Raw genomic sequence first — 450,097 nt, 5'->3', positions numbered from 1 at the left:
AGAGCGCCCGCGCTCAGCATCTCACGCAGGCGCGCAATCGCCGCGTCGCAATCTGAGATCACGGCGCCGGGCTCGGCGCGCGGTTGCAGCCTCGCGTCGTCCAAATAGGCGCGGTCGGCGAATATCTCATGGGCGATCTGCAAGCCCGCCCGCTCGCCCGCCCGCGTCTGTTCGGAAAGCGCAATGGCCAGAAGAGTCAGCGAAGGATCGACCGCGCGCGTCGCCCGCGCCAGAGCGTCGGCGACGCCGGCATCCTTCTCCGCAATATTCGCCAGCGCGCCATGCGCCTTCACATAAGCGATGCGATGGCCCGCATAAGTCGCGAGCGCCTGCGCGGCGCCAATCTGATAGGCGACCGCATGTTCGATCTCCTCCGGCGTCATCGCCATTGGCCGTCGGCCGAAGCCTGCGAGATCGGGAAAGCCCACATGGGCGCCGATCGCGACGCCCTTCTCCCGGGCGAGCGCAAAGGTTCTGGCCATGATGTCGGGGTCGCCCGCGTGAAAGCCGCAAGCGACATTGGCGCTGGTCACAATATCGAGCATGGCGGCGTCGTCGCCCATGCGCCAAGGGCCGAAACCTTCGCCGAGATCGGCGTTGAGATCGATTTGCTGGGGCATCGTCGGCATCGCGACGATCTTAGCGCGCCGGCCCGCAACAGGACAGCGCCGCGCATGATGGAGTCGCCGCTGCGCCGAGGAGCGCTAGTTTGACCTCCATGCGCGCGCCAGGGAGGCGATCATGCTGGGCGTCGGGCTCGTTCTGCTTTATTTCGCGCTGGCCCTGCTGGCCGCCGCGATCATCCTGCAATCCGACCGCTATATGGTGCGGCGCTCGATCGCGATCGACGCGGGGACGCATAAGCTGTTCAACCTTGTGAGCGATCCCGCGCGCTGGTCTGCGCTCGGCGCGGCCGCGGTGATCGAAAGCCGCCCCGACGCGCTTGTTGTCCTGCGGCTCGACTTAGGGAGGACGGAAAGCGTCGCGACGGTAGGACTGCATCCAGAGGGCGGGCAAACCTTTGTCGATTGCATGATCGCCGGCCGGAACACATTCGCCGATAAAATTCGAAACCTATTGGCCAGTCGCGAGAAAACCCTCGGCCCCCAAATAGAACAAGCGCTCGCCGATATCGCGGCGAGCGCCTGATTATCACGCGAGGCTCTTACGCCAGGATCGTCTTCAGCTCGGCCACGATGGCGTCGCCCATCTGGGCGGTCGAGATGGAGGTCGGCGCGTCGCCCTTGATGTCGATGGTGCGCAGGCCCTTGGCCAGCACGCCGGCGATGGCGTTGTCGATCGCGTCCGCCGCCTTGGCGTTGTCGAAGGAATAGCGCAGCGCCATGCCGAGCGAGCCGATCATCGCGATCGGATTGGCGATGCCCTTGCCGGCGATGTCCGGCGCCGAGCCGTGGCAGGGCTCATACATGGCGTGACGCTTGCCGCTGGCGTCGGCGGCGCCGAGCGAAGCCGAGGGCAGCATGCCGAGCGAGCCGGTGAGCATGGAGGCGACGTCCGACAGCATGTCGCCGAAGAGGTTGTCGGTGCAGATCACGTCGAACTGCTTGGGCCAGCGCACGAGCTGCATGCCGAGCGCGTCGGCGAGCATGTGCTCGAGCTTCACATCCGGATATTCGCGCTTGTGCAGCGCGGTGATGACCTCGCGCCACAAATGGCCCGACTTCATCACATTCGCCTTTTCGGACGAGGTGACCTTGTTGTTGCGCTTGCGCGCGAGCTCGAAGGCGACGCGGCCGATGCGCTCGATCTCGTGGGTCGTGTAGACCTGCGTGTCGACGGCGCGCTTCTCGCCGTTCTCGAGGGTGACGACCTCCTTCGGCTCGCCGAAATAGACGCCGCCGGTGAGCTCGCGCACGATCATGATGTCGAGGCCGTCGACCAGCTCGCGTTTGAGCGACGAGGCGTCGGCCAGCGCCGGATAGCAGATCGCCGGGCGCAGATTGGCGAAGAGGGCGAGGTCCTTGCGCAGGCGCAAGAGGCCCGCCTCGGGGCGCACGTCATAAGGCACGCCGTCCCATTTCGGCCCGCCGACGGCGGCCAGCAGCACGGCGTCGGCGGCCTGGGCCAGGGCCATGTCGCCTTCGCTGATCGCGACGCCATGAGCGTCATAGGCGGAGCCGCCCACGAGGCCGCGCTCTACCTCGAATTTCGCCACGCCCGCCTGCCCCAGGAAGTCGATCACCTTCTCGGCCTCGGCGGAGATTTCGGGGCCGATCCCGTCGCCGGGCAGGAGCAGGAGCTTATAGGCGGACATGAAACCCTCTTCTTTGCGTTCGAGAAGCCTGCGCCGCTCAATAGAGCGGCGGGGCGAGCGGCGCAACATGGCGACGCGCGGGGCCTTCCGTGCGACAATTCGCGCGGCCGCGCCGCTCTTGCCGGAAAGGGCGAAGCCGTGCAGCTTGAAAAATGTCAAAAGCGTTGCGGTTCGAAGTCGACGCCATTTCCAATGCGCGATTTTTGCTGGGCGATTCCGCCCGAGCCGAAAGCGCGCTAAACGAGCGTCGATCGTTCGCAACGCCGAGGGCGGAACGAGGGAGACGCTACTCATGAAGCTTATGAAGATTGTCGCGCTGGCGGCGTTCGCCGCCTTTGCCGGGGCGCTGCCCGCCAAGGCTTTCTGCCTGTTCAACTGCGAGCCCAAGCCCGAGGACGCGCGCAAGGTTTTCGAAAATCTGATCAAGAAGAGGTTCGACCCGGACGCGACCATCGAGAAGTTCGACGTCACCCGTTATTGGCCGCTCGACGTCGAGGGCGCGGGTCACAAGGGCTATGAATTCTACTTCACCGCGAGTGTGCGCTTCCCCAAGGGCGCCAATCTGGAATGCAAGCCCGACAGCGCTGGCCAGGTGAAGGAAGGCTGCTCGGCGAGCACCTATTATTCGACCACCGTCCAGAACCAGATGATCAAGGAGAAACAGTATATCGACCCCGGCAAGGTCGTCGAGTTCAAGGACGAGACGCGCTTCGACCAGAGCGGCGGCAAGTGGAAAGGCCAGGACGGCAATCTCTATTGAGCCGAAGCCTCGGAGAAATCGAGAAGCGGGCCCGGGCGGCCCGCTTTTTTTGTTGGGCGATGCGATTGCAGAACCGGCGGCCCTCGGCTAACTTTAGCTAAGTTAGCTAAGGAGAGGTTCCTTGCTGGTCAATATCCATAAGGCGAAAACGCAGCTTTCGAAGTTGATCGAAGCCGCGCTCGCTGGCGAGGACGTGATCATCGCCAGGGGCGACAAGCCGGTCGTTCGGCTCGTCGCGATGGAGCAAGGCGCATTCAAGATCGGCGTGCTGAGGGACAAAAAGCTCGGGCCCGGGCCGGATTTTCTCGAGCCGCTCGATGAGGAAGAGCTCGGTCTTTGGGAGGGCGGCGGGCCGTCGCAAGCGTTCTGAGCGCTCTCCTGCTCGACACGCATGCGTGGGCATGGAGCCTGACGGACGATCCGCGACTCTCCGAAGCGGCGCGTCGGGCGATCGGATCGGCGGGCGTGGTCTATGTGAGCCCGATCACTTTCTATGAAATCGCCCAAAAGGTGCGGCTCGGCAAATGGCCCCAAATGGAGCCACATATCGAGTCCCTGCCTGATCTGCTCCTCGAACAGGGCGGTCGCGCGGCCCGGTTTGACCCCGTTGTCTGCACTTTAGCGGGCACGATGGACTGGGCGCATCGCGATCCCTTCGACCGGTTGATCGCGGCGACAGCAATCCTGGACAGGCTGACGCTCGTTTCCGCCGATCCGGCGTTCGACGGCGTCTTACCGCGCCTCTGGTAAAAAAGCCGGCGAAACAGGCCCCTTCCTTGCGCCTTCCGCATAGTGTAGAAGCCGCCTAGGGATTAGGCGTCGAGCCCGGCCAAGCCGCGGCTCCGCTCGGGAAGAAGGTCGAAAATGCAGCAGGTCATTATCGCGATCCACCTGATGGTGGTGACGGCGCTCGTTATCCTCGTTCTTTATCAAAAGTCCGAGGGCGGCGCGCTCGGCATGGGCGGCAGCGGCGTCTTCACCGGACGCGGCCAGGCCAATGCGCTCACCCGCGCGACCGGCATTCTCGCGACGATCTTCTTCCTCACCAGCATTGCGCTGACCGTGCTGCCGGCCTGGGAACGCCGCGCCGCGGGCGGCGATGACTGGACCAAGGCGATCGACCAGGGCGACATCAAGCTCAAGGAAGTGAAGCCCGGCGAGAAGGCGCCGGAGGCCGGGAAAGACTCGGTCTTCGAGCAGCTCCAGCGCGCCCAGCAGAAGCGCCAGCAGAGCACGCCGGTCGCTCCGGCCGAGGAAAAGCCGGCCCTCCGCCCGTCGCAGGAGCCGCCGAAGGCCGAGCCGGTGACGGAAGCCCCCAAGACTGAGGCTCCGAAGGCTGAGGCTCCGAAGAGCGAAGCGCCGGCCGCGGAAGCGCCCAAGGCCCCTGAGGCGACCAAGTCGGAAGCGCCGGCGGCCCCCGCCGAAGCCCCGAAAGCTGAGGCTCCCAAGCCCGAGACCGCCGCGCCGGAAGCGCCGAAGGCCGAGACGCCCGCCGACAAGCCGGCGGCTCCGACGCAGTGGAAGTCGCCCACCCAATAAGCGCGCGGCTCCTTCACACAGACGACACGCAACTCCGCTGGGGAAGACTGCTTCCCCGGCGCAATCAGCGCTATCAAAATCCAGCGAAAGGCGTTAGGCGTTAGGCCCCATGGCGCGCTACATCTTCATCACCGGCGGCGTGGTTTCCTCCCTCGGCAAGGGTCTCGCGTCGGCGGTTCTCGGCGCGCTCCTGCAGGCGCGCGGCTACACCGTCCGGCTCCGCAAGCTCGACCCCTATCTCAACATTGATCCGGGGACGATGTCCCCCTATCAGCACGGCGAGGTCTTCGTCACCGACGACGGCGCCGAGACGGATCTCGACCTTGGGCATTATGAACGCTTCACCGGCCGTCCGGCCACGAAGCAGGATAATGTCACGACTGGCCGCATCTATCAGGACATCATCAACAAGGAGCGGCGCGGCGATTATCTCGGCGCGACGATCCAGGTCATTCCGCATGTCACCAACGCCATCAAGGAGTTCGTCCTCGACGGCAATGACAATGTCGATTTCGCGCTGATCGAGATCGGCGGCACGGTGGGCGACATCGAGGGACTGCCCTTCTTCGAAGCGATCCGTCAGCTCAAGAACGACCTGCCGCCGCATCACTGCATCTATGTGCATCTGACGCTGCTGCCCTTCATCCCGAGCGCCGGGGAGCTGAAGACCAAGCCGACGCAGCATTCGGTGAAGGAACTGCGCTCGATCGGCATTCAGCCGGACATTCTGCTCTGCCGCACCGACCGCGAGATTCCGCGTGAGGAGCGCCGCAAGCTCGGCCTGTTCTGCAATGTGCGCGAGCAGGCGGTGATCGAGGCGCGCGACGCGGCCAATATCTACGACGTGCCGCGCGCCTATCATGCCGCGGGCCTCGACGCGCAGGTGCTGGCGGCCTTCGGCATCGAGCCGGCGCCCAAGCCCGACATGAGCCGCTGGAGCGCAGTGACGCAGCGGATCATGAATCCCGAGGGCGAGGTCACCATCGCCGTCGTCGGCAAATATACCGAGATGAAGGACGCTTATAAGAGCCTCATCGAGGCCCTTGCTCATGGCGGCCTGGCAAATCGCGTGAAGGTCAATCTCGACTGGATCGAATCGGAAGTCTTCGAGGAAGGCGATCCGGCCGCCTATCTCGAACATGTGCACGGCATTCTCGTGCCGGGCGGCTTCGGCCAGCGCGGCGCCGAGGGCAAGATTCTCGCGGCGCGCTTCGCCCGCGAGCGCAAGGTGCCCTATTTCGGCATCTGCTTCGGCATGCAGATGGCGGTGATCGAGGCGGCGCGGGCGCTTGCCGGCATAGAGAAGGCCAACTCCACCGAATTCGGCCCCTGCGAGGAGCCGGTCGTCGGCCTGATGACCGAATGGCTCAAGGGCAATGAGCTGGAAAAACGCGCGGCGGGCGGCGATCTTGGCGGCACCATGCGGCTCGGCGCTTTTCCGGCGCTGCTCAAGCCCGGCTCGCGCATCGCGGAGATCTACGGCAAGACCCAAATCTCCGAGCGCCATCGCCACCGCTATGAGGTGAACTTCGGATATCGCGAGCGGCTGGAGTCCTGCGGGCTCCTGTTCGCGGGCTCTTCGCCCGACGGGCTTCTGCCCGAGACGGTCGAAATCCCCGACCATCCCTGGTTCATCGGCGTGCAATACCACCCCGAGCTGAAGTCGCGGCCCTTCGAGCCGCATCCGCTGTTCGCGAGCTTTATTGCGGCGGCGAAGGCGCAGAGCCGGTTGGTGTGATTCCGAGGATAGCTGGCTCCCCAACGAGCCTCCCAGCGTTTCCTTCGTCATGGCCGGGCTTGTCCTGGCCCATCCACGCCAAGACCCAGCGGCTTTCGATCAACGTGGTCATCGCGGCGCCGCGTGGATGCCCGGCACAAGGCCGGGCATGACGGAACTGGATTTGCGAACTCCAAGCTTCATAAGTTATACTGACATATAACTTGAGGCTATCCCATGCCCACAACCACTCTTCGGAAAGTCGGCGGGTCAGTCATGTTGGCTCTGCCGCCTGCCATTCTCGACCTCCTTAACCTGAAGGCCGGGGCGACGGTTGGCGTCTCCGTTGAAGACGGCAAGCTCGTTATCGCGCCAGCGTCAAAGCCGCGCTACACGCTCGGCGACCTTCTCGCCCAATGCGACGCCCGGGGCGAATCTTCCGAGGAAGATCGCGCCTGGCTCGGCGACGAGCCACAAGGCTCGGAGCTGCTCTGACATGGAGCGCGGCGACATCTACCTCGTCTCGCTCGATCCGACCTCAGGGCACGAGCAGCGGGGCGCGCGGCCAGTGCTCATCGTCTCGGCGACGGCCTTCAACAAACTAACGAAAACGCCCATCGTCCTGCCGATCACGAGCGGCGGCGCTTTCGCGCGCACGGCCGGCTTTGCGGTGTCTCTCTCGGGCGCGGGCACGGAAACGACCGGCGTCATCCGTTGCGACCAGCCGCGCGCCCTCGACCTCGGCGCACGCCGCGGCCGCAAGCTCGAAAGCGCGCCGCCGGAGATCGTCGACGAAGCGCTCGCCAGGCTCGCCGCCATTTTGGAATAGTACCCGCCAGAGCGCATCTCAATCGCCGGACGACCGGCTCTCCATCGCCCGCTCCAGCACGAACACACGCAGCGCGGACGACAGATTCGCCTCGCCGCGCTCGGCGTCCACGCGGGCAACCAGCCCGGCAAGCGAGACGCCGTCCTTTGCCGCGATGCCTTTCAACGCGCGCCAGAAGGCGTCTTCCAGCGACACGCTGGTGCGGTGGCCGGCGATGACGATGGAATGTTTGACTACCCGGACGCCCGACTTGCGGCCTTCAGGCTGCGGATCTTCACCGAAGCCATCCGCTTGCGCGCCTGAAGGCGCGCTGCGCGTGCTCATGGGATTTCTTCGCGCTTATGCGCGTCGAGCTTTGCGGCCTCCAGCCGCTTTTGCGCGTCGGTCAGATCACGCTCTGTTTTCGTGCGGCCGAAAGAAATGCGATTCTCCTGGGCCTGCGCCTCTTTCTCACGCTTCGCGCGGTCCTTGCGGGCGCGGCGGAGATTGACGACCTCGGCCATCAGGTCTTTTTGCGGAATGCGTCGATGGAGACGACCTTGGCGTCGCCTTCGCCTTCCGCGGCTTCGGCGGCCGCAGGCTTGGGACTATCCGCCTTCTCCAGCTTTTGGGGCTCTGGCTTTGCCTCGGCCTTCTCCTCGGCCGGGCGCGCGGCGACGAGACTCGGGCGCGCGGGCGGAACCTCTTCCTCTTCTTCCTCCTCCTCCAGATCGGCGGCCTCGAAGCGCAGGCCGAACTCCACCGACGGATCATAGAAGCCGGTGATCGAGGCGTAGGGGACGTAGAGACGCTCGGGGATCGAGCGGAAGGACAGGGTGACGCCGAAGCCCTCGTCGTCGACCTCGAGATTCGTATATTGATGCTGCAGGATGATCGTCAGCTCCTGCGGCCATTGCTCGGCCAGACGGCGGGAGATTTTCACGCCGGGCGCGTCTGTCTTGAAGCTTATGGTGAAGTGATGATCGCCGGGTAGATAGCCGCTCGCCGCCACATCTCCCAAAACCTTGCGCACCACGCTGCGCATCGCATCCTGAACGAGTAGATCGTAACGAATAAGATCAGTGGCCATGCGCTCTTCCCCGGCGCATGGTCCCGTCCCAAAAGGGGCGCCACGATCACGCGCCTGCGCCTAGCCTCCCGGCCAGCGCGAAAAATGAAGTGGAGGCTTCTGTTGCCAGGCGCCTCCGAGCCCCGCCTAGAAGTGCTAACCCCTAGGGCTTTGATCCCAGTTTGGGCGCCGCATTACGCGGCGACGGCCACCGGAGCATAGTTGTCGTTGGCAACTATAAGGTTTGACCCGATAACGGCGGTATCATGCCGAGCGAAAAAGCACCCTTTACGCCCCCGTCGATCCTATTTCGCCCCCGCCGCAGCCCGCCGTGACGCGCTGTGGTGGAGGCGCCGGGTACCGCCCCCGGGTCCGGATGGTTTATTTCGATGTTCGTTTATCGCCATAGCCGGCGCGAACCGGCAGAACGAATATAGGGGTTTGGACGCGTTTGTGAAAGGGGAGCGACGAACTCCGTCGGATTATCCTCTTCTAATGGAAGCCGAGCCGGGGCGAGAGCGCTTGCGGCATGCGCTCGGCCTGTCCCTGCGCCAAAATTAATCCCGACAGCCCGCCAAGTGGGCGCTTTCCGCCTTGTATGCGGGCGATCTTCCCAATAGTTTGGCGACCGCGAAAAATCGCGGCGCGAGAGCCCGGCTCCCCTTGGGGAGGCGGCGGCTCGCGCTTTCCGCGCCGCCCGTTCTCTTTAGGAATCGCTGCATGTCCGTGCTGATCGACAAGAACACCAAAGTCATCACTCAAGGCTTCACCGGGAAGACCGCCACTTTCCATTCGGAACAGGCGATCGCCTATGGAACCAAGATGGTCGGCGGCGTGTCTCCGGGCAAAGGCGGCTCCACCCATCTGGGGCTGCCCGTCTTCGACACGGTCGTGGAAGCGCGCGAGAAGACCGGCGCCGAAGCCTCGGTCATCTATGTCCCGCCGCCGGGCGCGGCCGACGCCATCTGCGAGGCGATCGACGCCGAAATCCCGCTGATCGTCTGCATCACCGAGGGCGTGCCGGTGCAGGACATGATCCGCGTCAAGCGCTCGCTGTCGGGCTCCAAGTCCCGCCTCATCGGGCCGAACTGCCCGGGCGTCGTCACCGCGGGCGAGAGCAAGATCGGCATCATGCCCGGCAATATCTTCTCTAAGGGCTCGGTCGGCGTCGTGTCGCGCTCCGGCACGCTGACTTATGAAGCCGTCTTCCAGACCAGCCGCGAGGGCCTTGGCCAGACGAGCGCGGTCGGCATCGGCGGCGACCCCGTCAAGGGCTCCGACTTCATCGAGATCCTGGAGCTGTTCCTCGCCGACGAGGCGACGAAGTCGATCATCATGATCGGCGAGATCGGCGGCTCGGCCGAGGAGGAAGCGGCCCAATTCTTGAAGGACGAAGCCAAGCGCGGTCGCAAGAAGCCCATGGTGGGCTTCATTGCCGGCCGCACGGCGCCTCCCGGCCGTCGTATGGGCCATGCCGGCGCGATTATTTCGGGCGGCAAGGGCGACGCCGAGAGCAAGATCGCGGCGATGGAATCGGCCGGCATTCGCGTGTCGCCGTCTCCGGCCCGTCTGGGCAAGACTTTGGTCGAGGTGCTCAAAGGTTAGGCGCAGCCGCGCCTCTTCTATACCGCCTCGAGGAACTTAAATTAGAGGCGACGCCGCAAGTCGGCGGCGCCTCGAAATCAGCCTTCGGCGGCGGGTTGCATGCTCGCAGACGCGCCATCGTCGGCTCCAAGAGAAGCGAGACAATGGCGCGTCTTGAAACTGATGGCGTGGCCGGACCGGCGGCTCCCGGCGGCCCGCGTTCTACGCAAAACAATAATTTTGCAGCCACTTCATTTTTACAGGGCGCCAATGCAGCCTATATCGAGGGCCTGCTCGACGCCTATGAGGCCGACCCTTCCTCGGTCAGTCCCGAATGGGCGAAATTCTTCGTAGAAATGGGCATAGCGCCGAACGCCGCCCAGCCCCCCGCTTCCGGCCCCTCCTGGGCGCGCCGCGATTGGCCGCCGACGGCCAATGGCGAATGGGTCAGCGCGCTCACCGGCGAATACCCCGCCCCGGCCCAAAAGCCCGCCGCCAAAGGCGCGCCGGCGCCGGCCCCCGCCGCCGCCACGGCCGAAGATATTCAGCGCGCCACGCGCGACTCCGTGCGCGCTTTGATGATGATCCGCGCCTATCGCATGCGCGGCCATCTCCACGCCAATCTCGATCCTTTGGGCCTCGAGCAGCGTCCCGACCATGGCGAGCTGCATCCCGAAACCTACGGCTTCAAGGACGAGGACTACGACCGCAAGATCTTCATCGACGGCGTCTTGGGCATGCAATACGCCAGCGTCTTCGAGATGGTGACGATCCTGCGCCGCACCTATTGCGGCTCGATCGGCTTCGAATTCATGCATATCTCCAATCCGGAGGAGAAGGCCTGGCTGCAGGCGCGCATTGAAGGCCCCAAGAAGGAAATCGTCTTCACCGACGAGGGCAAGCGCGCGATTTACAAGAAGCTTGTCGAGGCCGAGGGCTTCGAGAAATTCCTCGACGTGAAATATACGGGCACCAAGCGCTTCGGCCTCGACGGCGCGGAGGCGATGGTCCCGGCGCTGGAGCAGATCATCAAGCGCGGCGGCGCGCTCGGCGTGCAGGAGATCGTCCTGGGCATGGCGCATCGCGGCCGCCTGAACGTTCTCTGCCAGGTGATGGGCAAGCCGCATCGCGCGCTCTTCCATGAATTCAAGGGCGGCTCTTTCCTGCCCGACGAGGTGGAAGGCTCCGGCGACGTGAAATATCACTTGGGCGCCTCGTCCGATCGCGAGTTCGATAACAACAAGGTCCATCTCTCGCTCACGGCGAACCCCTCGCATCTCGAAATCGTCGATCCGGTCGTGCTCGGGAAAGTCCGCGCCAAGCAGGATCAGCATGATGGCGACCGCCGCACGGTGCTGCCGCTGCTCATCCATGGCGACGCGGCCTTCGCGGGCCAGGGCGTGGTGGCGGAATGTTTCGGCCTCTCTGGGCTCAAGGGCCATCGTACCGGCGGCTCGGTGCATTTCATCATCAACAACCAGATCGGCTTCACCACCTATCCGCGCTTCTCGCGCTCTTCGCCCTATCCGTCGGATGTCGCGAAAATGGTCGAAGCGCCGATCTTCCACGTCAATGGCGACGATCCGGAGGCGGTCGTCTTCGCTGCGCGCGTCGCGACCGAGTTCCGCCAGCAATTCCAGAAACCCGTCGTCATCGACATGTGGTGCTACCGCCGCTTCGGCCACAATGAAGGCGACGAGCCCGGCTTCACCCAGCCGCTGATGTACAAAAAGATCCGCGCGCATCGCACGACGCTCGACCTCTATGGCGAGAAGCTCGCCAACGAAGGCCAGCTCGCCAAGGCCGACGCAGACCGGATGAAGGAGGAGTGGCGCGCGCGGCTCGAGGTCGAGTTCGAAGCGAGCGGGACCTATAAGCCCAACAAGGCGGATTGGCTCGACGGGCGCTGGGCGGGCTTGAAGCCCGGCTATCAGGCGTCCGAGGACGAGCGAAGGGGCAAAACCGGCGCGCCGCTCGAAACCTTGCGCGACATCGGCGCGAAACTGACGACAGTCCCGGCTGACTTCAAGGCGCATCGCACCATCCAGCGCTTCCTCGACAATCGCCGCAATGCGATCGAGGAAGGGACGTCGATCGACTGGGCGACGGCGGAGGCGCTGGCCTTCGGCGCGCTGCTGATCGAGGGCTGGGACGTGCGCCTCTCCGGCCAGGACAGCGAGCGCGGCACCTTCTCGCAGCGCCATAGCGTGCTGATCGATCAGGAAACGGAAGCGCGCTACATTCCGCTCGATCACATCTCGCCAGAGCAGGGCCGGTTCGAGGTCATCAATTCGATGCTCTCTGAAGAAGCCGTGCTCGGCTTCGAATATGGCTATTCCCTCGCCGAGCCCAATGCGCTCGTGCTGTGGGAGGCGCAGTTCGGCGACTTCGCCAATGGCGCGCAGGTGATCTTCGACCAGTTCCTATCGGCGGGCGAGCGCAAATGGCTGCGCATGTCCGGCCTCGTCTGCCTGCTGCCGCATGGCTATGAGGGACAGGGGCCGGAACATTCCTCGGCGCGCCTCGAACGCTATCTGCAGCTTTGCGCCGAAGACAATATGCAGGTGGCGAACTGCTCGACGCCGGCGAACTACTTCCACATCCTGCGCCGCCAGCTCCATCGCAACTTGCGCAAGCCGCTCATTCTCATGGCGCCGAAGTCGTTGCTGCGTCACAAGCGCTGCGTCTCGCGCCTCGGCGAGATGGGCATGGCGTCGAGCTTCCAGCGCATCTTGCTCGACGACGGCGAGACGCACGAGACCGCGCTGCTGAAACCCGACGAGCAGATCCGCCGCGTCGTGCTGTGCAGCGGCAAGGTCTATTACGATTTGCTGGAAGACCGTGAGAAGCGCGGGATCGACGACGTCTATCTGCTGCGCGTCGAGCAGCTTTATCCCTTCCCGCTGAAGAGCCTCGTCACCGCTTTGTCGCGGTTCAAGAACGCCGACATCGCCTGGTGCCAGGAGGAGCCCAAGAACATGGGCGCCTGGTTCTTCGTGGAGCCTTATCTGGAATGGGTGCTGGCCCAGGTGGGCGCGACGGCGAAGCGCGCGCGTTATATCGGACGCGCCGCCTCGGCCTCGACCGCCGCCGGCGCCATGTCGAAACATCTGGCGCAGCTCAGGGCTTTCCTGGATGACGCTTTTGCGGCCTAGCGCCCCCTCCCCAGCGCTCCCCCGCTCCGCGGGAGAGGGAGCAGGTTGGCGCCTTCATCCAGAATGCTGATCGCGAGCGTCCCCTCTCCCGCCATAGCCCGTCGAAAGACGGGCGTCCTTCAGACGCCCTATGGCGGGGGAGGGACCGGGAGGGGGTCTTGGGGACATGCACAGAAATTACCAACTCCGCTGAGCCATATGAGGAATGATCGATGACTGAAATTCGTGTCCCGACCCTCGGCGAATCCGTCACGGAGGCGACGATCGGCCGCTGGTTCAAGAAGGCGGGCGACACGGTGCGCGCCGACGAAACGCTCGCCGAGCTCGAGACCGACAAGGTGACGTTAGAGGTCAACGCCCCTGCGGCGGGCGTCCTCGCCGAAATTTTGGTCAAGGAAGGCGAAACGGTGCAGCCGGGCGCGCTGCTCGGCCAGATCGTCGCCGGGGGCGCCGCTGCGGCGCCGGCGCCGGCCGCAAAACCCGCTCCGGCGCCTGCCGCCGCGCCCGCTCCGGCCGCTCCCGCCGCGCCGCCGAGCCAGCCGGCCACGACCATGCCGCCCTCGCCCGCCGCGGCCAAGATCGCCGCCGAGAAGGGCATCGACGTCTCGCAGGTCGCGGGTTCCGGCAAGCGCGGCCAGGCACTGAAATCCGACGTGATCGATTTTGCCGCCCGGGCTCCAGCGGCTCCGGCGCCCTCGGTCGAAGCGCCGCCGCCCGCCCCGCGTGCCCCTGCGCCGCAGGAGGACGCCGCGCGCGAGGAGCGCGTGAAGATGTCGCGCCTGCGCCAGACCATCGCCCGGCGCCTGAAAGAAGCGCAGAGCGTCGCGGCGATGCTGACGACCTTCAACGAGGTCGACATGTCGGCGCTCATCGCCCAGCGCAACAAATACAAGGACCTCTTCGAGAAGAAGCACGGCGTGAAGCTCGGCTTCATGTCCTATTTCGTGAAAGCCTGCTGTCAGGCGCTGGAGGAAATCCCGGCGGTCAACGCCGAGATCGACGGGACGGACATCATCTACAAGCGCTTCTGCCACATCGGCGTGGCGGTGGGCACGGATAAGGGCCTCGTCGTGCCCGTGGTGCGCGACGCCGATCGCATGTCTCTGGCCGAGATCGAGAAAAGCATCGCCGCGCTGGGCAAGAAGGCGCGCGACGGCGCGCTCGACATCGCCGATCTGCAGGGCGGCACTTTCACCATTTCGAACGGCGGAGTCTATGGCTCGCTGATGTCGACGCCCATATTGAACGCGCCGCAATCCGGCATTCTGGGCATGCACAAGATTCAGGAGCGCCCGATTGCGGTCGACGGCAAGATCGAGATCCGCCCGATGATGTATCTGGCGCTCTCCTACGACCATCGCCTCGTCGACGGGAAGGAGGCGGTGACCTTCCTCGTGCGCGTCAAGGAGACGCTGGAGGATCCAGGCCGTCTGGCGCTGGCGCTGTGATGGGGAGGGGAACGCTCCTCCCCCCAAACTCGCACGGTTCCTGCTAGAGAGGGTGAGGCGCTGAGCCAGAAACAGCCGCTTCGCTCCCGCATAAAGGGGTAACCTTGGCCGCAGAATCGGCCGTGGCGCCCTCTTTAAAACTGCTCCAAAGCGCCACACATCTAGGTGCAAGACGCGCTGCGCGGCAGGCGTCGACGGGCGGGTCGTCACGGACGCCGAGGAGGAGCAACATGCAAGAAAAAATTACGATCGAGCGAAGGGAGCCGCTCCTGACGCCGGAACAATTCGCCAATCTGGGCGACGGCATGATCGCTTATGTGCGCGCCATGCGGTCCGAAGACGTCAACCGCCTCTATCCGCAAGCGCCGCAGATCCAACCCGGTCTCACCATTTTCGCGCTGATCGGCGCCGACGGCGCCCCGATCGTTCTCGCCGACTCGGAAGAGGGCGCCATTGGCAACGCCCGGGAAAACGACCTTACCATGGTCAGCCTGCACTGATGTTGCGCAACAGACCCGGCCCGCCGCGGGGCCGGGGCCGCCTTTGCTTTTTCGCTTTTAGATAATCGCCATTCGCCCTACCGGCGGGACGAAGGCAGGGTTTTTGCTTCCATATCGGAAAGGGGCCGCCTGCCCCGCCATGGAGGCGTTCATGCCGGCAACCGAGTTATTTGCTGTCTGTCACGTTAACGACGTCGCCAAGCGCGGCGCGGTCGGCTTCGTGCTGGCGCGCAGGGAGGGCGACAAGACCGTGCCCTTCCCGATCTTCGTCGTCCGCCAGGGCAGGGTCTACCACGCTTACGCCAACCGCTGCCCGCATCAGGGCGCGCGGATCGACTTCCAGCCCGGCCACTTCCTCGACCAGGGCCACCGCGCCATCGTCTGCGGCAAGCACGGCGCGCTCTTTGATCCGGTGACGGGCAATTGTTACGACGGCCCTTGCGCCGGCGCCGCGCTGGAAAAGATCGAGGTCGTCGTCGACGGCGAGGACGTCTGCATCACCGGGGTGGAGCTTGCCGAGGAAGATGGACTCGATCGTCCGGAAAACGACGAGATGCCGCCGGTCATGGTGACGTCGGACTGAGCGGGCGAGGCTCGCGCGTTCAATTGCCCCCGAAGAGCTGCTCGAAGAAGTTCTTCTCCTGCGGCGCCGGGCTGCGCCCGCGCCTCGGGTTTGGGGCGGGACAGCGCCGGCGTTGGGGACGTCGGCGGGCGGCAGCAGGTCTTCGATCTCCCGCGGACGCGCCGCACGACCGCGTGGGGGCGGCGGTACCGTCGCCGTTTCGTCCGGGGTCAAGGGCGCCTCCTCGTCGGCCCGATTTTCCGGCGGAGGCGGCGACGCTTGTCTTTGTGGCCTTGGCGGCGGCGCTGGCGCAGCGTGGTGGTCGGCCCCTGTGAAGATGCCGATCAGCTCGTCGAGCGGCTTGGCGATGACCTCTTCCGCATCCGAGCGCCAGGAGCCGGTCGGCAGGCCCGCGACCGGCGCGCCACGCAGGGCGATCCCCATATAGCGGCTCCAGATTTCCACCGGCAGATTGCCGCCCGAGGCCTTCTTCGTCGGCGAGCTGTCATCATTGCCGAGCCACACGCCGGTGACGAGCCGGCTCGTATAGCCGACAAACCAGGCGTCGCGGAAATCCTGGCTGGTCCCTGTCTTGCCGGCCGCCTGCCAGCCGGGCAGCGCAGCCTTGCGCGCCGTGCCGGTCAGCAGCGTCTCCTGCATCATCGTGTTCATCATCGCCACATATTGCGGCTCGATCACGCGGCCGAAGACGGAGCCTTTGCGCTGGTAGAGCGTCTTGCCGCTCGCCGTCTTCACCCGTGTGATGATGTGCGGCTGCACGCCGACCCCGCCATTCGCGAAGGGCGCATAAGCGGCGACAAGCTCCAGCGGCGTCACTTCCGACGTGCCGAGCGCGATGGAGGCGTTGGGCTGAAGGTCGGATTGGACGCCGAGCCGGTGCGCCGTCTTCACCACGGCCTTCGGCCCAACTTCCAGACCGACGCGCACCGCGACCGTATTGAGCGAGAGCGCCAGCGCCTTGGTGAGCGTGACGGGGCCGAAATATTCGTGGCTGTAGTTCTCCGGCGTCCAGCCCTTGATGTTGAGCGGACCGTCCTCGCGCACGGACTCCGGCGTCATGCCATGTTCGAGACCGGCAAGATAGACGAAGGGTTTGAAGGCCGAGCCCGGCTGGCGCTTGGCGGAGACGGCGCGATTGAACTGGCTCTCCGAATAGTCGCGACCGCCGACCAGCGCGCGGATCGCGCCATTGGGGTCGATCGAGACGATGGCGCCTTGCGACACGCCGTATTTTGCGCCCTTGTTGTCGAGCTCCTCCTTCAGCGCGCCTTCCGCCACGGCCTGCAGGCGCGGGTCGATGGTTGTCGTGACGACAATGTCCTGGTCGATGGCGCCGATCGTGTCGTCGAGCATGTCCATGACGTAATCGGCCGCATAATTGGCCGAGCCCGCGCCCAAGCCTTTGGCCGCCTGCGCCGGATGGGCGAGCGCGGCCTTGGCCATCGTCTCGCTGATATGGCCTTCCTGCGCCATAGCCGTGATAACCTGCGCGGCGCGCTCGGTCGCGCCTTCCGGATTGCGGTCGGGCGCGAGCTTGCTCGGGGCCTTCATTAACCCCGCGAGCACGGCGGATTCGGAGAGCGTCGCGGTCCTGGCGCTATGGCCGAAATAACGCTGCGTCGCCGCCTCGACGCCATAGGCGCCGGACCCGAAATAGACGCGATTGAGGTAAAGCTCGAGAATCTGGTCCTTCGAATATTTGTGCTCGAGCCAAAGCGCCAGGATCGCCTCCTGGATCTTGCGTGAAATCGTCCGCTCCTGCGTCAGGAACAGGTTTTTGGCGAGCTGCTGGGTCAGCGTCGAGCCGCCCTGCATGCCGCCGCGGCCGGCGACATTGCGCAGCAACGCGCGGCCGATGCCCTGCGGATCGACGCCCCAATGCGAATAGAAACGCCGGTCCTCGATGGCGATGAAGGCCTTGGGCAGATAGGGCGGCAGCTCCGAAATGCGGATCGCCGCGCCGCCCGTATCGCCGCGATTGGCGAGAAGCTCGCCGTCCGAGCCCATGATCGCGATATTGGGCGGGCGCTTGGGCACCGCGAGCTGGTCGATCGGCGGCAATTGCGAGCCGTAATAGACCGCGAGCGCGCCGGCGCCGACCACGCCCCAAATGGAAAGGGTGAAGCCCCAATAAAAGAGGGCGCCGATCATCGATCCGGGCCGCCGTGGCTTCGGTTTGGCAGTTGCTTCAGCGTCGAAATCGTCCGGCTCCTCCGCCTCACGCGCCTGACGAGACCGGGGCGAGGGCCGTCTTTCGGCCCGCAAGTCCCAGTCGTCGTCCTCGCCGTCGTCGAACCTCGGTTCCTGACGTTTGCCGCCGCGCGCCATCTTCTTTGTCCAGAGGCTCTCCGCCCGCCCCTGAATTCAACTTAAGGAAGGCGCTTTAAGGGCTAGTTAAGAAATCGCGCGGGTCCGGGCTATAGTGCTTGTGATCTTTCGTGAGCATGCCGCATGCCCACGCTGACAATCTTCGTCCCACGCCCGCTGCGGAAGCGGCGTTTTTCGATATATGGGCACAGCGGCGCTCGAAAATGTCTACTTTTCCCTTGAGGGTAAGGGCTTGCCGTGGGGACGCCCCGCTTCTATGAAGCGCCTCGCTTCAGAGTTCATTTCAGCAGGCTTACGTTTTGTCTTTGGTCGCACAAAATCGCGAGCGGTATCTTCAAAGCGCACACGATGCCTACCGAGCCAGCGAATCTGAGCTTATCCCCATCCTGGGCGTTAGCTTTACAATCCACGAGTACAGCAGACGCGCTTTGGAGGCGATAAAGGACCAATGGGAACCTAACGGGAGGAGCCCAGAGACAGCTTGGGACTGGCATGAATTGGTCAGGCACTATCGCAAGGACCCTGATCTACTCACCATGGCCGTGTGGAGTGGAGATAGGCTTGCCGCGTTAGGATTGGCGACAACGTCTTCAGAATGCGTCAACTTCAGATACCTCGAGGGGGACCCCAGAAAGGATTGCCCTTTGATAGGGAGGCGGGCGCTGATTGCACTTGAAACCTGCTCCGGATATGCTCAGGCAAGAGGTAAGACGGAACTAAGAGTCTCGCCTCTTAACGAGAGCTTGGAACGCCTCTATATTGATAGGTATGGCTTCTCGGTTAGCAGGCCGAAAAAAGCCGAACCGTTCCTGTTTAAGAAAGTGCCGTGATGCCACCGTTAGCCAAACTGCCTGGCTTCTTCGCTGGGCGAGCGTCACTCGAAAGACGCTTGCCTGAGCCTGAGCCTGTCAACGGGAAGCCACGGAAAATCAGTGGCTTTTTTGCCCACCTTACGCCGGAGCAAAAGGCTAAGGCGTTGAATTACCGTGGTCCGGAAAATCATGGCGATCCAGCCTTCCTCCTGAAACGCTAGGCCCACGTTGTAAAATCTCCACCGTGGGATGACAAAGCCCCGCCAATGCGGGGCTCTTTGTTTATGGATGATTTCAATCGTCTATCCAAACCCAACGCTGGGATAGCCGGGACTTCTCACGCGCCATTAGTGCGCAGGCTGAATTTCTCCACCACTCCCGACGCGCCGCCCCTTGCGCTTCCTTCTCGGGCTTGCCAAAGTCACCGCCCCCGGCGCGCCGCGTCAATAAACGAGACGGTTTCCAAGGCGATGAAGGTTACGATCGAGAGAGCGGCGCTGTTGCGGGCGCTCGGCCATGTGCATCGGGTGGTTGAACGGCGCACCACGATCCCCATTCTCGCCAACGTGCTGATCGACGCCAGGGACGGAACGCTGACGCTGAAGGCGACCGACCTCGATCTCGAGATCACCGAAAAGGCGCCGGCCGAGGTCGGGCAGGCCGGCGGCGCCACCCTTCCCGCCCATACGCTCTACGACATCGTCCGCAAGCTGCCCGAAGGCGCGCAGGTGTCGCTCGACGGCTCGGGAGAAGCCGGCCAGCTCACGCTGCGCTCGGGGCGTTCGCGCTTCAACCTGTCGACGCTGCCGGAAAGCGACTTCCCCGATGTGACCTCGGGCGAGTTCAGCCATAGTTTCTCGCTGGCGCCCGCCGATCTCAAGCGGCTCATCGAGAAGACGCAATTCGCCATCTCCAACGAAGAGACCCGCTATTATCTCAATGGCATCTACATCCATGCGATGGAGGTCGAGGGCCAGTTGATGCTGCGCGCAGTGGCGACCGACGGCCACCGCCTCGCCCGTCTTGAGCTGCCGGCGCCGGACGGCTGCGCGGGCATGCCGGGCGTCATTCTCCCCCGCAAGGCGGTGCAGGAGGTGCAGCGCCTCATCGAAGACGCCCAGGGCGAGGTGCTCGTCGAGCTCTCGACCAATAAGATGCGCTTCTCTTTTGGCGACGCGCTGCTGACGACGAAGCTCATCGACGGCACTTTCCCCGACTACGGCCGCGTCATACCGGCGGGCAACGACAAGCGCCTGACCGTGGAGCGCGACGTCTTCGCCAAGGCCGTCGACCGCGTCTCCACCATTTCGTCGGAGCGCGGCCGGGCGGTTAAGCTCGCTCTGACGGAAGGCAAGCTCGTGCTCTCGGTCACCAACCCCGATCAGGGCTCGGCGGTCGAAGAGATCGAAGCCGATTACGACGGGGCGCCGCTCGACGTCGGCTTCAACGCCAGATATCTCCTCGACATCACCCAGCAGCTCGACAGCGACACGGCGCTCTTCAAGCTCGCCGATCCGGGCTCGCCGACGCTGATCCAGGACCGCGACGGGGCGAGCGCGCTTTACGTGCTGATGCCGATGCGCGTCTAACGGCGTTCGGCGCCCACGAAGCGCACGGCATGCGGAGCGGGCGCGACGGCGTGTAGCGCTTCTGAGCGCTTGCGAGCGGCGAGGCGGCGCGTCATTGTCAAAAAGCCACGTTCCTACAGAACAAAGGCTTCCATGCTGGATTTCTATGTCCCTCTCTGGCCCTGGCTCGCCGCCTGCTTTGGCGTGGGGGCGGCGATGGGCGCGCTCGCCCCGGGGAAGACGCGGGGCAAGAGGCCTGCCCGCTGGCTGATATGGTTCGGCCTCGCGGCGATCGCCGGCGCCGCCGCAATCGCGCTTGGGGCCGTTGAAGAGACCGTCTCCCTCCATATGCAAGCCGCGCTCGCTTGCTTTGCCGCCTTCCTGATCGGGGCCGGCGCCGCCGCCCTCATCTTCCAGCGCACGCTCGCCGGCCATGAAGCCTGGGCGCTCGGGCTCATTCCCGCCGCGCTCCTGTGGTGGGGCGCATCAGAGTTCACGGAGCCCGCCTATGAAGCGGAGCTGCAAAAACGCGTCGCAGCGCTGGCCCAGACGGCAGGCGTCGATCCCTCGGGCGTGGCGCCGCGCGAGGTGACGGCGCCCCCGGCAGTCGCCGCGAACAAGGAACTGAATGTGGCGGCCCCCGTGCCGGAAGCGTCGCCGACGCTTGCGAACGCCCCTGCTCCTGCGTCTCAGCCGCTGGCCGAATTAGACCACGCCGCCTGCCAGCGCGCGCTGGACGCTGTCCAAGTCTCCGACCCGGTCGCTTTCCACGAAGCGCGCGCCACCGTCAACCGACGCACCGCGCTCGCGCTCGACAAGGCCGCCGAAGTCATTCGCCAGTGCCCCGATGTGACGATCGAAGTGCGCGGCCACGGCGACGGCGCCGCCGAGGATGATCTCTTGTCGCGCCGCCGGGCGCTGGCCGCGGCGCATTATTTGCGCCTGGAAGGCGTGTCTGGCCATAAACTCGTCGCCATAGGCTGCTGCGAGAAGGCGGGCGAGGGGCGCCGCCCCGTCGCGATCGAATACATCGTGCGCTGAGCGCCGCACGCGTTGCGCTGGCTGCGCGCGAATTGCTTCCCAAATGCCCGCGCTGCGCGGCACAGGTTTTGTTTTCGAGAATGGAGCGGCTCGGCGCCCTTCGCTGGAGAGAAAGACCGCCTTGAACGCCATCACGCCGCCAAATCACGCCGCAACCGTCGCCGCGCTGAAGGAAGAGGTGCTGCATCGCCTCACCTTCACGATCTGCAAGGACGCGGCGACCGCCAGCCCGCGCGACTGGTTCGTCGCCACCGCGCTGGCGGCGCGCGACCGGGTGGTCGAGTCCTGGCTCGCCTCGACCAAGCGCAATTACAGCGAAGATCGCCGCCGCGTTTATTATCTCTCGCTCGAATTCCTCATTGGCCGGCTTCTGATCGATACGCTGACCAATCTCGGCCTAACCGCCGCCATGCGCGACGCGCTCGCCGAGCTCGGGGTCGATCTGGAGAAGCTGCGCGACGTCGAGCCCGACGCTGCGCTCGGCAATGGCGGGCTGGGGCGCCTCGCCGCCTGCTTCATGGACAGCATGGCGACGCTGGAAATCGCCGCCTGCGGCTATGGCATCCGCTACGACCATGGACTGTTCCGCCAGACGATCAAAGACGGCTGGCAGCATGAATATCCCGAGGATTGGCTGTCCTTCGGAAACCCCTGGGAGTTCCCGCGCCCGGAAATCACCTATGACATCGGCTTTGGCGGCCATGTGGAGACGACGCGGCTGCCGGATGGCGCGGCGGCGCATGTGTGGCGGCCGGGCGAGACGATTGTCGCCGTCGGCTATGACACGCCGGTGGTCGGCTGGCGCGGCAAGCATGTGAACACGCTGCGCCTATGGTCGGCGCGCGCCCTCGATCCGCTGCGTCTCGACGCCTTCAACCAGGGCGACCATGTGGGCGCGCTCACCGAGCAGGTGCGCGCCGAGGCGATCTCCAAGATTCTCTATCCCAGCGACGCGACGCCTGCCGGCCAGGAGCTGCGCTTGCGGCAGGAATATTTCTTCGTCTCGGCGTCACTGCAGGATCTCATCCGCCGCCACATGAAACAGACCGGCGACATCACGAAACTCGCCGAACAAACCGCGATCCAGCTCAACGACACGCATCCCGCGATCGGCGTCGCCGAGCTGATGCGCCTTCTCGTCGACGTCCATGGCGTCGAATGGAAAGAGGCCTGGAAGATCACCCAGGAGACCTTCGCCTATACCAATCACACGCTGCTTCCCGAGGCGCTGGAGACCTGGCCGGTGTGGCTGATGGAGAAGCTGCTGCCGCGCCACATGCAGATCATCTATCTCATCAACGCCATGCATCTCGACGGGTTGCGCGAGAAGGGCGTCGCGGATTCAGGCGTTCTCTCTTCCGTCTCGCTCATCGACGAGCACAATGGACGCCATGTCCGCATGGGTCATCTCGCCTTTCTCGGCTCGCACAAGGTCAATGGCGTCTCCGCCTTGCATAGCGAATTGGTGAAGGAAACGGTTTTCAAAGATTTCCACCGCCTCTATCCGGATCGCATCGTCAACAAGACGAATGGCGTGACCTTCCGGCGTTGGCTGCTCGAGGCCAATCCGCCGCTCTCGCGCCTGCTGGCGGAGACGATCGGAACAAGCGTCTTCGACGACGCCACAATGCTCAACAAGCTCGAAGCCTTCGCGGACGATCCCGATTTCCAGAGCCGCTTTGCCGCCGCCAAACGTGAGAACAAGGAGCGGCTTGCCACTAAAATCTTCGAGAGCGTCAGCGTCAGAGTCGACCCCGACGCGCTCTTCGATGCGCAGATCAAGCGCATCCATGAATATAAGCGCCAGCTCCTCAATGTGCTGGAGGCTGTCGCGCTCTATCTCGACATCAAATCGCAGCCGAGCCGCGATTTCGTGCCTCGCGTGAAAATCTTCGCCGGCAAGGCGGCGGCGAGCTATCATCAAGCGAAGCTCATCATCAAGCTCGCCAATGGCGTCGCAAGCGTTGTGAACGCCGACGCCGCGACGCGCGATCTGCTCAAGATTGTTTTCCTGCCGAACTACAATGTGAGCCTGGCGGAAGTCATCATCCCCGCCGCTGATCTCTCCGAGCAGATTTCGACCGCCGGCATGGAAGCCTCAGGTACCGGCAATATGAAATTCGCGCTCAATGGCGCGCTGACCATCGGCACGCTCGACGGCGCCAATGTCGAAATCAAGGAACATGTCGGCGACGACAATATCTTCATCTTCGGCCTGAATGCGCAGCAGGTGGCGGAAAGCCGTGCGCGCGGGATCGACGCGCGCGAGACGATTGCGGCGAGCCCACGTCTCGCCGAAGCGCTGCAGGCAGTGGCGAGCGGCATGTTCTCGCCCGACGATCCGCATCGCTATGCGCAGCTCGTCGATACGCTGACCTATTACGATCACTTCCTGATTACGAAGGATTTCGACAGCTATTGCGACACGCAGCGCAAGGTCGACGCGCGCTGGCGCGACCAGAAGGCGTGGCGACGCTCAGCGATTCTCAATACCGCGCGCGTGGCGTGGTTCTCATCCGACCGCACTATTCGAGAATATGCGGAAGAGATTTGGAAGGTTGAGGTTTAATACTATTTCCGTTTGAACAGCGCGCTCCGGGCCGTGTCATTCCCGGCGGGCTGAAATCCCGACCGGAATCCAGAGCCACAAACAAGAGCGCTGGTTTTGCCCAGAGCCCGTCATTGCGAGCGAAGCGAAGCAATCCAGGGCCGCGATGCGGCCCTGGATTGCTTCGTCGGCTCCGCCTCCTCGCAATGACGGCGGTGAGTCCCTGTATGTCCAAACGACGCGAGCGTCGGGAATGACACCGACCCAAGTCACGGACTATCACCCAACCGAGCGGCGCGACGAGCGCAGCGGCGAGCGGAGGTGAAGCTTGGTCACCTTGCGGGGCTCTGGCGGCGGCTCGAGCGCCAGAGGCGCTTCTTCGCGCTCGATGAGCGCCACTCTCGTCTCGGCGAACTCCTCGACCACGCGCCGACCGCTCTCGGTCTCGGACACATGCGCCGCGCCGTTCAGCACGCCGCCACGCGTCACCTCGATGGCGCCGCAATCCCATTTGCCTTCGACACGGCCCATGGCGCGAACTGCAAGCAAGTCTCTCGCAGCAATGTCGGCGTTGACGTAACCGGAGATGTCGGCGGTCGACGCCTCGATCTTGCCTTTGACGACTCCCGTCGGCCCAACGAGAAGGTGCCGACAATCGATCTCGCCATCGAACGAACCGTCGACCACGACGCTGCCGCGCGCCTTGATCGCGCCCGTTAGCTCGGCGCCTTGTCCGATATAGATGGAATCTTCCTCTTCCGGCCTGAACGTCGCCATGTCGATCCCCTCTTCGCGCAATTCCCAGCTCGCTTGAACGATTCGCTACGGGCGCAAGCTTAATCCGTTTTCGCGCTTTTGCGGGTCGATTTCGTTTTCCTTCTCAACACTTATGTGGATAAACGACGTTCAGACCAATAAGCAGGCGCAGGCTTGGGCGGCCGCCGCCTCGATCAGTGTTGATGAACATATCTACCCGGCGCGGGCTCGAGTGGCACGAAGCCTTTTTCCGGCGCGCCCATCTGGGGCGCAGCTACGCGCTCCTTGGCGCTCTCGCGCTCCAGCCATGACGCCCATGCCGGCCACCATGAGCCCTCAAAAAGCTTGGCGCGTTCGCGCCAATGCTCGGCGCTGACATAACGGTCATTTCGCGGGCGCACGGCGAGATGGTAGCGCCGCCCTTCGTGACCGGGCTCGGAGACAATGCCGGCATTGTGCCCGCCATTGGTGAGCACGAAGGTCAGATCGTTATCCGTAAAGAGGTGAACCTTATAGACGGAGCGCCAAGGCGAGATGTGGTCGGTCTCCGTGCCGACAACAAACATGGGAACGGAAATATCCTTCAAGGCGATGACGTCGTCATTGACGGCGTAGCGCCCGGCGGTCAGCCGGTTTTCCAGAAACAAACCGCGCAAATATTGCGAATGCATGAGATAGGGCATGCGCGTCTGATCCGCGCTCCAGGCCATGAGATCCGTGGCGTGATCCCTTTCGCCCAAGAAATATTCCTGTATCGCCCGCGCCCAGAAGAGCTCGTTGGAGCGCAGCGCCATGAAGACGCCGGACATTTGATGCGTGTCGAGATAGCCCTGATCCCACATCATATCTTCGAGGAACGCAACCTGCGCCGCATCGACGAAGAGCATGAGGTCGCCGGGCTCGCTGAAGTCGGTTTGCGAGGCGAGAAGCGTCATCGACGCCAGCCGATCGTCGCCGTCGCGCGCCATTGTCGCGGCTGCGATCGAAAGCAGCGTTCCGCCGAGACAATAGCCGGCCGCATGGATCTTGTGGCCGGGCAAGACAGCGTTGACGACCTCGATCGCTTCCATGACGCCGAAGGTGCGATAGTCATCGAACTCGACGTCGCGGTCCTTGGCCGTCGGATTGCGCCAGGAAATCATGAACACGGTGAAGCCGCGCTCGACCAGATAGCGCACAAGCGAATGATGCGCGGCAAGGTCGAGAACATAATATTTCATGATCCAGGCGGGAACGATCAGGATCGGCTCAGCTGCCACATTCTCGGTCGTCGGCTGATATTGAATCAGCTCCATGAGGTGGTTGCGGAAGATCACCTCGCCCGGCGTCGCCGCAACGTCCTTGCCGATTTCATAGCCATTGTCGCCATTGCCGGATTGCGTCGCGACGTCGAGAAAATCCTGAATGAAAAATTCGAGCCCGCGCAGCAAATTGGCGCCGCCTTCCCGCTGCGTTCGATCTATGACGACGGGATTGAGCCAAGGAAAGTTCGAGGGCGAAAAGACGTCGAGATATTTCGTCGCGAGAAAAGAAACGCGCGCGGCGTTGTTCGGCCGCATGCCGCGCAACTCTCTCGTCGCCTTGCGCCACCATTGCTGCTGCGACAGAAACGCCTGCTCGAAGAAGAGATAGGGAAAAGCCGACCAGGCGGGATCATTGAAGCGTCTGTCGGACGGCTCGGGCGCAAAGGGGCGCTCCGCCTTGTCGCTGACGAGATTATGCATGCCGAAATGGGCAAGCCGCGCGGCCGACGAAAAGGCCTCCGTCGTCAGTTCGAGCTGACGTCCCGGCGACTGAGCGAGATGCGCCGCCCAGTCTATCCAGGCCGAGATTTGCGCATGGGGCGAAATGCCCTGAGTAAAGCGCGCGATGGTCGCCTGCGCGACGCGGTCGACGGTCTCGAAAGATTGTGGCCGCGTCAACGACATGAGCGGCGGCGGCGCACGGCGCTCAAGCGCGCGGGGAGCATCCGAGCTACGCTTTGTAACAGGCTGGTCCATGGCTGGCCCTTTACGTCCACCCTACTCTGCCGCCGCATTATAGCAAATGCGTGAAGGTCAGGCTAAGGGCCTTCGGCCAGCAGCTCGGTGATCGAGCCGTTTTCATGACGCCGCCTGATCGCTTGCGCGAAGAGATCGGCAACTGAAACGATGGTTAAGCGCTCTCCCAGCGCTTGCGCCGTTGCGTCGCCGCCATGCAAAGGCACGGCGTCTGTAATGACGACGCCATCGATCGGCGCGTCCCGCAGAGTCTGCGCCGCGGCCTTGGCGAAGACGCCATGCGTCGCAGCGACGAAAACCCGCGCGGCGCCATTTGTGCGACATGCCGCCGCAGCCCGCGCCGCCGTGCCGCCTCCCGCGATCAGATCGTCGAGAATGATGGCGACGCGGGCATCGACATCCCCCGCGAAAATCTCTCCCGTCACCTTTCCCTCGCTGCGCGTCTTATCCATGAAAGCCTTGGCGACGGGGCGACGCAACATGCGCTCGAGCCGTTGGCGAAACAATTCCGCGCGTTTTTCGCCGCCGAGATCGGGAGAGACGACCGCGGCGGGCGCTTCGCCGATCAGAGGCTCGAAGTGGCGCGCGAAAAGCGCATGAGCGTCGAGCGGAATCGTCTCGCAACGAAAGGCGTTCTCGAAAGCGGCGATGTTGTGGACGTCGACGGTCATCACCGCGTCTGTCCGCATGGCCTCGACGAGCTGCGCCACATAGCGCGTTGTGATGGGATCGCGCGGCTTGGTGCGACGGTCCTTGCGCGAAAAGCAAAGATAAGGCGCAACCGCCGTCACCCGCGCCGCGCCGCAATCCTTCAGCGCGCCGATGAAAAACAGAAGCTTCAGCAGCTTATCGGCGCTGCTCGCGCCTGCTTCGCCATGCAGGCTGAAGAGCACATAAGCGTCATTGCCGCGCACGCTCGTAAGCGGGCGCAGCTTATATTCGCCGTCTTCGAATGCGCGGTCTTCGAGCGGCGCGAGATCAACGCCAAGCCTACGCGCGACGGCCTCGCCAAAAGCGCGGCTGGAGCCCAGCGCAAAGAGAGAGAGCTTCCCCATGACGGAGCCTATTCCTCCACGAGCCAGGATGCGATGCGCGGCCATTCATTTGCAATCGTGCTGCGCCCCATGAAAAGCGCAAGATGGCCGCATGGCGCGATCGCCGTCTCCACCGCGCCTGCGACAAGATCCGCGCCGGCCAGAGCCTGCCCCGGCGGCGCGATCGTGTCATGCTCGCCGACGAGCAGAAACAGGGGCTTGTCCAGGGCGCAAATATTCGCCGCCTTGCCCAAGGCCGGAAAGGCGCCCCGCGCCAGTAGATTCTCACGGAAAAGACGGCAGAACACTTCGCGGTAGTAGGGGCCCGGCAGATCGACGACGCGTTTGTCCCAACGCTGGAAGGCGACGACGGCGGCCTGTTCAGGAGGCGACGAAAAAGGCGGCCGGAGCTGCAGCGAGTCGACGAGCCGCCTCTCCTCGCAATCCTCTCTGGGCCAGAGCGGCGCCATCTGCTCGCCTTTCACAATGCCGCCGCCGCTCTCGATCAGCCGATCGATCACATGGTTCGTCGTTTTTTCGACTGGCTCGGACAGGGCCGAACATGCGGCCTGCAAATCGATTGGCGCGCCGGCGACCACGATACGGCGGATTTTGTGGGGAAAGCGCGCAGCATAGACGAGGGAAAACCAACCACCCTGGCACGGGCCGATGAGATCGACTGGCCCGCCGATGTCGTCGACCGCGACATTCAGCGCCGCAAGCTGTGCGTCGATGCCGACAAGCCGCGTTTCCGACGTGGCCGACTTCCACTCGGCGAGATAAAGCCTTTCACAGCCATTTTGCAGTAGAGCTTGAACAATGCTGTGATCCGGCGCGAGATCCGCAAGCTGAGCGTCATGAAGCGCATAAGGCGCGACGATAAGCACGGGCGCGCCTGCGTCCGAAACCGAAAAATCCCACAGCCGAAGCCCATTGAGCTCGAGCAAGAGCCGATTGGGCGTACACCACTCGGGGCCGACGCCCGGCGCCGGCGCCGGAAAAGCGGCCTCTTCCAGCGCGCGGCGCCATATCTCCATGGTCAAGAGCGGCCAAGCGAAAGGATTTCGCGTCCATATGTCCCAGGCCATGGCCTTTTCCATCATGATCGAAGGCGGCCTATCATATGTGATGAACGGGCGGGAATGCGAATGGTTGCAAAGCTCGAACCAGGCGCTTCGGAGAGCGCGCTTTCAATTCGCGATAAGCTGCGCTTTCTCTGCGCGCCCGCCGCCTATCCGCATAAGCCGGCCATGGTCCAGCTGGTCGAGACGCATATGTCCTACGTCTTCCTTGCCGGCGCGCGCGCCTACAAGCTGAAGAAACCGGTGCGTTATCCTTTTCTCGACTTCTCGACCATCGCGGCGCGCGAGCGCGATTGCCGCGAGGAGCTGCGCCTGAACCGCCGCCTGTCGGAAGACGTCTATCTCGACGTGACGCCGCTCAAGGCGCTGGGCGATCGCCTATCATTTGGCGATACGGGCGAGATCGTCGACTGGCTCGTCGAAATGCGGCGCCTGCCGGGCGAGCTCATGCTCGACGCGCTGCTCCGGACAAAGGGCGTGCGCGACTCGCAGATTACCGCTGTCTGCGAAACGCTCGCGCAATTCTACCGGCGCACGGAGCGCTCAAAAATCAGACCCCAGCAATATATGGCGCGCTTCGCCGCAGAGCAGGACATCAACCGGGCAATGCTGACGCATCCTGGAATCGACGGCGCTCCGCAAATTCTCGACCGGCTCGACGCGCGCCTGGCCGCCCAACGTCCGCAGCTCGAAGCGCGCGTCACAGCAGGGCGAATCGTCGATGGCCATGGCGATCTGCGCCCGGAACATATTTGTCTCACCGAGCCAGTGGTCATTTTCGATTGCCTCGAATTCAACGCCGAGCTGCGTCAGGTCGATCCGTTCGACGAGGTGGCGTTTCTGGGCGTCGAATGCGCGCAACTCGGCGCGCTCCACTTGTTGCGCCGCTTCATCGAGGCACTTGCGTCGCATTTGGAAGAGGTCGTCCCGCCATGGGACTTGATCTGGCTTTACGCCGCCTGGCGCGCGGCGCTGCGCGCGCGCCTTTCCATCGCGCACCTGCTGGATGCGTCGCCGCGCCACCCGGAGAAATGGGCCCCTCTCGCAAATCGTTATCTTGGTCTCGCTGCGCGGGCGCTCGACGGCGGGTTTTAATCGAAGGGAGGAGGATTTGCCGTTCCAGGATCGTCAAGAAGCCGGCCAGCGCCTCGCCGCAGCGCTCGAGCGCTTCAGGGGCCCGGACACTGTCGTCTTCGCTTTGCCGCGCGGCGGCGTTCCTGTCGCCGCGCAAATCGCCAAGGCGCTCGGCGCACCGCTCGATCTCGTGCTGGTGCGTAAGATAGGCGTTCCCTTTCAGCCCGAGCTGGCGATGGGCGCCATCGCGGATGGCGGCGAGCTCGTCGTCGCGCGCAACGAGGACGTCATCGCGCTTGCGGGCGTGACCGAAACGCAGTTCCACCGCGCTGTCTCTCACGAAACTGCGGAAATCGAACGCCGCCGACGCCTCTATCTTGGCGGCCGCGAACGCACCGACGCCAAAGGACGCGTTGCGATCGTCGTCGACGACGGTGTGGCGACCGGCGCCACGACGCGCGCGGCGCTCCGGGCGGTCCGCGCCCGCGCGCCGAAGAAGCTGATCCTCGCCGTGCCGGTGGCGCCAACAGAAAGTCTCGGCGAGCTACGCGCCGAGGCCGACGAGATTATCTGCCTGGAGTCGCATGACTATTTCCTAGGAGTGGGCTGCTACTACGCCGATTTCAGCCAGACGGAAGACGACGAGGTCATCGACCTTCTCGACCGCTACGGCGCTGGAGCGACGCGCGGCTAAATGCCTCCAAGGCGAATAGGCAAGCCCCTGTTAGGCTGAATGTCGCAAAATCGACTCGCTATCCAACTGACATGAGGCGCTGGAAGCGCCCAATGAGAGGGAAGGAAGACATGCAGCCGACCAAAAACACACGCGCGTCGGAGAAGACCGAGGCAGGCCGTTATGTCCGTTTCTTTTCGCAGATCGGGATCGCCGACGTGCCGCTCGTCGGCGGCAAGAATGCGTCGCTCGGCGAGATGTATCGCGAGCTGACGGCGAAAGGCCTTCTCATTCCCAATGGTTTTGCCGTCACTGCCGAAGCCTATCGGCATGCGCTCGACGCCGCCGGCGCTTGGCCCGCGCTGAAGGAATCGTTGCAAGGGCTCAATCCGGACGACGTTGATGATCTCGCCCGCCGCGCCGCCCGTGCGCGGGAAATCGTTTATGGCGCCGGCCTGCCGGCGGATGTCGAAGCGGATATTCGCGCGGCGCTTGCGCGGCTGACCGAAGAATATGGCGCAGAGCTGACGGTCGCGGTGCGCTCGTCCGCGACGGCGGAAGATTTGCCGAGCGCGAGTTTCGCCGGCCAGCACGACACCTATCTCAATATTCGCGGGGAGGCGGCGACGCTCGACTCGGTGCGCCATTGCTTCGCGAGTCTCTTCACCGACCGCGCCATTCGTTATCGGATCGATAACGGCTTCGATCACTTCAAAGTGTTCAACTCGGTCGCCGTCATGAAGATGGTGCGCTCGGACCTCGCCGCCTCCGGCGTGATTTTCACCATCGATACGGAAACCGGATTCGAGGACGTCGTCTTCATCACCGGCGCCTATGGGCTCGGCGAAAACGTGGTGCAGGGCGCGGTCGACCCCGACGAATTTTATGTCTTCAAGCCGACCTATGCGCAAGGCAAGCGCGGCGTGCTGAAACGGGCTTTGGGCCCCAAGAAGATCAAGATGATCTTTTCCAGCGGCGGCCGCGTGACCACGCGCAATATTCCCACCGACCGCAAAGAGCGGGAGAAATTCTGCATCACGGACGACGAAGTTCTGACGCTCGCGGGCCAGGCGATCGAGATCGAGAAACATTACAGCGCCAAGGCGGGCGAACATCGCCCGATGGACATCGAATGGGCGAAGGACGGCGTCGACGGCAAGCTCTATATCGTGCAGGCGCGGCCCGAGACCGTCGCGTCGCGGCGCAACCGCAATGTCGTCGAGGAATATAAGGTCAAGAAACACGGCGCGGTGAAAGTCGAAGGCCGCGCCGTCGGGGCCAAGATCGCTTTCGGCAAGGCCCGCGTCATCGCGCATTCCACCGAGTTGTCGAGCTTCTTGCCGGGCGAGATTCTCGTCGCCGACACCACCTCGCCCGATTGGGGCACGGTGATGAAATCGGCCGCCGCCATCGTCACCAATCGCGGCGGGCGCACCTGCCACGCGGCGATCGTCGCGCGCGAACTCGGCATTCCGGCTATCGTAGGCACGGACCGGGCGACGCATGTCATCCGCACCGGCGAGCTCATCGCGGTGAGCTGCGCCGAGGGAGACGTCGGCAAGGTCTATGAGGGCGAGATCGACTTCGACGTGGTGAAAACGGATCTCGTCAATCTCGCGCGGCCCGCGACGCATGTGATGATGAATGTCGGCAACCCCGATATCGCCTTCGGCATTTCGGCGCTGCCCAATGACGGCGTCGGGCTTGCGCGCATGGAGTTCATCATCGCCGAGTCGATCAAGGCGCACCCAATGGCGCTCATCCACCCCGAACGTCTCGACGCAAAGGAGCGCGCCGAAATCGAGCGGCTGACGGCGCAATATGAGAGCCCCAGCACATTCTTCGTCGAGCGCCTGTCGGAAGGCGTCGCGACAATTGCCGCCGCATTCTATCCCAAGCCCGTCGTCGTGCGCATGTCGGACTTCAAGAGCAACGAATATGCCTCGCTCCTGGGCGGGCACGTTTTCGAGTGTCACGAAGAAAATCCGATGATCGGTTTCCGTGGCGCGTCGCGCTACGCCCACCCAAATTATCGCGAGGGCTTTGCGCTGGAATGCACGGCGATGAAGCGGGTGCGCGACGATCTCGGTCTCACGAACGTCAAATTGATGATCCCCTTCTGCCGCCGCATCGACGAAGCCCAGAAGGTCATCGCGCTGATGAGTGAACTCGGCCTCGAGCGCGGCAAGGACGGGCTCGAGATTTTCGTGATGTGCGAGATACCCAATAATGTGCTGCTGATCGACGCCTTCTCGCAACATTTCGACGGTTTCTCGATTGGATCGAACGACCTCACTCAGCTCACGCTCGGCGTCGATCGTGACTCGGAGATTGTGGCCTTTGATTTCGACGAACGCGACGAGGGTGTGAAGACGATCATCCGCATGGCGGTCGAGGGCGCGCAACGCAACGGGCGTCATTGCGGCATCTGCGGCCAGGCGCCATCGGATTATCCTGAGATTGCGGAGTTTCTGGTGCGCCTCGGCATCGATTCGATCAGCCTGAACCCCGACACCATCTTGCGCACGACGACGCGCATCGTCGACGTCGAAAAAACGCTCGGGCGCGCGCGGAAAGCGCGCTAGAGCGCATTCTGCAAAAGCTGATGCGCTCCAGCTTTTTGAACCTGCGCGCTTTCTCATCGCTCACATGATTCCGTGCGAGCGGAAAGCGCGCTAGGGCTTGAAAGACAGGCCGCCAGCGACAGGTTCCGTTCGTCGCCTTCGTCGAACGCGACGCTCGTACCCGGCGCTTAAATGCTGCGGGTCATTGTGAGCGAAGCGACGCCATCCAGAGCGGCCTTGCGGCCCTGGATGGCGCCGTCGCTAAGCCCTCGCAATGGCGCGTTCAGCGGTGTAGCCGCAGTGGAAGGATGTCTGGCATGAACCCTGTCAAATTTGCTGTCGCGGCGGCATTCGCTTGTGGAGCCGTCTCCATTGCGCCGAGCGCGGCGTCGGCGATGCCGATCGCCAATGTCGGCCTCGTTCCGGCGCCGCAGATCGAGGATGTGGCCGCCGTGCGCGTGTGCAACGCCTATGGCCATTGCTGGTGGAGAGCGACAGGCCCTTATTACGGCTATAGGCGCCCCTATTACGGCGCCTATCGTTATGGCTGGCGCCGCCCCTACGGCTACCACTACGGATGGCGCCATCCTCACTACCGCCATTACGGTTATGGCTGGCGTGGCGGGCATGGCGGCGGCTGGCATCACGGCTTCGGCGGGCGCGGCCACTGGCGTTGACAATGCGAAAAACGGCCCGGCGGTACCTTCGCGCTCGGGCCGTTTTTCTCCAGCGGACCAAGCCGCCGGCGCATTGGAGAGTTAACGCCTGATCGGGCGATTACAAGGCAGGCCGTTGGCGGATTGGCGGCAATGGCCTTTTCCGATCATTGGCCCGGCGCGACCTTGTGTGATCACGCGAAATATGCGGACGTGCGCTTGCCGGCTATTTGCAGAAGAAGACTCTGGTCAACCCCGATAACGCCATCCGTGCCCGCCACCGAGGCGCCGAGCAGGATCGCATTCGCCGCGCCCGCCCCCGTATAGGACGCGCTCGTCGGGTCGACGCTGTTGGAGTCGTACATGGCGGCGAAGCGCGAGATGAAGGCTTCGAGCTTTTTGGGGTCCTGGAAATCCTTGATGTTCAGCTTTTGGTTCAAGAGCCGATATTGCGTGTCGACGGGCTGCGCCTTTGTGAGCGGCGAAATGCCAAGGGCGGTTTGCACCACGGTCAAGATGTTTTTATCGGCGAGTATGCCATAGGCGCTGGTGATGCTCGGCGCATGTTGCTTGAAATAGAGCGCCAGTTGGACGCCCGGATTTTGCTGGCCCTGATCCGTCTCCAGCGCATTTTCCGTGTAGCGGTTGACGACGCTGGAAACGAGCGTGGACGACTTGGTCGTATCGGCGCCATTGCCCGCGAAATCGAAAGCCTTGGCGAAAGCCAGAATATTGGGATCGTTCAGCTTGTTTGCGAGCGCCTTGCTGCCCGTCACCCCCTGCTGCAAGACCTGTTTCATGAGGCCCTTGGCGTAGGTCCGGTCGCCCAGCCCAAAGGCTGTCATCGCGTAGTTGAAAAGACGCGGATTTTTAATCAAATCGTCCGCGTTTTTCACCTTGCCGATGTTGTCCTGGAAGTATTTATTGGCCGTCGAGACCTCAGGCTTCTTGGCCTCGATCGCCTGCCACTTGCTCAAATTCTTCGAAATCTGCAGATAGCTGGAAATCGTCGACACTGTGGGGCTCCGGGGAAGACGAGGCGGGGATCGAAATTCATCTTCGAGCGGCGCGCCGATCCTATCGAATCAATTTAGCTCTGAAGGCTTGCCAAAACCTTATCGGCAACGCAGAGATTGCGCGTATCCCGAGAGCCGATCAGGCTCCATCGCCTCGCGACGTCGCTCGCGGCTTGTCTGCGAGGCCGGGCGCGGGCGGCTTGACGAGCTCATCCAGATCGGGCTCGCCGCAATTCGCCAATATTGCGCGTCTCGCCGCGTCGCGCAGCTTCAGCAAGGAAGCGAAATCCTTTTCGGCGGGGCTTATGGGTTTTTCGATCGTGACGCCGAGCGGCGCCCACCTTGGAAACCATTGCTCGCCGCGCAGCATGGAGCGCGTTCCGCGCAATGCGCCTGGCACGACGGCGAGGCCCGCCTCCGCGGCGGTTTTGAAAGCGCCGAGAAAGAAACCGGAAAGTCCCGCTCGGCGCGTGAATGTGCCCTCCGGGAAGTAAACCAGATTGCGGCCGCCCCGCGCCGTCGCGATGAGCGCGTCAATATCGCCGAGGCTGCTCGCGACATCGTAACGATCGACAAATTGCACCCCGAGGCGACGCAGGAATGGTCCGGCGAACGTCTGCCGCGCCAGCTCCTTTTTGGCGACGAAAGCCGGCGCGCCCGGCAATATGGCGGTAAGGAGGATGGCGTCGGCGTAGCTCGAATGGTTGAAGACGAGCATGGCGTTTCCGTTCGGAATATTTTCCAGCCCGCTCGCGGAGATGGGAACGCGCAACGCGGCGAGCGCGCCATTGGCGAGGCGTCGCACGAAAGCCCAACGTCGTCCCAGCCCCGGAAGCGCCATCACGCCCAACCAAGCGGCCGCATAGCTCGAACCGATAACCAGCCACCACCAGACCGCATAAAGGCCGCCGCCGACGAAACTCAGGGAACGGCGCAATTGCGGACCGAGGCCCGCGAGCGCCAGGTGTAGAAATTGCCGCCATACTGGCTGCTGCGCGCCCCCGACGGCGCCGCGCTCGTAAAGCGCCTTGGCGGCGCTTCTGCGAATTTTGCCGCTTGATGTCTTCGGCACGCTGCGCGGCGGCGCCAGCACGATCTCGTCGGCGATCGTCCCGCTGATGTCCGTCGTGACCTCCTGCACCTTCGCTTCGAGCCCTGCGCGCGCCGATGGGTCGGTCTCGGCGGTTTCGGCGAGCACGACGACGCGCTCGGTTCCCGAACGCGGATCGGCGGCGCCGAAGACGGCGACGCAGCCTTTGCGAATCCCGGGGATGCGCGCAACGGCCTCCTCGATCTCCTGCGGATAGAGATGCTGACCGGCGCGGATGATGATGTCCTTGATGCGCCCGGTGATGAAGACGTCGCCATTGGCGATATAGGCGCGGTCGCCGCTGTCGAGCCAACCGTCGTGAATGAGTTCGCGGGTCTTCGCCTCATTCATGAAATAACCCGCCGTCGCCGAAGGGCCGCGGAATTCGAGGCGCCCTTCCTGGCGCTCGCCCAGCTCGCGCCCGCCCTCGTCGACGATGCGTATGTCGTTGCCCGGCAAGGGCTGGCCGCTGGCCGCGAGTTCGATCGCCTTGGCGTCCGCTTCGCGCGCCGGCTTTGCAAGGCCACGGTGAGTCAAAGCATCCCGCTCGATGCGGTCGATCACCGGGCGACGGCCGGTCGGCGGAAAGGCGAGGCCCACGGCGTTTTCGGCGAGGCCATAAACGGGCGCCATCGCCTCTTCTCTGAAGCCGAAGCGGCGGAACTTCTCGCAAAAACGCCGGAGCGTATAGACGCTCACCGGCTCGGCGCCATTGGCGACCATGCGCAAGGAACTGAGATCGAGTCCAGCAAGGCTCGCTTCATCCACTTTGGCGACGCATAGCTCAAAGCCGAAATTTGGCGACGCGCTCAAAGTCGCGCGAAAGCGGTGCAGGGCCCAGAGCCAGTTCGCTGGCCGCGCGAGGAAGCTCAGGGGCGACATGACAAAGAGCGGCGCAGCGAAATAAAGCGAGCCGAGCCACGCGCCGATGAGCCCCATGTCGTGATAGAGCGGCAGCCAGCTCACGAACACATCCTTGGAGCTGGCGCCGATCGCCGCGCCCATCGCTCTCACATTGGCGAGCAGATTGGCGTGGCTGAGCACGACGCCTTTGGGATCGCCCGTGCTGCCGGACGTGTATTGGATCAGCGCGATGGATTTCTCGTCGCGCGACGTAGGCAAGGCGACGTCCTCGGCGGCTGAAAGGCTTGCGGCGCTTTCGATGGAGTCGAGGCTCTCGACCTGTGCGCGCAAGAGCTGCGCAAGGCGCAGCCCCTGGGGCATGGTGACGAGAATACGCGCGCCGGCGTTGCGCAGAATGCCGGCCTGCCGTTGCAGATGATCCTCGATCTGTGACAGCCGCATCGGCGGATAGATCGGAACCGGCGTCGCGCCGGCATATAAAATTCCAAAGAACACTTCGAAGAAATCGAGCCCTGTCGGAAGCATGATCGCGACCCGGTCGCCGGGCACGATATCCCGCTCCACGAGGCCAGCGGCGACGCGGCGCGCCTGCAACGCGAGCTGCCCATAGGTCAACTCGCCGATGATTTTGCGGTCATCCTCCAGCACGCTGAGATGGCGCCGCTCCGGATGATGCGCGACATGCCATTCGAGCGCCTCGATCAGGGTGCGCGCCGTGGTTGGCGTCGCCGCGCTCGGCAATGGCGGCGCCGCCGCGACCACGCTCGGCTCGGCGCCCGCCCCAGTCGCTGGCGCAAGTTCGAGCGCCGCAAGCAGATCGCCGACCGTCTCGGCCTGGCTGACGGCGTCGAAGGCTAAGCGAACGCCGAAGCGCCGCTCCATGCGCGCGCTCAGCTCCGTTCGCGCCAGGCTGTCTATGCCGAGGTCCTGTTCGAGCCTGCTCGCCGCTCGAACGCCGAGAGGCTGGCTCTGCTTCGGGCGCAGCTCATGCGAAAGCTCTTCCAGCAAAGCGATGAGGGCGACCTCGCGCGACGGCCCGCCCGAGGGGGCGTCAGATCGCGCATTTGCGTTCATGTCCATAAGCGGCGCAGCGCCTGAAACGGGACCTCGTTCTTTCGTTAGCTAGAGCGACTTCCTGAAAAATTCAGGGCGCTTTTCAATAAGAACGCGCGCTATTCCGGCGCCTTTTCGGCGATCGGCATGACGCGGCTGGCCTGCGGCCCCTGCGCGCCCTCCTCTTCGACGAAATTCACGCGCACGCCGAGCTCCAGATGGTCGAAACCCGGCTCCCGCACGCTATTGCGGTGGAAATAGATTTCGCGACCATCGACGCTCTCGAGAAAACCATAGCCGTCCTCGCGCATCAGCCGTTTCACGACGCCTGTCGGCGCCTCCTCGTGATGCTTCACTTTCCCGCGCATTTGCCCGACTTGGTCCTGCAACTGGCGTCCGGCGCGGCTGAAGGCGTCGTTGAGGGCAAATTCGAAGCGCTGGAAACGCTCGTCGAGATGCGGGGTGCGGTCGACGGCGACCTCCCGCTCGTCCGGCAAGGCCAGGTAAATATGAACCTCGTAAAGGCCGCCGGTGCGATGGCGCCCGCTCGGAGCCTCGACCACCACACGGCATGCTGTCATCCGCCCGAATTTATCCTCGAGCCGCTGGATGTGTTCCAATATTTGCTGACGGTAAACAGGCGATGGCTCCATGCCCTGAAAATCGATTTGAGGCGTTGTCTCCATGCTCCCGGCTCCCTGCTAGGGTAGGGCGGCCGCGGCCCGCCCCGTTGTGAGCATCTAGGTCCGAGCCGGACATGAGCCAGCCTTGCGGCTGCGACATTTTGTTAGACTGACAACCGGAAGCAGCGCTTCACCATCGCCAGCTTCGCCGCCGTTTAAATTCGCTCCGTTCGCGATCACTGGCGACAGTGTGCGCATTTAGTCGTGACGCGGGGCGCCCGCGTCTTTGCGCCAACGTCTCTGTTCGCCGCAGCGGCTGCCAGCGTGACGTGACAGTCTTCTGCGCCGAACGAAGCGCATGCAGCATGGGCTCGCATAAAAGGCGCCCGGCGCAGGGATCGTGACGATGCATCGGATCCCATAAGCCCATCGGCGTCCAAATGTTTCGATCATGCCATTCGGGCATGCCGAGAATAGGGTAGAGACATACGCCGCGCAGCGGCGCGCCTTCGCAAAGCAGCGTCTCGCACGCAGCCGCGACCTCGAGCAGCCATGGTCCGCGATTGTCGCCGACGTGGCTCGTTTCCGTGATCATCACATCGCGGCCGTAGCGCTTGCAAACCGCGCGGATGAGATCGGCGAGCGGCGCGCGGCGCGGATCGTCGTCGGCAAGCGGCGGGATGACCCCTTGCGCATTTGGGAGGCCATCGAGCGCCCATTGATTGGTCCAATAATAATTGATCCCGACGACATCGAGATGGGCTGGACTGCCGCCCAATTCCGGCAGCAGCCGCCCGCAAAGCATGTCCCAGGATTGGAAGACCAGCGCTTCGTTGAAATGATGGGCTTGCGCCGCAAGATCGGGCCGGTCGGGGGGCGCGACCACCCGGCAGAGCGGATCGACATTGACGAAGCGCGCATTCGGACAGGCAGCGCGAATGGCGTCTATGCCCGCGATCGCCGCGCGCGCGAGGGCGACCTTGAGCTCGAAGCCGCGGCCCGTCGCATGCGGCGCGAACAAGCCCTTCTCGCCCGCCGCATAGGACATGAAGGAAGGTTCGTTTACCGGGGTGAAAACATGAGGGCCGTCCATATGCGCGGCGACATAGCGCGCGAAGGCGTAGCAGTAAGCCGCGAAGCGGCGGGGAAAAGCATTCGACCAGAGATCGAGGTCGTCGGGAAAGCCGTAGTGGAAGAGATCCCAGATCACTTCCACATGGTGACGCTTCGCCGCCTCGATGAAGGGCTTCACAGTGGAAAAGTCGTGGCGTCCGGCAATATCGACAAGCGGCCAGCGAACCGTTTCCCGAACCGCGTGAAGGCCGACCCCGGCGATGTCGCGGTAATCCTCGTCGACCAAGGCGTCATGGCCAGTCGCGGCCACGTGATCGAACCATTCGCCATGCCGGTTGTAGCCGGTCGAGCCCTCGAAGCCGGCAAGAAAGAAGCTGCGAAACATAATTTTCCTCCGCATTCGTTATTGGCCAAAGAGGAGGCGAAATGCGCGCTATCCGGCGCGCAGGCGATCGACGGAAGCCTCGGCCGTCGCGAGGCGTCCCACTGCCGCGGCGCCGCCGGAGACGAGGCCGCGATAAGCATCGACGAGCGGGGTTTCGATCCGCGCCAGACGCCCTTTGGGATCTGGATCGAGATCCCAGAGGCCCATTTGCAAGAGATGGTCGTGCAACGGCCGCACGCCCTGGCGATAGGCCCAGGTCACCAGCGCGAACATCGGCCACCAAGTGTAGCCGACCATGGGAATTCCCTGCGCGCGCAGCGCGCCCACCGCGGCGACGGAGCGGCGCAGCCATTCGAGCCGCCGCTCGACGGAGCCCTTGTCCGCCGTCTCGGAGATCATCAACGGAACGCCGTAGCGCTCGAAATACATATGTCCGATCTTCTCGACCAGATCGCCGGAGGCATAGGGCATTCTGATCCGCAGCCGCCCTTCGTGGTCGCGCAGAATCCGTTTCTTGGTGAAGATGGGATAGAGATTGACGCCGATGATCGGCAACTCCAGCGGCTCGCGCGCAAAGCTTTCGAGCCGCTTCTCATCCGCCCCATTGCTGCGCAGCCAATTCCAAAGCGCGTGCCCCGGATTGACCCGCCCGCTGATAAGGTCGAGCGCGAGAAAGACGATGTCCTGACGCCGGGCTGCCTCCGCCGCGAGCGCGGGATCGTCGGTCTCGAAGACATCCGTGGCGTCCACATGGAAGGGCGTGATTTCGGGATCGACCCGGCGCAGCGCCCGCACCGTCTCCACAATGCCTTGGCAGATGGCGAGCATGAGCGCGACGAACCCGCGCCAGCTTCGCTGATAGGGCGGCCACCAGCCGAGCCGGCCGCAATACCAAGCGGTGATGCGCGGCTCGTTCAGCGGCGTGTACCACCGCACGCGCCCACGGAACCGCTCCGCCAGCCGCGTGGCGTATTCGGCGACGTAATGCGGGTAATCCGGGTTGAGAAAGGCTTGATCCATCCAGGCCGGCAGGCCGTAATGGACGAGATCGACGATCGGATCGATCTTTAGCGAGAGCATCCGCTCCAGCGCGGCGTCGACGAAATCCCATTGCCAGACATTGGGCGCAGGTTGGATCCGATGCCAGGGAACGCCGTAGCGCGCGCAGGGCGCGCCCAGTTGCGCCATCAGGTCGACGTCTTCGCGCCACCGGCCGTAATGGTCGGTCAGCTCATATTCGTCCAGCGTCCGCCCGGTTCCCCGATGCGGCGCCGTTATGAAAGTGTCTTCGATTCCCACTGCCCATAAAAATGCGTCGGGCGAGGTAAGTCGCCCGATCTCGGACGCGCCGGGAAGCATGATCAACCGCGACCCGAACGGGGGTCGCCGCCGGCCCCGCGCGTAAGCGGCGTCGCCGCCGCAGGCGTGAACGATAGGGGTCGCCGGGCGCTCGATCTCTGCGCGAAAGGCATTGTGTTCCCTTCATGCGTTGCGCCCGAGTCGGTTACGGTCGCAGATCGTCTCGGTAAAGCCCAACAACGCATCCAGATGGTTTTTGTTCCTGTGCGGGCGGGCCTCGCCAGCTCTGTTTGCGACGAGAGTTTTTCCGCTCCTTTCTGGAGGTTCCGGCGTCTACCCAGTGCAGACGAGGAATTGCCACATAAACGTGGCCTATAGCAGCGGCCGTACAGACGGACCGGTTGCTTCGTCTCCGACGCACCACGATCCTGCCTGCGAATCGACGCCCGCGGGCTAATTTTGCGCTTGATTTCAGCTCACCTTACCAAGGCAGTTCTCGTGCTTCATTGACGAAAATGCCATTGGGTCCCTCCTCGTCGAGCAACGCGAAGTTGACGGCAATGACGGCCGCCTGTTCGGGCGTGCGTGTCCCTGAAAAATTGGTCGCCTCGGTCGCCGTGTAGCCCGGGCAAATGGCGTTTACCTTGAACCCTTTGTCTCTCAGTTGGTCGGCATAGCTGACGGTCAGCGAGTTCAGCGCCGCCTTAGATGCCGCATAGGTGGGAAGCTTGATGGCGCTATAAGCCCAGTTCGGATCCGCGCGCATTCCGAACGAACTCAGTTCCGACGATACGTTGACGATGCGCGGACGGTTAGATTTCGCCAGGAACGGCGCCATCGCTTCTGTGAGTCGTAAGACGCCGACGACGTTGACCTCCAAGGTCTGCCTCATCTGTTCGGCGACGGACAACGTCGGGTGATAATCCAACCCAATACCGGCGTTGTTGACCAGAGCGTCCAGTCGGCCGTATTCTCTTTCGATCAAGTCAATAAGCGCTAATACGCTGTCTTCGTCCGTAGTGTCCAGTTGCACCGGCCTGACGCGTAGCCCCTCCGCCTGCAGCGGGAGACTCGCCTCTTTGCCTCGGTCGAGATCGCGGCACCCAAGCAGCACATTCACGCCTTTATGACGGGCCAGCCCGGTTGCAATGGCGAGCCCGATGCCGCGGTTCGCGCCGCTGACCAAGACGATAATCTCTTTTGTCCCCATTATGTCCGTCCCATATGTGCAAGCGTCACGCCGGTCCTTCACGCGAACACGGCCGTCGACGCAGGAGACACTTCGGCCGAGCTTGGCTGAAGGGCTTGCATAGGCAAGCGGACACCTTGTATAAAACCTCAAGCATGGTTGAGGTCAAGGGTTTTTCGCATTGGACAGACGTGGGACACCGCCCCAGCAAATGACAGTGGGCGAAGTGGCGCAACGGAGCGGCGTCGCCGTTTCGACTTTGCATTTTTACGAGGCCAAGGGGCTCATCGCGGCAACCCGCAGCCGCGGCAATCAGCGGCGCTTTTCGAGGGATATTCTGCGTCGGATCGCCATTATCCGAGTGGCGCAGCACCTGGGGCTGCCGTTGGCGGAAATCACTGCCCTTCTGAAGCCGATACCAGCCGGAAAACAACCTACAGCCGCTGCTGTCCGTGAGATGGTCGGCAACTGGCGGCAGTCCTTGCAGGCTCGCATCGACGGACTGACCCGATTGCGCGACCATCTGGATGGCTGCATCGGGTGTGGATGCCTGTCGCTAGAGGATTGTCCGCTGCGTAATCCCTCCGACGAGTTAGGCGCCACCGGCTCAGGGCCTGTGCTGTTGCAGCGCGATCAGGCATGACTTGCAAGACAAGATCGATGCCGTCTTGGCGGCTCGTCTTGGCTTTTTCGTAGCGGCGATTTCAATTCTCATTCGCTTCATCATCGCCAGCCAGTCGGGGATGCAGCCAAGTCAGGGGCAAGAAATCATGCAAGGGCTACTGCAGCAGCTATCGCCAGAAATCCTGAGCGCCCTGCAAAATATGACGACGTCGCTCCTTGCCGGCGGCGCCATTTTCACCGCATTGGCCCTCGTCCCCGGCGTCGCGTGCAATCCCGGAAAGCCCTGGTGGCGAAATCGCGGCCTCGCCACAGACGGCTGCTATCTCGCGCTGAATGCGATCCTGGCCATGTATCTTTCAACTGCCGTCGCAATCGCCGTTGCCTTGACTTTGACTTTGTTCCTCCCGGCGGTCGAAATTATCCGGCTGCTGCAGGGGAACGGCCCGTTTGCGCGTTTCCCGCTTGCCGCGCAATGCGCGCTCTATTTGGCCATATCCGATTTTTTACTTTATTGGATTCACCGTGGGTTCCATCGCAAAATTCTCTGGCCGTTCCACGCGATTCATCACGCGAGCGAAGACGTCGATTGGACGAGCGGATACCGCATGCATCCCATCAATTTGGCGCTGAGCGCCCATTTGGTTCCGTTGCTGATGCTTTATCTTGGCATCCCACTCGAGGTCATCATCCTCCTGGCGCCCTTGGACACGGCAGTCGGCTATTTTGTGCATTCCAATCTCAACTGGACTCTCGGTCCGCTGCGATATGTGATTGCGACGCCTGTCTTTCACCGCTGGCATCACACCCGATCCAATCAGGGCGGCGCGGCCAATTTCGCGCCGACCTTCGCCATTTGGGATGTCCTGTTCGGCACGTTTTTCATGCCGGCGGGCGCGCTTCCGGCGCGTTACGGTATCGACGACCAAGCCTTTCCGCCGAGATTCACGCGCCAGCTCGTCTATCCCTTTGAGGAGCTGCTTCGCCTTATCGGCCTTCGTAAGCGTTTGCCGCCGGTTGAAGGATCAACGCTCTAATCTGCTTTACCGCCTTCTCGATCTTTATGGTGAGCAACGCCTGCCCACGCTCCGCCGAAGCTCTCTTTGGATTGCCGATGACGCCGCTCACGGCAAAGGGCGACGCCTCATTGACGCGCGAGAGATCGACGCCTTTCGGATTTATCGCCATCAGCTCGGAGGTATCGACAATGCCGGCATGCTCTCCAATCGAGGCCGGCGTTTCGCCTTGGGCTTTCAAAAGATCATTCTGAGCCGCAATCGATCCGTAATAATCCGAGACATCGAAAACGCGCACGCCGTCGCCGGCCCATTCGCGCGTCAGACGTGTCGCAACTTCTGCCTGCGGCCCCACGCTGCCGCCATGGTCGGCAATGAGACAGATATTCTTGAACCCGCTCCCTCTCAGGCTGCGCGCCGCGCCCTCGAGCACTCCGGCGAAAACCTCTTCGGGCACGCCGATGGTGCCGGGAAATTGCATCAGGCCCTCGCCCTCCGGAACAAAGGAGATCACCGGCGCCACCAGAGCGTTACCCAGCGCGCGCGCAATCTCGTGCGACGTCCTGCGAACGATCTGGTCGTGTTTTCCCAAGACCATATGCGGGCCGTTTTCCTCGATCCCCCCGCTCGGGACGATGACTGTCGTATAGCCTTGCTCGATCGCCTGGCGCAGCTCCACCCAGGTCATATCGGCAATGTCGAGGCGCTCCGGCGCCGAAGGCTTGCTCGCCTGCGCAGCGGCGCCCGATGCGATGAGAACGACAGCGAACAGGCTCACAGCGCCGCGAAACGACCTCACGAACATCAGCTATCCTCGAACATCTCGGCGCAGCGCTATTTTTTCTGCTCGAGGCTCAGCATATAGGCCACGACCTCGTCGATCTGGAAATCGGCAAGTTCCGGATTGGGCATCTTCCCATGCGGAGTTCTCAGAAATCCCCGAAGAAACGCTTCAGTCACGCTCGGGCGGCGCATGATGCGCAAAAAGCTCGGCGCCGGCGGTTTCAAAATCGGCCGCGTCGTCTGGTCTTTGGCGACGACATGGCAGGCCGCGCAGACCTGGAGCGCGAATTTATGGCCCGCGATGCGCGCATCGGCGGCGGGCGGATTCGATTCCTGACTGACGCTCGCGACGACGCCGCCGAGGAGGCTCGCGATTGCCGCAAACGCAAAGATCAACGGTCTCATATTGTTTCCGGTTGAACAGCGCGCATGAGGGCTTGTCATTCCCGGCGGGCTGAAAGCCCTCCCCACGATCCAGAGCCGCAAAATCGATGATTTTGCTCTGGATTCCCGATCGCTTCGCTGGCGCGAAGCGTCGCGAATAGCGCCGAACCAATCGAGCGGATCTCTTCTCATACCCGCGCGCCTCACTTGTATCGAAGCGCCTGGATGGGGTCGAGGCGCGCCGTTTTCCTTGCCGGATAATAGCCGAAAAATATGCCCAGGTCGCTTGCAGCCGCGCCGTCGTTCGCTTGATCCGATCGCGCCCGCCCGTCGCGACGGCATTTCGCAGAGCGTAAGCTCGGCCAAAGTAAACTCCAAATACAAATTTGCGACGTCGCCTCCTGGCGGCTATTTTATCTATCAAGCACGATCTTAGCTATATGTTGCACAAGTACCGCTGCGCGCGGCAATGTCGTTATATTTGATTTTCCGCAAAGACTTTTCCGGTTTTTGCCTGTTCGTTTGTGTTAGGGCGATTTGCGGTCGCCTCTAATTGGGATCAAAGACACATGCACAAAATCGCTCTTTCGGCTCTTGCCCTGACGATGACCGTCGGCTCGGCCCTCGCCGCCGACCTCCCCTCCCGCAAAGGCCCGCCGGTCCTTCCGCCGCCGCCCCCGCCGCCGCTTTGGACGGGCTTCTATGTCGGCCTGAACGCCGGCGGCACCTGGTCCAACAGCAACAATATTACTTACGCGTCCTTCCCGGGCGGATGTAACGTAGGGTTCCCCGGCTGCGCGGCTTTTCCGAACTCCAGCCAGCTCCTGGCCGCGGTGTCGACCGGCAACATCAACAACGGAAACCAGGGCGGTTTCATCGGCGGCGGCCAGATTGGCTACAACTGGCAGTTCTACAACAGCTTCGTCGTCGGCGTCGAGGCGGACATCCAGGGCGTCGCCGCGTCCCGCCGCAACGCGATTTCCTCGGCCGCGCTCCAGAACCCGAGCTTCACCAATCTGCTCGTTCAGACGACCTCCGTGTCGCGTTCGCTCGATTACATCGGAACGGTGCGCGGTCGTCTCGGCTGGTTGGCCACGCCGACCCTGTTGATCTATGGCACGGGCGGCCTCGCTTACGGCGGCGTCAGCCTGAACTACGGCTCCGTCGGCACCGAACTCAGAGACGCAAGTCTGCCGAACAGCTATTTCTCGGCGGCGACCTTCTCGGATACGCGCGTCGGCTGGACGGCTGGCGGCGGCGTCGAATGGATGTTCTGGCCCAATTGGTCCGCGAAGGTCGAATATCTTTATTATGATCTCGGCAGCGTCACCGTGGCCGGCAGCCCGCTCGTCAATATCGGCGGCCCTGCGTCGGCCGTTCCCGGCGGCACTTACAGCTCGGCTTTCCCGCAAGTCACGACCCGCTTCAACGGCAACATCGTCCGCGCGGGCCTGAACTATCACTTCAACTGGGGCGCCCCTGCTCCGGTCGTCGCGAAATACTGATCGAACAGATCCAGCCTCTGTTCGTGACGTGAGAGATGGCCCGGCTAACGCCGGGCCTTTTCTTTTATGCGGCGACCCTTGCCTCCTCGGTCGGCGGGTCAGCCATGCGCCCGTGGCGTCCTTGATTGTGCGGTTCATGCGCTCGACCTGCCCATTGGTCCAGGGGATGTTTGGGCTTGGTCAGCCGGTGGTCGATATCGGCGCGGGCGCAGGCGAATTCGAAGGCATGCGCCCGGAAGGGCCTCCCCTCCGCCGGCATTTGCTTGATTTCGGCACGGGTCCCGGTCTCGCCGCCGGGGTCGGTGAAGCGCGTTCCATTATCGGTCAGCACGGTGTGGATTTTGTAGGGAACGGCCTTGATCAACGCGAACAGGAAATCGGCGGCGATGCGCGTCGTCGCCTTCTCATGCAGCTCAACGAAGGCAAATTTCGACGTTTGGTCGATCGCCACGAATATATAGAGCTTGCCTTCAGCGGTGCGAACTTCCGCAATATCGATATGGAAATAGCCGATTGGATAGGCTTTGAACTTCCGCTTGGCGGAGGCATCGCCCTCGACATTCGGCAACCGTGAAATGCCGTGGCGTTGAAGGCTGCGATGCAGATACGAACGCGTCAGATGCGGCAGCGTCGCCTGAAGCGCATAAAGGCAGTAGTCCAAAGGCAGCAGCGTGTGACGGCGGAAGGCGACAACGATTGCCTCCTCCTCAATCGTCAGAACCGTCGATCTGGGCTCTTTTGGCCCCGTCCGTTCATCGCGAACCGACGCCCGTTTCTTCCATTTGGCGATCGTCTTCTGGTTGACGGCTTACCGCTTGGCGAGGGCTCTCAGGCTCTCTTGACTATGCTGTATCGCTCGACACACCGCCTCTGTCGTGCGGGCGCTCCCGTGGAAAATTTCCCCACAGCACATCCTTCCAATCGCTGGATAAGATTGGACCATCAAACCATGGGATCAAACATCTAACGAGAATGGCGTGGCCGACCCTCAGCCACGCCCCAAAATTTCACGCTCTTAGTTCCCTAGGATATTAACAGGTGCCGCAACCGTCCTAGAGAGCAAACCTCTTGTTGTTTGAGAGCCTTCATTCTCGATTGAAATGTTGGCCGACCATGTCTAGCAGAGTTCCAAATGTTCCACGTGGTCGAAACACCAAATCCGTCAAACCATCATGTTGTACAATGTTAGTGAACAGAAACTCGGGGCCGTTCGGGGAAGGCGGAAGTATAGTTTCCCCACAAACCATCGATACGATGTCCGAGCGCTCCCAAATTGTCTCAATGAATGTCATCGTGTCATAATGGCGCATAATGAGATGCCATAAGTTGAACTCCATATAAGCAAGGGGCCTCTTAGATAGAACACATCCAGCCCCCGCAAGCACATAAGGTTCGTGCCCTTCAACATCGATCTTAATTCCTGAGATATTCAGCTCCGCGAATTGATCAAGCGTTATGCAGTCTACCTTCACGCTTCCGTTCGCGGTCACCGTGGACCAAGGTCCTTCGCTAGTCATAGAAACTGCGCCCGGAGCGTCGCTGACCGCAGCATGAATTACAGTAATATTATCTAAGCCATTAGTGGCTACATTGGCGCGAAGAGCTTCGACATTATGGGGCACCGGTTCGATGCATATGATATTCAGATCTGGGCGAGAGGCAGCAAGAGGAATTGAAACGAAGCCAACATTCGCGCCTGCATCAATGAAAGTGGTCTTTTCTGGAAGCTGTTTGAAAATTTGAGATACTGCCGAAGCATCTGCATCGTAATCCTTATAGCCGTCGAGGTACGACTGTATAGGCCCAGTAATTGCCAGTTTGCGTCCAGCCGCCCTTATCTCAACGCTAGCCATGCTATTAACCCTTAGTTACGAATGATCGACAAACTTGTTACCACAACGGAACGCCTAGGTCGAACGCTTTAAGACCTACGATGAGATCATCTCATTCGCGCGAATTGCGACTAGCATTGCTGGCGGCACCGCGGATAGGGAGAGTGATCGCGGGCAAGCATTTCAAACTTTTTAGTGCTGACTGCTTGCGATCTACGGCGTCACAACAGGATGGATCACGATGGCGGATAGGGATGGTAGTGGGAGGCGGGTAAAGGGCTGCGTTTCCCCGAATGCTGGCGGCAGGCGCCGCGAAGTGGGCGACGTGCGCGATCTGGCGAAGGCGCATTCGGCAGAAACTATCGAGACGTTGGCCGGGATCATGCGCGACAAGGAAGCGCCGCCGGACTGCGGCAGCGACGGCGCTGCTGGATCTGGGGTTTGGGCGTCCGGCAACAAGCGTTGACGCCCAGCTAACCGTTATCCATTCCATCAGCGATCAGGCAGCGTAGGTGCTGATGGCGCTCGCCCAGAGGGCGAAGGATCGGCGGGCGGAAGAAGCGCGGGTGATCGACGCTGTGCCAATAGCCCTACCTACGCGGCAATTAGGTTGTGGCATCCGAGACGCCAAGCACGCATTGAGTGTGGGGCTGTTGGCGGATCAAAAATTCAAGCGTCTGAAATATAAAAGACATATTCCTTCTTCAATTGCGGTCGTTCGCCGCCTGACTGGTTTGCCTACTACCTCGGCAAAAAATACGAGCGCGAGAAAAAGACGCAGAACGATGGCGGTGCTGGAACTCCGAGGGCAAGCGTCCATCAAAATGAGGGACGGTTATCTACTTCCGAGCGCATAGCTTCCGAGCATGGCGCGTCGAAGGCCACAGTCGAAGCTCTGCAGTTTTTGCGTGCGACGTTGAAACGATCGCCGCAAAAGTTGGCGACGCTGCCCGCGCCGAGATCCTTGACGGCGAAGTGAAGGCGACGCGCGACGAGGTGCGTCAGGTCGCCGAGGCCATTAAGGACGAGGGGCTGACTTTTGCCAGCGCCAAAGAGGCGCTTGAGTGGGTGAAGCAGCGCCGGCAACTCCCCGCTGCCGCAGGGACGCCCGGGGGGGGGGCAGGGCCGAGAGCTTCCCAAAAGATATTGGGCATACCGCCAGCGCGCTTTTTATTTTTCGTCCAAGCTCTGCCCGATCAGCGCCCTTCGCTCGGCTTCGGCCAGCGGCGGTAATGCTGATCCGCATCTCGGTAACATTCACGTCCACCCGCTCGCCCCAATTGCGCGGGTGCGGCCGAGCGGCAACCCATTTGCGAGCATCGACGCGAAGTCGAAGCTGCTGCACAAAAGCGGATTTGCCGGAGCCCTGCAGCTCGTTGGGGATAGGCGTATCGGCGAGCTCGATAAGCTGCTCGGCAAGCGCGTCCGCGCGATCTCGCTGGGCCGCTTCATACGCCGCCTGCAAGTCGGGGTTGTTGCGCAGGCTTTTCTTTGCCCACGAGTATCACGGCGCTGGGTCGAGTTTCTTTATGGCCGCCGAGAGCGAGCTGCCGCCGGCGATCGCGTCGAGGATTGCTGGCCGGACGTGGTTGGGATCGTAGGTGACTTCTCTCATGCGGCCTCCTCGCACTATCGCTGGAGGATAGCGCCTACGCGCGTGCGCGTGCGGTCGATAATCTACTTTCGGCTCGGCCTTCGACGGTAAGCGGCGGAAGCCGCGGAGGCGATCGACGCCGAGCCGGTGGCCCTGCCTACGCGCCAATGAGGGTGTGCAAAATTGCACGCCCGAGAGGCCAAGCGCGCGTTGAGTGTGGGGCTGATAAATAGCTGAAGAAGTAAGCTGCTGATATTGCGCTAATATGAAGAGAGCTGGTGCCGCAAGAGGGATTCGAACCCCCGACCCCATCATTACGAATGATGTGCTCTACCAGCTGAGCTATTGCGGCATGCGCGGCTCTAGGCGCGCGGGTTTCTCTTATCGGCGTGCGGCTGGTTTTTCAAGCGTCTTGGTTGCAAGATTTTGTGAGTCGCGCCTCCGGCTCCCTCGAGCCGTCAACGCTTGGCCGCCTTGGACTCGCTCGGCAGTTCCGCAAGCGCCTGTTGACGTAGCTTCTCGATCTCAAGCCTGGTTTTCTTGGCTTCGGCGCGCGCGACTTTGGCGGCGCGGCGCACCGGCAGATGGCCGAGCCAGGAGGAGACGCCGCCGGCGAGCACGCCGAGCGCCATCGCCGCCAGGACGACCAGATACATCGGCGCTTCGACAGAGGGCGCGTCGGCCGGATTGGCCGCGAAAGGATCGAGCCCGATCTTCACCATCGCGCGATTGGCCATGGAAAAGAACAGGATGATCAACGCCAGAGGAACGAAGACGAGGACTCGCAGAATCGATTTCATGGCCTCTCCCTAACGTCGACCGCGCGCCGGCTTGCTGGCAGCGCATCGGCCGCGGGAGCCCGGCGTCATGATGGCGCCGCGCCCGATCGAGCGCGGCGGCTGGCGTCAGCCCTGGTAGTTCTCGTTCAGGCGTTCGCGCATCTCCTTGCCCGTCTTGAAGAAGGGCACGGATTTTTCCTGCACGGAGACTTGCGCGCCCGTGCGCGGGTTGCGGCCAGTGCGCGCGTCCCGTTTCTTGACCGAGAAAGCGCCGAAACCGCGCAGCTCGACCCGGTCGCCGCGCGCCAGAGCCGCTGTGATCTCGTCGAGGATCGTGCTGACGATCGTCTCGACGTCACGTTGGTAAAGATGACCGTTGCGGCGTGCAATTCGCTGAATAAGCTCCGACTTGATCATGTTGGCTCTAGTGTCCTTTTCTGCTGAAAATCGACCCTTGGATCGGCGTCAGCGCGCGTCGAAACCCTGCCAAATCGCCAGAAGACCGTCAAGGCTCGCGCTCCTCTCGGCGCTCGCCGCCTGATCCAGCACCTCGGCGATGGCGGCGAGACCGGCGACCCGGGCGAGCGCGGCCGCGCCCTCGACGAGCCCGAGACGTTCGATGCTCGATTTCTTCTTCCAGTCCCGGACCGGCAAATCCTTGGCGATGTTCTTATTGGTCTCGAGCCAGATGATCGCCTCGCGCTCGCCGCCGATAATATCCACGAGCTTGAGCGGCACGCCCTGGCGCGCGGTGAAAACGCGGCCGTCCGCGACCTTCGCCAGTTCGGCGTCGTCGAGCCCCCGGCGCTGCTTCACGAGCTCTTTGAACCAGCCATAGGAGTCGGCGACGAGGTTGGCGATCGCCGCCTTGGCCGCCTCGCTCGTGGGTTCATAGCCATTGGGCGCAGCTTTCAGGGGCGAGGATTTCACCTCCTCGACCTTTACGCCGACATTTTCCAAAAGCTTGTAGAAATTCGGGAACTGGAACAGGACGCCGACCGAGCCGACGAGCGAATTGCTCTCGGCGACGATGGTATGGGCGGCGAGCGCCGCAATATAAGCGCCGGAGGCCGCAACCGTGCCGACGACTGCGACGACGGGCTTTTTCTCGCCGAGGCGCCGCAGCTCGTTGTAGAGCCTCTCGGCTCCTGTGGTCGTGCCGCCGGGGCTGTCGATCGTCAGCAGCACCGCCTTCGCCTGGCTCGACTCCCCGATCTTCTTGATCAGGTCGATCGTATCCTTGTCGCCCGTGATCACGCCCTGCAGAGACAGTCGGGCGACGTGGGGCGTAAGCTTGTCAGGAGAATCAGCGCCCGACAGCCGCGAGAGCGCAATGAGCGCGGCGATCACGGCCGCAACAATGGCGCCCATGCGCCACCAGCCGAGTTTTCGCCGCAACCGCCGACGGTCGAGCAAATAATCCGTGGTTGCCGTCATTCATCGCTCCTGGCAGCGCTGTGCTGCGGGCAGTAGGTAAGCGCCGCTGGGGCGGTTTGCAAAGCCCACGCCGCGAAAGGGCTCAAATTTTCGCAAAATCAGCCGCGCTGCGTCGACTCGCGCAGCCACGCGGCATAGGCGGGCTCCGCCTCGGCCGCGTCGATGCGGAGTATTTCCGGTGTCTCGTAGCTGTGCAGGCGGCGCACCAAAGCGGCGAGCGCCGCGTAATCTTCCGTGCGGTGCTTCATCTCGATACGGAATTCGGGCTCCTCGCAGCATCCGCCCTTCCAAGTGTAGAGGCTGGAGATCGGCGTGATCTGAACGCAGGCGGCGAGCTTCTCGGCGAGAGCGGCATGCGCCAGGGCGCGCGCCTTCTCGTCCGAATCGATCGTTGTCACCAGGATCGAGACGCCGCTCATCCTAGCCGCCGACGACCGTGGTGAAGACCTGCCCGCCGCGCGCCAGCGTGATCTTCCAGTAATAAGCGCGGCTGGAGACGGCCTTTTCGAGGTCGCGGGTCGAGTCGATTTTCTGGTCGTTGACCGCGAGCACGACGTCGCCGCGCTGCAGATTGAGCTGCTGGGCGAAGGAGCCGTCCTCGATCTCGGACACGACGACGCCATTGGCGGCGCCCTGGACCGACATTTCCTCGACGACCGCCGGCGAGACATTCACCACCGTCGCGCCGGCGAAAGGCGACGGGCCCTTGAGCTTGATCGTATCGCGCGGCGGCGTCTCAGGCGCGGGGGTCAGACGCATTTGCGCGACGATCTTTTTGCCACCGCGGAGCACGCCGAGCGTCGCCTGCCCGCCGAGCGGCTTGGTGCCCAGGCGATAGCCGACCGCCTCCGGATCGTCCGCCGTTTGGCCGTCGACGGAGACAATCACGTCGCCGCGCTTCAGCCCCGCATCGGCGGCAGGCCCCTTGGGATCGATATCGGCAAGCAGCGCGCCGGTCGGGCGATCGAGCCCCAGCCCTTCGGCAATCTCCTGGGAGATGGTTTGCAGCGTCGCCCCGAGCCACGGGCGCTTGACCATCTTGCCGCCGCCCTTGGCCGCGAGCAGCACGCTTTTCACCATATTGACGGGGATCGCGAAGCCAATGCCGATGGAGCCGCCGGACTTTGAGAAGATCGCTGAATTAATGCCGACGACGCGGGCGTTCATATCGACGAGCGGGCCACCGGAGTTGCCGGGATTGATGGCGGCGTCCGTCTGAATGAAGAAGCCATAGTCGGAGATGCCGACATGGGTGCGCGCCAGGGCCGAGACGATGCCTTGCGTGACGGTCTGGCCGACGCCGAAGGGATTGCCGATGGCGAGCGCCAGATCGCCGACTTCGAGCGCGTCCGAATCGCCAAGCTCCATCGTCGGGAAGTTCGATCCCTCGGTGAGCTTCAGCACGGCAAGATCGGTCCGGGGATCGCGCAGCAGGATTTTGGCTGGGATCTCGCGCTTGTCGGCGAGCGCGACCTTCACGTCGGTCATGCCCTCGATGACGTGGTTATTGGTCACGACAAGACCGGCGGGGTCGACGATGACGCCGGAGCCGAGCGACTGCGCCGTATTGGAGCGGCCGGGCATGCCGCCCCCCTCGCCGAAGAAACGCCGGAAGATCGGGTCGTCGAGGAAGGGATTGGCCGGCATGCGCTCGACGCGCGAAGCGAAGACGTTGACGACGGCCGGCTGAGCCTTTTTGACGACCGGGGCGAAGGAAAGCGTGATCTCTGCACGGCTTTTGGGAACGACGCTGCCCTCGACCGCCTGCGCATGCGCGGGCGCCGCCGCGCGTTCGATATAGGCGACGCTAACGCCGGCCGCGCAGGCAAAAGCTCCAAAAACAAGGTGGCGCAGATCGAGGCGCATCAGCCGCTCCGGAAAGAGAATCCAACGGGCGGTATATAAGCATGAATTTTGGCGACCGCGAGGATGCAGCTACGGACCGTGCGCCTTTGGGCGCGCTTTGCAGATCCAAAAAGCTGGAGCGCATTCTTTTCGCAAAAGTCTATCAACTTTTGCGGAGTGCGCTTTAGAAGCGAGCCTGAAGGCTCGCGGTCCGGGGCGCCGCCTTTCCAACCGGACCAAGATGCGTCGCCGAAAAGCTCACGCCATATTTGAGCCCGAAGCCCAGCAGCCGATCGAAACCGATGTGGGCCAAATGGATCGCTGCGATCTGCATGAGCAGCGGCTGCCCGGTCGCGGCGCCCAAGACGCCATAGGCGAAGGGGCCGATGGTCGTGTGGGCGAGATTATAGGCGATCGCCCCGAGCCGCGGCCCCGCGAGATAAGCGAAGAGCGAAAGGTCCGGGAACAGAAACAGCAGCGCGAAACGTCCCCAGTCGCCGCCGGCCTGCGCGTAATAGAAAAGGGCGGTCGCCATCAGCGCCGCCCCTTCCAATCTGAGCAAAAGCTTCGGCGCGCCGGAAACAAAACCCGGTTCCGCGCCGATCGTCTTCATGGGCTTACGCCGCCTCTTCTTCGACCTGAACCGGGCCGGAGTCCTGACCGCGCGCATTGACGTCGCGATCGACGAATTCGATGACGGCCATTGGCGCATTGTCGCCATAGCGGAAGCCCGCCTTCAGAACGCGGGTGTAGCCGCCATTGCGCTCCTTGTAGCGCGGGCCGAGCACGTCGAAGAGCTTCGCGACGAGCTTGACGTCCTTGATCTGGGCGATCGCCTGACGACGAGCGTGCAGATCGCCACGCTTGCCGAGCGTCACCAGCTTCTCGACCACGGGACGAAGATCTTTCGCCTTCGGCAGAGTGGTGATGATCAGTTCATGCTTAATGAGCGCCTGCGCCATATTCGCGAACATGGCCTTGCGGTGCTCGTGGGTGCGGCCGAAACGGCGCTTCTTGTGACCGTGATACATGTGGCTCTCCGTTGCTTATGCGGCCGCCGTGCCAAGGTACGGCCGTCTCCTTATTCCCCTCTCCCGTTTGCGGGAGAGGGTGGCCCCTGCATGAGCTGGGGCTGACGACGCCTTCTCCCGCAAGCGGGAGAAGGCGGCAAACTCAATAATGCTCTTCGAACCGCTTGGCGAGATCGTCGATGTTCTCCGGCGGCCAGCCGGGGACTTCCATGCCCAGATGGAGACCCATCTGCGCGAGGACTTCCTTGATCTCGTTCAAGGATTTGCGACCGAAGTTCGGCGTGCGGAGCATTTCCGCCTCCGACTTCTGGATGAGGTCGCCGATATAGACGATATTGTCGTTCTTCAGGCAGTTCGCCGAGCGCACCGAAAGCTCCAGCTCGTCGACCTTCTTGAGCAGCGCCGGATTGAAGGCGAGCTGCGGGATCGACGGGGCGGCCTCTTCGCGACGCGGCTCCTCGAAATTGACGAAGACGTTGAGCTGATCCTGCAGGATGCGCGCCGAGAAGGCGAGCGCATCCTCCGGCGTGATCGCGCCATTGGTCTCGACGGTCAGCGTCAGCTTGTCATAGTCGAGCACCTGGCCTTCGCGGGTGTTCTCGACGCGATAGCTGACCTTCTTCACCGGCGAATAAAGGCTGTCGACCGGGATGAGGCCGATCGGCGCATCCTCGGCGCGATTGCGATCCGCCGGCACATAGCCCTTGCCGGTCGAAATGGTGAATTCGACGCGGAACTCCGCGCCCTCGTCGAGCGTGCAGATGACGAGGTCGGGGTTGAGAACCTGCACGTCGCCCGTCGCCTGAATGTCCCCGGCGGTGACAATGCCCGGGCCCGTCTTCTTGAGCGTCAGGCGCTTCACGCCCTCGCCCTGATATTTGACGGAAATGTCCTTGATGTTGAGGACGATGTCGGTCACGTCCTCGCGCACGCCGGGGATCGACGAGAATTCGTGCAGAACGCCGTCGATGTGAATCGAAGTGATCGCCGCGCCCTGCAGCGACGAGAGAAGAATGCGGCGCAGGGCGTTGCCGAGCGTCACGCCGAAGCCCCGCTCCAGCGGCTCGGCGACGGCGGTCGCCACGCGGCGCGGATCGTCGCCGGGCGTCACGTCGAGCTTGTTCGGCTTGATGAGTTCCTGCCAGTTCTTCTGGATGCTCACTGGGGCGCCTTTCCTTGAAGCTCCTGAACGCGGCTCCGGCGGGGAGGAGCCGGGGCCGCGCGAAATATGCTCGATTGAAAGCAGGCTTCCTATTGCCGTAGCGTCAGACGCGACGGCGCTTGCGCGGACGGCAACCATTGTGCGGGATCGGCGTCACGTCGCGGATCGACGTAACGGTGAAGCCCGCCGCCTGCAGCGCGCGCAGAGCCGATTCGCGGCCCGAACCGGGGCCCGAAACCTCGACTTCGAGCGTGCGCACGCCATGCTCGCCGGCCTTGCGGGCGGCGTCCTCGGCGGCCATCTGCGCGGCGTAGGGGGTCGACTTACGCGAACCCTTGAAGCCCATCGAGCCGGCCGACGACCACGACACAGTATTGCCTTGAGCGTCGGTGATGGTGATCATCGTGTTGTTGAACGTCGAGTTCACATGCGCGACGCCGGAGACGATGTTCTTGCGCTCGCGACGACGAACGCGGGTAGTGTCCTTGGCCATTTAACTCTTGCCTTTCGATATCGACGCCGCCGTAACGCCAGCGGCTCCACCTTGCAGGCAGCCGGAGTTACCGACTGCCCGACTTGACGATTGCCGGAATTACTTCTTCTTGCCGGCGATCGGCTTCGCCTTGCCCTTGCGGGTGCGAGCGTTGGTATGGGTGCGCTGGCCACGAACCGGAAGCTGACGGCGGTGGCGCAGGCCACGGTAGCAGCCGAGGTCCATCAGGCGCTTGATGTTGATCGCGACTTCGCGGCGCAGATCGCCTTCCACGAGATAGTCACGGTCGATGGTCTCGCGGATCTGCAGGACTTCCGCGTCGGTGAGCTGGGCCACGCGGCGCTCGGCCGGGATGCTCACCTTCTCGCAGATTTCTTCAGCCTTCTTGGGGCCGATGCCGTGAATATACTGAAGCGCGATGACGACGCGCTTGTTGGTCGGGATGTTGACGCCTGCGATACGTGCCACGATTTTCTCCATTTCAGGCGGCAGCCTTGCGGCGCCGCCGAAGTGAACCCGCGTCCGGTGGAGGCCGGCCCCTGCGGGTGATTCCGATTATCCGAACGCAAAAACGGAAGCCCTCCGAAGAGAGCTTCCCTCGAATTTCCGTCGGAAGTCAGGCGATAGCGAGCGATCGCGCACGAGTCAAGCAAAACTGGCGAGGGAAATGCGATTTTCTTCCCTCGCGAGACTCAAGCGCTGCGACGCAAGCCATCAGAACCGAATTTTCGTTGCGCGTCCAGCCCTAAGCCGAGACCCACGGCGCCGAACATATCGCCTTCGACGATTTTCGCGCCCGGCGTCTGGCCGGTGACCGCCGCACGCACGGCCGGAATTGCGGTCGAGCCGCCGGTGAGGAAGACCGCATCGATGCGCCCGCCGGAAAGCCCTGAGGCGGCGAGAGTTTCCTTCAGCGTGCGCGAGAGCGAGCCGAGCTGGTCCGCAATCGCCTCATGCAGCGTATTGGCGGAAGTTTCGACCTCGAATGCCCGCTCCACTTCTGTGAGGTCGATCGTCGCGCGATCCGAGTCCGACAGATCGATCTTAGCGTGCTCCACCGACAGCGCGATCGAATGGCCGCGGCGGCTTTCGATCACCTCCGCGAGACGGGCGATCTTCGCGGGCGAGAGCGAATAGCGCTCCATCTCCTCGAGCTCCCGGGCAACCTTGGGCGTATAGAGGAGATTGATCCGATGCCAGGTCGCGAGATCGACGAAAAAGCCGTTCGGCGCCGGCAGCACTTTGTCGCCGAAAGGCAGCCGCATCTCGCTCCCAAGCCCGAGATGCGGCATGACCGACTTCAGGCTGAAAAGGCGATCGATATCCGTGCCGCCGATATGCACGCCCTTATTGGCGAGCACGTCCCCTGCCCGATCCGCGCGCCAACGCGCCTGCGGCGAAACGCGCACCACGGAGAAATCCGACGTGCCGCCGCCGATGTCGGCGATAAGCGCATATTGCTCTTCGCGCACGCTCTGCTCATAGGTGAGCGCCGCGGCGATCGGCTCATATTGGAAGGCGATCTCGCGGAATCCTCGCGCCCGCGCGATTTCCTCGAGCGCGTCCTGCGCGCGACGGTCGGCGGCCGGGTCGTCGTCGACGAAATACACAGGTCGGCCGAGCACGACCTTTGTCACGTCCTCGCCTGCGACGCCGTCGGCGGCGTCTTTCAGCTTTCCGACGATGAGGCCGATGATGTCCTTGAACGTATATGCTTTCGTCTTGATTCGCGTGGTCTCGTCCATCAGCGCTGTGCCCAGCACGGATTTCAGGCTGCGCATCAGCCGCCCCTCGACGCCGTCGACATAGGCTTTGATCGCCGCGCGACCGAAGACGGGCGAGCCGTCCGAGAAATCGAAGAAGATCGAACTCGGCAGCGTGCGGCTCCCGTTTTCAAGCGGCGCGAGCTCCATGCCCTGCGCCCCCTCGACGGCGACGGTCGAATTGGACGTGCCGAAGTCCAGGCCGCAAAATGACTTTGCTTCCATCGGTGAAGTCTCTGGGTTTGTCGGGAGGACAAAAAGCATCGGCCCGGCAGAGCCGGGCCGATGTCTGATTTCTTGAAGCTTTCTATCAGGCGCCGAGCGATCTGTCGATTGCCGCCGTCACATCGTCGATCGGCGCCATGCCGTCGATCCGTTTCAGCTCGCCGCGCCCGGCGTAATGCGCCGAGACCGGCGCAGTCTGCGCGCGATAGGTGTCGAGCCGCGTCTTGAAGCTTTCCGGATTGTCGTCGGCGCGAACCGGCTTGCCGGCGGCGAGCGTCTCGGCGACGCGCCTGCGCATCCGGTCGACTAGCGCATTCTCGTCGACGACAAGCTCGATCACCGCGTCGAGCTCCAACCCCTTGCGGTCCAGAAGACCGCGGAGCGCCTCGGCCTGCGCGACGGTGCGTGGAAAGCCGTCCAGGATGAAGCCATTGGCGCAGTCTGCTTTATCGATCCGCTGGTCGATGATGCCGATGACCACTTCGTCGGGCACGAGCTGGCCGGAGTCCATCAGCGCCTTGGCCTTCAGGCCGATCGGCGTTCCGGCCGCGACGGCCGCGCGCAGCATGTCGCCGGTCGAGAGCTGGGGCACGCCCAGCTTTTCGACGAGGCGAGCGGACTGCGTTCCCTTGCCGGCGCCCGGGGGGCCGAGAAGGACGAGTCTCATTTACGACGTCCCTTGAGCTTGGTCTTGCGGATCAGCCCCTCATATTGCTGCGCCTGCATATGGCCGTGGATCTGCGAGACCGTGTCCATGGTCACGCTCACCACGATGAGCAAAGAGGTGCCGCCGAAGTAGAAGGGCAGATTCGCATAGGCGATGAGCCCTTCCGGCAGAAGACAGATGATGGCGAGATAGGCGGCGCCGAGCACGGTGATGCGCATGAGCACGTCGTCGATGAACTTGGCCGTGCGCTCGCCCGGACGAATGCCGGGGATGAAGCCGCCATGCTTCTTGAGATTGTCCGCGGTCTCCGTCGGGTTGAAGACGATGGCCGTGTAAAAGAACGCGAAGAAGACGATGAGGCCGACATAGGCGAGCATATAGAGCGGACGCCCATGACCGAAATAGGCCGAGATCGTCGCAAAAATGCTTTCCGAGCCCGTCGATTGATAGAAGTTGGCGACCGTCGTCGGCAACAGCAGCAGCGACGAAGCGAAGATCGGCGGGATGACGCCGGCCGTGTTGAGCTTCAACGGCAGGAAGGACGTCTGCCCCTCATAAACTCGGTTGCCGTGCTGACGCTTAGGATAGGTGATCAGCAGGCGGCGCTGGGCGCGTTCCATGAAGACGATGAAGGCGATGACGAGGAACGACATCGCAATCACGCCGAGGATAATGCCGGTCGAGATCGCGCCCTGACGGCCGAGTTCGAGCGTCGAGACGATCGCTGAGGGGAAGGCTGCGACGATACCGGCGAAAATGATCAGCGACGAGCCGTTGCCGATGCCGCGCGAGGTGATCTGCTCGCCGAGCCACATCAGGAACATGGTGCCGCCGACAAGCGTCACGACGGTTGTGATGCGGAAGAAGAGCCCGGGCTCCGTGACGACGCCCTGCTGTCCTTCGAGGCCGATCGCCATGGCGTAGGCCTGAAAGGTCGCGAGCGCGACGGTGAGATAGCGGGTGTATTGGTTGAGGACCTTGCGGCCCTGCTCGCCTTCTTTCTTCAGCGATTCGAGCGACGGAAACACCGAGGTCAAAAGCTGAATGATGATCGACGCCGAAATATACGGCATGATGTTGAGGGCGAAGATCGCGCGACGCTGGACGGCGCCGCCGGCGAACATGTTGAACAGCTCCAGCATGCCTTTCGACTGGCCGAAGAAGCTCTTCGCGAAAGCCTCCGGGTCGATGCCCGGCAGCGGCACATAGGTGCCGAGGCGATAGACAATCAGCGCCCCGAGCGTAAACAGGATGCGCTTCTTGAGTTCCTCGGACTTGCCGAAGGCGGAGAGATTGACGTTGGCCGCGAGCTGCTCGGCTGCCGATGCCATGGAGGAACTCCCCTTTGTCGCGCCTATTTTTCTTTGGCGCCTTTTTTGTTTGTCGCCCGGAGGGCAGTGTTCGCCCGATCGCATCAGCGACGGGAGACGCCTCTATAAGACAAAGCGGCCGCTCTTGCGAGAGCGGCCGCCTAAAAACCTGACCTTAGGCCGTGGCCGTTTCGCCCGCGAGGAGCTTCACCGACCCACCCGCGCCCTCGATCGCCGCAATGGCGCTCTTGGAGGCGGCGGCGACCTCGAAGGCGAGCTTCGCCTTGATCTCGCCCTGCCCGAGGATCTTCACGCCGTCGCGGGCCTTGGCCACGAGGCCAGCCGCAATCAACGCTTCGACCGTCACCGGCGCATTCGCGTCGAGCTTGCCGGCGTCGACCGCCTGCTGCACGCGGCCGATGTTGATCTCATTGTAGTCGGTCGGGAAGGGATTGTGGAAGCCGCGCTTCGGCAGACGCCGATGCAACGGCATCTGACCGCCTTCGAAGCCCTTGATGGCGACGCCGGTGCGCGCCTTCTGGCCCTTCACGCCGCGTCCGCCGGTTTTGCCCTTGCCAGAGCCAATGCCGCGGCCAACGCGCATCCGGTTCTTGCTGGAGCCCGGATTGTCGGAGATTTCGTTGAGTTTCATTGCCGCGTCCTCACTTCTCGCCGACAATTTTGACGAGATGCGCCACCTTGGCGATCATGCCGCGCACAGCCGGAGTGTCCTCCAACTGGCGCTTGCGGCCGATGCGGGTCAGGCCGAGGCCCAAAAGCGTCTTGCGCTGACGCTCGTTACGGCCGATCGAGCTGCCCGTCTGCTCGACGGTGATCTGCTTGCCATTCGACATGTCGAGAGCCTCCCTTACGCGTCGACGGCGTCAGCGTCGACGCCCTGGCGGCGCGCCTGAAGCGCGGAGACTTTCAGCGAACGGCGCGCGGCGACGGAACGCGGCGAGTCCTCGCGACCGAGCGCGTCGAAGGTGGCGCGGATCATGTTGTAGGGGTTCGAGGAGCCCTGGCTCTTCGCCACCACGTCATGCATGCCGAGCGTCTCGAAGACGGCGCGCATCGGGCCACCGGCGATGATGCCCGTGCCGGCCGGCGCGGCGCGCAGAATCACGCGGCCCGAACCGTGACGACCATAGACGTCGTGATGCAGCGTGCGGCCTTCGCGCAGCGGGACGCGGATCAGCGCGCGCTTGGCGGCTTCCGTCGCCTTGCGGATCGCTTCCGGCACTTCGCGCGCCTTGCCATGGCCATAGCCGACGCGACCCTTCTGGTCGCCGACGACGACGAGAGCGGCGAAGCCGAAACGACGGCCGCCCTTCACGACTTTCGCGACGCGATTGATGTGGACCAGACGATCCACGAATTCGCTATCGCGCTCTTCTCTATCCCGGTCGCGACCGCGACCGCCTTCAGCTTCACGCGCCATTTTTTCTTCCGTCACTTACGCGGCGTCTCCGCCGCTCGCTTCGTTGGGCTTCCCGCCTCTCCCCTTTCGGGAAACAGCGAACCCGGCCTCCGCAGAGGTCGGGTAAGGCCCTCATCCGCCACGCCTTCGCATGACGCCCTCTCCCGCGTGCGGGAGAAGGGAAATTAAAACTGCAGGCCGCCCTCGCGGGCGCCGTCGGCCAGCGCCTTGACGCGGCCGTGATACATGTAAGCGCCACGGTCGAACACGACCTCTTTGACGCCCTTTTCGGCGGCGCGCTCGGCGAGAAGCTTGCCCACGAATTTCGCGGCGTCGATGTTCGCGCCGGTCTTCAGAGATTCGCGGTTCGCCTTCTCGATCGAGGAAGCGGCGACGAGGGTCTGCCCCTTCTCGTCGTCGATGATCTGAGCATAGATCTGCTTCGACGAGCGGAACACGGAGAGACGCGGGCGGCCATAGGCGCGCTCGCGGATCGCCTTGCGGACACGCGCCTTGCGGCGCTGTTCGATGCTGACATCCTTGGCCATGGAGCCTGGTCCTTACTTCTTCTTGCCTTCCTTGCGGAAGATGAATTCGTTCGCGTATTTGACGCCCTTGCCCTTATAGGGCTCGGGGCCGCGCAGCGCGCGGATCTCGGCCGCGACCTGGCCGACCTGCTGCTTGTCCATGCCGCTGATCGTGATTTCCGTCGGCTTCGGCGTCACGATGGCGATGCCGTTGGGGATCGGATAATTCACGTCATGCGAATAGCCCAGCGCGAGCTGGAGCACCTTGCCCTGGACCGCGGCGCGATAGCCGACGCCGGTGATCTCGAGCTTCTTCTCGAAGCCCGAGGTGACGCCAACGATCAGATTGTTGACGCGGGCGCGGGACGTGCCCCACAGCGCGCGGGCGCGCTTGGAGTCGCCGCGCGGGTCGACCTTGATGGCGTTGTCCTGATGCACGACAGAAACGTCGTCCGGCACCAGGAATTCGAGCTGGCCCTTCGCGCCCTTCACGGACACGAGCTGGCCGTCGACCTTGGCGGTGACGCCGGCCGGGACGACCACAGGCTTCTTGCCGATACGTGACATAGTTGCAATCCTGTTCAGTCTGAGCGCTCACGCAAGGTCAGAAGACCTTGCAGAGCACCTCGCCGCCGACGTTGTTCTCGCGGGCCGCATGATCGGCCATCACGCCCTTGGGCGTCGACATGATCGTCACGCCGAGGCCATTGGCCACGCGCGGAACGGCGTCGACAGCCGCGTAGACGCGGCGGCCCGGGCGGGAAACGCGCTCGATCTGCTTGATGACCGGCTGCCCGTCGAAATATTTCAGCTCAATCTCGAACTCGGTCCGGCCATTGCCGAAATCCGTCGCCGAGTAGCCGCGGATGTAGCCCTCGTCCTTGAGCACGTCGAGGACATGGGCGCGCAGCTTCGAGCCCGGCGAGGACACTTTGTCCTTGCGGCGCATCTGCGCGTTGCGAATGCGGGTGAGGAGATCTCCCAACGGATCGTTGATCGCCATTTTAAGAGTCTCCTTACCAGCTCGACTTCACCAGGCCCGGGATCAGACCCTTGGACCCGAGCTCGCGCAGCGCGATGCGCGACATCTTCAGCTTGCGATAAAAGGCGCGCGGGCGGCCGGAAATCTCGCAACGGTTACGAACGCGAATCTTCGCGGAGTTGCGCGGCAGCTCAGCGAGCTTCAGACGAGCCTCGAACTGCTCCTCGATGGAGAGCGACTTGTCGTTGGCCTTCGCCTTCAGCCGCTCGCGGCGGCCAGCGAAAGCCTTGACGAGCTTCGCCTTCTTTTTGTTGTTTTCGATCGCGCTTTTCTTCGCCATCAGTATTAGCCTTTCGGTATCCGCGTTTGAGAGGGATTAACCCCTCACTGCCGGAACGGGAAATTGAACGCACGCAGCAGAGCGCGCGCTTCGTCGTCGGTCTTGGCCGTCGTGCAGACGATCACGTCCATGCCGAGGATCGACTCCGCCTTGTCGTAGTCGATTTCAGGGAACACGATGTGCTCCTTGATGCCGAGCGCAAAATTGCCGCGCCCGTCGAAGGACTTCGGGTTCAATCCACGGAAGTCTCGCACGCGCGGCAGCGCGATCGTGATCAGACGATCGAGGAACTCGTACATGCGGGTCTTGCGAAGGGTCACCTTCGCGCCGATCGGCATGTTCTCGCGCACCTTGAAGGTCGAGATGGCCTTGCGGGCGCGGGTGATGACCGGCTTCTGGCCAGCGATGAGGCTGAGATCGCCAGCCGCCGACGTCACCTTCTTGGTGTCGTTGACCGCTTCGCCGACGCCCATGTTCAGCACGATCTTCTCGATGGTCGGCACTTCGAACGCGTTCTTGTAGCCGAACTGCTCGATGAGCTGTCCGCGAACGACTTCTTCATAGTGCTTCCGCATGCGCGGCGTATAGCCGGCGATGCTCGCTTGAGCGACGGCGGCGACCGCCGGAGCTTCCTTGGCGGCCTTCGGCGCCTTGGCTCCCTTGGCTTTCTTTTCCTCAGCCATCGATCAATTCTCCGGAACGCTTAGCGACGCGGACCTTGCGGCCGTCGTCGAGAATCTTGAAGCCCACGCGGGTCGCCTTGCCGTCCTTGGGGTCGGCGATCGCAAGATTGGAAAGGTCGATCGGCGCGGCCTTGTTGATGATGCCGGCCTCACGGTCCTTCGTCTGGCGCTGATGGCGTTTGACCATATTGACGCCGTCGACGATGGCGCGACCCTCGTCGGGGTTCACGCTCAGCACTTGGCCGGACTTGCCCTTGTCGCGGCCGGCGAGAACGACGACCTTGTCGCCCTTCTTGATTTTGGCGGCCATTACAGCACCTCCGGCGCGAGCGAGATGATCTTCATATGGTTCTTGGCGCGCAGCTCGCGCGGGACCGGCCCGAAGATACGGGTGCCGATCGGCTCCTTCTGATTGTTGATCAGAACGGCAGCATTCGAGTCGAAACGGATCACCGAACCGTCCGACCGCTTGATGTCCTTCGAGGTGCGCACGACGACGGCCTTCAGCACATCGCCCTTCTTGACGCGCCCGCGCGGAATCGCCTCCTTGATCGACACGACGATAATGTCGCCGACGCCGGCATATTTCCGCTTCGAGCCGCCCAACACCTTGATGCACATCACGCGGCGGGCGCCGGAGTTATCGGCGACGTCGAGGTTTGTTTGCATCTGAATCATGGCATTTCCGCCTTTCACTCCGGTCTGGTTTCGGACCCGCCCAATCGCGACGACCGACTTCGTCCGGAAAACCTTTGTTTCCAACTTCCAGCGCGCTTCCAAATCGCATGGTCCATGCGATCGAGAAGCGCGCCAGTTTTTTCAGGGCACGAGCGGCCGGGTCCGAAAAGCTTCGTGACCTCTGTCAGCCGGCTCGAGCGGGGTATTTACGCGGTTGCGCCGGTTTCCACAACCCGCCAGCGCTTCAATTTCGAGATCGGCGCGGTTTCTTCGATGAAAACCGTGTCTCCGACCTTGAAGGCGCCGTTTTCGTCATGCGCGTGATAATGTTTCGTGCGACGCACCGTCTTCTGGAACAGCGGGTGCGTGAAACGGCGCTCGACCTTCACGACCACGGTCTTGTTCTGCTTGTCGCTGACGACGACGCCCTGGAGAATTCGCTTCGGCATTGGGCTTTAACCTTGATTGTCCGCGCTCTTCTGCGCGGCGACGGTCTTGATCCGGGCGATGTCGCGACGAATGACGCGCACGCGGGCGGTGTCCTCGAGCTGGCCGGTCGCCCGCTGGAAGCGCAGATTGAACTGCTCCTTCTTGAGCTTCAGCACTTCGTCGTTGAGCTGGTCCTCGGTCATCGCCTTGATGTCGGAGAGGCGTTGCTTGGATTTCATGTCGTCCTCCCTTTACTCTGCGATGCGTTCGATGAAGCGGGTCTTGATCGGCAGCTTGGCCGCCGCGAGCGTCAACGCTTCGCGGGCCAGCGCCGCCGGAACGCCGTCGACTTCGAACATGATGCGGCCGGGCGCGATGCGCACGGCCCAGAAATCCGGAGCGCCCTTGCCCTTACCCATGCGGACTTCGGTCGGCTTGGTGGAGACCGGCACGTCGGGGAAGACGCGGATCCAGACGCGGCCGGCGCGCTTCATATGGCGCGTCATGGCGCGGCGGGCCGCCTCGATCTGACGCGCGGTGACGCGCTCGGGCTCGAGCGCCTTCAGGCCGAACTGACCAAAGTTCAGCGAGAAGCCGCCTTTCGCGACGCCGTGGATGCGGCCCTTGAAGGCCTTGCGGAACTTTGTGCGCTTGGGTGACAGCATGATGGGTGCTCTTTAAATCGTTTGTTGCGCCTTAGGCAGCGTCGCCGCGGGGTTCGCGCGGTTCACGACGACGCCGGTCGCGATCGCCGCGGTCGCCGCGTTCACGCTCGCCATGGTCGCCGGAAGACGCCTGCTCCGCCGCGCGCCGCTCGGACGCCATCGGATCGTGCTCGAGGATCTCGCCTTTGAAGATCCAAACCTTGATGCCGCAGGCGCCATAGGCGGTATGCGCGGTGGAGACGCCGTAATCGACGTCGGCGCGCAGCGTATGCAGCGGCACGCGGCCCTCGCGGTACCATTCCAGACGGGCGATTTCAGCGCCGCCGAGACGGCCCGAGCAATTGATGCGGATGCCCTGGGCGCCCAGACGAATGGCCGACTGAACGGCGCGCTTCATCGCGCGACGGAAAGCCACACGGCGCTCGAGCTGCTGCGCGATCGACTCGGCGACGAGCGCGGCTTCCGTTTCCGGCTTGCGCACTTCGACGATGTTGATCACGACTTCGCTGCCCGTCAGCTTGGCGACGAGCTTGCGAATCTTGTCGATGTCCGCGCCCTTCTTGCCGATCACGACGCCCGGACGGGCGGAATGGATCGTCACGCGGCACTTCTTGTGCGGACGCTCGATGATGATCTTGGAGACGGCCGCCTGCTTCAGCGTCTTGGCCACCGTCTCGCGGATCTTCATGTCTTCGTGCAGAAGCTTGGCGTATTCGCCCTTGCTCGCGAACCAGCGCGAGTCCCAGGTGCGATTGACGCCGAGGCGCAGCCCGATCGGATTAACCTTCTGACCCATGGTTGTTATCCTTTAGGCGTTCGCTTGCGCTTCGACTTCGCGCACGATGATCGTGAGGTTCGAGAAGGGCTTCTCGACCCGGCTCGCGCGGCCGCGGGCGCGGGCGTGGAAGCGCTTCATGACCAGCGCCTTGCCGACATAGGCCTGGGCGACGATCAGATCGTCGACGTCGAGGCCGTGATTGTTTTCGGCGTTGGCGATGGCGCTTTCCAGCGTCTTCTTCACCTCATGCGCGATGCGCTTGCGGGAAAACTCCAGATCGGCAAGCGCGCGGTCGACCTTCTTGCCGCGGATGAGCTGGGCAAGAAGATTGAGCTTTTGCGGCGACACGCGGATCATGCGCGCGACGGCCCGCGCTTCATTCTCCGCGACGCGGGGCGGGTTAGCCTCTTTGGACATTTCTTAGCCCCTCTTCGCCTTCTTGTCCGCCGCGTGGCCGTGGAAGGTGCGCGTCGGAGCAAATTCGCCGAACTTGTGCCCGATCATGTCTTCGCTGACATTCACAGGAATATGCTTCTGACCGTTGTGCACGCCGAAGGTCAATCCGACGAACTGGGGCAGAATGGTGGAGCGGCGGCTCCAGATCTTGATAACTTCGGAGCGGCCGGAGGCGCGCGAGGTTTCCGCCTTCTTCAGCAGATAGCCGTCGACGAACGGGCCTTTCCAAATCGAGCGAGCCATGGATTAGCCCTTCTTCTTGCGATTGTGCCGCGAGGACACAATGAAACGGTCGGTGGACTTGTTGCTGCGGGTCTTCTTGCCCTTGGTCGGCTTGCCCCAGGGCGTAACCGGATGACGGCCGCCCGAGGTGCGGCCTTCGCCGCCGCCGTGCGGATGGTCGATCGGGTTCATGGTGACGCCGCGGTTATGCGGGCGACGGCCAAGCCAGCGCGAACGACCGGCCTTGCCGATCGAGGTGTTCATATGGTCGGGGTTCGACACCGCGCCGATGGTGGCGAAGCACTGGCCGTGGACCAGGCGCTGCTCACCCGAGTTCAGGCGGAGGATGACGTAGCCCTGGTCGCGGCCAACGATCTGGGCGTAGGTGCCCGCCGAACGCGCGATCGCGCCGCCCTTGCCGATCTTCATCTCGACATTGTGGACGATCGTGCCGACCGGGATATTGGCGATCGGCATCGCATTGCCCGGCTTCACGTCGACCTGATTGCCGGCGACCACCGCATCGCCGACAGACAGACGCTGCGGCGCTAGGATGTAAGCCAGCGTGTCGTCCGCATAGCGGATGAGCGCGATGAAGGCCGTGCGGTTCGGATCATATTCCAGACGCTCGACCTTGCCGACGACGTCGAGCTTACGACGCTTGAAGTCGACGAGGCGATAGGTCTGCTTATGTCCGCCGCCACGGAAGCGAACCGTGACGCGGCCGTTATTGTTGCGGCCGCCCTTGGAGCTCTTGCCCTCGGTGAGGGTTTTGACGGGCTTGCCCTTATAAAGATCGCTGCGGTCGACGATGACGAGCTGGCGAAGGCCCGGCGTGACCGGCTTGAATGTCTTCAGCGCCATGGTTCTCTAAGCCTTCCTTACAGTCCGGTCGTCACGTCGATCTTGTGCCCTTCGGCAAGCGTCACGACGGCCTTCTTGACGTCGCTCTGCTGGCCGCGCACGCCGCGGAACGCCTTCACCTTGCCCTTGCGGACAAGCGTGTTCACGGATTCGACCTTCACGTCGAAGAGACCCTCGACCGCCGCCTTGATCTGCGGCTTGGTCGCGGTCTTGGCGACCTTGAAGACCACCTTGTTGTTCTCGGAGGCGATGGTCGCCTTCTCGGTGATGACCGGGGCGACGATCACGTCGTAATGGCGCACGTCCTTGCTCATTTCAGGCGCGCCTCCAGCGCGTCCACCGCTTCGCGGGTCAGGACCAGCTTTTCGCGACGGATAATGTCGTAAACATTGACGCCCTCGACCGGCAGCACGTCGATCAGCGGGATGTTGCGGGCGGCAAGCGCGAAATTCTGCTGCGGCGCGCCGCCGACGATGATGATCGCGTTCTGCAGGCCGGTCTTGGCGAAGCCGGAGGCGAGAACCTTCGTCTTGGCGGCCTCGAGCTCGGCCTTTTCCCAGACGATGATGCCGCCGTCCTTGGCCTTGGCCGAGAGGGCGTGCTTCAGCGCGAGGGTGCGGACCTTCTTCGGCAGGTCGTGCTCATGGCTGCGCACGAGCGGGCCGAAAGCGCGGCCGCCGCCGCGGAACTGCGGGACGCGGGCGGAGCCGTGGCGGGCGCCGCCGGTGCCCTTCTGCTTATACATCTTCTTGCCGGTGCGGGCGATGTCCGCGCGGTTCTTCACCGCATGGGTGCCGGCGCGGCGCTTGGCGAGCTGCCAGCGGATCATCCGGTGGATGAGGTCCGTGCGCGGCTCCAGGCCAAAAATCTCATCGGAAAGTTCGATCGAACCGGCCGCCTGGCCGTCGAACGACGTGACGTCGATCTTCACGGCTCAGTCCTCCTTGTTTTCTTCTTGAGCGGGAGCGGCGGCGTCGGCAAGGCGGAACTTGCCCGGCTGCGGCGCGTCTGAGGGGAGCGCGCGCTTGACGGCGTCGCGGACATAAATCCAGCCGCCGGCGACGCCCGGAACGGCGCCTTCGACGAGCAGCAGGCCGCGCTCGACGTCGGTCTGCACGACGCGCAGATTCTGCGTGGTCACGCGGTCGACGCCCATATGGCCAGCCATCTTCTTGTTCTTGAAGGTCTTACCCGGGTCCTGACGGCCGCCGGTCGAACCGTGCGAACGATGCGAGATCGACACGCCGTGCGACGCGCGCAGACCGCCGAAGCCCCAACGCTTCATCGGGCCGGCGAAGCCCTTACCCGTCGTGGTGCCCGTCACGTCGACGAACTGACCGACAACGAAGTGATCCGCCGTGATCTCGGCGCCGACGGGAAGCAGCGCTTCCTCGTTGACGCGGAATTCGGCGAGCTTCAGCTTCGGCTCGACCTTCGCCGCGGCGAAGCGCGTGCGCTCGGCCTTCGACACATTCTTCACCTTGGCGCGGCCGATGCCGAGCTGAACGGCGGTGTAGCCGTTCTTCTCCTTGGTCCGCTGAGCGACGACTTGGCAGCCGTCCAGCTTCAGGACCGTGACCGGCACATGCTCGCCCGCCTCTGTGAAGACGCGGGTCATTCCGACCTTTTGCGCGATGACGCCCGACCGCATGTTCAATATTCCTTCGCGAAGCGGCGGCCTCTAAAGCGCGCCGCCCAATCCGTTCTTAGAGCTTGATCTCGACGTCGACGCCGGCGGCGAGATCAAGCTTCATCAGCGCATCCACCGTCTGCGGGGTGGGATCGACGATGTCGAGAACGCGCTTATGCGTCCTGATCTCAAACTGCTCGCGCGACTTCTTGTCGATGTGGGGCGAACGGTTCACCGTGAACTTCTCGATCTTGGTCGGCAGCGGAATCGGGCCACGAACCTGAGCGCCGGTGCGCTTCGCCGTGGAGACGATCTCCTTGGTCGACGTGTCGAGAATCCGGTGATCGAACGCCTTCAAGCGAATCCGGATATTTTGACCGTTCATTGCTTCATCCTTTGGGACCGCGATCCAGGAAGATCGCTTCTGGATCGCGAGCCTTCCGACTCGCGATCGTTTTTTCACAAGCGAGCCAGAAGGCTCGCGGTCCAGATCCGCTCAATTACTCGATGATCGAAGCGACGACGCCCGCGCCGACCGTGCGGCCGCCTTCGCGGATAGCGAAGCGCAGCTTCTCTTCCATGGCGACCGGAACGATCAGAGCCACTTCCATCGTGACGTTATCGCCCGGCATCACCATCTCGACGCCCTCGGGGAGCGTCACAATGCCGGTCACGTCCGTCGTGCGGAAGTAGAACTGCGGACGATAGTTGGTGAAGAACGGCGTATGACGGCCGCCTTCTTCCTTGGTGAGGATATACGCCTCAGCCTTGAACTTCGTATGCGGCTTCACCGAACCCGGCTTGCACAGAACCTGGCCGCGCTCGACGTCCTCGCGCTTCGTGCCGCGCAGCAGGCAGCCGACGTTGTCGCCCGCCTCGCCCTGATCGAGCAGCTTGCGGAACATTTCGACGCCGGTCACCGTCGTCTTGGTCGTCGGACGGATGCCGACGATCTCGACTTCCTCGCCGACCTTGACCACGCCGCGCTCGATGCGGCCCGTCACCACCGTGCCGCGGCCCGAGATCGAGAACACGTCCTCGACCGGCATCAGGAAGGGCTGATCCTTCGGACGCTCCGGCTGCGGGATGTAGCGATCGACTTCCTGCATCAGCTTCAGGATCGCGTCATGGCCGATCTCGGGATTCTTGTTCTCGAGAGCGCACAGCGCCGAACCCTTGACGATCGGAATGTCGTCGCCGGGGAAGTCGTACTTCGAGAGAAGCTCGCGGACTTCGAGCTCGACGAGCTCGAGCAGCTCCGGATCGTCGACCATGTCGACCTTGTTGAGGAACACGACGAGCGCCGGCACGCCGACCTGACGGGCGAGCAGAATGTGCTCGCGGGTCTGCGGCATCGGGCCGTCGGCGGCGGAGCACACGAGGATGGCGCCGTCCATCTGCGCCGCGCCGGTGATCATGTTCTTCACATAGTCGGCGTGGCCGGGGCAGTCGACGTGGGCGTAGTGGCGGTTCTGCGTCTCATATTCGACGTGCGCCGTCGAAATAGTGATGCCGCGCGCCTTCTCTTCCGGAGCCTTGTCGATTTGGTCGTAGGCCGTGAACGTCGCCCCGCCCGTCTCCGCCAGAACCTTGGTGATCGCCGCCGTCAAAGACGTCTTGCCGTGGTCGACGTGCCCGATCGTCCCGATGTTGCAGTGCGGCTTGGTGCGCGAGAATTTTTCCTTGGCCATTGCCGTGCTCCTTTAGAGAGTTCCGTTTAACCCGTGCGTTCGTGAGATCAGGCGTATTTCGCCTGGACCTTCTTCGACTCCGCCTCGGGCACTTGTTCGTAGTGATCGAAAAGCATGGTGTAGCTGGCGCGACCCTGCGTGCCGGAGCGCAACTGGTTCACATAGCCGAACATGTTCGCGAGCGGGACCATGGCGTTGATGACCACGGCGTTGGCGCGCATGTCCTGACCCTGGATCTGGCCGCGACGCGAGTTCAGATCGCCGATGACGAAGCCGGTGTATTCTTCCGGCGTCACCACTTCGACCTTCATGATCGGCTCGAGCAGGACCGAGCCGCCCTTCTGCAGGGCCTCACGGGTCGCCGCGCGGGACGCGATTTCGAAGGCCAGAACCGACGAGTCGACGTCATGGAACGCGCCGTCGATGAGCGTCGCCTTGAGATCGACGACCGGGAAGCCCGCGAGGATGCCCGAGGTCGTGACGGACTGAATGCCCTTGTCCACGCCCGGGATGTATTCCTTCGGAACCGCGCCGCCGACGATCTTCGACTCGAACTCATTGCCCGCGCCCGCTTCATTGGGCTCGTAGATGATCTTCACGCGCGCGAACTGGCCGGTGCCGCCGGTCTGCTTCTTATGCGTGTAGTCGATCTCGACCTTCTTGCCGAGACGCTCGCGATAGGCGACCTGCGGCGCGCCGATGTTGGCGTCGACCTTATAGGTGCGCTTCAGAATGTCGACCTTGATGTCGAGATGCAGCTCGCCCATGCCCTTGAGGATGGTCTGGCCGCTCTCCTGGTCGGTCGACACGCGGAAGGACGGATCCTCGGCCGCGAGCTTCTGCAGGGCGATGCCGAGCTTCTCCTGGTCCGCCTTGGACTTCGGCTCGATCGCGATCTCGATGACCGGATCGGGGAACTCCATGCGCTCCAGAATGACCGGCTTCTGCTGATCGCAGAGCGTATCGCCCGTGCGGGTTTCCTTGAGGCCGGCGAGCGCGACGATGTCGCCCGCATAGGCTTCCTTGATGTCTTCGCGGTTGTTGGCGTGCATCAGCAGCATGCGACCGATGCGCTCTTTCTTGTCCTTCGTGGAGTTCAGAACGGTCGTGCCCGACTCGATCTTGCCCGAATAGACGCGCGCGAAGGTGATGGTGCCGACGAAGGGGTCGTCCATGATCTTGAAGGCGAGCATGGAGAAGGGCTCGCTATCCGACGGATTGCGGACCATATCGGCGCCGGTGTCCATGTCGACGCCCTTGATCGCTTCGCGATCGATCGGCGACGGCAGGAAGTCCACGACGGCGTCGAGCAGGGGCTGAACGCCCTTGTTCTTGAACGCCGAGCCGCAGAACACCGGGTGAAATACGATGGCGCGCACAGCCTTGCGGATCAGCGTCTTCAGAGTCGCTTCGTCCGGCTCGACGCCGTCGAGATAGGCCGCCATGGCGTCGTCGTCGAGTTCGACGGCCGCCTCGATCAGCGCCGTGCGATATTCCTTGGCCTTGTCGAGAAGGTCCGCCGGAATCTCTTCATCGTGATATTTCGCGCCCAGGCCCTCGTCTTCCCAGACGACCGCCTTCATGCGGATCAGGTCGATGACGCCCTTGAAGTTGTTCTCGGAGCCGATCGGGAGCTGCACGCAGACCGGACGGCCGCCGACGCGGGTCTTGATCTCTTCGGCGCAGCGATAGAAGTCGGCGCCGATCTTGTCCATCTTGTTGACGAACACGATGCGCGGCACGCTGTATTTGTCGGCCTGACGCCAAACCGTCTCGGTCTGCGGCTCGACGCCCTGGTTGCCGTCGAGAACGCAAACCGCGCCGTCGAGCACGCGCAGCGAACGCTCGACTTCGATGGTGAAGTCAACGTGGCCGGGAGTGTCGATGATGTTCAGACGCTTGCCGTTCCAGAAGGTCGTGGTCGCGGCGGACGTGATCGTGATGCCACGCTCCTGCTCCTGCTCCATCCAGTCCATCGTCGCGGCGCCTTCGTGCACCTCGCCGATTTTGTGGCTCTTGCCGGAGTAATAGAGGATGCGCTCCGTCGTCGTCGTCTTACCGGCGTCGATATGCGCCATGATGCCGAAGTTGCGGTAGTCCTCGATCGGATGCGAGCGGGCCATGACTATAGTCCTCGTGAGAGCTCGGGCTTACCAGCGATAATGCGAGAAGGCGCGGTTGGCTTCGGCCATGCGGTGCGTGTCTTCGCGCTTCTTCACGGCGGCGCCGCGATTGTTGGAAGCATCGAGAAGCTCCGCCGACAGGCGATCGACCATGGTCTTGTCGCTGCGGGCGCGGGCCGCGGTGATGATCCAGCGGATCGCCAGCGCCTGACGGCGCTCGTTGCGCACTTCGACCGGCACCTGATAGGTGGCGCCGCCGACGCGGCGGGAACGGACCTCGATCGCCGGCGCAACATTGTCCAGCGCCTGACGGAAGATCGCCAGCGGATCGCTCTTGGCCTTCGACTCGACCTGGTCGAGCGCGCCGTAAACGATCGCTTCCGCGACCGACTTCTTGCCGTCGTACATGATGGAGTTCATGAACTTCGCGAGAACGATGTCGCCAAACTTGGCGTCTTCGATGACTTCGCGCTTTTCCGCCCGGTGACGTCTCGACATGTGTGTCTCCCTACTTCGGCCGGATTACTTCGGACGCTTCGCGCCGTATTTCGAACGGCGCTGCTTGCGGTCCTTGACGCCCTGCGTGTCGAGCACGCCGCGCAGAATGTGATAGCGAACGCCCGGAAGATCCTTCACGCGGCCGCCGCGGATCATGACCACGGAGTGCTCCTGAAGGTTATGGCCTTCGCCAGGAATGTAGCCGATGACCTCGAAGCCATTGGTCAGACGCACCTTGGCGACTTTACGAAGCGCCGAGTTCGGCTTCTTCGGCGTCGTGGTGTAGACGCGCGTGCACACGCCGCGCTTCTGCGGACAGGCGCCGAGATGGCGGGCCTTTTCGCGATACGTCTTCGGGTGACGCGGCTTGCGGATCAATTGGCTGATCGTCGGCATCAAAAAGTCCTTCGCTTCGCTTCTGACGCGAATGGCGGATGTTCGGGTGAACCCGAGAGCGCATTACTTAAAAACGCGCAAACGAGCGAAGCGCCGATGGCCGCAAGGCCAAGGCGCTCCTAACGCAGAGGACCCCGAGAGACCCGGGATCGTGCCTTCCTGTCCGTCGCCGCAAAGCGACGGGATGATTACCAAACCGACCGAAGCCGGTCTTTACTGGCGGTCACAGGCAAGGCGACAGCGTTTAAGTTCGGAAGATCGAGAGCGAGGCGCTCATCAACGGCGTGAACTTACGGCCTGTCGAAAGTGGGCGGAAACTAATCGCGGCTCGCCATCGCGTCAAGCGAAGATTCAGCGGAAACCAAGAAAAAATCGGCTGTGGCGGCATGCCCGGCGCAAATGTCTTTCTCGGCAAACGCCGCAGCGTGGTTATACCTTATCAAAGGTCAAACCCGAATGTTGAAATTGCAAGCAATAGCACGGCAAACGTCATCGCGGCCGTAGCAATCCAGCCGAGCGCCGACAGCCATTTCGGCGAAACATGAGCGCCCATCGCTCGCGCGTTTCCGGAGACGATCATCATCGCAAATAGGAAGGGCGGCGCAATGATCCCGTTCAGCACCGCCGTCCACAAGAGCATCTGCATCGGCGGTATCGAGGTGAAATCCAGCGCCGCGCCCAAAAGCGTTGCAATGATCACGATCCCATAGAAGCCCGGCGCACGGGCGAAGGGCGCCTCGAGGCTGAATTTTCCGCCGATCACGTCGCTGACCGCATAGGCGGCGGAGCCGGCGAGGACGGGAATGGCCAACAAGCCCGTGCCAATGATGCCGAGCGCAAAAAGAAAGAAGGCGAAGTCGCCGGCGAGCGGCCGCAAGGCTTCCGCTGCTTGCGCCGCCGTGTCGATGCCCGACACGCCATGGGCGTTGAGCGTCGCGGCGGTCGTCAGCATGATAAAAAAGGCGACAAGATTTGAGAGGATGACGCCGACGCCCGTATAGAAGCGCAACCGCCGCAACTCTCTGCGCGCGGAGGCGTCGCGCAAGGGGCCCTTGTGCCCCACCCTCATTTCCTCGATCTCCTGCGCGGCCTGCCAGACAAAAAGATAGGGACTGATGGTCGTGCCGAGAACGGCGACGACCATCATCATCGCCTCGCGGCCCCAGCCGACATTTGGCAGAAAGGCGCCGCGCAAGGCGGCGCGCCAGTCGATCTCCACGGCAAAGGCGGCCGCCACATAGGTGAAGAGCGCGAGCGTCGACCAGCGCAGGAAGCCCGCATAGCGCCGGTAGGGCACGAGGACCTGAGCGAGAAGGCCGGCCGCGCCGAAGGCCAACGCATAGTTGCGCTGGGAGCCCTGCAGAATCAGCTTCAGCGCTTCGCCCATTGCCGCGAGATCGGCGGCGATATTGGCCACATTGGCGACGAGCATCAGCACGACGAGCCCGTGCGCCACGCCTCTCGGCAAATGCGCGCGCGCATTGGCGACGACGCCCGCGCCAGTTATCCGGCCGATGCGGGCGCTCACGAGCTGCACGGCGAGCATCAGCGGCGTCGTCAGCATCACGGCCCAAAGCAAGCCATAACCGAAAGCGGCGCCGGCCTGCGAATAAGTCGCGACCCCGGAAGGGTCGTCGTCCGCAGCGCCGGCGACGAGGCCGGGGCCGAGAAGCTTGCGCCAGCCTGGCGTCGCCGCCTTTTTGTTTTCCGTCAATTAAATGCCTCGCTTGCGCGCTTTCGCCGCAGGACCCGAGGGCTTGGGCTTTGCCCTTGCCGGCCGGTAAAACTGGTTGGGAGACGCACAAGGCGTCACGCGCTTAATTAAGAGGGAGAGAAAAATGAGCCATGTCGCGCATGAACTGCACGAAGAGTTTCCCGAGAAGGCGCAGGCCATCCACGCATTGAAGGCCAGCAACGCGCATTTCGCGCGTCTTGCCGAAGAGTATCACAGCCTCAACCGCACGATTCATCGCATGGAGACGGAGGTCGAGCCGGCGGACGACGCGGCCGTCGAGGCGCTGAAAAAGAAGCGCCTGGCGTTGAAGGATGAGATTGCGGGTCTGATGGCCGGGCTCTGACACGGCTGGACGCGAAGACACGAGCGCGCCTGAAGGCGCGCGGTCCGGGGGCGCGCGCTTGGACCGCGCGCCTTCAGGCGCGCTTTTTAACTTGCATCAACTGCGCGAAACCTGCGCCAACTCGACCAACATCCGCCGCGCATCTTCCGGCGTCTCCACGGCTCTGGGAAAGGCCACCCGCGCCGTTTCGTCGCCGCTGACGAGGTCGAGCCCCTCGGGGTCGATCCCGCTTGCCCGCCATTGGCCGGGCTTGGCCCCGGCGAGCTTCTGCGCATAGAGCGCCAGCGCGTCAGCGTGGTCGGCGTTCATATGTTGGAGAATATCTTCCTCGGCGGCGATCAGCGCCTCGGCGCTATCGACGTTGGTCAAAAGCGGCCCAGGGCCGAAATCCGCAGCCCGGGCGAAGCCGCCGTTGAGATGCACGGCCTCGATCTCCGCCCGCCAGAAGGAAAAGTCGGGAAAATCGGCGTAGAGCTGCGCCTTGGGGTTGCGGCGTAAAAATCGCCCGCGCGCCGCAGGGCTTTGCGTGCGCGCGGCGCGGGCGACGAGCGTCAGGCGCGGATGCGCCATCGGGTCCCCCCGCCCGCCCTGGGCCAGGAGCAGCGAGCAGCGCCCGTCCCGCTCGAGATTGCGCGTGTGCTGGGCGAGCTTCGACAAGAGGAGGATCGGCGTCCCGTCGTAATCCGTGGCGATGGCCGTCAATGTCGCAAAGGGGGCGCCGCTTTCGGTCAATGTGGCCAGGGTGGCGGTTCGGATCGCGCGCAAAAGCCGCTTGGATTCACCCACCGGATCGAAGGCCGGATCCTGCCGCGGATCGCGCGGCGGCGCGGTATCATTTTCTAGCGTCATGATTTTGCCCGCATTTCTAACTCAAAAAGGCGCCGGGTCGCATTGCCGACCAAATGTGTATATAAGAGAGGCGCAAGGCTGTCGCAGACTGGAGCGGGTTCGAAAGACGCGCTCGAGAGATGAACAGGCGCCTCCTCGATGCGCATTAGGCGTTTTTGGCCGTTGTATCGGCCACATTTCAGCCGCGATGGGCCGGGACTCTGATCGGATCGAGAAAAACCGCAGAGTCGCCGGGCGTTACGGACGGCGTCGCCCGAAAGCGTGGGCGCTGCCGGAGTTTTCGCGGATCCTGGAGGATCAGCGAGCGCCGCAAGCGCCCATCGCCGCCAACAGCAAAAGGATGCTCATGCCGACCATCGCTCTCGTCGACGACGATCGCAACATCCTGACCTCGGTTTCCATCGCGCTCGAGGGCGAGGGCTATCGCGTTCAGACCTACACGGACGGCGTCCAGGCGCTCGACGGCTTGCGCGCCAATCCGCCCGATCTTGCCATCTTCGACATAAAGATGCCGCGCATGGACGGGATGGAGCTTCTGCGTCGCTTGCGGCAGAAATCGGACCTTCCGGTGATTTTTCTCACCTCGAAAGACGAGGAGATCGATGAGCTCTTCGGCCTCAAGATGGGCGCCGACGACTTCATCCATAAGCCCTTCTCGCAGCGCCTCCTCGTCGAGCGCGTCAAGGCGATCCTGCGCCGCGCCAACCCGAAGGAAGCCGCCGCGCAAAAGGAAACCGAAGCCAAGGTTCTGGAGCGCGGCGCGCTGGTGATGGACCCGGAGCGCCACACCTGCACCTGGAAGGGCGACCCGGTGGTGCTCACCGTGACGGAGTTCCTGATCCTGCAATCGCTGGCGCAGCGCCCGGGCGTGGTGAAGAGCCGCAATGCGCTGATGGACGCCGCCTATGACGATCAGGTCTATGTCGACGATCGCACCATCGACAGCCACATCAAACGGCTGCGCAAGAAGTTCAAGGTTGTCGACACGGATTTCGAGATGATCGAAACGCTCTACGGCGTCGGCTATCGCTTCAAGGAAATGTAACGGGACGCGCAGCCGATGAGCGCATCCGAGACCGGCGACGTCCTTGCGTCGGGGGCTCCCGAGACCCCGGCCGACGCCCCCGCGCGCGCCGAGACCCAGGGCCGGCCGCCGGCGCGGCGCGCCCGCACGCTGAACATCCGCCTGCGACGCCTGTCGCGGGCGGCGCAGTCGCATCTCTCCTCCTCGCTCACGCGCCGCATCGTCGTCCTCAATCTCGGCGGGCTGGTCGCGCTGCTTGGCGGCTTTCTCTATCTCAACCAGTTTCGTGAAGGCCTGATCGACGCGCGCGTTCAGAGCCTGCAGACGCAAGGCGAGATCATCGCCGCCGCCGTCGCCGCCTCGGCGACGGTCGACACCGACGCCATCACCATCGACCCGGAGAAGCTTCTACGGCTCGCGCCGGGTGAAAGCGCGAGCCCCGGCGAAGACCAGCCGGCGATGGAGTTTTCGCTCAATCCGGAACGCGTCGGCCCGCTGCTGCGCCGCCTCGTCTCGCCGACGCGGCTGCGCGCGCGCATCTATGACCGCGACGGCTATTTGCTGCTCGACTCGCGCTCGGTGTCCGGGCGCTCCAATATTTTGCGTTTCGACCTCCCGCCCTCGCCCAACACGACGACCATCGACGCCTCGTCTTTCCTGCAAAAGACCCTCGACCTTCTGCGCAGGTTGACGCGCCGCCCCGAGCTGCCGCTTTACGAAGACATCGGCATGGGCAATGGCAAGACCTATCCGGAAGTCGTGAGCGCGCTCGAAGCGCGCGCCCATTCGGTCGTGCGCGCCAACGCCAAGGGCGAGACCATCATCTCGGTCGCCGTCCCCGTGCAGCGCTTCCGCTCGGTGCGCGGCGCGCTGCTGCTCTCCACCATGGGCGGCGACATCGACGCCATCATCGCGATGGAGCGTTGGGGCATTATCCGCATCTTCCTCGTCTCGGCGGGGGTGATGCTGCTGCTTTCGCTCTTCTTCACCAACACCATCACCGAACCGATGCGCCTGCTCGCGGAAGCCGCGGAGCGCGTGCGCCGGGGCGCAAAGTCGCGTCAGGAGATCCCGGATTTCTCCGACCGCCAGGACGAGATCGGTCATCTCTCCTGCGCGCTGCGCGACATGACGACGGCGCTCTACAATCGCATCGAGGCGATCGAGCATTTCGCCGCCGATGTCGCGCATGAGCTGAAAAACCCGCTGACCTCGCTGCGCAGCGCCGTCGAGACGCTGCCCATCGCCAAGACGGAGTCTGCGCGCGACCGGCTCCTCGCCATCATCAAGCACGACGTCGGCCGCCTCGACAGGCTGATCAGCGACATCTCCGACGCCTCGCGTCTCGACGCCGAGCTCGCGCGCGCCGATATGGGCGACGTCGATCTGTCGAGGGCGCTCATTACCGTTGTCGACATGGCCCGCGCCGTCGATCGCGGCGACGGGGTCAAGGCCGAGCTGACCATCCGCCATCTTTCGAGCGAGCCCCGCATTCGCTGGCGGGTGACCGGAAACGACTCGCGTCTGGGCCAGGTTTTCAACAATTTGATCGACAACGCCCGCTCTTTCTCGAAGCCCGGCGGCGTCGTGCGGGTGCTCCTTTGGCCCGAACGCGCCAAAGGCCCGGGTGGCGCGCCGATCGACGGCTATGAGATCATCGTCGACGACGACGGGCCCGGCATTCCCGAAGGCGCCTTCGAGCGCGTTTTCGAGCGCTTTTACACCGACCGGCCGGAGCACGGTTTCGGCCAGAATTCCGGCCTCGGCCTCGCCATTTCCCGGCAGATCATCGAGGCGCATGGCGGCCGCATTCGCGCGCTGAACCGAACCCTCGCGCATCCCGACGGAACCGACGAGCCAGAGACTGGCGACAAGGTGCTCGGCGCGCGATTTGTGGTCTGGCTGCCGGCGACGCGATGAGCGCCCAATATATCCACGCCAATGCGCTGGTTCTGGGCGAGACAGGGGTGCTGCTGCGCGGCCCCTCCGGAAGCGGGAAAAGCGCGCTCACCCTCGCTTTGATCTCGCGCTATCAGTCGCAGGGCGATTTCGCCCGCCTTGTCGGCGACGACCGGGTGAGTGTGGAGGCGTTGAACGGACGCCTCGTCGCGCGGCCGCATCCGGCCATTGCCGGCGTCATCGAAATCCGCGGCCACGGGCTGTCGCGCATCGACTATGAGGCCGCCTGCGTCCTGAACGCCATTGTCGATCTTTGCGCGCCCGACGATCCCCCCGCGCGCCTGCCGCAGGAAGCGGAAAAATATGCCGCGCTGCACGGGATTGTTCTGCCACGCCTCTGCACGCCGGATTGCGGCGATGTCTCAGTTGCGCGAATCATCTTTTTCATTCAATCAATTGCGACAATTTGACATGCGATCGCGATTTTCGCTTGCGAATTTCGCCGCAACGCACAAAATGGCGCCCCTGACGCGCGCCCAGGAAAAAAGAGGATGGGCGGGGCGGCTGAGCTTGTATATGCTGTCGTCAGGGGACGAGAAGCGACGGCAAGCTTATGTAGGAACCCCCGTTGTGGGGCCATCGCGTAGCGCGAGACGTCTTCATGAGTGGTAGGGTCGAATGATCGGAATGGTCTTGGTGACCCATGGCCACCTCGCCACGGAGTTCCGCGCGGCGCTCGAACATGTCGTGGGTCCTCAAAAACAGCTCGTTTCCATTTCAATCGGCCCCGAGGACGACATGGAGCGTCGCCGGGCCGAAATACTCGACGCTATCCATAACGCCGACAGCGGCGACGGCGTCGTTCTGCTGACCGACATGTTCGGGGGAACGCCGTCCAATCTTGCAATTTCAGTGATGAACGGCGGCAATGTCGAGGTTCTCGCCGGCGTGAACCTCCCCATGCTGATCAAGCTCGCCTCGGTCCGGGACAGCGCGACTTTGGAGCAGGCGGTTCTGCAGGCGCAGGACGCCGGCCGGAAATATGTCTATATCGCCAGCCGCGTGCTCAACCCCAAATGACGCTCCAAGTGGCGCCGCGAGTGACGTCTCAGAGCGGCCTTTTCCAGAGCGCTTTTTTCAGCTAGCCCTCCCCTACCGAGAAACCTAGCGAAGCGATCTTCCTATGCCTAATGCTGATGAGCGGGCGGCCGAGGCCGTCATCTCCCGCGATTTGCCGATTATCAATAAAAAAGGCCTCCACGCCCGGGCGACGGCGAAATTCGTCCAATGCTGCGAAAAATTCGACGCCGAGATTACAGTCTCCAAGGACGGCGAGACGGTCGGGGGCAGCTCGATCATGGGCATTCTGACGCTGGGCGCCGGCCAGGGCTCGACGATCACCGTCACTGCAAACGGCCCTCAGGCCGAGGAAGCGATCGAGGCGCTCGACGCGCTCGTCGCCAACCGCTTCGGCGAGGACGAGTAGCGCGCGCCGGCTCGGCCTGGGCGCTTGCGCGACTGGGAACCCGCGAGGTATCCCAAAACGAAACAGCGGGCGAAAGATGTCGATCCTCAAGATCTACGCGCGTGTTCTGAGCCAACTGCGTCCCCAGGCCAGGCTCGCCTCCATCCTTGTTGCGGCGAATCTGGCGCTCGCCATTGCGCAATTTGCCGAACCAATTCTATTCGGCCGCATCATCGACCGCATGACGCAAACGCAAGCGCCGGGTCAGACGGTGGCCTGGAGCGATCTCGCGCCCCTCCTTGCCGCCTGGGCCGGTTTCGGCCTGTTCTCGATCGGCGGCGCGATACTCGTCGGGCTGAACGCCGACCGCCTTGCGCACCGCCGCCGCGTCGCCGTCATGTCCGAATATTTCGAGCATGTTCTCAACCTGCCGCTGAACTTTCACGCCAATGTGCACTCCGGGCGTCTGCTCAAGACCATGCTCGACGGCGCCATGGCGATGTTCAGCCTCTGGCTCTCTTTCTTCCGCGAGAACTGCGCCTCCTTCGTCGCGCTGTTCATTCTGCTTCCAGCGACCCTGCTTCTCAATTGGCGCCTGGGCGGGCTCCTGGTCGTCCTTGTGCTCGCCTTTTACGTATCGACGAGCTTTGTCATCCGGCGCACGGAGAGGCTGCAGGGAAAGGTCGAGCGCATCAACTCCGCGCTTGCGGAACATGCCTCCGACGCGCTGGGGAATATTCCGGTCGTCCAGAGCTTCACGCGCGTCGAGAGCGAATCCCGCGCGTTGAAGCGCATTGTCGACGACCTGCTCGCCGCACAGATGCCGGTGCTCTCCTGGTGGGCGCTGGTCGCGGCGGCGAGCCGGGCGTCGGCGACGCTCACCATCCTCTCGATCTTCCTGCTCGGCACGTGGCTGCATCTGCATGGCATGGCGACGATCGGCGAGATCGTGACCTTTACGAATTTCGCGACCATGCTGATCGGACGGCTCGAGCAGGTCGTCGGATTCGTCAATATCCTCCTTCAACAGTCGGCCAAGATCGGCGAGTTTTTCGACGTTCTGGACACGCAGCCCACGGTGGCCGATCGGCCGGACGCGCGTGACGCCGGGCGGCTCTCTGGCGCCGTCGCTTTTGAGAAGGTGACCTTCTCCTATGATGGGCGCCGCAAGGCGGTGAAGAACGTCAGCTTCTCCGTCAAGCCCGGACAGACGATCGCGCTCGTGGGCTCCACGGGCTCGGGCAAGTCGACGACGCTCGGACTCCTGCATCGCGTCTTCGATCCCGAGGAAGGCGCGGTGAAGATCGACGGCGTCGACATCAGGGAATTCACTCTGCTCTCGCTGCGGCGCAACATCGGCGTGGTCTTTCAGGAGCCGATGCTGTTCGCCCGCACGATCGAAGAGAATTTGCGCATCGGAAACCCCGACGCCACGGACGCCGAGATCGCGCGGGCCTTGGCGCTGGCGCAAGCGTCGGAATTCGTCTCCCGCCAGAGCGACGGTCGCGCCACCCGCATCGGCGAACGCGGCCGCTCGCTTTCCGGCGGCGAGCGCCAGCGCCTCTCCATCGCCCGCGCTTTGCTGAAAAACCCGCCGATCCTCGTCTTCGACGAAGCGACATCGGCGCTCGACGCCACGACCGAGCGCCAGATTCAGAAGGCGCTGGAGGCGGCGACGAGAGGGCGCACGACCTTCGTCATCGCCCATCGCCTCGCCACTGTGCGCAACGCCGACCACATTTTGGTTTTCGATCAGGGCGAGATCGTCGAGAGCGGCTCCTTCGAGACGCTCGTGGCCAAGGGCGGCCGCTTCGAGGCGCTGGCGGCGGCGCAGTTCATGACCGAGCCCACGCAGCCGGCGGCGGGGCTCGAAGGGTTGCACGAGCCAACGGCGCCGCAGGCGCGGGCGGGCTAGCGCGCCCCCTCCCCAACCCTCCCCCGCTTCGCGGGAGAGGGAGTCAGGCCGTGGGCTTCTTAGAGAATGCTGATCGCGAGCGTCCCCTCTCCCGCGAAGCGGGGGAGGGACAGGGAGGGGGCCGCGCTGCGCGAATCCTCAATAAAAAAGCGCCCGGCGAAATTTCGCCGGGCGCCAATCTTCGAATGGTACGCTCTGCTTAGTTGGGCAGGGCGAAGACGGTCAGCACGCCGCCGAGGGCGGTGTAGTTGGCGAGCGAGGCGTAGTTGCCCACCGCGCCGAGGCCTTCGTTCGACTTCGACAGACCAGCCGCGAGGCCGATGCCCGCCCAGCCGCCGACGCCCGACAGAACCGCCACATACTGCTTGCCGGCGGATTCATAGGTGATCACATTGCCGATGATGCCCGACGGGGTCTTATACTTGTAGAGTTCCTTGCCGGTCTTCGTGTCGACCGCCTTCAGATAGCCCTCCAGCGTGCCGTAGAAGGTCACGCCGCCGTCCGTCGACACAGCGCCCGACCAGGCCGAGAACTGCTCCTTGTTCGACCAGACGATCTTACCCGTCCGGGCGTCCCAGGCGATGAAGTTGCCGGTGTGGTTCGTGCCGTCGCCCAGCACCTTGCCGGCCGGGAACATTTCCAGCGTCGCGCCGACATAGGGCTGGCCCGCCGTGTAGGACACGCGGAACGGCTCATAGTCCATGCAGACGTGGTTGGTCGGCACCATGAACAGGCCCGTCGCCGGATCGAAAGAAGCCGGCTGTTCGTCCTTCGAGCCGAGAGCGGCCGGGCAGACGTTCTGGGTGTTCGTGTCCTCGCCATTGTGCTGCGTCGAATATTTGTCGACGACCAGGGGACGGCCGTAGGTCTTGGACGACTTGTCCATATCGACCTTCGTCGCCCAGTTCACCGCCGGATCATACTTCTCGGCGACGAGCAGGTCGCCGTTGGTGCGATCGAGCGTATAGGCGAAGCCGTTACGGTCGAAGTGGACGAGCGTCTTGACCTTCTTGCCGGCGCCGAAGTCCTGGTCGGCCAGGATCATCTCGTTGATGCCGTCATAGTCCCACTCGTCGTGGGGGGTCATCTGGTAGAGCCACTTCACCTTGCCGGTGTCGAGGTCGCGCGCCCAGATGGTCATCGACCAGCGGTTGTCGCCCGGACGCTGGTTCGGGTTCCAGGTCGAGGGGTTGCCGGAGCCGTAGTAGACGAGGTTCAGCTCGGGGTCATAAGAATACCAGCCCCAGGTGGTGCCGCCGCCCGTCTGCCACTGGTCGCCCTGCCAGGTGTTGATGCCCGAGTCCTTGCCGACCGGCTGGCCGAGATGGGTGGTCTTCTCGGCGTCGATCAGCGTATCGGCGTCCGGGCCCATGGAGTAGCCGCGCCACGCCTGCTTGCCGGTCTTGACGTCGTAAGCGGTGATATGGCCGCGCACGCCGAACTCGCCGCCGGCGATGCCGACGAACACCTTGTCCTTGAAGACATGCGGCGCGGCGGTCGAGGTCTGGCCCTTCGACGGATCGCCGTTCTTCACCGACCAGACGAGCTTGCCGGTCTTGGCGTCGAGCGCGACGAGGGTGGTGTCGGCCTGAGCGAGGAAGATCTTGCCGTCGCCGTAAGCGAGGCCGCGGTTGACCGTGTCGCAGCACATGACCGGAACGACCGCCGGATCCTGCTTGGGCTCATATTTCCAGAGGATCTGGTGAGCCGGATCCTTGGCGTCGAGCGCATAGACGATATTGGGGAACGGCGTATGCAGATACATCACGTCGGTCGTGATGGTCTTGCCGGAGCTGTCGGTGACCGACACATTGTTGAGAACGAGCGGCGCGCCTTCGTGGCCGCGCAGCACGCCCGTCGAAAACTGCCAGGCCGGCTGGAGCTTTCCGACGTTGTCCGCCGTGATCTGCTTGAGGCCCGAGTGGCGAAGATTGGCGTAGTCGCCGGTCGGAGAGACCCACTGCTTGGGGTCTTTCGACAAGGTCAGCAATTCGTCATAGGCGAGCGGCGCGGCCACTTTCACAGCGGCGGGAGCCTCCGCCTTCGGGGCGACAGGCGCCTCGGCTTTCGGGGCGGCGGGCGTTTCCGCGGCCGCGGCTTTCGCGCCATATTTCGCCGCCTCCTCGGGCGTCAGCTTCCAGGTTTGGGCGTGCAACTGGCCCGATGTAAGTAGCGCAATAATGCCTACAGAAGCTGTTCTGAGCAGCTTATGCATTCGCTTTCCCTCCCGAGGGTTTTTTGTCCGCATGAATTGGACCGAAGCACTCTTAGTGTATTTCGGCAAAGACGGCCATAGCGGAGAAGCGGCTGGGAGGCAGGCGGCGTAAGCAAAAAATGGCCTCTGAGGCGGGATCCTCAAAGGCCATAGATATTCTCATGCATTAAGCGCAATTTGGATCTCATACGGACGCGCTTGCGTCAAGAGCCCCTCTATCCGTTCGTGCGCGCCGCCCACAGCGAGACCAGGGCATTCGCGACGCATCAAGCGCACAAAAAAGCCGCGCCCTCTCGGGCGCGGCTCGCGATTCGATTTAGCGCGCTTTCCGCTCGCATGGATCATGCGAGCGATGAGAAAGCGCGCAGACTCCGAAAGTTGGAGCGCATTCTTGTCGCAAAAGTCTATCAACTTTTGCGGAATGCGCTCTAAAGCCGAAATCTCAGCGGATCACATAAGGCAGCAGGCCCAGGAAGCGGGCGCGCTTGATGGCCTGAGCCAGCTCGCGCTGCTTCTTGGCGGAGACCGCCGTGATGCGCGAGGGCACGATCTTGCCGCGCTCGGAGATGTAGCGCGACAGCAGGCGCGTGTCCTTATAGTCGATCTTCGGCGCATTGGCGCCGGAGAAGGGGCAGGACTTGCGGCGGCGGAAGAAGGGGCGACGGGGCGCAGTGCTCATTCGGTCTCTCCTTCAGTCCGGCCTTCCTCACGACGCGGGCGACGCTCGCCACGATCGCCGCGCGGGGCGCCGCCGGGACCGCGACGCTCGCCGCGGTCGTCATCCTCACGCTTGCGAAGCTGCGCGGACGGACCTTCCTCCAGCTCCTCGACGCGCAGCGTCAGGACGCGAAGGATGTCTTCGTTGATGCTCTGCTGGCGCTCCAGCTCGGCGATGGCGGCCGGCGGGGCGTCGATGTTCATGAGCGTGAAATGCGCCTTGCGGTTCTTCTTGATCCGATAGGCGAGCGATTTGACGCCCCAATATTCGGTCTTGCCGACCGTGCCGCCGAGCGACGTGACGACGTTTTTGAACTGCCCGGTCAGAGTCTCCACCTGCTGGGGAGAAATGTCCTGACGGGCGAGATAGACATGCTCGTAGAGAGCCATGTGTTTCGCCTTTCCGTTGCCGCGAGCCGCTCCGGCGCCAAGCCCTTCGAGCGCTTCTTGGGGGTATTGACCCCTGGGAAAGGCTCGAGAGGAAGTGAGTTCGAAGGCGGAGACACGGGAAGACGAGGCGAGCCCCTCGCCCATTATTTGCGCACATTCTTTTCCGAAACTCTGTCGACGCTTTTCGTGAATATGCGCGCATGGGCGCTTCCGTTCAGCCCCCGGCCGGGAACGTCGCGATCCGCGCCTTATACGCGGGTTTGGCCAAGATGCAAGAGCGCCTGCGACGACGGCGCCGATTGACGGGCTGACATCCGGGTAACACCTTTAGTTTCCCACGCCCGCCCGGGGAGAGGGAAGATTGATGCGAAGCATTTTCAGCGCATTTTTCCTGTTGGCGCTCATCGCCGTCTCCGGCCCCGCGCGCGCCCAGACCTACGGCAGCGGCCTCATCCCCGCGAGCTCCGTGACCTTTGTCAACCGCGCCGCCAATCCGCGCTATGTCGCCTTTACGCTCCAGTCGGGAGCCCCCGGGCCGGCCGTATGGTCGTCGGATTGCGAGCGCTTCAACGACCAAGTCTATCTGGCGCCCGGCCAGGCCTGCACAGCCTCCGTGCCGAGCAGCGCCGGCCCCTCGCGCTTTTGCGCGCGGGAGAATCCCGCGCCGCCCGGCAAGTCCCCGAACTGCTTTGCGGCGCAAGCCGAAAATCTCACGATTATCGGAACGAATTTCACGAGCGGCGCGGGTTGTAATCGGACCGGCAATCCGCTCGCCGCCGGCGTCGTGCAGAAAAGCTGCGTCTGGTACGAGATCAGCGTCGTCCCCGAAAGCTGCACCAATTGCGCGTGGAACGCCGATAATTGCAAGAATAGCGGCGGCCCCTCCTACAATGCGCCCGTGCAGCTTGCCTGCTCAGGGGCGCCGACCTTCACCTGCCGCGGTCCCCTGGGACCGCTCGGCGTCTACGGCGCCAATTATCCCCAGAATTGCGGCGCGCCCTTCAATCAACCGAGCTGCATCGGCGGCCTCAACGGCGCCTGCCTGCAAGCCTATTTCTTTCCGATGTCGACCTCCGGCGCCTGTAAATATCCCGCGGACAAACCCCAGCCGAACGCCCAATGCCCGCAAGGTCAGACGCTTTTCGTGACTTTCCTCGATGGCCTCTGACCCCCTGCCCCATCCTTGTCGGCGCCGGCGCGCGAGGCTATGGTCCGCGCGCAACCGGCAGGAGGGCGAGTGGCATGACAGGCAAAGCGGCATTGATTGTGACCCTTTTCGGCCTCACGCTCGCGCTTTCCGCCTGTGACAAATGCGGCGGCTTCCAGGAAATTCGCGCGCCAAGCCTCCCCCACGCCTGTCGAGACGCCGCCGCGCGCTAAGATCGCATAAGGCCCAGAAGCGCGCTGCATTTGTGGCGCCAAGGGTTGCGCCAGCCGGAGGCCCTGCTTGTCGAAAGCCGATCCCTTCCTCGAAAAGAAACGCCGCGGCGAGAAGCTCGTCGTCGTCACCGCCTATGACGCGCCGACGGCGCGCATCGAGGCGGAGGCGGGCGTCGACATCATCCTCGTCGGCGACAGCGTCGGCGTGAATGTCCTCGGCTATGCGCATGAGCGCGACGTGACGCTTGCCGACATGGCGCACCACATCGCCGCCGTACGGCGCGGCGCGCCTCAGATCTACATCATCGGCGATCTTCCCTACGCCACCTATGACACGCCGGAAATGGCGCTCGCGAGCGCGCGCGTGTTGCGCGACGCCGGCGCCGATTGCGTGAAATTCGAAGGCGCGCAGCCCGATGTCGTAGCGGCGCTGACGGCGGCGGGCTTCGACGTCTGCGGGCATCTGGGGCTCGAATCCCAGCATCAGGAAGTCAAGCGCCGGCAGGGCAAGACCGCCGAGGCCGCCGCCAGGCTCTATGACGACGCGCTCGCTGGTGACGCAGCGGGTCAGAAATTCCTCGTGCTGGAGCTTGTGCCAAGCGAGCTTGCAGGATGCATCTCTCGGGCCGTCAGGGCCGTGACCATCGGCATTGGCGCGGGGACCGAAACCGATGGGCAAGTGCTGGTCGTCAACGACCTCGCCGGCGTGACGGCGCGGGAGTTCAAGCACAATCGCCGTTATGGCGACATTGGCGCAGCGCTGCGCGCAGCCGTCGGCGCCTATGCGCGGGATGTGCGCGGCGGCGCGTTCCCCGGTCCCGAGCACGCTTTCCAAATGGCCGCCGACGAACGCGCGGCCTTCGATAAATGGCTGCAAGAGCGTAGCTGAACGGAGCGCGCCCTTAGGCGAAGTCGATGATCCCCGGGGCAATGCCCGACAGCTTGCGTCTCCACATTTCGGAATAAAGCGCCTCGATCCCGCGCGTATAGGCGCCGACGTCGAAGAGCGCCGTGGTCAGACGGTTTTCCGCCAGTTTTAACTTCAATCGAGCGAGGAGCGGCGGATCGCTGGCGAGCGTTCGCGCGATGGCGACGTAATCGTCGAAATCCGACGCGATCAGCTCGGGCAGCCCGACGGCGCTCAGTATGCTGCCGGCGACGCGCGCGGCGAAGGTTTCGCCGGGGCATGTAACGACTGGCGCCCCCGACCACAGAGCGTCGCTCGCCGTCGTATGCGCGCCGAAAGGACTCGTGTCCAACACGAGATCGGCGAGCTGCAGGCGGGCGAGATGGTCGCTTTGGCCGAGATGGGCGGCAAAAATCAAACGCGCCGCGTCGATCCCCCTGCCACGCATTTCGTTGCGCAGATTTCCCTCCGCGACTTCGGTTTGCAGCAGCCACAGCACGCTCCCCGGCGCATCGTCGAGGAGGCGCGCCCAAAGATCGAAGATGAAGGGCGTAAGCTTGTAGGCCTGGTTGAAGCAGCAGAAGACAAAACCCTGCTCGGGCAGGCCGGCGGCGGCCCGCGTCGGCGCGAGCCCGAGCGGCGCGCGCCCGCGCGGCTGGTAGCATTGCGGCATATAGGCGAAGGCTTCGGCATAATCCGGCGCCGCCGCGCTCGGCGTAACGAAATGGTCGGTGATGATGTAATCACAGACGCCCTCGCCCATCGTTCCGGGATAACCAAGATAATTCACTTGCAGGGGCGCGGGCCGGAGCATGGTCACGCCGGTGCGCGCGCCGCTGGTGAATCCCTTGAGATCGACCAACATATCGACGCCGTCGGCGTGAATCCTCATTGCCGCCTCAGTGTCGCTTGCCGACGAAATATCGCAGAAGCCGTCGAAGGCCGCCGTCAGACGCCGCCGCATATTCCCATCATCGGCGCGGCCATAGCTGTAGCCGCGAATATCGAAGCGCGCCCGATCGTGGGCTTCGAGTGTCTCGATGAGGAGATGCGCGGTGGCGTGGTCGTGGAAATCGGAAGACAGATAGCCGATGGTGATTTTTTCGCGTGGCCGCAAGTCGAAACGCAGGCTGAGCCTGCCGCGCTCGAGAGCGGCCGCCATCCGTCTTTCCGCGGTCCAGCGCTCGGAACAGGCGCGCTGCTCGCGCGCCGTGACGCCCGGCTCCGAGAGAAGAAGAAAGGGAGGGACAAGGCCGTCCCCGGGGGCCGTCATCATCGCGCGCATTTTCGGCGCAGCGCCGGCAAAGTCCCCCCATTCGCACATGGCGCGGGCGCGGTGGATGGACCTCATGGCGCCCTTTCGCAGGGAGAGCCGAGAATGTCGCGAATGCGACCCAGGGCGCCGACACCCAGCGAAACGCGTGCCGCCAAGTGCGCGTGCTGGCGAGGGCGCGGGATTTTCCGCCCCCGCAAAATTCTATATCTAGGCCTTGGTGGCCCTCTCGCGCCGGCGACGGCGTCTCGTGAACAGCAGGCGAAACATGACCTCTTTGGAGACGCCCGTCGGCCTCCTCATCGTCAATCTCGGCACGCCGGACGCCCCGGACGCCGCCTCGGTGCGGCGCTATCTTGCGGAATTTCTCTCCGACCCCCGCGTGGTCGATCTCCCGCGCTTGCTTTGGCTGCCCATTCTGTACGGGATCGTGCTCAACACGCGGCCGAAGAAATCCGCCCATGCCTATGAGACGATCTGGAATCACGACATCGGCGAAGGCCCGCTGAAGACGATCACGCGTCGCCAGGCCGAAAAGCTTGCGGCGCTTGGGCTCTCCGGCAGGGCGCCCGTCATCGTGGATTACGCTTTGCGCTACGGCGCGCCGTCGATCGCCACGCAGATCGACGCGCTGATGGCCAAGGGCTGCGCGCGCATCGTTCTCTTGCCGCTCTATCCGCAATACGCCGCCTCGACCAACGCCTCGGTCGCCGACGCCGCCTTCGCCGCCTTGAAGCGCCTGCGCCGCCAGCCGGCGCTGCGCATCGGCGCGCCCTATTACGACGACCCCGCCTATATCGAGGCGCTTGCGGCGCGCATCACGCGGGACCTCGCCGCGCTCGATTTCGAACCGGAAGTGATCGTCGCCTCCTTCCACGGCCTGCCGCAGGCGCAGATCGATCGCGGCGATCCTTACCGCGCGCATTGCGAGGAAACGTGGCGTTTGCTGCGCGCTAAGCTGGACATGGGGGAGGAGAAGCTGCGTCTCTCTTTCCAGTCGCGCTTCGGGCCGGCAAAATGGATCGGGCCTTATACGAGCGAGGTCGTCGACGAACTCGCGACCTCGGGCGTCAAGCGCCTGGCGATCGTGGCGCCGGGCTTTTCCGCCGATTGCCTCGAAACCATCGAGGAGCTCGGCGTGCAAATCCGCGATCTTTTCCTCCAAAAAGGCGGCGAGAAATTCGCGCGGCTGTCCTGCCTCAACGACAGCGAAGAAGGCATGGCGCTGATCGCGACGCTCGCGAAGCGTGAGCTCTCCGGCTGGATTTGAGCCTTCTTGCTGGCGCCGCAATTTTCGGGTCCGATATGCGCATGTCTCTGCCTCGTTTCCTCGCCATCGCCGCCGCCCTTGCCGTCGCCAGCCCTGCCGTAGCGCAGGACGGAGCCATTGCGACCGGTGGCCAGGCGGTCGGCGCGCTCTTCGAGTCGCTCGGCCTGCGCAAGCCGCCGCCGCCCGCGCCGGATTTCGTGCGCCAATCGCGTCCCGAGAAGATGGATTACGCGCCGCTCACGCCGACGCCTGAGAAAGACGGCAAGCAGCGCGCCGCCCAAATGCAGGCGGCGGGCTCTGCGCTGGACCGCGCCGCCGCCGAGGCCCGCCGCCGCGCCGCGCGGGTGAAGGTCCCGAACTGATCGCCCCACAAGGCGCTCGGAAAGCCGCTTGATCTTGCGGCGTTAAAAGTGGCCATATCGGCGCATGAGATATTTTTCCCTCATCGCCCTCGCCCTTTTCGCCACGCCGCTTTGGGCGGAAGGCGCCTGCGCCCAGGCCAGCCGCTCCGTCGTCTCGATGACCTTGACGCAAAGCGATTACGGCGGCGGGCGCATCTATCTGCCGATGCGCTTCGGCAATGTCATGGGGACCATACGGCTCGACACCGGCGCCTCGACGACGCGCCTGCGGCTCGCGCCCTGGAACAAGGACTTGCCCGCATTGTCGCAAAGCCTTTCGGCCGGAGCCACCGGGCAGACGACGCTTTGCGAGGATGTCGAAGCGAAGAATGTCGCGTTGAAGGCCGAGCAAGGCAATGACATCGCGCGAGGAACATACGAGATCCCCCGCTGCGCCGCGAATGACGGCGACGATCTCCTTGGCCTCGATTTCTTCAGGAAGGCGCGCTTCTCGCTCGATTTCCAGCGCCGAGAGATGGTCTTTTTCGGCGAGCCGCTCGCAAGCGGCCACGCGAAGCCCTTCCGCCCCATCGGCCCCGACAAGCGTCTCGTCGGCATAGAGCTGCGCGCAGGCAACGCGGCAAGCGTCGGGCTTTTCGACACGGGCGCCGAAATCTGCGCCGTCGATCTCGCCTTCATGAAAAAGAACCGCAAGCTTTTCACGCCTGCGAAGGGCAAAGCCAAAGCGAGCGAAGTGGGCGGCAAGAAGTTTTCGTCCCGCCTCTACAAGATCAAGACGCTCGATCTCGGCGATGGGCGGGTAGCGCGTGACCTCTATGCGCTCGTCTATGATTTCGGCCCATTGCGCGAGGCGCTGGGCCGCGAGACGTCCTTTATTCTCGGCTATAATCTCATCGACCAGTTTACGTGGGATCTGGATTTCCGCGCGCCCGAGAAGCCGATGTGGGACGCGAAGGGCAAATAATACGAGCTCCGCTCGATTGGTTCGGTTTCATTCCCGACGCTCGCGCAGCGGGCGATCAGGAATCCAGAGCAAAGGCGGCTATCGTGGCTCTGGATCCCCGGTCGGGCTTTCAGCCCGCCGGGAATGACAAGTCCCCATGCGAGGCGTTCAAACGGAAATGGTATAAGGCGTCAGCTTCGAAAGGAAGCAGCGCACAGCTCAAGAACGACGCCGGCAAAGCAAGCCGATGAAAGCCCGCCAGCCCTTGTTCCAGCCGCCAGCCACCCTTATAGACCACGGGCGGCCAGAATATCGTCAATCGCCCGCCGTCTGCCGGGCCCAACGGTCATGCCATGCTCGACACTTTGGAAATCGCCCTCTTCGCGGGGCTCGGAGTTCTCTTCGCCATCGGCCTCGCCGTTCTCGCCCGCTGGTCGAAGACGCGGCCGGCCCTGCTCGCCGCCTATGCGCTCATCGCCATCTCTTTCTTTTACGTCGGCTTTGCGATTCGCGCCGAGAATTCCGGCACATGGACCGGCTTCGAGATGAGCGCCGTCGCCGTCTTCGGCACGCTCGCCGGCCTGTCGATCATTGGCTCGCCGTGGTTCGTGACCGCCGGCCTTGCGCTACATGCGGCCTGGACGCTCTATGAGCATTATTTCGGCTCGGGCTCGGCTTTCGCGCCGGCGCCTTTCGTTGTGGCCAATGCGGGCTTCGACGTCGTGGCGGCGCTCTATGTGGCTTTCATGACCCTCAAGGCGAAATTCGCCAAGGAGCCGGAGTCCGCTGCGCCCGAGCGCAAGCTCGCCGCCCGCTCGCAGAACCGCAAGGGAGCCGCTAAGTGAACGCCGTGGGGCCTGCTGATTTCAACATCCGCCACGACTGGACCGTCGACGAGATCGTCGCGATCCACAATCTGCCGCTGCTCGATCTGATCGCCCAGGCCAACGCGGTCCATCGTCGCTACCACGACGTCAACGACATTCAGAAGTCGGCGCTGCTGTCGATCAAGACCGGCGGCTGCCCGGAAGATTGCTCCTATTGCCCGCAATCGGCGCATCACCGCGAGGTGAAGCTCGACCGCGTCGATCTGCTCTCGACGGACGACGTGCTCGCCGCCGCGAAATCGGCCAAGGAGGCCGGCGCCGACCGCTTCTGCATGGGCGCCGCCTGGCGCTCCGCGCCCAAGGACAAGCGCTTCGACGCGGTGGTCGATATGGTACGCGGCGTGCGGGAGCTTGGCATGGAGGCTTGCGTCACGCTCGGCATGATCGACGCGACCCAGGCGCGGCGCCTCGTCGAGGCCGGGCTCACGGCCTACAACCACAACCTCGACACCGGGCCGGAGTTCTACGGCGACATCATCACCACCCGCACCTATGAGGATCGCCTCGACACGCTGAAGGCGGTGCGTGGCGCAGGGTTGGAGATGTGCTGCGGCGGCATCATCGGCATGGGCGAGAGCGTGCGCGACCGCGCCGGCATGCTGCAGGTGCTCGCCGGATTTGATCCGCATCCGGAAAGCGTGCCGATCAACACGCTCGTCGCCGTCGAGGGCACGCCGCTCGCCGAGCGCGACAAGGTCGATCCGCTCGATCTCGTGCGCATGATCGCGACGACGCGGATCGTCATGCCCAAATCCCGCGTGCGTCTGTCCGCGGGCCGCTCTTTCCTCACCCGCGAGGCGCAAATCCTCTGCCTGGTGGCCGGCGCCAACTCCATCTTCTACGGCGAGAAGCTGCTGACGACCGGCAACAAGGATGTGAACGAGGACGACGCGCTCTTTAGCGCTCTCGCGCCGCGGTAAAATCGAGCTTGCGACCCGCAGGCTCCCGGTGGGGGAAATTGTTGGGGTCCAATCCCGCAATTTCCGCCGCGTTGAGAAAGAGAGGCTCGAGCAAATCGCGCTCGGCCTCCTCCAATAGGCCGCCGCCAGTCTCTTGGTCGATCCGTTCGAGATCGTCGAAGAGGCTCGCGAGCGCCTTGACGATTTTTTCCTCCTCCGCCGCCGCAGGAAGCGCCTTCAGCGCCTGGAAAAAGGCGCGGATGCGCAAGTCGATCCGATCGGTCGCTTCTCGCGTCGCCCCCGCAATCGCGCTCTCGCGACAGCGCTCCCAATGCGCGGCGATGGATGGCTCCGCATCTTCCAAAAGTGCAGTTAGCCGCCTGTTCCTTGTAAAAGTCATCTAGCCTTCCCTGCCGGCGCCCAGGCGCCCGCTCGAACGTCAATGGTTCGCATAATTCAGGGTCGGCAGAAAGCGTGCTTGACTGACAGGCCCCGACGCGGGATTCGATCGCTCCCGTTTCCGGCCGCTCGGGAGAAGAAATGCCGAACCATCACAGCTTCATCCTCGCGGGCGTCATGGGCTGGCCCATCGGTCATTCGCGCAGCCCGAAGATTCACAATCACTGGTTCGCGCAATATGGCCTCAAAGGCGCTTACGTTCCCCTGAAGGTGGAGCCAGCCAGGCTGGAGACGGCGCTGCGCGCGCTGCCGGCGCTGGGGTTTGCTGGCTGCAATCTCACAATCCCGCATAAGGAGGCGGCGCTGGCGGTCCTCGACCACATCGAGGCGAATGCGGCGCGTATTGGCGCGGTCAACTGCGTGGTGGTGGAGTCCGACGGCTCGCTCACGGGCAAGAATTACGATGGCTACGGCTTCGTCGCGTCGCTTTATGAAGCCGCGCCGAAGTGGCAGGCCGCGAGCGGGCCCTGCATCGTCATTGGCGCCGGCGGGGCCGCGAGGGCGATCATCTCGGGGCTGATCGACGCGGGCGCCAAGGAAATCCGTCTCTTTAACCGCACACGCGCCCGCGCGGAGAAAATCGCCGCCGACTTTGGCGCGCCGGTTGCGGCCTATTCCTGGGAGGAGCGCCATGAGGCGCTCGCGGGCGCGGGGCTCCTCGTCAACGCCACGAGCCAGGGCATGGTCGGCCAGGAGCCGCTCGACCTCTCGCTCGACGCTCTGCCCACGACGGCGCTGGTCGCGGACATCGTCTACGCCCCGCTGGAGACGCCGCTTCTCGCCGCCGCGCGACGCATGGGCGCGACGCCGGTCGACGGCCTCGGCATGTTGCTGCATCAGGCGCGACCGGCCTTCCGCGATTGGACCGGAACCATGCCGGACGTCACGCCGGCGCTCCGCGCCCTCATCGTGGCGGACCTGTAAAAACGCCCGTCATTGCGAGCGAAGCGAAGCAATCCAGAGCCGGCTGGATTGCTTCGTCGCTCGGCTCCTCGCAATGACGCGGCAACGCGGCCTTAAGCGGCCTTTTTCGAAGGGGCGCAAAGCGGCGCGGCCGACAAGGCCGCGAGGCTTCTCGCAAATTCCATCAGCTCCTTCGACTGACGGATGAAGGCCTCGAAGCGCTCGCTCGCGAAGCGCGACTGAAGGTCGACGACCTCCTCGAAGCTTTTCGCTTTCGCGATTCCTTCGGCTAATCCGAGGAAAGCGGCGGCATTCTCCGACCAGAGCTCCAAGGATCTTTTCGACCAAAGGGCCGTGTCGAACTCGAAAGAGGCCGAGAAGCTTTCCTGCGCCGTTTCGACCGCTTCCTCGATGACCGCGAGGGGGGGCGCGACGACGGCGCTCGCGGCGCCCTCGTTCAACGGCGCCGGCGCAGCGGCTTCGTCGGCGTGAACCTCGAGCGGCGCCTGCGCCGGCGCGTCGACAGGGGTTTCCTGCCCAGCGCCGGGCGCGCCGCTGTGCTGATCAACTTTGCCTTGCTTCGCCATGATACCGCTCCTTCGAGTGTTCGAACCGATGGGTCAGGACTTGAGCGTGGTGGACCGTTGAATGGCGGCGCCCAGTTCCTTCGTCTGTTCCTGGATCGTCGCGAGCTGCGATTTCACATATTCCGCCTGGAGCTGGAAAACCTCCTGCGGATCCTTCGCCTTCACTAGCTTCTGCGCGAGATCGAAGGCGGCGTTGACGTTAGCTTCCGCAAAAGACAGCGCCTTGACGCCGACGTCCTTGGCGCCCGGCGGCACGATCGGCAGCTCGGTGGTGGAGCTCAGCGCCTTTTGGGCCGCGCCGGCGAATCCCTCGAAGGCCTTACGCGCCTGCTCGACGCTTTTCTCGGCGAAATCACGAACTTCATTTGGAACTTGGTAGATCGGGTCAGCCATGGACATCTCCTGTTGAAGCCGCGCGACGATCTTTTCAGGGTCGCCGCGCAGGCGGCGCGCCGCCGCCGATCGGCTGTAACGCAGACTGGTAAGGAAACTATGCCCGAAACTTTGCTGCGTTGCAACATTTTGTTGCGTCGCACAATCACCCACGTTCTACACAGGGCTTTACACAAAAATACGCTGAAATTCGGATGAACCCCAATAGACGCGGCGCGCGCCGTACGATTAAGTTTGCGTTAACGCCCGAGCCTGGGCGCCCCCTTGGAAGGGATCGATCGACCCCTGGGGAGGCGCTACGGCGGCGATGTGGCGTCTCCGTCGCAAGGGCGGTTCGTGCATGAGCGTTTCGCAGGTCGAGGTCGAAGGGGGCAGTTTCGCCGCCGGCCGCATCGCGGCCGATCCTGCATTTTCTGCGCTCGACGCCTCCGGCGCGCCGATTGTCGCGGCCTGCGGCGATCCTCTTAGAATTGTTCATCTCAATGACTCGGCTCGCGCCGTTTTCGGCTCAGACGCCGAGGCTGTGGCCAAACGGCTCTTTTTCAGCGACGCGCCCGGCGCGAGACGGCTTGCGGAGCTGGTCGAATCTGTCCGCCACGGCGCCGCGCTGCGCCTCGAGCGCCTGCATTTCGACCTCGCCGACGCGCCTCAAACCGTCACCATCCTCTGCCGCAAGCTGGCGGAGGGCGACGCGCGCCCCTGTTTCGTCATCGCGGCGCTCGGCGTGCGCCCGGCTGCCATGAGAAAGCCTCGGGAAGACCCCGAAACAGGCGCCCGGACGGAAGCTGCGCTCGCGGAAGCTCCGACCTCTGTCGCCCCGCCGCCTTCCGTTGTTCGAAGCGAAGCCGCGCTGCGGGAAGACCTCGTCGCGCGTCACGGGCCGCGCGCGCGCTTCCTCTGGAAGACGGACGCCGCAGGCCGTTTTACCGACGTGACGCAGACGCTCGCGGATGTCGTCGGCGTCGCGAGCGCCGACATATTGGGCCACACGGTCGAGGAAGTCGCGACGGCTTTCTCGCTTGGTCCTGCGCTCGCCGCCGCAATGGCCGCCCCGAAAAGCTGGGGCGGCGTAGAGGTAAACTGGCCTCTCGACGACGCCTCGGCCCTCGCGCCGACGACGCTTGGCGCGCTGCCGGCGATGGACGCGGATCGCCATTTCGCCGGCTTTCAAGGCTATGGCGTCCTGCATCTTGCCCGGGCCTTCGTCGCGGCGCATTCGCCTCAGGAAGACCAGAGCCTGGATGCGGTTCCAGAGCCGTCGCCGCCGGCTGCGCAGGAGGCCTATGCCGGCGCCAATGTCGTGCCTTTGCGCCCCGCTGCTGCTCAACGGCAAGAGGCGGAGCGTCGGGGCGCGCCTGCGCCGGAAAAAAGCGCTCTGACGTCGTCCGAGCGCTTGAATTTCGAGGAGATCGCCCGCGCCCTGCGGGCCGGCGAGCTTCCCGTGATGAATGCTGCGGAAGATGCGCCCGCCGATGAAACGGCAGCTACGGACGCGCCGCCTGCCGACGCGGGCCTCGACGCCATTGCGGCGGAGCTTCAGCGGCTCGAACAAAGCCCATCCAAAGCGGCTCCAGCTCAACTGGCTCCCGCGCCGTCGGCGGACGTCCTCGATTGCCTGCCTGTAGGGGTTTTGATTGCGCGCGGCGCGCAGACGCTGTTCGCCAACCGCACGCTGCTCGACTATCTGGGCTACAAGGACGCTGCGGCTTTTGAGGCGGACGGCGGGCTCGCGCGCATGTTTTTCGGCCGCCCTCCGGCCGATCCCGGGGCGCGCGCCGCCGCCGTGCAGTCGAGCGAGGGAGAAGCCCTCGACGTCGACGTGCACCTTCAGTCCGTCGCGTGGGACGGCGCGCCGGCGACTCTCGTCACCCTGCGCCGCAATCGCAACCGCCTGCCCGGCCCCGAGGAAAGCGCCCTGGCGCTGGTCCGCGAGCGCGAGGAAAAACTTGCCCGCCTGCAGACGGACAACAGCCTGTTGCGCTCCATTCTCGACGCGAGCGGCGTCGCCGTCGCCATCTTGGCTGACGACGCTCGCATCGAGAACGTCACGGGCGCGTTCGCGAAGCTCTTCGACGCCGAAAACCGCGCCTTGCAGGACCTCCCTCTAGCGTCGCTCTTCGCGCTGGAAGAGACGCGCGCGCTCGCCGCAAGGCTGGTCCGCGCCGGCGAGACTTGCGAGACTCTGCGTCTAACGGCGCGGGTCGGCGGCAAAAGCTTCGAGGCGTCCTGCCGCCGTCTGGGTCCGGCGCGCAAACTGTGCATCACCCTGCGGGAGCCGGGCGCACAGGCGCGAAATGTCGAGCTGGAAGCCGCCCGCGACGCCGCGGAACAGGCGAGCGCCGCGAAATCTGATTTCCTTGCGCGCGTCAGCCATGAGATTCGCACGCCGCTCAACGCCATCCTGGGCTTCGCCGAAGTGATGATGGAAGAGCGCTTCGGCCCGATCGGCTCGGTGCGCTACAAGGAATATCTCAAAGACGTGCACGCCTCGGGCGCGCATGTGCTCTCACTGGTCAACGACCTCCTCGACCTCTCGAAGATCGAGGCCGGCAAGATGGAGCTCGATTTCGACCGCGTGGACGCCAACGCCGTCATCTCCGAATGCGCCTCGATCATGCAGACACAGGCCAATCAGGCGCGCGTCGTCATGCGTCTGTCGCTTGCCTCGCGACTGCCGCCGATCCGCGCCGACAGGCGCTCGCTCAAGCAGATTCTGTTGAACCTTCTCTCCAATGCGATGAAGTTCAATGAAGCGGGCGGCCAGGTGATCGTCTCTTCCGCGCTCACCGACTCGGGCTATGTCCTGATCCGCGTGAAGGACACCGGCATCGGCATGTCGGACGACGAAGTGCAGATGGCGCTCGAGCCGTTCAAGCAGGTCTTGACCGCCCATAAGCGGCCGGGCACGGGACTCGGCCTGCCGCTGACCAAGGCCCTGATCGAAGCTAACAACGCCTCCTTCACCATCAAGAGCCGCAAGAACGAAGGCACGCTGATCGAGATCGCCTTCCCGCCCCCTCAGGTGCTTGCGGCGGAGTGACAACGCTTTAAAGACTGGGCGCGAGACCTATCCGATTCGGAGGAGAGACATGCGCCTTTCGGCCTTCCTTGCAGCCAGCCTGACGGCGACGGCCTTGGCCAGTTGCAACGCGCCGCGCCAGAGCCAGCCCGCGGCTGAGCCGCCACAGCAGAGCGCCGCGCCCTTGAGTTTTCAGATGCCGGAAGGCGCCGGCTGCTCGGGCTCTGTGTCGCGCTACAAGGCGGTGATCGAGAACGACCTTTCCATGGGTCACGTCAACCAGAGCGTCTACGGCCAGATCCAGGGCGAAATCTCCGAAGCCGCCGCCGCCTGTTCGTCAGGACAAGACGCCAAGGCGATCTCGCTTGTGCGCGCCTCGAAGGCCCGCCATGGCTATCCTGGCGGCTAAGTAATTGAAAAAATTATTCGTTCGTGTTACGCCTCTTCATCGGCGGCAAGAGCTGTGAGAAAAGCGACAGTAGCGGGTAAGAAAAACGTCAATTCAGTAGTCTGGAAAAAATCCAGACTATCCCCTTTGACGGCCGCGCTGCTGGTCCCTACGTTGCTTGTGGTAAGTATTCGGCCAGGAAGCGACAAACATGAACAGGATAGCGACGGCGTTTTTGATTTTGATCACCGGTTTTGCGGGCGCGGCTTCGGCCGAGACCTATACGCTCACGATCAAGGACCATAAGTTCGATCCTGCCGAGCTGAAAATCCCTGCCGACAAGCCAGCGACCCTCGTCGTCAAGAATCTCGACGGCACGCCGGAAGAGTTCGAGTCGAAGCCGCTGCGCATCGAGAAGGTCGTTCCGGCCAATAGCGAGGCGACCTTCCAGATCCGGGCGCTGAAAGCCGGCCGCTACAAATTCTTCGGCGAATTCCACGAAGACAGCGCCAAGGGCGAGGTGGTTGCAGAATAATGCTCGGCGCGCTCATCATCGTCTTTCGCGAGGCTATTGAGGCGGGCCTCATCATCGGCATCGTCGCGGCGGTGACGCAAGGCGTCGCGGGCTCGCGGCGCTTCATCGCGGGCGGGGCCGGGGCGGGCGTGTTGGGCGCGCTGATCGTCGCCGTCTTCGCCGAACAACTGTCGCGCGCTTTTGAAGGCAGCGGGCAGGAATTGTTCAACGCCAGCGTGCTGATCCTCGCGGTGGCGATGCTTGCCTGGCACAATATCTGGATGGCCAAACACGGCAAGGAGCTCGCGCAGGAGCTTTCCGCCGTCGGCAAGGCGGTGGCGCGGGGCGACCGCACGCTGTTCGCGCTCGCGACCGTCGTCGGCCTCGCCGTGCTGCGCGAGGGCTCGGAGGTGGCGCTCTTCCTCTACGGCGTGCTCGCTTCGGGCGAGTCGGGGACGAGCGTGCTGATCGGCGGCCTCGGCGGTCTGGCGCTCGGCGCCTTGACCAGCTTTGCGACCTTCTTCGGCCTCGTCTCCATTCCGCCCAAAAAGCTCTTCGCCGTGACGACGGCGATGATCACGCTGCTCGCCGCCGGTCTCGCCGCTCAGGCGGTGGCCTTTCTGCAGCAGTCGGGGACCATCACGGCGCTCACCGATACGGTGTGGGACACTTCCTGGATTCTCTCCGACAAAAGCATCTTCGGCCGCGTGCTGCATACCCTCATCGGCTATGCCGACCAGCCCTCGCAGATGCAGGTGGTCGTCTATGTGCTGACGATCGTGGCGATCATGGCGGCGACGAAGCTGACCACGATGGGTGCGCGGCCGCCCACGCCTGCGCCGGCGGAGTGATCGAGCGCTTCTTGGTGAAGGGGCGACGATCTTGGTCGTTGGCCCAATACCTCCCCTTTACGGGGAGGTCGGCGGCCGAAGGCCGCCGGGTGGGGCTCGCGCCGCAACGGCTGTGATGGGGCTTTACCCCACCCGACCCCGCTTACGCGGGGCCACCCTCCCCGTAAAGGGGAGGGATGGGCTCACCGCTCAAGACTGTCGCGGACGAACCTCCTGCGAGGCAGGCGCCCCGCGGCAAAGCCCCCCTCAATCCCGCGCCGTAATATCGATCTTCTTGATCACCCGCGCCGGCTCGGGCCGCACCAGATCCACCGACAGAAGCCCGTTCACCAGATCGGCGCCGAGCACCTGCATGCCGTCGGCAAGCAGAAAGGCGCGCTGGAATTGCCGGGCCGCGATGCCGCGATGCAGGAAGTGGCGTTCGCGGTCGTCGACCTGACGGCCGCGGATCACGAGCTGGTTTTCCTCAAGCGACACATCGAGCTGGTCACGGGTGAAGCCCGCCACGGCCAAGGTGATGCGCAGCCGCTCAGGCTCGTTTTCGCTGCGCGGAATGCGCTCGATATTATAGGGAGGATAGCCGTCCGTGCCGCTCCGGGCGACACGATCGAGCGCTCGCTCGATTTCGTCGAAGCCGAGCAGAAACGGCGAGTTGAGCGGAGGACGCGACATATGCGGAAGCCCTTCTGGCGCCTCGATAGTGCGGAACCCGAACGGCGTCCCGCGCGGCCCAATTTATGGCCGAGCGGCGCGGCGCGATCAAGAGCGCGCAAAGTGCAAGGGCCCCACGCCCCGCCATTGGAGCGGGGTCCTTTGCAAGACGGCGCGTCGATCAGGAACTACTGCTGCTCGCCCCGCCAGGCGCCGCCGCACATATCAGTCGACGACGACCAGGCCCCCGTGGCCTTGCCGCCCCTCACCAAACCATGAAAGCGGACGACATGCTCGCCCTGCCCGGTGAAGCGCGCGACGATGTTGCCGTCTTCGTCGACATAGCCCCAGGCCGAGAGGCTGGCGCCGGAAGCGCTCGCAATCTTGTTGTCTGCGACTGTGAGGCCCGTCGGGATCAGCGCCGGGCAGTCGCCGACCCGCGTCGTCGCCTCGATGGTCCAGGAACCATTGGGATTGCGGGGGCTCGCCGCCGCCGCGACTTTCTGCTCCCCCTCCTTGCGGTGCTTATAGGACTTCGCCGCCGCGCCGCTCGCAACGAGCGACGCCGCCACCGCAATAACCCAAAGCCTCATTTAGCCTCCTCGAGCGCCCGCTGCAGAACGTCATACATGTCGCAGCCGACATAGATGAACTCTGTGACGCCCGCGTTGCGAAGCTTCTGCTCCATTTCGCCGGGACGCCCGGCGGAATAGAGCTTGGCGCCCGCCGCCTTAAGGGCGGTGGCGGCCGGCTCGGCGGCGTCTGCGTAAATCTTGTCGGACGAGCACAGGCAAGCGAGTTTTGCGCCAGAGGCGCGGAAGGCGTCGACCATGCCGGCCGTCGACTCCGTCTCCGGGCCGAAAACCGCTTCAATGCCGCCGGCTTCAAAGAAATTCTTGGCGTAATTCGCGCGGGCAGTGAAGGCCGCGACCGAGCCGAGATTGGCCAGAAAGACCTTCGGGCGGCCGCCTGTTTTTTGAGCAAATGCGTCAGAATTATCGCGCAGCCGCTCGAAGGGCTCGGCAAGGCGATGCGGGGCGAGCGGCGCGCTCTTCAGCGCCCCCGCGGGCGCATCGGCGCCGAGTCGTGAGGCGTCGTAAGGCGCGGCGACGTCGAGCGCCTTCTCGTGAATATCCGGGAATTCATTGGCGCCGATGACCTTCTCGCGCGAACGCGCGACTTTCTTGGCGCGCTCGCCGGCCGTCGCGGCGACGCGGCCCTGGAAGCTGCCCTTTTCCAGCGCAGCCGGGAGGCCGCCCTCGGCCTCGATCGCCTGGAAGGCCGTCCACGCGCGTTCGCAGATCTCCTGCGTCAGCGCCTCGAAGCCGCCGGCGCCGCTCGTCGGATCGTCGACGACGTCGATATGGGATTCGTCCTGCAGCACGAGCTGCGTGTCGCGGGCGAGGCGCCGCGCGAAGCCGTCCGCTGCGCCGAAAGCCTGGGTGAACGGCAGGACGGTGATCGTATCGGCGCCGCCGATCGCGGCGGAGAAGGTCGCGAGCGTGCCGCGCAGAATATTGTTCCACGGGTCGCGGCGCGACATCATGCGCCAGGCGGTCTCCGCGAAAATCAGGACGGGCTTGGGCGCGAGACCGCAAGCTTCCTCGACCCGCGCCCAGAGACGGCGCGCGGCGCGGAATTTCGCGACGCCCAGGAATTCGTCGGCGTCGGCGGCGAAGCGCAGGGCGATCAGCGAACGGGCCGTCTCGACGTCGAGGCCATTGTCGGTAAGCGCGCGGAGATAGGCGACGCCGGCCGAGAGGGCGAAAGCAAGCTCCTGCGTCTCCGAACCGCCCGCCGCATGGATCACGCGGGCGTCGGCGACGACGGCGCCATTGGCGAAGCCGGCCTTTGCAATGGCTTTGGCGGCCTCGGCGAAGGTCTTGGCGCCGTCGCGCCACGGAGCCGGCGAAAAGCCGTGCAGCGCCTGCAGCCCCAAGGGATCGAGGCCGAAGGAGATGCGGGTGATCGACGGCTCGATATGATGGCTGTCGACGTAACGCATGACCGCGTTTGCAGCGTTCGGCGCGCGGGGCGAGGCCTCGATAAGGACCGGGACGCCATAGTCGAGGCGAATATTGGCGAGCAGATGCGCGATCGTCTCGTCGCTGTCGCTCGTCAGACCCGCGCCATAAGCGCCCTGCGACCCCGCAAAGACGATATGCAGGCCGTCGGCGCCGCCTTCGAGATCTTCGAGGGCGAATTTATTCGCCGCGTCAGAGTCGGCGAGATCGACGCGCGCCAAAATCGACCATCGGCCGGGTGTCTTGCGCAACGCGCGCGGGCTTTCCGCCGTCGCGCGGGCATAGAGCGGCGCGATGGCGACGCCGTCGTAAGTCTTGGAAATAAGGGAATCGAAGGAGCCGCCTTTCAGCGCCTTATCGACGAGTTTGCGCCACTGCTCCTCGTTCGGCTGTGGAAAAACCCCGGCGATAGCTGTCTCATTGGCGCTCATTTTGGTGATGACCCCTCATGTTTTGTGGGGCCTTTTGCCATGAAGCGCGGTCTTGGGGAAGCGGCCCCTGCGCGGCCAGGTTGGGCCGGGCTTTATTTTCGCGTCCAAAACCCTTAACCAAGGGTCGCGCTGCTTGAATATCAGGCGGCGAACGACCGGCGCGCGGCCTTGATCCGCTCTCGCCGCAGCGGGCGCGGCGATGCGTCGCGCCAGGGCCGCATGCTCGCGGATCGACAGCCCCTTAACGGAGGGATTTCGTGGCTGACACTCCTCAGGACATTGCCAAGCTGAAGGAAGAAATCATCGAGGTGATCGCTTCGGAGGGCATGGTCGACCGCACCAAGGTGACGCCCGACGCGACCATCGAGAGCCTCGACCTCAAATCGGTCGACATCGTGATGATCCTCACGGCGCTCGAAGAAAAGTTCAACGTCTATATCCCCATGGACGGCTCGCTGCAGGAAGCCAAGACGGTCGAGGCCCTCATCGGCGCGATCGCCGAGCACATCCAGAAAGAGCGCGAGACCCAGTAAATGGCGGCTTCGCGAAGGGGAGACGCAGGACGCCGCGTCGTCGTCTCCGGCATGGGCGCGGTTTGCGCCTCGGGCGTCGGCGCGCGCAAGCTCTGGGAGGCCGCGCGCGACGGCGTCGCCCAGATTCGCGAGCTCAAGACCGAGCGTCCCTATGACGGGCGCATCAAGATCGCCGGGCAAGTGCCGGATTTCGACCCGGCCGCCTATATCGAGGCGAATGTCCTCCCCTTCTGCGACCCCTTCACGCAATTCGCGGTCGTCGCGGCCGATGAAGCGATGGCGCAGGCCGGCTTCGGCCGCAAGGATATCGCCGGACCGCGCACCGCCGTGATCATGGGCTCCGGCATCGGCGGCATGACCACGATCGAGGACGGCATCTACAAATATTACGTCGAGCACACGCGGCCCGAGACATTGAGCGTGCCAAAGCTCATCCCGAGCGCCATGCCGACGACGCTCAGCGCCCGCTTCTCGGCGCTGGGACCGACCTTTGCGGTCGGCAGCGCCTGCTCTTCGGCGAGCCAGTCCGTCGGTCTCGGCCTGCAGATGATCCGCTCCGGCATGGTCGACAAGGCCATTGTCGGCGGCGCCGAAGCCTGCGTCATCAACGCCACCATCCGCGCCTGGGAAGGCCTGCGGGTGATGACCCCGAATTTCTGCCGCCCCTTCTCCATGGGCCGCAACGGCATGTCGCTCGGCGAAGGAGCGGCGGTCTTTGTTCTGGAGACGGCCGAGTCGGCGCGCGCGCGCGGACACGAGCCGCTGTGCGAGCTCGCAGGCTATGGCACGACGAGCGACGCCAAGGACCCTGTGCGCCCCGATCTCGACGGCGCCGCCAACTGCATCGCCCAGGCGCTGGAAGACGCGGGGCTCACCCCGCGCGACATTCATTACGTCAACGCCCATGGCACGGCGACGCACGCCAATGACATCACCGAGTCGGAGGCGATCCTGCGCGTCTTCGGCGATTATGGGCGCGAAGTTCCGGTATCGTCCACCAAGCCCATTCATGGCCATGCGCTCGGCGCGAGCGGCGGGCTCGAGCTGGCGATCACCATCCAAGCGCTGCGCGAGCAGATCGCCCCGCCGACGATCAACTTCCTCGAATTCGACCCGCGCTGCCCGATCGACGCCGTGCCAAATGTCGCGCGCGCACACAAGATCGACGCCGCCATGTCCAATTCTTTCGCCTTCGGCGGGATCAACGCCGTGCTGATCGTGCGCCATGCAGCCTGATGCGCCGGCGATCCTCGGGCCGTTCCGCCTGTGCGTCGATCCCGAGCGCGCCGAGGCCTATGCGCGTGAGACCGGCGGCGACGGCAAAAGCGTGCCGCTGTCCTTTCCGGCTGTCTGGCTGATGGAGCCCATGCTGTTCGCGCCGGTGCGCGAGATGTGCGCGGCGCTCGACGTGGTGCCGGTTCACGAGTCGCAGAGCTTCGCCTATGAGAGCCCCCTCGCTCCAGGCGCGCACTATGATGTGAGCGTGTCGCTGCGGCGCGAAGCGACGCCGTCGCGCCTGATCATCGACGCGACAATCTTTGCGCTGGACGGAGCAAAGGTCGGAAAGAGCGAGACCATGCTTCGCCTTGTGCCGCGCGCGGGATTGGGAGCGGCGTCATGAGCCAGACGATCAACGTCGGCGACAAACTGCCGGAAGTGGTCATCGGCCCTTTCGACGCCGGGGCGCTGTCGCGCTATGCGCAAATTTCGGGGGATGACAATCCTCTTCATCTCGACGACGCCATCGCCGCCAAGATCGGCCTCGCCGCGCCGCCCGTGCATGGCATGAAGCTGCTTGCGGCCTTCGAGCCCATGCTCGCCAATTGGCGCGACGACCTCATGCTCGTCGGCCTTTCGGCAAAATTCATCCAGCCAGTCCTGCGCGGTGAAGTGGTGAAGCTCTCTGGCCGCGTGCTGCGCGCGTCAGAAAGTGAGATTTTCGTCCGCCTCTTCGCCCATGGCGCCGCGCGCGCGCCGGGAATCATCGGCGAGGCGACGCTGCGCCCTGTCGACAGGACCTCGCCCAGATGACGTGCTCACATTCTCGTCATTGCGAGCGGAGTGAAGCAATCCAGAGCCGCGCCTGCTGCTCTGGATTGCTTCGTCGGCTTCGCCTCCTCGCAATGACGCGCGTGGGCGTCTCAGGTGAGCGTGAGATGGGAGCGAGCTTGTGACTCAGCGCCTCCTCATCACAGGCGCGTCCTCCGGCATCGGCCGGGCGCTCGCCATCGCCTATGCCAAGGACGGCGCGAGCCTCTATCTGCTCGGCCGCGACGAAGCGCGCTTGCAAGCGACGGCGGAAGCTTGCCGTGCGGCGGGCGCCTCGGAGGTCGAAACGCGCGTCGCGGACGTGCGCGACCGCGAAGCCATGGCGCGCATTGTCGAAGCCGCCCATGCCGCGCGGCCAATTGACATTCTGGTCGCCAACGCCGGGATCGCGACGGGTCTCTCCCCCGGACAAATTCTCGAGGCGCCGGAAGCCGTGCGCGCCACTTTGGCGATCAATGTCGCGGGCGTCTTCAACACGGTGGAGCCCGCCATTCCGTCCATGGCCAGCCGCAAGAAGGGCCAGATCGCGATCGTCGGCTCCATGGCCGGCGTGCGGAGCCTGCCCTATTCGCCCGCTTACTGCGCCGCAAAGGCCAGCGTCCATATGTGGGCCGATTGCCTGCGCGGCCAGCTCGCGCCCCATGGCGTCAAGGTGAGCCTTATCGTGCCAGGCTTCGTGAAGACGCCCATGTCGGCCCGCACCAAATCCTGGCAGCCCAGCGCCATCTCCGACGCGCGCGCGGCAGAGATCATCAAGCGCGGCCTGGAGCGGCGCCGGCCCGTGATCGCCTTCCCGCCATACATGTATTACGCCTTGCGCTTCTTCTCCTTTCTGCCGCCCTCGCTCGTCGACGGCGTGATGCGGCGTTTCCACGTCATCGTGCCCGAATCCCCAGAGCGCGGCGAGGGCATGTGAATCTTGGCGTTTCTCTGAGCTGGATCGCCGCCGTCTATTGGGTGGGCGCCACTACAATCCTGGTCACCTCGGTCGCCGCAACGATCCTGCAGCCATACATTGTGGGCCGCCGCGCGCGCCGGCGCGACCAGCCGCCGGTCTCGATCGTCCTGCCATTGAAGCTTCTGGAAGACGGCTTCGAGCGCACGCAGGAATCCGCCTTCGCGCAGAAATATCCGCAGTTCGACGTCACCGCCTCAGCGGTCGAGACCGACTCGCCGGCCGTGCGAAAAATCCGCGAGATATTCGGCCGCCACACTGAGAGGCCCACGCGCCTGCTCGCCTCGACGGCGCGTTTTGCGGCGAGCCCCAAGGTCGACAATCTCTACGCGCCCTTCATGCAGGCGGAAAACGACGTGATCTTCATGAAGGACGCCAATGTCCTTCTGGAGCCGGACGCCCTCGCCGAACATGTCCGCCAGCTTGGAGACGACGTCGGGCTGGTCTGCGCCATTCCCTATTGCGCGCGGCTCGAAAACTTTCCCGCCCATGTCGAAGCGGCGATCATCAACGGCCCGCATGCACGTATCCTCTTCCTCGCTTCATGCCTGGGGCAAGGACACGGAATAGGAAAGATCATGCTCTTCCGCCGCTCGGACTTCCTCCGGGCCGGCGGCTTCGACGCCATCTCGCATACGGTGGGCGAAGACAATGCGCTGGCCAAGGCCATGCGGCGAATCGGCCAACCTCCTGTTTTTTCTCACCGCCCGGTGCGACAGGAACTCGGCGCGCGTTGCTTTTACGATGTTTATCAACGGCAATTGCGTTGGAGCGTCACGCGCCGCAACGACGAGCTGATCTCCTTCCTGCTCGAGATGAACACCCAAGCTTTTCCGTCACTTGTAGCAGGATGGCTTGCGGCCCCGCTTCTCGGCGTGGCGCCGCTCTGGGGCGTCGCCGTTACCGCGGCCCTCTGGTTCACGCTGGAAACATTGCTTTCCTTGGCGAAAGGATGGCAATTATCCTGGACGGCGCCTGCGGTTTTCATTGTCCGCGAGGCGGTCATGCTCGCAGTCTGGGTGAACGCCTGGATGACCAATCAGGTGGTCTGGGCCAACGGCAAGGTCCACGCGCGTGCGGCGGCGCGGCCCGCGCCTGAAGAAGGATAACCCTTTGCTTATCGGACTCGTCACCTTCCTCGTCGACGCCGTCGCCTATCTCTGCGCCGCGATCCTGGTCGCCATCGGGCTCGGCTATCTCGTCGTCATCGGACGTTTCCTCTACGACTGGCTGCGCGGCGCGCGCGATCCGGAAGCGCCCGCGACGCCCGACGCCGATCTGCCGCATGTGCTGTTGCAAATCCCGGTCTTCAACGAGCCGCTGGTCACCGAGCAATCGCTGCGCTGCGTCGCTCAACTGGATTGGCCGAAGGACAAGCTTCGCATTCAACTTCTCGACGATTCGACCGATGAAACGACCGAGCGCGCCGAACGCGTGGCGCAGGAGTTGCAGGCTCAGGGCGCAATCATCGACCATGTGCGCCGCACGGATCGCTCGGGCTTCAAGGCCGGCGCCTGCGCCCACGGCCTCACGCTGACGAACGAGCCCTTCATCGCCATGCTCGACGCCGATTTCCGGCCGCCGGCAAATTGGCTCAAGCGCACGGTGCCGCTGTTCCTGACGGACGATCGCGCCGGCTTCGTGCAGTCGCGCTGCGAGTTCCAGAACTTCGAAACCAATTGGCTGACCCGCGCCCAGGGGCTCGTGCAGGACGGCCATTACATGGTCGAGCAGCGCTCGCGCGCCTTGGCCGGCTGGCTCTTCCAGTTCAACGGCACCGGCGGCATCTGGCGCCGCGCCACGGTCGAGGACGCCGGCGGCTGGTCGGATTATTCGCTTTGCGAGGACCTGGACCTCACGGTTCGCGCGGAGCTGCGCGGCTGGCATGGGCTCTTCGTCTCCGAGCCGCCGATCCCCGGCCAGGTGCCGGACGGCATCCGCGATTTTCGCCGCCAGCAGCGGCGCTGGTCCAACGGCTTCGTGCAAGTCGCGCAGAAGACGATCCTGCCGATCTGGGAAGCGCCCTGGCCGCTTGCGAAGCGCGTGCTCGCGATCTCGCTGGTCGCCCATCAGGTCTTCTTCCCGGCCGCGGCGATTGGCCTGATCGCCTTCGCGCTCGGCGCGCTGCTGCATGGCTCGCTCGCGCCCTATTCCGGGCTGCTGGAGCTGATCCTGATCATGACGGCGATGGTGGCGCTCGGCATCACCCTGCCCCCCTATCTCGCCTTGAAGCGCGGCACGGTCGTGGATTTCGCCAAGACGGTCGGCTCGCTTCCGCCGCTGTTCATCTATCTCGCCTTCGCCAATGGCGCGAAGATCCTGCAGACGCTGCGCGGCCGCAAATCGACCTTCAAGCGCACGCCCAAGCAGGAGACCGCAGCGGTCGAAGCGACCCCGGCGGAAGCTGAGTTGGAATAAGCACGCTCGCGCGGATGGCCATCTCACGCCGACGCGCCCTAATTTTCGACCCATGAGCGAGAGTAAGCCTCCTTATCGCATAGTCCCGGGCTCTCTTGGACCCCGGCGCGATTTCCGCATTACGGTCGGTTTGCGAGAAGGCTGGGACCCGGAGGGCCGGGTCTATGACATTTCGGAAGCCGTTCGCACGGCGCGCAGTTGGATGCGGCGGCGCGTCGAGGCGGGCAGGCCCGCGCTCTCGGGCATGTTCACCCGCGCAGAAGTGACCTACGCCTGGCCGAAAGACGACGGCACGGCCGGCTCCGACCGTGAGCCCGTCGCGATCTTCAACGGCGAAGCGGTGCACGCCTATCTCGGCCACCTGCCCGAAGACGAGATCGAGGCCATGCTCAACGAGCTGGCGACCGAGCTTGGACATGCGCTCGGGCAGGAACGCATCTACGTCGCCTTCTGCAGCCGCACCTGGATTTTGAGCTGCGAGCCCGACAGCGCTTGAAAGAGGGCTGCGGCGTCCCGATATCCGGCGAGGCGCGGCAAGGAAGCCGGCCTGGCTTCCGCTCTTGCGGGTCTCGATGTTAATGTGTATAACATTAACATCGGCCGCCGGGAGACCGGAGCCGATCATCAACTGGAGCCAAACATGAGCTGCGATCGTGAGTCCCGCATGCACTCCTCCGCCTGGGGGCGTCAGGGAGGATGCGCGCATTGGAGGCCGTTCGAAGTCGCGGCCATCGTCATCGGCTTTATGATCTTCTGGCCGATCGGACTTGCCCTGCTGTTCATGAAGCTATGGGGCAAGAGCTTCGGCTATGAGGGCGATCTCTTCTCCTTCGCGGCCGAGCAGGGCGCGAAAGTGCGCAGCGCCTTCGGCGACGTCTCCAAGGAGGCCTCGCGCGGCTGGGCTGGCCCCTCCTTCATGCGCTCGACAGGCAATGTCGCCTTCGACGAATGGCGCGAGGGCGAACTCGCCCGGCTCGAAGAGGAGCGCCGCAAGCTCGCCGAGGCCGAGCGCGAATTTTCGGAACATATCTCCGAGCTGCGCCGCGCCCGCGACCGCGACGAATTCGAAAGCTTTATGCGCGCCCGCAAGGGAGGCGCGCAGTAAGAAGCCAAAAATTGCGGCCGGCGGAAACGCCGGCCGCAGCCGTTTGGGGCAGCCGCGCCACACGCCTGGAATATCGCGCTGTTAACTAAACTTTTCGACGCCCAGTTAACGAAGACTTCGTAACCCTAGGCGGTATGCTCCGCCGCGCCACACTCCTCCTGCTTCTGCTCGCCGCAACGCTTGGCGGTTGCTCCGGGCCGTTCAGACCGCAGCGGCCGGCTTGGCGCACGCACGCCGAAAACGCCTGCATCGCTCAGCGCCGCGTGCAGCCGACAGAATTCATCGCTCTGGCCAATGAGCTCGAAGGCCCCGGCATCTGCGGGCTGACCAGGCCGTTCAAAGTGACCGCGCTGCAGGGCGGCGCCGTCGCCTTCAATTCCACGGCGACGCTCGACTGCCCCATGGTGGCGGAGCTCGAATCCTGGGTCGCCGACACGGTGCAGCCCGCCGCGCAGGCGCGCTTCGGCCAACGCGTCGTGCGCATCGATTCCATGGGCTCCTACGCCTGCCGCGGCATGAATAATCAGAGCGGCGCGCAGCTTTCCGAACATTCCTTCGGCAATGCGCTCGATATTGGCGGCTTCATGCTGGAAGACGGCCGCAAGATCACGCTGGTGAGCGATTGGTGGCGCGGCGAAGAGCAGACGCGCGCCTTCCTGATGGACGTGCATCGCGGCTCCTGCGCGCATTTCTCGACCGTGCTGTCGCCGGGCTCGAACGCCTTCCACTACAACCATATTCACGTCGATCTGGCGCAGCACGGGCGCTCCCGCACGATCTGCAAGCCCGCGCCGGAGGAGACTCTGCCGCCGCCCGACCAGTCGCCGCTCGTCGCCATGCGAAACGCCAGGCCCATGGCCGGCGAGGAGACGGATAATGACACGACCGGCCGCCCGCCCGCCGCTGCCTTCGACGGCGGCGACAGCCTCGGTCCGATCAACGCGCCGGATGCGCCGCTGCCGCCGCGGCGCTACGATCCGGACGATCTGACCTCGACAATAAGACGGCGATAGGCCGACCGGCTTCACCGCGCGATCGCCGCGCTAAATGCTCTGCCCCGATGACAAAGCTCCTCGACGAAGCGATTGGGGTCCTGCGCAGCCTGCCGCCACAGGATCAGGACAAGATCGCGCGTATGATAATCGAGCTGACCGGCGAGGGCGGCTCCCCGGTTTTGTTGTCGCCGGAGGAAAAGGCGGCGATCGCCCGTTCGAAAGCGGCCGCGACGCGAGGAGAATTCGCCACCGAAGCTCAGGTCCGGTCCGTCTGGGCAAAGCACGGTCCGTGATACCGTTTCCGCTTGAATAGCTCGCATGGGTTATTCAGCGCCCGTCATTGCGAGCGAAGCGAAGCAATCCAGAGCAGCGATGCAGCCCTGGATTGCTTCGTCGGCTCCGCCTCCTCGCAATGACGGCGGTGATTTCCTCTGTGTCCAAACGACGCGAGCGTCGGGAATGACAGCGAACCAATCAAGCGGATTTCGTACAAGGCTTCGCGGACGAGCAAGGCTTTTGAGGCCAGCGGCCTACCGCCGCCCGCCCATGTTCATCAGCCGCAGCACGAGCCACGCCGGCACGACAAACACGGCGCCCGCCAGCACATAGCTAAAAAGCTCCTTCACCGCTCCCAGGCCCAACGACGAGATGCGGTCGATAAAGGCCTGCACGCCATGCAGAATGTCGATCGGCCGCAATTCCAGCCACATCAGCAAAGCGCCGACGACAAGCGAGATGAAGAAAAGCCGCACGACCACATTGAGGGGCGAGCCGCCGAGGAAATTTTCGAGCCCGTTATTCGACGCCATGTGCAAGGGTTCCGTAGTGCGTTCCGCTTCGGCAGCGCCGGGGAGGATCAAATATTCGCGCTCGGGGCGCGGCGGTTTCTTATCGAGATGGGGCCAATTGGAGAAGGGGCTCTCATCGGTCATCGGCGCATGGCTCCTGCGCTCATAGCGCGCCTCCCGTCGGCGCTTCCTCCTTGAAGAGCCGCATTATGCGTCTCAGAAACCGCTCGGTAAAGGAAAGCGCCTTTTCGAACTCCTGTTCATCGGGCAGCGTCGAGGGCCTGCGCGGCGCGACGCCCGCAGCCTTCAGCCGCGTGTTTTCGGCGCGAAGACGCTCGATCTCGGCTTCAAAAGCCGTGCGCTCGTCAGCGCCGAGCCGGCAGACGGAGACGCCTTCCTTCACCGAGCAGAAGGAAACCGCGCCCGTGTCCTTGTTCATCCGCAAAAACCCGCCATCGGCGGGCTGGAGCGTGAAGCGTTCGGTTTCCGGCGCGATAATTGACGGGGGAGCGTCATCGGCGCGCGCAGCAAAGGGCGCAAGCGCCAAAACCAGAAGCGCCGAGCGAACGACAACGGAGGGCATGACGGCGGGGATGCGAGGGCGCATGGCCCGCAGATGGGAAGCGGCAAGGCCCGCGTCAATATCGCGACCTGCGCCCGATGGCGGCGAGGCTCCCATGGTCACGGTAGCAGTCGCCTTCTCGGCTTTTATATTCACGCGAACAAAAAAAGAACTTGGTTTTGAGAACAAATCATGCACAATTGCGCCAGAGTTGTTGTTGCCCCCGCCATTGAAATCATGCCAGAAGGGATTTCAGCCGTGAGCCAAGCTAATCTCCGCCTCGTGGAAGGATCGTCCGTGGACAAGACCAAGGCGTTGGACGCCGCCCTGTCGCAGATCGAGCGCGCCTTCGGCAAGGGCTCGATCATGCGGCTCGGCAAGAATCAAAAAGCCGTCGAGATCGAGACCATTTCCACCGGCTCGCTCGGCCTCGACATCGCGCTTGGCGTCGGCGGCCTGCCGCGCGGTCGCATCGTCGAGATTTACGGGCCGGAATCCTCGGGCAAAACCACGCTGACCCTGCACGTCATCGCCGAGGCGCAGAAGATTGGCGGCGTCTGCGCTTTCGTCGACGCCGAACATGCGCTCGACCCGGTCTACGCCCGCAAGCTCGGGGTCAATCTCGACGAGCTGCTGATTTCTCAGCCAGACACTGGCGAGCAGGCGCTGGAGATCACCGACACGCTGGTGCGTTCCGGCGCGGTCGACGTGCTCGTCATCGACTCGGTCGCCGCCTTGACGCCGCGCGCCGAGATCGAAGGCGAAATGGGCGAGGTCCAGCCCGGTCTCCAGGCCCGCCTGATGAGCCAGGCGCTGCGCAAGCTAACCGCCTCCATTGCCCGCTCCAACACGCTCGTCATCTTCATCAACCAGATTCGCATGAAGATCGGCGTGATGTATGGCTCGCCGGAAACGACGACGGGCGGCAATGCGCTGAAATTCTACGCCTCGGTTCGTCTCGACATCCGCCGCATCGGCGCCATCAAGGAGCGCGACGAAACCATCGGCAATCAGACCCGTGTCAAGGTGGTCAAGAACAAGGTCGCCCCGCCTTTCAAACAGGTGGAATTCGACATCATGTATGGCGAAGGCGTCTCGAAGCTCGGCGAGCTCATCGATCTTGGCGTGAAGGCCGGCGTTGTCGACAAATCAGGCGCCTGGTTCTCCTACGACAGCCAACGCCTCGGCCAGGGCCGCGAAAACGCCAAAAGCTTTTTGCGCCAGAACCCGGAAGCCGCACAGCGCATCGAGCAAGCGATCCGCGAGAACTCGGGCCTTATTGCCGAGAAAATTCTGGATGCCGCCGACGGCGACGACAAGGAATAGGCGGACTGCCCCTCCCCGCTCGTATCTCCCGGTTTTCAAAGGCCCGCCCTGCGGGCCTTTTTCATTGCCGAAAAGCTTGCGGACTGGCATATCGCCCGGCGACAGACACACGCCTCGTAAAGCCGAGGCGGCACGGACCCGCCGGACGCGCTTTCGTCCGGCTTACCAATCACCATATGATCGGGGCATCCCGGTCGCGCCCGAGAGAGACGCATAATGAGCAGCGTCAACCAGATACGCTCCACCTTCCTCGATTACTTCGTCCGCAATGGCCATGAGAAGGTCGCGTCCTCTCCGCTCGTTCCGCACAATGACCCCACGCTGATGTTCACCAATGCGGGGATGGTGCAGTTCAAAAACGTCTTCACCGGCGTCGAGAAGCGCCATCAGGCGCGCGCGACATCCGCGCAGAAATGCGTGCGCGCCGGCGGCAAGCACAATGACCTCGACAATGTCGGCTATACTGCCCGGCATCACACCTTCTTCGAGATGCTGGGGAATTTCTCCTTCGGCGATTATTTCAAGGAAGGCGCGATCGAACTCGCCTGGGGGCTGATCAGCCGCGAGTTCCAGCTTCCCATCGACCGCCTCCTCGTCACCGTCTACCATGACGACGACGAGGCCTATGGCCTCTGGAAGAAGATTGCCGGCTTCCACGACAGCCGCATCATCCGCATCTCCAGCTCCGACAATTTCTGGAGCATGGGAGACACCGGCCCCTGCGGGCCCTGCTCCGAAATCTTCTACGATCAGGGCGAGGCGCTGGCCGGCGGCCCCCCCGGCAGCCTAGATGAAGACGGCGACCGCTTTCTGGAATTCTGGAATCTGGTCTTCATGCAATATGACCAGGTTGCGCCGGGCCAACGCGCGCCCCTTCCCCGTCCGTCGATCGACACCGGCATGGGGCTCGAGCGCATCGCCGCCCTGCTCCAGGGCGTCACTTCCAACTATGAGACAGACCTTTTCCGCACGCTCACGGGCGCCGTCGCGGATTTCACCAACGTGCCTGTAAATGGCCCGCAGGCGGCAAGCCATCGCGTCATCGCGGATCATCTGCGCGCCGCCTCCTTCCTTGTCGCCGATGGCGTGACGCCTTCGAATGAAGGGCGCGGCTATGTGCTGCGGCGAATCATGCGCCGCGCGATGCGCCACGCCCAGCTCCTCGGAGCGCAGGAGCCGCTGATGTGGCACCTTGTGCCGGCGCTCGTGGCGGAAATGGGCCAGGCCTATCCCGAGCTCCTGCGCGCCCAGGCGCTTATCGTCGATACGCTCAAAACTGAGGAAACGCGCTTCCGCGCGACGCTTGCGCGCGGCCTCGCCATTCTCGACGAGGAGACGGCCGGTCTCACAAAAGGCGCGAAATTCTCTGGCGAGACAGCGTTCAAGCTCTACGACACCTATGGCTTCCCGCTCGACCTCACCGAGGACGCTCTGCGCCCACGCGACATCGCCGTGGACAAGGAAAGCTTCGACGCCGCCATGGAGCGCCAGCGCGCGGAAGCCCGCAAGGCCTGGGCCGGTTCCGGCGAAACCGCGACCGAAACCCTTTGGTTCGCCCTGAAGGAGCGCGTCGGAGCCACGGAATTCTTCGGCTATGACGCGGAAAAGAGCGAAGGCGTCGTTACAGCGCTCGTCCATGACGGAGCGGAAGCCTTCGTTCTCCAAAAGGGCCAGCGCGGGTCGGTGATCCTCAACCAAACGCCCTTCTACGGCGAATCGGGCGGCCAAGTCGGCGACATTGGCGTCATTCAGGGCAAGGGCGTACGCTTTCGCGTCGAGAACACTGCGAAAAAGCTCGGCGACCTCATTGTCCATGATGGCGTCGTCGAAGAGGGCGAAATCGTCCCCGGGCTCGCGCTGGAGCTCGACGTCGATCACGAACGCCGCAAAGCGACGCGCGCCAATCATTCCGCCACCCATATTCTCCACGAGGCGCTTCGCCAGGTTCTCGGCGACCACGTCGCCCAGAAGGGATCGCTGGTCGCGCCCGAACGTCTGCGCTTCGATTTCACCCATCCAAAGCCCCTCACGGAGGAAGAGCTTTCCCGGGTCGAAGTCCTCGCCAATGAAATCGTCCAGGACAACGCCCCCGTCGACACCCGCGTCATGGCGCAGGACGAGGCCATTGAATCTGGCGCCCGGGCGCTGTTCGGCGAGAAATATGGCGATGAGGTGCGCGTCGTCAGCATGGGTCGGCCCGACCCCGGCGCGCCTCACGCTTTCTCGGTGGAGCTTTGCGGCGGCACGCATGTCTCGCGCACCGGCGACATCGGTCTGATTTCGATCATCGCCGAGAGCGCCGTCGCCTCCGGCGTGCGGCGCATCGAGGCGCGCACGGCCGAGGGCGCGCGGACCCATCTCGTCGCCCAGGCGCGTGCGCTCCACGATATCGCGTCCTTGATTCGCGCGCCCATCGACGAAACGCCGAACCGCCTCGCCCAGCTCCTGGAAGACCGCAAGCGCCTCGAACGCGAGCTTGCCGACGCCAAGCGCAAGCTCGCCCTGGGCGGCGGCGGGGGACCGGCCGCGGCCCCGGAGGCCCGCGACGTCGGCGGGATCAAACTGCTGACCCGCGCCGTCGAGGGGATCGACGCCAAGGACCTGAAATCCCTCGTCGACGACGCCAAGAAGTCCATCGGATCGGGCGTCGTCGCCTTCGCCAGCGCCTCTGCTGACGGGAAAGCCGGCATCGTCGTTGGCATCACCGACGATCTGGCGCAGAAATACAGCGCTGTAGAATTCGTTCGGGCCGCGGCCGCAGCGCTGGGTGGCAAAGGCGGCGGCGGCAGGTCGGACCTCGCACAAGCTGGCGGCCCAAATGCGGGGGCGATCGATCAGGCGCTCGCCTGCGTCGAGGAGGCGCTCCGCACGAAGGCAGCGGAATGACGCAGCAGATTCCGCGCGGCTGGTATCACCGGTTGCGCCGGCGCGTGCATCATATTCTCGATGGCGGCGTCAATGATCGCGCGACCCGCTTTGTGCATCGCGCGCTCATCACACTCGTGGCTTTATCCGTCCTCTCGGTCGTTCTCGAATCTGTGCCGGAATATGATCGCCGCTTTCGCGATCTGTTCCTGTCGATCGAGCGGCTTGCCGTGGGCGTCTTCACAGCCGAATATCTGTTGCGGCTATGGTCGGCTCCGGAGCATACGCCTTATTCGGACTGCACCGCGACGCGCGCGCGCCTTGCGTTCATCGCTTCTTGGTTTGCGATCATCGATCTTTTGACGGTTCTGCCTTTTTACCTGTCCTATCTCTTTTCGGCGGACCTGCGAGTCCTGCTGCTGTTGCGCCTTCTGCGCTTTTTTAAATTGGCGCGCTATTCCGCTGGCATTCGCACCCTTATCGCGGTGATGGAGGCTGAACGGAAGGCGTTGCTGGCGACCGGCATCCTGCTCTTCGGAGCCGTTCTTTTTTCGGCCGCTGCGATCCATCTCGTCGAGCACGACGCCCAGCCGAAAGCATTCGGCTCGATTCCCGCCGCCATGTGGTGGGCCATCGTGACCATCACAACTGTCGGCTATGGCGACGTCGTTCCGATCACTCTCGCCGGGCGCATCATCGCCTCGATCACGATGGTGACGGGCTATGTCATGCTGGGTCTTCCCGTCGGCATCGTCGCATCCGCTTTCGCGGAGGAAATTCACAGGCGCGAATTCGTCGTCACCTGGAGCATGGTGGCGAGCGTGCCGCTGTTCCGCGAGCTCGACGCGAGCGCCATCGCGGAGATCATGCGTTATCTCAACGCGCAGTCAATTCCTGCCGGCGCCTTGATTGTCCGACGCGGCGATATTGCCCAGTCGATGTATTTCATCGCGGAGGGAGAGGTCGAAGTCCAGCTTCCCACACAAGTGGTTCGGCTCGGCGTCGGACAATTTTTCGGCGAGATGGCGATTCTGCATCAGACGCCGCGAACCGCCAATGTGCGCGCCCTGGCGCCGACAAAGCTGTTGATTTTACAGGCCTACGACCTGCAGACGCTCATTGCGCGCAACCCCGTGATCGGGGAATGCATAAGAGAAGTCGCCGCGAAGCGCTCAGAGCTTGCGCCTGAAGAGCCGCACGGCGACATTATCGAAGCCGAATTGGAGGAACATCCCGTTCCGCTGGACGAAACCGCGGAACGTGACCTTACGCCGTAAGGGCGGCGCGCATTTCTTCGAGCTGCGCGAGTTTATCGCTTGCAGCCAGGCGCGCGGCGTCGGTTTTGGCGTCGGAGAGGTCTTCCTTGGCGTTTTTGATGTCGCCGTCGAGCTTGCCCGCGTCGATCTCCGAAAGCGGAAGCGCGAGTTCGGCGAGGATCGTGAAGCCGGAAGCGTTCACATCGGCGAAGCCGCCGCGGACAAAAAGCTTCTCGAGCTTGCCGTCGCCGCCCGCGACCGTCACGACGCCGGCCTTGAGCGTCGTCATCACCGGCGCGTGATCCTTGAGGACCGTGAACTGGCCCTCGGCGCCCGGCGCAACCACGCTTTCGACGTCGCCCGAAAACAGGAGCTTCTCGGGGGAAACGAGTTCGAAGTGGAAAGCGGCCATGTCAGTCTCCGGCGACGCTGATCGTCATAAGCGAATGGCCGGTCTTTGCCCGGCCATCAATTGTTGGGATCGGGCGTGGGACGGCCGCAGGCCGCCCCTCCCGGATTGCTGAAAGCTTACGCAGCTTCCTTGGCCAGCTTGGCGGCCTTTTCGACCGCCTCTTCGATGGAGCCGACCATGTAGAAGGCGGCCTCCGGGAGGTGGTCATATTCGCCTTCGACGAGGCCCTTGAAGCCCTTGATCGTGTCGGCGAGGGCGACGAGCTTGCCCGGCGAGCCGGTGAAGACTTCGGCGACGTGGAAGGGCTGCGACAGGAAGCGCTCGATCTTGCGGGCGCGGGCGACGACCAGCTTATCTTCTTCCGAAAGCTCGTCCATGCCCAGGATCGCGATGATGTCCTGCAGCGACTTGTAGCGCTGAAGGGTCGACTGCACCTTACGGGCGACCTCATAGTGCTCCTCGCCGACGATCGCCGGGGAAAGCATGCGCGAGGTCGAGTCGAGCGGATCGACGGCCGGGTAGATGCCCTTCTCAGCGATCGAGCGCGACAGAACGGTGGTCGCGTCCAAGTGGGCGAAGGAGGTGGCCGGCGCCGGGTCGGTCAAGTCGTCGGCCGGCACGTAAATGGCCTGCACCGAGGTGATCGAGCCCTTGGTGGTGGTGGTGATGCGCTCCTGCAGGGCGCCCATGTCGGTCGCCAGCGTCGGCTGATAGCCCACCGCCGAAGGGATGCGGCCGAGAAGCGCGGACACTTCCGAGCCCGCCTGGGTGAAGCGGAAGATGTTGTCGACGAAGAACAGCACGTCCTGGCCCTTGTCGCGGAAATCTTCGGCGACGGTGAGGCCGGTCAGCGCGACGCGGGCGCGGGCGCCCGGCGGCTCGTTCATCTGGCCATAGACCAGGGCGCATTTGGAGCCGGCGGTCGAGCCGTTGACGGGCTTCTTGTTGACGTTGCCCTCGATCATTTCATGATAGAGGTCGTTGCCTTCGCGGGTGCGCTCGCCGACGCCGGCGAACACCGAATAACCGCCGTGCGCCTTGGCGACGTTGTTGATGAGCTCCATGATGAGCACGGTCTTGCCGACGCCCGCGCCGCCGAACAGGCCGATCTTGCCGCCCTTCGCGTAAGGCGCGAGAAGGTCGACGACCTTGATGCCCGTCTCGAGAATCTGCGCTTCCGTGGCCTGCTCCGAATAGGACGGGGCCGGCTGGTGGATGGCGCGCGTGCCGCTGGACTTCACCGGGCCGGCTTCGTCGACCGGCTCGCCGATGACGTTGATGATGCGGCCGAGCAGCTCTTCACCGACCGGAACCGTGATCGGCGCGCCGGTGTCCGTGACTTCCTGGCCGCGGGTCAGGCCCTCGGAGGTGTCCATGGCGATGGTGCGCACGGAGTTCTCGCCGAGGTGCTGCGCGACTTCGAGAACGAGGCGCTGGCCCTGGTTCGTGGTCTCGAGCGCGTTGAGAATCTCGGGCAGGTGGCCGTCGAACTTAACGTCGACGACGGCGCCGATGACTTGGGTGATGCGGCCCGTGGGCTTGTTGGCGGCCATTTTACGTCCTCGTCTATTTTAGCGGATCAGAGCGCTTCGGCGCCCGAGATGATTTCGATGAGTTCCTTGGTGATCATCGCCTGGCGCGACCGGTTGTAGAGGGTCGTCTGCTTTTTGATCATGTCGCCGGCGTTGCGCGTGGCGTTGTCCATCGCGCTCATGCGCGCGCCCTGCTCCGAGGCGGCGTTTTCGAGGAGAGCGCGGAACACCTGCACCGAGATGTTGCGCGGCAGGAGCTCGGAGAGAATCTCGTCCTGGCCGGGCTCATATTCATAGGACGGCTGCGGGCCGTCGACGGCCGGGGCATTCTCATTCGCGGCGATCTGCGCCGGAATGAGCTGCTGCGCCGTCGGGATCTGCGCGATCACCGACTTGAACTTCGAGAAGAACAGCGTGGCGACGTCGAATTCGCCGGCCTCGAACATGGCGATGATCTTCTTGCCGATCTCGTCCGCATTGTCGAAGCCGATGTTCTTCAGGCCGCGCAGCTCGATCAGCTCCACGATCTCTTTCTCGAACTGGCGGCGAAGCTGGTCGTAGCCCTTCTTGCCGACGCAGAGAATTTTGACCGTCTTGCCCTGCCCCTGCAGGCGCAGGATATGCTCGCGGGCGAGGCGCACGATCGAGGAATTGAACGCGCCGCACAGGCCGCGCTCGGCGGTGGCGACGACGAGGAGATGCACGTCATCCCTGCCATTGCCAGCGAGAAGCTGCGGACCGCCGGTGGAGACGCCGGCGGCGAGATTGGCGAGGACGGATTCCATGCGCTCGGCGTAGGGACGCGCGGCCTCGGCCGCCGTCTGCGCGCGACGCAGCTTGGCCGCCGCGACCATCTGCATGGCCTTGGTGATCTTCTGCGTCGCCTTGACGGAAGAAATCCGGTTTCGAAGATCCTTCAACGAGGGCATTGGCGTGCTTCTTGTCTCGAGGTCGCCGCGCGCCCGCTACCGAGCGCGCGATCCGTCATTGTCGGCTCAGGCGAAGGACTTCGCGAAAGTCTCCACGACGCTCTTGAGCTTCGCCGCGGAGTCGTCCGAGAGATCCTTCGACGACCGGATGGCGTCGAGAAGGTCGCCGTGCTGCGAGCGGAGCACGGCGAGCAGGCCGTCTTCGAAGGCGCGCACGCGATTGACCGGCAGCGGATCGAGATAGCCGTTGACGCCGGCGTAGATCACGCAGGTCTGCTCTTCCATCTTCAGCGGCGAGAACTGCGGCTGCTTCAGGAGCTCGGTGAGGCGCGCGCCGCGGTTCAGCAGACGCTGCGTCACCGCGTCGAGGTCGGAGCCGAACTGCGCGAAGGCGGCCATTTCGCGATACTGCGCGAGCTCGCCCTTGATCTTGCCGGCGACCTTCTTCGTCGCCTTGGTCTGCGCGGACGAGCCGACGCGCGACACGGAGAGGCCGACGTTCACCGCCGGGCGGATGCCCTGGTAGAAGAGGTCCGTCTCGAGGAAGATCTGGCCGTCGGTGATCGAGATCACGTTGGTCGGAATATAGGCCGACACGTCGTTGGCCTGCGTCTCGATGACCGGCAGAGCGGTCAGCGAACCGGCGCCGCGATCGTCGTTGAGCTTGGCGGCGCGCTCGAGGAGACGGGAGTGCAGATAGAAGACGTCGCCCGGATAGGCTTCGCGGCCCGGCGGACGGCGGAGCAGCAGCGACATCTGGCGGTAGGCGACGGCCTGCTTGGAAAGGTCGTCATAGATGATGACCGCATGCATGCCGTTGTCGCGGAAGAATTCGCCCATGGCGCAGCCGGCGAAGGGCGCCAGGAACTGCATCGGGGCCGGGTCCGAAGCGGTGGCCGCGACGACGATGGAATATTCCAGCGCGCCGCGCTCTTCGAGCACCTTCACGAATTGCGCGACGGTCGAGCGCTTCTGGCCGATGGCGACGTAGACGCAGTAGAGCTTCGCCTTCTCGTCGTCGCCGTCGTTGAGCGACTTCTGGTTCAGGATCGTGTCGAGCGCGATCGCGGTCTTGCCGGTCTGGCGATCGCCGATGATCAGCTCGCGCTGGCCGCGGCCGATCGGGATCAGGGCGTCGACGGCCTTGAGGCCGGTCGCCATCGGCTCATGCACCGACTTACGCGGAATAATGCCGGGGGCCTTCACATCGACGCGGGCGCGACGCGTGGCGTTGATCGGGCCCTTGCCGTCGATCGGATTGCCGAGAGCGTCCACGACGCGGCCGAGCAGCTCCTTGCCGACGGGAACGTCGACGATCGCGCCGGTGCGCTTGACCGTCTGGCCTTCCTTAATGTCGCGGTCGGAACCGAAAATAACGATGCCGACGTTGTCGCTTTCGAGGTTGAGGGCCATGCCGCGCACGCCGTTCTCGAATTCGACCGTCTCGCCGGCCTGGACATTGTCGAGGCCGTAGACGCGGGCGATGCCGTCGCCGACCGACAGAACCTGGCCGACCTCGGTGACCTCGGCCTCATTGCCGAAGTTGGCGATCTCGTTCTTCAGGATCGCGGAAATTTCTGCGGCGCGGATATCCATCAGCCGACCTCTTTCATGCGTGTGCGGATTGAATTGAGCTTGGTGCGAACGGAAGCGTCGACCATGCGCGAACCGAGTTTGACGACGATGCCGCCGATGATCGACGGATCGGTCTTGACGTTGAGGCTGACCGACTTGCCGCCGGTGACGCCGGCGAGCGCCTGGCGCAGCGCCGTTTCATGGTCAGGCTTGAGCGGGGCGGCGACAGTCACGTCGGCGCGGACCAGACCGCGGGCCTTGTCGTGAAGGCTCTGATAGGCGGCGATCATGTCCGGGAGAACGAAGAGGCGGCGCTTGGAGGCCACCAGGCGGATGAAATTGCCGGCGACGCCGGAAATGCCCGCTTTCTTGAGGATGGCGTCGAGCGCCTTGACCTGCTCCTGCGCGGAGAAGACGGGGCTTCTCACCAGACGCTGGAGGTCGGGACTTTCATTGATGAGGCCCTGAAACGCGGCGAGCGCCGTAGCGACCTCGTCCGTGGCGCTCTTTTCCGACGCCAGTTCGTAAAGGGCGGAGGCGTAACGTCCTGCGACGCCGGAAAGCGAAACTCCGTCTTGAGCCACTTGGATCGCTCGTCAAATTCGCATCGCTCGAAACGACGCCCACGCGAAAATGCGTTCGCGCCTTTGGCGGTCGGCTTCGTAGCGACGGATGCTGCAGGGGCAAGGAACTAAGAGCGGCAACGCCCCAGTCCCAAGGCGATGGGTCCCTAACACAGTGAATTTTGCGGCGCAACCCTGTCCGGCGCCCAGATTTCGTTCGCGCCTTCGCACTAGGCACGCGGAAAGCCATCGAGACTGCAACGCTGGGGCCTCGCGGCGCGGGGAAAACTCGGCGGTTCGCGGCGAATTTATGCGGCGCGCCTGCGGAGGCGCCGGCATGGCCTGGGGAAAATATCTGCCTCAATTTTGACCTTCCGCATTTCGTCGAAACCGGGCGAGCATCGGCTCCGCAGGACAGTGACGCGCCGCACCATTCAGGCTCTGTCGCGCTTTGCCTCGCGCCTCGCCGGACGATAAGTTCACGTGCGCGTCCCATCTACGGGCCGACGCGATCTGGGAAAATGGGGGATGCGCATGGCGCGCGCGGTTGTTGGAATTATCGGCGGATCCGGGGTTTATGATCTTCCGGGAGAGCAGGACGTCAGGCGCGAGCGCGTCGCCACCCCCTGGGGCGAGCCCTCGGACGAGCTCGTCTTCGGCGAGGTCGGCGGCACGCAGGCGGTCTTTTTGCCGCGCCATGGACGCGGGCATAGGCTCTCGCCGTCGACGATCAACTATCGCGCCAATATCGACGCAATGAAGCGCGTCGGCGTGACCGACATTATTTCGGTCTCGGCCTGCGGATCGTTCAAATCGCAGTTTTTCCCGGGGCTGTTCGTGCTGGTCGACCAGTTCGTCGATCGGACCTTTGCCCGTCAGTCGTCCTTCTTCGGCGACGGCTGCGTGGCGCATGTGTCGATGGCGCACCCCATCGCCCCGAAATTATCCGCCCGCATCGCGAAGGCGGCGCGCGACGAAGCGATCGAGATCGCCGTCGGCGGCACCTACGTCTGCATGGAAGGCCCCCAATTTTCGAGCTACGCCGAATCGCTCGCCTATAAGGCGTCGGGCTTCGATCTCATCGGCATGACGGCCATGCCCGAGGCCAAGCTCGCGCGCGAGGCCGAGATTTCCTACGCCACCATCGCCATGGTGACGGATTTCGACTGCTGGCATCCCGAGCACGACCATGTGGACGTCGCCTCGGTGATCGCCATCGTGCGTGAGAACTCGGCCAAGGCCGCGCGGCTCGTGGCGCGCGTGCTGAGGGATTTTCCGCGCGAGCACGAGGCCTGCCCCGTGGGCTCGGATCGCGCGCTCGACAGCGCCATTCTCACGGCGCCCGAGGCGCGCGACCCCGAATTGCTGAAGAAGCTCGATGCGGTGATGTCGCGGCTGAACGGCGCGGCCGCTCAGTAATACCACTGGCCGTTACGCCACTGCCCCTGGATGCGCTTGGGCGGCGCGACGGGCAGCGTCACATTGCCGCCGTTGGGGTCGTAGTCGCCGACATAGGCGCAGCCGTAGCAGCCGTAGCCGCGGCCATGGCCGCCGCCGGGGCCGTAACCGCCGTAACCGGTTCCTGGCGGCATAGGCTGGGCCGGCCCGTAGCCGCCCATCGCCCCGCCTTGAACCGGGGGAGGAACAACATGGTAGTTTTGGGCCTGGACCACGCCGGGGAGGCTAAAGGCAAGCGCGAAGGCAAGGCGGGTGAGGGCGTGCATGGAGCGAAATCCTTGGAGGGAACGCAGGTTGAGTGTAAAGAGCTTGGCTGCGCGCGCCAGCGCCAAATCAGCCTATGGTTGAATGTTTTCTAAAACGCCAGGACAGCCCATGTCGCTTCGCGCCGCCATCCGCACCATTCCAGACTTCCCCAAGAAAGGCATTCTCTTCCGCGACATCACCACGCTGCTCGGCGACGCCAGGGCCTTTCGCAAGGCGGTCGACGAACTCGTCCAGCCCTGGGCCGGGACGAAGATCGACAAGGTCGCGGGAATTGAAGCGCGGGGCTTTATCCTCGGCGGCGCGGTCGCGCATCAGCTCTCGGCCGGCTTCGTGCCGATCCGCAAGAAGGGCAAGCTGCCGCATGAAACCGTCTCCATGTCCTACACGCTGGAATATGGGACCGACGAAATCGAAATGCATGTGGACGCCGTGGCGCAAGGCGAGCGTGTCATTCTGGTCGACGATCTGATTGCGACCGGCGGCACGGCGGAAGGCGCGGTCCGGCTTCTGCAGAAGATGGGCGCGGAAATCGTGGCGGCGTGTTTCGTCATCGACCTCCCCGATCTCGGCGGCGCAAGCAAGATCGAAGCGCTGGGCGTCCCGGTTCGCACGCTGGTCGCCTTCGACGGGCACTGACGCGGGTCTGCCGGACTTTCAACTGCGTCGCTAGGGTTAGACTGCTGTCTTTATGAAGCTTCGTTCGACCCATCTGTTGTTTGCCGTCGTCGTCCTCGCCGCCATCGCCGCGGGGACGGGAGTGCTTTATTTTCTGCCGAGCCTCGGCGGGCGGGAGGCAACGGCCTCGAGGAGCGCGCAGCGCGGCGACCCGACGCATCTTGCCGGCGGAAGCATCATGCCCGGCCTCAGACGGGCGATTGCGCCGCCGGCTGAAGCGCCGGCGGAAGCGAAACTTTCGGAGAGCCCTCCGCCCGCTCTCATTGCCGCCGCGCAACCGCCCGCCTCGCCAGTCGCCGAGGCGCCGCCTGCGGTCGATGAGCTGCAGGCGGCCGGCGTCGAAGGCGTCGTCTCCTTCCCGCCCGTTGCGCCAACGCCTCCGGCGCGGCCGGCCGATTTGCAAAGCGCACAAGCCGACGCGCCATTGCCGCCGATACGGCCAACCGATCTTGCGTCCCTGCAAGGTCCGTCGGAGCAGCCGGCGGCCAGCCAGCCTGCCGCGGTCCCTCCCCAGGCCGCTCAACCCCAACCGGCTCAACCGCAAGCCGCCGCGCAGCAACCCGCGCCGGCGTCGTCCTGGTCTTTCCCGCATTGGCCGCAGGCGGCGCAGCCCGCGCCCGAGGCTCAACAGGCCAGCGCCTCCCCCGCGCCCATTTACGTCGACGCGCCGCTGCCGCCCACTCGTCCGGCCGATCTCGACAAGAATGCCGTCGCCCCCGCCAAAGCGACGACAGTCGCCTCCGCCACGCCGGAGAGTTCCCCGACGCCGGCTCCGGCCGCCGCCCAGCAGACCGCGCGGTTGGAGGAGCCCGCGCTGCGGCCGGCGCCCGATGACGCCTTCCAGGCGCCGCCGCCGAAATTCGGCATGGGCGATCCGGTCTTCGTGCGCATCTTCAAGCAGGAAGGGCAGCTCGAATTATGGCTGAAGAAAAACGGCCGCTATGCGCTGTACCGAACCTTCCCGATCTGCAAATGGTCGGGCCGGCTGGGGCCGAAGCTCAAGGAAGCCGATTATCAATCGCCCGAGGGCTTCTACAGCGTCTCCGCCAAGCAGCTCCACCCGCATTCCAACTACCACCGCGCCTTCAACGTCGGCTATCCCAACGCCTTCGATCGCCAGAACGGCCGCACCGGCGGCCTCGTGATGGTGCACGGGTCGTGCAAGTCGGTCGGCTGCTTCGCCATGACCGACCAAGGCATCGAAGAGATTTACGGCTTCGTCGAAGCGGCGCTGCGGGCGGGGCAGAAGGAAGTTCCCGTCCATATCTTTCCGTTCCGCATGACGGAAGCCAATATCACGCGCGAGACGGGCGGCGGCGGCGGCTGGCTCTCCTTCGTCGGGAGCGGCGGCGGTTATCACCAATGGGTCGATTTCTGGAAGAATCTCAAGCAAGGCTACGACAAATTCGAACAAGCCGGCGAGCCGCCGGTGGCCTTCGCCTGCGGCGACCATTACGAGTTCGACGGCGGCTCCGCCTCCTGCCGCCGCGTCGCCGGCTGGTAGGGATATTCCATTTGAATTGCTCGCATGGGGCGTGTCATTCCCGGGGGACCGTCATTGCGAGGAGCGCAGCGACGAAGCAATCCAGGAGCGTCACCGCGGCTCTGGATTGCTTCGCTCCGCTCGCAATGACAGCGAACCACCCAAGCGGATCTCGTACGAGCCTTAAAGCGAAGCGGCGAGCTTGCGCGCCGTAGCATGCAACTCATCGAGCGTGAGGAGCTTATCCTGCTCCGGCTCGTGAATGATCGCGCCGAATTTATCCGCAAGCGCCGCGCAGACCGCAATGGCGGCGAATTGCTCGCGCGGATCGCCGCCCCAGCGAAATTTCATGGCGACGTCGCGCCCGTCGAGCGCCGCCGAGAGAATGTCGGTGGGTGACTCCACTTCGCCGAAGCGCAGGTCGAAGCCAGCGTCTTCGCCATCATAAGTGCAGGGCAGATAGCCTTTGGTCTCGAACGGCGCATAAGCGTCGTCGAGCGTCAGCTTGAAGCCCAGCTCATTGAGCGCAGACTGCAACGCTTTGCGCGCAGGAACCTCCGCGCGATTGAGATAGGCCGTTTGCGCGCGCGCCATTTTTTCTCCTCGTTACATTTCCGGTTGAACAACGCTCATTTTCCCCCTCCCCGCTTTGCGGGAGAGGGAGCAGGCCGCGACCTTCATCGGCAATGCCGATCGCCGTCATTGCGAGGAGCGGCAGCGACGAAGCAATCCAGGAGCGTCATTGCGGCTCTGGATTGCTTCGCTCCGCTCGCAATGACGGAAGCTCAAAACCCGAATGACAAGGCGGATTTCCCGACACTCACAGATCGACGAAGATGAATTTATTGGCCTTGAGCGCCGGATAGTTCTCCCGCAGCGCCTTGGCGATTTTTCCGACGAGGTTTTTGTCGCCGGCGGCCGAGGGTCCGACGAAATCGGTGCCCGCCATCCATGTTTCGAGGAAACAATGCAGCGCAGCGTCGTAGTCGACGCCGGTCGGATGCGCGGTCTTGTCGGCAAGATCGGCGACGCCGTCGGCGTCGACCTCGAGGCGCCAGTCGCGATCGTCGGTCACCGAGCCGATCAACGCCGCAATATCCGCGTCCGTCCAATCTTTTTTAAGGTCCACGGGCATGAGTGTCGGTCTCCAGACAATGTTCGATCGGCTAAACGACGAAGCACGCAGCGGGCCAAACGACGATCACGCCTCGACCGGCGCGCATTGCTTGGCGATCAGGCGGCTGTTGGCTTCGAGTGAAAACTCCCGCCACGCCGCGCCGATGTCGCGCAATGTCGCAGAGACATAATCCTTCGCCGGCTTGTGCTCGTCGGGGAAATTCGAGAGCGCGCAGGATGTGCGGTTGAAGTCGATGATCGCGTCGAGCAGCGCCTGGATGAAGCCATCGAACGCCGCCTGCACTTTCGGCGTCAGATCGGAGCGTCCGCGCTCGACAGCGACGCCCGCATGGTCGAACGGCAATTCGTCGATCATCGACAGCGCATCGGCGAAAATCGCCTCCATGGCGCCGAGCATGGCGCGCTGCGTGAGCTGCTCACGCTCGCCATGCGACAGCGCAAAATTGAGCCGCTGCCGATAGGCGGCGAAGGCCGGCGCGCGCCGCGACGCCACCCATTCGTGGAACAGCTCGAGACAGCGCGCGTTGCGCTCGGCGGGCGATCCCGCGATATCCTCTATCGTCATGGACGTCTCCTGTTGCGGCAAGATGTGCCGGGCGATCCGTGCGGCGGCGTTGATCGCGCCCTCGACATAGCCGCCGCCCTCTCGCGCCGTTTCCGAGCTTCCAAAGAAGAGCTTGCCGGCCCACAGCGGTTGGCTGAAGGCGCGCGCGCCATAGTCGGGATGGGCGCCGCCTGCGGCGCGATCGGCCGGCGTGCAGGTGAAAGGTTCGCTCGCCCAATCCTGCAAGTGCAATTCGCCCGCGTCGAGTGAGGGGCCGAAGAGCTGGGCGAACTGGCTTTGGGCGAGCATCGGCAGGCCGCTGCGGAACGCGTCCCGCGTGTCGGGCGGAAGGGCGAAAAAGCCGCCGAGCGCGCCGCTTTCAGCCCCCGCTCCGCAGGCGTCGAAGATTTCGCCCAACACAGCCTGATCGTGAACCACGAAGGCGTTGCCGGAATGACCGAAGGCCCGCCAGATCGGCGGATCGGCAAGCCCGATGACCGCCTTGGCGCTCGCCGCCATCCATGTCGGCGTGTCGCGCATGGCCACCGATACAAAATCGGGCAGCGTCGGCGCGAAAGCGACGTCGCGATCGAGCAGGCGCGGCGGAACGGCGAGCGCGACCTGACGGGCGACGATTTTAACTTCGCCCTCGCCCGTCTCGAAGCAAAGCTCGACGGCTTCCCCACAATCGCGCGCGGCGCGAAGGACATGGCCGAAATGGAGAGTCTGCGGATCGAGATCGGCGGCGAGCGCCGCGACGAGCGCGGCCATGCCGCCCTTCAACCGTCGCGCGCCGCCATGAAGGCCCGGCGCCGACTGCACGGCCGGCGCTTTCTCGGGATCGGTCATCAGCAACGCTGTGCCGGGATCGTGCTGGTCGAAGGGCTCCAGCCCCAATTCGCCGACGAGGCGGGTTATGGCGCCTTGAGTCTGCGGCCAGAACCAGGTGGGTCCGAGATCGAGGCGGAGGCTGCTTGTCGGGTTCTCGACAGTCAGAACGCGCCCGCCAAGCCGATCGCGCGCCTCGAAGAGCGCATAGGAAACGCCTTTCGCGGCAAGGCTGCGCGCCAGCGCGAGACCGCAGATTCCGCCACCGACAATTGCGACATCCAGCATGGGGCGCGTTCCTTTGGGAGATGCGGGAGCAAGGGGTGTGCCGGGGCATGAGCCCCCTCCCCCTCTCCCGCTTGCGGGGGAGGGACAGGGAGGGGGCGACGCAGCGACAAGAAGCGATCCAAGCTTATCGGAAACCCAGCGCCAAAATCCCCGCCGCCGATTCCCGACGCAGGGCGATACAGGAAGCCGGGACGCCCCGGCCCCGTTCGGCCGGTAGCGTGAACAGAAATGCGCGTCGGAACCTGAGGCGTCCCGGCTGCGGTCTTTTTCCGCGACGCACCTTTCCAGCCGGGGTTCACATCATCCTGTGACGTTTCACCCGCCCGGCGCCGCCCTCAGGCGAGGGCCGCTTCTTTCCCGGAGGCGCAAAACCTCCGGGCGCGTCGCAAGGGTTTTGACTACGCCGCCGTCGGCCGAGGGTGTTTTCCCGTTTCGGTAGTCGTCCCCAGCGTGCGGCCCCAACTGCTATGCCCAGCCTTTTCGCGGAAACATCCGCCCTCCACGCATCGGGAGGAAGCCCGGCAAGCGGCGCAAAACCCACACAAGGCGAGGGTCGCCGCCTTGCGTTTAACCGGCCCGCCGGCGCCGCCGACCCGACGGCGCCCCTGCAAGATGGCGAAGCGGGGGAAGCATAAGGCAGGTTTTGGGGGTGGGGATAAAATAACTAAGCCGCGTCGCGGACGGCGGCGACGGCCTGGGCTTCCGCGGCTTCAATAGCGGCGCTTGCCGCATCGGGTCCGAGCGAAAGACCTTCGGCGCGCACGAAGGAGATGTCCGTCAGTCCGAGGAATCCCAGCACGGCTTCGAGATAAGTCTCTTGATAATCCCACGCCCTTCTCGGGCCCTCGGTGAAAACGCCGCCCCGCGCCGAAACGACGATGACTTTCTTGCCGGCGGGCGCCAGGCCGACTGGGCCCGACTCCGTGTATCGGAAGGTGCGTCCGGCGCGCACGATATGATCGATCCAGGCTTTCAGCGCCGATGGAATCCCGAGATTATACATGGGCGCGCCGATGACGATGGCGTCCGCGCCCAGGAATTCATCGACCGCAAGATCGGAGAGCTGGACTGCTTGCGACAGCGCCGCATCGCGCTCTTCGGGAGCGGTGAAAAACCCGCCGATGGTCGAGGCGTTCAGATGCGGCAAGGGGTTTGTCGACAGATCGCGCTCGATCACCTTGGCGCCCGGCCGCTTGGCCACGAGCTCCGCAACGACTTTCGCGGTCAGCTTGCGCGAAACGGAACCTTCTCCCAAGGGGCTGCTGTCGACCCGTAGAATCGTAAATGACATCGCCGTCTCCTATGGTTACGAAAACATACTGTGATGATAATCAGGAACCAGGTTAAAAAAAAGATGGAACATTCAAGTTAGAGAGTTACATGGAAGTAACCCATGCCGGGTCTTGGGCGCGCGACGGGTCTCGACCGCGAGCCGAATGGCTCTTTTGACGTTTCTTTTTGTGTCATAGGATCGCTCGGATAACGCGGGGATGTGTCTTGAAGTCTCGAAAAAACGCCGCTCAGATCGACTTTATCTCCCATCGCGAGGCGTGCCCTTTCGTGCGCGACGTGCTGAACCGCGTCGGCGACAAATGGAGCGTGCTGGTCATTATGCTGCTGGGCGACGGCACGAAGCGATTCAGCGAGTTGAAGCGGCTGATCGACGGCGTCTCGCAGAGAATGCTGACGCTCACATTGCGCGGGCTCGAACGCGACGGACTCGTCTTTCGCAAGGTTTTTCCGACCGTCCCGCCGCGGGTCGAATATACGCTCACGCCGCTTGGCAAGACGCTTCTCAAGACCGTCTCGTCGCTGGCGATTTGGGGGATCGACAACCGCGAGGAGATCGAGCGCGCCCGCGACGAGTTCGATAATCGGGAGAGCTTTTGAGGGGGCGCGGGGCGAACGTCGAGGCGGCCTCGTTTTTCGAGACGAAATCCGATTTGATTGCTTCGGTGTCATTCCCGACGCTCGCAAGGCGAGCGATCGGGAATCCAGAGCAAACCAGCGTTTTTGTGGCTCTGGATTCCCGGTCAGGCTTTCAGCCCGCCGGGAATGACAAAAGCCCCAAAGCGAGCTGTGCAACCGGAAATGGTATGAGACGCGAGCGTCGCTCGCTCCTCAGGATGCGGCCTAAGTGTTTGTTGCAGAAGCCGGTCATTGTTGCAGAAGCCCCTCATGCTGAGGAGGCTGCGCAGCAGCCGTCTCGAAGCGCGAGGGGCGTCAACCGCGCTTTGTCAGCAATGGGACGATCTCGTCTATGACGCGCCGCCGCTCGCGCCCGCCGTCGACGCGCAGCCACGAGATCACGCCGGTATCCTTCGCCATCTGCGCCTGCAGCACCGCGCGCGTCGCGTCGGAGACGTCATTGACCCGCGTGTCGACGCGCGCCAGTCTTTGCGCGAGATCGACGTCGAGCCATACGCCCATGAAAGTAACGCCGGCTTCGCGCGCCGCGCTTTCGATGGCGGCGCGGTCCTGCGCGCGGTCGAAAACGGCGTCGACCACGACGGGCCAGCCGATCTTTGCGAGCCGCTGCGCGAAGTCGAACATCTCGGCGTAGACCTTCGCCGACACCTCGCTTTTGTAGGCTTCAGGCGGAAGCCGCTCGGTCGCTTCAGCGCCGAAGAGGCGTTTGCGAAGACGATCGCTGTTGGAAATGCGCGCGCCGGGCGCGGGCGTCAGGCGCGGGGCGAGCGCCGCTGCGACGCTCGATTTGCCGGAGCCGCTGAAACCGCCGATTGCGACGATGGCGCCTTGCGCCGGCTGTAACAGATCGCGCGAGAGGTCGAAAAAGCCGCGCGCCGTCTCTCCATTGCCTTGCGACGCCTCGACATGGGCGCGGATCGTCGCGCGCAGCGACATGAAGAAGGGCAGCAGCGGCAGCCCGTCTTCCTCGGATTGCGCGCGCGCGTCGAGATAGCGGTTGAGCGCGAGATTGGAAAAATCGCGAAGCCCGACGCGCCAGAGATCCATCAGCAGGAAGGCGAGATCATACAAAACGTCGATGGTCGAGATGTCGTCCGAAAACTCGAGGCAATCGAATGGCGTCGGCGCGCCCTCGAACAGGCAGATGTTGCGCAGATTGAGATCGCCGTGGCAGGGCCGCACCTTGCCCTGCGCGCGTCGCGCGTCGATCAGCGCGGCGTTCGTCGCGAGCGCGCCGCGCAAATTGTCGAGATGCGCCTCGACTTCGCCGATCGGCGCAGGCGCCGCCGCACGCAGGCTCGCTTCCATGCTGTCGATGATCTGGCGCATGGAGGCCGCGCCGCCGCGCGCATGATCGGCAATCGCCGCGTCATGGGCTTTTGCGATGCGGCGCGCGAGCGTCTCGATCATCTCCTTCGTGAGCCGGCCCTCGCGCGCCATGCAATCGAACAAAGCGTCGTCAGGGAAGCGCCGCATCTCGACGATAGCGTCGAGAAAGGCGCCCTCCCCGTCGAGCGTCAGCTTTCCGTCGCTCTCCCGCGTGATCCGGCGCATGCCGAGATAAAGCGCGGGCGAAAAGGCCCGGTTGAGCGCAACTTCGCGGGCGCACATCTCGCGCCGCAGCGCCGGCGTCGAGAAATCGAGATAGGGCAGGCGCACGGGGCGCTTGAGCTTGTAAACGCGATCGCGTCCGAGCAGCACGGTTGAAATATGCGTCGTCACGATCTTGGGCGCGCCGAGCAGGCTGGATAGAAAAGCGATGATCTCCGCTTGCTCGTCGCTCACATCGTCTCCTCCTTGCGGAAGGGCAATTCGGCCTCCTGCGCCGCCATCATCTCGTCGAGGGCCGTGCGCTCCCGCTCGCAATAATCTGCGACGGCCGCCTGGAGCCCGGCGTCGGCGAAATCATGCGCCGACCAGGTGACAACCGGACGATAGCCGCGCGCAATCTTATGCTCGCCCTGCGCGCCGGCTTCGACGCGCTTGTAGCCATGCGCAATGGCGTAGTCGATCGCCTGATAATAGCAGATCTCGAAATGCAGAAAGGGCCGTTCGATCAACGCGCCCCAGTTGCGGCCGTAGATCGCGTCGTCGCCCAGGAAATTGATCGCGCCCGCGACGTAGTCCGCGCCTTGCTTCGCCATCACCAACAGAATGCGATCGGCCATGGCGGCGCCGATGAGATCGAAGAAGGCGCGCGTGAGATAGGGCCGGCCCCATTTGCGCGCGCTCGTATCCATGTAAAAGGCGAAGAAGGCGTCCCAATGCTCGGGGCGTATCTCCGCGCCTCTCAGACGCTCGATCGTGATATCATCGCCGAGCGCCTCGCGCCTTTCGCGCTTGATGCCTTTGCGTTTGCGCGACGACAGCGCGCCGAGGAAATCCTCGAAGCTCGAATAGCCCTCATTGACGAAGTGAAACTGCTCGCCGGCGCGGAGAATAAAGCCCGCCTCGCCAAGCGCCTGCGCCTCCTCCGGCGTCGGAAAGGTCACATGGAGCGAGGAGGCCTTGAGCGCCTGGCGCAGCCCGCGCAAGGCGCCGATCAGCGCGTCGCGCGCGCCCTGTGGCGCATCGCCGGCAACGAGAAGCCGCCTTCCGGTCGCCGGCGTGAAGGGCGCGGCGATCTGAAGCTTCGGGTAGTATTTGCCGCCCGCCCGCTCATAGGCCTGCGCCCAGCTCTGGTCGAAGACATATTCGCCGAGACTATGCGCCTTGAGATAGGCGGGCGCGCAGGCGACGAGGCGCCCGCTCTCGTCCTCGACCAGCGCATGCACCGGTGACCAACCCGTCCGCGCGCCGACCGAGCCGGAGCGCTCCAACGCGGAGAGGAAGGCGTAAGTGATGAAAGGATTGAAGCGCTCGCCATCGGCTTGCGTCAATGTCGGCGGATTGGCGCAGGCGTCCCAAGCCGACGCCTCCACCTTTTCGAGCGATTGAACGAAGCGCGCCGTGAATTTTGCAGCCATAAGCCGCTAGTAAATAGGAAAAGCCCGGCACAGCGCCAGCACTTCCTGGCGCGTTGCGTCGATTGTACGAAGATCGGACGGATTGCGCACAATGCGGGCAATCCATGCGCCGATGCGCTGGAACTCCGCGACACCGAAGCCGCGCGTCGTGCCGGCGTTGCTCGAGAGCCGCAGGCCCGAGGGCGCCTCGGGCGAGCGCGGATCGAAGGGGATCATATTCTTGTTCACCGCAAGCCCCGCCTTCTCCAGCGCCTTGGCGGCGACGTCGCCGGTCACGCCCGTCACGGAGAGATCGACGAGCATGAGCCCGGTATCCGTTCCTCCCGTCACGATGCGCAGGCCCGCGTCCGCGAGCGCCGCGGCAAGCGCGCGGGCGTTTTCGAGCACGGCTTCGTTATAAGAGCGAAACGCCGGCTGAAGCGCCTCGCCGAGACACGCCGCCTTGCCCGCCACGGCATGCAGCATCACCGAGCCCTGCACGCCGGGAAATATGCCGGCGTCGATGCGCTTCGAGAGCGCTTCGTCATTCCACAAAACCATGCCGCCGCGCGCGCCGCGCAGGGATTTATAGGTCGTCGTCGTCACCACATGCGCATGCGGAAAGGGATGCGGATAAAGCCCGCAAGCCACGAGCCCGGCGACATGCGCCATATCGACGAGAAGATAGGCGCCCACTTCATCGGCGATGGCGCGCAGCCCAGCGAAGTCGATGGCGCGCGGATAGGCGGAGCCGCCGGCGACGATCATTTTCGGCTGCGCCACGCGCGCGAGGTCGCGCAGCGCGTCGAGATCGATCAACTCGCTCTCGCGGTTCACGCCATATTGCGTGATCGAATAATCGCGGCCGGTCAGCGTCGCCGGATGGCCATGGCTGATATGCCCGCCCGCCGCGACATTCATAGAGAGAATGCCGTCGCCGAGCTTCAACAGGCCGAGAAACGCGCCGGCATTGGCGTTCGAGCCCGAATGCGGCTGCACATTGGCGAAGCGGCAGTTGAACAGCTTCTTCGCGCGGTCGATGGCGAGCGCTTCGATCGCGTCGGCGAATTCCGCCCCGCCGTAATAGCGGACGTAAGCGGCGCCCTCGACGGTCTTATTGGTGAGGACGGAGCCCTGCGCCGCGAGGACGAGGCGCGAGACGATATTCTCGGAAGCGATCAGCTCGATCCCGTCGCGCTGGCGCGTGAGCTCGCCAGTGATGGCGGCTTCGAGCTCCGGGTCGGCTTCGAGGCCGCGCGTGAAATAGCCCGAGGGCGGCTGGGGCATGAAATGGGCTCCTATATCTTGGTGGTCGTTCCGTTCAAGCAGCGGTCGTCATCCCCGACGGGCCGAAGGCCCGATCGGGGATCCAGAGCCAAATCAACGCCCAAAGAAAAGCATACCGGCGGGCAAGCGCGAAAGGGTGCTGCGTTACCCCCTCCCCAACCCTCCCCCGCAAGCGGGAGAGGGAGCAGATTGTCGCCTTCATGACAGCGCCGATCGTGAGCGTCCCCTCTCCCGCTTGCGGGGGAGGGACAGGGAGGGGGCAGCGCAGCCGCCGTGGGCCTGCGCCGCGGGTTGATCGCCCTCGGGCTTTGCTCATATGAATGAAGCAATTTGCCGCAAGGCCTCCGCAACTCTTCCCATGGTTTCTCACAATGCCCTTCACCTCCTCCGCCACATTTTCACCCGCGGACGCCGCCGCGGGCCTTTCCGAAACCCTGCCCGAGTGGAACCTCGCTGACCTCTACGAGGGCACGGATTCACCCCGGCTCAAGGCCGATCTGGCGCGCGTCGCCGAGGAGGTGACGCAATTCGGCAAAGATTATCGCGGCAAGCTTTCCGAGCTTGCGACGGACGCCCAGGCCAGCGCGACGCTCGGCGAGGCGGTCGCGCGCTATGAAGTTCTGCAGGATTTGCTCGGGCGGCTCATGTCCTTCGCCGGGCTGCTCTACAGCGGCGACACAACCGATCCGGCGCGCGCCAAATTCTACGGCGACGTGCAGGAGAAGATCACCAACGCCTCGGCGCAGCTACTCTTTTTCCAACTCGAGCTCAATCGTCTCGACGACGCCGTGCTGATGGCGGCGGCGGGCACGGCGCCGCTCTCGCGCTGGAAGCCCTGGCTCGAAGACATTCGCAAAGAGAAGCCCTATGAGCTCGACGACAAGCTCGAGGAGCTGTTCCACGAAAAATACATTTCGGGCGCGGCCGCCTGGAACCGCCTCTTCGACGAGACCATCGCCTCGCTGCGCTTCAAGGTCGGCGCCGAAGAGCTGGCGATCGAGCCGGTCCTCAATCTCATGCAGGACCCGAGCGAAGACAAACGCCGCGAGGCGGCTCAGGCGATCGGCGTGACGCTGAAGGGCAATTTGCGCACCTTCTCGCTGATCACCAACACGCTCGCCAAGGACAAGGAAATCTCCGACCGCTGGCGCGGCTTCAAGGACGTCGCCGATTCACGCCATTTGTCCAATCGCGTCGAAGGCGAGGTGGTGGAGGCTTTGGCCAAGGCGGTGACGCAAGCGCATCCGCGCCTGTCGCATCGCTATTACAAACTGAAAGCCAAATGGTTCGGCAAGGATGCGCTGGATTATTGGGATCGCAGCGCGCCGCTGCCGGCGACGCCCTCCAAGCGCTATTCCTGGGAGGAGGCGCGCGGCATCGTGCTCGACGCCTACAAAGGCTTCGCGCCGCGCATGGCCGAGATCGCCGGCGACTTCTTCGACAAGCGCTGGATCGACGCGCCGGTGCGGCCGGGCAAGGCGCCAGGCGCCTTCTCGCATCCGACCGTCCCCTCGGCGCATCCTTACGTGCTGCTCAACTACCAGGGTCGGACGCGCGACGTGATGACGCTCGCCCATGAGCTGGGCCATGGCGTGCATCAGGTGCTGGCGGCGCCGCAGGGCGCGCTGATGGCGCCGACGCCTTTGACGCTGGCGGAAACGGCGTCGGTCTTCGGCGAAATGCTGACCTTCCGTTCCCTCCTGGCGCAGGCCCCCGATACGGTGCAGCGCCGCGCGCTGCTCGCCTCCAAGGTCGAGGATATGCTCAACACGGTGGTGCGCCAGATGGCCTTCTACGCCTTCGAGCGCAAGGTCCACACAGAGCGCCGCAATGGCGAGCTGACCGCCGACCAGATTTGCGAGATTTGGATGAGCGTGCAGGGCGACAGCCTCGGGCCGTCGATCCGTCTGGGGCCGGGCTATGAGACCTTCTGGGCCTATATCCCGCATTTCATCCATTCGCCCTTCTATGTCTACGCCTATGCCTTCGGCGACTGCCTGGTGAACTCGCTTTATGGCGTCTACCAAAAGGCGCATGAGGGCTTCGCTGAGCGCTATTTCGCGCTGCTCGAGGCCGGCGGCGCCAAGCCTTACGACGAGCTGCTGAAGCCCTTCGGGCTCGACGCGCGCGATCCAGCCTTCTGGGGGATCGGGCTGGAGATGATCGAGGGGCTGATCGGGGAGTTGGAGGCGATGGAGGGGGCGTGAGGTTGCTATCTTGGATGCCAAGACCGACGAGCCTATCCCTTCCCTTTACGGCTACCGCCTGCACCCTCTCCGTCATGGCCGGGCTCGTCCCGGCCATCCACGCCGTGCAATGACAGCTACTGAGGGGGATGGGCCTCAACCGTCCAAATGGAACGTCTCAGGATTGGTCTTTGGGGTAAACCTCGTCCCGTCCCTGGTAGGCCATGCCCCTCGGCGTGGATGGCCGGGACAAGCCCGGCCATGACGGTCGGGGAGGTTGGGGTGCGAAGAAATCGCTTGGAAGCTCAACACTTCTAAAAATTAAAACGCCGGCCAACGGCCGGCGTTTGGTTCCCTCTTGACCGAGAGCTTATTGCACGCCGGCGCGGATCGAGAACTTCTCGCTGCCGCACTGAACCGGGCCCTCGAAGACCTTGCCGGATTCATTCGGCTTGCCGGTCCAAACGCAGTCCTTCTTGCCGTCGGTGCGGTCGTTGAGGTTCAGCTTGTAGACGCCGCCCTCGACCTTGCCGTCGAGCTTATAGGTAATGACCGAGCCGTTATCGAGCTGCATGTCGGCGGAACCGGCAACCTTGTCGCCTTCCGTGGTCAGCTTCCACGTGCCATTGGCGCGCTTGATGCCCGAAGAGGAGATTTCCGTCACGCTGTAGCTGGCGGCGAAGGCCGAGGCGCTGAAAGCCACGACGGCGACGGCCGTGGTCAAAGCAAGCTTGATCATCTGTTTCGCTCCCATAGATTTCGGCTTGGCGCGCCGGCTCGGCCACAGGGAGACTGAGGCGCGAGATAGGGCCATCAAGCCTTCCCTGTTCCGCCGCTGTTGCGAGCGAGAACGGCGGCACTTCGCACGAAGCGTCGTCTGAGGTCAAATGGTTTCGAGTTTTAGGGTTGTTCGAGAGAAGAGGCGCCGACATGGCCAATGAATGGAAAATCGTAGACGATTATATTTCCGACCGTTTGATTCCGCCGGCCGACCGGCAGGGCGCGACGCTGGAGGCCAACCGGGCGTCCGGCCTGCCCGCCATCGACGTCTCCGCCCCGCAGGGCAAGCTGCTGCATCTGCTCGCGGCCTCTATCGGCGCGCGGCGCATTCTGGAGATCGGAACGCTGGGCGGCTATTCGACCATATGGCTGGCGCGCGCGCTCGCCGATGGCGGCAGGGTCGTCACCATCGAGTTCGACCCGCGCCACGCCGAGGTCGCCCGGCAAAACATTGCGCGCGAGGGGGTGGCCGAGACGGTCGATCTGCGCGTGGGCGCCGCGCTGGATATTCTGCCCAAGATCGAAACCGAAGGCGGCGCGCCTTTCGATCTTGCCTTCATCGACGCCGACAAGGCCAACAACGCCGCCTATTTTGGGTGGGCGCTCAAACTGTCCCGGCCGGGGTCGCTCATTATCGTCGACAATGTGGTGCGCGACGGCGCGGTCGCCGATCCCCATACGACCGACGACGGCGGGCTCGGCGGCCGGAAGCTCTTCGATCTCGTCGCGGCCGAGCCGCGGGTGATGGCGACCGCCATTCAGACGGTGGGCTCGAAGGGCTGGGACGGCTTTTTGATCGCGCTGGTGAAGTGAGTTTTCGGACGACTCCCGCTTGAATAGCTCGCCTTTGGCCTTGTCATTCCCGACGGGCCGAAGGCCCGATCGGGAATCCAGGGCCGCAAGAGCATCGGTTTTGCTCTGGATTCCCGATCGCTCGCTTTGCGAGCGTCGGGAATGACAGTAGGCAACCGGCGGGCACGCGAGGGGGGCGACGCGTCTTAGGCTTCCGCCGGCAATTTGTGAGGGCGCTCGATCAGCGCGCCGTCCACGCCGAAAAAGGCCGCCTCGACGCGCCGACCCTCGTCGTCGTAGCGCCAGGCGATGCGCGCGGCGCCGACGTCCTTGGGGGCGGTCGGCTTGCCCTCGGCGGTGTAATAGGCCTCCTCGACCTGATTGCCCCGGGCGTCATAGGCCCGCGAGACGCGCGCGGCGCCGACGCTCTTGCGTTTGATCGGGCGCCCGGAGGCGTCGAAATACATCTCCATTACCTCGAGGCGGCCTTTCGCCGGCGCCTCAGTGGTTTCATGCGCGAGGCGGATGGAGCCTTCGACCGCTTTGCTGAGCTTGCCGTTCTGCGAGCAGCGATGCTCGCGGGCGGAGACGCGGGGGACAGTTTTGGTCGGCTTTCGCGTGGGTTGGGTTTTCTGTTCCATTGATCCGAAGTCGCTGAACGCGCTCCAGCCGGCCATGACACGCCGCCGGGCCCTCCGACCCGCGAAGTGATGCGTGAGATGGCGATGGAGTCGCTTGCCTGAGAAGAGCCGCCCGTTGAGGGAGCGGATCGTTCGGCGCCGCTGGCTGCGGCGGGCGTCAGATCAGGACGGGGGGCGCGCGCGAGCCGAGCGGCGGGGTGGCCGCCTCGGCGTTGGGCAGGGCGTGGCCGAAGGCGAGCCGCGCCGCGACATAGGAGAGCGCCGGCGGGGTCTCGCCGACGAAGGGCGAGGGAGCCGCCGCGCCGCCGAAGGAGGCCATCTGGACGACGCAGCAGGCGTCGCCATGGCGGCTGGTCCGGATCGGGGCGCCCGGGGCGCCGTCGAGCGCGCCGGAGGCTTTGCTTTGGCAGATGGCGTCGGCGAAGAGCGCCGCGCCGCGGGCGCTGGTGACCGTGCCCGCCGCGAGACCCTGCAGGATAAGCAAATAGGCGACGAGCAGCGTCGCCGCTGTCGAGCCGAAGTGCCTATGTTTGTCGCTGCAGGAGCTCATAATCTATAATAGCTAGTGAGCCACCTTGTTAAGGTCAATGGCGCGAGGGTGCGGCTCAAGGTCGCCATTCGGCGGGTTCGGCCTCTACCTTCTCCTGCGTCTTCGATGCGTCGATCGCCGCGCTGACGGCGCGCAGGACCTCGGTGACGCCAGCCCCGGAGGCGGAAGACAGCGCCAGCAGGGGCCCGCGCGCCTCGGGCTCCGGGCCGGCGCTGGCGATAGCGCGCTTCAAGCGCTCCCGCTGCTTCTTGAGCTGCTCGGGCTCGACCGCGTCGACCTTGGAAAGCGCGACGATCTCCAGCTTCTCGTCGAGCCCCGCGCCATAGGCGGCAAGCTCGCCGCGCACGGTCTTATAGTCCTTGCCGGCGTGCTCGCCCGTGGCGTCCACGAGATGCAGCAGGACGCGGCAGCGCTCGACATGGCCGAGAAAGCGATCGCCCAGGCCATGGCCCTCATGCGCGCCCTCGATGAGGCCGGGGATATCCGCGAGCACGAATTCCCGCCCGTCGCGGCGCACCACGCCCAGGCCCGGGTACAGCGTGGTGAAGGGGTAATCGGCGATCTTCGGCTTTGCCGCCGTCACGCTCGCCAGAAAGGTCGATTTGCCGGCGTTCGGCAGGCCGACGAGGCCGGCGTCGGCGATGAGCTTGAGGCGCAGGATGATGGTGCGCTCCTCGCCCTGCTGGCCGGGATTGGCGCGGCGGGGCGCGCGATTGGTCGAGGTGGTGAAATAGGCGTTGCCGAAGCCGCCATTGCCGCCCTTGCAGATGACGACCCGCTGGCCGACCTCGGTGAGATCGGCGATCAGCGTCTCCTCGTCCTCCTCGAAGATCTGCGTGCCGACCGGCACTTTCAGCACGGCGTCGGCGCCGCGCCCGCCGGCGCGGTTCTTGCCCATGCCGTGCATGCCGGTCTTGGCCTTGAAATGCTGCTGATAGCGATAGTCGATGAGCGTGTTCAGCCCGTCGACGCATTCGGCCACGACGTCGCCGCCGCGGCCGCCGTCGCCGCCGTCCGGCCCGCCGAATTCGATGAACTTCTCGCGCCGGAACGAGACGCAACCCGCGCCGCCGTCGCCCGAACGCACATAGACCTTGGCTTGATCCAGAAACTTCATGTCACGCTCATGTGGAGGTCAATTTAGGGCGCCGGGCGCCGAAGGCGGTATGGGCGGCGCCGCGCGAGAGTCGCATCCGCACGACCTTGACCCGCCCGCCGCGCGCCGGGGCGTCGGCCTCGATCTCGCCGAGGCTGGTGAAGCCGAGCTTCTCCTGCACCCGCTGCGAGGCGACATTGCCCGGCAGCGAATCGCAGACGATTTCGCCCAGCGACGAGACGCCATAGATCAGGTCGACGAAGCCGCGCGCGGCCTCCGTCATCAGCCCCTGCCCCCAGAAATCCCGTCCCAGCCAATAGCCGAGATACGCGGTGCCGCGAAAGGCGGAGCCATGCGCGCCGATCACGCCGATCGGATCGTTTGGCTCTTTCTTGAACGACAGGGCCAGGACGAGTCCCCTCCCCGATTCGTTCTCGGCGCGGGCGCGGCGCACGAATTCCTCGGCGTCGCCGATATTATAAGGATGGGGAATGGTCGCGGTCTGCTTGGAGACTTCCAGATCGCCGGCGCGTTTCGCCAAGGCGGCCGCATCGGCGAGCCGCGGCCAGCGCAGCCACAGCCGCTCGGTTTCCAGCCTGAAAACGTCGTCTTGGGTAATCTCGGGAAACATAAAAGGCTCCAAGCGAAAGACCGAATGTGGCCCCGGAACGAACAAGGGGAAAGCGTCGGCCGCTTCCCCCTAGAGGCCCTTTGGGCCTTTTTCCGGACATTTCGCTCGGGAGCTTTGCTCCCTACCGGGTCGAGACGACCTGTCCGCCGGGGAAAGACCGGCGGCGGGTCGCTTGACGATCCGTCCGCCTTACTCTGCGGCCTCAACGGCCGGCACCACCGATACGCTGGCGCGGCCGCGGGTGGATTTGAACTCCACGACGCCGTTGACGAGCGCAAAGAGCGTATGATCCTTGCCCATGCCAATGTTGCGGCCGGGATGCCATTTCGTGCCGCGCTGGCGAATGATGATATTGCCGGCGAGCACCGATTCGCCGCCGAATTTCTTGACGCCGAGGCGCCGGCCGTCCGAGTCGCGGCCGTTGCGCGACGAGCCGCCCGCTTTCTTATGAGCCATAGTCCTGCTCCGACTTGTTCCTGTGTGGCGGCGTCAGGGCCGCCTGTGAATGCCGTTGTCGCGAAGCGCAGCCCGCAAAATCGCTTTGCGGTCGCATGCGCTCCAGAGTTCGACCCGGCGCGATCTCTAGTCGCCCGCATGATGCCATGCGAGCGGCGCGTGCGCTAGATCGAAAGGATCTTGACCAGCGTCAAATCCTGGCGATGGCCACGCTTGCGCTTGGAGTTCTGGCGCCGGCGCTTCTTGAAGGCGATCGACTTGGGGCTGCGGGCCTGCTCGACGATCTCGCCGGCGACGCTCGCGCCTGCAATCGTGGGGGCGCCGACCTTGGGGGCGTCGCCCCCGATCATCAGCACCTCGTCGAAGGTGACCTTGTCGCCCGGCGCGCCATCGAGCGCCATGACCGTGATAATATCGCCAGCGGACACGCTATATTGCTTGCCGCCGGTTCTGATGACTGCGAACATCGTTTTTTCCTGTGTTCGAGCCCGGCTCTCGCATGGCGATTAGGCCTGCGGACCGGCTTTTTGCAGTAGGACCGGTTGCGCTTCGTTTCCGAAAACGAAAAACGCGGCGAAGCCGCCGCGACGAAGCATTGGGTTCCCTAACGTGCCGGTGGGGCGCCTGTCAAGGAAATCCCGCGTGTTCCAGCGTCATGGCCGCGCTTGTCGCGGCCATCCACGCCGCGCCGACGCGCAAAGCTGAGAACATGAGCGGGAGCAATGCCGCTTCTTCTTCTCCTTGCGTGTCGTAATGTCTCGGCGTGGATGCCCGCGACAAGCGCGGGCATGACGCGGCTGCGTAGGGTTTGTTAACGCGAATTCAGAGCCCTGCGCCCCGGGCGGATCGGCTTCACGGAATCAGCACCGCCGCTCCCTGCAAGCGCCCGTCGCGCAGATCGCTTAACGCGTCATTCGCCTGCGCGAGCGGATAAGGCGTCGCATGCAGCTTCAGCGGCAGGGTCGGCGCGAGCGATAGAAACTCCCGGGCATCCTCGCGCGTGAGATTGGCGACCGATTGCAGCCGGCGCTCGCCCCAGAGCAACGCATAGGGAAAGCTCGGAATATCGCTCATATGGATGCCGCCGCAAACGACGGCGCCGCCCTTCTTCACGCTCCCGAGCGCGCGGGGAACCAGCCCGCCGACGGGCGCGAAGATCAGCGCGGCGTCGAGCGGCTCGGGCGTGGGCGCATCGGACCCTTGCGCGCTCGCCGCGCCGAGCGAGAGCGCAAATTGCGCCGCCGCATCGTCGCCGGGACGCACGAAAGCATGCACGCGCTTGCCCTGCAGGATCGCGACCTGGGCGATGATATGGGCGGCGGCGCCGAAGCCGTAGACGCCGATCGTCTCAGCCGGCCCCGCCATTTTGAGGGTTCGCCAGCCGATGAGCCCCGCGCAGAGCAGCGGCGCCAAAGTCGCGGCGTCGCCCGTCTCGGGCAGAGCGAAACAGAAGGAGGCGTCGGCGATGGCGTGGGTGGCGTAGCCGCCATCGCGCGTATAGCCGGTAAACAGCGGGTCATCGCAAAGATTTTCGCGCATGGTCACGCAATAAGGGCAATGGCCGCATGTGTGGCCGAGCCAGGGCGCGCCGACGCGCTGGCCGATCGCAAAGCCCGAGACGCCGCGCCCCATGGCCTCGACGCGGCCGACGATTTCATGGCCAGGGACGATGGGGAGCTTAGGATCGGGCAGCTCGCCGTCGACCACATGGAGATCGGTGCGGCACACGCCGCAGGCCTCGACGCGCAGGCGCAGCTCGCCGGGGCCGGGCGCGGGCAGCGGACGCTCTTCCATCACAAGCGGCGTGTTGGAGCGCCGCAGGACCATGGCTTTCATGGTTTCGGTCATTGCTCCCCTCCCCACTTCCTTGGTCCGGACGCCGGGGCCCGTCATGGCCGGGCTTGTCCCGGCCACCCACGCCGAGGGGCGCACCCGCTGCTATGGACGAAGATACGCAGGCTTCCGGCTACTTCCAATCTATGTCGGAATTCGCTTGCGACGCGAGCATCATCCCACCCAGCGCTGCCGCATCGGGGGGACGAGCCCGGCCATGACGCGGGGGAAGGTGGGCGGCGTGTGAAGGACGAGGAAATTTCCCCGATCGCCCGCCCTCTTGCTTGCCAGGGAGCCGGCGGCTAGACCTCGGGCTTCAACACGGCAAAAGCGGCGGACGCGTGAAGCAGCAAGCCCAAGAATTCGACAAGCAGCCCAGCCTCGAAGGCGCGCGCGTGCGGCTGCGGCCGCTCGATCGCGCCGATTTCGACGCGCTCTACGCCGTGGCCTCCGACCCGCAGCTTTGGGCGCAGCATCCGGCGTCCGACCGCTATCAGGAGCCCGTTTTCCGAAAGCTGTTCGATGAGTCCATCGCCTCCGGCGGCGCCCTGGTCGTGATCGACAAGGCGACGGGGCGGATCATCGGGTCCTCGCGCTACAACGTCCCGGAGCCGGGAGCCCGGAGAGCCGAGATCGGCTGGTCTTTTCTCGCCCGCGCTTTTTGGGGCGGCGCCTATAACGCCGAGGTGAAGACCCTCATGCTGCGTCACGCCTTCCGTTTCGTCGACACTGTCTATTTCAGGGTTGGCGAGAGCAACGCCCGGTCGCGCCGCGCCATGGAGAAAATCGGCGGACGGTTGAGCGAGCGGATGGAGACGGTCGCCCTGCCGAGCGGCGTTCCCGTCGTTCATGTGATTTACGAGATTTCCAAAGACGATTTCTTCTCGCCCGCGAATCCCTTGCTCAAGTAAATCCGCTGAGCGCCCGGCGGGAAGTCGGCGATTTCCCCGCAACGAAGATAACCCAGTCGCTCGTAAAACCCCGCGACCGCCGGATCGAAGGTGTCGATATAGGCGCCGATGGCGCCGCGGGCGCGCGCCTCGCGCTCCGCTGCGGCGATGAGGCTTTTCGCAAATCCCTGGCTGCGCCACTCGGGCGCCACCCAGAGATGTCTTATATAAAGCCAGCGCCAATGGATGACGCCGTTGAGCCCGCCTTGAAGCGCGCCTCCCGCGTCGCGGAGGGCGAGGGAAAGCGGCGCCTCCTCGCGCGGGCCGAAACGCGCGGCGATCTCAGCGCCGAGATTGGCGGCGACTTCGGCCGACTCCGCCGCCTCGACGACGAGGCTCAGCTTATCGAACTCAGGCATTCTGACACCGCGCTTATGAAAACCGCTCTCTCCGCCCTTCTATTTTGCGCAAGCCTCTTGGCCGCCGCAACGGCATGGGCGGCAGGTGATTGTGGCCCGGCGGCGATCGCTCCCTTGGCCGGCGCGACCGGCGCGCGCGTGCAGGGCTTTGAGGCGATCTTCGAGAGCTGCATGAAGGACGGCGAAACGCGCCTCGCCACGCGCCGCTTTCGGATCGACGGCGAGAAGCTGCTGCTGACGGTCGATCCGCAGTCGCTGAAAACAACGCTGGAGCGCGCCGCCTGCTGGCGCTGCGAGGAGACGCGCGACGCCGAACAGGCGGAAACCCGCTTCCTGCAGGCCCTACGTCCGCCGCAAGACCCCGACCGGCCGCCGGCTCTGGTCAACGCCGGGCTCATCCATGGCAAGGGCGCGGGCGCTTACATCACCGGCGATCTCTGCCCGAGCCACAAGCCGCTCGACCGCGGCTTCATCGAGGAAGTCGCCGCGCAGGGGCCGGGAACGCCGCTGACCCTCTCGGTCTCCGGCGCCTGGATCACGCAACATGGCGAGGATTTCGCCTGGTTGCAGGAGAAGGCGCGCTCGGGGGCGCTCGACATTAGCTGGGCCGATCACTCTTATTCGCACCCCTATATTCCGGGGCTGAGGGATGCGCAGAACTATCTGCTGCGGCCCGGCGTGGACCTCGACCGCGAGATTTTCGAAACCGAGAAAATCCTCATCGCCCATGGCGAGACGCCGTCGGTCTTCTTTCGTTTTCCCGGCCTCGTGTCCGACGGCGCCCTGCTGGAGAGATTGAAGGAGCGCCATCTCGTGGCGCTGGGGGCGGATAGCTGGCTCGCGCTCGGCCCGCCGCCGAAGCCGGGCTCCATCGTGCTGGTGCATCCCAACGGCAATGAGCCGGGCGGGTTGCAGATTTTTTCGCGGCTCTTGAAGAGCGGGCGGATGCCAAAGCCGTTTCGGGCGATCAACGAGGCGCCGTAGTTCCAGCGTTGACAGCGCCGCGCCCTCCTCAGAATGCTAAGAGAGTCGGGGGGCCGTCATGGCCGGGCTTGTCCCGGCCATCCACGCCCAGGGGTACAGCCGAAGACGCATTATTGCTATGGATAAAGTTCATGGAGGGCGAGGTTTGTTCCTCTCGCCAACGCAAGCCCAGCATTAGCTACTTATTGCTCGGCGTGGATGGCCGGGACAAGCCCGGCCATGACGAGGGGCGCCAGTTCAGCGAACCGAACAAGAGGACGCGCTTGATGCCGATACCCATGGATGTCCAGCATGCCTCGGAACGATTCGAGACGTTTCTTGCGAATGCGCGCGACATCTCAGGTCTTGCGACCCGCAATCAGACCTACACGATGGTCGAGGGCGTGCTCCAAGTGTTTCGCCGTCGTCTCTCTGTCTCCGACGCGATCCGTTTCGCGGGCGTGCTGCCGCCAATCCTGAGGGCGATCTTCGTCTCCGACTGGGACACCGACGAGATTCGGGCGCCCTTTGGCGATCTTGCGTCGATGGCCCAGGAGGCCCAGGCGTTACGCCGCGATCACAATTTCGCCCCTTCGTCCTGTATCGGCGATGTCGCCGCCGCCTTGCGCAAACATGTCGATGCGGCCGAGTTCGAACGGGTTCTGGCGTCACTGCCGGACGGCGCGGCGGAATTTTGGCGCGTCTAGCAAGCTGAAAGAAGCTTGCCCGACGCGGCGCCAGCGCCCTTTGTCGTAGTCCGATAGCATTTCCGTTTGAACGGCTCGCATGGGGCCGTGTCTTTCCCGGTGGGCCGAAGGTCCGACCGGGAATCCAGAGCCACAAAAGCGCTGGTTTTGCTCTGGATTCCCGATCGCTCGCTTTGCGAGCGTCGGGAATGACACCGGCCCAATCAAGCGGATCTTGTATGAAAGCGATAGCCGTCTCTTCGCCTCTCTAGGAACAAGCCTCCCGCCCGGGCGTTTGTTCGCTTTGGGAGAGCGTTTCATGCGTGCGCAAGACCAAAGCTTTGCCAGAGAGATCGGCGCGGTCCTGATTGCGAAGGGATTGGCCCTCGCCTTTCTGTATCTGGCGTTTTTTGCCTCCACGCCTTCCGTGCCGCGCGCGGCGGCGTGGCTTTTCGGGGCGCCGTGATGGACGTCGCCGAGCTTTCACGCCTGCAATTCGCCCTCACCGCGCTTTATCATTTTCTCTTCGTTCCCTTGACGCTCGGGCTCTCGGTGCTGCTCGCCATCATGGAGAGCGTCTATGTCATGACCGGCCTGCGCGTCTGGCGCGACATGACGATCTTCTGGGGCATTTTATTCGGCATCAATTTCGCGATGGGCGTCGCGACGGGCATCACGATGGAGTTCCAGTTCGGCACGAACTGGTCCTATTACTCCCAATATGTCGGCGATGTTTTCGGCGCGCCGCTCGCCATCGAAGGGCTGATGGCCTTCTTTCTCGAGGCGACCTTCATCGGCCTGTTTTTCTTCGGCTGGGACCGCCTCAGCAAGCCCGGCCATCTCGCCGTCACCTGGTGCGTGGCGCTCGGCTCCAATTTCTCCGCGCTGTGGATTCTCGTCGCCAACGCCTGGATGCAAAATCCGGTCGGCAGCCGTTTCAATCCCGACACGATCCGAATGGAAGTCACCGACTTCATGGCGGTGCTGTTCAATCCGGTGGCGCAATCGAAATTCGTGCATACGGTGGCCGCCGGCTATGTCACGGGCGCGATTTTCGTTCTCGCCATCGGCGCGTGGTATTTGCTGCACGGGCGCCATCGCGCTTTCGCGCGACGCTCGATGACTGTCGCCGCCTCTTTCGGGCTCGCCTCCGCCCTGTCGATCGTCGTCCTCGGCGATGAGAGCGGTTACGTCACGACCGAAAATCAAAAGGTAAAGCTCGCGGCGATGGAGGGCCTGTGGCGCGCCGAGCCGCCGCCCGCCGCTTTCACGATTTTCGGCATTCCCGATCCAGAGCGGCGCGAGACGCGCTACGCCATCCAGGCGCCGTGGATGCTCGGGCTGATCGCGACGCGATCGCTGACGACGGTCATCCCCGGCATTTACGAGCTGGTGGACGCGGCCAAGACGCGCATCGGCCGCGGCGTCGAGGCTTACGGCGCGATGCGCAGCCTCACCAGCGCCGAGCCGTCGTCGGATATGCGCAAGACGATCGAGGAGCGGCAAGGCGATCTCGGTTACGCCTTGCTGCTGCGCCGCTATACGGACGATCCCGCAAAGGCGACGCCGGAGCAGATCGAGCGGGCGGCCTGGGACACGATCCCCAATGTGCCCGTCATCTTCTGGTCCTTCCGCGTGATGGTGGCGCTCGGCTTCTATTTCATCGCGCTCTTCGCCGTGATGTTCTACGTCTCGTCGCGGCGCGCCTTCGAGCGACGACGTTGGCTGCTGCGCCTCGCCTTCTGGTCCCTGCCCTTGCCATGGATCGCGGCGGAGCTCGGCTGGATCGTCGCCGAATATGGGCGCCAGCCCTGGATCATCGAAGGCGTGCTGCCGACCTTTCTCGCGGCCTCGCCGATCCCAGCGGCCAACGTATGGTTGAGCCTCGTCGGCTTTTTCATCTTCTACTCCGCCCTGCTCGTCGTCGACATCTTCCTGATGGCGAAATATGTGCGGCTCGGGCCGGCCGAGACCTGGGAGATCCCCGACCTCGCGACCCGGCAGGCGCCGCCCGGCGGCGTCGCCCTCGACGACGTTGCGCGCGGGATAACGCCTTCCACCCCTGGGGGCTGAGATGCATGTCCCGATCGACTACGACACGCTGCGCGTCATCTGGTGGGCGCTGCTCGGCATATTGCTGATCGGCTTCGCTGTGTTCGACGGATTCGATCTTGGGACCGCGATCCTGCTGCCGTTTCTCGGGCGCAGCGACATGGAGCGGCGCATTCTAATCAACTCCATCGGCCCGGTGTGGGAGGGCAATCAGGTTTGGTTCATTCTCGGCGGCGGCGCGTCCTTCGCCGCCTGGCCGCCGGTCTACGCCGCTTCTTTCTCCGGCTTTTATGTCGCAATGTTCGTCACCTTGCTGGCGCTGATCCTGCGGCCTGTGGCGTTCAAATTCCGTGGCAAGGTCGACAACGCGCTGTGGCGCTCGGTGTGGGATTGGGCGCTGTTCTTCGGCGGCCTCGCCCCCGCGCTGATCTTCGGCGTCGCCTTCGGCAATCTTCTGCAGGGCGTGCCGTTTCGCTTCGATGCGGAGCTGCGCGCGGTCTACACGGGGGGCTTCTTCCAGCTCCTCAATCCCTTCGCGCTGCTGTGCGGACTCGTGAGCGTCGCCATGCTGGTCATGCATGGGGCGGCCTATGTTCAGGCAAAGACGATCGAGCCGATCGCCGGCCGGGCGCGTCGGGCCGGCATGATCGCGAGCATCGCGACTCTTGCGCTGTTCGCGCTCGGCGGCGTTTACGCCTATTCGTTGCTGGACGGCTATGCGATCACGAGCCAGATCGCCGCCAATGCGCCGTCCAACCCCTTACGCAAGACCGTCGAGGTCGCCACGGGCGCCTGGATGCGCAACTATGAGCGTTTGCCGTGGTCGCCGGCGGCGCCGCTCCTGGGTCTCGTCGGCGCCTTGCTGGCGGCGATGATGTTCGCCTTGCGCCGAGAGGTCGCCGCCTTCGTCATGAGCGCCGCTTCTGTCGTGGGCATCGTGGCGACGCCGGGCCTCGCCATGTTTCCCTTCATCATGCCCTCGTCCAGCGAGCCGAATGCGAGCCTCACCGCCTGGGACGCCTCGTCGAGCCATCTGACATTGTATGTCATGCTCATCGCCGTCGTGGTCTTCCTGCCGATCGTTCTCGCTTATACGGCGTGGGTCTATCGCGTGCTGCGCGGAAAGGTGCCGTCTCATATTTTCGAGCCGGGCGGGCATGCTTATTGAGAGCAAGGACACTTCAGCGCAGAGTCACGCATCTCTGCGGCCGTCATGGCCGGGCTTGTCCCGGCCACCCACGCCGAGGGGCACAGCCCAACGAGACGCGTTATCGCTATGGATAAGGTTCATGCAGGGCTTTGGAAGCTCCGAAGTCCCGCTTCTCGCGCCAACGAAACGTTCCGATCCGGATGATGCCCAGCATTAGCTGCGTTTGCACGGCGTGGATGGCCGGGACAAGCCCGGCCATGACGAGGGCGAGCGCCGCGTGAGCGGGGTCGGGCAGGAGAAAGGGGCGGTATTTGCGGCTAACGACGCCGGCCGCGATTTGCTCGACCGCCGCAAAATGCGCCGCTACCCCTTACATTGACAAGGGTCCCCCACCCTCTTATCTCTCCGGCGGAAATGCCGCGTCGACCCTGACGTCCGGTGTGCCGGTCGCTGTCGCAAGCGGTTGCTTTTCCAAGACATTTGCGTGCTGCGCCCCGCCCGCCGACAATCGGCGCAAGCGTAGAGCGGCGGCGCGCCACAGAAAGGTTCGTGGGAATGCTCGGCGCCCTCGCCAAGAAGATTTTCGGCACGGCCAACGACCGCCGTCTCAAGACCTACACGCCGAAAGTCAATGCGATCAATGCGCTGGAGCCCCAGCTCGCCGCCCTTTCGGACGAGGAGCTGCGCGCCCGGACAGTCGCCTTCCGCGAGCAGATCGCCGCCGGCGCCGCGCTCGACAGCCTGCTCGTTCCCGCCTTCGCCACCGTCCGCGAGGCGGCCAAGCGCACGCTCGGCCAGCGCCATTTCGACGTGCAGCTCATCGGCGGCATGGTGCTGCACGAAGGCGCCATCTCGGAGATGCGCACCGGCGAAGGCAAGACCCTCGTCGCGACGCTCGCCGTCTATCTCAACGCGCTCGCCGGCAAGGGCGTGCATGTCGTCACGGTGAACGACTATCTCGCCAAGCGCGACAGCGAGTGGATGGGCCGCATCTATCGCTTCCTGGGCATGAGCGTCGGCTGCGTGATCCACGACCTCCCCGACGACGAGCGCGCCGCCGCCTACGCCTGCGACATCACCTATGGCACCAATAACGAATTCGGCTTCGACTATCTGCGCGACAATATGAAATATGAGTTCGCGCAGATGGTGCAGCGCGGACATCATTTTGCGATCGTCGACGAGGTGGACTCCATTCTCATCGACGAAGCGCGCACGCCGCTGATCATCTCCGGCGCCGTCGACGACAAGTCCGACCTCTACAACACCATCGACCGCCTCATGCCGAAGCTCGCGGCGGAGGACTATGAGCTCGACGAGAAGCAGCGCACGGTGCATCTCACCGACGCCGGCAATGAGCATATGGAAGAGCTGCTGGCGGAAGTCGGCGCGCTGACCGAAGGCGCGCTCTACGAAGCGCACAACGTCACGCTCGTCCATCACATCAATCAGGCGCTGCGCGCCCATAAGCTCTTCCAGAAGGATAAAGACTATATCGTCCGCAAGGGCGAGGTGGTCATCATCGACGAATTCACCGGCCGCATGATGCCGGGCCGCCGCTATTCGGAAGGCCTGCATCAGGCGCTGGAAGCCAAGGAGCGCGTGCAGGTTCAGCCCGAGAACGTCACGCTCGCGTCGATCACCTTCCAGAACTATTTCCGTCTCTACGAGAAGCTCGGCGGCATGACCGGCACGGCGTCGACGGAAGCGAACGAATTCGCCGAGATCTACAAGCTCGACGTCGTCGAAATCCCGACCAACCGTCCGGTCCAGCGCCGCGACGATGACGACGAGGTCTATCGCACGGCGAAAGAAAAGCTCAACGCCATCCTCGAAGAGGTCAAGGACGCGAATGCGCGGATGCAGCCGCTGCTCGTCGGCACGACCTCGATCGAAAAGTCGGAGCAGCTCGCGGACTTCCTGATCCAGCAGGGCTACAAGATGATCGACTTCGCCGATCCGAAGGGATTGTCGAAGCTCTATGAGTCGGCGCGCGCCGGCCAGCCCTCGAAAATGCTCGCCGTCCTCAACGCGCGCTTCCACGAGCAGGAAGCCTATATCGTCGCGGAAGCGGGCGTGCCGGGCGCGATCACCATCGCCACCAACATGGCCGGCCGCGGCACCGACATTCAGCTCGGCGGCAACGTCGATATGCGCGTGGCGCATGAATGCGCCGAGCTGGAGGGCGATGTGCGCGCGGCCAAGGAAGCCGAAATCCGCGAGGAGGTCGCCCGCTTCAAGGAGCAGGCGCTCGCCGCCGGCGGCCTCTACATCATCGGCACAGAGCGCCACGAGAGCCGCCGCATCGATAATCAGCTCCGCGGCCGCTCGGGCCGCCAGGGCGATCCGGGCCGCTCCAAGTTCTTCCTGTCGCTGCAGGACGATCTCATGCGCATCTTCGGCTCCGAGCGCATGGATTCGATGCTTGTGAAGCTCGGCCTGCAGGAGGGCGAAGCGATCGTCCATCCCTGGATCAACAAGGCGATCGAGAAGGCGCAGCATAAGGTCGAAGCCCGCAACTTCGACATCCGCAAGAATATCCTCAAGTTCGACAACGTCATGAACGACCAGCGCAAGGTCATCTTCGAGCGCCGGCGCGAGATCATGGGGGAGGAGAGCGTCGAGGAGCAGGTCTCCGACATGCGCGCCGAAGTCGTCGACACGCTGGTCTCGACGCATATTCCGTCGGACGCCTATGCCGAGGCCTGGGATGTCGCGGGCCTTGCCGAGGACGTTCACGCCAAGCTCAATATCGACGCGCCGGTCGCGGATTGGGCGAAGGAAGAAGGCATTGCCGACGAGGAGCTCAAGGAGCGCCTGCTGGAGGCGGCCGACAAGGCCTATGAGGAGCGCGTCGAACGCAGCACGGCGCCGCTGATGCGCATGATCGAGAAGCAGGTCGTGCTGCAATCGCTCGATACGCTGTGGCGCGAGCATCTTATCGCGCTCGACCATTTGCGGCAGGTGATCGGCTGGCGCGGCATGGCGCAGCGCGATCCGCTCAACGAATATAAGTCCGAGGCGTTGGATCTTTTCCGCAGCCTGATGAGCCGCTGGGACGAGACCGTCACCGCGCAACTGATGCGCGTCGAGGTGAGCTTCGAGGCGCCGCCTTCCGCGCCGCCGGAGCTGCCGCCGATGGAGATGTCGCACCCCAATCCGGTGGCGCTCTCGGCCGGGGTCAGCGTCGAGCAGACGGCGCTGGAGGATTTGAACGCCCGCCTCGCCGCCATGGATTTCTCGTCACAGGCGGCGGAGCCCGCGGCGGCGCGCGACCCCTCCGACCCCACGAGCTGGGGCAAGGTCGGCCGCAACGAGCAATGCCCCTGCGGCTCCGGCAAGAAATACAAGCACTGCCACGGGCAGTTGGTTTAAGGGCCACCTTGGACCGCGGGCCTTCGGGCCCGCGCTGGAACTGCGCGCCTGAAGGCGCGCGGTCCAATTAGGCCGCGACCTTCATCTCAGCGTCGCCCAGTCGTCGCAAAAGCTTTCACGGAAACCGCTACCTCTTCGAGCGTCCGCTCACCTATGGAGGCAGAAAATGGACGGTTTCATTATCCCCGCGGCGATGCTCCTGATCGTTATCGGCGGCGGCATCTATATCGCCCGCACCAGCCGCAACGTGAATTCCTGATCTATTAGCTTTACCTCTGGGAAAACTTGCCCCTCCGCGCCTTGCGCGAGGGGCCTTTTATACCGTTTCCGTTTGAACAGCTCGGATTGCCATTCGAATCCAGACAAGAGCGCTAGTTTTTGCCCAGCGCCCGTCATTGCGAGCGAAGCGAAGCAATCCAGGGCGGCGATGCGGCCCTGGATTGCTTCGTCGGCTCCGCCTCCTCGCAATGACGGCGGTGCGTAAAAGCGCTCAGCGCAGCGCCGGCCGGCGGTCTTCCTTGCGCCCGAAAATTTCGAAATGCGCCAAGGGGTTGACGCCGTCCGCGGCGACGTCGGGATTTCGGGCGAGATATTTGCGGCTCGAAAAAAAGGGTCCCGGGTCGCGCCCCTGCGCGGCGCCCTCGAGGAGATAATCCAGCGCGGGGTCGCGGGCCGCGCCATAGCTCTCGATGTAATGCAGCGGATCGAAAAAGATCGAACGGCTGATCGCGAGATATTGCCTGACGAGAAAGAGGTCCCGCCGGCGCGCCAGCAGCGCCAGCGCGCGCGCGCCAACGACAAGAGGGTTCCTGCCCGTCAGGCTGCTATGAAAGCGCTCCAGAATGTCGAGCTGGCAGTCGCTTTTCGCGACGCTCCAATCCTCTCTCACAATGGCGCGCAACTGCGCCTCACGCGCGGCGTAGTATTCCTCGGTCTCGGCCGGCGAGAAGGTCGTATAGCCGACAAGCCGCAGATGCGCGACGAAGTCGGATTGTCCGGTGTCGGTCGCCGCTTCCACGACGAATGGCGATAATCCGAGGAAAAACAGATCGGAAAGCAAAAGACGGAAGCTCGCCGGCGTGAAGGTCCAGCAATGCACGTCGTGATAATGCGGATCATTGGCCGTCCGCATACCTTCCCAGGCGTCGAAGGCCTCGCGGAGCCGGCGCTCGGGAACGATCTTCTCGAGCTTTTCATCGAGCAAAAAGCAGACGAGCGACCTTTCTCCGTCGACGAAGCGCGCCATCTGGGCGTTCTGCTCAAAAATCTGGCGGTAGGTCGGCCGGCTCCGGCCATCGTGAAAGGCCTCGATCATCGCGCCCAGACCTGTCAACGGGCGGTAGAAGTCGAAACAGGCGCGCTTGTCCGGGAGCGCCATGGAGAGCGCGCCGCCCGGCTTCAGAACCCGCCCGCAGGCCTGAAGGAAAGCGATCGGGTTGGGGAAATGCTCGAAATTGTGAGACGAGAGAATATAGTCCAGCGCGCCGGCGACGCCGGCGCCGCGGCACAGCGCGTCGATGTCGGTCGCGCTGCCGACGAGATCGACGGGTTCGATCAGATCGACCGCCCCCTCGGGCAGGCTCGCGTCTAGCCGCGCCCGATGCTTGATCGCTTCCGTGTCGAAGACGTCGAGCGACAGGCAATTGTAGCCCTCGCGCTTGGGCGCCAGCGGCGAGAAATAGGGGCCGATCTCGATCCCGCGCGCCTCTTTTGACACATGCTTCAGAAGTTCCTTTTTGCGATCCATTAATCCCACCGGACGAAAGACCTGGGGCTACAAAAGCTTCCGGCCGCCCTGGGCGCAGGCGGTTCGGCCCGGCGCCGCTTATATAGAAATGACGCGTCTTTGGTAATAAGACTGGCGCCGCGCGGCGGACGCCCCCTCCTCTTGGGGAAGGTTCCGCGTTCAAATCCGCGCCGGGCTCCTTTCCCGCCGCCCGGCTTCGCGGATCGCCGGCCGTCGCCATCCCTCACGGGGAGGCGCGAACAACGCAGCATTGGGACAGGAGCCTCGCGTGTCGTCCATCGATTTTTCCAAAGTGGTCGTCGCACAGGGCGGCGGACCGACCGCCGTCATCAACCAGTCGCTCGTCGGAGCGGTGCTGGAAGCGCGCAAATTTCGCGAGGTCGAACGCGTCTATGGCGCCTTCCACGGCGTGCGCGGCATCGTCAACGAGGATTTCGTCGATCTCACCCAGGAGACGACGCATAATCTCGAGATGGTGGCGAATACGCCTTCTTCGGCGCTCGGCTCCACCCGCGACAAGCCGGACCTGAAGTATTGCCAGGAAATCTTCAAGGTGCTGCGCGCCCATGGCGTCGGCTGCTTCTTCTACATCGGCGGCAACGACTCCTCGGATACGGTCCGCATCGTCTCGGAGGAGGCGAAGAAATCAGGCTATCCGCTGCGCGCCATGCATATCCCCAAGACCATCGACAATGATCTGATGGTCAACGACCATACGCCGGGCTTCCCCTCGGCGGCGCGCTGGGTGGCCCAGGCCTTCGCCGGCGCCAATCTCGACAATTGGGCGCTGCCGGGCGTCTATATCGCGGTGGTCATGGGCCGCCACGCCGGCTTTCTCACCGCCGCCTCGGCGCTCGGCAAGAAATTCCCCGATGACGGCCCGCATCTCATCTACATTCCCGAGCGCGCCTTCGTCATCGAGAAGTTCCTGGCCGACGTAAAGGCGACCATGGACAAATATGGCCGCTGCGTCGTGGCCGTCTCCGAGGGCGTCAGCGACGAAAACCATGTGCCGATCGCCGAGAAGCTCGCCGAGCAGGTGGAGCGCGACGCCCATGGCAATGTCCATCTGGGCGGCGGCGGCCTGGCCGACGAGCTGACCGAGCTGGTCAAGAAGCGGCTCGGCTATAAGCGCGTTCGGGCGGATACTTTCGGCTATGTCCAAAGGAGCTTCGTGGGCTGCGTCTCGGACGTCGACCAGCGCGAAGCCCGCGAAGTGGGCGAAAAGGCTGTCCAATACGCCATTTGGGGCGATCGTGACGGGTCAGTGACAATCCATCGCACCGGCTTTTATTCGGTCGACTATCAGCTCACGCCACTTGAACAAATCGCCGCAAAAACAAAAGTGATGCCCGATGAGTTCATCAGCCCCTGCGGCACGGACGTGACCGACGCTTTCCGTCTGTATCTGCGGCCCCTGCTCGGCAGCGGCATGCCGGACGCCTACCGGCTGCGGCTCAACCGCGTGCCCAAGATACTGACCTAAAAGGGGATTTAACAGGCTGCGGCCGGGGTCGCCCCGGCCGTGCGACCGTAGGCGCAGCGGGGGCGCGAATCTTGCTAACCAACAGAGTTGCGGCAAGGTTGCAATTCCGGGCGCGCCTCAAATAAAATAGGGCCGCGCGGAGGAGCGAGCGGCCCGCGCGGCTCGGAGGGCGCGAGTATTGCGCCGAGGGCCTACCTCGAGAGTGGGAGAGACGCGCGACAAGCGCTCTCCACCTTTTGTTAGGCCGGAGCCGGTACCTAATTTGTGTTTTGGATCGATTCGCGCCATGGATCGGTTCATCGGGAGAACATCATGAGCAAGGTCGGCGGCGGCGATTCGAAGAATACGCTTTACTGCTCGTTTTGCGGCAAGAGCCAGCATGAAGTCCGCAAACTCATCGCCGGCCCTACTGTCTTCATCTGCGACGAGTGCGTCGAGCTCTGCATGGACATCATCCGCGAGGAGAACAAATCCTCGCTGGTGAAGCAGCGCGACGGCATTCCGACGCCCCGCGAAATCTGCAAGGTCCTCGATGATTATGTGATCGGCCAGGCGCAAGCCAAGCGCGTGCTGTCGGTCGCGGTCCATAATCATTACAAGCGCTTGAACCACGCCACGAAGCATGGCGACGTCGAGCTCGCGAAGTCCAACATCCTGCTGATCGGCCCGACCGGCGTCGGCAAGACGATGCTGGCGCAGACGCTGGCCCGCATTCTGGACGTGCCCTTCACCATGGCCGACGCCACGACCCTCACCGAGGCGGGCTATGTCGGCGAGGACGTCGAGAACATCATCCTGAAGCTGCTGCAGGCCTCCGACTATAATGTCGAGCGCGCCCAGCGCGGCATCGTCTATGTCGACGAAATCGACAAGATCTCCCGCAAGAGCGACAACCCCTCGATCACCCGCGACGTGTCGGGCGAGGGCGTCCAGCAGGCCCTGCTCAAGATCATGGAAGGCACCGTCGCCTCCGTGCCGCCGCAGGGCGGGCGCAAGCATCCGCAGCAGGAGTTCCTGCAGGTCGACACAACCAACATCCTCTTCATCTGCGGCGGCGCCTTCGCCGGGCTGGAGAAGATCATTTCCTCGCGCGGCCGGAGCACGTCGATCGGCTTCGGCGCCAGCGTCCAGGCGCCCGATGAGCGCCGCACCGGCGACATCTTCCGCCAGGTGCAGCCCGAGGATCTGCTGAAGTTCGGCCTCATCCCCGAGTTCGTCGGCCGCCTGCCGGTCATCGCGACGCTCGAGGACCTCGACGAGGACGCGCTCAAGAAGATCCTCACCGAGCCCAAGAACGCTCTGGTCAAGCAGTATCAGCGCCTCTTCGAGATGGAGAATGTCGAGCTCACCTTCCAGGACGACGCGCTCTCCTCCGTCGCCCGCAAGGCGATCGAGCGCCATACCGGCGCGCGCGGTCTGCGCTCCATCATGGAAGGCATTCTGCTCGACACCATGTTCGACCTCCCGGGTCTGGAGGGCGTCGAGCAGGTGGTGATCGGTCCGGAAGTCGTTGAAGGCAAAGCGAGACCGCTGTACATCTACGCAGAGCGTAGCGAAAAAAGCGGCGCCAGCGCTTAAAGCGCGCGCCGTCTGTCGCCAAAGGGCGCGCCGGGCCCGAGCCCGGCCCCCGTTTCACCTCTCCTTGAATCGGCGATTTGCGTTTCCCATTTCTGCGTTGACGGGGCTATTCGGGCGTTTCGCCGCGGCTTCGTTAGGCGTGCAGGCGCGAGAGCGAGTGTTTGTGCGGCCAAGTCCTACTAGAAAGTCGGCCGGCATTGCGGCCCAAGTCTTGCTAGTTTAGACAAACTCTAAGTTCGCTCGTAATTTTCGCATTGCCGCCGGGCGGGGTGCGCAAACAAAAGCAGGATAATCATCATGAGCAACGAAAAGCGCGACGCCATCACGCCGGGAGCGGTCGAAAGCTATCCCGTCCTTCCTCTGCGCGATATTGTGGTGTTCCCGCATATGATCGTGCCGCTCTTCGTTGCGCGTGAGAAATCCATCCGCGCCCTGGAAGAGGTGACGAAAAGCGATCGCCTCATTCTTCTGGCGACGCAGAAGAACGCCGGCGACGATGATCCGGCGACCGACGCCATTTACCCGATCGGCACGCTTGCTTCCGTGCTGCAGCTTCTGAAGCTGCCCGACGGCACTGTCAAGGTCCTGGTCGAGGGCGTGGCGCGCGCCTCCGTGCGCAATTATTCGCGCGTCGACGACTTCTACGAGGCGGACGCCGAGGCGCTCGCCGACGACGACGGTTCGCCGGTCGAGGTCGAGGCGCTCGGCCGCTCGGTGATCTCCGAGTTCGAGAGCTATGTGAAGCTCAACAAGCGCGTCTCCTCCGAGGTGGTCGGCGCGGTCACGCAGATCGACGACTTCTCCAAGCTCGCCGACACCGTCGCCTCGCATCTCTCGGTCAAGATCGCCGACAAGCAGGACGTGCTGGAGACGCTCAACGTCGCCAAGCGTCTGGAGAAGTGCCTCTCGCTGATGGAAAGCGAAATCTCGGTCCTTCAGGTCGAGAAGCGCATCCGCACGCGCGTCAAGCGCCAGATGGAGAAGACTCAGCGCGAGTACTATCTCAACGAGCAGATGAAGGCGATCCAGAAGGAGCTGGGCGACGAGGAGGGCAAGGACGACCTCGCCGAGCTCGAGGAGCGCATCAAGAACACCAAGCTCTCGAAGGAGGCGCGCGACAAGGCCGTCGCCGAATTCAAGAAGCTGCGGCAGATGTCGCCGATGTCGGCCGAAGCCACCGTCGTGCGCAATTATCTCGACTGGATCCTCTCGATCCCGTGGGGCAAGCGCTCGAAGGTCAAGCGCGATCTCGTGCAGGCGCAGGAGGTGCTCGACGCCGAGCATTTCGGCCTGGAAAAGGTCAAGGAGCGCATCCTCGAATATCTCGCGGTGCAGAGCCGCGCCAATAAGCTGACGGGTCCGATCCTGTGCCTCGTCGGCCCGCCCGGCGTCGGCAAGACCTCGCTCGGCAAGTCGATCGCCAAGGCGACGGGACGCGAATTCGTCCGCATGTCGCTCGGCGGCGTGCGCGACGAGGCCGAGATCCGCGGCCATCGGCGCACCTATATCGGCTCGATGCCCGGCAAGATCATCCAGTCGATGCGCAAGGCCAAGTCCTCCAATCCGCTTTTCCTGCTCGACGAGATCGACAAGATGGGCATGGATTTCCGCGGCGATCCGTCCTCGGCGCTGCTGGAGGTGCTCGACCCCGAGCAGAACCAGAGCTTCAACGACCATTACCTCGAGGTCGACTACGACCTCTCCAATGTGATGTTCGTGACGACGGCGAATACGTTGAACATCCCTGCGCCGCTGATGGACCGCATGGAGATCATCCGCATCGCGGGCTATACCGAGGCCGAGAAGGCCGAGATCGCCCGCAAGCATCTCATCCCCAGCGCCGTCCATAAGCATGGGCTTGCGCCGGAAGAGTGGATGGTCACCGAAGACGGGCTGATGGAGCTGATCCGCCGCTACACCCGCGAGGCGGGCGTGCGTAATCTCGAGCGCGAAGTCTCCAACCTCGCCCGCAAGGCGGTGAAGGAAATCCTGCTCAAGAAGGCCGACAAGATCGTCGTCACCGCCGAGAACATCTCCAATTATCTCGGCGTGCCGAAGTTCCGCTACGGCCAGGCGGAGCTCGAGGACCAGGTGGGCGTCGTCACGGGTCTCGCCTGGACGGAGGTCGGCGGCGAGCTGCTCACGATCGAAGGCGTCATGATGCCCGGCAAGGGCAAGATGACCGTCACGGGTAATCTGCGCGACGTGATGAAGGAGTCGATCTCGGCGGCTGCGTCCTATGTGCGCTCGCGCGCGGTGGACTTCGGCGTCGAGCCGCCGCTCTTCGACCGCCGCGACATCCATGTGCACGTGCCGGAAGGCGCGACGCCCAAGGACGGCCCCTCGGCGGGCGTCGCCATGGCGACCGCCATCGTCTCGATCATGACAAGCATCCCGGTGCGTCGCGACATCGCCATGACCGGCGAGATCACACTGCGCGGCCGCGTGTTGCCGATCGGCGGCCTGAAGGAGAAGCTGCTCGCGGCGCTGCGCGGCGGCATCAAGAAGGTGCTGATCCCCGAGGAGAACGCCAAAGATCTGGCGGACATTCCGGACGCGGTGAAGAACGGGCTCGAAATCGTGCCGGTGGCGCGGATGGACGAGGTGCTCCAGCACGCCCTCATCTCCCTGCCGACGCCGATCCAATGGGAAGAGGATACCGCCGCCCTCTCGAAACGCGCCGCCGCGCTGGCCGACGACGACGCGGGCGTGCGCGCCCACTGAGCGCGCAGACTGCCAATAACGCCCCTCGTGCTTCGAGACGCCTGCTACGCAGGCTCCTCAGCATGAGGGGCTTCTTCTTCCCCCCGAACGCTTAGGCCTCATCCTGAGGAGCGAGCAAAGCTCGCGTCTCGAAGGACGAGGCCGCCTCGGAGGTTTATCAACAAACGAAGCCCCATCCCTCGGATGGGGCTCTTTTTTTACCCCTCATTTTCTTGAGCCCCCCGCGCGCGCCACGCAAAACCGCCACAATTGCGAAGCTTTTCTGCAATGCAGCGCTTGTTTCCCCGGATTTCCCGCGATTTCTGGGGGGCGGGCGCCGCCAATCCCTTGCGTTTCGGGCGATTCCAACCCAACACTCCCCCCACGCTACGCGCCGTCGATTCGACACCGCCGCTTCGTCGCGCGGACATCCTCGGCCTCGCAGCGCGTCAAGAGAAGGAAATGACCATGAACAAATTGGAACTGGTCGAGCACGTCGCGGCCGAGACCGAGTGCTCGAAGGCCGCCGCCGCCGCTGCGATCGACGCCGTCCTCAGCGGCATCACCGATGCCCTGAAAAAGGGCGAGGAAGTCCGCCTGGTCGGCTTTGGCACCTTCTCTGTCAAGGAACGCGCCGCCGGCACGGGCCGCAATCCGGCGACCGGCGCGGAGATCGAAATTCCCGCCTCCAAGAGCGCGCGCTTCAAGCCCGGCGCGACGCTGAAGACCGCGCTCAACGACGCCAAGTAAACACTTCCGAACGTCGAGGGTCGGGCACGGCCGTCGGACGACCTGCGCGGCGCTTTGCCCGCGAGGCGCGTCCGGCGGCCGTTCGGCATTTTGGCGCATGGCGCTTGCCTATGCTTCGCGCCCTCACTAAAAGCGTGCCGCTGGCCTCGAAAAGGCGGGCGTGGGCGGTTAGCTCAGATGGTAGAGCATCTCGTTTACACCGAGAATGTCGGGAGTTCGATCCTCTCACCGCCCACCAAAAATCGCATCCGACTTTACGCTCTATATGCAAGCTGCTCGCCATTCCCGAGGCGTCGCGTCAGCGACCCTCTCCATGGCTTGACGCGAATGGCGCAGCCCCGTAACTCGCATTCCTTGGGCGAGCCGGCGGCGCGCCCGCGCCTCCGACCTTTTTACGGTCGTCGTGCGAAAGTCCTTTGCCGCTCGCGTGTTGCGAATTAGGCTGGGGCCGGTGAGGACTCACGTGATGCGGGCGATCATGAAATTGCGGACTTTGGCGCTCGGCGCCCTCGGCCTCTTTGCGCTGGCGACCTTCTCTCCCCCGGCCGGCGCCGCCGAGGAAATGAACTTTCGCGTCGTCGGCCTCGACGCCGGCAATTGCGGCGCGAATTGCCCGCAGGTTATCGCCGCCCAGGGCGAGATTGGAGAGGGCACCCCGAACGCCTTTTTGAGCTTCGTGCGCGAGAATGTCGGGGGCGGGAATCTGCACGGCATTCTGCTGCTCGACTCGCCCGGCGGCAAGGTCGTCGCCTCCATGGAGCTCGGACAGGCGCTGCGGCGTCTCGGCATGGCCGTGATCGTGGCGCGCCCGGCGGCCGAACAGGCCTCCCGGAACATGGCGCTCGTCTCTGGCCGCTGCTATTCGGCCTGCGTCTATGCGCTGATGGGGGGCCGGAAGCGGGTCATTCCGCCGCAGAGCCGCGTCGGCATCCACCGCATGTTCAACTATTCGACGAGCTTCGACTTTTCGGAAGGCTTTGTCCGCGAACGCAATTACGACGACGGGGGCATGCGCGCCATGCTCGCGCGCTACGCCAGCGGCATGGGCGTGAGCCCGGATCTCGTCAATCTCGCCGAGCGCACCTCGCCCGATCAGTTGTATATGCTGTCCGGCTCCGACATTACGCGCTGGCGTCTGGGATCGCGCAAGCTATAAGAGCGCCAAAAGAGATAACGAAAGAAACAGGGCTGGACATGAAACATATTCTCGACGGGCTCGAACAGCGCCGCGCCTCGGCGCGCCTCGGCGGCGGCCACAAGCGGATCGAGGCGCAACATGCGCGCGGCAAGCTGACGGCGCGCGAGCGTATCGAGCTTTTGCTCGACCAGGGCTCTTTCGAAGAATTCGACATGTTCGTGACGCATCGCTGCACGGACTTCGGCATGGACCAGGGCGAGAAGACCTCCGGCGACGGCGTCGTCACCGGCTGGGGCACGGTCAACGGCCGGGCGGTCTTCGTCTTCGCCAAGGACTTCACCGTCTTCGGCGGCTCCCTCTCCGAGACCCACGCCCAGAAGATCATCAAGCTGCAGGATATGGCGCTGAAGAACCGCGCGCCCATTATCGGCATTTTCGACGCCGGCGGCGCGCGCATCCAGGAGGGCGTCGCGGCGCTCGGCGGCTATGGCGAGGTCTTCCAGCGCAATGTGCTCGCCTCTGGCGTCATTCCGCAGATTTCCGTCATCATGGGCCCCTGCGCCGGCGGCGACGTCTATTCGCCATCGATGACCGACTTCATCTTCATGGTGCGCGACACGAGCTATATGTTCGTGACCGGCCCCGACGTGGTGAAGACCGTCACCAATGAGACCGTCACGGCGGAGGAGCTCGGCGGCGCCTCGGTGCACACCACCAAGAGCTCCATCGCCGACCGCGCCTATGACAATGACGTCGAGGCGCTTTTGCAGATGCGCCGGCTCATCGACTTCCTGCCGGCCAACAACACCGAGACGCCGCCGGAATGGCCGAGCTTCGACGAGGTCGACCGGCTCGATGCGTCGCTCGACACGCTGATCCCGGACAATCCCAACAAGCCTTACGACATCAAAGAGCTGATCTCGAAGGTCGTCGACGAAGGCGACTTCTTCGAGATCCAGGACGCCCACGCAAAGAACATCGTCGTCGGCTTCGGCCGCGTCGAGGGCCGCACGGTGGGCTTTGTCGCCAACCAGCCCATGGTGCTCGCCGGCGTGCTCGACATCGACGCCTCGAAGAAGGCGGCGCGCTTCGTGCGCTTCTGCGACTGCTTCAATATTCCGATCGTCACCTTCGTCGACGTTCCGGGCTTCCTGCCCGGCACGGCGCAGGAATATGGCGGCCTGATCAAGCATGGCGCGAAGCTGCTCTTCGCCTATGCCGAGGCGACCGTGCCGAAAGTGACCGTCATCACGCGCAAGGCCTTTGGCGGCGCCTATGACGTCATGTCCTCCAAGCATCTGCGCGGCGACGTCAATTACGCCTGGCCCTCGGCGCAGATCGCCGTCATGGGCGCGAAGGGCGCGGTCGAGATCATCTTCCGCGCCGACCTCGGCGATCCGGAGAAGATTGCCCAGCGCACCAAGGAATATGAAGACCGCTTCCTGTCGCCCTTCGTCGCCGCCGAGCGCGGTTACATCGACGAGGTGATCATGCCCCATTCGACGCGCAAGCGAATCGGCCGGGCCCTGGCGCTGCTCCGTCACAAGGAGCTGGAGAACCCCTGGAAGAAGCACGACAACATACCGTTGTAACGCACTCTCGAAGCTACAACCTATAGTAGGCGCGGCGTCGAGCCGCGCCTTTCTCTTTGGTTCCGATTTGAAACGACTTGACGATAAGTAATGCTCAAATGCACGGCGCCCGTCTCGATTTTTCGTCAGCATGCACAATTTCGAGTGACAGCCCCTTTATTTTCGCATAGTGTCCCCCTCGCCAAGTTGGTTGGGTAAGCCTAAGCGTTTATAGCGTTTAGCCTACAATTTCCCAGCAACGGTCCAAGTCGGGGAGGACGCCGGAAAGAACGCGACTCGCGCTAGGCTCGAAGAACGAGCCGCTGCGAGCGGTTATCGGAGCGCTTAAGACTTCGGAGCCAGGCGTTCAATCCGGTTAAAGGACAGGGTGCCAAAGAGTGGGGAGCGGCCCAGCCGTCCCCGCTCTTTGTGTTTGAGGGGCCACTATAGAGATTTCCTCTCAAGCCATAGCCTCACCGCCAAGCCGTCGCCGGCGTGACCGCTGCTTGACGCGCGAGAAACCCCTTCCTACGTTCCAACCACAAAATTCCCGCCGTCGGCCCGAAATGAAAGGCCCCTCATGTCCACGCAAAAAATTACCGACGCCACTTTCGAGCAGGAAGTCCTGAAAGCCGCAGAGCCCGTCGTCGTCGACTTCTGGGCCGAGTGGTGCGGGCCCTGCCGCATGATCGCCCCCGCGCTCGAAGAGATTGCCGCGGAAATGAAGGGCAAGATCAAGGTCGTGAAGCTGAACATCGACGAGAATCCCGCCGTCGCCAGCAAGCTCGGCATCCGCTCGATCCCGACGCTGATCATCTTCAAGGACGGCAAGGCCGCCGCGCAGAAAGTCGGCGCCGCCCCCAAGGGCGAACTGGCGCGCTGGATCGGCGGCGCGGTCTGACATGATTTTTGCGAGCCTGAAGGCTCGCGGTCCGGGGACCCCTTGGACCGCGAGCCTTCAGGCTCGCTCAGTTTGTTGACAAACCTCCGAGGCGACCTCTTCCTTCGAGACGCGAGCTTTGCTCGCTCCTCAGGATGAGGCCTAAGTGACAGCGCAGCGCAGAAGCCCCTCATGCTGAGGAGCCTGCGCAGCAGGCATCTCGAAGCGCGAGGGACGTCAACCAGTTCGTCAGCAGGCTCGCTTTTTATAATCCCACGAGGCGTTGCGACTCTTGTTCGATTTATCGCCGGATGATCTCACCGCAATATTTCTCAGCCTGAAAGTCGCGAGCGCCGCCACCCTCTTCTCGCTCCCGGCGGCCGTCTTTGTCGGCTATGCGCTCGCGCGCTGGAGCTTCCCGGGCCGCACGGCGGTCAACGCGCTCGTCCATCTCCCCCTCGTTTTGCCGCCGGTCGTCACCGGCTTCGCTTTGCTGCTGCTTTTCGGCCGGCGCGGGCCGATCGGCGGCTTTTTGGCGGAATATCTGGGCGTCGTTTTCGCCTTCCGCTGGACCGGCGCGGCGCTTGCCGCCGCCGTGATGAGCTTCCCGCTCATGGTGCGGCCGGTGCGCCTCGCCTTCGAGAACGTCGATCCGCGTCTTTCCACGGCCGCCCGCTCGCTCGGCGCGAGCCGCCTTTGGGCCTTCGCGCTGATCGAGCTGCCGCTCGCCGCCAATGGCCTGCTGGTGGGCGCCATTCTCGGCTTCGCCAAGGCGCTCGGCGAATTCGGCGCGACCATCACATTCGTGTCCAGCATTCCCGGAGAGACGCGCACGATTTCCGCCGCCATCTATGCGCTGCTGCAGGCGCCGGGCGGCGATATTTCCGCACTAAGGCTCGCCGCGATCTCGGCGGCGATCGCCGTCGCCGCGCTCGTTGCTTCCGAAGCGCTGCAAGCACAGCTCGGCGGGCGGAAATGATTTCTCTCGACGTCCGCTTGAAGAGGAAGGGCTTCGAGCTCGACTGCGCTTTGCAGAGCGACGCGCGCATTCTCGCCTTTCACGGCCCTTCAGGCGCCGGCAAATCGACGCTCGCCCATCTGATCGCCGGCGTCACCCGCCCCGACAGCGGCCGGATCGTCGTCGACGGCGTCACCCTCCTCGACACGGACAATCGTATTTTTCTGCCGCCGGAGAAGCGGCGCGTCGGCGTCGTCTTCCAGGACGCTTTGCTGTTTCCGCATTTGCGCGTGAAGACCAACATCCTTTTCGGACAGTTTTTCACGCCCAAGGCGGAACGGCGCGCGCCCTTCGACGCCATCATCCAGACCCTTGGGGTCGGCCATCTTCTCGAGCGCTGGCCGGCGACGCTCTCGGGCGGCGAGCGCCAGCGCGTCGGGTTTGCGCGCGCGCTTCTCTCCTCGCCGCGCCTGCTGCTGATGGACGAGCCCATGGCGGCGCTCGATCACGCGCGGCGGCTCGAAATCATGACCCTCATCGAAAGGCTGCGCGACGAGTTCAAAACGCCGATCGTGCTGGTGTCGCATTCCGCCGAAGAGATCGCGCGGCTCGCCGACGAGGCCGCGATCATCAATAAGGGAAGGATCGTCGCGCAGGGGCCGCCGCTCGACGTGCTGCCCGGCGCGGCCCGGCTCATCGAGGGCGGGCGCTTCGGGCTCATCAATTCGCTCGTGGCGCGCATCGCCGCCGTCGACGAGACTTATGGCGTGACGCGGCTTTCCCATCCCGCCGGCGACATCCTCGTCGCCGCACGGATCGCGGAAGCGGGCGAGGCGCGCGTCGCCATCAAGGCGACGGACATCACGCTCGCCAAAGCCCCCGCCGAGACGAGCGTGCGCACGATCCTGCGCGGGCGCATCGCCCGGATCGAGGTGAATGGCAATGCGCTCGCCTTCGTCACGCTCGATCTCGCCGGCGGCGACAAGCTCATCGCGGCGGTGACGCGGCTGGCGCTCGACGAGCTGGGTCTGGCGCTGGGCTCGCAGGTTTATGCGCTGGTGAAGTCCGTCGCGCTCGACGAGCGAATCCTATAGGCCGTCCAACGCCGGGACGAGGAACAGCGCCGCGCCGCCGGCCGCCATCGCGAGGGCCGACGTCGCTGCAAAACGCAGGCCCATCGGGCGACCGCCCATCATCCAGGCCATGACCGATTTGGCGAGGGTGTTGGAGAGAATGGCCAGAAGAACGGCGAGCGCGGCCGGCGCGACGCCGATCTCCGTCGCGCCGTGCCGGGCCATGGCCAGCGACATGGCGTCGACATCCGCTATGCCCGAGATCAATCCCAAGGCATAGGCGCCGGGGCTCCCCGCGAAGCTGGTGGCGACCTTGGCGAGTATCATCACCACGGCGAGCAGCGCGCCGAATTTGAGCACGGCGGGCAAATCGAGCGGATTGGTCATCGCCAGCGGATTCTCCGCTTCCTCGCGCGCCGGGCCGTGACGGCGCATCAGCACGCCGCCGGCGATCAGATAAACCAGCGCCATGGAGATGAGCGGCGCCGCGAGGCGCAGGCCGAAACCCGGGTTGACGACGGTCAGAATGGCGAGGACGCGCGGCCCCATCACGGCATTGGCGAAAATCGCGCCCGCCGCCAGAACCTCGATTGCCTCCGGCCGCTCGCTTGCGAGACGCGACATGGCGGCCGTCGCCGCGGTCGACGACGCCAATCCGCCCGCCAGACCCGCCACGGCGACGCCGCGCCGATAGCCGATCAGCTTCACGGCCACATAGCCGGCGAAGGAGACGGCGGCGATCAGCACCGTCATCAGCCACAGCTCGTAAGGATTGATCGCGCCCCAGCGGTCGATGGCCTTGTCTGGAAGCGCCGGCAGGAAAATGAAGCTCATGACGAGGAGCACGAGGCCCGAGCGAAGCTCCGCCCAGGTCATGCGCGCGATCTGCTCGTGCAGGGATTCCTTCAGGGCGAGAATCGAGGCGGTCGCGACCGCGCCGGCGGCGGCGGCCGTCTCTTCGCCGACGACCGAATAGGCGCCGAGCGCGAAGGACAGCATCAAGGCGACAATCGAGGTCGCGCCGTAGGTCTGGTCGCGCATTGTCTCGCGGTAGCGGAAGACGGTCATCGCCGCCGCATAGATGACGAAGGCCACGCCCAGCGCGATGGCGCCGCCATGATCGGCAAATTGCCGGGCGATGGCGCCCCAGACGCCGCCGAGCAGCGCCGCGAGTCCATAAGTGCGCAGGCCCGCAGTGCGCTCGCCCGGCTCCTCGGCCCGGGCGCGCCAGCCGCGCTCCAGACCAATGAGCAGGCCGATCGCCAGCGCGAAGACGAGACGCTGGATGAGCTCGGCGGCGGTGAGATCATACATTTTTGCGAAAGCCCTCGAAGAAGAGCTGTTTTAGGCCGCCCGCGCGCCGAAGAAGAGAACTTAGGCGCGCCGCTTTCGGCGATTTTATTCCCGAAGGCTTCTTGCAATGTCTTCGAGCATCGGGACATTCACGCCGTCGGTTGGCGGTTATGTCGCCACCAATCTAGCGCCCGTCTGGTTAAGATACAGGAATCCGCAAATGTCGCCGCGCCCCTCCCGCCGATCCGCCGTCGCGCCCTTCATGGCGATGGACGCTCTACGCGACGCCAGGGCGCTCGAACGCGCCGGCAGGCATATTGTGCATATGGAATTGGGCGAACCGGGCGCGCCGGCGCCGCTGCTCGTGCGCGAGGCCGCCGCCGCAGCGCTGCGGGAGGGCAGAATCGGCTATGGCGAGGCGCTGGGCGATCGTGCCTTGCGCGAGCGCATCGCGGCGCATTACGGCGCGCGATATGGGGTCTCTCTTTCGCCGGATCGGGTGATCGTCACCACGGGTTCGTCCGGCGGCTTCATGCTGGCGCTGGTCGGCGCCTTCGACGCCGGCGCGCGCATCGCCGTCACGGCGCCGGGCTATCCGGCCTACGCCAATATTCTCGCCTCCCTCGGACTGGAGGCGGTCCCGCTGGAGGTCGGTCCGGAAACCCGTTTCGCGCCCACCGCCGCCATGCTCGCAGCCGCGCATCGCGAGAAGAAGCTCGACGGCGCGCTGTTCATGAGCCCGGCCAATCCGACCGGCTCGATGATCGACGCGGACGAGCTTTCGAAAATCTGCGCCTTTTGCGACGAGGCGGGGATCGTCTTCGTGTCGGACGAGATCTATCACGGGCTCGAATATGACGCGCCGGCCGAAACGGCTTTGCGCTTCACGCCGAACGCCATCGTCGTGAATTCCTTCTCGAAATATTACGCCATGACCGGCTGGCGGCTCGGCTGGCTGATCGCGCCGGAAGGGCTGATGCGGCCGCTGGAGCGCCTGCAACAATCCCTGGCGATCTGCGCGCCGACCATCTCGCAGCGGGCGGCGCTCGCAGCCTTCGACGCGACGCAGGAGCTCGAGGAAAACCGCGCCGCCTATGCGCGCAACCGGGCGCTGCTGCTGGAGCGTCTGCCGGCAATGGGTCTGACCCGCTTCGCGCCGCCGGACGGCGCCTTCTATTTCTACGTGGATGTGTCGGACTTCACCGCCGACTCGATGGACTTCTGCAAGCGCCTGCTGGTGGAGGCGGGCGTTGCGGCGACGCCCGGCCTCGATTTCGACCGAGGGCGCGGGCGAACGATGGTCCGCTTCTCTTATGCGGGCGCAGAGGCCGAGGTCGCCGAGGGCGCCGCGCGGCTCGAGGCGTGGCTTTCGACTCAACCTCGGGGGTGACGCACGTCACAACCCCGTCATGGCCGGGCTTGTCCCGGCCATCCACGCCGAGCAGACGCCAGAGCGGTGGGGATGAATTTACGACTTGGCGTACGGCCCGCCTATCGGACTAACCCTTCCCGGAGAAGGCCGCATCCCTCGGCGTGGGTGGCCGGGACAAGCCCGGCCATGACGCGCCCAAGATTTGTGATTTCTCACTTCCCTGGAAGGAAGCGGCGGGCCCCAGCGCTACCGCTGCGACGCGCCCCTCCCGGCAGCCTTGGCCGTCAACTTCCCCGTAAGGGGGAGTTTTTTACTCCCCGAAAGGCGTCTTCACCCGCTGCCACCAGCCGCCCTTCTTCGGGGCGGTCGGGTCAGCCTGGGTGATCACCACCTCGGTCGGCTTCCTCGGCGGGACCGGCGCGGGCGCAGGCGCGACGGCCTCGGCCGGGGCCGCCGTCTCCGCAGCCCGCTCTACCGAGACGGGCGCCGCCGGCGCAGCCTCGGTCTTCGCCTCGACGTCGGAGACCTCAGCCTTCGGCGCCTCTACCGGCGCCGGCTCGGCCGCAATCGGCGCCGCCGAAGGCTGCTCGACCGGCGCGGGCGCCTCCAGGGACGGCGCGGCGTTTTCGGCCTGCGGCACAAAGTCCGGCATATGGGCCTCGCGCGGCGTCACCAAAGCTTCCTGCTCCTGCGCGCCCTCGTCGGTCGGGAAGAGCGCGGAAGGATCGCGGAATTCCTCCGGCAGCGGCGCCGACCGGCGCCAGCGGCCGGGACCGCGGCCACGGGCCGGGCGAGGCTCGCGCGTCTCGCGGGGGGCGGGCTGCCCTTCGATGGCCGCCATGAAGGCGAGACCTTCGTCGGAAGGCTGCTCGGCGCCGGGAGCCAAACTCGCCTCGCCATTCAGTCCACCGCCACGGCCGCGGCGGCGGCGGCGGCGGCGCGAGCGCTGAGCGCCCTCGTCGCCCTCTTCGCCATTCCCATTGGCGCGGCGCGGCTCGCGGCTCTCGCGGCGACCATTAGCGAGGGCCGGCTCGCCGGCCTCGGCCATTTCTTCTTCCTCGGCGAAAACCTCTTCTTCGAGGACTTCCTCCTCGATCGGCTCCGCCCGGACCGAATCGACGCGCAGCGGCGCCGGCGCGGCGGGGATACGCGGACCAGAGGCCGGCTCGCCGCGCTCCAGCGCGTGATAATTGGCGCCCGTCAACGTGTCGTCGGCGGCGACGGTGATATGCACGCCGAACCGGTTTTCCAGCGCCTGCAGATGCGCGCGCTTCTGATTGAGGATGTAGAGCGCGACGACGGCGCGGGTGCGCAGCGTCACGTCATGCGACGCGCTCTTGAGCAACGCCTCCTCCAGCACGCGCAACACATGCAGCGCGACCGAGGCGGTGGACCGTACATGCCCGGCGCCGGCGCAATGCGGGCAAGGCACGGTCGAGCCCTCGACGACGCCGGCGCGGATGCGCTGGCGCGACATCTCCAACAGGCCGAAATGCGAGATGCGGCCGACCTGGATGCGGGCGCGGTCGTTCTTGAGCGCGTCCTTCAGGCGGCGCTCGACGGCGCGATTGTTGCGGCTCTCCTCCATGTCGATGAAATCGACCACGATGAGGCCGGCGAGGTCGCGCAGGCGGAGCTGGCGGGCGACTTCGTCCGCCGCCTCCAGATTGGTGCGCAGCGCCGTGTCCTCGATATTGTGCTCGCGGGTCGAACGGCCGGAGTTCACGTCGATCGCGACCAGCGCCTCGGTCTGGTTGATGACCAGATAGCCGCCCGACTTCAGCGTGACATTGTTGGAGAACATGGCGTCGAGCTGCGCCTCGACCCCCGCTTCCGCGAAGATCGGGACCGGCTCGCGATGCTGCTTTACGTTCTTCGCATGGCTCGGCATGAGCATGCGCATGAAGTCCTTGGCCTCGCGATAGGCGTCGTCGCCGGAGACCACGATCTCCTCGACGTCGCGCCCGTAGAGATCGCGGATGGCGCGCTTGATGAGCGAGCCTTCCTCATAGACGAGCATCGGCGCCGAGGAGCGCAGCGTCAGCTCGCGCACGCTCTCCCAGAGCCGCAGCAGATATTCGAAGTCGCGCTTGACCTCCGCCTTGGTGCGGGTCGCGCCGGCGGTGCGCAGGATGACGCCCATCCCCTCCGGCACTTCGAGGTCGTGGACGATCTCCTTGAGGCGCTTGCGGTCGGCGCCATCGGTGATCTTGCGGGAAATGCCGCCGCCGCGCGCCGTGTTGGGCATCAGCACCGAATAGCGGCCGGCGAGCGAGAGATAGGTGGTGAGCGCCGCGCCCTTGTTGCCGCGCTCCTCCTTGACGACCTGGACGAGCAGCACCTGGCGGCGCTTGATGACTTCCTGAATCTTGTACTGGCGGCGCGGACGCACCACGCGGAAGGGCGCCTCGTCCATGGCGTCGCCGCCGATGTGCTCGACGTGCTCTTCCTCGTCGTGCTCCTCGTCGTCGTGGTCGTCGTCGTGATGCTCTTCCTCGGCCGGGGCGCGGGCGTGGATCGCAGCCTCGTCTTCCTCGGCCGCGCCTTCCTCGTCTTCCTGGCCTTCCTCGTCTTCCTGGCCTTCCTCGCGGGCGCGCTCTTCGTCACGCTCGTCCTGACGGCGGGCCTTCAGCTCATGGTCGGGGGCGGGCGTCTCCTCGACGAATTCGTCGGCCTCGCCCTCTTCCACCGAGCCGAAGCCCGACGGATCGACGGAAATCGTATGATGCGCCTCGTCGGCGGCCTCATCGGCCTCGGCGGAGACGGGCAGGACCGCTTCGGCCTCGACTTCGACGTCGGTCGGCGCGATCGCTTCCGGGGATTCGACAGCCTCGGCGGCGATCGTCGGCGCGCCGGCGTCCACAGGCTCGGCGGCGGGGGCTTCGCCCTCCTCGGCGGCCTCGATCAGGGCCTCGACGTCGACCGGCTCGCTGACGAGCGTCTCGTCCTCGGCCGCGCGCTTTTCGGCCGCCTCGTGCTGGCGGCGGCGGGAGCGGCGCCGGCCATGCGGACGATGCTCTTCCTCCTCGTGCTCGCGATGGGCGCGGCTCTCTTCCTCGATCAGCGCCTGACGGTCGGCGACGGGAATCTGGTAGTAATCCGGATGGATCTCGGCGAAGGCCAGGAAGCCGTGGCGGTTTCCGCCGTAATCCACGAAAGCGGCCTGGAGCGAGGGCTCCACGCGCGTGACCTTCGCGAGATAAATATTGCCGCGCAGCGGTTTCTTTTCGGCGGCCTCGAAGTCGAATTCCTGAACGCGATTACCGCGCAATACGACGACGCGGGTCTCCTCCGGGTGGGAGGCGTCGATCAGCATTTTGTTTGCCATGGGGGACTCTTTGCGGCGTTGCGCGCGCGACAGCCGGAGGAGCAAGCCGCGATCCGTTCAAGGATGCGGCGGCCGCTGTTCGGCGAAGCGCGAGGGCGCGAACGCATGTTGTCGGGGAAAAGGGAAAAGGCCGAAGGCCTTTAACACGCTGGCCGGCGCGAAGGCCGGCGGACAGATCGCCTGGCCGGAACGCCGCATCCGCGGCGAACGACCGAACAAAATGACGACTGGGAACGCGACCATTGCCTGCGTCGCGGTCCCTGCGGCAAAGACCGCGAAGCGCAAGATTTGAGCGCAGCCGCATCGCGCGGACGAACCGGGCGAGGCGAATCTTCGCTGCAGCGCTTATCATGGTCGTAGCCATGAGATCGTCAAAAAACCTTTCGCGACGCCCAAAGGCGGCGAGTATGCGTCACAGCCGGCGCAAAGCCGCGCGTGACGGAAGACGTCAGCCCGTCCTGGAAATCCGTCGGCCGCCGATGCAAAGGGCGCCTGCCCCCGCTGCGGCGCCAGACTTCCACAGAGCGCTTCCCACTTCATAGCGGGCGCCCGCAAGACGCGCAAGCGTCGCTTCTGCGGCATTTATGCGACGGACGCCCGAAAACGGCGCCGCGCTCCGGCTGAAGCTGTGGATGCTAACGGTCCCTTAAGGGACGCGCTTGAAGAATCGTTTATATAGTTCTCCAGATTGACGCAATTTTGCGAGCTTCGGGCCATGCGACAGCCGCCTTCCCGCCGAAAAAAGACTTGGGCGCGCCGCGCTGTCGGCGCTGCGGCGGCCCTTCTCGCCGGCGCGAGCGCCGCTTTGGCCGCCGAGCCCGGCGCCCCTGTTGCGGCGGTCGCCGGCCGCGTCGAGACGCTCGCAGACCACGCCCGCCTGGTTTTCGAGCTGACCGGCGCCGTAAAGGCGAGCGCGCATCTCGCCGTCAATCCGGCGCGCGTCATCGTCGATCTGCCCGAGGTCGCCTTCCATCTCGACGCCAAGGACGGCCGCGCGCCCGCCAAGTCCCGGCTCGTCAAATCCTACCGCTATGGCCAGTTCGCCCCGGGACGCTCGCGGGTGGTGGTCGACCTCGCGGCGCCCGCCCAGATTGTGCGGGCCGAAAGCGAACCCGCTGGCGACGGGGCCCGGTTGATCGTCGAGCTCACGCCGACCACTGAAGCGCAATTCACCGCCGCCGCCGCCGAAAGCGCCGCGGCTTTGGCGCGCGCCGAGCCTGCGCCTGCCGAGGCGGCGGCCGCCGCGACTCCGGCGGCTTCGGATAAGCCGGTCGTCGTGATCGATCCCGGCCATGGCGGGGTCGACATGGGCGCGACGGGCAAGCACGGGGAGCAGGAAAAGGCGGTCGTCTTCGAATTCGCCCGCGCGCTTGCGGCCAAGATCGAGGCCGGCGGTCGGCTGAAAGCCGTGCTGACGCGCAGCGAGGACATTTTCCTGCCGCTCAACGAGCGGGTCCAGATCGCCCATCGCAACAACGCCGCGCTCTTTTTGTCGATCCACGCCGACACGCTCGCCGAGGGCCATGTCGAGGGCGCGACTATCTATACGGTGTCGACCAAGGCCTCCGACGCCGAGGCGGCGAAAATCGCCGAAAAGGAAAATCTGGCGGACAAGGCGGCGGGCCTGGAGAGCAAGCAGGACGTCGAGCAGGTCGGCGACATCCTCTACGAACTCACTCAGCGCGAAACCCGCGCCTTCAGCGCCCAGTTTTCGCAAACGCTGATCTCGCATTGGAAGGAGGCCGGCAGCCTGAACAAGAACCCCGCGCGCGCCGCCGGATTCGTTGTCCTGAAGTCCTACGACATCCCCTCGGTCCTCCTGGAACTTGGTTATCTTTCGAGCGAGAAGGATCTCGCGCGATTGACCTCGGTCGACTGGCGCGACCGCGCCGCCGGCAAGACCGCGGATGCGATCGAGGCCTTCTTCGCCGCGCGGTCGCGCGAGGCGCGCGCGCCGGTCAAGCTCGAGCGCCCACAATAAAACACAAAACCGCATCATTTTGAAAAAGGCGCCGTCAGGGCCGCGGCTCGCTGCGCGCCGGACAGACCGGCGACATCACGCCTGGCCACCACGGCGGCGCGACGATCGGCCAAAAGCCACTGGATCGGCGGGCGCTGGCGGTGCTAAAGCATTGCCGCGCCACGAGGCGAATTGACGGGTGATTTCCGTTTCGAGTGGGCCCCATCCAGAAAAACTAATCGCGCACGCGGCGGACCAACGCCGAATTGCGCGCTTGCCGGCCGGCCCAGTCCTAGCGAAAGGGCGGGCGCCGGCGCCATATAAGATCAGGCGAAAAGCCACGGGCCTCCCCGCCCGCTGAGAGGAAGAATTTCATGCGACTTCTCGCAAGGTTTCTAGGCTTTGTCTTCGCGACCGGCACGATCGTCTTTTTGATCGGCGCCGTCGCGGCCTCCGCGCTGGTCTATTATTATTCCAAGGATCTGCCGGATACGGCGCAGCTACGAAACTACGAGCCGCCGGTCACGACGCGTCTTCACGCCAATGACGGCTCCATTCTGGCCGAATATTCCCGCGAGCGGCGCCTGTTTCTGCCGAGCTCCGCCATTCCGGCGCTCGTGAAGCAGGCCTTCATCTCGGCCGAAGACAAGAATTTCTACACCCATAACGGCATCGACCCGGAAGGGGTGGTGCGCGCGCTCTCGGTGCTGGCGCAGGGCGGCCGGCATGTGCAGGGCGCCTCGACGATCACCCAGCAGGTCGCCAAGAACTTCCTCGTCGGCAATGAGCGCTCGATCGACCGCAAAATTCGCGAGGCGCTGATCTCCTTCCGCATCGAGGCCGCCTATTCCAAGGAGCGCATCCTCGAGCTCTATCTCAACGAGATCTACCTCGGCCTCGGCAACTATGGCGTCGCCGCGGCGGCGCTCAATTATTTCAACAAATCGGTCAATGAGCTGACGCTCGCCGAAGCCGCCTATCTCGCCGCCCTGCCCAAGGGCCCCAATAATTACCATCCCTTCCAGCATCGCGACCGCGCGATCGAGCGCCGCAACTATGTGATCGACCGCATGGAGGCCGATGGGGTCGTGACGCATCTGGAGGCGGAGAAGGCCAAGGCGGAGCCGCTCGGCGTCAATCCGCGCGCCCTCTCGCCCAATACTTACGTCGCCGGCTATTTCGCCGAGGAAGTGCGCCGCGAGCTGCTCGACCGCTACAAGGACAAGGGCCTCTATGAGGGCGGGCTGTCGGTGCGCACGACGCTCGACCCCAAGATGCAGGCCTGGTCCCGCAAGGCGCTGGCGGACGGCCTCGTGCGCTTCGACGAGGCGCATGGCTTCCGCGGCGCCATGAACCATATCGACGTCTCGTCCGATTGGGGCGTCCCGCTCGCCGGCATTCCTGCGCTCGGCGACATCAAGCCCTGGCGCCTCGCCGTGGTGCTCGACGTCAACGAAGCGGGCGCCCGCGTCGGCCTGCAGCCGGGCCGCGAGGCTTCCGGCGACGTGGCGCGCGAGCGCGAGACGGGCCTGCTCACGGCCGAGGGCATGCGCTGGACCGGCCGCGGCCCGCGCGGCGCGCTCACCGTCGGCGACGTGATCTATGTCGAGCCGATGGCGGGCAATCCGGGCCACTTCCGCCTGCGCCAGATCCCCGAAATCTCGGGCGCCATGGTGGCGATGGACCCCTATACGGGCCGCGTCTTCTCCATGGTCGGCGGCTTCTCCTTCGACCAGTCGGAGTTCAATCGCGCCAGCCAGGCGCTGCGCCAGCCGGGCTCCTCCTTCAAGCCCTTTGTCTATGCGACGGCGCTCGACAATGGCTATACGCCCTCCTCGTCCATCCTCGACGAGCCCATTTCGATCCAGCAGGCCGACGGCAGCTATTGGACGCCGGAGAACTTCGAAGGCGGCCACGGCACCGGCGCGCATCCGCTCAATTACGGCATCGTCCATTCGAAGAACATGATGACGGTGCGCCTCGCCAAGGACGTCGGCATGCCGCTCATCGCCGAATACGCCAAGCGTTTCGGCGTTTACGACGACATGGGCCCTTATCTCTCGCTGTCGCTGGGCGCCGGCGAGACGACGCTGCTCAAGATGGTCACCGGCTATTCCATGCTGGCCAATGGCGGCAAGCGCATCAAGCCGACGCTGATCGACCGCGTGCAGGACCGCTGGGGCAAGACCATCTTCCGCCACGACGAGCGCCAGTGCCTGGGCTGCGACGCGGCGAAATGGGACAATCAGAACGAGCCCAAGCTGATCGACAAGCGCGAGCAGGTGCTCGACCCGCTCACCGCCTATCAGATCACCAACATCATGGAAGGCGTCATCCAGCGCGGCACCGGCGTGTCGATCAAATCCGTCGGCAAGCATCTCGCCGGCAAGACCGGCACGACCAATGAGGCGAAGGACCTCTGGTTCGTGGGCTTCTCGCCGGACCTCGCCGTCGGCGTCTATATCGGCTACGATCGACCGCGCTCCATGGGCAGCCACGCCCAGGCCGCGCTCTTCGCCGCGCCGATCTTCCGCGACTTCATGACGGTCGCCCTCAAGGACAAGCCGGATACGCCCTTCCGCGTGCCGCCGGGCATCAAGCTGATCTCGGTCAATCCGAGCACCGGCCTGCGCACCGCGAGCGGCGGCGAGCTCTGGCCCTTCAAGCCGGGCACCGCGCCGCCGGATTCCTACACGAGCGGCGAAGGCGGGGGCCCCCGCCAGCTCAATACGCCGCATGACGTCGACCAGCAGGTCGGCAGCGGCACGGGCGGACTTTACTGATCGATCGCAGAGCGGCCGGAGACGAAAGTTTCCGGCCGCTCTATTTTTATCTAATCGTTGCACAAGAGCCCTGGCCCATGACCGACAGCAATGAATTCGTTCTCCTGGAAGAAGCGGGGCATATCGCGCGGCTGACGCTCAACAGGCCGGCGTCGCGCAACGCTTTGTCGGTGGCGATGCTGGCGGCGCTGTCGCAGCGGCTGGACGGTCTGGAGAAGCGCGGCGACATTCGCGTCGTGGTGCTGCAGGCCGAGGGCCCGGCCTTCTGCGCGGGTCACGACCTCAAGGAGCTGACGGCTCACCGTAGCGATGCGGACGGCGGGCGTGGGTTCTTCGAGGAGACGATGCGGGGCTGCTCGGCGCTGATGCAAAAGATCGTCGCTCTGCGGCAGGCCGTGATCGCCGCCGTCGACGAAATCGCCACCGCGGCGGGCTGCCAGCTCGTCGCAAGCTGCGACCTCGCCGTCGCCGGCCCAAACGCGCGCTTCTGCACGCCGGGCGTCGATATCGGCCTGTTCTGCTCGACGCCGGCCGTGGCGCTCTCCCGCAATCTCGCGCCGAAACACGCCCTGGAAATGCTGCTCACCGGCTTCCCCATCGGCGCGGAGGCGGCGCTGCGCATCGGGCTCGTCAACCGCGTCTCACAGGACGGCGCACGCACCGGCGCGCGGGCCCTCGCCGAGCTGATCGCGGCGAAGTCGCCGGAGGCGATCCGCTTCGGCAAGAGGGCGTTTTACGCCCAGCGCGAGAAGCCGCTCGTCGAGGCCTATGATCTCGCGAGCGCCGTGATGGTGGAGAATATGCTCGCCGCGGACGCGAAAGAGGGGATCGCGGCGTTTCTGGAAAAGCGGGCGCCGGGGTGGCGGGAGCCGTGATGTAGCTCCGTCATTGCGAGCGTAGCGAAGCAAGCCAGAGCCGCATCGGGGCTCCTGGATTGCTTCGTCGCTGCGCTCCTCGCAATGACGGCGTTACTCCCCCAAATGCCGCAACGCCGCCGCCGCCGCGAAGGGGCACAGCGCCAGCGCCACCAGCGTAATGGCGCAGAGGATCGAGAAGGGCGAATAGAAAGGCACCGTCCCGCCCGTCGCCGCCTCGCAGGCCGAGACGCCGAAGATCAGCACCGGAATCGTCAGCGGCAGCACCAGCAGCGCCATCAGCAGGCCGCCGCGCCGCACGGTGACCGTCGCCGCTGCGCCGATGGCGCCGATGAGAGTCAGCGCCGGGGTGCCGACGAGGAGCGTCGCCACCACGCCCACCAGCGCCATCGTCTCCTGTTGCAGCATCAGCCCCAGAAAGGGCGCGGCGATGATGAGCGGCAAGCCGGTCGCGGCCCAATGGGCGGCGCATTTCACCAGCACCGCCAGCTCCAGCGGCGTTTCGCCCAGATGCAGCAGATCGAGCGAGCCGTCCTCGGCGTCCGCCTGGAACAGCCGGTCGAAGGCGAGCAGGCTCGCGAGCAACGCCGCGATCCACAGGATCGCCGGGCCGATGCGAGCGAGGAGGTTCGGGTCCGGCCCCACGGCGAAGGGCACGATCGTCACGAGGGTGAGGAAGAACACCACCCCCATGGCGCCCGAGCCGCCGACGCGGCGGGCGATGCGCCATTCGCGCAGGAAGAGCGCGCCGATCGACGAGGTCATTTCGCGCCTCCCAAAGCCAGTTCGCCGGCTTCCTCGAGCCCCAGCGGCTCATGGGTCGCGGCGACGATGAGGCCGCCCTTGGCGCAGTGATCGCGCATGACGGCGGCGAATTTTTCCCGCGAGGCTCTGTCGAGCGCGGTGAGCGGCTCGTCGAGGAGCCACACCGGGCGGAACGCCACGAGGAGCCGCGCCAGCGCCGCGCGGCGTTTCTGTCCGGCCGAGAGCGCGCCGAAAGGGGCGCGCGAGGCGAATGAGAGGCCGACGACGGCAAGCGCCTCTGAGACCGTCCGGGCGCGCGGATCGGGCGCGGGGGAGAGATAGGCCGACCAGAATTCGAGGTTTTCGTCGAGGGAGAGCGCCGCCTTCATGCCGTCGGCATGCGCGAGATAATGCGCCTGTTGGGGCAGTTCCGCCTCTTCGCCGGCGCCCTCCAGCCGCATCTCGCCGGCGGCGCGCGGCAGAAGGCCCGCGAGGGTGCGCAGCAGGGTCGATTTCCCGGCGCCGTTGCGGCCGGTCACCACCAGCGCCTCGCCGCCCGAAAGAGCGAAGCTGACACCGGCCAGCACGGACCGGCCGCCGCGCGAGACGGCGAGATTTTCGACGCTCAGCCGGAGGGCCGAATGGACGTCTGCATGGGGGCGATGCGGGCTCTTTTCCATGAGCAAAGCCAATAGAGAAAGCCGCGCGCAAGCGCCATAGGCGCGCTCGCGCTTTCCTGCCCGCCTGCCCTGAGCGCAGGCGCACTGGCGCGAGGGCGAGGAGGGTGCTAAGGGACCCGATCAGCCTCCAGGCGCCCTAACGGCTCAGGGCGCCTTGATTCTTCGGGAAAAGCAAGCGCGCGCGGCCGCGCCCGGCCATTCAGGGACTGCGAATTCAGTGACGAAACACAGAAGCCTCCCCGACTATGCCTCGCGGAGATTCCGCTTCGCGGGCAACGCCCTGCTCGAGTTCAACAACCCCTTCTTCGCGCAGATCGACAAGCTCAAGGCGGACTTCGAAGCGCAGGGGACGCATTTCGTCAGCTTCGCGAATTACGACTATCTCGGCCTCGCCAATCACCCGCGCATCCGCGAGGAGGCCAAGCGCGAGGTCGACGGGCTCGGCGTCGGGGCGCTCGCCTCGCGTCTCGTGGGCGGCGAACGCACCACGCATAAGCAGTTCGAGGCGGAGATCGCCGAATTCATCGGCATGGAAAGCGCGCTGGCGCTCGTCTCCGGCTATCTCTCGAACGTCACCACCATTTCCTATCTGATGAACGGCAAGCGCGACGCGATCTTCATCGACGAGCTTGCCCATAACAGCATCGTCTATGGCGCGGATGGCGCGCCCGCCCATGTCGTCAAATTCCGCCACAACGACATGGACCATCTCGACCATCTGCTGGCGCGCCATCGCGAGGAATATCGCAATGTGCTCGTCGTCGTCGAAGGCGTCTACAGCATGGACGGCGACACCGCCGATCTGCCGCGCCTCTACGAGATCAAGGACAAGTATCAAATCTGGCTAATGGTCGACGAAGCCCATTCGCTCGGCGTTCTGGGCGACCATGGCCGCGGGCTTGCGGAGCATCAGGGCGTCGATCCGCAGCGCATCGACCTCATCATCGGCACGCTGTCCAAATCGCTCGCCTCCTGCGGCGGCTATATTTGCGCCAGGAAGGAAGTGATCGAGTGGTTCCGCTACACGCTGCCGGGCTTCGTTTATAGCGTCGGCTTCTCGCCGGTCGTTCTCGCGGCGGCGCGCACCGCCCTGCGGCTGATGCAGGAAGAGACCTGGCGCATCGGCAAGCTGGCGCAGAACGCCGAGCTTTTCCGCCAGGTCGCGCATGAAAACGGCTTCTCCACGGGCCCGGCGATCGGCCGCGGCGTGGTGCCGATCCTCTTCGAGAACGATCTCGAAACGATGTGGGCGGCGCGGCATCTGCTCGAAAAGGGCTATTACGTGCCGCCCGTCGTGCGAATCGGCGTGCCCAAGGACGGACCGCGCCTGCGCTTCTTCTTTTCGGCGAACCATACGGAGGCGGAAATCCGCGGCGTCATAAAGGCGCTGCGCGACATCCCGCCTGTGTCGGAGGAGGCGCAGCGCATCGTCGCCGCCGCCATGTCCGGCGCCGCCGCCTGATACGACAGCGCGGGCGCGTCATCATGACGCTTTCCGCGTTCCCCCGCAAAGGCTAAGGATTTTGTCCATGGCGCGAATCGAGATCGTACCGGTCGCTGGGCTCTCGACGTTCACGACTTTCTGCAAGCTTCCGCGCCTTCTCTACAAGGGCGCGCCGGGCTTCGCGCCGCCGCTCGACATCGAGCGCTGGACGCTCTTCGCCCATATGCTCAATCCGCATTACAAGCTGGTCGAGGATCAGAAATTCCTTGCTCGCCGCGACGGCGAATGGGTCGGCCGCATTGCCGCGCATGTCTATAAGGATGGGATCACGCCCGTCGCCGCGAGCCCCGCGCAGTTCGGCGCGCTCGACGCCGTCGATGATATCGAGGTGGTGCGCGCGCTGGTCGAAGCCGCGGAGGATTGGCTGAAGGCGAAAGGCGCGACGCGGATCAACGGCCCCTTCTCGCCGACGATCAACGGCGAAGTCGGCATGCTGATCGAGGGCTTCGAGTCGACGCCCATGTTCCTCACGCCCTGGCATCCGCCCTATCTCTCGCGCCATCTCGCGGCGCTCGGCTATGAGAAGGCCAAGGACCTCGTCTCCTATCGCATCGCCATCGATGAGACTTTCCTCAACGAAAAGCCCCTCATCTCGAACCGCAAGGAATGGCGAGACCGTTTGAAGCTCCGCCCGCTCGATCTCGACAATCTGAAGACGACCGAGACGGCGCTGATGGAGGAGCTCTTCAACGACGGCTGGCGGGACAACTGGGGCTTCGTGCCCTTCACCAAGGCTGAGTTCGATTCCACCGCCGACGCTTTGAAATATGTCATGCCGCCGGAATTCGGCATCATGGTCGAGCTCGACGGCGCGCCGGTGAGCTTCTTGGTCGCGCTCCCCAATCTCTTCGAGATCGTCTCCGACTTCGACGGCCGCTTGTTCCCCTTCGGCCTGCCGAAGCTGATCTCGCGCATGCGCAACCACAAGTTCAACACCGCGCGCATCGTGCTGCTCGGCACCCGCAAGGCGCTGCAAAACAGCGCGACGGGCGGCGCCATTCTGCTCTCCATGATCGAGGAGATGCGCCGCCGCGGCGCCAAGGCTTCTATCACCCATATGGAGGCTGGCTGGGTGCTCGAAGACAACATGGCGATGCGCAAGCCGATCGAAATGTTCGGCGGCAAGGTCGACAAGGTTCACCGCATTTATGAGAAGCGTATCGGTTGAGTTCAGGTCCGGGGTAATCGGGTGAATGACGGCATGGCGTCGTTAGTCCCAAATACCTCCCCTTTACGGGGAGGTCGGCGGCCAAAGGCCGCCGGGTGGGGTTCGCGCCGCAACGGCAGTGGTGGGGCTTTACCCCACCCGACCCCGCTTACGCGGGGCCACCCTCCCCGTAAAGGGGAGGGATAGGCTCACGCCGGCATCCACCCGTTGCTCCGCTTCCAACTGAAGGAAACGTGATCCATGAACGGCATTTCGGTCACCGCCCAGGGCGCCGACCGCTCGCATGTCGAGCGCCGCCGCCTCATCCTGGAAAAATATCCGCAGGTGCGCGAGCTATTCGGCAGAGACCCGGTGACCTTCAAGATCACGGCCGGCATCTTCGCCGGCCAATTCGTGATCGCGGCCGTGATGGGCTGGCTCGGACTCTCCTATTGGTGGCTCTCGCTGCTGCTGGCGATCTGCGTCGGCGCCTTCGCGAACCACGCGAATTTCGTCATCATCCACGATGCGATTCACAATTGCGTCTTCGAAGACCCGCTCGCCAATAAATGGACGGCGATCCTCGCCGATCTCCCCAACGGCTTCCCCACGGCGATGGGCTTCCGCTGCTATCACATCAAGCACCACTCGCATCTCTCGGCCTATGACTATGACGCCGATGTGCCGAGCCAGTGGGAAGTGGAGTGGGTCGGCAATAGCGCTTGGCGCAAGGCCGCCTGGCTTTTCGCCTTTCCCGCCATCCAGCTCGCACGCTTGTCGCGGCTGAAGGGCACCGTGCCGATCATGGGCAAATGGACCTATATCAATATCGCGGTCATCATCGCCTTCGATCTCTTCATGCTCTGGGCCTTCGGCCCCAACGCTTTGCTCTATCTCTTCCTGTCCTTCTGGTTTTCGGTTGGCGGGCTGCATCCGTTGAGCGCGCGCTGGCTGCAGGAGCATTTCGCCTTCGGGCCCGACCAAGGCACGTTCGATTATTATGGGCCGCTCAATAAGCTCGCGCTCAATATCGGCTATCACAACGAGCATCACGATTTTCACGAAATCCCATGGAACCGTTTGCCCGAGCTCACGGCCATGGCGCCGGAGTTCTACGACACGCTGCGCTGCCATCGTTCCTGGTTCGCGCTGCTCGTCACCTTCATCTTCGATCCGACCTATTCGCTCGGCACGCGGTCGGTAAATGTCACGCAAGCGGCGCAGCATATCGCTGCCCCGGCGGAGTAAAATCATGACGCAGGACACACGCACAGAAGCGCTGGACGCCTCGCCGCGCATTTTCGAGAACGACCTTCTCGATCGTTTCTCGCGCGTGCATCACCTCACGCCCGTGATCATCTACACGCCGATCATTCTGGGCCTGCTGTTCTACTCCTTGTCGCTGCAGGGCGCCGGGCTCGTTCTGCTCGGCCTCGTCATCGGCTATGTCGCCTGGACGCTGACCGAATATTTCGGCCACCGCTATCTCTTCCACACGGTGTTTCCGCTGCCCTTCGGCTTCGGACCGCGCTTCCAGTTCCTGATCCACGGCGTGCACCACATCTATCCGAGCGACCCGCTGCGGCTCGTGATGCCGCCGCTGCTCTCCGCGCCGATCATGCTCATCGCGCTGACGATCATCCGGCTGATCTTCGGCGCGACCTTCGCCTGGCCGGTGCTCGCAGGCTTCATGGCCGGCTATGTGGCCTATGACTGCGTGCATTACTGGACGCATCACGGCCAGCCGACCTCCGATCTCGGCAAATTGGTGAAACGTCTGCATATGCTCCACCATTTCCGCGACGCCGAGAAGGGTTTCGGCGTGCATGCCATCTGGTGGGACTATGTCTTCGGCACGGCCTATCAGAAGGGCGAGACGCCCGGCACAAAGGCCGTTTGAGCCTTTAAAATAACGCGCTCAGGGGCGTGTCATTCCCGGCGGGCTGAAAGCCCGACGGGGAATCCAGAGCCAAAGTAGCGCTTTTGTGGGTCAGCGGCCCCGATTTTGCTTTTCGCTGCCGGAAACGGATCCGGCATGAAAACCTTTCTCGATTGGTCGGCTTACGACACCTACGGCATTGGCGACGCCTATTCGGGCATTCCGGCCACGGGCGGCAATTACGCCAAGGCTGTCGCTGTGTGCATGCACAGCCGCGATTGTCAGAAAGCCGGCAAGGGCGTTATGTGCCCGAGCTACCGCATCACCGGCGACCCCAAACATTCCACCGAAGCGCGCGTCGCGGCCTTCAAGGCCGCCCTCAACGACCCCGCCAACGCGCGCGCCTTCGCCGATCCCCGCCTCGCGGAAGCGATGGATCTGTGCGTCTCCTGCAAGGCCTGCAAGAAGGAATGCCCCAGCGCCGTCGATATGACGCTGATCAAGACGGAATATCTCGCTCAGCGCCATGCGCTCACCGGGGTTCCGATCCGCACGCGGCTCTTCGGCGGCGTGCCGGAATGGACCGGCCGCCATCGCGCCGTGCTGGGCCTCGCCATCCGCCTGCGCAATCGTTTCTCGGCGCTCGCCAAATTTGCGGAAAGACGGCTCGGTATCACGGCGCGCCGCCCGCTTCCGGAGCTGGCCGCAAAACCCTTCGCTCCCGCCAAAGAGACAAGCGCAGGCGCGCGCGGCGAGGTCATTCTTTTCGTCGACACTTTCTGCCACCATTTCGACCCCGAGATCGCCGAGGCCGCCGTCGCCGTTTTGGAACGCGCCGGCTACAGCGTGCGCTTCGCCAAGCCCGCGCCGACTGACGCCGAGCCCAACCGGCCGCTCTGCTGCGGGCGCACCTATCTCACCACCGGCATGGCGGATAAGGCGAAGGGCGAAGCCAGCCGCGTTCTTGCCGCCTTCCGAGACGCGATCGCCGCCAAGACGCCGATCATCGGGCTGGAGCCGTCCTGCCTTCTGTCGCTACGCGACGAGCTTTACAGCCTGGGGCTCGGTCCCGAGGTCGGCGATCTCGGCAAGCAGCTTTTCCTCTTCGAGGAGTTTCTGGCGCGCGAGCATCAAAACAACGGCCTGCGCCTGGAGCTGAAACCGCTGGATTTGCCCAAGGCGCTGCTGCACGGCCATTGCCACCAGAAGGCCTTCGGCGTGATGAAGGCGACGCGCAAGGTTTTGAGCTGGATACCGGGCTTTTCCTTCGAGGTGATCGATTCGAGCTGCTGCGGAATGGCGGGAAGCTTCGGCCTGGAGGCCGAGCATTACGACGCCTCTATGGCGATGGCCGAACAGTCCCTGCTGCCGGCGGTGCGCGCCGCGTCGGAAGACACGCCGCTGATCGCCAACGGCTTCTCCTGCCGTCACCAGATCGAGCACGGCAGCGGCCGGAAAGCGCGGCACATCGCGCTGATGCTGCGCGACGCGCTCGCGTGAGGCGCGTGGAACATCGGGCGGGATGTCATTCCCGACGCTTCGCGTAAGCGAAGCGATCGGGAATCCAGAGCCAAGATAGCGGAGGTTGCCCTGGATTCCAGATCGGGCCTTCGGCCCGTCTGGAATGACACGGCCCCGGCCCGAGCGACTACTCCTGCCCCGTCCGCTTGAACCACTCGTCTTCCGTAATCACCTCGATGCCGAGTTCCTGCGCCTTCGCGAGCTTCGAGCCAGCGCCGGGCCCCGCGACCACGAGGTCGGTTTTCTTGGACACGGACGCCGCGACCTTCGCGCCGAAGCGCTCGGCCTGCGCCTTCGCTTCGTCGCGGGTGAGGCGCTCCAGCGAGCCGGTGAAGACGACCGTCTTGCCGGCGACAGGCGAAGATGACGCGACCTGCGGCATCGGCTCGATCGTCACCTGCTCGAGCAGGGCGTCGAGCTCCTTCTCATTATGCGGCTCGGCGAAGAAGTCGTGCAGAGCTTCGGCGACCACCGGGCCGATTCCGTCGATGCAATCGATGCGGGCGCGCGCCTCCGTGCCCGGCACAGCGTCGCGCGCCGTCTCGCGCAGAGAGTCAAAATCGCCGAAGTGCCTTGCAAGACGGCGCGCGTTGGTTTCGCCGACATGGCGGATGCCCAGCGCATAGAGGAAGCGATTGATGGGGATGACCCGCCGCGCCTCGATGGCGGCGAAGAGGTTGCGCACTGAGGTCTCGCCGAAGCCTTCGCGATTCTTGATCCTCGTGAGGCTCTTTCGATCGCGCTCTTCGAGCGTGAAAATATCCGAGGGCGTTTTGATGAGCCCTTCGGCGAAGAAATATTCGATCTGCTTATCGCCGAGCCCCTCGATGTCGAAGGCGTTGCGCGAGGCGAAATGCTTGAGGCGCTCGACCGCCTGCGCTGGGCAGACGAGCGAGCCCGTGCAGCGGCGCACGACATCCGCCTCGCCGGTCTTTTCGTCGATCTCGCGCAGCGCCGCCGAGCCGCAGCGCGGGCAGACTTGTGGGAATTCGTAAGGCTTCGCGCCATGCGGGCGTTTTTCCGGGATGACTTCCACGATCTGCGGAATGACGTCGCCGGCGCGCTGCACGATGACCGTGTCGCCGATGCGAATGTCCTTGCGGGCGATCTCGTCTTCATTGTGGAGCGTGGCGTTCGAGACGACGACGCCGCCGACCGTCACCGGCTCCAGCCGCGCGACGGGCGTCAGCGCGCCGGTGCGGCCCACATTTATCTCGATGTCGCGAAGGATGGTCGTGGCGCGCTCGGCGGGGAATTTATGCGCCACCGCCCAGCGCGGGGCGCGAGAGACGAAGCCGAGCCGCTCCTGCAGCGCAATGTCGCCGACTTTGTAGACGACCCCGTCGATGTCATAGCCGAGCATCGCGCGATCGGCTTCGATCGCATGATAATGCGCCACCATCTCCTCGACGCTTTCGCAGAGCCTGGTGCGCGGATTGATCTTCAACCCATAGGCGTTGAAGGCTTGCAGCACGCCCCATTGCGTTCGGGCCGGCAAGGCGCTCACCTCGCCCCAGCCGTAAGCGAAGAAATGCAGCGGCCGTTCGGCGGTGATCCGCGAATCGAGCTGACGCAGCGAGCCGGCCGCCGCATTGCGCGGATTGGCGAAGATTTGCTTGCCCGCCGCTGTCTGGCGCTCGTTCAGCGCCGCAAAGGCCGCATGGGTCATATAGACTTCGCCGCGCACCTCCAGCACCTCCGGCGCGCCGTCATGCAGGCGCTGCGGCACTTCCTTCAAGGTGCGGATATTGGCGGTGACGTCCTCGCCCTCATAACCGTCGCCGCGCGTCGCCGCCTGCACGAGATGGCCGCGCTCGTAACGCAGCGAGCAGGAGAGGCCGTCGATTTTCGGCTCCGCTGTGCAGGCGATGGGCGAGACGTCTGAGAGGCCGAGAAAGCGGCGCACGCGCGCGACAAAGTCGCGGACTTCCTCATCCGAAAAGACGTTGCCGAGCGAGAGCATCGGCACCGCGTGCTTTACTTTGGCGAATTTTTCGCTGGGCTTCGCGCCGACTTTTTTTGTCAGCGACTCCTCTGAGACGAGTTCGGGGAAGGCTTTTTCGAGCGCCTCGTAGCGGCGGCGCGCCGCATCATAGTCGGCGTCGGGAACGAGCGGCGCGTCTTCCTGATAATAAGCGCGGTCATAGCGGGCGATGTCTTCGCCGAGACTCGTGTGTTCGGCGCGCGCCTGCGCGAGCGATAGCTCTTCGACGGGCAAGGAATGAGAGGCGGCGGACTTTTTCGTCATATCGCAAAGGTGGCCTACAGCCGTCATTGCGAGGAGGCGAAGCGGTCTAGAGCAGCGGGCGCGGCTCTGGATTGCTTCGCCTCGCTCGCTATGACGGGAGAATACGAAGCGGCGCAACCTACCGCGTTCGGGGCGGCGGCGCGAGGGGCTCTGCCGCGAGAGCAAAGCAACGCCGTTAGCCACAAATACCTCCCCTTTACGGGGAGGTCGGCGGCCGAAGGCCGCCGGGTGGGGTTCAAGCCGCAATGACTCTGGTGGGGCTTTACCCCACCCGACCCCGCTTACGCGGGGCCACCCTCCCCGTAAAGGGGAGGGATGAGCTCACGCCCGGCGTTTCGCCCGCTGCTGCCTCTTCATGGCGCAGCCGCCATCTCCAGCGCCTGATCCAAGCGGTCGCCGCCCCAAAACAGTTCGTCCTTCACGAAGAAGCTGGGCGCGCCGAAAACGCCGCGGCGGATGGCTTCGTCGGTGTTCGCCCTCAGCCGGACCTTTATGTCGTCGTCAGTCCCGCGCCGAAGCAGCTCTTCCGCGTCGAGGGAAAGATCGCGCAGGACTTCTTCGAGGACTGCAGGGTCGCTTATGTCGCGATCCAGCGCGAAATTCGCGTGATAAACCGCCCGAGCGAAGGGGGCCAGATGATCCGTCCCTTCGAGAGCGGCCGCCACGCGCGCCGCCAAAAGACCACTGCGCGGGAAAACGCTCGGCGGTCGCCAGGCGATCCCCTTTCTCTCGCAGAGCCGCTCCATGTCGCGCCACATATAGGCGCCCTTGGCGGGATAGAGATTAAAAGGCGAGTCCGACCAGCCCTGGCCGGCAAAAATCGGCCCGAGCAGGAACGGCCGCCAAACGACATCGACGTCGACGGCCTTGGCTTTTTCCTCGATTTCCTCCGCCGCGAGGTAGGAATAAGTGCTCGCGAATTCGAACCAGAATTCCAGTCTGCGCGCCACGGGCCTCTCCGAAGTTACGCCGCCTCCGGCGCCGCGCCCACGAGGCGGCGGGCTTCCTGCGCGCTGATCGGGCGACCAAAAGCGTAGCCCTGCGCATAGCCGCAGCCAAGCTGATAAAGCTCGATGGCGTCGGCCTCGGTCTCCGCGCCCTCGGCGACGACGTCCATGCCAAGATCATGCGCCAAAGCGACGATCGAGCGCAGGATGACGGGCCGCGCGCCCTTGCCGCTCTGTTTGACGAAGGAGCGGTCGATCTTGATCGTATCGAAGGGAAAGCGCTGCAGATAAGAGAGCGACGAATAGCCCGTGCCGAAATCGTCGAGCGACAGCCCTGCCCCCAACTCCTTGATGCGCGCCAGCATTTGCGCGGCATATTCGGGGTTCTCCATCACCAGGCTTTCGGTGAGCTCCAGCTTGAGGCTCCCCTTCACGATGTCGTGATGCATCAGCACGCTTTTGACGTCGCGCAAGAGATCATGACGCAGAAGCTGGCGCGAGGAGACGTTCACCGAAGCAAAGATCGGCGGATCGACCGCGAGCGCGCGTTGCCAGGCGGCAAGCTCGCGCGCCGTGCGCTCCAAAGCGAGCAGGCCCATGTCGATGATGAGCCCGGTCTGCTCGGCGATCGGGATGAACTGGCCGGGCTCCAGACGGCCGAGGCGCGGATGGTCCCAGCGCAGCAGCGCCTCGAAACCGGCGATGGTGCGGTCTTCCAGCCGCACGATCGGCTGGAAGAAGACCTTCACCTCGCCGCGCTCCAAGGCGCGGCGCATATCGGCCTCGAGCGTCAGACGGTCGGAGCGTTGCGCGCGCATCGAGGGGCGGAAGACCTCGATGCGATTGCCGCCGGTGCGCTTGGCGTGGCGCATGGCGATCTCGGCGTCCTCCAGCATGTCGTCGGCGCCGGGGTGGATCTGCTGGTCATAGAGCGCGATGCCGATGGAGGCGAACAGCGCGATCTCGCGATCCGTGAAACGCACCGGCGTCGCCAGCGAGCGGCGCACCGAGTCCGCGAGGGTGATCACGTGGTCGGCGTGCGTCTCGGAGGCGAGGATGATCGCGAAGGCGTCGCCATGCAGCCGCGCCAGCGTGTCCTGCGGCTGCAGCAGGCGCGTCAGGCGATGCGCGACGGTGAGCAGGATGCTGTCGCCCATGGCGATGCCAACCTGCTCGTTGATCTGCTTGAAGCGGTCGATGTCGATGACGAGCACCGTCGGGCGCACGTCCTTCTCCATGCGCGCAAACACCAGCGCCGCTTCGAGACGGTCGAAGAACAGCTCGCGATTGGGCAGGCCCGTCAGATTGTCGTGCACCGCGTCGTGCAGCAGGCGCTCCTGGGCGTTGCGCTCATCGGTGACGTCGGTCAGCGTGCCGACGACGCGAATGACTTCGCCGTCCGGCCCGACCACGGGCCGCGCCCGCAGCCGGTAGGCGAGATAATGGCCGTCGGCGCCGCGCAGGCGGAACTCCTGATTGATGCGCCCGCGGCGCTGCTCCAGCAGCGCGTCGAGGCAGGCGCGGTAGCGGTCCTGCTCGAAGGGATGCAAAAGGTCGAGCCAGGAGGAGGCGGCGCCCTCCAGACCGCCTCGGTCGAGGCCGAGCGCGGCCTCCGCCTCGGGGCTGACGTAAATATGGTCGGACGGCACGTCCCAGTCGAAGACGATTTCATTGGCCCCGGTCATCGCCAGCGCCTTGCGCTCGACGTCGCTGATCGCGCCATGGGAGAGTCCGCCTGTCGCAAAGGCGTTTTGCATCACCGTAAAGCCGATGAGCATGACGATGAGCACCAGGCCGCCGACAAGCGCGGGCGACACCAGATCGTTCGTCATCCAGCCCGCGACCGCGAAGCCCGCCGTCGCCACCCAGACGACGAGCAGGAACCAGGTGGGGATCAGCATGATCGCGCGGTCGAAGCCGTGCGAGGCGAGGTAAAGCACCAGCACGAAGCCGACGACGGCGACCGTCGCCAGAGAAATGCGCGCGACGCCCGCCGCGACGGGAGCGTCGAAGACGGCGAGCCCGGCGAGATCGAGCAGAATCAGCAGCCACAACGCCGCGACATGCCAGGCGCGCACATGCCAGCGATTGAGATTGAGATAGGCGAACAGAAAGACAACCAGGGTCGCCGACAGCACGGTCTCGGCGCCGGCGCGCCAGATGCGGTCGGCATTGGCGTCGGAGCCGAAAATCTTGTCCCAGAAGCCGAAGTCGATGCAGACATAGGCCAGCACCGCCCAGGCGAGCGCAGCCGCCGCCGGGAAGATGACCGCGCCCTTCACCACGAAGACAATGGTGAGGAAAAGCGCCAGCAGGCCGGCGATGCCGATGACGATGCCCTTGTAGAGCGTCAGGCTCGTCACCTTGTCCTTATAGGCGTCGGGCTCCCACAAATAGAGCTGCGGCAGGTTGGGCGTGCGCAGCTCCGCCACATAAGTGACGGTCGTGCCCGGATCGAGCGTCAGGCGGAAGACGTCGGCGTCGGCGGACTCTTCGGCCTCGGGCGGAAAGCCCTGGCTCGCGGTGATCGCGGAAATGCGCGTCGAGCCGAGATCGGGCCAGATGACGCCGGAGCCCTGCAGGCGAAAATGCGGCGCAACAATCAGCCGCTCGATCTGCTCGTCCGTGTCATTGGTGAGGGCGAAGACGATCCAGTTGGGGCGGCTGCCGGCCTCCCTGGCGCCGACTTCGATGCGGCGCACAATGCCATCCGAGCCCGGCGCGGTGGAAACTTGCAGGCGGTCGCTTTGCGAGTAATGCTTTTCCACCACATGAGTGAGATCGATCGCCCGCGCCCCCTGCGGCACGCGCACCGATTCGACTGAAAACGCGGCGGTCGTCGAGACCAGAAACCCAAAGAGGGCGATCAGAATCGTTTGAAGACGCACATTCTTTTCTCGGCTGTGGAGCCTGTCGCTCGAAGGGGCGGTTCGCTATTCCTGGATCGCGGCCATGGCGAGACGATTGCGCGGCCGAAACTTGCAACGCGCCGCCATCCCGCCTACTGGAAGCCAGAATATCGGACGCAACGCCACTCCGTCCCGGGCGAAGCCGGCGCCGCGCCGGGCGGCTTTCGAAACGAAAAGCCCGCAAAATCAGTAGAGCCTTCGGCTCTCATCCGCAAGTCGATTCAAGCTTGCCGAAAATGCGGTATGGTCTTTGCGAGGGAAATTCGGCTGCGCTTGCGGACGGCGGAAGCCGTAATATACGCTCGAGGATGTCAGCAGCGCGGCGCGCGCGGATTTCCGACAAAGGTGAACGGCAGTTTTTCGCGACGCCCCGGCCGCGGGCGGCGCGCTGTGGATAGGAATGGAACGGATGCGTAGCGCCCTTGGCGGCCCCCGCCTTTTGCTGCGCCGGCTGCGCGAGATCAGCGCGGAGCCGGTGAGCGCGCAGACGCGTCTCGATAAAATCGTTGTGCAGATTGCCGCGAATATGGTCGCCGAGGTCTGCTCGGTCTATGTGCTGCGGGCCGACCAGCGGCTGGAGCTCTACGCCACCGAAGGCTTGAACCGCGAGGCGGTCCACCAGACGACCATGCATGCCGGCGAGGGCCTCGTCGGCCTCATTGCCCGCAGCGCCGAGCCGCTCGCCCTCTCGGAGGCGCAAGACCACCCCGCCTTCGCCTATAAGCCGGAGACGGGCGAAGAAGCCTATCACTCCTTCCTCGGCGTGCCGATCCTGCGCGGCGGATCGACGCTCGGCGTCCTCGTCGTCCAGAACAAGGTCCGCCGGGTCTATTCCGAGGAAGAGGTCGAGGCGCTCCAGACGACCGCGATGCTGCTCGCGGAGCTGATCGCCTCGGGCGAGCTGCAGGCGATCCAGGATCCGCGCGACCTCGCGCTCTACCGGCCGGCTTCGCTGCGGGGCGCGCCCATGTGCGAGGGCGTCGGGCTCGGCCATGTGCTGCTGCACGAGCCGCGCGTCGTCGTGAAGCAGCTCGTCGCGGAAGACCTGTCGCGCGAATTGGGCCGGCTGGAGCAGGCGGTCGACGCCATGCGCGTCTCGATCGACGAGCTCGTCGCCCATGGCGACCGCATGGGCGCGGGCGAACATCGCGACGTATTAGAGACCGTCCGCATGGTCGCCTATGACCAGGGCTGGGTGCGCCGCCTGCGCGAGGCGGTGAAATCCGGCCTGACGGCGGAAGCGGCGGTGGAGCGCGTGCAAAACGACGCGCGCGCCCGCATGCAACGCCAGACCGATCCCTATCTGCGCGACCGGCTGCACGATCTCGACGACATCGCCAACCGCCTGCTGCACCAGTTGACCGGCCAGGGCTATGTGGCCGACCGGGAGAGCGTGCCCGAGAACGCCATCATCGTCGCCCGCACCATGGGTCCGGCCGCGCTGCTCGACTACGACCGGGCGCGGCTGCGCGGCCTCGTCTTGGAGGAAGGCGGGCCGTCGAGCCATGTCGCCATCGTGGCGCGCGCGCTCGGCGTCGCGACCGTCGGCCTCGTGCGGGGGGTCATCGACCTCGTCGAGACGGGCGATCCGATCATCGTCGACGGCTCGACGGGCGAGGTGCATGTGCGTCCGCAGCCCGACGTGCAGAACGCCTACGCCGAAAAGGCGCGGCTGCGCGCCCGGCGCCAGGAACAGTACGCCACGCTGCGCGACGTGCCGGCGATCAGCAAGGACGGCGTCGAGATCGCGCTGCATATGAACGCCGGCCTCGCCATCGACGTGCCGCATGTGCACGACACGGGCGCGCAATCGATCGGGCTGTTCCGCACGGAATTGCAGTTCATGCTCGCCTCGCGCTTTCCGCGCATGGACGAGCAGTATCGCTTTTATAAAGGCGTGCTCGACGCCGTGCCGAACCGGCCGGTGACGTTCCGCACGCTCGACATCGGCTCCGACAAGATCCTTCCCTATATGGCGACGATCGAAGAGGAGAATCCGGCGCTCGGCTGGCGCGCCATCCGCATCGGCCTCGACCGGCCGGGCCTCTTGCGCATGCAGATTCGCGCCATGCTGAAAGCCGGCGCGGGACGCGAATTGCGCATCATGTTCCCGATGATCGCCAACGTCTCCGAGTTCGAGGCGGCGCGAGCCATTGCGCTGCGCGAGTTGGAGCATTTGCGCCGGCATCGCTATCCCGAGCCGAGCGTGCTCAAGCTCGGCGCCATGGTGGAAGTGCCCTCGCTCCTCTGGGAGCTCGATCTCATCGCCGCGCGCGCGGATTTTCTCTCGGTCGGCTCCAATGATCTCGTGCAGTATATGTACGCCGCCGACCGCGACAATACGCGTGTCTCCAAGCGCTACGACAATCTCTCGACGCCGGTGCTGCGCGCGCTGGAGCGCGTCGCCGACGCCGGCCGGCGCGCCGGAACGCCGGTGACGCTGTGCGGCGAGATGGGCGGACGACCGCTCGAGGCGCTCGCTTTGATCGCCATCGGCTATCGCTCGCTGTCCATGGCGCCGGCGTCCATCGGCCCGGTAAAGTCGATGATCCTCAACCTCGATATCGACGAAGCGCAGGTCTTTCTCGCGACCCTGCTCGCCTCGGACGACGGCGCGCCCTCCGTGCGCGAGAGGCTGCGCGAATATGCCGTCGCGCGCGGTGTGCCGCTGTAGCGACGCGCCCGGCCTTTTCCTCGCTGTTTCCCTCTCGCTCCGAAATTCTCGATGTTCGCACAAGACAAGCTCGATCTCATTCTGCGCCGCTATGAGGAGATCGGCGAAAAGCTTTCCAGCGGCGCCGACGGACAGGCCTTTGTCGCGCTCTCGCGCGAGCGCGCGACGCTCGACGAGGTGGTCGAGGCGATCCGCGCCTATCGCGCCGCCGAACGCGAGGCGAATGATCTCGCCGCCATGCTCGCGGATGCTTCGCTCGACGCCGACGTGCGCGCGCTCGCCGAGGCGGAAGTGGATGATGCGCGCGAGAGGCTCGCCGACGCTGAGAAAACGCTGCAATTCGCCTTGCTGCCGAAGGACGAAGCCGACGAAAAGGGCGTCATTCTCGAAGTGCGCGCCGGCACGGGCGGCGACGAGGCGGCGCTGTTCGCCGGCGATCTCTTCCGCGCCTATCAGAAATACGCCGCGCTGAAAGGCTGGCGCGTGGAACTGATTTCCGAGAGCCCCGGCGCGCTCGGCGGCTTCAAGGAAATCGTCGCCGAGATCACGGGGCGCGGCGTCTATGGAAGGCTGAAATTCGAATCCGGCGTGCACCGCGTGCAGCGCGTGCCGGAGACGGAAACGCAGGGCCGCATTCACACCTCCGCCGCGACGGTCGCGGTTCTGCCGCAGGCGGAGGAGGTCGATCTCGACATAGACGAGAAGGATTTGCAGATCGACACAATGCGCGCGCAAGGCGCCGGCGGCCAGCACGTCAACAAGACGGAATCCGCCATTCGCATCACGCATATTCCGTCCGGCATCGTCGTGATGATGCAGGAGGAGCGTTCGCAACACCGCAACAGGGCGAAGGCGATGAACGTGCTGCGCTCGCGCCTTTACGACGCCGAGCGGCAGCGGCTCGACAAGGAACGCTCGGACGACCGCAAGGCGCAAGTCGGCTCCGGCGACCGCTCGGAGCGCATCCGCACCTATAATTTTCCGCAAGGCCGCGTCACCGACCATCGCATCAATCTGACACTCTACAAGCTGGATCGGGTGATGGAGGGCGAGTTCGACGAGATCTTCGACGCGCTGACGACGGACCATCAGCAAAAGCTGCTGGCGCAAAGCGAGGCGTGACATCCCGGACCGCGCGCCTTCAGGCTCGCTCAGACCGCTGACAAAGGGCTGGCGGCATTTCCGTTTGAACCGCTCGCTCAGCGCCCGTCATTGCGAGCGAAGCGAAGCAATCCAGGGCAGCGATGCGGCCCTGGATTGCTTCGTCGCTTTCGCTCCTCGCGATGACGGCGGTGATTCGCAGGCTTCTCAGCATCAGGGGCTTCTGCCACTTAAGCCAAACACTTAGGCCTCATCCTGAGGAGCGAGCGAAGCTCGCGTCTCGAAGGACGAGGCCGCCTCAGAGGTTTATCGACAAACTGTGTGAGCCTCGGGGCTCGCTAAACAATGCGAGCCTGAAGGCTCGCGGTCCGGTTATCATGTGCGAGGACGCACGGCGCCCAGGCGTGACGCCGCCTAATCTCTCTTCATTCGCAGCGAGACTGCGAAAAACAAAGAGGAGAGCGTCATGTTCAAGTCGAAGAAATCCCTCGTCGCCGCGATCGCCGCCACCGTCGTCGCCGGCTCCATCGCCAGCGCCACGCCGGCTTCGGCCTATTACTGGCATCATCACCACGGCTATGGTTGGGGCCCCTATGCGGCGGGTGCGGCCGGCGCGGTTGCTCTTGGCCTCGTCGCCGGCGCGATTGCGGAGAGCGATAGCTGCTATTACGAGAGCCGCCCGGTTTATCGTCACGGCTATTTCGTCGGCTACCGTCAGGTCCCGGTGTGCTGAGTATGACGAGAACGAAAAGGGCCGGCCCGGCGCCGGCCCAGTTTATTGCGATCACCAACCGTCGAAGATCGTGCCCATCTCGGTGAAGCGCGTCGGATCGTTCCTGCGAAAATCCAGTTGCTCGAGAAAATAATTGTCATTGGCGTGCGCGTTCGGCTGCAGATTGCCGGTGGCCGGATCGCCTGCTCCCTCGTTGAGCCAGTCCAGATTCGACGTCAGCTCCTTGGGCAGCGGAATCGGAAAGTCGTCGCTCTCGGCGGCCGGCGGCGGCGCGGGCGCCCGCTTATGTGATTTCGCCAGCGCGTCCCCAGACAAGAACATGCTGGCCAAAGCAAAACAAAGTGACAAGGCGAAAGCGCGACGCATAGGCGAACTCCAAAAAAGATCTGCGGAGCGTCACCCTAGCGCGCGTCCCGCTCGCACGGAATTATGCGAGCGGCAGGAATTCACGCCATCCTTTACGGAATGACAACTAGTGCCGGAAGTGGCGCACGCCGGTGAAGACCATGGCGATGCCCTTCTCGTCGGCCGCGGCGATGACATCCTTGTCATTGACCGAGCCGCCCGGCTGAATGGCCGCCGTCGCGCCCGCCGCCACCGCCGCGAGCAACCCGTCCGGGAACGGAAAGAAAGCGTCCGACGCGACGACCGCGCCTGTCGCGAGGCTCTCGGCGAGCCCGGCCGCCTGCGCCGCTTCGCCCGCCTTATGCGCGGCGATGCGCGAGCTGTCGACGCGCGACATCTGCCCCGCGCCAATGCCGACCGTGGCGAGATCGCGCGCATAGACGATCGCGTTGGACTTCACATGCTTCACGACGCGATAGGCGAATTTCAGATTGGCCAGCTCCGCCTCGCTCGGCGCGCGCTTGGTGACGACCTTCAAATCCATATCGTCGACGACCGCATTGTCGCGCGACTGCGCGAGGAAACCGCCGGCGACGCTGCGGAAGGCGAGGCCGCGCGCGCGGGGATCGGGCAATCCGCCCGTCAGCAGCAGCCGCAAATTCTTCTTCGCCGCGACGATCTCGATCGCCTCCTGCTCGGCGTCGGGGGCGATGATCACTTCGGTGAAAATCTTCACGATCTCGCGCGCCGCCTGCGCATCGAGCTTGCGGTTCAGGGCGACAATGCCGCCATAGGCCGAGGTCGGATCGCAGCGCAGCGCCTTCACATAGGCCTCTTCGAGCGACGCGCCCTCGGCGACGCCGCAAGGGTTGGCGTGCTTGACGATGACGACGGCGGCCGTGCGCGCGGGATCGAATTCCGCGACGCATTCGAAGGCGGCGTCGGTATCGTTGATATTATTGTAGGAGAGCTTCTTGCCCTGCGCCTGTTTCGCGGTGGCGACGCCGGGCCGCGCCTCGCCCGTGACATAAAAGCCCGCCGATTGATGCGGATTTTCGCCATAGCGCATGGGCTCGGAGAGCTTGCCGCCGAAGGCGCGCACCGGCGGCGACGCCTCGCCGAGTTCTTGCGCCAGCCAGTTGGAGATCGCCGCGTCATAGGCGGCCGTGCGGGCGAAGGCTTTTTGCGCCAGACGCCGGCGCGTGGCGCGTGTCGTCGCGCCTTGCGTCGCCGTCAACTCTTCCACCATGGCGGCATAGTCGGCGGGGTCTACCACCACGGCGACATCGTCATGGTTCTTCGAGGCCGCGCGGATCATCGCCGGCCCGCCGATGTCGATATTCTCGACGCATTCCTCGAAAGGCGCGCCTTTGGCGAGCGTCGCCTCGAAGGGATAGAGATTGACGACAAGCAGGTCGATCGGGCGGATGTCATGCGCAAGCATCGCCGCCTCATGCTCGGGGTTTTCGCGGATCGCGAGCAGCCCGCCATGGACCTTGGGATGCAGCGTCTTGAGGCGCCCGTCCATCATTTCGGGAAAATGCGTGAGGTCGGAAATATCCTTCACCGCAAGCCCGGCGTCGGCCAGCGCCTTGCGCGTGCCGCCGGTGGAGACAAGCTCCACCCCATGGCCCGCGAGGGCGCGCGCGAATTCGACAAGGCCCGTCTTGTCCGAGACGGAGAGAAGCGCGCGCGCAACTTTACGCTGATCGACCGGCATGGGATGGATGTCCTTCCTGAAGGCAATTTACGCCGCGCTTATCACACATCCTCAGGTGGTGAAACCTTGGACCGCGCCCCTCGGACCGCGAGCCTTCAGGCTCGCTTGAATTTGCGCGCCTGAAGGCGCGCGGTCCAGATTCAGGCTCGCTGGAAGGACCAGCTCACCTCCGCGCCGGGCGCGGCCTTTCCGCGCAGAACGATCTGGGCGCATTTGCGCACGCCGCCGGGCGAGGCGAAAAATATGCTTTCCTCGATCGCCGGAAAGGCGCCATCGGATTCGAAAATGAGCGTCTCGCCGCTGGCGAGCTGCAATTCGATCGCCTCCGAAAGCTCCACCGCGCGCACGCGCGGGTGGAGGTGAAAACGGATGGCGAATTCCTGCTCGCCCGGCCCGGCGGCGCCGGCCTCGACGCCGAGCAGCCGATCCCTGCCCGCCAGCGTCGCTCCATCGGCCGAGAGGATCAACTCGCGCTCATGGATGAAGCCGAATGATTTGGCGTAACCGTCATGGGTCAGCGAAAGCGCCGTCGCCGCCTGCGCGTCGGTGCGCTCGACCGTGACATTGCGCGGCCCGTCGAACAGCCGGCCAGCGCGCCAGCGTCCGGAATCCTTGCTGGCGATGCGGGCGGAGGAGCGGTCGTCGACGACGAGGGTGGAATGGGCGGCGGTGGCGCGCGCCAAATCGCGCAAATCCTCATGAGGCGCCGACGACGCGCCGCAATTCACCACGACTCTTTCCGTGCCTAAAGAATATTCGAAGGACAGGCAGCCCGCATGGGCGGCGAGCGAAAACTCGGGCGGCGGGGCGGCGCCGGCGTCGACCAGAACGACCGCATCCGCCGCTTCGAGCCGCTGATAACCCGCATAGGGCGCCTTCAGCGGCGCCGCGCCGCGCGTGTCCTCATTGGCGAGCACGCTCGCGACGCGGTCGAGCTCCGTCGCCCCCATGCCGTTGAAGAGCGCGAGCGAACCGTCGCCATGCTGCAGCATGCGCAAGGTCGGCATCATGCGGTCTATGGCGCGCAGCATGGCGGGCGGCGTTTGCAGCCCGCGGGCCGCGAGCACCTGGCGCAGCGGCAGAAGATCGAGCAGCAGATCGACCGCGACCTGCGGATTGCGGCTGATATGGCCGCCGTCGCCCAAAATCTGGCGCTCGAGCTCGGCGGAGAGCGCATGCGACACCTGCGGCGCGATCTTGCGGCCGGTGTCGGCGCAGACGGCAAACTCGGCGAGCGCAATGGCGCAGAGCGCGCGATCCGCGCCCTGGGCCTGGCCGGTCGCGAGCGCGCGCCACAGCAGCCGCGCGCTTTGCGCGAGCGAGAGCATGAAGGCGTCGTAGAATTCCGCCTCCGCCCCCTCGAGCAGCACGGGCGACTGCGCCAGGAAGGAGAGAAGCCGGCGCGCCGCCACCGCCGGCTCCAGCGCCGGATCATCGGGGGAGAGCTTTTTGATCGCCAGGAATTCGCCGACGAGCGCGCGCGCGTTCTCCTGCGCCAGCGTCTTGTCGGCGGCGCGCAAATGCCTCAACCAGGAGAAACCCGCCAGCGCGCGGCGCCAGGCGGGCGACGGCGGCATCAGTGCGAAGGGCGATTCGCCGTAACTTTGCAGCGTCTTGCCGGCGAAGGAAAAATAGCCCGCGTAGATTTCATCGGCGACCGTCGGATCGGCCGTGCGAATGTCGGGCGGCGCGATGCGCAGCCGCTCGGGCGGCGCGATCGCCATCGACTTGACGATATGAAAGGGGGTCGCAGCGGTGCGCGCGACAGCGTTCGCCGCCGCCAAAACGCCAGCCAGCCGCATCCGATCCCAAGAGCCGCCGTCCAGGTCGCATCCTCCAATTCGCCGGCGCGCCTGACATGGCGCGTAAGCTTGACCGGCAAACTGCCCGCTCCACGGCTAAGAGAGAAGCGCGCGCAACGGTTTATACACTATTTTCCGAGACTCGGCCGGATGCATTTGCGCTTTCTCGCGCCAAGCCCGCGCCTCGTCATCGCGAGGAGCGTAAGCGACGAAGCAATCCAGGGCAGCTATCGCGGCTCTGGATTGCTTCGCTTCGCTCGCAATGACGGGCTCTGAGTAAAGCCAGTGTTTTTGTGGCTCTGGACTCCCGGTCGGGCTCGCAGCCCGCCAGGAATGACAATCCCCAACGCGGGCTATTCGCGCCAAAGCCATCAATTGTTGGCAGCCGCCGCTTTTCGCGCGCGACCGGAAATGGCAATGTCCGGCGCGCTCAAGCCTTGTAGGAGAAACTGAATGCCGCTTTACACGCTCGACGGCGTCGCGCCGCGCCTGCCCGCCGAGGGACATTATTTCGTTGCGCCCGGCGCGCATCTCATCGGCCGCGTCGAGCTGCAGGAAGACGCCAATGTCTGGTTCAATTGCGTGCTGCGCGGCGACAATGAGTGGATCACGATCGGCGCCCGCACCAATATCCAGGACAACAGCATTCTCCACACCGATATGGGCTTTCCGCTGACGATCGGCGCCGACTGCACCATCGGCCATAATGTGGTCCTGCATGGCTGCACGATCGGCGACGCCAGCCTCATCGGCATGGGCGCGACGATCCTCAATGGCGCCAAGATCGGGAAAAATTGCCTTGTCGGCGCCAATGCGCTGGTGACGGAGGGCAAAGAATTCCCGGATAATTCGCTGATCGTCGGCGCGCCCGCCAAGGTCATTCGGGTTCTCGACGGCGACTCGCGCGAGAAGCTCCTCGAGTCCGCCAAGCACTATGTCGAGAACGGCCAGCGCTTTGCGAAAGGGCTCGTCGAAATCGTCCCTTGAGCTTTACTTCGCCACATACATCGGCGCGCTCGTCGGCGCGCCGACCGCGACCCAGACGTTCTGATTTTCCTGAGACTGGCGCTTGACGAAGCGATAGGGCGTCTTCGCCCAGGGCGCGACCTCATCGGCGAGATTATCGAGCACGAAATCGCCGCGGCTGGTGCGCACCAAGAGCACCGAATGGCCGTCGCCATGCTCGTCCTTCACCACCGAAAGCAGCAACGCGCCGCGCGGAAATCCGGCGCGGATCAGCAGGCGGCGCTTCATCAGCGCATAATCTTCGCAGTCGCCTTTGCCATCCTCGGGATAGTCCCAGGCGTCGGGAACGCCCGCGTGCTGGGGATCGGAAACCGGCTCGATCTGGTTATTCACCAGCGCATTGACGCTTTCGATCTTGCGGAAGGCGCCCGCCGTCAGCTCGATGTTCTGCGCCGGTCGGGCCGCGTCGTCGCATTCGCCGCTATAGCGCTGGCAAAAGTCGAACCATCCGAAGGGGACGCTCGTCTCCGGACCGAGCGGCGAAAAGCTCGACATCGGCAGGCGGGCGCCGGCTTGCGCGGAGAGCGAGACGCTCCACGCCACAAAGGCGAGAGCAAAACCCTGCAGGATGCGACGAGCGGCACACATCTTAACGCAACCCTAAGCGCCAATTGATCGTTAAGGAATTTTTAACAGTTACGGCGGCTTTGCCAAGATCGGCGTTAAGAAGACCTTAACTTATGGTTTACGCGCGCGAAGACCGCGCGCCGCCGCCAAATGGCGCAAGGGGGATTCGAGTGCTATTCATAGAGGCGCCGCCAAAAGGAGCCTCGCCATGCCCAAGCAATTTCAAAGCAGGCTATTCGCCTTGGCGATTCCCATCGCGGTCTGCTTATCGACGGGCCAGGCCGCGCGCGCCCAGCAGGCGATCAACCCCACCGTTCTGGCGCCCTCGTCGGGAAACGCCCTGCCTCACGGGACCATGGAGACGGCCCCGTCCAATACGCGGGCGGACGGCCAGCCGACCATCGTGCGTCCGCACCCCGACGCGAAGTGGCAGACGGCGATTCCCGCCCACCGCCGCCATCGGCACGTCAAACCGTTCCGCGGCGAGTGACGCCTCACGGGCCGTTCGACACATAGGCCGGCGCGGCTGTCGGCGCGCCGATCGCGACCCAGATATTCGGGTCCTGCTGCGATTGACGCTTGACGAAACGATAGGGCGCCTTGGTCCAAGGCCGCACCTGATCGGTGAGATTGTCGAGAATATATTCGCCGTGATTCGTGCGGACGGTCAGCACCGAATGGCCGTCGCCGTTCTTCTCTTTGACGACGGTCAGAAGCAGCGCTCCCCTCGGAAAGCCTTCCTCGATCAGCATGCGGCGCTTCAACAGCGCATAATCTTCGCAATCGCCCTTGCCGTCGGTCGGATAGTCCCAGGCGTCGATGACGCCCCAATGCTCGCTATCCGCGATGGGAGCGACGTGCTTGTTCACCCAGAGATTGATGCGGGTGATTTTGTTGAAGTTGGACGCGTTGAGGTCGATGTCCTGAGGGATTTGGTAATCGGCCTGGCATTCGCCGCGATAGCGCTGACAGAAATCGACCCAGCCGTAGGGGATGCTGGTCTCCGGGCCAAGCGTCGCGAAGCTCGACACATCCGGCCCGGCAAAGCTCGTCGCCGCGACAGGCATAAGCGCCGCCCCAGCCATTCCGAGCGCCAAAACCGATTTGCCGATAAACCCGAACATTTCCCGTCTCCTGTAACGAGACGAGAATAGGTTCCTTCCTTTGCTGTCCTTGAAAGTAAATCGCCCGCATTTTAGGCGAACACGTTTAGAATTATCCGCGACGATGGTAAGTATAATTTTCTGAAAAAGGAACCGCTAAAATTTGGTGGAACGCCATATACCAATGATTCTAAATGCAAATATTAAACAACCGCGGCGTCGCGGCCCGGCCGCGCCGCGACTTTCTCAACTTGTTGTTCGTCTCGGTAAATACGCCGGGCGCTATCAGGTTAACAGGCGGGCGGGTGGATAAGCCTTGTGGCTGACGCCGTTTCGGTTTGAACAGCTCGCACCGGGCGCGTGTCATACGAGATCCGCTTGATTGGTTCGGTGTCATTCCCGACGCTCGCGCAGCGAGCGATCGGGAATGACAAGCCCCAATCCGAGCTATTCAAACGGAAACGCTATCATTCCCGGCGGGCTGAAAGGTCCGCACCAGAGCGCTGGCTTTGCCCAGAGCCCGTCATTGCGAGCGAAGCGAAGCAATCCAGGGCGGCGATGCGGCCCTGGATTGCTTCGTCGGCTCCGCCTCCTCGCAATGACGGCGATGATTTCCTGTGTGTCCAAACGGCGCGAGGCGCCGGCGGCCACCCTCGCGTCTCCAGCGCACCCGGCAAGAGCACGATGAAATCAAGGAGATGCGCGCCCGATCACTGAAACGGGTTATGGACGATGAAGGAGTAGTTGACCGCCAGACCCGCGTTGAACTGGTTGCGCGAGCCGATCAAATTGGGGATCGGGCTGGAGCCGACGCTACCCAGCAACCGCTGGCCGCCGCCATAGATCGAGACGCTCACCTTGTCGTTCAGCGTATAGCGGGCCGTCGCCATGCCGCCGGCTGCGGTGAAGCCGCCGGTCGCCGTATAGGGGGTGAGGCGCCCGTTCAGCAGCGCCTCGAAGGGCGTCACCGAGAAATAGGCGTTCGCATAGGCGTTGTCGCCGAAATTGAGCCGGGGCCCCACGGAGAAGCGGAAGGGGCCGACCGACTCATAGGCGTCCGCATAAAGCGCCGCCACAAAGCCCTTGTGCCCGTCAATTCCCTGCCGCATCTCGGCGCGCAGGCGGAGATGATCGAAGGGGTGAAGCTCGACGAAGCCGCCCACCTCATGGGTCAAAGCGACGCGATGCAGACCGAAAAGCCCGTCGCGCTGGCCGCGCTGGAAGACGAAGTTTGCGACCGGACCGGCGCGCACATAATCCAGATCGAGGACGGGGAAGCCGAAGCCCTCGTCCGGCGTGGAGAAGGTCTCGGCCTCGCCGACCCGGCGCACGGCGACCGCCGGGAAGGGATAGGGGCGAACCTGACCAGAGCCCGGAAAGCTCGGCGATATCGCGCCGATGACGCTCACCGTGACGATCCAGCCGTTGGCGTCGGTCTTGGGCGGGGGAATCAGCTCGGCCGCGCCTGCGCCGCCGGCGCAGGACAAAGCGGCGACGGCGGCTGCGCCCCAAATTTTGACGACTCCGAATCGCAACGAAAACAGCCCTCACAACACGGTTCTTGATAGTTCTTTAACAACTCCCGGCCCCGCTTGTCACTCTCTGCCACGCTAAAGCGTCAGCATCTTGGCGAGCGTAGCCGTTGCGCAACACTTCGACTGGCGGACGGTCCTCGCGAACGTGGTTCTCAGGGCTGGCGGTAAAGCCAGGCGTTGCGGGCGAGCATGCCGCGCCCGCCCAGCGCCCGGATCGCAAGATCGCGCCCCAGCGCCGCCGGACCGGCGAGGTGGAAATAATCGCCCTGCCGGCGCGAGGCCCGAACAATTTGCGAGGCCCGGGGGATTCTTATCTGTTGATAAGCCGCAAAGGCCGTCTCGGCGGTCGCGCCGAGCTGCAGAAAGGCGCGACCCAGCGCCTCGGCGTCTTCGATCGCCTGAGCCGCGCCCTGCGCCAGGAAGGGCAGCATGGGATGGGCGGCGTCGCCCAGCAGCGTGACGACGCCCTGGCTCCAGCTTTCGAGCGGCGGGCGGCCAAAAAGCGGCCAATGCCGCCAGGACGCGCCCGCCTCGATCAGCGCCCGCAGCTCCGCGGCGGGACGCAGACGCTCGAGCGCGCGGGCGAGCTGCGCCCCGTCGAGAGAGAGGATCGAGGCGCCCTCGCTCTGGCGCGGCGGCTCGGCGACGATGACGACGACATTGATGATGCTTCCGTCGCGCAACGGATAATGCACGACATGGGCGCCGGGCAGCATCCACAGATTGCTCTCGCGGGCGCGAAAGGCGGCGGGCGCCAGCTCCGCCGGCACAAGCGCGCGCCAGGCGGTGAGGCCGGAATAGACGGGCGCGTCTTTCTCTGTCGGGAGAAGGCGCCCGCGCACGGCCGAGCGCAGCCCATCGGCGCCGACGAGCCCGGCGCCCTCGATTTCCTCGACGCCGTCGCCGGCGTGGACGCGCAAAGAGACGCCGCCCGCGCGTTCCTCGAAACTGCCGACCCGCGCGCCCGCGCGGACCTCGATCGCCTCATGGGCGAGCGCCGCTTGCAGCAAAACCTGCTGAAGATCGGCGCGGTGATAGACCCGGAACGGCGCGCCCCAGCGGGCGCGGGAATCCGTAAGATCGAGCTTCGCGAGAACGGCGCCGTCGCGTCCCCGGCGGATATTGATGGCTTGCGGCTCCAGCGCGACGGCGGCCAGCGGCTCTTCGAGGCCGAGGCCCGCCAGAATCCGTCCGGCGTTGGGGGCGATCTGGAAACCGGCCCCGACCTCTTCGATCTTGGGGGCGCGCTCCAACACGAGCGCGCGCTTTCCCGCGCGGGCCAGCGACAGCGCCGCCGTGAGGCCGCCGACGCCGGCGCCCGCGATGACGATGGGGGCGCTCATGGGCGCGCTTCCGGGCTAAGCTCGTTTTCGCGATCGGCGTGGTTGGCCATGGCGGAAGGAGCCCCCAGGGCGGTCATCAAAAATTGTCAGGCCGCGTCGGCGGCTTGATCGTGATAGACACATTCCGCCGGCTCGGCGCCGCCGTGAAGCGAGGCGTCGTAGACGTAGAGCGTCGAGCAATAGGGGCACACCGCCTGCGTATCGGCGCCCATGTCGATATAGACATGCGGATGGTCGAACGGCGGCAGCGCGCCGATGCACATGAACTCCTTCGCCCCTACGCGAATCTGGGCGACGCCGGGCGTATTGTGGAAATGGGGCGTGGAATGTTCGGCCATGGTCCGCTCTTTCAGGTGACGCCGCGCCGGCGGCTCGACAACGCTGCCGCCCCCTATATTGCAGCCCAGCGGAATTGGATAGGGGGCGCGGGGACTCCCCCGCGCCTGAGCTGACTCAGCCCTTGTTAGACTTCAGCAGCAGGTTTTCGCGGCTCCTCACCTGCGACAGCAGGCGGTAACGGGAGACCCGCCGTCTCGGCCGGCTTCGCGCGGCAAGGCTCGGGCCGATGTCGATCGAGGTTCCTCCGAGCAGGCGCATATAGGTTCCGGTATGGTGCTGCATGGAAGCCTGCGTATACCAGTCCGCCGGATAGAGCTCGAAGCATGTGCCCGGCAGCGGGGCGTTATTGGCCTGCTGCTGCAAATAGCTCGCGCCTTCGAGCAGCAGCGCGTCCTGCCACAGGACGAGGGCGACATAGGCGGCGTCCGGGATCGGGATGCTGCAGGGATCATAGATGGTCGAGACGGCGTCCAAATTGCCCCAGGCGAGCGGCGCGACGTCCAGCGTGTTGTAATAGCGGGGGCAATAACCGAAGGTCGATGTGTAATAATCGGCAAAGGCGCTATTGCCTGCGGTCAGGGCCGCGAAGGTCGCCGGAACGATCGGGTTGTTGACCCCGACAGCGGCGAGCGAGGCTTGCAGCGAAGGCGCCAGCACGGTGGTGACGCATCCGCCGAGACTATGGCCCGTGCACACCAGAACCGGATTGTCATTCTGCGGCGACTGGAGAAAATCGGCCAGGAACGCGGAAAGCGACGCCCCGTTAGACGTGAAGTCCTGGATCGTCTCCAGCGCGTAAAGCGTTCCATCGGCTACAAGCGCCGGGCTATCGGCGGGCAACCAGGGCGGCGTGCTCTGGAAGATGACGTAAAAATCCTCGAAGGCCTGCTGCAGCACGCCCCAAAAATCATTGACGTCGACATCCGTGCCGCGCGTGACGACCGCCGCGAAAACCGGCGGCAGGCCCGGTCCGTCATAATAGGCCGCGACGAACACGAGATTCGCCAGATCGTCGCTTTCAGCCGGCCCCCAGACGCATTCCCAGCGGCCTCCGGCGCTCAGAGGCGGCATGTTGTTGTTGACGAGGGAGGGGATGGACGAGGGGAGCGCGTAGGAGATCTGGCAAAGCTGGAGATAGGCGACGCCAAAAATATCGGTTGGCCCCGCCGGCTGCAACATTGCTTGCTTCAACTTGTCGGACATAAGCATTTCTCCGAAGAAATAAGAAAGATACTGAAAGCGTCGACGTTTCGCCGACTTACGATCTATGTCTTCGGAGGCGAGATTAGGCAAGCTGAGCCGTCGCTGATCGCTCCGCGGCGGCGCAGTCTGGCTGACGAATCGATCAGCCCGCGATTTTCAGCACATGGCTCAGCAGGAAATAAAGCGAGCCCGAGAGAAGAATGGCGCAGGGGAGCGTCAGCCCCCAGGCCATCAGCAGATTGCGGATCGTGCCCATCTGCACGCCGGAGCCGTTGGCCGCCATCGTGCCGGCGACGCCGGACGACAGCACATGGGTGGTGGAAACCGGCAGGCCGAACATGTCGGCGGCGGCGATCGTGCTCATAGCGACGAGCTCGGCCGAGGCGCCCTGGCCATAGGTCAGATGCTCCTTGCCGATCTTCTCGCCCACGGTGACGACAATGCGCTTCCAGCCGATCATGGTGCCGAGGCCGAGCGCGATGGCGACGGCGATCTTCACCCAGGTCGGGATGAATTTCGTCGCCTTGTCGATGTGGTCCTTATAGTCTTTCAGCACCTTTTTATCCGCCTCGGTGAGGTCGGCTTCCTTATCCTTGGCGAGGAAGCGCAGCGCCTCGGAGGCGAGATAAATGTCGTTGCGCGTGTTGCCGACGGCGGCGAAGGGAATCTTCGAGATCGCGCCATAGGAATCGATCTCCTTGGAGATCTCGCGCATCAGCGCGGCGAGCGACGGATAAGTGCCCTCATTGAGCTCATGGCGCGAGATGTAATTCGTCACTGCCGGACGCGGATCGCCGAGCACCTGATAGCCCGCGGCCTTGGCCTCCACGACCTTGGAGGCGGCGAGCGACGCCTTGGAAAAGGCGGCGATATGGCTCTCGGGCAGCGCGCGGTTGAGCGCATAGGCCGTCGGCACCGTGCCGATCAGGATCAACATGATGAGGCCCATGCCCTTCTGGCCGTCGTTCGAGCCATGGGCGAAGGAAACGCCCGTGCAGGTAAGGATCAGGAGGCCGCGAATCCACAACGGCGGCGGGTTCTGGCCCTGCGGCTCCTTGTAGAGCTCGGCCTTGCGGACGATGAACTTCATGAGCAGCAGCAGCAGGGCGGCCGCTGTGAAGCCGACGAGCGGCGAGAGCAGCAGCGAATAGGCGATCTCGGTCGCCTTGCCCCAATCGACGCCGGAAGTGCCATCACGCCCGCGCATAAGAGCGTTGGCGACGCCGACGCCAATGATCGAGCCGATCAGCGTGTGCGAGGAAGAGGCCGGCAGGCCCAGCCACCAGGTGCCAAGGTTCCAGATGATCGCCGCGATGAGCAGCGCGAAGACCATGGCGAAACCGGCGCTGGAGCCGACTTGCAGGATCAGCTCCACGGGCAAGAGCGACACGATGCCGAAAGCCACCGCGCCGGTGGAGAACAATACGCCGAGAAAGTTGAAGAACCCCGACCAGATGACGGCGACATTGGCCGGCATGGAGTGGGTGTAGATGACGGTCGCGACGGCGTTGGCCGTGTCGTGGAAGCCGTTGACGAATTCGAAGCCGAGCGCAATCAACAGCGCCACGCCGAGCAGGACGAAAGGCAGATAGGCGACGATCGGCGCGCCCGTGTCCTTGAGATCGCTCCAGATGCTCCAGGCCGTATAGCCCAGGCCGCAGGCGATGACGCCGAGAAACGCCAACAGGCCGCGAATGTCGAAAGAATGATCGAGCTTCGGCTTCGCGTTCGCCGGCCCGTGACTGGCGCCAAGATCAATTTCAGAAGCAACAGAAGTCATTATAGGCCCCCTGTGAAAAGGAGCCTTATTCAAGCCCGTCGCCGCAACCTTAACGTGACATTAACTATTCAGATGAATCGCGGGGTTGCCCCTCGGAGAGGCCCAAGGCCGCCAGCCGCGCGCGCTCCTCGGCCGTCAATTCAGTGGAGCCTGCGGGAGCCGCCCGGCGCCGGCGCGAGGCGCTCCAGACGGCGGCCGCGCCTGCGAGCAGCGCGAGGAGCGGCGCGGCCCAGAGCAGGATCGTGCCCATTTTCAGCGGCGGCCGCAGCAGAACGAAGTCGCCATAGCGGGAGTGGACATACTCCTTCACTTCGGCGTCGCTGAGACCGTCTTTGAGCTTCTCGCGCACGAGCACGCGCAGATCCTTGGCGAGGGAGGCGTCGGAATCGTCGACCGATTGGTTTTGGCAGACGAGGCAACGCAGCTCGCTGGTGATGGCGCGCGCGCGGGCCTCCATGGTCGGGTCGGGGAGCTTTTCACCGGGGGTGACGGCGTGGACCGGGGTGATGAGCAGGAGCGCCATCATTGCAGCGGCCCCCACCCCAGCCCTCCCCCGCTTCGCGGGAGAGGGAGCGAGGCGCGGGCCTTCATTGGCGATGTGGATCGTGAGCGTCCCCTCTCCCGCGAAGCGGGGGAGGGACAGGGAGGGGGCCTTCCGCATCATTCCGCAGCCTCCGGCATCGCCACCGCGCTCGCCCGCCGCGCCACGCCGATCCGCAGCCGGCGGTCGGCGAGCGAGCAGGCGCCGCCAAAGGCCATAATCAGCGCGCCGATCCAGATCAGCGTGACGAAGGGCTTCCAATAGAGCCGGGCGTCGATTGTCCCGTCCTCATGCGAGTCTCCAATCGCGGCGTAGATCTGGCCGAGGCCCAGCGTGACAATGCCGGCCTCGGACCGCTGCATCTTGCGGGCCTGATAGAAGCGCTTGGCGGGTTCGATTTTGGCGACGGTCTCGCTCCCCGAGCGCACCGCCATCACGGCGTAGGTTTCGGAATAGTTCGGGCCGTTGCGGGGCGAGATTTCCTCTATGCCGAGCTTATAGGGACCGACGTCGTAATAATCGCCGGGCTTCATGGCGACGATATTCTCGACGCCCCAGCCGGTCGCCGCGAGGCCGAGCAGCGTCAGCCCCATGCCGGCGTGCGAGAGCGACGTCCCCCAGGCCGAAAGCGGCAGGCCGCGCAGGCGCGAGAAGACGGCGCCGGCGGAGGAGGCGCGGAAGGTCGCGCGCTGGGCGATGTCGCTCACCGCGCCGACGACGAGATAGACGGCGATGCCCCCCGAAACGATGGAGAGGAAAGGCGTCCCATAGAAGGCGCCGAGCGCCGCCGCCGCCAGTAGGCCGATTGCAAAGGCCGCGCGCAGGCGCTGCAGCGCCGCCGGCAGGTCGCCGCGTTTCCAGGCGAGCATCTGGCCGATGGGCATCAGCAGCGCGAGCGGCAATGCGATGGGGATCAGCACCGTATTGAAGAAGGGCGGGCCGACCGAAATCTTCTCGCCCGTCAGCGCCTCCAGAGCGAGCGGATAGAGCGTCCCGATAACAACCGTCGCACAACTCGCGGAGAGCAGGAGGTTATTCACCACCAGCGCGCCCTCGCGCGAGATCGGCGCAAAGACGCCGCCGATCGGGAGCGAGGCCGCCCGCAAGGCGAAAAGCGCCAGAGCGCCGCCGATGAAGAAAACCAGAATCCCGAGAATGAAGACGCCGCGCTCGGGATCGCTGGCGAAAGCATGCACCGACGTCAGCACCCCCGAGCGCACGAGGAAGGTGCCGAGCAGCGAGAGCGAGAAAGCGAGAATCGAGAGGAAGATCGTCCAGACCTTGAGCGCCTCGCGCTTTTCCATCACCGCCGCGCTGTGCAGCAGCGCCGTACCCGCGAGCCAGGGCATGAGCGAAGCGTTCTCGACCGGGTCCCAGAACCAGAAGCCGCCCCAGCCGAGCGTGTAATAGGCCCAGTAGGAGCCCATGGCGATGCCGAGCGTCAGCGCGGTCCAGGCGAAAAGCGTCCAGGGCCGGGCGAAACGCGCCCAGGCGGCGTCGATGCGGCCGCCGATCAGCGCGGCGGCGGCGAAGGAGAAGACGATCGAGAAGCCGACATAGCCCAGATACAGCAGCGGCGGATGGATCGCGAGACCGGGGTCCTGCAGGATCGGATTGAGGTCGCGTCCCTCCCACGGCGGCTGATCGACGCGCGCGAAGGGATTGGACGTCAGCAGGATGAACAGCAGAAAGGCCGCGCCGAGCAGGCCCTGAACGGAAAGCGCGTCGGCGCGCAGTCTATCCGGCATAGCCGACGAGAAAATCGCAACGAGCGCGCCGCAGAAGGAAAGGACCAGCACCCACAGCAGCATGGAGCCTTCGTGATTTCCCCACACGCCGGAGATTTTATAGACGAAGGGCTTCAGCGAGTGCGAATTCTCGATGACGTTGACGAGCGAGAAGTCGGAAACGACATGGGCGTATGTCAGCGCGCCATAGGCGAAGGCGACGAAGAGGAACTGCGCGATCGCCGTCGGCCGGGCAACGCGCATCAGCGACGAATCGTTCAGCCGCGCGCCGGCGGAGGGAATGGCGAATTGCAGCAAAGCGAGGGCGAGCGCGAGAATGAGCGCGTAATGTCCGGTTTCGACGATCATTGAGGGATCTCCTCCTTCTCCCGCCCGCGGGAGAAGGTGTCGCCGCGAAGCGGTGACGGATGAGGGCCCTCACCCGACCCTCGCTGACGCGAGGGCCACCCTCTCCCGCTTGCGGGAGAAGGGAAGGGGGCCAGATGCTTCACTTCTTCTCTCCCTGCCACACGCCCTGCTGCTTCAGCTTGTCCGCGACGTCGCGCGGCATGTAGCGCTCATCATGCTTGGCGAGCACGCTGTCGGCCTTGAACTTGCCGTCCGTTTGCAGCAACCCGTCGACGACGACGCCCTGGCCCTCGCGGAAGAGATCGGGCAAGAGGCCCGTGTAGGCCACGGCGAGGTCTTTGGTCTTGTCGGTGACGGTGAAGGCCACGTCCTTGCCGTTCTTGACGACGCTGCCTTCCTTGACGAGTCCGCCGATGCGCAGCCGCGCGCCGGGCGCGACCTGCTTCTGGGCCAGCTCCGAGGGCGTGTAGAAGAAGACGATATTGTCGCGTAGCGCGAAAAGCATGAGTCCCGCCGCGAGGCCCAGAACGGCCAGCGCCCCGATGATCAGCGTCAGTCTCTTGCCTTTGCGCGTCATGTCGCTCTCACTGCTGTTTTTTCCCTTCTCCCGCCTGCGGGAGAAGGCGTCGCCGCGAAGCGGTGACGGATGAGGGCCCTCACCCGACCCCTGCTGACGCAGGGGCCACCCTCTCCCGCTTGCGGGAGAGGGATATCACCCCCCGATGTTCAATTCCTTCGCCAGCGCCTCGATGCGCGCGACTTCCTCGAGCTTGCCGGCGAGCGCCTTGCGGGCGTCCTCGACAGCCTTTTTCGCCTTTTCGGGCTCCGACAGCACGCTATAGGCGCGGATGAGCCGCAGCCAGCCTTCGATATCGTCGCCTTTGCTCTCCAGCCGCGCCGCGAGCTTGTCGACCATGCCCTTGATCGTCGCGGCGCGCTCGTCCGCCGGCATGGCGGCGATGACCTTGCCCTGCGCGCTCGCGGGCCCCTGCGCGAAGGGCGGCCGCTCTTGCGCGTCTTCGCCGCGCAGCGCCGCCAGCCGGCGCTTCACGGCCGGAAGATAGGACGCGTCCGCCGAAGCCTCGGCTTCGAGCTTCTCGAAAATCCCGACGGCCTTGTCCTTCTCGCCCGCCTGCTCTGCGCCGACGCCAAGATAATAGGCGGCCATCACATTATTGGGGTCGAGCGCCAGCGCCGCCTCGAAATCCTGCCGCGCCTGCGGCGTCACCTTGCCTTCGGCGACGATCATGCGGGCCTGACCCAAATTGGCGTGGCGCTCCGCCGTCGCCCCGAGGAGCTTCAACGCCCTGGAATAAGTGTCGATCGCCTCCTCGCCCCGCCCCGAGCGCAGGTAATAAGGCGCCACCACTTCGAAACCGCGGCCATCCTCGGGATGCTCGCGCAAATGCTGCTCGATGCGGGCGACGGCGCCGGCGAGATCGCCCTTGTCGGGCTGGGAGTCGAGCCGCGCCGTCAGCGGCATGTCCGGCATGTCGACTTTGCCAAGGCGCAGATAAAGCGGCAGCGAGACCGCGGGAACGATGACCATCGCGGCAAGCGCCGCCGCGAGCGCCGCCTTGCGGGAGCCCTGGGCCCGCGCCTTCGGAGCCGCTTCGGCGCGCAGCAGGCGTCGGGCGGCCTCGGTCTTCGCGACCTCGGCTTCGACCGGGTCGAGGCGGCCCTCAGCGCGCTCGCGCGCGATCTCGGCGAGCTGCTCCTCGAAAAAGGCGATGTCGGCGGCGCCCGCGTCTTTCGTCTCGCCCCGCATGGCGAGCGGCAGGAGGACGGCCATAACCGCGGCGCCGGTGAGGAGAGCGAAAATGAGCCACATCATGGAAGCGCTGTTTAAGGCTTTGCCGGGCGCTTTGGAAGAGAAATGCGGCTTGCGCCGCCACCCCCCCCGCTCAGGCGGGCCACAAACCGGTATAAGATGCGGCGACGAACTGTTTTACGCGGGACCGCCCATGCTTTTCGACGCGCCGACCATCGAGCAGCTTTCCATCGTCATCTCCCAGGTGACCGGCCCGGCCTTTCTGCTCGCCGCCGAGGCGCAGCTTTTGGGCGTGCTCGTCTCACGGCAGGATCGGATCGTGGATCGCGCGCGCGAGCTTGCCGATCTCGACGACGGACACGCCCAGGCGCATCGCAAGGTCGAGGTGCCGATCCTGCGGCGGCGCGCCGTGCTGGTCCACCGCTCGATCTATTGGGGCGTGGCGAGCTGCGTCGTGACGAGCTTTCTCGTCATCGTCGCCTTCGCATCGGCGTTTTTCCGCTTCCGTCACGAATTCGGCGCGGGGTTTCTGTTCATGATCGCCATGGGGCTTTTCACTGCGGCGCTCGTCGCCTTCGCCCTGGAGATAAAGCTCGCTTATGCGGAAATCGACGCCGCGGACACGTTGATGAAGCAACGGGACCGTCGGCGCGGCCATCTGAAGGCGCCGGCGCAGGAGTGATACGAGATCCACTCGATTGGTTCGGCGTATCCCGGACGCTCGCGCCGTTTGGACACACAGGACTCACCGCCGTCATTGCGAGGAGCCGGAGCCGACGCGCCGCATCGCTGCCCTAGATTGCTTCGCTTCGCTCGCAATGACGGGCTCTGGGCAAAACCAGCGCTCTTGTGGCTGTGGATTCCCGGTCGGGCTTTCAGCCCGCCGGGAATGACAAATCCCGATGCGAGCTATTCAAACGGAAACTGCCTCAGCCCTCCCCGAACACCCGGCGGAAGATCGTATCCACATGCTTGAAGTGGTACGAGAGGTCGAACAGCTCGTCCAACTCCGTCGGCGAGAGCTTGGCGCTCACATCCTTGTCCTTGCCAAGGAGATCGCGGAACTCGCCCTCGCCCCGCCAGACCGGCATGGCGTTTCGCTGCACCATGGCGTAGGCGTCCTCGCGCGAGACGCCCTTTTGCGTCAGAGCGAGCAGCACGCGCTGCGAATGGACGAGGCCGCCGAGCTTGTCCAAATTCTTCTGCATATTCTCGGGGTAAACGAGAAGGTTCTCGACGACATTGGTGAGCCGCGCCAGCGCGAAGTCGAGCGTCACCGTCGCGTCGGGGCCGATCATGCGCTCGACGGAGGAATGCGAAATATCGCGCTCGTGCCAGAGCGCCACATTCTCCATGGCCGGAATCGCCATGCCGCGGACGAGGCGCGCTAGGCCGGTGAGGTTTTCGGTCAGCACCGGATTGCGCTTATGCGGCATGGCCGACGAGCCCTTCTGGCCCGCCGAGAAATATTCCTCGGCCTCCAGCACTTCCGTGCGCTGCAAATGGCGGATTTCGATCGCGAGCCGCTCGACCGAAGACGCAACGACGCCGAGCGTCGCAAAGAATGCCGCATGGCGGTCGCGCGGAATGACCTGCGTCGAGACGGGCTCGGCGACGAGGCCCATCTTGTGCGCGACATATTCTTCGACGCGCGGATCGATATTGGCGAAAGTGCCGACGGCGCCTGAGATGGCGCAGGTCGCGACCTCCTTGCGGGCGTGTACCAGGCGTTCGCGGGCGCGGGTGAATTCCGCATAGGCCTGCGCCATTTTGAGCCCGAAGGTGGTGGGCTCGGCGTGAATGCCATGCGAGCGACCGATGGTCGGCGTGAATTTATGCTCGAAAGCGCGCTTCTTGATTGCCGCGAGCAGCGCGTCGACATCGGCGATCAGCAGATCGGCGGCGCGCGAGAGCTGCACGGCGAGGCAGGTGTCGAGCACGTCCGAGGACGTCATGCCCTGATGCACGAAGCGCGAATCCGGGCCGATGAATTCGGCAAGATGGGTGAGGAAGGCGATGACGTCATGTTTCGTCACGCGCTCGATCTCGTCGATGCGGGCGACGTCGAACTCGACGAAATCCGCCTTGTCCCAGATATTCTTGGCGCTTTCCTTGGGGATGACGCCAAGCTCGGCCAGCGCGTCGCAGGCATAGGCCTCGATCTCGAACCAGATGCGGAAGCGCGTCTGCGGCTCCCAGATCGTGGTCATCTCGGATCTAGAATAGCGAGGGATCATGGGCGCAGCTCAGGTCTGGAACGCATTGGGAGGGCTCGCGCTAGCATAGAGCGGCGGAAAGCGCAAAAGAGCGCCTCGGGACCGCGAGCCTTCGGGCTCGCAGCCCATCCCGTCGTTGCGAGCGGAGCGAAGCAATCCAGGGCAGCCATCGCGGCTCTGGATTGCTTCGTCGCTTGCGCACCTCGCAATGACGGACGCCAGCGCATGCCCATCATCGCTACTTGGCCGCGCTGGACCAGCTTCCCGGCATTTCCCGGCTCTCTCCCAAGCCGCCCAAAAGAAAACGCCCGCATGAGCCATGCGGGCGTTTTCTTTGTTCGTTAGAAAGAAGCGCTTACTTCTTGGCCGGCGCAGGAGCCGCGGCCGGAGCGGCGCTCTTGGCTTCGAGCTTCTTGCGCTCTTCCTCGGCCTTCTTCTGCAGCTCTTCCTGCAGCTTCTTCTGCTGCTCCTCGAGCACCTTGGGGTCGATCGCCGGGCCGTCGAAGGCTTTGCCGAAGTCGTTCAGCGGCAAATAGAAAGTGACCTCGGTATTGGCCTGGTTCTTGACGATGACCGTCATTTGCTGGGCCTTCTTCATGCCGTCGACCGAGGCCTTCTTGACCTTCGCCTCGGCGAAGCAGCCGTTCGGGAAGCAGATCTCGAAGGCGCCGGCCTCCATGGCTCCCTTGTCGATCGCGAAGCGGAAGCCCGGCTTCAGCATCAGGCCCGGCGGCAGCAGCAGACGGATGATCTTGGTGTCGTCGCCCTTGGGATCATAGACCGCGAGCGCGAGCAACGGCTGCGGCGCGTCGCCTTCCTTGGCGGCGGCGCCGAAATCGCGGGTCGTGTAGCAGACTTCCTTCTTGGTCGCCGGATCGCTGCCGCAGACCTTGGTCCAGTCGGGCTGCACCGCCTGAAGCGTGGCGGTGATGGGGCCCTGCGCCCCGCCTGCGGCAGGCTGCTGCCCGGCAGCGGCCGGAGCCTGCTGGGCTTGCGCCGAAACGCCGGCGAGCAGGAAAGCGCCTGCCAGCGCGACCGCGGCGGACCGCGAGAAGAGGTTCGACATTTCCGAAGTCCCTTTCGATTGCTCTCTAGCCGGCGCTCTTCCGGCTTCTAAACAGCTCTTGTTGTCTCGTCTTGCGGGGGCCGCCCGCCTGCGCGGACGAAAAATGGAACGCCCTTGGAACTTTTGCCCCGACCGCGATTCTCCCCCGGCGCAGCCGCCGCGCCGGAGCGACGGCAAAGCTCTTACCTTGTCGCCGCGGCAAATTCCAGCGGTCCCCGGCGCGCATAAAGCCCCCGCGAGCGCCGATTACGTTAAAATTTCATAAATGAGGCGGAATGACGCCCGGTCTCGGCTTCTTGCCGCCATAGCTTCGACTATTGTCGCAGCATGATCTCTTCCGTGATTCGCGGCCGCCCAAAGAGGCGCCGCCTTCCGCGCCTCGCCCTTGCGCTGCTGACGGCCTTTGCGCCCGGCGGTCCGCTCATGGCGGGCGAGCCTACTCATGGCCTGGCGGCGCATGGCGCGCCGGCGCTGCCGCCGGACTTCGAGCATCTCCCTTACGCCGACCCGCAAGCAAAGAAAGGCGGCAGGCTTCGTGTCGGCCTCGCCGGGACATTCGACAGCCTCAACCCCTTCAATCTCAAATCCGGCTCCACGGCCCAGGGCCTCGTCGGCAATATCTTCCAAGGAATGATGGCGCGGTCGCAGGACGAGCCTTTCACGCTCTATCCGCTCATCGCGCAATCGCTCGACATCGACGCCGCCCGCGCCCATGTGACCTTCCACCTCGACCCACGAGCGCATTTCTCCGATGGCAAGCCCATCACCTCGGAAGACGTGCTGTTTTCCTTCAACCTGCTCAAGTCGAAGGGCCGCCCGCAGCAGCGGGTCGCCTATGGCCTTGTGAAATCGATCACAGCGCCCGACGCGCAGACGGTCTCCTATGATCTGACGGGCGTCGGCGATCGCGAGCTGCCGCTCATTCTTGCCATCATGCCCGTGCTGCCCAGGCACGCGACCGACCTCGAGCGATTCTCGGACGCCACGCTCGCCAAGCCCCTAGGCTCGGGCCCCTATATCGTCGCGGATGCGCAGGCCGGCGCGCGGCTGCTTTTGAAGCGCGACCCCAACTATTGGGGCGCGGACGTTCCGAGCCAGCGCGGCTTCTACAATTTCGACGAGATCGACATTCAATACTTCCGCGACGGCAACGCCCTGTTCGAGGCCTTCAAGGCCGGCTTGATCGACTATCGCGAAGAGACCAGCACGACCCGCTGGTCGACCGGCTACGACTTCCCCGCGTTGCGCGAGGGCCGCGTTGCAACCGAGGCGTTGAAGAACGAGAACCCCAAGGGGCTCGAAGGCTTCGTCTTCAACACGCGGCAAACGATCTTCAAAGACATCCGGCTGCGTGAAGCGCTCGGCATGATGTTCGACTTCGAGTGGATCAACGCCAATCTCTATTCGAACCTCTATACGCGCACCAAAAGCTTCTTCGACGAATCGGAGCTTTCTTCCTCGGGCCGTCCGGCGAATGAGAAGGAGCGCGCTCTTCTTGCGCCCTACCCCGACGCCGTGCGCGCGGATATTCTCGACGGGAAATGGCGCCCGCCGGTCAACGACGGTTCGGGCCGCGACCGCGAGATGGCCAAGCGCGCGCTCGAATTGCTGGCGGCGGCCGGCTATCATGTGAATGGCGACAGGCTCGCCAAGGACGGCGCGCCGGTTTCCTTCGAGATCATGGTCAAGGACCGCAATCAGGAGCGGCTTGCGCTCAATTATGCGGCTTCCCTCGCGCGCATCGGCGTCGAGGCGCGCGTCAGACTCGTCGACGAAGTGCAGTATCAGCGCCGGCGACAGAAGTTCGATTTTGATATGATGATCGGGCAGTATCTCGCTTCGGCTTCACCCGGCAATGAGCAGCGCATGCGTTGGGGCTCGGCGAGCGCGACGCAGGAATCGTCCTTCAATCTCGCCGGCGCCGCCTCGCCCGCGATCGACAGCCTGATCGCCGCGTTACTCTCGGCGCAAAGCCACGAGGATTTCGTTTCGGCGGTGCGCGCCTATGACCGCGTTCTGCTCTCGGGTTTTTATGTCGTGCCTTTGTTTCACGCCTCCGAGCAATGGATCGCGCATTCGACCGACCTCGCCCGGCCCCAGCGCCTGCCGCGCTACGCCGCGCCGCTCTTTGGTCCGACGCTCGAAAGCTGGTGGAGGAAAGATCCATGACCGCGCGCGCCGCTGTTTTTGAGAAAGAGGAAGCGGCGCTCGTGCGCGCCCATCCTTTGACGCAATTCGGCTTCGACGCCCTCGTCGCCGGCGCGGCAAGGCCGCGCCCCGGCGGGCTCGCCTTTCTCGATGACGTCGACGGCGCCGTGGACCAGGTCACCTACGCCGATCTCTACCAGCGCGTCGGCGCTTGCCTTTCCAAGCTCCGCGCTCTCGATCTCGCGCGTGGCGAGAGAATTCTCATCTGCTCTTCATCCGGCGCGCAAGCCTTTGTCGCGCTCGTCGGCGCGCTCGCCGCGGGTCTCGCGCCAACGCTCGCGCCCATGCCCCTCCCCCAATGGCGCGCAGCCATCGCGCATGGGGCAAAGACATTGCAGATCGCCGCGCTGTTCGCGCCGGCGCAAATCTGCGGCCTCGATTTCGAGGAGGCGCTGCTCGAGATCGCCGCCGATACGCCGTCGTTGCGCGTGATCGGCGCGCTTCATGGCGCGCTCGACGGCGCTGCTGATTTTTCGGCGCAAGCGCTCGCGGCGCAGATGTCGCCGCGCGTGCCGCTCTTTGATGATTGGAGCGACGACGAACGCTTCGATGTCGGCGCGCTCGACGAGAGCGGAAATGTCCGTTTCGCTTCGCAAGGCGCGCTGCTCGGCGCGGCGCTCGATCTCGTGCGCGCGACCCGCGCCGCGCGAGAGGCGCCCATTCTTTCGCTCTATGCGCCGAGCTCGCTCGCCGCTCTTGTCGCCGGCCCGCTCGCGGCGTTGCTCGCGGGGGCGCCGCTGCATTTTCTTGCGCCTTTCACCACGGCGCGCTTTCTCGAAACGCTCGATGCGCTTGGGTCGGCGCGATTGATTGCGCCGGTTTCCATCCTCGCCGATCTCGATCGCGCCGGGCTGCTCGACAATAGCGCAATCGCCGCAGTCATCGCCTTGGGAGATGGCGCCGCTTGCGTCGGCGACTCGCAAGAACGCTGTCCGATTATCGCGCTGCGCGCGGAAGACGACGCGTTCGTTTTGCGCAGACTCTGACAGACCCTTCGCGCCCCGTCATTGCGAGGAGCGCAAGCGACGAAGCAATCCACACTCACATCACGGCCCTGGATTGCTTCGCTTTGCTCGCAATGACGGCGGCGAATGATGGGCGCGTCACATTGTCTCGTGTTGACGCCGGTCAATTACAGCCTCGAGTCATCACGTCAAAGTGCGTGCGCGGCGAGATCGCGCATGCGCTTTTGCAATTGCGCGACTCGTCAGCCACGAGGGGCGCATGGGGCGTTGGTGTGGAGGAAACTGCATGTCGCTTATCACCTGGACCAAGGAACAATTCGCGACCAACGTCAGCGCGCATGATGCGGAGCATCAGGAAATATTCAGGCTGGTGAATGTGCTCGGCGACGCCGTCGCCAGCGGCGACCGAAACGCGATCGGCAAGGAGCTCGATGCGCTCATCGACTATGTGGTGAAGCATTTCGCGGCGGAGGAAGCGAATTTCGCGCAATATGACTATCCAGCCGCAGCCGGCCACAAAGCCGAGCATGACAAGCTGGTGGCGACTTGCGCCGATTTGCAAAAGAAATTCCACGCCGGTGAAGCGGAGGTGACCGGAGAGACGGCCGGCTTCGTGGTCGGCTGGCTGACGGACCACATCCCCAATATCGACAGGCTCTACGGCCCTTATTTGAACGCGAAGGGCGTCGCCTGATAAGCCCGATACTCGAGAGCGCCTTTCCCGCTTAGGCGGGAAAGGTCAGTTGGTTGACGAACTTTGAGGCGGCCTCGTCCTTCGAGACGCGAGCTTTGCTCGCTCCTCAGGAAGAGGCCCAACACCACTTCCGTTTGAACAGCTCGCATCGGGTCTTGTCATTCCCGGCGGGCTGAAGGCCCGACCGGGAATCCAGAGCCATGATAGCCGCCTTTGCTCTGGATTCCCGATCGCTCGCTGCGCGAGCGTCGGGAATGACACCGAACCAATTAAGCGGATCTCGTATTAGTGTTCGACGAAATCGCAGAAGCCCCTCATGCTGAGGAGCCTGCGCAGCAGGCGTCTCGAAGCACGAGGGGCGTCATCGCCACTTTGTCAGCAATCTGGCCGCGCTTATCTGTGCTTTTCCAGCCACTGCAGAACGAGCGGATCGTCGATTGCACCGGTCACGGCGATCACCCCGCCGTCGGGCGCCACCAGCGTGGTGAACGGCAATTCGCCCCGCCACGTCTTATCGGCCTCGAAATAGAGCTTCTCGACGAAATCATCTGCAAAACCGTAATGCGCCGACTTGCCGAGCCCGGCTTTCTCGGCGCGCGCCGCCGCCCGTGCGCGATCTTCTTCGCTATCGACGTTGACGAAGACGATGTCGACATCCTTGTGTTCGGCCGTCATCTGCGCCCATTGCGCCAGCTCGGCGAGGCAGGGCGGGCAGGTGACGGACCAGAAGTGAATCATCAGCGGCCGCCCCGCATGCGCCTTGGCGATCTGCGAGAAGGCGCCGCGACCATAGGGCTTGAAATCGAGCGCGTGGGCCCTCGAAGCGGTGAAGGCGATAATGGCGCAGAGGGAGAGACGAACAGCGAGACTGTTTCGTCCGTCATTCCCGGCGAGCCGAAGGCGGGAATGACAGGCTGCACGTAAAGCGGCGATCACCTTCTTCATCGCACTGCGGCACTCTTCTCGTCGCGGGGAAGCGGCAGCAGGCGATAGCCCTCCTTATGCGTCACCCACGAAAGATAAGCCGCGCCCTTGTAGGCGACGAGCTCCGGATGATCCGAGGCGTCGTCGGTCTGCGCGAGGATTTTCGGCGCGCTCCAGCTTTTGCCGCCATCACGCGAGAGCTGCAGCGGGATGGTCGTCGTCGTCCCGTCGAACTCCTTCCAGACGCGATAGAGACGGCCTTTCGCCGCGAGCACGACGGGGTGGCCCGGGGCCTTGGCGTCATCGCCGAATTTCTCCGGGCTGGAGAAGCTTTTTCCCGAATCTTCGCTATGCGCGTAGAAAAGCCCCTGCCGATTCTTGCCCTTCGTGAACCACACCGCGTGCCATCCGCCATGGGCGTCGACGGCGAGGCTGGGGCCATGGTGCGGACAGGAATTGATCGCCCAATTATCGTCGGAAACGCGCCCGCCCGTGAGCGTCGCGCCATCGGCGGAAAGCTTCGCGGCGTAGTGATCGCGAACATTGCCGTCGAAGACCTGCCGCCACAGAAACACCGGCAGGCCGTCGCGATCCAGCGCCGCAGACATGCGGCAACATTCGCAGGCGTGGTCCATCAGGATTTTTTTGCCCGCAAAGCTCTGCCCATTATCGTCCGACCAGGCGAAGGCGACGCCGCTGCCCTCGAATTCCTTGCCCTCGGCCTTGGCCTTCAGAGCGTTGGTCTTGTCGAGCCAGCCGGCGTAGATGCGGCCCTTGGGCGTGACGACGAAAGTCTCGAAGCGCTGCCCGCCATCGGTAAGCATCGCCTGCGGCTTGGAGAAGCTTTTGCCGCCGTCGGTCGAGCGCGCCGTGAAGATCGTGCCGATCATCTGCTTGTCGGGCCGCGTCGTATAGCTCGCGAGCAGCGATCCATCGTCGAGGGGAACGATCTTCGGCCGTGCGTCGCCATGGGCGTCGATGACGCCGTCGCTGACCGACGCGATCGCGACGGGCGCCGAAAAGTTTTTGGCCGCGTCCGGGGACGAGGCGACATAGACCGTCTTTCCGACGACGTAAGCCACCCAAAGCTTGCCTTTGGCGTCGAACGCCGGATTGGCAGTCGTGGCGCAATCCGGCTTGGGCTCGGCGCAAGCCGCCGCGCCATGTCGTTGCCCTTCGGCCGGCGCGCTGAGCTCGGCGTCGGCGCCGCCGCTCAGGCCGAACACGGCGGCCGATATGATAATCACGCGCGGAATGGCCATCGACCCCATGACTTCCCTCTAATGGTTTCGCTTCAGCGGAACTTGAAGGTCTGACCGACATCCATCGCGCCGCCGGGCGGGGCAGGAACGACAACCGCCGCCAGTATTTTCTTCACCATCTCGGCATGCGCCGGGCTCGTCGTCTTGTCGATCGTCACTTTCTCGATCTTGCCAGAGGCGCCGACGATGAAGCTCGCCCTCACCTCGCCCGGTCCGGAGGCGTTTTCCTCCGGCGTATGCTTGGCGATCTCGGCGTAGAGCAGACCGAGATATTTGCTCTCGGACATGCCAGAGGCGGGCGCGGGCGCCGTTTGGGGCGCGGGTTTCGGCGCGGCTGGCGCAGGCCCCGGCTTTGCCGCTGCGGCGGGAGCTGGGGCGGACGACGGCTTGGGGGCCTCCGCCCGCGCGGCGCCGGTAAGGACGAGCGCGCAAAGAAATGCGACGCGCCCGCTGAGGAGAACCTTCATGGCGTGCTTCCAACAAGAGAAGCGGCGGGCTCTTGCGAGTCCGCCGGCAAAGGTCAATGGAAGGCGAAGGCTTGGCTTACAAAGGCGGAGCCGCAGCTACCCGGACCGCGTGACGAGCCCACGATGCGCCGCGCCAGCGCCGCATGCGCCGGGGTCGAGCCGGAAGCCGAAACGCCCGAAATGCCGCCGCCGGCGTTCACATGAAAGGTCACATGGGCCGTGCCGGCGCCGAGGCTCGTCGAGCCCGGCGTATGCTGGCGCAGCGAGGCGGCGACATGGGCGAGGCAGCTCGCCTGCGACGCGCCGCTGGTGGCGCCGCCCGCATTGGGCGCGCCGGCGCGACGACGCGCCTGCGCTTCGCGGCGTTGCTCGGCGCGCTCGATTTCCTTGCGCTCTTCCTTCTTTTTCTCGAGCTTCTCGGTGTCGTCCTTTTTCACCGCGAGCGGGATCGCGTCCGGCGCCATCACGACCGGCGGCGGCAAGGCGAGGTCCGGCTGCTCGACGGCGACCGGCGGGGGCGTGTCCTCCGCCGCGCTCACTTCCTGCTGCTCGATGAAATCGCCCTCCTGGACGAGATCCATGGAGAGCGAGTCGAGCGAGATCGTCTTGGGCGCCGGCGCGTACAGGAAGGCCGCGAAGACAGCGATATGCGCGGCGACGATCACCGTGACGGCGACGGGGCGCAGCCACGGCGGATTGACCGGCGGCGCGCCTTCCGGCTCGTCGGGCTGGCTGGCGTAGTCGGGGCTGAGGGCGAAGTCCGTCATTTCGCCGCCCCTCCCGCCGGAGCCGGCGCGGCGGGCGCAGCAGGCGCCGCGGCTTTCGCCGCCGAGCCGGTCTTGCTGCGCGAATTGGTCATGATGGCGATATGGGTGATGCCATTCGTCGCGAGTCTGTCCATCACCGCGACGACTTCGCCATAGACCGCCTCGGTGTCGCCGCGGACATGCACGACGCGCGTGACGTCCTCGCCCATCATGGCGCGAATGCCGTCGATGAGCGCCTCCTCGGACACCGGATCGGCGCCGAGCGACACCTTGCCGTCCTTGCCGACCGTGACCACGATCGGGTCCTTCTGATTGATCGGCTGCGCGGCGCTGGCCTGAGGCAGATTGACCTTCACGCCTTTGGCGAGCAGCGGCGCGGTCACCATGAAGATGATGAGCAGCACCAGCATCACGTCGACGAGCGGCGTGACATTGATGTCGGCGAGCGGCTGATAAAGGTCGTTGTTGTTCTTGAAGCGGGTCGGGAGCGCCATTTATGCGGCCTCCTTTTGCGAACGACGGGCGTTCGGCGCGCTGGTCATGCGCAGCGCCTCGTCCTCGATGTAATGCGCGACCTGCTGGCCGAGGCGCGAGAAGGAGGAGCCGATACGGTTATAGCCGACCGAAGCCGGAATGGCGGCGGCGAGGCCATAAGCGGTCGCGGCGAGCGCTTCCGCAATGCCCGGCGCGACAACCGCGAGGCTGGTGTCCTGCGACTGCGCAATGCCGGCGAAGCTCGTCATGATGCCCCAAACCGTGCCGAAGAGGCCGACGAAGGGCGCGACCGAGGAGATCACGGCGAGATTGGGCAGACCGCCCTCGGCCTTGGTGAGAAATTCGCGGGCAGCGCGGCTCATATTTTCGGCAATTCGCTCACGCTTGTCGCCGGTCGTCTCATCGGGAAGATCGAGCGCGAAAGCTTCCCGGCCAGCGGCGGCGACGGGTTCGAGAAGGCCGACCGGCCCGCCTGCGCGCGCCTCCTTAGTCGCCTTGGCGATGCGAATGACGGCTGTGGCGCCTTCGATGATCAGCACCCAGGTCCAGACAGAAGCAAGAAGCAGAGCCGCCATGACGACCTTGCCGACAGGGCCGGCGTTGAGAAACATGGCGAGCGGGGAAAGCGACGTATGGTCCATAGAACTCACTCATCCTCGACGGCGCGCGCAGAGCAGCAACGGCGTCTGACATTGATTTTATTGTGATCTTGGACGCTCAAGGGCGTCTCTGACCGGCGATCTTACTCGCATGCAGCACGCGAGCCAGCGCTAGGTTCCGCCGATCGGAAAGTTTCTAAACTATAGAGGGTGGCGCTCGGGCCCCATTGATGGACGGCGATGAGCAACCATCCCGCGCGAATGTCGCCGCCACGCTGTAGGAAACCGGCCTCTGCGCCTGCAGCGGCCGCGTCACCGGCGCGAGCCGCTCTGGCAGAACAGCCGCCGCCATGCTCGCCGCAAGACAGCACGGGCAATGATGCTTGCCGGCGTAGTCGGTCCCGGGCGCCTTGTCGCTCGCGGCGTCGGCGCGCTGCGTCATATGACGCTTGAAGCACGCGAACAGGCCTACGGCAGTTTTATCGTTGTTTTTTAATACGGTGTCGGTCGCGCCCGCGACCGCCGCGCCTGACGCGGACACGCCGAACATCAGCGCCCATACCGCAGCGATGACGATCGCTACGCGTATTCTTTCGCCGATGTCCCGCATGTGTGACATAAAAGTCTCTTAATGGATTTTTTGATTTCTGACAACGCAAGCAATCTTGGAATGCTTCTCGGCCAGCGGCAGAGTTCATTGCGTCGCGCGATCAAGGTTAACGTGATGAACCAAAATCGCGATCACGCCGTGAGGCGCCTTTTTCGCGGGCGCCTTATGGCTTCTCGGGACTGTCTGCCGGCCCATGCGTCAAAGGCTACTCGCATCGCTGATCGTCTGTGTCGCTTTGCTGACACAGCTCGGCGCATCGCCATGGGGCGCCGCCGCGGCGCGCGAGGGCTATGCGGGTTGCCACAAGCAGACGGCGATCGTTTTGGCGCCGGACGCGCGCAACGACCGGCCCGCGCCCTTCGACGCGCCAGCGCCGCACGACCACGCCTCCTGCTCTCTCTGCCAGCTTGGCTTCACGGCGATCGACAGCGACGCGCCGAGCCTGCCGGCGGGACGCCCCGCGCCCTATTGGCGTGTCTCGGCCGCCGAGTTGGCCGTCCCGCCGCGCGCCAAAATATTCAATCGAAACGCGCCCGCCCGAGCGCCGCCATTCCGGGCCTGATCCACTCCGATTAAGCGTAACGGCGCGCCGCGCCGGGATCAGACGCGCCGCCTTGTCCGGCGCGAAGAGGGAACACCAACAATGTACCGCCATCACCTCCTGCGCGGCGTCTCCGCCTGCGCTTTGACTTTCGCCGCTCTGTCGCCCGCGCAGGCGACGCATACGTTGCCGACCATCGACGTCAGCGGCCAGCATCATCATGCGCCCGCTCGCAGTTCGGCTCCTGCCCGCGCCGCCGGGCCAGTCGCCGCGCGGCCCGGCGTCGCCAGCGCGCCAGCGCCGTCGCCGATCGTCTCGCGCTGGTCGCCGACCCTGCCCGACGGCCGCCCCGCCTTCGTCGAAAAGTGGCAGTTGCCGAATACGGTCGCGAGCGTCACGCGCAAGCAGATCGAACGGCAGATCAACATCGTCGATACGGAAGACGCGGTGAAATACATGCCGAGCCTTTTCGTGCGTAAACGCAATAACGGCGACACGCAGGCGGTGCTGCAGACCCGCACCTGGGGCGTCAGCTCCTCGGCGCGCAGCCTGGTCTACGCAGACGACCTTCTGCTCACCGCGCTCGTCGGCAACGACAACACCATTGGCGCGCCGCGCTGGGGCCTTGTCGCGCCGGAAGAGATCGAGCGCGTAGATTTCCTCTACGGCCCCTATGCGGCGCAATATCCGGGCAACTCGATGGGGGGCGTGCTGAAGATTACGACGCGCATGCCCGAGAAGCTGGAAGTGTCGATCAAGGACACGCTCGCGGTCCAGGATTTCTCGCAGTATGGAACGAACAAGGGCCTCGTCAACAATGTGACGAGCTTCTTCGCCGGCGATCGCATAGGCGACCTGTCCTGGACGATCTCAGGCAATTGGCAGCGCGGCTCGCAGCAGCCGCTCACCTATGTGACCTCGCCCAATTTCTACCCCAACGCCTATCTGGCGACGAACGTCTATGGGACGACCTTCGCCAATGTGATCGGCTCGACCGGCAATCTGGCGAACGATCAGGTGAATGCGAAACTCAAGCTCGCCTATGACTTCAGCCAGACGATCCGAGGCACGTACACTTTCGGCTTTTGGTCGAATGACGGGACATCGATTCCCGAGAATTACCTTTTCTCCGGATACGGCCCGGTTTGGGGCGTGACGACCGCGGGCCGGGGCTTGAACAACACCGCGCTGCAAAATTTTGCGACTCAGGGCTATTATCGAATCCAGGAAAAGATCATGGTCAACGCGGCCGCGATCCGATCCAACAGCGGCGGCCCTTTCGATTTTGAAGTCTCGGCCTCCAATTTCACCTATCTGCAGTCGGATCAGGTCTCGCCCTGGTCAGCCGCCATTCCCTTCGGCGGCTACACGCAGACAGGCCGCAACACGGTGTTCACCGGCACCTATTGGACGCTCTTCGATATGAAGGGCATTGTTCGCCCCCCCGAAGGGCTGTTGCAGGGCCACGACATCAGCTTCGGCTTGCATGGCGACCAATTCCACCTCAACAATCCTGTGTGGCTGACGGCGAACTGGCCCTCCGGCACGGCCGCGAGCACCGGCGCGGCGGTTTCGATCGCGCAGGGCACGACCCGCACCCAGGCGCTCTGGTTTCAGGACGCCTTCCCGATTGCGCACAATCTGAAGCTCACCGCCGGCTTACGCGGCGAGCATTGGACGGCCTCGGAGGGCTACAATCAGCAGGCCGGCGTCAATAATTTCGGCACCAATCTCGCTGGCAATCCGCTAGGTTGGCTCCCGATCTACCAGCCGAACCTGTACAGCACGCGCTTCTCGCCGAAGGGGACGCTCGAATATATCGTCGACGACAAATGGACGATCAGGGGATCAGTCGGCATGGCTAATCGCTTCCCGACGGTGCGCGAGCTCTATAATCTCGCAACCGTGGGGGTGAACGGCGTTGCGACCAACCCCAACCCCAATCTGCGGCCTGAGTCAGCCCTCAGTAAAGAATTAACGGTCGAGCGGAAGCTTGGCCTGGATGGTCTTGCGCGAGTCTCGTTCTTCGACGAAGAAGTGCGCGACGCTATCATAAACCAGCTGACCTTCTCGCCTGGCACGAACATTCCCACGCAGGCGCCAACAAACGTTCAGCGCATCCGCAACAGCGGCGTCGAAGTCGCCTTCCAGAAGGACAATTTTGGCTTCAAGGGGCTGGAGGTGCTGGGCAGCGCAACATGGCTCAATGCGCGGATCATCTCCAATCCGACCTGGGCGCCGAGCGTCGCCAATTTTGAATACCCCTGGGCAATCTCGGTCGCAGGCAAGACTGTGCCAAATGTTCCCGAGTGGCGCGGGACATTAGCTTTCACCTACCGTCCCGACGACCAATGGGCCTTCACACTCGCAGGCCGCTACCAAAGCAAGATGTGGCGCACCATGGCCAATAACGACCGCGCCTATGGCATATATCAGGCTTTCGATCCCTTCTTTGTCGTCGACACAAAGGTCAACTACAAGTGGAACGAGCGGCTGTCCTTCGACTTCGGCATCGACAACATCGGGAACTACAGATATTTCCTGTTCCATCCCTTCCCGCAGCGAACCTTCTATTTCGCCGCGAAGTATGACTACGGCGCCGCCAAGCATCCAGAGCGCGGAATCTTTTATGCGGGGAATGAGAGCGGCCTGCCCGACGTGAGGAACTGGTTCCAACCGGTCGCTTTCTCGATCGATTGATCGAGAGGGCTGAAAGAGAGAGCCCCGGGAGAAAAACTCCCGGGGTTTTTCGTTTTTTGACCCGCTGCTATTGCCGACTGCGGCAGATCGAAGGCTTGGCCGGGATGTCGAGGAGCAAAAATCCTCCGCGCAGCTTCCGGAAAAGCCAACGTCGGGGAAATCATCGTTCCCTCTTAATGCGCCAGCGCTTTGACGATCGCCTCCACGGTCTTTTTCGCGTCTCCGAAAAGCATCATCGTGTTGGGCCGGAAGAACAGCTCGTTCTCCACGCCCGCATAGCCCGACCCCATGCCGCGCTTGAGGAAAAGCACCGTCTTCGCCCGTTCGACGTCGAGGATCGGCATCCCGTAGATGGGAGACGCTTTGTCCGTCTTCGCCGCGGGGTTCGTCACGTCATTGGCGCCGATGACGAAAGCCACGTCCGCCTGGGCGAATTGAGAGTTGATGTCGTCGAGCTCGAAGACTTCGTCATAAGGCACATTGGCTTCGGCCAGCAGCACATTCATATGGCCCGGCATGCGGCCCGCGACGGGATGGATGGCGTAGCTGATGTCCACGCCTTCCTTTTTCAGCAAATCCGCCATCTCGCGCAGCGCATGCTGGGCCTGCGCCACCGCCATGCCATAACCCGGCACGATGATGATCTTGCCCGAGTTCTGCATGATATAGGCGGCGTCCTCAGGCGAACCTTGCTTGACGTTGCGCGTCTCCTTGGCGCCGCTCGGCCCCGCCGTCTCGCCGCCAAAGCCGCCGAGAATCACCGAGAAGAAGCTGCGGTTCATCCCCTTGCACATGATGTAGGAGAGGATCGCGCCTGACGAGCCGACAAGCGCGCCCGTGACGATGAGCGCGAGATTGCCGAGCGTGAAGCCGATGCCCGCCGCCGCCCATCCCGAATAGGAGTTGAGCATGGAGACGACGACCGGCATATCGGCGCCGCCGATCGGGATGATGAGCGTGACGCCCAGAAACAGCGAGACGACAATCAGCAGAAAGAACCAGTAGCCAGACTCGGTCGTCACGAACAGCAGGATCAACGCCGCCAGCGCCGCGCCGAGCATGATATTGATCGTGTGACGTTCGGGCAGCAGGATCGGCTTGCCGCTCATGCGCTCGGAGAGCTTCAGAAAGGCGATGATCGAGCCGGTGAAAGTTACCGCGCCGATCGCCGCGCCGAGCGACATTTCGAACAGGCTCCCGCCTTCGATATGCCCTGCCTGGCCGATGCCGAAAGCCTGCGGCGCGAAAAAGGCGCTGCCTGCGACGAGCACGGCGGCGAGGCCGACGAGCGAATGGAAGAAGGCGACAAGCTCCGGCATCGCCGTCATCGGAATGCGCTGCGCCACATAGGCGCCCGCGCCGCCGCCGGCCGCTGCGCCGACGATGATCAGCACAAAGCCGAAGAGCGGCGGCAGATGGAGCAGCAATGTCGTCGCGACCGCGACCGCCATGCCGATCATGCCGTAGCGATTGCCCTGGCGGGACGTCGCGGGAGACGAAAGCCCGCGCAAGGCCAGAATAAAAAGCACGCCGGCCGCAAGATAAAGGAGGGCTGAGAGATTGGCGCTCATTTGCGTCAGCCCTTCTTTTTATACATGGAGAGCATGCGTTCGGTGACGAGGAAGCCGCCGAATATGTTCACGCTCGCGAGTATCAGCGCGATGAAGCCGAACCATCTTGCGACGCCGGCGCCGTCGTCGCTCGCGCCCGACGGTTCGACGCTGACCGAGAGCAGCGCGCCGACGACGATCACGGAGGAGATGGCGTTCGTCACCGACATCAGCGGCGTATGCAACGCCGGCGTCACCGACCAGACGACGTAATAGCCGACGAACACCGCCATGACGAAAATCGCAAGGCGGAAAACAACGGGGTCGACTGCACCGCCGCCCAATCCATGTGCGCTGATCGCCGCCGCCGTTTGTGACAGTTGGTCGGAATAGTGCTGCGCCTGATCCGCCAGTTGGCGCGCGGCTTCCGCCGCCGCCCGCGCCTTTTCGAGCAATTGCTGCGTTGAATCGGTCATTATTGCGCTCCTTGTTGGAAGGATGCTGCGTTCAGGCCTGTTTGAATCTTGCGTCGACGACGGCGCCGTCGCGCGTGAGCGCGGTGGCTTTCACGAGTTCGTCGTCCCAATCGATGGCGAGCTGCTTCGTCTCCTTGGAAATCAGCGTCTCGACGAAGGCGAGCAAATTTTTGGCGTAGAGGCTGGAGGCGGTCGGCGCCATACGGCCCGCGAGATTGAGCGCGCCGACGATCTTCACGCCATTCTCCACGGCGGTCGCGCCGGGCTTGGTCAATTCGCAATTGCCGCCGCGCTCGGCGGCGAGATCGACGATGACCGAGCCTGTGCGCATGGACCGCACCATTTCGGCTGAAACGAGCTTCGGCGCCGGTCGGCCAGGGATGAGCGCGGTCGTGATGACCACATCCTGCTTGGCGATGTGGCTCGCGGTGAGCTCCGCCTGCGCGGCCTGATAGTCCTTCGACATCTCCTTGGCGTAGCCGCCCGCCGTCTGAGCCTGCTGGAATTCCTCGTTCTCGACCGCAAGAAATTTCGCGCCGAGCGACTCCACCTGTTCTTTCGTCGCCGGGCGCACATCGGTCGCCGTCACAATGGCGCCCAGCCGGCGCGCCGTGGCGATGGCCTGTAGCCCCGCGACGCCGACGCCCATGATGAAGACCTTCGCGGCCGGAACGGTGCCGGCGGCCGTCATCATCATCGGGAAGGAGCGGCCATATTCGGCCGCCGCCTCGATGACGGCGCGATAGCCGGCGAGATTGGCTTGCGACGACAGCACGTCCATGGATTGCGCGCGGGTGATGCGCGGCATGAACTCCATGGCGAAGGCGATCACGCCCGCCTTGGCGAGACCGGCGAGCGCCGCCTCGTTGCCGAACGGATCCATGATGCAGATGAGGGCGAGATTTTGCTTGGCGCCGGCCAGCTCGGCCGCCGAGGGGCGGCGCACGCGCAGCAGAATATCGGCGCCCGCAAGGGTCGTCGCCGGATCGGCGCCGATCTTGGCGCCTGCCGCGGCGTATTCGGCGTCGGAAACGCCCGCCCCGGCGCCGGCCCCGGATTGAACCGCGACCTCGGCGCCGAGTGAGACGAATTTCTTGACGGTTTCCGGCGTCGCCGCGACGCGCGGCTCAGCTTTGTCCGACTCGGCCAATACGGCAATGCGCATGACGACCTCCGGCTGTTGCGAACCGTCGCCGTCATGGTGGCCCCTGACGGCTGGCGTGAGGGGCTTGGGCTTTTCTTAGCGCGCGAAGAGCACGTAGAGGAGGACGAGGGTTATCGCCGACCCGGCCGCGGAGAATTTCAGCAGCCAGAGGAAACCATTGTAGGTCTTTTCGTGTTCAGCCCAGTCCGCGTCGGTGGACGCCGACCCGCGATTGCTCGCCATCGGAATGCTCCCAAATTTTAAGTTTGCCGCGCGAACAGAACCGCCGCGCGTGAAGGGGATGCTAACCGAGCCTCGGCGATCCCGCAACGTCTCGCCGCCGCGCGCTTTCGTCGCTGCCTGCCGAGCTGATGCGTCCGCCGTCATTGCGAGGAGCGCAGCGACGAAGCAATCCAGGGCCGTGATCGCGGCTCTGGATTGCTTCGCTTCGCTCGCAATGACGGGCGCCGGGACCGGCCCAAAAACAAAAAGCCCCGGGGTTTCCCCCGGGGCTCTCCAATCTCTCTGATCGACCGGACTTAGAAGTCCATGCCGCCCATGCCGCCGCCCGGCATCGCCGGCGCGGATTCCTTCTTCGGCTGCTCGGTGATCGTCGCCTCGGTGGTGATGATCAGGCCGGCGATCGACGCGGCGTCCTGCAGCGCGGTGCGCACGACCTTGGTCGGGTCGATGATGCCGAGCTTCACGAGATCGCCGTACTCGCCCTTCTGGGCGTCGAAGCCGAAGGCGTAGTCGGCCGACTCGAGCAGCTTGCCGACCACGACGGCGCCGTCGCCGCCGGCGTTGTCGACGATCTGGCGCGCCGGGGCCTGGATGGCCTTGCGCACGATCTCGACGCCGGTCTTCTGGTCGCCATTCGCCGTGGCCACGCCGTCGAGCGCCTTGATGGCGCGCAGCAGAGCCACGCCGCCGCCGGGCGAGACGCCTTCTTCGACGGCCGCGCGGGTCGCGTTGAGGGCGTCGTCGACGCGGTCCTTCTTCTCCTTGACTTCGACTTCCGTCGCGCCGCCGACGCGGATCACCGCGACGCCGCCCGCGAGCTTGGCGAGACGCTCCTGGAGCTTCTCACGATCGTAGTCGGAGCTGGTCTCCTCGATCTGGCCCTTGATCTGGCCGATGCGCGCCTCGATGTCGGCCTTCTCGCCGGCGCCGTCGATGATCGTGGTGTTCTCCTTCTCGATGCGCACGCGCTTGGCGCGGCCGAGCATGGGGAGCGTCACGTTCTCGAGCTTGATGCCGAGGTCCTCGGCGATCATCTGGCCGCCCGTGAGGATGGCGATGTCTTCGAGCATGGCCTTGCGGCGATCGCCGAAGCCCGGGGCCTTCACGGCCGCGATCTTCAGGCCGCCGCGCAGCTTGTTGACGACGAGCGTGGCGAGCGCCTCGCCCTCGATGTCCTCGGCGACGATGACGAGCGGCTTGCCGGTCTGAACGACAGACTCGAGGATCGGCAGCAGCGGCTGCAGCGTCGACAGCTTCTTCTCGTGGATGAGAATGTAAGCGTCGTCGAGCTCGGCGATCATCTTCTCGGCGTTGGTGATGAAATACGGCGAGAGATAGCCGCGGTCGAACTGCATGCCCTCGACGATGTCGGTCTCGGTCTCGAGGCTCTTGGCCTCCTCCACCGTGATCACGCCTTCATTGCCGACCTTCTGCATGGCCTTGGCGATTTCTTCGCCGATGAAGCGGTCGCCGTTCGCCGAGATGGTGCCGACCTGGGCGATCTCGTCGTTGGAGGTGACCTTCTTCGAGTTCTTCTTGAGGTCGCCGACAATGGCCTCGACCGCGAGGTCGATGCCGCGCTTCAGGTCCATCGGGTTGAGGCCGGCGGCCACAGCCTTGACGCCTTCCTTGGCGATCGAGGCGGCGAGCACGGTGGCGGTGGTGGTGCCGTCGCCGGCGATGTCGTTCTGCTTGGAGGCGACTTCACGAACGAGCTGGGCGCCGAGATTCTCGAACTTGTCGGAAAGCTCGATCTCCTTGGCGACGGTCACGCCGTCCTTGGTGATGCGCGGCGCGCCGAAGGACTTCTCGATGACGACATTGCGGCCCTTGGGGCCGAGGGTCACCTTGACGGCGTTGGCGAGAATGTCGACGCCGCGCAGAATGCGGTCGCGCGCGTCGGTGGAGAAACGGACGTCTTTGGCAGCCATTTTAAAACTCCTGAATGGGTTGGAAGCGGTTCGGGTCTTGCCGAGTTATTCGACGATGCCGAGAATGTCGCTTTCCTTCATGATCAACAGGTCGTCGCCGTCGATCTTGACCTCGGTGCCGGACCACTTGCCGAACAGAACGCGGTCGCCGGCCTTCACGTCGAGGGGAACGAGCTTGCCGCTCTCGTCGCGAGCGCCCGGGCCAACCGAAATCACCTTGCCCTCCTGGGGCTTTTCCTTGGCGGAGTCGGGAATAATGATGCCGCCTTTGGTCTTCTCTTCGCCTTCGATGCGCTTGACCACGATGCGGTCGTGCAGGGGACGGAACGCCATTGCAATGTCTTCCTTTTCTGCGCGTCGGGCAGGAAATTCCGCCCGTCGCAAGCCATAAGCGAAATTATTGGCACTCTCTTACGACGAGTGCCAACGCGCGATGAGATAGGTTGCGGCCGCGCGGATGTCAAGATTTTTGCGGCGCCGCAACCGGGCAGTCGGCTAGCCGCGACGCCGCCGGGAAGATATGAATAGGCCAAGCCGCCGAGCGGCGTTCCCGCAATCCGCAGAGTCGCCACACAGAGTCGCCGTGCCGCCCTTCCTCACGCCGCCCCGCATTCTCGGCCTCCTCGCCGCCCTCGCGGCGGCGCTCGCCGATCAGGCCCATAAATATTGGATGCTCGACGTCTTCGGCATCGGCGCGCGGCAGCCGATCACGCTGACGCCCTTCCTCGACGTCGTGCTCTCGTGGAACTACGGCGTCTCCTATTCGCTCTTTCAGGCGCATGAGGGCGTCGGACGCGCGCTGCTTCTCGCCGGGCAAGGCGTCATCGTCGCCGGCCTTATCTGGTGGCTCTGGCGCGCCCAAAGCCGGCTGTTGACGCTCGCGATCGGCCTCGTCGTCGGCGGGGCGCTGGGCAACGCGGCCGATCGCCTCGCGCGCGGCGCGGTCGCGGATTTCTTCTATTTCCATACGACGCTCCCGGTGGGGCCGCTCGCCAATTACGTCTTCAACGTCGCCGACGTCGCTATTACGGCGGGAGTCGCGATGCTGCTTTTTGAAACCCTTTTCTCCGAGTCGCCGCCTGCGGAAGGCGCGGCCTAGCGCGCTTTCTGCTCGCGAGCGATGAGAAAGCGCGCAGATTCAAAAGCTGGAGCGCATTCTTTTCGCAAAAGTCCGTCAACTTTTGCGGAATGCCCTCTGGGAAGGTTCGAGCGCGCGCCGAAACGCCCCAGTTGCGCCGCCGCCACTAAATCGCCAATAAGTGGGACGCAATCTGCGCCTTTGAGGCGTATTCACGCGGCTGGCGTGGGCGTTTCACGCGCGCCGGCGTTCTGGGCAAGGAGTTGGAATGATGAAGCTCGCACGATCCCGGGGTCGCGCCCTCCTCGCGCTCGCCGGTCTCGCAGCCGCCTATGGCGCGCCCGCCCAGGCAGCGGACGATAAATCGACCATCAGCGCGGTCATGGAGCTTGTCGGCGTTTCCTCGGACCCCAACGCGTCAAAGATCGACTACAACGAGCGCCCCAAACTGGTTCTGCCGCCGCGCATCGGCGACTTGCCGGCTCCGCAGGAGAAGACGAACCGCCCGGATGGCTGGCCGACCGATGTTGCGGCCGCGCGCCGCCGCAACACAGACCGCTACGCAAAGATCCCGAACGCCCCGCCGGAGGAGAAGAAGCCAGGCCTTTTGGACCGGATTCGCGGCCCCAAGCCGGATTACGCGCCTGGCACGGATGATGAGCCCGGCTTCCTGCAGATGGCGCTCAGCGCACGCTCGCGATCGTCCGGGCCGATGACGGAGGAGCCGGCGCGCCGCATGCTGACAGAGCCGCCCACGGGCTATCGCCGCCCCACGATGGACCTCGCCCGGGTTCGCGACTCGGACGGCGGGAAAAGCTCCTCCTGGTGGAATCCCTTGAGCTATTTGGGGGGCGACAGGAACGAGAGCGATCCCGTGGCCCAGACCGCAGGCACGGCGCCTACACAGAAACCGACGGCCAGCAGCGGCGGGCTCTCCGGCATGATGCCGAGTTTCCTCAGAGGCTCCGACAACTAAATTTTCTGGGGCCTATATTGGAAAGCAGATTTTCCGCTTCCAGAAAGGCCGACTCCCGCAAGGAGCCGGCCAAGGATTGAGTTCCGGCCAGGGTCTTTTGGGCCTATATAGGAGATAATGTTCTCCAGCTTCGGGCGGCCACGCGCCGCCAGAAAGGCCCTTCGATGTCGTCTTCCTCTGCGTCGCCGACCGTATCGCTCACCCCGGGCGCGGCCGGCGACTCGGCGCATGCCGGCGCCAATATTTCGCATTTCAAGCTCGATAATGGTCTCGAAGTCGTCGTCATTCCGGATGTGCGCACGCCCGTCGTGACGCATATGGTCTGGTACAAGAACGGCTCGGCCGACGATCCGCTCGGCAAATCCGGCATCGCCCATTTTCTCGAACATTTGATGTTCAAGGGCACCAAGAGCCATCCGCAGGGCGAATTCTCCAATCTCGTCGCCGAGCTCGGCGGCCAGGAGAACGCCTTCACCAGCTATGATTACACCGCTTATTTCCAGCGTATCGGCAAGGAGCACCTCGGCGCGCTGATGGGGTTCGAGGCCGACCGCATGTCCAATCTCGTCCTGACCGACGAGGTGGTGACGCCCGAGCGCGACGTGGTGCTGGAAGAGCGCCGTATGCGCACCGACAACGACCCGTCTTCCCAGCTCGACGAGGCCGTGCAGGCGGCGCTCTACGCCCACCACCCCTATGGCACGCCGATCATCGGCTGGAACCATGAGATCGAGAGCCTGAACCGCGAGGATGCGCTCGCCTATTACACCCGCTTCTACACGCCCGAGAACGCCATCCTCATCGTCGCGGGCGACATAGATGCGGAGGAGGTCGGGCGGCTCGCCAGGGAAACCTACGGGAAAATTCCGGCGCGCGCCGAGCCGCCGCGCCGCAACCGCACCAAGGAGCCGCCGCATCGCGCGCATCGGCTCGTGTCGCTCTCCGACGAGAAGGTCGAGCAGCCCGCGCATGAGCGCGTTTTCCTCGTGCCCTCCTACACGACCGCCGCGCCCGGCGAGGCCGAGGCGATCGAGACGCTCGCCCATATGCTCGGCGGCGGCGCCACCAGCGCGCTCTACGAAACGCTCGTCGTCGACGAAAAATATGCCGTCGGCGCCGGCGCCTATTATCTCGGCTCCGCCGTCGACGACTCGCGGCTGTGGGTCTACGCCACCCCGGCGCCGGGCGTTTCGCTCGAGGACCTCGACGAGGCGATCGACCGTGTGATCAAGCGCTTCACCGAAAAGCCGATCGACGAAGCGCATCTGCGGCGCGCCAAGACGCGGCTCGTCGCCGACGCTATCTATGCGCAGGACAGCCAGGCCTCGCTCGCCCGCTGGTATGGCGAGGCGCTGGCCACGGGGTTGACCATCGAGGACGTCGCGGCCTGGCCGGAGCGGATGGAGGCCGTCACCGCCGCCGACGTCACCGCCGCTGCGAAGAAATGGCTCGACAAGCGCCGCGCCGTCACGGGCTTCCTGCTGCCGGCGGAAGAAGACGAAGTCGCCTGAGCCCGAAGCCGCCTGAGCCCATTGAGGCCGGCGCCCGGCGCCGGCCATTCTCTTTCTCTTAGGATTCCGCATGACCGCCCACGCACCCGCCGTCTCCATGGCCTCGCGCGCCGAGCATGTGCAGCGCATCGTCACACCCGGCGGCGTCACCGCCTGGCTCGTCGAAAGCTACGCCGTGCCGCTCGTCGCTCTGGAATTCTCGTTGCGCGGCGGCGCCGCCCAGGACCCTGCCGACAAGCCGGGCCTCGCGACATTGCTCGCCGGGCTCCTCGACGAAGGCGCGGGGCCCTATGACGCGCGCGGCTTCCACCGCGCCGTGGACGAGCTCGCCATTCACTTGGGCTTCGGCGCCGACCGGGACTCGATCTCGGGGCATCTGCAGACGCTCGCAAAGAACACCGACAAGGCCTTCGCGCTTTTGAAACTGGCGCTCGTCGACGCGCATCTCGCCGAGGCCGACGTCGCGCGCGTGCGCAGCCAGCTCGTCGCCGAATTGAAGCGCGACGCCAATGAGCCGGACTCAATGGCGGCCAAAGCCTTCCGCGAAGCGGCCTTCCCCGAGCATCCCTATGGCCGCCCGGCGCGCGGCGAACTTTCCTCGATCGAAAGCCTGTCGCGGCCGGATTTGCTCGCGCTGCAGCAAAGGCTGTTCGCCAAAAAGGACCTCAAGATCGCGGTCGTCGGCGCCATCGACGCCCAGACCCTCTCGGAGCATCTGGATGCGACCTTCGGCGCCCTGGCGACGGAAAACGACCTCGCAGACGTCGCGCCGATCACGCTCGCCGGCGTCGGCTCGCGCCAAATCGTGACGCTCGACATCCCCCAAACCACGATCCGCTTCGGCCGACCGGGCGTCACCAAGCGCGATCCCGACTATTTCGCCACCGTGGTCGCGAACCACATTCTCGGCGGCGGCTCGTTCACCGCGCGGCTCTTCCGCGAGGTGCGCGAGAAGCGCGGCATGGCCTATAGCGTCTATTCGCAGCTCAACGAATATGACCGCTGCCCGATGCTGATCGGCGCCGCCGCCACCAAGAATGAGCGCGCCGGCGAGGCTTTACGCATCATCGAGGAGGAAGTGCGCCGCTTCGCAGAAGAAGGCCCGACCGAGGACGAACTCGACAAGGCGAAGAAATACCTCATCGGCTCCTATGCGCTGCGCTTCGACACCTCGACGAAGATCGCCAGCCAGCTCGTGCATCTGCAGATGGACGGCTTCGAGCCGAGCTATCTCGACGAACGCAACGGCAAGATCGCGGCTGTCGGCATGGAGGAGTGCAAGCGCGCGGCGAAGAAGCTCTTTGGCGACGGCGGGCTGCTGGTGGCGATGGTGGGGCGGCCGGAGGGGGTGTGAGGGCGCGCCTTCACAAGCATCGACCTAAGGCGTTACATGCCCCGTAATAAAGGCGGCGTCTGCGTCAGCCGTAGATGTAACGAGTATCCGCGCCACTATCCACGTAGCGCGGCAAGACGCGCTGTGTTCCGCGCCCTATGCTCATCAAGAGTCAGAACGTCGCCACGGGCGACCGCCGCGCGGGCCTCGTCGACCAAAGGCTTCGCCCACGCCATGTCGTCTTCATAGACTGTCGCCAACTCGGCAATGCGCTGGTCGATGAGCAGGCGGGCGGCCTCCTCGACCGACGCGAACTCGCCGCTCGTGACATGCGCCTCGAGCCATGCTTCCTGATCGCGCGTGAGCGTGATGGACATGGGCTCTTGTATCACAAAAAGCCGCTATTTGGAGCTAGCCAAAGGAGCCCGCGACGAGCGCGGGCATGGCCCGACCCCTTACTTCACATCCTGCGGCAACAGCGCCAGCAAATCCGCCATCTTCGGCGCGGCGGACGGATTCATCATGCCCACGACATGATAACCCGCGTCGACATGCAGGATTTCGCCCGAGACGCCGCGCGACATCGGCGACAGCAGATAAACCGCGCTTTCGCCCACTTCCTCGATCGTCACGACACGGCGCAGCGGCGAGTTATATTCGTTCCAGCGCAGAATGTAGCGGAAGTCGCCGATGCCCGAGGCCGCCATGGTCTTGATCGGGCCCGCGGAGATGGCGTTGACGCGGATGTTCTTGGCGCCGAGATCAGCGGCGAGATAGCGCACCGACGCCTCCAGCCCCGCCTTGGCGACGCCCATCACGTTGTAATGGGGCATCCATTTCTCGGCGCCGTAATAAGAGAGCGTCAGCAGCGAGCCGCCTTCCGGCATCAGCTTTTCGGCGCGCTGGGCGATCGCCGTGAAGCTGTAGCAGGAGATGTTCATCGACATCAGGAAGTTGTCGAGGGTGGTGTCGACGTAGCGGCCGTCGAGCTGGTCCTTGTCGGAATAGGCGAGGCAGTGGACGACGAAATCGACCTTGCCCCAGAGCTTCTCGACCTCGGCGAAGATTTCGTCGATCGTCTCCGGCTGAGCGACGTCGCAGCGCCCGACGACATGGGCGCCAAGCTCGGCGGCGAGCGGGCGCACGCGCTTCTCCAACGCTTCCACCTGATAGGTCAGCGCGAGCTCGGCGCCGGCCTGCGCGCAGGCCTTGGCGATGCCCCAGGCGATCGAGCGATTATTGGCGACGCCCAGGATAAGGCCTTTCTTTCCGGCGAGAATTCCAGCGAAAGGGGCGGGCGCGGCTTGGTCGGTCATCGGGGGCGTCCATTTCAGGTGCAAATAGGTCGAAGCGCCCTTTAGCGTGGATTTTCCACAAAGGAAACCCTGACCGCAGCAGCCGTTCCGTCCGCAAAAATGCTATAATGCGCCCATAGCCATTTGTGGCGCGTTGACCTATCATCCCATAGGAAACGCCACTAATGGCGCTGGTCAAGCCTAACAGGGCCACGGATGGGGAAGAAAGCCGAGATCCTGGAGCGGCTGGGAGGCATAGCGCCTGCCCTGCGCCGATATTCGCGGGCGCTTTGCGCCGGCGCCGGCCATACGCTTTCCGACGAACTCGTGCAAAGCGCATTGCAGAGCGTCGGCGCCCGTATCCGCGCCAGGGAGCTGCGCCCCGCCGATCTCCAGGAGGCGCGGCTCGAAGCCTATGCCGCGCTCACCGCTTCGGCCGGCAAGCGTCTGACGGACGCCTCACGCCCGACCCCGCGTCATCCGCCGATCGTCCACGGCCTCGCAGAGCTTTCCCTCGATGATCGCGCGGCCCTGCTCCTCGTCTCTCTCGAAGGGATGGGGTACGACGCCGCTGCGCGCGTTCTCGGCATAAGGCGGGAAGCGCTGCTCGCCCAGCTCATGCGCGCCCGGGCGAAGCTTGGCGTCGTGGGCCTGCCGCCGGCGGACGCCGAGAGCGGCGCGCGCCGCGCCGCCTCGCATCTGCGCATCGTGAAATAGGCGCCGCTTGCCCGCTTCCAGCATCATTGGCGAGGCCGACCTCCACGCTTTGGTCGACGGCGAGCTCGACGCCGAGCGCCGCCGCAAGGTCGAGGACCACCTCCTCACGCACCCGGGGGACGCCGCCCTCGTCGAGGGGTGGCGACGCCAGAACGCGGCGCTGCGCGCAGCCTTCGAACCGGCGGCGCTGGAGATGTTGCCGCTGTCGCTCAAAGACGCCGCGACCCGCACGCATGCGCCTCAGCAAGGGCCCATTGAAACCGGCGCCATCCATTGGGGGCGGCCGGGCGCCTCGCGCCCCTCCCAGCGGCTCGATGAAATCCGCGCCAGCCGCCGCCGGCAGGCGGCGCTCTCTACTGTTTTGACCCTGCTCGCCGGCGCGGCGGTGGCCGGCCTCGCCGCGCTCGTCTTCGCCGGGCGAAACGAAGCGCCGCGTCCGCCAGTTTCGGCCGTTCTCACGCAGAGCTACGCCGGTCGCGCCAGCCTGACCTATGCGACCTATGCCTCCGACGCCCGCCCGGTCGAGATCGAGGTTTCCCGGAAAGGCGAGCTTGTCGCCTGGCTGGCCGAGCGCGTCGGCTTCTCCCGGCCGCCCAATCTCGCCGGGCTTGGCCTGCGCCTCATCGGCGGGCGCGTCTTGCCGGGCGTCGCCGCGCCCGCGGGCCTGCTGATCTATGAGCGCGCCAACGGCGCCCGCCTCGGGCTTTATTTCGAGCGCGCCGAGGCGGCGGGCGCGCCGCTCGCGCCGCGCGCGGCGCAGGGGGTCACGGCGATCGAATGGCGCGCCGGCGGCTTCGCCTTCGTCCTTGTCGGGCCGCTCGCCCAGGAGGAGATGCAGGCCGCCGCGGAGAGCGCCGCCACCGCCATCGCCGCCGCGCCGGACGAAAAGCGCTAGCCTGGCGCGTGGCGCCCTAGAGTCCGCCTCGGATTAATGCTAGGTGCAGCCGCGATTCATCTCCCATGATCGCTCGGGCGCCTCTATGCGCGCAAAGCGGAATTCTCTAAAACCGGAGCTAGAAGTATGCGTCTCGACGCCATTCCGATCGGCGCGAACCCCCCGCATGAAGTCAATGTCGTGGTCGAAGTGCCGCTCGGCGGCGAGCCGATCAAATATGAGCTGGACAAGGCGTCGGGCACGCTCTTCGTCGATCGCTTCCTCTACACGGCCATGCGCTATCCGGGGAACTACGGCTTCATTCCGCATACGCTCTCCGACGACGGCGACCCCTGTGACGTGCTTGTCGCCAATACGCGCCCCGTGGCGCCCGGCGCGGTTATTTCCGTGCGTCCGATCGGCGTGTTGCGCATGACCGACGAAGCCGGCGGCGACGAGAAGATCGTCGCGGTGCCGTCGCCGCGCCTCACCCAGCGTTACGTGGACGTGCATAACTACACCGATCTCCAGGAGATGACCTGGCGGCGCATCGAGCATTTCTTCGTGCACTACAAGGATCTCGAGCCCGGCAAATGGGCCAAGGTCGCCGGCTGGGGAGACGCCGCGGAGGCCCGCGCGTTGATCAGCGCGGCGATCGAGCGGGCGAAAACGGAAAAGAAGTAATACCACTCCCGTTTGAACGCTCGCATCGGGGGTGTCATTCCCGGCGGGCTGCAAGCCCGACCGGGAATCCAGAGCCGCAAGAGCGCTGGTTTTGCTCTGGATTCCCGATCGCTCGCTCAAGCGAGCGTCGGGAATGACGCTGAACCGATCAAGCGCATCTCGTAAGTACGCCGCCGCCTAGTCATTGCGAGCGAAGCGATGCGATCCAGAGCAGCAGTCGCGACTTCTGGATTGCTTCGTCGCTGCGCTCCTCGCAATGACGGGGCGCCGCTTCTTCGAAGCATTACCCGGCGCGATTGATAAGCGGCGGCGTGCGCGAGATGACGCCTTTCTTGAAGCAGGCAGGCCGGTCCTTCCAGGCGACGATGCCATTCTCGCTTTCGGCGTAATGCGCCGCGGAATCGATGGCCTCGTCGACGCTGCTCGCCGGATCGAGGTCGCCGATCACATAGGTCCACTTGGTTGCGCTGGCGAGAGCGATTGTCGCCGGTCTCTTACAGACCGCGAGACAGTCGACCGGCTCCACGCGGAAATCAAGCGCGCGCTCCGCCAGCCGGGACCGCAAGGCGTCGATAAAAGCCGCGCCCGGACGGCGCTCGGGATCGTTGCTGTCACGGCAAGACGTGCAGACGAAAATTGTGACCTCGCTGTTGTTCGACACGTCGCTTCTCCCGTTCTCGGCGGGAGAAGTTTTCATAGCGAAATCCGCAAAGGTCAAGAACTAGCGCGAAACGACGCGCGCGCATTTTTCAAAAGAAAGCCGAGACAGAAGAAACAGCTAGTCGCATAGCTCGGCAAGGCGCGAGACGCTTTCGACCAACACGTCGCGCGTCTCCGTGCGCACGCCATGTTCGCGCAATTTGGCGAAGGCGCGCGACAGCGTTTCCTGCTTCACGCCCAGCCGCGCAGCGATCAGCCTTTTGTCATAGGGCAAGCGAAAGCGGCACTGTTCTTCGCCCGGCGGGCACAGTGCGAGAATGAAGCTTGCGAGCCGCTGATCGGCGTTCTGCGCCTTGAGCGCTTCGATCTCCGTGACAAGCGCGGCGATCTTGTCCTTGGCGTCCTGAACGACCGCCGCACAAAGAGACGGCGATTCCTTCATCAGCCGCGAGAAGCGCGCTGCGGGGAATTTGAGAACCGAGGTCGGACCGATGGCCTCCGCCGAGACGCGGTAGGTTTCATTCGCGCCCGAAGGCGGTTCGCCGACCGTCTCGCCGTCGGAACAGATTCCGACAAGCGTCTCGTCGCCCGAGGATGCGATGCGCAATACTTTGACGTAACCGTGCAGGACGATCACGACAGCGTTCACGAGATCGCCTTGGCGGAAGATCGCGGCGCCTTCGTCGAAGGTTTCAACCTTGGCCTCGAGCGCTAGACGCGAGAGCGTCTCACTGTCGACGGAGGCGAAAAGCCGCAAATCGCGAAGCGTCGGCGGCTCGGAAAGCGTCGCGCGGGAACTGCGCCGGTTCACGCGGCCTTTGCGGGTTTGAGCAATTTCGAGCGCAATATCTCCATGCATTGTCACGCGGACCTCTCCCCTCGTTAAAAACCAGTCCCGGCGGTTTTGTCGAAGATTGCTCCGGAGCCGCCAGCTCAAATGCAATGGGGCCGATCAGATCAAGCAAAAGCAGGCTAGCGCGATTCAGAGCCGAGCGCACGGGACAAACCGTCGCACAGCCGTAAAAAAATACAATGGCAATGCAGCATTACTCGGAAGGAACGTCGCGCTCCAAAAGGAAAATCGCTTGTTCGCCCATCAGATTCCAAACCCACCAAGGCGCATTGACGCGAATCGGCGCGCCCGCGTGATCGAGCGCAAAGCCGCGTTCGATATGGGCGCCGAGATTGTCAACAAGCTCCACGAAATCGCGGATTGTACACAAATGAATGTTCGGCGTGTCGTGCCAGCTATAGGATAAATTGCCGGTCACCGGCATGCGGCCGCGAAAGGCGAGCTGGACGCGCACGCGCCAATAGCCGAAATTAGGGAAAGAGACGATGGCGCGGCGGCCGATGCGCAGCATATTGCCGAGCGCCTCGCGCGGATGGCGCGTCGCCTGCAATGTCTGCGACAGAATCACATAGTCGAAGCCGTCATTGGGATAATCCGCAAGATCCGTGTCCGCGTCGCCCTGGATGACCGACAATCCCTTGGCGACGCATTCGTTCACGCCGCGCTGCGAAAGTTCCACGCCGCGCCCGTCGACATTCTTCGCCCGCGCCAGAAGCTGCAAAAGCGCGCCGTCGCCACAGCCGACGTCGAGCACGCGGGCGCCCGGCTCCACCATGTCGGCGATGAGCAGATGATCGAGGCGAGGATGTTGAGTAAGGGTCATGGACGCGCCTTCAGCCCGCGCGCGACGGCGGCCGATTCGAGGAAGCCGCGCGTCGTCGCGATGAACATCGGCTCGTGCAGCAAAAAGGCGTCATGGCCTTTGTCCGATTCGATCTCGACGAAGGAAACCGAAGCGCCGCCCGCGTTCAGCGCGTGAACGACCGCGCGCGAATCGGAGGTCGGATAAAGCCAGTCCGAGGTGAAAGAGACGACGCAGAAACGCGTCTTAGTGTCCTTGAAGGCTTTCGCCAGAGAGCCGCCATAGTCTGCCGCGAGATCGAAATAATCGCAGGCGCGCGTCACGAAAAGATAGGAATTGGCGTCGAAGCGCTCGACGAAGGCGACGCCCTGATAGCGCAGATAGCTTTCGACCTGAAAATCGGCGTCAAAAGAGAATGTCGGGGCGGAGCGATCCTGCAGCTTGCGGCCGAATTTGCGTTGCAGCGCGGCTTCCGAAAGATAGGTGATATGCGCCGACATGCGCGCCACGGCGAGACCTTTTTCGGGGCGCACGCCCTGCTCGAGATAACGGCCGGCCCGCCAATCCGGGTCGGCCATCACGGCCTGGCGGCCGACCTCGTTGAAGCCGATGTTTTGCGCCGAATGTTTCGCCGCCGTCGCGATCGGCATGGCGGAAAAAACGCGATCGGGATAGCTCGCCGCCCATTGCAGCACCTGCATGCCGCCCATCGAGCCGCCCGCCACGCAGAAGAGCGTCTCGATGCCGAGATGATCGATCAGCATCGCCTGAGCGCGCACCATGTCGCGGATAGTCACCACCGGAAAATCGAGGCCATAAGGCTTGCCGGTCGACGAATTCGTCGAGGAAGGCCCCGTCGTGCCCATGCAGCCGCCGACGACATTGGAGCAAATGATGAAATATCGCTCCGTGTCGAAGGGCTTGCCGGGACCGACCAAGGCGTCCCACCAGCCGGGCTTGCCGGTTACGGGATGAACGCCCGCGGCATATTGGTCACCGGTGAGCGCGTGACAGAGCAGGATGGCGTTGCTGCGGTCGGCGTTCAAAGCGCCATAGGTCTCGTAACCGATAGCGAGCGGCGCAATGCTCCGGCCGCCGTCGGTGACGAGCGCGTGATCCATTGGGAAAACGACGCTTTTGCCGTGCGGCTTGCCATTCGCCCCATTTGCGCAGGGGGCCAGGATCGGCGGGGCGCCGTCGTCGTCCTTCGCCTGCTGAGATTGAGTCAAAACGATCCCCACGTTCGATATGCCGAACGAATTGTTCGGCACCATCGAGGCGCGGGCCGGGACTGTCAAGGCCCGAAATATGAGCGCTTGCTACTGGCTCGCTATCTCGCCCCGGTTTCGGCCGCCGGGGCGCTCATCAGCTCGAGAGCCGCGCCGAGCTGCGCGAGATCCTGCGGGCGCGACAGGCGGTGGTCGCCGTCGGCGACGAAGGTCAGCGTCACCGGATCGGCCGAGAGATGTTCGACGAGGGTCATCGCGTGACGCCAGGGCACGTCCGGGTCCGCCATGCCTTGCAGAATATGCACGGGCGCGTAGGCGCGAATGATGCCGCCGAGCAGAAGATGGTTGCGCCCATCCTCGATCAGCCGGCGCGTGATCGGCGTGGGGTCGGGCGCATAGTCGGACAGGCGGCGCCACGCCCCCTTCTCGATGATGTCGCGGCGCGCCGCCGCGTCGAGATTGGCCCAGATGAGCGCTTCCGTGAAATCGACGGCGGGCGCAATCAGGATAAGGCCGGCAAGGCGGCGCTCCTCGCCTCTTTCAGCGAGACGGCGCGCCAGAAGCAGCGCGAGCCATCCGCCCATCGAGCTGCCGACCACGATCTGGGGACCTTGCGTCGATTGCAGGAAGACCGCAGTGGTCTGCTCCAGCCAATCGCCGATGCAGCCGTCCTCGAAACGTCCGCCCGATTCGCCATGGCCCGAATAGTCGAAACGCAGAAAGGCGCGCCCCCTCTCGCACGCCCGTGCATCGAGATAGCTCGCCTTGGTGGAGGCCATATCGGACGCAAAGCCCCCGAGCCAGACGATTCCCGGCGCGGCGATCCCCGCGTGGGTCGGTTTTCGCAGCCGCCTTGCGATGCGCCAGGGCGGGCCGCCGGCGGGATTGGCTACATCGAGGAAGTCGGTTTGCGTCGGGGTCGGGATCAAGCTCATCTCTTCTTTTCGTCGATGCGGCGACGCGCGTTTTCGCTCCGCGCTTGTTTTGCCGCCATTTGCTCATAGTTGGTAAATAATCCCGTAAGAGAATGCGGCCTCACGAAGTTGGAACTGGTCGCCCGCCCCCTGATGCCGCAAACGCTCGCCCCTCCCAAAGCCCCCGCCGCCGACCAATCGCTGGTCGGGAGAACGGTGCTGCAGATTGTCCCCGACCTTCAATCGGGCGGCGCGGAGCGCGCCACGATCGATATGGCGGAAGCGCTCGCTCTCGCCGGGGGCCGCTGTCTCGTCGCCTCGCGCGGCGGCCGCATGGTCAGCGAGCTGCAATCCAAGGGCGGAATCTGGATTCCCTTCCCGGCGGCGACGAAGAACCCATTCGCCATGGCGCTCAACTCCGTGCAGCTCGCCCGCATTCTTCGCGACGAGGGCGTCGACATCGTCCACGCGCGTTCGCGGGCGCCCGCCTGGGTCGCTTATTACGCCACGCGCCAGACCGGCGCCAAATTCGTCACGACATACCATAGCGCCTACTACGGAACCTCGCCGATCAAGCTGCGCTACAACGCGGTCATGGCGACAGGCGACACGGTCATCGCCATTTCCGAATTTGCGGCGCAGCGTATTCGCCAATTGCATCCGGACGCCAGCGAACGCGTCGTGGTCATTCCGCGCGGCGCCGATCTGCGCGTCTTTTCGCCCGACGCCGTATCGCCCTCCCGCGTTCAGAGACTGCGCGCGCAATGGAATGTGGCGGCGCATGAGCGCGTCGTGCTGCTGCCCGCGCGGCTGGCCGCGCGCAAGGGCCATGCGGTGATGATCGAGGCGGCCAAGCGCCTCGCAGCGAGCGATATGAGCGACATTCGCATTCTCTTCGTCGGCGATCCGCACAGCGAGAATTTCCGCCAGGCGATCGAAACGCAGATCCAGCGGGCCGGGGTTTCGGATCTGGTCCGCAACGCCGGCCATTGCGACGACATGCCCGCGGCCTATCTCGCCGCCGCCGCCGTCGTCGCGCCCTCCATCGAGCCCGAAGCCTTCGGCCGCGTCGCTATCGAAGCCCAGGCGATGGGCGCGCCGGTTATCGTTTCCGACATCGGCGCCTCTCCCGAGATCGTGCAAGCGCCGCCGCAGACGCCGCGCCATCAGGCGACGGGCTGGCGCGTGCCGCCGGGCGATCCCGTCGCCCTCGCGCGCGCGATCGGCGAAGCGCTGTCTTTGACGGCTTCGGCGCGCGACGAATTGATGTTGCGCGCCCGCGACAATGTGCAGAGCCGATTCTCGATCGAACAGATGCAGCGCGCGACTCTCGATGTCTATCGGCGCCTTCTGCAGCAATAGGAGCCGCTCAGGATAACGCCGCAGCTTGCGACGGACCGTCCAGTCCACGTCTCATTGCGGTCGAAGATTTGCCCATTTGAAGAGAGACGCTTCCCTCATCGCCACGAGTAAGGAGCGATCGACATGAAGCGTATCCCAGTCTTCGATCTCTTCACGCGTCTTGTGCCCGCAGCCGCCGCCTTGGCGCTTCTCGCCGCGCCGGCGGGAGCGGTCGCCCCCCATGATCCCAACGATCCGCACGGCGTCTGGCTGCGCCCGGAAGGGGGAGAGCAATTCAGCTTCTACGACTGCGGCGCGCAACTGTGCGCCAAGCTCATTTCCGTCGAGAAGGCCGAGGATCAGAAATCCATCGGCACGGTGATCTTGCGCGGCGCCACCAAGAGCGGGCCCAACGAATGGAAGGGCAAGCTTTATAATGCGCAGGACGGCAAGACCTACGATGGCTCGATCACCATCAAATCGGCTAATGAGTTGCGGCTGAAGGGCTGCCTCTGGGGCATCCTCTGCAGCGGCGAAACCTGGACCCGCGTCAGCGCTGCGCCCGCGACCAAGCCGCAGGCCGCGCTCGAGCCGCACGCGAAGGAAGCAAGGGCCGCCAGCGCGGAATAATCGGCCAAGACGGGCGGCGCCGGTTCGCGGGTTAGCTTCCGAGGCGGCCTCGTCCTTCGAGACGCGAGCTACGCTCGCTCCTCAGGATGAGGCCTAAATGTCTTGCTTGCGCCGATGCAGAAGCCCCTCATGCTGAGGAGCCTGCGCAGCAGGCGTCTCGAAGCACGAGGGGCGTCATCGCCATTTGTATGCACTCTTGCGCCGCCTTTTTGAAAGGCGGCGTTTTTTTGTGCACTCCAACAGCATAGTTTCTGCTTCATTCGCCTCGCAAAACGCGCCATCGCCTTTACATTCGCTTCATCGAATCATCGGGCGTCGGGAGGCTGCGTGGGCGAGAATCCGTTACATCTCGAATCCTACCGCGAGGCGCTCGTCTTTCTCACCACCGCGGGCGTGGTCGTGCCTTTGTTCCATCGGCTGCGAGTCAGCCCGGTGCTGGGCTTCCTCCTTGCCGGCGCGGCGCTAGGGCCGCATGGGCTCGGCAGCCTCGCCGAGCGCTATGGATGGCTCGGCTATTTCACCATCGCCGATGTCGAGGGCGTCGGGCGGCTCGCCGAATTCGGGCTCGTTTTCCTGCTCTTCATGATCGGGCTGGAGCTTTCCTGGGAGCGCCTCGTGCGCTTGCGGCGGCTCGTTTTCGGCCTGGGGCTTGCCCAGGTCGCCGTTTGCACGACGATACTGGCGCTTGTCGGGCGCTATTGGTTCGGCGTCGACGCCGCGCCCTCGATCCTGATGGGCGTCGCCCTCGCCATGTCCTCGACGGCGGTGGTGATGCCCGTGCTCTCCGAAGGACGACGCATCAACAAATCGCCGGGGCGCGTCGCTTTCTCGGTGCTGCTGCTGCAGGATTTGATGGTGGCGCCGGCGTTGTTCTTCGTCACCGTCCTGGCCGAAGCCAAAAATGGCTTCAACGCGCTTCAAGCCGTTTACACTCTCCTGCCCGCCTTCGTCGCGCTTGCCGGCCTCATCATTTTCGGCCGGCTGTTGCTGCGGCCGCTGTTCCGTCTCGTCGCCGCGGCGCAACTGGCGGAGCTTTTCGTCGCCGCCTGCCTGCTGGTGATCGTGGGCGAAGCGCTGGTGACGGCTTCGGCCGGCCTCTCCATGGGCCTCGGCGCCTTCGTCGCCGGCCTGCTGCTCGCGGAGACGGAGTTCCGTCGCGAGATCGAGGTGACGATCGAGCCGTTCAAAGGCTTGCTGCTCGGCCTCTTCTTCGTCTCCGTGGGCGCGGGGCTCGACATTGGCGCGGTCGTCGCCGACCCGGCGCCGACGATCATCCATACGCTGGGGCTCATTGCGGTGAAGGCGGCGATCATCTTCGCGCTCGCGCTCTTGTTCCGCATCGACTGGCGGGCCTCGGCCGAAGCCGCCTTTTTGCTCGCCCCTGGCGGCGAATTCGCCTTCGCGCTTCTCACCGCCGCCATGCTCGCCGGCGTCCTGCCGGGCCACAACGGCGCCGAGACCATGGTCGTGGTGACGCTGAGCATCTTCTTCATTCCCTTTCTGGGGCGCCTCGGCGCGCGGCTCTCGCAGTCCGCCGAGCGCGCAAGCGATGAAACGAAATTCGCGCATCTCGAGCCGGAAAACGCCGTCGCCGAAGGCCGCGTCCTGATCGTGGGCTATGGGCGCGTCGGCAGCCTGGTCGGCGACATGCTGTCGCGCCACAATGTGCCTTTCGTCGCGGTGGAAAATCTTGTCTCCATCGTCACCGACGCGCGCGCGAAGGGCGTCGAGATTTATTGGGGCAACGCCGCGCGCAAGGACTTCCTGATGCGCTGCGGCATGGAGCAGGCGCGCGCCCTCGTCGTGACCATCGAGAACGCAGCGGCGGTCGAGGAGATCGTGCGTATCGCCGGCGAGATCAGGACCGATCTGATCATCGTCGCCCGCGCCCGCGACGCGCGCCACGCCACGACGCTCTATGCGCTCGGCGCCAGCGACGCCATCCCCGAGACGATCGAGGCGAGCCTGCAGCTTGCGGAGACGGTGCTCGTCGATGTCGGCGTGCCCATGGGCTATGTGATCGCCTCCATCCATGAAAAGCGCGACGAATACCGCAAGATCCTCCAGCCCACCGGCGAAGAAGCGCGCGCCCGTCAGACGGAAAGACGCAATAAGATAAAACGCGAGCAGGCGCGTCGCCGTATCTCCGGCCGACCGGCGAAAGAGACGGAGGAGGAGGCGTAGGGCGGCCCCAAGCCGCCGTTCTTCCTGATAATTTTCCTATTTGCGGCGCGCGGGGACAAGGATATATTCCTATTACAGGAACCATCCTTTCCCCAACCCGGTCGCGCCATGACGGACATTCTCTCCCACGCCCAGATTTGGGCGGCCATAGACGCGCTCGGCGAGCGCTATGGGCTCACGCCCTCCGGCCTCGCGCGCAAGGCGGGGCTCGATCCGACGACCTTCAACCGCTCCAAGCGCGAGACGCCGACGGGCCGCCAGCGCTGGCCCTCGACCGAATCGATCGCCAAGGTTCTGCAGGCGACCGGCGCGAGCCTCGACGACTTCATGGCGCTGGTCTCCGCGAGCGGCGAGGCGCGGCGCTACACCCGCCCGCTGATCGGCATGGCGCAGGCCGGCGCGGGCGGCTTTTTCGACGACTCAGGGTTCGCCGTGGGCGCCGGCTGGGACGAGATCGACATTCTCGCCGAGGCCGACGAGCACTCTTATGCGCTGGAGATTGCCGGCGACTCGATGGCGCCGCTCTATCGCGAGGGCGACATCGTCATCGTCTCGCCCGCTGCGCCGATTCGCCGCGGCGACCGCGTCGTAGTGAAGACGACCGCCGGCGAGATCATGGCCAAGGAGCTCAAACGCCAGACGGCGCGCTCGATCGAATTGCGCTCGATCAATCCAGCCTATCCCGACCGCGTCGTGCCGCGCGAGGACGTGAGCTGGATGGCGCGGATTTTATGGGCGAGCCAATAAGGCGCAAGGAAAGAGCTGTGCTATAGAGCGATTTCCTTTCCAAGGAGGTGGGCCCGAACATGCGTCATTCCCTCATCGCCTCGATCTTTGCTCTTTTGTCGGTCGGCGCCGGCGCCGCTCATGCCGAGGGCGCCTTGCGCGATCAGGCAAAGGGCCTGTTCGAGCCGATTCCCAAGACCGCGCCGGCGTTCCCCGACAATCCGGCGACGCCGGAAAAGCTCGCGCTCGGCAAGATGCTTTACTTCGAGACGCGCCTGTCCGAGCACCGGGACATGGCCTGCGCCACCTGCCACAACCTCAGCATGAGCGGCGTCGACACGATCGCCAGCAGCCAGCTCGCGGGGCGCGACGTGCAGACGGTGCTCAACGCCGTCTTCAACAAATCCCTATATTGGGACGGCCGCGCGGCTGATCTGCAGGACCAGGTCGTCAATTCGGTCATGGCCAATCCCAAGGCCGTGCTGAAGACGCGCGGCGGGCCCATGGCGATCAATCCGGTCGAGCTCGCCGCCACCAAGCAGCATGAAATCGATCAGCTCAAGACCGTGCCCGCCTATGTCGGGGCGTTCAAGACGGCCTTCCCCGGCGAAGCCGACCCCTTGGTCTACAACAATATCGGCAAGGCGATCGCGGTCTTCGAAGCGACGCTGATCACCCCCGATTCGGCCTTCGATCGCTGGCTGACCGGAGACGACGCGGCGCTCGACGACACGCAAAAGGCCGGCCTCGAGCTCTTCATCAACAAGGGCTGCGCCGCTTGCCACAATGGCGTGAACATCGGCGGGGCGAGCTACGCCAAATTCGGCGTCGTCGCGAATCCCGGCCCCGAATATCTGCCGCCCGAGGACGCCGGCCGCTACGCAGTGACCAAGAACAACGCGGACCGTTACGTGTTCAAGGTTGCGTCGTTGCGCAACGTCGAAATGACCCCGCCCTATTTCCACACAGGCTCGACCTTCGATCTGAGGAAAGCGGTGGCGGTGATGGCGGAGGCGCAGCTCGGCGCGAAGCTCTCCGACGACGAGACGACGAAAATCGTGGCTTTCCTGAAGACGCTGACGGGGAAGCAGCCCGACATCGTTCTCCCGGTCCTGCCGCCGCGCGACCGCTGATACTATTTCCGTTTGAACAGCGCGCATTGGGGAATGTCATTCCCGGCGGGCTGAAAGCCCGACCGGGAATCCAGAGCCACAAAAGCGCTGGTTCTGCTCTGGATTCCCGATCGCTCGCTTCGCGAACGGCGGGAATGACAGCGGGCCCAACCAACAGCGGCGGGCGCTATACTCAAAAAACAAGCGCCGCTCGCATGAGTCCATGCGAGCGGCGCTGCTGCTTTCGGAGGCTGATTAGTGAGCCTTTTTCAGCTTCAGCAGCTTGAACGGCGGCGGCGGCGTCACCGGCATATATTGCAGATTGAGATTGCCAATGCCGGCCGAGAGATTCAGCCCCGTATCGGCGGAAACGGAAATCGGTTGCAAGGAAATGGAATTGCTGGAGCCGCCGACCAGCACGGCGCCGCCAACCCCGGCGCCGACCGCCACTGATCCCTGCGCGCCCGCGTAATCGCCGGCCAAAGCGCCCGGACCGACCTTATTGGTCGCCGTCACAACTTCCCATATCATTTCACCAGGGCCGCTGATCCCGATATTCGCGCCCACATTGGTGAGCCGGCCGATATAGTGCTGCGGCGGCGCAGATTGGCCTTTATAGACGCAGTCGGCCACCTGGTTTTCTACCAGGATCATGCCGACCCCGCCCGAGAGATGACATTGCAGCGTGCCGACAGTCGCCGTCTGCGCAAGCGCGTTGGCCGGGACGAGCGCCAGGCCCAAAAAGGCCAGGCCGGCGAGCGACAGTTTCTTGGACAAAATCATTGGCGCCTCATTCAGGAAGAATCGGAGCGAGATTAGGAGAGTCCAGCTCAGGCTGGGTCCGGCAAGCTAACACGGCCGAGACGTCGTTCAACCTCGCTCTTCGCAATCGCGGTAAGGACAACGTAAACGATCTCGATCCTCGGCGCGCGTCAACGCGACGTTAACTCAGTCCGAACCCTTCTCCCGCGCGGCGCGCGAACCGATCGCCCGCGCGATTGTCGTTGTCTTCCGCTTATGCTCGGATATGCGGGGTGACCGAGCTCGGTCACTCCTCGCGTCGCAGTTTTCCTCAACGCCTTTCCCGGAGCGTCTCATGAAGCTACGTTATTTCTTTCTCGCTTCCTGCGTCCTCGCCGCCCAGGCGGCCGTCGCCGACACGAAAAAGCCGGTCGCTAAATGGACCTGCGAGGAGTTTCTCGCTGTCCAGGACGATTTCCAGCCCAAGGTCGTCTATTGGGCGACGGCCAAGGCCAAAAGCGGCAAGCCCGACTCCGTCGTCGACATCGAAGGCACGGAAAAAGTCGTGCCGATGATTATCGACGACTGCAAGAAAGCGCCGAGCGAGTCGTTCGTGACCAAGCTTCGGAACGCATGGCGCGCCGTGGAAGCAGACGCGAAAAAGCTGAAGGATAAACTGTAACGGGCCTGCATTCAGCCGCGGCGAGAAAGCATGTCGCCGTCATTGCGAGCGAAGCGAAGCAATCCAGAGCCGCGGTCGCCGCCCTGGATTGCTTCGTCGCTTACGCTCCTCGCAATGACGGCCGCGGCTGCGCCGGGGGAGCGGCGTGTTCACGCAGACTCGAGAACTATCCGCCGAACAGCCGCCGCAAGAAGCCCTTGGGCTTCTCGGGCCGGGGCGGCGGCGCGATAGTGGCCGTCGGCGGCGCCGCGGCTGCGGCGGTCATACCGACGGCGACGCGGGTCTGCTCCTCCTCACGCGCCACATCGGCGCGCGCCAGAAGCGACGCGAGCGCCGGCGCCGAGGCCGCGGAGATCCAACGGCCGGCGCGGCGGGCGGCGAGATATTCCGAAAGCGCCGAGGCGCTCTCGACGTCTCGCGATCTCTCGAAATGGACGATGGCGCTTTCGACCGCCGTCATATCTGCAAGGCGCCGGGCGGCGACAGAGGCGGCGCGCCGGACAACCGGGTCTACAGACAAGCCGATGCGCGCCGCGCGCAAAAACGGCATATCCTCTTCCCGGATCAAAACGCCGAGCGCGGCGACTTGCGACGAGGCGTCGAGGCCAGGGGGCGTCATTCCCTCGGCGCCGCAAGCAGCGGCGTAGCGCGCGGCGAGCGACGCGCCGCCACGTGGGTCCGCGACAACGCGCGCGCCCTGCGCCAGCGCTCCGCCGCGCATGAGCGCCGTCGCCAGCGCCGGATCGACGCCATAGGCGCCATAAGCGCCCATCTCTTGCAGCGCGGCCCGCGCCGGCGGCGGCGATTGCGTCGCGAGCGTCACGAAGCTCGCCAGTTGCAAGGGCTCGAACACATCCCACAGACCGGCCGCAGAGAAGCGGGTGGAAAAGCCCGCGCGCGTCAGCGCCTCGTTGAAACCGGCGACGAGCTTCTCCCGTCGGCTCTTCAACCCGGCCGCGCGCTCGGCGAAGGCGCGGGCGGCGGCGCTCGTATTGTTGCGGGTGACGGAATGGGCGGCGCGGCGCGTCAGCTCTTCGATGAGCGGATCGTCTTCGCCCAGGCGCCGGGGAACGAGCCCATCCGCCTCGAAACGAAAGAGCCGCGCAACGAGCGGACCGCCGGGATCGACCGGGGCGATTGCGAGATCGCCCTGCCGCGCGGCCGGCGCCACGAGCCCCAGATCGTCGCCAAGGGCAGCTCCGTAGAAATCGATCTCGATCGTTTCTCCCGCGCCGGCGCCGTTTTTTTCGAGGCTGCGCCGCACGGCGACGCCGTCGGCCTCCGGCGAATCGGGATCGAGCAAAAGGTTGAGGAGGTTCGCGACGACGATGGCGTCACGGGCCTCCACCGCATCGGGCGATTCGCCCGCGTCGCCCGTCGCCTCGCGAATGTCGTCGAAGGTCAGCGGGTCGATGACCGGCTCGCCGGCCTGCTTTTGCTCATGCATCCAGCCGCGCAGGCGGCGGCGTTGGTTGAGGACCAGCGCGACGCTGGCGCCGCCGAGCGTCGCGGCGCTCTCCTCCAGAGAATCGGGAATGCGCAGCCGCAGCATGGCGCGCGGCGCGCCATTTTCGTGCAGCCAATGCTGCATGATGGCGAAAGGCGCCTCGCGGGTGTCGGCGGAAGCCTCGATGTCGAGCCCGCGCGCCTCCAGCAGCAGCCGGCTCTGATAGGCAGGGAAGATGCGCCGCGCCGGCGCGAGCCGCGCGACGAGGGCGCCGCCCGCGCTCTGCTCGAAGGCGCGGCGCTGCCCGAAGGCCCAGACAAGGCGCGGCCCGGCCGTCGTGGCCTGCTCCCGCGCGAGCCGCTCGATATCGCCGCGCGCCGGAAACGCAACGAGCCGGAAGGCGGCCGCATCTGCGCCGCCGCCCTCCGGCAAGAGGGTCATCAACAGGCGATAATCGCCCTCCGGCGGCTGGTCGCGCTCCGAGCCCAGAAAAAGCGTCAGCTCCTCACCGTCGGCGGCGAGCAGGCGCACGAAACGATGTTCGAGCGAAATGTCGGCAATCACGACTCCGGCGCGCCAACGCGCCGCGTCGATCACATCGACGAGCGTGGGCTCGATCACGAAACCGGGGTCGCGCGCCGAAACGACGGTCAGCGCGGGGCGCGCCCCGAGCGGCGCGCGTTCGGCGCCGTCGAAGCACCCAATGACGAGCCGTCGCCGACCGTCCCAGAAATAGTCCAACTGCTCACGCCACATTCGCCACAGCGCCCGGTTGAAAGCCCAAGAAAAGCATGACGCCGCGGGCCATGCGGGGAAAAGGCGGCCAAAGAATAGCCGCGCTGCCCCTCGCCGCGCAAATACGATCAAAAATGTCGCGCGCCCGCGTCTTGACGCAGTGCGGGAGGAAGCACATCTTTGTGGTCGTAACCTCTTTCGCGGGAGAGACCGGCTCGCGCCGGCGCCGAAGGCGAAACCGCCCCGGAAACGCTCAGGCAAAAGGACCGCGGAGAGGACAGACTCTGGAAAGCGGCGCGGCGCTCGAAAAGCGCTTCGCCCACCGAAGGGCGTAACTCGCTTGCCGATCGGCAAGCGGGGAAATCTCTCAGGTCACCGGACAGAGGGGGCGCGTCGCGAGCCTGATTCCGCCCGCTGCGCAAACGCCCGAAGCCGGAGAGTCTCTTGTGACCGCTCAGCCCAACCACGATGGCGCCCCGCTGGCGCATTTGCCGCTCGACGCATTGCATCGCAGCCTGGGGGCGCGCATGGCGCCCTTCGCCGGCTATGACATGCCCCTGCAATATGCATCGGGCATCGTCTCCGAGACGCTGCACACGCGCCAGAAGGCGGGAGTGTTCGACGTGTCGCATATGGGCCAGGCGATCCTTGCCGGCGCGGGCGCTGCGCGCGCGCTCGAAAGCCTCACGCCCGGCGATCTCGTCGGGCTCGCGCCCGGGCGCATGCGCTACACGCAGCTTTTGAACGAAAAAGGCGGCGTTTCCGACGATTTGATGGTGACGCGGCTGCCGGGCGTCGAGGAGCGGCTGCTCATTGTCGTCAACGCGTCACGGAAGGCGGATGATTTCGCGCTCATTCGCGAGCGCCTGCCGCAATTCGACTTCATCCCGTTGAACCGCGCGCTGATCGCCCTGCAAGGGCCGCGCGCGGCGGCCGTCCTCGGCGCCCTCCTCCCCGGCGCCGAGGACCTTCCTTTCATGAGCTGGCGCGCTTTCGAAGAGAGCGTGTCGAGCTTCTTCGTCTCGCGCTCCGGCTATACGGGCGAAGACGGTTTCGAGATTTCGATGCGCGCCGACCGCGCCGAGCTTTTCGTGAAGGCGCTTCTGGACAATGACGGCGTGGCGCCGGCGGGGCTGGGCGCGCGCGACGCGCTGCGGCTGGAGGCCGGACTGCCGCTCTATGGGCATGATCTCGACGAGACCACCGACCCGGTGGAGGCCGGCCTTTCCTGGTCGATTGGCAAAAGGCGGCGCGCGGAAGGCGGCTTCCCCGGCTTCGAGCGCATCGACGCCGCTTTGCGCAATGGACCGCCGCGCCTGCGGGTCGGACTCCTGCCGCAGACCAAAGCGCCGGTGCGCGAGGGCGCCATCCTCGTTTCACAAAGCGGCGAAGTCGCCGGCCATGTCACCTCCGGCGGATTTTCGCCGACGCTGCAGCGGCCGATCGCCATGGGCTATGTCGCGCGCGAATATGCCGCGCCCGGCGTTTCGCTCGCCACGGAATTGCGCGGCAACCGCATCGGCGTCGATGTGGCGCCCCTGCCTTTCGTGGCGCATCGCTACTTCAAAGCCTGATGGGATGGGATGACCATGCTGCGTTTCACGAGGGACCATGAATATCTTCGGCTCGATGGCGACGTCGCGACCATCGGCATCTCCGACTATGCGCAGGCGCAGCTCGGCGACATTGTCTTCGTCGATCTGCCCAACATCGGAAAGAAAGTTACCAAAGGCTCGGAGCTCGCTGTCGTCGAAAGCGTGAAGGCGGCGAGCGAAGTCTATGCGCCGGTTAGCGGCGAAGTCGTCGAAGTCAACGCCGAGCTGGGCGAAAAGCCCGCACTCGTCAACGACGATCCGCTCGCCGGCGGCTGGCTCGTAAAGCTCCGCCTGGAGAACGCGGGCGAAGTTGAAACGCTGATGGACGAAGGCGCTTACGCCGGTTTCGTGAAGACCTTGTAGCGCCGGAAGGAACAACAGATGCGCTATCTCCCGCTGTCCGACGCCGACCGGAAGGCCATGCTGGCGACGATCGGCGTAGATAGAATAGAAGACCTTTACGCGGACGCGCCGGCCTCGGCGCTGTTGAAAGAACCGCTCGATCTGCCGCGTTACAAGTCTGAATTGGAGGTCGAGCGCATCTTCTCGCATCTTTCCGCGCGCAACACGCCCGCGGGACGCGTTCCTTTCTTTATCGGCTCCGGCGCTTATCGGCATCATGTGCCGGCAAGCGTCGATCATCTGATCCAGCGCTCGGAGTTTCTGACAAGCTACACGCCCTATCAGCCGGAGATTTCGCAGGGCACGCTGCAAACGCTCTTCGAGTTCCAGACCCAGGTCGCGCTCCTCACGGGCATGGATGTCGCCAACGCCTCCATGTATGACGGCTCGACGGCGACGGCGGAAGCCGTGTTAATGGCGCACCGGCTGACGAAGCGCCGCAAGGCGCTGCTCTCGGGCGGTCTTCATCCGCATTACGCCGAGGTCGTGCAAACGGTCTCGCGCCTTGCCGAAGACGAAACGATCGCCATGGCGCCCGACGTCTCGGGCACGGAAGACGTCATCGCAAGTATCGACGAGACGGTCTCCTGCGTCGTCGTGCAGACGCCGGATTTCTTCGGCAATTTACGCGATCTCACAAAGATCGCAGACGCTTGCCATCGCCATGGCGCTTTGCTCGTTGCGGTCTTCACGGAAGCCGTTTCGCTCGGCCTTTTGACGCCGCCGGGCGCCATGGGCGCCGACATTGTCGTCGGCGAAGGCCAATCGATCGGCAATGCGCTGAATTTCGGCGGCCCCTATGTCGGGCTCTTCGCCACGCGGCACGATTATGTGCGGCAGATGCCGGGGCGTCTCGCGGGCGAAAGCGTCGACGCCGATGGGCGGCGCTCTTTCGTGCTCACGCTCTCGACGCGCGAGCAGCATATCCGCCGCGACAAGGCGACGTCGAACATCTGCACCAATTCGGGCCTCTGCGCCCTCGCCTTCACCATTCATCTGACGCTGCTCGGCGAAGCAGGCCTCACGCGTCTCGCAAGGCTCAATCACGCCAACGCCGTCGCGCTGGCGGAAATGCTGGAGCGCGTTCCGAGCGTCGACGTGCTCAACAAAAGCTTCTTCAACGAATTCACACTGCGCGTGAGGGGAGACGCCGCGGCGCTCGTTGAAAAGATGGCGGCAAAGGGCGTGCTCGCAGGCGTCCCCGTCTCGCGGCTGCTGCCGAAAGCCGGTCTCGATGATTTGCTGCTCGTCGCCAGCTCCGAAACCAATACGCCGGAAGATCGCGCGGCCTTTGTCGCCGCTCTGGAAGGGTCTCTTTGAGATGCTCGACCGCCCCGCTCATATCGACGACAAAACGCCCGACACCTTCACCGGCAATCGCGCGCTCGATCAGGAAGAACCTTTGCTCTTCGAAATCGGCCGGACCGACGCCACCGGCGTCGACGTCGAGGAACCGCCGCAATTCGCCGCGCGCCTCGGCGGGCTGGAGCGAAAGGACCAGATCGGCCTTCCCGGCCTCAGCGAGCCGGAGGCGATGCGCCATTATGTGCGCCTGTCGCGCAAGAACTATTCGATCGACGCAGGGCTTTATCCGCTCGGCTCCTGCACGATGAAGCATAATCCGCGCGCCAATGAGAAGCTCGCGCGGTTAGAGGGCTTCGCCGATCTTCATCCGCTGCAACCCATCTCCTCCGTGCAGGGCGCGCTGGAGCTGATGGAGACGCTTGCGCATTGGCTGCTGACGCTCACCAATATGCAGGCGATCGCGCTTTCTCCGAAAGCGGGCGCGCATGGCGAACTCTGCGGCATGATGGCGATCAAATCCGCCGTCGCGGCGCGCGGCGAAGGCGCGACGCGAAACGTGGTTTTGATCCCGCAGTCGGCGCATGGCACCAATCCGGCGACGGCGGCGCTGCTTGGCTTTTCGGTGCGCGTCGTGCCCGCGGCCGAGGATGGAACCGTCCGCGCGGCGGCGGTGCGAGAAGCGCTCGGCCCGGATGTTGCGGCGCTGATGCTGACGAACCCCAACACTTGCGGCCTGTTCGAGCGCGAGATCATCGAGATCGCCGACGCCGTTCACGACGCGGGCGCTTATTTCTACTGCGACGGCGCAAACTTCAACGCCATCGCCGGCGTGGCGCGGCCGGGCGATTTCGGCGTCGACGCCATGCATATCAATCTGCACAAGACCTTCTCGACGCCGCATGGCGGCGGCGGTCCGGGCGCGGGTCCGGTCGCGCTGTCGGAAAGACTGGCGCCCTTCGCGCCCGTGCCGTTCCTTCGCCGCAACGGCGAAGCGCTCGAGCTTGTCGAGCACGCGGAGGGAACGCAAAGCTTCGGCCGCATGACGGCTTTCCATGGTCAGATGGGCATGTTCGTGCGCGCGCTCGCCTATCTTCTGGCGCATGGCGGCGATGGCGTGGCGCTGGCGTCCAAAGACGCGGTGCTGTCGGCCAATTACGTGCGCGCGTCATTGCGCGACGTCATGAGCCAGCCGTTCGGCGATCGCCTCTGCATGCATGAAGTTCTGTTCGACGACGCCTGGCTCAAGGGCACAGGCGTCTCGACGCTCGATTTCGCCAAGGCGATGATCGACGAGGGCTACCATCCGATGACGATCTATTTCCCGCTCGTCGCGCATGGCGCCATGCTGATCGAGCCGACCGAATCGGAGTCGAAAGCCTCTCTCGATCTCTTCATCGCGACGCTGCGCGATCTGGCGAAGCACGCCAAAGAAGGCGACGCCAAGCGCTTCACCCAAGCCGCGCGCCTCGCGCCCCGCCGGCGCGTGGACGAGACATTGGCGGCGCGCAAGCCCGTGCTGAGGTGGAGCGCGGAGTCTTCGTCATTGCGAGGAGCGTAGCGATGAAGCAATCCAGAGCGGCTACTACGGCCCTGGATTGCTTCGCTACGCTCGCAATGACGGGGCGTCATTCCCAGCGCTCAAAGGAGTGATCGGGAATCCAGAGCAAGGTTAGCGCTAGCTGCGCGATCTGGCGCGCCCGTGCTGAAGCGGTGCGCGCAGTCTCCGTCATTGCGAGGAGCGTAGCGACGAAGCAATCCAGAGCAGCCATCGCGGCCCTGGATTGCTTCGCTGCGCTCGCAATGATGGCTTATGTGATGTCATTCCCGACGCTCGCAAAGCGAGCGATCGGGAATCCAGAGCAGAACCAGCGCTCTTGTGGCTCTGGATTCCCGGTCGGGCTTGCAGCCCGCCGGGAATGACAATCGCCAACGCGAGCAGTTCAAACTGGAACGGCGTCACTTCCGCCCGAAAAGCCTCTCTATGTCGGAGAGCTTCAGCTCCACATAAGTGGGCCTGCCATGATTGCATTGCGCCGCGCCCGGCGTCGTCTCCATCTCGCGCAGCAGCGCGTTCATCTCAGCGGCGCTCAGGCGGCGGCCCGCGCGCACCGAGTGGTGACAGGCGCAGGTCGCCAGCACATGGTCGAGACGCCGGGAAAGGCCGCGCGCGTCGCCGTCTTCGGCCAGGAGATCGGCAATGTCTTCGACAAGCCGCTTGTGGTTCACCTCGCCGAGAATGCCGGGCGCCTCGCGCACCATGACGGCGCCGGGTCCGAAGGGTTCGATCACGAGACCGAGCGCGCCGAGTTCCTCGAAGGCGCCGGCGAGCGCATTCATGCGCCCCTCGTCGAGATCGACGACGACGGGAATAAGCAGCATCTGCCGCGCGACGCCCGTCTCCGCGCGTTGCTTCTTGAGCTTCTCATAGACGAGCCGCTCATGCGCCGCATGCTGGTCGACGATGACGAGCCCATCGCGCGTCTGCGCGATAATATAGGTTTCATGCAATTGCGCGCGCGCGGCGCCGAGGGGCGCGTCATCGGGCGTCTCTGTCGGCGCCTCATGCACGCGGGCCATGGGCGCGCCGGTTTCGAAGGTCGCTTGCGGCGCTTCGGCAAAACCGCTCGGCGCATAGGGAGAGTTGGCGGTGCTCCAATTCGCGGGCGGCGGCGCGCGATAGGGCGTCGGCTCGCGCGGGCCGTTGTAGCGCGCGAGCATGTCGATCGCCGTGCGGGCGTTGGTGTTGGCGCTGCGATGGCTCTTTTCGGCGAGCGCCTGTTTCAGCGCGCCCACCACGAGGCCGCGCACGAGGCCGGGATCGGCGAAGCGGACTTCCGCCTTGGCCGGATGCACATTCACATCGACGATGCGCGGATCGCAGTCGATGAAAAGCGCTGCGACCGGGTGACGGTCATGCGCGAGAAAATCGAGATAGGCGGCGCGAATGGCGCCAGCGAAGAGCTTGTCGCGCACCGGCCGCCCATTGATATAGACATATTGCGCCTGCGCATTGCCGCGATTGTAAGTCGGCAGGCTCGCGAGCCCTGCCAGCCGCACGCCTTCGCGCTCGGCCGCGATCTCGAAGGCGTTGGCGCGAAATTCTTCGCCCAGCACCTGCGCGATGCGGCGAGCGGAATCCGCGCCGCAAGCAGGATAGTCGAAGAGCGCGCCGCTGTCGGCGGAGAGCGCGAAGCGCACCTCAGGATGCGCCATCGCAAGGCGCTTGACCACATCGACGACGGCGGCCGTCTCCGTGCGGTCGGTTTTTAAGAATTTCAGCCGCGCCGGCGTCGCGGCGAAAAGCGCGCGGGCTTCGATCCGCGTGCCGCGCGGCCAGCTCGAGGCGATAAGCCCGCGCTTCTCGCCCGCCTCCACGCGAATGGAAAAACCATGCGGCGCCTCTTTGGCGCGCGTATCTATCGTGAGGTCGGCGACGGCCGCGATGGAGGGCAGCGCCTCGCCGCGAAAGCCGAGCGTCGCGATATGGGTGAGGTCGCCGTCGGGAATTTTCGAGGTGGCGTGGCGTTCGACGGCGAGCGCGAGATCATGCTCATCCATGCCGCAGCCGTCGTCGATGACGCGAATGAGCGAGCGGCCGCCGTCTTCGATGGCGACGTCGATGCGCGTGGCGCCGGCGTCGAGCGCGTTCTCGACCAGTTCCTTCACGGCCGAGGCCGGCCGCTCGACCACTTCGCCGGCGGCGATGCGGTCGACGAGGATGGGATCGAGGCGACGGACGGCCATGGCTACCGCGTCGCGCCCGGCTTCCACAGCACATCGCCCTTTTCGCGATTGGCGTAGCGCGAGGCGACGAAGAGGAAGTCGGAGAGACGATTTACATAAGCAAGCGCGGTCGGCGAAAGGTCCTCGCCTTCCGTCTCCATCAGCGTCACCATCACGCGCTCGGCGCGGCGGCAGATGGTGCGCGCAAGGTGCAGATGCGCGGCGACCGGCGTCCCGGCTGGCAGCACGAAGGAGCGCAGCGGCGCGAGATCGGCGTTGAGCGCGTCGATCTCTTTCTCCAGCCGCGCCACCTGCGAGGGAAGGATGACGAGCCGCATCGACGGATCGAGCGGCTTGGCGGGATCGTGCGGTGTCGCTAGCTCAGCGCCGAGGTCGAAGAGATCGTTCTGAATGCGCTCCAGCATGGCGTCGAGCGCGGCGTCGGCAACCGCAAGACGCGCGACGCCAATCGCTGCGTTGGTCTCGTCGATTGCGCCATAAGCCTCGACGCGGATGTCGTCCTTGCGACGGCGGGCGCCGGTGGCGAGCGAGGTGGCGCCCTTGTCGCCGCCCCGCGTGTAAATCCTGTCGAGCTTCACCACGTCGATCAGCGTCCTTTGAAATAAAGCGCCGCCAGCGCAATGGCGAGCGCGACGAATTGCAGGCCGACGCGCCAGCGCATCAGCGTCTGCGACCGCTGGGGCGCGCCCTCCCCGCCGCGAAACATATTGATGAAGCCGGCGAGGAGCACCGAGAAAACCGCCGCGGCGGCGACGAAGACCAGTGTATTGGACAAGGCGATCAACTCCCGGGCAGGTTAATCCGCAGCAAGTAGAGCTCCATACCTCCCCTTTACGGGGAGGTCGGCGGCCAGAGGCCGCCGGGTGGGGTTCACGCCGCTAGCCGTCGTTGGGGCTTTACCCCACCCGACCCCGCTTACGCGGGGCCACCCTCCCCGTAAAGGGGAGGGATGGGCTCACGCCCAGCTATGTCGATCGGGAGCCCCGGATTCGTCAGTTTCACCGCCGCAGCAGGCGTTGCAGATAGTCCAGCTCCTCGGTCGGGCGCTCGGGCTGGCCGAGGCGGCGGCGCAGCTCCTCCTGCACGCGATGGGCGCGTTGCGCCGGCGGCAGGCCGAGCGGATCATATTTCTCGTGCGAGGCGCGCTGGCCGCCCGACGAGCGCCCGAGCGGATCGCGCCCCTGGCCGAAGCGCCCGCGCGCCTTGCCATGGCCCTTGCCGCTCTGGCCCTCTTCGCCTTCCTCGCCCTGTTGGCCGTCGCCGCGCATTTGCTCGGCGAGCTTGTCGGCGCCCTTGCGCAGAGACTCCACCGCGCGGCCCTGGGCGTCGACGGCCTTGCCGCGTCCCTCGCCCCCGGGCTTCAGCGCCTCTTCCGCTTCCTTCATCGACTTGCGGGCGTCGTCGAGCGCCTCGCCGGCCTCGCCCGCTTCACCCTTCATTGCATCCTGCTGGCGCTCGAGCTTGTCGCGCAGGCCCTGCTGGCGCTGGCGCTCCGGACCGGCCTCGTCGCCGGCCTGCGCCTGGCCCTTCTTGCCGCCGCGCTGTTGCGGCCTGCGGGCGTCGTCGTCCGTGGGGTTCTTCATCCCCTGGAAGGTGTCGTCGCGCAGTTGCTGCTCTTCGCGCGCAAGCTGGTCGATCTCGGAGAGCGCCCGCTGCATCTCGCGGCGTTTCTTTTCGCGGGCGGCGTTCTGAGCGCCGCCTGCGTCGCCCGTCTGGGCGTTTTCCATAATGTCCTGCAATTCGTCGAGGAGCCGTTGCGCCTCGGCCATATCGCCTGATTTCATCGCCTTTTCGATGTCGTCGAGCATGGCCTGCAAATCGCTGGGGGTGACGCTGTCGGGATCGCTCGCGCTTTCGCTCTGCTGCTGATCCGGCGGCTGCGCGCGGGCGCCGAGCTGCTCGAGGAATTTGTCGAGCGCGGCGCGCAGCTCCTGCGTGCGTTTGGCGATCTCCTCGTCATTGGCGCCGCGCGCCAAGGCCTCGCGCAGCGCCTGTTCGGCGGCGCGCAGATCGCGCTCGGCTTGCGGCGCATTGCCGTCTTCGAGACTGAGCGCCATGGCCCAGAGCATGTCGGCGACGCCGCGCAATGCGTCGTCGTCGGGCTTTCCCTCCAGGCTGCGGCGCGCGGCGCGCAGGCCGAGATGGACGGCGGAGGGCGTGTCGAAAACCTCGGGCGCGATCGACAGCGCCTCCAGCGCTGCGCGCACATTGGCGCGTTGCTCGGGATCGAGCGCCAGAATGCGCCGCTGCTCGACGAGCGCCTTGGCGAGCGGCTTGGTGAAGCGGCGCTGCGGCAGCGTCACCTCGGTCGGGTCGGAAGCGCCCTCATTGCCGGCGGCGTCCTTGGCGATGAGATGCATCGTCATCCGGGCGCCCGCATAGGGGCTGTCGGCGAGATCGAGCGTGGCGCGGCCCTCGCCCAATCCGCCGGCGCCCGCCGGAAGCTCCAACGGCAGGCGCGGCGGCTCGTAAAGCGCGCGGCCGGCGGCTTGCTTGCTGAACACGGCCTCGGCGCTCACGACGCCGTAATCGTCCTCGGCGCGGTAGGAGAGCGTCATCGTGCCGCGCGCATTGTTGCGCGGCTTGCCGACAAGCTCGATCGTGGGGACGAGGTCAGGAATGGCGGCGATGGTGAAGCTGCGGCCGTCGGAAAGATCGATCCGGGCGTTCCCGCCGAGAGCGAAGCCCCGCTCCTTCTTCTCCGCGGAGTCGATTGGCGTCAGCGCGCCTTCGACAGAGACATTGGCGTCCGTCGGCCGCAGCCGCAGCGTCGAATTCACGGGCGCCTGAACCGCGCCGCTCTCCTGCCCTAGCACGATGGGCGGGCGCCCCATGTAAGCCGGCGGATCGAACCAGGCGTCGATGCGCTGCGCCGGCTCCAGCAGATGAATGGCGCGCCAGTCGAAAGCGGCGGCGAGCCGGGCGCGCTTTTCATCCCCTGCAACGAAGGCCGCGGCGACCGCGGCGACGAGCGCCAAAGCGCGCAGCGCATAAGGATCGCGTTCGGGCAGGCGCGGGCGCGGGGCGGCGACGGGCGTCTGCGCCAGCGCCGTCTCCAGCCGCTTGCGGTGCAAAGCCCAGAGGGCGGCGGTGGCGGGATCGGCGTTTTGCGCCGCAAGCGTATCGTCGAGCGAGGCGGCGGGCTTCAGCGGACCATCCGCGGCGGCGTCGAGGCGCGCGGCGGCGGCCTTGCGCTTCGGCAGGCCGCGGGCGATTTCGCGGGAGGCGAGGTAGAGCGCCAGAAAGCCAAAGAGTGACACGCCGAGCATACGCGCTTCGACCGGAACCGCGCGCCAAAATCCAAGCCACGACAGCGCCACGAAAAACAGAGCCAGCGTCACCAGCGCCGCGCCGAGCCTCAGCAGCCGCTCGGCCAGGATCGCCGTCACTGAGCGGCGCAGCGCATATTCCAACGGGCCCGCGCTTCTCAGCCGGCTGTTTTCATTCTTCGAGGAAAGGTCCATTCGCGCTCCGGCGAGACGACGTCCCGGTAGAGATGGCGGTCTGCCGCCGACTATACAATCCATGCGGCCCGAAGGCTAAGCAGAAGAAGGAAGAATTCGCCTTTTGCGGGGCGGCCCGGTTAACATGCGGCATGAAAACAAAAAAAGCCGCGAAGGACGTGGTCTCCGAGCCGTCGGCTAATCTCGCCGCTCTGCCGGCGCCGGTACGGGCGATCCGGGACAAGATATTGGCCGCGCTGGACAAGAACGACGTCGAGGCGCTGCGGATTCCGATAGACTGGAACGAGGTTCGGCCGCTCTTTGCAAAAAGCGGAACCTTCAAGGCGGGAACCGATCCGATCGAAATTTTGAAGGCGCTGTCTTTCGACAAAAAGGGACGCGAGACGATCGCCCTCGCGCGGGCCGTTTTCGCGCAGCCTTATGTGACGATCACGCGCGGTCCGGTGACGCTCTATGAGTGGCCGGCCTTCGCCAGTAGACCAACCCCGCCCGCCAATGAGGACGCGGCGCGCGAGCGCTGGGCCTGCGTGCGCTTCGCCGACCTCGCCCGCTCCAACGCCGAGGGCAGGCCGCGTCCGGCGCGCATCGCCATCGCGGCGGATGGCGTGTGGCATTATTTCTGGAGCGAGGACTAAAAAGCGCTCGGACATTTTCCGTTTGAATGGCTCGCGTTCACGCTTGTCATTCCCGACGGGCCAAAGGCCCGATCGGGAATCCAGAGCCAAAATAGCGCTGTTTTGCTCTGGATTCCCGATCGCTCGCTGCGCGAGCGTCGGGAATGACACCCGAACCAATCAAGCGGATCGGTATCATATCTCCCGCTTCTCCTCATGCGGTTTGGCGTGCGCGCGGCCTTTTTCTTCGGCGCGCTTCAGCTCCTCGGCCTCCTCGGTTTCGAGCGCATGTTCGGCGTCTTTCGCCGCCTGCTCGACCTTGCCGCTCTCGACGAATTTACGCTGCGCCTCATTATATTGCCTGGCGGCCGTGCGGTTGCCTTCGCCTTCGTTGCGCGGAGTCGTTTCATTCTGTTTGGTCATTGCCGTCTCCTTGCGAGAGAACAATGAGCTAGCGCCTGCGGCGCGAGCGGAAATAGCCGACGTTCGAAATGGCGGGGCCAAATCCTGTTCAAAAGCTGAAGGAACAACAAAACCGGGTTCGCGTTGCAGGGAGTGGCGTTGGGGCTTTGGCGGACAAGGACCCAGGAGAAGGCGATGAGGAACCTGAGTAAGACGTTTACCGCGGCGCTCGCGGCCACCATGCTGGTCGGCGCGCTTTCCGTCGCGACGCCCGCCGACGCGGCCTGGGGTCGCTGGGGCGGCGGCGGTTGGGGCCATGGCTTCGGTGGCTGGGGGCATGGCGGCTGGGGCCGTGGTTGGGGATATGGCGGCTGGGGTCGCGGCTGGGGCAGCGGCTGGGGATATGGCGGCGCGGCGGCGGCCGGCCTGCTCGGCGGTCTGGCGCTCGGCGCGGCGGCTTCCTCGCCCTATTACGGCGGCTACTACGGCTATGGCGGCTATCCCTACGGCTATTCCGCGGCTCCCTATTATCCGTCCACCTACGGCTACGGCGGCGGCTGCACCTGCTGGTGACGCGCGGCGAGCTGATCTAAGATCGCGGCCTGACACGCAAAAAATTGCAACCGCGCAGCAGCGCGGTTGCAGTCAGGATGATCGATGCTGAACGATCGGCGCCAGCGTTTCGCCGGCTTTGCGCTTCTCTTACCGTTACTTTCGTCGCCCGCCCTCGCGGGCTCGGTCGCTTCGTCGAATTGGATGGTTCCCAATAAGGACGTTGCGCTGCATTGCGCGCCGCTGCCTTACGAGATCCATTGCTCGATTTCGCGACTGGCGAACCCCGAATATAGCTCCCACTGCTTCTACGTCGGGCCCGACGGAAGCTCCTATCCGATGAAGCGCGACTATCGCTTCGGCTTTTACAACGGCATCGTGAGCATCAAGGTCCACGACGGACTGCGCATCTCCGGTCAGCTCACCGAGGAGAGGACCGGCCGGCGCGCGGTCTGTTCGGAATAAGCGCGGTGCGACTGCACTTCGAGCGTGAGGCATTTGGCGCCGCCGCCGGATTTCAGGAATTCCGATAGCGGCGTCACCACCGGTTGAAAGCCTGCCGCCGCAAGACGCCCCTGGAGGGAAGGCGAGCAGGCGTTCATGAAGACTCGGCCGCCCGCCTCGACGGCGTTGCAGGCGAAGCCCATGGCGTCGGCCTCGTCGACTTCGATCCGCCGATGCGCAGCAACGCGCGCCGCGATCTCCGCGCGCGACGCCTCATCGAAGGCTCCCGGATAATACATCAGCCATCCGCCGGAGAGCGGGCAGAGGCACGTGTCGAGGTGATAGAAGCGGGGATCGACCAGCTTCAACCCGACAGCCTCGCGGTCGAAGATGTCGGCCAAATGCTCCGCCGCCCGCGCATGCGAGCGCCAGCCATGCCCGCACCAGATCAGAGGCTGCGCACGATCGGGCAAAGCGTCTCCGGCGCCCTCGAAGGCGATGTCCTCGGGCCATGGCGCGATCGTGAAGCCGCGCGCTTCGAACCAATCTCGAAACAGATCTTCCTCGGGCCGCCGCTCCTTGGCGTGGAAGCGCGCGACCGCGACCGTGTCGCCGATCGCCAGCCCGGCGTTCGCCGTGAACACCATATCGGGCAGGCCCTCGGCGGGCGGGACGAAATCGAGCGCGACATTGGCGCCGAGATGACGGCGCAGATTGTCCCACTGCTCGCGCGCGCGTTTGAGATCGGCGCGGCCGATTTGGTTCTCCATCCATGGGTTGATGACGTAATCGACGCCGAAATGGTCGGGCGCGCACATCAGGATGCGCGCGCCGGGCTGCGCTGCCCGGAGGTGCGGCTCGTGCATGGTTTCGGCTTTGAGATGGACGTTCACGTCGAGGAGGCTCCTGGAGAGAGAGGGAAGTTAGTCGGAGAGATTCATCGGCTCGGGAAGCGCGTCGCCGCGCGCCTGCCCCGTTTCGAGAGGATGCAACAGAGAGAAGAGGTCTTTCGGATTCGCCGGCGCGGCCGTCAGCTCCAAACCAGCGCCAACGCCGGTTTCACGCGCGAGGTCGCGCAAGAGTCGCAGCGCCGAAAAATCCTCGACCGCGAAGCCGACGCTGTCGAAGATCGTGATGGCGTCTTTGGACGCCCTGCCCGGCTTGCGGCCGGCGAGAAGCTCGTGCAGCTCGACGGCCGGATGATCGGCGGGGAGCTGCTGCAGCTCGCCCTCGAGCCGCGTCTGCGGCGCATATTCGACATAGATGTCCGAGCGCAGGAGCAACTCGCGCGACAGTTCCGTCTTGCCGGGACAGTCGCCGCCGACGGCGTTGATATGCGTTCCGGGCGCAATCATGTCCTCGGACAGAATCGTGGCGCGCTTCTTATCGGCCGTGATTGTCGTGACGATATCCGCGCCGTGCGCCGCGTGACGCGCATTGTCGCAACGCGTTATGCCGAGACCAAACCCCGCGATGTTGGATTCGAACTTGTCGGCGGCCTCTTCGTCGACGTCGAAAATACGCAGCCGGTCGATGCCGAGAACCTCGTGGAAAGCCCAGGCCTGGAATTCCGATTGCGCGCCGAGGCCGATGAGCGCCATCGTGCGGCTCCCCGGCCGCGCCAGATGGCGCGCCGCCAGAACGGACGTCGCCGCCGTGCGAAAGGCGGTGGCGAGCGTCATATCCGACATGAAAACTGGATAGCCTGTTGCGACATCGGCCAGCGCCCCGAAGGCCACGACGGTCTGCAGGCAAAGCTGGGTGTTGCCGGGATGGCCATTGACGAATTTGAAGGCGAAAACCTCGCCGTCGCTCACCGGCATAAGCTCGATGACGCCGCCGGGCGAATGGCTGGCGAAGCGCGCGCATTTGTCGAAACGATCCCAGCGCAGGAAGTCGTCGCGAAGACCCTCGACCAGACGCTCCCAGAAACGGCGCGCGCCAACGCGGCGCACGATCTTGGCCACGTCTGAGGCGTTCAGAAAAGTGACCATACGCAAGCCTCCAACATCCTTGGCGTGCGCCTGATGTTAAAGACGGCCAGCGTCGATAAAAATCACAAACATATGCATAATTTCATAGATTATTTGGCAAATTGACATAACTATCTGGCAATTCGACAGGGATGCAGGCATGGACGATCTCGACCGCCGTTTGATCGCCGAGCTGAGGGCGGACGGCAGAGCCTCGCTGTCCGAGCTGGCGAAGCGGCTCGGCGTCTCGCGCGGCACGGTGCAGAACAGGCTCGACCGCTTGATCGAATCCGAGGTCATTCTGGGATTTACGGTGCGGTTGAAGAGCGTCGCAGACGACGACCGCATCCGCGCGATCATGATGATCGAGGTCGCCGGAAAGAGCACCCGCCGCGTCGTGCAAGCGCTCCGTGGCCTGCCTGAGATTCACGCGCTCTACAGCACCAATGGCGCTTATGATCTCATCGCGGAAATCGAGGTCGCCAATCTGGGGGAATTCGACAGGGTGCTGTCGACGGTAAGGTCAATCGAGGGTGTCGCGCGAAGCGAAACCAGTCTTCTTCTTGCGCCAGCGTGAGCGCAAGCGCGCCTGAAGGCGCGCGGTCCGGGCGCCGCATTGGACCGCGCGCCTTCAGGCGCGCTTCAGCTCGTCACAACGCCTGCTGAAACCGTATCGGCTTGCCACGCGACGGCGTCACCAGCTCACCCTCCCACATCACCCGCGCGCCGCGCACGAAAGTCCCAACGGGCCAGCCCGTGACTTCCGCGCCGTCGAAGGGCGTCCAGCAGGCGCGCGAAGCGATCCATTCATTGCGGATCACCTCACGCCGCTTCATGTCCACGACAGTGAAATCCGCGTCATAGCCTTTGGCGATGCGGCCTTTGCCGGCCATGCCGAAAACGCGCAGCGGGCCGGCGCTCGTCAAATCGACAAAGCGCGCAAGCGTCAGCTTGCCATTGTTCACGGCGTTGAGCAGCAGCGGCACGAGCGTCTGCACGCCTGTCATGCCCGAGGGGCTTTTCGGATAGGGCTGCGCCTTTTCTTCCAGTGTATGCGGCGCGTGGTCAGAGCCGATGACGTCGACGACGCCCTGCCGCAAGCCTTCCCACAGCGCGTCGCGGTGATGCGCCTCGCGCACCGGCGGATTCATCTGCGCCAGCGTGCCGATACGCTCATAGGCGCTGGCGTCGAGCGTGAGATGATTGGGCGTGACCTCCACGCTCGCCAGATCTTTGTGATGCGACAGAAGCTCGATCTCTTCCGCCGTCGTCACATGCAGCACATGGATCAGCGCGCGCTTCTCGCGTGCGATCTTCAACAGGCGCTGCGTTGAGCGCAGCGCGGTCTCGACGTCGCGCCAGACAGGATGCGAACGCGGATCGCCTTCGACGCGCAAATCCTTGCGCTCGTTCAAGCGATATTCGTCCTCGCTGTGGAAAGCCGCGCGCCGGCGCGTATGGGCGAGCACCTGCGCAATGCCCTCATCGTCCGCGACGAGGAGCGAACCCGTCGACGAGCCCATGAAAACCTTGACGCCAGCCGCGCCCGGCAGCCTTTCGAGCTCGGCGGCGTGCTTGGCGTTCTGATGCGTGCCGCCGACCCAGAAAGCGAAATCGCAATGCATGCGGTCTGTCCCGCGCGCGACCTTGTCCGCAAGCTCGGCTTCGCCCGTCGTGAGCGGCGTGGTGTTGGGCATTTCGAAAACGCCGGTCACGCCGCCGAGAACGGCGCTGCGCGACCCTGATTCGAGATCTTCCTTGTGCGAAAGGCCGGGCTCACGAAAATGCACCTGCGAATCGACGACGCCCGGAAGGATGTGAAGGCCCGTGCAATCGATCGTCTCGCCGGCGGAAGCGCGGGAGAGACCGCCGATCGCGGCAATCTTGCCGTCACGAAGCCCTACGTCCCGCAAGCCCTCGCCGTCCTGGTTGACGAGCGTGCCTCCAGATAGGATGACGTCGAATGTCTGCGGCATGAATGGCGCCCCGTTTGCAGCGATCCTGCCTAGATAAGCACAAGTCGCCGATGCGCCAAGTCAAATGCGCCAGTCGAATGCGCAAGCGAGCGTGCGATATGTCTTGCGCGCTCAAGCAACAGGAACGGAAAATGACCACAGCGATCCTGCTGACGGACCGCGGCGTCGTCGAGGTGAGCGGCGAAGACGCGGCCAAATTTCTTCACAATATCGTGACGAACGATGTGAAGTCCCTCGAGCCGGGCGACGCGCGCTTCGCCGCCCTGCTGACGCCGCAAGGTAAAATTCTCTTCGATTTTGTCGTCTTCGCGTTGGGAGAGGGACGTTTCCTACTCGATTGTCCGCTTTCGCTCGCGGACGATCTCGAGAAGCGGCTGAACCTGTACAAGCTGCGCGCGAAGATCACCGTGACGAATCTCAGCGACAGGCTGGAGGCCGTCGCTTTCCCGGAGGCGGCGGAGCGCCCGGAAGCGCCAGCGATCGCGCTTGCGCCGGACCCGCGCGCCGAGGCGCTCGGTTGGCGCGCGCTTGCGGAAAAAGGCAAGATCGCAGCCTCCGGTCCGCTCGCGGACTACGAGATGCGCCGCATCCGCGCCGGCGTGCCTCTGGGCGGCGTCGATTTCGACTATAGCGACGCTTTTCCGCATGAGGCCGATATGGACCTCTTCGCCGGCCTCGACTTCAAGAAGGGCTGCTATGTCGGCCAGGAGGTCGTCTCGCGCATGAAGCATCGCAATCTCGTGCGCAAGCGCGTGACGCAATATCGCGCCCCCGGCGGCGCGCCCAAGCCCGGAGAGTCGATTCGCGCCGGCGATGTCGAGATCGGCGTCACGGGCTCTGCGATTGGCGAAGAAGGCCTCGCCCTCATCCGTCTCGACCGCCTCGCCGACGCGAAAGAAAAAGGCGAGGCCCCGATGGCCGGCGGCATCGCGCTGGAATTCATCGAGAGAGGATAGCCTTAATCAATCGCCTCCCGACCCTGGGCGTCGGAAGGCGATCTCGAGCTTGACGACAACCGTTCCCTTTCCCCGTTGCGGGAGGGCTGGGGCGGGACCGTGGCGCGCGCCTTTCAAATCATTCGGTGAGGAGCGCGACGCCCTCCTTGCCGAGCAACCGGTGCACGTTCAGCAGGAGCTGAAGCACGACGCCGAAGACGCCCAGCGCCATCCAGCCGAAGAACACGAAGCCCCAATGGAGCGGCGCGACAAAGAGCTCCTCCATGAACCAGAACGTATGTCCCCATTCATTGAGACCGACATTCGGGATGATCATGAAGGGGCCGATCGAGACGATCAGATAGGCGAGCGAATAGCCCTTGGAAAAGTAAGGGATGCGCGTCCTCGCGTGGAAGAAGCAGCCGACCGCCAGGATCGAATAGATCGGGTAGCTCATATAGAACTCGATGATATGCGAGGGCGTGAAGTCGGTGTCGCGGATCACCGTCATATGCCAGGTGCCGTCCTGCTCGGTGAAGAAGGACGCGCCCCAGTAGATCGCCGCCGCATAGCAGACGAGCCATTTCACATTATCGACGACGGCGCGCATTTCCTGACGCGGCGTGACAAGCGACATATCGCGCACCCGGGTCTTCCAAAGATAGCCGGCGAGGCCAAGGCCCGCGATCAGCTCCAGCGGAATTTCCGACCAGAGGATCGACATCCAATAGGTCTGGAACTCGGGCGCGAATGAATCGAGGCCCGCGCGCCAGCCGAAGACTTGCTCATAGACGCGCACGATCAAATAGAAGCTGTTGAGCAGCCCCAATCCGATCCACATGCCTCTAAGATCCACGATCGGCTTTTCGGCCGCTGCGGCGCCTGCTGCAGTTTGTGTCGTTGCACTCATTTTTCTTCTCCATTGCGACCGGGAAACGACCGGCGTTTCCGGTGAGGAAGGAGGATAAAGAGCGCCTTACGCTTGCCAGCATGGCGAATTTGCCATTACTCTTGCAAAGTCAGACAGCGAATTTGCCACAAGACAGGCATTTTCCGCCAAGCAGGTCAGGCCATGGACATTGCCGTTCTCGGTTACGAAAATTGTTTGGGCCTCGGATTCATCGGCGCGGCCGATCTCCTGATGCTCAGCAGGCGTATGTTGAAGACGAAAGAGCGGCCGTCGCCCTATCGCGTCGTAACCGTCAGTCAGGACGGCGCGCCGATCTGCGACGGCTCGGGCCGGACACATGCGGTGGACGAGGCATTCGGGACGCTCGATTCATGCGCGGCCGTCATCGTCCCGCCCTTCTTCTGCGAGGGCGGCAATTCTCTGCCGCCGACGCCCGAGATCAGCGCCGCAGCCGCCTGGCTGAGGCGCCAGCACGCTTTGGGCGCGATTGTCGCCGCCGCCTGCAACGGCGTCTTCCTGCTCGGCGAGGCGGGCCTGCTCGACGGGCGCCGCTGCACGACGACCTGGTGGCGGCACGATGAATTGAAAGCGCGCTATCCCCGCGCCGACGCGGCGCGCGGCGCGTCGCTGATCGAAGATCAACGCGTGGTGACCGCCGGCGGCCCGCTCTCATGGATCGATCTTTCTCTCCATCTCATTCGCGCGCTTGTCGGCGATGAAGCCGCAAAAACGGCGGCGGACTTCACCGTCGTCGACGCGGCGCCGTCGACCCAGGCGATCTACATCCCGCCCGGCCATGTCTCGGCGTCTAATCCCTTCATCCTGCAAGCCGAACATATTGTGCGGCAAGCGGGCGACTCGCCACTGACATCCGTGCAATTGGCGCAGGCGCTCGGCGTCTCGGATCGGACGCTGCATCGGCGCCTCAAGGAATTTACCGGCGAGACGCCCAAAAGCTTTCTCGACCGCGTGCGCTTCGAGACGGCGCGCATGCTGCTGGAGACGACTCAGAGTTCGGTGAAACAGCTCGCCAGCGCGTCGGGCTATGCGGACGAAACGAGCTTCCGGCGCGCGTTCCGGCGCTATGCCGGAATGACGCCGGGGGCCTACCGTAGCTGGTCTCTCGCAAGGCGCGGCGTGAAGGCGTAGAGGACACGCCCCCCGCCTCATACGGATCAGCGGCTTGCAAGCTCACGACGAACTGAGGGTGTCGTCGGCCTCGCCGTTGGCGCACGGCCCTTGAAGACGAATCTTTCGCGGGCAAGGTGATAAGAAGGATCGGGCCCGAAGAAATTGATCCGCATCCGCGCGAGTTCCTCCGCGCGATAGGCCGCGAGCTGCTTCACCCGCTCATCCTTCACGCGCTTTTCATGCTTCTCACGCAGCAGATTCCAAAAATCCATGCGAGACGCGAGATTGGCCGCCCGTTCCGTAACTTCGCGCTCGAAGGTTTCGGCATTTCCGCTGAAAACATTGTCGACGAAGCCGATCGCCTTCGCCTCCCGCGTCCCCATCGGCCGGCAGCCATCCATCACTTCATGCGCGCGTTCGGCGCCGACGCGTCTGGGGAGAAGATAGGTCCAATATTCGGAGCCGTAGAGCCCGCCCATGCTCTTGTAATGCGGATTGAGGACGACGCCCTCGCGCGCGAAGATGCGATCTGCGGCGAGCGCCACAATCGCGCCGCCCGCGCCGGCGTTCCCGCACATCGACGCGACGACGATATGCGACATGGTGCTGACGATCTCATAAACGAGATCGTCGATGGCGTTGATGTTTCGCCACGATTCGAGCGCTGGGTCCTCGGCCGCTTCGATGACGTTCAAATGGATGCCGTTGGAGAAATAGTCCTTGCCGCCGTGCAGCACGATCACGCGCGTCGGCCGGCTGCGCGCGAGAAGGAAGGCGTCGCGCAGACGATAGCATTGCTCCGTGCTCATCGCGCCATTGTAAAAGTCAAAATGGATATGCCCGACGCCGTCGCGCTCGACGTAGCGGATATCGCGATAGGTCCGGTAATCGACCTCCTCCTCCATGGACAGCGCGGATTCCGGCGCGCCGCGCAGCAACGGACCGAGTATGTCTGCAGCCGGCAGCTTGATCCCCGAAACCGGGCAGAACTGCTCATTGCAGTAATCGCATCCCTGTTCCGCGAAGCGGCAATTTGCGTCGTGCGCGTCGCTCTTGAGCTTGAGGTGCGTAATCCAGACCGCGCCGTCGACCGTCGCCCGACAGATTGCGCCATTGCGCTTGGCGATGATCGTTCCCGGCGGCCCCTTCAGCCTGTCTTCGTAATGCGCGCCGTAGAGAAACACCGGCAGGCCGAACAGCTCGTCCAAAACGCCAGGCGCGCTATCGGCGGCGCGAATTTTACGCACAACGTCGTCTGTCTGGTCGCGCGTCCAGTCGATGGCGCGATCCTTCTGCATCATGCTCGGGCGCAGCCGGCCCTGCGTGAGCGGGCAGTCATAATCGAGCGGCCAGGGCTTAAAGCCGCCAGATTCGAATTTCTCGGTCGCCTCCAGCACCCCTCGCACGGCCGCTTCCGTCACCTCGTTGCGATAAAGGCTGCCCTTGGCGTCGGCGACCTCCGGCAGGTGGAATTCATGGCTCGCCCAGATCGGCCCCGCGTCCATTTCCGCCGCCGCCTGCAGCACTGTCACCCCCCAGCGCCTCTCGCCGTCCATAATCGCCCAGTCGAGCGAAGACGGCCCGCGATCGCCCATGATTCCCGGATGCACGATCAAGCAGACGCGCTGCGTCCAAATCTCCTCCGGCACGGCCGCCTTCAACATGGGCGCGATGATGAGGTCGGGGTCTTGGGCCTCGACCGCGTTGAGCATCGCCGCGCCGCTGTCGGCGATGGTCACCGCGACTTTGTGGCCGCGCTGCGTCAGCTCGATCAAAAGGCGCTGACTGAGACTGTTATGCGCCGTCGTCAGGAACAAGATTTTCATGGGAAGCCTCTCCTATTGTAGGAAAGTCGATTGGAAGCGCTCTCGATATTCATTCGGGCCGACGGCGAGATTCCGCTTGAAGGCGCGCCGCATGCGCTCGATCGTCGTAAAGCCGCAGATTTCCGCAATGGTCTGAAGGGGGAGGCTGGTCTGTTCGAGCCGGCAGCGCGCGGCCTCGACACGGGCGTATTCGACAAAGCGCGCGGGCGTCATGCCCGTCTCCGCGCGAAACCGCCGGGCGAAGTTGCGCGGGCTCATCGCAAGCTGCTCGGCGAGCCGCTCGACCGTGAGATTTTCGCTCGAATTGCCGAGGATCCATGATTTCAGCTCGGCGATGTCCCGGCAGTTTCCCGTCTCCGCCTGAAGGAAAGGGCTGAATTGCGCCTGTCCTCCGGGTCGGCGCAGGAAAACGACCATCATGCCCGCCACCATGCGCGGGACTTCCCGGCCGAGATCTTCTTCGATCAGCATGAGCGCCAGATCGATTCCGGCTGTAATGCCGCCGGAGGTGTAGACGCCGCCGTCACGCACGAAGATGCGGTTTGCCTCCACGCAAAGAGAGGGATAGGCCGCCGCGAGCTGATCGCACCAGAGCCAGTGGGTCGTCACCTTGCGATTATTGAGAAGCCCGGCTTTGGCGAGGAGGAAAGCGCCCGTGCAAATCGAGGCGAGACGCCGCACGCCACCCGATATGCCCTTGATCCAGTCTATGAGGCTCTCGTCTTCGCAAGCGGCGAAGGCGCCCTCGCCGCCAGCGACGAGCAGCGTGTCGAGACCCGTGGGAATTTCGCTACAATCGTGGGTCGCTCTGAGTTCGAGGCCGCATTTGGCTCTGACGAGCCCCTTCGTCTGTGCGATGACGACGCATTCATAGCCCGGCTCGCTCGCCCGCTCGCAGCCGAGGGCGCGGTCGGCGTAATAGAAAACGTCAAGCGGGCCGCAAAGATCGATAATTTCAAAGTCAGGATAGATCAGAATGCCTATTTTTCGGTTCCGTCGGATATCCGAACGAACCGGCTCAGGCCATAGAGCGCCACGGAGATCGAATGGAGGCTCAACGCTTGTCATACAAATACTTTCCGGCCTGACGCGGACGCGCACAATGACAAAATCGCGATAAATTCTGCCACAGCGCTACTGTGGCTCAATTATCCATCCGGATGAGGCGGGCGGGCAAAAGGCTCCGATCGGCGTTGAAAAAACAAAGCCTTCCGACCTGTTGGGCGGAAGGCTGGGATTTCTCGCGCTCTAGCTGAGTTTAGCGGTGGATGGCGTCCAGCGCGATATCCAGGGCGCGGACCACGCCAATGTTAGCGAGGATGACGCCGAGGACCGCGAGCGCGGCGATTGTCGCGTCCCGCAAGGAAATCTCGTGCACCCTGAACTCCTGCCTGTCCATATCGCCCACCCAATGAAGAGAACTCCGCCTACGCCTCTTGTTTGAAACTTATGCGACAGAGGTTAAAACCATCTGGACGCTTGCGCGTCGCGAGCCGCTTTCGTTTCGCCGCAAAGACCGATAAGTTCGCGCCCGCGCCTGCCGCTGGCGGGATTCTCCGCTTTTATAGAGCGCCGGGAATCGAGCGGTAGAGCCACAGAAATTTCGAGGGAAGGACCACTAGTGAGCGCTAGCGAAAACACCGGCCGCGTCACGGCCAGCGTCAACACTCTCGCGGGCGAGATCGTCGACCGTCTCGTCGCCGGCGCCGAGCGCTATCGCGTTTCGGTGTCGCGCGGCAGCCTCGGCGAATTGCTGATCGACGCGGGCGCCAAGGCCGCGGGCGGCGTCGACGCCGGCCTGCTGCTCACGGAAATCTGCATGGGCGGTCTGGGCAAGGTCACGCTCTCCCATGCGCCCGGCGCCGCGAAATGGCCGTTCTGGCTCACCGTCTCCAGCAATGATCCGGTCGTCGCCTGCCTCGCCAGCCAATATGCCGGCTGGAGCCTGCAACACGACAAATTCTTCGCCCTGGGCTCGGGCCCGGGCCGCGCCCAGGCGCGCGTCGAGAAGCTCTTCGAGGAGCTTTCCTATAAGGATCGCGCCGACCGCGTGACGATCGTGCTGGAATCGGCCGCGCCGCCGCCCAAGGAAGTCGTCGAGAAGGTCGCGGCGAAATCCGAGGTTTCCCCCGACAAGGTCGCCTTCGTCTACGCGCCCACGCAGTCGCTCGCCGGCAGCGTCCAGGTCGTGGGCCGCGTGCTCGAAGTGGCGCTGCACAAGGCGCATGAGCTGCATTTCCCGCTGGAGAACATCGTCGACGGCATCGCGACCGCGCCGCTCTCGCCGCCCCATCCCGATTTCATCCAGGCGATGGGCCGCACCAATGACGCCATCATCTACGCCGGCCGCGCGCATCTCTTCGTGAAGGGGCCCGCGGCGGCGGCCAAGGAGCTCGCGGAAAAGCTGCCGAGCAGCACTTCGCGCGACTACGGCCAGCCTTTCGCGGAAATCTTCAAGGCCTATAAGGGCGACTTCTACAAGATCGACGGCAGCCTGTTCTCGCCGGCCGAAGCGCTGGTGACGGCGGTCGAGACCGGCGAAACCTTCCGCGCCGGCAAGATCGACGAGGCGCTGCTCGACAAGTCGTTCGGCGGCTAAACGGGTTATACGGACCGTCATGGCCGGGCTTGTCCCGGCCATCCACGCCGAGGGATACGGCGAACCTCGGGATGCGCCGTCCGACAGGTGAGTTTACGCCAGGCCGCCAACACTCTCCACACGCTCTCGCATCTGTGCGGCGTGGATGGCCGGGACAAGCCCGGCCATGACGAGGGTGTGAAGCGCGCGGGTGGGTTGAAAAAAAACGTGACAACAGGCTGCCCCACCCCCTCCCCTGCGCCTTCGGAGCCCAACCTCCCCCGCGTCGCCGTCTTCACCGACAAGCTCGACTGGCATGTCGAGCACACGCTTGCAGCTTTCCGCGCATTGGGGGCGACGCCGGTCGCCGTGCGGCTTTCCGCCTGCCGGATCGATTCGGCCCGCCCACACGGCCTCGCCATACCCGGCTTTCACGCGCTTCCCGACCTCGTCGTCGTGCGCGCCATCGGCGACGGCTCGCTCGAGGCGATCACCATGCGGCTCGGCGTGCTGCATGCGCTGGAAGCCTTGGGCGTTCCGCTCGTAAACAGCGCTCGGTCGATCGAGCGCTGCACCGACAAAAGCATGGCGAGCTTTCTGCTCGCGCGCGCCGGCGTCCCGGCGCCCGAGACCTTCGCGACGCAATCCCTGGCGCAGGCCCGTGAGATCGCCCGGCGGGAATGCGGCAGCGGCGTCCTTGTCATGAAGCCGCTTTTCGGCGCCCAAGGCTGGGGCCTGCGGCTCGTGGAAAAGGAAAGCGACATTCCTTCGCTCGAGGATGCCCGGGGCGTCTATTATCTGCAGCGCTTCGTCGGCCCCCACCGCCCGCCTTACGAAGACATGCGTATTCTCGTTTCACGCGGCGAGGCAGTTGCGGCGATGAAACGTCGTTCGAGTCATTGGATCACCAATGTGCGCCAGGGAGCAAAGCCCGTCGCAGCGGAGCCGACGCGCGAAGAGCGCGACATGGCGCTTGCAGCGTCGGAGGCCATGGGAACGATCGTCGCCGGCGTCGATCTCATCACGAGCGCGCAAGGGCGGCCCATGGTTTTGGAAGTCAACAGCATGCCGGGCTGGAGCGGCCTGCAACGCATCACGCCCTTCTCCATCGCCGAGCGGCTGGCGGCTGACGCGCTTTCCCTCCTTCCCGCTCGCCGCAATGCGGTGAGCGCGTTAGGATGAGCGACGCAGCGGCGCTCTCGCAGGCCGCCCAGTTCGATGATAAACCTCCGAGGCGGCCTCGTCCTTCGAGACGCGAGCGTCGCTCGCTCCTCAGGATGAGGCCTAAGTGTTTGGCAAGCCCCTCATGCTGAGGAGCCTGCGCAGCAGGCGTCTCGAAGCACGAGGGGCGTCACCGCCACTCTGTCGGCAATCTGAGCGACGCTCTCGGACGCCTCCCCTCGGGTAAGCATATCATTCGCAACGTGACAGCCCCCCTCGCCCCAATCAACGCCGCGGTCGCCCAAGCCTTCGTCGCGGCCTGCGAGGCGGAGCTTGCCGCGCCCAAGCCCGGCAATGTGCATCACTTTGCGCCGGGCCACGGCATGGAGGCGCGGGACTTCATCGAGAGCGCCCGCGCGGCTGCGCCTTTCATCGCCGCGCCCGGCGCGAGCGTCGGCCAACGCATCCTCGGCGCGGTCGAGGCCACCTGGGCGGCGGTCGCTCAAAACACCAATCTCGGCATCATCCTGCTCTGCGCGCCGCTCGCCCATGCCGTGCTGACCGCCGAATCGCCCGACCTTCGGCGCGAGACTGCGCGCGTGCTGGCGGCGCTCGACGTCGCCGACGCCGACGCTGCGTTCCGCGCCATCAGCCGCGCCAATCCCGCGGGCCTCGGCGCGGCGAAAGAGCATGACGTCTCCGGCCCGGCGCGCACATCGCTTCTGGAGGCCATGCGCGCGAGCGCCGACCGCGACCGCATTGGCTACCAATACGCCAATGATTTCGTCGATATTTTCGAGACAGGGCTCGACGCGCTGCAGCGCGCCCGCGCGCGCGGCCATGACGCGCCGCGCGCAACGCTCGAAACATATCTGGCGTTTCTTGCCGCTTTCCCCGACAGCCACATCGTCCGCAAGTATGGAATTGAAAAAGCGCGCGCCGTTCGTGAGGACGCCACATGCGCAGCCGCACGCATCGAAAGCGCCCCGCAGCGCGACGAAGCCTTCGCATTGGCGCTCGATTTCGACCAGAACCTTAAGAAAAACAAAATCAATCCGGGCACGAGCGCAGACCTGACGGTAGGCGTTCTTTTCGCCGATTCGCTTCCCGCCATCTTGGCAAAAGCCCACAAAAATGGTTGAGTCCGCGCCGCGCGGGGTGGTCTCGCGGCTATCCGGCTAACCGGTCGGGCGATTAGGCCGACGTCGAAAACGAAGGATAGAGGCGGTCGCGGCGCGCAGCGCGCGAACGCTTGGGGGAAGCTGAAAGGGAACGCACAAATGGCGAAGATCAACAAGATGCTGGTGGGCGAGTCGCTCGTCGGCGAAGGCAACGAAGTCGCTCACATCGACCTGATCATGGGCCCGCGCGGCTCGGCCGCTGAGCTCGCTTTCGCGAACGCTCTCGTCAACAACAAGGACGGCTTCACGACCCTTCTCGCGGTTGTCGCGCCGAACCTGCTCTGCAAGCCCAACACGATCCTCTTCAACAAGGTCACCATCAAGGGCGCCAAGCAGGCCGTCCAGATGTTCGGCCCGGCTCAGCACGGCGTCGCCAAGGCCGTCGCCGATGCGGTCGCCGAAGGCATCATCCCGGTCGAGGAAGCTGACGACCTCTTCATCTCCGTCGGCGTGTTCATCCACTGGGACGCCAACGACGACAAGAAGATCCAGGACTACAACTATCAGGCCACCAAGGAAGCCATCGCCCGCGCCGTCGCCGGCGAGCCGAAGGCCGCCGAAGTCGTCGCCAAGCGCAACGACGCCAAGCACCCCTTCGCTCCGAACTGAGTTCGGAACGCCTGAGCGTTTTCGATCCGAAAACGCTCGAGCCAGCGAGATAATCAGGGGAGCCGGAGCCGGCTCCCCTTTCTGCCGAACACGATACGCGCCGCGGTCAAATCCGGCGTTCAACGGACAATCGGGCTCCGCGCGGGCGCGCAATAAACAAGCCGCTGGACGCGAATGGCGCCGGGAGGGATGAACATGGCTTCTTTCTTTGAAAAGATTCTGGGCGCGCTGTTTCCGAAGCCGGCGACGGGCTTCGCGGGCTCCAGCAGCGCCAAGATGGGCGTCGGCGAATCGCTCGTCGGCGAGGGCAATGAGGTCGCCCATATCGACCTGATCATGGGTCCGCGCGGCTCGGCGGCGGAGAAGGCGTTCGCCAACGGCCTCGTGAACAACAAGGACGGCTTCACGACGCTGCTCGCGGTCATCGCCCCGAACCTGCTCGTCAAGCCCTACACCATGATGTTCAACAAGGTGACGATCAAGAACGCCAAGCAGGCCGTGCAGATGTTCGGCCCCGCGCAGCATGGCGTCGCCAAGGCTGTTGCGGACTCGGTCGCCGAAGGCGTCATTCCGCTCGACAAGGCTGAAGACCTGTTCATCTGCGTCGGCGTCTTCATCCACTGGGAAGCCAACGACGACCAGAAGATACAGGACTTCAACTATCAGGCCACGAAGGAAGCCATCGCTCGCGCGATGAAGGGCGACCCGAAGGCCTCGCGCGTCGTCCAGGAGCGCGTCACCGCCAAGCATCCTTTCGCCGCCAACTAAGCGCGAAAGTTTTTGCAATCAGGGGAGCCCGTTGCGGCTCCCCTTTTTTATTTTGCCGAAATTCGAGAGAGGTCCGCCCGGCTCAGGCGGCCGTCGTGCAGAGCGGTGGCGACCAGCGCGCCGGCGGCGCCGGCCTCTTTCAGGGCGACGAGATCGTCGATCCCGCGCGCGCCACCCGCAGCGGAGATGTTTTTTCCTTTGGCCCGCGACAGAATTTCATTGAGGCGGCCGAGGTCCGGCCCCTGACCCGCGCCGACGCGCGCAAGCGTCATGACGATCACCTCCGCAGGCCACAGGTCGGCGTCACGCAGGATTTCCGCGTCGCCAAGGAAGCCTTGTGCAGAGAAATCCAACGAGAGCGCGAAACGCGCATTGTTTCTAACGGCGCGCAGTTCGCCCGCGTCTTTCAGGCTTTCGCTGCCGATGACGATATCTACATTGTGTTGGGCGAACCAACGCTCGGCGTCAGCGCGCCGCTCGATCCCCGCATCGACCCAGAAACGCGCGTCGGGAAAGGCGCCGGCGATGCGCGTGATGAGCGGATAATTATCGTTCCGGCCTTCGATCGCATCGAGATCGGCGATATAGAATGTGCGAAACGGATGGAGCGAGGCGAGACCGCGCGCGACATCGAGTGGCGCGCTCGTTTGCGCGAGCGGCGTCTGCAACGGCTGATATTCGGAACGTCGACCCGCGACGGCGCGCACGGCGACGCCATTGCGAATATCGATGACGGGGATGACCTGCATGAGGCATTATAGGCGCATGCTGATGAGAAGACACCTCGCGCTTGCCTTGACGGCCCAACTCCTCCTCGCCACCTCGGCAATCGCGCAATCCGCGCAGAGCGACTGGCCCTGTAAGCAGGTGCGCGTTCCCGAGATCGCGCTGGGCGGCGTTTGGACCGGCCCGTCCATCGAGACAGAGCGAAAGAGCTGGCGCGATGACGCTGCGATCGCTGACCTCGTCGCGCGCATCGCCGCCCGCCGCACGCCGATCGAGGAAGCTGAAAAGCTCATCGGCGAATTCTCGAAAAGCGCCGGCGATCATCGCAAGGAACGTCTGACGATGCTCTTTGCCGGTCTCTATGAGCGTATGAACGACGAGCGCCGCGACGTCGTGAACGGTCTCGACCGCTTCGGGCGCCGTCTCAAGGAGATGGCCGAGAAGACTCGCGAAGAGACGCAGGCCTTTTATGACTTGCAGGGCAAGAAGCCGCCGCTCGACGCCGAGTCGATGAGGAAGGCGGCCGAGACGCTACAATGGCGCCTTCGGCTTTTCGAGGAGCAGCGCAAGATGGCGAGCTATGTCTGTGAAAGCCCAGCGCTGATCGAGCAGCGTTTCGGCGAGGTGGCGCGCAAGATTTTGGCGGAGATGGCGTAGCGAAGCTATACGATTTCCGTTCGAACAGCTCGCATTATGGCTTGTCATTCCCGGCGGGCTGAAAGCCCGACCGGGAATCCAGAGCCCCAAATACGCATGGTTTTGCTCTGGATTCCCGATCGCTCGCTTTGCGAGCGTCGGGAATGACACCGAACCAATCAAGCGGACCTGTATTGAACGCTACTCGCGCGGCTCAGGCTTGCGTTCTTCGAGCGGATGCTTTTCCGCGGCCCAGCCATCCGTGCCTTGCGGATACCAGACGACATTGGAATAGCCGAGCGACATGGCGCGCTTGGCGGCGTTCCAGGACATCCAGCAATTGGTGAGGCAATAGAAGACCAGCGCCTTCTTTTTGTCCTGCCCCGTCGCCTTGGCGAGGCCCTTTTCGAAATAGGCCTGCGTCGCGTCCGAGAGCGCGCCAAAGCCGGTGTCGGGCAGCCAAATGCTGCCGGGAATATCGAGACGCGGCTGCTCGCGCCACACGGCCTTTTTCGGCAAGCCCTCGGGCTTTGGCGCATGCGGCAGCGCATCGACGAAGACCGCCGCCTTGGCGCGCCACAAGTCGAAAGCCTTCGCAGTGTCGACGACGACCGCGCCTTTCAGCGTCGCAGGCACGGGCGCGCGATAGGCGTCGAGCCGGTAGCCTTCGGGCTCTGGCGGCGGCGCCGGAGTTTCCGCCCGCGCAGCGCCGCCAAAGGCGGCAATGAGCGAGGCGACGGCGAGCCGCCTCATTGCGCTTTCCTCAGCGGCTGACCGGCTTCGTCGAGCATGGGCACGCCATAATCGGCCAGGATCTTTTCGATCTCGGCCTTGTTCTGGCCAATGAGATTATTGAGTTCGCGCTTCCAGTTCTGGTCTGAGTTGCGCACGCCAAATCCAATGCGAAAAGCCATGCGTACGCCGGGGGTTTCCGGGAGCAGCGTCACATCGAGCTTTGCGCTCGATTGCTTCGCATAATAGCCGGCGATCGGCCCCCAGAGCAACGCCACGTCGATGTCGCCCGTCTCGAGATCGTGGATCATCGTCGCGCTCGACGATTCGACACGCGTGTCGACCATCAGCGGATAGGGCTTCACGAGGCCGATCATGCCGTTCTTGGCGAGGACATTGCCGGGCGGCGTATTGGCAACGAGGCCGATGCGGCCTTTCTTTTCCTTCAGACGCGGATCGTCGAGATTCTGTATCCCGTCGAGATCAGAACCGGCGCGCGTCACCATGGCGTAGGTCGTGCGGTAATAAGGGTTCGTCGGCTGCACGAGATCATTGCCCTGCGGCATGCCGAGAATGACGTCGCACAGATGCGCGTTCAGCGTATTGCGCACGAAACCCGTTGCGCCGGGATAGAAGGCGTAGGCGAGTTCCTTATGGAGCTTTGCCGCCAGGAACTCGGCGATCTTGTTCTCGAAACCTTCGCCCTTCTCGTTGGAGAAGGGCAGATTATTCGGGTCGGCGCAGACGCGAAGCGTTTTGGGATCGATGAGCTCGATCCCGCCGGCGTTGTCGGAGCCCTTGGCGCCCGCATCCGGGCCCATATGCTGCGCAAAGCCAGACGCCGCCGCGAACAAAATCGCGGCGGCGCCGGCTGAGGACAGGAGCGCGGCGAGGCCGCGCTGACATGCCTGCGAGACGATCATGTGATCGGCCTCTCTGTAACGCGCCTTACTTGGCGGCCATGCAGTCGGCTTCGGCCTTTTTGAAGGCCTCCGGCGCCGGCTCTTTCTTCTCCGGGCGGCCAGGCTGGACGGCGCCCGTCGACAGCGCGCGGAGATAGACGTAAAGGTCGTCGATGTAGCAGACGGCGTTCTTATTGTCGGCGAAAGCCGGCATGACGCTGTTGCCGTTCTGACGGCCGCCGATGACGATGCCCGCGAATTCGGCGTAGTTGAAGCGCTTCACCGACTCCTTCAACGCCGGGGCGTAGGTCGAGCCGCCGCCGTTCGGGCCGTGACAGACGTGGCATTCGGCGTGATAGCGGCGATAGCCGGAGAAAGTGTACCAATCGACTGCGCCATCGGCGCCGACGTTATAGGTGGGATCGCCTTTCGCGTCGAAATATTTGCCGTTCTCGGATTTGACGGCTTTGGGATCTCCGGGGGCCTCGGCCATGGCGGAGGTTCCCACAAACATCATGACGCCCAGGGCGACAGCCCCGGCAATCGACGATCTCATCACACACTCTCCTGGTCGGTTCTTCATTCACTCGTAAACGACAGCGCTCGGCGAGGCCCTTATTGCCAGGGTTCGCCGAGCGCCGGTTTTCTATCTTACGCTCTGCTTAGTTCGGCAGGGCGAAGACGGTCAGCACGCCGCCGAGGGCGGTGTAGTTGGCGAGCGAGGCGTAGTTGCCCACCGCGCCGAGACCTTCGTTCGACTTCGACAGACCGGCCGCGAGGCCGATGCCCGCCCAGCCGCCGACGCCCGACAGAACCGCCACATATTGCTTGCCGGCGGATTCATAGGTGATCACATTGCCGATGATGCCCGACGGGGTCTTATACTTGTAGAGCTCCTTGCCGGTCTTCGTGTCGACCGCCTTCAGATAGCCCTCCAGCGTGCCGTAGAAGGTCACGCCGCCGTCCGTCGACACAGCGCCCGACCAGGCCGAGAACTGCTCCTTGTTCGACCAGACGATCTTACCCGTCCGCGCGTCCCAGGCGATGAAGTTGCCGGTGTGGTTCGTGCCGTCGCCCAGCACCTTGCCGGCCGGGAACATTTCCAGCGTCGCGCCGACATAGGGCTGGCCCGCCGTGTAGGACACGCGGAACGGCTCATAGTCCATGCAGACGTGGTTCGTCGGCACCATGAACAGGCCCGTCGCCGGATCGAAAGAAGCCGGCTGTTCGTCCTTCGAGCCGAGAGCGGCCGGGCAGACGTTCTGGGTGTTCGTGTCCTCGCCATTGTGCTGCGTCGAATATTTGTCGACGACCAGCGGACGGCCATAGGTCTTGGACGACTTGTCCATATCGACCTTCGTCGCCCAGTTCACAGCCGGATCATACTTCTCGGCGACGAGCAGGTCGCCATTGGTGCGATCGAGCGTATAGGCGAAGCCGTTACGGTCGAAGTGGACGAGCGTCTTGACCTTCTTGCCGGCGCCGAAGTCCTGGTCGGCCAGGATCATCTCGTTGATGCCGTCATAGTCCCACTCGTCGTGGGGGGTCATCTGGTAGAGCCACTTCACCTTGCCGGTGTCGAGGTCGCGCGCCCAGATGGTCATCGACCAGCGGTTGTCGCCCGGACGCTGGTTCGGGTTCCAGGTCGAGGGGTTGCCGGAGCCGTAGTAGACGAGGTTCAGCTCGGGGTCGTAGCTATACCAGCCCCAGGTGGTGCCGCCGCCCGTCTGCCACTGGTCGCCCTGCCAGGTGTTGATGCCGGAGTCCTTGCCGACCGGCTGGCCGAGATGGGTGGTCTTCTCGGCGTCGATCAGCGTATCGGCGTCGGGGCCCATGGAGTAGCCGCGCCACGCCTGCTTGCCGGTCTTGATGTCGTAAGCGGTGATGTGGCCGCGCACGCCGAACTCGCCGCCGGCGATGCCGACGAACACCTTGTCCTTGAAGACATGCGGCGCGGCGGTCGAGGTCTGGCCCTTCGACGGATCGCCGTTCTTCACCGACCAGACGAGCTTGCCGGTCTTGGCGTCGAGCGCGATCAGCGTGGTGTCGGCCTGAGCGAGGAAGATCTTGCCGTCGCCGTAAGCGAGGCCGCGGTTGACCGTGTCGCAGCACATGACCGGAACGACCGCCGGATCCTGCTTGGGCTCATATTTCCAGAGGATCTGGTGCGCCGGATCCTTGGCGTCGAGCGCATAGACGATGTTCGGGAACGGCGTGTGCAGATACATCACGTCGGTCGTGATGGTCTTGCCAGAGCTGTCGGTGACCGACACATTGTTGAGAACGAGCGGCGCGCCTTCGTGGCCGCGCAGAACGCCCGTCGAGAACTGCCAAGCCGGCGCAAGCTTGCCGACGTTGTCAGCGGTGATCTGCTTGAGGCCCGAATGGCGGAGATTGGCGTAGTCGCCGGTCGGAGAGACCCACTGCTTGGGGTCTTTCGACAAGGTCAGCAATTCGTCGTCGGCTTTCGCAGCGCCGACTGAAAACAGCGCAAGAACACCAACTGAAGTCGACAACAACAGCTTATGCATGAGCATTTCCTCCTGAGACGCCGAGGCGCGCCTTACCGTTGCGCCGCCGCCGACGTCACGCCTCTTTGGGCGCCTCGACATTGGGAAGGCGTTTTCCGTCTTGCTCCCGGGCCGCTTGGGCAAAAAATTGCCTGCAGCGCCGGGATGCTTCCGGTTCCCGTCCGGAAGGCATCTTCTAACTCGGAAACGGCGGGATAATATGTCGCGTGCGGCTGAATCGCAATCGCAAAAAACGGAGGCGTGAGCGTGGCGCCTTGTGGCGCTGAAGCTCCGTAATAAATCAATATGTTGCCATCTCTTCTCGCTCTTCTCGCCATGTGTCTCGGGGTTTTTTGCGCCCCCGCTCTCGCGCGCGACGCGGCGCCTTTCGGGCTCGATGAGATCGCGCCCGGCGTCTATGCCCATCAGGGCGAAACGTCCCTGATGACCCGGGAAAATTTCGGCGGCATCGCCAATCTCGGCGCTATCGTCGGGGATGACTCTGTCGCCGTGATCGACACGGGCGGGAGCCTCGTTCAGGGCAAAGCCTTCCTTGCCGCGCTGCGCGAGAAGACGCAAAAGCCGATCCGCTATGTCATCAATACGCATGCGCATCCTGACCATGTCTTCGGCAATGGGGCCTTCGTCCTGCCGGGCGTGACATTCGTGGGCCACAAGAATCTGCCGCGCGCCCTCGCCGCCCGCGGCGAGCACTATCTCGCCTCCTTCCGCCAGATCATGGGCGACGCGCTCGACGGGGTGACGATCGTTGCGCCGACGATGCTCGTCTCGGAGACGACGACGCTCGATCTCGGCGGCCGGGAGATCGTTCTACAGGCGTGGAAAACGGCGCATAGCGAGGCGGATTTGACCGCGCTCGACACGAAGAGCGGCACGCTCTTCGCCGGCGATCTGCTGTTCCTGCAGCATGTGCCGGTGGTCGACGGCAGCCTGCTGGGCTTTCTGGACGTCGCCGACCGTCTGGCGGGAATCAAAGCCGAGCGCGTCGTGCCGGGGCATGGCCTCGAGGTCGCGCCCTGGCCCAAGGCGCTCGACGACGAACGCGCTTATCTCTCGCGGCTGACCGCCGATCTGCGCGCCGCGATCAAGAAGGGCGAAAGCGTCAAGGACGCCGCGAAGGATGCCGGAAGCGAGGAACGCGGCAAATGGCGCCTTTTCGACGATTATAACGCCCGAAACGCCACGGCCGGCTTTGCGGAGCTGGAGTGGGAGGGGCCGTGACTTTGTCTCACGCTCAGGCTCCAAGCTGCGCTAAGCTCGCGCGAGAGTTTTGGAGGATTCCCATGTCAACCGCCCGCACGGCGCTCGCCGCCGCAATGCTTGCCGCCGCCCTCGCCTCTTCGGCGTTGGCGCAGTCCAACGCGCCCGACCCATGGCCGGGGCTCGTCACGGACATTTTCCACAGCCGCGAGATCGCCATGGCTGACGGCGCCGTTTCGCTCGAGGCGCCCAAGCGCGCGGAGGACGCGGCGATCGTGCCGATGACCTTGCGCTTCCCGGAGCCGGCCAAAGTAAAGACCGCGACGCTCGTCATCGATCAGAACCCCATGCCCATGGCCGCGAGCTTTACCTTCGGCGAGAAGGCCGGCGTCGACGCCATCGAGACGCGCGTGCGGGTGAACAGCTACACCAATGTCCACGCCGTGGCCGAGACGCGCGACGGCAAGCTTCATTCGGAAGTGAAATTTGTGAAGGCCTCGGGCGGATGTTCGGCCCCCGCCGGCAAGGACCCCGACGAGGCGCTCGCCAATATGGGCAAGATGAAATATCGCGAATTGAAGAGCGCGGTCGCGAGCAAGCGCGAGGCGCAAATCATGATTCGCCACCCGAATAATTCCGGCCTGCAGATGGACCCGATCACGCGCGCCTATACGCCGGCGCATTACATCGACGCCGTCGAGGTCTGGCAGGGCGACGATCTGATCTTCAAGATGGAGGGCGGGATTTCGCTTTCGGAAGACCCGAATTTCCGTTTCACCTATGCGCCCAACGGCGCCAGGACGCTGCGCGTGATCGCGCATGACAATATGGGCGGAGAGTTCAAGGGCGAATGGCCGATCGCCGACGCCTCGTGAGGGACAGGGAGCGCTTGCCGCTCCCTCAGACTGCCGACAGAGTGCCGATAACGCCCCTCGTGCTTCGAGACGCCTGCTGCGCAGGCTCCTCAGCATGAGGAGCTTCTGCTACTTGGTCAAACACTTAGGCCTCATCCTGAGGAGCGAGCGACGCTCGCGTTTCGAAGGACGAGGCCGCCTCGGAGGTTTGCCAACAGACTGAGGGAGCGCTCCGTCTCCGGCCCAACCTCAGCCGAAAATCGTCACGGCTGCGCAGAAGGCGAGCGGCAGCGTCGCCAAAGCGCAAAGCGCCGTCACGCAGGCCAGTTTCTCGAATTCGGGCGCCTCGTCGCGCATTCTTCTCACCAACGCCATCTTACTCGCTCCCAAGCAACGCTTATCGCGCGCTCGTTGACGTTGGCGCGCCGATGTTAACGCGCATCGACGTAGATTCGTTGCAATTATAACGTCGTAGCGGCATTTCCAATGTTGCCGATCTCATACCCGAAACGTGGTTACGCCTGGGTTAAGCGCGGGCGCCGGCGCGGCCATTTGGCGGCGAATTTTCGCTGAAGAGCTCCGCAAGCTTTTCGGTCATGGCGCCGCCAAGCTCCTCGGCGTCGACGATGGTCACGGCGCGGCGGTAATAGCGCGTCACGTCGTGGCCGATGCCGATGGCGATCAACTCCACCGGAGACTTCGTCTCGATGTCGAAAATCACCTGGCGCAGGTGGCGCTCGAGATAATTCCCCGGATTGACCGAGAGCGTCGAATCGTCGACCGGCGCGCCGTCGGAGATCATCATCAGGATGCGGCGCTGCTCCGTGCGCGCCAGCAGGCGCCGATGCGCCCAGTCGAGCGCCTCGCCGTCGATATTCTCCTTCAGGAGCCCCTCGCGCATCATCAGGCCGAGATTGCGCCGCGCCCGCCGCCAGGGCGCGTCGGCGGCCTTGTAGATGATATGGCGGATGTCGTTGAGGCGGCCCGGATTAGGCTTCTTGCCTTCATTGATCCAGAGCTCGCGCGACTGGCCGCCCTTCCAGGCGCGGGTGGTGAAGCCCAGGATCTCGACTTTCACGCCGCAGCGCTCGAGCGTGCGGGCGAGAATATCGGCGCAGGTCGCGGCGACTGTGATCGGGCGGCCGCGCATGGAGCCGGAATTGTCGAGCAGCAGCGTCACCACCGTATCGCGGAAATCCGTGTCCTTCTCGCGCTTGAAGGAGAGCGGCTGCTGCGGATCGATGATGACGCGCGGCAGGCGCGCGGGATCGAGCATGCCCTCTTCGATGTCGAATTCCCAGGACCGGCTCTGCTGCGCCATCAGCCGGCGCTGCAGGCGGTTGGCGAGGCGCCCGACGACAGACGACAGATGCAGAAGCTGCTTGTCGAGATAGGCGCGCAGCCGGTCGAGCTCCTCGGCATCGCACAATTCCTCGGCGCGCACGGTCTCATCGAAACGGGTGGTGAAGGCGTGGTAATCCGCGCCGGAGCGGTCGGCGGCCGTTGTCGAGGGGCGGCGCGCGTCGGCTGCCTCCTCCATATCGCCCGTATCCGACTCTTCCGCCGATTCGCCATAGGGCGCCTCGGCGGATTCGCTCTCGCCCTCCTGCTCGGAATCCTCGGCGGCGAGCGCGGTCTCCATCTCGGCGGCGCTCTTGGCCTGATCTTCTTCCTGCTGAGGCTCTTCGCTTTCCTCGGGGTTCTGCGGCGCTTCGCTGCTGTCCTCGTCCGCCTCGGTCTCTTCCGGCGCCTCGGCGCCGGCCATGTCGAGATGCGAGAGAAGCTCGCGCACGATCTGCGCGAAATGCTTCTGGTCCTCGACCGCGCCGACGAGCCGGTCGAGATCGCCCCCGGCGCGCTGCTCGATCACCTCCCGCCAGAAGTCGACGATCTTCGCGCCATGCGGCGGCGGTTCGAGGCCGGTGAGGCGCTCGCGGGCCATCAGCGCCAGAGCGTCTTCGAGCGGCGCGTCGTCGCGGCTGGTTATTTTTTCGGAATGGCTGCGCGCATAGCGGTCTTCCAGCATCGCGCCGATATTGGCGGCGACGCCGGCCATGCGCCTTGCGCCGACCGATTCGACGCGGGCCTGCTCCAAAGCGTCGAAGGCGGCGCGCGCCTCCATCGTCTCGGGGGCGTAGCGCCGATGCAGCGTATCGTCGTGGCAGGCGAGGCGCAGGGCGATCGAATCGGCCTGGCCGCGCAAAATCGCCGCGTCCTTGGGGGAGAGCTTGCGCGGCGGATCCGTCAGCCGCGCCTTGGCGCCCTCGGGCGAGGCGAGAAGCGACGGGCGCTCGGGCGCGAAGGCCACTTCGAGCTTGGCGGTCTTCGCCATGGCGCGCATGGCGCCGGCGACGGCCCTTTTGAGGGGTTCCTGCGGGGCTTCCTTGGGAGCGGCGGGGCGGCGGTTGGTGGGCGCGGGCGGCATGGCGCCACTATATGCGCGGGTGCGGGGAAAGGAGCAAGTCGGCAGGCGCTCCAGCGGGGACGCGCATCGAGGTAACATCGAGAAACCGGACGCGCGCCGCCTCCGCCCCACTCGTCGGCTACCGGAGGGTCACAGATTCTGCAAGTCATGGCCGGGCTTGGCCGGACGAGCTCGGCCATGAAGAGGCTGCAAAGTTCACGATGTGTGCATGCGATAGCCCTTGGGGCCAGGATGCGCGCCGCCGCCCAGGAAGGCGTCTTGTCCCCTCTAATCCTCCGACAGTCGCGTTTTCCCCGGCCCATGCGGCTCCACCACGGCGCCGAAATCATGCGGCTCCTTGCGGGCGCGGCGTAGCGCCGCTTCCAGGAAGCGCGTGACGGCGTCGATGTCTTCCTCATGGGTGCGGTGATTGATGATCGCCGCGCGGATCGCCGGCGCGCCGTCGAGGATCGTCAGCGAGGGCGCCGCCTCGCCGCGTTCGTGCAGCTCCATCACGATCTCGCGGGCGAGCGAGCCGTCGTCGTCGCCCTTCACCCCAAAGCACACGATATTGAGCGCCACCGGCGCGCGCATCACGAAACTCTCGGACGTCTCGATCCAGGCTTCGAGCCGCTTGGCCATGCGGCAGCATTGCTCGATGCATTGGGCGAGCTTGTCGGCGCCAAAGGTCTCGATGGTGATCCAGGTTTTCAGCGCGCGAAAACCGCGCGAGAGATCGGGGCCGAGATCGCAGGGCCAGGTGTCCCCAGCCGCGAGCCCGCGCGGCGCCCGCGAGAGATAGGCGGCGTTGGCGGCGAAGGCGCGCTTATGGGCCTTGGGATCGCGCACCAGGAAGAAGCCGGCGTCGTAAGGCACATGCAGCCATTTGTGGAAGTCGAAGGCGATGCTGTCGGCGCGTTCCAGCCCCTTCACCAGCGGCTTCAAGCGCGGCGAGAGCGCCGCCAGCGCCCCGAAGGCGCCGTCGACATGGAACCACAAATCTTCCGAATGGGCGACGTCGGCCAAGCGGTCGAGCGGGTCGATCGCGCCCGTATCCACAGTCCCCGCCGTGCCCACGATGAGGAAGGGCCGGAAGCCCGCAGCGCGATCGGCCGAGATGGCGTGGCGCAGCGCGCTGATCTTCAGGCGGCGGTTGTCGTCCGAAGGAATGAGCCGCAGATGCCGCGCGCCGAGGCCAGCAAGCTCCATGGCCTGCCGCACGCAATTATGCGCCTCACGCGAGGCATAGGCGATGAGCTGGCCGCGCTGCGCGCAGAGCCCGTTGAGGCGAACGTCCTTGTCGCCATAGGCCTGGTCGCGCGCGACGAGCAGCGACAGGAAATTCGCCATGGAGGTGCCGGTGACGAAAATTCCCGAGGCGTCTTCCGGCAGGCCGAAAGCCTGCGCCATCCATTTGGCGATCTGTCGCTCGACGTCGATGGCGATGTGGTTGCGCCCGCCGCAGTTGGAATTCATGCCGGCGGCGAGCATCTCCGCGATCATGCCGACCGGCGTGCCCGCGCCCTGCACCCAGCCCATGAACATCGGATGGATGTTGCCGGTGGCGAAAGGCTTGATGTAGCGCTCGAAATCCTCGAGCACGGCGGAAAGCGCGCGCCCCTGCGCCGGCAGGTCGCGATCGAAACGCGCCTTGGCCTCCTCGCTCGGCGGCGTCCAGACGGGCCGCGTGCGCAGGTCGCGCAGATAGTCGATCATGGAATCGAGCGCGCGATGGCTCTCGGCGCGGAACGCGTCCCAGTCTTCGGGGTCGAGGTCGACCGGCTTGGTCATGTCGCGGCGCTCCCGCGCCAGGGCGGCGCAAAGGCGGTCATATGGGGCATGCGCCGCGCGTCTCCCGGCGTTTCAACGGCAAAGCCAAATAGCCGCCTTTGCCCGCCTTGCGCAACCCGGCCTTGTGCGCTGCGTCGATCATGGGAAATCTGCTCATGGGTTGGCTGTCATTCCCGACGCTCGCAAAGCGAGCGATCGGGAATTCAGAGCAGAATCAGTGTACTTGGGGCTCTGGATCCCCGGTCGGGCCTGCGGCTCGCCGGGGATGACGACCCACGCGCGCTGTTCAAGCGGAAACAGAGTCACCTGGCGAAAGTGACGCGGACGGTCCCCACGCCCGCGATCTCGCCCTCGGCCGTGTCGCCCGGCTGCAGCGCGCCGACGCCCGAGGGCGTGCCGGTGAAGATGAGGTCGCCCGGAGCCAGCGCGACATAGGTGGAGATCGCCGCAATGATCTGCGGCAGGCTCCAGATCATGTCGCAGAGGTCGCCCTGCTGGCGCAGCGCGCCGTTCACAGAGAGCGCAATGCGCCCCCGCGCCGGATGGCCGATGTCGGAGGCCTTGCGGATCGCCCCGATCGGCGCGGAGTGGTCGAAGCCCTTCGACATATCCCAGGGCCGCCCGGCGTTGCGCGCGGCCGTCTGCAGGTCGCGGCGGGTGAGGTCGATCCCGGCGGCGTAGCCATAGACGCAATCGAGCGCGCGGCCCGGCGCGATGTCAGCCCCGCCAGACTGCAGCGCGGCGACAAGCTCGATCTCGTGGTGCAGATTCTGGGTCAGCCCTGGAAAGGGAATGGTCTCGCCGTCGGCGACCACGGCGTCGGCGGGCTTGGTGAAGAAGAAGGGCGGCTCGGCGCCGGGGTCTTTCCCCATCTCGCGCGCATGGTCGGCGTAATTCAGGGCCACACAGAAAATACGCCGCACCGGAAAGCGCCGCGCATCGCCGGCGACCGCGACGGAAGGGGTGGGCGGCGGAGGAAAGACGTGGGACATAGCGATTCCTCTACGTTGCGTCGTCCGCTTATAGAGTGACTTCGCCTGACGCGGCTATTGTTTTGGACATGAGCTTGACTGGGAGCATAATCGCCGACGAGGCGCTGGCGCGCGGGCAGATCGGGCTCGCCGTGGCGGATGAGCGTCTCTTTGTTCGCCAGCGCTTCGGGCCGCTCAGCGCCTGGCTGCCCCGCGTGGGGACGCCCGTCTGCGACTCGCCGCTCCTCATCCATATGGAGGCGGCTTTCGCACGCCTGCGCGAAGAAGGGGGCGAGATTGTTCTCCCCTCGATGCGCGCCGCCTTGGAGGGCCGGCGCGTCACGATCGCGATCGGCTGGAGCGCGCGCGCCCAAGGCTACCTCATCGTCACCACGCCGGACCACGGATCGGAGCAGATCGACCGCCTTCTGGCCTCGGACCGCCGCGAGAAGCAGCTTTTACAGCAGCAGGCCGACGCCGCCGCCGCGCGCCTCAAGGTCGCCGACGCGCTCTATCGCGACATCGTCGAGTCCTCCGGCAATCTGGTCTTGCGTTTCACGCCCGACTTCCGGCTGGTCTTCGCCAATCGGGCGGCGGCGTCCTTCCTCGGCAAGCCGCAGGACGCGCTGATCGGCGAAGCCCTCGACGAACTCTTTCCCTCTCAGGGCGCTCCCTGGCGGCTCGGACGCGGCGCCGAAGCGCGGTCCTTCGAGATGTCGGCCCGCGACGCGAGGGGTCGCGCGTTCTGGCTTTCCTGGGACATTCGTTTTCTCGGTCCCGAGGCCGGCGGCGAGTTTCAGGCCGTGGCGCGCGACGTCACCGCCGAGCGGCGTCTGCGCGTCGAGCGGGAGAAGGCGCAGGAAGAAGCGCGCGCCGCGGCGGTCGCCCATGAGCGTTTGCGGATCGCCCATGATCTCCACGACACGCTGGTGCGCTCCATCGTCACCATGATCGCCGAGGCGCGGCTAATCGCGAAAAAGACCGCCGACCCGGAGGCGAAGAAAGCCTTGGCCGAGGTCGACGCGCATGCGCGGCAGGGCTTGTGGGAGGCGCGCGAGGCCATCGCCCAGATGCGCGAGACGCGGCGAGAGGACGCCGATCTGCGCGCCATCGCTTTGGCGTTCCAGACGCGCTGGCCCGATGTCACGGTTACGTTGGATTTTGCCGCCGAGCGGCCGCTTGCGGCGCAGACCGAAACGCTTTTCGCGGCGATCCTGCGCGAGGCGTTGCGCAATATCGAGCTGCATTCGGGCGCGAAAAACGTGCGCGTCACCCTGCAGGTGAACGACGCGCGCGCGCAGCTAATCGTCGAGGACGATGGCGCAGGTTTCGACCCAACGACGCCGGCGCCCGGCCATTTCGGGGTGCTGGGCATGCGCGAGCGCGCAAGCCTCGCGGGCGCGACGCTGGAGGTCGAGAGCGCGCCGGGCGAGGGGGCGCGGCTGAGGCTCCAAATTTTCGGGGTGTAACCACTTCTGCCGACATCAAACCGCACAAGCTCGCGTGGCCACAGCTCCTAACATCTCTTCCGGCCTCACTGCGTTGAGCTGACTGCGCCCTCAGAACTCCTCCCAGCCGCTCTCCTTCGCGTCGGCGGCGAGCTTTCGAACCGCGGCGCCGCCAGCCGATGCAACGTGCTTCAACGCGAGGGTGGCGGATTTCCGCGCAGCGGAAGGGATCGACGCCCGCGCAGCGAGATTTTGCGCAACCTTGAAGTCTTGCACGGAACGAACAAGACCTTCGGTCTCCTGCAGAAGATTGTGGGTCGCCGCAGTGGTTTCCTCCACCATCGCGGCGTTCTTCTGGGTGTCCTGATCCATCTGTCCGATTGCAATGTTGATCTGCTGTATTGCTGCGGACTGCTCGGAGGCGCCTGACGCCATTTCGGCGATGATCTGATTGACTCGCACCACTTCGGCGACGATGCGCTCGAGCGCCTTCCCGGTTTGCGTCACCCTTTCGACGCCCACGCGGACGTCGTCCGACGAGACCGAAATAAGTCCCCTTATCTCCTTCGCTGCTTCCGCGGATCTCTGCGCAAGCGCGCGAACTTCGGCGGCGACGACGGCGAACCCTCTGCCGGCGTCGCCCGCGCGCGCCGCTTCCACTCCCGCATTGAGCGCCAGAAGATTGGTCTGGAAGGCGATCTCGTCGATCACCCCGATGATTTGGGCGATGTCTTGTGACGACTTCTCGATGCGGCTCATCGTATCGATCGCGCCGCGGACAATCTCGTTGCTCTTTTCGGCCTCGGATTTGGCGTGCGACACGGTCTCCCGGGCCTGGCGTGCGCCCTCTGTGGTTTTGACGACGGTGTTAGAGATCTCGTGGATCGCCGCGGCGGTTTCTTCGAGCCCAGCGGCGGCCTGCTCGGTGCGTCGCGCCAGATCATTCGCCGCGCTCGTGATTTCGCGCGTCGTCGAGCAGAGCATATCGGCGCCGCCGATGATACCCGTCAAAGCGCCTTCGAGCTGGCCAGCCGCTGCGTTGAAATCCTGCTCGAGACTGCGATATGTTCCGGGGAAATTTTGAAGTCGGGCTGTGAGATCCCCCTCGGCCAAGCTCTTCAATCCCTGTCCCAGCTCATCGACGATTTGCGTCTGCTCCGCTGCGGCCTTGGCCCGCGCCGCCTCGACGGCCGATTGCGCCTTCACTGAATCATTAATCACCTCGGCGGCGTTGCGGAACGCGCCGTCCAGACCCTCCAGAAAGATGCGCCGGTAATAGACATTGCGACATACGGCTGCGAGACTTGCCGTCGCTTCGCGCACGAAAGCGTCGGAGCGGTCGATCATGTCGTTCACTTTGTGCTGCGCATCCGCTTCGCCGCCGATCTCTTGAATGTCCGTAATGCGCGCTTCGAAGTTCCCTTTGGCTGCCTCGCCGCAGACCGTCGCGATCTTGTTGATCACGCGCGCGTGCGCCCTGTCGTTCTTCACAAGCGCAATGAGCGAGAGGACGCCAAACGCCGCCGATACGACGGCCCCGACATGCTCAAGCGTGTAGGCGCCGAAAAAGCCGGCTAGCGCCGCAGACGCCGATGCGCTCGCCGCAGCGATAATGGCGGTCTTTCCTAGGGAGGAAGATTCAAAGCGAGAAAATGAGCGCGTCATAGGTCGTGTTCTTCGATTGGAGGAAGTTGACGACGAAGTCGAAGCCGGCAGCGAGCTGCTTCTGCCCATTTTGGTGCTGCTGCTCTTCGCTCAGGATCGCGGCGTAGAGCGGGGCTATGACGTTCTCGACGACGTTGCGATTGGGAACCCGACGGGTCGAGTGGAATCCGACAAGGTTCCGATTTTTGTCATAGGAAGGCGTGGCGTGCGCGAATACCCAATAGTAATCGCCGTCCTTGGTCATGTTCTTGACGTAGGCGAATATCTCGCGGCCGTCGAAAAGCGTGTCCCACAGGAGTTTGAAGACCGCGCGTGGCATCTCGGGGTGGCGCACGATGCTGTGGGGCTGCCCCATGAGCTCGGCTTCGCTATAGCCCGCGATCTTGCAAAATGTTTCATTGGCGTAGGTGATACGCCCCTTGGTGTCGGTTTTGGAGACGATAATCTCGTCCGCCGGAAAGAAGACTTCCCTGTGAGTTGGCGTGATTCTCTTCATGGGCCTGCACGATCGAACGCTGCGAAAACGCGGGGGCCAGCCCGAGCCCTCATGCTGGCGTGCACGGCGGCCTCAAGGCTGCGACGAGAGGGGTAATGCCGGAGTGGAACCGGCCGGGGTCGTCGGCGTCATGCCTCAAATCTCGAAAGCGAACGAGAAAAGCGAACCTCCCGAAGAACATGCGTTGTTATTGGTTAAAGTCTGGTCATTGCGCAGAGTGTGCGGATAAGCGGCGCCCTGCGTCAAATTGACGTAGTCACTGGCTACGTCGAGTTCGAGGCTTCAGGCGAGGACGCAGCGGCGCCTGGCCCGGCGGCTGGTTTCCGGTTGAATAGCTCGCATGGGGACTTGTCGTTCCCCGCAGGCTGAAAGCCCGACGAGGAATCCAGAGCCACAAAAGCGCTGGTTTGGCTCTGGATTTCCGATCGCTCGCTCAAGCGAGCGTCGGGAATGACACCGGCCCTATCAAGCGGACCTCGTATGAGACGTCTGGGTCTAACCGTTTATTCTGTACCCATTATCGCTGATTGGTCAGGCGCGTTGAGGCTGCATGAGTAGCCTGAACGAAGCCACGCCGATCATATAGAGTGTGGCCTCAGCCGCCCGTCATCCGCTCCAGATGCTCCGGATAACGGTCTCCCTGCACGGGAATCTGCGCCGCCGCCGCGTCGATTTCCGCGAGATCGTCGGCCGTTAGCGCCAGCCCCGCCGCCGCGAGATTCTCCTCCAGGCGCGCGCGTTTCGTCGTGCCGGGGATCGGGACGATCCACGGCCTTTGCGCGAGGAGCCAGGCGAGGGCGATCTGCGCCGGCGTCGCCTGTTTGCGCGCGGCGACCGCGCGGATCAGCGCGACGAGGGCCTGGTTCGCCTGCAGCGCCTCGGTCTCGAAACGCGGCAGTCCGCTGCGCATATCCTTCGCGTCGAAGGTCGTGCTTGCGTCCATCTGCCCCGTGAGGAAGCCGCGCCCGAGCGGGCTGTAGGCGACGAGGCTGATGCCCAGCTCCTCCAGTGTTGGGAGGATTTCCGCCTCCGGTTGGCGCCACCACAGCGAATATTCGTTCTGCAGCGCCGTCACCGGCTGCACGGCATGCGCGCGGCGGATCGTCTGGGCGCCCGCTTCCGACATACCGAAATGCCGGACCTTGCCGGCTGCGATGAGGTCCTTCACCGCGCCCGCCACATCCTCGATCGGCACATTGGGGTCGACGCGATGCTGGTAGAGAAGATCGATCGTCTCGATCCTGAGCCGTTTGAGCGACGCCTCGACGACGTCCCTGATATGCTCGGGGCGGCTGTCGAGACCGGTCCAGGGCCATTTGCCATTGGGGTCGACGGCGAAGCCGAATTTCGTTGCGATCACGACATGCGCGCGCAGCTCCGACAACGCCTCGCCGACAAGCTCCTCATTGGCGAAAGGCCCATAGATCTCGGCGGTGTCGAAGAAATTCACGCCGCGCTCGACCGCCGTGCGCAGCAGCGCGATCATCTCGCGCTTATCCTTTGGAGCGCCATAGGCGCCGGTCATCCCCATGCAGCCGAGACCGATGGCCGAGACTTCCAGGCCGCTCGCGCCTAATTTGCGCTTTCGCATGTCCGCGCTCCTCGAATTCGCGCGCTACGCCTTCAACGACGCCATGTCGATGACGAAGCGATATTTCACGTCGCTCTTCAGCATGCGCTCATACGCTTCGTTGATGTCCTGCATCGCGATCACTTCGACATCCGAGACGACGCCATGCGTCGCGCAGAAATCGAACAGCTCCTGCGTCTCCGCCATGCCGCCGATGAGCGAGCCTGCGACGGATCTGCGGCCCATGATCAAGGGAACCGTGCCGAGCGCGGGTTCGAGCCCGCCGAGATAGCCGACGAGCACGAGCGTCCCGTCGATGGCGAGCGTCGGCAGATAGGGATTGAGATCGTGAATGGAGGGCACGGTGTCGATGATGAGATCGAACTTGCCCGCGGCGCCCGCCATTTGCGCTTCGTCGGTCGAGAGAATGATCTCGTCCGCGCCGAGCCGCTTGGCGTCCTCGACCTTGCCCGGCGAACGGGTGAACAAAGCGACCTGCGCGCCGAGCGCCTTGGCGAGCTTGATCGCCATATGCCCGAGCCCGCCAAGGCCAGTGACCGCGACCCTGCTCCCCGGGCCGACCTTCCAGTGACGCAATGGCGAATAGGTCGTGATCCCCGCGCAGAGCAGCGGCGCCGCGCCTGCGAGGTCGACGCCGTCGGGGATCTTCACCACGAAGCGCTCTTTCACGACGATGCGGTCGGAGTAGCCGCCCTGCGTCGGCTGCCCATTCTTGTCGAGCGCGTTGTAGGTGAAGGTCGGGGAGCAGTTGCAGAATTGCTCCTGCCCCTGCTCGCAAGGCTCGCAAGTGAGGCACGAATCCACCATGCAGCCGACGCCCGCATGATCGCCGATCTTGAAACGCGTGACCTGCGGCCCGACCGACACGACGCGACCGATGATCTCGTGGCCCGGCACCATCGGGTAGATCGAGTTGTTCCAGTCGTTGCGCGCCTGATGCAGGTCGGAGTGGCAGACGCCGCAGTAGAGAATCTCGATCGTCACGTCGTCGGCGAGCCGGTCGCGCCGCTCGAAGTGGAACGGAACGAGCGGCGCGGTCGCCGAATGCGCGGCATAGCCGAAAGCTTTGATCGTCATCTGCGGGTCTTCTCCAACGGCGCGGGCGATCCGGGGACGCCGGGCCTCTGCGCGAGAGATAACACCTGGACCGTCGCCTCATTAGAGCGCTATATCCGCATGCGCTTATGAATGAGGTTCATGAATGTTCCGGCAGAACGCCCATGATCTTTTCGGCTTCGTCGCCGTCGCCTCGGAGCGCAGCTTCACGAAAGCGGCGGCGAAGCTCGGCGTCTCGCAATCGGCGCTGAGCCATGGGGTGCGCGGGCTCGAGGAGCGCCTGGGCGTGCGTCTGCTCGCGCGCACGACGCGCAGCGTGGCGCTGACGGCGGCCGGCGAGCGCCTGCTCGAAGCTTTGGCGCCGCGTTTCGACGAGATCAATCTGGAACTCGCGGGCTTGAGCGACTTGCGCGACAAGCCCGCGGGCGTGATCCGCATCACGGCCAGCGAGCACGCCGCCGAAACCATCCTGTGGCCGGCGCTCGCCAAGCTCGTGGCCGGCTATCCCGACATCAAGATCGAGATCGCCGTCGAGCAGGCGCTGACCGATATTGTCGCGGAGCGTTTCGACGCGGGCGTGCGCTTCGGCGAGCAGGTGGCCAAGGACATGATCGCGGTGCGCATCGGGCCGGACGCGCGCATGGCGGTCGTCGGCGCGCCGTCCTATTTCGCGCGGCGCAAACGGCCGAAAAGCCCGCAGGAGCTGACCGAGCACATCTGCATCAATCTGCGCCTGCCGACCTATGGGGGTTTCTACGCCTGGGAGTTCGAGAAGGGCGGGCGCGAGGTGAAGGCGCGCGTCGACGGCCAGCTCGCCTTCAACAGCCTGCGGCTGATCCTCGACGCGGCGCGTGCGGGCTACGGACTGGGCTATCTCCCCGAAGATATGGTCGAGGCGCCGCTTGCGCGCGGCGAACTGATCCGGGTGCTCGCCGATTGGCTCCCGCCCTTTCCGGGCTATCACCTCTATTACCCGAGCCGGCGCCAGCCTACGCCGGCCTTCGCCTTGGTGGTGGAGGCGTTGCGTTACCATGGCGGTTAGGAAAAATTGGCGTGGTCGCCTTCCGATTTGTCTGAGCGCTTCCACTTAGTCGAATGCCAGCAGCTAAGTTTCTCTCAAAGTCAAAACGCTGGAATGAAATTTTCTTTAGAATTCGCTTTGAAGAGCGATGTTGCGCTGCGCAATTACATTTTTGTCGTTATGTGCTTTTAAGGAGGCGTCACTGCATTTTTTTCATCAGGAGCGCTTTGATGTCCGCATTTACGTTCGAATATTCTCGAGGAGGCGAGACGCCGCTTCTCGCCGAGAAAATCGAGATTTCGGACCGCGCGGCGATCTGGCGCCATGTCGAGACGCTGGCTTTGCGCTTTCCAGAGTGCCCCGGCGCCCTCATCCGGGTGCGCGACGAGTGCGGGCAGGTCGTGGTGCGGGCGGGCGTCGCCACGGCTCTCGCGGCGATCGAGCAATGTCCCTGCGGCTGCTGCGAGCTGAAGGAGACGGCGCGGGGCGAGAGAAAAGTCGATGATCTGAGGCGCTCGTCTTGCACGAACTCCGGCGCCTGCCCTTGCGAGGCGCATTCGGCGCCGAAAAACTAATCGAAATCGGCCGGAGCGAAGCTTCTGAAGGTCGCGCAGAACTCGCAGGTGACGCCGATGCGTCCGTCGTCGCCGACCATGTCGGCGCGCTCCTGCGGCGTGAAGCTTTTCAGCAGCCGCTCGATGCGCTCGGTCGAGCAGCGGCAGAATTCTTCGAGCGCGCGCTCGTTGAACACTTTCACGCCACGCTCGTGGAACAGCCGATAGAGCAGCCGCTCGCCGGAGAGCGAGGGGTCGACAAGCTCATGGTCTTCGAGCGTCCCGGCGAGCGCCTGACCTTCCATCCAGGCGTCGTCCTGCTCTTCCAACGCCATCTCGCCATCGTCGGGAGCGTCGCCCGGGGCCAGATCGCGCACGCGCGCGCCGGCCACAGGCAGATATTGCAGCAATAATCCGCCCGCCCGCCAGCTTCGCCCCTGCGGCGTCACCACTTCCGCGACGGCGAGGCGCACGAAGGAGGGGATCTGCTCGGACTGGCGGAAATAAGTATGCGCCGCCTCGGCCAGGCTCTCGCCCTCTAATGGCACAACGCCCTGATAGCGCGCGGCGTCTTCCTCGCGTTCGATCGTCAAGGCGAGATGCCCGCGCCCCAGCAGCGCCGCCGGCGCGGGGTCGGTGATTTCGGCGAGGCGCGCGGCGTCGAAGCGGGCGAAGCCGCGCAGCTTGCCCGGCGCGTCATAGTCGACGACCAGCATATCGACCGGGCCGTCGCTGCGCGTCTGCAACTGGAAACGGCCATGCGACTCCAGGATCGAGCCGAGCAAGGCCGCAAGCGCGATGGCTTCGCCGAGCAGGCGCGCCACCTGCGGCGGATAGTCATAGTGATCGAGGATCGCGTCGACCGTCGGCCCGAGCCGCACGAGACGCCCGCGCAGATCGAGCGCCTCGACCGCGAAAGGCGTCACGCGATCGTCGCGCGCCTCTTTCGAAACCGGACGGCTCGGCGCCTCCTGCATCAATAAATTCCCGGCGCGAGGCACCAGGCGAGGACGCCCTTCTGGGCGTGGAGGCGGTTCTCGGCCTCGTCGAAAACCACCGATTGCGGTCCGTCCATGACCTCGTCGGTCACTTCCTCGCCGCGATGGGCGGGCAGACAATGCATGAAGATGGCGTCCTTGGCGGCGGCGCGCATGAGTTTGGCGTCGACCTGATATGGCGCGAGAACCCTGCGACGGAAGTCCTCGTCCTCATCGCCCATGGAGACCCAGCAATCCGTGATGACGGCCTGCGCGCCGGCGACGGCGGCGTAAGGGTCGGCCGTGACGTTCATCGCGCAGCCATTGGCCTTGGCCCAATCGAGGAGGACTTGCGGCGGCGCGAGTTCGGGCGGGGTCGCGACATTGATGGTGAAGCCGAAACGCGCGGCGGCGTGCACCCAGCTCGCCAGCACATTGTTCGAGTCGCCGACCCAGGCGACCGTGCTGCCGTCGATGCGGCCGAGGCGCTCCTCGAAGGTCAGCAGATCGGCCATGATCTGGCAGGGATGCGAGAGCTTGGTCAGCCCGTTGATGACTGGCACGCTCGCGTGGCGGGCAAGCTCGGTCAAATCTTCATGCGACAAAATGCGGATCATCACCGCATCGACGAAGCGCGACAGCACGCGCGCCGTATCGGCGATGGTTTCGCCGCGGCCGAGCTGCATCTCGCCGCCGGTGAGCATGATCGTCTCGCCGCCGAGATCGCGCATGGCGATATCGAAGGAGACGCGCGTGCGGGTCGATGGCTTGTCGAAAACCATCGCCAGATATTTGCCGGCGAGCGGGCGCTCTAGGGGCGGCACGCCCTTCACGCGCTTGGCTTTCAGGGTTTTGGCAAGCTCGAGGATCTGGCGCAGCTCTGGGCCGGGAAGATCGCAGATATCCAGAAAATGACGCGGCCGCGTCATGGTGTGCGCGGTCATCATGCCGCCCCCAATTGCTCGGCTTTCGCGGCGAAACGCGCGCAGGCCCGATCGAGGCGGTCAAATGCCTCCGATATATGGCTCTCGTCGATAATGAGCGGCGGGAGCAGGCGAACGACATTGTCTCCGGCGATCGGAAGGAGGAGCCCTTCCGCGCGCGCGGCGGCGGCGAATTCCCCATTGGGAACGCGCGTCTTGACGCCGAACATGAGCCCTTCGCCGCGAATGGCCTCGATCACGCGCGGATGGCGGTCGTGCAGCTCGGCGAGGCGCTGGCGCAGATGGCCGCCCAAGGCGGCGACGCGCGCCAGAAAGCCCTCGGCAAGAACGACGTCCAGCACGGCGGCGCCCACTGTGGTCGCGAGCGGATTGCCGCCGAAGGTCGAGCCATGCGTGCCGAGCGTCATGCCTTTGGCCGCCTCTCGCGTGGCGAGGCAAGCGCCGAGCGGGAAGCCGCCGCCGAGCCCCTTGGCGAGCGCGACAATATCGGGCGTGACGCCGGAGTGCTCGCAGGCCAGGAATTTTCCGGTGCGGCCGACGCCGCATTGAACTTCGTCCAGCACGAGCAGCAGGCCGCGCGCGTCACACAAAGCGCGAAGCTTGCGCAGGAACTCATGCGGGAAGACGCGCAGGCCGCCCTCGCCCTGCACGGGTTCGAGCAGCACGCCAGCGGTTTCCTCGGTGATCGCGGCTTCGACGGCCGCGAGATCATCGAAGGGAACCTGGTCGAAGCCGTCGAGCGGCGGGCCGAAGCCGTCGAGATATTTCGGATTGCCGCCGGCGGCGATGGTCGCGAGCGTGCGCCCGTGAAAGGCGCCTTCGAAGGTAATGAGGCGGTAGCGCTCCGGCTGGCCATTCGCCGCATGATATTTGCGCGCCGTTTTGATGGCGCATTCCACGGCCTCGGCGCCGGAATTCACGAAGAAGACCGTTTCGGCGAAGGTGACGGCGACAAGGCGCTGCGCGAGACGCTCGGCCTCGGGGATGCGGAAGAGATTGGAGACGTGCCAGGGCTTTTCAGCGGCGGCCTTGAGTGTTTCGACGAGATGCGGGTGGTCATGGCCAAGCGACAGCACAGCGACGCCTGAAGCGAAATCCAGGTAGCGGTCGCCGTTCTCCGCGAACAGCCATGCGCCTTCGCCCCGCGTAAAGGCGACGTCGGCGCGCGCATAAGTCGGATAGAGCGCAGATGTCAAAATTATGCTCCAAGCCAACAGATCCGCCGTTTGGCGGTCGGGCCAAAAAACAAAGCGCCGCCCTTTCGGGGCGGCAGTTTGAGAAGGCGATTTTATGCGGGCGCGCTGTTTCGGTCAAATCCTAACGTCGCAGCCAACTTGGCTGGCGCGCCAGAGGCGTTTTTCGTTCCAATTCCGGCGCGGAGTGAGTCGTCGCGGCAACACTCTGCGCACAAAGCGCTCAGAAAGGCTGTGCAGAACGCGCCCTTTGGCTTGCCAGCGACTCTTGCCCGTGATTCAAAGGTTTTGTTAAGTTTTTCCCGCCGGCGCGGTAGCGTTGTTTCCGCCTGGCGTCCCTCGAGTTTCGATGCGCGCGACGTCGCCGCTGGTTCGCTCCGGCGCAGCGAGGGTTGGTGGATTCTGTCCGGTTGCGCGCTCGAACCGGCCGCTTGGAGGTCAAAATGTCTTGGACCGATGAACGCGTCGAGCTGCTGCGTAAGCTTTGGAGCGACGGTCTCAGCGCGAGTCAGGTCGCAGCGGAGCTTGGTCCCGGCATCACGCGCAATGCGGTGATCGGCAAGATTCACCGTCTTGGCCTCGCCGAGCGCGCCAAGACGGCCAGCGCGCCGCGACCCCGCGCCGCAAAGCCGGCGTCGCGCCAGGCGGCGGTTTCCGCCCCCGTGGCTGCGGCTCCGCGCGTCGGCGGGCACGCCGTGCACGGCAATGTCGCCCTCGCCTTCGCGCCCGAGACGGTCGTGGTGGCGCGCGTGACGCCGGATACGGAAGTCGTCGTCCCGATGTCCGAGCGCGTGACGATCATGGAGCTGCGCGAGTCGATGTGCCGCTGGCCGATGGGCGATCCGACGTCGCCCGAGTTCCGCTTCTGCGGCGGCAAATCCCCGATCGGCGGCGGGCCCTATTGCGCGCATCACGCCCGCATCGCCTATCAGCCGGCGCAGGATCGCCGTCGCGCGCGCGATCAGCTCAGGGCGCCGCGTTACGCCTGATAAAGCTCGGGCGCGCGATCGGCTGCGGCCGACGTCACTCCCGGCCGAAGGTCTCGTCGAAGGAATAGCCGGAGCCGCGCACGGTGCGGATCGGGTCTTTTTCGCGGCCGCGGATGAGCGCCTTGCGAAGCCGGCCGACATGCACGTCGACCGTGCGCTCGTCGATCTCCGCCGACATGCCCCAGACGCTGTCGAGGAGCTGGGCGCGGGTGAAGACGCGCCCGGGCTTCTCCATGAAATATTCGAGCAGCCGGAACTCGGTCGGGCCCAGATGGATTTCACGCCCCGAGCGGCGCACGCGGCGCGTCTCGCGGTCGAGGTCGATGTCGCCCAGCGTCAGCTTGGAGGCGACGCGCTCCGGCCGGGCGCGACGCAGCAAAGCGCGCACGCGCGCCATCAGCTCCGGCGTCGAGAACGGCTTCACCACATAGTCGTCGGCGCCGACCGATAGCCCACGCACGCGCTCGGCCTCCTCGCCGCGCGCCGTCAGCATGATGATCGGCATGTCGCGCGCGGTGTCGCGCGCGCGCAGGCGCCGGCAGATTTCGAGGCCCGAGACGCCGGGCAGCATCCAGTCGAGCAGCATCAGGTCGGGCGGCGACTCCGCGATGCGCAGCTCGGCTTCGTCGCCATTATCGACATGCTCGACCTGATAGCCTTCGGCCTCCAGATTATAAACCAGCAGAGTCGCGAGCGGGACCTCGTCCTCGACGACGAGAATCCTCGGGGCGCGGTCGCTCTTGCCATCGCGGGCGCCGGTCGGCGCGGTGGTCGCGTCACTCATGCGATGCGTCGCCCCCTGCGCCCAGAACGCCCGGCCGCGCCTTGGGGCGCTCGAGCGGCATGGATTCGCCTGTCACGAGATAGACGATCGTCTCGGCGATATTGGTCGTGTGATCGCCGATGCGCTCGAGATTCTTCGAGCAGAACAGAAGATGCGTGCAGAAGGAGATGTTGCGGGGATCTTCCATCATGAAGGTGAGAAGATCGCGAAACACCGAGTCTTCCAGCGCGTCGAGATCTGCGTCGTTCATCCAGACGGTGCGGGCGCGTTCCTCGTCGCGCAGCGCATAGGCGTCGAGCGCGTCCTTGAGCTGCGTCGCGGCGATTTCATGCATCGACTTCAAGCCGACGATGGCGCGCGGCAAACGCGCCTCAGAGGCGATCTTGAGCGTGCGCTTGGCGATGTTCTTGGCGAGGTCGCCGATCCGCTCGATGTCGCCGGAGATGCGGATCGCGGCGATGCATTCGCGCAGATCGATCGCCAGCGGTTGCCGCCGCGCGATCGTCATGACCGCGCTTTCTTCGATCTCACGCTGAAGCGTGTCGAGCCGCGCGTCGCTTGCGACGACTTGCTTTGCGAGCTCGACGTCGAGGTTGGACAGCGCGTCCATGGCCTCGGCCAGCATTTTTTCGGCAACGCCGCCCATCTCGGAGATGCGACGTCCCAGCGACTCGAGGTCGCGGTCATAGGACTTGACGGTGTGGTCAGTCATCGCTCGTTCCTTAAATGAGCTTCAGCCGAAGCGGCCGGTGATGTAATCCTGCGTGCGCTTTTCTCTCGGCCGGTTGAAGACGTCGTCCGTGTCGCCGAATTCGATGAGCTCGCCCAGATACATGAATGCGGTGTAGTCGGAGACGCGCACCGCCTGTTGCATATTATGGGTCACGATCGCGATCGTGTATCTCGTCGAGAGCTCCTCGATCAGCTCTTCGACCTTCGCCGTCGAGATCGGATCCAGCGCCGAGCAGGGCTCGTCGAAGAGCATGACCTCGGGTTGCACGGCGACGCTGCGGGCGATGCACAGGCGCTGCTGCTGGCCGCCGGAAAGGCCGAGCCCGCTCGCCTGCAGCTTGTCTTTCACTTCGTCCCAGAGCGCCGCGCCGCGCAGCGCCTCCTCGACGCGAACGTCCATATCGGCGCGCGACAATTTCTCGTAGAGACGGATGCCGAAGGCGACATTCTCATAGATCGACATCGGGAAGGGCGTCGGCTTCTGGAAGATCATGCCGACGCGGGCGCGCAGGGCGTTGAGGTCGATCGCCGGATCGAGGATGTTCTCGCCGTCGAGCAGCACCTCGCCCTCCGCGCGCTGGCCCGGATAAAGGTCGTACATCCGGTTCAGCACGCGCAGCAACGTGGATTTGCCGCAGCCCGACGGGCCGATGAAGGCTGTCACCTTATGGGTGTGCAGCGACAAGGACACGGATTTCAGCGCGCGGGTGGCGCCGTAGTAGAAATCGAGGCTGCGAACCGAGATTTTGGTCGCGGACTGGTTCACCTGAGCGAGGGCGTTCATTTCGATTTTCTCCGGCCGGCGCTCAGCGCGCGGGCTGTGATCGACAGGGCGAGAACGGCGAAGGTGATCAACAGGGCGCCCGTCCAGGCAAGCTGCTGCCAATCTTTGTAGGGGGACAGGGCGAACTGGAAGATGACGACCGGCAGGCTCGCCATCGGCGCGTTGAGGTCGCTGCTCCAGAATTGGTTGTTGAGCGCGGTGAAGAGCAGCGGCGCGGTTTCACCGGAGACGCGCGCCACCGCGAGCAGAATGCCCGTGACGAGACCCGCCTTGGCGGCGCGATAGGCCACCTTGCCGATGACGAGGGCGCGCGGCGCGCCGAGCGCGCTCGCGGCTTCGCGCATCGAGCCCGGCACCAGCAGCAGCATGTCCTCGGTCGTGCGCAGAACCACCGGTATGACGAGCAGCGCGAGGGCGACCGCGCCGGAGATGCCGGAGAAGTGCCCCATCGGCCCGACGAGCAGCGTGTAGACGAAGAGGCCGATGACGATCGACGGCGCGCTGAGCAGGATGTCGTTGATGAAGCGCACGACGATGGTCAGCTTCGAGTAGCGGCCATATTCCGCCATATAGGTGCCGGCGAGCATGCCGAGCGGCGCGCCGATGGCGACGCCGATGATGGTCATGACAAGCGAGCCGGCGATAGCGTTCAGGAGGCCGCCCTGGCTGCCGGGGGGCGGCGTCATCTGGGTGAAGACGGCGGGAGAAAGTCCGCGAATCCCTTCGTAGAGAAGCGCGGCGAGGATCAGCAGCAGCCAGGTCAGGCCGAAGATCGCGGCCCCCCAGGCGAGGCTGGTCGCCATCGAATTGCGCCGGCGGCGCGTGGCGTAGAGCGACATGACTCGGGCTCCTTAAGCCGACTTCCGCTCGATGCGCATCAGCATGTAACGCGCGATCGCCAGAACGATAAAGGTGATGACGAAGAGGATCAGGCCGAGCTCGATGAGCGCCGATGTGTAAATGTCGCCCACGGCCTCGGTGAATTCATTGGCGATGGTCGCGGAGATGGTCGTCCCCGGCGCGAGCAGCGACGGCGAGATTTTGTGGGCGTTGCCGATGACGAAGGTGACCGCCATCGTTTCGCCGAGCGCGCGGCCGAGGCCCAGCATGACGCCGCCAATGACGCCGACGCGCGTGTAGGGCAGAACCACATAGCGCATCAATTCCCATGTCGTGCAGCCGACGCCGATCGCCGCTTCCTTGAGGACCGGCGGCACGGTTTCGAAGACGTCGCGCGAGATGGAGGCGATGAAGGGCAGCACCATGATGGCGAGAATGAAGCCGGCGGTCAGCATGCCGATGCCATAGGGCGGACCGGCGAAGATCGACGACAGCACGGGCACGTCGCCAAAGAGCGAGATCAGGCCGGGCTGCACATGGGTCTGCACGAAAGGCGCGAAGACGAAGAGGCCCCAGATGCCGTAGATGATCGAGGGGATGCCGGCCAGAAGCTCGATGGCGACGCCGATCGGCCGGCGCAGCGCATGGGGGCAGAGCTCGGTCAGGAAGGTCGCGATGCCGATGCCGACGGGCACGGCGATGAGCATGGCGATGACCGAGGTTACGATCGTGCCGAAGATCGCCGGCAAGGCGCCGAAATTATCGGTGACGGGGTTCCACGCCTGCGAGAACAGGAAACCCGGGCCGAAGGCCTGGATCGCCGGCAGTGAGCCGTGAACGAGCGAGACGATGACCCCGCCGAGGATGATGAGCACGATAACCGCGGCGGCGCGCGTCACCTGGAAAAAAATCCAGTCCAGCAACGCAATGCTCGAAAGCGCCTTTGTGCGGTCGACGACCGCTGCACGCGGCGCAGCGCTCTCCATTGCTAGCTCCGACATATTGCCCGCTCCATTCGATCCACGTTGGGTGGGTTCGCTCGTCGTCATCGGTTACTCCTGACGCCGGTTCTCTCGAACCGGCGTCCATGGTCGCTAGCGGCTCCTCATTGAGCCGCCGTTAATGCGCGGCTCAGTGCGCGATCGGCTTGCCGTCCGCGCCCTTCACATTCGCCCAGCTCTTCTTGATCAGCTCGACGACCGGCTTCGGCATCGGGATATAGTCCAGCTCCTCGGCGGCCTTGGCGCCATTGGCGAAGGCCCAGCCGAAGAATTTCAGGGCTTCCGAAGCCGCAGCCTCGTCCTTCGAGTCCTTCGGGAGGAGGATGAAGGTCGCAGCCGAGATCGGCCAGGACTTGGCGCCCGGCTCATTGGTGATGATCTGGAAGAAGCCCGGGGACTTCGCCCAATCCGCGCTGGCGGCGGCGGCCTGGAAGCTTTCGACGCCCGGCGCGACGACCTTGCCGGCGGCGTTGATCATCTTGGTGTGGGTGAGCTTGTTCTGCTTGGCGTAGGCATATTCGACATAGCCGATCGCGCCCTTGGTGTTGGCGACGTTGTTGGCCACGCCTTCATTGCCCTTGGCGCCGATGCCGGCCGGCCATTCGACCGCCGAGTTCTCGCCGACCTTGGACTTCCAGTCCTCGGAGACCTTCGAGAGATAGTTGGTGAAGTTGAAGGTCGTGCCCGATCCGTCCGAACGATGGACGACGACGATCGGGGTCGAGCCGAGCTTCGCCTTCGGATTGAGCTTCTTGATCGCGGCGTCATCCCAGCTCGTGATCTGGCCGAGATAGATTTTCGCGATGGTCGCGCCGTCGAGGACGAGCTCGCCCGGCGTGACGCCGTCGAGATTGACGACCGGCACGATGCCGCCGATGACCTGGGGCCACTGGATGAGATTGGCCGCGTCGAGGTCTTCCGGCTTCAGCGGCTGGTCGGAGGCGCCGAAGGTCACGGTGCGGGCCTTGATCTGCTTGATGCCGCCGCCGGAGCCGATCGACTGATAGTTGAGGCCGTTGCCGGTGTCTTTCTTATAGGTCTCCGCCCATTTGGCGTAAATCGGATAAGGGAAGGTCGCGCCTGCGCCGGAGATATCCAGCGCGAGCGCCGCGCCGGCCATGGTCGCGAGCGCCACCGTCGCGACGGCGGCGCGCTTGAAGAAGTTGGAGATCATTCGATGATCGCTTTCAGCTCGAGAATATTACACGAGAGGCGCGGAGCGCCTGTCACGCCCTAGTCCTTTAGCGGCCAGGCAAGAGAGTTTTGTGATAGTTTTATTACAGTACGATGACATAAGAATTTCATATAAAAACAGCATTTTAGTCACTTTCCTTGAGCTTGATCGATTGCCGGAAGCGTCACACGGAACAGCGACCCCTCGCCCAAAGCGGACTCTATGCCGAGCCGTCCGCGATGGCGCAGCACAATATGTTTGACGATCGCGAGGCCAAGCCCGGTGCCGCCTTTCGCGCGACTCTTGCCGGCGTCGACCCGGTAGAAGCGTTCGGTCAAGCGCGGAATATGCTCCTGCGCCACGCCGGGGCCATGATCGCGCACCGAGAAGACGGCGGTCACGCCTTTGCGGGCCAGCGAAATTTCGACCGGCTCCGGCCCGCGTTCGCTTTGGCCGTATTTCAGCGCGTTCTCGATGAGGTTCTCGGCGATCCGCGCGAGCTCGTCGCGGTCGCCGGGGACGATGACATTAGGCTCGAGGTCGAGCGCCAGCGGAATGTTGTTTTCTTCCGCCATCGGCGTCAGCGTGTCGACGATATGCGCGACGAGCATGGTGAGATCGACCGCTTCGGCCGGCCGCACATGCATATGCTGCTCGATGCGCGAGAGCGACAGCAGATCGTCGACGAGACGCGCCATGCGTTGCGCCTGCTCGCGCATGATGCTCAGGAATTTATCGCGCGCGGCCGGATCGTTTTTCGCCGGACCCTGAAGCGTCTCGACAAAACCGAGAAGCGAGGCGAGCGGCGTGCGCAATTCATGGCTGGCGTTGGCGACGAAATCGACGCGCATGCGTTCGACGCGATGCGCTTCCGTCAAGTCGCGCATGCTGATCATGGCGGCGGTCGCGTAGCCGGGGAAGCGAATGGGCGCGATATGCGCCTCGAACCAGCGCTCGAGAGGAAGACGCTCCACCCATGAGGCCTTCTCGGCGTTTCCGCCGGCGAGCACGCGCATGGCGGCGTCGAGCATGTCCGGCGAGCGCAGGCTGCGCGACAAAGGTTCGCCGATGCGCAATGTCGGCGCAAGGACGCGGGCCGCCGCATTGAAGGCGAGCGCGTGAGTCTCCGCGTCGATGACGAAGACGGGCTCCGCCAGCGCGTCGATCACGGGGCCGAGCATATCCTCGGCGGGCCATTTGAGGTGCGCCATGTGAAAATCGCTTCCGGCTGAACGTCAGGTCCGTTCTTCGATGATGCGCGCAACGGCGTCGCGCAATGCGCCCCAGCGGCGCGCGCCCTCGTCGGCGCCGAGAGTGGCGAGCGCGACGATGAAGGGCAGGAAATAATAGACGACGCGGAAAAGCAGCAGAGAGGCGAGAACGCTCTCCTGCGATGCGCCCGGCAGCGCATGCAACATCGTGGCCTCGAAGACGCCGATGCCGCCCGGCGCATGGCTGACGACGCCGAGAATGCAGGCGAGGACATAGACGGCGAGGAAAGCCGTATAATCGAGGTCGACGCCTGCCGGCAGCAGCATGTACAGCACGGCCGAGGCGGCGCAGAGATCGGCGACGCCGACGGCGAGCTGCTCGACGGTCGATCCCACGCCCGGCATTTCCAGCACATGGCCGCGCAAGCGGATGCGCCGCGGCTCGAGCGCCACCCAGGCGCCGTAACCGGCGACGGTCGCGAGGATGAGGACGCCGATCGCTGTGTGCAGCGGGGTGGGCAGGCGATCGAGCGCGGCGAGCGAGCCTGCCGCCTTCACCAGCGTGAAACCGACGACCGCCGTCATGCCGAGCCAGAAGGTGACGCCGGTGATGACCGTGAGATTGGCGACCTGCAGCGCGGTCATTCCCACGCGCGAATAAATCCAGTAGCGCACGGCCGCGCCGGTGACGATCGGAAAGCCGAGATTGAAGGAGATGGCGTAGCTCGCGAAGGAGGCGAGCGCTGTCACGCGATAGGGCGACGTATGGCGGATCTGGCGAAGCGCCGAGACGTCATAGCCGGTGAGCGCGACGTAAGAGAGGACCGTGAAGAAAAGGGCGGCGAGAATCTGACCGCCGCTCGTCGCCGTCAGCGCCTCGGCGACGTCGGCGAAGCGGACATGCGAAAGGGTGTTGGCGAGGATATAGGCGGCGATCCCGAAGAGCGCGAGGCTGGCGAGGACGCCGAAAACATGGCTCGCCCCATGCGGAAGGCGCTCCTGCAGCGACTCGAAGAAATTTTTGCGCCGGACGACGGCCGGCAGGCCGGAGTGAGACGAAATGGCGAGGTCCTCGTCTTGTTGCATCTACCGCTCGTTGGAGGTGGGGCCGGTTCGCCACGCGAGCGCCGGCCAAAGACTTCGTCCTGAAAAGATGACGTCAGAATGACGGGCAACCGCCTTTTAGCTTGGCGCTCGGGCCGGTCGAGTCAAGACAGACCATGCACGAACCAGCGGGGAGCATCCGTCTCCCGCCCGTAAAGCCCCTCGCGGAAGAGCCAGAACAATTGGCCGTTTTTATCCTGTGCGTGGAAATAATCCCGGGTAAATTGCTGCGGCGCATCGCCCCACCAGGGCGCCGCGATGCGCTCCGGCCCCTCGAAAGCGACGATTTCACGCAGAACCCGCCGCCAGCGGAATTTGAGCGGCGGGCCGTCGGGAAAGAGCGCGATGGCCTCGATGGGCTCCGGACGCTCGAAAAGCCGCAGCGGCCGCATCGCGCTTTCCGCGCATTTCTCAGTGTGGGGCGCATTCCGAGGCGCGCCGAAGGCGGCCGGAACGGCGGCCACGGCGAATTCCGGCAGATGCGCGGCCTCCGGGTGCAGCCGCAGCACGCGGCGCAGGCCGAGCCGCGCGCCGAGCCGGTCGAGAAGATCGCCGAGGTCTTCGTCGGCTCCGCCGCCGCGCGGCGGGGCGACGAAGGCCGTCTGCGGGGCCGCCGCGCTCTCGACCTCGGTCGCCGCAAGTTGCAGCACGTCGAAGCCATAGCCGGTGTCGAGCCCCTCCTCCGCGACCGCCGACAGGCGCTCGGCGAGGAGGGCGGCGAGGCGGGCGGGATCGCGCAGCGGCCGGCTGGTTCCGGCCGCGATACGTTTCACCGCGCCGTCGACCCGATAGAAAACCGCCTCCAGCCGCCGCGCGCCGACGCCGGCGCGTTCGAGCATGGGGCAGAGATCGGCGGCGAGGCGCGTCAGCGTCGCCGCGAGATCCTCCTGCCGGGTCAGTCCGTCGGGAAAGCGCCGCTCGGCGATGAAGGCCGGCGCCTCGAAGCGCGGCGTGATGGGGTCGCGGATGCGGCAGGTGAGCGCGTCGAGCCGCGTCAGCGCCTGCGCGCCAAAGCGCGCGGCAAGCGGCGCGCGGGGCCGCTCGAGGAGATCGCCAATGTCGCGCAGACCGGCGCGGCGCATGCCGGCGAGGGTCTCCGCTTCGAGTCCCAGCGCGTCGATCGGGAAAGAAGCACCGAGGCGGTCGAGTTCTTCCTGTTTTGCCTGCGCGGCGACGAGGCGGGTGTCGGAAAAACGCGCCAGCGCCCGGGCGAGGGCCGGGCCCGGCGCGATGGCGGCGCGGGCGGCAAAGCCCAAAGCGCGCAGCCGGCTTTCGATGTCGCCGAGAAGCGCCGCCTCGCCGCCGAAAAGATGCGCGGCGCCGGTCACGTCGAGCAGCAGGCCGTCTGGCGGATCGGGCGCGGCGAGCGGGGTGAAGCGGCGGCCCCAGTCGGCGAGCCCCGTAACGAGCGCGGCGTCGGCTTTCGGGTTGGCCTCGGCCAGGGCCAGCGCCGGGCAACGCGCGCGGGCGTCGGCGACCGCCATGCCGGGCGCAAGGCCGCGCTTTTGCGCCCGCGCGTCGACGGCGGTCAGGCGCTCCGCGCCCTTCACGCGGGCGTAGAGGGCGAAGGCCTCAGGCGCGGCGCCGCGACGGCGCCGCAACAGGCGGTCGGTCGCGAGCCTCGGCAGGAAAACGCTCAGGAAACGCATGACGAAACGCTACTCTTTCAGGATCGAAGGCGATGTGGCGCCATTGCGCCGGGTCGATCTCGCCCGGCGCGCCCAGAAGGCCGGCGCGGGCTTTGAGGACCCGCAGCCGCCACAGGAAGGGCGCCAGCGGAGAGAGCGGCGGGCGCGCCGCGGGGAGCGCGGACGAAGGGACCGGCGCAGATTTGGCGGCGATCTCGACGCGCAATTCGGCGGCGCTGGAGACGCGTCCGGCCGGCGCCCCCTGCGGCGCAAGAACGCCCAGCGCGCCGCCGCGCCTTGCGGCGAGCAGCAGGCGGCGCGAAGCGGCGAGGTCATAGAGGCGGGCGTCGAGAAAAGCCTCGGTGACGACCGCCGCGCAGCCCGGGCTTTTCAACGCCTCCTCCATGGCCCAGAGCGCCTCGCGCGGCCGGCGGACCCTGACGAGCGCGACGCGGGAAAGATCGACGCCCGCCGCCATGAGGCCGCGTCCATAGGGCAGGCCGAATTCGCGCGCGCTCATATCCTCGAGGATGAAGACGAGCGCGCCGCCGCCGCGCGCCGCCTGCGCCCGCAGCGCCATGGCGAGGGCGAAGGCCGCCGCAGCGGGCGCGTCCGGCGGGCGGGCGGGGAAAATCTCGCTCAGGCCGCCGCGACGGGCGGCGAAAAGCGGCTCCAGAAACTCATCGCCGTCATTGGGAGCGCAGCGAAGCAATCCAGGGCCGCGATGGGGCTCTGGATTGCTTCGTCGCTGACGCTCCTCGCAATGACGGGGGGAGTCGCGCGCCGTCGTTGCGTCCCGCGCCTCGATGGCGGCGATGCGGCGGCGCAAAAAGAGGATGCGTTCCGAAACGCCGCTCTGCGACATCGGTCCAAAAGCCCTGATCTGGAGAGAGCGCCCTCGGCGCGTGTTCGATATTTGTTCTCACCTGAGGAAGAGTCAAGCCGGATTCTAAGATCGGGGCAGACCATTGGAGCCGTGCGCCCGATGGTTTGTCTGAAAAGCGACATTGGCGCGTCGTCCATCCCAGAGCCCATTGGGCTTTCTACTCTTTTCGCGTCAGGAACAGGTTTTGCTTGCCTTGCGCCCGTATGTATTCCCTGCGAGGACCGACATGCCCCTTTACGCCTATGCCTGCAACGACTGCGAGGCCGAGTTCGAGCTTCTGGTGCGCGCTTCCGACACCCCGCAATGTCCCGCCTGTGGGTCCGCCAAATTGACGCAGCAGGTGTCGCGCATCTGCAATGAAATCAAATATCCGGCCATCGCCCGCTCGTGGCGCCGCCGCGCGGCGGCCGAGGGCGATCTCTCCAATTTCAGCAAGGCCGAGCGCGGGAAGCTGTAAGAGGGGCTCTTTCGCCCCTTCGCCGACCGGCCTCGGACAACGGCCGCCCTGTCCGGCAACGAACCCTTGCGCGCTGAAAGCCGCTGAAAAACAGCGATCTTGCGCAGGGGGAGCGCTCAGCACCGTCGACGCCTGCGCGCTTCCCTATCCGGACGCGAGCTTCGACGCCATTGTAAGCCAGTTCGGCTATATGTTCTTTCCGGAAAATCAAAAGGCGATGCGAGAAGCCTGGCGCGCGCTCAGGCCGAACGGCCGCTACGCGCTGACCGTATGGGACGCCGAGCAATATAATCCCTGGGCGAGCCTCTGCCTCGAGGTCTTGAAAGGGTTTTTCCCCGAGAACCCGCCGCAATGGATGCGCGAGCCGGTTGCCTGCGCGGCGATCGACCCCATCAAGGAAAATCTCCTCGCCAGCGGCTTCGAAAACATCTCTGTCTCTGTGCTGAAACGGGCGCGTGACATCAACGCCCTCGCATTCGCGCACGGCATCGTCTTCGGCAGTCCGGTTTTCGACGAAATCCGCGAGCGCGGCGGCGTCGAGCCGGAAACCGTCATGCAGGCCTATGCGGAGGCCCTCACCCGCGCTGTCGGGCGCAGCATGCCGATGCAAGCGATCATGTTCGAGGCGCAAAAGCCCGCCTGACCGGCTCTCAGTTCGTTGACAAACTTCCGAGGCGGCCTCGTCGAGATTTGCCGTCTATGTTTTGTCCAATACGCGAGAAACCTTTCGCGGCTAAGGCGCAAGCCGCGAGCTTTGCATCGCGCGGTCCACACGACCTTGCAGCCACCGAAACAGAGAATGAATTTACATAAGTCGCGACTATGCAACACATAAATAAAACAGAGATTGCGATGAGGATTTTCTTCGCGATAGTTCGTTCCCAGTCTCGAGGGAGCGCGTGATGATTTGTCGTCGATATTTCAATCGAGCGGTCGTCGCGTCCGCTCTCGCCCTGCCCGGCGTCGCACGGTCGGAATCTTCCGTGCTGCGCCTCGGAACTATGCGTCTGAATAGCGCCGCGCCGTTTTTTGTCGCGTCCGACAAAGGCTTCTTCGAGGACGAAGGTTTGAAGGTTCAAATCGAATATTTCGACGCCGCCGCTCAATTGCCCGTCGCCGCCGTCGCAAATTCGATCGACGTCGGCATGACCGCCTTCACCGCCGCTTATTTCAACCTCGCCGCAAAAGGCGGGCTGAAACTCATCTGCGGCGATAGTCGACCGCACCCGGCCTTTCCCAATAACCAATTGGTGGCTAGCCGCAATGGCTACGACGCCGGATTGCGCTCTTTCGCCGACATTCGAGGACGACGCCTGGGCATAACGACCATTGGATCGTCGTTCCATTATCAGTTCGGCGTGATTGCTATGAAGTTCGCCTTCCCACTGTCACAAGTCGAACTCCTCCCTCTGCAAACTTTACCGAACGTCGGTTCGGCGGTTGTAGCGGGAAAACTGGATGGCGCCATCCTTCCCTCGACGGTCGCAGACCCCTTGATTAGAGCAGGCTCTGGCGTCTTCATCGGAAATACGGCCGAAGTCGACATGACGCAAGGAAGCGGCGTGTTTACCCGCCCCGATGTCATCGCCGCCAATCGCGCGGGGATAGAGCGCTTCATCCGTGCGCATCGGCGTGCGATGGCCTTTAGCAATAGAGCTGTCAATCGGATCGACGAGCAAGGCCGACCGGTCACTAGCGACGAACGAGATGAGCTTCTCGAGATCGTCGCTCGCCGCACCGGCCAGACCAGGCAGCAAATCAGTTCGACTTTCGGCTATTACGATCCCGCCGCCAGCTTGAATGTCGAGGACGTTCGCAAGGTGCTCAGATTTTGGCAAGACCTAGGGCTCGTGAAGCGAGAAGTCGACGCCGAACACGTCGTCGACCTCTCTTTCGCGACTTGAAGGCGACCTCGAACCCTCGGGGAGGACGGCATGGAACTGGAGCTTCGAGGATTGGGGCACGACTTCGGGCCGTTGACCGTCCTCGACGACGTCTCGTTCGCGGTGCGCGAATCCGAGATCGTCTCTGTCATCGGTCCCTCCGGTTGCGGAAAGTCGACTCTGCTGTCGATCGCCGGCGGCCTCATCGCGCCGTGCCGAGGATCGGCTGTCACGGTCGGTGTTCCGCCGGCGGCGAGCCTCAACCCTTTCACCTTCGTTTTTCAGGACGCCGGGCTGCTGCCGTGGCGAACCGTGGCAGGCAACGTCGGGCTGGCGCTGGAGGATCGACTACCATCGAGAAAAGCGCGGGCTGAGATTATCGAAGAAGTGTTGGAGCGAACCGGTCTGCGCGAGTTCGCACAAGCGTATCCGAAGCAATTGTCCGGGGGCATGAAACAGCGCGTCGGCATCGCCAGGGCGCTGGCCGCTCGTCCAGCCTTCCTTCTCATGGATGAACCATTGTCCGCCGTAGACGCGCAGACGCGCGAACTTCTGATGGAGGAGTTCCTTACCCTGTGGCTGCGAGACCGCGTTTCGATCCTCTATGTCACACATAACCTCGACGAGGCGGTACGACTTTCCGACCGGATCGTCGTGCTCTCCAGACGGCCCGGCCGGATCCGCGAAATCGTCGACGTCGGAATTCCGCAAGCCGAGCGCGGCCGACCCGATGTCGCGAGCGAGTTGTCGGCGATGCAGAACGACATCTGGAACCTGCTTCGATCGGAAGCGCGCAACGCTGACCGAGAGCTTCTGTCCCTGGAACAAGCCGATGTCTGAAGTCCATGCGTCATCTGCGATCGGAGCGAGCACGGTAAGATTCCGGGGCGGTGGATTCGAGATCACCCCGAAGCGGTGGTTCGCTCCGGCATTTGCCGCTGTGCTCGTCGGAGCCTGGCAGGTCGGATCGACTTCAGGGCGGATTGATCCGCTGCTGCTACCGGGGCCGGTCGATGTCCTGGAGACACTCTACCACGAGCTAGCGCGAGGGGACTTGGCGATCCATATCGGCCAGTCGCTCACGCGACTGCTGTTGGGCTGGTCGATCGGAAGCCTCACCGGCCTGAGCGTCGGCCTCGCAATGGGCCTCTGGTCCTGGTGCCGAGCGATCGGCGACGCCGCGATCTCCTCCCTCTACCCCATCCCCAAGATAGCCCTTCTGCCCCTCTTCATACTCTGGCTCGGAATCGGGGAGTCCAGCAAAATAACCACGATTGCTCTCGGCGTTTTCTTTCCTATGGCGGTTTCCGTATGCGCCGCCGTGGACGCCGCGCCACGTCCTTTCATACGCATGGCCCAGAGCTTTGGACTCGCTCGCCTGTCGATCATCATCAAAGTCGTACTGCCGTCCGCCCTCCCGGCCATGTTGGCCTGCGCGCGTATAACCATTTCCACCGGTCTCGTGCTTCTCGTCGCCGCCGAAATGATCGGCGCACAATATGGGATCGGCGCCTATATTCTCGCCGCCGGTAACATCATGGACTCCGAGAAGCTTCTCGCGGGCGTTTTCGTACTCTCTCTACTCGGAACATGTGCCGGGGCCGTGATCGCGACGCTCGAACGCACGCTCTTGCGCTGGCGTTGACCTGCTCGCTCATCGGATCGTCATTCATGAAAGCTCTCCAAAAAACTGCGCCGACCTTCGGAGTCGAGTTTCGCGAGGTTCCCCGTCCAGTTCCTCGCCCCGGCGAGGCGCTTATCGAAATCACTGCCGCCGGCGTTTGCGGGACGGACGTGCATATCTTTGAATGGAGCGGCTGCTATAATTTCATGGCGCGATTGCTTCCGCTGACGCTCGGGCACGAGTTCGCCGGACGCGTGGTCGATGTCGCCGGTGAAGCAGAGGGCCTGGCGCCCGGCGAGCTCGTCGCCGTAATCCCTTCCACCCCATGCGGAAGTTGCGCACATTGCCTGAGAGGTGCAGCGGAACACTGCGAACATCGATCAGCCAAAGGCACCAGCGCTGACGGCGGTTTCGCGCCTTGGATCACAGTGCCTGTCGTCAATTGCCTTAAGGCGCCGAACGGCGTGGACGACGAACTCGCTGCGCTCGTTGAACCATTAACTGTCGCGCAAGAAGCCGTCCTGAAAGGCGGAGTGATGCGCGGCGATCGAGTGCTCGTCGTCGGCCCGGGCACGATCGGACAGGCGATCGCCCTTTACGCCCGCATGGCCGAAGCCGCGGAGGTCGTCGTCGTGGGGAAGAACGATCCTCTTCGTTTCGAAACGCTACGCGCTCTGGGTTTTTTGGACCTTATCGACACGCGCGACGGCGACCTCGAAACCGCGCTGGCGTCCCGCTTCGCAGGCCGGAAATTCGATATTATTTTCGAGGCGACCGGCGTTCCGGAGGTGGTTCAAGGAGCTCTCACATTCTTGCGGAAGGAGGGCATTCTGATCGTTGCTGGGATACACCCGCGTCCGGCAGCGCTCGATCTCACCCGCCTCGTGCGCGAAAGACATCAAATCCGGGGGTCACAACGCGCGCCGCGTCATGTCTGGCCACGTGTGCTCGACAGCCTCGTGACCGAAGGCGAAAGGATTCGCCACATGATCACTCATCGCATGCCACTCGATCAAGGCGTAGAGGCATTGGAATTGGCGCGCACTCGTCAGGCCTCGAAAATCATTCTCTCACCGGTTACTCGAAAGAGAAGTTCATGACCGCCGTCTCGATCGCCCCCCATGGAAATGTTGTCGTAATTTCGATCGATCGCCGAGAGCGACGAAACGCCATCGACATCGACGTCGTCCACGGACTGCAACACGCGTTCGCCCAATTCGACGCATCCGATGGCCGCGTCGCGGTACTGACCGGGGCCGGCGATGATTTTTCCGTTGGATCCGATCCCCATGTCCCGGTAACAGAGCTCTGGCGCTGCATGCCGACGATCGGAACCGTCACGAAAAAGCCCATCGTCACCGCCGTCGCTGGCGAATGCCGAGGTAGCGCCTTTACTCTCAATATGTTCGCGGATCTCTGCGTCGCAGATGAAAGCGCGAACTTTTGTTATCCAGAAGGAACGCACGGGGCCTGGGGCGGTCTCGCAGCAGGTCTTGCGGCGCGCGTTCCGCACAAGATCGCGATGGAAATTCTGCTGTTATCGCAGCCTATCTCGGCGCGTCGCGCCTATGAAGCCGGGCTCGTCAACCGCGTCGCGCCACGAGGAAAGCATCTGGAAACAGCGCTCGGAATCGCCCATGTCGTCGCGACGCGCGCTCCCCTCGTCATGCAGTCGATGAAGCATTTCGTGACAGATCATGTGCTCGTGCAGAGCCCATCGGAGATACTCGGCCGGACGACGCGCGATCTTACGGGGGTCCGCGCGAGTCAAGATGCAGCGGAAGGCAAACGCGCGATGGCCGAAGGACGTCCACCAGAGTTCGTCGGCAGATAAGCGCCGTGCTTAGTGATAACAAGGGAAACCGGCCGACCGCGACGACGCGCGCCGTCGATGCAGGCACGATCATTCGCCGCAATCTCCGAGATGACCCGCCGCGCGTCTTGACGACTGATCTCTGTGTGGTGGGGTCGGGAATTGCCGGCGTATCCGCCGCTATCGAAGCGGCAAGGCTGGGGCATCGGGTCGTTTTAGTCGAGGCGGGCGGATCTCTTGGCGGTCAGTCCGTCGCAGCGCAGATCAACACTTTTTGCGGGTTCTATGCGAATGGACCGACCCCAAGACAAATTGTTTTCGGCATAGCGGACGAAATACTCACCGACCTCGGGAAGAGCGGTGACATCATGCTGCTTCGGAGCCGTCATAACTCGTTCGTCGTGCACTACGATAGCGTCGCTCTGCAGCGCTGGATCGAGCGCGCGACGGGCCGCGAGGGCATTACTCCACTCCTCGGTGCGGCGCTGTTCGATGCTCGCGTCGAAGACGAGCGTCTGGTCTCCATTTCGGTGGCCGCGCGTTCGGGAATTGTGCACATCGAAGCCGAGTCCTTCGTGGACGCGACGGGAGACGCCGCTATCGCCTGGACGAGTGGGCTCGCCACGCGAGAGCCGGCCTCCGGACCGATCTACGGGTCACAGAACGGCATTCTTCGCAATGTCGATGAGCAGGCGCTCGCGGCGATCGATCGCGCTACCCTGCGGTCACGCCTCGCCGACAAAGGCCGCGCCTATGGCTTGGACCGAAGCGACGCCTTCGTATTCATGGCGCCCGGATCGGGCGAGACGCTCATCAATATGACGCATGTAGAGACGCCTCTCGATCCCATCGAGGCAAGTAAGATGGTGGCCGTGGGCCATGACAAGATGGATCTCGCCGTCGATTTTCTCCGCGCTGAATTTCCCGAAGCTTTTTCTCGCGCCGTTGTAAGCATATATGGCGCGCTCGGCGCGCGCCAGACGCGGTGGTTCAAGAGCCGCTATCAGCTAAGCGCGGACGATGTGCGCGCCGGAACGGTCTTCGACGATGCGATCGCCCGCTGCGCCTGGCCGATCGAGCTCCACAACAATCTGGAGCAAATTTATTTCGAAGCATTCGATGAGGAGCACATCCATACGATTCCGTTTCGCTGCATGGTTCACGACGAGGTAGAAAACCTGCTCGCAGTCGGCCGATGCGTGGATGGCGACGCGCTCGCTCTGTCCTCTATTCGCGTGATGGGGCCATGTATCGCAATGGGGGCCGCGGCCGCCCACGCTTTCGATCTGACCGGCGGCCGGTTCGACCACGTGCCGATTGGGCGCCTGCGTAGACGTCTGGCCGCCAATCTCGGGTTGGTGGAACTCGCGTGAGCGCTTTGGCCGTCTCCTAGCCCCGGCTTCGACTTAAGAAAAAAGGCGGCTTGAATTACATTATTTCTATAGCTATAATAGACTTATATCGGGGAGTTCCTGACGCATGTCTTTGAACTTTCAGCCTCGGCGAAATGCAAATACGGCGCTCGCGCCGACGCGAGCCGACCGGCCGTCCGGCGTCAGCGTCATTCGCAATCAGATTCTCGAGAACGACCTTCTCCACGTGTTCGTGACAGTCGTCGATCAAGGCGGGTTCACTGCCGCCGCCCGCACGCTGCACAGAACCCAAGCGGCGGTCAGCCTCCAGATCAAGCGTCTCGAAGAAGTTATCGGCGTCAGCTTAATCATGCGTCCGCAGAGGGGTTTCCGCCTCACTCCCGAAGGGGAGCTCATGCTCGATTACGCGCGGCGTATGTTGGCGCTCAATGCCGAGGCGCTTCGCACGCTCCGCGCGGAAGAAACCGATTGCACGGTTCGCCTCGGCTCGATCGATAATTACGTCGCGAACACTCTGCCACCGCTTGTCGGCGCATTCTGCCGTTTGTATCCACGCGTCAATGTCGAGCTCTACGGCGGCATGCCGAGTTCCATGCTCACGCGCATTGGCACGCATTTCGATATTGTGATCGCCATGGAGCCGGCGGGCACAAGCCAGGGACAGGTGCTTCGTCGCGAGCCGGTCGTATGGACGACATCGTCCGAGCACAATCAACATCAGCGATTGCCCTTGCCGCTGGCTGTCGCTCCGCCCGGAAGCATGTTTCGTCACTGGGCGATCACCGCCCTTCAACAACGTGGCGTTCCATGGCGCCTCGCCCATGTAAATTCGAATGTTTGCGGCATCGAAGCTGCTGTGCGACAAGGCTTGGGTGTAGGCGTGTTCAAAGCGAGCACGATCGATGATCGACTGCAGCGTCTCGATGAGGGTGACGGCTTCCCGCGACTTCCCGATGTTGACGTGGCGCTCTATTCGATTCGCTCGTCTCCGTCCTCGCCGACCATGCGGTTACGAGACTATCTCATCGAGCGGCTCGGCGATCCTTCTCACTCAGAATGATGACCACGCGAGAACTGAACATGCTGCGCCGGTTATTCGACGAATAATGGGATTTCGTGTTTCCAAATCTGTATGGTCGAAGCAAATTCTCGGTCGTGAGCGCGTCGCCGAGGAGGCGGCGATTGGGGGAATCCACTATATTTCGTGGCCATGATCAACGTGTATCCGAGCCTTTGTCCTCGACCCTTTGAATATGATAAATCGAATGTCCTGAGCTCGGACGGCGTGAACATCGCCGTGAGACGATGGGGCAACCGCCGAGGGCGGCCAATCATCTTCATTCATGGCTTCGCGCAGAGTGGTCTCGCCTTCATCCGGCAATTACGGGACGTGCGACTGGCAGAGAAATATCACCTGATTACCTACGATCTTCGCGGCCATGGGGCGTCGGACAAACCGCTCGATCCCGACGCCTACCAAGACAACAGGCTCTGGGCGCATGATCTGCGCGCTGTGGCCGCTTCCGTCGACGCCGAGCGGCCGATTCTTGTCGCCTGGTCATTCGGCGGCCGCGTCGTATGGGACTATCTCAAGGAATATGGCGGCGAGAGCCTCGCCGGCGCTCAGCTCGTCGGATCGTCGTGGCGCCGAAGCCCCGAATGGGCGAGCGAGGCTTCGGCCGCGAGTCTGCCCTTGATGCTCGAAGATGATCTCCCTACCAATATCGTCGGAACGATTGCCTTTCTTTCGAGCTGCTTTGCGACGCCGCCGGCGCCGGAGGAGTTCGCGCAGATGCTTGCCTATAATATGACGCAGCCGCCCGCAGTGCGCAGGATGATCGTTGGACGTCCGCCGCAGCCGCAGGAGTTCATCGCCTCGATCTCTCTGCCACTTGCTTTCGTCGTCGGCGAAAAGGATCTCCATTGCGATCCTCGCGCCTCGCGCGCCTCCGCCGAGCATATTCGCGGCGCAAGTTTTCTCGAGCTGCCCAATGTCGGCCATTCGCCGTTCTACGAGGACGCGCTGGCGTTCAACACGCAGTTGCTCGGCTTCGCGGAACGCGTCCTTACGCGCGGATGAGGGACTCCATCGTTCCTCGATATTCGACTCATAAGAAGAATGAGCGTTGCCTGAGCTTTTCAAAAATCTTTAGCTTTCTGGACTATGTCGTTGCGTCAGAAAGTTTGAATGATGAGACGGTCGCTTATAGCCGCTATTCCGCTTTGCTTCGCCCACACTGTCACCAGCGTCGCGCAAACGCTTCCCGCCGAGGAGGCGCGAGTTCCAGAAGTCGTGATCTCCGCGCCGAAAACAACCGCCGATTTGTCCGAGCGTCAAGCAACCGCATTCCAGACGACGCCGCAGGCAGCAACCGTCATCACGAAGCAGCAGATCGACGCGTTGCAGATCAGCAATCTTCTGCAAGCGCAAAAGCTCGAACCGAGTCTGCAGATCCGCTTCGCCGACGTTCGTTCGCTGACCGTCAATGTCCGAGGGTTCGGGTCATCGACGTCTGTCGCAACCGATGGAATTTTCGGCGGCGTGCCCATCTATGTCGACGGCATATATCAGCCTCGGCCAGGTCAAGCCATCTTCGATATTCCCGACCTCGTCGGCGTCGACGTTTTGAAAGGGCCGCAAGGAACCAAAGGCGGTATGGATGGAACGGGCGGCGCCGTCTATCTCAACACAGCCGCTCCGAGCTTCGAGAGGCAACAGAAAGTCGAAGTCTCTGCCGGCAACTATAGCAATGTCCAGGTTCGTGGATCGGCGACGGGCCCGATCGCCGACAGCGACAAGCTGGCGTTCCGCTTGTCATTCGCCAGCGTCGATCGTGACGGATATGTCTCCAGCTATTACAGCGGCCAAAAATACAATGACTGGCACAACAAGAGCGTTCGCGCGCAGTTCGTGTTCCTGCCGACCAACGACCTCAGCGTGCGTCTGATCGCCGATTACTCGCATGTCCATCAGGCGTGCTGCCCAAATGTACTGAATGGCGTCGTTGCAAATTATGCCAATGGCGCAGTGGTTCCGAACAATCTCTACGCTCGCTTGGCGAGGCTCAACTATGTGCCGACGTCATTCTACAATATCGACAGCTACAAGGGCGACATCTCCGGCTACCTGCAGAACACGCAGCAGAGCTATGGTGTGGCGGCTATAGTCGGCTACAACGCCGGCGGCTATGAGTTCTCCTCTCTCACCTCCTTTCGTGGATGGAACTTCGATCCGCTGAACCAAACGAGCAGCGCGCTCGCCCCGGTGCGGACAACCAACTCGAACAATCAAATCGCCGAGCGGTCGCTGCAGCAAGAATTCAAAGTATCGACGCCCGCCAATGGCCCCATCGAGGGAACAGCAGGCCTCTTCTATCTATTCGAGCAGCTCTATGACTGGGGATACTCGAGCTATGGCCCAGCGGCCGGCGGCTGGTACGGTTCGCCTGCGAATTCGATAGCCTTTAACGATATCGCACTCAATAATCTCGCCTCGAAATCCTACGACAATCCCCGCAGCCATATCATCGCGCCTTATGCGAGGGCGGTCTGGCATGCGACGCCGGATCTCGATTTCACCTTCGGTCTTCGCTACTCCTATGCGGCGAAGAGCACGCTCTTTCGCCAGTATCAGTTTGCCGCCAACAGCCTCGACGGACTGGCGGGGGCGCAACAGGCAGCGGCGCGCAGCATGCGAATTGGCTTGATCGGGGCAGATCGCGAATTCAACGCAACAACGCGCCAGGGACTGATTTCCGCTCTGGCCTCCGCCTCCTATAAAATCTCATCCGACACGCTCGCATACGCGACCTACGCGCGCGGAGGACGCGCTGGAGGTCCAAATCCGATAGCGAATCTGCCAACGACGGCCTCCACGACAGTGCGGCCGGAGGAATTGGACGATTACGAAATCGGACTGAAGACCACCTTCTTCGAGCGTCGATTTCTCGCGAACGTCGCCGCATTCATCATGGTCGATCGAAATTACATCACCAATATCACCGATATATCGGGCGCTCGACCGATCACCTATCTTTCCAACGCCAAGAGGGCGATCTCGCGAGGATTCGAGTTCGACCTGCGAGCGAGTCCGGTAGAGGGGCTGACGACATATGGTTCTGTCACCTACAATCACACTTATTACGGTTCATTCGAGAACGCGCCTTGCCCCTTCGAGCTCGCGTTCTCGAGGTCTTGCAGCCTGACCGGCCGTCCGATCTCCCTGACGCCGCGATGGGCTCTCGCCGTCGGCGGCGAATATGCACATGACATCGGACGAGTGTTCGAGCCGATCGAAAAATCGGTGGTTGCCTATTTCGGAGCCGATTTTTCATATCAAACGAAGTTTTTTTCGGTTCCAGATGATTCGATCTACAGCATCATCGATGCGTACGGCCTGCTCAATCTGCATGCGGGACTGCGCCTCACTGACGAGCGTGTCGATCTGTCTGGATGGGTGCATAATGTGACAAATAAGCATTATTTCACGACCGTGTCGCCGAATTTCACTGCCGGAGGAGTGATCGGCACCCCCGCTGATCCGATTATGGCGGGGTTCACGCTGAAGGCGAAATTTTGAATGCGAGTCCAAAGTCGAACCCGTCGTCCCCAAGCTATGTTCGCGATTGCTCTGAGCCTCGTCGAGATGCGCGGAGTCGGCGAGCGCCTACGCGACTCTGACGACCGACTCTGGGCAAAGGTGAAGCGCGTTCGGCATGACACGGCGATCGCATGTTCGCGAATGACGAGGTCGCAGGCCGGGGGCCTCCCTCCGGTCGAGAGGCGCATTAGCCGGAGCGATCACACACATAATCGAAACGAGCATTGCTAAATGCAACCGAAATCAGCATAGCAAGGAAACGCGCTTGTGCCCATCCCTGTCGAGTTATCCCGCGACATGTCGCTCGAGCAACAGAGCCGCAGCAATGGAGTTGTCGCCGCTCACGATCGGTGGCGTTGGGTCCGCTTCGCGGTGTTGCTCACGGGCGTTTTTCTATCGCCGCTCGATTTTTTCATCGTCAATATCGCGCTGCCGGCGATCAAAGAGGAGTTCGGCGCGACGCCCTCCGATCTGCAGCTCGTTGTTTCCGGCTACATGACGACCTATGCCGTTTTCCTTATCACGGGGGGTAGGCTTGGAGACATTTTCGGACATCGGGTGATCTTTTTGGCCGGACTCGCCGGTTTTGCCGGTGCATCGGCGATATGCGGTTGGGCCCCCTGTTCCAGCGTTCTCGTGGCAGGCCGAATTTTCCAAGGACTTGGCGCAGCGCTGATGGTTCCCCAGGGGCTCGCGTCCATCAATATGATTTTTGCGCCGGGAGAAAAATCGCTCGCGCTGGGTCTTTATGGCGCAACGCTCGGACTTGCCGCGGGGAGCGGACAAATCCTGGGCGGATTCCTGGTCTCGGCTGATGTCTTCGGTCTCGGCTGGCGGATCGTCTTTCTCGTCAATCTGCCGATCGCAGCGGTCGTTCTCATTTTAGGTCTTCTCTTATCCGGCGCCTCTAATCCACGTCCGCCGCGGCTCGACATTTTCGGCGTAATGCTTTCGGCCCTCACGCTCGCGCTCGTCGTCACGCCGCTGATCGAAGGACGTGAACAAGGCTGGCCGCTCTGGTCCCTACTATTACTGATGGCGGCGCCGATCGCTGGATCGCTGTTCCTGCGGAATGAGGACAAACTTCTGCGGGAGGGCGGAACTCCGCTTTTCGACCCACGCGTCATGGGACTGCCAGGCTTCTCCCTGGGGTTGCTGGCGGCCCTCTTCTTTTACGCTATCGGCGCGTTTTTTCTTATTTTCTCCATTTATCTGCAAAATGCGCTCGGCGAATCTCCTAGAGAGGCGGCGCTCGTCTTTCTGCCATTCGGCGTCGGCTCATTTCTCGCTCCACTTCTCAGCCCCTATGCCGGCCGGATGCTCGGCCAGCGAACAGCTCCCGCAGGAATCGCTCTCGAGACGATAGGCATTTTGAGCCTAGCTTTGGTCGTTTGGAATTGGCGAACCGACCAGCCGCTCGATCACGCGCTTCGCGGCCTTTCATTGTTCGCGATCGGCTTTGGGCAAGGGATGGCGTTACCGAGCCTCCTTCGCGCCATTATCGGCAAAGTAGAGCCGGCATGGTCGGGTCTCATATCCGGCATCATCAACACCACCTTGCAGGTAAGCTCCGCATTGAGCATTGCCACTGTTGGCGGACTGTTTTTTGCGATCGCCGGTCGTGAAGCCGTCGCTGACAATATCTCGTTCGCCCTGGTGGTCTCGTTGCTCGCTATCGCGTGCTGCCTCGTCATTGCCGCGCTCGCAACCGTCGCTCTCACGCAACCGACGCTCGTCAAGCGCCGCACGCCGACCGAAAAGAAAATACCTTAGCGCGCGCCAGTCGATGTAGTTCGCGATCGGCATCGCGCGCACAATAAATAGCCAAAACAAATTTTTATACTGCCCATAATTAATAATAATGTTGCTATTTGCAAACGACGCAATATTATATATGCGCCAGTATATCTGCTACAATATTTGCTTGTTTTATGAGCAGTATTTACGGATGCTCAGACTCGCCCTGGCTTTGTTCTCGGGAGGCCCGAATGACGCCCCGACAATTCGTCGAAACAGACAACAAGAATTTTTTCAGGGTGCATCGGCAAGTCTATGTATGTGAAGACACATGGCGCCGGGAGCTGACGCAAATATTCGACAAATGCTGGCTGTATGCCGGTCATGCAAGCGAGTTCGGAAAGCCCGGCGACTTTCTCACGCGCAAGATTGGCGGTCGGCCCGTCATCTTGGTCAGAGACGTAGCTTCCGAAACGCCGCTTGCGTTCTTGAACGCCTGCGCGCACCGCGGCGCCGTCGTCTGCTCGGACGCGAAAGGAACCACGAAGCGATTTGCATGTCCCTATCACGGCTGGATGTACGATACGTCCGGCGCGCTCACCGGCGTGCCGGGAAGGTCCGCGTATGGACGCATCGGCGAGGGACTGCCCGAGCGCTCCTTGCCGCAAATCAAGCTCGACGATTATCGCGGTTTTCTATTCATCAGCTTCGGCGAACCGTCGGCGAGCCTCGCCTCCTATCTCGGAGGTGCGAAGGAATACATAGACCTGGTCTGCGATCAGTCCGAAGGCTCCGTCGAAGTGCTGCCCGAACACCTTCATCATTCCATACGAGCCAATTGGAAACTACTCGCTGAAAACGGCGTCGATGCTTATCATCTGCCAATTGCGCACAAGCGATTCCTCGACCTTCTCGATTCGCTTGGCACAGATCCGAACTCGCACAAGCGCAGCGGCATCGGCTATGCACTCGGTGGCGGCCATGCCGTCATAAAGAGCGGGCCGCCTTCGACTGGACGGCCAATTGCCTATTGGAGTCCGCTTTTCCCAGCCGAAATGAAAGCGGAGATCGATAAGAAGTTCGACGATCTCGTTGCCCGTGTCGGGCGCCGACGCGCGGAGGACATGGCTCACACCAACCGCAGCCTTTTTATTTTTCCAAATCTGGTCATCAACGACATACTCGGCTTGAACATCCGGACTTTTTTCCCAACGTCCCCCGACGAGGTCGAAGTGACCGTCTGGGGCGCGGGATTTTCGGATGAGACGACGGAAGAAAGGGCCATGCGCGTCAGCGCGCTTATCTCCTTCATCGGGCCGGGTGGATTCGGAACGCCCGACGACGTCGAAATTCTGGAATCCTGCCAGCGGTCATACGCACACGCGGGCATCGGCTACAGCGACTTCTCGCGCGGCATGAGCGTCGGGACGACAAATCATACGGATGAAGAGCAGAACAGAGCCTTCTGGCGTGAATGGGCCAATTATGTGGAGCAGCCGTAATGACAGCAACATCCGTCGTTTCCTATATAGGCGCCGTCCCCATCGTTTCGGATATCGTAAGCCGCATCACCTCCTTTCTCGCCTTGGAAGCGGACCTGCTCGACGATTGGCGCCTCGAAGACTGGTTTGAGCTTTTTGAACCGGGTGGACGCTACATTGTCGCTCCATTGCAGCGCCACACCGAAAGCGCGCCTGAGCAAGCCCTCTGCCTGATCTTGGACGACTATGACCGATTGCGGGCGCGCGTTCGGCATTTCGCGGGCGCGTCGACCTGGATGGAACAGCCGCGCTCGCGTACGCGTCGCCTGATGTCCAACTTGCGACTTTTGGCCCCTCCGACCGAAGAGATCGTTGTGAGAGTGAACTTCGTTGTCTATCAATTTCGAAATCACGAATCCTGGGAGTTCATCGGCAGCGCGAGATATCGGCTCGTCACGCATGAAGCCGAATTTCGAATTCGCGAGAGATTTGTGCATTTGGACCATGAGTCCATTTCGAAGCAACGGCGCATCAGCATTATCATCTGAGACGTTCTCGGAGAACGCCATGCAGAACCATGACAGCAATTTGAAGAACGAAAGTGAAGCCTATATCCATGATGTCGGCTACGCCGATCGGGAGCGATTGGAGATATTGACCGAGCTATACGACCCTGCGAGTAGAGACTTCGTCTTGAGCCAGCTTCCTAACGACGCTCGTTCTGTGTTGGAAATTGGATGCGGGCATGGCCAAATGGCGTTCTGGTTCACAGATCAGGTCAGGTCACGCAACGGCGTTGTAGTGGGAATAGATGAGTCGCAAGCTCAAATCGACGTCTGTCTCCATAGACGAGACGAGCGCGGGATCGACAATATTCGCTTCATTCGCCACGACATGACATCCACGCTGGACATCGGACAAGCGTTCGACGTCGTCTACTGTCGCTTCGTTCTCGCGCATATCACTAACTGGACGACATTTTTCGAGAACGTCCTATCTCTATGCAAGGACAACGGCTCGATTATCATCGAGGAGCCGACGACACGGCGCTTTTCCATTCCGCATCATCCCTCCATCCCCCGTTCGGTCGAGCTGCTCGAAAGGCTGGGCGAGATAATCAACGTCAAATTCAATTGCGCGGAGCCGCTCTGGACATATGTGCAGAACATCGACGTCGATATCGAAGCGGCGCAGTTCACGCAACCGGCGCTCAGGAGCCCGCGTCAAAAGAGCCTAATCTGGCGTTCGTTCGATCAGATCCGAGATCGGCTGCGAGAACTCGGGCTCGCGACCAGTCCAGAGATCGAAGCTCTCGACCGCGACCTCCGGAACATCGCAGAGGACGATGGCTACCTACTGGAAGGCGTTCGTATTCTTCACCTGCATTTGAGAAAGCGTTCTCCCGTGCGAAACTAAATGGTGACAGTCCGAGCGCGGAGCTACACGGCCGAGCGTCTCTTCATCCTTCGGCCGCGAGGCGGAGACGACCACGAAAGTCTGCGTAAGAATGCGGGAGTCTGCATGTCTCATAATAGTTTCGGCCGCCTCTTCCGCGTCACGACATTCGGCGAGAGCCATGGGCCGGCGCTTGGGGTAGTGGTCGACGGTTGTCCGCCCGGCATTGAGCTGACGGCAGCAGAGATTCGACATGCGCTCGACAGACGTCGACCCGGCCAGTCGCGCTTCACCACGCAACGGCGGGAGCCCGATGACGTGAAAATTCTCTCCGGGGTCTTCACGGACGGAGATGGCCGGCAGATCACGACGGGTACGCCGATCGCTTTGATGATAGATAACACCGATCAGCGCTCGAAAGACTACAGCGAGATCGCGAACAAATTTCGCCCTGGTCATGCAGACTACGCCTATGATGCGAAATACGGAATTCGCGACTATCGCGGTGGCGGACGCGCATCCGCGCGGGAAACGGCCGCACGCGTTGCGGCGGGCGCAGTCGCTCGTAAAGTCGTCGCGTGCGTGTCGATTCGCGGGGCGCTCGTGCAGATCGGCTCGGACAGAATCGATCGTGAGCGCTTCGATTGGAGCGAGGTGGGCAGAAATTCGCTATTTTGCCCGGATCCACAAGCGGCGCGGCGTTGGGAGGATGCTCTCGACGAGGCGCGGAGAGCGGGATCATCCATCGGCGCTGTGATTGAAGTGATCGCGGAAGGCGTCCCCGCAGGCTGGGGCGCACCGATCTACGGTAAGCTCGACGCCGAACTCGCGAGCGCCCTCATGTCGATTAATGCCGTCAAGGGAGTTGAAATCGGGGCGGGCTTCTTGGCCGCGGAACTCTCGGGTGAAGCCAACGCCGATGAAATGCGCTCGGGCAAGGACGGCAGACCGGTCTTTCTTTCCAATCACGCCGGCGGCGTGCTCGGAGGTATTTCGACGGGACAGACGATCATAGCGCGTTTCGCTGTCAAACCGACATCATCAATCCTCACGCCGCGTCTGACAATAGACAACCTCGGCGGAGACACGGAAATCGTCACGAAAGGCCGGCACGATCCCTGCGTCGGCATTCGCGCGGTGCCCGTCGGCGAAGCAATGATGGCGATCGTGCTTGCCGATCAATTTCTGCGGCATCGTGGCCAAGTCGGATAGAGTCGAGAGCGTTAGAAAACTTGGCGTCGCGCGGCGAACCGGCGTATCTCCGCTGGGAGCGCTGGACCGCCGCGAATCGCCCTCGCGCGGGCGCGCCAGTCTGGCCAATAGCCGGGTAAGCGCTGCATCAAAGACGGACGTGCGGGGCTGTGAGGGCCGCAGCCGGCCTAAAAGCGATGGTCGCTGCGCACTGCGATTCGGCGCTCAAAGTTTTTCGAGTGCGCGTCTCCATTGAGAACCGAAAATGGTCGCTCTCGCCGTTGTTGCAAGAAAGCTCTCTCCTCGACGGCCTATTCCAGAATTCTACGCCGTGGCGCGATCAACCGCTTGATCCTGAAGCGGTGGGCTCTTGACCGAACCTACGATTGGCGGGCGCCGCCCGGGGGGCCTGAACTCGATGTCTCCGGCTCTTCTCCAATTCACACAGATGGCTTTGTCGCCTGTATCCTAACTGGCGGATCAGATTGTGGAGTCGATCATGCGCCGCGCCGACTTTAATTTGCTCGAAGCGGCGGGTTTCGATGGTGTGCGGCGCTTGACCATTGCCCCAGGAGTAAAGGACGATAGCCAAGCGTGGCGCTTTTGGAGCGCAACTCCAACGCGGCGGCATCGAGTGGCGGCCGCACTTCGATCTGCGGGTTCTGGAGCGATTTTCCGCCTCGTCGAAACTCGTGGATTATTTTAATGCTGTCGCGTTACGGCTCGGCGCCGCCTCGACCGAGAACCAGGTCGCCAAGAGCCTTGCGCGGTGGTGGCAGTCTTTCACCGCCGGCCACTCAAGGACCGTAACAAGGTCGACGGCTGGCGGCGCTGCCCGACGTCCACCCGCGCGCCGCCTTCCAGCGCTGGGCGCAAAATCCGCAAGTCCTCAACAAGGTGCACGGGTCGCCGAGTAGAAGGAGGACGCCAATCCCAGGGCCGCCGCCCACTGGAGAGACGACCACGACGAGTTTTTGACCTGTTTCCGCCTCAAGATCGAAAAAAGCGAGAAAGCGGTTGCGAACCAAGAATGCCATCGAACGGGCGGTTTAGCGAAGCGCGCCGAAGAGCCCGCCACGTGATGGGCGCCTTCCAGGACAAGACCAGCTTGGACCGCATCCTTTTCGCTGTCTTCACCCACGAAAAAAAAATCACAAGGCGTCCGCTGCCCTTTCTCGCTGATCCAAACAATTTGACGTTATCCAAGCTTGATCATTTCGTCGTTGTGATCTCGCATACCGCAATGCGCCACACCGATTGCGCCGTTCGATATTTCGATCCCAGTTTCCAATAGCCTCCACTACGAATACGAACTTCTGTTGTAGGATTGGAGTGAGATTTGAGTTTTTCTTCTGCGTCGCGGGCCCGTCAAGGACCGAACAGAGATGTTTAGTCGCCAAACCAATGTCCCTGTTCACCGTCCTGACGGAAATTCCCAGTTTTGCTGCGATTTCGGCATTATCTAGTTCGTAAACCCGACTGAGAAGAAAAATATCGCGACAACGACCAGAAAGTCGGGACAATTCCGTGAGAACGGCGTTAAACGTGAGCCAATCGTCGAAGGGTGTGTCGCTCGTCATGTTAATTGTAGAGCATTCGTCAACCCCATCGGCTTCCACCAGAAAAGCGGCGCGTGTTCGCGCCTTGCGCAACCAGTCAATAGCGATATTCAACCCAATACGAAAAAGATAACTACGTGGGTCGGCTATGGTCTCGCGCCGTTCCATTTCGAGTAAGCGGAGGAACGCCTCTTGCGCAACGTCTTCCGAGTCCTGGTGGTTCATTTTCCGCCGAGTTACTCGACACAGAGATTTATGTTCATCTCGATACAGGGTTTCAATCGCCGCATTAGAGAGCCGCATTCAAGCCTCCCATAAATTTGGAGCGCTAAAAACAGTTAAAAAGCCGACCTGCTGCACCAAGTTCAGTTCCGACTCAATCCATCGTCGCCGAGGACCGCTTCAGAACCGTGGGCGCAGAACTACATTCGCCAGCACGATCGTGCGGGACAAGCGAATGAAGAACACCACCGCGAGACGATCCGCATCGAAAGTCGCGAGTGATCAGGCGCTGATGGTGCAGATATCAAAAAATGCAATGTTAGGATTGGACAGGCGGCGCGCGGGGTTGGTGAGGCGATGAACTCGAACAATAGCGCCCAACAGGGAATGACGCATTTAGCGTATGCGTGCGCGCTTCAACCTGCGTGCGCGTCGTGAACCCGCGCGAGATGGGACCTTGGAAAAGTGATGAGCACGAACAAGAGGTAAGGCAACAAACGCCATCAAATCGGCATGCGCTGCCGGAAGCCAACGGCAGCTCTTTTAAATTGCTGGTAGAGCATATTACGTCCTGAATGCCCTGCTCGTTATGAGCTGCAAACGGATTGGCAGACCCCAGCCCCAAAAATGCAGACTGGGCCAATACCAGAAACACAATGAAAATCGTACGAAACATGAGAGAATGCCGCCGCGCAGTTCTCAACCAAATCTTTCCTATCTCCAAATAGGCTAGAACGCAACCGCGGGTCCATTTCACACCACGTCACGCGCCCCTTGCCGCCTTTACCGATCTCGACGTCGATCAACATCCGCGTGCTGTCGATCGAGGCGAACTTCAGACGCGTAACTTCTCTGACCCGCAAACCTGCCGCATAAGCGGTCGCCAGCGCGACGCGGTTGCGCAGTCCGTCAACCGCTTCCAGGAACCGCGCGACTTCCTCGGCGCTCATGACCGCGGCAAGCCTCTCAGGCTCGCGACCGAAAACAATCCTTTCGATCGCCTCCTTCGTCCCACGGCGCCGTGTGAAGGACCGCTGGGCGCATGTGACTTGGTTGACGTGCCTCAGGAATGCTTCTGGGCGACGAGATAAAGGATGAGGCCGATAGGCGCGGATTTACTCCATCCGGATCGAGAACCCGCGCGGTCGTTTCCGCAGGCGCCGATCCGCTCCACAATGCCTGCCAGTTTGGCTTCCTGGCAGCTCGGCGTCTGATACAAGCCTGTCGAGGGTGCGGCGGTGACGACGAGAGACTACGGCCAGGGTCCCTTTTCGGCTTCGTAGACTGCGTTCGCCTGCGCGATCTCGATGTCGCGGGTTGTTGGCGACCAACCGCCGCCCAGCGCCTGATAGAGGCTGGTCGCAGCTCGGAAGCGCGCCAGACGTGCCTGCGCAAGGCGATCCTGGCTCTGGAAGAGCGAGGTCTGCGTTATGGCGAGCGTGACGGTGTCGATGGTCCCCTCGCGCAGCCGCGCCAACGCTGTTGCATAGGCGCGGCGCCAGGCCGTGACTGATTCGACCTGCAGCATTACCTGACGCTCCGTCTCGCGCGCGGCGACGAGCGCGTTCTCGACATCCGTCAAGGCGGAGAGAATCTGCTTGCGGTAAAGGGTCGCGAGCTCCTGATATCTGCCTTTCTGCAACTCATATTGTCCCTGCAAGGCGTAGCCGTCGAATAGAGGTTGCGCCAGTTCGGACCCGAATTGCCAGGCGACGGCCTCGGGCCGCAGCAGGTTTTTCAGAAGCGCGCTTTGCAAGCCATAGAGTCCGGTGAGAGTGATCGAAGGAAAAAACGCGGCGCGCGCGCGAAGCACGGAAAATTCCTGCGAGGCGAGTCTTGCTTCCGCCAGCGCAATATCCGGACGGCGCAGCAACACTTCCGACGGCAAGCCGGGCGCGACAGCCGGAACAGCGAGCTTCGCCAGCGATCCGCCCTCGAGCAGCAAGTCCTCGGGCGCGCGGCCGAGCAGCACCGCGAGGAGGTTTTCCGTCTGCTGCAAACTTTGCTCGAGCGGCGGAATCGAGGCGCGTTGATCCGCGAGGATCGCTTGCTGCTGCGCGACGTCCATCCCCGTCGCCGTGCCGACGCCGAACCGCAGCTTGATCGTCTCGTACACCTCGGTTGCGATCCGGACATTGTCGCGGGCGATGCGGAGACGGTCGCGCGCCGCCAGAGTCTGAAAATAGGCGTTCAGCACCGCGGCGATCGTCGTGATTTCCACGACGTCGCGGTCGAAGCGGCTGGCGTTGGCGAGAAGCCGCGCGGCGCTGGAAGCGTCCTGAATCTTGCCCCAAAAATCGATCTCATAGCTTGCGGTCAGACCAAGCTGAAAGAAGCCAAAGCTGACAGCCTGGAAGTCAGAAGTAGCGAGGGCGTCGGAACTCGCGGGCGTCAGTCCACCCGCGCCGGATGTGGGGACCAGGACCGTTCCCGGGGTGCGGTTCGTCTGGGCGATGTTATTCACCGATAGAGACGGCCACAGCGCCGCGCTCGACACCCTCGCCTGCGCGTCGGCCTGCTCTATCCGGGCGACCGCCGCGCCGATGTCGAGATTTTGATCGAGCGCCTGGTCGACGAATCCGGTCAGTTCCCTTGATCGGAAGAGCGCCACGAAGTCGCGCGCAGCGCGCAGCGGCGGCGCGGAACGTGGTCTCGCTGCGCGAAATCGTTCGGGCGGCGGCGCGCCAAGATCCGGCTTCTCCCAGTCGAGATTGCAGCCGCTTCCGGCGAACGCCGACAGCATCGCGACCAGCAGCGTGGGAAGCCGCAATCTCATAGTCTACTCCCACCTCAGCGCGTCGATCGGATTCAATCCCGCCGCCCGACGCGCCGGGAGATAGCCGAAGAGCACGCCGACGCCGACGGAGACCAACAGAGCCGCCGCGACGCTCACCGGAGGGACAATGAGCGGCCAGTCCACCAGGAGCGCGACGAGCGCGCTTCCCGCGAGGCCGATACCAAGACCGATGATCCCTGCGACGACGCATAGCGTGACGGCCTCGACGAGAAACTGCAGGAGGATATCGCGCTTGCGCGCGCCGATCGCCATGCGCAGCCCGATTTCCTGCGTGCGCTCGGTGACGGAGACAAGCATGATGTTCATGATCCCGACGCCACCGACGAAGAGCGAGATCGCGGCGGCCGCCGAGAGAAGCCAGGTTAGAGACGTTTGCGTCGTGTTCAGCAGCTCGACAAATCGGGTCGAGTCGAAGACGTTGAGCTTGTCCTCCTGCGCGCCGACGAGATGTTTGCGCTCGCGTAATAGCGCAAGAACCTCCTCTTTGACCTTCTCGCGGTCGGCGCCGGGCCTGACTTTCATGTCGATGGAGCTGATTTGCCGGGGGCTCGACAATGCGGAATTCGGCAGATGCGCGCGCGCCGTCGTGATCGGAAGATAGATGTAATTGTCCATATTCTCGCCGCCCATCGAACCGAGCCTCGTCCGCACGCCGATGATGCGAACCGGAGCGGCGCCGAGGCGCACGGTCTGATCCAGCGGCGACTCGTTTCCGAATAATTTTTCTTTGACGGTCGCTCCAAGAACGACCACTTTCGCGCCGGCGCGAACCTCTTCCTCGTCGAAGAATTGGCCCTCGAGGAGCTTGACGCCGAAAACCGTCTGATAGGTCGCCTCGACGGCATAATATTTGGTGTTCCAGCTCTTATCGCGGGCGACCACGGTGACGCCGCCGTTTATTTCTCGCGACAGATATTGCAGGTTGGGGATGACCTCACGAATCGCATTAGCGTCCTGATCGGTTAGAACAACCGCCACGCCGCGCCGGAGCGCATTCTCCACCTTGGTCGTGAATACGAAAAGCACATCCGTGCCCGCGCTGGCGATCTGCCGCTCGACGAGTTTATTCGCGCCCGCATTGGCCGCGCTCATGACGACGAGGCCGCTGACGCCGATGATGACCCCGATCGCCGTCAGGGCGCTGCGCAGCAGATTCGAGCGAAGCGCCGTGGCCGCCTCCTGCAGGAGCGTGCGCGGAGTCATGCCGTCGGCTCCTTTGCGAGCGCGCCGCGCCGTCGCTGCTTGCCGCCGCGGGAAAATCGCAAGGCGTTACTTCCTCCTCAAAGCGTCGATTGGATTCAATCCCGCCCCGCGGCGCGCGGGAAGGTAGCCGAATATGATCCCGACGCCGACAGAAACCAGAGTGGCCGCCGCAGCGCCCAATGGCGGGATAATGAGTGGCCAGTCCACGAGGCGCGCCACGAGAACGCTTCCCGCGAAGCCGATCATGAGACCGATCAGTCCCGCAACAACGGACAGCGTGACGGCTTCGGTCAGAAACTGCAGGAGTATGTCGCGCCGGCGCGCGCCGATCGCCATGCGAAGTCCGATTTCCCGCGTGCGCTCGGTGACCGACACGAGCATGATATTCATGATCCCGACCCCGCCGACGAGAAGCAGGATCGCCGCCGTCGCGAGGAGAAGCCGGTTCAGCGTGGATTGTGTCGTGTTCAGCAACTGAACCATCTGCGTGAGGTCGATCACATCGAGCTTGTCCTCCTGCGCGCCGCGCAAATGCTTGCGCTCGCGCAGAAGCGCGAGAACGTCCTGTTTGACCTTCTCGCGGTTGGCGCCTGGAGAAACTTTCATATCGATCAGGCTGAGTTGCCGAGCGGTCGACATTTCCGAGTTTGGGATATGCGCGCGCGCCGTCTTGATCGGAAGAATGATGAAATTATCCTCATCGACGCCACCGAAGGAGCCGCGCTTCCTGCGCACGCCGATGATACGGACGGGTATCGTGCCCAGGCGGACTGTCTGATCCAGCGGAGACGCAGTTCCGAACAGCTTTCTTGCAACTGTCGCGCCGACGACGATGACCTTTGCGCCGGAACGCGCCTCGGCCTCGTCGAAAAACCGCCCCTCGGAAAGCTTGACGCCCCAAACCTGCTCGTATGACGCGTCGACTCCCCAATATTCGGTGATCCAGCTGGAGTTTCCCGCGACAAGCGTCACTTTACTGTAAACCTCGCGCGACAGATATTGTATGTTCGGGACCAGTTCACGGACCGCATTCGCGTCCTGGTCGGTTAGGACGACCACCGCGCCGCGCCGGAGCGCATTCTCCACCTTGGCCGCGCGAACGACGAGCGCATCCGTGCCCTGATCGGCGATCTGGCGCTCGACGAGCTTGTTCGCGCCCGAATTCGCCGCGCTCATCACGACGAGACTGCCGACGCCGATGATGACGCCGAACGCCGTCAACGCGCTGCGTAGTAGATTCAGTCGAAGCGCGTTGATCGCCTCTCGAAAAAGCGTCTGAAGCGTCACGCCGTTGGCTCCTTCGCACGCGCGCCGCTGCGACGCTGACACACGTCTTCGACAATCTCGCCGTCGCAAAAGCGCAGTAGCCGATCGGCATAGGCCGCGATATCAGGCTCGTGCGTGATGACGACCAGCGTCAGCCCTTCTTCGTTGAGTGACGAAAGAAGCGACATGATCTCATGCGAATTATGCGTGTCGAGCGCCCCCGTCGGTTCGTCGGCGATGACGATTTTGGGATCATTCACCAGCGCGCGGGCGATCGCGACGCGCTGTTGCTGTCCACCGGAAAGCTGATTGGGCCGATGGCTGAGTCTGTCGCCGAGCCCGACCTGCTGCAATCGCGCGCGCGCACACTCGAAGGCGTCGACGCCCGGTCGTGACGAATAGGCGAGCGGCAGCATGACGTTTTCGAGCGCCGACATCCGCGCCATCAGATTGAACTGCTGAAATACAAAGCCGATGCTAAGATTGCGCAAATGCGCAAGATCATCGCCCGTCATCGACGCCACGGCCTGGCCGTGGATCTTCAAGACGCCGGACGTCGGCGTATCGAGCGCCCCGATCAGATTCGCCATCGTCGATTTGCCGGATCCGGACGCGCCCATGATCGCGACAAACTCGCCGCGCGCGACGGAAAAGCTCACCCCGCGCAAAGCGAGCACTTTCTCGTTCCCAAGATTGTAAGTCTTGGTCAGTCCCACGCATTCGATGGCGGGATCTGGCGGCGCGGAGGACACTGTCATTTCTCCGGCGTCGCGGCGACTGTCGCCCGCAGGATCGCCGCGTCGCCCGGCTTCAGATCGCCGTCGAGAATCTCGGTCGCCGCGTCACCCTTGACGCCCAGGCGAACGGATCGCGACTTCAGCGAATTTGTCGCGTCGAGAACCCAGAGGCGTGTCTGCCCCGCGCGCGGCGCGGCGTCGTCCGCAACGGCGGCGGAGGGATGAAACCGTAACGCTTCGTTTGGCGTGTTCAGCACATTCTCGCGTCGGGCCGTCACGATCCGAACCGTCGCCGTCATATCCGGAAAAAGCCGCATGTCCGGGTTTTGCGCGCGAACGACGACCGTGTAGGTCACGACGCCGCTCGTTTTCGTCGCCGCCAGCCGTATCTGCTCGACGACGCCGTAAAAGGTTTCGACGGGAAAGGTCTCGACGGTGAACTTCACTTCGTCTCCAACGCGGATGGCGCCGACATCCGCCTCGTCGACCTGCGCCAGAATCTGTATTTGCGACAGGTCCTGTGCGATCTGAAACAATACGGGCGTCTGATACTCCGCCGTCACGGTCTGCCCGCGCTGCATCCTTCGGTCGATCACCACGCCGTTGATTGGCGATTTGATCAAAGTGCGATCGAAATTGATCTGGGCTTGATCGCATTCGGCCTGCCGCAGCGCGACAGTCGCTTTCGCCGACTCGAGGTCAGCTTGCGCCGCGCTGAGTTCATGGCGCGTGGCGCCGCTCTCCGTTTGCGCCTGATCGAGCTGCTGGCGGGAGACGCCCGCGGCCGACGCCAGCGCGCTGTAGCGCCCGACATTGCGATCGAGCAGACCGAGCTGCTTTTGCAGCTTCGCCATCGCCGCCTCGCGCCGCGAGACGTCCGCCCTGGCGATCGCGAGATTAGCCGAGGCGGCCTGCACTTTCGCGTCGAACGGCGCGCGATCGATCACGGCGATGAGATCGCCCTGTTTCACTTTGCTGTTGAAATCGACCTTCATCTCCGTGATCGGCCCGGAAACTTGCGAACCCACGTCGACCGTCACCAGCGCTTTGACCGCGCCAGACGCCGTAACGCTCCGCTCGACGACGCCGCGGCCAAGGAGTTGCGTTTGGTAGAGGCGTGTCGCGTCGGCGTTTCCGCTACCGAAAGACCACCAGAGAGTCAGGCACAGAACCACCGCAGAAAATACGAGCGCGCCGACGATCGAAATCTTCTTTCCCTTTGCGTCGATCCTCATTGGAAAGAAACTCCAGTAAACGCCAACATACGACAAATCACGCGCGTGATCCTTGCCGCCGTACCCCGGTCACGCGCTCCGATCGTTGTCGGTGATCTATCGAGACTCGCGGGAGAGCGCATTTGAAACTGATTGTCCTGGCCTAAAGAGAGCTGGCTCAGCGGCACGACGAAGGAGCGTCCTTGCCCGTCCCCCTCGATCGTGAAACGGCACATGGGTTCATGATCCGGTCCGCCGTCGATGACGCCGCGTCAATCGCGGCGGCGCCGAAAGGGAAACGAGCCGGTCGCGCAGAAACGCGATAAGCGATGCGCGCGCATAGGCCAAAACGCGCCGGGCGCGAAATTCTGCGGCGGAGCAGTTGCATATCGATATTGCGGGAGCGCATAAATTCCGCCTTAGCGTAAAAGCCTGAAATACTCAGCGGGACTCCTGCTCGCCGGCACACCGGCAAGCGTAGCTCCAGTTACGTGGCGCTTCCGCGCGCGCCGCTTCCGCCACCAGATGTAAACGCCCGTGCCGGACAGCATCGTTATGACGAGGCCGAGGGCGCAGACGAAAATCTTGTAAGGCATGCCGAACAGATTTGCGGTGTGAAGCTGTACGAGCCACGTCGTCACCGTCGTCCCGCTCTGCTCTCCCGTAGGGATTTTGACGCCGAGCAACCTTCCGTCGAAGGCGTCGAAATAAACCGACGTCGATCCGTATTTGTCGCCGATGTCTCTTGACGAGCGCACGCGATACTCCCAGCCGCCGAGCTGCTTGGAATTGTATAGCGCGAGAACGCGTTCGATCGTTAAGCCGCGCTTGGTGGCCTCGGTCGCCATCAGGCGCTCTCCGGTCGCCAGCGCCTCTTCCCATGACATCGGCTCCCGGCCCGACGGCGCCGGCGGCTTGACGTCACTACGCGCCCACATCGGCTGCTCATAATCGAGCACGAATTGCGTCACGCGCGTGTAAACGAAATTGAGATCCAAATAGACACTGGACCAGGCGAATATCAGCAGCATGACCCAGAGCCAAAGTCCGAAGGCGCGGTGGAGATCGAAATTGACGCGGTAGGCTGAGGAGCCGCGCCACTTAATGAGCCAGGCCGGCTTCCAGCGCGCGAGAAACCCTTTGCGCGAATGGCCGGTCGGCGTCGGCAGCGTCAGGTAGAACCCGACGAAGCAGTCGATCGTCCATAAGAGCGCGACAACGCCAAGTATCCAGTCGCCGATCCCGCTCATCGCCAGATACATGTGTAGGGCGTAGACGAAGGGCATGATGTCGGTCTTCGTCTTCGGCAGTCCATGCCATGCCGCGCGCCCGCGTTCATGTCCGTCGATCGGATCGAGATGGATGTATTCAAAATCGAGCGGCGCGGCGCCCTCACGCGCCTCCATGCCGATCATCACCGAGCCGGGATAGCCGAGATATACGGTCTTCGTTTGCGCCTGCGGAACGATCGCCTCGGCGCGGCGCGCCAACGTCGCGGCATCGAGCGTGATCCCGGGCCGATCGCCCGGATACATCTCCGGCGTCAGCCAATGATTAATTTCGAGCCAAAACGCCAGCAGGCTTCCCGTCAGCCCGACGACGATGAGAAAGCCAGCCATCACGAGGCCCGCCCAGCGGTGAAGCCAGACCCAGAACGCGCGCGTCAACATCAAAAGGCTCCTCGATACGAGAAGGGCTAAGAGGCCGCCCCGTTTCGGGACGGCCTGAGGTCGCGAAGGTTCGCGCTCACCATTTGAAGCTCAGCGCTCCCACTGCCGTGAACGGACGAGCGGGAATCCTGAATTTGGGCGCCGCGTTGTAGTTGAACGTATCGTCGACAGCGTCGAAGTAACGCACATTGTTGATGTTTTGCAGGTTGAGCTGCGCCGTTACCCTGTGTCCGTAGAGTTCCGCCGTGTAGCTGGCGAATCCGTCGAGCCGCGCAAAACCGGGCATAACGAATGTATTCTCGAGATCGCCCCACCAATTGGAGGAGGCGGTCACGCCGCCGCCGGCGCGAAAGCCAAGACCGTTGTCCCCGAAGTCGTAAGTGAGAAACAGCTTGCCGCTGTGACGAGGCGCGAATTCGAGATGGTTGCCGAGAAAGCCGCCCTGTGCGCCGAACACCGCACTATCAAGAAGACCGAATGGATTCAGCCGGTTCGGCGCATTGTCGTCTATCACCTTCGCGTTAATATAGGCGTAGTTGGCGATGACCGTCATGCGATCCGTCAGCGCGCCGATCAAATCGAACTCGACGCCGCGGCTGCGCTGCAGACCTGCAAGTTGCGACACTCCAACTGTTCCGAATAGCGCAGTCGCGACGTTGGATTTCGTGATCTGGTAGAATGCAAGCGTGGCGAGCAGGCCGGGAAGCGGCTGCGCCTTGAATCCGACTTCCCATTGCAGGGCACGCTCCGGCGGGAGGGCGACGCTTTTGGCGTCGAAAGCAGCCTGTGGGCCGAAAGATCTGGAATAGCTGGCGTAGGCGCTGAGTTCGGGCAGAATGTCGAAGACGACGCCGACGCGCGGGCTCCAGCCGGTAGAGATGGTGGTTGGCTGACGAAGGCGAGCCGCGATCGCCAGTTCCTTGTCGGACGCCAGAACCGGGAACAGGCCGAAATTGGATCGCGACTTGCCTCTCGTTAGGTCGGCGATGTCGTAGCGCGCGCCGATCATCAGATGCAGCCGGTCGAAGGTAATATAATCCTGAACGTACATTCCTTTCTGACGCGCCACCACCGAGGAGCTGGACTTGTAGCCGCGCCCGATCACGGAGTCATAGAACGCCGAGTTCGGCACGGTTCCGTAAACGGGGGCGTAGATGTTGATCGGATAATTATCGAACCCAAAATTATAGACATAGTCGTAACCTAGATTCGCGTAATCCAGCCCGAACAGAAAATTGTGCTTGGCGCCGAGCGCCTCGAACTTGCCGCTGAGGTCGATATTTGTCGAAAGATTGTACCTTTTAAAGTCCTGAAACTGCGTTTGCCTGTTCATCTGAAAAAACTGCTCGGGGTTGAAGCCCGTGTCGTAAGCAAACTGGCCAAAGCCCGCGTTCGACAACATGTTCGAGGCAGAGCGACTGTCCTGATAGAGAAAACGATTGGTCACCTTCCAGTCTTCGTTGAGATTCTGGCGGAAGTTATAGCTGACGAGATATCGATCGAAAGTGTCCTTCGGGTCGTTCGCCTCCTGGAACGAACGCGTGTGCGGGAGCGGCGCGATCAGGGGGCCAAAAAGCGAGCCGCTCGGAAGTCCGAGATCCTGCTGTATCCTGGAGGTCAGTAGCTCGGCCTCGGCCGTGAACTCTGTCCAGGCCGACGGGCTATAACGCACGACCGGGGCGAGAAACGCCCTGCGTCCACCCTGAAACTGGCGAAACGAACCATTATTCTGATAAGCGCCCGACACCCGGTAGGCGAGGCCGGGAACCTCGGCGATGGGCGCCGAGACATCCCACTGAGTTCTGTAGTGATCATAGGAGCCGATCTGCTGGTCGACGCGATAGAGCGGCTCATCAAGCGGCTGCTTGGTGACGATATTGATGACGCCGCCAGGATCCGCTCTGCCGAAAAGTATCGACGAGGGGCCCTTGAGCACCTCGACGCGCTCGACATTGGCGGTGTCCACAAGCATTGGCATACTGGTAAATTGCGACAAGGACAGCGCATTTCTGAATATGAAGTTCTGCCTGAATCCACGTATATGGAACTGCGCGCCGAGGCCCTCGAGATTGTTCGAGAGCACGCCGCTGGCATTGCTGACCGCGTCCTTGAGGTTTGTCACCTGTTGATCGACCAGCACCTGCCTGGGGATCACTTCGATCGATTGAGGAATCTCCTTGATCGGAACGTCCATCTTGGTCGCCGAATCGGCATTGCGAACGATATAGGCCTCGGTCGGCGTTTTCGGCTCGAGCCGCAGGCCGGACGTATTGAGCGGAACTGCCGTCGAAGGCTGCCCGACCGAACCGATCGAAGCAGCTTGGCCGCGTTGCGCTGGCGTGCGCGCAGCCGCCGCACGTCGCTGGCCCCCCACGTCGATCGTGGGCAGGGACTGCTGGGCGACGGCCCAGGTGGAGAACGCAAGAGTGAGCGCGCCGGCGGAAGCGCCGCGCGTGAAGACACTGAGAAGCATAGCCATATTCCTGATGCGGCGTTTGAGCCGCTAATATCTCAATGGGAGCGAGGCGCACGGCCTCGAACGGCGATGAGAGTCAGGAGGTACGAGGAGGGGCCAGCGCGGACCAGGAACTCAGCCAGCCAGTACGCTCAACGTCAGCGATACGAGTATCGTCAAAGATTCCGGGAACGGCAGGCTGATTATTTGAATAGGCTTGGTCGTCAATCCGTTTCGCGCGGGTGGGAGGCAAAAATTGGTCATCGCCGCCATGATGAAAAACACAGCATAGCGCAATTTGGCTACCTGCTGGAGGCGTCGATTTATCTGCAATGTCAATTGCCGAGCAGTTTGACAAGGGTTGTGACAACGACGAGTCAATCTGAGCGTGCGCCGAGCCTGCAGGAAGATGCGAGAAGCAAAATCCGGCAAGCACCTGCAGAACGAACAGCCAAGCAGCCGCGGCGACGGCGAGCCGACTGGTCCAGTTCCCAGCCAGCCCACGGGCCCGAATCGTCTTGGATGCCACCTTTCCTACCCCTGTGGTCGAATCTGGGAAGCGAGATTCACCGCGGCTCCGACGATGAAATCGTCGTCGAAACTACGGTAAAGTTCAAGAATTGAATCGAGCATTGCCGAACCGAACTGCCACACTGTTGCAAAATTGTTACTCAGCCGCGTATCAAATCATTCCAGCATTGCTTCATGTTTCGCCGATGAGACGTCGGCCGCGTGGCCACGCCAGATGGCGGTCAATGCATCTCGAATTTGCGCATGCAAGATCGGGTCCGACACGATCGACGTATGGTCGCCGGCTACGATCTGAAATTTCAGACCGCTTTGCGTAATCTGAGACCACTCGGATTTTGTCGCTTCGTCGGCCTTAAGCGACTGCTGCGCTGCCCAATAATGGATGGGCGCCTGAATTTTTTTTAGATCGTGTTCGCAAATCATTCTGATGGCGTTCACGGTATCCGTGTAAATGAAGTCAATTAACTCGCTGGATACCCCTTGCCAGTAGCCTCGCTCTTGACCCCAGACCGCGATGTATCGGACTTGTTCCTTGGCCGATAACCGATCAGACATAGCCAAGAGATGCTTGCGATCTTCGTCCGTCAAGAGTTCATCCGGATTCTTACCTTCCAATATAGCAAATTCTCTAAAACCGTCCAGAACGGCGGTCGGACCGTTTGCAATATCGACACCATCGCCAAAGCTAGGAAAATCAAGAAATGAATCGATTACCCCCACGAAAGCAACTTTTTTGCCGAGCGCTTCCAACTTCTCCGCGATTGCAACTGCTGTAACGCCAGCGCTGCTCCAGCCCAGTAGAAAATAGGGCCCTTGAGGCTGATGGTCACGAATCTGGCGAACATAGCATTCAGCCATTTTCTCAAGCGATTCGTCGATATGTCGATCATCAAATATGCGACGCGATTGAATGCCGTTAACCGGTGCGAGCCCCTGCAGCGAATCCGCGAACGCCTGATAACGAATTGGCGACCCTCCCGCAGGGTGAATGCAATAGATCGGCGGATTTTCTCCCCCCTTACACAGCGGAACGACGAGAGATCGATTATCGTTTTGATGACCGGAGATCATCTCCGCAAGCTTTCTCGCCGTTGGCGCTTGAAAGATCGCCATAGTGGGCAAGTCTCCGCTGATCTTGCGCCGAATTCCATCGATCAGCTTTATTGCTGTCAGCGAATGCCCGCCGAGTTCGAAGAAGTTGTCATCGACTCCTATTGATTCCAGACCAAGAACATTCTTGAATTCCTTTAGGAGCAGCCATTCCGTGGTGGTTCGTGGCGCGACATAGGCGCGCGTCCCCTGCGCATCGAAATCCGGCGCGGGCAGCGCCTTGCGGTCGACCTTGCCATTGGGCGTCAGCGGCAACGCTTCGAGAAACATAAAAGCCGACGGGATCATATAGTCGGGCAGATCGCTCATCAGCGACCCGCGTAGCTGCTCAATGTTCGGTTCCGCCCCACCTCTGCCGACAATATAAGCCACAATCCGCTTGTCGCCCGGCGCGTCTTCCCGCGCCAGCGCCACCGCTTCACGCACCGTCTCCAGGCGCCCCAGCGCCGCCTCGATCTCGCCAAGCTCAATCCGGAAGCCCCGGATCTTAACCTGATGATCGGCGCGGCCAAGGTATTCGATGTTCCCGTCCTGACGGTAGCGCGCCAGATCGCCCGTGCGATAAAGTCGCTGTCCGGGAGAACCAAACGGATTGGGGACAAATCGTTCCGCCGTGAGATCGGGCCGGTCGAGATAGCCACGCGCGAGACCAGCCCCGCCAATGTAGAGCTCTCCAGAAACGCCAACCGGAACAAGCTCAAGAGACCCGTCAAGAAGATATATTTGCGTGTTAGATATCGGGCGGCCAATCGGAACGGAAACCGTCTTTTCCTCCCGGCTCTCACATTGGTGTACCGTACTCCAAACGGAGCACTCGGTCGGTCCATATTCATTGTAAAGCCTGACATGCGCGAGCTCACTAAAATGCCGGAACACCAGATCGCTTTTGCACTCCTCGCCAGCAACGATGCAGACTTGCAAACTAGAACCGCTATGAGGCTCGAGAGCTTCCAAAAATGCGGAGAATAACGAAGGAAGACATAGCAAATGCGTTATCTGTCGCTCGGCAACCAATTGCGCAAGCGCGCGCGGATCGCGGCGTCTCTCTTCCGAGGTGATATGCAGCGCTCCGCCTTGACAAAGAGTTCCGAACAGTCCCGCGACGGAGCTGTCGAAGGCGAATGACGAGATCAGCAGAAAGTTTTGAACGGAAGCACCGTAATAATGAGAACGGGAAGACGTGGACGCAACAACACTGCTATGTGAAATCGGCACCCCCTTAGCGCGCCCAGTGGAACCTGACGTATAAATCACGTAGGCCGTATTTTGTCCGCTTGCCCGTCGCGGCGGCGCCGATCTTGGAAGTGACTCAAGCTGAAGTGAATCGATTCCCATGGCGACATTTGCATCTGGCAAATGGGCAAGGCTGCCGGCAACCTCTTCCGAGGCCAGAATCAACTTTAGGTTGGCGTCCTTCAATATGTATCTGGTACGCTCTAAAGGGTACGATGGGTCGATTGGAACGTATCCGCCATCGGCCTTGAGGATACCAAGAATTGCGATAACGAAGTCGTCTGATGGCGTCATGGACACGCCAACCAGCGTCTCGGGGCCAACCCCAAGTCGACGTAAATGATGCGCCAGCTGATTGGCTCGGGCGTTCAATTCGCCATAGGTCAGACTTTGCTCCTCGAACACGACCGCGACAGCTTCAGGTGTTTTCGCCGCCTGCGCCTCGAACAGTTCGTGAATGCAACCATCCTTCGGATAATCTGCCGCCGTATCATTCCATTCGACGAGAAGTTTATGGCGCTCCGCTTCGCTCAGCACATCGATTGTCAGCGCCGGCGTCTCGGGCGCCGTTTCAAGAGCCGTGACAAGGCCTGTAAGCGCAGCCTGTATATAGGAGCAGACGGCATTGGGATCGACCGAGCATCGAGTCTGTACATTCAAACCGAAACCGTCGCCAAAATCGTCGACCGAAACATCAAACGGATAGTTGGTTCGCTCGTCCCAATAAAGTTCGGTAGCACCTTTCAACCCCTGCGAGGCGAGCACAGACGCTCCCTCATGCGCGCTGTGGCGATAGTTCAGCAACGCCGAGAACAAGGGGGCCGGCGCTTCGATGCCGCTGCAACGCTGCGCCAACGCCAAAGACGCGTGCTCGTGCCGCAGCAAAGCTGTCAGGCGATCATGCATGCCGCGTGCGCTTTCCTCGACGCTCTCCTGTCCGACCCGCACGCGGATCGGCAGCGTGTTGAGGAACATCCCAATCGCCCGGTCCGCGCCTGCGCCGCCGTGCATGCGGCCGAACAGAACCGTGCCGAACACCACGTCGTTGCGCCCCGAAACGCGCGCCAGCACTTGCGCAAAGGCCAGATGCCACAGGCTCGCAACGCTCACCCCAAGCAGACGCGCTGCCCCGCGAAGGCGTCTCGAGAGACGCGGATCGAGGTCGAGCTCGGCCTCCGCGACGCCAGAGCCGTCGCCCCGCACGTCCAATAACCCGAACGGCGTGGTCGGTTCCGTCACGTCGCCAAGCATCGCATCGAAAAACGCTTCATGCTCCGCCTGACTCACCCCCAGCCGGGCCTGCGCAACAAAATTGCGGAAGGGAATCGGAGGCGCCAGTTCGTCGGCGCGGCCCACTACATAGGCTGCGATCTCGCCAAGCAGGAATTCCTGAGCCGCATGATCCAGGACCAAGTGGTGGACAAGCAATTGCAATACGACTCGGTCGTTTGCCGCATCTTTTGCCCAGAAGACACGAATCATTGGCGCCTGACGAACATCGGCTCTAAATTGGCGAGGACTGAAGCGCTCAAGCAGTTGTTGCGCAGCATCGCCCGCCGCCCGATCGAGGCTAACTTCCTCCACGGCAAGCGAAGCCTCCCGCCACACAACCTGCATCGGCTCCCGCAAGCCGTCCCACATCACCGCCGTACGCAATATGTCGTGGCGCGCGATGACTGCCCGCAGTGCGTTGCAAAACGCATCAAGACGTTCGCGGCTATTAAAGGCGAGGATAGTTGGGTATAGATATGGATCCCCCTTTGTCGCCATGAGATGATGGAAGAGTATACCTCCCTGCAGCGGGGTCAGCGGATAGATGTCCTGCACGTTTGTGGCGCCGCCCGGAACCGCCGCGACAATGCGGTCGATCTCCGCTTGAGTAAGATCCGCCAGCGTTAGCATCTCGGGCGTGATCGCGTCGCAGCCAGCAGGAATGAGATTGGGCGGAACGACGATCGCGCTTTCCCGTCCGACGACGACGGCCAGTCCAGCCGGCGTCGGCTGGACGAAGAGCGAGCGAACATCGCTACGCAATCCTTCACGCCTCATCTTCTCGATCAGGGTCATCGCCAACAGCGAATGTCCGCCCAGTTCGAAGAAATTGTCGTAGACGCCGACCCGTTCGAGCCGAAGAACGTCTGCCCAGATGCGGCACAGCGCCGCCTCGGTGGGCGTGCGCGGCGCGACATAGGCGCACGCCGCCAGCGCGTCGAGGTCGGGTTCGGGCAACGCCTTGCGGTCGATCTTGCCGTTGGGCGTCAGCGGTAGGACGTCGAGGAAGACGAAAGCCGACGGGATCATATAGTCGGGAAGCGTTTGCTGCAGATGGCGCCGCAGTTCGTCGACCTCAATGGCGTCGGCCTGTGCGACAACATAAGCGACGAGTTGATAAACGCCCGGCGTGGTCGCGCGCGCAATGACAGTTGCGGTCCCAACTCCGGGATGGGTCAGAAGAGAGGCGGCGACTTCGTTGGGTTCGATGCGATGGCCGCGGATCTTCACCTGATGATCGACGCGGCCAAGGAAATCGATCACGCCGTCATCTCGCCAACGTCCGAGATCGCCGCTGCGGTAGAGCCGGCTCCCAGGTGGCCCAAAAGGATTGGGCGTAAACGCCGCCGCCGTGAGATCGGGCCGATGCAAATAGCCGCGACCAACCTGGACGCCGCCAATGCAAATCTCGCTCGCGACGCCGGCCGGCGCCGGCTCCAGCCAGCGGTCGAGCAGATAGATCTGCGTATTGTCGACCGGCCGTCCGATCGGCACGCTCAGATCATCGCCTGCGGGCGGCGTTTCGATCGGAAAGTAGGAGACATCGTCCGAGCATTCGGCCGGGCCGTAGGCGTTCAGCAGACGCACCTGCGGATAGCGCGCCATGAAGCGCCGGCACAGTTCCGGCGCGAAGGCTTCGCCGCAAGGCAGCAGCCAGCGCAACCCCGCAAGCGGCGTCTCATCGTCAAAGGTGAGATCCAGCAGCGCGCGGATCATCGAGGGCACCGCTTCGAGGATGGTGACGCCGCGAGCGGCGATCTCAGCGCCGAGGCGTCGCGGATCGCGCGAGATCGTATCGGGGGATATCTCGACGCGCGCGCCGATCGCGAGCGCGGTGAGGAACTGCCACACCGAAATGTCGAAGCATTGCGACGCCGTCTGGGCGATGACGTCGTTCGTCGTCAAACCCAGCACAGGAACCTTTGTGATCAAATTATTGAACATTCCGCGATGCTCGACCATCGCGCCCTTCGGTTTGCCCGTCGAACCAGAGGTGTAGATGATGAAAGCAAGATTATCGGGGCTGTGACAACGGGGCGGGTTGCTCGTCGCGCCGTGCTTATTTTGAAGCGCTTCGAGAGCCAGAAGCTGTGGCTGTTGCTGCTGCGCGGCGTCCGACAGCCCCGACACAATCGTCTGTCCGCGCGCCAGCATGTCGCGCCCGACAATCAGAAACGTAGCTCTGCTCTCCTCCAGCACCTGTGCGATGCGACCGTCCGGATGCGCCGGATCGAGCGGCAGATAGGCCCCGCCCGCCTTGAAGATCGCCAGCAGCATCATCAGGAAATCGAGCCCGCGCGCGTCGAGAAGCGCCACAATCACATCCGGCCCCACCCCCTCTCGGATCAAAACATGCGCAAGCTCGTTCGCGCGCTTGTTCAGTTCTCCATAGTTCAGCGACGCGCCTTCACAACGCGCCGCAACAGTCTCAGGCTCACGAAGCGCCTGCGCCTCAAAACGGTCGACCAAGTCGAGAGGAGAACCGTAGTCAAAATCGCGTCCACCGGATATCTCCAATAGAGTGGAATGTTCCTCCCGACTCAGCAGAGAAACCTCGCCGAGCGGGCAGTCGAATTTGGCTGCAAGCTCCTCGACGGCGCGTTTGAAGCGTTCGGCGACGGTTTCGATGAAGGCGGGGTCGAAGCGCTCGCGATCGTAAGTCAGCCGTAATGTGAGATCGCCGTCCGGAATCGCGACGAAAGTGAGCGGATAGTTCGTGTGAACCCGCAGCTGCAGAAGATCGATATCCAGAACGTCCTTCTCACTACGAAGCGATGGATCGATTGGCGCATTCTCGAAAGTCAGCAGATGTTGAAACAGCAGGCCATCCGCGCGCGAGATCGCGCTGCAGCGCTGGATGGCCGGTTGAGACAGAAACTCATGCTGGCGCATTTCGAGATTGTCAGAGAGGATGTCTCTCAGCCAATCGACCACCTTCGTGTCTCGCCGCAACTTGACGCGCAGCGGCAGTCCGTTGATGAAGAGCCCCAGCGTCGACTCGACACCAGGCAGGTCGATGGGGCGTCCGGAAACGGTCACGCCGAAGACGACCTCCTCGCGCCCCGAAAGGACGCTCAGTAGCAGAGCGAGCGCTCCCTGGACGAAGGTGTTGACCGTAAGCTGGCTCTGCTGTGCGAGAGTCTTCAGCTTTTCGTAGCTCTCAGGAGAAATGCGCACGATCGCGTCGGCGACATTCTCGGCGGCGTCCTGCGAAAGGGCGGTCGCGCCGACAAGGGGCGTCGGCTCTGAGAACCCCTCGAGATAGCTACGCCAGAATTTCTCCGCTGCCGCGACGTCGCGGATGCGTAGCCACGCGATGTAATCATGGAAGCGCCCTGCGGGGGCAGTATGCGGCGCCTCGCCGCGCAAGGCCGCTGCATAATGCTGACGCATGTCGAGAAGCAGCGGCGACGTGCACCAGTCATCCATGATGATGTGATGGAAGCTGCGCACGCAGATGTGGCGGTCAGCCGACAATCTGATGATTCTGATACGCACGAGAGGCGCTTGCGACAGGTCGAAACCCTCGGCGCGTTCAGCCTTCAACTGGTCGTCGACATAGGCATCCTGTTCGTCTGCAGACAGGTGATCAATCGCGTCGACCGTGACGTCAAGGCGCGCTCTGCCGAGCACGATCTGATGAACGCGACCATTGGCGGCGACTCTAAACGACGTGCGTAAATTCGGATGCCGATCGACGACGCACTGCCAAGCTTTGGCGAACTCCGGGATATCGAGAGCGCCTTTGATCTCGTAGCGCTCCTGCATATGGTAGAGGCCGGTGCCGCTATGAGACAGAGCGTGGAAATACATGCCTTCCTGCATCGGCGTCAGCGGATAGGCATCCTCGACGTCGCCAAATTCGAGTCGGAGGCCGGCGATCTCCTCGGGATTGAGTTCGGCCAGCGCGAAATTTGGCGCGAGCGCCTGCAAAGCGCGCCGGTCATTCTCGACTTGCGCGTCAGCGTCGCCCAACCGTCGCAGCGCCGGCGCGAGCGCCACGGCAGTCTGCCGTTCGAACAATTGACGGGGAGTAACTTCGTAGCCGGCTTGCCGCAATCTCGCGGCGACCTGAATGGCCCTGATCGAATCGCCCCCGAGGCGGAAAAAGCCGTCATGCGCGCCGACGCGCTCGAGACCCAGCGCATCGGCGAAGGCTTCGACGACTGCCTCTTCTTCCCTGCTGGCCGGGGCGACATACTCGCCGGCGGACGAGGCGACAGCGCTATGCGCAGGCAAGGCGCTCCGATCGATCTTGCCATTCCGCGAAAGCGGCATCTCATCGAGAGCGACGATGAAATGAGGAATCATGTATTCGGGGAGGCAGCGTTGCAGACCCATCCTAATCTGGTCGACGTCGACGCCGGCGCCAGTGACGTAAGCGACGATGACGCTGCCGCCATCATGCGCGGGCGGCACGACCGCCACAGCTTGCGCGACGTTGTCCAGAGCCGAAATCGCCGCTTCGATTTCGCCCAGCTCGATCCGGAATCCTCTGACTTTGACCTGATGATCGCTTCGCCCGAGATATTCGATTTCCCCATCCGCTCGATAGCGCGCGATGTCGCCGGTGCGATAGAGTCTTCCGCCCGGCTCATCGAAGGGACTGGGGACGAAGCGGTCCGCCGTAAGATCTGGACGCCTCAGATATCCCCGGGCGAGACACACCCCGCCAATATAGAGGTCCCCTGCGACGCCGATCGCCGTAGGCTCGAGATTCGAATCGAGGACATAGAGCGAGACATTGGAGACCGGCCGCCCAATCGGAATGCGGTGGCCTTCGCATGGCGAACATTGGTGGGCGCTAACGTCGATGGCGGCTTCGGTCGGTCCGTAAAGATTGTGCAGTTCGCAATTCGACGCGGCCTGGAAGCTCTTCACGAGAGTCGCAGAGAGCTCCTCTCCGCTGCAGAAGACTCGCTGGAGAGAGGGCGCGTCGCGAAGATCGACCGCACTCAGAAAGGCCTGCAACATGGACGGCACGAAATGGAGCGTTGTCACGCCGTAGCGATTGATCGCCTGCAGGATTTGATATGGATCACGATGCGCGTCCGGAGAGAGGAGTATAAGGCGCACGCCCGTAGATAAGGCCCAGAAGAACTCCCACACCGAGACGTCGAAACCGAAGGGCGTTTTTTGCAGTATGGCGTCTGTCTCACAGAGGCCATAGCGCTTCTGCATCCAGTTGAGCCTGTTCACAATCGCCTCATGCGCCATGCCGACGCCCTTCGGCTTCCCAGTGGAGCCGGAGGTGTAGATGACATAAGCGAGATTGAGTGGGCGCGCGATCGCTTCGAGGTTGTAACCACCTTCTCTCGCGAAGCTCGCCCAGTCGCCGTCGAGCGCTAGGGCACGCACCGCGCCCGGCAAGCGAGGCTTTAGCGCGGTCGAGGTCAGGACGAGCGCGGGAGCTGCGTCCTCGATCATGAACGCAAGGCGTTCGTCGGGATTGTCTGGATCGAGAGGCAGATAGGCGGCCCCCGCCTTCAGGACGCCGAGCATCCCGACGACCATTTCGACCGATCGATGGAGGCATAATCCGATGGTCGCATCCGCTCCGACGCCGAGACGTCGCAGGCCATGCGCAAGCTGGTTCGCCTTCGCGTTCAATTCGCCATAGGTGAGCGTTTCGCCTTCGAACGCCAGCGCGAGAGCGTGCGGCGCGCGCGCCGCCTGCGCCTCGAAAAGCTGATGCAGTGCGAGATTACGTGGAAAGTCGTCGGCGGTCGCATTCCAGTCGACAAGAATCTGCTGCCTCTCGGCGTCGTCGAGCAGACGATAGCGTGCGATTTCGCCATCCGGATCTCGGCAGATTTCGTCCGTCAACGCTTTGAAATAGCGGGCGAAGCGTTCGACTATCGCAGCGTCGAAGGCTTGTGTTCGATATTGGAAGGAGAGAAGGAGCTCATCACCAAGCCTGGCGCCCATAACTTTCAGATCGAAAAGTTCAACGCGGTCGAGCAATTTAACGGTTCTGGCCTCGCCCGCTCCAAGCGAGATGGAGGCCCCTGTTTCTCCGAGCGCCAGCGCCGCGTACTCGGCCGGAAGATCGGCGTTCGCTTCCTGAAGGACGAACCAAGTCTGGTAGATTGGCAAATGTCCGCCGTCGCGCTCGGGCTGCAGGCGCTCGACGATGACGGGGAATGGCATGAGCTGATGCTCAAGTACCTCCCTCATTTCCATACGGGCGCGCCGCAGCACGTCCGTGAAGCGATCGCTCCGGTCGAGCGCGAGGCGAATTGGCACAGGGTTGACGCAGTTTCCGATCAGCCGCGCGGAACGGCGGTCGAGTCTGCCGCTTGTCGGCGTCCCGACGATCAGATCCGTCTGACCGGTCAAGCGATGCAGCAGTACGAAATAGATCGAAGCGAGCAGCGTATGCAGGCTCGCGCCGTTCTTTCTGGCAAGCGTTTCGAGACGCTGGGTCGCCGCGGAATCGAGACGAAGCGGAACCGATCCGCCGCTATAGTCCGGTGCGCCTTGCGTGGCTTTGCGCTCCGGCAGCGCAAGAACCGGCAACGGTCCCTCGAGGCGCTTCGACCAGAAGGCCCAGTCCGCCTCCGCGGCTCGTGAGGAGAGAAATTCCTGTTCGCGGGCCACGAAATCGCTGTAATCTTCGGCGGTCGTCAGGGCAGAGCCTGCATCTGACCGCAGCGCGACGTCGAGCTGTTTCAACAGCAGGAGCAGCGACCAAAGATCGATCGCGATATGATGCGCGACAAACAGCGCCATCGTCGGCCTGCCCCGCCGATTATAGACAGTGACGCGCAGCGGCGGGCTTCTCTCCAGATCGAACGGCTTGCGCGCCTGTGCGGCCATCGCGCGCTGGAGGTCGGCGTCGGACGCGCCGTCTGCATGTTCTTGCGTCAGCCATGCATTCGACGCGTCAGAGGGAAGAGCCTTTTGAACGGCGCCCAGAGGCGCTGGCGCGTAAACCGACCTGAGCTGGGCATGACGCTGCACGACATCGCGGAGGGCAGAAATGATCTGCGCGCCGGAAAGCTCCCCCTTCAGTTCGAGCGCGAGGTGCAAATTATAAGCATTGCTCTCGGGATCGAGATGATGGATGGTCCACATCGCGGACTGGGCGCGGGACAGAGACGCCTTCTGCGAGAACGGGGACGGACTCGCTTCGGTTTCCGTCGCGACGGAACTCAGACAATCCGCGAGGGCGGACGCGACAGATGAAATCGGAGAGTCTGATAGAAGCAGACCGATCGGACTTTCGATTCTCAACGTCGCGTCGAGGCGATGCTTGAGTTCGATCGATCGGATGGATGACAAGCCCGCCTCCGGCAGCGTCGCCGAAGGAACGATCATGCTTTCGGGCATCTTCAGAAGCGCAGCGGCGCTCGTTATCAGCAAGCGCGTCAGCGCTTCGACTTGCTGATCCCGGGGCAGATGTGGCAACGCTTTCGCGATGAATGCCTCGGGCGACCATGCCGGCGGCTCCACGCCGGCCCCCGCGGCCGGAGCCAGTCTGTCCGAACGCGCCAGAAGCTTCAATTCGCCCGCAAGAAATCTTCTCCGGCATTCCGACCGTCGGACTTTTCCGCTCGAGGTCTTTGGCAGGGAGCCGGTCAGGATAAGCGCGATGACGCTCGGCTCTATGTCGACCGCTTCGACCACGCTGCTTCGAATCCTGGCGAAAAAGTCCTGCGCGCCGCCTTTTTCCAAAGCGCCCGCAACGCTTCGATCAGGTTCGAGAATGACCGCGAGAGCTTCTTGGTCGTCTTGCGTAAAAGAAAAAGCGACCGAACAGCCGGGCCGAACGCCGGGAGTCCGCTCCTCGATAACGCTTTCGATGTCTTGGGGATAGAAGTTGCGTCCGGCGACGATGATGAGATCCTTCAGTCTTCCCGAGATGAAACAGTCGCCGCCGCTGAAAAAGCCGAGATCGCCAGTGCGCAGATATTGACGGCCGTCGTCCCCGTGGATCGTCGCTTCAAATGTCCGAGCGGTCTCCTCCGGTCGCTGCCAATAGCCTTTCGCTACGCCGGGGCCTTTGACCCAAATTTCACCAATTTTGTTTTCCGAACAGCGGACAAAAGTTTCTGGATGAACAACCTCGACATGGGTTCCCGACCAGACGTGTCCACATCCGACGATATCGACAGATTTAAGGCTGTCGCTCGGCGCAACATTAAGCGACTCGAGGGCTTGGCGGTCGACTTTCAATACGGGAGCCAGCTCGCCGCGGCGCGGCGCGGTGACAACGAGCGTCGCCTCGGCCAAACCGTAACACGGAAAGAAGCTCGTCCTTGAAAAGCCGACATCCGCAAAAGCGGCCGAGAAACGGTCAAGCGTCGACGCGCGAACCGGTTCGGCGCCGCTGAAAGCGATCCGCCAGCAACTGAGATCGAGTTCTTTTTTTCCTTCTTCCTTTACTTTACGAACGCAAAGATCATACGCGAAGTTGGGTCCGCCGCTTGTGTGGGCTCGGTATTTAGAGATTGCCTTCAGCCAGCGCACCGGTTTTTCGAGAAACGCCATCGGCGACATCAGATAGGCAGTGGCGCCGACATAGAGCGGCTGCAATACGTTACCGATCAAGCCCATGTCGTGATAGAGCGGCAGCCATCCGACAAGATCGCAAAGATCGTCATGCGCGAAGCTTTTCTTGATGAGCTCTTCGTTGCTCAGCAAGTTGGCGTGGGTGATCATCACGCCGCGCGGATCGCCCGTCGATCCGGACGTATATTGCAAAAATGCAATTTGATTGGGATCTGGCGTATATCCGTCCCAGGACTCCGCTTCGTCGACTGCTATCTCGTCTGTCGCCGTCCAACCGCAGGCAATAGCGGAAAGCTGAGACTGCGCTTCTGTTTCGAACCGATCGCGCAACGCCGCCGTCGTAAGGATCATCGATGGCGTCGCATCGCGAAAGATCGACTGTAGCCGCTGGATATGGCGCCCGGACGGCGGATAGGCCGGAACCGCGACGACTCCGGCATAAAGGCAGCCGAAAAAGGCTTCGATATAGGGGAGGCCCTGAGGATAAAGGAGTAGGACTCTCTCGCCTCGAAGGCCAAGAGAGGTCAATCGCGCGGCGATCGCGCGCGCGCGGCGATCAAGATCCGCGTAGCCGAGACGATCCCCTTCCCTTTCGCCATCTTCCAAAAAGACGTAGGCAAGCTTTGAAGCCTGCTCGACGGCCCGCGCTTTGAGCAGATCGACGAGATTGTCGGCTGCGTATGGCGACAGTTGCTTCGAAGATGCTTCAAAGGAAAATGTCATGCTGAAAGCCCCTGCTGCTTTCGTGAATGTCGCGCGCTGCGCGCCATCACGAGACGTAATTGAGATAGGACCGGTAATACGGGAAAATCCGGTCCCGACGCGCGCCGGTCCAAAGTCCGAATGCGATGAGCGCGTTGTAGTAGACGTTCTTCAGCGGCATTCCTTGCGTTAAGGCAAGAATGCCTCTGGCTGCGCTACTCTTCGTGTGCCAGTCGACATTCAACGACATGGCGGCGTCGAGACTGCGCACATGGTGCAGCATTCCGGATGGCATGAAGAAGACGTCACCCGGTTCGACGATGACCTGCTGCGGCCTTGCGTGACGAAAAAGTGGATGCATATCGAAATCAGGGGACTCGGGATCGACGGCGGACCACCGCCAATCATGGACGTAACAATAGTTCCGCTGATCGTAATCCAACACGGTGAAACACTTTCTTCCGCGCAGTTGGAAGAAGAGGTTGTGCGTCAGCAGACAATCGAAGTGCAGCGGCGTATAGCTCCAGGATGGACCCAAAAAGAACTGTGCGAAGTCCGTCCAACTCGCGCCGTACCAGCTCGGAAAGAAATTCTGCGGAAACGCCGCAAGGCCCGCGGCGGCGTCCGGAAAGACGCTCGTCAGCGGCATATCATGCAGATAAGCGGGTCTTCTTGCGCGATCGTCGCCAGCCGCCCGTCTCACTTCATATTGTTCGATCTCGTCGAGATATGCGGCGATCTTCGATTGTCGCGTCAATATCTCGCCACCTGGGCGCCAATCCTTTAGCAAAACGGTGTTACTGCCGGATTGTTGCCGGAGACGATCGAATGTCCAGCTTTTGAACGCCACACTGTCCGCAAGGGCGCGTTTAATGAGCACCGGCCGGTTCTTCGCCACATAGCGTTCGGCGAATTCCACGCTAGTCAGATGCGGCACCGTATCGACGCCGTGCCCGTCAATTTCGTCCTGCGCGGCGATGTGACTGCGCGACCGCGTTGTCTCGGTTGTAATGCTCATTGCGCGGAGCCTCGCGCGTCGGCGTCCATCTGCTTGCGCAGGCTCAAGGGGCGCATATCGGTCCACACTTCCTTGATGTGAGCGAGGCACTCGGCCTTCGGTCCGGACTTGCCGACTGTGCGCCAACCAGCCGGTAACTGCTTGTATTCCGGCCAGATCGAATATTGCTCTTCGTCGTTGACAACGATCGCGTAAATTGTTTGATCTTCTTCGTCCCACGCCATATCGCCCTCCTGCTCATTATATCCAGCAGCAATTGCCGCAACCCTCGCCGCAATTTGCTATTGACGACGCGCTGCGACGACAGCTGCGCCGAACCGCTCGAGAATTGCATCGACCTCATCCTGTGCGATGATCAGTGGCGGCAAGAATCGGACGACGGCTCCAAAGCGGCCGCCGAGTTCCAGAATCAGGCCGCGACGCAAGCATTCGTGTTGGATTGTTTTAGCGAGCGTTGGCGCGGGATCAGGCGCCGGCGCGTTCGTCGCGTCTCCATTAACAATCTCGACCCCCACCATCAGGCCGCGTCCGCGCACGTCGCCGATGCATGGATGCTCCTCGGCAATAACCCTAAGACCCGCCATGAGACGCTCGCCCATCTTCGCGGCGTGCGAATCGAGAGAATTCTGTCTGACGTAGGAAATGGTCGCCGCGCCGGTCGCGAATGCGAGCTGATTGCCCCGGAATGTTCCTGCATGCGCGCCGGATTTCCATTGATCGAGGTCGCGATGATAGACCACCACTGAAAGTGGGAGACCGCCGCCGATCGCCTTCGAGAGCACGACGACATCTGGCTCGATCCCGGCATGCTCAAAGGCATAAAGGCGGCCCGTTCGGCCAAGCCCGGTCTGAACCTCGTCAACGATGAGTGGGATTCCACGCGCCTTAGTGATGCCCCTTAGTTGACGAAGCCATCCGTCCGGCGCCGCGATCACCCCGCCTTCGCCCTGAATCACTTCGATTATCATTCCCGCGGGCGTCAGAACGCCGCTATTCGGATCGTCCAATAGGGTCTCGATGTATCTGGCGCTGATCGCCGCGCTCGCCTCGCCGCCGATACCGAAAGGACAACGATATTCTGAAGGGAATGGGAGAAACTGCACCTCTCCCCCTAGGCCCCCAACGGCGCGCCTTGGCGTCGGCTCCCCTGTTAGGCCTAGGGTCGCGTGCGTCATGCCATGATACGCGCCGCTAAACGAAACGAGCCCTCTCCGGCCAGTCGCTGTTTTCACCAGTTTTAGCGCGGCTTCGACTGCGTCAGCGCCCGAGGGGCCGCAGAACTGGATCTTGTAATTTTCCTGGAATGCCGCCGGCAGACTGTCAAAGAGTTCACGGGTGAACCGATCTTTCAAGGGAGTTGGCAAGTCCAGAGTTTGAAGCGGCGGTTCTTCCGCCAGAGCGGACTGAATCGCCTCAATGACGACCGGGTGGCTGTGACCGAGTGCGAGCGCGCCGGCGCCGGCAAGGCAATCGATAAAGGTTCGCCCTTCTGTGTCTTCGACGTAAATTCCCCTGCCCCGTTTTAGCGCAAGGGGAATTTTGCGCGGATACGTCATCGCATTGGATTCGATATCCGCCTGACGCGTCAGAAGGTCGTTTCCGAAGGATGAATATAAGGGAAATTGCGCCTTGTCGGCGCCGATCTGCAAGTCTCGGTCGAGTTCATCGATCGATCCCGCCTGCACGCCCTGGGGCTTGAACGTCGACTTCAAATCGCCTGAACGCGGCGCATCATCGCCTGCCAGCGTTTGCGCTCCTTCCGCCATGGCGCACCTTCTTTCACGCTTATCGGCTGACGCAAGATGACGTCCCCTATTGGGTGAGACGATTTTCGACGACATTCACGCCAAAAAAAATCACGATGGGCTTTCCGACCTGACGACGCGGCTGGCCGGCGGGGCGCGCTGGTTGACGCTCTGAATTAATTTGGCCGGATCTGGCCGCTCGAAACGTCTCTCTTAGCGAGAAGAGAAGCGGCGCTACGCGTTTGTGCCGCGAAAGTGCTGGGAGAGGCGCTTGTTCGACGAAGCAGCGGCAACGAGCCCGGCCTCCGTGCTTGGCCTTATGCGAGTTTTCGCAGCGTCCAAGCTCTTATTCTTATCTTCTGTCGCGACCGGGTTGATCGGCGGCTCCGCCAGCGCATGGTTATTGGCCCTTGTCACTCAAACGATTGAGTCGCCTCAAAAAGAGACAGTGGATCTTGCGTTGTCGTTCTTTGCGCTCTGCTTGCTCTCGCTTGCTTCCAGCGCCGTTTCGCAGATTCTCTTGTCTCAAATCGCTCAAGAAAATCTGTTCAAAATCCGGCTCTGGCTCAGCCACAGCGTTCTCGCCGCGCCGCTTCGCAACATTCAGATACTCGGGCCCCACAAATTGATGGCTGCGCTGACGACCGACGTTGACAATGTCGTGACCGCTCAAGAAGTCCTTCCGACGCTTTTCATCGAGGGTTCAAAAGTTCTAGCCGTCTTTGTCTATCTTTGGTCCGTCTCGCCGCCGTTCTTCCTCTTTGTCTTCGGCTTTGTCGCATCGAGCGTGTTTATTCTATATGTCCCGCAGAAATGGGCATGGTCATTCCTGGATCGCGCACGTCTAACGGAAAACGCCATATTTGGGCACTTTCGCGCCGCCACGGAAGGCGGCAAGGAGCTCAAAATGAATGCGGAGCGTCGGCGCGCTTTTCTCGACGATGAATTGCGCCGCTCCGCTCATGCGTTGAAGATGCAACGCATGAAGGCCTTCGTCATTTTTGTGTCGGTTGATCGCTCGGCGGAAATGTTATTTTTTATTCTTCTCGGCGTGATGCTCTTCATTGCGCCGCGTTACGCTTCCGTTTCGCAAGGCGCTTTGACGAGCTTCGTGCTCGCCATCATTTTCTTAGGCGGTCCGCTTACCGCGGTCGGCGGCGCGCTTCCTACAATAGGGAAAGGCGTCGTTGCTTTACGTAACATTCAGAGACTGGGTCTGAGCCTCTCCAAGGAGACCGATGTTAACTCTCGGACAACGCCCGACTTTGCGCTCGCTCGGCCTGCCGCCCTGGAACTCAGCAAAATTACGCATCTCTATCGGGGTGAAGAATCTGAGGTGCGTCATCAACTCGGCCCGATCAACCTTCGCATTGACCCTGGCGCGCTTCTGTTCGTGACGGGCGGCAATGGGAGTGGAAAAACTACGCTGGCGCTGATTTTACTTGGCTTGTTTCCCCCCGACGACGGCGAGATCAAATTGGGCGGCCGCCGGGTTACGGACGAAAATCGCGAGTCCTATCGCCAGAATTTCTCGGCGGTGTTTGCGGACGCCTACGTATTCGATTCCCTTCTTGGCTATTCCGGCATCGAGTCGCAGGCGCGGGCGCAGGAAATGCTCGTAGCGTTGAAGCTCGAAAACAAACTTCAGATCAAGGACGGCCGATTCTCAACGACGGAGTTATCGCGGGGGCAGCGGAAGAGACTTGCGTTGCTAACGGCGTATGTCGAAGATCGACCGTTTTATTTGTTCGATGAATGGGCAGCCGAGCAGGATCCGCAGTTCCGAGACGTTTTTTACCACCAACTGCTGCCGGAACTCAAGGCGCGTGGCAAGACCGTGATCGTCATCACCCATGACGATCGCTATTTCCATATTGCTGATCAGGTATTGCGAATGGACGCCGGCAAAATCGTATCTTTTGCCGAACAACCTCGGACGACCGAGTTGCAATCGTGATAAGCGCCGCTAGTAGAACCATGCTTCGGAGAAGCGCGCTTGTCGTGCTTGGCGGCGCCGCCTCCTTGGTTATCGCCTGCTACGCCGCAGTGTCTTCTCTCCCATCTATCCAATTTCCTTCTGGACCACGGAACACGCCCGGGCTTAGCGCGGCTGTTTCGATCAATCTGGATCATTACGGCGTCCCGCTTATCGAAGCGCGAACACGCGAGGACGCCTTTACAGCTCTTGGCTACATGACGGGCCGGGATCGTCTTTTTCAAATCGACATCATGCGCCGCAAGACCGTCGGCCGGCTCGCGGAGATTCTCGGCGAGCCGCTCGTTGAAGACGATCGCTTGAACCGCACCTTCGGCTTTTCGCGTCTGGCGGAACAGATCCTTGCGCGGCTGCCAGAGTCACAACGGACGGTGCTCGCCGCTTACGCGGCGGGCGTCAATCAGGCGATGGACGATTTGTTGACGTTGCCGTTCGAATTCTGGGCGCTCAATTACAAGCCGGAACGATGGTCGCCCAAGGACAGCATTCTCGTGGCGCTCAATCTTTCAATGCTATCTTACGCCGTCGAGGAGGAACGCATGGCGAGCGTCATGCGTGAAGCGCTCCCGGCGGCTGTCGTTTCGTTTTTGACGCCGGATAGCGACTGCTACAATGAAAAGCTCGCTCCAAGCGGCGCAAACACTTGCGCCGATACTTCGCGCCCTCCCGATGAACTGCGCACGTTCCTTCATAAATCGACCCAAAAAGCCACCAATTCTGGAGCGATCCGAGAAACGAGCGCTGCGCGCGGTTCAAACGCCTGGGTCATTGGCGGCGGCAAGACACGTGATGGGCGCGCAATAGTCGCAAACGACATGCATCTCACTCTTGGATTGCCAAACGTCTGGTACCAAGCCGATCTCCGCTACGGCCCGCATCGCATGGAAGGGCTTTTTCTGCCAGGCTTGCCGATGATGATCGCGGGATCGAATGGTCATATCGCTTGGGGGCTCACCAGCGTGGACGGCGATTTTTCGGATCTCGTCCGGCTGCGTAAAGACCCCGGCGACAACAATCTCTATGCGACGCCGAAAGGCGTTCGAGCATTTTCTTCCCGGTCGGAGAGCATCGCTGTAAGAGGCAAGGAGAGCGTCTCCGTCGACGTTCGGGATACGATATGGGGACCCGTTCTACCTCAACCGCTGCTCGGGGAAGAAGTCGCGGTCGCATGGTCGATGTTGGACGCCTCGGCGACAAATCTCAACCTGTTGCAATTGGATGAGGCGCGGACAGTTCGTGAAGCTCTGCCGATCCTGCAATCCGCTGGAACCCCGCCGCTAAATGGTTTGGTCGCTGACGATCGGGGGTCGATTGGCTGGACGCTCATGGGCAAAATCCCAGCGCGGCGCGGGCTTCGAGGAATTTATTCGGAACATTGGGACGCCAGCGAAGTTGGCTGGGACGGTTTTCTATCGCCTTCGGCGCTTCCAACGATTGTTGATCCTCCAGAGGGCTATATCGTCAGCACAAATCAGCGCATGTTGCCAACCTCAGTCTTTTCGACGCGCTTGAGTCAAGATTATCCCGGCGGATTTCGCGCTTGGCGCGTTGACGACGCTCTCAGGGGTTCATCGAAGCTCGGCGTCGCGGAAATGGTCGCCTTGCAGCTCGATACAAAGACCGACTTCTATCGCTTCTATCAAGACATTGCCCTCAGAGCGCTAAAGGGCCCTGCTTCACAAGGCCAGCCCGAAGCCGCGCGGCTTCTCGCGGCCTTGGAATCTTGGGACGGTCGCGCAGAACCCCGAAGTAAGGGGTTGGCGTTGATCACGGAGTTCAGGCAAACTCTGCTCCAAGAAATATTGTCTCCAATTTTCGAAGATTGCCGGCGGTTGGATCCGGATTTCACCTACAGATGGTCCAACTCCGACGTCCCGTTGCAAGCTATCATTCGCAGCGGCGATCCGGCATTCCTGCCAAAGTCAGAAAATTCGAGCGATTGGACCAATTTTCTGCAGGCTGCGCTGGCCGAAAGCGCTAAGCGCCTTGAGGCGAAGCACGGTCGTCCAATATCGGAAATCAGTTGGGGCGACGTAAACCAAGTCGCGATCGCTCATCCATTTTCGAGGGTGGCTCCATTTCTGTCAGCACTTCTTGATTTGCCGCGTTCGCCCGTCGCGGGCTGCCCGCAATGCGTGCGACTATATGAGGTTGCCGACGGCGAGGGAGTCGGCGCCAACGCCCGGACCGTTGTCGTTCCCGGGGAGGAACAAAAAAGCGTGATCCAATTCGCTGGAGGCCAATCCGGTCAGTTCGGCTCGGCGCACTACGCTGATCGGCAGCAGGACTGGGTTTCCGGCCGCGCTACGTCTCTGCGCTCTCAGGAAGTCGTTTCCACGATCCTGTTGACGCCGGCGGGCGCTCGCTAAAATCAATAGCGGCTTGGAAGCGCGGCACTGAAACCAGCCGATGTTTGAGCGCGATCGAAAGTCCCTGTCGCTATACTGTTTTCCTTGCGCCGGCGGGAGCGCAAACTCGTTCCTGCGATGGCGCACGAGTCTTCCACCATGGATCAGAATTCGTCCGGTCGAGCTACCGGGTCGCGGCGTCAAAATTCGTGAGCCGCTGCTTCGCGATTTTGATGCGGTTGTCGAGAATCTGACGCAGGAACTGGTGCGTGAGTCTTCCGATCGCTGCGTATTTTTCGGCCATAGCCTGGGCGCGCTGATAGCCTATAGATGCGTGTATGCCCTACGCGCCCGGAGAAAAGGCGAACCGATGGCGCTCATCGCTGCTTGCAGCGCTGCGCCCTGTCGGCGCCGCGACGAGCGCTTAGCGCGCCTTAAAACCGACGAAGACCTTATCGGAGAGCTTGTGCGTTTGAACGGCACGCCCCCCGAACTCTTTAAGTCGAAGGAGCTGCTTCGACTCGCGTTGGATACGCTCGCCGCCGATTTTGCCGTTTGTTCGAGCTTTTCCTTCAAGAAGCGCGAAAAACTCTCTCTCGATATCGTTGTTTTGGGCGGGCGCGACGATATGATTGAAGAGGACGCCCTTTCCGCCTGGAGAGAGGAGACGCTCGGTCAGACGGCGCTGCTCATGTTCGCCGGAGGACACTTCTTCTTTAACGAAAACGAGAACGTATTCTTTGCGCGGCTCATTTCCGAGCTTGACAGAACATCCCGCGCGAGTTGTCGATGTGACTGCGTCAATAGATAAATTGAAAGAATGGCGGAGGATGGAGCGAGGATCTCTCCACGGGAGCATCTTGATAGGCGCGGTAAGCGAGATTGGCGCGCCGGATCCGAAAGCCCCTTTAATGCCCGAACGCTAAGGCTGCTTCCGACACCCCTTCCCTGTTCGCTGCGGGCGTAAGCCCTACGGACGTCGCCCGCGTCGGCACGGGGCACACGGATGGTACAGGGGGCATACAATTATCTTGGCGACCGACGCGCAGGGCCGGTAACTGGGGGAGATCGTCATCAACTACCGCTCAAGCCAGCCGATCATTCCTCAGCCCGACGGAAGCCAAGGCCTTCCGCTGTGAACTCGACGCCGCCGATATCCCGCGGCAAGTCGCGTGGATAACCGCTACCTTTTCGCGAAAAAATTTCCATAGTCGCTCTGACGCGCGAGAGAAGCAGCGTCATCGATGTCCTCGTGAACGCCGATAATCCCCACCGACGCCTTTGTCAGCTTCGCCAGGCTGTCCGAAAGCGCATGGGGCGTCGACCATCTGACGGCGGAAAACGGATCGACCAAACGCGGTCGGCGTCGGAACCCCACCGCCCAGAAGCCTCCGTCCGCTGCGGGTCCAAACACCGCATCCCGATCTCCCAAGAGACGGAACGCGCGCGCGATTTCCTCCCGTGTGACGCCTGGAATATCAGAGCCGATGATGACTACAGGTCCTGGAGGAGGCGCTTTGGCGACGCGCATCATGCGGCGCCCCAGATCGCCGTCGCCTTGCGGCAAAAGCGGCAAGCGCATCGGCCAGGGGCCCGAACGATCGGGCGTCACTGCAAGCCAGGTCCGCCAGCGTGTGTCGGTCCCTAATCGGCGAAGGGTGTTTGCGAGCAGCACCCTCTGGACCCTCAACGCGCCAACGGGGCCAATGTCCGCCGCGAGGCGTCGCTTGCCCGCCCCGAACTGCGGCCAGCGCGTAAAGATGATGAGATGCGCGCGAACGCCCATGGTCAGCCGTAGATGCGTTTGATCATATGCGGTGGAACGCCCGCAAAATACAGCGAGAGACAGAGCAGATTGCGCGCGCTGCGTCTGAACCAGCCCTCCCGGCGCCAGCGCGCCGCCGACGTGCGGGCGGAGACAGGAAGGACCGCAAGTCGATCACGACCGATCCGGCGGACGAGATCGACATCCTCCATCAGCGGCAGCGCCTCGAATCCCCCCAGCGCTCGATAGAAATCACGGTGGATGAGCAATCCCTGATCGCCATAGGGCAGGCCGAGCGTCCGGACGCGCCACGCGACCATCCTTTCAAGCCGGCGCGCTTGCGACGACGGATCGTCGAGCGCGAAGCGGAACGCCGCCGCCTTCGCCCGGTTTTCCGGCACAGCGTAAAAGCACGAGACGGCTTCCCGCCAGCCCTCCTCCAGAATCGTGTCTGCGTGAACGAACAACAGCCAGTCGCCCTGCGCCGCATCGGCTCCGGCGCGAAGCTGCGCGCCGCGTCCCCTCGGGGCCGCGATGACGCGGGCGCCGAGCGCCTCGGCCAACGCCACGCTGCCGTCGGTAGAGCCGCCGTCTACCACCACAATTTCGTCGTGGCCCCGCGCCAGAGCCTCAACGGTTTGTCCCAGGGTTCGGGATGCGTTCAGCACAGGAATGATGATCGACAATTTCATTGTCGGCGACGCTCCCCCGAGAGCCCGGGACGATCGGGCTCTATAATCAGTCGACGCGACGATTCGGCGCCGTCGAGTGAAACCTTTCATATCAGACGCGCGAAATCAGCGAATGGGGAGGCGGGGCGATCAATGCCAGGAGACCAACAACCCGCCCGGGAAGGCTTCCCGCGGCCCATCGCCAAATTTGCCGATCCCCAGGTCACCGCCAAAGGCGAGCGGCGGGCCGCCGTCTCTTTCCAGCGCCTGCAGACTTTGTGGTTCAATACCGGCACCCTTTGCAATCTCGCCTGCAACGGATGCTATATCGAGTCCTCTCCGCGAAATGACGCCCTCGTTTATCTGACGCGCGCCGACGCGGCTTCCTTCCTTCGTGAAGTCGAGGACCTCGCCCTCCCGGGCGGGCGCATCGAGATCGGATTTACGGGCGGCGAACCGTTCATGAATCCTGACATAATGGAGATGATCGAGGACAGCCTGGCCGCCGGTCATCGCGTCATCGCGCTCACCAACGCCATGAAACCCATGCAGCGCGTGAAGGAGGCGCTGCTTCGCCTGCGTCAAGAATATCCCGGGAGCTTCGCGATCAGAGTGTCGCTCGACCACTACGAGCCGAACGGCCACGAGAGGATTCGGGGACCGAATAGCTGGGAGCCGGCGATCGAGGGCATCCGCTGGCTCGTTTCCAACCAATTCAGCGTGACGATCGCCTCGCGCCTGGCGTGGGGCGAGACGGAAGTCGAAGCGCGCAAAGGGTTCCAGTCGCTTTTCGACCGTCTTGGAGTGGGGTTTGGAGCGACCGAAGAACGGCTGGTTCTTTTCCCGGAGATGGACGCAGCCGAAGATGTTCCTGAGATCAGCGAAGGCTGCTGGAGCATATTGGGGAGAAAGCCCGACGATATGATGTGCGCGACCTCTCGCATGGTAGTCAGGCGCAAAGGCTCGGAGCGCGCGACGGTCGTCTCCTGCACGCTTTTGCCTCATTCGGAAGACTTCGAGCTGGGATCGACCTTGGCCGAATCCCTTCGGCCCATCAGCCTCAACCATGTCTTCTGCGCCCGCTTTTGCGTCCTCGGCGGCGCCTCCTGTCGTGCGCAGCCGAGCGCCGATGTCTGAGACGATCAATTGCGACTTGTGCGTCATCGGCGCGGGCTCGGCTGGTCTCTCCGTCGCCGCCGGGGCGGCGCAGATGGGCGCGAGCACGGTGCTGATCGAAGCCAACCGCATGGGCGGCGATTGCCTGAATTCGGGCTGCGTCCCGTCGAAATCGCTGCTGGCAGCCGCGAAGGCGGCGAAAAATTGTGGCGACGCTACCCGGTTCGGCGTCGATGGCGGCGCGCCACGCGTCGACTTTGCTGCTGTCCATGCATATGTCCGCGGCGTGATCGCTTCTATCGCGCCGCATGATTCCGTCGAGCGTTTTACCGACCTCGGTTGCACGGTGATAAAGGGGCGCGCCCGGTTTATCGACGATCGGACGGTCGAAGCCGACGGGAAACTCATCCGCGCCCGACGCTTCGTGATCGCCACCGGCAGCCGCGTCGCCATTCCCGATATTCCGGGCCTCGATGACGTACCCTTTCTGACGAGCGACACGGTCTTCGACAATGCGGTTTTGCCGGAACATCTGATCGTCATCGGCGGCGGACCGATCGGATGCGAACTCGCGCAAGCCTATCGCCGTCTGGGCGCGAAGACGACGCTGGTGGAGATGGCGCGCATACTGCCGAGAGAAGACAAAGACGCTGTCGATGTCGTGCGGCAGTCGCTCCTCGCGGACGGCGTCGCTATTTTGGAAGGCGTCCGTCTTTCGCGGATCGAAAAGGATCGGGACGGCGTCGCCGTCTTTCTGCAAGATCGGGAAGAGACGCGGATCGCTGGCTCACATCTGTTGGTCGCCACGGGCCGAAGGCCGAACGTCGAGACGCTCGGCCTCGAAGCGGCCGGGGTCCGCTATTGCGCGAAAGGCGTCGACATCGACGCCAGGTTACGCACGACGAACAAGCGCATCTATGTCGCCGGCGACGCCGCCGGCGGGCCTCAATTCACCCATATGGCGAGCTATCACGCTGGGATCGTCATTCGTAACGCGTTGTTCAGATGGCCGGCGAGAAACAGGCCCGCGGCGTTCCCAAGGGTTATCTACACCGGCCCCGAACTCGCACAGGTGGGCCTGAGCGAAAGCGAGGGGAGAGAACGCTATGGCGACGCCGTTCGTATCCTGCGCGCGGATTTCAAGGACAATGATCGGGCGCAAACCGAAGGGCTCTCGCGCGGCTTTCTGAAAGTCGTCGCCACAAAGCGCGGGCACATTCTCGGCGCGACAATGGTCGGCCACGATGCGGGTGAGCTGATAACACCCTGGGCGCTGGCGATCTCTCAGAGGCTCGAGATCAACGCCCTTGCAAATCTCATCATTCCCTATCCGACCTTGAGCGAAATTTCGAAGCGCGCTGCGGGAAGTTACTATACGCCGGCGCTGTTCTCGCCACGCACACGAAGGCTGGTGCGTTTCCTGAGGATTTTCGGATGAGATTCGCGCGATACGCGCCTATTCTTGCTCTGCTCGTCGTTATCGCGACAGCCTTCGCGTTTCGCCTGGACCGCCACCTGACGCTCGATGCGGTAAGAGACAATCGCGCATTGCTCGTTGCTTTCGTCCAATCTCAAGGTCCTCTCTCTGGCGTCGTCTTCGTCGCCGTCTATGCCGCGGTTGTCGCTCTTTCCCTGCCAGGCTCGACGATTATGACGCTCACCGGGGGATTTTTGTTTGGCGTCCCCTTTGGGGTAATGCTGTCCGTCGTGGGCGCGACATTGGGAGCGACCCTGCTTTTCGTCATCGCGCGCTCGGCTCTTGGCGACATGCTGTTCGAGCGCGCCGGCCCCACGCTCTCCCGGACGGCGAAAGGTTTCCGCAAGGACGCCTTCAGCTATCTGCTTTTCCTCCGCCTCGTGCCAGCGTTTCCATTCTGGGCGGTGAATCTGGCCGCGTCGGCGCTGGGGATGCGCCTGAAATCCTATGTGGCGGCGACCTCGATCGGCGTCATCCCATCAGCGATCATCTACGCGGCCTTTGGCGCCGGTCTGGCTAAAATATTCGATGCAAGCGGCGAAGTGCGGCTGGAAGAACTTTTGAGCCCGTCCATGATCGGCGCCCTTGTCGGCCTCGGCCTGCTCGCGCTGCTGCCGGTCGCTCTGAGTCGCGACCTTGATCATCAACTTTCGGAGCAGAGAATGTCCGTCATCCCGGCAAAGGATTTGTCCGATTATCCGTGGTTCATCCGGCTTTTTTTCTGGAAGCAAAAGCGAACATATGGCCGCGTTCTCGATCCCGGCCTGTTGTGGGGGCGGTCTCCCTGGGTCTTTGCGGCCGTGGCGCTACTTTACGGCGCCCTCGATCGGCGGCGGTCCCCCTGTTCTCCCACCCTGCGTTCTTTGGTCACGGTCAGGGTTTCCCAAATCAATCACTGTGCATTCTGCGTGGACATCAACTCGGCGACGCTCGCAAAGCGCGGGGTTGCGATGGACAAGATCGACGCCCTTTCGAAGTGGCGCGATAGCGACCTGTTCTCGCAGGAGGAGAAGCTCGCGCTCGAATATGCGGAAGCGATGACGATCACGGCGCCCGGAGTCAGCGACGGGCTGCGTGCGAGGCTGAAACAACAATGGCCCGACGACACGATCGTCGAGCTGACGGGCTTGATCGCTTTCCAAAATCTCTCTTCGAAATTCAATGCAGCGCTCGATGTTCCGGCTCAAGGCTTTTGCAAGATTCCGATCGAACGCGATCCTTCGGCCACAGGCCCCGAGGTTTGATTCCCGCCTGATCGAACCGGACGCCGCCCCCATCTGCAATGGATGCGGGCGGCATGTTCACTTGCAGAGCCCCTCCGGGAGACGGAGCATTCGCTGTCGTCCCCAGGAGCCGTCTATGAGACGGGGGCTCTGCGATCGGGGCCAATCCGATAATTAGCTGACTTCGCCACCCAATCGGACGCCGAAAGCTGCTATGAGGGCGTGGATACCGGGCTGGAGAGCGTGCGCCTGACGACGCCGAAGCTCTATTCCGAGGGTGACAATCGCATGCCGACTGAGAGATACGACCGCGCGAATACGGCGCGCGAGGCGCGGTGGCGGACGCTGATGAGCGCCGCACAAGAGGGGGACAACACCGCCTATGCGACGCTTTTGACCGAGATGCTTCCCTTGCTTCGACGATCGGTCGCCTACAAGCGACCCGGCGCATCGGACGTCGAAGATATTGTTCAGGAAATTTTGATTTCGATCCACACCGTCCGGCACACCTACGATCCGGGACGTCCTTTTATGCCTTGGCTCATGACGATCGTCGCACGCCGAGCGATCGACGCTCTGAGGCGGCAATCGGCACGAAGCGCGCATGAGACCACGGTGGATGTCTTGCCAGAAACCTTTTCGGGGGATGACGCGAAGAGCGAACAGGAGGTCTCAGATGACCAGGAATTCTTGCGGCGCGCGCTGGCGCAATTGCCCGACGGACAACGTGAGGCGATCGAGCTAATGAAAATAAGAGGTCTATCGCTCCAGGAGGCTTCGGTCGCGACCGGCAGGAGCGTGGCCTCGCTGAAAGTCAGCGTCCACCGGGCGATAAAGACAATGCGCGACTACCTGAAAAAAGAGAGCTCGAAGCGATGAATACCGAAGAGCTCATTCGTCGGCTAGCCCGCGGCGCTTTGCCCGTGCGCCGTTTACCGCACCCCTTCGTCCGGACGGCTGTCTGGTTTCTTCTGTCCCTCACCTTCATGGGGGCCATGGTTTTTGTCGTGGGGCTACGACAAGATTTATCCGTTCGAATTAGAGAACCGCGATTTATGATCGAATTGGCGGCCGCTGTCTTGACCGGCATGATGGCCGGAGCGGCTGCTTTCTGTTCGACCTGCCCCGGCCGGCCATTGTGGGAGCGTCTCGCGCCTTTCCCCTTCCTCGCTCTGTGGCTTGCGTTTATCGGCGAAGGATGCCAGCGCGAGATCGCCCTGTCCGGAATCCGGGCGCTGCATCTCAACCTGGATATCAGTTGCGTATGGAAAATCGCGGCGGCAAGCGCGGCGCCGGCTGTGCTGATCTTCGTCATGGTCAGACGGGGCGCGCCGATTGCGCCTCACCTGACGACCGGTCTCTCGGCGCTCGCCGCCACGTCGCTGAGCGCCGCCGCGATGCTTTTGGTCCACAGGCAGGAGTCCGCCATAATGGTTCTCGTCTGGCAGTTCGGCTCGGTCATTGCGTTATCTGCCTTCGCTGCGCTGTTCGGTCGTCGGCTTCTCTACTGGCGAACCGCAGAATTGACTGCGCTTGAGAACGACACGATCTCTCATTGCTGAGGCGAGCAAATGAAGATTCAGGCAGTCAAGGATTACTACGGGAAAACCCTGAAAGGCTCGGAAGATCTGAGGACAAAGGCTTGTTGCACATCTGACAACATGCCCGAGCGGGTCAAGGGGCTTTTGGCCAATATCCACGAGGAAGTGCTCGCGAAATATTATGGCTGCGGGCTCGTCGTTCCCGAGCTATTGGGCGGGCGCCGCGTTCTCGATCTCGGTTGCGGCTCCGGTCGTGACGTCTATGCGCTTGCGCAGCTCGTCGGCCCAGACGGCGAAGTCGTCGGCGTCGACATGACCCCCGAGCAGCTCGCCGTCGCCGATGCTCATGTCGAATGGCACAGGACGAAGTTCGACTTTCCTCGCAGCAATGTGCGATTTGTGCGCGGATATATCGAGACGCTCGATGCTCTGGGCCTGGAGGCCGGAACTTTCGACGTTGTCGTCTCCAACTGCGTCGTCAATCTGTCCATCGACAAACTTGCAGTGCTGAGAGGCGCATTCAAGCTGCTCAAGCCGGGCGGCGAGTTTTATTTCGCAGACGTCTACGCCGATCGCCGTCTCGACGAGGCCCTCCGCGCCGACCCCGTGATCTATGGAGAATGTCTCGGCGGCGCGCTTTATTGGGGAGATTTTCTTTCCCTCGCAAAGGCCGCCGGCTTCGGCGATCCCCGCCTCGTGACAAGTCGACCGCTGGAAATCGCCGATCCCCAGATCGAGCAAAAGATCGGTAATGCGCGCTTTTATTCCGCGACTTATCGTCTGTTCAAAATCGAGGGTCTCGAACCGGCCTGTGAAGATTACGGGCAGGCCGTGATCTACAAGGGCGGCGTTCCAGATGCGCCGCATGTGTTCGAGCTCGACGAACATCACAAATTCGAAAAGGGACGCATTTTCCCGGTCTGCGGCAATAGCTGGCGGATGCTCGCCGAAAGCCGCTTCGCAAACCATTTCGGCTTTATCGGGGATTTCTCACGCCATTTCGGCATCTTTCCGGGTTGCGGCGCAAATACCCCGTTCGGCCCGGATAGCGCCGGCAAGAGCGCTTCATCGGGGGCGTGCTGTTGACCGTATAGTCGCAGCGCCTTTGGAAGCGATGCGAAGCGCGCCGGGAGCGCAGCTTCGCCGCCGCTTGTCATGGAATCATCCAGTCTCCGACAGGCTCGACCGCATCATTTCTGTCCGGCGAGGTCCGCACGACGAAAACGCCGTGAGAAGCGACCCGCTGTCCGGGACCGAGAGAAAGACGCGGGAATATGCCCGGGTTCAGATCTCCCTCCGCTTCGTGCTCGATATTCTCGACAAGATAGTCGCGGAAGAAGTCCGTCTTGAGACGCCCAACCGCGGCGTCGAGGAGCGACAGGGCGTAATATGTCTGGAACTGAAGCGTTTGATTGGTGATTTGAACGCCACGCGTATTGATCCATGCGCGTACGCGGAAGGATAGAGGATGAGACCCGACATCGACCTCGTAAGGGTCAACGAAAAAGAGACGGTCTGCGAAAGGCTGCGCCCATTTGCTTCTCGCGAAATCCAGTTTGTGTGAAGGTAGATAAAGAGGAGTCGCGGCAGGCGAAACAGACAACAAGGACGCGATCTTTTCATCGTCCATTTGTCCGGGCCACAGGACGACGGCGTCGATCGCGCCATTCGACGCCGGTCGACGGCCAGCAATGTTATCCGCCGCGGCGATCGTCTCCACGTCGACGCCCGCTGCGCGCGCCCCTTGCTCGAAAACCTTGGCCGGCTCGGCCGCGAGAGGCCCCTCGCCGACAATTTGCCGAACCCGCTTCTTTTCCCCTGTGCGGCGCGAGAAAAACGTTACGAGACCCTTCGCTTCCAACTCGAGGCCGTGAGTGAAGTAGAAGGTCCGACTATCCTTGCGGTTTCCCGGCAATTCCGTATTGGGAAAAAGAGCGGGAATTTTCTGGCTGTCGGAAAATTCGGCGATCGGGCCCCAGACGGGCGCCAGTCCGGAAACGAGCGCGAAGACGGGCTGAGCTCGATATTTTTGTTCCAACTGCTCCGGCCAGCTCTGCGGCGCTCCGTCGAGCTCCCAAACATGCAGACGCCATTTGCGTGTTGCGGAGATGAGTTCGGATTGATGGTAGGGAGAAAATCCTTCTCGGCTGCGTTCTCCGCCGGAATTCTTGTTCGCCCAATCGAAATACGCCTGGATGACAGAAAGCATGGCGGCGCGGTCTTGTGGCGCCGCATCTTTACTGACGATCGTCGCAAAATGAAGCTCCTCGTCAGTGACGCCAGGATCGATTTTCGCCGAGAGGTTTTTCAGGAAGGCCTGAAGATTCGCTACATCGGCGTCCGAAAGCTCGTAGCGCGGCATAATGGGATCGAGCTCTTGCCCCGCCGCGTCGACGCCATTTCGCAAAGCGCGTCCGAGCGTATCGAAATCATAGGCAGGCCGCATATGCGGCTGGCTGAGGCGCGCGCGATAGCGCTGCGGTTGCGCCTGCTCGAAGCGATTGAGAAGGAAACGTCCGCGGTCGAGTTTCCGTTCGCTGTACAGCGTCGCGCCGTTGATGGGAGGGACGAAATAGCCGCCCTCGCTGGTTCCGAATCCGCTCGGTCTATGGCAGGTGACGCAAGCCGCGCGCGAACCAGGCAAAGGCACATCGCTCTGCGTTTTTGCCAAGAGCGGCGAGCCGTCGGCCTTCCGCCCTTCGAAATACAGGCGTTCGCCGAGAGCGGCGTCTGGGGCCGGCTCCCCGGCGATCGCCAAAGGCGGGAGTGCGCCGAACGACAGGATTACCGAAATCGCGCGCGCGGCGCGCTCAATGTAGGTGGTGGGCGTTTTCGACAACGGATCGGTACTCGCTTACGAGCTGCTTGCAGTTGATGAGTCCTTCAATGCGGACCCAAGGCTGATCGGGAGCCCCGCGGAGATAAGTGTAAGCGCGATGGTTTGCTTTTGCATCATTAGCAAAGCGTGCGTCAAAGGTCGCAAGCACCCGCGCAATGTCGTCGCTGCGTCCCGTCAGCAGCCTCCAGTGGTCGTCGAGCGGGAAGTTCCCAGCAAACTCATGCAGCCGCTCGGGCGTATCGTAATCGGGGTCAATCGTGATCGAAATAGCTTGGTAGTCGCCGCCTATCGCCGATAACTCGTTCCTAGCCGCCGCCAGAGTCGAGGTGAGGACGCCGCAAATGGTCGTGCAGCTCGTAAAAATGAACTGAACAATGACCGGTCGGCGCTCAGCCAGAAGCTGATCCAAACGCACGGGGCGCCGGGCGTCGTCCGTCAGGGTGATTTCGGGCGCGACGAAACGCAATTCACTACGAACGATCCCTGTATCAAGCTGGGCGGCGCGCGACCCAGCCAATGTTACGAGAGAGAGCGAAACAGAAAGCGCCACCCATATAGGAAGGCGGGGGGCGATACCGAAATTTGCCATCGTCGCCTCTTGCCGGGCAGGCGCCGGTAGTTCCAGCGCCTGCATTTTCATTAATGGATCGACCAGATTGCCTGCTCGTGATGGAGTGGATCGAACTGGTAAAGACGCAAGCGAAGCGACGGCTCGTAATTGAGCTTCAGGATCACTGTATGCTCGCCCAGCACGTCCCCGTTGGACACCGGGTAGCTCGGCGTCAAACGACCCCGGTGAACCGTCTTGCCCTCGGGATCCATTTCACGCTGCCAGAGATTCCGGTGCGCGAAGATCTCCGGCTTGATCTCGTCGAGCTCCTTCGTTTCCTCCTCCGACGTCCTGTAGCGCGGTCCCGGCGAAGCAGGGCCCGGCGTAGCGGCGGGGACAAGCACCGGAGTCGGCGTGTTCATCTCCCACCAGGCGCGGCCGAAGGTGAAGAAAGCGCCCGCGCCGTTCACCGGCAACGTATTTTGGAACGTGTTTTCCCAACCGCGCATGCCGCCGAAATCGACCGCGACATAGCCATGGGGGAAGTAGTCGCCATTGATCAGCTTGACCTTCACCTCTGCGCCGCGCAGATGCCACTTCTCCAGAATCGGCTGGGCTTGATTGTTGACGACGATCCCCTTTTGGTGGCCGTAGATCGTATTGTCCGCATAGAACAACGTCATGTCCGCGTTCGGATCCTCAGTCACGCCATCCGGCAGTGCGTTACGATCCTGCCACTGGAAGAAGGCGCGCTCGGCTTCTGCGATGACCGAGGGATTGAATCCACCCTGCTGAAGCTTGCGGAAAGCCTTCCACATGCGCTTCGACGGGGCGAGGTCGCCGATCATGCCGATCGCCGCTTCCTTTGCCGCCTGGCTCGCGCGCGGGTTTTCGCCGAAAGTGTCGGTTTCCCACTGCACGAGCGTGCGGCCCATCGCAACCTTGAGGGCGTTTTCCTGCACCTCGACGCGCGGGGGATGCCGGCGCCAACCCCAATGGTAGGTAAGGTTGAAGTTCTTGCCCGGCGCCATGGACAGCGGAATCACCGTGCGTGTGCCGTCTTCCATCGGGAAGAAGGTCAAATCCATGGTGACGAGCGGGATCGCGCCATTGCCGCCCGACGGATCGACATACATCTGCATCGGCGCGAAATCCTCGCGGCCTCGATTCAGCGTATCGAGCGTGTAAGTGACGGTGAAGGGAACATCCAGGACGTCCGACGGGTCGATGAACGCGGTGTCCGACTCGATATGCGTATCGAACCAGACCTGATGGACATGGACGTTGCCGCCAATGACCTTGCCATTCGCGTCCTTGACGGGGATAACCTTCTTCACCTTGTTCGGGCCATCATAGTGCATCATGGGGATGCCGCTATAGGCCCGATCCGAGATCGGATTTCCCTCGAGAATGTCGAGGGCGCGCTGGACGTCCGCCTGCTTGAAGCCCGAAGGCGAATAAGGGTGTTTGTCGTCGCCGTGGCCGCGGTCGTCGCCCCGTCCAGGATTGTCCTTCCGGCGCCAGGCATTGAAAATCCCCGCGAGGTCGTCCGTAGGCGATGTCTTGTTTATCGGCGTGATCACCGGATCGGGGTGAAGATTGTAGGGATGCTGTGGCGTAGACGACAGTGTGTTTGGAATTTCGTTCCCGTCGGCGCCTTTCACATTTTCATAGCGCGTGGGGAGAAGATTCGTCGGATTGACCCACGGATCCGACTTCGGGAAAGGCCCTTCCGGCGTAATGAAAGTCGTCGTCTTTCCATCTGCCGAGTCGATGCGCGTGTAGCTCGAAGGCATCGGGAAAGGATTAGGAACGCGGCTATCCGGCGGGGGCGGCACTTGCGCAAAACTCGAACCGCCGAGGAAAAGGGCGATCGCCGTCGAGGCGATCGTCACCTTGGGTGAATAATTCCACTTCATGACGTTGCTCCGATCGCTTCAAATGGCCCGATTGTTGAAGGAAGGTCCGTCCTCGTCGAGGCGACGCGGACCAGCCTGGACGAGTTCGCCCGTCACCGGCTTTCCATTCATGACCGACTTGACCCGCCACAGCGCGTCGTCCGGCGCGATCAAGGCCGGGAAGCTGGCCCACAAGCCAACAGCGTCATTGCCGTAGTGAACGAGATCGACGGAGGCGGGACGAGAGGGATCCCGGCCATGCCTATAGAGGCGCGACGCGTAAGCCGCATTGCCGCCGTTCGGCGCGCGGACGAAGGTCCAGCCCTTTGGCGCGCCGAATTTTTCGGCGAAGGCCGCGAGACGCTCCACCGTATCGTTTTCAGGATCGCCGGTTATGGAGATGATCCGAACTTCTTCTTCCATCCGGTCGCCGAGCAGCTTCGCGACTTTCGCGAGGCTCGCTGTGATGGGGAAACTCTCCTCGTTCGCGATCGACATGAAATTGATCATGACGACCTTGTTACGGATGAGATCGCCGTAGAGCTGCACGTTGCGGCCGTCGTGCGTCTCGACGGCCGTTTCCGGCAATTGGCTGCGGCCATAGAGCTGAACGCCGCTATGGACATGCTCGTTCTCCTGCCCGGTCGTCATGGCCTGCGCGGCGTTGACGGCAGGCAGCAAACCCGCGAGCGACAGCCCCGCGAGGAATTTACGCCTCTCGTTCATCTAACTCTCCTTGGAATTGTTGCTGGCGGATCAGAAGCCCTGGCCGGGCTTCACGATGTCCCAGCGGATCATCATGGAATGGTCCTCATGCACGACGTTGTGGCAGTGCATGACATATTTGCCGAGGAAGTCTCGCCAGTGGCCATAGAACTTGACTTCGTCGCCCGGTCCGAGCTCGACAACGTCCTTTCGGGCGTTCAGCATGGAGCCTGGCGCGATCGGCTTTCCATTCCTTTCGATGATCTGGAATTCTTCGAAGTGTGTGTGGATCGGGTGCGACCAGTTGTTGCCGCCGTTTCGGATTGTCCAGATTTCGGCCGTGCCCTGCTCGATCGCGGCGTCGATGCGGCTCGGAACCATGAGCTTGCCGTTCACCGTCCAGAGACCGTTGTCGTAGTCGAAGACGAACAGGCGCTCGCGCTTGACGTCCTTGAGGTTGATCGGCGGCAGCTCACGGAACTCGTCGGGAATGCGGCTCGGATCGAAGGCCATGGGGCCGACGACGTCGAAGCGCATGATCAGGTCGCCTTGATCCAGCAGATGGCCCGAAAGACCAGCGCCGTCTGTTCGCATGCCGAGGCGGTTCGTCAGATAGATCTTGTCGCCGGCGTTGAACTTCGAGAAGTCGACGATGATATCGCAACGATTGGCGACCCAGAGATCGACATTGTCCGTCAGGATCGGCTGCGGCAGGAGATTGCCGTCATTCGAGATCGCGACGAAGGGGATCGCGTCCTTGCCCTGCTTGGTCAGATAGAGTTTGTAGAGACGCGACGGACCGCCATTCAAAAGACGGAAGCGGTATTTGCGTCGTTCGACCTGAAAGTAGGGCTGGATGCGCCGGTTAACCGTGAAGCGGTCACCGAGCATGCCGTGGTTGGTGTAAACTTGATTGCCGACGTAGCCGCCCAGTTCGTGCGAATCGGTGATCGGATGTGCGCCGGTGAAGTCCCATATCGGTTGGCCATCCTGGTTGAACAGCACGTCGTGCAGGATCAGCGGGACGTCGTATTTGCCGCTCGGCAGTCGATAAGCCTTAGGGTTCGGATCCCGCTCATTGCCGGAATCCCTTTCGTCGAACAGCAGATAAAAGCCCGACAAGCCCGCGTAGACGTTCGTCGCCGTGAAGTCGAGCCGGTGGTCGTGATACCAGAGCGTGCTCAGCGCCTCGCGCGGATCGTTGCCGGCATAGATATTGGGATAATGGTGATCCCAGAATTCGCCGGGGAACGTGAAGTCGGCCGGATTGCCGTCGCTCTCCGACGCCGTATGGCCGTTGTGCACGTGGATTGTGCTCGACGGCAGCGCAAATGAAATCTTGCCCGCTCCGACCGGCGGCAGATTATTGACGCGACGAACGAAGATCGGCTCGCCGTAACGGGCGTGAAAAGTCTCGCCCGGCGTCGCGCCATTGAACCCGTATGCCCATGAGCCGTTCGAATACGGACCTTCCGGATGATAGACCCACTTAAATTCCGTGAGCACCTGCTTGTAGAATTTCTTGGGAAGAAACTCGTTGTAGCGCTGATGCCGCGCCGGATCCGGCGGCGTGCCCAGGGCGCCGACAGACACTGGCTGCGCGGTCGGCATAACATATAAGGGCGCCACGAAAGGCGTCGCAGGCGGACTTGGATGCGCCTGAAAGCCCGGGACATAGCCGTCGGGAAAAAGCAGGCCGCTTTGCGGAACCGCTCGCGCGTCTTGCGCGACAATTCCCGCGCCGGCGGCGCTGAGCCCCAATTTTAATGCATCGCGTCGGTTTACCATATTCAGCCCCTCCATTGCCCCACACAGCAAAAAAGCATCATCTCAGTTTAGTCAAGTACAAAATTGTAGATCGTCTATCATGATCAGTATTTGTCGGAACTATATCGATCGCAAGCGAAGACAATAGCTATGTATTCGGACGAAAGACATTATGTCTTCGCGTCCGCTACTGCTTTTCAGACGTAAGGAACCAGCGCCCGGCGACGTTGCGTGCGGCCAGGTTACTCAGCCCGGCGCGCGATCACCGCACCCGGGAGAAATGTCAGCTTTGCGAATTCGGAGACGTGCGTCCGCGCACACCCCGCCGCGATGCGCGACGCGAATGCATTCTCTCAAATTATTATTTTTGGGTGAGTAATGCCCCTCGCCCCCCCAAAGCGGGCGCCCGATGAGGACCTGGATGCGCCTGAAAGCCCGGGACATAGCCGTCGCGAAAAAGCAGGCCGCTTTGCGGAACCGCTCGCGCTTCTTGCGCGACAATTCCCGCGCCGGCGGCGTTGAGCCCCAATTTTAATGCATCGCGTTGGTTTACCATGTTCAGCCCCTCCATTGCCGCCCGCACAGTAAAAAAAGCACGGCTGCAGCTTAGTCAAGTTCACAATTATCGATCTTCTGTCACGATCAGTATTTGTCGGAACTATATCGACCGCAAGCGAAGACAATAGCTATGTATTCGGACGAAAGACATTATGTCTTCGCGTCCGCTACTGCTTTTCAGACGTAAGGAACCAGCGCCCGGCGACACCATGTGCAACCAGGTTACCCAGCCCGCGCGCGATCACCGCACCCGGGAGAAATGTAAGCTTTGTGAAGTCGGAGACGTGCGTCCGCGCACACCCCGCCGCGATGCGCGACGCGAATGCATTCTCTCAAATGATGATTTTCGGTGAGTAATGCCCTCGATTTCCCCCTAAGGGGACGCCCCGTAATAATTATTTCTGAAATCGACAGACCTTCAACCCACCAAAGGTTGTATTTCAACCTGCGCGAGAAGGCGACGCCTTGCGCCATGATGCATGTAACTTTCGGCTCGTCCGTTGCGAATTGAACCGCGTAGTCGAGTAGCAGCGAAGCGCTTACACGCGCGTATAATCTCCACGACAGAGGAAGACGATGAAGACCAACATCCTTTCGGGCGCGACCCTCGCCGCCGCCGCCATTGCGCTCGCCGCCAGCGGCGTCGCCACGTCCAGCGCGCTCGCCAAGAAGGCGCCCGCCGAGCCCGTTCATTGCGCCGGCATCAACAACTGCAAGAGCATGGGCGCCTGCAAGACGGCAAGCAGCTCGTGCAAAGGCATGAATTCATGCAAGGGCCAGGGCTGGCTGCCGGCGAAATCCGCGAAGGCGTGTGAAGCCAAGGGCGGCACGGTTCAGACGATGTAATGGTCCTGGCGGGACCGGCGAGAAATCGCGCGCGTCCCGCCCCACAATCTCGGAATGGTCAACGACGTGACGACGCCTCGCTCGCTCGGCTTCGGGCTCGGTTTGCGGCCGATCTACTATCCCGACATTCTGGAGCGCAATCCGGCGGTCGACTGGTTCGAGATCATCTCGGAGAATTACATGGTTCCGGGCGGGCGTCCGCTCGTGATTCTCGATCGTATTCGAGCCTCGTACCCGATCGTGATGCATGGCGTCTCCATGTCTCTGGCTTCCGTCGATCAGCTCGATTTCGATTATTTGACCGCATTGAAGGCGCTCGCTACGCGGATAGAGCCCGCCTGGATTTCGGATCACCTCGCCTGGACAGGCGTCGACGGCGCGAATCTGCATGACCTGCTGCCAATTCCATTTACGTCCGAAACGCTCCGTCACGTCGCTGAGCGCATCCTGCGCGTACAGGATTTTTTGGGCCGAAGGATCCTCGTCGAGAATGCGTCCACTTACGTTTCGGTCGACGGGTCCGAGATGAGCGAGCATGAATTTTTAACCGAACTCGCCGAAAGCGCAGATTGCCTCCTGCTGCTCGACGTCAACAATGTGTTTGTCTCCTCCTTCAATCATGGCTTCGATCCGGTCCGATATATCGACACGCTTCCGGCGGATCGCGTCCAGCAGATACACCTCGCTGGTCACAGCGATTACGTCACCCACAAGGTCGATACGCACGATCACCCCGTCTGCGGAGACGTCTGGGAGCTGTACGCGCACGCCCGGAATAGATTTGGCGACGTTTCGTCGATGATCGAGCGGGACGATCAATTCCCTCCGTTCGAGGAGTTGATGCGAGAGGTGGAAAAAATGCGAGGGATCGCGGCATCGGTCGACTCGGAAAAGGTCCTCGCGTGAGTCTCCTTTCTTTCCAGAGAGCCTTTCAGGCAGCGGTTCTCCAGCCTGAAGAACCGGATGCGAGCGAGCTTGGATTCATAGCGCCGCCGCAGCGGATAGACCGCGCGGCAGCTTTCGGCGTCTACCACACCGCCTACCGCCTGCGCCTGGCGGAATTCATCGCAACAGATTTTTCCATCTTGCGTCGCCATCTCGGCGATGACCGCTTTGGTCGCCTTGTCGAAGAATACGTTTTGTCGAGGCCGTCGTCACATCGCAATGCGCGATGGTATGCGAGCGGTCTGCCGGAATTCATGCTCAGCTCGCAATCTTGGAGCGCTGATCCACGTTCTTGCGATCTCGCGCGATTTGAGCGCGCGCTCGCGGATGCTTTCGATGCGGCCGATGCGGCGGCCTCGAACTTTGAGGCGCTTCATCAGATCGACGTGGACCTCTGGCCGAATGTCGTTTTCTCGTTCCATCCCAGCCTGACCCTGCTCGACCTCGAACACGGAACCGTCTCGCTATATGAATCATTGCGAGACCAATTGGAGGCGCTCGGGACGGCCGATCGGGCCGAAAAAGATGTGGTCGCAGTTTGGCGGCGCGAATATGAGGTTTTCCATTGCGTCCTGGGCCCCGATGAACGCCTCGCCCTCAATGAGGCGATGCTAGGAAAGAAATTTTCCGACGTCTGTTCGCTCCTGTCGTTCAAATTCAACGGCGAAGACGTCAGCCACCTGATTGCGGGCTTCCTCTCCGCCTGGGTCGAAAACGGGCTGATTACAAATATCAGCGTCGAGCCGTGACGTGACGATCTCTCTCAGTGCGGCGCCGCTCGTTTGGTAACTTTCACGCATCGAGGCGCGAAGAACAGGAGTGAGACAATCTGATGCGAACGGGTCGCTGAGGCCCGTAGAGGAGGAAATAATGAACGATAATCGCACCTGCACAATGTTGATCGTTGCGGGCGCGCTCGCGACGGCGCTGTCGTCGATCGACTCGGCCAGCGCCAAGATCGAGCAGGAAAAATGCTACGGCGTGTCGTTGAAAGGAAAGAACGATTGCGCGGCGGGTCCTGGCTCCAGTTGCGCGGGATCAGCGACCAAAAATTATCAGCGCGACGCCTGGAAATATGTTCCCAAGGGAACCTGCACCTCGATTGTCACGCCCAAGGGAAAGGGCAGCCTCGACCCCATCGCCAATTGACGATTCCGACGTCGTGGAACGGGGAAAACGATGGACTCGGTGGAATCCGGCGCGTGCAGCGTCGGCGTCGGCTTCAAACCGCAGCACGCCGACGATATCGCTGATGCGCCAGGCTGCGTCGACATGTTCGAGGTTCACGCGGAAAATTATATGAGCGCCGGCGGCGCACGAATTGCTCAGCTCGAACGCATTCGGCGCGACTATCCCCTCTCCCTGCATGGTGTGGGATTGTCGCTTGGCGGGCTCGATCCCCTCGACCGCCAGCATCTTGCACGCGTGAGCCGCATCGTCGATCGATTTCAGCCGCATTTGTTTTCCGAGCATCTCGCGTGGTCGTCACATGCGGGGCGGTATTTCGCCGATTTGCTTCCCCTGCCCTATACGAGCCAAACGCTTCACCGCGTCGCGTCCAACATCGAGATGGTTCAAGACGCGTTGAAGCGGCGCATACTCCTCGAAAATCCAGCGACCTACTGCCGCTTCGAAGACTCGCCGTTCGCCGAAACGGAGTTCCTCAGGCGAATTACGGGGCTTACCGGTTGCGGCCTATTGCTCGATGTAACCAATGTCGTTGTCTGCGCGTGCAATCATTGCTTCGACCCTGACGCCTATATCGACGCCTTTCCGATGTCTGCGGTGGAGGAAATTCATCTCGCCGGATATGCGGAGTCGCCGAACGAAGACGGCGACCTGCTCCTGATCGATGCACACAACTCGGCGGTCCCGGAGCCCGTATGGCGGCTTTACGAGCGCGTGCTGGCGAAGCGCGGACCCGTTCGGACTGTGATCGAATGGGACAACGACGTCCCTGAATGGGCGACGCTCTTGAACGAAGCCCAAAGCGCCAGGACCATCCTGCAAAACGCTCGAACTCTTACTGCGCCATCGAGAGGACGCGCCTGACCATGCGTTCTTTCGACCATGCCGGGCCATTCGCGGCAGCGTTGCTCGATCCCGACGCCCGGCCTCCGCAGCCCCTCGAGGCGCCCGATGCCACGCGCCGTTTCGCGGTTTATCGCAACAACGTGTTTTCCAGCCTCATACATGCGCTGGAAGCCCAGTTCCCCGTCTGCCGCAGACTCGTAGGCGACGATTTCTTTAGAGGCATGGCGCAGGAATATATAAGGCGTTCGCCTCCGGCGTCTCCGGTGCTCTCGGAATATGGCGTCTCCTTCCCCGATTTCGTCGCGGCATTCGATCCAGCTCTCGAGTTGCCTTACCTTCCGGATGTCGCCCGGCTGGAGTTCGACATTGCGCGTTCTGGCGATGCAGAGGATGCAACGCCGATTTCAAATCAGGATCTTCTCGCCCTGTCCGGAGAGCGGATCGCCCGATCCCGGCTGCGGTTGCATCCTTCCTTGTTTCTGCGGTCATCCAGCTATCCGATTGTATCGATCTGGCTCACGAACAGCTTCGACGCCGAGGTCGAAACTTTGGACGCTTCCGTGGCGGAAGATGCGCTGATTGTTCGTCCATATCGGAACGTCGAGGTTCACCGGCTCCCCTCCGGGGGATTTCATTTCATGCGCGCCCTCGCCGAGGGCCACACGCTTGCTTCCGCGGCCCCCGTTGCGCAAGCGCGGGAGCCGCGCTTCGACCTCGCCCCTTGCGCCGGGCTGTTGATCTCGTCTGGCGCGATCGTGGCCTTGAAGCCGCTTCTCCCCGCCGCCGACAGTTGAGCCGGAGACCCCCATGAGACTGTTTCACTCGATCGCACACTATCTGGACGCGATTCCTTACTCGGTGCTCGCGCTTGTTCTGCGCTTTGTCGCCGCCCGGCCTTTCTTCATCTCGGGGCAGACAAAAATTGAAGGACCAACGATTGGCGGAGAATATTTCGGCTACGATATGACGATTCAGATTCCGACCAGCCTGCGAGACGCAACGGTCGCGTTGTTCGAGAATGATTATAAATTGCCATTTCTTCCGCCCGAGAAAGCCGCTCTGCTGACAGCGGGGCTCGAATTCATTCTGCCTCTGCTGGTGTTTCTTGGCCTTGCAACGAGAATCTCGGCGTTGGGTTTGCTTATCATGACGCTGGTCATCCAGTTTTTCGTATATCCCGACGCTTGGTGGACCGCGCATGTCTACTGGGCGACGCTGCTGCTCATTCTCGTTGCGCGCGGTCCCGGAAAAATCTCCCTCGATTTTTTGCTTTTTCGGGAACGGCGCGCCTGATCTTCCGTAACCTTTCCACGCCTTCTCACGAAACCGATTACGACGCCGCGGTCGGTATCGTGCCCCAAAAACGTCGGCCGTGCGTCGACTCTCAGGCGGTGGCGACAGGAGAGCGCTCGCTCTCGACGTCGCCTCCCTGCCTGAGAGTTCGAATGCGCTGGCGCCGTGGATGTACAAGAGGGTCATCCATGACAAATGCGGTTTGGCTGGCGCTTTTCGCGCTCGCCGCCCTCGCTCTCGAGGGGGCGTTGTCCTTGTCGCCGGCGCAAGCTCAGGCCGACATGCCGGCGCTGCAAACCAATAGTTCGCAATTCGTCGAACTCAGACCGAGGTCTGAAGCGCCCCAGCTTTCCTTGGAGAGACTCGACGGAAAGTCGATGCGACTGGACGCTTTCCGAGGAAAAGTCATTCTCATGGCCTTCTGGGCGACATGGTGCCCGCCCTGTCGAAGAGAATTACCCTCGCTGCAGCGTTTGAGGGCGCAGGCGAATCCTCGCAAGCTCGAAATCGTCCCGATCTCCGTCGACACGCAGGGAAGAAATGCCGTCGCAGGGTTTCTGCAGCGCATGGACGTGAACGAACTCCCCATTTATCTGGATAACCGGCAAAAGATCGCCGCCCGCGCAGATGCAGAAGCAAATGCGCCGTTCACCCTCTACGGGATGCCGATAACTTATGTGATAGATAAAAATGGTTCGGTCGTCGGTTACATCACGGGCGAAGTCGATTGGACGTCGCCGGAAGCCATGTCGTTCCTGACATATTTCACAGAGCAATGAACTTACGGCTTCGGGGGACAGACCGGATTGTCGCAGTGCTTCGCGTTTGGAAATAAGTCTGTCGACAGCTTTTCTTCCCGGCCAACCGAGGAAACCGCCCCCCGCGATAATGGATGACGGGGTCATGGACATTCCGAGATCGGCCGCAAGGCGCGCCTGCCCCGCAAGACATCATGGTTGCGACATCGCGCGCCGCGTCAGCAATAGTCTTTTCAAGCTTCGGATGGCGATCCATGCCTATACGCGCTCATCGTGAGGTGACATCTCGTTCGTTCATCTCAAAGACCAGCGCGAACGTAAAGGCGCAAGGACAGCGCGATCCTCGCGGTGATCGACGCTGGGTTTGGAGGGGCGGCGCCGATCAGACTTTTGGTTCGCGCAATCTCACCCGAGGTTACGCATGAGACGCCAGTAGCGCTCCCGAGACGCAATCTCTTTCGTCTTTCCGCAATTGCAACAGTAACCATCCAGCGACTTTTCCGAAATCATCTTCGTTGCGTCGCCGCTTCCACTAAAGGAAACTGGACCTATGAATATGCAATTTTTCACGCGGCTTTTCGCCGCCGCCGGCATTATGCTCGCTCTGCCCGCCCAGGCAGACGACACAAAAAGTCTCGTCGTCGCCTTGCGCGGCGCCGCAATAGGGCAGGTAAGGCCTGTGCCAAGGACGCCACAAGGCTCGACGCAAGCCAGCTGCTTCGATCTTCAACTGGTCGACGTGCGGAAGGGCGAAATCATTGGAACCGCGACCGACTGCCTGTCGGATTTCACGCCGGAGGGCAATGGGACATCGCTGACCGCCACGACCATTTTCCATTTCCGCGAGGGTACTCTGGTGTCGCGCGGCCGCACGACGGTTCAACCTGTAAGCCCTACCGCCGCTCCGTCTCCCGCGACGCACATCACAGGTTCGATCCCCGTACCGGGAAGCAATGAAGTTCTTTCTGGCGACGGCAGGTTTCGTGGAAAGGCCGCGACAGTCCGTCTCTCCGGCGCGGTCGATTTGAGCCAGCTTGCAAGCGCGAACAAGATCGCGTTCGACTGTATTTTCGTTATTGACTTTCTGTAATCCGTAGTACGAAGCGGCGGGCCGACCTGCGACGCTCGGTCCGCCGATTGCCTTTGCAATTGTTCAAGTCTCCAAAGACTGCTCGATTTTGATTGGCGCAATGCGAAACATTCTCGGCCGCTCGAAAAGGCAGCGCCAACCCAATCGCTCGGCGGCATGATAGATCGATAGTGCGCCCATTAGGCTTGAACAGGTGACGACCATCGAGACGAGGCCTACGTCGCTGATGACGCCGGTTTTCACCAGAACAGCGCGCGACAGCGCCATCGGCAGGAAGAATGCGAGATAGATTGCAATAGAGCGCCGGCCGAAGTAGCGGAACGCGCTCAAGACCTTCGCCTCCGCCAGGAGCGCAGCGACTGAAATTACGGCGAGCGCGCCGAAGAGACCTAGAAAGAACGATACTAACGGGAATTGCGAATAGCCGACAGACACGAGGAGCCCGTTCAGGACGCCCCAAACCAGGAGGCCGAAGAATCCCTGCGCCGGGCGAGACCGAACCGCCGCCGCAAAAGCAAAGATTTCTGACGAGAAGATATATCCCGTGAGGAAAAAAACGTATCGCGCCGCAAATTCGTCGATGAGTAGCACACCAGTGTGGAAATGAGCGACCTCTAAGGCGCCGGCGAGGACGTAGAGCAAGAGCGGCGGCACGCCCTTCAGCAGCTTCGTGGTCACGAAAAAGACAGACAGGATATAGACGAACCAGAGCGTCCCGAAGGGCTCGACAAAAGCTGTCAGATAATCTCGAAGGGCCGTCCAGCCGTCTGAATGGGCGATGATGGCGGGGGCTTTGAAGGCGAATTGTATCGTCAGCCAAAGAACGTAGAAATAGGCAAAATGCAGGACTTTGCGGTCGAGATATAACCGCCAGTCCCGTTCGATCGTCCTGGCAAGGAACAAGCCCGAGATCAGAAAGAAATCAGGCATCCTGAACGGCTTTGCAAACTCGACGAACGGGTGAACGAAACCCTCCGACGACAGCGCATTTTCAACTCCGAGCGTTGAATGCATCATAACGACGAGCACAATGCAAAAGCCTTTGGCGTAATCGACCCAATCCACCCGCGCGTCTTCCGCCAGTTTGGAACGTCTGAGGAAGATCGCCGCCCGAATGCTTTGATTGGGGCCGATTTCGAGCTCAGGCGCAATTGGCCCGTTATCTGCGAAATTTCCCGCAACTGAGTTCATGCGGTCCTCCAGAATTGAGCTTGCGAATTACAGCGAATTTCAGAAGTCAATTCGCGTGGCGCCCACGCAGAGGTTACGAAGGCGCTCACGAAGAAAGTGGAGGCCACCATTAATAGTAAATTCTCGATTCCATTCGAAGCACGGACAACCGCCGCTCCTTTGGCGTTGAGATCGCATCGGCAGATAGCAACAAACCAGCGGCGCTCGGACGCGCTGCGCACCCGGTGGCCTGTCGCGCACGGTGACGCTCAAGGATTGACGTTGGCCATTTCGAATGTCGCGAAAGTTGCGAAGAGAGGAGCGCCCGCGGGGCTCCCTTAAATTAAGAGCAGGATTTCGGAGGATGGGAGTGGTGCCCAGGGGCGGAATCGAACCACCGACACTGCGATTTTCAGTCGCATGCTCTACCAACTGAGCTACCTGGGCGCGCGCGCAGCGCGTGGAGGGGCTTATAGAAAGGGCTTCGCCACTTGTCCAGCGGGCGGGCGAAACTTTTCTCGCTTCTTGCCGGCCGGTCGAGCTTCGCCTAAACCCTCGGCACACACCCGAGGAGGCATTATGAGCGATATCAGGCGAATTGGCGCGGGCCCGCGCATGAGCAAGGCGGTCGTGCGCGGCAACGCCGTCTATACGGCGGGCCAGGTGGCCGAAAAGACCAAGGGCGGCTCGGTCGCCGACCAGACGCGGGAAATCCTCGGCCTGATCGACGAACTGCTCGCCGAGGCCGGCAGCGAGAAGGCCAAGATCCTCTCCGCCACCATCTATCTTTCCGACATCTCGACCTTTCCCGAGATGAACAGCGTCTGGGACATCTGGGTCGACAAGCAGAACCCGCCCGCCCGCGCGACGGTCGAGGCGAAGCTCGTGGCGCCGGAATATAAGGTCGAGATCGCCGTTATCGCGGCGAAATAGTCCCCGACAGCGGATTCTCGGGGTCCCAGGCGTAGCGCAACGTCTCGAAACGCATGGCGAGCGTGTCGATGAGGAGCAGGCGGCCGACGAGCCCCTCTCCGAAACCGACGATCTCGCGAATCACTTCGAGCGCCATCATGGAGCCGGCGACGCCCGTCAAAGCGCCGAGAATGCCGGCCTCCTCGCAGCTCGGCACGGTTCCAGGCGGCGGCGGCTCCGGGAAGAGGCAGCGATAGGTGGGGTTGGGGGCGCCGTCCGCCCCCGCCTCGAAGGGGCGCAGCGTCGTGAGCGAGGCGTCGAACCCGCCGACAGCGGCCGTGACCAGCGGCTTTTTCTCGTAAAAGCAGGCGTCCGAAACCAGATAGCGGGTGGCGAAATTGTCCGAGCCGTCCGCCACCAAATCGTAGCGCGCGATCAGGGCCCGCGCATTGTCTTCGGAGAGTCGCATCGCATGCTGCTCCACGCGAACATGCGGATTGAGGCGGGCGATGGCCTCCCGGGCGCTTTCGACCTTCAGGCGGCCGACGCCGTAAGTCTCGTGAATGATCTGGCGCTGCAGATTGGAGAGGGACACGGCGTCATTGTCCACGATGCCGATCGTGCCCACGCCGGCGGCGGCGAGATATTGCAGCAAGGGCGCGCCGAGCCCGCCCGCGCCGACAACGAGCACCCGCGCCGCCTTGAGCTTCTGCTGGCCCGGCCCGCCGATTTCGCGCAGAACAAGATGGCGGGCGTAGCGTTCGATCTCCTCCGGCGAGAGGCTCATTCTGTCTTCCTGTAACGGCGCTTGCATAACGCGCCAGCTCGGCGATGCTGCGTTCGTCGCCGATTCGCTCGGCACAGCAGGCGGTCCTTTTCATGACCATACCCTCTTCGGCGCCCGCCCTCCAACAGGCGGATTACGAGGCGATCGAATCGGCGCTCATGGCGACGGCGCGCGGCCGCTCGTTCCTCGCAGAATATGCGCGGCGCGCGCGCGGGTCGGACAACGCCCGTCTGCTGGCGGCGATCGCACGGCTGGAGGCGCGGCTCGACGCGCAAGCCGGCGCGATTGCGGGTTTGGTCGAAGAGGCCGCGGATGGCGCCTCGGGCGACGCCCCTGACGCGGAAACCGCGGTTATCGCGGCGCCTCGGCCGGAACCGATCACGACCGTCGACGACCCGCGCCTCGCGGCGCTGTCACGGCTGGACGGTCTGCCCCTTGTCGACCGCCTTGCGCTGTTCTCCTGAATTCTTCAGGGCTGCGAGGCCAACCGGCCCCAGCGACGCTGCGCCACGCGCATAGGCGATATTGTCGAGAAATTCGCGGGCGCAATTTTCCCAGGTGAAGGCGCGCGCATAAGCGTAAGCGGCCTCGCGCGGGATTTCGAGCGCCGCAAGCGCCGCCGAGCGAAGATCGTCGTCCAATACGCCGACACTGCTGCCGCCCACGACGTCGAGCGGACCCATCACCGGATAAGCCGCCACTGGCAGGCCACAGGCGAGCGCCTCTAAGAGCACAATCCCGAAGGTGTCAGTGCGGCTCGGGAAGACGAAGACGTCGGAGGAGGCGTAAAGCGCCGCAAGCTCGGAAGGCGTCTTGAAGCCGAGGAAACGCGCGTCAGGGAATCGGGCCTCCAGCGCGGCGCGGTCGGGGCCGTCGCCGGCGATGAGCTTCGTTCCCGGCAGGTCGAGCGCGAGGAAGGCCTCGACGTTCTTCTCCACGGCCAGACGCCCAGCATAGAGAAAAATCGGCCTAGGGAAATCGAGCGGGATTTTGGCTTTCGGGTTGAAAATCGAATGGTCGACGCCGCGCGACCAGCGCAGCAGGCGGCGAAATCCGCGCGCGTCGAGCTCGCGCGCAAGGCTCGGCGTCGCGACCATTACGCCGGCGCCGGCGTTATGGAAGCGGCGCAGCGCCGCATAGGCCAAGCCTACCGGCAGGCCGGTGCGCGCATGGATATATTCCGGAAAGCGCGTGTGGAAGCTCGTCGTGAAGACGCGCTTGTCCCGCAGGCAGACCGCGCGCGCCGCAAGGCCGATAGGGCCTTCGGTCGCGATATGGATGTGGTCGTAGCCTTGGGCCAACCGGCGGCGCACGGCGCGAGGCGTCGCCAGCGCGAGCGAGATCTCGCGATAGGTCGGCATGGGAAAGGAATTGAAGTCGCGGGGCGTCAGGAAGTCGATCTCGGCGCCGAGAGGCTCCGCCGCCTGGGCGATTGATTCCAGAGACCGCACGACGCCGTTGACTTGCGGGCGCCACGCATCCGTCGCAACAAGTATCCGCATCTTACGCAGCCGCCGCCTTCGGCGCAGGCAGCGCCTTCACAGGCTGATTGGCCGACGCGGCCGCGCGCTCGGCCGCCGTCGTGCGCCAGCGCAGGATTTCGAAACTGCCGTCCTCATGCTCGGCGATGGCCGTGCAGCTCTCGACGAAATCGCCGGTGTTCACATAAAGCATGCCGTTGATCGTCTTGATCGTCGCATGATGGATATGGCCGCAAACGACGCCATCGACGCCGCGGCGTTCGGCCTCGGCGGCGAGGGTCTCCTCGAAGTCGCCGATGAAATTGACCGCTTCTTTGACCTTCAATTTCGCCCAGGCGGAGAAGGACCAATAGCCGACGCCGAACAAGCGGCGGGCGCGGTTAAGGACCGTATTGGCCGCGATGGCGGCGTCATAGGCCCAATCGCCGAGCAAAGCGAGCCAGCGGGCGTTGCGCACGACGATATCGAACTCGTCGCCATGGATGATCAGCATTTTCTTGCCGGTAGCGGTCTCGTGGATCGCATGATGCACGACCTCGACGCCGCCGAAGGTCAGGCCGGTATAGTCGCGCGCGAATTCGTCGTGATTGCCGGGAACGTAGATGACCCGCGCGCCCTTGCGCACCCGGCGCAGCAGCTTCTGCACCACGTCATTGTGCGCCTGCGGCCAATGCCAGCCTTTGCGCAGCTTCCAGCCGTCCACAATGTCGCCGACGAGATAGATCGTCTCGGCGTCATTGTGCTTGAGGAAATCCAGCAGCAGATGCGCCTGTGAGGCCTTGGCGCCGAGATGCAGGTCGGAAAGGAAGAGGGTGCGGTAGCGCTTGGGCTCGGGCTCGACCGCCAGATTGGCGCGGAAGTTCGCAAGATTCTGTTCGGGCATGAGCGTGTTCGCCTCCCCGCCATCGGATTAGTCTTGCGTCATTCAACAGATTCAGGTCACAGCGAGATGACAGCGGGGTGGGCGTCCCCGTCATTGCGAGCGCAGCGAAGCAATCCAGGAGCCGCGGTGGCCGCCCTGGATTGCTTCGTCGCTACGCTCCTCGCAATGACGGCGGGATCAGCTCAGACCCCCGCCTCGGCCTCCTGCGGCGTCACCCGCAGCGCGGTCACGCGATTTCTGATCCGGCGCATCACCTCGAAGCGGAAGCCGTGGAAGGTGAAGACCTGGCCCGCCTCGGGGATCGCGCCAGCCTCGTGAATCACAAGGCCGGCGATGGTCGTCGCCTCCTCGTCCGGCAGGCTCCAGGCCATGACGCGGTTCAAATCGCGCACCGGCACTGCGCCGTCGACCAGCACCGAACCGTCCGGCTGCGGCCGAACGCCCTGCACGGCGAGATCGTGCTCGTCGCGAATATCGCCGACGATCTCCTCCAGAATGTCTTCGAGCGTGACGAGGCCCATCACCTCGCCATATTCGTCGACGACCAGCGCGAAATGCGTCTTGCGCTTGAGGAAGGCCTCGAGCTGATCTTCGAGCGTCGTCGCCTCCGGCACGAACCAGGGGGCGAACATCACTTCGTCGACGTCGATCTTCGAGGCGTCGCCGCCGGCGGCGTCCAGCGCCCGCAGCAGATCCTTCGAATGCAGCACGCCGACGAAATTATCCGGCCGCTCCCGCCACAGCGGCAGGCGCGTAAATGGCGACGACAGCACCTCGCGCACGATCTGGACGGGCGGAAGGTCGGCGTCGATGGTGCGCATTTTGGTGCGGTGGATCATCACATCGGCGACATGCAGCACCTGCAAATCGAGCACGCCGCCGAACATGTCGCGCGCCGAGCGCTCGACCTCGCCCTCTTCATGCAGAATATCGACCGCGCCCTTGAGCTCCTCATAGGGCGAGATCACCGTGCGGCCGTGGCCGATCTCGACGCCCACGAGACCCAGGACGGAACGCACGATCCATTCCACCGCCGCGAGCAAAGGCCCGAAGATGGAAACGAAAGGCGTGATGAAGCGGGCGACGCGCAGCGACATGGCGTCGGGGTGATTGATCGCAAGCGTTTTCGGCAGGACCTCTGCGAACACCAGAAGCAAAACCGTCATGAGGATCGTCGCATAGACCGCGCCGTTCTCTCCGGCGACCGCCGTCAGCACGCTCGTGGTGAAGGCCGAGCCGCCAATATTCACCAGAGTGCTGCCGAGCAGCAGCGCCGCGATCATGCGGTTGCGCTGGCGCAGCAGGCGGTTGACGGTTCCGGCGCGCTTGTCGCCCTCCTTTTCGAGCGTATGCATGCGGGCGTGCGAGGCCGCCGTCAGCGCCGTCTCGGAGCCGGAGAAGAAAGCCGACAGCAGAACGCAGGCGATGACGACGAGCACGTCCGTCCACGCGAAAGACCCGCCGCCCCCGGTGTCGAGCCCATGCATGACCGTTACCGCGCCAGTTCGTCGTTGAGAAAGCCAAGAACCTCGGTCGGCTCGACCGATTTCGCGATGAAAGCCTCGCCGATGGCGCGCAGCAGGATGAAGGTCAGCGCGCCGGCTTCGACCTTCTTATCCTGATACATGGCGCTGACGATGGCGTGAACGTCGGCGTTCCAGCCGGGGATCTGCCGAATTTCTGTCGGCAGTCCGACGCTCGCGAGGTGCCGCGCAATGCGGTCGGCGTCTTCCCGCGAGCAGAGGCCGAGGCGCGCGGAAAAGCGCGCGGCGCAGGCCATGCCGATGGCGACGCCCTCGCCATGGACGAGCCGCTCGCTGTCGTAGCCCGTGAGAAGCTCGAAGGCGTGACCGAAAGTGTGGCCGAGATTGAGCAGGGCGCGGTCGCCTTGCTCCGTTTCGTCCCGCGCGACGATCATCGCCTTGGTCTCGCAGCTCACCGCCACGGCGCAAATCTGCTCGGCGCGGCTGTGGAACACCGCCTCGACGTCGGCCTCCAGCCATTCGAAGAAGCGCTTATCGCCGATGAGGCCATATTTCACCACCTCGGCGTAGCCCGCTCGGAACTCGCGCAGCGAGAGGGTGCGCAGAACATCGACGTCGGCCAGCACCAGCAAGGGCTGGTGGAAGGCGCCGAGGAGATTCTTGCCGAAGGAGGAGTTGATCCCGGTCTTGCCGCCAACCGAGGAATCGACCTGCGACAGCAGCGTCGTCGGGATTTGCACGAAGCGCGAGCCGCGGCGCACGCTCGCTGCCACATAACCAGCGAGATCGCCCACGACGCCGCCGCCGAAGGCGACGATCAGGTCGCGGCGCTCGATCTTGGCTTCTAACACCTCGTCGCAGACGCGCCCGAAGGTCGTGAGCGACTTAGAGCCTTCGCCAGGCTTCACGACGATCGTCGAATAGCGGATGCCCGCCTTTTTCAGGCTTTCTTCGAGCGTGGCCAGATGCAGCCGGGCGACATTCTCGTCGGTGACGATGGCGCAGGCCGCCCCCGGCGCGACGCGATTGATATGCTCGCCCGCCTCTTCGAGGAGGTTGGAGCCGATGAGAATGTCATAGGAGCGCCCGCCCAGCGCGACATGCACGGTCTCTCGATGCGCTGCGCCCTGCTCGGTCTGCGGACGGTCCAAATGCAGATGGGTCATGGCCTTGGTAAAATCCTTCTTCTGCGCGGCGCGGGCGGCGGCGACGCGCGGCAGGTTGGTCAAAAGGGCGTCGAGCGTCTCCTCCACCATAACGTCCTGCGGCTCGTCGCGCGATTGAACGCGGATGTCGGCGAGCTCATAGACCGGCCGGCGTTTTTCGAGGAGCTGGCGCAGCGTTTCTTCGGGGTCGTCAGTGTGGAGCAGCGGGCGGTCGTTCTTGCGGCGCACGCGCTTCATCAGCGTCTTGAGATCGGCGTCGAGCCAGACGGAAACCGCGCGCTCGCCGATACGCTCGCGCGTGCGCGGGTCCATGAAGGCGCCGCCGCCGGTGGCCAGCACCATGGGCCCTGCGTTGAGGAGACGCATGATCACCCGGCGCTCGCCGTCGCGAAAATAGCGCTCGCCATATTTGGCGAAGATCTCGGGGATGGTCATGCCGGCGGCGGCCGTGACGATCTCGGCGTCGGCGTCCACGAAGGGCAATCCCAGGCGCGCCGCGAGGCGTTGGCCGATCGCACTCTTGCCCGAGCCCATCATGCCAACGAAGACGAGGGCCCGGCCGGCAAGCCCGGCCCGGATGGCGGCAATGCGCTCGTCTCCGGCGCAGGGCGTGGGCGCCGGCGCCGCGCCGAAGGTTTCCGTTCGTGTCATGGCCGGCAATCTATACCGAGCAAAGCGGAAATTCAGCCGGGGAATTTCAGGCCCAAGCAGCCGCGTGGGCCAGAAAAGCGGTCATGAAGGACGGAAGGCGCGGATCGACGTGACGCCCCGGCGCCAGCATATGCGCGTCGCTGAGCTCGGGCTTGGCCTCTCCCGCAATATGCGCGCGCACCTGTTCTCTTATCGCCGAGGCCGGCGCCGGCCAGTCGAGCCGCTTGAGGCAGGCGATGCGCTGGCCATCGAAAATTACGCTCCAGCCCGGCGCCGCGGCGCCGTCACTGGCGTGAAGCCCCGTCTCTTCGAGCAGCTCGCGCACGAGACTTCCCTCCAGATCAACCACGCCGCCCTCGATGACATCGGAGGGGTCCGGCGTGCCGCCGGGAAAATAGCGGTAGCCGGCGACGGAATGGCCGGGGCCCATCTCGCCCAGGAGATAGCAACCGTCGCTGGAGCGCACGGCCGGCATGGCGAAACAATTGAAAACGCGCGTATCTTGCCAGCCCAACTCGCGCCAGCCGAGGAAATGTGAAAAGCGTGTCTCGAAGGCGTCGAGCTTGAGAGTCCGATGGCCGCCTTCCTCGACGACCTCGGCGCGGCAGGCGAGCAGCACGGGCCCGTCATAGAGGGTCGGATTGCGCGCGACCCGCTCGGCCCAATGCCGGTCCATCTCCTCGGCCGCTTCCTCGGCGTAAGCCCAGCGATGCGCGACGAGACGGCAATCGAGCCTGTCGACCTCGACAATTTGCGGCGCGTCGCTCAAAGGAACAGCCTCCCCTGCCCGACGCGCACCACCTGGCCGCCAATGGAGATCCGCGTCAGCTCTCGGTTCTCGACCCCCATGCGCAAGGTGATGCGCGACGGGCGGCCCATTGCGTGCCCCTGCTCGATGAAGAGCTGATGCTCGCCGTCGGCGGGACGTTCGAACTCCAACGCCACTCCGGCGAAGGCCGCGGCGGCGGCGCCGGTTGCAGGATCTTCGTCTATGCCGACCCCATTGGCGAACATTCGGGCGTTGATGGCGCAGGCCGTATCGACTGTCTCTCTTGTGTAAAGATAGGCGCCGACGGCCGCGCCCAGCGCCCCCGAAAAAGAATCCGTCCGACGCGCCCGATCGAGAACCTCGCGCGAGCGCAGAGGAACGAAGACGAAGGCCGGGCCGGCCGCGTAAACGACCGGGACATGCGCGCCAAAGCCGATGTCCTCGACCGAAAGCAACAAGGCCGTGGCGAGCGTTGCGGCGGACGGCGCGTCGTCGTAGCGCAGCGGCGTGAAGGGCGGCGTGACTTCCACATAGGTCGCTTTGCCGAAGCCCCGCAACGCCTCGCAGCGCAGCACGCCGATCTGGGCCTCCAGCGCCACCACGATCCCATGCCGGGAGAGAAGCTCGCCCGCCCGCTGCTCCGCCAAAAGAGCGGCCGCGCCAATGGTCGGGTGGCCGGCGAAGGGCAGCTCGCGCTTGGGCGTGAAAATGCGGATGCGGGCGCTGTTCGTCGGGTCTCGCGGCTCCGAGAGGAACACCGTCTCGCTGAGATTGAACTCGCGGGCGACGTCCTGCATCTCGGCGTCCCGCAACGGCGCGTCGAGCTCCACGACCGCAAGCGGATTGCCCGCGAAGCGGCGGTCGGTGAATACGTCGAGGAGGTGATAGGAGAGGCTTCTCGTCACGTCTCTCTCGAACTAGCCCTGCATCTGAAGGAGCGCGACATTATCGCGGAACTCCACGAGCTCGACGATCATCCCGTCTTCGAAGCGTACGAAATTCGCAAGGTCGACAACGCCGCGCCGGCCCGTGCCGCGGTGGCGCCACTCCACGGAGCGGCGAACGGCGAGCGCCCCGCCATCGACGATCATCTCCGGCGCCGCGCCGCCTACCTGCTCGAATTCCATGCCCACAGTCCGGATGATATTGGTGAGAGCGTCGATCCCGCGGTGGCGGCCCGCATAGAATATCTTCGAGCGATCGCCGACAAATTCGCAGACGACATCCGGCGAGCAATATTGCCGGAAGAGCGCGACGTCCGGGCCCTGGCGGGAAAAGCTTCCGACGTCCGTCATCCGCTGGACCATCTCGTCACGGGCGAGACCGGGCTCCGGCGCGCGCATCAGCTTTTCCAGACTTCCCGGCGGATCGACCGCGCGCGAGGCCGCGTGATGATCGATGAACTCGTGCATCCGCACGATCTTGTCCTTCCGCCAGCGCAGGAAATAAGCCATGTCCATGGCGTAGACTCGGCCGGTCGCACGGCGTCGCCAATTGGCGACGCAATGGAGCGCAGCGGCGGCGCCCTCAACGAGCACCGACCGAACCTCTGCGTCGAGCGGCTCATATTCGATGTCGGTGCGTCTTAAATTCTCGCGCAAGGCGTCGCGGCCGCGCCACTGGCCGGTTGGAAAATAGCCGACAGTTGCGCCGTTGTGGCTGATTTCCACATCGTCGGCGAAATAGTCGAGGACGCCCGGCGCGTCGCCGGCCATGCGGCGTTTCAAGAGGTCGTGGACGCGCCTGCGCGTCTCATTGTCGGCGTCCTGGTTCGAACGCCAGTCCCACCCGTGCATTTGAGCCTGCGCCTCGAGGGCTCCATTCGCCCCGCGCCAAGCCGTCTGCCCCTCAGGCGGCTTGGCTTGTTTCTGATTAATTATGCAGGCGAGGCTGCTTTGTCGACACGCTTACGCCCGTAAGCGGCGCCAGCGAAGCCCAAATAGCAGTCAGTCCTGCATGCGTATGAGCGTGCCGGTGTCTCTAAACTCGATAAATTCGACGACTAACCCATCCTCGAATCTGACAAAATCGGCCAGCTCCGAACATCCGGCCCGACCGGTGCCACGGTGACGCCAAGCCACCTGCCGGCGTCCCGCGACTCTGGCCTCATCCGCAATCATTTCCGGCACGACAAGCGGCCATTGTTCGAAATCGACGCGGATCGCCTGGATAATGCCGAGCATCGTCTCGATCCCTTTATGACGGCCCGCATAGGGAATGCGCAGTCGATCCCCCATGAATTCGCAGACGATATCCGGGGAGCACCATTCGCGCAGAAGGTCGAGATCGGGCCCGTCGGCTTCGAAACTGACGAGGCGGCGCGCCCGCTGTTCCATATCCTCGCGGCTCAAACCGGAGGGCAAAGGCGTCAAGAGGCTTTCGAAATTCGGCTGAATCGGCGTCGCGGACAGCGCGGGGCTATGGGCGTCGAAGAACTCATGCATCTCGACGACGCGGCCGCCAGGGCCCCAGCGCAGGAAATGGGCGGCGTCTATTGTGTAGATCTTGCTGGTGGCGTGGCGCCGCCAATCGCCCCGCCAGCGGACCGCGGCGCGATCGCCGTCGACCATAATGTCGAGGATCTCATGCTCGAGCGGAAAATAATCCTCGTCCGTGCGGCGGAAAAGCTGGCGCAGCGCCGGGGCCCCGTTCCAAACGTCGGGCCCGACAATTCCCTCTCGCCATGCGTTGCAATAGACAACGACCCGAGGGTCGAGATAGGCGGCAAAGCGCGCGTAATCGCGGCGCATGCGCAGCTCGAGCATTTCGGAGATGAGGCGACGCATTTCCGCGGCGGTCAGCCCAACCGTGCGGTTGCCCCCACTCTGCATGCCTCCTGCCCCCGTCGCGAGAAACCGGCGCGGGAGCCCCTTCCCGCACCGGCCTTATTTTGCCTTAGTTTCGCTCTTTGTCGACCAGCTTGTTCTTGCCGATCCAAGGCATCATGGCGCGAAGACGCGCGCCAACTTCCTCGATCGGATGCGCGGCGTTGCGCGCGCGCGTCGCCTTGAACGACGTCTGGCTGACCTTGTTCTCGAGCATCCAGTCGCGGGTGAACTTACCCGACTGAATATCCTCGAGAACGCGCTTCATCTCGGCCTTGGTGTCCTTGGTGACGATACGCGGGCCGGTGACATATTCGCCATACTCGGCCGTGTTGGAGACCGAGTAATTCATATTGGCGATGCCGCCCTCATAGATGAGGTCGACGATGAGCTTCACCTCGTGCAGGCACTCGAAATAGGCCATCTCGGGGGCGTAGCCCGCCTCGACCAGCGTCTCGAAGCCATTGCGAATCAGCTCCACGAGGCCGCCGCAGAGCACGACCTGCTCGCCGAACAGATCGGTCTCGCATTCCTCGCGGAAGGTCGTCTCGATGATGCCGGCCTTGCCGCCGCCGATCGCAGACGCATAGGAGAGCGCAATGTCCTTGGCGTTGCCCGAGGCGTCCTGATGGACCGCGACGAGGCAGGGCACGCCGCCGCCCTTGAGATATTCGCCGCGCACCGTGTGGCCGGGGCCCTTGGGGGCGACCATCAGCACGTCGAGGTCCTTGCGCGGCTCGATGAGGTTGAAGTGGATGTTGAGGCCGTGGGCGAAGAAGAGCGCCGCGCCCTGCTTGAGGTTCGGGGCCAGCTCATTGGCGTAAATCTCGCCCTGCAGCTCGTCGGGCGTGAGCATCATGACGACGTCGGCCCATTTGGCGGCCTCCGGCACGCTCATGACCTTGAGGCCGGCGCCTTCCGCTTTGGCGGCGGAGGCGGAGCCCGGACGCAGGCCGACGGCGACTTCCGGAACGCCGCTTTCCTTCAGGTTCAACGCATGGGCAAAACCCTGGCTGCCATAGCCGATGATGGCGACCTTCTTGCCCTTGATCAGATTGATGTCGGCGTCCCGATCATAGTAAACGCGCATTTCCTGTCGTTCCCTTGGGTGTCTGTTGTTTTGGCGGATGACGGGACCGCCCATAACGTCATCGAATGTCGCGCCCCTTCTACGCGGGGCGGCCGTCAAGGTCAAAATTTGCGCCGCAACCTCGTCCGCGACGCCTAGATCTGTTCCGGTCCGCGCGAAATGGCGGCGACGCCGGTGCGCGAGACCTCGACCAGACCGATCGGGCGCATGAGATCGACAAATTCGTCGATCTTCTCGGGCCGTCCCGTCAGTTCGAAGATGAAGCTCTCGGTCGTCGCGTCGACCACCCGGGCGCGGAACGCCTCGGCAAGCTGCAGCGCGTCGTTGCGATTGTCGCCGCGCCCACGCACCTTGACCATGGCCAGCTCGCGCTCGAGCGCCCGCTTCGAGAGCGTGAGATCCGTCACCTGCCGCACGGGGACGATGCGCTCCAGTTGATGATGAATCTGCTCGATCGTCTCGGGGGCGCCGGAGGTGACGATGGTGATGCGCGAGCGGTGCTCGGCATGGGCCACCTCGGCGACGGTAAGGCTCTCGATATTATAGCCGCGCCCCGAAAACAGGCCGACGACGCGGGCGAGCACGCCCGGCTCATTGTCGACGAGCACGGAAAGCGTGTGCGACTCGATCTTGGAGTTCGGCGTCGCCGCGGAATAGGGGGACGGCGGGGAAGCTGGAGCGTTCATGGGTGTCGGCCTGTTCAGCAACCACCGTCATTGCGAAGCAGAAGGCTGCGCGCAATGACAGCGCAAATTATTGGGCGGCGAAGCGCGTCGAAACTTAAACGAGCATCTTGCCCTTTTCGTCGATGATCGCGCCGATGTCGACGCCTGCGTCGTCCGAAAGATCGGCGAGCAGCATGTCGTTGTGCGCCTTGCCCGAGGGGATCATCGGGAAGCAATTCTCGACCTTGTCGACGAGGCAGTCGAAGAGCACCGGCCCGTCATAGTCGATCATCTCCTGAATGGCGGCGTCGAGCAGCTTCGGATCGGAGCAGCGGATGCCCTTGGCGCCGAAGGCTTCGGCGAGCTTCACGAAATCCGGCAGCGCTTCCGAATAGCTGTGCGAATAGCGCCCGCCATGCAGCAGCTCCTGCCACTGGCGCACCATGCCCATATATTCGTTGTTGAGGATGAAGACCTTCACCGGCAGACGGAACTGGATCGCCGTCGAGAGTTCCTGAATGTTCATCAGGATCGACGCCTCGCCCGCAATGTCGATGACGAGCGCGCTCGGATGGGCGAGCTGCGCGCCAATCGCCGCCGGCAGGCCATAGCCCATGGTGCCGAGCCCGCCGGAGGTCATCCAGCGGTTCGGCTCCTCGAAATGATAATGCTGCGCGGCCCACATCTGATGCTGGCCGACCTCGGTCGTGACGTAAGAATCGCGGTCCTTGGTCAGCGCATAGAGACGCTGCACGGCGTATTGCGGCTTGATGGTCGTGTCGGAATTGCGGAAGGCGAGCGACTTCTTCTCCCGCCATTCCGAGATCTGCGACCACCACTGATCGAGCGGCTGCTTGTCGGCGTGCATCGCTTCGGCGCGCCAGATGCGCACCATGGCTTCGAGCACATGGCCACAATCGCCGACGATGGCGAGATCGACCTTGACGTTCTTGTTGATCGACGAGCGGTCGATATCGATGTGGATTTTTTTCGAGCCCGGCGAGAAGGCGTCGAGACGCCCCGTGATGCGATCGTCGAAGCGCGAACCCACCGCGATCATCAGATCGCAATCATGCATCGCGTTATTGGCTTCATAGGTGCCGTGCATGCCGAGCATGCCGAGCCAGTTCTGGCCCGAGCCCGGATAGGCGCCGAGACCCATCAGCGTCGAGGTGATGGGAAAGCCCGTGAGGCTGACCAATTCGCGCAGCAGGGTGGAGGCCGAGGGGCCGGAATTAATGACGCCGCCGCCGGTGTAGAAAATCGGCCGCTTGGCGGCGGCCATCATCTTCACCGCCTCGCGGATCGCGTCCATGTCGGCGTCGAGCTTGGGCTGATAGGTCTTGTGCTGCGCGACGCGCGGCGCTGAATATTCCCCACGCGCGAATTGCACGTCTTTGGGAATGTCGATCACCACCGGGCCCGGACGGCCCGAGGTCGCGACATAAAAGGCCTCGTGCAGAATGCGCGGCAGGTCCGCGATATTCTTCACGAGGTAATTGTGCTTGGTGCAGTGGCGCGTGATGCCGACCGTGTCGCATTCCTGGAAGGCGTCGGAGCCGATGAGATGCGTCGGCACCTGACCGGTGATGCAGACGAGCGGGATCGAATCCATCAGCGCGTCGGTGAGGCCAGTGATCGTGTTGGTGGCGCCGGGGCCCGAGGTGACGAGCAGCACGCCCACCTTGCCGGAGGAGCGCGCATAGCCCTCGGCCGCATGGGCCGCGCCCTGCTCGTGACGCACCAGAATGTGCTTCACCTGCTCTTGATGGAAAAGGACGTCATAGATCGGAAGGACCGCGCCGCCGGGGTATCCGAAGATAATCTCGACGCCCTGATCCTTCAGGGCCTCGACCACCATTTCTGCGCCGGTCATTTCCTTCGACATGGTCATTTTTCCGTTTCAACTCAGCGGCGGGCAATAAAAAAGGCCCTCTCCGGGGCCTTGGGTCAAGCGCCATTGGCGGAATGCGGGCCTACTCCCGCTCCGTCTCCGGCGCCACATCTACTACGAGAAGACCGCGCATCGCGCCCCGCCTATCTTGATCTAGCGCGCAGAGGTTAAGGGAGGCGGGGCAGAGAATCAAGCCGGATGAAGGGCGCATTTATCATGCAAAGCCCACACGCCTCATTACGAGCGAAGCGACGCAATCCAGGGGCGGCGAGCGCCGCAGTGGGTTGCTGCGTCGGCTCCGCCTCTGCACAGCCCCAGATCCTCACGCCCCCTCCGCCGCGAGAACATTCCTCACCGCCGGGTCGGCGGCCATCATGTCGTGATGGGCCCGCACGGACGGGAATTCCGACAGCCCGTCGTCCAGCATGCTCTGCGCCCAGCGCTCCATGGGGAAGATATAAGCGTCGAGATAGCTGCGCCGCTCGCTCAGGAAAAAGCGCCGGCCGGCCAGATGCGCATCGACGATAGCGAATTTTTTGTGCGCCAGCGCTTTCGCCGCCTCGCGAATATCGTCGAAGGCCTCCTTCTCCCGCGCACGCGTGTAGCGGTTCGGCACGAAGAGCGGGAAGAAGGCGGGGTGAAGATCGCCCGTGATGAAAAAACTCCAGCGGTCGGCCTCGGCCTCCTCCCGCGCCGAGCCATGGATGGCGAGGCCCGCCTTGGGAGAGCGCAAGGAGAGGTAGCGCAGGATCGCCGCGTCCTGGGTCAATATCCAGCCTTCGCCATCGTCGAGCGCGGGCACGGCGCCGGCGGGGTTGACCTTGAGATAGTCCTTGTCGCCGAACGCGACTTCCTTCGTCGCATAGGGCTCGCCGATCCATTCGAGAACGATATGGGCGGCAAGTGAGCAGGCGCCGGGATGGTAGTAGAGCGTGAACATGGCCTGGGCTCCTTTAGGAGACGCCCGGTTCACATAGTGCGGCCCGCTTCCCGGCCGACACACGAGGCTCCAGGCCCCGCGTCAACGGCTGGCGTAACGGGCGGGAGAGCTGACGATGGAAATGCTCGCGCCTTCGTTCTGGACCATTTCATACAGCATCTTGGCGTGTTCCGGAGAGAGACGGACGCAGCCGTGAGAGGCGGGCGTGCCCAGCGCCGACAGCGCGTAAGTGCCGTGAATGGCGTAGCCGCCGCGAAAGAAGATCGAATAGGGCATCGGCGAGTTGTGGTATTTCTTCGAGTAATGCATCCGCTCCATGCCGATCGGCGCGAAATGACCGCGCGGCGTCGTGAAGCCGGCGCGCGCCGTCGAGACCGGCCAGTCATAAGAGCCCGTGGCGGATTGGACGTGCATGTTTTGCGTCGTGAGATCGACGTCGATGACGACTTCGGCCTTGGCCGAAGCGCCGAAGGCAAAAACGGAAAGAGCGCCAGCGACGAGCGCGCAATTGAGAGATTTTTTCATTGTTGTGTCCCCCTTGGCGGCGGTTCCTCTCGAACCGACGACGCCAAATTAGGAGGAAGGGGCTCGGGCCTCTGTGCGACACTGCACGCAGCCGGCATGGGCCTGTTTTGACAGGAAGGCGATCGCGCCGGACCGGTTGGGCGGCGGTAGGGTTCTCACCCCTTGGCCTTCGTGACCGCCGCCGCCATCACCCCCTGCACCGCGCCTTCGAGGACAGCGGCGGGGTCGGCCGTTTTCGCCGGATCGAAATGGCCGGAGATGGTCAGCATGGCGACGCCATGCGCCGCCGCCCAGATTTGCAGCGCGACATGGCGGGCGCCCTGCGCCGGCGCGCCGGCCGCCTGCAGCCAGGCAACGGCGGCGCGCCAAAGGATTTCGAGCGCGTGATCGGCCGCGCCGCCCGCCTGCGGATCGGCGAGCGTCGCCGCTTGGCCGAACATGGCGGCGTAGAGGCCCGGCTCCTCGCGGGCGAATTTGAGATAGGCCGCGCACATGGCGCGCATGGCGGATTGGGCGTCCGGCCGGCCCTCGTCCCAGGCCGCTTCGATCCGCGCGCCGAAGGTCTCGAAGCCCTGGCGGGCAAGCTCGGCGAGCAGCGCGTCGCGACCGGAAAAATGCCGGTAAGGAGCGGCGGGGGTGACGCCCGCGCGGCGGGCGGCTTCCGTCAAAGTGAGGGCGGAAGGCCCGCCCTCGGCCAATATCTCGATCGCCGCATCCACCAGCGCCTGCTTGAGGGAACCGTGATGGTAGCGGCGTTTCACATGCATCGTGTCGGGCTCGCTTTCGGAGCGCCTTTCTCTCCCGGGCAACCGGGCAAAAGCCGGGCGTGAGCTTATCCCTCCCCTTTACGGGGAGGGTGGCGCGCGAAGCGCGACGGGTGGGGTAAGCCCCCAGCCGCTGCCGTCGCTGCATGGGCCCCACCCGGCGGCCTTTGGCCGCCGACCTCCCCGTAAAGGGGAGGTATGGGGATCAACGACGTTGGACCGCTATTCTACCAACAGTCTCAGCCTGCGAGCTTGGCCATCAGCGCGTCTGAAATCTCGAAATTGGCATAGACGTTCTGCACGTCGTCATTGTCTTCGAGCGTGCCGACGAGCTTCAGGATCTTCTCGCCCGCTTCATCGTCGACCTTGATCGTGTTCTGCGGCCGCCAGACCAACGCCGCCTTCTTCGGCTCGCCGAATTTGTCCTCCAGCGCCTTGGCGACGTCGCGCAAGCTTTCGACCGAGGTGACAATCTCGTGGGTTTCGTCAGTCGAGGAGACGTCGTCGGCGCCAGCCTCGATCGCGGCCTCCATCATGGCGTCCTCGGACGCGACCTTCTTGGCGAATTCGATCAGGCCGACGCGGTCGAACATGAAGGACACGGCGCCGGTTTCGGCCAGCGCCCCGCCCGCCTTGGTGAAATAGGAGCGCACCTCGCCCGCCGTGCGGTTGCGATTGTCGGTCAGCGCCTCGATGATGACGGCGACGCCGCCGGGGGCGTAGCCCTCGTAGCGCACCTCGTCGTAGTTCTCCGAATCGGCGCCCGAGGCCTTCTTGATCGCGCGGTCGATATTGTCCTTGGGCATATTCTCCGCCCTGGCCGCCAGAACCGCGGCGCGCAGCCGGGCGTTCATATTGGGGTCGGGGAGCCCCATCTTGGCGGCGACGGTGATTTCGCGGGCGAGCTTGGAGAAGAGCTTGGAGCGGATCGCGTCCTGCTTGCCCTTCTTGTGCATAATATTCTTGAACTGACTATGCCCGGCCATCGTCCTTCGCCCTTGCGTCCAGCTTTCTTCGCCTCTAGCGGCGTCCGGGCCGTCTATACCTCCCAGCGCAACGGAAATAAAGAAAGGCGCGCGGCATGAGCGGGATCGACTACTCCGACGGCGAAGAGCCCGCCCCGCCCGATCCCTTCCGACGCCGCGAGCCGCTCCCGGAAGAGCGGCCGAAACCTCTCGATGACGACCCCGAAGCAGCGCAGCGGCTGGCGGCCCTGCTCGCGAGCCCGGCCTATCGAGAGGCCGACTCCGACGTTGATTTTCTCGCGACCGGCGATGCGCGCGGCCCAAGGCTCGGGCTCGATTATCTGAAGGCCGAGCTGCTGCTGCAGCGTCATGGCGTCACAGACACGATCGTGGTCTGGGGCTCGACACGCATTGTCGAGCCCGGGGCGGCGCGGCAACGGCTCGAGCAGGCCGAGGCGGAAGCGGCGGCGCGGCCGGACGACCCGGAAGCCGCCCGTCGCGCTAGGACCGCCCAGCGAATCGCTGAGAAGGCGCGTTTTTACGATATCGCGCGGGCGTTCGGCGGGATCGTGGGCGCGGCCGGCAACCTTCCCGGCGAACGGCGCCTCGCCATCGTCACGGGCGGCGGGCCGGGAATCATGGAGGCGGCCAATCGTGGCGCATTCGACGCCGGGGCCGAGACCGTCGGGCTCAATATCGCCCTGCCGCGCGAGCAATATCCCAACCCCTACATCACGCCGGAGCTTTGCTTCCGCTTCCATTATTTCGCGATGCGCAAGCTGCATTTCGTTTTGCGCGCCCGAGCGCTCGTCGCCTTCCCGGGCGGTTATGGGACGCTCGACGAAGTCTTCGAGACCCTCACCCTGTCGCAGACCCGCGTCTTGAAGCCGCTGCCGATCGTTCTCGTCGGAGAGGCCTATTGGCGGCGTGTGTTCGATCCGGATTTCCTGGTCGAGGAAGGGGTCATCGCCCCCGAGGATCGCGCTTTGTTCTGGTATGCGGAGAGCGCGCAGGAAATTTGGGACGGTATCTTGCGCTGGTGGGAAAAGGCCGGCGATCCGCTGATTTAGGCCGAACGAGCCGCCTCCGGGCGACGCGGCCCAGGTCGCCGCGTCATTGTATCGCCGCAGCTCGATCCCTATCTGTCGTCCCGGCGCGGCGCAGCGCCGCCCGTTTGAATGGAGAAGACAGATGAGCTGGCTCAAGGCAATTGTCGGCGGCGCCATCGGCGCGGAAGCGCTCAGCCTCATTAAGGATTACGTCGAGAAGCAGGGCGGCCTCGACGCCGTGGTCAAGCAGTTCCAGGAGGGCGGCTTCAAGCGCCAAGTCGATTCCTGGGTTTCCACCGGCAAGAACGAGGCGATCAACGCCATCGAGGTAGGCCAGGCGATCGGCATCGAGAATGTGAAAAAACTGGCGGCGAGCGCCGGCGTCGACATCAACAAGGCGCGCGACCTTCTCGCGCAATATCTCCCCGTGGCGATCGATCAGGCGACGCCGGAGGGCAAGCTGCCCGCGCCCGGAACAGACGAAGCCAAAAAGGCGGATTGATTTACCCGCTAGGGCTCCTGAACTTCGCCGCCGGCCCGCGTCGGCGGCTTTTCCTTTCTCGGCCCCGAAACGCGCTTTGCTGGGCGACTTGCCTCGCCGGGCGCGATTCAGTAAGCCCTTGAGTCGAAGCATTGGACAGGGAAGATTGATGACCAAGCGCGCGCTAGTGACGGGCATTACGGGGCAGGACGGGGCCTATCTCTCGCAGTTTCTGCTCGAAAAGGGTTACGAGGTGCATGGCGTCGTCCGCCGCTCCTCACATCGCGGCGTCGAGGACCACCGCCTGCGCTGGCTCGGGATCAGCGGCAAGGTTCATTTGCACGACGCCGATCTGATCGATCTCTCCAGCCTTCTGCGCACAGTCGAGGAGGTCAAGCCCGACGAGATCTATAATCTCGCCGCGCAATCCTATGTCGCCTCCTCCTGGCGTCAGCCGCTGCTCACCGCCAATGTCACCGCCGTCGGCGTGACCAATGTGCTCGAGGCCATGCGCCTCGGCGCGCCGAACGCCCGCTTTTATCAGGCTTCTTCCTCCGAGATGTACGGGCTCATCCAGGAGCCCATGCAGAGCGAGAAGACGCCCTTCTATCCGCGCTCGCCTTACGCCGTCGCCAAGCTCTACGGCCATTGGATCACGGTGAATTACCGCGAGAGCTTCGGCCTGCACGCCTCGTCGGGCATTCTGTTCAACCACGAAAGCCCGCTGCGGGGCGTCGAATTCGTCACCCGCAAGGTCACGCGCGGCGTCGCCCAGATCAAGCTCGGGCAGGCGAGCGAGTTGCGGCTCGGCAACATCGACGCCAAGCGCGACTGGGGCCACGCCAAGGATTATGTGCGGGCGATGTGGCTGATGCTGCAGCAGGAGAAGCCCGACGACTATGTCGTGGCGACGGGCGTGACCACGACCGTGCGCGACATGTGCAAGATTGCCTTCGACCATGCGGGCCTCGACATGGGCAAGCATCTGGTCATCGACCCTGCCTTCTACCGACCGGCCGAAGTCGACGTGCTGCTGGGCGATTCGAGCAAGGCGCGAAAGGCGCTGGGCTGGCAGCCCGAGATCAACCTCGATCAGATGATTCGCGAAATGGTCGACGCCGATCTGGAGCGCCTGCGGCGCGAAGCTTGAGCCAAACACGAAAGAGCGCGGCGATGGCGGCGGCCTATGAGCGGATTTTAGTGACGGGCGGCGCCGGTTTCGTCGGCGCCCATCTCACCAACGCCCTGGTGGAAGCCTATCCCAGCGCCACCCGTATGCTGCTTCTGCGCCCGGGCGAGGCGGGCGCGAACGCCGCCTTCGAGTCCACGACGGCTGATCTCCTCGACGAAGCCGCGATCGACCGGCTGGTGGCGGAGCTGCGTCCCGATCTGATTGTCCATCTCGCGGGACAGGCGTCCATCGGTCTCGCCGCGAGGGCGGCCGAGCACACCTGGCGCGTGAATTTCCACGGCTCATTCAGCCTCGCCGCGGCGATCGCGCAACATGCGCCGCGGGCCGTCACGCTTTTTTCGTCCACGGCGGCTGTTTATGGCGCGAGCTTCCGCGACGGCGTGCTGGACGAAGACGCGCCGCTGCGGCCGACGGATATTTACAGCCGCTCCAAGGCGGCGGCCGAAGGCGCGCTCGCAGATATTCTCGGTCAGGAAGGGCGGCTCATCACCGTGCGTCCGGTCAATCATTCCGGCCCCGGTCAGCGGAACCACAATTTCGTCCTCTCGTCTTTCGCCTCGCAGATCGCGTCGATCGAGGCGGGCAAGTCGGAGCCACACATCAGGGTCGGCGATCTCTCGAAGGAGCGGGACTTCCTCGACGTACGCGACGTGGTCGACGCCTATATGCGTCTGATCGCCTGCGCCCACGACCTCCCCGAGCGCGTCTCGACCTTCAATATCGGCTCGGGCGAGGCGCGCACGATCGCATCTCTTCTGGATGAGTTGCGCGCCATGGCGCGCCGCCCATTCGACATCGAGGTCGCCCCCCACTTGGTGCGCCCCTCCTCGACGGATATCGCCACGATCGCCTGCGACGCCTCCAAGCTGCGCGCCGCGACGGGCTGGGCCCCGCGCTACACGGCGAATGACATGCTGCGCGTGCTGCTGGAAGAATGGCGCGCGAAATACGCAGGCGTCGAGGCATGAGCGAGGAGTCCTCAAAGGACAAAGAGCGCATCCGCCTCCTCGAATTTCAGCTCGATTATCTCCGCGCAGAGCTTCTGCACCTTACTCATGAACGCTATCGGCTGACCTATTCGGTCTCCGGCCACGTCTATCGCTTTTTGCGGCCGGTCGAGCAACGGCTCGCCGACGCCGGCGCGGCGATCGCCGCCTATTTCCGGCCACAGGCCGAGAAAGCGCCTGCGCGGGCCGAGACGTCGCTTCCCATAACGGCCTCGACGCCGACCTTGCCGGCCCGGCGGCTCCTCATCGACGTGACCGGCACGGTCAAGCGTGACGCAGGCACGGGCATACAGCGCGTGGTCAAGGAAGTCGCGCGCGCCTGCCATTCCGGCGCAAGCTTCGACATCCCGGCTTTCGCCGTGCGCAGTGAGAATGGCAAGCTCTATACGGCCAACGCCTTTACCGCCGCCCTCGGCGGCGCGGAGACGGGCGACGACGTCGAAGTCGCCATCGCGCCCGGCGATCGCTTCCTGATGCTCTCGGACAGTTGGAACGCTTTCGAGGAGCTCACCCGGACCACAGGCGGGACCACAGGCGCGCCTGAAGGCGCGCGGTCCGTTTTCGAGCGCATCCGCGCGAACGGCGGCGAGATCGTCACCTGCATCTTCGACCTCATCCCCGAGCTTTACCCACACGCCTGTCACGAGGTGACGGTGCCGCGCTATCGCGCCTGGTTGCGCAAGGCGCTTCTCGAAAGCGACGCCTTTCTCGCCATCTCCCGCACGGTCGCCGAGGAACTTGCGGACTATGTCGCCGCGAAGGGCCTGCCCCATCGACCGGGCCTGAAGATCGGCTGGTTCCAATGCGGCGCCGATCTCGCCGCGCCGCCGACGGCGACCCCACGGGAGAAAATCGTGGCAGCCGTCGCTGGAGACGCGCCCGCTTTCCTGATGGTCGGCACGATCGAGCCGCGCAAGGGGCACCGGATCGCGCTGCAGGCTTTCGACGCCCTGTGGCGCTCGGGCGTCGATCTGCGATTGATTGTCGTCGGCCGGCGCGGCTGGTTCGAGGAGGCGATCGCCGCCGGCATGGGAAGTCATCCGGAGTTCGGCCGACGTCTCTTCTGGTTCAGCGACGTCGATGACGGCGAGCTCTCCTACCTTTACCGCCACGCCCGGGCGCTGCTCCTGCCCTCTTATGCCGAAGGGTTCGGATTGCCGATCGTCGAAGCGGCCCAGCACGGCCGCCCCGCCATCTGCAGCGACATCCCCGTATTCCGGGAGGTCGGAGGCGACGGCGCGATCTATTTCAGGGTCAACGACCCCGACGCGCTTGCCGAGGCGATGCGCGCCTTCCTGGCGGGCCGGCTCCCCGCCGATCCGGCCAGGACGCTCAACGTCTCCTGGGCGGATGCAGCGCGGCGCATCGTCGCGGTCGTCGCGCGCGAGGATTGGCTGACGCGCCTGCCCTGACCGCGCCCTTGGTTTCGGTAGGCGCAAAAGCATGTTAGAGAGGCGACAATGGGCCGCGCGCAACGACAAAGCGCGGCTTTTTCGCGCCGCTCGGCGCCGCCGACCAAGGGGACCAACGCTCATGGCGTTCAATATTCCGTTCATCAACGATCCGACGCCGAGGACGGTCCTCAAAATGCTCAATCTCGAGGCGTCTCAGCTCTCGCTCCCCGACTCGGAGCAACTGATGAAGGGCGCGCTCGCCGCCTATGTCGTGCTGCAGATCGGCGCGCAATATTTCTCCCATTCGCTGCCGGTGAGCATTTTCTACGGCCTCTCCACCGCGGCCGTGCTTTACGGCGCGACGCTGCTCCTGCTCCGCTACCTCAAGCAGGAGGACAGATTCATCAAGACCGTGAGCGCCTTGGCGATCCTGGGCGCCGTCGGGGCGGGCGCCTATATCGTCATGCATTTCATTGTCGGCGTCGCGTTGCCGCCGCCGCTGCCGACCGAACGCCTGACACGTTTCCTGCTGTTCCCGATCATCATCTGGCTCGTCTTCATTTACGCCTTCCTGTTCCGGCATGTGGCGCTGCGACCGATCCCGGCCTTTGTGACGGCCTCTGTCTATGTGCTGATCATCGAGATCGTTCTGTCGTCCGTGAAATTCTGAAGAACGACCGAACAGAAGAGAGCCTCAGGCGCCCGCGCACAGTCGCGGACGCCTTTTTGTTTATAAAGAAGACGGAAACCATGCTGGCGGATTAAGCCGCCATTAAGCATGATCGATCATTCTTCCTTCATTCCCGAGCGTGGCCGTCGCGCCCGTTCGGTCTCGACCAAGGAAGATAGCAATGGTTCGCCCGTTTTTGCGCGCCCGCGCGACGATCGCCACCGCGCTGCTGGGCGCGCTTATCGCGCCAGCGACGCAGGCCGCGGACTTTCCAGCCATTCAACCGCAGCAATTCGTCGAGGAAGGCCCTGTCGAATGGGGCTCGAACTGGTATTTGCGGGGCGATCTGGGCATCGCTCGCACCACGCCGACCGAGCTCAACGGCGTCACCTTGTCGAACAGTTTCCCCAACAATTGGACCATCGGTCTCGGCGGCGGCTACAAATTCAATGATTTCCTGCGCGCCGACGTGACGGTCGACTACGAGAGCCTCTATCAGAAGAGCGGCGTGCGCAACGATATCGGGCTACCTTGCACGATCGGGCTCTATCAGCCCAATCCCCTCGGCGATCCCGGGCTGGTCAATCCCATCTACTCGGCCTGTTTTCCCTGGGTCAGAAACAGAACCGAGTCGATGCTCACCCTGGCCAACGCCTATATCGACTTGGGCAATTGGTGGGGTTTCACGCCTTACGTCGGCGCCGGCGTCGGCCTCAACGTGCTTTACCAGAGAGTATCCTCCAACTGGTATATGTATAACGGCGTCCCTTATGCAGGCGTGACCTACACAGACCCGCGCACCAGCGCCACTTACATGGCGAATTGGGACACGAAATACGAAGACACCTTTGTTCGCTTCTCCTATGCTTTCATGGGCGGCTTTTCCTACGACATCGACAACCATTGGAAGATCGACGTCGGTTACCGCTACGCGAATATGGGTAAAATCACCGGCGTCGACCGCTACAACAACGTCGTTTCGAGCAGTCTTGTCAGCCAGCAGGTCCGCATGGGTTTCCGCTATGTGATCGACTAGCTAGGCGCGCCGGTCACTCGGTGTTAAACAGGCGCCGGCCGCCCGGAAGGGTCGGCCGGTTTCGCTTTTGGCGCCCATACCCGGATCGCTTCATGACCACTCTCGATGTTCTCGGCATTGGCAACGCCATCGTCGACACTCTTTCCCGCGCCGATGACGACGTGCTGGTCGGCGCCGGGCTGATCAAGGGCTCAATGGCGCTCGTCGACGAGAAGCGCGCGGACGCGCTCTACGAGCTGATGGGGCCGACGACGGTCATCTCGGGCGGCTCCGCCGCCAACACCATGGCGGGCCTCGCCAGTCTCGGCGCCAAGTCCGGCTTCGTCGGCAAGGTCAAGGACGACGCCGCCGGCCGCGAATTCACCCACGACATCCGCAAGGCCGGCGTCGCCTTCGACACGCCGGCCGCGGCGGACGGCGCCGCCACGGCGCGCTGCCTGATCTTCGTGACGCCCGACGGCCAGCGCACCATGAACACCTTTCTGGGGGCCTGCCAGGCGCTGCAGCCGGAGGATATCGACGAAGCAGCCGTCGCGTCGGCGAAAATCCTTTATATGGAAGGCTATCTCTGGGACCCGCCGGGCGCCAAGCAGGCCTTTCTGCGCGCCGCGAAAGTCTCCCGCGCCCATGGCCGCAAGGTGGCGCTGAGCCTCTCCGATTCCTTCTGCGTCGATCGCTATCGCGCCGAGTTCCTCTCGCTGATTCGCGACCGCGTCGTCGATATTCTCTTCGCCAATGAAAGCGAATTGCACGCACTTTACGAGACCTCGGATTTCGACGCGGCGCTCGCGGCGCTACGCGCCGAAAAGGGCCTGCTCGGCGTCGTCACCCGCTCGGAAAAGGGCTGCGTCGTCACGAGCGAGGGCAAAGTGATCGCCGCGCCCGCCTTTTCGGTCGAGGAAGTCGTCGACACGACCGGCGCCGGCGACCTCTTTGCGGCGGGCTTTCTCGCCGGCTACGCCAGGGACCTGCCGCATGAGCGCAGCGCCGCGCTCGGCGCAATGGCCGCCGCCGAGATTATCTCGCATGTCGGCGCGCGCCCCCAGAAGAACCTGCTGCAGCTCGCGCGCGACAACGGCATCATGGCGTAAAGCCGCTACAATCATCCCGGAGGAAAAAATGCGCTTTTTCTCGAAGACTCTTTCGGTCGCGATCCTCGCCGCAGCGGCGGGACTGGCCGTCGCGCCGACTGCTGTCCGCGCCGAGCCCGAGACCACGCTCACGGCGAGCGGGCTGAAATATATCGACACGAAGCCGGGCACGGGCGCTTCCCCGAAGATCGGTCAGAACGTCACCGTTCACTACACCGGCTGGCTTTATGTGAACGGCGCCAAGGGCAAGAAATTCGACAGCTCGCGCGATCGGGGAGAGCCCTTCGATTTTCCGCTCGGCATGGGCCAGGTCATCAAGGGCTGGGACGAGGGTGTCGAGACCATGAAGGTCGGCGGCAAGCGCACGCTGATCATCCCGCCGGAGCTCGGCTATGGCGCGCGCGCCATGGGCAACGCCATTCCGGCCAATTCCTGGCTGATTTTCGACGTCGAACTGCTCGGCGTGAAGTAAGCGTTCCTACTATTTCCGTTTGAACAGCTCGAATTGGGGCATTGTCATTCCCGGCGGGCTGAAAGCCCGACCGGGAATCCAGAGCCGCAAGAGCGCTGGCTTTACTCAGAGCCCGTCATTGCGAGCGAAGCGAAGCAATCCAGGCCCTGGATTGCTTCGTCGGCTCCGCCTCCTCGCAATGACGGCGGTGATTCCCCGTGTGTCCAATCGGCGCGCGCGTCGGGGATGGCGCCGTTGGCCCCAACTTCGCATACGCCGTTCGGTCCCTATTTTCGTGAGCCGAACGGATGAGCGCCACCCTCGATCTCAGCGACGCGCTGCAAACATTCCTTGCGGAACATGGATTCCCTCGCGACGCCGTCAATGTCTTCAACAAGGACAAAGCGACGCCGCTGATGCTCGCGGTCCGGCTCGCGCCCCCAGCCCTGGCGCGCGAGCTGCTTGCCGCCGGCGCCGACATCCACGCCGAGAACGCTGACGGCAACCAGGCCCTGTGGCTTGCCTGCGTCGGCGAGAATGCGGAAAACATCAGGCTTCTCATCGAAGCCGGAGCCGACACTCAGCACGTCAACTGCACGGGCGCGACCCCGCTGATGTTCTCCGCCTCGTCGGGCCGAGCCAGGGCCGTGGCGCAGCTCCTGGCGGCGGGCGCCGATCCGGCGTTCGAGACGGGTCTCGGGCTGACGGCGCTCGACATGGCCTCGACGGAAGAGTGCCTGACGCTGATGCGCGATTCGGTTCGGCGCCGGAAAAAGCCCTAGATCAGCCTCACGGGCAACGTGTCTTCACGGTCACGCCGTCGCGATAGAGGAAATATTCGACGCAGGAACGGTCGTTGACCAGAACCGGCCGCTTGCCGATCTCCGCCGCCTTGAGAAAATCGAGAGGCGTCGTGCGCCCCTTGCCGTCCCAATCCATCTCCGCCCAGCCGTAGCCTGCCTGCCAGGCCGAGAACACCCTCGCGGACAGGAAGAAGACCGGGATGACGAGGGTCGCCAAAATGCTCGTAACAATCAGGCGCTTGCCGAAGGGAGATGACATGGCGCGCTCCTCCTGCGCCGCGGAAAGCGGCGTTCCTCTTATGATAGCGCTGCTGCTGAAAGGGCTACAATCCAGATGGCCCAGGCTCCGCGCTCGTGCATAAGAATGTTGCAGACGCGCAACGGCGGCTGCTTATTTGGTTACGCTTTCGTTTCGCGAATTGACAGTCCGGCGGCGGGCCGTAGACAGTAAATTATGCGGCATTTTTACGACCAGATGACGGACTGCCTGCGCGCCTATCGCGCGCAAGCGATCATTTGTCTGGCTATGCTGCAAGTGATCGCCTTTCTCTTATCGCCTTTCGGCGCAAGCCACGTCCAGAGCGATGCGCCGGGCGTTTCGCTGGCCGCGACGCAAGTGATTTGCGCGAACGACACAGACGGCGGCGATCGAACGCATTCCGACCATCAGCACGAATGCGTCCTTTGCTCCACCAGCAGCCGCGACCACTGGAGCGCCGCGATCGCTTTATTCGCGGTTGTCGCCGTTGTGCTCTCTCCGGGCGACGACGAGTCGGCGCGCCCGATAACTACGCAGGACTCTGCCTCGCGACCGTCGCTTCGATCGCGAATGACGCTGACGCGCGGGCCCCCGGCTTACTTCTCCTGATATTTCGCGCGAAACGCCCGCGTATATAAGCGCGGCCATTCTATCCCGTCCCCTCCACGTCGCAGACGAAGGCGCAGCGCATATGTGCGCTGGCGGCGATCGTCACACGAGCATTTCAGCGCGCCTCGAGACCTGACCTAACCTGAAGGAATTTGATCCGTGATTAGCAAAATCCCTATGATGCGCGGCGTCTCCGTCGGCGCTCTCATCCTCGTTCTGGGCTCGTCGAGCGTATCGGCTCAGCAGAACTTGCCCCGCATCGACGTCGGGAACCGCCAACGCGAAGTGGGCGGCCCCGCGCCTCGACAATCGGCGCCGCACGCCAGTTCCGCGCAGGCTCCGGACGGCGCGCCGATCACCGCCCCTGGCTTCGAGCCCTCGCGCGCCAAATTGCCGATCTATCGCGATCCGCCGGGTCAGACCTTCACGTCGCTCAAGCACAACTTCCTGGAAACGACGCCCATGAGCACGGTGCAGGAATTCCTGCGCTACAGCCCCGGCGTGACATTCCAGGAAACGGGCGCGCCGACCTATGATTTCGTCATCAATATTCGCGGTTCGGGAAACCGCTTGAACCAACATACCCGAAACATACAAATGTATGAGGACGGCTTCCCGATCATGACGGCCGACGGCTTTGGCCGCACCGACATGCTCGATCCGCATTCCTTTAGCGGGGTCGACGTCTATCGCGGGCCCTCCTCGGCGCTCTTCGGCAACTACGCCTATGGCGGCGCGGTCAATTTCCGCTCCTTTTCGGGCGCTGAAATCGACGGGGTGGAGTACGGTTCGGAATTCGGCAGCTTCGGCTATTTCAATAATTACCTTCGCGGCGGGAAGAAGGTTTCCGGTCCGGCGTTCGGCGAGGCGGACCTCTCGGTCTTCGCCTCGGACACGCGCAACGATGGTTATATCGCGCATACGGCGGGCGACCGCCAAAACGCCACCGTCCTTCTCAAGTTGACGCCGACGCCCACCGATCGCCTCATTCTGAAACTGATCTATAATAATACTTTTTCTCAGATGCAGGTTCGACAGTCTCTCAACCAGTATTACTACAACCCATATGTAAAGAACTATGGCTGCGCGATCCCGACGGCCGGGAATGTGCCCTTCTGCAATAATTTGAACACCTACGCCAACGGCATTTACGGCGCGACGATCAGACAAAGCTCCAGTCAACTGGGCTACCATCACAATATTCAGCGCGAGATCGCCGGGCTGCGCTGGGAGCATGATTTCGACGACGCCACGACATGGCGCAGCCAATTCACCTATGATTATCTCGAGAACAGATCCGCCACCTGGATGCCGGTCAAAATCATCGGCGGCACTGGCGGGCCGAACTATATGAATGGCCCCACCGTCGGCATTTCGGCGAGCACCGACATCACCCGCCGCGCCTCTTTGTTCGGCTTTCCGACGACGAGCTATCTCGGCTTTTTCTACGATAATCTGAAGCTCACCAATCCGACCTACGCCTGGGTTCCCAACGTCTGGAACTACGGAATGCCCGGAGGTCCGACGAGCAAAATGGACTCCTACCATTCCAACATCAGCTTGCGGGCGCGCGAGGAGATCGCTTTGCGTCCCGATCTGACGGCGGTGATCGGCTTCAGCACCAACTGGAACCGCGTCTGGGGCGTCAACAGCGTCTATAATTTCTCGGGAAGAGGCGCGGTGCTGACGCCGACTCAGGTCGGGATCGACAACGACTATTGGAATACGGCGCCGGAAGCGTCCTTGACCTGGCGCTACAACCCCGAGTGGCAGCTCCGCGCGCGCTACGCGGCTGGTTATGGCACGCCGAATTTCAGCTATCTGACGGCGACGGTAAATGGCGTCGGCAATAATGGCACGATGAAAGCGCAGACCAACATGGGCGTCGATCTCGGCGTCGACTGGACGCCGACCCGCGACCTGACCGTCGGCGTCACCGCGTTCCATGAGTGGTTTCGCAACGAGATCATGCAGCTAACAGCGCCATCGCTGGTTTTCTATTGGCTGAATATTCCGCAATCGGTGCACCGCGGAGTCGAGGTCAGCGCCGATTGGCGGCCGTTCGAGGGCGCGCAGCTCCTTCTGGCCTACACCTATAACAACCAGCAATTCACAAACTTCATGGATCCGCTGTCGGCCACGGTCTATTACAACCGCAGCGGGAAAGCCATTCCCAACGTCGCGCCGCACTCGCTTACGGCGCGCGCCGGCTATGACATTCCCTACGGCCAGTTCGCCGGCCTCGGCGGTTATGTCGAATATATCTACAAGAGCGACTATGCGCTCGATAATGCGAATCTGGCTTGGGCGCCCGGCTACGGCCTCGTCAACCTCAATCTGCATTATTCGAGAGATATCGCTCAAAGCTGGCTGAAGCGCTTCGACATCTTCTTCGACGTCAAGAATGTCACCGACCGCACTTATGTCGCCGGCGCCGCCGTGATGACCGATGGGCTGATCGGCAGGACAGGCATACAGCAGGACGCGGCCCTGTTGTCGACGAATACGGGCGCATCCGTGATCGCCGGCCAGCCGCGCGCTTTCATCGGCGGCGTCAAGTTCAAGTTCTGAGCGACATCTGAGCCGCCGCCGCAGGCGGCGTCTCGAAGGGGAGGAAGTCCCGTCTCGACGGGTTTTCCTCTCCTTTGTTCTCCAAAGACCGCCCCCGGACCGCGAGCCTTCAGGCTCGCCTATTTGAGCGAGCCTGAAGGCTCGCGGTCCAGAGATGTCGAGGACCTGCGCCCAACGTCCTTACCAACCCATGAACCACGGCGTCTCCGGCGCCGCGCCAATCGGGGACTTGCGGGACGAGAGGCGCACAAAGCAGGCACGAATCATAATCCTTGATTCGCGCGTCGCGCTCGTGAAGAAAGGCTTAAAGCCCGAAAATCGAGGAGACCGCATGAGCGACGCGGCGACGACGACGAAAATCCTTTTGCGAGGCGCGCGGATGAAATGCCCGAGCTGTGGCGAGGGCCATATCTTCAAAGGCTATCTGACGCGCGAAGATAGCTGCCCGCATTGCCACGAGAGCTTCGAGGGCCTCGACGCCGACGACGGGCCGGCCTGGTTCACCATCGGCATCGTCGCCCATATTGTGGTGCCGCTGCTCATCTTCCTGGAGCGCGGGGAACTCATGCCCTATTGGCAGGAGGCGGGAATTCTCGCCATTGTGACGATCGTCTCGGCGCTCATCTTCCTGCCCATCTCGAAGGGCATTTTCGTAGCGGGTCTGTGGCTGATCAACCGCAAGCCGGCTTAAACCGTCGCCGGCTCCCGCACGGCGGGCTCCCGCGCCGGCGCCGTCGAGAGCTGCGGCTCCCAATAGTCGCCCCGCTCGAACATGTGCCGCGCCTGCGCATATTGGAACAGAATGCGCGCCACGATGGTCATTGTCTCGGGCTTGCGGACCGCAGCGCCCCAGACTTTGTTCCACATACGCCCTTCCGCCTGCCCATATTTGACGATGCGCTGCATCGCCGCCTGCATCGCCTGCTTCTCGATAGTGCGTAGCGTATTCGCGTCCATCGGCCTCGGCGCCGGGCCGTTGCGATGACGCCCAAAGGTCTCGATGAGGCGCAGCATGCGTTCCTGGAAGGCGGCGGGCGCGTAAAGGGCGTTGCAGAGATTCTGCATGCCGAAATGCAGCTCCTCCATGCTCATCGTGCGGCACTGGATATTGGAGCTCCAGGGCACGGCCTGGGTCTCGACGCCGCCCGTAAGAAGGCGCCCTTCTTTGACGATGCGGTCGTAGAGCGGCGTGGCCTCCGACGCCATCAGCGCGCCCAGGCTGAAAACCGGGATGGGCGTCTCCATGGCGAAATCATATTGCTGCGCAAAGACGTTCGGCCCGTCGTGGTCGAAGCCGACGATCATGCCGCCCATCACGGAAATCCCCCGGTCGACGAGCTTCTGCACTTCATCGACGAGGCTGATCTTGAGATTTTGGCGCTTGCCGGTCTCGCGCAGGCTCTCGACATTCGGGGTCTCGATGCCGATGAAAACCTGGGTCAGGCCGGCGGCGACGCACATATCGATCAGCTCGTCGTCGCGTGTGGCGTCGATCGAGATTTGCGTGACGAACTCCATCGGCCGGTCGCGCCGCCAATCGGCGATGGCCGCGAGCAGCTCCTTGCAATGGGACCGATAGGCGGTGAAATTGTCGTCGGCCAAAAACGCCGTGCGATAGCCATGCGCCCAGAGCGCGTCGAGCTCGGCGATGACATTGGCGATTGGCTTATGGCGCTGCTTGCGCCCCAGATATTGGATGACGTCGCAGAATTCGCATTCGAAGGGGCAGCCGCGCGAGGTCTGCACCGCGCCGAGCATGGCGCGGTCGTTGCGGTAAAGATCCCAGCGCGGCAGTGGCGACAAAGCAAGCGACGGCTTGTCGCCAAAATAGCCGTCCTTCGGCTTGCCGGCGCGCAGATCGGCAAAAATGTCCCCTGCGATCGCCTCCGCCTCGCCGCAGACCAGGACGTCGCAATGGTCGCGCAAACGGGCGGGGCTCAAGCTGGCGTAGGGGCCGCCGATGACGACTGGCTTGCCGCGGCGGCGGAATTCATCGGCGATGGCGACCATGCGGCCGCGTTGGCTCACCTTGCCGGTGATGAGAATCCAATCCGCCGGATGGTCGAAATCGACCGGCGAAATCGATTCGTCGCAAAGTGAGATGTTGAAATCGGCGGGCGCCAGAGCGGCGATGGTGGCGCTCGAAAGGTCCGCCATCATCACGCCGCCCGGCGCGCCGGAGGCTGCAAGAACCTCTCCGCCGAAATAAGTTGGAAAATCGCCCGCCGGATTGATCAGATAAATCGAAGTCATAGCCAAGCCCGAGCAAATAAAGACTTGGCAATTATTTCACTGGCCGCGAGTCGTCGCAAGCTTAACCATCGCGACCGGGCGCTGGACCCAAGCAGATTTGCTTTCGGAAAAGAACAGGCGGGCGGCCTATCCTTTCTTGAACGGCTTGATCTCGGTCAACGTCCATTCCGCCGTCTTTTCCCGACAGGCGACGCCTTGCAGCTTTTCGACATTGTCGCTCGCCGCAACTTCGGCCAAAAAAGAGCGGCAGATTTTGCCGTCGAGCGGATAGGCTTGGCCGACCGGCGTGAAAGATCCCTTGGCGCCCGATTGCGGGTTATCCCAATGAACGCTCGCGCCGCTGCCCTGCGGATCGAGCGCCGTGCCGAGCGCGGCATTGGCGCGGCGCGCGTCCTCGCTGTCCAGATGGCGGGAAAGCTTGGGCGGCGGCTTGGCGATGGAGCCCGTGACATCCTCGGGCGCGCCCTGCCACATGGCCGAAGAAGACGAGTCGCCCATGGGAATGGCGATCGAGCAGCCGGAAAGCGCGCCGGCGGCGATCAAGGCGACAAGGACGCCTGGGAGCGGGAATTGAGCAAAGCCTTCAGCAGCGATATGTCTCTTACACAAGAACAGCAAAGCGCCACCTTACAAACGCCCCCGCCCCCCGAGGGCCCTCTGGAAAGGATTTTCGCTTGAACGCGTTAACGTCGGGTGACTTCGTCGACGCCGAGGAGCCTTTCGCCTTGTTTGGCAAATGGTTCCAGGATGCGAAAGCCAAAGAGCTCAACGATCCCGAGGCGATGGCGATCGCCACCGCCGGAGCCGACGGCATGCCGGACGCGCGCATGGTGCTGATGAAGGAATGGAGTCCCGAGGGCTTCGTCTTCTACACCAACGCGGAAAGCGACAAAGGCCGGCAGCTCGCCGAGAATCCGAAGGCGGCGGCGCTCTTCCACTGGAAATCCCTGCGCCGGCAGGTGCGGCTGCGCGGGCCTGTCGAACAAGTGAGCGAGGCCGAATCGGACGCCTATTACCAGAGCCGCGCGCGCGATTCGCGTATCGGGGCCTGGGCCAGCCAGCAGTCGCGGCCGCTCGAAAGCCGTTTCGCTCTCGAGAAATCCGTCGCGACCTACGCCGCAAAATATGCGATCGGCGACATACCGCGTCCGCCTTATTGGCGCGGCTTCCGCATCGCCCCCATCGCCATGGAGTTCTGGCAAGACAAACCCTTCCGCCTGCACGACCGGGTGCGGTTCGTCCGCGACGCGCCGGGCCAGGACTGGCGCAAGGATAGGCTCTATCCATGAGGCGCGCCGCTCGCGCGGCCGCGATAGCGGGGGCGTGTCTTTTGAGCTTCGACGCCGGCGCGCAGGGGCTTTTCGATTTCTTCGGCCCCGCCCGGCCGATGCGCGCGGCCCCACGCCCCGCCCGCGACATTCCGCACGCCGAGAAAAAGCGCGACGCCAAGCCGAAGAAGCGCGAGGCCGCCAAAGGCCAGCCAGAGGCAACGAAGCCGGCGCCCCAAGGCGCCGAGGCCCCGCCCCCGCCTTACGAGGGGCAGCTTATGCGCCTGTCCGAAATCATCGGCGCCCTCGCTTTCTTGCGCGACCTCTGCGGAGAGAAAGACGGGGAGGAGTGGCGGGACAAGATGTCGGCGCTGCTCGACGCCGATGCGCCGAGCGGGCCCCGCCGGGACAAATATGTCTCGGCCTTCAACCGCGGTTTTCGCGGCTATGAGCTGACCTATCGCGTCTGCACGCCGAACGCCAAGGCCGCCACCAGCCGCTATCTCGATGAAGCCGGGAGGATTTCCCGGGACCTCACCTATAGATTCGGCAATCCGTAGGGATTCTTTTCAATCACGAATTAACCTTTTGGAAAGAGGCGTGTCGCGCGGCGCGGCCAGCTTGTCTAATGTAGCCCTCATGACGCAGACGCCCTTCGCATCTCTCGACGACACCTGCGGTGAGCAACACCAGGCGGCGCTCGCTTATGTTACGGAAGCCTTCGCCGAGGCCATTTTGGCGGGGATCGAAAGCGACTCTTTCGCTCAGGCCGCGCTCATGGCCTCGCTGCGCGAGCTCGTCGCGACCTATGGCGAAGAGGCGGTGGTGAAGCTCGCCGAGGCCCTGCCGGGCAGGATTCGCGCCGGCGAATTCACTTACGCGGCGCGCCACTGAACGCGCCTCATGCCCCGCTTTCTGTAAAAGCGGACTGACTTTTGCGCCGGAATGGGGCAAAACAGCCCGGCGTATTCGGCGCGGCGGGCGATTTTTGCGCAAGGCCCGCGCGCCTATCGGCTCGGCCGCCCCCAGACCAGCGATGACCCGCACGATTATCTGTCTCGCCCGCCACGGCGAGACAAATTGGAACATTGAAAGGCGCTTTCAGGGGCAGTTCGATATTGCGCTCAACGCCCGCGGCCGCGCCCAGGCCCAGGCCCTCGCCCGCGAATTGGCCAACGCCCATTTCGACCGCGTCTATTCGAGCGATTTGCGCCGCGCCATGAACACCGCCGCCCCCATCGCCGAGGCGCGAGGTCTCACCGTGCTGGCGACCCAGCGGCTGCGTGAGAAGGACGACGGCGTCTGGCAGGGCCACACCCATGCCGAGGTGCAGGCAAAATACGCCGAGGATTACCAGCACTATCTGACCCGCGACCCCGATTTCGCCGCCGCCGAAGGCGAGACGCTCAATGAATTCTCGCGCCGCGTGCGCTCCGTGCTGGCCGACATCGCCCGCGAAAGCGCCGGGTTTACGGTGCTTGTCCTCGCCCATGCCGGCGTGCTCGACATCGCCTGGCGCCTGGCGACGGGCAAGAGCCTCTCGGAGAAGCGCGAGCATCCCGTGCTCAACGCCACGCCCAATTGGATCGCCTTCGAGGACGGGAAATGGTCGCTCGTCGATTGGGCGCAGGCCGAAGGGCGGCCCGAGATCGCCGCGCCATGGGACGGGCTCGTCCTGCCCCGGCGTGAAGCCGCGCGCGCGTTGATCCTCAACCCCAAGGGCGAAGCGCTGCTCATGAAATATGCCGGCGGGCTTTCGCCGCATTTTCTGGCGCTCGGCCATCATCATTTCTGGGCGACGCCCGGCGGCGCGCTCAAGGAAGGCGAGACTTTCGAAACGGCGTTGCGCCGCGAGCTGCGCGAAGAAACCGGGCTGATCCTGCCCGGCGACCCGGGGCCGGTCGTGGCAACCCGCGACTTCCCGATCGAGATCGGCGAAGACTGGCAGCAGGCGATCGAGCGATATTTCCTCGTCAGGACGGAAGGCTTCGAGCCACGCCCGCAATTGCTGACGCCGGAAGAAAAGATTCACACGCTCGGCTGGCGCTGGTGGTCCGCCGACGCCATCGCGGCGTCGGACGAGCTGATCTTCCCGGAAGCCCTTGCGGCGCTAATTCGCAAATTGAACGCCTGAACGTCGCGCTCCTTCAGCGGGCCCGGCCAGGCTGGAGGAGACGCGTGACGCCGACCGCCCCCGCGAGAGTCAGCGCCGAGCTGCGCCGCTCGATCGCTGTTCCCGAAGGCGGCGCGCTGCTGAGACGACTCTTCGTCTTTCTCGGGCCGGGCTATCTCGTCGCCACCGGCTATATGGACCCCGGCAATTGGGCGACCGCTTTGGCGGCGGGCTCAAAATTCGGCGCGGCCCTCCTCTTTGTCGCCGTTCTCTCCAGCCTCATGGCGATCGTGCTGCAGTCGCTTTCCGCGCGGCTCGGGGTCGGCGCGGGGCTCGATCTCGCGGAAGCTTGCCGGGCGCATACGCCCTTTCCCGTCGCGATCGGACTTTGGCTCCTGGCGGAAGCCGGGATTTTCGCGACCGATCTCGCCGAGGTGATCGGAACGGCGATCGGTCTTCAGCTACTCTTCGGCCTGCCGCTGGCGGTTGGAATCCTTGTGACGGCGCTCGACGCCTTTCTCGTGCTCGCTTTCGAACGGCTGGGCTTTCGCAAGCTCGAGCTCTTTGTCGTTGCGACGCTGCTGCTCATCGGCCTGTCCTTCGCCGCGCAACTCGCTTTGGCGCGCCCGGATATGCGGGCCGTTGCGCAGGGGCTGATCCCGAGCCGCCAATTCTTCACAAACCCGGAGATGCTCTATCTCGGCCTCGGCATCCTCGGCGCGACGGTGATGCCGCATAATCTCTTTTTGCATTCCTTCGTGGTGCAGACGCGCGCGGTCGGCGCCTCGACCGAAAAGAAGCGGGAAGCTGTGCGCTTCGCCGTGATCGACAGTTCGATCGCGCTGCTTTTCGCGCTTATCGTGAATGGCGCCATTCTGGTTCTGGCGGCCGCGGCCTTCCACGCCCACGGGCTGACGGAGGTGGCGGAGCTCGGCGAAGCGCATCGGCTCATCGCCCCTCTCCTGGGCGAACCCGTCGCCGCGACGCTTTTCGCCGTGGCGCTCATCGCCTGCGGGCTGAACTCCACCGTGACCGCCACCCTCACGGGGCAGATCGTGATGGAGGGCTTCATCCGTCTGCGCCTCAGGCCCACGACGCGGCGGCTCGTCACCCGCGCCCTCGCCATCGCGCCGGCCATCGCCGTGACCCTGTCAGCGGGCGAGTCCGCGACCGCGCGGCTCCTTGTGCTGAGCCAGGTCGTGCTGAGCCTGACGCTGCCCTTTGCGATGGTTCCGCTCATCGTCTTTACGGCGAGGCGCAAGATCATGGGCGCGCTCGTCGCTCCCCGGCGCACGACCTTGCTGGCCTGTGCGATTGCGACCCTGATCGTCGGCTTGAACGCGAAGCTCGTCTGGGACGCGGTCGCCTGAGCGATTTTATGAGAAGCGCTCCCATGCCGTCTGGCGGGACACGCCTAGGTTTTTGGCGATCTCCGACCAGGTCACGTCCTGGTCTCTCAGCGTCTCTACCATCGTCTGGAGCTGCTCACGGTAACCCTCCGCCGCGGCATTGACCGGCGCGAGCAGCTCGAGAAGGCGTTCCTTGGGCCAGCTTTTCGGATCGAAAGTCCTGTCCACGCCCTCGCCTTCTCCATGCATGATCGCCTGACAGACGCCCACGCATTCGTCGCAGATGTGAATGCCGCCCGGTCCGGCGGCAAGCTTCTGGATCTGGTCCTGGGATTTTCCACAAAAAGAGCAGTAAAGCTTCTTCGCCATGACGCCCTCGTCAGGATTGACCTGACTGTCAGGTAATACCTGACGCAGCCGCCGTCAAGATATCCTCCAGTATAGGAACATGGGCGCTGGCTTGCGCGTTCGAGCCGAAAGGAATCCAAACCGGGGCATTAAATGAAAGTCTTGAACCTGGGCTCGGCCGAAATTGAAAAAGCCCTCATCTCCCCTGCCTCCGTCTTCGACATCCCTTCCGAGGTCGTCGAGAGCAAGGCGCTCGCCAAGCTGTTGAAGATCGAAATTCTGAAGCGCTGGGAGCTCGACGCCCGCGCCCTCTTGCGCGCGACGGAAGAAAATATGGGCGGCGGTGAAACGAGCCAGATCGACGCCGTCAACGACGCGCTGAGCGAGCTCGACCCGGATGGCGAAGCCTTCGCCGATTTCGGAAAGGCGCCGACGAAGCTCTAAGAAGTTTCCCCCGCGCCGGCGCTTGCGTTGGAAGCGCGCTTCTCCCAAATAGTCTGTCAGACATATGCGCCCGCGCCGATTGCGGGCGGGCGCTCCCATGGGCTGATTGGACAAAATGCGCGACCCTTACGACGTTCTCGGAGTCACCAAATCTGCGAGCGCGGCCGACATCAAGAAGGCCTACCGCCAGCTCGCGAAGAAATACCATCCCGACCGCAACAAGGATGACGCGAAGGCCAAGGAGCGCTTCGCCGAAATCAATACGGCCTATGAGATCGTCGGCGACGAGAAGAAAAAGGCCCAATTCGATCGCGGCGAGATCGGGCCGGACGGCAAGCCGCGCGGCTTCGAAGGGTTCGGCGCGGGACCGGGCGGATTTACGCGCGGCTGGCGCACGGCCGGGGGCGCTCCGGGGGGCGATCAGCATTACGACTTCAACTTTGGCGGACAGCAGGGCGCGGGCGCCGGCGCTGGCGGTTTCGATCCCAGCGATCTATTCGCCGATCTCTTCGGCGGCAGGCGACGGCAGGCGACGCCCACGCGCGGCGACGACGTGGTCGCGACCGCGACCGTGCCGCTCGAGACCATCGCCAAAGGCGGCTCGGCCCGCGTGATCCTGCCCTCGGGCCGCACGCTGGAAGTAAAGATTCCGGCGGGCGTGGAGGACGGCCAGCAGATCAGGCTGCGCGGCCAGGGTCAGCCGGGCCTGCGCGGCGGCGAGCCCGGCGACGCGCTGGTGACCGTGAAGCTCGCCCCGCATCCTTATTTCAAGGTGGAAGGACGCGATCTGCGCGTCGAACTGCCCGTAGCGGTCTATGAGGCCGCGCTCGGCGCAAAGGTGCAGACGCCCACCCTCGACGGCAAGGTGGAGCTCGGCGTGCCGGCCGGCTCCAATGGCGGGCGCGTGCTGCGCCTGCGCGGCAAGGGCCTGCCCGCGACCGACGGCAAGCCGGCGGGCGACCTTTATGTCGTGCTGAAAATCATGCTGCCCGAAGAGCCCGACGCCGACTTCGACGCCAAGATGCGGGAGCTGCGGGACCGGCACGGCTACGACCCGCGCCGGAAGATGGGTTAATCCAGCGCGCCGCGCAAATCCGCGAGCGTCGCCATGAGCGTCATCGGCTCCAGCGGCGAGGGCTCGAAGCCCACCGCTTCATAGAAGGCTGCGGCCTCCGGCGACAGGGCGTGAACTAATATGCCCCGAATGCCAATGGCTTCAGCCGCCAGAAGGACGCGCAACAGAGCATCCTTCACAAGAGCGCGGCCGAGCCCCTTTTTCTGCCACGCGCGGTCAATCGCCAGCCTCCCCAAGACGGCGACGGGAACCGGATCAGGCATATTGCGGCGCAGGCGCCCTGTCGCCTCGTCGAGATCGACGGCGCCGGACGCCAGCGCGAAATAAGCGACCACTCGGTTGCCCTCGCAGACCACATAGGTGCGCGAGGCGCCGCTCGCCTGATTGGCGCGGGCCCGCCGCCTCAGCCAATCGTCCAGCGCCGAAACGCCGCAATCGAAACCGGAAATATCGTCGGCGTCCGAGATAGGGCGCGGCGCGGCGAGCGTCACTCCCAGGGCGCGCGCGTTTTCATGGTCCGGCGCAGCCTCTCATTTGGGTTAGGCGGGGCGTCGAGCCGCGCGACAAAATCCGCATAGGCCGCCGCATCCACCCGAAAAAGCCTCTTGTCGAGAAGCGCCTCCTCGGCCGCGTTGCGCGCGGCGTCGAGAACGAAATCCGTCCGGCTCTTGGAGACGAGCTTCGCCGCCCGGTCGATCAGCGAGCGATCATCCGGCTTGATGCGAAGATTGAGCGTTTCACGCTTTGCGGGTTGCGTCTTGGAAGACATCTCGGATTCATAGCACAATGTAACGCAGACGTCATTACATGAGCGCCGTTCGCCTGCGCTTCACCTTGACCCGCGCCGATTTCCGCGCGACCTAGGGCCAAAGTCCAACGGAGCCCGCGACGAGAGCCATGACCGACGCCGTCGAAACCCGCCTGCCCGACCCCATCGCCGCCGAGCCGGCGCCGCGCAAGAACACCTGCGCCGTGCGCATCGGCAAGGGCCCCGGCGCCGTCACGGTGGGCGGCGGCGCGCCCGTCGTTGTGCAATCCATGACCAACACCGACACGGCCGACGTCGATTCGACTGTGGCGCAGGTTACGGCGCTCGCCCAGACGGGCTCGGAGCTGGTGCGCATCACGGTCGATCGCGACGAGGCGGCGGCGGCGGTGCCGCATATTCGCGAGAAGCTCGACAAAAAGGGGATCAACGTGCCCCTCGTCGGCGACTTCCATTACATCGGCCACAAGCTCCTCGCCGATCACCCGGCCTGCGCCGAGGCGCTCGCCAAATATCGCATCAACCCCGGCAATGTCGGCTTCAAGGACAAGAAGGACCGGCAGTTCGCGGCGATCGTCGAGCTTGCCGCCAAGCACGGCAAAGCCGTGCGCATCGGCGCCAATTGGGGCTCGCTCGACCAGGAGCTGCTCACCCATCTCATGGACATCAACGCGGCTTCTGACCGGCCGATCGACGCCCGCGCCGTGACCCGCGAGGCGCTCGTGCGCTCGGCGCTGGTCTCTGCCGCCCGCGCCGAGGAAATCGGCCTCGCCAAAGACCGCATCGTCATTTCGGCGAAAGTCTCGGCGGTGCAGGACCTCATCGCCGTCTACCGCATGCTCGCGCAGCGCAGTGATTACGCCTTGCACCTCGGCCTCACCGAGGCGGGCATGGGCACCAAGGGCGTCGTCGCCTCGGCCTCGGCGCTCGGCGTGCTGCTGCAGGACGGGATCGGCGACACGATCCGCGTCTCGCTCACCCCCGAGCCCGGCGGCGACCGCTCGCTCGAAGTGCGGGTGGCGCAGGAAATCCTGCAGACCATGGGCTTTCGCACCTTCGTGCCGCTCGTCGCCGCCTGTCCGGGCTGCGGCCGCACGACCTCGACCGTGTTCCAGGAGCTGGCGCGCGATATTCAATCGCACATCCGCGAGCGCATGCAGATTTGGCGGGCGCAATATCCGGGCGTCGAGACGCTCAATGTCGCGGTGATGGGCTGCATCGTGAACGGCCCCGGCGAATCGAAGCACGCCGACATCGGCATTTCGCTCCCCGGCACCGGCGAGACGCCGGCCGCCCCGGTGTTCATCGACGGCAAAAAGGCGATGACGCTGCGCGGCGAGGGCATCGCGGAAGAATTCACCCGCATCGTCGACGATTATGTCGCGCGCCGCTATGGCGGCGAGAAGGAAGGCGCGGCGGCGGAGTAAGCGCCCCCTCCCCAACCCTCCCCCGCAAGCGGGAGAGGGAGCAGATTGTCGCCTTCCTCAGGAATGCTGATCGCGAGCGTCCCCTCTCCCGTTTTAGCGGGCCACGGGAGTCACACAAGTCTCGCGATGGTTCACCCCTACCTAAACCGCCCAGCTTTCCAGCGAGAGGTCCGGCAAATCCTCGAAGTCGCGCGGGACGAGCGTAATGAGGATTCGCCCTTCCGCGATGGCCTGGGCCGCCACCATGCGGTCGAGCATGCGCCGCCGCTTGGGCTCGATTTTGCGCAGCAAGGCGGCATAGGCTTCGGCCGCGGCGCGGTCGAAGGGGAGGATGTCGACGTTTTGCGCGAGCAAAGCCACATTCTCGGCGAGCCTCGGGCTTTTTCCCGCCGTGGCTGCGCCCCCCACGAGCTCGCAATAAACCAGCGCCGGGATCGCCACGTCGGAAATCGACAGCCGCGAGAGCTTGGCGAGCGTCGCCATCTCGCCGCTCGCCGCGGCAAAAACCACAGTTGTATCCAAGAGATAGCGGGGCGTCACTCGGCTTCGCTCCATTCGCGCCTCGGCGGCTTGAACTCCGGCGGCTCCAAGGGCGGCGGCGCGGGGGCGAGGGCAAGACGCGACACGAGCGTCTTCATGTCGAGACGGGCGGGCGACACGACGAGGCTTTCGCCCAGCCGCGTCACGACGACTTCCGACCCTTCTGGAAAAGCGATTTCGCGCGGCAGGCGCACCGCAAGACTATTGCCGGATTTGAAAACCTTCGTCGTCGCCATAGAGCGAACCTTCCAGCGGAGGCCGATTCTGTCAACACCTGTATGAACGTCGATACGTGTCTCTACAGTTATTGCACGATGCCGCCCAGCGCGGAGGCGGCTTTGAGGAAGCGCGACGGATCGACCGCCTCGCCATCGATGCGCACCTCGTAATGAAGATGCGGGCCGGTGGAGCGTCCAGTGGAGCCGACCCGGCCGACGACGGCGCCGGGCCCGACCTGCTGGCCGGGGAAGACGTTGATCGCCGAGAGATGGCCATAGCGGGTCGACATGCCGCCGCCATGGTCGATCTCGACCAGATTGCCATAGCCGCCCTGCGGCCCGGCGACGCTGACGGTTCCTGCGGCGGTCGCCTTGACAGGCGCGCCATAGTCCTCGCGCAGATCGACGCCGCTATGCAGCGCCGGCCGGCCGAAAAAGGGGTCCGTGCGATAGCCGAAGGTCGAGGTGAACTGGAGCTCGCCGGCCAGCGGCTTGCGCAGCGGCGTCGTCGGCAGCGCGCGGCGCAGCCCGTCGAGCGTCGCGACGGCCGTTTGCGCGGCGGCGAGATCGCGTTCGAACAGGCTGTCGCTGGCGCGCGCCGGGGCGGCGACGAAGGGACCGCCGACAGCAAGCGCGGCGTCCTTGCGCGGGCGCTTGATATAGCGATCGACGGAAACGCCCGCGATGTCAAACGCCTGCCGAAGACGGCTCGCGGCCTCGATGGCGGGGCGCACGATGCCGGAAAGACGCCGCGCTTGATCGCGCTCGACGTGATCGAGCGACACCGCGAGGCTTTCGAGGCGCAGGGGCATGGGCGCGCCGGGATCGGCGGCGTGCGCCAGCGCGAGCGACGGCGCGGTTGTCCGCGGCGCCATCGAGGTGTCGACGGGGGCGCCCTCCCCGCGCTTGGGCGCGGGGCTCGGGGGCGCGAGCGGCAGCGGCTTCGAGTCGTCGTCGCCGAGCCGCAGCTCGAGCCCCTCGGGTTCGGGCTTTGCGGCGTAGCCGAGCGGGGCCAACTCCAGTGCGCCTTTCTGGCCGTTGGCGGCGGCGGGAATGGGCGGCGCCTTTGCGAGCGGCAGGCCCGCCCTCACCGCCTTTACCGCGTTCAGCGCCGAAGGCTCGCGCGCGGCCGGCGTCACCAACGTAACTCCGGCGTCGGGGGCGATGGTGCGTTCGAGCAGTTGGGCGACGACGGCGGCGCGCGTTTCGAGCTGCGCCTGACGGACAACCAGATTTTGAACCTTCCCCTCGACGCTGTCCTGGTCGATGAACTGCCGGCTCGCGAGCTGGTCGAGGCGCAGCCGCAAAGCGGCGATGCGATCCTCATAGGCATATTGCATCTGGGTCTGGCGATCGATCAGCCCGGCGAGCAGCTCGTCGCGGAAGATGAGATAGGCGGCGGCGCCGACGATCGTGGCCACGAGCAGGGCGGCGACGGCGGCGCTGGCCACGAGCGCCGAAACCGGCAGGCGAAACTTGCGGGTGAACTGGCCGCGCGACAGCTCGACGATGTAATCGCCGGACGCATCGACAAAGGGGGAGAACTGGTTACGACTGCGCATTTTGGTTCCGGCGGAGCGGCAGGCGCTCCGTTGAGCTGGCCGGCGAGCGTTTGCTCGAGGGCGTTCTGGCCTCTGCGCCAATCAGAACCTATTAAGGTTAATGCTTCGCCAAAGCGCCTAAAGCCGCGGCGCCTCAAACAGGATCACCCGTGACAGAGGCGCGCCATGCACTTATGGTCGGGCATATGCTGCGCCTTGTGACTCGCTTTCTCGGATTGCTGCTGCTCGCGGGAGGGTTTATCGCCCTCATCGTCGACGGCACCCGCTCGATCGCCGGTGGGACGCTTCTGGTCACGTCGCTGCGTAGCGGCCTCTCGGATTCGTTCCCGGCGCTTTACCGGTCTTTGGAAACGAGCGTCCAGGCGAAATCGGCGTCGCTTTGGGACCCCGTGGCGACGACGCTGCTCCTGCTGCCGGTGAGCGTCGCTTTGGGCGGCCTCGGGGCCTTTCTTATTGTCTTCAGTCATAGGCGAGAGGCGTCGAATCGCTATTGGCGCCGCTGAGCCGCGCGTTATTCTTCGAAGCATGTCTATCTTCGACGACCTCGCCCGGCGGCTGGGGCCCATCCCGGACCGCGAAACGCCCGTCCCACATGGCGCCCGCCATTTCGTCACTGGCGCGCCGCTCGATCCGCCCTTCCCGGCGGGGACCGAGCAGGTTCTTTTCGGCATGGGCTGCTTCTGGGGCGCCGAGCGAAAATTCTGGCAGGCGGGCGAGGGCGTTTATGTCACCGCCGTCGGCTATGCGGGCGGGACAACCAAGAACGCCACTTACGACGACGTCTGCACCGGCAGGACCGGGCACGCGGAGGTTGTTCTGGTCGTCTATGACCCCGCCCGGATGTCCTTCGACAGCCTTTTGCGGATTTTCTGGGAGAGCCACAATCCGACCCAAGGCATGCGCCAGGGCAATGATGTCGGGAGCCAATATCGCTCGGTCATCTACACGTCGACGCCAGAGCAGCTAGCGGCGGCGCAGGCTTCGAAGGCTTCGTATCAACAGGTGTTGATGAAGGCCGGCTACGGCCCGATCACCACGGAAATATGCCCCGCGCCGCCGTTTTATTATGCGGAAGCCTACCACCAGCAGTATCTGGCCAAGAACCCGGACGGCTATTGCGGGCTCGGGGGGACTGGCGTCTCCTGCCCTGTCGGAACCAATGGGAGCTCATAAGCGGAAATACGGGCGTTGCTGCGCGGCTACATCCTTTCGTTCAGTTAGACGAGTTAGCAAAATCGAGGCAGAGATGGTTTTAGACGCTACCAAGATACTGAGTTACGGCGGTATTGGCCTAGGATTTTTGTTGGCTTTTCTAGCATTTATCCTTTTATCAAACGAGCAGAAAAGGATTGGTCAGCCGCGACACTCAATGATCAGAGCAATATATACTTTTATGTTATTTTCATTATGCTTGGCTGCAGCAGGATTTTTTAGTCAGACTTTTGCGTATATCTCTCCACGAGATACCCTTGGTGTGCAGGCCTTTTCACAAATTCGACCGGTCCCTTTATTTCCTGCGAACCGCTCCGAACTAAAAGAATATCCCAGACTGGTATCGCTTTCTTGGGAAGACGTGGCGGGAGCGGCTTCCTACCGGGTCGAAGCACAGGTCCAGGTCGAGGTTGTAAACGAGAACCGCGTGGAGTGGGATCAAGTCACGGCTCAGCAGATAAAACGGAATAATCTGCAAATTGAATTTCCCGGGGCACAGTGGGGGCGATGGCGCGTGTCAGCCATCAGCAAAACAGGGGACGAAAGCCAACCTTCGGAATGGAGCCTTTTCCGCTTTTTGAGGTAGCTCATTCAACTCCCTCCGAAGGGAACTATAGCTTACCCCAAGACAACGACTTTACTCTGCCCTCAGCACCTGCTGGCAGGCGCCGGGGAGGGCCGCCATGGTCATCGGCGGCCATGACTTCGTCGACTTCTTCGGGTGCAGTGCCTCGTCTGTGAACCACCAGGCCAGCGACTGGTCGCAGCCGTCGCCAGCGGGCGTCGGGTCCTGATCCTTGCAGCTCGAGCCGTCGGGGCAGAAGAGCCGCACGTGGAAATGGTAATTATGCCCCCACATGGGCCGCACCTTGCGCATCCAGGCCTCGCCCTCGGCGACGCGACAGAGGGCGCGCTTGATCGCCGGGTTGACGAAAATACGCTGCACCTTAGGCTCCATCGCCGCGGCGCGAATGAGCGCAATATGCCCCTCGCTCCAGACGTCCTGCTTCACGTCGAGGCGATCCTCGCGCACGACGTCGGTGGCCGACATCTCCTCGCGCTCGGCGCGGGTAAGCTCGCGCCGGGGCATCGGGGACAGCCAAATATCAGCGTCGAGGCCGATCTGGTGTGAGGCGTGGCCGGTCAGCATCGGCCCGCCGCGCGGCTGCGACATGTCGCCGACGAGAAGCCCCGGCCAGCCCGAGGCCTGCGCCGCCTTGGCGGAGAAATTCTCGAGGAAACGGACAAGCGCCGGATGGCCCCAGTTGCGGTTGCGCGACAGGCGCATGACCTGCCAATGCGGGCCGTTGACGGGGAGTTGTTCGCCGCCGGCGAGGCACCCGCGCGAATAAAAGCCGATCGGGTCCGGCTCGAAGGGCGCGCCGTCCGTCGCGCGGCCGAAGAGCTCCTTCGCCGGCGTTGCGGGGTCGGAAGGGTTGGCGAGCGGCGGCAGGGGCTTCGGATCGAGCGTTCCCTTGTCCTGAGCGCCGGCCGCGCCCGTCAGGGCCAGCGTCAGCAGCGTCGTCACAAGTCTAAATGCGCGCATTTCTTTCACCGTTCTTGTCTTCCAGACGGAGGCTCGCCCTCTTTCAGGTAATCATCCCCTGTCAACCTTACCCTTTCATTTACATTGCTGTTTCGACACTCTTGCGGCACAATCTCGACAATAGTTTTTCTAAAGGGTGAGCGTCATGCGTTTGCGAATCGTCTTGCTGGCTCTGGCGGCCTTTTTCATGTCCTTGGGCCTCGCCCACGCTACCGCGAGCATCCACATCGATTTGTCGACGCAGACCATGCATGTCGACTCGAACGAGGGCAGCTACACTTGGCCTGTCTCGACGGCGCGGGCCGGCTATGCGACGCCGCGCGGCTCCTATGCGCCGACGGGCATGCAGCGCATGCATTATTCCCGCAAATATCACATGTCGCCCATGCCCTATTCGATCTTCTTTCGCGGCGGCTACGCCATCCATGGCACCTACGCCACCGGCGCCCTGGGCCGCCCCGCCTCGCATGGCTGCGTGCGTCTTGCGCCCGGCAACGCCAAGCGGCTCTACGAAATTGTGCAGGCGGAAGGCGGCAGCATTTCGATCACCGGCGCGCCGCCGGCGCGCGCCACCCGGTACGCCAGCCTGCGACGCCATCACGCGCACGCCATGGCCTATGCGCCTGTCCGCCATCATTATGGCACGGTTCGAAGCTGGCAGGCCTATCCCTTCGCGCCAATGTGGTGAACGCGCGCGCCCACGCGTCATGTTAACGTAACCGCCCATTAACGGCTCTGAACCACAATGCTTGCCGGGCGGCGGGCCGATCCGGGGTCCGCTCAGGCAAGGGCTCCCGCCATGGCGAGGAGCCCGATTTTTCAGGGCTGGCATGGGCGAGATTGTCGAGACGATCATCATCGGGGCCGGCCCCGCCGGTTTGACGGCAGGATATACGCTCGCCAAACACGGGCGCGACGCATTGGTGCTGGAGCAGGACCCGACCTATGTCGGCGGCATTTCGCGCACGGCCAGCTACAAGGGGTTCCTCTTCGACATCGGCGGCCATCGCTTCTTCTCCAAGTCGAAGGAGATCGTCGACCTCTGGAACGAAATCCTGCCCGATGATTTTCTGGAGCGGCCACGCCTGTCGCGCATCTACTACCGGGGAAAGTTCTACGCCTATCCGCTGAGAGCCTTCGAGGCGCTTAAGAATCTCGGCCTCTTCGAGAGCGCTTTGTGCATGGCCTCCTTCGCCTGGGCCAAGGCATTTCCGGTGAAGGAGCCCAAGACCTTCCATCAGTGGGTGCGCAATCAGTTCGGCGAGCGGCTCTTCGGCATCTTCTTCAAGACCTACACCGAAAAGGTGTGGGGCATGGGCTGCGATGATATTTCCGCCGATTGGGCGGCGCAGCGCATCAAGGGGCTTTCGCTGGGCGCCGCCATCATGGACGGGCTGCGCCGTTCGCTCGGCCTGCGCAAGGCCGAGTCGGGGGCCAAAACGCTGATCGAGAGCTTCCGTTATCCGCGCCGCGGCCCCGGCATGATGTGGGAGGCCTGCGCCCGCAAGATGCAGGAGATGGGCGGGCGTCTCCTCATGGGCCGAAGCGTCGATGAAATTCACTACGACGCGACGTCGAGGCTCTGGACGGTGCGCGCCGCCAAAGAGAATGGCGCCGTCGAAACCTTCCACGCGCGCCATGTGATGTCGTCGGCGCCGATGCGCGATCTGATGAACGCCATCGAGCCCAAGCCCCTGAGCCTCTTCAATGCCCGCGATCTCAAATATCGCGACTTCCTGACGGTGGTGCTGATCGGGCGCCCGCAGGAGGAGCTGCCCGACAATTGGGTCTATATCCACGATCCTTCCGTGAAGGTCGGCCGGGTGCAGAACTTCAAGAGCTGGTCGCCCGAGATGATCGCCGATGGCGTCTCGACCTGTCTCGGGCTCGAATATTTCTGCTTCGAGGGCGACGGGCTCTGGGCTGCGCCGGACGAGGAACTGATCGCGCTCGCCAAGCAGGAGATCGGCCAGATCGGACTGATGGAGCCGAATGACGTGACGGACGCCTGCGTCGTACGTCAGGCCAAGGCCTATCCGGTTTACGACGACGCTTACGCCGAGAATGTGGAGACGATCCACCGCGAGATCGCCGCGCGCTTCCCGACGCTGCATCCGATCGGCCGCAACGGCATGCATAAATATAACAATCAGGACCACGCCATGATGACCGGCATGCTCGCCGCGCTCAACATCATTCGCGGCGAAGAGGTCTTCGACATCTGGCGGGTCAATGAGGACGCCGAATATTCCGAGGCGGGCATCGCGGGAGCCGAGGAGGCGCTGGCGAGCGAACGGCTCGTGCCGCAAAAGGTGGCGTGACCATGTCGCTTCTCACGGATGCGCATGGCACGCTCGCTGTGCGTCTGGCGCCGGGACGGCTCCTCCGCTTCATCCGCGACATGATCCGCTATGCGGCGGCGAGCGTCTTTGCCCTGGCGCTGGATTACGCGGTTCTGATGTCGCTGACGAAAGGCTTCGGCGTCGGCTATCTGCAAGCCGCCGCCGCCGGCTTTCTCTCCGGCCTCTGCCTGATCTATCTCCTTAGCATCCGCTACGTCTTCGAAGGACGGCGCGCCCGCGCGCCGCGACTCGAGATTTTGGGCTTTCTGGTGACGGGCGTCATCGGCCTCCTGCTGACCGAAGCCCTCATGCGCCTCTTCGTCGGAGAGTTCGGCTTCGCCCTGTCGATCGCCAAGGCGGCGACGGCGGGCTTCGTCTTCATGTTCAATTTCGTCTCGCGCCGGGGCCTGCTGTTCAAGCATGACGCGTGACGCCGTTTCCGTTTGAACAGCTCGCTTAGGGCCATGTCATTCCCGGCGGGCTGAAAGCCCGACCGGGAATCCAGAGCCGCAAATACGTTGGTTTTACTCTGGATTCCCGATCGCTCGCTTTGCGAGCGTCGGGAATGACACGAACCAATCAAGCGGATTTCGAATGATCCGCTGGCGCGACCGGCGCGAAGCCAAGGATGGACGATGACGGATTTCGCCACGCCTGAGGCGCCGAGCGTCGCGGGCCGCCAGGAGGCGGCGGACTCTCGCCTGCCCGTGGGCCTCGTGCTCCTTCTCTCGCTTCTCTGCGCGGCGGCGCTGTCCTTTTCGCGCGCGGAAGCCGTCTGGCGCACGGGCGCCTTTTTCGATTCCGACGATGCGATGCGGGCCGTGCAGTTGCGCGATTTCCTCGCGGGCCAGCCCTGGTTCGATTTGACCGCCTATCGCCTCGATCCGCCGGGCGGCCTGCCGATGCATTGGTCGCGGATCGTCGACGTTCCGCTTGCCGGGCTCGATCTGCTCTTTTCGCGCTTTCTCGCGCCGGAATATGCGGAGCGGGCGACGCGGCTCGTCTTTCCCTTCCTTTTGCTTGCCGCGCTTTTCGCGGTCGTCGGTTGGCTCGCCGCCATCCTTTCCGGCCCCCGCGCGCGAAGCCTCGCGATTTGGCTTGCCATGCTGTCGGGGGCGAGTTTTATGCAATTCACACCCGGCCGCATCGATCATCATGCGCCGCAGATCGTCACATTGGCGGCGTCGCTTTGCTTCTTTCTGCAAGGCCTCGATGGGAAACTGGCGAGCCGCCTCGCCGCCAGCGCGGCGCTGATGGCGCTGTCTTTCGCGATCAGTCTCGAAAACCTGCCCTTCTTCGTCGTGATGATGGCGGCGCTGCCCCTGCTCTTCGTCTTCGAGGGCGCGGCGGCGCGGGGGCAGCTTTTATGGTTTGCGGGCGGCGCGCTCGTCGCCTTCCCCGCCTTCTACGCAGCCACTCTCCCAAGTGTCCGCTATTTCGCTTCCGTGTGCGACGCTTTCTCTTTCGCGCACATTGCTGCGCTCTGCGTCGGCGCCGTGTCGCTCGCTGCGCTGGCTTTGGCCGCCCCTTGGCTCCCGACTTTCCGCGCCCGCCTCCTCGCAGCAAGCGGGGCCGGGCTGGCGACGCTTTCGACCGTCCTCCTGCTTGCGCCCCATTGCATCGGCGATCCGCTCGTGGGGCTCGACCCGCTGATACGGGATCTCTGGCTTTCCCATGTGGCAGAAGCGAAGCCGTTGCTCGCGCTCTTTCCCAAAGCGCCCGGCATTGTCGTCGCCACCGCCGCGCCCGTCGCGCTCGGACTCGTGGCCGCAATCATCTTCGCTTGGCGCGCGGATAGGCTGGCGCGGCGGCGCTGGCTGCTCACGGCCGCTGTCGTCGCCACCGGCCTTGCGGCCGGTCTCTGGCAGCTACGGGTTTTCTCTTCCGTGACGCCGCTGGCGATGGCGCCGCTCGCCGCCGCCATCGTCGCGCTGGTCGAACGTCCGCGCGTGACCGTCGCGCTACGCGCCCCCCTCGCCGCCCTCCTTGCAATCCTCGTTTCGCCGATCGGCCTCGCGCTGGCGCTTCCCTCAGGCGATGACAACGAGGCGGATGGCGAGCGCGCCTGCCTGACGCCGCAAGCCCTCGCGCCGCTCGCCGAGATGGCGCCGACGCGCGTCCTCGGCTCCTTCGATCTCGGCAGCCATATTCTCGCCCATACGCCGCACAGCGTTTTCGCGGCGCCCTACCATCGCGACAATCACGGCAACCTCTTCGCCGCCCACGCCTTCATGGCTGCGCCGGAGCAGGCAGAGGCGCTCTTGCGCAAGGCGGGCGCGGGGCTCGTTGTGTGGTGCGCCCGCGCCAAGGCGCCCTCGCCGCTCGTTTCCGCCGCGCCGGACGGGCTCGCCGCCTTGCTGGCGCGGGGCGAAACGCCGGCATGGCTGGAGCGCAAATCGCAGAAA

The 450,097-nt window shown here is 63.7% G+C and carries 422 protein-coding genes, 3 tRNA genes, 1 other RNA gene, 4 pseudogenes and 1 riboswitch (2 of these 431 only partly in view); of the genes and pseudogenes, 201 read left to right on the top strand and 229 right to left on the bottom strand.

The features are described 5' to 3' along the window. On the bottom strand, window positions 1–629 hold the 5' portion of the coding sequence (locus tag QNA11_RS16625; RefSeq protein WP_283483860.1) for a LamB/YcsF family protein. Its footprint begins 148 nt before the window's first position; the window shows 629 of its 777 coding nt (coding positions 1–629); the start codon lies at window positions 627–629; its stop codon lies beyond the left edge, outside the window. A 112-nt stretch (window positions 630–741) separates the two neighbouring features. Here QNA11_RS16625 and QNA11_RS16620 point away from each other — a divergent pair, with 112 nt between their 5' ends. Further along, window positions 742–1,149: an SRPBCC family protein gene (locus tag QNA11_RS16620; RefSeq protein WP_283483859.1), complete on the top strand. Its 408-nt coding sequence runs from the start codon at window positions 742–744 to the stop codon at window positions 1,147–1,149. 16 nt (window positions 1,150–1,165) lie between these two features. Here the strand turns inward: QNA11_RS16620 and leuB are convergent, their stop codons facing one another. Next, window positions 1,166–2,275: a 3-isopropylmalate dehydrogenase gene (gene leuB, locus QNA11_RS16615; protein WP_281929206.1), complete on the bottom strand. Its 1,110-nt coding sequence runs from the start codon at window positions 2,273–2,275 to the stop codon at window positions 1,166–1,168. A 292-nt stretch (window positions 2,276–2,567) separates the two neighbouring features. Between leuB and QNA11_RS16610 the strand changes: the two genes are divergently transcribed. The 7 genes from QNA11_RS16610 (at window position 2,568) to QNA11_RS16580 (ending at window position 7,120) form a co-directional block, all read left to right on the top strand. Continuing rightward, a complete protein-coding gene (locus QNA11_RS16610) occupies window positions 2,568–3,035 on the top strand; it encodes a hypothetical protein (RefSeq protein WP_283483858.1) in 468 nt (155 codons plus the stop codon). A 121-nt stretch (window positions 3,036–3,156) separates the two neighbouring features. Further along, entirely contained in the window at window positions 3,157–3,405 is a 249-nt protein-coding gene (locus QNA11_RS16605; RefSeq protein ID WP_283483857.1) for a type II toxin-antitoxin system Phd/YefM family antitoxin, read from the top strand. Then, a complete protein-coding gene (locus QNA11_RS16600) occupies window positions 3,372–3,785 on the top strand; it encodes a PIN domain-containing protein (RefSeq protein WP_283483856.1) in 414 nt (137 codons plus the stop codon). The genes QNA11_RS16605 and QNA11_RS16600 overlap by 34 nt, the downstream gene beginning before the upstream one ends. A gap of 114 nt (window positions 3,786–3,899) precedes the next feature. Further along, the gene (secG, locus tag QNA11_RS16595) at window positions 3,900–4,574 is read left to right on the top strand and encodes a preprotein translocase subunit SecG (RefSeq protein WP_283483855.1); all 675 of its coding nucleotides are present in this window, start codon (window positions 3,900–3,902) and stop codon (window positions 4,572–4,574) included. Between the two features lie 109 nt (window positions 4,575–4,683). Next, window positions 4,684–6,312: a CTP synthase gene (gene pyrG / locus QNA11_RS16590; RefSeq protein WP_202071361.1), complete on the top strand. Its 1,629-nt coding sequence runs from the start codon at window positions 4,684–4,686 to the stop codon at window positions 6,310–6,312. 216 nt (window positions 6,313–6,528) lie between these two features. Further along, window positions 6,529–6,786 (top strand): AbrB/MazE/SpoVT family DNA-binding domain-containing protein, encoded by a 258-nt coding sequence (locus tag QNA11_RS16585; RefSeq protein ID WP_349362205.1) that lies wholly within the window; start codon window positions 6,529–6,531, stop codon window positions 6,784–6,786. A 1-nt stretch (window position 6,787) separates the two neighbouring features. Then, window positions 6,788–7,120, top strand: coding sequence for a type II toxin-antitoxin system PemK/MazF family toxin (locus QNA11_RS16580; RefSeq protein WP_283483853.1), 333 nt, complete (start codon window positions 6,788–6,790; stop codon window positions 7,118–7,120). A gap of 18 nt (window positions 7,121–7,138) precedes the next feature. Here QNA11_RS16580 and QNA11_RS16575 read toward each other — a convergent pair whose 3' ends face one another. From QNA11_RS16575 to ssrA, 4 genes are all read right to left on the bottom strand, one after another. Continuing rightward, window positions 7,139–7,444, bottom strand: coding sequence for a ribbon-helix-helix domain-containing protein (locus QNA11_RS16575; RefSeq protein ID WP_502867540.1), 306 nt, complete (start codon window positions 7,442–7,444; stop codon window positions 7,139–7,141). Beyond that, window positions 7,441–7,623, bottom strand: coding sequence for a DUF4169 family protein (locus tag QNA11_RS16570; protein ID WP_283483851.1), 183 nt, complete (start codon window positions 7,621–7,623; stop codon window positions 7,441–7,443). The genes QNA11_RS16575 and QNA11_RS16570 overlap by 4 nt, the downstream gene beginning before the upstream one ends. Further along, complete coding sequence (locus QNA11_RS16565; RefSeq protein WP_283483850.1) at window positions 7,623–8,189, bottom strand: SspB family protein; 567 nt, start codon at window positions 8,187–8,189, stop codon at window positions 7,623–7,625. Before QNA11_RS16565 ends, QNA11_RS16570 begins: the two co-directional genes overlap by 1 nt. Before the next feature lie 88 nt (window positions 8,190–8,277). Beyond that, window positions 8,278–8,631, bottom strand: a transfer-messenger RNA (tmRNA) gene (gene ssrA / locus QNA11_RS16560). 257 nt (window positions 8,632–8,888) lie between these two features. On the opposite strand from ssrA, the gene sucD reads away from it, so the two are divergent. From sucD to QNA11_RS16535, 5 genes are all read left to right on the top strand, one after another. Further along, on the top strand, window positions 8,889–9,773 hold the full coding sequence (gene sucD, locus QNA11_RS16555; RefSeq protein ID WP_165055096.1) for a succinate--CoA ligase subunit alpha: 885 nt from the start codon (window positions 8,889–8,891) through the stop codon (window positions 9,771–9,773). Window positions 9,774–9,916: 143 nt separating this feature from the next. After that, window positions 9,917–12,907 carry a 2-oxoglutarate dehydrogenase E1 component gene (locus QNA11_RS16550; RefSeq protein ID WP_283483849.1) on the top strand — a complete coding sequence of 997 codons (2,991 nt, stop codon included), beginning with the start codon at window positions 9,917–9,919 and terminating at the stop codon, window positions 12,905–12,907. A gap of 212 nt (window positions 12,908–13,119) precedes the next feature. Beyond that, entirely contained in the window at window positions 13,120–14,355 is a 1,236-nt protein-coding gene (odhB, locus tag QNA11_RS16545) for a 2-oxoglutarate dehydrogenase complex dihydrolipoyllysine-residue succinyltransferase (protein ID WP_283483848.1), read from the top strand. 230 nt (window positions 14,356–14,585) lie between these two features. Continuing rightward, window positions 14,586–14,855, top strand: coding sequence for a BQ00720 family protein (locus tag QNA11_RS16540; protein WP_202071354.1), 270 nt, complete (start codon window positions 14,586–14,588; stop codon window positions 14,853–14,855). 139 nt (window positions 14,856–14,994) lie between these two features. Further along, window positions 14,995–15,438 carry a Rieske (2Fe-2S) protein gene (locus tag QNA11_RS16535; protein ID WP_349362225.1) on the top strand — a complete coding sequence of 148 codons (444 nt, stop codon included), beginning with the start codon at window positions 14,995–14,997 and terminating at the stop codon, window positions 15,436–15,438. 216 nt (window positions 15,439–15,654) lie between these two features. On the opposite strand, the pseudogene QNA11_RS16530 reads toward QNA11_RS16535, so the two are convergent. Continuing rightward, a pseudogene (locus QNA11_RS16530) lies at window positions 15,655–17,766 on the bottom strand (transglycosylase domain-containing protein); the annotation flags it as partial. 1,282 nt (window positions 17,767–19,048) lie between these two features. On the opposite strand from QNA11_RS16530, the gene dnaN reads away from it, so the two are divergent. The 3 genes from dnaN (at window position 19,049) to QNA11_RS16515 (ending at window position 23,756) form a co-directional block, all read left to right on the top strand. Further along, the gene (gene dnaN / locus QNA11_RS16525; protein WP_283483847.1) at window positions 19,049–20,167 is read left to right on the top strand and encodes a DNA polymerase III subunit beta; all 1,119 of its coding nucleotides are present in this window, start codon (window positions 19,049–19,051) and stop codon (window positions 20,165–20,167) included. A 132-nt stretch (window positions 20,168–20,299) separates the two neighbouring features. After that, on the top strand, window positions 20,300–21,187 hold the full coding sequence (locus QNA11_RS16520; RefSeq protein ID WP_283483846.1) for an OmpA family protein: 888 nt from the start codon (window positions 20,300–20,302) through the stop codon (window positions 21,185–21,187). Window positions 21,188–21,230: 43 nt separating this feature from the next. Further along, on the top strand, window positions 21,231–23,756 hold the full coding sequence (locus QNA11_RS16515) for a glycogen/starch/alpha-glucan family phosphorylase (protein WP_283483845.1): 2,526 nt from the start codon (window positions 21,231–21,233) through the stop codon (window positions 23,754–23,756). Window positions 23,757–24,014: 258 nt separating this feature from the next. Here the strand turns inward: QNA11_RS16515 and QNA11_RS16510 are convergent, their stop codons facing one another. The 4 genes from QNA11_RS16510 to QNA11_RS16495 form a co-directional block, all read right to left on the bottom strand. Next, window positions 24,015–24,512, bottom strand: coding sequence for a bactofilin family protein (locus QNA11_RS16510; protein WP_283483844.1), 498 nt, complete (start codon window positions 24,510–24,512; stop codon window positions 24,015–24,017). 173 nt (window positions 24,513–24,685) lie between these two features. Next, on the bottom strand, window positions 24,686–26,491 hold the full coding sequence (locus tag QNA11_RS16505) for a PHA/PHB synthase family protein (protein WP_283483843.1): 1,806 nt from the start codon (window positions 26,489–26,491) through the stop codon (window positions 24,686–24,688). 62 nt (window positions 26,492–26,553) lie between these two features. Continuing rightward, entirely contained in the window at window positions 26,554–27,546 is a 993-nt protein-coding gene (locus tag QNA11_RS16500) for a ribose-phosphate diphosphokinase (protein ID WP_283483842.1), read from the bottom strand. An 8-nt stretch (window positions 27,547–27,554) separates the two neighbouring features. Then, entirely contained in the window at window positions 27,555–28,613 is a 1,059-nt protein-coding gene (locus QNA11_RS16495; protein WP_283483841.1) for an alpha/beta fold hydrolase, read from the bottom strand. Between the two features lie 60 nt (window positions 28,614–28,673). Here QNA11_RS16495 and QNA11_RS16490 point away from each other — a divergent pair, with 60 nt between their 5' ends. The 4 genes from QNA11_RS16490 to QNA11_RS16475 all read left to right on the top strand — a co-directional run bounded on the left by QNA11_RS16490 (window position 28,674) and on the right by QNA11_RS16475 (window position 33,595). Further along, the gene (locus tag QNA11_RS16490) at window positions 28,674–29,702 is read left to right on the top strand and encodes a hypothetical protein (RefSeq protein ID WP_283483840.1); all 1,029 of its coding nucleotides are present in this window, start codon (window positions 28,674–28,676) and stop codon (window positions 29,700–29,702) included. Between the two features lie 16 nt (window positions 29,703–29,718). Further along, window positions 29,719–30,375: a phosphoribosyltransferase gene (locus tag QNA11_RS16485; protein WP_283483839.1), complete on the top strand. Its 657-nt coding sequence runs from the start codon at window positions 29,719–29,721 to the stop codon at window positions 30,373–30,375. Between the two features lie 110 nt (window positions 30,376–30,485). Continuing rightward, complete coding sequence (gene ppsA, locus QNA11_RS16480; RefSeq protein WP_283483838.1) at window positions 30,486–32,939, top strand: phosphoenolpyruvate synthase; 2,454 nt, start codon at window positions 30,486–30,488, stop codon at window positions 32,937–32,939. Window positions 32,940–33,235: 296 nt separating this feature from the next. Then, window positions 33,236–33,595, top strand: a complete 360-nt coding sequence (locus QNA11_RS16475; RefSeq protein ID WP_202071340.1) for a hypothetical protein — start codon at window positions 33,236–33,238, stop codon at window positions 33,593–33,595. A gap of 173 nt (window positions 33,596–33,768) precedes the next feature. Here QNA11_RS16475 and QNA11_RS16470 read toward each other — a convergent pair whose 3' ends face one another. From QNA11_RS16470 to QNA11_RS16445, 6 genes are all read right to left on the bottom strand, one after another. Continuing rightward, window positions 33,769–34,590, bottom strand: a complete 822-nt coding sequence (locus tag QNA11_RS16470; protein ID WP_283483837.1) for a DUF1217 domain-containing protein — start codon at window positions 34,588–34,590, stop codon at window positions 33,769–33,771. A 139-nt stretch (window positions 34,591–34,729) separates the two neighbouring features. Further along, window positions 34,730–37,624 carry an AMP-binding protein gene (locus QNA11_RS16465; protein ID WP_283483836.1) on the bottom strand — a complete coding sequence of 965 codons (2,895 nt, stop codon included), beginning with the start codon at window positions 37,622–37,624 and terminating at the stop codon, window positions 34,730–34,732. Between the two features lie 92 nt (window positions 37,625–37,716). Continuing rightward, the gene (locus QNA11_RS16460) at window positions 37,717–38,283 is read right to left on the bottom strand and encodes an HPF/RaiA family ribosome-associated protein (RefSeq protein WP_202071337.1); all 567 of its coding nucleotides are present in this window, start codon (window positions 38,281–38,283) and stop codon (window positions 37,717–37,719) included. Window positions 38,284–38,410: 127 nt separating this feature from the next. Continuing rightward, window positions 38,411–39,679, bottom strand: a complete 1,269-nt coding sequence (locus QNA11_RS16455; protein WP_283483835.1) for a glycoside hydrolase family 5 protein — start codon at window positions 39,677–39,679, stop codon at window positions 38,411–38,413. A gap of 48 nt (window positions 39,680–39,727) precedes the next feature. Next, window positions 39,728–41,038, bottom strand: coding sequence for a family 1 glycosylhydrolase (locus tag QNA11_RS16450; protein ID WP_283483834.1), 1,311 nt, complete (start codon window positions 41,036–41,038; stop codon window positions 39,728–39,730). A 421-nt stretch (window positions 41,039–41,459) separates the two neighbouring features. Continuing rightward, window positions 41,460–42,188: an SDR family oxidoreductase gene (locus QNA11_RS16445; RefSeq protein ID WP_283483833.1), complete on the bottom strand. Its 729-nt coding sequence runs from the start codon at window positions 42,186–42,188 to the stop codon at window positions 41,460–41,462. Between the two features lie 190 nt (window positions 42,189–42,378). Between QNA11_RS16445 and soxR the strand changes: the two genes are divergently transcribed. Next, the gene (soxR, locus tag QNA11_RS16440; protein WP_281929262.1) at window positions 42,379–42,810 is read left to right on the top strand and encodes a redox-sensitive transcriptional activator SoxR; all 432 of its coding nucleotides are present in this window, start codon (window positions 42,379–42,381) and stop codon (window positions 42,808–42,810) included. A 25-nt stretch (window positions 42,811–42,835) separates the two neighbouring features. Then, on the top strand, window positions 42,836–43,825 hold the full coding sequence (locus tag QNA11_RS16435; RefSeq protein ID WP_283483832.1) for a sterol desaturase family protein: 990 nt from the start codon (window positions 42,836–42,838) through the stop codon (window positions 43,823–43,825). Here QNA11_RS16435 and QNA11_RS16430 read toward each other — a convergent pair. Beyond that, the gene (locus tag QNA11_RS16430) at window positions 43,776–44,609 is read right to left on the bottom strand and encodes a creatininase family protein (protein ID WP_281929266.1); all 834 of its coding nucleotides are present in this window, start codon (window positions 44,607–44,609) and stop codon (window positions 43,776–43,778) included. The genes QNA11_RS16435 and QNA11_RS16430 overlap by 50 nt on opposite strands. Window positions 44,610–44,638: 29 nt before the next feature. After that, window positions 44,639–44,992 (bottom strand): c-type cytochrome, encoded by a 354-nt coding sequence (locus QNA11_RS16425; protein WP_283483831.1) that lies wholly within the window; start codon window positions 44,990–44,992, stop codon window positions 44,639–44,641. A 548-nt stretch (window positions 44,993–45,540) separates the two neighbouring features. On the opposite strand from QNA11_RS16425, the gene QNA11_RS16420 reads away from it, so the two are divergent. After that, on the top strand, window positions 45,541–46,476 hold the full coding sequence (locus tag QNA11_RS16420; protein WP_283483830.1) for an outer membrane protein: 936 nt from the start codon (window positions 45,541–45,543) through the stop codon (window positions 46,474–46,476). 111 nt (window positions 46,477–46,587) lie between these two features. On the opposite strand, the pseudogene QNA11_RS16415 reads toward QNA11_RS16420, so the two are convergent. Together QNA11_RS16415 and QNA11_RS16410 are read right to left on the bottom strand one after the other, a co-directional pair. Then, window positions 46,588–47,389: pseudogene (locus QNA11_RS16415) on the bottom strand (DDE-type integrase/transposase/recombinase); the annotation flags it as partial. Window positions 47,390–47,561: 172 nt separating this feature from the next. Further along, entirely contained in the window at window positions 47,562–48,329 is a 768-nt protein-coding gene (locus QNA11_RS16410; RefSeq protein ID WP_283483829.1) for an FkbM family methyltransferase, read from the bottom strand. 295 nt (window positions 48,330–48,624) lie between these two features. On the opposite strand from QNA11_RS16410, the gene QNA11_RS16405 reads away from it, so the two are divergent. After that, window positions 48,625–48,774, top strand: a complete 150-nt coding sequence (locus tag QNA11_RS16405; protein ID WP_283483828.1) for a hypothetical protein — start codon at window positions 48,625–48,627, stop codon at window positions 48,772–48,774. A gap of 552 nt (window positions 48,775–49,326) precedes the next feature. On the opposite strand, the gene QNA11_RS20770 is transcribed toward QNA11_RS16405, so the two are convergent. The 41 genes and pseudogenes from QNA11_RS20770 to QNA11_RS16205 all read right to left on the bottom strand — a co-directional run bounded on the left by QNA11_RS20770 (window position 49,327) and on the right by QNA11_RS16205 (window position 76,710). Then, window positions 49,327–49,791 carry a terminase small subunit-like protein gene (locus tag QNA11_RS20770; RefSeq protein ID WP_502867568.1) on the bottom strand — a complete coding sequence of 155 codons (465 nt, stop codon included), beginning with the start codon at window positions 49,789–49,791 and terminating at the stop codon, window positions 49,327–49,329. Between the two features lie 387 nt (window positions 49,792–50,178). Then, window positions 50,179–50,254, bottom strand: a tRNA-Thr gene (locus QNA11_RS16400). Window positions 50,255–50,360: 106 nt separating this feature from the next. Next, complete coding sequence (locus tag QNA11_RS16395) at window positions 50,361–50,702, bottom strand: LapA family protein (RefSeq protein WP_202071303.1); 342 nt, start codon at window positions 50,700–50,702, stop codon at window positions 50,361–50,363. Between the two features lie 105 nt (window positions 50,703–50,807). Further along, a pseudogene (gene ihfB / locus QNA11_RS16390) lies at window positions 50,808–51,113 on the bottom strand (integration host factor subunit beta); the annotation flags it as partial. 33 nt (window positions 51,114–51,146) lie between these two features. Next, window positions 51,147–52,118 (bottom strand): signal peptide peptidase SppA, encoded by a 972-nt coding sequence (sppA, locus tag QNA11_RS16385; RefSeq protein ID WP_283483827.1) that lies wholly within the window; start codon window positions 52,116–52,118, stop codon window positions 51,147–51,149. A 98-nt stretch (window positions 52,119–52,216) separates the two neighbouring features. Continuing rightward, window positions 52,217–52,537 carry a divalent cation tolerance protein CutA gene (cutA, locus tag QNA11_RS16380; RefSeq protein ID WP_283483826.1) on the bottom strand — a complete coding sequence of 107 codons (321 nt, stop codon included), beginning with the start codon at window positions 52,535–52,537 and terminating at the stop codon, window positions 52,217–52,219. Between the two features lies 1 nt (window position 52,538). Beyond that, window positions 52,539–53,984, bottom strand: a complete 1,446-nt coding sequence (locus QNA11_RS16375; RefSeq protein WP_283483825.1) for a DegQ family serine endoprotease — start codon at window positions 53,982–53,984, stop codon at window positions 52,539–52,541. A 163-nt stretch (window positions 53,985–54,147) separates the two neighbouring features. After that, a complete protein-coding gene (locus QNA11_RS16370; protein ID WP_283483824.1) occupies window positions 54,148–54,576 on the bottom strand; it encodes a DUF4260 domain-containing protein in 429 nt (142 codons plus the stop codon). A 4-nt stretch (window positions 54,577–54,580) separates the two neighbouring features. After that, window positions 54,581–54,994 carry a 50S ribosomal protein L17 gene (gene rplQ, locus QNA11_RS16365; RefSeq protein WP_202071298.1) on the bottom strand — a complete coding sequence of 138 codons (414 nt, stop codon included), beginning with the start codon at window positions 54,992–54,994 and terminating at the stop codon, window positions 54,581–54,583. 142 nt (window positions 54,995–55,136) lie between these two features. Further along, entirely contained in the window at window positions 55,137–56,156 is a 1,020-nt protein-coding gene (locus tag QNA11_RS16360) for a DNA-directed RNA polymerase subunit alpha (RefSeq protein ID WP_202071297.1), read from the bottom strand. Window positions 56,157–56,259: 103 nt separating this feature from the next. Continuing rightward, window positions 56,260–56,649, bottom strand: coding sequence for a 30S ribosomal protein S11 (rpsK, locus tag QNA11_RS16355; protein WP_014890740.1), 390 nt, complete (start codon window positions 56,647–56,649; stop codon window positions 56,260–56,262). 99 nt (window positions 56,650–56,748) lie between these two features. Then, window positions 56,749–57,117 carry a 30S ribosomal protein S13 gene (rpsM, locus tag QNA11_RS16350; protein ID WP_026015932.1) on the bottom strand — a complete coding sequence of 123 codons (369 nt, stop codon included), beginning with the start codon at window positions 57,115–57,117 and terminating at the stop codon, window positions 56,749–56,751. Window positions 57,118–57,341: 224 nt separating this feature from the next. Further along, a complete protein-coding gene (locus QNA11_RS16345) occupies window positions 57,342–58,637 on the bottom strand; it encodes an Hsp70 family protein (protein WP_283483823.1) in 1,296 nt (431 codons plus the stop codon). 85 nt (window positions 58,638–58,722) lie between these two features. Next, window positions 58,723–59,304, bottom strand: a complete 582-nt coding sequence (locus QNA11_RS16340; RefSeq protein WP_283483822.1) for an adenylate kinase — start codon at window positions 59,302–59,304, stop codon at window positions 58,723–58,725. Then, complete coding sequence (secY, locus tag QNA11_RS16335; protein WP_202071294.1) at window positions 59,301–60,635, bottom strand: preprotein translocase subunit SecY; 1,335 nt, start codon at window positions 60,633–60,635, stop codon at window positions 59,301–59,303. Before secY ends, QNA11_RS16340 begins: the two co-directional genes overlap by 4 nt. Before the next feature lie 154 nt (window positions 60,636–60,789). Continuing rightward, window positions 60,790–61,266, bottom strand: a complete 477-nt coding sequence (gene rplO, locus QNA11_RS16330) for a 50S ribosomal protein L15 (protein WP_202071293.1) — start codon at window positions 61,264–61,266, stop codon at window positions 60,790–60,792. A 10-nt stretch (window positions 61,267–61,276) separates the two neighbouring features. Beyond that, the gene (gene rpmD / locus QNA11_RS16325) at window positions 61,277–61,468 is read right to left on the bottom strand and encodes a 50S ribosomal protein L30 (RefSeq protein WP_202071292.1); all 192 of its coding nucleotides are present in this window, start codon (window positions 61,466–61,468) and stop codon (window positions 61,277–61,279) included. Window positions 61,469–61,482: 14 nt separating this feature from the next. Further along, a complete protein-coding gene (gene rpsE / locus QNA11_RS16320) occupies window positions 61,483–62,055 on the bottom strand; it encodes a 30S ribosomal protein S5 (protein ID WP_165055011.1) in 573 nt (190 codons plus the stop codon). Window positions 62,056–62,219: 164 nt separating this feature from the next. Beyond that, window positions 62,220–62,582: a 50S ribosomal protein L18 gene (gene rplR / locus QNA11_RS16315; protein WP_202071291.1), complete on the bottom strand. Its 363-nt coding sequence runs from the start codon at window positions 62,580–62,582 to the stop codon at window positions 62,220–62,222. Between the two features lie 12 nt (window positions 62,583–62,594). Further along, entirely contained in the window at window positions 62,595–63,128 is a 534-nt protein-coding gene (gene rplF / locus QNA11_RS16310; protein ID WP_202071290.1) for a 50S ribosomal protein L6, read from the bottom strand. A gap of 37 nt (window positions 63,129–63,165) precedes the next feature. Then, window positions 63,166–63,564 (bottom strand): 30S ribosomal protein S8, encoded by a 399-nt coding sequence (gene rpsH / locus QNA11_RS16305; protein ID WP_202071289.1) that lies wholly within the window; start codon window positions 63,562–63,564, stop codon window positions 63,166–63,168. Window positions 63,565–63,577: 13 nt separating this feature from the next. Further along, window positions 63,578–63,883 carry a 30S ribosomal protein S14 gene (gene rpsN, locus QNA11_RS16300; protein WP_202071288.1) on the bottom strand — a complete coding sequence of 102 codons (306 nt, stop codon included), beginning with the start codon at window positions 63,881–63,883 and terminating at the stop codon, window positions 63,578–63,580. Between the two features lie 44 nt (window positions 63,884–63,927). Then, window positions 63,928–64,566, bottom strand: coding sequence for a 50S ribosomal protein L5 (rplE, locus tag QNA11_RS16295; protein ID WP_281929293.1), 639 nt, complete (start codon window positions 64,564–64,566; stop codon window positions 63,928–63,930). Next, window positions 64,559–64,876: a 50S ribosomal protein L24 gene (gene rplX / locus QNA11_RS16290; protein ID WP_281929294.1), complete on the bottom strand. Its 318-nt coding sequence runs from the start codon at window positions 64,874–64,876 to the stop codon at window positions 64,559–64,561. The genes rplE and rplX overlap by 8 nt, the downstream gene beginning before the upstream one ends. After that, window positions 64,876–65,244, bottom strand: a complete 369-nt coding sequence (gene rplN / locus QNA11_RS16285) for a 50S ribosomal protein L14 (protein ID WP_138166882.1) — start codon at window positions 65,242–65,244, stop codon at window positions 64,876–64,878. Before rplN ends, rplX begins: the two co-directional genes overlap by 1 nt. A gap of 206 nt (window positions 65,245–65,450) precedes the next feature. Further along, a complete protein-coding gene (gene rpsQ, locus QNA11_RS16280) occupies window positions 65,451–65,693 on the bottom strand; it encodes a 30S ribosomal protein S17 (protein WP_202071286.1) in 243 nt (80 codons plus the stop codon). A gap of 6 nt (window positions 65,694–65,699) precedes the next feature. Further along, window positions 65,700–65,912 carry a 50S ribosomal protein L29 gene (rpmC, locus tag QNA11_RS16275; protein ID WP_202071285.1) on the bottom strand — a complete coding sequence of 71 codons (213 nt, stop codon included), beginning with the start codon at window positions 65,910–65,912 and terminating at the stop codon, window positions 65,700–65,702. 12 nt (window positions 65,913–65,924) lie between these two features. Beyond that, entirely contained in the window at window positions 65,925–66,338 is a 414-nt protein-coding gene (rplP, locus tag QNA11_RS16270) for a 50S ribosomal protein L16 (RefSeq protein WP_165054996.1), read from the bottom strand. Window positions 66,339–66,369: 31 nt separating this feature from the next. Next, entirely contained in the window at window positions 66,370–67,134 is a 765-nt protein-coding gene (rpsC, locus tag QNA11_RS16265) for a 30S ribosomal protein S3 (protein WP_202071284.1), read from the bottom strand. Window positions 67,135–67,146: 12 nt separating this feature from the next. After that, window positions 67,147–67,533 carry a 50S ribosomal protein L22 gene (gene rplV, locus QNA11_RS16260; protein WP_202071283.1) on the bottom strand — a complete coding sequence of 129 codons (387 nt, stop codon included), beginning with the start codon at window positions 67,531–67,533 and terminating at the stop codon, window positions 67,147–67,149. 3 nt (window positions 67,534–67,536) lie between these two features. After that, window positions 67,537–67,815: a 30S ribosomal protein S19 gene (gene rpsS, locus QNA11_RS16255; protein ID WP_016917716.1), complete on the bottom strand. Its 279-nt coding sequence runs from the start codon at window positions 67,813–67,815 to the stop codon at window positions 67,537–67,539. 3 nt (window positions 67,816–67,818) lie between these two features. Further along, entirely contained in the window at window positions 67,819–68,658 is an 840-nt protein-coding gene (gene rplB, locus QNA11_RS16250; RefSeq protein ID WP_165054988.1) for a 50S ribosomal protein L2, read from the bottom strand. Between the two features lie 17 nt (window positions 68,659–68,675). Further along, window positions 68,676–68,972: a 50S ribosomal protein L23 gene (locus QNA11_RS16245; protein WP_202071281.1), complete on the bottom strand. Its 297-nt coding sequence runs from the start codon at window positions 68,970–68,972 to the stop codon at window positions 68,676–68,678. Then, a complete protein-coding gene (rplD, locus tag QNA11_RS16240; protein ID WP_202071280.1) occupies window positions 68,969–69,589 on the bottom strand; it encodes a 50S ribosomal protein L4 in 621 nt (206 codons plus the stop codon). The genes QNA11_RS16245 and rplD overlap by 4 nt, the downstream gene beginning before the upstream one ends. Before the next feature lie 3 nt (window positions 69,590–69,592). Then, window positions 69,593–70,309 (bottom strand): 50S ribosomal protein L3, encoded by a 717-nt coding sequence (rplC, locus tag QNA11_RS16235; protein ID WP_281929298.1) that lies wholly within the window; start codon window positions 70,307–70,309, stop codon window positions 69,593–69,595. Window positions 70,310–70,364: 55 nt separating this feature from the next. Beyond that, entirely contained in the window at window positions 70,365–70,673 is a 309-nt protein-coding gene (gene rpsJ, locus QNA11_RS16230; protein WP_003613511.1) for a 30S ribosomal protein S10, read from the bottom strand. A 115-nt stretch (window positions 70,674–70,788) separates the two neighbouring features. Next, window positions 70,789–71,979: an elongation factor Tu gene (gene tuf / locus QNA11_RS16225; protein WP_202071278.1), complete on the bottom strand. Its 1,191-nt coding sequence runs from the start codon at window positions 71,977–71,979 to the stop codon at window positions 70,789–70,791. A gap of 47 nt (window positions 71,980–72,026) precedes the next feature. Further along, entirely contained in the window at window positions 72,027–74,102 is a 2,076-nt protein-coding gene (fusA, locus tag QNA11_RS16220; protein ID WP_283483820.1) for an elongation factor G, read from the bottom strand. A 27-nt stretch (window positions 74,103–74,129) separates the two neighbouring features. Next, window positions 74,130–74,600 carry a 30S ribosomal protein S7 gene (gene rpsG / locus QNA11_RS16215; RefSeq protein WP_202071276.1) on the bottom strand — a complete coding sequence of 157 codons (471 nt, stop codon included), beginning with the start codon at window positions 74,598–74,600 and terminating at the stop codon, window positions 74,130–74,132. Window positions 74,601–74,624: 24 nt separating this feature from the next. Further along, entirely contained in the window at window positions 74,625–74,996 is a 372-nt protein-coding gene (gene rpsL / locus QNA11_RS16210) for a 30S ribosomal protein S12 (protein WP_026015930.1), read from the bottom strand. A gap of 439 nt (window positions 74,997–75,435) precedes the next feature. Next, window positions 75,436–76,710: an NRAMP family divalent metal transporter gene (locus QNA11_RS16205; protein ID WP_283483819.1), complete on the bottom strand. Its 1,275-nt coding sequence runs from the start codon at window positions 76,708–76,710 to the stop codon at window positions 75,436–75,438. Window positions 76,711–76,834: 124 nt separating this feature from the next. Between QNA11_RS16205 and QNA11_RS16200 the strand changes: the two genes are divergently transcribed. Then, window positions 76,835–77,074, top strand: a complete 240-nt coding sequence (locus QNA11_RS16200; RefSeq protein ID WP_202071274.1) for an HP1242/YdcH family protein — start codon at window positions 76,835–76,837, stop codon at window positions 77,072–77,074. A 96-nt stretch (window positions 77,075–77,170) separates the two neighbouring features. Here QNA11_RS16200 and QNA11_RS16195 read toward each other — a convergent pair whose 3' ends face one another. After that, window positions 77,171–77,923: a HugZ family pyridoxamine 5'-phosphate oxidase gene (locus tag QNA11_RS16195; protein ID WP_283483818.1), complete on the bottom strand. Its 753-nt coding sequence runs from the start codon at window positions 77,921–77,923 to the stop codon at window positions 77,171–77,173. A 346-nt stretch (window positions 77,924–78,269) separates the two neighbouring features. Here QNA11_RS16195 and QNA11_RS16190 point away from each other — a divergent pair, with 346 nt between their 5' ends. The 6 genes from QNA11_RS16190 (at window position 78,270) to QNA11_RS16165 (ending at window position 84,226) form a co-directional block, all read left to right on the top strand. Further along, the gene (locus QNA11_RS16190; protein ID WP_202071272.1) at window positions 78,270–78,968 is read left to right on the top strand and encodes a response regulator transcription factor; all 699 of its coding nucleotides are present in this window, start codon (window positions 78,270–78,272) and stop codon (window positions 78,966–78,968) included. A gap of 15 nt (window positions 78,969–78,983) precedes the next feature. Then, window positions 78,984–80,867 (top strand): sensor histidine kinase, encoded by a 1,884-nt coding sequence (locus QNA11_RS16185; protein WP_283483817.1) that lies wholly within the window; start codon window positions 78,984–78,986, stop codon window positions 80,865–80,867. Continuing rightward, a complete protein-coding gene (locus QNA11_RS16180) occupies window positions 80,864–81,316 on the top strand; it encodes an HPr kinase/phosphorylase (protein WP_283483816.1) in 453 nt (150 codons plus the stop codon). Before QNA11_RS16185 ends, QNA11_RS16180 begins: the two co-directional genes overlap by 4 nt. Window positions 81,317–81,524: 208 nt before the next feature. Next, on the top strand, window positions 81,525–81,926 hold the full coding sequence (locus QNA11_RS16175; protein ID WP_202071269.1) for a PTS sugar transporter subunit IIA: 402 nt from the start codon (window positions 81,525–81,527) through the stop codon (window positions 81,924–81,926). Between the two features lie 103 nt (window positions 81,927–82,029). Continuing rightward, window positions 82,030–82,332: an HPr family phosphocarrier protein gene (locus QNA11_RS16170; RefSeq protein ID WP_202071268.1), complete on the top strand. Its 303-nt coding sequence runs from the start codon at window positions 82,030–82,032 to the stop codon at window positions 82,330–82,332. 76 nt (window positions 82,333–82,408) lie between these two features. Continuing rightward, window positions 82,409–84,226: a glucan ABC transporter ATP-binding protein/ permease gene (locus QNA11_RS16165; protein WP_283483815.1), complete on the top strand. Its 1,818-nt coding sequence runs from the start codon at window positions 82,409–82,411 to the stop codon at window positions 84,224–84,226. Window positions 84,227–84,425: 199 nt separating this feature from the next. Here QNA11_RS16165 and QNA11_RS16160 read toward each other — a convergent pair whose 3' ends face one another. The 3 genes from QNA11_RS16160 to rpsF form a co-directional block, all read right to left on the bottom strand. Next, window positions 84,426–86,441 (bottom strand): methanol/ethanol family PQQ-dependent dehydrogenase, encoded by a 2,016-nt coding sequence (locus QNA11_RS16160; protein ID WP_283483813.1) that lies wholly within the window; start codon window positions 86,439–86,441, stop codon window positions 84,426–84,428. 442 nt (window positions 86,442–86,883) lie between these two features. Continuing rightward, window positions 86,884–87,120 carry a 30S ribosomal protein S18 gene (gene rpsR / locus QNA11_RS16155; protein ID WP_016917696.1) on the bottom strand — a complete coding sequence of 79 codons (237 nt, stop codon included), beginning with the start codon at window positions 87,118–87,120 and terminating at the stop codon, window positions 86,884–86,886. Beyond that, complete coding sequence (rpsF, locus tag QNA11_RS16150) at window positions 87,117–87,548, bottom strand: 30S ribosomal protein S6 (RefSeq protein ID WP_281929309.1); 432 nt, start codon at window positions 87,546–87,548, stop codon at window positions 87,117–87,119. The genes rpsR and rpsF overlap by 4 nt, the downstream gene beginning before the upstream one ends. A 364-nt stretch (window positions 87,549–87,912) precedes the next feature. On the opposite strand from rpsF, the gene QNA11_RS16145 reads away from it, so the two are divergent. The 3 genes from QNA11_RS16145 (at window position 87,913) to panB (ending at window position 89,817) form a co-directional block, all read left to right on the top strand. Beyond that, the gene (locus tag QNA11_RS16145) at window positions 87,913–88,716 is read left to right on the top strand and encodes a hypothetical protein (protein WP_283483811.1); all 804 of its coding nucleotides are present in this window, start codon (window positions 87,913–87,915) and stop codon (window positions 88,714–88,716) included. A 74-nt stretch (window positions 88,717–88,790) separates the two neighbouring features. Then, window positions 88,791–88,928, top strand: coding sequence for a hypothetical protein (locus QNA11_RS16140; protein ID WP_283483810.1), 138 nt, complete (start codon window positions 88,791–88,793; stop codon window positions 88,926–88,928). A gap of 67 nt (window positions 88,929–88,995) precedes the next feature. Then, a complete protein-coding gene (gene panB / locus QNA11_RS16135; RefSeq protein ID WP_283483809.1) occupies window positions 88,996–89,817 on the top strand; it encodes a 3-methyl-2-oxobutanoate hydroxymethyltransferase in 822 nt (273 codons plus the stop codon). Between the two features lie 13 nt (window positions 89,818–89,830). Here panB and QNA11_RS16130 read toward each other — a convergent pair whose 3' ends face one another. Then, a complete protein-coding gene (locus tag QNA11_RS16130; RefSeq protein ID WP_283483808.1) occupies window positions 89,831–91,186 on the bottom strand; it encodes an O-linked N-acetylglucosamine transferase, SPINDLY family protein in 1,356 nt (451 codons plus the stop codon). Window positions 91,187–91,376: 190 nt separating this feature from the next. Here QNA11_RS16130 and hemH point away from each other — a divergent pair, with 190 nt between their 5' ends. The 5 genes from hemH (at window position 91,377) to bioB (ending at window position 95,490) form a co-directional block, all read left to right on the top strand. Then, window positions 91,377–92,378 (top strand): ferrochelatase, encoded by a 1,002-nt coding sequence (gene hemH, locus QNA11_RS16125; protein ID WP_283483807.1) that lies wholly within the window; start codon window positions 91,377–91,379, stop codon window positions 92,376–92,378. A 41-nt stretch (window positions 92,379–92,419) separates the two neighbouring features. Further along, the gene (locus QNA11_RS16120) at window positions 92,420–92,740 is read left to right on the top strand and encodes a hypothetical protein (protein WP_283483806.1); all 321 of its coding nucleotides are present in this window, start codon (window positions 92,420–92,422) and stop codon (window positions 92,738–92,740) included. A 64-nt stretch (window positions 92,741–92,804) separates the two neighbouring features. Next, on the top strand, window positions 92,805–93,704 hold the full coding sequence (locus tag QNA11_RS16115; protein ID WP_283483805.1) for an aspartyl protease family protein: 900 nt from the start codon (window positions 92,805–92,807) through the stop codon (window positions 93,702–93,704). Between the two features lie 332 nt (window positions 93,705–94,036). Beyond that, window positions 94,037–94,528, top strand: a complete 492-nt coding sequence (locus QNA11_RS16110) for a PTS sugar transporter subunit IIA (RefSeq protein ID WP_283483804.1) — start codon at window positions 94,037–94,039, stop codon at window positions 94,526–94,528. Then, window positions 94,525–95,490 (top strand): biotin synthase BioB, encoded by a 966-nt coding sequence (gene bioB / locus QNA11_RS16105; protein ID WP_283483803.1) that lies wholly within the window; start codon window positions 94,525–94,527, stop codon window positions 95,488–95,490. Before QNA11_RS16110 ends, bioB begins: the two co-directional genes overlap by 4 nt. Here bioB and QNA11_RS16100 read toward each other — a convergent pair. Beyond that, window positions 95,468–95,869, bottom strand: coding sequence for a hypothetical protein (locus QNA11_RS16100; protein WP_283483802.1), 402 nt, complete (start codon window positions 95,867–95,869; stop codon window positions 95,468–95,470). The genes bioB and QNA11_RS16100 overlap by 23 nt on opposite strands. Before the next feature lie 140 nt (window positions 95,870–96,009). Here QNA11_RS16100 and QNA11_RS16095 point away from each other — a divergent pair, with 140 nt between their 5' ends. Further along, window positions 96,010–96,852: a shikimate dehydrogenase gene (locus QNA11_RS16095; RefSeq protein ID WP_283483801.1), complete on the top strand. Its 843-nt coding sequence runs from the start codon at window positions 96,010–96,012 to the stop codon at window positions 96,850–96,852. Window positions 96,853–96,944: 92 nt separating this feature from the next. On the opposite strand, the gene QNA11_RS16090 is transcribed toward QNA11_RS16095, so the two are convergent. Next, window positions 96,945–97,418: a phasin family protein gene (locus QNA11_RS16090; protein ID WP_283483800.1), complete on the bottom strand. Its 474-nt coding sequence runs from the start codon at window positions 97,416–97,418 to the stop codon at window positions 96,945–96,947. A 33-nt stretch (window positions 97,419–97,451) separates the two neighbouring features. Further along, a complete protein-coding gene (locus QNA11_RS16085; protein ID WP_202071254.1) occupies window positions 97,452–97,811 on the bottom strand; it encodes a phasin in 360 nt (119 codons plus the stop codon). Between the two features lie 340 nt (window positions 97,812–98,151). Here QNA11_RS16085 and QNA11_RS16080 point away from each other — a divergent pair, with 340 nt between their 5' ends. The 4 genes from QNA11_RS16080 (at window position 98,152) to QNA11_RS16065 (ending at window position 102,583) form a co-directional block, all read left to right on the top strand. Next, on the top strand, window positions 98,152–100,851 hold the full coding sequence (locus QNA11_RS16080) for a PAS domain-containing sensor histidine kinase (RefSeq protein WP_283483799.1): 2,700 nt from the start codon (window positions 98,152–98,154) through the stop codon (window positions 100,849–100,851). Window positions 100,852–100,900: 49 nt separating this feature from the next. Then, entirely contained in the window at window positions 100,901–101,239 is a 339-nt protein-coding gene (locus QNA11_RS16075) for a hypothetical protein (protein WP_283483798.1), read from the top strand. Between the two features lie 190 nt (window positions 101,240–101,429). Further along, the gene (locus QNA11_RS16070) at window positions 101,430–101,753 is read left to right on the top strand and encodes a cupredoxin domain-containing protein (protein ID WP_283483797.1); all 324 of its coding nucleotides are present in this window, start codon (window positions 101,430–101,432) and stop codon (window positions 101,751–101,753) included. Continuing rightward, window positions 101,753–102,583, top strand: coding sequence for an FTR1 family iron permease (locus QNA11_RS16065; RefSeq protein ID WP_283483796.1), 831 nt, complete (start codon window positions 101,753–101,755; stop codon window positions 102,581–102,583). Before QNA11_RS16070 ends, QNA11_RS16065 begins: the two co-directional genes overlap by 1 nt. A gap of 246 nt (window positions 102,584–102,829) precedes the next feature. Here the strand turns inward: QNA11_RS16065 and QNA11_RS16060 are convergent, their stop codons facing one another. The 3 genes from QNA11_RS16060 to QNA11_RS16050 form a co-directional block, all read right to left on the bottom strand. Further along, the gene (locus QNA11_RS16060; RefSeq protein WP_165052333.1) at window positions 102,830–103,255 is read right to left on the bottom strand and encodes an Hsp20 family protein; all 426 of its coding nucleotides are present in this window, start codon (window positions 103,253–103,255) and stop codon (window positions 102,830–102,832) included. Between the two features lie 167 nt (window positions 103,256–103,422). Further along, window positions 103,423–103,827 carry a hypothetical protein gene (locus tag QNA11_RS16055; protein ID WP_283483795.1) on the bottom strand — a complete coding sequence of 135 codons (405 nt, stop codon included), beginning with the start codon at window positions 103,825–103,827 and terminating at the stop codon, window positions 103,423–103,425. Further along, on the bottom strand, window positions 103,824–105,689 hold the full coding sequence (locus QNA11_RS16050) for a methylmalonyl-CoA mutase family protein (RefSeq protein ID WP_283483794.1): 1,866 nt from the start codon (window positions 105,687–105,689) through the stop codon (window positions 103,824–103,826). The genes QNA11_RS16055 and QNA11_RS16050 overlap by 4 nt, the downstream gene beginning before the upstream one ends. 257 nt (window positions 105,690–105,946) lie before the next feature. Here QNA11_RS16050 and QNA11_RS16045 point away from each other — a divergent pair, with 257 nt between their 5' ends. From QNA11_RS16045 to QNA11_RS15995, 11 genes are all read left to right on the top strand, one after another. Then, window positions 105,947–106,222 (top strand): acyl carrier protein, encoded by a 276-nt coding sequence (locus tag QNA11_RS16045; protein ID WP_165052326.1) that lies wholly within the window; start codon window positions 105,947–105,949, stop codon window positions 106,220–106,222. Then, window positions 106,223–107,458 carry a beta-ketoacyl-[acyl-carrier-protein] synthase family protein gene (locus tag QNA11_RS16040; protein ID WP_283483793.1) on the top strand — a complete coding sequence of 412 codons (1,236 nt, stop codon included), beginning with the start codon at window positions 106,223–106,225 and terminating at the stop codon, window positions 107,456–107,458. Then, window positions 107,448–107,843 carry a hypothetical protein gene (locus QNA11_RS16035; protein ID WP_283483792.1) on the top strand — a complete coding sequence of 132 codons (396 nt, stop codon included), beginning with the start codon at window positions 107,448–107,450 and terminating at the stop codon, window positions 107,841–107,843. The genes QNA11_RS16040 and QNA11_RS16035 overlap by 11 nt, the downstream gene beginning before the upstream one ends. Next, on the top strand, window positions 107,840–108,253 hold the full coding sequence (locus tag QNA11_RS16030; protein WP_283483791.1) for a MaoC family dehydratase: 414 nt from the start codon (window positions 107,840–107,842) through the stop codon (window positions 108,251–108,253). Before QNA11_RS16035 ends, QNA11_RS16030 begins: the two co-directional genes overlap by 4 nt. Window positions 108,254–108,392: 139 nt before the next feature. After that, window positions 108,393–109,187 carry an SDR family NAD(P)-dependent oxidoreductase gene (locus tag QNA11_RS16025; RefSeq protein ID WP_283483790.1) on the top strand — a complete coding sequence of 265 codons (795 nt, stop codon included), beginning with the start codon at window positions 108,393–108,395 and terminating at the stop codon, window positions 109,185–109,187. Then, on the top strand, window positions 109,184–110,335 hold the full coding sequence (locus tag QNA11_RS16020; RefSeq protein WP_283483789.1) for a glycosyltransferase: 1,152 nt from the start codon (window positions 109,184–109,186) through the stop codon (window positions 110,333–110,335). The genes QNA11_RS16025 and QNA11_RS16020 overlap by 4 nt, the downstream gene beginning before the upstream one ends. Before the next feature lie 4 nt (window positions 110,336–110,339). Further along, window positions 110,340–111,644, top strand: a complete 1,305-nt coding sequence (locus tag QNA11_RS16015; RefSeq protein WP_283483788.1) for a glycosyltransferase family 2 protein — start codon at window positions 110,340–110,342, stop codon at window positions 111,642–111,644. Window positions 111,645–111,846: 202 nt separating this feature from the next. Then, window positions 111,847–112,140 carry a hypothetical protein gene (locus QNA11_RS16010; RefSeq protein ID WP_283483787.1) on the top strand — a complete coding sequence of 98 codons (294 nt, stop codon included), beginning with the start codon at window positions 111,847–111,849 and terminating at the stop codon, window positions 112,138–112,140. Between the two features lie 144 nt (window positions 112,141–112,284). Further along, a complete protein-coding gene (locus tag QNA11_RS16005; protein WP_283483786.1) occupies window positions 112,285–112,749 on the top strand; it encodes a DUF2852 domain-containing protein in 465 nt (154 codons plus the stop codon). 134 nt (window positions 112,750–112,883) lie between these two features. Continuing rightward, window positions 112,884–113,762 carry an extensin-like domain-containing protein gene (locus tag QNA11_RS16000; protein WP_283483785.1) on the top strand — a complete coding sequence of 293 codons (879 nt, stop codon included), beginning with the start codon at window positions 112,884–112,886 and terminating at the stop codon, window positions 113,760–113,762. 47 nt (window positions 113,763–113,809) lie between these two features. Then, on the top strand, window positions 113,810–114,037 hold the full coding sequence (locus QNA11_RS15995) for a hypothetical protein (RefSeq protein ID WP_283483784.1): 228 nt from the start codon (window positions 113,810–113,812) through the stop codon (window positions 114,035–114,037). A gap of 237 nt (window positions 114,038–114,274) precedes the next feature. Here the strand turns inward: QNA11_RS15995 and QNA11_RS15990 are convergent, their stop codons facing one another. Together QNA11_RS15990 and QNA11_RS15985 are read right to left on the bottom strand one after the other, a co-directional pair. Continuing rightward, on the bottom strand, window positions 114,275–114,676 hold the full coding sequence (locus QNA11_RS15990; RefSeq protein WP_202071239.1) for a DUF6460 domain-containing protein: 402 nt from the start codon (window positions 114,674–114,676) through the stop codon (window positions 114,275–114,277). Window positions 114,677–114,695: 19 nt separating this feature from the next. Then, window positions 114,696–115,211: a hypothetical protein gene (locus QNA11_RS15985; protein WP_283484231.1), complete on the bottom strand. Its 516-nt coding sequence runs from the start codon at window positions 115,209–115,211 to the stop codon at window positions 114,696–114,698. A gap of 141 nt (window positions 115,212–115,352) precedes the next feature. Here QNA11_RS15985 and recA point away from each other — a divergent pair, with 141 nt between their 5' ends. The 3 genes from recA to QNA11_RS15970 all read left to right on the top strand — a co-directional run bounded on the left by recA (window position 115,353) and on the right by QNA11_RS15970 (window position 120,562). After that, entirely contained in the window at window positions 115,353–116,420 is a 1,068-nt protein-coding gene (gene recA, locus QNA11_RS15980; RefSeq protein WP_283483783.1) for a recombinase RecA, read from the top strand. A gap of 216 nt (window positions 116,421–116,636) precedes the next feature. Beyond that, window positions 116,637–119,306, top strand: coding sequence for an alanine--tRNA ligase (gene alaS / locus QNA11_RS15975; RefSeq protein ID WP_283483782.1), 2,670 nt, complete (start codon window positions 116,637–116,639; stop codon window positions 119,304–119,306). Then, the gene (locus tag QNA11_RS15970) at window positions 119,303–120,562 is read left to right on the top strand and encodes a cyclic nucleotide-gated ion channel (protein WP_283483781.1); all 1,260 of its coding nucleotides are present in this window, start codon (window positions 119,303–119,305) and stop codon (window positions 120,560–120,562) included. The genes alaS and QNA11_RS15970 overlap by 4 nt, the downstream gene beginning before the upstream one ends. On the opposite strand, the gene QNA11_RS15965 is transcribed toward QNA11_RS15970, so the two are convergent. From QNA11_RS15965 to QNA11_RS15945, 5 genes are all read right to left on the bottom strand, one after another. Further along, on the bottom strand, window positions 120,552–120,953 hold the full coding sequence (locus QNA11_RS15965) for a F0F1 ATP synthase subunit epsilon (RefSeq protein ID WP_202071232.1): 402 nt from the start codon (window positions 120,951–120,953) through the stop codon (window positions 120,552–120,554). The two genes, QNA11_RS15970 and QNA11_RS15965, sit on opposite strands and share 11 nt — an antisense overlap. A 116-nt stretch (window positions 120,954–121,069) precedes the next feature. After that, complete coding sequence (gene atpD / locus QNA11_RS15960; protein WP_283483780.1) at window positions 121,070–122,506, bottom strand: F0F1 ATP synthase subunit beta; 1,437 nt, start codon at window positions 122,504–122,506, stop codon at window positions 121,070–121,072. Window positions 122,507–122,532: 26 nt separating this feature from the next. Further along, window positions 122,533–123,414: a F0F1 ATP synthase subunit gamma gene (locus tag QNA11_RS15955; protein ID WP_202071230.1), complete on the bottom strand. Its 882-nt coding sequence runs from the start codon at window positions 123,412–123,414 to the stop codon at window positions 122,533–122,535. A gap of 66 nt (window positions 123,415–123,480) precedes the next feature. Next, complete coding sequence (gene atpA / locus QNA11_RS15950) at window positions 123,481–125,010, bottom strand: F0F1 ATP synthase subunit alpha (protein ID WP_283483779.1); 1,530 nt, start codon at window positions 125,008–125,010, stop codon at window positions 123,481–123,483. Then, on the bottom strand, window positions 125,010–125,573 hold the full coding sequence (locus tag QNA11_RS15945; RefSeq protein ID WP_202071229.1) for a F0F1 ATP synthase subunit delta: 564 nt from the start codon (window positions 125,571–125,573) through the stop codon (window positions 125,010–125,012). Before QNA11_RS15945 ends, atpA begins: the two co-directional genes overlap by 1 nt. A gap of 513 nt (window positions 125,574–126,086) precedes the next feature. Here QNA11_RS15945 and QNA11_RS15940 point away from each other — a divergent pair. Beyond that, window positions 126,087–126,971 (top strand): S-methyl-5'-thioadenosine phosphorylase, encoded by an 885-nt coding sequence (locus QNA11_RS15940; protein ID WP_283483778.1) that lies wholly within the window; start codon window positions 126,087–126,089, stop codon window positions 126,969–126,971. On the opposite strand, the gene QNA11_RS15935 is transcribed toward QNA11_RS15940, so the two are convergent. Beyond that, window positions 126,965–127,276: a hypothetical protein gene (locus QNA11_RS15935; RefSeq protein WP_202071227.1), complete on the bottom strand. Its 312-nt coding sequence runs from the start codon at window positions 127,274–127,276 to the stop codon at window positions 126,965–126,967. The two genes, QNA11_RS15940 and QNA11_RS15935, sit on opposite strands and share 7 nt — an antisense overlap. A 109-nt stretch (window positions 127,277–127,385) precedes the next feature. On the opposite strand from QNA11_RS15935, the gene QNA11_RS15930 reads away from it, so the two are divergent. Together QNA11_RS15930 and QNA11_RS15925 are read left to right on the top strand one after the other, a co-directional pair. Further along, window positions 127,386–127,913, top strand: a complete 528-nt coding sequence (locus tag QNA11_RS15930) for an adenine phosphoribosyltransferase (RefSeq protein WP_202071226.1) — start codon at window positions 127,386–127,388, stop codon at window positions 127,911–127,913. Window positions 127,914–127,965: 52 nt separating this feature from the next. Further along, window positions 127,966–129,456: a L,D-transpeptidase family protein gene (locus QNA11_RS15925; RefSeq protein ID WP_283483777.1), complete on the top strand. Its 1,491-nt coding sequence runs from the start codon at window positions 127,966–127,968 to the stop codon at window positions 129,454–129,456. Window positions 129,457–129,618: 162 nt separating this feature from the next. On the opposite strand, the gene QNA11_RS15920 is transcribed toward QNA11_RS15925, so the two are convergent. The 4 genes from QNA11_RS15920 to QNA11_RS15905 all read right to left on the bottom strand — a co-directional run bounded on the left by QNA11_RS15920 (window position 129,619) and on the right by QNA11_RS15905 (window position 133,523). Then, window positions 129,619–130,029 (bottom strand): hypothetical protein, encoded by a 411-nt coding sequence (locus tag QNA11_RS15920; RefSeq protein ID WP_283483776.1) that lies wholly within the window; start codon window positions 130,027–130,029, stop codon window positions 129,619–129,621. 226 nt (window positions 130,030–130,255) lie between these two features. Continuing rightward, entirely contained in the window at window positions 130,256–130,570 is a 315-nt protein-coding gene (locus QNA11_RS15915; protein ID WP_283483775.1) for a hypothetical protein, read from the bottom strand. Between the two features lie 66 nt (window positions 130,571–130,636). Further along, the gene (locus tag QNA11_RS15910; RefSeq protein ID WP_283483774.1) at window positions 130,637–132,232 is read right to left on the bottom strand and encodes a flavin monoamine oxidase family protein; all 1,596 of its coding nucleotides are present in this window, start codon (window positions 132,230–132,232) and stop codon (window positions 130,637–130,639) included. Between the two features lie 664 nt (window positions 132,233–132,896). Further along, complete coding sequence (locus tag QNA11_RS15905) at window positions 132,897–133,523, bottom strand: FMN-dependent NADH-azoreductase (protein WP_283483773.1); 627 nt, start codon at window positions 133,521–133,523, stop codon at window positions 132,897–132,899. Between the two features lie 206 nt (window positions 133,524–133,729). Here QNA11_RS15905 and QNA11_RS15900 point away from each other — a divergent pair, with 206 nt between their 5' ends. Then, entirely contained in the window at window positions 133,730–134,122 is a 393-nt protein-coding gene (locus QNA11_RS15900; protein WP_370568473.1) for a winged helix-turn-helix transcriptional regulator, read from the top strand. A gap of 333 nt (window positions 134,123–134,455) precedes the next feature. Here QNA11_RS15900 and QNA11_RS15895 read toward each other — a convergent pair whose 3' ends face one another. The 3 genes from QNA11_RS15895 to glyA are packed head-to-tail and all read right to left on the bottom strand — an operon-like array spanning window position 134,456 to window position 138,393. Next, a complete protein-coding gene (locus QNA11_RS15895; protein ID WP_283483772.1) occupies window positions 134,456–135,946 on the bottom strand; it encodes a bifunctional aminoglycoside phosphotransferase/ATP-binding protein in 1,491 nt (496 codons plus the stop codon). After that, a complete protein-coding gene (locus QNA11_RS15890; protein ID WP_283483771.1) occupies window positions 135,943–137,127 on the bottom strand; it encodes a GNAT family N-acetyltransferase in 1,185 nt (394 codons plus the stop codon). The genes QNA11_RS15895 and QNA11_RS15890 overlap by 4 nt, the downstream gene beginning before the upstream one ends. 6 nt (window positions 137,128–137,133) lie before the next feature. Next, window positions 137,134–138,393: a serine hydroxymethyltransferase gene (glyA, locus tag QNA11_RS15885; RefSeq protein ID WP_283483770.1), complete on the bottom strand. Its 1,260-nt coding sequence runs from the start codon at window positions 138,391–138,393 to the stop codon at window positions 137,134–137,136. A gap of 371 nt (window positions 138,394–138,764) precedes the next feature. On the opposite strand from glyA, the gene QNA11_RS15880 reads away from it, so the two are divergent. Further along, a complete protein-coding gene (locus QNA11_RS15880; RefSeq protein ID WP_283483769.1) occupies window positions 138,765–140,600 on the top strand; it encodes a M3 family oligoendopeptidase in 1,836 nt (611 codons plus the stop codon). A gap of 349 nt (window positions 140,601–140,949) precedes the next feature. Here the strand turns inward: QNA11_RS15880 and QNA11_RS15875 are convergent, their stop codons facing one another. Beyond that, the gene (locus QNA11_RS15875) at window positions 140,950–141,318 is read right to left on the bottom strand and encodes a hypothetical protein (RefSeq protein WP_202071216.1); all 369 of its coding nucleotides are present in this window, start codon (window positions 141,316–141,318) and stop codon (window positions 140,950–140,952) included. 191 nt (window positions 141,319–141,509) lie between these two features. On the opposite strand from QNA11_RS15875, the gene QNA11_RS15870 reads away from it, so the two are divergent. Further along, entirely contained in the window at window positions 141,510–142,172 is a 663-nt protein-coding gene (locus tag QNA11_RS15870; RefSeq protein WP_283483768.1) for an O-methyltransferase, read from the top strand. Between the two features lie 185 nt (window positions 142,173–142,357). Here the strand turns inward: QNA11_RS15870 and QNA11_RS15865 are convergent, their stop codons facing one another. The 7 genes from QNA11_RS15865 to QNA11_RS15835 all read right to left on the bottom strand — a co-directional run bounded on the left by QNA11_RS15865 (window position 142,358) and on the right by QNA11_RS15835 (window position 147,361). Then, the gene (locus QNA11_RS15865) at window positions 142,358–142,792 is read right to left on the bottom strand and encodes a hypothetical protein (RefSeq protein ID WP_202071214.1); all 435 of its coding nucleotides are present in this window, start codon (window positions 142,790–142,792) and stop codon (window positions 142,358–142,360) included. Window positions 142,793–142,949: 157 nt separating this feature from the next. After that, the gene (locus tag QNA11_RS15860) at window positions 142,950–143,342 is read right to left on the bottom strand and encodes a DUF2946 family protein (RefSeq protein WP_283483767.1); all 393 of its coding nucleotides are present in this window, start codon (window positions 143,340–143,342) and stop codon (window positions 142,950–142,952) included. A 55-nt stretch (window positions 143,343–143,397) separates the two neighbouring features. Then, on the bottom strand, window positions 143,398–144,459 hold the full coding sequence (gene obgE / locus QNA11_RS15855; protein ID WP_202071212.1) for a GTPase ObgE: 1,062 nt from the start codon (window positions 144,457–144,459) through the stop codon (window positions 143,398–143,400). Window positions 144,460–144,466: 7 nt separating this feature from the next. After that, on the bottom strand, window positions 144,467–145,069 hold the full coding sequence (locus tag QNA11_RS15850) for a GNAT family N-acetyltransferase (RefSeq protein ID WP_281929391.1): 603 nt from the start codon (window positions 145,067–145,069) through the stop codon (window positions 144,467–144,469). A gap of 189 nt (window positions 145,070–145,258) precedes the next feature. Then, window positions 145,259–145,525 (bottom strand): 50S ribosomal protein L27, encoded by a 267-nt coding sequence (gene rpmA / locus QNA11_RS15845; RefSeq protein WP_202071210.1) that lies wholly within the window; start codon window positions 145,523–145,525, stop codon window positions 145,259–145,261. Between the two features lie 164 nt (window positions 145,526–145,689). After that, a complete protein-coding gene (rplU, locus tag QNA11_RS15840) occupies window positions 145,690–145,992 on the bottom strand; it encodes a 50S ribosomal protein L21 (RefSeq protein WP_202071209.1) in 303 nt (100 codons plus the stop codon). A gap of 385 nt (window positions 145,993–146,377) precedes the next feature. Next, window positions 146,378–147,361 (bottom strand): zinc-dependent alcohol dehydrogenase family protein, encoded by a 984-nt coding sequence (locus tag QNA11_RS15835; protein ID WP_349362224.1) that lies wholly within the window; start codon window positions 147,359–147,361, stop codon window positions 146,378–146,380. Between the two features lie 338 nt (window positions 147,362–147,699). Between QNA11_RS15835 and QNA11_RS15830 the strand changes: the two genes are divergently transcribed. Next, window positions 147,700–148,269: a GNAT family N-acetyltransferase gene (locus QNA11_RS15830; RefSeq protein ID WP_283483765.1), complete on the top strand. Its 570-nt coding sequence runs from the start codon at window positions 147,700–147,702 to the stop codon at window positions 148,267–148,269. On the opposite strand, the gene QNA11_RS15825 is transcribed toward QNA11_RS15830, so the two are convergent. Continuing rightward, window positions 148,215–148,667, bottom strand: a complete 453-nt coding sequence (locus QNA11_RS15825) for a GNAT family N-acetyltransferase (protein WP_283483764.1) — start codon at window positions 148,665–148,667, stop codon at window positions 148,215–148,217. The two genes, QNA11_RS15830 and QNA11_RS15825, sit on opposite strands and share 55 nt — an antisense overlap. A gap of 114 nt (window positions 148,668–148,781) precedes the next feature. Between QNA11_RS15825 and QNA11_RS15820 the strand changes: the two genes are divergently transcribed. From QNA11_RS15820 to secA, 6 genes are all read left to right on the top strand, one after another. Then, on the top strand, window positions 148,782–149,651 hold the full coding sequence (locus tag QNA11_RS15820) for a polysaccharide deacetylase family protein (RefSeq protein WP_283483763.1): 870 nt from the start codon (window positions 148,782–148,784) through the stop codon (window positions 149,649–149,651). A gap of 266 nt (window positions 149,652–149,917) precedes the next feature. Continuing rightward, complete coding sequence (locus QNA11_RS15815; RefSeq protein ID WP_283483762.1) at window positions 149,918–150,337, top strand: DUF2267 domain-containing protein; 420 nt, start codon at window positions 149,918–149,920, stop codon at window positions 150,335–150,337. 298 nt (window positions 150,338–150,635) lie between these two features. Continuing rightward, a complete protein-coding gene (locus QNA11_RS15810; protein WP_283483761.1) occupies window positions 150,636–150,782 on the top strand; it encodes a hypothetical protein in 147 nt (48 codons plus the stop codon). Beyond that, the gene (locus tag QNA11_RS15805) at window positions 150,782–152,389 is read left to right on the top strand and encodes a cytochrome ubiquinol oxidase subunit I (protein ID WP_283484229.1); all 1,608 of its coding nucleotides are present in this window, start codon (window positions 150,782–150,784) and stop codon (window positions 152,387–152,389) included. The genes QNA11_RS15810 and QNA11_RS15805 overlap by 1 nt, the downstream gene beginning before the upstream one ends. Before the next feature lies 1 nt (window position 152,390). Continuing rightward, entirely contained in the window at window positions 152,391–153,536 is a 1,146-nt protein-coding gene (gene cydB / locus QNA11_RS15800) for a cytochrome d ubiquinol oxidase subunit II (protein ID WP_283483760.1), read from the top strand. Window positions 153,537–154,073: 537 nt separating this feature from the next. Beyond that, window positions 154,074–156,893 carry a preprotein translocase subunit SecA gene (gene secA / locus QNA11_RS15795; protein WP_283483759.1) on the top strand — a complete coding sequence of 940 codons (2,820 nt, stop codon included), beginning with the start codon at window positions 154,074–154,076 and terminating at the stop codon, window positions 156,891–156,893. A 490-nt stretch (window positions 156,894–157,383) separates the two neighbouring features. Here secA and QNA11_RS15790 read toward each other — a convergent pair whose 3' ends face one another. Then, window positions 157,384–158,640 carry a methyltransferase domain-containing protein gene (locus QNA11_RS15790; protein WP_283483758.1) on the bottom strand — a complete coding sequence of 419 codons (1,257 nt, stop codon included), beginning with the start codon at window positions 158,638–158,640 and terminating at the stop codon, window positions 157,384–157,386. 268 nt (window positions 158,641–158,908) lie between these two features. Between QNA11_RS15790 and QNA11_RS15785 the strand changes: the two genes are divergently transcribed. From QNA11_RS15785 to modC, 10 genes are all read left to right on the top strand, one after another. Next, window positions 158,909–160,126: a 6-phosphofructokinase gene (locus QNA11_RS15785; RefSeq protein WP_283483757.1), complete on the top strand. Its 1,218-nt coding sequence runs from the start codon at window positions 158,909–158,911 to the stop codon at window positions 160,124–160,126. 312 nt (window positions 160,127–160,438) lie between these two features. Continuing rightward, a complete protein-coding gene (gene clpX, locus QNA11_RS15780) occupies window positions 160,439–161,704 on the top strand; it encodes an ATP-dependent Clp protease ATP-binding subunit ClpX (RefSeq protein ID WP_165052215.1) in 1,266 nt (421 codons plus the stop codon). 297 nt (window positions 161,705–162,001) lie between these two features. Beyond that, entirely contained in the window at window positions 162,002–164,428 is a 2,427-nt protein-coding gene (gene lon / locus QNA11_RS15775) for an endopeptidase La (RefSeq protein ID WP_283483756.1), read from the top strand. A gap of 267 nt (window positions 164,429–164,695) precedes the next feature. Continuing rightward, complete coding sequence (locus tag QNA11_RS15770) at window positions 164,696–165,157, top strand: HU family DNA-binding protein (RefSeq protein ID WP_202071197.1); 462 nt, start codon at window positions 164,696–164,698, stop codon at window positions 165,155–165,157. Between the two features lie 162 nt (window positions 165,158–165,319). Beyond that, a tRNA-Val gene (locus QNA11_RS15765) sits at window positions 165,320–165,395 on the top strand. A gap of 240 nt (window positions 165,396–165,635) precedes the next feature. Then, entirely contained in the window at window positions 165,636–166,313 is a 678-nt protein-coding gene (locus QNA11_RS15760) for a COG3904 family protein (RefSeq protein ID WP_202071196.1), read from the top strand. A gap of 38 nt (window positions 166,314–166,351) precedes the next feature. Further along, entirely contained in the window at window positions 166,352–167,887 is a 1,536-nt protein-coding gene (locus tag QNA11_RS15755) for an acyl-CoA carboxylase subunit beta (RefSeq protein ID WP_202071195.1), read from the top strand. Window positions 167,888–168,446: 559 nt separating this feature from the next. Then, a complete protein-coding gene (gene trxA / locus QNA11_RS15750) occupies window positions 168,447–168,767 on the top strand; it encodes a thioredoxin (RefSeq protein ID WP_202071194.1) in 321 nt (106 codons plus the stop codon). Between the two features lie 271 nt (window positions 168,768–169,038). Further along, complete coding sequence (gene modB, locus QNA11_RS15745; RefSeq protein WP_281929424.1) at window positions 169,039–169,725, top strand: molybdate ABC transporter permease subunit; 687 nt, start codon at window positions 169,039–169,041, stop codon at window positions 169,723–169,725. Continuing rightward, entirely contained in the window at window positions 169,722–170,798 is a 1,077-nt protein-coding gene (modC, locus tag QNA11_RS15740) for a molybdenum ABC transporter ATP-binding protein (RefSeq protein WP_283483755.1), read from the top strand. Before modB ends, modC begins: the two co-directional genes overlap by 4 nt. Here modC and QNA11_RS15735 read toward each other — a convergent pair. Further along, entirely contained in the window at window positions 170,793–172,091 is a 1,299-nt protein-coding gene (locus QNA11_RS15735; protein WP_283483754.1) for an MgtC/SapB family protein, read from the bottom strand. The two genes, modC and QNA11_RS15735, sit on opposite strands and share 6 nt — an antisense overlap. A 199-nt stretch (window positions 172,092–172,290) precedes the next feature. On the opposite strand from QNA11_RS15735, the gene QNA11_RS15730 reads away from it, so the two are divergent. Then, on the top strand, window positions 172,291–173,460 hold the full coding sequence (locus tag QNA11_RS15730; RefSeq protein ID WP_283483753.1) for a pyridoxal phosphate-dependent aminotransferase: 1,170 nt from the start codon (window positions 172,291–172,293) through the stop codon (window positions 173,458–173,460). Between the two features lie 292 nt (window positions 173,461–173,752). Here QNA11_RS15730 and QNA11_RS15725 read toward each other — a convergent pair whose 3' ends face one another. Beyond that, a complete protein-coding gene (locus QNA11_RS15725; RefSeq protein WP_283483752.1) occupies window positions 173,753–176,770 on the bottom strand; it encodes an Rne/Rng family ribonuclease in 3,018 nt (1,005 codons plus the stop codon). Between the two features lie 715 nt (window positions 176,771–177,485). On the opposite strand from QNA11_RS15725, the gene QNA11_RS15720 reads away from it, so the two are divergent. The 3 genes from QNA11_RS15720 (at window position 177,486) to QNA11_RS15710 (ending at window position 182,388) form a co-directional block, all read left to right on the top strand. Beyond that, window positions 177,486–178,751: an N-acetylmuramoyl-L-alanine amidase gene (locus tag QNA11_RS15720; RefSeq protein ID WP_283483751.1), complete on the top strand. Its 1,266-nt coding sequence runs from the start codon at window positions 177,486–177,488 to the stop codon at window positions 178,749–178,751. A 353-nt stretch (window positions 178,752–179,104) separates the two neighbouring features. After that, window positions 179,105–181,513, top strand: a complete 2,409-nt coding sequence (locus QNA11_RS15715) for a penicillin-binding protein 1A (RefSeq protein WP_283483750.1) — start codon at window positions 179,105–179,107, stop codon at window positions 181,511–181,513. Window positions 181,514–181,590: 77 nt separating this feature from the next. Beyond that, complete coding sequence (locus QNA11_RS15710; protein ID WP_283483749.1) at window positions 181,591–182,388, top strand: enoyl-CoA hydratase; 798 nt, start codon at window positions 181,591–181,593, stop codon at window positions 182,386–182,388. Between the two features lie 93 nt (window positions 182,389–182,481). Here the strand turns inward: QNA11_RS15710 and ccmB are convergent, their stop codons facing one another. Both ccmB and ccmA read right to left on the bottom strand, forming a co-directional pair. Next, window positions 182,482–183,153 (bottom strand): heme exporter protein CcmB, encoded by a 672-nt coding sequence (gene ccmB, locus QNA11_RS15705; protein WP_283483748.1) that lies wholly within the window; start codon window positions 183,151–183,153, stop codon window positions 182,482–182,484. Then, window positions 183,150–183,812 carry a heme ABC exporter ATP-binding protein CcmA gene (gene ccmA, locus QNA11_RS15700; protein ID WP_283483747.1) on the bottom strand — a complete coding sequence of 221 codons (663 nt, stop codon included), beginning with the start codon at window positions 183,810–183,812 and terminating at the stop codon, window positions 183,150–183,152. The genes ccmB and ccmA overlap by 4 nt, the downstream gene beginning before the upstream one ends. 217 nt (window positions 183,813–184,029) lie before the next feature. Here ccmA and QNA11_RS15695 point away from each other — a divergent pair, with 217 nt between their 5' ends. The 5 genes from QNA11_RS15695 to QNA11_RS15675 all read left to right on the top strand — a co-directional run bounded on the left by QNA11_RS15695 (window position 184,030) and on the right by QNA11_RS15675 (window position 189,842). Continuing rightward, a complete protein-coding gene (locus tag QNA11_RS15695; RefSeq protein ID WP_283483746.1) occupies window positions 184,030–185,274 on the top strand; it encodes an aminotransferase class I/II-fold pyridoxal phosphate-dependent enzyme in 1,245 nt (414 codons plus the stop codon). Between the two features lie 67 nt (window positions 185,275–185,341). Next, on the top strand, window positions 185,342–186,484 hold the full coding sequence (locus QNA11_RS15690) for a hypothetical protein (protein WP_283483745.1): 1,143 nt from the start codon (window positions 185,342–185,344) through the stop codon (window positions 186,482–186,484). A 240-nt stretch (window positions 186,485–186,724) separates the two neighbouring features. After that, window positions 186,725–187,711 (top strand): fatty acid desaturase, encoded by a 987-nt coding sequence (locus tag QNA11_RS15685; RefSeq protein ID WP_283483744.1) that lies wholly within the window; start codon window positions 186,725–186,727, stop codon window positions 187,709–187,711. 4 nt (window positions 187,712–187,715) lie between these two features. Then, window positions 187,716–188,363, top strand: a complete 648-nt coding sequence (locus QNA11_RS15680; protein ID WP_202071177.1) for a sterol desaturase family protein — start codon at window positions 187,716–187,718, stop codon at window positions 188,361–188,363. A 135-nt stretch (window positions 188,364–188,498) separates the two neighbouring features. Further along, window positions 188,499–189,842, top strand: a complete 1,344-nt coding sequence (locus tag QNA11_RS15675; RefSeq protein WP_283483743.1) for a (Fe-S)-binding protein — start codon at window positions 188,499–188,501, stop codon at window positions 189,840–189,842. A gap of 148 nt (window positions 189,843–189,990) precedes the next feature. Here QNA11_RS15675 and ligA read toward each other — a convergent pair whose 3' ends face one another. The 3 genes from ligA to QNA11_RS15660 all read right to left on the bottom strand — a co-directional run bounded on the left by ligA (window position 189,991) and on the right by QNA11_RS15660 (window position 195,946). Next, window positions 189,991–192,111, bottom strand: a complete 2,121-nt coding sequence (ligA, locus tag QNA11_RS15670; RefSeq protein ID WP_283483742.1) for an NAD-dependent DNA ligase LigA — start codon at window positions 192,109–192,111, stop codon at window positions 189,991–189,993. A gap of 353 nt (window positions 192,112–192,464) precedes the next feature. Beyond that, window positions 192,465–193,061, bottom strand: a complete 597-nt coding sequence (locus QNA11_RS15665) for a 2-hydroxychromene-2-carboxylate isomerase (RefSeq protein WP_283483741.1) — start codon at window positions 193,059–193,061, stop codon at window positions 192,465–192,467. 14 nt (window positions 193,062–193,075) lie between these two features. Next, window positions 193,076–195,946, bottom strand: coding sequence for an EAL domain-containing protein (locus QNA11_RS15660; RefSeq protein WP_202071173.1), 2,871 nt, complete (start codon window positions 195,944–195,946; stop codon window positions 193,076–193,078). Between the two features lie 430 nt (window positions 195,947–196,376). Between QNA11_RS15660 and ptsP the strand changes: the two genes are divergently transcribed. From ptsP to QNA11_RS15645, 3 genes are all read left to right on the top strand, one after another. Then, window positions 196,377–198,641: a phosphoenolpyruvate--protein phosphotransferase gene (ptsP, locus tag QNA11_RS15655; RefSeq protein ID WP_283483740.1), complete on the top strand. Its 2,265-nt coding sequence runs from the start codon at window positions 196,377–196,379 to the stop codon at window positions 198,639–198,641. Window positions 198,642–198,692: 51 nt separating this feature from the next. Beyond that, window positions 198,693–199,763 (top strand): peptide chain release factor 1, encoded by a 1,071-nt coding sequence (prfA, locus tag QNA11_RS15650; protein WP_283483739.1) that lies wholly within the window; start codon window positions 198,693–198,695, stop codon window positions 199,761–199,763. Window positions 199,764–200,208: 445 nt separating this feature from the next. Beyond that, the gene (locus tag QNA11_RS15645) at window positions 200,209–200,475 is read left to right on the top strand and encodes a hypothetical protein (RefSeq protein WP_202071170.1); all 267 of its coding nucleotides are present in this window, start codon (window positions 200,209–200,211) and stop codon (window positions 200,473–200,475) included. 51 nt (window positions 200,476–200,526) lie between these two features. Here QNA11_RS15645 and QNA11_RS15640 read toward each other — a convergent pair whose 3' ends face one another. The 3 genes from QNA11_RS15640 to QNA11_RS15630 all read right to left on the bottom strand — a co-directional run bounded on the left by QNA11_RS15640 (window position 200,527) and on the right by QNA11_RS15630 (window position 204,342). Continuing rightward, a complete protein-coding gene (locus QNA11_RS15640) occupies window positions 200,527–200,841 on the bottom strand; it encodes a cellulose-binding protein (RefSeq protein WP_283483738.1) in 315 nt (104 codons plus the stop codon). Window positions 200,842–200,947: 106 nt separating this feature from the next. Beyond that, window positions 200,948–202,540 carry a bifunctional phosphoribosylaminoimidazolecarboxamide formyltransferase/IMP cyclohydrolase gene (purH, locus tag QNA11_RS15635; RefSeq protein ID WP_283483737.1) on the bottom strand — a complete coding sequence of 531 codons (1,593 nt, stop codon included), beginning with the start codon at window positions 202,538–202,540 and terminating at the stop codon, window positions 200,948–200,950. A gap of 140 nt (window positions 202,541–202,680) precedes the next feature. Next, window positions 202,681–204,342: a heparinase II/III family protein gene (locus tag QNA11_RS15630; RefSeq protein WP_283483736.1), complete on the bottom strand. Its 1,662-nt coding sequence runs from the start codon at window positions 204,340–204,342 to the stop codon at window positions 202,681–202,683. Window positions 204,343–204,795: 453 nt separating this feature from the next. On the opposite strand from QNA11_RS15630, the gene QNA11_RS15625 reads away from it, so the two are divergent. Beyond that, window positions 204,796–205,329 (top strand): gamma carbonic anhydrase family protein, encoded by a 534-nt coding sequence (locus tag QNA11_RS15625; protein WP_283483735.1) that lies wholly within the window; start codon window positions 204,796–204,798, stop codon window positions 205,327–205,329. 3 nt (window positions 205,330–205,332) lie between these two features. Here QNA11_RS15625 and QNA11_RS15620 read toward each other — a convergent pair whose 3' ends face one another. Next, entirely contained in the window at window positions 205,333–205,956 is a 624-nt protein-coding gene (locus QNA11_RS15620) for a transglutaminase-like cysteine peptidase (RefSeq protein WP_283483734.1), read from the bottom strand. A 187-nt stretch (window positions 205,957–206,143) separates the two neighbouring features. On the opposite strand from QNA11_RS15620, the gene QNA11_RS15615 reads away from it, so the two are divergent. Further along, window positions 206,144–206,425, top strand: a complete 282-nt coding sequence (locus QNA11_RS15615) for a hypothetical protein (RefSeq protein ID WP_283483733.1) — start codon at window positions 206,144–206,146, stop codon at window positions 206,423–206,425. 4 nt (window positions 206,426–206,429) lie between these two features. Here QNA11_RS15615 and QNA11_RS15610 read toward each other — a convergent pair whose 3' ends face one another. From QNA11_RS15610 to ccmI, 10 genes are all read right to left on the bottom strand, one after another. Next, the gene (locus QNA11_RS15610; RefSeq protein ID WP_202071163.1) at window positions 206,430–207,059 is read right to left on the bottom strand and encodes a transglutaminase-like cysteine peptidase; all 630 of its coding nucleotides are present in this window, start codon (window positions 207,057–207,059) and stop codon (window positions 206,430–206,432) included. Window positions 207,060–207,748: 689 nt separating this feature from the next. Next, on the bottom strand, window positions 207,749–208,573 hold the full coding sequence (locus QNA11_RS15605; protein ID WP_283483732.1) for a MipA/OmpV family protein: 825 nt from the start codon (window positions 208,571–208,573) through the stop codon (window positions 207,749–207,751). A 152-nt stretch (window positions 208,574–208,725) separates the two neighbouring features. Further along, entirely contained in the window at window positions 208,726–209,916 is a 1,191-nt protein-coding gene (locus QNA11_RS15600) for an FAD-dependent monooxygenase (protein ID WP_283483731.1), read from the bottom strand. Window positions 209,917–210,002: 86 nt separating this feature from the next. After that, window positions 210,003–210,254, bottom strand: coding sequence for a zinc-finger domain-containing protein (locus QNA11_RS15595; RefSeq protein ID WP_202071161.1), 252 nt, complete (start codon window positions 210,252–210,254; stop codon window positions 210,003–210,005). A gap of 115 nt (window positions 210,255–210,369) precedes the next feature. Then, a complete protein-coding gene (locus tag QNA11_RS15590; RefSeq protein WP_283483730.1) occupies window positions 210,370–211,458 on the bottom strand; it encodes a lipase family protein in 1,089 nt (362 codons plus the stop codon). A gap of 142 nt (window positions 211,459–211,600) precedes the next feature. Beyond that, window positions 211,601–213,238 (bottom strand): inorganic phosphate transporter, encoded by a 1,638-nt coding sequence (locus QNA11_RS15585; protein WP_283483729.1) that lies wholly within the window; start codon window positions 213,236–213,238, stop codon window positions 211,601–211,603. Between the two features lie 64 nt (window positions 213,239–213,302). Then, window positions 213,303–213,902: a cytochrome c-type biogenesis protein gene (locus tag QNA11_RS15580; protein WP_349362203.1), complete on the bottom strand. Its 600-nt coding sequence runs from the start codon at window positions 213,900–213,902 to the stop codon at window positions 213,303–213,305. Further along, the gene (locus tag QNA11_RS15575) at window positions 213,899–215,875 is read right to left on the bottom strand and encodes a heme lyase CcmF/NrfE family subunit (RefSeq protein ID WP_283483728.1); all 1,977 of its coding nucleotides are present in this window, start codon (window positions 215,873–215,875) and stop codon (window positions 213,899–213,901) included. The genes QNA11_RS15580 and QNA11_RS15575 overlap by 4 nt, the downstream gene beginning before the upstream one ends. Before the next feature lie 139 nt (window positions 215,876–216,014). Beyond that, window positions 216,015–216,452: a cytochrome c maturation protein CcmE gene (ccmE, locus tag QNA11_RS15570; RefSeq protein ID WP_283483727.1), complete on the bottom strand. Its 438-nt coding sequence runs from the start codon at window positions 216,450–216,452 to the stop codon at window positions 216,015–216,017. Window positions 216,453–216,587: 135 nt separating this feature from the next. Beyond that, window positions 216,588–217,709 carry a c-type cytochrome biogenesis protein CcmI gene (ccmI, locus tag QNA11_RS15565; protein ID WP_283483726.1) on the bottom strand — a complete coding sequence of 374 codons (1,122 nt, stop codon included), beginning with the start codon at window positions 217,707–217,709 and terminating at the stop codon, window positions 216,588–216,590. A 130-nt stretch (window positions 217,710–217,839) separates the two neighbouring features. On the opposite strand from ccmI, the gene QNA11_RS15560 reads away from it, so the two are divergent. Continuing rightward, entirely contained in the window at window positions 217,840–218,328 is a 489-nt protein-coding gene (locus QNA11_RS15560; protein WP_283483725.1) for a DUF2721 domain-containing protein, read from the top strand. 247 nt (window positions 218,329–218,575) lie between these two features. On the opposite strand, the gene purB is transcribed toward QNA11_RS15560, so the two are convergent. After that, window positions 218,576–219,883: an adenylosuccinate lyase gene (gene purB / locus QNA11_RS15555; RefSeq protein WP_283483724.1), complete on the bottom strand. Its 1,308-nt coding sequence runs from the start codon at window positions 219,881–219,883 to the stop codon at window positions 218,576–218,578. A gap of 334 nt (window positions 219,884–220,217) precedes the next feature. Next, window positions 220,218–220,928, bottom strand: a complete 711-nt coding sequence (locus tag QNA11_RS15550) for an invasion associated locus B family protein (protein WP_202071155.1) — start codon at window positions 220,926–220,928, stop codon at window positions 220,218–220,220. A 327-nt stretch (window positions 220,929–221,255) separates the two neighbouring features. On the opposite strand from QNA11_RS15550, the gene QNA11_RS15545 reads away from it, so the two are divergent. The 3 genes from QNA11_RS15545 to QNA11_RS15535 all read left to right on the top strand — a co-directional run bounded on the left by QNA11_RS15545 (window position 221,256) and on the right by QNA11_RS15535 (window position 224,795). After that, complete coding sequence (locus QNA11_RS15545; RefSeq protein ID WP_502867539.1) at window positions 221,256–223,097, top strand: extracellular solute-binding protein; 1,842 nt, start codon at window positions 221,256–221,258, stop codon at window positions 223,095–223,097. Further along, the gene (locus tag QNA11_RS15540; protein ID WP_283483723.1) at window positions 223,094–224,122 is read left to right on the top strand and encodes an AMP-binding protein; all 1,029 of its coding nucleotides are present in this window, start codon (window positions 223,094–223,096) and stop codon (window positions 224,120–224,122) included. Before QNA11_RS15545 ends, QNA11_RS15540 begins: the two co-directional genes overlap by 4 nt. 265 nt (window positions 224,123–224,387) lie before the next feature. Continuing rightward, window positions 224,388–224,795, top strand: a complete 408-nt coding sequence (locus QNA11_RS15535; RefSeq protein WP_281929484.1) for a bacteriohemerythrin — start codon at window positions 224,388–224,390, stop codon at window positions 224,793–224,795. 393 nt (window positions 224,796–225,188) lie between these two features. On the opposite strand, the gene QNA11_RS15530 is transcribed toward QNA11_RS15535, so the two are convergent. From QNA11_RS15530 to QNA11_RS15500, 7 genes are all read right to left on the bottom strand, one after another. Next, window positions 225,189–225,740 carry a TlpA family protein disulfide reductase gene (locus QNA11_RS15530; protein WP_283483722.1) on the bottom strand — a complete coding sequence of 184 codons (552 nt, stop codon included), beginning with the start codon at window positions 225,738–225,740 and terminating at the stop codon, window positions 225,189–225,191. After that, window positions 225,737–226,990: a sialidase family protein gene (locus QNA11_RS15525; RefSeq protein WP_283483721.1), complete on the bottom strand. Its 1,254-nt coding sequence runs from the start codon at window positions 226,988–226,990 to the stop codon at window positions 225,737–225,739. Before QNA11_RS15525 ends, QNA11_RS15530 begins: the two co-directional genes overlap by 4 nt. 23 nt (window positions 226,991–227,013) lie before the next feature. Next, on the bottom strand, window positions 227,014–227,448 hold the full coding sequence (locus QNA11_RS15520) for an energy transducer TonB (RefSeq protein WP_283483720.1): 435 nt from the start codon (window positions 227,446–227,448) through the stop codon (window positions 227,014–227,016). A gap of 53 nt (window positions 227,449–227,501) precedes the next feature. Then, window positions 227,502–228,215, bottom strand: coding sequence for an energy transducer TonB (locus QNA11_RS15515; RefSeq protein ID WP_281929489.1), 714 nt, complete (start codon window positions 228,213–228,215; stop codon window positions 227,502–227,504). Then, window positions 228,212–228,709 carry an ExbD/TolR family protein gene (locus tag QNA11_RS15510; RefSeq protein WP_202071147.1) on the bottom strand — a complete coding sequence of 166 codons (498 nt, stop codon included), beginning with the start codon at window positions 228,707–228,709 and terminating at the stop codon, window positions 228,212–228,214. The genes QNA11_RS15515 and QNA11_RS15510 overlap by 4 nt, the downstream gene beginning before the upstream one ends. After that, window positions 228,710–229,351, bottom strand: coding sequence for a MotA/TolQ/ExbB proton channel family protein (locus QNA11_RS15505; protein ID WP_202071146.1), 642 nt, complete (start codon window positions 229,349–229,351; stop codon window positions 228,710–228,712). A gap of 154 nt (window positions 229,352–229,505) precedes the next feature. Beyond that, window positions 229,506–229,919 carry a DUF2946 family protein gene (locus QNA11_RS15500; RefSeq protein WP_202071145.1) on the bottom strand — a complete coding sequence of 138 codons (414 nt, stop codon included), beginning with the start codon at window positions 229,917–229,919 and terminating at the stop codon, window positions 229,506–229,508. Between the two features lie 193 nt (window positions 229,920–230,112). Between QNA11_RS15500 and QNA11_RS15495 the strand changes: the two genes are divergently transcribed. Both QNA11_RS15495 and QNA11_RS15490 read left to right on the top strand, forming a co-directional pair. Next, window positions 230,113–230,481 (top strand): DUF2946 family protein, encoded by a 369-nt coding sequence (locus tag QNA11_RS15495; protein WP_283483719.1) that lies wholly within the window; start codon window positions 230,113–230,115, stop codon window positions 230,479–230,481. A gap of 81 nt (window positions 230,482–230,562) precedes the next feature. Next, window positions 230,563–233,160, top strand: a complete 2,598-nt coding sequence (locus QNA11_RS15490; protein ID WP_283483718.1) for a TonB-dependent receptor — start codon at window positions 230,563–230,565, stop codon at window positions 233,158–233,160. Between the two features lie 173 nt (window positions 233,161–233,333). Here the strand turns inward: QNA11_RS15490 and QNA11_RS15485 are convergent, their stop codons facing one another. From QNA11_RS15485 to groES, 6 genes are all read right to left on the bottom strand, one after another. Then, window positions 233,334–234,731: an NAD(P)(+) transhydrogenase (Re/Si-specific) subunit beta gene (locus QNA11_RS15485; RefSeq protein ID WP_283483717.1), complete on the bottom strand. Its 1,398-nt coding sequence runs from the start codon at window positions 234,729–234,731 to the stop codon at window positions 233,334–233,336. A 5-nt stretch (window positions 234,732–234,736) separates the two neighbouring features. Further along, window positions 234,737–235,186 (bottom strand): NAD(P) transhydrogenase subunit alpha part 2, encoded by a 450-nt coding sequence (locus QNA11_RS15480; RefSeq protein ID WP_283483716.1) that lies wholly within the window; start codon window positions 235,184–235,186, stop codon window positions 234,737–234,739. Window positions 235,187–235,217: 31 nt separating this feature from the next. Beyond that, window positions 235,218–236,351 (bottom strand): Re/Si-specific NAD(P)(+) transhydrogenase subunit alpha, encoded by a 1,134-nt coding sequence (locus QNA11_RS15475; protein WP_283483715.1) that lies wholly within the window; start codon window positions 236,349–236,351, stop codon window positions 235,218–235,220. 75 nt (window positions 236,352–236,426) lie between these two features. Next, window positions 236,427–236,717, bottom strand: coding sequence for an aa3-type cytochrome c oxidase subunit IV (locus QNA11_RS15470; RefSeq protein WP_283483714.1), 291 nt, complete (start codon window positions 236,715–236,717; stop codon window positions 236,427–236,429). A gap of 152 nt (window positions 236,718–236,869) precedes the next feature. Beyond that, window positions 236,870–238,504 carry a chaperonin GroEL gene (gene groL, locus QNA11_RS15465; RefSeq protein WP_202071138.1) on the bottom strand — a complete coding sequence of 545 codons (1,635 nt, stop codon included), beginning with the start codon at window positions 238,502–238,504 and terminating at the stop codon, window positions 236,870–236,872. Window positions 238,505–238,549: 45 nt separating this feature from the next. Beyond that, on the bottom strand, window positions 238,550–238,837 hold the full coding sequence (groES, locus tag QNA11_RS15460; RefSeq protein ID WP_202071137.1) for a co-chaperone GroES: 288 nt from the start codon (window positions 238,835–238,837) through the stop codon (window positions 238,550–238,552). A 250-nt stretch (window positions 238,838–239,087) separates the two neighbouring features. Here groES and lspA point away from each other — a divergent pair, with 250 nt between their 5' ends. The 4 genes from lspA (at window position 239,088) to QNA11_RS15440 (ending at window position 243,423) form a co-directional block, all read left to right on the top strand. Beyond that, a complete protein-coding gene (gene lspA, locus QNA11_RS15455) occupies window positions 239,088–239,603 on the top strand; it encodes a signal peptidase II (protein ID WP_283483713.1) in 516 nt (171 codons plus the stop codon). Between the two features lie 247 nt (window positions 239,604–239,850). Beyond that, window positions 239,851–240,558, top strand: coding sequence for a hypothetical protein (locus tag QNA11_RS15450; RefSeq protein ID WP_281929506.1), 708 nt, complete (start codon window positions 239,851–239,853; stop codon window positions 240,556–240,558). A gap of 164 nt (window positions 240,559–240,722) precedes the next feature. Then, the gene (locus QNA11_RS15445) at window positions 240,723–242,069 is read left to right on the top strand and encodes a M16 family metallopeptidase (protein ID WP_281929508.1); all 1,347 of its coding nucleotides are present in this window, start codon (window positions 240,723–240,725) and stop codon (window positions 242,067–242,069) included. Window positions 242,070–242,139: 70 nt separating this feature from the next. Beyond that, window positions 242,140–243,423, top strand: coding sequence for a M16 family metallopeptidase (locus QNA11_RS15440; protein WP_202071134.1), 1,284 nt, complete (start codon window positions 242,140–242,142; stop codon window positions 243,421–243,423). 95 nt (window positions 243,424–243,518) lie between these two features. Here QNA11_RS15440 and QNA11_RS15435 read toward each other — a convergent pair whose 3' ends face one another. After that, a complete protein-coding gene (locus QNA11_RS15435; RefSeq protein ID WP_283483712.1) occupies window positions 243,519–243,779 on the bottom strand; it encodes a hypothetical protein in 261 nt (86 codons plus the stop codon). A 78-nt stretch (window positions 243,780–243,857) separates the two neighbouring features. Further along, window positions 243,858–244,718, bottom strand: a complete 861-nt coding sequence (gene fabI, locus QNA11_RS15430) for an enoyl-ACP reductase FabI (RefSeq protein WP_202071132.1) — start codon at window positions 244,716–244,718, stop codon at window positions 243,858–243,860. A gap of 195 nt (window positions 244,719–244,913) precedes the next feature. Between fabI and QNA11_RS15425 the strand changes: the two genes are divergently transcribed. The 3 genes from QNA11_RS15425 (at window position 244,914) to ppa (ending at window position 246,972) form a co-directional block, all read left to right on the top strand. Continuing rightward, window positions 244,914–245,414 carry a sigma factor-like helix-turn-helix DNA-binding protein gene (locus QNA11_RS15425; protein ID WP_281929513.1) on the top strand — a complete coding sequence of 167 codons (501 nt, stop codon included), beginning with the start codon at window positions 244,914–244,916 and terminating at the stop codon, window positions 245,412–245,414. 7 nt (window positions 245,415–245,421) lie between these two features. Beyond that, window positions 245,422–246,309, top strand: a complete 888-nt coding sequence (locus QNA11_RS15420; RefSeq protein ID WP_283483711.1) for an anti-sigma factor family protein — start codon at window positions 245,422–245,424, stop codon at window positions 246,307–246,309. Window positions 246,310–246,435: 126 nt separating this feature from the next. After that, window positions 246,436–246,972: an inorganic diphosphatase gene (gene ppa / locus QNA11_RS15415; protein ID WP_283483710.1), complete on the top strand. Its 537-nt coding sequence runs from the start codon at window positions 246,436–246,438 to the stop codon at window positions 246,970–246,972. A 283-nt stretch (window positions 246,973–247,255) separates the two neighbouring features. Here the strand turns inward: ppa and QNA11_RS15410 are convergent, their stop codons facing one another. The 5 genes from QNA11_RS15410 to QNA11_RS15390 all read right to left on the bottom strand — a co-directional run bounded on the left by QNA11_RS15410 (window position 247,256) and on the right by QNA11_RS15390 (window position 251,451). Beyond that, window positions 247,256–247,669 carry a DUF1636 family protein gene (locus QNA11_RS15410; RefSeq protein WP_202071129.1) on the bottom strand — a complete coding sequence of 138 codons (414 nt, stop codon included), beginning with the start codon at window positions 247,667–247,669 and terminating at the stop codon, window positions 247,256–247,258. 81 nt (window positions 247,670–247,750) lie between these two features. Beyond that, window positions 247,751–248,491 (bottom strand): Crp/Fnr family transcriptional regulator, encoded by a 741-nt coding sequence (locus QNA11_RS15405; protein ID WP_202071519.1) that lies wholly within the window; start codon window positions 248,489–248,491, stop codon window positions 247,751–247,753. A 187-nt stretch (window positions 248,492–248,678) separates the two neighbouring features. Then, entirely contained in the window at window positions 248,679–249,308 is a 630-nt protein-coding gene (gene metW / locus QNA11_RS15400) for a methionine biosynthesis protein MetW (RefSeq protein WP_283483709.1), read from the bottom strand. Then, entirely contained in the window at window positions 249,305–250,408 is a 1,104-nt protein-coding gene (gene metX, locus QNA11_RS15395) for a homoserine O-acetyltransferase MetX (protein WP_283484225.1), read from the bottom strand. Before metX ends, metW begins: the two co-directional genes overlap by 4 nt. Before the next feature lie 209 nt (window positions 250,409–250,617). Further along, window positions 250,618–251,451 (bottom strand): alpha/beta hydrolase, encoded by an 834-nt coding sequence (locus QNA11_RS15390; RefSeq protein ID WP_283483708.1) that lies wholly within the window; start codon window positions 251,449–251,451, stop codon window positions 250,618–250,620. A 132-nt stretch (window positions 251,452–251,583) separates the two neighbouring features. Between QNA11_RS15390 and QNA11_RS15385 the strand changes: the two genes are divergently transcribed. From QNA11_RS15385 to QNA11_RS15365, 5 genes are all read left to right on the top strand, one after another. Next, complete coding sequence (locus tag QNA11_RS15385; protein WP_281932063.1) at window positions 251,584–252,792, top strand: glycosyltransferase family 4 protein; 1,209 nt, start codon at window positions 251,584–251,586, stop codon at window positions 252,790–252,792. A gap of 123 nt (window positions 252,793–252,915) precedes the next feature. Continuing rightward, window positions 252,916–253,401, top strand: a complete 486-nt coding sequence (locus QNA11_RS15380) for a DUF2147 domain-containing protein (protein ID WP_202071126.1) — start codon at window positions 252,916–252,918, stop codon at window positions 253,399–253,401. A gap of 327 nt (window positions 253,402–253,728) precedes the next feature. After that, the gene (locus tag QNA11_RS15375; protein ID WP_283483707.1) at window positions 253,729–255,585 is read left to right on the top strand and encodes a cation:proton antiporter domain-containing protein; all 1,857 of its coding nucleotides are present in this window, start codon (window positions 253,729–253,731) and stop codon (window positions 255,583–255,585) included. Between the two features lie 108 nt (window positions 255,586–255,693). Next, window positions 255,694–256,332: a S24 family peptidase gene (locus tag QNA11_RS15370; RefSeq protein ID WP_283483706.1), complete on the top strand. Its 639-nt coding sequence runs from the start codon at window positions 255,694–255,696 to the stop codon at window positions 256,330–256,332. Window positions 256,333–256,391: 59 nt separating this feature from the next. Continuing rightward, entirely contained in the window at window positions 256,392–257,444 is a 1,053-nt protein-coding gene (locus QNA11_RS15365; protein WP_283483705.1) for a cytochrome-c peroxidase, read from the top strand. A 234-nt stretch (window positions 257,445–257,678) separates the two neighbouring features. Here QNA11_RS15365 and QNA11_RS15360 read toward each other — a convergent pair whose 3' ends face one another. Further along, window positions 257,679–258,206, bottom strand: coding sequence for a DUF992 domain-containing protein (locus QNA11_RS15360; protein ID WP_202071122.1), 528 nt, complete (start codon window positions 258,204–258,206; stop codon window positions 257,679–257,681). 313 nt (window positions 258,207–258,519) lie between these two features. Here QNA11_RS15360 and hdeA point away from each other — a divergent pair, with 313 nt between their 5' ends. After that, window positions 258,520–258,846, top strand: a complete 327-nt coding sequence (gene hdeA, locus QNA11_RS15355) for an acid-activated periplasmic chaperone HdeA (RefSeq protein WP_283483704.1) — start codon at window positions 258,520–258,522, stop codon at window positions 258,844–258,846. 166 nt (window positions 258,847–259,012) lie between these two features. On the opposite strand, the gene QNA11_RS15350 is transcribed toward hdeA, so the two are convergent. Beyond that, window positions 259,013–261,049 (bottom strand): hypothetical protein, encoded by a 2,037-nt coding sequence (locus QNA11_RS15350; RefSeq protein ID WP_283483703.1) that lies wholly within the window; start codon window positions 261,047–261,049, stop codon window positions 259,013–259,015. Between the two features lie 170 nt (window positions 261,050–261,219). After that, window positions 261,220–261,307, top strand: a riboswitch (glycine riboswitch). A 167-nt stretch (window positions 261,308–261,474) separates the two neighbouring features. On the opposite strand from QNA11_RS15350, the gene gcvT reads away from it, so the two are divergent. The 4 genes from gcvT to gcvPB are packed head-to-tail and all read left to right on the top strand — an operon-like array spanning window position 261,475 to window position 265,888. Beyond that, window positions 261,475–262,602, top strand: coding sequence for a glycine cleavage system aminomethyltransferase GcvT (gene gcvT / locus QNA11_RS15345; protein WP_281929530.1), 1,128 nt, complete (start codon window positions 261,475–261,477; stop codon window positions 262,600–262,602). Between the two features lie 9 nt (window positions 262,603–262,611). Further along, the gene (gene gcvH, locus QNA11_RS15340; protein WP_283483702.1) at window positions 262,612–262,986 is read left to right on the top strand and encodes a glycine cleavage system protein GcvH; all 375 of its coding nucleotides are present in this window, start codon (window positions 262,612–262,614) and stop codon (window positions 262,984–262,986) included. A gap of 18 nt (window positions 262,987–263,004) precedes the next feature. Then, window positions 263,005–264,345, top strand: coding sequence for an aminomethyl-transferring glycine dehydrogenase subunit GcvPA (gcvPA, locus tag QNA11_RS15335; RefSeq protein WP_283483701.1), 1,341 nt, complete (start codon window positions 263,005–263,007; stop codon window positions 264,343–264,345). A 1-nt stretch (window position 264,346) separates the two neighbouring features. Next, a complete protein-coding gene (gcvPB, locus tag QNA11_RS15330; RefSeq protein WP_283483700.1) occupies window positions 264,347–265,888 on the top strand; it encodes an aminomethyl-transferring glycine dehydrogenase subunit GcvPB in 1,542 nt (513 codons plus the stop codon). A 398-nt stretch (window positions 265,889–266,286) separates the two neighbouring features. On the opposite strand, the gene mutL is transcribed toward gcvPB, so the two are convergent. The 4 genes from mutL to QNA11_RS15310 all read right to left on the bottom strand — a co-directional run bounded on the left by mutL (window position 266,287) and on the right by QNA11_RS15310 (window position 271,538). Next, a complete protein-coding gene (mutL, locus tag QNA11_RS15325; protein ID WP_283483699.1) occupies window positions 266,287–268,074 on the bottom strand; it encodes a DNA mismatch repair endonuclease MutL in 1,788 nt (595 codons plus the stop codon). Between the two features lie 2 nt (window positions 268,075–268,076). Further along, a complete protein-coding gene (locus tag QNA11_RS15320; RefSeq protein WP_283483698.1) occupies window positions 268,077–268,655 on the bottom strand; it encodes a cob(I)yrinic acid a,c-diamide adenosyltransferase in 579 nt (192 codons plus the stop codon). A 5-nt stretch (window positions 268,656–268,660) separates the two neighbouring features. After that, a complete protein-coding gene (locus QNA11_RS15315; RefSeq protein ID WP_502867537.1) occupies window positions 268,661–268,849 on the bottom strand; it encodes a twin transmembrane helix small protein in 189 nt (62 codons plus the stop codon). A 223-nt stretch (window positions 268,850–269,072) separates the two neighbouring features. Beyond that, entirely contained in the window at window positions 269,073–271,538 is a 2,466-nt protein-coding gene (locus QNA11_RS15310) for a TIGR02302 family protein (RefSeq protein ID WP_283483696.1), read from the bottom strand. A gap of 131 nt (window positions 271,539–271,669) precedes the next feature. Between QNA11_RS15310 and QNA11_RS15305 the strand changes: the two genes are divergently transcribed. Next, entirely contained in the window at window positions 271,670–272,173 is a 504-nt protein-coding gene (locus tag QNA11_RS15305) for a hypothetical protein (protein WP_283483695.1), read from the top strand. Window positions 272,174–272,347: 174 nt separating this feature from the next. On the opposite strand, the gene QNA11_RS15300 is transcribed toward QNA11_RS15305, so the two are convergent. Further along, window positions 272,348–272,575 carry a hypothetical protein gene (locus tag QNA11_RS15300; RefSeq protein ID WP_281929542.1) on the bottom strand — a complete coding sequence of 76 codons (228 nt, stop codon included), beginning with the start codon at window positions 272,573–272,575 and terminating at the stop codon, window positions 272,348–272,350. Between the two features lie 174 nt (window positions 272,576–272,749). Here QNA11_RS15300 and QNA11_RS15295 point away from each other — a divergent pair, with 174 nt between their 5' ends. Next, window positions 272,750–273,127 (top strand): hypothetical protein, encoded by a 378-nt coding sequence (locus QNA11_RS15295; RefSeq protein WP_283483694.1) that lies wholly within the window; start codon window positions 272,750–272,752, stop codon window positions 273,125–273,127. Between the two features lie 84 nt (window positions 273,128–273,211). Continuing rightward, window positions 273,212–273,571 (top strand): hypothetical protein, encoded by a 360-nt coding sequence (locus tag QNA11_RS15290; RefSeq protein ID WP_283483693.1) that lies wholly within the window; start codon window positions 273,212–273,214, stop codon window positions 273,569–273,571. On the opposite strand, the gene QNA11_RS15285 is transcribed toward QNA11_RS15290, so the two are convergent. Both QNA11_RS15285 and ocd read right to left on the bottom strand, forming a co-directional pair. Continuing rightward, the gene (locus QNA11_RS15285; RefSeq protein ID WP_349362202.1) at window positions 273,523–274,443 is read right to left on the bottom strand and encodes a dimethylarginine dimethylaminohydrolase family protein; all 921 of its coding nucleotides are present in this window, start codon (window positions 274,441–274,443) and stop codon (window positions 273,523–273,525) included. The genes QNA11_RS15290 and QNA11_RS15285 overlap by 49 nt on opposite strands. A gap of 30 nt (window positions 274,444–274,473) precedes the next feature. Beyond that, window positions 274,474–275,544 carry an ornithine cyclodeaminase gene (gene ocd, locus QNA11_RS15280; RefSeq protein ID WP_283484223.1) on the bottom strand — a complete coding sequence of 357 codons (1,071 nt, stop codon included), beginning with the start codon at window positions 275,542–275,544 and terminating at the stop codon, window positions 274,474–274,476. Between the two features lie 139 nt (window positions 275,545–275,683). Here ocd and QNA11_RS15275 point away from each other — a divergent pair, with 139 nt between their 5' ends. Further along, window positions 275,684–276,100 carry an Lrp/AsnC family transcriptional regulator gene (locus QNA11_RS15275; RefSeq protein WP_281929551.1) on the top strand — a complete coding sequence of 139 codons (417 nt, stop codon included), beginning with the start codon at window positions 275,684–275,686 and terminating at the stop codon, window positions 276,098–276,100. Window positions 276,101–276,173: 73 nt separating this feature from the next. Here QNA11_RS15275 and QNA11_RS15270 read toward each other — a convergent pair whose 3' ends face one another. Beyond that, complete coding sequence (locus QNA11_RS15270) at window positions 276,174–277,499, bottom strand: dihydroorotase (RefSeq protein ID WP_283483692.1); 1,326 nt, start codon at window positions 277,497–277,499, stop codon at window positions 276,174–276,176. A 131-nt stretch (window positions 277,500–277,630) separates the two neighbouring features. Between QNA11_RS15270 and ygfZ the strand changes: the two genes are divergently transcribed. Continuing rightward, the gene (gene ygfZ / locus QNA11_RS15265; protein ID WP_283483691.1) at window positions 277,631–278,455 is read left to right on the top strand and encodes a CAF17-like 4Fe-4S cluster assembly/insertion protein YgfZ; all 825 of its coding nucleotides are present in this window, start codon (window positions 277,631–277,633) and stop codon (window positions 278,453–278,455) included. A 118-nt stretch (window positions 278,456–278,573) separates the two neighbouring features. On the opposite strand, the gene amoC is transcribed toward ygfZ, so the two are convergent. After that, a complete protein-coding gene (gene amoC / locus QNA11_RS15260) occupies window positions 278,574–279,344 on the bottom strand; it encodes a bacterial ammonia monooxygenase, subunit AmoC (RefSeq protein ID WP_202071102.1) in 771 nt (256 codons plus the stop codon). A gap of 162 nt (window positions 279,345–279,506) precedes the next feature. Between amoC and QNA11_RS15255 the strand changes: the two genes are divergently transcribed. Beyond that, window positions 279,507–280,493 (top strand): GlxA family transcriptional regulator, encoded by a 987-nt coding sequence (locus tag QNA11_RS15255; RefSeq protein WP_283483690.1) that lies wholly within the window; start codon window positions 279,507–279,509, stop codon window positions 280,491–280,493. Between the two features lie 26 nt (window positions 280,494–280,519). Here the strand turns inward: QNA11_RS15255 and QNA11_RS15250 are convergent, their stop codons facing one another. Then, window positions 280,520–282,301 (bottom strand): hydrogenase maturation protein, encoded by a 1,782-nt coding sequence (locus QNA11_RS15250; protein ID WP_283483689.1) that lies wholly within the window; start codon window positions 282,299–282,301, stop codon window positions 280,520–280,522. A 12-nt stretch (window positions 282,302–282,313) separates the two neighbouring features. Beyond that, on the bottom strand, window positions 282,314–283,369 hold the full coding sequence (locus QNA11_RS15245) for a GlxA family transcriptional regulator (RefSeq protein ID WP_202071099.1): 1,056 nt from the start codon (window positions 283,367–283,369) through the stop codon (window positions 282,314–282,316). A gap of 553 nt (window positions 283,370–283,922) precedes the next feature. Here QNA11_RS15245 and mch point away from each other — a divergent pair. The 5 genes from mch (at window position 283,923) to fae (QNA11_RS15220) (ending at window position 288,598) form a co-directional block, all read left to right on the top strand. Beyond that, window positions 283,923–284,900, top strand: a complete 978-nt coding sequence (gene mch / locus QNA11_RS15240; protein ID WP_283483688.1) for a methenyltetrahydromethanopterin cyclohydrolase — start codon at window positions 283,923–283,925, stop codon at window positions 284,898–284,900. Window positions 284,901–284,987: 87 nt separating this feature from the next. Continuing rightward, window positions 284,988–286,061, top strand: a complete 1,074-nt coding sequence (locus QNA11_RS15235; protein ID WP_283483687.1) for a RimK family alpha-L-glutamate ligase — start codon at window positions 284,988–284,990, stop codon at window positions 286,059–286,061. Window positions 286,062–286,303: 242 nt separating this feature from the next. Beyond that, entirely contained in the window at window positions 286,304–287,182 is an 879-nt protein-coding gene (locus QNA11_RS15230) for a triphosphoribosyl-dephospho-CoA synthase (RefSeq protein WP_283483686.1), read from the top strand. A gap of 138 nt (window positions 287,183–287,320) precedes the next feature. After that, on the top strand, window positions 287,321–287,830 hold the full coding sequence (gene fae, locus QNA11_RS15225; RefSeq protein WP_165054956.1) for a formaldehyde-activating enzyme: 510 nt from the start codon (window positions 287,321–287,323) through the stop codon (window positions 287,828–287,830). A 195-nt stretch (window positions 287,831–288,025) separates the two neighbouring features. Then, on the top strand, window positions 288,026–288,598 hold the full coding sequence (gene fae, locus QNA11_RS15220) for a formaldehyde-activating enzyme (RefSeq protein WP_165054957.1): 573 nt from the start codon (window positions 288,026–288,028) through the stop codon (window positions 288,596–288,598). A 47-nt stretch (window positions 288,599–288,645) separates the two neighbouring features. On the opposite strand, the gene QNA11_RS15215 is transcribed toward fae (QNA11_RS15220), so the two are convergent. Further along, window positions 288,646–289,347: a HisA/HisF-related TIM barrel protein gene (locus QNA11_RS15215; protein ID WP_283483685.1), complete on the bottom strand. Its 702-nt coding sequence runs from the start codon at window positions 289,345–289,347 to the stop codon at window positions 288,646–288,648. Between the two features lie 22 nt (window positions 289,348–289,369). On the opposite strand from QNA11_RS15215, the gene QNA11_RS15210 reads away from it, so the two are divergent. Continuing rightward, window positions 289,370–289,981, top strand: coding sequence for a hypothetical protein (locus tag QNA11_RS15210; protein WP_283483684.1), 612 nt, complete (start codon window positions 289,370–289,372; stop codon window positions 289,979–289,981). Window positions 289,982–290,161: 180 nt separating this feature from the next. On the opposite strand, the gene QNA11_RS15205 is transcribed toward QNA11_RS15210, so the two are convergent. The 4 genes from QNA11_RS15205 to QNA11_RS15190 form a co-directional block, all read right to left on the bottom strand. Beyond that, a complete protein-coding gene (locus tag QNA11_RS15205; RefSeq protein WP_283483683.1) occupies window positions 290,162–290,713 on the bottom strand; it encodes a PQQ-dependent catabolism-associated CXXCW motif protein in 552 nt (183 codons plus the stop codon). Further along, window positions 290,710–291,615: a substrate-binding domain-containing protein gene (locus tag QNA11_RS15200; RefSeq protein ID WP_502867536.1), complete on the bottom strand. Its 906-nt coding sequence runs from the start codon at window positions 291,613–291,615 to the stop codon at window positions 290,710–290,712. The genes QNA11_RS15205 and QNA11_RS15200 overlap by 4 nt, the downstream gene beginning before the upstream one ends. A 25-nt stretch (window positions 291,616–291,640) precedes the next feature. Beyond that, window positions 291,641–292,108 carry a c-type cytochrome, methanol metabolism-related gene (locus QNA11_RS15195; protein ID WP_165054980.1) on the bottom strand — a complete coding sequence of 156 codons (468 nt, stop codon included), beginning with the start codon at window positions 292,106–292,108 and terminating at the stop codon, window positions 291,641–291,643. A gap of 148 nt (window positions 292,109–292,256) precedes the next feature. Further along, entirely contained in the window at window positions 292,257–294,125 is a 1,869-nt protein-coding gene (locus tag QNA11_RS15190) for a methanol/ethanol family PQQ-dependent dehydrogenase (RefSeq protein WP_283483682.1), read from the bottom strand. A 285-nt stretch (window positions 294,126–294,410) separates the two neighbouring features. On the opposite strand from QNA11_RS15190, the gene QNA11_RS15185 reads away from it, so the two are divergent. After that, window positions 294,411–295,346, top strand: coding sequence for a quinoprotein relay system zinc metallohydrolase 2 (locus tag QNA11_RS15185; RefSeq protein WP_502867535.1), 936 nt, complete (start codon window positions 294,411–294,413; stop codon window positions 295,344–295,346). Window positions 295,347–295,408: 62 nt separating this feature from the next. After that, a complete protein-coding gene (locus QNA11_RS15180) occupies window positions 295,409–296,200 on the top strand; it encodes a quinoprotein dehydrogenase-associated SoxYZ-like carrier (protein WP_283483681.1) in 792 nt (263 codons plus the stop codon). 228 nt (window positions 296,201–296,428) lie between these two features. On the opposite strand, the gene QNA11_RS15175 is transcribed toward QNA11_RS15180, so the two are convergent. The 4 genes from QNA11_RS15175 to QNA11_RS15160 all read right to left on the bottom strand — a co-directional run bounded on the left by QNA11_RS15175 (window position 296,429) and on the right by QNA11_RS15160 (window position 301,366). Then, entirely contained in the window at window positions 296,429–296,554 is a 126-nt protein-coding gene (locus tag QNA11_RS15175; protein WP_255537152.1) for a hypothetical protein, read from the bottom strand. Between the two features lie 151 nt (window positions 296,555–296,705). Beyond that, entirely contained in the window at window positions 296,706–298,604 is a 1,899-nt protein-coding gene (gene cobT, locus QNA11_RS15170) for a cobaltochelatase subunit CobT (protein ID WP_283483680.1), read from the bottom strand. Between the two features lie 267 nt (window positions 298,605–298,871). After that, complete coding sequence (locus tag QNA11_RS15165; RefSeq protein WP_283483679.1) at window positions 298,872–300,374, bottom strand: pyridoxal phosphate-dependent decarboxylase family protein; 1,503 nt, start codon at window positions 300,372–300,374, stop codon at window positions 298,872–298,874. Between the two features lie 302 nt (window positions 300,375–300,676). After that, entirely contained in the window at window positions 300,677–301,366 is a 690-nt protein-coding gene (locus QNA11_RS15160) for a fumarylacetoacetate hydrolase family protein (protein ID WP_283483678.1), read from the bottom strand. Window positions 301,367–301,440: 74 nt separating this feature from the next. On the opposite strand from QNA11_RS15160, the gene QNA11_RS15155 reads away from it, so the two are divergent. Next, complete coding sequence (locus tag QNA11_RS15155; protein ID WP_283483677.1) at window positions 301,441–302,814, top strand: PAS domain-containing sensor histidine kinase; 1,374 nt, start codon at window positions 301,441–301,443, stop codon at window positions 302,812–302,814. Between the two features lie 90 nt (window positions 302,815–302,904). Here the strand turns inward: QNA11_RS15155 and QNA11_RS15150 are convergent, their stop codons facing one another. The 4 genes from QNA11_RS15150 to QNA11_RS15135 all read right to left on the bottom strand — a co-directional run bounded on the left by QNA11_RS15150 (window position 302,905) and on the right by QNA11_RS15135 (window position 307,622). Continuing rightward, complete coding sequence (locus tag QNA11_RS15150; RefSeq protein ID WP_283483676.1) at window positions 302,905–304,458, bottom strand: methyl-accepting chemotaxis protein; 1,554 nt, start codon at window positions 304,456–304,458, stop codon at window positions 302,905–302,907. Then, entirely contained in the window at window positions 304,433–304,954 is a 522-nt protein-coding gene (locus QNA11_RS15145; RefSeq protein WP_283483675.1) for a PAS domain-containing protein, read from the bottom strand. The genes QNA11_RS15150 and QNA11_RS15145 overlap by 26 nt, the downstream gene beginning before the upstream one ends. Window positions 304,955–305,549: 595 nt before the next feature. Continuing rightward, on the bottom strand, window positions 305,550–306,545 hold the full coding sequence (locus QNA11_RS15140; protein WP_283483674.1) for an aldo/keto reductase: 996 nt from the start codon (window positions 306,543–306,545) through the stop codon (window positions 305,550–305,552). Between the two features lie 24 nt (window positions 306,546–306,569). Beyond that, window positions 306,570–307,622 (bottom strand): NAD(P)-dependent alcohol dehydrogenase, encoded by a 1,053-nt coding sequence (locus QNA11_RS15135; protein ID WP_283483673.1) that lies wholly within the window; start codon window positions 307,620–307,622, stop codon window positions 306,570–306,572. 124 nt (window positions 307,623–307,746) lie between these two features. Here QNA11_RS15135 and QNA11_RS15130 point away from each other — a divergent pair, with 124 nt between their 5' ends. Beyond that, window positions 307,747–308,643 (top strand): LysR family transcriptional regulator, encoded by an 897-nt coding sequence (locus tag QNA11_RS15130; RefSeq protein WP_283483672.1) that lies wholly within the window; start codon window positions 307,747–307,749, stop codon window positions 308,641–308,643. Between the two features lie 209 nt (window positions 308,644–308,852). Further along, window positions 308,853–309,197 carry a hypothetical protein gene (locus QNA11_RS15125; protein ID WP_281929591.1) on the top strand — a complete coding sequence of 115 codons (345 nt, stop codon included), beginning with the start codon at window positions 308,853–308,855 and terminating at the stop codon, window positions 309,195–309,197. Here QNA11_RS15125 and QNA11_RS15120 read toward each other — a convergent pair. From QNA11_RS15120 to QNA11_RS15110, 3 genes are read right to left on the bottom strand one after another with little or no spacing between them, the layout of a single operon-like run. After that, window positions 309,194–310,153, bottom strand: coding sequence for an Hsp33 family molecular chaperone (locus tag QNA11_RS15120; protein ID WP_283483671.1), 960 nt, complete (start codon window positions 310,151–310,153; stop codon window positions 309,194–309,196). The two genes, QNA11_RS15125 and QNA11_RS15120, sit on opposite strands and share 4 nt — an antisense overlap. Further along, window positions 310,153–311,097 carry an ornithine carbamoyltransferase gene (gene argF, locus QNA11_RS15115; protein WP_283484220.1) on the bottom strand — a complete coding sequence of 315 codons (945 nt, stop codon included), beginning with the start codon at window positions 311,095–311,097 and terminating at the stop codon, window positions 310,153–310,155. The genes QNA11_RS15120 and argF overlap by 1 nt, the downstream gene beginning before the upstream one ends. Then, entirely contained in the window at window positions 311,097–312,293 is a 1,197-nt protein-coding gene (locus QNA11_RS15110) for an aspartate aminotransferase family protein (RefSeq protein WP_283483670.1), read from the bottom strand. The genes argF and QNA11_RS15110 overlap by 1 nt, the downstream gene beginning before the upstream one ends. Window positions 312,294–312,733: 440 nt before the next feature. Between QNA11_RS15110 and QNA11_RS15105 the strand changes: the two genes are divergently transcribed. After that, a complete protein-coding gene (locus tag QNA11_RS15105) occupies window positions 312,734–313,279 on the top strand; it encodes a GcrA family cell cycle regulator (RefSeq protein ID WP_202071077.1) in 546 nt (181 codons plus the stop codon). Window positions 313,280–313,313: 34 nt separating this feature from the next. Here the strand turns inward: QNA11_RS15105 and phoB are convergent, their stop codons facing one another. The 10 genes from phoB to QNA11_RS15055 form a co-directional block, all read right to left on the bottom strand. Next, the gene (gene phoB, locus QNA11_RS15100; RefSeq protein WP_202071076.1) at window positions 313,314–314,063 is read right to left on the bottom strand and encodes a phosphate regulon transcriptional regulator PhoB; all 750 of its coding nucleotides are present in this window, start codon (window positions 314,061–314,063) and stop codon (window positions 313,314–313,316) included. Beyond that, window positions 314,056–314,775, bottom strand: coding sequence for a phosphate signaling complex protein PhoU (phoU, locus tag QNA11_RS15095; protein ID WP_202071075.1), 720 nt, complete (start codon window positions 314,773–314,775; stop codon window positions 314,056–314,058). Before phoU ends, phoB begins: the two co-directional genes overlap by 8 nt. Window positions 314,776–314,796: 21 nt before the next feature. Further along, entirely contained in the window at window positions 314,797–315,579 is a 783-nt protein-coding gene (gene pstB / locus QNA11_RS15090; protein ID WP_202071074.1) for a phosphate ABC transporter ATP-binding protein PstB, read from the bottom strand. Beyond that, on the bottom strand, window positions 315,576–316,418 hold the full coding sequence (gene pstA / locus QNA11_RS15085; protein WP_283483669.1) for a phosphate ABC transporter permease PstA: 843 nt from the start codon (window positions 316,416–316,418) through the stop codon (window positions 315,576–315,578). Before pstA ends, pstB begins: the two co-directional genes overlap by 4 nt. Window positions 316,419–316,430: 12 nt before the next feature. After that, entirely contained in the window at window positions 316,431–317,420 is a 990-nt protein-coding gene (gene pstC / locus QNA11_RS15080; protein ID WP_283483668.1) for a phosphate ABC transporter permease subunit PstC, read from the bottom strand. Window positions 317,421–317,550: 130 nt separating this feature from the next. Next, a complete protein-coding gene (pstS, locus tag QNA11_RS15075; protein ID WP_283483667.1) occupies window positions 317,551–318,594 on the bottom strand; it encodes a phosphate ABC transporter substrate-binding protein PstS in 1,044 nt (347 codons plus the stop codon). A 149-nt stretch (window positions 318,595–318,743) separates the two neighbouring features. Next, window positions 318,744–319,805: an ATP-binding protein gene (locus QNA11_RS15070; RefSeq protein WP_283483666.1), complete on the bottom strand. Its 1,062-nt coding sequence runs from the start codon at window positions 319,803–319,805 to the stop codon at window positions 318,744–318,746. Window positions 319,806–319,829: 24 nt separating this feature from the next. Next, window positions 319,830–320,891, bottom strand: coding sequence for a lysylphosphatidylglycerol synthase domain-containing protein (locus QNA11_RS15065; protein WP_281929603.1), 1,062 nt, complete (start codon window positions 320,889–320,891; stop codon window positions 319,830–319,832). A gap of 122 nt (window positions 320,892–321,013) precedes the next feature. Beyond that, on the bottom strand, window positions 321,014–322,558 hold the full coding sequence (locus QNA11_RS15060) for a Y-family DNA polymerase (RefSeq protein WP_283483665.1): 1,545 nt from the start codon (window positions 322,556–322,558) through the stop codon (window positions 321,014–321,016). Then, window positions 322,482–323,402, bottom strand: coding sequence for a hypothetical protein (locus tag QNA11_RS15055; RefSeq protein WP_283483664.1), 921 nt, complete (start codon window positions 323,400–323,402; stop codon window positions 322,482–322,484). The genes QNA11_RS15060 and QNA11_RS15055 overlap by 77 nt, the downstream gene beginning before the upstream one ends. A 247-nt stretch (window positions 323,403–323,649) precedes the next feature. Between QNA11_RS15055 and QNA11_RS15050 the strand changes: the two genes are divergently transcribed. Both QNA11_RS15050 and QNA11_RS15045 read left to right on the top strand, forming a co-directional pair. After that, a complete protein-coding gene (locus tag QNA11_RS15050; protein ID WP_202071066.1) occupies window positions 323,650–323,880 on the top strand; it encodes an FmdB family zinc ribbon protein in 231 nt (76 codons plus the stop codon). Continuing rightward, window positions 323,780–324,523 carry a class I SAM-dependent methyltransferase gene (locus tag QNA11_RS15045; protein WP_283483663.1) on the top strand — a complete coding sequence of 248 codons (744 nt, stop codon included), beginning with the start codon at window positions 323,780–323,782 and terminating at the stop codon, window positions 324,521–324,523. The genes QNA11_RS15050 and QNA11_RS15045 overlap by 101 nt, the downstream gene beginning before the upstream one ends. 7 nt (window positions 324,524–324,530) lie before the next feature. Here QNA11_RS15045 and QNA11_RS15040 read toward each other — a convergent pair whose 3' ends face one another. After that, the gene (locus QNA11_RS15040; RefSeq protein ID WP_283484247.1) at window positions 324,531–324,986 is read right to left on the bottom strand and encodes a hypothetical protein; all 456 of its coding nucleotides are present in this window, start codon (window positions 324,984–324,986) and stop codon (window positions 324,531–324,533) included. Between QNA11_RS15040 and QNA11_RS15035 the strand changes: the two genes are divergently transcribed. From QNA11_RS15035 to aroC, 15 genes and pseudogenes are all read left to right on the top strand, one after another. Then, window positions 324,882–325,784, top strand: coding sequence for an ABC transporter substrate-binding protein (locus QNA11_RS15035; protein WP_283484219.1), 903 nt, complete (start codon window positions 324,882–324,884; stop codon window positions 325,782–325,784). The two genes, QNA11_RS15040 and QNA11_RS15035, sit on opposite strands and share 105 nt — an antisense overlap. 30 nt (window positions 325,785–325,814) lie before the next feature. Continuing rightward, window positions 325,815–326,603 (top strand): ABC transporter ATP-binding protein, encoded by a 789-nt coding sequence (locus tag QNA11_RS15030; RefSeq protein ID WP_202071063.1) that lies wholly within the window; start codon window positions 325,815–325,817, stop codon window positions 326,601–326,603. Beyond that, window positions 326,596–327,408 (top strand): ABC transporter permease, encoded by an 813-nt coding sequence (locus QNA11_RS15025; protein WP_202071062.1) that lies wholly within the window; start codon window positions 326,596–326,598, stop codon window positions 327,406–327,408. Before QNA11_RS15030 ends, QNA11_RS15025 begins: the two co-directional genes overlap by 8 nt. Next, entirely contained in the window at window positions 327,354–328,487 is a 1,134-nt protein-coding gene (locus tag QNA11_RS15020) for a zinc-dependent alcohol dehydrogenase (protein WP_502867534.1), read from the top strand. The genes QNA11_RS15025 and QNA11_RS15020 overlap by 55 nt, the downstream gene beginning before the upstream one ends. Then, a complete protein-coding gene (locus tag QNA11_RS15015) occupies window positions 328,484–329,221 on the top strand; it encodes an enoyl-CoA hydratase-related protein (RefSeq protein ID WP_202071060.1) in 738 nt (245 codons plus the stop codon). The genes QNA11_RS15020 and QNA11_RS15015 overlap by 4 nt, the downstream gene beginning before the upstream one ends. A gap of 5 nt (window positions 329,222–329,226) precedes the next feature. Next, a complete protein-coding gene (locus tag QNA11_RS15010; protein WP_283483661.1) occupies window positions 329,227–330,573 on the top strand; it encodes an FAD-dependent oxidoreductase in 1,347 nt (448 codons plus the stop codon). Between the two features lie 226 nt (window positions 330,574–330,799). Beyond that, on the top strand, window positions 330,800–331,633 hold the full coding sequence (locus tag QNA11_RS15005) for a LysR substrate-binding domain-containing protein (protein ID WP_283483660.1): 834 nt from the start codon (window positions 330,800–330,802) through the stop codon (window positions 331,631–331,633). A 237-nt stretch (window positions 331,634–331,870) separates the two neighbouring features. Next, a complete protein-coding gene (locus QNA11_RS15000; RefSeq protein ID WP_283483659.1) occupies window positions 331,871–332,653 on the top strand; it encodes an alpha/beta fold hydrolase in 783 nt (260 codons plus the stop codon). A 108-nt stretch (window positions 332,654–332,761) separates the two neighbouring features. Beyond that, entirely contained in the window at window positions 332,762–335,152 is a 2,391-nt protein-coding gene (locus tag QNA11_RS14995; RefSeq protein WP_283483658.1) for a TonB-dependent receptor, read from the top strand. A 318-nt stretch (window positions 335,153–335,470) separates the two neighbouring features. After that, a complete protein-coding gene (locus tag QNA11_RS14990; RefSeq protein WP_283483657.1) occupies window positions 335,471–336,946 on the top strand; it encodes an MFS transporter in 1,476 nt (491 codons plus the stop codon). A 158-nt stretch (window positions 336,947–337,104) separates the two neighbouring features. Continuing rightward, window positions 337,105–337,518 (top strand): annotated as a pseudogene (locus QNA11_RS20765) (aromatic ring-hydroxylating oxygenase subunit alpha); the annotation flags it as partial. A 51-nt stretch (window positions 337,519–337,569) separates the two neighbouring features. Continuing rightward, window positions 337,570–338,412, top strand: a complete 843-nt coding sequence (locus QNA11_RS14985) for an SRPBCC family protein (RefSeq protein WP_283483656.1) — start codon at window positions 337,570–337,572, stop codon at window positions 338,410–338,412. Continuing rightward, window positions 338,385–338,939 carry an aromatic-ring-hydroxylating dioxygenase subunit beta gene (locus QNA11_RS14980; protein ID WP_283483655.1) on the top strand — a complete coding sequence of 185 codons (555 nt, stop codon included), beginning with the start codon at window positions 338,385–338,387 and terminating at the stop codon, window positions 338,937–338,939. Before QNA11_RS14985 ends, QNA11_RS14980 begins: the two co-directional genes overlap by 28 nt. Further along, entirely contained in the window at window positions 338,851–339,807 is a 957-nt protein-coding gene (locus QNA11_RS14975) for a class I SAM-dependent methyltransferase (RefSeq protein WP_283483654.1), read from the top strand. The genes QNA11_RS14980 and QNA11_RS14975 overlap by 89 nt, the downstream gene beginning before the upstream one ends. A gap of 105 nt (window positions 339,808–339,912) precedes the next feature. Next, window positions 339,913–340,998 (top strand): chorismate synthase, encoded by a 1,086-nt coding sequence (aroC, locus tag QNA11_RS14970; RefSeq protein ID WP_283483653.1) that lies wholly within the window; start codon window positions 339,913–339,915, stop codon window positions 340,996–340,998. A gap of 1,130 nt (window positions 340,999–342,128) precedes the next feature. On the opposite strand, the gene QNA11_RS14965 is transcribed toward aroC, so the two are convergent. From QNA11_RS14965 to QNA11_RS14895, 13 genes are all read right to left on the bottom strand, one after another. Continuing rightward, complete coding sequence (locus QNA11_RS14965) at window positions 342,129–342,839, bottom strand: RNA polymerase sigma factor (RefSeq protein ID WP_283483652.1); 711 nt, start codon at window positions 342,837–342,839, stop codon at window positions 342,129–342,131. 506 nt (window positions 342,840–343,345) lie between these two features. Next, window positions 343,346–343,708, bottom strand: coding sequence for a tyrosine-type recombinase/integrase (locus tag QNA11_RS14960; protein ID WP_283483651.1), 363 nt, complete (start codon window positions 343,706–343,708; stop codon window positions 343,346–343,348). Window positions 343,709–344,010: 302 nt separating this feature from the next. Next, entirely contained in the window at window positions 344,011–345,534 is a 1,524-nt protein-coding gene (locus tag QNA11_RS14955) for an efflux transporter outer membrane subunit (RefSeq protein WP_283483650.1), read from the bottom strand. A gap of 3 nt (window positions 345,535–345,537) precedes the next feature. Further along, window positions 345,538–346,758 (bottom strand): ABC transporter permease, encoded by a 1,221-nt coding sequence (locus QNA11_RS14950; RefSeq protein ID WP_283483649.1) that lies wholly within the window; start codon window positions 346,756–346,758, stop codon window positions 345,538–345,540. Between the two features lie 66 nt (window positions 346,759–346,824). After that, window positions 346,825–348,045 (bottom strand): ABC transporter permease, encoded by a 1,221-nt coding sequence (locus QNA11_RS14945; RefSeq protein WP_283483648.1) that lies wholly within the window; start codon window positions 348,043–348,045, stop codon window positions 346,825–346,827. Next, complete coding sequence (locus tag QNA11_RS14940; protein ID WP_283483647.1) at window positions 348,042–348,782, bottom strand: ABC transporter ATP-binding protein; 741 nt, start codon at window positions 348,780–348,782, stop codon at window positions 348,042–348,044. Before QNA11_RS14940 ends, QNA11_RS14945 begins: the two co-directional genes overlap by 4 nt. Continuing rightward, on the bottom strand, window positions 348,779–349,996 hold the full coding sequence (locus QNA11_RS14935) for an efflux RND transporter periplasmic adaptor subunit (RefSeq protein WP_283483646.1): 1,218 nt from the start codon (window positions 349,994–349,996) through the stop codon (window positions 348,779–348,781). Before QNA11_RS14935 ends, QNA11_RS14940 begins: the two co-directional genes overlap by 4 nt. 398 nt (window positions 349,997–350,394) lie before the next feature. Continuing rightward, on the bottom strand, window positions 350,395–351,645 hold the full coding sequence (locus tag QNA11_RS14930) for a PepSY-associated TM helix domain-containing protein (protein WP_283483645.1): 1,251 nt from the start codon (window positions 351,643–351,645) through the stop codon (window positions 350,395–350,397). A gap of 76 nt (window positions 351,646–351,721) precedes the next feature. Beyond that, entirely contained in the window at window positions 351,722–354,118 is a 2,397-nt protein-coding gene (locus QNA11_RS14925; RefSeq protein ID WP_283483644.1) for a TonB-dependent siderophore receptor, read from the bottom strand. A gap of 669 nt (window positions 354,119–354,787) precedes the next feature. Further along, complete coding sequence (locus QNA11_RS14920) at window positions 354,788–367,483, bottom strand: amino acid adenylation domain-containing protein (protein WP_502867533.1); 12,696 nt, start codon at window positions 367,481–367,483, stop codon at window positions 354,788–354,790. Window positions 367,484–367,529: 46 nt separating this feature from the next. Continuing rightward, window positions 367,530–368,480 (bottom strand): cupin-like domain-containing protein, encoded by a 951-nt coding sequence (locus tag QNA11_RS14905; RefSeq protein ID WP_283483643.1) that lies wholly within the window; start codon window positions 368,478–368,480, stop codon window positions 367,530–367,532. Next, a complete protein-coding gene (locus tag QNA11_RS14900) occupies window positions 368,477–368,704 on the bottom strand; it encodes an MbtH family protein (protein WP_202071049.1) in 228 nt (75 codons plus the stop codon). The genes QNA11_RS14905 and QNA11_RS14900 overlap by 4 nt, the downstream gene beginning before the upstream one ends. A gap of 57 nt (window positions 368,705–368,761) precedes the next feature. After that, the gene (locus QNA11_RS14895) at window positions 368,762–370,246 is read right to left on the bottom strand and encodes a diaminobutyrate--2-oxoglutarate transaminase (RefSeq protein ID WP_283483642.1); all 1,485 of its coding nucleotides are present in this window, start codon (window positions 370,244–370,246) and stop codon (window positions 368,762–368,764) included. A gap of 250 nt (window positions 370,247–370,496) precedes the next feature. On the opposite strand from QNA11_RS14895, the gene QNA11_RS14890 reads away from it, so the two are divergent. From QNA11_RS14890 to QNA11_RS14880, 3 genes are read left to right on the top strand one after another with little or no spacing between them, the layout of a single operon-like run. Beyond that, window positions 370,497–372,182: a cyclic peptide export ABC transporter gene (locus tag QNA11_RS14890; RefSeq protein ID WP_283483641.1), complete on the top strand. Its 1,686-nt coding sequence runs from the start codon at window positions 370,497–370,499 to the stop codon at window positions 372,180–372,182. 44 nt (window positions 372,183–372,226) lie between these two features. Next, window positions 372,227–374,590, top strand: coding sequence for a penicillin acylase family protein (locus QNA11_RS14885; RefSeq protein ID WP_283483640.1), 2,364 nt, complete (start codon window positions 372,227–372,229; stop codon window positions 374,588–374,590). A 40-nt stretch (window positions 374,591–374,630) separates the two neighbouring features. After that, window positions 374,631–375,380 carry a thioesterase II family protein gene (locus QNA11_RS14880; RefSeq protein ID WP_283483639.1) on the top strand — a complete coding sequence of 250 codons (750 nt, stop codon included), beginning with the start codon at window positions 374,631–374,633 and terminating at the stop codon, window positions 375,378–375,380. A 372-nt stretch (window positions 375,381–375,752) separates the two neighbouring features. Here QNA11_RS14880 and QNA11_RS14875 read toward each other — a convergent pair whose 3' ends face one another. Both QNA11_RS14875 and QNA11_RS14870 read right to left on the bottom strand, forming a co-directional pair. After that, window positions 375,753–376,355: a TIGR04282 family arsenosugar biosynthesis glycosyltransferase gene (locus QNA11_RS14875; protein WP_281929630.1), complete on the bottom strand. Its 603-nt coding sequence runs from the start codon at window positions 376,353–376,355 to the stop codon at window positions 375,753–375,755. 2 nt (window positions 376,356–376,357) lie between these two features. Continuing rightward, window positions 376,358–377,026 carry a TIGR04283 family arsenosugar biosynthesis glycosyltransferase gene (locus QNA11_RS14870; protein ID WP_283483638.1) on the bottom strand — a complete coding sequence of 223 codons (669 nt, stop codon included), beginning with the start codon at window positions 377,024–377,026 and terminating at the stop codon, window positions 376,358–376,360. 132 nt (window positions 377,027–377,158) lie between these two features. Between QNA11_RS14870 and QNA11_RS14865 the strand changes: the two genes are divergently transcribed. The 6 genes from QNA11_RS14865 (at window position 377,159) to QNA11_RS14840 (ending at window position 383,448) form a co-directional block, all read left to right on the top strand. After that, entirely contained in the window at window positions 377,159–378,142 is a 984-nt protein-coding gene (locus QNA11_RS14865) for a radical SAM protein (protein WP_283483637.1), read from the top strand. Then, complete coding sequence (locus tag QNA11_RS14860) at window positions 378,135–379,559, top strand: dihydrolipoyl dehydrogenase family protein (RefSeq protein WP_283483636.1); 1,425 nt, start codon at window positions 378,135–378,137, stop codon at window positions 379,557–379,559. The genes QNA11_RS14865 and QNA11_RS14860 overlap by 8 nt, the downstream gene beginning before the upstream one ends. Next, entirely contained in the window at window positions 379,556–380,842 is a 1,287-nt protein-coding gene (locus tag QNA11_RS14855) for a VTT domain-containing protein (RefSeq protein ID WP_283483635.1), read from the top strand. Before QNA11_RS14860 ends, QNA11_RS14855 begins: the two co-directional genes overlap by 4 nt. 222 nt (window positions 380,843–381,064) lie before the next feature. After that, window positions 381,065–381,700 carry a sigma-70 family RNA polymerase sigma factor gene (locus tag QNA11_RS14850; protein ID WP_283483634.1) on the top strand — a complete coding sequence of 212 codons (636 nt, stop codon included), beginning with the start codon at window positions 381,065–381,067 and terminating at the stop codon, window positions 381,698–381,700. Further along, window positions 381,697–382,383, top strand: coding sequence for an NrsF family protein (locus tag QNA11_RS14845; RefSeq protein ID WP_255537150.1), 687 nt, complete (start codon window positions 381,697–381,699; stop codon window positions 382,381–382,383). Before QNA11_RS14850 ends, QNA11_RS14845 begins: the two co-directional genes overlap by 4 nt. Window positions 382,384–382,392: 9 nt before the next feature. Continuing rightward, window positions 382,393–383,448 (top strand): methyltransferase domain-containing protein, encoded by a 1,056-nt coding sequence (locus QNA11_RS14840; protein WP_283483633.1) that lies wholly within the window; start codon window positions 382,393–382,395, stop codon window positions 383,446–383,448. Between the two features lie 67 nt (window positions 383,449–383,515). On the opposite strand, the gene QNA11_RS14835 is transcribed toward QNA11_RS14840, so the two are convergent. Genes QNA11_RS14835 through QNA11_RS14815 form a run of 5 tightly spaced genes read right to left on the bottom strand, consistent with a single transcriptional unit; the run spans window position 383,516 to window position 390,142 of the window. Continuing rightward, window positions 383,516–385,201: a c-type cytochrome gene (locus tag QNA11_RS14835; RefSeq protein WP_283483632.1), complete on the bottom strand. Its 1,686-nt coding sequence runs from the start codon at window positions 385,199–385,201 to the stop codon at window positions 383,516–383,518. Then, window positions 385,173–385,841, bottom strand: a complete 669-nt coding sequence (locus tag QNA11_RS14830; RefSeq protein WP_283483631.1) for an SCO family protein — start codon at window positions 385,839–385,841, stop codon at window positions 385,173–385,175. Before QNA11_RS14830 ends, QNA11_RS14835 begins: the two co-directional genes overlap by 29 nt. Then, on the bottom strand, window positions 385,841–387,670 hold the full coding sequence (locus QNA11_RS14825) for a hypothetical protein (protein WP_283483630.1): 1,830 nt from the start codon (window positions 387,668–387,670) through the stop codon (window positions 385,841–385,843). The genes QNA11_RS14830 and QNA11_RS14825 overlap by 1 nt, the downstream gene beginning before the upstream one ends. An 18-nt stretch (window positions 387,671–387,688) precedes the next feature. Then, window positions 387,689–388,375, bottom strand: a complete 687-nt coding sequence (locus QNA11_RS14820; RefSeq protein ID WP_283483629.1) for an SCO family protein — start codon at window positions 388,373–388,375, stop codon at window positions 387,689–387,691. Window positions 388,376–388,405: 30 nt separating this feature from the next. Continuing rightward, window positions 388,406–390,142, bottom strand: coding sequence for a multicopper oxidase family protein (locus QNA11_RS14815; RefSeq protein WP_283483628.1), 1,737 nt, complete (start codon window positions 390,140–390,142; stop codon window positions 388,406–388,408). Window positions 390,143–391,255: 1,113 nt separating this feature from the next. On the opposite strand from QNA11_RS14815, the gene bufA2 reads away from it, so the two are divergent. The 9 genes from bufA2 (at window position 391,256) to QNA11_RS14770 (ending at window position 397,645) form a co-directional block, all read left to right on the top strand. Further along, entirely contained in the window at window positions 391,256–391,525 is a 270-nt protein-coding gene (gene bufA2 / locus QNA11_RS14810; protein ID WP_281929654.1) for a BufA2 family periplasmic bufferin-type metallophore, read from the top strand. 66 nt (window positions 391,526–391,591) lie between these two features. Then, a complete protein-coding gene (bufB, locus tag QNA11_RS14805) occupies window positions 391,592–392,431 on the top strand; it encodes an MNIO family bufferin maturase (protein ID WP_283483627.1) in 840 nt (279 codons plus the stop codon). Next, window positions 392,428–393,219 (top strand): HvfC/BufC family peptide modification chaperone, encoded by a 792-nt coding sequence (locus QNA11_RS14800; RefSeq protein ID WP_283483626.1) that lies wholly within the window; start codon window positions 392,428–392,430, stop codon window positions 393,217–393,219. Before bufB (QNA11_RS14805) ends, QNA11_RS14800 begins: the two co-directional genes overlap by 4 nt. A gap of 121 nt (window positions 393,220–393,340) precedes the next feature. Beyond that, on the top strand, window positions 393,341–393,619 hold the full coding sequence (locus QNA11_RS14795; RefSeq protein WP_283483625.1) for a BufA1 family periplasmic bufferin-type metallophore: 279 nt from the start codon (window positions 393,341–393,343) through the stop codon (window positions 393,617–393,619). A gap of 30 nt (window positions 393,620–393,649) precedes the next feature. Next, window positions 393,650–394,522, top strand: a complete 873-nt coding sequence (bufB, locus tag QNA11_RS14790; protein ID WP_283483624.1) for an MNIO family bufferin maturase — start codon at window positions 393,650–393,652, stop codon at window positions 394,520–394,522. Window positions 394,523–394,524: 2 nt separating this feature from the next. After that, the gene (locus QNA11_RS14785; RefSeq protein WP_283483623.1) at window positions 394,525–395,298 is read left to right on the top strand and encodes an HvfC/BufC family peptide modification chaperone; all 774 of its coding nucleotides are present in this window, start codon (window positions 394,525–394,527) and stop codon (window positions 395,296–395,298) included. Window positions 395,299–395,311: 13 nt separating this feature from the next. Continuing rightward, window positions 395,312–395,797: a DoxX family protein gene (locus QNA11_RS14780; protein ID WP_283483622.1), complete on the top strand. Its 486-nt coding sequence runs from the start codon at window positions 395,312–395,314 to the stop codon at window positions 395,795–395,797. Between the two features lie 254 nt (window positions 395,798–396,051). Beyond that, window positions 396,052–396,576, top strand: coding sequence for a TlpA disulfide reductase family protein (locus QNA11_RS14775; protein WP_283483621.1), 525 nt, complete (start codon window positions 396,052–396,054; stop codon window positions 396,574–396,576). 529 nt (window positions 396,577–397,105) lie between these two features. Next, complete coding sequence (locus tag QNA11_RS14770; RefSeq protein ID WP_283483620.1) at window positions 397,106–397,645, top strand: hypothetical protein; 540 nt, start codon at window positions 397,106–397,108, stop codon at window positions 397,643–397,645. A 63-nt stretch (window positions 397,646–397,708) separates the two neighbouring features. Here QNA11_RS14770 and QNA11_RS14765 read toward each other — a convergent pair whose 3' ends face one another. Together QNA11_RS14765 and QNA11_RS14760 are read right to left on the bottom strand one after the other, a co-directional pair. Continuing rightward, complete coding sequence (locus QNA11_RS14765) at window positions 397,709–398,836, bottom strand: acyltransferase family protein (RefSeq protein ID WP_283483619.1); 1,128 nt, start codon at window positions 398,834–398,836, stop codon at window positions 397,709–397,711. 350 nt (window positions 398,837–399,186) lie between these two features. Further along, a tRNA-Phe gene (locus QNA11_RS14760) sits at window positions 399,187–399,262 on the bottom strand. Window positions 399,263–399,394: 132 nt separating this feature from the next. Between QNA11_RS14760 and QNA11_RS14755 the strand changes: the two genes are divergently transcribed. Then, window positions 399,395–399,748: a RidA family protein gene (locus QNA11_RS14755; protein ID WP_283483618.1), complete on the top strand. Its 354-nt coding sequence runs from the start codon at window positions 399,395–399,397 to the stop codon at window positions 399,746–399,748. On the opposite strand, the gene QNA11_RS14750 is transcribed toward QNA11_RS14755, so the two are convergent. Next, entirely contained in the window at window positions 399,732–400,514 is a 783-nt protein-coding gene (locus tag QNA11_RS14750) for a HesA/MoeB/ThiF family protein (protein WP_283483617.1), read from the bottom strand. The two genes, QNA11_RS14755 and QNA11_RS14750, sit on opposite strands and share 17 nt — an antisense overlap. Window positions 400,515–400,606: 92 nt before the next feature. Here QNA11_RS14750 and QNA11_RS14745 point away from each other — a divergent pair, with 92 nt between their 5' ends. Further along, on the top strand, window positions 400,607–400,978 hold the full coding sequence (locus QNA11_RS14745) for a hypothetical protein (RefSeq protein WP_283483616.1): 372 nt from the start codon (window positions 400,607–400,609) through the stop codon (window positions 400,976–400,978). On the opposite strand, the gene QNA11_RS14740 is transcribed toward QNA11_RS14745, so the two are convergent. The 15 genes from QNA11_RS14740 to QNA11_RS14670 form a co-directional block, all read right to left on the bottom strand. Next, window positions 400,928–402,016 (bottom strand): glycosyltransferase family 4 protein, encoded by a 1,089-nt coding sequence (locus QNA11_RS14740; RefSeq protein ID WP_283483615.1) that lies wholly within the window; start codon window positions 402,014–402,016, stop codon window positions 400,928–400,930. The genes QNA11_RS14745 and QNA11_RS14740 overlap by 51 nt on opposite strands. A gap of 1 nt (window position 402,017) precedes the next feature. Continuing rightward, window positions 402,018–402,878 (bottom strand): UDP-2,3-diacylglucosamine diphosphatase, encoded by an 861-nt coding sequence (locus tag QNA11_RS14735; RefSeq protein ID WP_283483614.1) that lies wholly within the window; start codon window positions 402,876–402,878, stop codon window positions 402,018–402,020. A 182-nt stretch (window positions 402,879–403,060) separates the two neighbouring features. Continuing rightward, window positions 403,061–404,365 carry an HlyC/CorC family transporter gene (locus tag QNA11_RS14730; RefSeq protein WP_283483613.1) on the bottom strand — a complete coding sequence of 435 codons (1,305 nt, stop codon included), beginning with the start codon at window positions 404,363–404,365 and terminating at the stop codon, window positions 403,061–403,063. A gap of 5 nt (window positions 404,366–404,370) precedes the next feature. After that, a complete protein-coding gene (aroB, locus tag QNA11_RS14725; RefSeq protein WP_283483612.1) occupies window positions 404,371–406,179 on the bottom strand; it encodes a 3-dehydroquinate synthase in 1,809 nt (602 codons plus the stop codon). A 46-nt stretch (window positions 406,180–406,225) separates the two neighbouring features. Beyond that, the gene (locus QNA11_RS14720) at window positions 406,226–406,948 is read right to left on the bottom strand and encodes an NUDIX hydrolase (RefSeq protein ID WP_283483611.1); all 723 of its coding nucleotides are present in this window, start codon (window positions 406,946–406,948) and stop codon (window positions 406,226–406,228) included. Then, complete coding sequence (locus QNA11_RS14715; RefSeq protein WP_283483610.1) at window positions 406,945–407,853, bottom strand: PhzF family phenazine biosynthesis protein; 909 nt, start codon at window positions 407,851–407,853, stop codon at window positions 406,945–406,947. The genes QNA11_RS14720 and QNA11_RS14715 overlap by 4 nt, the downstream gene beginning before the upstream one ends. Before the next feature lie 12 nt (window positions 407,854–407,865). After that, window positions 407,866–408,744 (bottom strand): nuclear transport factor 2 family protein, encoded by an 879-nt coding sequence (locus QNA11_RS14710; RefSeq protein WP_283483609.1) that lies wholly within the window; start codon window positions 408,742–408,744, stop codon window positions 407,866–407,868. Between the two features lie 150 nt (window positions 408,745–408,894). Beyond that, entirely contained in the window at window positions 408,895–409,779 is an 885-nt protein-coding gene (locus QNA11_RS14705) for a nuclear transport factor 2 family protein (protein ID WP_202071004.1), read from the bottom strand. 64 nt (window positions 409,780–409,843) lie between these two features. Continuing rightward, window positions 409,844–410,917: a ketol-acid reductoisomerase gene (gene ilvC / locus QNA11_RS14700; protein WP_283483608.1), complete on the bottom strand. Its 1,074-nt coding sequence runs from the start codon at window positions 410,915–410,917 to the stop codon at window positions 409,844–409,846. Between the two features lie 80 nt (window positions 410,918–410,997). Further along, a complete protein-coding gene (gene ilvN, locus QNA11_RS14695; RefSeq protein WP_283483607.1) occupies window positions 410,998–411,549 on the bottom strand; it encodes an acetolactate synthase small subunit in 552 nt (183 codons plus the stop codon). Between the two features lie 94 nt (window positions 411,550–411,643). Continuing rightward, entirely contained in the window at window positions 411,644–413,416 is a 1,773-nt protein-coding gene (locus tag QNA11_RS14690) for an acetolactate synthase 3 large subunit (protein ID WP_202071000.1), read from the bottom strand. A gap of 328 nt (window positions 413,417–413,744) precedes the next feature. Beyond that, a complete protein-coding gene (locus tag QNA11_RS14685) occupies window positions 413,745–414,362 on the bottom strand; it encodes a glutathione S-transferase family protein (RefSeq protein WP_283483606.1) in 618 nt (205 codons plus the stop codon). Between the two features lie 81 nt (window positions 414,363–414,443). Beyond that, on the bottom strand, window positions 414,444–414,887 hold the full coding sequence (locus QNA11_RS14680) for a L,D-transpeptidase (RefSeq protein WP_281929686.1): 444 nt from the start codon (window positions 414,885–414,887) through the stop codon (window positions 414,444–414,446). 155 nt (window positions 414,888–415,042) lie between these two features. Further along, window positions 415,043–415,654 (bottom strand): TetR/AcrR family transcriptional regulator, encoded by a 612-nt coding sequence (locus QNA11_RS14675; RefSeq protein ID WP_283483605.1) that lies wholly within the window; start codon window positions 415,652–415,654, stop codon window positions 415,043–415,045. A gap of 236 nt (window positions 415,655–415,890) precedes the next feature. After that, the gene (locus QNA11_RS14670; protein ID WP_283483604.1) at window positions 415,891–416,637 is read right to left on the bottom strand and encodes a YebC/PmpR family DNA-binding transcriptional regulator; all 747 of its coding nucleotides are present in this window, start codon (window positions 416,635–416,637) and stop codon (window positions 415,891–415,893) included. 95 nt (window positions 416,638–416,732) lie between these two features. On the opposite strand from QNA11_RS14670, the gene QNA11_RS14665 reads away from it, so the two are divergent. From QNA11_RS14665 to QNA11_RS14620, 10 genes are all read left to right on the top strand, one after another. After that, complete coding sequence (locus QNA11_RS14665; RefSeq protein WP_283483603.1) at window positions 416,733–417,686, top strand: LOG family protein; 954 nt, start codon at window positions 416,733–416,735, stop codon at window positions 417,684–417,686. A gap of 121 nt (window positions 417,687–417,807) precedes the next feature. Beyond that, window positions 417,808–418,167 (top strand): YidB family protein, encoded by a 360-nt coding sequence (locus QNA11_RS14660; RefSeq protein ID WP_281929693.1) that lies wholly within the window; start codon window positions 417,808–417,810, stop codon window positions 418,165–418,167. A 148-nt stretch (window positions 418,168–418,315) separates the two neighbouring features. After that, window positions 418,316–419,296 carry a GDP-mannose 4,6-dehydratase gene (gene gmd / locus QNA11_RS14655; protein ID WP_283483602.1) on the top strand — a complete coding sequence of 327 codons (981 nt, stop codon included), beginning with the start codon at window positions 418,316–418,318 and terminating at the stop codon, window positions 419,294–419,296. Beyond that, window positions 419,293–420,306, top strand: a complete 1,014-nt coding sequence (locus tag QNA11_RS14650) for a GDP-mannose 4,6-dehydratase (RefSeq protein ID WP_283483601.1) — start codon at window positions 419,293–419,295, stop codon at window positions 420,304–420,306. The genes gmd and QNA11_RS14650 overlap by 4 nt, the downstream gene beginning before the upstream one ends. Beyond that, complete coding sequence (locus QNA11_RS14645) at window positions 420,303–421,757, top strand: glycosyltransferase family 4 protein (RefSeq protein ID WP_283483600.1); 1,455 nt, start codon at window positions 420,303–420,305, stop codon at window positions 421,755–421,757. Before QNA11_RS14650 ends, QNA11_RS14645 begins: the two co-directional genes overlap by 4 nt. Before the next feature lie 121 nt (window positions 421,758–421,878). Then, window positions 421,879–422,409: a hypothetical protein gene (locus QNA11_RS14640; RefSeq protein WP_202070991.1), complete on the top strand. Its 531-nt coding sequence runs from the start codon at window positions 421,879–421,881 to the stop codon at window positions 422,407–422,409. A 181-nt stretch (window positions 422,410–422,590) separates the two neighbouring features. Further along, a complete protein-coding gene (locus QNA11_RS14635; RefSeq protein WP_283483599.1) occupies window positions 422,591–423,445 on the top strand; it encodes an outer membrane beta-barrel protein in 855 nt (284 codons plus the stop codon). Window positions 423,446–423,537: 92 nt separating this feature from the next. Next, the gene (locus QNA11_RS14630) at window positions 423,538–424,536 is read left to right on the top strand and encodes an adenosine kinase (RefSeq protein ID WP_283483598.1); all 999 of its coding nucleotides are present in this window, start codon (window positions 423,538–423,540) and stop codon (window positions 424,534–424,536) included. Between the two features lie 28 nt (window positions 424,537–424,564). Continuing rightward, window positions 424,565–425,008 carry an FKBP-type peptidyl-prolyl cis-trans isomerase gene (locus QNA11_RS14625; protein ID WP_202070988.1) on the top strand — a complete coding sequence of 148 codons (444 nt, stop codon included), beginning with the start codon at window positions 424,565–424,567 and terminating at the stop codon, window positions 425,006–425,008. A 287-nt stretch (window positions 425,009–425,295) separates the two neighbouring features. Next, window positions 425,296–425,769 carry an ankyrin repeat domain-containing protein gene (locus QNA11_RS14620; RefSeq protein ID WP_283483597.1) on the top strand — a complete coding sequence of 158 codons (474 nt, stop codon included), beginning with the start codon at window positions 425,296–425,298 and terminating at the stop codon, window positions 425,767–425,769. Between the two features lie 7 nt (window positions 425,770–425,776). Here QNA11_RS14620 and QNA11_RS14615 read toward each other — a convergent pair whose 3' ends face one another. Then, window positions 425,777–426,049 carry a hypothetical protein gene (locus QNA11_RS14615; protein WP_283483596.1) on the bottom strand — a complete coding sequence of 91 codons (273 nt, stop codon included), beginning with the start codon at window positions 426,047–426,049 and terminating at the stop codon, window positions 425,777–425,779. Window positions 426,050–426,244: 195 nt separating this feature from the next. Here QNA11_RS14615 and QNA11_RS14610 point away from each other — a divergent pair, with 195 nt between their 5' ends. The 3 genes from QNA11_RS14610 to QNA11_RS14600 all read left to right on the top strand — a co-directional run bounded on the left by QNA11_RS14610 (window position 426,245) and on the right by QNA11_RS14600 (window position 429,920). Further along, window positions 426,245–426,658, top strand: coding sequence for a hypothetical protein (locus QNA11_RS14610; RefSeq protein WP_283483595.1), 414 nt, complete (start codon window positions 426,245–426,247; stop codon window positions 426,656–426,658). A gap of 159 nt (window positions 426,659–426,817) precedes the next feature. Continuing rightward, window positions 426,818–429,229 (top strand): TonB-dependent receptor family protein, encoded by a 2,412-nt coding sequence (locus tag QNA11_RS14605; protein ID WP_283483594.1) that lies wholly within the window; start codon window positions 426,818–426,820, stop codon window positions 429,227–429,229. A gap of 331 nt (window positions 429,230–429,560) precedes the next feature. After that, complete coding sequence (locus QNA11_RS14600) at window positions 429,561–429,920, top strand: DUF983 domain-containing protein (RefSeq protein ID WP_202070984.1); 360 nt, start codon at window positions 429,561–429,563, stop codon at window positions 429,918–429,920. Here QNA11_RS14600 and QNA11_RS14595 read toward each other — a convergent pair. Together QNA11_RS14595 and QNA11_RS14590 are read right to left on the bottom strand one after the other, a co-directional pair. Then, complete coding sequence (locus tag QNA11_RS14595) at window positions 429,917–431,482, bottom strand: B12-binding domain-containing radical SAM protein (RefSeq protein ID WP_283483593.1); 1,566 nt, start codon at window positions 431,480–431,482, stop codon at window positions 429,917–429,919. The genes QNA11_RS14600 and QNA11_RS14595 overlap by 4 nt on opposite strands. Window positions 431,483–431,608: 126 nt before the next feature. After that, a complete protein-coding gene (locus QNA11_RS14590) occupies window positions 431,609–432,025 on the bottom strand; it encodes an RT0821/Lpp0805 family surface protein (protein WP_281929714.1) in 417 nt (138 codons plus the stop codon). A gap of 131 nt (window positions 432,026–432,156) precedes the next feature. Between QNA11_RS14590 and pdxH the strand changes: the two genes are divergently transcribed. The 5 genes from pdxH (at window position 432,157) to QNA11_RS14565 (ending at window position 436,233) form a co-directional block, all read left to right on the top strand. Beyond that, window positions 432,157–432,771, top strand: coding sequence for a pyridoxamine 5'-phosphate oxidase (gene pdxH, locus QNA11_RS14585; RefSeq protein ID WP_202070982.1), 615 nt, complete (start codon window positions 432,157–432,159; stop codon window positions 432,769–432,771). Continuing rightward, window positions 432,768–433,310: a TIGR02301 family protein gene (locus QNA11_RS14580; protein ID WP_283483592.1), complete on the top strand. Its 543-nt coding sequence runs from the start codon at window positions 432,768–432,770 to the stop codon at window positions 433,308–433,310. Before pdxH ends, QNA11_RS14580 begins: the two co-directional genes overlap by 4 nt. Window positions 433,311–433,389: 79 nt before the next feature. Further along, window positions 433,390–433,644, top strand: a complete 255-nt coding sequence (locus QNA11_RS14575) for a hypothetical protein (RefSeq protein ID WP_202070980.1) — start codon at window positions 433,390–433,392, stop codon at window positions 433,642–433,644. A gap of 142 nt (window positions 433,645–433,786) precedes the next feature. Continuing rightward, on the top strand, window positions 433,787–434,884 hold the full coding sequence (locus QNA11_RS14570) for a histidine phosphatase family protein (RefSeq protein ID WP_283483591.1): 1,098 nt from the start codon (window positions 433,787–433,789) through the stop codon (window positions 434,882–434,884). Between the two features lie 44 nt (window positions 434,885–434,928). Next, window positions 434,929–436,233, top strand: a complete 1,305-nt coding sequence (locus QNA11_RS14565) for an Nramp family divalent metal transporter (protein ID WP_283483590.1) — start codon at window positions 434,929–434,931, stop codon at window positions 436,231–436,233. A gap of 6 nt (window positions 436,234–436,239) precedes the next feature. Here the strand turns inward: QNA11_RS14565 and QNA11_RS20760 are convergent, their stop codons facing one another. Next, window positions 436,240–436,581: a ClpX C4-type zinc finger protein gene (locus tag QNA11_RS20760; protein WP_202070977.1), complete on the bottom strand. Its 342-nt coding sequence runs from the start codon at window positions 436,579–436,581 to the stop codon at window positions 436,240–436,242. A gap of 132 nt (window positions 436,582–436,713) precedes the next feature. Here QNA11_RS20760 and QNA11_RS14555 point away from each other — a divergent pair, with 132 nt between their 5' ends. Further along, window positions 436,714–437,004, top strand: coding sequence for a hypothetical protein (locus QNA11_RS14555; protein WP_283483589.1), 291 nt, complete (start codon window positions 436,714–436,716; stop codon window positions 437,002–437,004). Window positions 437,005–437,119: 115 nt separating this feature from the next. Beyond that, complete coding sequence (locus QNA11_RS14550; RefSeq protein WP_281929724.1) at window positions 437,120–438,079, top strand: DnaJ C-terminal domain-containing protein; 960 nt, start codon at window positions 437,120–437,122, stop codon at window positions 438,077–438,079. Here the strand turns inward: QNA11_RS14550 and QNA11_RS14545 are convergent. Continuing rightward, window positions 438,076–438,570, bottom strand: coding sequence for a GNAT family N-acetyltransferase (locus tag QNA11_RS14545; RefSeq protein ID WP_283483588.1), 495 nt, complete (start codon window positions 438,568–438,570; stop codon window positions 438,076–438,078). The genes QNA11_RS14550 and QNA11_RS14545 overlap by 4 nt on opposite strands. Beyond that, the gene (locus tag QNA11_RS14540; RefSeq protein ID WP_202070974.1) at window positions 438,567–438,848 is read right to left on the bottom strand and encodes a type II toxin-antitoxin system TacA family antitoxin; all 282 of its coding nucleotides are present in this window, start codon (window positions 438,846–438,848) and stop codon (window positions 438,567–438,569) included. The genes QNA11_RS14545 and QNA11_RS14540 overlap by 4 nt, the downstream gene beginning before the upstream one ends. Window positions 438,849–438,976: 128 nt before the next feature. On the opposite strand from QNA11_RS14540, the gene ispG reads away from it, so the two are divergent. Beyond that, window positions 438,977–440,272 carry a flavodoxin-dependent (E)-4-hydroxy-3-methylbut-2-enyl-diphosphate synthase gene (gene ispG / locus QNA11_RS14535; RefSeq protein WP_283483587.1) on the top strand — a complete coding sequence of 432 codons (1,296 nt, stop codon included), beginning with the start codon at window positions 438,977–438,979 and terminating at the stop codon, window positions 440,270–440,272. A 141-nt stretch (window positions 440,273–440,413) separates the two neighbouring features. Here the strand turns inward: ispG and QNA11_RS14530 are convergent, their stop codons facing one another. The 3 genes from QNA11_RS14530 to QNA11_RS14520 form a co-directional block, all read right to left on the bottom strand. After that, window positions 440,414–440,812, bottom strand: coding sequence for a PIN domain-containing protein (locus tag QNA11_RS14530; RefSeq protein WP_283483586.1), 399 nt, complete (start codon window positions 440,810–440,812; stop codon window positions 440,414–440,416). After that, entirely contained in the window at window positions 440,809–441,048 is a 240-nt protein-coding gene (locus QNA11_RS14525; RefSeq protein ID WP_202070971.1) for an antitoxin, read from the bottom strand. Before QNA11_RS14525 ends, QNA11_RS14530 begins: the two co-directional genes overlap by 4 nt. 68 nt (window positions 441,049–441,116) lie before the next feature. Further along, window positions 441,117–442,592 carry a M23 family metallopeptidase gene (locus tag QNA11_RS14520; RefSeq protein WP_283483585.1) on the bottom strand — a complete coding sequence of 492 codons (1,476 nt, stop codon included), beginning with the start codon at window positions 442,590–442,592 and terminating at the stop codon, window positions 441,117–441,119. Window positions 442,593–442,741: 149 nt separating this feature from the next. Here QNA11_RS14520 and QNA11_RS14515 point away from each other — a divergent pair, with 149 nt between their 5' ends. The 3 genes from QNA11_RS14515 to QNA11_RS14505 all read left to right on the top strand — a co-directional run bounded on the left by QNA11_RS14515 (window position 442,742) and on the right by QNA11_RS14505 (window position 444,390). Beyond that, window positions 442,742–443,095, top strand: coding sequence for a hypothetical protein (locus QNA11_RS14515; protein ID WP_283483584.1), 354 nt, complete (start codon window positions 442,742–442,744; stop codon window positions 443,093–443,095). Between the two features lie 22 nt (window positions 443,096–443,117). Then, complete coding sequence (msrA, locus tag QNA11_RS14510; RefSeq protein ID WP_283483583.1) at window positions 443,118–443,765, top strand: peptide-methionine (S)-S-oxide reductase MsrA; 648 nt, start codon at window positions 443,118–443,120, stop codon at window positions 443,763–443,765. A 73-nt stretch (window positions 443,766–443,838) separates the two neighbouring features. Beyond that, entirely contained in the window at window positions 443,839–444,390 is a 552-nt protein-coding gene (locus tag QNA11_RS14505; RefSeq protein WP_283483582.1) for a hypothetical protein, read from the top strand. A 51-nt stretch (window positions 444,391–444,441) separates the two neighbouring features. Here the strand turns inward: QNA11_RS14505 and mepA are convergent, their stop codons facing one another. Then, a complete protein-coding gene (gene mepA, locus QNA11_RS14500; RefSeq protein WP_283483581.1) occupies window positions 444,442–445,350 on the bottom strand; it encodes a penicillin-insensitive murein endopeptidase in 909 nt (302 codons plus the stop codon). 145 nt (window positions 445,351–445,495) lie between these two features. On the opposite strand from mepA, the gene QNA11_RS14495 reads away from it, so the two are divergent. The 4 genes from QNA11_RS14495 to QNA11_RS14480 form a co-directional block, all read left to right on the top strand. Then, entirely contained in the window at window positions 445,496–446,038 is a 543-nt protein-coding gene (locus QNA11_RS14495) for a L,D-transpeptidase (RefSeq protein WP_283483580.1), read from the top strand. Between the two features lie 142 nt (window positions 446,039–446,180). After that, window positions 446,181–447,671 (top strand): NAD(P)/FAD-dependent oxidoreductase, encoded by a 1,491-nt coding sequence (locus QNA11_RS14490; protein ID WP_283483579.1) that lies wholly within the window; start codon window positions 446,181–446,183, stop codon window positions 447,669–447,671. Window positions 447,672–447,673: 2 nt separating this feature from the next. Continuing rightward, the gene (locus QNA11_RS14485; RefSeq protein WP_283483578.1) at window positions 447,674–448,123 is read left to right on the top strand and encodes a GtrA family protein; all 450 of its coding nucleotides are present in this window, start codon (window positions 447,674–447,676) and stop codon (window positions 448,121–448,123) included. Window positions 448,124–448,327: 204 nt separating this feature from the next. Further along, window positions 448,328–450,097 carry the 5' portion of a hypothetical protein gene (locus QNA11_RS14480; protein WP_283483577.1) on the top strand. 42 nt of this gene lie beyond the right edge of the window, so only the first 1,770 of its 1,812 coding nucleotides appear in the window; it begins with the start codon at window positions 448,328–448,330; the stop codon falls past the right edge of the window.

Source organism: Methylocystis sp. JR02, from assembly GCF_030063565.1.
Classification (GTDB): Bacteria; Pseudomonadota; Alphaproteobacteria; order Rhizobiales; family Beijerinckiaceae; genus Methylocystis; species Methylocystis iwaonis.
Note: the sequence above shows the minus strand (reverse complement) of the source record. Positions and strands in the feature narration are given on the sequence as shown.

Excerpts from the sequence above, each read along its gene's own strand:
- fusA (WP_283483820.1), bottom strand. The coding sequence starts at position 74,102 with ATGGCCCGCTCGCATCCGATCGAGGACTACCGCAACTTCGGCATCATG.
- QNA11_RS15410 (WP_202071129.1), bottom strand. The coding sequence starts at position 247,669 with ATGAAAACTTCTCCCGCCGAGAACGGGAGAAGCGACGTGTCGAACAAC.
- QNA11_RS16570 (WP_283483851.1), bottom strand. The coding sequence starts at position 7,623 with ATGGCCGAGGTCGTCAATCTCCGCCGCGCCCGCAAGGACCGCGCGAAG.
- QNA11_RS16345 (WP_283483823.1), bottom strand. The coding sequence starts at position 58,637 with ATGGAAGCAAAGTCATTTTGCGGCCTGGACTTCGGCACGTCCAATTCG.
- rpsJ (WP_003613511.1), bottom strand. The coding sequence starts at position 70,673 with ATGAACGGTCAAAATATCCGGATTCGCTTGAAGGCGTTCGATCACCGG.
- QNA11_RS15150 (WP_283483676.1), bottom strand. The coding sequence starts at position 304,458 with ATGACGCGCTCATTTTCTCGCTTTGAATCTTCCTCCCTAGGAAAGACC.
- rpsR (WP_016917696.1), bottom strand. The coding sequence starts at position 87,120 with ATGAGCACTGCGCCCCGTCGCCCCTTCTTCCGCCGCCGCAAGTCCTGC.
- QNA11_RS15825 (WP_283483764.1), bottom strand. The coding sequence starts at position 148,667 with ATGCCTGAGTTCGATAAGCTGAGCCTCGTCGTCGAGGCGGCGGAGTCG.
- QNA11_RS14895 (WP_283483642.1), bottom strand. The coding sequence starts at position 370,246 with ATGGCGGAAGGAGCGCAAACGCTGGCAGGCGATGATGCGCCGCGTTCA.
- QNA11_RS15955 (WP_202071230.1), bottom strand. The coding sequence starts at position 123,414 with ATGCCCTCGTTGAAGGATCTTCGAAACCGGATTTCTTCCGTCAAGGCG.
- dnaN (WP_283483847.1), top strand. The coding sequence starts at position 19,049 with ATGAAGGTTACGATCGAGAGAGCGGCGCTGTTGCGGGCGCTCGGCCAT.
- QNA11_RS15385 (WP_281932063.1), top strand. The coding sequence starts at position 251,584 with ATGCCGCAAACGCTCGCCCCTCCCAAAGCCCCCGCCGCCGACCAATCG.
- sppA (WP_283483827.1), bottom strand. The coding sequence starts at position 52,118 with ATGACGGCAACCACGGATTATTTGCTCGACCGTCGGCGGTTGCGGCGA.
- QNA11_RS16060 (WP_165052333.1), bottom strand. The coding sequence starts at position 103,255 with ATGTCGCGTCCTCCGCTCAACTCGCCGTTTCTGCTCGGCTTCGACGAA.
- QNA11_RS16475 (WP_202071340.1), top strand. The coding sequence starts at position 33,236 with ATGAACCCTGTCAAATTTGCTGTCGCGGCGGCATTCGCTTGTGGAGCC.
- QNA11_RS15870 (WP_283483768.1), top strand. The coding sequence starts at position 141,510 with ATGGCCAATGAATGGAAAATCGTAGACGATTATATTTCCGACCGTTTG.
- QNA11_RS15245 (WP_202071099.1), bottom strand. The coding sequence starts at position 283,369 with ATGACAAGCGTTGAGCCTCCATTCGATCTCCGTGGCGCTCTATGGCCT.
- gcvPB (WP_283483700.1), top strand. The coding sequence starts at position 264,347 with ATGCTCGACCGCCCCGCTCATATCGACGACAAAACGCCCGACACCTTC.
- rplU (WP_202071209.1), bottom strand. The coding sequence starts at position 145,992 with ATGTTCGCAGTCATCAGAACCGGCGGCAAGCAATATAGCGTGTCCGCT.
- QNA11_RS14575 (WP_202070980.1), top strand. The coding sequence starts at position 433,390 with ATGACGCAGACGCCCTTCGCATCTCTCGACGACACCTGCGGTGAGCAA.
- QNA11_RS15030 (WP_202071063.1), top strand. The coding sequence starts at position 325,815 with ATGGAACTGGAGCTTCGAGGATTGGGGCACGACTTCGGGCCGTTGACC.
- QNA11_RS15295 (WP_283483694.1), top strand. The coding sequence starts at position 272,750 with ATGAGGAACCTGAGTAAGACGTTTACCGCGGCGCTCGCGGCCACCATG.
- QNA11_RS15050 (WP_202071066.1), top strand. The coding sequence starts at position 323,650 with ATGCCCCTTTACGCCTATGCCTGCAACGACTGCGAGGCCGAGTTCGAG.
- QNA11_RS15210 (WP_283483684.1), top strand. The coding sequence starts at position 289,370 with ATGAGAAGACACCTCGCGCTTGCCTTGACGGCCCAACTCCTCCTCGCC.
- QNA11_RS16170 (WP_202071268.1), top strand. The coding sequence starts at position 82,030 with ATGCCTAATGCTGATGAGCGGGCGGCCGAGGCCGTCATCTCCCGCGAT.
- QNA11_RS14935 (WP_283483646.1), bottom strand. The coding sequence starts at position 349,996 with ATGAGGATCGACGCAAAGGGAAAGAAGATTTCGATCGTCGGCGCGCTC.
- QNA11_RS15615 (WP_283483733.1), top strand. The coding sequence starts at position 206,144 with ATGCCCAAGCAATTTCAAAGCAGGCTATTCGCCTTGGCGATTCCCATC.
- QNA11_RS14710 (WP_283483609.1), bottom strand. The coding sequence starts at position 408,744 with ATGCACGGGTGGGACTGGCGTTCGAACCAGGACGCCGACAATGAGACG.
- QNA11_RS15275 (WP_281929551.1), top strand. The coding sequence starts at position 275,684 with ATGGACGATCTCGACCGCCGTTTGATCGCCGAGCTGAGGGCGGACGGC.
- QNA11_RS14495 (WP_283483580.1), top strand. The coding sequence starts at position 445,496 with ATGCGTTTGCGAATCGTCTTGCTGGCTCTGGCGGCCTTTTTCATGTCC.
- QNA11_RS16455 (WP_283483835.1), bottom strand. The coding sequence starts at position 39,679 with ATGTTTCGCAGCTTCTTTCTTGCCGGCTTCGAGGGCTCGACCGGCTAC.
- QNA11_RS16515 (WP_283483845.1), top strand. The coding sequence starts at position 21,231 with ATGCCCGCGCTGCGCGGCACAGGTTTTGTTTTCGAGAATGGAGCGGCT.
- secY (WP_202071294.1), bottom strand. The coding sequence starts at position 60,635 with ATGGCATCGGCAGCCGAGCAGCTCGCGGCCAACGTCAATCTCTCCGCC.
- rplB (WP_165054988.1), bottom strand. The coding sequence starts at position 68,658 with ATGGCGCTGAAGACATTCAAGCCGGTCACGCCGGGCCTTCGCCAGCTC.
- rpmA (WP_202071210.1), bottom strand. The coding sequence starts at position 145,525 with ATGGCTCATAAGAAAGCGGGCGGCTCGTCGCGCAACGGCCGCGACTCG.
- soxR (WP_281929262.1), top strand. The coding sequence starts at position 42,379 with ATGACAGTGGGCGAAGTGGCGCAACGGAGCGGCGTCGCCGTTTCGACT.
- QNA11_RS16490 (WP_283483840.1), top strand. The coding sequence starts at position 28,674 with ATGGTTGCAAAGCTCGAACCAGGCGCTTCGGAGAGCGCGCTTTCAATT.
- QNA11_RS16175 (WP_202071269.1), top strand. The coding sequence starts at position 81,525 with ATGATCGGAATGGTCTTGGTGACCCATGGCCACCTCGCCACGGAGTTC.
- QNA11_RS15145 (WP_283483675.1), bottom strand. The coding sequence starts at position 304,954 with ATGAAGAGAATCACGCCAACTCACAGGGAAGTCTTCTTTCCGGCGGAC.
- QNA11_RS14965 (WP_283483652.1), bottom strand. The coding sequence starts at position 342,839 with ATGCGGCTCTCTAATGCGGCGATTGAAACCCTGTATCGAGATGAACAT.
- rpmD (WP_202071292.1), bottom strand. The coding sequence starts at position 61,468 with ATGTCGAATGGCAAGCAGATCACCGTCGAGCAGACGGGCAGCTCGATC.
- QNA11_RS15590 (WP_283483730.1), bottom strand. The coding sequence starts at position 211,458 with ATGTCCGACAAGTTGAAGCAAGCAATGTTGCAGCCGGCGGGGCCAACC.
- QNA11_RS15940 (WP_283483778.1), top strand. The coding sequence starts at position 126,087 with ATGGCGCGCGCGGTTGTTGGAATTATCGGCGGATCCGGGGTTTATGAT.
- QNA11_RS16145 (WP_283483811.1), top strand. The coding sequence starts at position 87,913 with ATGCGAAGCATTTTCAGCGCATTTTTCCTGTTGGCGCTCATCGCCGTC.
- QNA11_RS16140 (WP_283483810.1), top strand. The coding sequence starts at position 88,791 with ATGACAGGCAAAGCGGCATTGATTGTGACCCTTTTCGGCCTCACGCTC.
- QNA11_RS15710 (WP_283483749.1), top strand. The coding sequence starts at position 181,591 with ATGACCGACAGCAATGAATTCGTTCTCCTGGAAGAAGCGGGGCATATC.
- QNA11_RS14630 (WP_283483598.1), top strand. The coding sequence starts at position 423,538 with ATGACCACTCTCGATGTTCTCGGCATTGGCAACGCCATCGTCGACACT.
- phoB (WP_202071076.1), bottom strand. The coding sequence starts at position 314,063 with ATGAGTGACGCGACCACCGCGCCGACCGGCGCCCGCGATGGCAAGAGC.
- QNA11_RS16610 (WP_283483858.1), top strand. The coding sequence starts at position 2,568 with ATGAAGCTTATGAAGATTGTCGCGCTGGCGGCGTTCGCCGCCTTTGCC.
- QNA11_RS15905 (WP_283483773.1), bottom strand. The coding sequence starts at position 133,523 with ATGTCATTTACGATTCTACGGGTCGACAGCAGCCCCTTGGGAGAAGGT.
- QNA11_RS15770 (WP_202071197.1), top strand. The coding sequence starts at position 164,696 with ATGCAGCGCTTGTTTCCCCGGATTTCCCGCGATTTCTGGGGGGCGGGC.
- QNA11_RS15470 (WP_283483714.1), bottom strand. The coding sequence starts at position 236,717 with ATGACGGCGGACGCATCAGCTCGGCAGGCAGCGACGAAAGCGCGCGGC.
- QNA11_RS14690 (WP_202071000.1), bottom strand. The coding sequence starts at position 413,416 with ATGTCGAAGGAAATGACCGGCGCAGAAATGGTGGTCGAGGCCCTGAAG.
- rplV (WP_202071283.1), bottom strand. The coding sequence starts at position 67,533 with ATGTCCAAAGAGGCTAACCCGCCCCGCGTCGCGGAGAATGAAGCGCGG.
- QNA11_RS14525 (WP_202070971.1), bottom strand. The coding sequence starts at position 441,048 with ATGGCGACGACGAAGGTTTTCAAATCCGGCAATAGTCTTGCGGTGCGC.
- QNA11_RS15575 (WP_283483728.1), bottom strand. The coding sequence starts at position 215,875 with ATGATCGTCGAAACCGGACATTACGCGCTCATTCTCGCGCTCGCCCTC.
- gcvH (WP_283483702.1), top strand. The coding sequence starts at position 262,612 with ATGACCATGCTGCGTTTCACGAGGGACCATGAATATCTTCGGCTCGAT.
- QNA11_RS16425 (WP_283483831.1), bottom strand. The coding sequence starts at position 44,992 with ATGAGACCGTTGATCTTTGCGTTTGCGGCAATCGCGAGCCTCCTCGGC.
- purB (WP_283483724.1), bottom strand. The coding sequence starts at position 219,883 with ATGATCCCTCGCTATTCTAGATCCGAGATGACCACGATCTGGGAGCCG.
- clpX (WP_165052215.1), top strand. The coding sequence starts at position 160,439 with ATGAGCAAGGTCGGCGGCGGCGATTCGAAGAATACGCTTTACTGCTCG.
- QNA11_RS14755 (WP_283483618.1), top strand. The coding sequence starts at position 399,395 with ATGAGCGATATCAGGCGAATTGGCGCGGGCCCGCGCATGAGCAAGGCG.
- msrA (WP_283483583.1), top strand. The coding sequence starts at position 443,118 with ATGTCTATCTTCGACGACCTCGCCCGGCGGCTGGGGCCCATCCCGGAC.
- QNA11_RS15865 (WP_202071214.1), bottom strand. The coding sequence starts at position 142,792 with ATGGAACAGAAAACCCAACCCACGCGAAAGCCGACCAAAACTGTCCCC.
- QNA11_RS15125 (WP_281929591.1), top strand. The coding sequence starts at position 308,853 with ATGTCCGCATTTACGTTCGAATATTCTCGAGGAGGCGAGACGCCGCTT.
- QNA11_RS15510 (WP_202071147.1), bottom strand. The coding sequence starts at position 228,709 with ATGGCGCTCCCGACCCGCTTCAAGAACAACAACGACCTTTATCAGCCG.
- QNA11_RS15045 (WP_283483663.1), top strand. The coding sequence starts at position 323,780 with ATGAAATCAAATATCCGGCCATCGCCCGCTCGTGGCGCCGCCGCGCGG.
- QNA11_RS14980 (WP_283483655.1), top strand. The coding sequence starts at position 338,385 with ATGGGCCAATTATGTGGAGCAGCCGTAATGACAGCAACATCCGTCGTT.
- QNA11_RS14685 (WP_283483606.1), bottom strand. The coding sequence starts at position 414,362 with ATGTTCACGCTCTACTACCATCCCGGCGCCTGCTCACTTGCCGCCCAT.
- QNA11_RS14680 (WP_281929686.1), bottom strand. The coding sequence starts at position 414,887 with ATGAAAAAATCTCTCAATTGCGCGCTCGTCGCTGGCGCTCTTTCCGTT.
- QNA11_RS15065 (WP_281929603.1), bottom strand. The coding sequence starts at position 320,891 with ATGCAACAAGACGAGGACCTCGCCATTTCGTCTCACTCCGGCCTGCCG.
- phoU (WP_202071075.1), bottom strand. The coding sequence starts at position 314,775 with ATGACTGACCACACCGTCAAGTCCTATGACCGCGACCTCGAGTCGCTG.
- QNA11_RS15735 (WP_283483754.1), bottom strand. The coding sequence starts at position 172,091 with ATGTATGATCTCACCGCCGCCGAGCTCATCCAGCGTCTCGTCTTCGCG.
- QNA11_RS15370 (WP_283483706.1), top strand. The coding sequence starts at position 255,694 with ATGACGGACATTCTCTCCCACGCCCAGATTTGGGCGGCCATAGACGCG.
- QNA11_RS14485 (WP_283483578.1), top strand. The coding sequence starts at position 447,674 with ATGTCGCTTCTCACGGATGCGCATGGCACGCTCGCTGTGCGTCTGGCG.
- QNA11_RS16500 (WP_283483842.1), bottom strand. The coding sequence starts at position 27,546 with ATGGGGAAGCTCTCTCTCTTTGCGCTGGGCTCCAGCCGCGCTTTTGGC.
- QNA11_RS15585 (WP_283483729.1), bottom strand. The coding sequence starts at position 213,238 with ATGACTTCTGTTGCTTCTGAAATTGATCTTGGCGCCAGTCACGGGCCG.
- rplQ (WP_202071298.1), bottom strand. The coding sequence starts at position 54,994 with ATGTATCACGGTCACAAGAAGCGCCGTTTCGGCCGCACCCACGAGCAC.
- QNA11_RS14995 (WP_283483658.1), top strand. The coding sequence starts at position 332,762 with ATGATGAGACGGTCGCTTATAGCCGCTATTCCGCTTTGCTTCGCCCAC.
- QNA11_RS15195 (WP_165054980.1), bottom strand. The coding sequence starts at position 292,108 with ATGTTTGTGGGAACCTCCGCCATGGCCGAGGCCCCCGGAGATCCCAAA.
- QNA11_RS15915 (WP_283483775.1), bottom strand. The coding sequence starts at position 130,570 with ATGCCCGTGGACCTTAAAAAAGATTGGACGGACGCGGATATTGCGGCG.
- sucD (WP_165055096.1), top strand. The coding sequence starts at position 8,889 with ATGTCCGTGCTGATCGACAAGAACACCAAAGTCATCACTCAAGGCTTC.
- QNA11_RS16245 (WP_202071281.1), bottom strand. The coding sequence starts at position 68,972 with ATGAGCAAGGACGTGCGCCATTACGACGTGATCGTCGCCCCGGTCATC.
- QNA11_RS15475 (WP_283483715.1), bottom strand. The coding sequence starts at position 236,351 with ATGCGCATTGCCGTATTGGCCGAGTCGGACAAAGCTGAGCCGCGCGTC.
- QNA11_RS15035 (WP_283484219.1), top strand. The coding sequence starts at position 324,882 with ATGCGTCTGAATAGCGCCGCGCCGTTTTTTGTCGCGTCCGACAAAGGC.
- QNA11_RS14765 (WP_283483619.1), bottom strand. The coding sequence starts at position 398,836 with ATGAACTCAGTTGCGGGAAATTTCGCAGATAACGGGCCAATTGCGCCT.
- QNA11_RS15425 (WP_281929513.1), top strand. The coding sequence starts at position 244,914 with ATGGGGAAGAAAGCCGAGATCCTGGAGCGGCTGGGAGGCATAGCGCCT.
- ccmB (WP_283483748.1), bottom strand. The coding sequence starts at position 183,153 with ATGACCTCGTCGATCGGCGCGCTCTTCCTGCGCGAATGGCGCATCGCC.
- QNA11_RS16050 (WP_283483794.1), bottom strand. The coding sequence starts at position 105,689 with ATGAGCGCCAATGAGACAGCTATCGCCGGGGTTTTTCCACAGCCGAAC.
- argF (WP_283484220.1), bottom strand. The coding sequence starts at position 311,097 with ATGACCGCGCACACCATGACGCGGCCGCGTCATTTTCTGGATATCTGC.
- QNA11_RS14930 (WP_283483645.1), bottom strand. The coding sequence starts at position 351,645 with ATGTTGACGCGCGCGTTCTGGGTCTGGCTTCACCGCTGGGCGGGCCTC.
- rpsF (WP_281929309.1), bottom strand. The coding sequence starts at position 87,548 with ATGGCTCTCTACGAGCATGTCTATCTCGCCCGTCAGGACATTTCTCCC.
- ilvN (WP_283483607.1), bottom strand. The coding sequence starts at position 411,549 with ATGAACGCTCCAGCTTCCCCGCCGTCCCCCTATTCCGCGGCGACGCCG.
- QNA11_RS14820 (WP_283483629.1), bottom strand. The coding sequence starts at position 388,375 with ATGAACGAGAGGCGTAAATTCCTCGCGGGGCTGTCGCTCGCGGGTTTG.
- QNA11_RS16620 (WP_283483859.1), top strand. The coding sequence starts at position 742 with ATGCTGGGCGTCGGGCTCGTTCTGCTTTATTTCGCGCTGGCCCTGCTG.
- cobT (WP_283483680.1), bottom strand. The coding sequence starts at position 298,604 with ATGCCGCCCGCGCCCACCAACCGCCGCCCCGCCGCTCCCAAGGAAGCC.
- QNA11_RS15380 (WP_202071126.1), top strand. The coding sequence starts at position 252,916 with ATGAAGCGTATCCCAGTCTTCGATCTCTTCACGCGTCTTGTGCCCGCA.
- QNA11_RS16580 (WP_283483853.1), top strand. The coding sequence starts at position 6,788 with ATGGAGCGCGGCGACATCTACCTCGTCTCGCTCGATCCGACCTCAGGG.
- lon (WP_283483756.1), top strand. The coding sequence starts at position 162,002 with ATGAGCAACGAAAAGCGCGACGCCATCACGCCGGGAGCGGTCGAAAGC.
- rplE (WP_281929293.1), bottom strand. The coding sequence starts at position 64,566 with ATGGCTGAGGAAAAGAAAGCCAAGGGAGCCAAGGCGCCGAAGGCCGCC.
- modC (WP_283483755.1), top strand. The coding sequence starts at position 169,722 with ATGATTTCTCTCGACGTCCGCTTGAAGAGGAAGGGCTTCGAGCTCGAC.
- QNA11_RS16040 (WP_283483793.1), top strand. The coding sequence starts at position 106,223 with ATGGCGGCTTCGCGAAGGGGAGACGCAGGACGCCGCGTCGTCGTCTCC.
- QNA11_RS14875 (WP_281929630.1), bottom strand. The coding sequence starts at position 376,355 with ATGGGCGTTCGCGCGCATCTCATCATCTTTACGCGCTGGCCGCAGTTC.
- pstS (WP_283483667.1), bottom strand. The coding sequence starts at position 318,594 with ATGATCTCCAACTTCTTCAAGCGCGCCGCCGTCGCGACGGTGGCGCTC.
- ccmE (WP_283483727.1), bottom strand. The coding sequence starts at position 216,452 with ATGACGCGCAAAGGCAAGAGACTGACGCTGATCATCGGGGCGCTGGCC.
- QNA11_RS15560 (WP_283483725.1), top strand. The coding sequence starts at position 217,840 with ATGCTTTTCGACGCGCCGACCATCGAGCAGCTTTCCATCGTCATCTCC.
- QNA11_RS16055 (WP_283483795.1), bottom strand. The coding sequence starts at position 103,827 with ATGAGGCTTTGGGTTATTGCGGTGGCGGCGTCGCTCGTTGCGAGCGGC.
- QNA11_RS16115 (WP_283483805.1), top strand. The coding sequence starts at position 92,805 with ATGAGATATTTTTCCCTCATCGCCCTCGCCCTTTTCGCCACGCCGCTT.
- QNA11_RS15860 (WP_283483767.1), bottom strand. The coding sequence starts at position 143,342 with ATGAGCTCCTGCAGCGACAAACATAGGCACTTCGGCTCGACAGCGGCG.
- QNA11_RS14955 (WP_283483650.1), bottom strand. The coding sequence starts at position 345,534 with ATGAGATTGCGGCTTCCCACGCTGCTGGTCGCGATGCTGTCGGCGTTC.
- QNA11_RS16180 (WP_283483816.1), top strand. The coding sequence starts at position 80,864 with ATGAGCGCCCAATATATCCACGCCAATGCGCTGGTTCTGGGCGAGACA.
- QNA11_RS16445 (WP_283483833.1), bottom strand. The coding sequence starts at position 42,188 with ATGGGGACAAAAGAGATTATCGTCTTGGTCAGCGGCGCGAACCGCGGC.
- QNA11_RS14785 (WP_283483623.1), top strand. The coding sequence starts at position 394,525 with ATGCGTTCTTTCGACCATGCCGGGCCATTCGCGGCAGCGTTGCTCGAT.
- gcvPA (WP_283483701.1), top strand. The coding sequence starts at position 263,005 with ATGCGCTATCTCCCGCTGTCCGACGCCGACCGGAAGGCCATGCTGGCG.
- QNA11_RS14880 (WP_283483639.1), top strand. The coding sequence starts at position 374,631 with ATGTTTGAGCGCGATCGAAAGTCCCTGTCGCTATACTGTTTTCCTTGC.
- bufA2 (WP_281929654.1), top strand. The coding sequence starts at position 391,256 with ATGAAGACCAACATCCTTTCGGGCGCGACCCTCGCCGCCGCCGCCATT.
- QNA11_RS14950 (WP_283483649.1), bottom strand. The coding sequence starts at position 346,758 with ATGACTCCGCGCACGCTCCTGCAGGAGGCGGCCACGGCGCTTCGCTCG.
- trxA (WP_202071194.1), top strand. The coding sequence starts at position 168,447 with ATGTCCACGCAAAAAATTACCGACGCCACTTTCGAGCAGGAAGTCCTG.
- QNA11_RS15405 (WP_202071519.1), bottom strand. The coding sequence starts at position 248,491 with ATGCATGGAGATATTGCGCTCGAAATTGCTCAAACCCGCAAAGGCCGC.
- QNA11_RS14860 (WP_283483636.1), top strand. The coding sequence starts at position 378,135 with ATGTCTGAGACGATCAATTGCGACTTGTGCGTCATCGGCGCGGGCTCG.
- QNA11_RS15935 (WP_202071227.1), bottom strand. The coding sequence starts at position 127,276 with ATGCACGCCCTCACCCGCCTTGCCTTCGCGCTTGCCTTTAGCCTCCCC.
- groL (WP_202071138.1), bottom strand. The coding sequence starts at position 238,504 with ATGGCTGCCAAAGACGTCCGTTTCTCCACCGACGCGCGCGACCGCATT.
- QNA11_RS16120 (WP_283483806.1), top strand. The coding sequence starts at position 92,420 with ATGTCTCTGCCTCGTTTCCTCGCCATCGCCGCCGCCCTTGCCGTCGCC.
- QNA11_RS14665 (WP_283483603.1), top strand. The coding sequence starts at position 416,733 with ATGAGCGGGATCGACTACTCCGACGGCGAAGAGCCCGCCCCGCCCGAT.
- mepA (WP_283483581.1), bottom strand. The coding sequence starts at position 445,350 with ATGCGCGCATTTAGACTTGTGACGACGCTGCTGACGCTGGCCCTGACG.
- QNA11_RS15130 (WP_283483672.1), top strand. The coding sequence starts at position 307,747 with ATGTTCCGGCAGAACGCCCATGATCTTTTCGGCTTCGTCGCCGTCGCC.
- QNA11_RS16505 (WP_283483843.1), bottom strand. The coding sequence starts at position 26,491 with ATGGACCAGCCTGTTACAAAGCGTAGCTCGGATGCTCCCCGCGCGCTT.
- QNA11_RS16160 (WP_283483813.1), bottom strand. The coding sequence starts at position 86,441 with ATGCATAAGCTGCTCAGAACAGCTTCTGTAGGCATTATTGCGCTACTT.
- QNA11_RS15140 (WP_283483674.1), bottom strand. The coding sequence starts at position 306,545 with ATGCGAAAGCGCAAATTAGGCGCGAGCGGCCTGGAAGTCTCGGCCATC.
- QNA11_RS14830 (WP_283483631.1), bottom strand. The coding sequence starts at position 385,841 with ATGAAAATGCAGGCGCTGGAACTACCGGCGCCTGCCCGGCAAGAGGCG.
- QNA11_RS15305 (WP_283483695.1), top strand. The coding sequence starts at position 271,670 with ATGAAAACAAAAAAAGCCGCGAAGGACGTGGTCTCCGAGCCGTCGGCT.
- QNA11_RS15995 (WP_283483784.1), top strand. The coding sequence starts at position 113,810 with ATGACAAAGCTCCTCGACGAAGCGATTGGGGTCCTGCGCAGCCTGCCG.
- QNA11_RS20760 (WP_202070977.1), bottom strand. The coding sequence starts at position 436,581 with ATGGCGAAGAAGCTTTACTGCTCTTTTTGTGGAAAATCCCAGGACCAG.
- QNA11_RS15920 (WP_283483776.1), bottom strand. The coding sequence starts at position 130,029 with ATGGCGCGCGCGCAAACGGCCTATCTCAATCGCGCGGAGGTTCCTGCG.
- pyrG (WP_202071361.1), top strand. The coding sequence starts at position 4,684 with ATGGCGCGCTACATCTTCATCACCGGCGGCGTGGTTTCCTCCCTCGGC.
- atpD (WP_283483780.1), bottom strand. The coding sequence starts at position 122,506 with ATGGCCGCCAACAAGCCCACGGGCCGCATCACCCAAGTCATCGGCGCC.
- QNA11_RS15540 (WP_283483723.1), top strand. The coding sequence starts at position 223,094 with ATGACCGCGCGCGCCGCTGTTTTTGAGAAAGAGGAAGCGGCGCTCGTG.
- QNA11_RS16410 (WP_283483829.1), bottom strand. The coding sequence starts at position 48,329 with ATGGCTAGCGTTGAGATAAGGGCGGCTGGACGCAAACTGGCAATTACT.
- pstB (WP_202071074.1), bottom strand. The coding sequence starts at position 315,579 with ATGAACGCCCTCGCTCAGGTGAACCAGTCCGCGACCAAAATCTCGGTT.
- fae (WP_165054956.1), top strand. The coding sequence starts at position 287,321 with ATGGCGAAGATCAACAAGATGCTGGTGGGCGAGTCGCTCGTCGGCGAA.
- gmd (WP_283483602.1), top strand. The coding sequence starts at position 418,316 with ATGACCAAGCGCGCGCTAGTGACGGGCATTACGGGGCAGGACGGGGCC.
- QNA11_RS14745 (WP_283483616.1), top strand. The coding sequence starts at position 400,607 with ATGACCATACCCTCTTCGGCGCCCGCCCTCCAACAGGCGGATTACGAG.
- QNA11_RS15815 (WP_283483762.1), top strand. The coding sequence starts at position 149,918 with ATGCCGATACCCATGGATGTCCAGCATGCCTCGGAACGATTCGAGACG.
- QNA11_RS14705 (WP_202071004.1), bottom strand. The coding sequence starts at position 409,779 with ATGCAGAGTGGGGGCAACCGCACGGTTGGGCTGACCGCCGCGGAAATG.
- QNA11_RS15620 (WP_283483734.1), bottom strand. The coding sequence starts at position 205,956 with ATGTGTGCCGCTCGTCGCATCCTGCAGGGTTTTGCTCTCGCCTTTGTG.
- QNA11_RS15175 (WP_255537152.1), bottom strand. The coding sequence starts at position 296,554 with ATGGCGTTGGTGAGAAGAATGCGCGACGAGGCGCCCGAATTCGAGAAA.
- QNA11_RS16090 (WP_283483800.1), bottom strand. The coding sequence starts at position 97,418 with ATGGCGAAGCAAGGCAAAGTTGATCAGCACAGCGGCGCGCCCGGCGCT.
- QNA11_RS14505 (WP_283483582.1), top strand. The coding sequence starts at position 443,839 with ATGGTTTTAGACGCTACCAAGATACTGAGTTACGGCGGTATTGGCCTA.
- QNA11_RS15875 (WP_202071216.1), bottom strand. The coding sequence starts at position 141,318 with ATGATCAAGCTTGCTTTGACCACGGCCGTCGCCGTCGTGGCTTTCAGC.
- QNA11_RS15685 (WP_283483744.1), top strand. The coding sequence starts at position 186,725 with ATGAACGGCATTTCGGTCACCGCCCAGGGCGCCGACCGCTCGCATGTC.
- rpsN (WP_202071288.1), bottom strand. The coding sequence starts at position 63,883 with ATGGCGAAGAAAAGCGCGATCGAAAACAACAAAAAGAAGGCGAAGCTC.
- alaS (WP_283483782.1), top strand. The coding sequence starts at position 116,637 with ATGAGCAGCGTCAACCAGATACGCTCCACCTTCCTCGATTACTTCGTC.
- metX (WP_283484225.1), bottom strand. The coding sequence starts at position 250,408 with ATGGATCACGCGCTCGTCACCGACGGCGGCCGGAGCATTGCGCCGCTC.
- aroB (WP_283483612.1), bottom strand. The coding sequence starts at position 406,179 with ATGACACGAACGGAAACCTTCGGCGCGGCGCCGGCGCCCACGCCCTGC.
- QNA11_RS14920 (WP_502867533.1), bottom strand. The coding sequence starts at position 367,483 with ATGACATTTTCCTTTGAAGCATCTTCGAAGCAACTGTCGCCATACGCA.
- QNA11_RS15185 (WP_502867535.1), top strand. The coding sequence starts at position 294,411 with ATGTTGCCATCTCTTCTCGCTCTTCTCGCCATGTGTCTCGGGGTTTTT.
- hdeA (WP_283483704.1), top strand. The coding sequence starts at position 258,520 with ATGAAGCTACGTTATTTCTTTCTCGCTTCCTGCGTCCTCGCCGCCCAG.
- QNA11_RS15025 (WP_202071062.1), top strand. The coding sequence starts at position 326,596 with ATGTCTGAAGTCCATGCGTCATCTGCGATCGGAGCGAGCACGGTAAGA.
- QNA11_RS15610 (WP_202071163.1), bottom strand. The coding sequence starts at position 207,059 with ATGTTCGGGTTTATCGGCAAATCGGTTTTGGCGCTCGGAATGGCTGGG.
- QNA11_RS15015 (WP_202071060.1), top strand. The coding sequence starts at position 328,484 with ATGACCGCCGTCTCGATCGCCCCCCATGGAAATGTTGTCGTAATTTCG.
- QNA11_RS16070 (WP_283483797.1), top strand. The coding sequence starts at position 101,430 with ATGAACAGGATAGCGACGGCGTTTTTGATTTTGATCACCGGTTTTGCG.
- aroC (WP_283483653.1), top strand. The coding sequence starts at position 339,913 with ATGTCTCATAATAGTTTCGGCCGCCTCTTCCGCGTCACGACATTCGGC.
- QNA11_RS14770 (WP_283483620.1), top strand. The coding sequence starts at position 397,106 with ATGAATATGCAATTTTTCACGCGGCTTTTCGCCGCCGCCGGCATTATG.
- QNA11_RS15880 (WP_283483769.1), top strand. The coding sequence starts at position 138,765 with ATGCCCTTCACCTCCTCCGCCACATTTTCACCCGCGGACGCCGCCGCG.
- QNA11_RS15805 (WP_283484229.1), top strand. The coding sequence starts at position 150,782 with ATGGACGTCGCCGAGCTTTCACGCCTGCAATTCGCCCTCACCGCGCTT.
- QNA11_RS14825 (WP_283483630.1), bottom strand. The coding sequence starts at position 387,670 with ATGAAGTGGAATTATTCACCCAAGGTGACGATCGCCTCGACGGCGATC.
- QNA11_RS14990 (WP_283483657.1), top strand. The coding sequence starts at position 335,471 with ATGTCGCTCGAGCAACAGAGCCGCAGCAATGGAGTTGTCGCCGCTCAC.
- rplF (WP_202071290.1), bottom strand. The coding sequence starts at position 63,128 with ATGTCACGTATCGGCAAGAAGCCTGTGGTCGTCCCGGCCGGCGTCACC.
- pstA (WP_283483669.1), bottom strand. The coding sequence starts at position 316,418 with ATGTCGCTCTACGCCACGCGCCGCCGGCGCAATTCGATGGCGACCAGC.
- QNA11_RS14550 (WP_281929724.1), top strand. The coding sequence starts at position 437,120 with ATGCGCGACCCTTACGACGTTCTCGGAGTCACCAAATCTGCGAGCGCG.
- QNA11_RS16080 (WP_283483799.1), top strand. The coding sequence starts at position 98,152 with ATGAGCGTTTCGCAGGTCGAGGTCGAAGGGGGCAGTTTCGCCGCCGGC.
- QNA11_RS15190 (WP_283483682.1), bottom strand. The coding sequence starts at position 294,125 with ATGCATAAGCTGTTGTTGTCGACTTCAGTTGGTGTTCTTGCGCTGTTT.
- QNA11_RS14595 (WP_283483593.1), bottom strand. The coding sequence starts at position 431,482 with ATGACTTCGATTTATCTGATCAATCCGGCGGGCGATTTTCCAACTTAT.
- ocd (WP_283484223.1), bottom strand. The coding sequence starts at position 275,544 with ATGGTCACTTTTCTGAACGCCTCAGACGTGGCCAAGATCGTGCGCCGC.
- QNA11_RS15215 (WP_283483685.1), bottom strand. The coding sequence starts at position 289,347 with ATGCAGGTCATCCCCGTCATCGATATTCGCAATGGCGTCGCCGTGCGC.
- QNA11_RS15205 (WP_283483683.1), bottom strand. The coding sequence starts at position 290,713 with ATGAGGCGGCTCGCCGTCGCCTCGCTCATTGCCGCCTTTGGCGGCGCT.
- QNA11_RS14845 (WP_255537150.1), top strand. The coding sequence starts at position 381,697 with ATGAATACCGAAGAGCTCATTCGTCGGCTAGCCCGCGGCGCTTTGCCC.
- ligA (WP_283483742.1), bottom strand. The coding sequence starts at position 192,111 with ATGACGAAAAAGTCCGCCGCCTCTCATTCCTTGCCCGTCGAAGAGCTA.
- rpsQ (WP_202071286.1), bottom strand. The coding sequence starts at position 65,693 with ATGCCGAAGCGAATTCTCCAGGGCGTCGTCGTCAGCGACAAGCAGAAC.
- QNA11_RS14870 (WP_283483638.1), bottom strand. The coding sequence starts at position 377,026 with ATGAAATTGTCGATCATCATTCCTGTGCTGAACGCATCCCGAACCCTG.
- QNA11_RS16495 (WP_283483841.1), bottom strand. The coding sequence starts at position 28,613 with ATGGCCTGGGACATATGGACGCGAAATCCTTTCGCTTGGCCGCTCTTG.
- QNA11_RS15310 (WP_283483696.1), bottom strand. The coding sequence starts at position 271,538 with ATGGACCTTTCCTCGAAGAATGAAAACAGCCGGCTGAGAAGCGCGGGC.
- ispG (WP_283483587.1), top strand. The coding sequence starts at position 438,977 with ATGACCGACGCCGTCGAAACCCGCCTGCCCGACCCCATCGCCGCCGAG.
- fae (WP_165054957.1), top strand. The coding sequence starts at position 288,026 with ATGGCTTCTTTCTTTGAAAAGATTCTGGGCGCGCTGTTTCCGAAGCCG.
- QNA11_RS16010 (WP_283483787.1), top strand. The coding sequence starts at position 111,847 with ATGCGGCGGCGCGTCGAGGCGGGCAGGCCCGCGCTCTCGGGCATGTTC.
- QNA11_RS15595 (WP_202071161.1), bottom strand. The coding sequence starts at position 210,254 with ATGGCCGAACATTCCACGCCCCATTTCCACAATACGCCCGGCGTCGCC.
- QNA11_RS14975 (WP_283483654.1), top strand. The coding sequence starts at position 338,851 with ATGAAGCCGAATTTCGAATTCGCGAGAGATTTGTGCATTTGGACCATG.
- QNA11_RS15350 (WP_283483703.1), bottom strand. The coding sequence starts at position 261,049 with ATGTGGCGTGAGCAGTTGGACTATTTCTGGGACGGTCGGCGACGGCTC.
- QNA11_RS16430 (WP_281929266.1), bottom strand. The coding sequence starts at position 44,609 with ATGTTCGTGAGGTCGTTTCGCGGCGCTGTGAGCCTGTTCGCTGTCGTT.
- QNA11_RS15625 (WP_283483735.1), top strand. The coding sequence starts at position 204,796 with ATGCCGCTTTACACGCTCGACGGCGTCGCGCCGCGCCTGCCCGCCGAG.
- secG (WP_283483855.1), top strand. The coding sequence starts at position 3,900 with ATGCAGCAGGTCATTATCGCGATCCACCTGATGGTGGTGACGGCGCTC.
- QNA11_RS15965 (WP_202071232.1), bottom strand. The coding sequence starts at position 120,953 with ATGGCCGCTTTCCACTTCGAACTCGTTTCCCCCGAGAAGCTCCTGTTT.
- QNA11_RS15120 (WP_283483671.1), bottom strand. The coding sequence starts at position 310,153 with ATGCAGGAGGCGCCGAGCCGTCCGGTTTCGAAAGAGGCGCGCGACGAT.
- QNA11_RS15435 (WP_283483712.1), bottom strand. The coding sequence starts at position 243,779 with ATGTCCATCACGCTCACGCGCGATCAGGAAGCATGGCTCGAGGCGCAT.
- QNA11_RS16200 (WP_202071274.1), top strand. The coding sequence starts at position 76,835 with ATGAGCCATGTCGCGCATGAACTGCACGAAGAGTTTCCCGAGAAGGCG.
- QNA11_RS14865 (WP_283483637.1), top strand. The coding sequence starts at position 377,159 with ATGCCAGGAGACCAACAACCCGCCCGGGAAGGCTTCCCGCGGCCCATC.
- rpsE (WP_165055011.1), bottom strand. The coding sequence starts at position 62,055 with ATGGCGCGTGAAGCTGAAGGCGGTCGCGGTCGCGACCGGGATAGAGAA.
- QNA11_RS15630 (WP_283483736.1), bottom strand. The coding sequence starts at position 204,342 with ATGCGGCTGGCTGGCGTTTTGGCGGCGGCGAACGCTGTCGCGCGCACC.
- QNA11_RS16065 (WP_283483796.1), top strand. The coding sequence starts at position 101,753 with ATGCTCGGCGCGCTCATCATCGTCTTTCGCGAGGCTATTGAGGCGGGC.
- QNA11_RS16195 (WP_283483818.1), bottom strand. The coding sequence starts at position 77,923 with ATGACGCTAGAAAATGATACCGCGCCGCCGCGCGATCCGCGGCAGGAT.
- QNA11_RS14570 (WP_283483591.1), top strand. The coding sequence starts at position 433,787 with ATGACCCGCACGATTATCTGTCTCGCCCGCCACGGCGAGACAAATTGG.
- QNA11_RS15490 (WP_283483718.1), top strand. The coding sequence starts at position 230,563 with ATGTACCGCCATCACCTCCTGCGCGGCGTCTCCGCCTGCGCTTTGACT.
- ilvC (WP_283483608.1), bottom strand. The coding sequence starts at position 410,917 with ATGGGCGGTCCCGTCATCCGCCAAAACAACAGACACCCAAGGGAACGA.
- purH (WP_283483737.1), bottom strand. The coding sequence starts at position 202,540 with ATGCCGGTCGATCAGCGTAAAGTTGCGCGCGCGCTTCTCTCCGTCTCG.
- QNA11_RS15365 (WP_283483705.1), top strand. The coding sequence starts at position 256,392 with ATGCGTCATTCCCTCATCGCCTCGATCTTTGCTCTTTTGTCGGTCGGC.
- QNA11_RS14940 (WP_283483647.1), bottom strand. The coding sequence starts at position 348,782 with ATGACAGTGTCCTCCGCGCCGCCAGATCCCGCCATCGAATGCGTGGGA.
- QNA11_RS14660 (WP_281929693.1), top strand. The coding sequence starts at position 417,808 with ATGAGCTGGCTCAAGGCAATTGTCGGCGGCGCCATCGGCGCGGAAGCG.
- QNA11_RS16375 (WP_283483825.1), bottom strand. The coding sequence starts at position 53,984 with ATGCGCCTCGATCTGCGCCACCTTGTTTTTGGAGCTTTTGCCTGCGCG.
- rpsS (WP_016917716.1), bottom strand. The coding sequence starts at position 67,815 with ATGGCTCGCTCGATTTGGAAAGGCCCGTTCGTCGACGGCTATCTGCTG.
- QNA11_RS15250 (WP_283483689.1), bottom strand. The coding sequence starts at position 282,301 with ATGAAAATCTTGTTCCTGACGACGGCGCATAACAGTCTCAGTCAGCGC.
- QNA11_RS15600 (WP_283483731.1), bottom strand. The coding sequence starts at position 209,916 with ATGAGCGCCCCCATCGTCATCGCGGGCGCCGGCGTCGGCGGCCTCACG.
- ppa (WP_283483710.1), top strand. The coding sequence starts at position 246,436 with ATGCGTCTCGACGCCATTCCGATCGGCGCGAACCCCCCGCATGAAGTC.
- QNA11_RS15450 (WP_281929506.1), top strand. The coding sequence starts at position 239,851 with ATGATGAAGCTCGCACGATCCCGGGGTCGCGCCCTCCTCGCGCTCGCC.
- QNA11_RS14815 (WP_283483628.1), bottom strand. The coding sequence starts at position 390,142 with ATGGTAAACCGACGCGATGCATTAAAATTGGGGCTCAGCGCCGCCGGC.
- QNA11_RS16565 (WP_283483850.1), bottom strand. The coding sequence starts at position 8,189 with ATGGCCACTGATCTTATTCGTTACGATCTACTCGTTCAGGATGCGATG.
- QNA11_RS15200 (WP_502867536.1), bottom strand. The coding sequence starts at position 291,615 with ATGATCGTCTCGCAGGCATGTCAGCGCGGCCTCGCCGCGCTCCTGTCC.
- QNA11_RS15530 (WP_283483722.1), bottom strand. The coding sequence starts at position 225,740 with ATGAAGAAGGTGATCGCCGCTTTACGTGCAGCCTGTCATTCCCGCCTT.
- QNA11_RS16000 (WP_283483785.1), top strand. The coding sequence starts at position 112,884 with ATGCTCCGCCGCGCCACACTCCTCCTGCTTCTGCTCGCCGCAACGCTT.
- QNA11_RS15270 (WP_283483692.1), bottom strand. The coding sequence starts at position 277,499 with ATGCCGCAGACATTCGACGTCATCCTATCTGGAGGCACGCTCGTCAAC.
- rplX (WP_281929294.1), bottom strand. The coding sequence starts at position 64,876 with ATGGCCGCCAAAATCAAGAAGGGCGACAAGGTCGTCGTTCTCGCCGGC.
- rpsK (WP_014890740.1), bottom strand. The coding sequence starts at position 56,649 with ATGGCCAAGGACACTACCCGCGTTCGTCGTCGCGAGCGCAAGAACATC.
- QNA11_RS15060 (WP_283483665.1), bottom strand. The coding sequence starts at position 322,558 with ATGCGTTTCCTGAGCGTTTTCCTGCCGAGGCTCGCGACCGACCGCCTG.
- QNA11_RS15970 (WP_283483781.1), top strand. The coding sequence starts at position 119,303 with ATGACGCAGCAGATTCCGCGCGGCTGGTATCACCGGTTGCGCCGGCGC.
- QNA11_RS15930 (WP_202071226.1), top strand. The coding sequence starts at position 127,386 with ATGTCGCTTCGCGCCGCCATCCGCACCATTCCAGACTTCCCCAAGAAA.
- QNA11_RS15535 (WP_281929484.1), top strand. The coding sequence starts at position 224,388 with ATGTCGCTTATCACCTGGACCAAGGAACAATTCGCGACCAACGTCAGC.
- QNA11_RS16420 (WP_283483830.1), top strand. The coding sequence starts at position 45,541 with ATGCACAAAATCGCTCTTTCGGCTCTTGCCCTGACGATGACCGTCGGC.
- QNA11_RS16370 (WP_283483824.1), bottom strand. The coding sequence starts at position 54,576 with ATGAAGACGATCGGCGCGGAACCGGGTTTTGTTTCCGGCGCGCCGAAG.
- QNA11_RS16085 (WP_202071254.1), bottom strand. The coding sequence starts at position 97,811 with ATGGCTGACCCGATCTACCAAGTTCCAAATGAAGTTCGTGATTTCGCC.
- QNA11_RS16450 (WP_283483834.1), bottom strand. The coding sequence starts at position 41,038 with ATGCTTCCCGGCGCGTCCGAGATCGGGCGACTTACCTCGCCCGACGCA.
- QNA11_RS16510 (WP_283483844.1), bottom strand. The coding sequence starts at position 24,512 with ATGGCGACGTTCAGGCCGGAAGAGGAAGATTCCATCTATATCGGACAA.
- QNA11_RS14855 (WP_283483635.1), top strand. The coding sequence starts at position 379,556 with ATGAGATTCGCGCGATACGCGCCTATTCTTGCTCTGCTCGTCGTTATC.
- QNA11_RS14645 (WP_283483600.1), top strand. The coding sequence starts at position 420,303 with ATGAGCGAGGAGTCCTCAAAGGACAAAGAGCGCATCCGCCTCCTCGAA.
- QNA11_RS15850 (WP_281929391.1), bottom strand. The coding sequence starts at position 145,069 with ATGTTTCCCGAGATTACCCAAGACGACGTTTTCAGGCTGGAAACCGAG.
- QNA11_RS15520 (WP_283483720.1), bottom strand. The coding sequence starts at position 227,448 with ATGAAGGTTCTCCTCAGCGGGCGCGTCGCATTTCTTTGCGCGCTCGTC.
- QNA11_RS15925 (WP_283483777.1), top strand. The coding sequence starts at position 127,966 with ATGAAGCTTCGTTCGACCCATCTGTTGTTTGCCGTCGTCGTCCTCGCC.
- QNA11_RS14795 (WP_283483625.1), top strand. The coding sequence starts at position 393,341 with ATGAACGATAATCGCACCTGCACAATGTTGATCGTTGCGGGCGCGCTC.
- QNA11_RS16575 (WP_502867540.1), bottom strand. The coding sequence starts at position 7,444 with ATGAGCACGCGCAGCGCGCCTTCAGGCGCGCAAGCGGATGGCTTCGGT.
- QNA11_RS14675 (WP_283483605.1), bottom strand. The coding sequence starts at position 415,654 with ATGCATGTGAAACGCCGCTACCATCACGGTTCCCTCAAGCAGGCGCTG.
- QNA11_RS15360 (WP_202071122.1), bottom strand. The coding sequence starts at position 258,206 with ATGATTTTGTCCAAGAAACTGTCGCTCGCCGGCCTGGCCTTTTTGGGC.
- QNA11_RS15640 (WP_283483738.1), bottom strand. The coding sequence starts at position 200,841 with ATGCGTCGCGCTTTCGCCTTGTCACTTTGTTTTGCTTTGGCCAGCATG.
- QNA11_RS14750 (WP_283483617.1), bottom strand. The coding sequence starts at position 400,514 with ATGAGCCTCTCGCCGGAGGAGATCGAACGCTACGCCCGCCATCTTGTT.
- ygfZ (WP_283483691.1), top strand. The coding sequence starts at position 277,631 with ATGACCACAGCGATCCTGCTGACGGACCGCGGCGTCGTCGAGGTGAGC.
- glyA (WP_283483770.1), bottom strand. The coding sequence starts at position 138,393 with ATGCCCCAGCCGCCCTCGGGCTATTTCACGCGCGGCCTCGAAGCCGAC.
- mutL (WP_283483699.1), bottom strand. The coding sequence starts at position 268,074 with ATGGCCGTCCGTCGCCTCGATCCCATCCTCGTCGACCGCATCGCCGCC.
- QNA11_RS15440 (WP_202071134.1), top strand. The coding sequence starts at position 242,140 with ATGACCGCCCACGCACCCGCCGTCTCCATGGCCTCGCGCGCCGAGCAT.
- QNA11_RS15760 (WP_202071196.1), top strand. The coding sequence starts at position 165,636 with ATGAAATTGCGGACTTTGGCGCTCGGCGCCCTCGGCCTCTTTGCGCTG.
- QNA11_RS16520 (WP_283483846.1), top strand. The coding sequence starts at position 20,300 with ATGCTGGATTTCTATGTCCCTCTCTGGCCCTGGCTCGCCGCCTGCTTT.
- QNA11_RS16535 (WP_349362225.1), top strand. The coding sequence starts at position 14,995 with ATGGAGGCGTTCATGCCGGCAACCGAGTTATTTGCTGTCTGTCACGTT.
- QNA11_RS15445 (WP_281929508.1), top strand. The coding sequence starts at position 240,723 with ATGTCGTCTTCCTCTGCGTCGCCGACCGTATCGCTCACCCCGGGCGCG.
- ppsA (WP_283483838.1), top strand. The coding sequence starts at position 30,486 with ATGCAGCCGACCAAAAACACACGCGCGTCGGAGAAGACCGAGGCAGGC.
- QNA11_RS15720 (WP_283483751.1), top strand. The coding sequence starts at position 177,486 with ATGCGACAGCCGCCTTCCCGCCGAAAAAAGACTTGGGCGCGCCGCGCT.
- QNA11_RS15160 (WP_283483678.1), bottom strand. The coding sequence starts at position 301,366 with ATGTCCCACGTCTTTCCTCCGCCGCCCACCCCTTCCGTCGCGGTCGCC.
- QNA11_RS16030 (WP_283483791.1), top strand. The coding sequence starts at position 107,840 with ATGAGCCAGACGATCAACGTCGGCGACAAACTGCCGGAAGTGGTCATC.
- QNA11_RS15675 (WP_283483743.1), top strand. The coding sequence starts at position 188,499 with ATGAAAACCTTTCTCGATTGGTCGGCTTACGACACCTACGGCATTGGC.
- QNA11_RS15165 (WP_283483679.1), bottom strand. The coding sequence starts at position 300,374 with ATGACCAAGCCGGTCGACCTCGACCCCGAAGACTGGGACGCGTTCCGC.
- QNA11_RS15180 (WP_283483681.1), top strand. The coding sequence starts at position 295,409 with ATGTCAACCGCCCGCACGGCGCTCGCCGCCGCAATGCTTGCCGCCGCC.
- QNA11_RS16460 (WP_202071337.1), bottom strand. The coding sequence starts at position 38,283 with ATGGAGACAACGCCTCAAATCGATTTTCAGGGCATGGAGCCATCGCCT.
- fabI (WP_202071132.1), bottom strand. The coding sequence starts at position 244,718 with ATGACCGACCAAGCCGCGCCCGCCCCTTTCGCTGGAATTCTCGCCGGA.
- QNA11_RS14730 (WP_283483613.1), bottom strand. The coding sequence starts at position 404,365 with ATGCATGGGCTCGACACCGGGGGCGGCGGGTCTTTCGCGTGGACGGAC.
- QNA11_RS16465 (WP_283483836.1), bottom strand. The coding sequence starts at position 37,624 with ATGGACATGAACGCAAATGCGCGATCTGACGCCCCCTCGGGCGGGCCG.
- QNA11_RS16095 (WP_283483801.1), top strand. The coding sequence starts at position 96,010 with ATGCCGAACCATCACAGCTTCATCCTCGCGGGCGTCATGGGCTGGCCC.
- pstC (WP_283483668.1), bottom strand. The coding sequence starts at position 317,420 with ATGTCGGAGCTAGCAATGGAGAGCGCTGCGCCGCGTGCAGCGGTCGTC.
- QNA11_RS15480 (WP_283483716.1), bottom strand. The coding sequence starts at position 235,186 with ATGACCGATTCAACGCAGCAATTGCTCGAAAAGGCGCGGGCGGCGGCG.
- QNA11_RS16190 (WP_202071272.1), top strand. The coding sequence starts at position 78,270 with ATGCCGACCATCGCTCTCGTCGACGACGATCGCAACATCCTGACCTCG.
- QNA11_RS15985 (WP_283484231.1), bottom strand. The coding sequence starts at position 115,211 with ATGGGAGCCTCGCCGCCATCGGGCGCAGGTCGCGATATTGACGCGGGC.
- QNA11_RS14625 (WP_202070988.1), top strand. The coding sequence starts at position 424,565 with ATGCGCTTTTTCTCGAAGACTCTTTCGGTCGCGATCCTCGCCGCAGCG.
- QNA11_RS15070 (WP_283483666.1), bottom strand. The coding sequence starts at position 319,805 with ATGGCGCACCTCAAATGGCCCGCCGAGGATATGCTCGGCCCCGTGATC.
- QNA11_RS14490 (WP_283483579.1), top strand. The coding sequence starts at position 446,181 with ATGGGCGAGATTGTCGAGACGATCATCATCGGGGCCGGCCCCGCCGGT.
- QNA11_RS14615 (WP_283483596.1), bottom strand. The coding sequence starts at position 426,049 with ATGTCATCTCCCTTCGGCAAGCGCCTGATTGTTACGAGCATTTTGGCG.
- QNA11_RS15580 (WP_349362203.1), bottom strand. The coding sequence starts at position 213,902 with ATGATGCGGAAGGCCCCCTCCCTGTCCCTCCCCCGCTTCGCGGGAGAG.
- QNA11_RS15545 (WP_502867539.1), top strand. The coding sequence starts at position 221,256 with ATGATCTCTTCCGTGATTCGCGGCCGCCCAAAGAGGCGCCGCCTTCCG.
- QNA11_RS16075 (WP_283483798.1), top strand. The coding sequence starts at position 100,901 with ATGCGCCTTTCGGCCTTCCTTGCAGCCAGCCTGACGGCGACGGCCTTG.
- tuf (WP_202071278.1), bottom strand. The coding sequence starts at position 71,979 with ATGGCCAAGGAAAAATTCTCGCGCACCAAGCCGCACTGCAACATCGGG.
- QNA11_RS14925 (WP_283483644.1), bottom strand. The coding sequence starts at position 354,118 with ATGCTTCTCAGTGTCTTCACGCGCGGCGCTTCCGCCGGCGCGCTCACT.
- QNA11_RS14640 (WP_202070991.1), top strand. The coding sequence starts at position 421,879 with ATGGCGTTCAATATTCCGTTCATCAACGATCCGACGCCGAGGACGGTC.
- QNA11_RS15810 (WP_283483761.1), top strand. The coding sequence starts at position 150,636 with ATGCGTGCGCAAGACCAAAGCTTTGCCAGAGAGATCGGCGCGGTCCTG.
- QNA11_RS14555 (WP_283483589.1), top strand. The coding sequence starts at position 436,714 with ATGAAAGTCTTGAACCTGGGCTCGGCCGAAATTGAAAAAGCCCTCATC.
- QNA11_RS14520 (WP_283483585.1), bottom strand. The coding sequence starts at position 442,592 with ATGCGCAGTCGTAACCAGTTCTCCCCCTTTGTCGATGCGTCCGGCGAT.
- bufB (WP_283483624.1), top strand. The coding sequence starts at position 393,650 with ATGGACTCGGTGGAATCCGGCGCGTGCAGCGTCGGCGTCGGCTTCAAA.
- QNA11_RS16005 (WP_283483786.1), top strand. The coding sequence starts at position 112,285 with ATGAGCTGCGATCGTGAGTCCCGCATGCACTCCTCCGCCTGGGGGCGT.
- QNA11_RS15390 (WP_283483708.1), bottom strand. The coding sequence starts at position 251,451 with ATGAGCTTGATCCCGACCCCGACGCAAACCGACTTCCTCGATGTAGCC.
- groES (WP_202071137.1), bottom strand. The coding sequence starts at position 238,837 with ATGGCGTTCCGTCCCCTGCACGACCGCATCGTGGTCAAGCGCATCGAA.
- QNA11_RS16550 (WP_283483849.1), top strand. The coding sequence starts at position 9,917 with ATGGCGCGTCTTGAAACTGATGGCGTGGCCGGACCGGCGGCTCCCGGC.
- QNA11_RS15505 (WP_202071146.1), bottom strand. The coding sequence starts at position 229,351 with ATGGACCATACGTCGCTTTCCCCGCTCGCCATGTTTCTCAACGCCGGC.
- QNA11_RS16540 (WP_202071354.1), top strand. The coding sequence starts at position 14,586 with ATGCAAGAAAAAATTACGATCGAGCGAAGGGAGCCGCTCCTGACGCCG.
- hemH (WP_283483807.1), top strand. The coding sequence starts at position 91,377 with ATGACCTCTTTGGAGACGCCCGTCGGCCTCCTCATCGTCAATCTCGGC.
- QNA11_RS14900 (WP_202071049.1), bottom strand. The coding sequence starts at position 368,704 with ATGGCGTGGGACGAAGAAGATCAAACAATTTACGCGATCGTTGTCAAC.
- rplC (WP_281929298.1), bottom strand. The coding sequence starts at position 70,309 with ATGCGGTCGGGCGTCATCGCGCAAAAGGTCGGAATGACCCGCGTCTTC.
- obgE (WP_202071212.1), bottom strand. The coding sequence starts at position 144,459 with ATGAAGTTTCTGGATCAAGCCAAGGTCTATGTGCGTTCGGGCGACGGC.
- rpsL (WP_026015930.1), bottom strand. The coding sequence starts at position 74,996 with ATGCCGACGATCAGCCAATTGATCCGCAAGCCGCGTCACCCGAAGACG.
- ptsP (WP_283483740.1), top strand. The coding sequence starts at position 196,377 with ATGCGTAGCGCCCTTGGCGGCCCCCGCCTTTTGCTGCGCCGGCTGCGC.
- QNA11_RS14600 (WP_202070984.1), top strand. The coding sequence starts at position 429,561 with ATGAGCGACGCGGCGACGACGACGAAAATCCTTTTGCGAGGCGCGCGG.
- QNA11_RS15135 (WP_283483673.1), bottom strand. The coding sequence starts at position 307,622 with ATGACGATCAAAGCTTTCGGCTATGCCGCGCATTCGGCGACCGCGCCG.
- QNA11_RS15690 (WP_283483745.1), top strand. The coding sequence starts at position 185,342 with ATGGCGCGAATCGAGATCGTACCGGTCGCTGGGCTCTCGACGTTCACG.
- cydB (WP_283483760.1), top strand. The coding sequence starts at position 152,391 with ATGCATGTCCCGATCGACTACGACACGCTGCGCGTCATCTGGTGGGCG.
- QNA11_RS16100 (WP_283483802.1), bottom strand. The coding sequence starts at position 95,869 with ATGACTTTTACAAGGAACAGGCGGCTAACTGCACTTTTGGAAGATGCG.
- amoC (WP_202071102.1), bottom strand. The coding sequence starts at position 279,344 with ATGAGTGCAACGACACAAACTGCAGCAGGCGCCGCAGCGGCCGAAAAG.
- QNA11_RS15255 (WP_283483690.1), top strand. The coding sequence starts at position 279,507 with ATGGACATTGCCGTTCTCGGTTACGAAAATTGTTTGGGCCTCGGATTC.
- QNA11_RS14620 (WP_283483597.1), top strand. The coding sequence starts at position 425,296 with ATGAGCGCCACCCTCGATCTCAGCGACGCGCTGCAAACATTCCTTGCG.
- QNA11_RS16185 (WP_283483817.1), top strand. The coding sequence starts at position 78,984 with ATGAGCGCATCCGAGACCGGCGACGTCCTTGCGTCGGGGGCTCCCGAG.
- QNA11_RS15550 (WP_202071155.1), bottom strand. The coding sequence starts at position 220,928 with ATGTCGAACCTCTTCTCGCGGTCCGCCGCGGTCGCGCTGGCAGGCGCT.
- rplP (WP_165054996.1), bottom strand. The coding sequence starts at position 66,338 with ATGCTGTCACCCAAGCGCACAAAGTTCCGCAAGGCCTTCAAGGGCCGC.
- QNA11_RS15680 (WP_202071177.1), top strand. The coding sequence starts at position 187,716 with ATGACGCAGGACACACGCACAGAAGCGCTGGACGCCTCGCCGCGCATT.
- QNA11_RS16395 (WP_202071303.1), bottom strand. The coding sequence starts at position 50,702 with ATGAAATCGATTCTGCGAGTCCTCGTCTTCGTTCCTCTGGCGTTGATC.
- QNA11_RS14740 (WP_283483615.1), bottom strand. The coding sequence starts at position 402,016 with ATGCGGATACTTGTTGCGACGGATGCGTGGCGCCCGCAAGTCAACGGC.
- QNA11_RS15105 (WP_202071077.1), top strand. The coding sequence starts at position 312,734 with ATGTCTTGGACCGATGAACGCGTCGAGCTGCTGCGTAAGCTTTGGAGC.
- QNA11_RS15495 (WP_283483719.1), top strand. The coding sequence starts at position 230,113 with ATGCGTCAAAGGCTACTCGCATCGCTGATCGTCTGTGTCGCTTTGCTG.
- QNA11_RS15715 (WP_283483750.1), top strand. The coding sequence starts at position 179,105 with ATGCGACTTCTCGCAAGGTTTCTAGGCTTTGTCTTCGCGACCGGCACG.
- QNA11_RS14960 (WP_283483651.1), bottom strand. The coding sequence starts at position 343,708 with ATGAGCGCCGAGGAAGTCGCGCGGTTCCTGGAAGCGGTTGACGGACTG.
- rplR (WP_202071291.1), bottom strand. The coding sequence starts at position 62,582 with ATGGCCAAGGATGTCAGCATCGAACAGCGCCGCAAGGCGCGTGTCCGC.
- QNA11_RS15525 (WP_283483721.1), bottom strand. The coding sequence starts at position 226,990 with ATGGGGTCGATGGCCATTCCGCGCGTGATTATCATATCGGCCGCCGTG.
- secA (WP_283483759.1), top strand. The coding sequence starts at position 154,074 with ATGCTCGGCGCCCTCGCCAAGAAGATTTTCGGCACGGCCAACGACCGC.
- QNA11_RS16110 (WP_283483804.1), top strand. The coding sequence starts at position 94,037 with ATGCTCGACACTTTGGAAATCGCCCTCTTCGCGGGGCTCGGAGTTCTC.
- QNA11_RS15515 (WP_281929489.1), bottom strand. The coding sequence starts at position 228,215 with ATGACGGACTTCGCCCTCAGCCCCGACTACGCCAGCCAGCCCGACGAG.
- rpsC (WP_202071284.1), bottom strand. The coding sequence starts at position 67,134 with ATGGGTCAGAAGGTTAATCCGATCGGGCTGCGCCTCGGCGTCAATCGC.
- rpmC (WP_202071285.1), bottom strand. The coding sequence starts at position 65,912 with ATGAAATCCAAGCAACGCCTCTCCGACATCAAGGCGATGACCGAGGAC.
- QNA11_RS15485 (WP_283483717.1), bottom strand. The coding sequence starts at position 234,731 with ATGAGCGCCAATCTCTCAGCCCTCCTTTATCTTGCGGCCGGCGTGCTT.
- QNA11_RS15725 (WP_283483752.1), bottom strand. The coding sequence starts at position 176,770 with ATGGCAAACAAAATGCTGATCGACGCCTCCCACCCGGAGGAGACCCGC.
- QNA11_RS14670 (WP_283483604.1), bottom strand. The coding sequence starts at position 416,637 with ATGGCCGGGCATAGTCAGTTCAAGAATATTATGCACAAGAAGGGCAAG.
- atpA (WP_283483779.1), bottom strand. The coding sequence starts at position 125,010 with ATGGATATCCGCGCCGCAGAAATTTCCGCGATCCTGAAGAACGAGATC.
- metW (WP_283483709.1), bottom strand. The coding sequence starts at position 249,308 with ATGACCCTTACTCAACATCCTCGCCTCGATCATCTGCTCATCGCCGAC.
- QNA11_RS16035 (WP_283483792.1), top strand. The coding sequence starts at position 107,448 with ATGCAGCCTGATGCGCCGGCGATCCTCGGGCCGTTCCGCCTGTGCGTC.
- QNA11_RS15020 (WP_502867534.1), top strand. The coding sequence starts at position 327,354 with ATGTGCCGGGGCCGTGATCGCGACGCTCGAACGCACGCTCTTGCGCTG.
- QNA11_RS14780 (WP_283483622.1), top strand. The coding sequence starts at position 395,312 with ATGAGACTGTTTCACTCGATCGCACACTATCTGGACGCGATTCCTTAC.
- QNA11_RS15055 (WP_283483664.1), bottom strand. The coding sequence starts at position 323,402 with ATGTCGCAGAGCGGCGTTTCGGAACGCATCCTCTTTTTGCGCCGCCGC.
- rplN (WP_138166882.1), bottom strand. The coding sequence starts at position 65,244 with ATGATTCAGATGCAAACAAACCTCGACGTCGCCGATAACTCCGGCGCC.
- rpsH (WP_202071289.1), bottom strand. The coding sequence starts at position 63,564 with ATGGCGATCAACGATCCGTTGGGAGATCTCCTCACCCGCATTCGCAAC.
- QNA11_RS15910 (WP_283483774.1), bottom strand. The coding sequence starts at position 132,232 with ATGCTGGATGTCGCAATTGTCGGTGGCGGAATCTGCGGTCTCGCGCTG.
- QNA11_RS16165 (WP_283483815.1), top strand. The coding sequence starts at position 82,409 with ATGTCGATCCTCAAGATCTACGCGCGTGTTCTGAGCCAACTGCGTCCC.
- QNA11_RS16585 (WP_349362205.1), top strand. The coding sequence starts at position 6,529 with ATGCCCACAACCACTCTTCGGAAAGTCGGCGGGTCAGTCATGTTGGCT.
- QNA11_RS15500 (WP_202071145.1), bottom strand. The coding sequence starts at position 229,919 with ATGCGGGACATCGGCGAAAGAATACGCGTAGCGATCGTCATCGCTGCG.
- QNA11_RS15790 (WP_283483758.1), bottom strand. The coding sequence starts at position 158,640 with ATGGATCGCAAAAAGGAACTTCTGAAGCATGTGTCAAAAGAGGCGCGC.
- QNA11_RS14905 (WP_283483643.1), bottom strand. The coding sequence starts at position 368,480 with ATGAGCATTACAACCGAGACAACGCGGTCGCGCAGTCACATCGCCGCG.
- QNA11_RS14840 (WP_283483633.1), top strand. The coding sequence starts at position 382,393 with ATGAAGATTCAGGCAGTCAAGGATTACTACGGGAAAACCCTGAAAGGC.
- QNA11_RS15755 (WP_202071195.1), top strand. The coding sequence starts at position 166,352 with ATGAAACATATTCTCGACGGGCTCGAACAGCGCCGCGCCTCGGCGCGC.
- QNA11_RS15990 (WP_202071239.1), bottom strand. The coding sequence starts at position 114,676 with ATGACCGATGAGAGCCCCTTCTCCAATTGGCCCCATCTCGATAAGAAA.
- QNA11_RS16130 (WP_283483808.1), bottom strand. The coding sequence starts at position 91,186 with ATGAGGTCCATCCACCGCGCCCGCGCCATGTGCGAATGGGGGGACTTT.
- cutA (WP_283483826.1), bottom strand. The coding sequence starts at position 52,537 with ATGAGCGGCGTCTCGATCCTGGTGACAACGATCGATTCGGACGAGAAG.
- QNA11_RS14540 (WP_202070974.1), bottom strand. The coding sequence starts at position 438,848 with ATGTCTTCCAAGACGCAACCCGCAAAGCGTGAAACGCTCAATCTTCGC.
- QNA11_RS15730 (WP_283483753.1), top strand. The coding sequence starts at position 172,291 with ATGTCGCCGCGCCCCTCCCGCCGATCCGCCGTCGCGCCCTTCATGGCG.
- QNA11_RS16340 (WP_283483822.1), bottom strand. The coding sequence starts at position 59,304 with ATGAGACTCGTCCTTCTCGGCCCCCCGGGCGCCGGCAAGGGAACGCAG.
- QNA11_RS14735 (WP_283483614.1), bottom strand. The coding sequence starts at position 402,878 with ATGCCCGAACAGAATCTTGCGAACTTCCGCGCCAATCTGGCGGTCGAG.
- leuB (WP_281929206.1), bottom strand. The coding sequence starts at position 2,275 with ATGTCCGCCTATAAGCTCCTGCTCCTGCCCGGCGACGGGATCGGCCCC.
- QNA11_RS14580 (WP_283483592.1), top strand. The coding sequence starts at position 432,768 with ATGAGGCGCGCCGCTCGCGCGGCCGCGATAGCGGGGGCGTGTCTTTTG.
- QNA11_RS14610 (WP_283483595.1), top strand. The coding sequence starts at position 426,245 with ATGCGGCATTTTTACGACCAGATGACGGACTGCCTGCGCGCCTATCGC.
- QNA11_RS15300 (WP_281929542.1), bottom strand. The coding sequence starts at position 272,575 with ATGACCAAACAGAATGAAACGACTCCGCGCAACGAAGGCGAAGGCAAC.
- ccmA (WP_283483747.1), bottom strand. The coding sequence starts at position 183,812 with ATGGAAAAGAGCCCGCATCGCCCCCATGCAGACGTCCATTCGGCCCTC.
- QNA11_RS14635 (WP_283483599.1), top strand. The coding sequence starts at position 422,591 with ATGGTTCGCCCGTTTTTGCGCGCCCGCGCGACGATCGCCACCGCGCTG.
- rplO (WP_202071293.1), bottom strand. The coding sequence starts at position 61,266 with ATGAAACTCAACGAAATCTCCGACAATCCGGGCTCCAGCAAGAACCGG.
- QNA11_RS15835 (WP_349362224.1), bottom strand. The coding sequence starts at position 147,361 with ATGAAAGCCATGGTCCTGCGGCGCTCCAACACGCCGCTTGTGATGGAA.
- prfA (WP_283483739.1), top strand. The coding sequence starts at position 198,693 with ATGTTCGCACAAGACAAGCTCGATCTCATTCTGCGCCGCTATGAGGAG.
- ccmI (WP_283483726.1), bottom strand. The coding sequence starts at position 217,709 with ATGATGTGGCTCATTTTCGCTCTCCTCACCGGCGCCGCGGTTATGGCC.
- QNA11_RS15890 (WP_283483771.1), bottom strand. The coding sequence starts at position 137,127 with ATGGCTGCAAAATTCACGGCGCGCTTCGTTCAATCGCTCGAAAAGGTG.
- QNA11_RS15290 (WP_283483693.1), top strand. The coding sequence starts at position 273,212 with ATGCTGAACGATCGGCGCCAGCGTTTCGCCGGCTTTGCGCTTCTCTTA.
- rpsG (WP_202071276.1), bottom strand. The coding sequence starts at position 74,600 with ATGTCGAGACGTCACCGGGCGGAAAAGCGCGAAGTCATCGAAGACGCC.
- odhB (WP_283483848.1), top strand. The coding sequence starts at position 13,120 with ATGACTGAAATTCGTGTCCCGACCCTCGGCGAATCCGTCACGGAGGCG.
- QNA11_RS15645 (WP_202071170.1), top strand. The coding sequence starts at position 200,209 with ATGTTCAAGTCGAAGAAATCCCTCGTCGCCGCGATCGCCGCCACCGTC.